The following is a 461,373-nucleotide window of genomic DNA, read 5'->3' as shown; positions in this document are numbered from 1 at the left end:
TGTGACTTTCAAAGCAGGGGATACCATACACGACCAAGATGGCGCATCGTATGTGGTCAGCGATTTTGAAGAAACCAATGGCGTCTATAAATACTCGGTTGAAGGTCATGACCGTGCGATTATGGAAACCCGCCTTGCGGCTAATATTAATTTGGCAAAACCCCTTGAGCGGTTGCTCGCCAGTCGTATTCACCAAAATGATTGGTACGAACTGCGCCAAGAGCTACTGCGTACCCAAGCCTATTTGGCATCTCATCCATTAAGAGGCTTGATGGGTGCACGTGTCGATGTTATTGAGCACCAGCTGTATATCGCCCATGAAGTCGGTAAACGTATCGCCCCGCGTGTCCTGCTCGCTGATGAAGTAGGGCTTGGCAAGACGATTGAAGCGGGTCTAATTATTCATCAGCAACTCATCACCGGCAAATCTGAGCGTATTTTGATTTTGGTACCTGATAGTTTGCAGTACCAATGGATGATTGAAATGCGTCGCCGTTTCAATCTTGAGTTTGCGATTTTTGATTTGGTCAGAACCGCAGCGATTGCAGAGCATGGCCCTGAGCAAAATCCCTTTACCACTGAGCAGTTGATTATTGCCAGTATCGATTTGCTACTTGACCATGAAGATTTGCATGAAAAAGCCTTGGAAGCGGGGTTTGATTTGTTGGTTGTGGATGAAGCGCACCATCTGCATTGGGACAGTGAACAGGGGGGTAATGACAAATATGATTTGGTTGAAGATTTGGCCGAACAAACCGCAGGTGTGTTGTTACTCACAGCAACCCCTGAGCAGTTAGGTTTAGAAAGCCATTTTGCGCGGTTACGATTGTTAGATCCCAATCGTTTTAATGATTTGGACGACTTTATCGATGCAGAAGAAAATTTTGCGCAAACCGCAGCAATTGCTGAGGTGTTATTGAGTGACCAATCGCTGTCAGATAAGCAAAAATCAGCATTAGCCCAGTTGTTAGGTCATGACATCAGTGATGATGAGCAAGGTCGTGCGCGCGCCATCAATGAATTGTTAGATCGTCATGGTACTGGTCGTGTGCTATTTCGCAATACCCGTGAGAGCGTGTCTGAGCTTATTTCTGGCTTCAAAGGTCGGCGCTCAATGGCGTACCCGCTGCCGCTACCGATAAGTTGGCAAGACAGCTATCACACCCAAGGTAAATTGCGCGAACAATTATGGCCAGAAGAGTTACAGCCCGATGGCAGTTGGCTGGAACAAGACCCGCGAGTGCCTTGGCTGGTTGACTTGCTTAAAAACACCTTAAAACATCAAAAGGTGCTGCTGATTGCGCGCAGTGGGGCAACGGTTGAGAGTTTAGAGGCAGTATTACGATTGCATGCGGGCATTAAAACCGCGATTTTTACTGAGCAAATGACTCTACTGGAGCGCGACCAAGCGGCGGCATATTTTGCCGATATTGAAGGCGCGCAAGTATTGTTGGCTTCTGAAATTGGCTCTGAGGGGCGTAATTTTCAATTTGCCAGCGATTTGGTGTTGTTTGATTTGCCCGCCAATCCTGACACATTAGAGCAGCGGATTGGTCGTCTCGATCGGATTGGCCAGCAAAACGAGATTACCATTCATATGCCTTTCGTCGAAGGCACGGCAACTGAACGTATGTACCGCTGGTATAACGAAGCGCTAAATATTTTTAACCAAATCTCACCCACGGCGCAAACCGTTCAAGAGCAGTTTATTGTGGATTTAAAACCGCTGCTTGAAGGGCAAAAAGTCGAAGATGATGGTCAAGAAATTACTTTAGATCAGTTGATTGAAGAAGGCAACGCCCAGCGCCTCGCACTAGAAGCAGCCATGCAAGCAGGGCGTGACAGACTGCTTGAATACAATTCTTGTCGCCCGCGTGTCGCCAGTAAAATCGCTTACACTATGCGTGATTTTGATGATACCCACATGTTGCCACGTTTGTTTGAACGCTTTATGTCGTCCATCAATATGGAATATAGTGGACAGCGTGATGGCTCATTGATGCTGCATCCTAGCGATGAAGTGCAAGTGCAAGGACTGGCAGTCCCCGAAGATGGTATGACCTTGACCTTTGAGCGTGACCAAGCGTTACTACGCGAAGACATGGAATTCATGACTTATGAGCATCCTTTGATGCAAAGTATCTTTGAAACGGTCAACGCAGGCACGTTTGGTAATACCACGGTTGCAACTTTACAAAGTAATGCCATGCCTGAAGGACTGGTCTTGGTTGAAGTCAATTTTCGTGTTGAAGCGATTGCACCAAAGCTCCTTAATTTACCCGCATTTTTGCCAAAGCCGCTCATTCGGGTGTTTTTAAGCCAGCAAGGGACTGATTTTAGCGATAAAATTGCGCCTGATATGATTGTGTCGCATATTCATCGTTTGGATAAAACCCGTGCGCGTCAAGTCATCAAAGCGCGTAAAGACATCATCGAAATGCGCTATGAGCAAGCGGTAGCATTGGCAAACCAGCAATTACCTGCGATAAGTGAGCAAGCCAAAGAGGTATTTAATCAGCGCTATGAGCGTGAAGTTGAGCGCCTGCAATATTTGCAATCCATCAATCCGAATGTACGAGACGCAGAAATCAATCAATTAAAACGTTTACAAGAACAGGGCTTACATGCACTGGGTCATTTATCCTTAATTCCTGATAGTATCCGTGTGCTAGTCGCTGTCAAGCCCGCTTAATTGTTTTGAATTTAGGTTAATTTAGGTTAAAGGTCAGCTTATATTAGGCTGACCTTTGTTATAGGTTTGCATTTTTTGGTTAAGACCAGTTACCAGGTCTAGTTATCAGGTCTAGTTAGCAAAGCTAGTTATTTACCTCTCAGGATTCACCACACTTATACTAAATTTAAGTCCGATACTAAGCAGTACAATCGCCAGTGGCAACAGCACCATCGCAATGCGTTGGGTTTTATACCTGACAAGCGGCTCCTTACTGACTTTAGATAATAAAAAACATAGCATACCCGCGACCAATGTCAAAATCCCTACGCCCAAACAAAGAAAACCTAAATAATTCATCTGTTTACCCATTACCTATACTGATATGTTTGACTGGTTTAAATAACACCACGACCCATCGATATTTGTTGAAACATGATTGTTACCTCAAACAACTTTGATTATAATCTAACAAGACTCATAGGACATGAGATTTATTTTTAGCCGCAATACAAGGATGGTGAGATGAGTGGCTCAACGATACAGAATTTGGACATACGACATCTACACCAGCCCCCGTTTGATACCCTAAGCGCTCAGCAGCGAACCCATCTGCAGCAGCACAGTAAAATCGTCTATTTGGACAACTTGCAGCCTATACCTGCGGGATGGCAAGGGGATTTTTTTATTATCCTTAAAGGCTTTGTTCATCAATTACAAGGCGATGCGTTGATTTCTACCTTAAATGCAGGCGATTGGTTTGATACTAAGGTCAGGCAAAACGGCGTGTTCAACTTTATCACCCAGCAGCAAACTTTGATGTACCGTATCGATGGGCAAGTGCTAAGTGCAATCACTGAGCAAAATCCCACCTTAAAAAACGCCTTGTTTGCCGATGTCGCTGCCCGTCTTAACCATCACCAAGCCCGCCTTGCCCAAAGTGAAAGTCAAAAACTGCTATATCAACCGATTGCCAATTTGGGACAGCATATCAAACCGCCGCATTTTGTCGATGATACGGCAACGCTATACGATGCCACGATGGCGATGAACCAATTTGACATCAAGCATATTTTGGTTAAGTCACAAGCGCGAATGACCGAAACGGAGCGTGACAAACTCATCGCACAAGGCGTGGAAAAATCCACCATTGCAGCGTATGTCGAGCGCATCGGTATTTTTACCCAAACCGATGTATGCCGAGCGATTGGACAAAAAGTTGATTTTGCAAGCACGCCCGTGCTGGACTTTACCAATTTTAAAATCCATACCGTGCATCAATCGCAAGATGTCAGTGAAGCCTTGCTAACCATGCTACAAACTCGTACCCACCGTTTACCCATTATTGACAGTCAAGGTCAAATCATTGGGATTTTGGGGCAAACTGAATTACTGAGCTTTTTAACCAACCATTCTAATCTTATTGTTGCTCGTATTGAGCAAGCGCAGAGCTTAGAGGATGTTGCGGTGGCGGTGGAATTGATTGGTAAATTTATCCGTGAGCAGCACGCCAGCGGCATCAAAATCCATGTTATCAGCCGTATGGTGCAAAGCTTGAATTTACAAGTGTTCGCCAAGGTGTGGCAGCTGATTGTGCCTGCTATCACCTTCTACAATACCTGTCTGTTTGTGATGGGCTCAGAAGGGCGGGGTGAACAAATCTTGCGTACTGACCAAGACAACGCGCTAATTATCCGCAATGGTTTTAAAGATGACACTCTGCCCAGCTATGCCGCGCAGTTCAATGAGGCATTGGCAAACATGGGTTATCCCTATTGTGATGGCAAGATTATGCTTAGCAACGAGCGTTGGCGAAAAACTTCAACCGCCTTTGAAAAACAAATCACCGCATGGTACGTGAGTGGCAGTAGTGAAGATATGATGTGGCTTGCGACCTTAGTCGATGCGCATTTTGTTTGCGGCGATATTAAGCTTTTTGAGCAGCTGCAAAAACACTGGCAAGTCAGCGCAAAAAATGTGGCGACTAGCAACTTTATCAACCGTTTCGCCAAACCGATTCTACAATTTGGCGATAGTAGTGGTTGGTGGCAAAAATTTGTCGGTGGCAGTGAAACCGATATTGACCTAAAAAAAGCAGGGATATTCCCGATTGTCCATGGCGTGCGAGCCTTGTCATTGGAATATCATATCACTGAGACCAATACCAGAAGCCGGCTGCAACAGCTGGCACAGCAACACGTGCTAGATGACACCATGGCGCAAAATCTGGCAGAAGCACTGGATTTTTTTATGGCAAAACGACTGGATGTGGCATTGACCACCCAGGATAGAACAGCGCGAGCGGTAAATCCCAATCACTTATCAGCACTGGAAAAAGATTTGTTAAAAGAATGTTTGGCGATGGTCAAAGATTTTAAAACCTTTATTACCCATCATTATCGCCTAGATATTTTTTAATTGGAGATATTTTTTAATTGGAGATATTTTTAACTAAATAGATAGTGTTAATTGCTTAGAGAAAAGCCATGTTTCATCGCATCAAAAATCTGTTCGACGGTCAAAAACTTGAGCGACAAAAACAGCGGCTCAGCAAGCCTGAGTACGCCTATCTGTTTGATACCCCGCTATCTAAAGTCGCCAATGAGTGGGTGAGCCTAGATCTAGAAATGACCGGGCTAAATGCCAAACAAGATTATATTTTAAGTGTCGGTGCAGTACAGGTACGCAAAGAAAGTGACGGGTTTGTGATTGATACCGATAGCGCGCTGTCCTTGGTATGCCGTCCGCCTGTGATGCCCACCCACGACACCATTGTGATTCACGGATTAAGACCGATAGATGTTGACAATGGCTTATCGTATGACGAGATGCTCACCCAATTATTGCCAATGCTTAAAAACCGTCCCATAATTGGGTTTTGTGTGGACATGGACATGGCGTTTTTAAATGCCATTGCCAAACCGTTTTTGGGTGTGGAGCTGGCTAATAAACTTGTCGATGTCAGTCGCTTGTATCAACAAAATCAGCATCGACATGACCCCAGCCAAGTTGGGCAGTTACCACACCTTAATCAACTACTAGAAGAATACCAAATCCCGCGATTACCTGCCCATAATGCCTTGAATGATGCCATCATGACTGCCATGTTGTTTACCCACCTGATGAAGTCATAGCAGGCTTATGAAGCCATAAAAGCTAACCGACATAAAAAAACTCTCATCATGAGAGTTTTTTATTTAAAAATGACTTTATTTTTTACTAGCAGCGGCGTCTGCGCCTTTTGGCTTGATGCCTGCTTCCTCAGTTAATTGCATCAACATGGTACGGGCTTCTTCAGCGGATTTTTGCGCTTTTTCCATCGACTTAGCAATTTCTGGATTGGTCTCTGGGGTTGCCGTTGGTTTTTTGATTAAAGCCGCTGTACCCGCACGGCTATTGGTAATACTTTCAACCATTTTATCGCGGGTTTGTGCGACACGGGGGTCATTAAATTTTAATTTGTTGAGTGTGGCTTTTTGCAAATCTAACTGTGCCACCACTTCTTTAAAGAAAGCTTGTTGATCGGCAGGGGTTTTGGCGTTTTGCATTTTTTTCGCCATTTCTGCTTGTTTGGCTTGGGTATTGCGGTCAAGCTCGTTTAAGGTTTTAAATAACTGCGTCAAATCCGCTTTTAGGGCAAGATTGGGGGTCGCAGCCGCGGCATTTTTGGCGGCAACTGTAGGGGCGCTGCTAACATTGGCATTTTTTTCTGCAGTCGCTGGCGTAATGACAGTTGTCGTGATTGACGAATCTGTGGTGGTGACAGCAGCACTAGCAGGCGCGCTAGAGGTGGCTTGGGAAGTCGCCACAGGTGCGGTAGTCGTAGAGGTGGCCGTAGTCGTAGAGGTTGATGTGGTGGTGGTCATCGTTGCAGAAGCAGTGGTGGTCGCGGCTTTGTCATCTTTTTTTGAGCATGCAGATAACGCTAGCACAACACTGATAGCGCCTATGGTCATGGCAGAGGTGGCGGTAGATTTGTTTAACATAGAGTTTTTTTAACCTAAATAATTTTTTAATCTAAATAATTTTAATTTAAATAATTTTTTTCACCCAAATCAATGGGGTCAGAATCCTCAACTGAAGTTTGAGTCGGCAATAGCAGTGACTGAAATGTGGCAATTAGGCGACAGTTTAGCAAATATCTGAAAATTGAAATGTAGAGAATTGCAACAGAAGGCTACGGCAGTTTGTCTAAATGCCTTAATTTTAGCCGATTCGTTATGAAATCCAGTGGATTTTTATGACAAAAAGCGATAAGGTGGCAGCTTATTTTTGCCTAATAAGATTCGATACCTAGTATAGATTCGTTACATTGTTGCTGTTGTTATGAAAAATTCGCGCCAATCCGTGGGTGTGCAAACCCGCGCTACTCAATTATTGTCTTTAAAAACGGGTTTGTTGCTAGGGATGGCTTGTCTGTCCTTGGTGGGTCATACGTCAGATACCACACCAGTACCGCCAATACTCACTGATTTAGTGACCAAGCAAAGCCATGCAGTCATGGGTCAGCGCGATCCAGTCAACAAGCTACCTCAAGCGATTCAAGCCAAACTTGCCCAAGCCCATATTCCGACCGATAGCATGAGCATGGTGGTACAACCGTTAACGGACAATCCGCAAAATGCAGCGTCGACTGCGCCCCAAACGCCTTTGTTTAGTTATAATGCTGATGTGCCGCGCACCCCTGCATCTACGCAAAAACTGATTCCCACTTATGTGGCGCTCGATAGTTTGGGCAAAGATTTTGTTTGGCAAACCAAATTGTATCAGCATGGTTTTGTGTGGAAAGGCACGCTTTATGGTGATGTGATTGTGCAGGGCAGTGGCGACCCAAAACTGGAAAACGAGCGCTTGTACCAGCTGCTTGCCATGATTAAAGCACAGGGTATTAAGCAGGTGCAAGGCAATTTAATCATCGACAATCGCCAATTTGAAGGGGTGGATTTTGATGTTAACGCGTTTGATGGTAAAGGGTTACGCCCTTATAATGCCCAGCCCAATGCTTTATTGACCAATTTTGGTACAGTGGAAGTGGATTTAGTGCCACTGCCAAAACCCAATGCCACACCGGTCGTAAAGCCTAATACCAGTAGCGTCACGCGATCCACAACATCAGCTTCGACAGAGATCGACAATCCCGCGGCAAATCTCGAGCAAATCCAAACCAAACCCTCGATTAATCCCAAAGACGTAGTGGCGTATCAGGTCATCCTAAAGCCTGCACTGGCAAACTTTACTATGCCTACAACACTTAAAGCCAGTCAAGCGCCTTGTAATAGCAACCAAGATGATTGGATTGGGACATTGACGTCCACAGGGTTGAGCTTTCACCAAACCGCGTCCGCCTTCTGTGGTGAGCAAAAGCGCTATCTGACGTTTCCTGATGGGGATGTACTGGTCAAACAACAAATCATCGCCGATTGGCAAAAAATCTTGCCAAACTTTACAGGGAATATTGAATTTGCCAATCCTGCAGTGCCCTATATGCAGCAAGCCAAGGCGATACCGCAAGCGCTACCTTGGTATATGCGCTTATACCTAAAATACTTTGGCAAACCCCTGACCCCAAAATTGGTTGGCTATGTCGCCTCCAATCCATTGCACGAGCAAATCAAAGATATCAATCAGCACTCCAACAATGTGATGACGGAACAAATCGCCTTGTCGCTACCGCTGTATGCCGACAAGCAGCGTATCAGCACTTATCCAAAAACCTTTGCCTACATCCACCAGTGGTGGCAACAAAAGCTGCCGCAAGCACAGCCCCCAGTGATGACTAGAGCCTCAGGCTTATGCCGTGATTGCCGCGTGGCGCCCAATAGTATGTTAGCGCTGCTAACTCTTGCCTATCATTCACCCAATTTTACCGTATATCGTGATTCGTTGGGCGTGGCAGGCGAGTCAGGTACCATCAAAGCGCTGAAACTGCGCCAGCCAAATAACCCTGCGATTGGGCATGCTTGGATCAAAACAGGCACGCTCAATAATGTCACCAGCATGGCAGGCTATGTTCAAGGCAAATCAGGAAAATGGTATGCAGTGGTTGGGATGATTAATGCCGACAATGTCAAAAATAATAGCAATGCCAAAGCCGTGCTGGATGAAATGCTAGCGTGGACAGCGCTGCAGTGATTGGTTTGTGGTTGATTGGCTATTTATCGTGAACATTAAAATACCAATCAATCTGGCGGTCAAATCCCATTTCCAGTAGGCTTGCGGTGATGCGCCCAGTCAAGCCCCACACGGTCTCGCCATCAATGATAAAGCTCGGTGATACCATCACTTGGCGACCCAAATCATACGCATAATCGATGGTTGGCTGGTGAATGAGCGTGGCTAAATCTGCCCAAAATAGCCTTGCAATTTCGCACATCTCTGGCGCAAGGTTAACACCGGGTGGTATCACCCCCACAATCGGCTTGACAGGTCTGCCACTTTTGGCAAATTGTAGTGGCAATTCGCCCAACACAGTCACTTGACTGGGATGAATACCTGTTTCCTCATGCGTTTCTCGTAACGCGGTAGCCTGGTTGCTATCGTCTGTGTCTTCGCGTCTGCCCCCTGCAAATGATACTTCGCCGGCATGTTCTCGCATATCCGAAGCGCGCAACGAGTACAAAATTTTTGGCTCAGCTTCATTGGTAATGGCGATGAGTACCGAATACGGCTGCGGTGTGGGGTCGAATGGCAGTTTTGCAATTCGCTCAGCCAGTTGGGTCAGTAAGGGACTTTGAAATCTAGTTGTGGACATATTTTTTAATTCATCAAAATTTAATGGGCAATTTCGCAATGTTTATAGGGCGCTTTGAGTTGACCGAATTTATCTAAAACTCATTGTCTATTGTCGATATCACTATCAAGCGGTAAAGCTGGCATAGCTGAGACAGGCTTTTGCATACTAGGCTGGGTATGCAGCGCGTTACAACCTGCTAATAATGCTAAACTTAATACCCAGCTAAACACTATGCTAAACTTTCTCATAATCGGCTGCTCAAATCATTTTTATCATGTAAAAACCTGCAATCAATGCTACCATACTTAAAACGACTTTCACCTCACAAAACATAAAAATAATAGGAAAACGCCATGCCTTACTGCCTGCAATGCGGTCATCTAGCCGAAACCAAAATCCCGCCGATGGACAGTCTGCCGCGCATTGTATGCCCGTCTTGTGGCTACATCCATTACGAAAATCCCAAAGTCATCAATGGCTGTTTACTCATCCATGAAGATAAAGTTTTGCTCTGTCGCCGCGCGATTGAACCGCGGCATGGTTATTGGACGTTGCCTGCAGGCTTTATGGAGCTTGGCGAGACCATGAAAGATGGGGGCAATCGTGAGTGTTTTGAAGAAGCCGAAGCTATCGGTAGTGCATTAGAGTTATATTGTCTATACGACATACCCGATATCGGACAGATTCATATGATATTTATCGGCTCGCTCAAAGATGGCAAATTTGGGGTGGGCATCGAGAGCCTAGAATGTGCGTTGTTTGCCGAAGAAGACATCCCTTGGGAAGACTTGGCGTTCCAAAATGTCATTGAAACACTGCAACATTATTTTGCTGACCGCAAAGCAGGGGCGACGCTCGGTAATTTCCCCATCCATCAGCAAGTAATTGCCAAATACGTGCATTTGGGCGATTAACTGTCCATTTGAACGGTAAATTTTAAACGGTAAATTGTTCGCTAAAAAGATACGGGCGTGGCGCATACGCTCTAAATAGCTAGGCTTCAGATAGCTAGGCTTCAAATTTCCATGTCCCAAATACCCCAATGACGGCGCCGCCGCTTTTTTTAATACAACAGTCAGTTTTTTAAAAATTGCGCGTATTCACTTTGATACAACATAGAGATTCAAGCAACAATGTTGCTGTTTAATCAAAGGTTCATAAATGACAAAATCATCAAAAAAGTCACGCATATAGTAAACCCTAAATTAAACTGCACAGTATTTAACACAATCATGAAGCGAATCGAAGTCATTAATCGAGAGTTTTACCTTTTGCTTAACCACTGCCCACTTATGCTCCACAGGATTTAACTCAGGAGAATAAGGTGGTAAATACAGTAACGTTAAGTTGTATTTTTCGGCAATCTGTTTTAAATCACCACCCCGATGAAAGCGCGCATTATCCATGATTAAAAAACGCTGTGGGTAGCTGTCGAGTTCATCTTTAGGCAAAGATTGACCAAGCGTGTGAAGCCAATTTTCTACCGTATCACGCTTACACCCACCTTCAAAGGTCACAGGTGCAATCAGTTTAAATTCAGCCATACTCATTGCACCGATAAGATTTAAGCGTTTGCCTTTATTGGCATCCATTTTAGCATAGCAAGGTGTGCCAACCGGTGACCAGCTACGATGATAGCCTTGTCTTTGGTAAAAGCCTGTTTCATCCATAAATAGGATGTTGGTCAGACCAAACCAAAAAGCCATGATAGCTAAACATACGCTAAAACCTTGCTGTTTTACGGGGTCTGATTCTTTGTAGGTGAAGGTCTTTTTTTAAATGTCCAGTTGATACGATGTAAGGTATCGACAAACGCATTGTAGGATATACTGACATCAGGATGGTCTTTTAAATATTGTTCCCGTAGCTGTTTAGCGGTATCAAATTGTTTAGCTTTGACATATCGTTCAAAGCTATCAAGGTCGGTTATGATGTGTTTTACACCCGTTGGTTGTGCTTTCTTAGGTTCGGTATTGCCTTGGTCGTGGTACAAGGCTATCCAACTGTTAAGCGTGTTGCGACAGATGCCGAATATTCTCGCTGTTTTGCTTTTGTTATTTGTTTCTTGCCAGTAGGCTATGGTGCGTTTGCGTAAGTCTTGGTCGTATAGGTTTGGCATGGTGCTATCTATGAAAGTTTAAGTTGTGTTCATTATAATACAGGATTTACTATATATCATTTTGTCGCTATAAAATCTTGCTACAATACTTGAGTGATATATATTCTATACTAGATAAAAACCACTATACTTACGGATGATGAGATTATTATGTCAACTAGAAAAACCATCCCCACACCTGCGCAACCATCCAAGCCATCACCTGATAATTTATCACCGCTTAAGGCGATAGAGCCACCAAACCCAAACCCCAATCAACCCACCCCACAAGGCACGCCACCGCTCAAAGAATTGGTCAAACAATACGATAGCGTGTCTTTGCTGCTACAAGGTGGCGGTGCGCTCGGTGCCTACCAAGCAGGGATTTATGAAGGACTGCATAAACAAGGTATCAAAATCGACCGTATCTCAGGTATTTCAATCGGCGCGCTCAATACCGCCATCATCGCAGGTAACCGTCCAGAGAACCGTTTGGCGGCGCTGCAAGGATTTTGGAACACCATCACCCATCGTAACTACACCCCTGCAGGGCTGAATGTCTACCGTCAAACGGCCAATGAGCTAGATAAACTCAGCAAGATTGATATGGTAAGCCATTTTATGCCTTGGATATTTGAAAATGGCTTTTTAAAGCAGCAATTGCGGGTGATGGAATCTACCGCTGAGGCTTGGCAAACCATGATTGAAGGACAGCGTGGCTTTTTTAAACCGCGTTATTTTGTGCCGTATGACACTACCCCCAACCACTTAAGCTATTATACCACCGATAAGCTGCGCGAGACCCTTGAGCGTTATTGTGATTTAAAACTGGTCAATGACGTCAATCGGATGAAAGTATCGGTGTCTGCGGTCAATGTGCGTAACGGTAACTTTGCTATTTTTAGCAATGAAAACGAAGAATTGCGCTACGATCACTTCATCGCATCGGGCGCATTGCCGCCAGGTTTTCCAGCGGTTGAGATTGATGGGGAGTATTATTGGGATGGTGGACTGGTGTCCAACACGCCACTCAATGAAATCTTAAGCCATGAAGAGCACCTCAAGCAATTGATTTTCCAAGTGGATTTGTGGAATGCCAAGGGCACGGTGCCAGAGAATATGATGGAGATTGACGAGCGCATCAAAGACATTCAATATTCTAGTAAAACCCGCATGGTCACTGACTTTATGGCGCAAAAATTGCGTTATACGCGCCTTATCAAAGAGTTACTCGAAATCATCGATGACGATGCCAAAATTGATAAAGTTGAAGAATCGTGCGTCAATAAAGCCCGCGAAATGACGGAAGTCGGTGTCAAAAACGTGATTCATCTGATTTATCACAAAAAGACTTATGAGCGTGGCTATAAAGACTATGAGTTTAGCGCCTCAACCATGCAAGAGCACTGGGAAAGTGGTTTACAAGATATTGAGAACACGTTTCGCCACCCAGATTGGTTTATGCTACCTGAAACCGATGACATCTTTGTCACCCATGATATTCACCAAAAACGCAAGAAATTGGCACAGGTCAGTTCCCTGCTAAAAAATCTTGAAGACTAGCAGTCGTTGCACGCTGAATACTTACAAAAAGTCAAAAAAAGTGATGGTAGCTAGCCCTCACTTTTTTTATGAAAAATTACACCAAATTTGATAAGTCCAAGCTCAGCAATCGGTCAATCGCCTCGCTGCTTTGTGCGATATCTGCGACCAATGCCATGCGCACATGGTTTTTGCCAGCGTTACCGCTGTTGTTTTGGTATGGGGGCGTATCGCGAGATAGGTAACGCCCAGCAAGCGCATGGATATTTAGCTGTTCATAAATCACTTTGACAAACTGCTCGTCATCTTGTACCGGCAACCAAAAATAAAAACCCGCATCAGGACGGCGTAACGGTAATTTGTCTGACAGCTTGTCCATCCACAAATCAAACTTTTGGCGATATAGTTTGCGGTTTTCTGCCACATGGGCTTCATCTTGCCACGCGGTAATCGAAGCCAGCTGATGATGAATCGGCATCGCGCAACCTTGATAAGTGCGGTACTGGGCATACGGCGCTAGTAGCTTGGCATCACCTGCCACAAATCCTGAGCGCATGCCAGGTAGATTGGAGCGTTTTGACAGCGAATGAAACACCACGCAATTGGCAAAATCATCGCGTCCGAGTTTGGCGCAGACTTCAAGTAGTCCAATTGGCGGCACCTCAAAATATAGCTCACTGTAGCATTCATCACTGGCTAGGATAAAGCCGTATTTATCCGATAGCTCAACCAGACGTTGCCACTGCGCCATATCCATCACCGAGCCAGTTGGGTTGTTTGGACTACACACAAAGACCAGTTGGGTTTTTTCCCAAACCTCGCTTGGCACACTGTCATAGTCACCGACAAAGTTATTGTCAGCGGTACAATTGACAAAATACGGCTGTCCACCAGCGAGCAGCGTCGCCCCTTCATAAATCTGATAAAACGGATTGGGCATCACCACGTAAGGTCGTTTACTATCCTCACGGTTAAATGCCGCTTGCACAAAACTAAATAGCGCCTCACGTGTACCCATCACAGGTAGCACTTGGGTGTCGGCATTTAATTGTTTGACCTGAAAACGGCGCTGTACCCAATCGGCAATCGCTTGGCGCAGCTCGGGCAAACCGTTGGTGGTGGGGTAATTTTGGATTTTAGCCAGATTGTCTTTGATGACGTCTAACACAAACTGTGGCGGTGTGTGCTGCGGTTCACCGATACCCAGTTTAATCGGGGCATAGTTGGGGTTTGGGGTGATGCCTTGTAGCAACGTTGCCATCTTGGCAAACGGATAAGGATGCAAAAGTTGTAATTGGGGATTCATAAGGGGTTGGCTGTCCATATATGCGAGAGAACTAATTTTAAAATACTGTGATTTTAAAAGTACCGGGATTTTAAAAACACTCTAATTTTAAAAGTACTGGGGTGTTAAAAATACTGTGAAAAATGAGATTACTTTACCCCGAATCGCTGAGTTTGCCAAGATTGAACCAAAAGTTTGCTAAAAGTTGATAGCCAATTAATGTTTTGAACCATGAGCTTGGGCGATGTTTCGCTCAAAAAAATGGGTAAAGGTAAGTATCAAGGTAAAAAGGGTCGGGAAAAAGCAGGTGTTTACTATATCATGCAAACTGCCTTGCCAGTACCAGTGCTTGTCGATTATAAGCTGGTCATGTCTGTCTAGCACTTCACCCATGATGGCAGCAGCAATCACCGTGAATAAGGCGATAAGCCAACGGTAGCGGTGATTTTTAAAAAGTAGGCTTGTGATAAGAAATATCACAATGCCGACATAAATATGCAGGGCATCTTTTTCTAAACCTGTGAAGCTAATGATATGGGTCTTGATGTCTTGGAATACGGAGTCATACATAGGAAGATTAATTTTGATTGCAAAGTTGGCAGAGGATAGCGATTTTCTGCCAACGGTTAAATGCGGTTTTTGTGTTGATTTATTACGGGACTTTAAGCACAAAAAATGCCTTTAAAAAAAGGCATTGATTCAACAGCGAATGAGCTAAAACTAAATCAGCTAGAACTCAATTAACTGGCTTTGCTGATAGCACTCACCTTTTGAAACCCTTTTGGCAAAAGTGTGCCGCGTCGACCGCGTGTACCCATAAAATTGGCAATATCCATCGGTTTGAGCGTCAAGGTGCGTTTACCACTGTCCAATGACAAACTATCCCCTTCGGCAAATGTGGTGATGGCGACCACGCTGTCACCGTCTTTTAAATCAATTAGCTTATTGCCTTTACCTTTTTTCATCATCGGTAACTCAGTCAATGGGTATATCAGCAAATGCCCCGCCGAGCTGACCACGCCAACTAGCGTATCTTGCTCACCAATTTGGTGGGTTATTAAACTACAGGCATCATCAAAATTAATCACATTTTTGCCCGCTTTTTGGTTGGTATCAAGATCAGCAAAGGTGTTAATAAAGCCATATCCTTGCGAGCTTGCCATGATGAGCTTACTGTCATCTTGTCCCATCAGCACGTTGATAAAACTTGCCCCGCCCGTGGGTTTTAGCAGGCTTGTGAGCGGCTCGCCTTGCCCCCGAGCAGAGGGTAAGGTATAGGCATCGAGGCGATAGCTGCGACCGGTGTTATCCATGAGGTAGACTTTTTCATTGGATTTGCCTTGCGCATGGGCAAGATAGGCATCGCCCGAACGGTAATTCATATTGGCGGCATCGACATCGTGCCCTTTGGCGGAGCGAATCCAGCCTGATTTTGACACGATGACCGTTACAGGCTCGCTTGGGGCTAGGTCAGTTTCTTTAAGCGCGGTGGCTTCCGTGCGTTCTACAATCGGCGATTGGCGTTTATCGCCATGCTCTTTCATATCAGCAGTGAGCTCTTCAATCATTAAACCCGTCAATTTATCTGGGTTGTTCAAGTATGCTTCGATTTGGGCTTTCTCTGTTTCTAGGTCACTTTGTTCACGTTTGAGCTCGATTTCTTCAAGGCGTGCCAGTTGACGCAGACGAATATCCAAAATCGCGTTGGCTTGGATTTCGGTCAAATCATAGCGCGTCATCAATTCTGCTTTTGGGTCGTCTTCCTCACGGATGATACGGATGACCTCATCAATATGCAGATAGGCAATCAGCAAACCCGCCAAGATATGCAAACGCTGCTCGATTTTATCCAAACGGTATTGCAAACGCCGCGTGACGGTATCTCGGCGCACAGAGAGCCATTCGGTGAGAATGGTAAGCAGTGATTTGACTTGGGGTTTGCCGTTGGTGCCAATCATGTTGAGATTAACGCGGTAATTACTCTCAAGGTCGGTACTGGCAAACAAATGGCTCATCATCGGCTCGATATCAACACGGTTGGAGCGCAGCTCAAGCACGATACGGCAAGCGTTTTGGTGGTCGGATTCGTCATAGATGTCGGTCACCCAAGGCAATTTTTTGGCATTAATTAAATTGGCAATTTGCTCAATGATTTTATTGCCGGAGATTTGATAGGGTAGCGCATCGATGATGACTAAGTTTTTTTCTTTGTCATCGACATGATAAGTAGCGCGCATTTTGTAGCTACCACGACCCGTTTTATATAGCTGTAGCAAATCCTCAGGCGAGGTGATGATTTCTGCTTTGGTTGGCAAATCGGGTGCAGAGATGTACTTTGCCAGCTCTTTTTCCGTCATTGTGGGTTTTTTAAGTAGCGCAATGCAGCCTTTGACCACTTCAGACAAGTTATGTGGCGGGATATCGGTTGCCATACCCACCGCAATGCCCGTTGTGCCGTTGAGCAAGATGTTCGGCAGACGGGCAGGCAAGGTGACGGGTTCTTGCAAGGTGCCATCAAAGTTGTCTTGCCAATCGACAGTGCCTTGACCAAGCTCGTTTAGCAAGGTATTGGCATAAGCCGATAGCTTGGCTTCGGTGTAGCGCATCGCAGCGAAGGATTTTGGGTCGTCGGGCGAGCCGAAGTTGCCTTGACCGCTAATGAGTGGATAACGGTAGCTAAACGGCTGACTCATGAGCACCATCGCTTCATAACAGGCTGAGTCGCCATGCGGATGGTATTTACCAATGACGTCACCAATAGTGCGCGCTGATTTTTTGGGTTTGGCAGTATTTTTGAGCCCAAGCTCGCTCATCGCGTAAACGATACGGCGCTGCACGGGTTTTAACCCGTCGGCAACGTGTGGCAATGCCCGGTCCATGATGACGTACATCGCATAGTTCAGATACGCGTTTTCGGTAAATTCAGCGACTGAGCGAGTGGGGTTGTTCAAATCGTTTGGTTTGGTAATTTTTGCTACAAGGGTATCGGACATAATGGTTACTTAATCAATGACAAAAAATAAAAGAAAGTGCAAAAGAGAGATCAGAAGTATGAGGAAATATCATAAAGCTTGAGAGTAGAAAAACAAGTATTAATCCATGGAATGGCAAATTTGCCCAGTTTTACACGTCAAAATGTGTCGCAAAAACGCCTTTTAAAGATGACTGGACACTGTAACCGCTTTAACGGTCAAATAACGGATAACTATTTCGACGCGAAATCATTTTTATCATCCCATAAGTACAGAGAATAGGCTTGAGAATTAAGTAAATATTTAGTATGTTAATAGTACATTTGGCCGCGATTTTTAATATAATTTTTAGCAGTGGGATTGACCTTTTTATAAAAATTCTTTTAATTATCAATATGCTATTCGCTGATAGACCGCATACCTAAGGAAAACATTTCTCATGAATGAATCAACCACCTCAGCTCAAACCCCTGACAACAACGCCCAATACAATGCGCCCGTCGATACTCCCATTGATACTCCCGTCGATAATATGGAAGCGCAGCCACATGCGCCAAAGCTTACCGATCATCATGAGAAACCTTGGTTAAAGACTTACGAGCATTACGGCATGAACTATAACATGCAAATGCCCGGTGACGAAGTCAACCTAATGAATGTTTTTGAAAAGAATTTCGAACAATTCAATGGTAGTGATGCCTTTGTGTGTATGGGTAGTAGCATGACCTATCGTCAGCTAGATACTTATAGCCGCCAAATCGCGGCGTATTTGCAGGGATTGGGTCTAAAAAAAGGCGATACCGTTGCAGTGATGATGCCAAATATCTTGCAATACCCAGTGTGTATGATTGGTATCATCCGCGCAGGTTTTATCTTGGTCAATGTCAATCCACTATACACCGCTCATGAATTAGCGCATCAGTTAGAAGACTCACAAGCCAAAGCGTTATTTATCGTTGAAAACTTTGCCAAAACCTATCAAGATATCGGCAAAAAAATGGTTGATCACGTCATCGTCTGTTCAATCGGTGATTTGATGGGTACGTTTAAAGGTATGCTAGTCAATACTGTGGTCAAGTATGTCAAAAAAGCCATTCCAGCTTGGCAAATTGACGGGCATGTGACCTTTAAGAGTGTTATCAAGCAAGCGTCTGCCAGTCGCTATCAGCGACCAGAAGGTATCAAGGGCAGTGATATTGCGGTACTACAGTATACTGGCGGCACCACAGGGGTTGCCAAAGGTGCGATGCTTACCCACAGTAACTTGGTATCCAATATGCTACAGTGCCAAGAGTTCGCCAGACAAGTATTCCCTAATCAAATGGTGGGTGAGTACGTCGTCGTTGCCTTACCGCTTTACCATATTTTCTCATTTACCGCCTGTGCGCTACTATGTATGAACATGGGCTTTACGGGTGTATTGATTCCAAACCCCCGTGACCTGGACAGTTTTGTCAAAGAATTAGCAAAATATAAGCCAGTATTCTTCCCAGCGGTGAACACATTATTTAATGGCTTGGCGCACCACACCGGTTTTCGTGCATTAGACCACAGCAAATTGCGTCTGTCGCTAGGCGGTGGTATGTCGGTATTGCCTTCAACCGCTGAAGAGTGGAAACGTATTACAGGTACCAATATCCTAGAAGGCTACGGCTTGTCCGAAACCTCACCCGTTGCCACCCTAAACCCCTTGGCACAAGAGCAATTTAGCGCCAAAATCGGTATCCCGATGCCCAACACCGACGTCAAACTGCTCGATGACAACGGCAATGAAGTCGCAGCAGGTGAGCGTGGTGAGATTGCAGTTAAAGGTCCACAAGTGATGAAAGGCTACTGGCAGCGTCCTGAAGCCACTGCAGAAGTGATGACAGCAGACGGTTATTTCAAAACTGGCGACATCGCTGTCATTGATGAGCAAGGCTATTTCAAAATCGTTGACCGTAAAAAAGACATGATTTTGGTATCAGGATTTAACGTCTATCCAAACGAAGTTGAAGAAGTACTAGCGGCGCATCCCAAAGTGTTGGAAGTCGGGGTGATTGGGGTACCGAGTGAAAAAAGCGGCGAAGTGCCAAAAGCGTTTGTGGTACGTAAAGACCCAAGCCTCACGGAGCAAGAGTTGCTACAATACGCGCGAAGCGAATTAACGGGTTATAAACGTCCCCGTAAAGTTGAGTTTGTGGATGAATTGCCAAAATCAAATGTTGGCAAAATCCTGCGCAAAGAACTGCGTAAACTTGAAGAAAAAAAGTAAGCTAACGCTTGTTGCCAAGACCCAGCTTTTCTATATCAGATTAGTTGGGTTTTTTATTGCATCGCGCCCCCTAACCTTATAAAATTGGGAATACCAATCGGCTGTTACGAGCAATACTGAGTTTATGGATGACGCTATTTCACCAATCAATGACCGCCCGATGCATGAGATGTATGAATGGGAAGAAAATCAGCAACCGTGGCTGATTAGCTACGAGCGCTATAACATTTGTAGTACCATCGATATGCCAGATGAACAAACGTCGCTGATTGACATCTTAGAAGCGGGGTTTGCCAAACATGCGCGGCAAGTGGCGTATTATTGCGATGATCAGCAGATTAGTTACGAGCAGCTAGATAAACTGAGTCTAAAAGTTGCCATTTATTTACAGCAGTTAGGGCTCAAGGTCGGTGACGCGGTTGGCGTAATGTTGCCCAATATTTTGCAATATCCGGTGATTACACTCGGCGTCATCCGTGCTGGCATGGTACTGGTGAGTATGAATCCTTCCTACACCAGTCGCGAGCTTGAGCACCAAATGGATGATGCCGACATCAAGGCGTTGTTTATATTAGATAAATTTATTTATACCTATAAAGACATTGCCGATAACCTTAACCGCGATTTACATCATTTAATCATCTGTCGGTTGGGCGATTTGAAAAGTAAGCTCAAAGGCGCGTTAATCAATCTGGTCTCAGCGACTACCGATTTGCCGCCAAAAGGTAATTGGATTTATTTTAGTCATTTATTAGCGGGCGCTAGCAAGGCTTATCAACGCCCAACTCTCACGTTATCGAATATCGCATTAATTCAATATACCGGTGGTACCACAGGGACGGCAAAAGGCGCGATGCTCAGTCATGGCAATGTGATTGCCAATTTGCTGCAAATCGATGCGTTGATTCGCAGCGCGTACGATGAAGAAGGACAGGAAGATATTATTTTGGCGTCATTACCGCTGTATCATGTATTTTCATTCACCATTTGCTGTGTTTTTATTTTATATCGTGGGTTTGCCTCAAGGCTCGTGCCCAATCCACGTGATATCAATGAACTGGTCAATACGCTAAAGCGTACACCGCCGCATTTTATTTTGGGGGTCAATACGCTATTTAGCGCCTTGATACAGCATCCTGAATTTCGAAGGCTCGATTTTTCCCAACTCAAAGCCACCATTGGCGGCGGCATGGCAATCCTCCCTAGTGTTGCCAAAAAATGGCATACCATCACAGGGTTGCCGATTATCGAAGGCTATGGGCTCTCAGAAACCGCGCCTGTAATTACCTTTAATCCATTAACTATCGCAGAATTTACCAACAAAGTCGGGCTGCCAACCCCTGCCACTGACATCATCTTATTGGACAACAACGACCAACCTGTGCGCATTGGTGAACGCGGAGAAATCGCCGTCAAAGGCCCGCAAGTGATGGTGGGGTATCGCAATCTACCTGTCGAGACTGCTAATGCGTTTACCGCAACAGGCTATTTGCGCACAGGCGATATTGGCATCATTGATGAGCGCGGTTTTATCAAAATCGTTGACCGTAAAAAAGATATGATTGTGGTGTCAGGGTTTAATGTCTACCCAAATGAGATTGAGTCGGTGATGCTCGAGCATGCCGACGTGCTCGAGTGTGTGGCGATTGGCGTACCAAGCGCGACGCGCGGCGAAGAGCCCAAAATATTTGTGGTCAGAAAACACAACCGCGTCACCGCTGAGCAGCTACTGGCGTTTGGTAAACAGCATTTAAGTGGCTATAAACGCCCACGCTATGTTGAATTTGTCGATAGTCTGCCCAAGTCCAATGTTGGTAAAATTTTACGTAAAGAGCTGCGTAAGCGCGAAGGGCTTGAATAGCAACCTGCCATGTTGCCGACGGAATTGTCTTGCTAAAACTGGGTTGGCAAGGTAGCATAAAACCACTGTAATTTTTGCCCATTGCTTAAAAACTATCTACCAAACCGTCAAGGCGGTCTTTTAGGGAATCTTATGCGTATCGATAATCGTGAAAACAACCAACTTCGTCCAATTAGTTTTGTGCGTAACTTTACCAAACATGCCGAAGGCGCCGTGCTGGTCAGCTATGGTGATACCAAAGTGCTATGTACCGCCAGTATCGAGACCCAAGTACCGCGCTGGCTCAAAGGTACAGGTAAAGGCTGGATTACCGCTGAATACGGTATGTTGCCACGTGCGACCCACGAGCGTACCCAACGCGAAGCCGCGAAAGGTAAACAATCAGGTCGTACCCAAGAGATTCAGCGGTTGATTGGTCGTAGCTTACGGGCGATGGTAGATCTTGAAAAGCTTGGGGAAAATACCATCCATATCGACTGTGACGTGCTGCAAGCCGATGGCGGTACCCGTACTGCCAGTATCACAGGTGCAGCTGTGGCATTGGTCGATGCGTTAGAAAAACTGCAAGCCGCCAAAAAACTCAAAGCCGATCCTTTGGTTGGCTTGGTAGCAGCCGTCTCTGTGGGTATCAAAAATGGTGAAGTGCTTTTGGATTTGAACTATAGCGAAGACTCAAGCTGTGACACAGATCTTAACGTCGTGATGACGCAAAAAGGCGAGTTTATCGAGATTCAAGGCACTGCCGAAGAAAAACCGTTTACCCGTGCGCAAGTGGATGAAATGCTAGCGATTGCTGAAGAAGGTATCAAACAGCTGATTGCTGAACAACAAGCGGTGCTAGGTTGGTAAAACAGCCTAACAAAACAAGATAGGCTAGTAAGGGCGTAGCACATACGCCCTTTTAATTGTCATAGAGATGATTATGTTAAAAGTCACCGACACAGGCGTTACCATTGGTTTGCAAAGTCAAGCGGTGACACCAAACAAGCTGATCCAAATACTGTGGGTGGGTATCGCAATTGCGGTAGTAGGGCTATTGATGGCATTTAAATTGCTCTCAGTTGCCATCGGCTCGCTGATGATTTTACTAGCCATCATCGCAAGTGTTGCGTGGCAAGCACTCAAGCAAAAAAAAGAGGTGCCTACTTTAGCAGGGGGTGAGCTGCGACTGACCCAACAGGGTTTTAGCCATCACCAAGGTGCTAACGTCACAAGCTATCAGTTCTTGCCCGGCGATAGCATTGAGCCTACCATCGATGGCATGACCATCTACAATGCTGGCGGTCAAATCTTGTATCGTATCACAGGTTTTCATGACCCTAAACATATCAAAATCGCCCAAGCCGTCCTACAAGGTAAGCCCATCAAAGCCCAAGGCAAAGCAATCAAACTACAAAGCACTTAATCAAAAAACCATACCCTATCTCAAAGAGTGCTTAGGCTTAGTTACCAAATCATAATAATTTTTTTGCCAATACTTGTTAAAATCCTTAAATATTATTAATCCACACTCTGATAATAACATTCATTATTAAATTCATATAAAAAAACACGGAAGGAAAGGACGATGTCAACTGCATTAAAATTTGCCCCCCCATTAATCGTTGCGATGGCGCTGGTGGGCTGTAATAAAAAAACAGAAACCACAACCACAACGACTGCTTCAGCGCCTGCTACCACAGTTACCGCTAGCGCCAATGGTGCAACGGCAACCGCTACGGTAAGCACCACGACAACCTCGACCACGGTAGTTGACCCTAACATGACGCCAGAAGACCACAAAAAAGCGCGTGAAAGAATCATGAAAGAGTGGAAAAAAACCAGCCAAACCATTGGCGCCATGGTCAAAGATCCAAGCAAATTTGATGCCGCGCAAGTCAAAGCCGCCGCCGACAAACTTAACCAAAATCCTTGGGTGCATTATCCAGAGACCGCCAAGGGTGGTGAAGCAAAAGATGAAATTTGGCGCGATGCTGCAGGGTTCCAACAACAAATTGATAAATTTAAAACCGCTGCCAGTGCCCTCAATGCCGCCGCTGCGACTGCAACCAGTGTTGATGGCATCAAAACCCAATTTGGTGATTTGGGCGCCAGCTGTAAATCCTGTCATGACAAATATAAACAAGATTAATTTGTTATCCCCCATAAAAAAGGCAGCGTTCAATGACTGCCTTTTTTATGGGTTTAATTCAGTTTGATAAAATTGTGAGAGATATCAAACGAGGTCAATGGTAGCGGGCGCAATTTGGTTAACTGGCTTAGCAAGACTTTGGCATCGGTTGACAGTTTTTGCCCCGTTTGCCAAAACTTCACCGCTTGGCCTTGTACATCGTCTTCAAAAGTGCTCTGACTGGTATCAAAATCAGCAAACAAATTATCTTTAGACACGCTAAAGGGTTTGTTGCAGGTGAGCGTCAGTAAACATTCAATCGCCTGCGGCAGGATTTCTACTTGTTCAAACTGTTGCTGCTGCTCTTCATTACGTCCATCGGGCGCATACCAGTAGCCAAAGTCATTGAGCAATCGGCGTTTTTGACCTGCCATACACCAATGGCTAATTTCATGCAAGGCACTGGCAAAAAATCCATGCGCAAACACAATTTTGGCAGGCTCGGTATCGGTCGCGGCAAAATATTCAGGCTCATGCCCGCCTTTGACCAAAATCGTATCACGATGGCAAAACCACAGTTTGAACCAACCTATCAGCCATTGCACTTGTAATGCTTCCACCGATACCCATTGATAGTCAATCAGAGGGCGATTTTTTGTCTTTGATATACTGGCGAGTACGGGCAAAAAATTAACCTTTAATGCTAACTGCGCACTTTGTTGGTCAATCATAGTTGTGTCAACATCACTGGCTAACACAGGCGCCACCGCGAATTGACTGACAAAAGGCAGCGTCATAAAGGGAAAAATAGCAAGGGTTCGTGGTGATATTTGTGCGGATATTGGCGATAGGTGTGTGGACATAGCAAAAGTAGGGTTGATAAAAATTGCTATTATACAATTTAACAGCCAGCATCGACTAGGAAATCACGCCAACAACATGCTACCATGCAATAGACGTCAGTATGCTTTATACTACAGCGTAAAATAACTAACAGGAGCGGTGAAATGACGCTACATTCTTCATCAAACTCTTCATCAAACGTGCCAGCACAATCATCGCAAGATGTACCGACAACTGCCCCATCCAAAACCGCCAATAACACCACCAGTGAGATTGGCGCGAGTGCCAGCTTGGTCAAGTTTATTGACTTGGCACGTTGGGAGCATAACAACGATAACCATTATCACTGGGAAGGCAAGGTGAGTCTCAAAGATTTGCCACGTATCTATGCCTTGGGTGATGAACATCATGACAACGATCAGCCACTGGATGTGATGTTAGATATTCAGAAAAAAGGGGACGTGGTATTTTGGCAACTACACACCACGGGCGTGCTTTGGCAAACCTGCCAGCGCTGCCTAGACCCCGTCGCAGTGAGTCTGGATGTCGATAGTGAGCTTGCGCTACTTGAAGATGAAAATCACGTCGCATTGCTTGATGAAGGCACAGAAATCATCCTGATTGATGAGCTAACGGATGACAACAAGCTGTGGCTATTACCAATGATTGAAGATGAGTTATTGGTTGATTTGCCATTAGCGCCCAAGCATGATGACTGCGAAATGGCAGTCACTGAGGTAGGCGAGTTGCCAGAGGCAGTGGCGGAAAAAGAAAATCCGTTTGCGGTACTGGCAAGCCTAAAAAGTTAAAAAGAACCACGCCATTATATACGCCGTCATACAGGTATTAACAAAAACTTGCCACTAAATGTCGGTTAAGGCTTTGCTAAATGGGTTTTTTTACGTATAATATGGCGTTTATAAATTTATCTGATTGTCTGTTCCAATAGTTTGCCTTATATCCATGCCAAATATCGATACCAAGTTGTTTGCATGATGATGTAATGAGGTTAAGGGAACGATGTTTTAATAGCGAGAAGCACAGGAGCTAACCTCATGGCTGTTCAACAAAACCGTAAAAGCCGTTCACGCCGTGATATGCGTCGTTCACACGACCGCATCACAATCAATGCTGTTGCTGTAGATGCAACTACCGGTGAAAAACACATCCGTCACCATGCGACCAAAGACGGCTTTTACCGTGGTCGTCAATTATTCAAAGTAGCAGCCGTTGCTGAATAATTAGCGCAAAATGCAGTGCTTTGACATGGCTTAGTATGCATTGGCTAAGCACCAAAAAGGCTGATGATAATTCATCAGCCTTTTTTTATTGGTTTTTTATGTAAAAATACCCGAAAGAAAAAGCTAGAATTTTTTTTTCAATATGCCATAATAATCAGAGTACAATTGTACACATAAATTTACTGGCTTACTTTTGTCTTCTTAATAGTAAGTTATATTATTGCCAGCCAAGTTTGATAAGCTTATAACATCAATCCAAGCTACTGACGCCATTTTGATTTTGCTGATAACTTTTGGTAAAGTAATCGACCAAAAAATCGCCTAAGCAAATTTTTTTGACCGTGTTTTTTAGCGGTGCATTAGACACGATACAACATAAGCAGTACAACATAAGCAGTACAATATAATAAGTTAGGACATTATGGATAACCCAATGCAAAGCCAAACCAGCGCAAATCAACCAGCCAATTCATCACAAGATAATGCTGCATCTATGAAATATGCTGTGATTTTTCCAGGACAAGGCTCGCAGAGTGTGGGCATGCTACACGATTGGGCAGCCCAGTATCCTATCGTCAAAGCAACGTTTGATGAAGCCTCAACAGCCCTTGGGTTTGACTTGTGGGCGATATGCCAAGGGGCATCAGGTGCCGCGTCTTTAGATGATACTGCGTATACCCAATCTGCACTATTGACCGCCAGTATGGCGATTTGGCGGGTGCTGCGCGATGAGCTTGATTTACAGCCGGCATATGTTGCAGGGCATTCACTGGGTGAATACAGTGCGCTGTGTGCCGCTGGGGTATTGAGTTTGGCAGATGCTGTAAAGCTGGTGCATCAACGCGGTCAGTATATGAGCGCCGCCATGCAATCACAAACAGGTAAAATGGCAGCGATTTTAGGTCTCGCTGATGAAGATGTGCAACAAATATGTGATGCTGTGGTAGCGGCGCATACGCAGGCAGTGGTCAGCCCAGCCAATTTTAACGCGCCAGGGCAAGTGGTGATTGCAGGCAATGTCGCAGGCGTGGATTTAGCGTCAGAGCAAATCGTTGCGCTCGGTAAAAAAAGCATGCCGCTTAAAGTCAGCGTACCGTCACATTGCCAACTGATGACACCTGCCACCGATAAGCTTGCCGCAGAATTAGAAAACGTGACATTTAACCCACCCAGCATTCCTGTGATACAAAATCGCCATGCACGGGTAGAAACCGATGTCACCGCAATCAAACAAGCCTTGATTGAGCAGCTCAATATGCCTGTGTTATGGTCGACTATTGAGAATAATTTAGCAGACGCGCAAATCACCTTACAAATCGAATGTGGCAGTGGTAGCGTGCTGACAGGACTAGCCAAACGCCAAGCGCAGAAAATTAACACACTAGCGACCGATACAGTTGCCAAACTAGACAATATAAAACAACAATTATCAGCCCAATAAAAAAACCAAGGAAGTATATGACTCAACGTATTGCATTAGTGACAGGCGCTAGCCGTGGGATTGGTCAAGCAATCGCCAAACGTCTGGCAAATGAAGGCTATCTTGTCATCGGCACTGCTACCAGTGAAAAAGGCGCAGCGGCAGTCAATGATTACCTACAGGAATTGGGTGGCGCAGGGCGTGTGCTCAATGTGCAAGATGCCGAGCAAATCAACCAGTTATTTGATAGCATTGAAAAAGAATTTGGCAATGTACAGGTGCTAGTCAACAATGCCGGCATTACCCAAGATGGTCTGCTCATGCGCATGGACGACAATGCCTGGGAGCGCGTGCTCGACGTGAATTTGACCTCGGTATTTCGTACCAGTAAACGCGCCATGAAAGGCATGATGAAAGCGCGGCAAGGTCGTATCATTAATATCACCTCAGTAGTCGCTGCGATGGGCAATGCCGGACAAACCAACTATACGGCAAGCAAAGCAGGCATTGAAGGATTTACCCGTTCATTGGCTCGGGAGATTGGGTCACGTCAAATCACCGTCAACTGCGTGGCACCAGGCTTTATCGACACTGACATGACCAGCGAGCTTGATGAAGCATTGATTAAATCCATGCTTAATGCCGTTCCGCTAGCCAGACTGGGCAAGCCTGAAGATATCGCCGCTGCGGTAAATTTCTTGGCAAGTGAAGAAGCAGGTTATATTACCGGTACCGTGCTTGACGTCAATGGCGGCATGTACATGTAAATGGTTTAGCCTGCCAAACACCAACCTAACGGGCCTTAAAATGCAGTTTTTGAACTTAAAATACAGTTTTTGAAATAGTAACAGGTTGCATTATTTTATTTTGAAATAGGCAATGAGCATGATAATATGCTCTAATATGTAGTTTACTCGATATATCATATACCCCAATGCAAGGAGAGAAGCATGAGTAACGAAATCGAACAAAAAGTAAAAGCCGCAGTAGCTGAGCAATTAGGCGTGAATGCAGAAGACATCAAAAATGAATCTTCATTCATGGATGACCTCGGCGCAGATTCACTTGACCTTGTTGAATTGGTGATGTCTTTTGAAAACGAATTTGGTATTACCATTCCTGATGAAGACAGCGCACAATTAACCACGGTGCAAAGTGCTATCAGCTACGTACAATCAAAATTGGATAACTAGTTACTAGTTACTTAATTTAGCAGCTTACTTATTACTTAGTTTAGCGGCATTTTACCCCAGTTTTAGCGATGAAATTGGGGTTTTTATTTATTTAAAACTGTAAGGTCGCGTTTTTTTGTGCATAAATTTGCATTTAATTGTGCATAGAAAAAATAGCGATTTGTGATTAATTGTGCATAATTATGCAGTATTAAATGCAAGAAATAAAGGCATAAAAACCCCGTTTAAATATCCTTTAAATGGGGTTTATTTTTGATTATCTAGCCAAACGTTTAGCTTCATCCATCAATTGCTGTGCAAGTAAATTAGCTCCTTCTTTCTTGGCTTGTTCAATCAAATCTGCAAATGAGTTGGCAACGTCTTTAGCATTGACTGATTGGGTATTGCTAGATGTTGACTGGACGGGCTGATTATATGAGCTATTCGCTTGGGCTTGTTTCTGAGCATTGGCTTGTTTAGCTTGTTGCTCCTGTTGTAGTTTAACACTGGCTTGACGATTTTCCTCATCATTGATTTGTTTTTGTAAATCAAAGGCGCGTTGCAATTGCGCGATTTCTTCAGCGTTACTACGTTTACGTGCTTCATTAATTTTGTCTTGTAGATCGGCAAGTTTTTTGGTTTGCTCAAGTTGCCGAGCGGTTGTATCGTCACCTTTAAGCCTTGCAAGCTGTGTTTGTAAACCATCGGCGGTATCTTTAGCAGACTTAGATAAGTCATCAAATTTTTGTTTTGTGCTATCAATCTGGCGTTTTAAGTTATCCAGTGTAGCATTATCCATCTTGACGATGCCTTCTACGGTACGGGTAGTAGCTTGGTTAAGAATAAGTTGGGCTTTGCCTAGGTCATTTGTTGTGACAGTGGCACTACCTAGTGTTTGGGTCATGCCAAGGGCGCTATTACGCACTTCGTTAAACGAATCGATGCTGGCTTGTACACGTTCACGGGCATTGGCAAAACCTTTAAAAAACCCATCCCAACTATTCATCATATAGGCTTGCCCTTTAAGGGCGTTGTTCATGAGCTGAATACTCTGTTCACCTGAAACACCTACATTTTGCAGTCCTTTAGCAATGCTGCCAGTGAAACTATCATACATTTTGGCAAGCCCGCCCATAAAGCTAGAATGCGCCTTCTCTTGCTCTGCGGCAGCTTGTTTTCCTTTCTCAGCAGCTTCTTTGGCGGCGTCGCCTGTGTCTTTGTAGGCTTGACGAGTAGACTTTTGGCTTTCAATCCATTTTTTGTTTTCAGCAAAAACCTGATCAAAAGTGACTTTTGTATCGTTCACTATTGATTTATTATATTTTTCTATTTCTTCACGGCTTGCCTTTGCCGCGGCGCCGCCACCAGCGATACCCGCGTTTAGGATTTTTAATTGGTCGGCTGTTAGGCTACTTGCCACACCTGCATCATCGATGGTCTTTTTGATAGCCACAAAGTCGCCTTTAGTTTTGGCGGCGGCGATGGATGTTTCAAATGCTTGTTGCAGTGATGTTTTAAGCGCAGTGGCGCTAGTGGATTGTTCTTTTATCGCAACCACGCCTGCCTTCAGCGTGGATATCATCTCCATACCGCCTTTGCTCATGCCGTTATTGGCATCAACCACGCTAACACCGAGTTTGTCGAGAGCAGCGGCTTGCTCTTCACTGGCGGATTTGGCTTCTTTCTGTTCTTTGGCAGCTTTTTTGATGGCTTCGGCAAGTTGGGTATTGCCTTCAGTGACTTGATTTAGTTTATTATTGAGTTCGTCCTGTGCGGCTTGGTTATCACCTACGGCATCTTTGGCGGCATTATAAGCTAAGGCAAGTTTGCGGATGTCACCATCAGCTAGATGTGCGACGTCCACAAATCCATTAAGGGCAGCGGTGGCTTTACCATCAATTCCTGTGGCAAACTCATCAACATCAAGCCCCAAGGCTTTAAAAGATTCAGCAGTTTTGTCAAGGTCGGTTTTGAGCAGCTCACCAATACCTTTTTTTTCAGCCTCTGCCTTGAGCGCAGCAAGTTTGTCTGTGGTTTTTTCAATTTCTGTGGATAAATTTTTATATCCTTGGGTGTTTTTTTGTCCACCTGCTTCCATTTCAGCCAAGCGATCCTTCATAGCTTCAAGATTTGCTTCGGTAAGCTTGATGTCATTGGCAAGTTGTAGGTTGGCATCGGCTTGTAATTTTGCAGCTGATGCGGCTTTGGCTTGTTCAGCAGCCAACTCTTCAGTGGATTTGGTAACATTTTTAGTTTCGGCAGCTAAACGTTTTGCACTTTCTTCGCTAGTTTCAAAGTTTTTGCGGAATTGGTCAAGATTGCCTGTGGTTGAAATCGAGTGAATGGCAGCCGGTATCATTGCCAAGTGATCACCAAATCCCCGTGCTAAATCGCTGTTTTTGTAGAGCCAATCCCCAACACTTTCACCTGCATCAAATGCCATTGTCACAGCAAATGCTTGGGTCGCAAGTTTGGCAAAGTTACCTGCTGCCAAATCTGCCCCAACTGTGACTTTATTTAGACTGGCGGCAACCCCTACCACACCACCCGCAGCTGCGCCTAATCCACCCATTGCCGCATTTAGACGAGTCGCCGATACAGTAGCAGCATTGAGACCTGTGGTCGCGGCAGCCGCGCCTTCAGCAACTTGTAGTCCAGAACGTAATCCAATAGCCCCTGCTAACGTCATCGTACTATTTAATGCAATCAATGCCACTTGAGCTGATGCAATAACCACCGCAATTTTGGTCAAAATAGGATGCGACTCTGCAAAGTCACCGATACCTTGAGCCAATCCACCGACTGCTTTTGCCCCCAGTGATACGACAGGCAACAGTTCTTTGCCCACGGTTTGAGCTAATACATTGATAGACTGCTTGGCTTGATCAATTGACTGTGCAGAGGTGTCCATCTTGGCATTAAATTCTTTTTGCATCGCCCCTGCGATTGCACTTTTATCTTTGACAGAATCTAACGCTTTGTTGTAGGTATCAAGTCCACCGACCAACGCATTGACATCATCCACATACTCCTGCCCAAACAGCTTAAAAGTTGCCACTGAGCGCTGCTGTTTATCCATCGACTCCAGGGTCTGCAAAAAATTTGATAAGGCTTGTTGTGGGTTGGCTGCAATATCATCAGCCATTTTATCGGCATTTAATCCAATCCCTGCCAAAGTCTCTTTAAAATCATCAGACTGCACATTGGCGGTTTGTAGCTTGGTTAATAGCGCGTTAATCGCTGTCCCTGCCACTTCAGGTGACTTACCTAGACTAATAAAAGCAGCTGATAATGCCGCAGCTTGCTCAGTTGCAAGTCCGAATTGTTTGGCTTGTCCCCCGATACGCTGCATGACATCGACAATTTCAGACTCTTTGGCTGCTGATGTGTTGCCAAGCGTGTTAATGGCATCGCCAAGTTTACCCACTTCTTCGATTGGCAACCCAAATACGTTAGCGATTTTTGCCGCGGCATCACCCGCATCTTCAGCCGTCATGCCAAATGCGACTGACATTTCACCTGCCATCTTGGTAAATTCGCCTAACTTTTCGATAGGAATACCCAATTGACCGCCTTGGGCTGCAATCTCGGCAATGGCATCTGTACCCATCCCCATGTCGATTGACATCTGCTGTATTTGGGCTGATAAGGCTTGGATTTGCTCGGGTGTGCCATCGACGACTTTTTTCACCCCAGACATAGCGGTTTCAAATTCCATCGCCGCATTGGTCACATAGGCAAGACCGCCAGCAGCGGCGGTGACTTTACCAAATTCTTCAGCTAAGGTCTCAAGTGTAGGGGCGGTTTCACCGAGCTGCACCTCAAGCTCTGCGACGCGCTGCGTATGTAGCTCATTGGCTCTTGCTAATTCTTCGGCTGTTAGTGTACCGCTATCACGCAGTGTCTCATACGCTGCGGTGACTTCTTCGATTTGACGACGTGCGTTATCATCAGTGTCGATACCTAACGTGACACGGGCTTGGGCAATAGCATTAAGGCGTTCGGCTTCGGCTGTCAGCTCACCAAGTGCAGCTTGCGCTTGCTCACTTTCTCGGGTTAAAGCTTGCTGTTGGGCATTGAGCCCTGTGGTTGATAGCCCGACATCATGCATAGCAGAGCGGGTTCGTACTAGTTGGCTATTGAGGTCATCGTATTGTGTGCTTAATTGGCTAGCTCTGGTTGCTTGGTTGGCTTGTGCTTGTTCAAGATTGCGGATTTCACGCACCATCGCATTGTATTCTGCTTGGGTAGCACGGGCTTCTTCTTGTGACATATCGCCTTGATTGCGCATTGCGACCTCTAAGGCTTCAAGGCTATCTTTGGCGTCTTGGATTTGTGATGTATAGGCAGCGGTAGCATCTTGAGCGGCTCGCCATTCGGCATTGGCTTCACTGGTGACTTTTTTGAGTTCACGAAATTGGTTAATGAGTGCTTGTTTTTGTTCAATTTCGCCAAACTGCTTGGCAAGTTTTGCTGATTCTTCGGTTAGACCTGTGACGTCAACACCTGCTTCACTGATTGACTTGGCGAGTTTGTCAATGTTGTCTGTACCTTCAACCCCTGCTTTTATGCGGAGTGATGCTTCAAAATTCGCTGAATTTGCCATAATAAAAAACCCTATTTGTGGTAAATAGGGTTAGTTTGATGGTTTTGGCTTTGTGCGGGTAGTTGAAGTAGTTCAGTAGGTTATTTGGCTTTACAACGCTCTAAGTTCTTAGCAAATTCGGATTCATGTTTACTTTTATTAGTTTGATATTCAGCGTAATCTTCTGCCGTATCCATTCTATCGCCAGCAAATGCCGTCATCATGTTAACTTCTGTGTTTGCATATTTAACCAATGATTCTTTAGCTTGCTCAAGGCATTCAGAAACTTCCACGGAAGAGGCTTCAGTTTTAATTGTTGCTAAGTCATTCAAAACAGCTCCGAGACCTATCCTTGGCGTCGAGCTTGCAACAGCCATTTTGTCATCAAGTTTTGTCTTCAAATTATTTAAAGTAGATATACTTTCGGCATTTGCCTTTTTAACCGCACTTTGCTCATAAAAGTGATAGCCTAAAAACGCAAAACCTGCAATTATAAGCAATATAACTACATGAATGGCTGAAAAACCTTTTTGTTTATTCATAATTCTTACTCAATTGTTTCTGATATCTAAATCATAAACATAATTTCGCTTTAAGTAAATAAACCTTATAATAAAAAACCCCTATTGAATAAATAGGGTTAGTTAGATGATGGGGTCAGTGAATTATTTTGCTTGTGTCACTCACCATGCAACTTCATTTTATCTTTATCAAAATTATTGGCATCATATTTGAACACAATTGAGCCATTTTTTGTATTCTTAACAGGCACAGTTATGACCGCATTACCGTTTTTGGTCATTAACTCATAAAAGCCTGCATTTGTCGCAGCGTCAATGCCAGTAATAAATGGTTCAGTGGAATTGGTCATGATGAATACTTTGCCCCCCGTCGTAACTTTGCAAGACGGAGTGCAATCTAACTTCGCACCTGTACCGCCGTAAATGGTCACTGACTGTTCAATCGTTGACTTATCAGTATATTTGGCTCGTTTCATTTCCAAATATCCAGATGTAACTTTGTTATTATCTAAATCAGTGTAGTCAGCCAAACTACTAGTAGTGGCTCTTGCTACAAATGTTTGATTGTTACTATCTTCTGTAGTCGTATAGACCCATGCACCCATTCCCGTAAAACCATCACTCGATGCCCCTGAAGAACCAGCACCATTTGGGTAATTATTCCTGACATAGACACTTGGTAATTCTTCAAAGCCATCAGTGTTGCATCCAACTATTCCTAAAGTAGCTAATAAAACTAGAGCAAATCTTTTCATGAACCTTACTCAATTGTTTCTGATTGATAAATCATAAACACGATTTGACTAAAAGTAAAGTTAAACCCCATATTCTGTAAACGTCACGTTGGGTGCTTCTTCAAGCACCTTATTTGTCACGCGGTCATAAAACACATTTTTACCGATATCAACATTACCCTCGAGTAGCACAACTGCACCCGCTGGTGTCGTAGCAATTAGCGTCCCATCTTGCTTAATACCTGTTATCGTAGCAAAACCTTTTGGATTATCCGCAAAAATTTGCTGAAATTGGCTTAATAAATTCATACGTCTAAGTACCTATCAATATTAACCGTCTGCCACACGGTAATTGCGTCATTGTCGCGCCCCACATCAAGCGATACGCCTGTCACTATGCCTTTCCACGCGCCTTCGGGATCAGATATTTGTAAAATCTGTCCAAGCTCAACAAGCGGCATATTGTACTTATCAGCAACGCGTATTTTGAGCGTATAAAGCCCATGGGTGCCGCTATCAGATAGTATCTGTATGCCACGCGGTATCACACAATCCCTATCCGTGTATAGATACCAATTTGCAACCGGTGCGATGAGGTTGCGCCCTTCACGGGCACGATACACTTCAGAGCCTTGCGTGCGTCCAATTAAAGTCACGGTGTTATAACGTGGGTTTACTCGTTTTTGGTCGCTGATTGATTGCACAACGCCCATTGGTATCACTAAATCAGCCGTGGCAGTCGCCATTTCCCACGCAGGTTTTTTCCAGCGCGGGATGATTGATAGTTTAGGCTCTAGTGGGTCGCTAATCGCTTCAGCACCACACGCTTGGGCAATTTGACTAATGATACTAATCGGTGTTTGATTGCTCGTATTTAGCGTGCCCGCAGGTATCAGCCAGTCGGTCACCTCAAATCGGTCAATACTAAAAGGCAAATCAGCCAACTGCATATTGATAATTTGACTCGCGTACAAATCTTGATTAATCGTGCCACCTTGGCTGTGTGCGTAATCTTTGCCCAGTTGTGCCGTGCTACTGCGTCCACTAATGCTATACGAGTAATTACCAAAGACGCGGTTACGGCTGATCTCCTCAGCGATAAAGCTATACGACACGCCATTGACAGTGACAATCACTAGCGGCTCACTGCCCCGCGCTACATCAAGCTTGGCTTTGACCTTTTGATACTGCTTATCGCTGATTTTTATGCCACCCTGCCAGCAGTAACTATCAAGGTCGGTTTTGATGTTAAAGTCGATGGGGTCAATCGCAATGCCGCCTAGTGTCGCGGTGACTGTATTTAACACAATATAACTCCGTAAGTCGGGGACAAATGCAGGGGCTTGGTCATGCCAGCACGTTAAAGCCAGTGGCAGTTGTGACGATGGCAAACCATTACGCTTGCGGGTCAATGCAAGCGGTAAACGGCTCGATGGCGGACGGATACGACACGCGCCAACAATCGGCGGCGGCGTATCATCGGGTATCGCATAATATCGCCAAGGTACAGGCACAGCGGCTTGAGTGCGTGATTGACTGCGATTGCCAACAAACATGCCATGCTCATTGTTCGTTAAACTTGTCGCTAAACCAACTGCAGGCTGCTGCGGCTCAAATTGCTGTTTATCAAAACTTACTGCACTTGCGCTATCATTGATTAATACCGTTGCAAGTCCAACCGTGTCCGACACATTGACGCGTGTTGCATTAGCAAGTAAAACATACTGATACCAATAGCTATCAAACTGATTTGCTAGATTGACAACATCGCTATACTCGGTAGCAGTCGCATTGCCTAGATTGATAAACGGCTTTAATAGCGAGTAGTAATCATCCGCCACAGTAATGCCCATTTGACGATAAGCGCGGGCAGTCTCAGCAATAGTGATAGCAAGCTGCAAATTGTTGTTACGCTTTGCGATATCCACCGCCGCCGATGTACTGCCCTGCATGGCGATACTAACGCCTGATATCGTGCGTTTTGGCGTTGTCGGGTCGGTAGGGTCAGTGGGTGTAACAATAACCGCGTCAAGCGTGCCAAGTTTGCGGTTAAGTGCTAGCGGCAACCGATTGCTGGGCGGCTGCTCACTGATTTTTTGGGTTAGGGGCAATGGTAAAGCGGCTGCAAAGTATAGCTTGGTAAACTCACCCAGTTTTGCGCTTAATGTTAGCGGTAAGCTGGCAGCACTGGGTTGTTTCGCAATTTTAAGATACAGTTGCAATGGCAGTGCATTAGATTCTACGGTGATGTCTGCCATGATTGCCACAACTCCTGTTGCTGCTGTATTGTTAAGTCAGTTGCAGGGGTAACGTAATCCCATGCCACAGGCTCATATTCTCTTTTGTAATCACGAGCCATAACGACATATTGCTTAGTTGCATCTAATGCACGCACGATATAATGACCATTGCTTAGCGATAAAACACGCTGAATAAGCTGCATATTTTCTGCATCTAGTATATAGATGTATCTTACTGCTGACAGACCATTAACTGTCACAATGCCGTCACCACCGCCAGCGATGTAGCCATTCGCTCTATCGCTTATTTGTATGGTTACTTTGGCAATAATGTCCATTAATTAATACTCCCAATAATCCAGTGGAAGCAACATAACTTGACTATATAAATATACATTTTCTGCCACAGTGTCGGGAAAACCGCAACAGACACGCAAAACAGGTCTGCCGTTAAATACTTCTTCGCTAACACCAAACATTTTTGTCTTGTCATTTACCATTTTTCCAATCAAGCCCGGTAACTCACCGAGTAAGATGTTGCCGCCTGATGTCACAAGATAAAATACGCTGTGTAAATCCATGATTGATATACTTGTATCGTAACGCGAAGGAGCGCTACTATTGTTTAATGACGATACAAGGCGCGGTAACGCTGTGCAAAATCTAATATTGCTGTAACTCTCAAGTTTTATGTGTAAATAATCGTATCGGGTGTAAAAATTTTGGTCAGCAGTAAGCCCGCTATGCCCCGTATTAATAAAAGCAATATTAATACCGCCCGTATCAGTAATACCAGACTTTATAGCACCAAAATAAGTTAACCTTGCTGACAACTTGCCAATTGCGGGGTGCTGAACTAATTCAACAAATAAAAAGCCACGTTGGGTTATCAACATCCGCCAACCATTATCTGCGTGAGATGCATTAATGTAATAAAAAGACTTTGCAGGGTTGTTTTTAGCTGGTGTGGTTTTTACCCCTTTAAAGTTATAGTACCAAGTTGTCTGCGCTGTAGAAGTGTCAGTAACGCCGAAACTATAATCTGACATTGCAACACTTGGTGAGATAAACTCTGCCGCAAAATCAGTCTCATTTTGTATTGACCAACCTGCGCCTTGTTTTGTGCCATAGCCCGTTACAAGACAGGCTTTAAGCACGGTTTTAATATCACCTGCCGCGCGTGCAGCGTAGTTAATTTTCGGTGCCTGGTCATCCGTGCTGCTATACATCAACACAGGCTCACTAATTGGATTTAAAAAACTCATACTGTTATCTCCTATGCTGTGATTTCAGTGGTATCGCCAAATAAATACTGCTCAAAGCCATCTGTGCCTGTCGGTGGATTCGGGTTTGGCTGCACTGCACATAGCACCCAAACGGGCATTAACGTCCCCCATGTATTAAAGCGGATAACATCCTGCACCGCCCAAGGCGTATCTGTACCAAATGCGCGTTTGTCGATGGTAAAGTAAGGCTTGCCAGTGGCAGGGTTAATTGGCGCTAAGTTAGTTAACACATCAAACTTACCGACAAAGCCCAATGCCTCGCTATAAAGCTCAAACTGACTGCTAGACGTAAACTTAATCATCCACTTGTCAGTGATTGCCCCATCGTCTGTGAGTACCATCGGGTAATCGGTGAGTTTTAGCTTATTCAAAAGCTGGTCGCCCACTGGCGTATCTTGCCACACGTTATTCCATGACCGCTGAATAAAAGGCACAGACACACGCACCGCCAAGTCATCACCGATTAAAAGGCTAGACACATAAGTATTTTCAATCGGATAATTGCGATTAGCGGCAAACAGTAGCGACAACGTGCCATCAATATCCAAGTCAACCACGCGGTTACGCTGCTCTTGTGCGTGGATGGCTTTCAGCGGCATTTTGTACGATGACAAGTCGATGCTTGTCTTAAAGGTAATCGTGCCAGCGTCCAAGTCATAGTCCCACAACTCGCCCAACACAGGCTTATTGTCTGCATCAAGCAAGCTGATACGGTCAACATCTTTACGTGATAGGTTAATCGTTTGACCACCGGTAAACGCGCTGCCTAAGTCATCGGTTTGGGCATTGCGAATCAAAATACTATCGCCACGTCTAAAAATCGGCACGCGCCCATCTTGTGGTAGTCGTACCGTGTCGATTTTAACCACACCACTATCAATCGGCAGATAAGTGTAAGCATCCGCGTTATAAGTGATTGTCTCAGCAAATACGGGTATCGGCTGCCATGTTTTACCGTCGCTATCGGTTGATGCGTCATACCAAGGCTGCTGTATAACTTGGTCAGTAATATCTACTTTTTTACCAAATTTTACCGTTGCTACGCCGTATTCAAAGTCCACCACGCCTGTAGCAAGCGCGCCTGTGATTACGCCGCTATACGCTGATGACGCAGTTATTTTTGTGCCATCAATCGCAGTTGCACGGATTTGCAGGCTACCCGCACGGATTGGCGCGGCAGGGGTGCGAAAAGTCGCTTGTGATACAGGGTTGCCATCAATAGAGGTGACAAGCGAACGCACAAATGGGGCTTGACCATCTTTCCACGACCAGTTTTTTAACGTGCCGATGCCGGTTTGATAGTTAATCACGCCTGATGTAACCGCGCTGCCAGTGGCAGTATTTAGGTCAGTATATAAACTACCCCCTCTATCAAAATAGGTTTTATTGCCCCACGTAAAGTTAACCGCGCCGGGTGCAATCACCTCTTGCGCGGTTGGCAATAAATCAATCTCGATAGTGTCCGATTTAAGATTTTCGGTTACTTGATTATTAGGCGTGGCTGTAAAAAAGCTTGCAGCAATCCCACCAATAAGCGTTGCATCTTTTGTCACTTTAGCCGAGTATGGGAGTAACGCCATGCCCCACATATTGTAGCTATAAATCGTCTCATACACCGATACCGTGACAGTGGGATTAAATTTAACCTCTGCTGTCGTGTAGTTGACTGTACCGATTACTTTGTTGTCTTTGTCGATGATATTACCATTGCCATCATCACTGACTGATATAACGGCGGACTTGTTATTACTGTTTACAACATAATTTACCGTATATCTCAGATTAACCGTGCCAGCCATCAGCGGGGCATCGCCCAAATCAATGGTCACTTTGCCATCAGCATCGACCAATGGACTATCAATAGTAACATTGGTTTTGTCGCCTTTAGCGTAAGTCACGGTCACATCGAGCACGCCCGCAGGATGATTAAAGTTACTGCCTGTATCAATCAAAATTCGCTTGGTATCGGGGTCATATTTACCCGTCCAGTTACCTGTAATCGCACCGCCGACTGTACCTTGTGCTGTTTTGGCTGTACCATCATTCCACGATAATGCAATGCTTGACGGGATGGTATCGTTGGCAAGTTGTAAGATTAACTTTGCAGTAGCGGCAGTATTAGCGCGGTTAAAGTAAGTTGCACGCGTCCCCCAACTCCAAAGAATTGATGAGCCAATATCGGGTAAATTGCTGATACTGATTTGCGCTGTCCCTGTCGTAAAATTAACATTACCCGAGCCGTGCTGTGATGACGCACCATGTAAAACGCCTGAGCCATCATCTTTGAGCGTGTACCATTTACCCAGTGAGCGGTAGCTAACTTGTAGCGTCCCAACCGCAGGGGCAGGGTCGATGTTTAGCGTATAGCTGCTTGACTGGCTGTTGATGTCAACGGGCGTACTTGCGGTATTGGCAATTTTTAATTCAGCAGATGCCGCGTGAAATGTTGCAATAGATAAGTTACCGCCAAAGGTTGGCTCATTAATCGTTGCAAAGCCGCTTGCGTAATCAATCGTGCCGATTTGCGCCGTGTTATAGATTAACGCCCCGCCTTTGTCAGTGATGCCATTACCTGTGCCGCTAATTTTAAGCGTGCCAGGCGTTACTGCATTACCAAAGTAAATCGTGCTGATTGTCCCTGCGCTGTGATTGCGATTGATAGACAATGATACATTACCGTCACTTGCTGTACCGTCAAATAAGGTTTGTGTTTGCCCTGCGGCTGTCAAGTCAATTAATGGCGTACTAATCTGATTAGTCGGCACTAATTTTTCCATTAAACTAGTAACTTTGCATTGCATGGCATCTTTAGCAATCGCAGCCGCTAATGGTTTGACCCCATAGTATTGCGCTGCGTCCGCAACGGCTGTTTCGCGCACCTTGCACGGTGCATTGGCATAACCCTCAACTGGGTAGTCAACCCCCACAAAATCAGCGATGAGTTTTGCGCTAATTTCAAGTTGTACGACCTGTTTTTTAAAGGTCTTTGTACCTGTGGTAAAAGTGCGTACTTCTGACTTCACAATGCGAGTGATTTGCACGTATTGTTCAGCTTTTGCGTAACCTGCTTTGTCTTGTCGCAAACAATACACATCGCCCACAAAAGGCAAGCTTTCATCTTCGCTGATATAAACCTGTATCACGCGGCTGTCTTTGGCTTGGGTTGACATTAGCGTCATGGGTGATTCAATCGTGGCGATATTGTACGCCTCGATGCGCTTTAAAATCTCAGCGCGTGACTCACCAAAACGAGTTGCCTCAAACATCAAATACGATACAGTCGGGTCACTTGGTGGCTTGGTGATTGCGGCAAACGCACCAATTAACGGCTCGTCATCTGCACGCAATACGCCCATGTACTCTAAGACAGCATAAAATGCCCCATTAACGCGGGCAATGCTAGAGATGGGCTGAAACAACTCGTTAAGCTCACCGGTTAATGGCGTGCCAAGCGGCATACCACCGCCATCATCTGTTTGGGTCAAACGCTCAGACGGATAGATTTTTAAATCTTTCTGATTTACTTTAGTTTTAAGTGCTGTTGCCATGGTGTGTCTTTAATCCTTGTTTAAAGGGCATTTAAACGGTGCGAAAGTGGATATTGGCTTTCATCTTGTCGGTGGGCAGTTCGTCTTCTGGACGGACAGGCTTAATCTCTGACACGTTGTCAATAAACGGTGCGCGGAACATCACATTGAATGTGCGCTCATCTGGATGAGTTAGCGTAAAGGTCAGTTCTGGTACCGATGCCCAGGCTTGTAGTTGTTGCACGATTTGACGCTCAATCCATACGTGCGTGCTATCTAATGTGATAGGTCGATTAGCGAGTAGTGTGCCTTGTTGGATATCGATGGCGCCCGATAGCGTGATGACAGGGCTTGACTGCACAACTGGCGTCCAGCCGTATTCATCCGACCATTTGTATTGTCGGTGCAGTTCAAGCGTTTGCCCGTTGTCATTGCGTTTGAGTGTCCAGTTGATTGGCATTGATTACTCTTCTTCTTGTTGTGCAATTAATTCAAGGATTTTTTGTTTGCCCCGAGCGTTATAAATCGGCAAATCTGTATCAAGTTTGGGTATTAACGCTTCTCGCACGTACTTGGCGTCAGCATGGTAGCCTTCTTCTTCGAGTTCATTTGCCCAATTTTTCAGATGGGTTTTCATCTTTCGCCAATGCATAATTTTTCCTTAGACAAAAAAAAATACCGCTATCGTGATAGCGGTATTTTGGCAGTCTTGGCATATGGCGGTTAGTTGATGGTGTTCAGTAGAACAGACATGTTATTTTATGTCGTGTTATTTACTATTCTATAATGATTTTTAAGACTATAACTCATATAATCATCTATCAAAGTTTTAGTAAGAGGAAGCTTGATGAGCTGACTTTATGCAATTGGAAGGAGAAAAAACCATGAGCTTAGTTACTAATTTAAAAGGTAGGATTCGAAATACTAATTTACCTAGAAGCCATGGTTTAATGCCTGTTTTTGAAGCAGTGGTTAATTCAATCCAAGCTATTGAAGATAGCCCAAATTCACATCAAGGGACTATTACACTTGAAATAGTCAGACAGCAAGGTGCTTTAACAGAATTAGACTCTAAAATTAAAGCACCTATTTCAGGGTTTGTTATAACTGACAATGGTTGTGGTTTCAATGAGAAAAATTTTCAATCATTTGAAACGCTTGATTCTGATTATAAGATTGATAAGGGTTGTAGAGGTCTAGGACGCTTGATATGGCTCAAGGTTTTTGAATCAGCAACCATTTCAAGTACGTATGCAGAAAATGCTACATTTAGAAAAAGAGAATTTATTTTTAACGAAAGCTCAGCCATTAGCATTCATTCAATAGAGGATGTGAATTCTGCGCAATATAAAACTATTGTAACATTGAAGAACTTTGATGAAAAATACAGAGGCGTCGCTCCAAAAGATGCTTATAAAATTGCTGATAGTTTACTTGAGCATATTCTCTGGTACTTTGTTAGGGAGGGAAGCTCTCCTGAGATTATATTAAGAGATGATCAGGAAGAGATAAATCTATCTTCGCTATTTGAAAGGTATATGGCTGATAGTGCCGAAACAGATACTATAGATATAGGCGGCTATTCTTTTGATTTAACACATATCAAATTTCGTAATATACATTCCTCAAGCAGTAAGTCTCAACATAAACTTGCTTGGTGTGCTTCAAATCGACTTGTAAAAGAGGAAGTTATACGACCAGAATTAGTTCCTGGATTATACGGCAGCTTAAAAGATACTAAAGGTGATTTTTATTACACTTGCTATATAACATCAAATTATTTAAATGATCGAGTCGCAAGTGAAAGAACAGGATTTAACATTGATGAAGATGTTCCAGATATGCTTGGTGAAATTTCGTTTAAAAACTTACGTTTGAAGGTAACTGAAAAAAGTGCAGAATTTTTAGAACCTTATCTGGAATATAAAATCACCGCAAGCATTGATAGAATTGAAAATTTTGTTTCAGATCTTGCTCCTCAGTATAGGCCTATTATTGGACGTATGAAAAAGGAAGATTTGATTATTGATCCAGAAATTACCAATGAAAAACTAGACGTTCATTTACATAAGCAGAAATATAAATTAGAGAATGAAATTCTAAATGAAGGTCATGGGATAATGAAGCCCAAGGAAAATGAAAGTCATGAAGATTACTCTGGGCGATTGACTAACTATTTACAAAAAGTTCAAGATATTAAAAAATCTGACTTAGCTAATTATGTATCTCATCGTAGAGTTATAATAGACTTATTAAGAAAGTCCTTAGATGCACTTGCAAATGGCAAGCATGAGAAAGAAGAAGTCATTCATCGTTTAATCATGCCAATGATAGCGGATTCTGACAATACATCCGAATTAGATTGTAATTTATGGTTAGTTGATGAAAGACTTGCCTTTCATAATTATTTGGCTTCAGATAAAACTTTAAATTCAATGCCAATTACTGATTCGGTGTTGAATAAAGAACCTGATATATTAAGTTTAAGAGTGTTTGACAATCCGCTTTTAGTTAGTGCTGATAAAAGCCCGCCATTTGCTTCATTAACAATTGTTGAAATTAAACGCCCAATGCGCAATGATGTTTCTAATGATGAAGATAAAGATCCTATATTTCAGTGCTTAAACTATTTGGAGAAAATTAGAAGTGGAAAAGTTACAACTAAAAACAACCGTCCTATAAACGCTGGGGGTGAAATACCAGGATATTGCTATGTTCTATGTGATTTAACACCAACCATGATTAAAAGATGTAAACATTATGATTTACAATCAACTTCTGACGGAATGGGTTATTTTGGCTACCATAAATCTTATTCAGCTTATATTGAGGTTATAAGCTTTGACCAATTAGTCAAAGGAGCTACAGAGAGAAACAGTGCTTTCTTTCATCATCTTGGGATACCAAGTACGTGACAAAAAACCGCCTAACTTAGGCGGTTTTTATTTTCTCTAACATCAAACGTGACGATTAAACCGTGGTGTTTAGCTCTTTAAACCGCATGGTCGGTTTATCTTCATCTTTAATCAGCGTGCCTTTGAAGCCGTTTTCCCACCACTTATCACTAAACCAATCAATACTGCCGTCGCTCGACAAATTGGTATGCGGAATCCATAAGCTACCATCTTTTCCCGTGATACGGTCTTTACCATCAAGTTTTAACTCAAGCGGTAGCGATTGCAGCGTGTTGGCATCAATCTGAAAACCCGCCGAGCCTTTAGTCTTGCCATCAACGGTAAAGGTTGAATCCGATGCTAACGTGGACAACTCAGTAAAACGTACCATACCAAGGCGTGGATTTAATTCGTAATGCGTTGGATCTACCGTCGCACCCGTGCTGTCTTTTAAGGTAAAGTTGGCAGTATCAATGTCATCGTTGGCAAGGTCAATCCAGCCCAGTTTGACCTTGTGAGATTCATCGGCAAATGTCACAGGCGCGGTGGTCAAATCAACCGCTTCACCCATCAGTGCGCGTGCCAAGCCAAATTTATCAAAAGTATTAAATTTTAAGCTAATCGTGGTCGGTTCTGGGGTGATCTCGCTGTCAATCGGTTGACCATAGTCTTCACGCCCTGTACTAGGTAGCGTATCTTCTTTGACTTTCGCGTCAGTCTTTAACTCAGTCACGTTGCCGAGTGGCTGAAACGCATCATTACTGCCATATTTACGACCCAGTAAGTCACCCGAGTATTTTTTACCATGTAATGCCATAGGATTTATTCCTTGTGGTTGTTAAAATTAAATTGTTAGTCAAAATCAGTTGCATACGTCGCCACGGTCGTGACATAGCGTAAGCTAAAATAACCAAATCCGTTTTTGTACTGTACAGGCAGTGGGTTACGTTGCTCAAAGGGTGATAGCGTTAAGTTACGACCATCTTTGGCAGGCTCAAAGCCATTCATACATTTGCCAATGCGTGCCAACACCTTTCCCACAGACATGCCAGACAAGCCCCGAAAGTTATATTTTTTGACGGTATAGACAAGGCTAAAGCCGATTTCGTGTTCCTGATTCTTGCCATTGTCGTTGTTGTCGCCCGTTGGGTTGACACTGTCAAAGATTACATAAATCGCGCCATCGAGTGGCAAGCGACGTGAGCCGTTTTCACCATCAGGGAACAAATCACTGATATCATCGGCTTCTTTGATGATTTTTACCGTGCCATCTTTGACCAGCGTTTGCAGGCGCTCAATCATCGCAGGATAGCAAGCAAACAAATCATCGTGCCAAAGGGGTAAATCACTCATCATAAATTCCCAGCCAAAAAGTCGTTAATCAAATCGCCAATCTCGCTTTTATCGTCTTCGGATAATCCCAGAAACGGACGGGCGACCATCTTGGTAGTGCCATTGGCTTTTTTAGTCCCTGTCTGGTGGTACTTACCATACGGTCTATCTGTACCAACCACCACGCTGTCACTAGTCGCGTGAAACGTGATAGAGCGGATTAAGTCGCCACTATCTACCAAGATATTGCTACGCCCGTTTTTTGCCTTGACGGTTGACGGCATTAACACCGCCCATGCCACGCCATTGGGTGACTGCTTATCGGCAAAACGTTGTCGGGTTGAGCCTTCTAGTACCGAGCCAATCGCTTGCATCAATGGCGTTAAATTACCGTTTAATCGCTGTTGCAGGCCTGTTAAATGCTCATTTAATGCAGGGATATCATGAGTAATGTCTATTTGCATTAGATTTTCCACATATTGGGTGTGGGGTTTGCCATTACTGCAATACCGCTATTGATGCCATCGGTGTTGCCGTTTTTGTCATCAATGCCTGTGAGCATGACAGGGTTTTTTTGCACCCGCTCAAACCACTTAATTGCTTCATCATAGCGTTTTTGTACTTCGCTGGTGACTTGGTCGTCGTGTAGGTACCAGCGGGCAATATCACAGGTTTTTGACTGCAATACCTCAGGGACAGTTGCGCTCGCTATGTAGAGTAGCTCACCGTCCAGACTACGCTTGACCAACCCCACGGCATTAAGATAAGACTCGACCACACCTTCAGCATCACGAATAGCCATATTGACCACAGCGACATCGATGTCAGCGTAGTTCTCACGGTCGGTCAACTCGGCAAGCTCGTTGTCTTTGTTAAAGCGGGTGATTAAGTCGTTTAGCGTAATCATTTTTTACCTTAAAACGTTTCTGGTTGGGCAATACCACGCACCAACGCCATTAAGCCTGTTTGTAAGTCAGTTTTACCAATGCTAATCCAACGCTTGTCTAAGCCGTCAGCATTTATCAGTTTTTCGACCAATTCACCCAATTCAACGCCTTTTGCCTTAACTTCATTCATCAAGTCAATTTCGGCTTGGGTCAGCTCACGATAGCCTTTAATTTTTTTGTGTTGATTGTCCATTGCTATTCCTTATTTGCGTTTAGCTTTGGTTTTGCGGTTGTTCCGTGGGTTATGCGCAATTAGCAACCAATAAGCACTTAAATCATGTAAATTAATCGGGTACATTGTTTTATCTCTTCAGTAAAATAGGGTCGCCCGTATCGTGGGCTAGCCGAGTTAATCACCGTCGGAGGTCTGCTTGTTAGCATTACGGCTTAACTTGCGGATGTTTTTGCTCACAATGCACCGTCCGCTGGCACTGTCCACAGTATCGGCTATACCGCCCTTGTGGCTAGGGACTTAATCACTTAAATCTTCAACGTCGCCAATGCGAGCGGACGTAATGCCACAGGTAGCGGATTTGTCTGAGCGTGTAAGCTCCAGCCTTTATCATGTAGTAGCTTTTCACGGCTGGCATAGTACGGCAGCGCTTTGGTGTTTACCGTTGCATTCATGTCGGCAGGGGCAAAGTATTCTTTGAGCGTTTTTTTCGTACCCACTGGGGAAAGCAACGCTTCACCTGCTTTGATATCCACCTCTGAGCCAAATTGATAGTCATATTCGACAAAATCAACATTGCGATAGCGGAACGCTACTTCCGTATTGCTATTGTCCTGCGTATAGACTTTGGCTGAGTCTGCAAAACGGGCGTACAAATCATAAATAGACTTATGATAAATGAACGCTTCTAACCACTCAGGTGACGCATAAACCAACCAACCTTTAAAGGTATCACCTGCCAAGGCTTTTTTACGCTCACGCAAGAATTTATCCAGCACTGACCCCGCTTTGGTCGTATCGTTTGATAAACCTAGGGCAAGATTCGGACGGGTGATGTTAAATTCTTTGTTAAAATCAACAATTACCGTGCCATCTGCATCTAACACTTTGCCTTGCAATGCCTCCAATTGCAGATGCTCACGGGTGTATTCAAGGTCGCTTTTCATGCCAGCCAATTTGTCATTGACCTTGTCATTGACCGCAGCGGCAGTATTTTCCGAGCCAAAGGCACGCACGTTTTGTACGTCATCAGCACGTACCACGTCATCTTTGGGTAAATGCACGCATTGGAAGGTCTTTTTGCCCTTACGGCTTTCAGCCACAGGCTTACCCGGCGTACCGCGCGGGGCAGATTGTACTAGGGTGAGTTGATTACCTTTTGATTCGACATCGACATAGGTCGTGGTCAGATATTCAGGTACAAACAAGCCCGATTCACGGATGGTTGTCGGGGTGACAGGCAGATTATTAATCGCATCGGTTAAAGGACGCACGCCAAAATTGGCTTCATTGGATAAAGGCATAGGATTTTCCTTGCATTCAAAGAGTTTTAGTTAGTTAACAGGAATGTTGTAAACACCATTCAACATAATAAAATTAAAGACCTGTCGTATAGCCTTATTCGCCAGTTGTAGCAGCCGCAGGCACAATGTTTTTGCTCAAGCTGATATACTTGATACCGTGAGCTTCGCCTTCATTGGCAAGCTGTTGCACCGTTACTTCAGTCGCTGTCAAACTGGCTTCACTGATATTGTCAGCAAACATCACACAGTTAAACGGTTGTACCAGCGTTTTACCGTTAATCTCATCGGTCAAAGCGACCAAATACTGGTTGCGGGGTTCATACTTAACCAGTTCGCCCGCTTTTAAGCCGACAGGGGCAGGGATATCGACACGATTGCCTGTGGATGCTTCATCTTTGAGCAAATCGCCAATGGTAACAAATGCGTTTGGCATAGGGTTTTTCCTTCTAATTTTAAAATTGCGTTTAAATGCTGTTTAAAAATTGGTTGCGGTGAGAGCCGTTAAAACAAAGCACCGCTTGAAATAAAATTAAATAAAGGTTTGTTTGCCGCTTGCGCGTGCCTTGGCATTGTCAACCAAACTATTGCTAAATTGATTACCGCCTTGGTTGATGCCGTTACCATTTGGCTTATGCTGCTCACCAAATAGATAACCGGGCGCGTCTTGACGATTAGGTTGTGATAGCTTTAAGTCACCAATCATTGCACGGGCTTTGTCTGCATCTTGCGACAATAGCACTTGATAAGTCGTATCTGATACGCCTTGCCATTTGCCGTCTTCAGACTTGCTAAAACCTGCTTGGCTTAACTGGGCATCGACATTCGCCTGCGTTTCAGACGCTTTGAGTTTGGCGTTTTCTTCCTCCAGCGCTTTGATGCGATTATCTTTTTCAGCTTGGGCAGCTTTGTGTTTTTCGATTTCGGCTAGGGCTTCTTCTAACGTCATGGTGTTGTCCTTTGGAGTAGGCGTTGATAAATGATTGTTACCGTCATCACCCAAGATTACCGCTGACGTTTCACTATCCACGCCAGTGGGGGTAAATGACACTTCAGGGATGCGGCAATTGCGTAAGATGGTAATTGGCGCGGTCACGGTCTGACCATTGATGATAGCGGTACTATTGCCTGTTAAGTTCTCTTCGGTTTCGGCAATGACATGGGCGGACATCTGCCAAGGAAAACCGGCATCGGCATCATCAGCAACTTCATTGCCAAAGTCATTGTCCAAAAGCGTACCGTTAATCATTAGCTGGTTGTTTTCGACTGACAGTACGCCAAAGCCTGCCCGTTTACTGCGCTCATGTTCTACCAGTGCAGGGACTTTGTCGCTAAAGCTCAAGTTTTCCAAGTCAACGATGACCCGCACGCCATAGTAGTTAAATGGCTTACCAGAGTTAGCAACCCCGCTAAACTGACGCGGCGCACTGCCGTCTTTGGATGGCGCAACGTTTACATCGCTAAATAGATAGACGTGGGGCTTGTTTTTGGTGCTTTTAGTGGCTTTTGGCATAGGCTTTCCAAAGTGATTAATTTTTGGATTAAATTTTGATGAGCCTATTATGGAATGGTGGATTTTTTGCGGTTAGATGATGCAGTTCAGTGGTTTCATGATAAGATTTAAATTCGTCTGTAAAATACAGATGTGGATTGAAACAGTGGTTTTTTGATAGATGAGATTTTAAGGCGTTTTTAGCGCATTTAGATTTTAGACAAGCAAATATGCGTCTTAATTCTTTTAAACGTTTCTCACGCAATTTAAACGGGTTTTAAACGCTATTTAGGATAGTTTTGTATAGGCAATAAAAAACCCACGTAATTGTGGGTTTTTTAGCTATTTATTTCGTTGTTTAAACAAAGTCGCTCGTTGCTTAAAAAATCCGTCGCCAAATTTAACTGCTTGCTTCAAGTCTTGCCGCAATGAGCTTATCTCGGACGGCGTCAATACCGTCCCTGTGGATTTGTTTGTTGATGTACCTTGCTTCTGATTCTGTAAGTTTAGAGAAGTCATAGCCAAATTGCTCCTTCCACCATTGTTCGAGTTCTTTTCCAGCTTGTTTACGCAATTGTCCAAGCGTTGACTTTGTAATAGCCATTTTAGCAGAGTTTGCCTTACCCGACAACGTACTTGCCGCTACGACTTTTCCGCCATTTAGCTCAACATAGCCTTTCAAGTCTGCCAAAGTTCCGCCTTGAGTGACAACATCATCAACAATCAAATAATTTCTGCCAGCAACAACATCACCTTCAAAACTAACGCGTTTGACAAGACGTCCAATACCATCAGATTGAGTTCTAAAAGCTCTAGTTGCTTGAACGATATCATCATCAAGACTTAAACCCAGTATCTGATGTATAGCTTGCGCATAGGCAACAGGAATTTTATTTCGCCCAGCCATTTCTTCAGCATGTACGGGCAATACATGGACATCGTCAAATTTTTTGATAAATTTATCAAGCTCATTCAAAAAATCATCATCAAGATAATCATTAACTAACTCAAGAGCAGGTTCCATATCACCTGCTTTGGCAGCAGCATATTTTTCATGACTGGTTATCGTGTTTGCTGAATGGGCAATGAAAATATCAGGGAAATCCTTCCAGTCAGTACGCATGCTTATTAAATTCCCATTAACTTCTTTAGCACCTATCATAATTGATTTAGCTTTTTCGGCAAGCCTTTCACTAAAATCTGTCCCATGCTTATCTTCAGCCAACTTAAACAACGCTGTCAAACGGTCAAAATTATGATTAAAACTTGGGTCAATCCCCATCGGCACGTCAGACGTTTTCCCAGTCTTTGGATTGGTATATTCTTGGGTGTCAAGTTCGGTCTTTTCGCTAATCCCTACTTTTTGAGCTTGACTTTTTGTAAGCTGCTTCACCCAGCATTTGCAGCCCCAGCCATTAGGTGGCATGATAGATTGCCAAATCGTATCATCGGCAGGGCGACATAGCCCATAATAACGCTTATGACTAAGCCGTGGATTTTCTGACACGCTTGGCATATATTGCAGATACGGCAAAAATTCTTTAGTCTGTTGGATTCGCTCCCATTGCCCAGCGCTATAGGCGGTTTGCAGATTGGTACTGTAGATTGTTCGCAATCGTCTGTTTGACCCTGCCACTAGCTGCTGCGTGCCATCATCCAATGTTTCAGCCAGCCAACCTTTTGCCATGAGATACGGCTTTAACGTGCGTTTAAACTCCCTAAAATCTGTGCCATTCTCCATCGCTGAGGCAACCGCATCACGCACATCTTTGAGCAAGTCTTCATCCATCAGCCCTGCCACGGTAAATGCCAAGGCGTGTTCATACGCTTTGACATCAAGATAACTTTCAGCCGTGAGCAAGGTTTTACCATTAAAGTGGACAATCGCTTCTTTGTTTGGCAAGGGCTGATAATTATCGGGCGTATAGCCGTGTTCGTCTTTAGTTTTAACTGGCATAACACACCTTACAACTGATTTTCGCCATTGGCATTGGTGTACCCATCAAGCCCTTTGATGTAACTATCCGTCGTTTTATCCGCCAAATCTTGGGTAAAGCCAGCATCGGGCAAGGTCAAATTATTCAAACTTTGGCTAAACTGCTGATAATCGTCACTGTCATTTAAGATAGACAAGATAGCGCTCAATTTTGACTTGCCGATTTTGGTTTCCATGTCTGTTGGCATTGGGTCTTCCACAGGCTTTTTAGCAAGTACGAATTGCTGATTACCCAAATCAACATGGCCGTCTGGTTGACTCGTTGGGGCAGTCGGGTGTGGCAACGTGGTAGGCTGTGTCGCATGGGGCGATTGTGATAGCTGCTGACCCTGCTGAGGTTGCTCAATCATTTCAAAATGCTTCTCATCCCATCCAACGACATCGGTATAAAACGCCTTGGTCATGCGGACGCTGCCGATTTCGCTATAGATTTTGACCACTTCCGCCAAGGTTTTATTCGGTGGATTTTTGGATAAGTACTCAAACCAAATCCCTTGAGGGGCATTGATAGGCACACCCCAGAGGCTATTTACCGCAATAATCGCATTAATCGCGTGTTGGATGCCTTCCGTCATCAGGTCAAGATAGGCACTGACACGGTCTTCACGCACTTTATCGTCAGTTTCTTGAGCCGAGCGACTGCCACCAGTCAGTTCACTGGTTTTTACCCGCCCCAGTAGTAGTTTTTGGATGCGACGGTTCGCCATGCGCTCAAAAATTTCAAACGCTGAGCCGTCACCGCTTAACTGGTGCATTTGAATATCGTCATCTTTACCGATGCCTGTTGCACCGCCATTCAAAAACCCAAAAAGCGAATTGGTAAATACTTTGACGTCGGTATAGCCGCCTTGCTTACCCACAATATACGGCACAGCATAACGTGCAATAAACTGACCTGCATATGCCCAGTCACGGTTACGCAGAGCAACGGCTGGATAGATACGGATAATCATCAGCTCACCGGCTGGATTGGCGGGCGTGGCTTTGGATTTTAGTACCAAGTACTTGAGCGTTTGGTCGATAGCGATTTCATCCATCTCACCTTTGTATAACATCTCACCGTCACGCTGTGGCACGTACTTGTCCAGTTCGCCATCTTTTGATAGGATTTTATCTAGGGTCAAAAATCCATTTGGCTCTTTTTTAAACACGTATTCAGCAACCATATAGCCGCCAAACTTGGCAAGGATGGCAAGCTCAGCAAACTCTTTGCTAAATTTTCGCACCAACGTGTACAGTACATTGATGGTCGCTTCAGGCACAGTGTCATCAAACGCATACAGACGCCACGGCTCTGCCAAAATAGCGGTACGCAGGTCTTCGCGGCAGCCTTCGACTTCATCATCACGAGCGACCGTATCAAGCAGCTGCTGACGGCTTTTGCCTGTTTCAGCAAGCAATTGGTCGGTACTCGACGCTTGGGTAAACGTGTCCATTGCCGAATCAAACGCCACGACAATCGTGTTTTGGTCAATCTGTTGTTTCTTTTTTGCCATTTTTTACCTTACCAACTATTAAATGTGCCAAAGCCGCCAAAATTCATTTGATACATATTTGGCTCTGGTATCACAATTTCTTGAATTTGATGAATTTGCCCGTATTGTTGAGCGATTTTGTGGAGCATTTCGACACAGTCACAGCCATCATCGTGATCGCCTTTGGGAAAATGCTTAAATTGGTCTATCACAGTCGTCTGTTCGGTGTGGAATAAAATCAAGCCGTTGGCACAATGCGGTTGTAATGCTTCAATCCGCAATTCTTTATCGGCATGGGGATGCACAGGTACAGCAGGGACAGGCACGCCCATTTTGGCACTACGTTTGACCAGTTCGGTGCGTAAAAATTCTTGAAACTGCACTGATTCAATCGCCCAAGCAATGCACATATACTGGCGTTGCAATTCGATAATGTCGCTGATGATACGGTCAGGTAAGCGTTTTTTAATCAGCATTTTAACGATGTACAAAATCCCGTTTTCACGGTCAAAGCCACCGATACCGATTGCCGATGGGTCACGCTGTTTACCAAACTTACCGAGCGACGGGTCACACGCCCCAAAGTACAACAGGTTATTTGGCAAGGTATGCCAGTAATGTAGCGAGTTATGGAACGGTGCATCTTCACTCGCTGTCGGATCGTTCTGGTACTCACTATCAAACGCATCATGACCATCACGGGCACGGATTTTCATCAAGACGATAATTGGACGGGCTTTCCACGAGACTATCGCCCCTTTGTCCATTTTCTTCTTGTTTTTTTGATAAAAGGCTTCTGCCTCATCGAGGCGTTTGGCTTTAAATAGCGCTTCCCATTCATCCCAAAGCGCCATATTGTCTGGGAATTTTAAAATAGCTTTAAAGCGAGCCGACCGCCACGCAGGGTTATCGAGTGTCCGATTCAACACGCTGTCATGGTGCAAAATCGTACCGATATAAATAATGTCGAGCTTTTCCCCCGCGGCACCCAATGGCATGATGGTCTTTTTTAGCCAAGTATGCAGTTTGTCCCGCTGTTCGGGGCTTCGCACATTTTCATCGTTTTCGATATCATCTAGTACCACAAGGTCAGGACGATATGCCCCATGACGCAAACCACGGAGTTTTTTACCAGCGCCAGCGACTTGTACTTTGATGTTATTGGCGGTGATGATTGACCCTGCTTGCCACACTCGACCTTGCCCAAAGACTTCGGGAAAGTCGATTTTGATACGCGGGTTGCTATCCAGTTCGGCTTTGATTGCCTCTAGCATGGGGTAGGCTTGGTCGATACTGTCCATCACAATCAGCGTATAATGGGTTTTTGCGGTGATAATCCGCCAAATCGTGTATAACTGGCTGACAATGGTTGATTTGGCTTCACCACGGGGGGCAGCGATGGCCTCCAGACAACTTTCGGGGTTGCTTGCCACTTCAGGCAGTACTTTATGCAGGTACTTATGCAGTTCCGACAGTTCCGGATTGCGGATATAGTGCGGGACGTAATGCGCAAGAAAGTATTTAAAGCCACCCACTGGGTCAAAGATATTTGCTCGACGTTCGGCAATCGACTTGGGGTTATCATCCCAACCCGTGAAACTCGCTTCAATCGTTTGGCGTAAGCTTTCAGCAAGTTTATTCAGATTGGTTAAAAATTCTTTAGATTTCATTTCAATTCTTTTTCCATTTGCTCACCAAACGGTACAAGCATTTCAGCAAACTTTGGGGCGATTTCTGGGGCGTTTTGCATCACATAATCTTTAAACTTATCCAGTACTTCGAAAGCAACCGCAAGCTTACTGGTTTGCGGCATAGTCTTTTTGTTTGCAGCCACGGTCTTAACATAACTGTCCGCCAGTGACGCCAACATCTCGACCCGTTGCTTGGCAGTCAATGTTTCATCAAAATTGAGTTTTTCCATTTGGGCTTTATAAGCAATGACAAACTCGGTCATGATTTGACGGCTAATGTCCTCCAAGTCGCCACCTGCCAAAGTATGAGCCGCTCGCACCGCATCCCAGTCATCACCTGCTTTTTTGGCATCATTTTTCCATCGTTGAACAGTGGAGTAGCTGATTTCAGCCATCACGGCACAGGTCGTCAGGCTAATGCCATCAAAGACATACATCTTGCGTACCGTTTGTTTTTTGTCTTTGTCGTGTGCCATTGCTAGTTGCCTTTTTAAATAGTGCCTTACGTCTTATCCGCTTTTTTGTCGAGTTTATTGCCCACTTCTTTGACTTCGACCTTAATTTCTTTTAAGCCATCCATGATGGTTTGCATATCACGGTGAGCATCCGCCTTGCTTTGATAGTTTTGGCTCACTTCAAGCTTAAAACTGGTCAAATCAGTGCGTAGATCATCAACCTTTTTGGTGTTGTCTTTACTGCCATCACTGACTGTGCTAACCCAGCGCCAAAAAATCGTACTTATCAGACCGACCACGGTACTAATAATTAGCACCATCATTGCATCGTTCATTTTTTGCCTTCCTTTGCTGCCTGGCAGTTTATGCAGCGCACTGCCCACGGTAGGGCTTGCTTGCGTTTTTCGCCAATCGGTTCGCCACATACTATGCAGTCGCTGATATCATTGGGTGTTTGCCCTTTGGTCGTTTGACGGATGTGCTCGGCTGTCCAGGCGTCCGTCTCAAGGTTGGCACGGTCAATAATGTCACCCATTCTTTTCCACCTCAAAAGTCTTGGGTGGTGCTTGTTTGACAAAGCGTAAAATCAAACCACAGATAGCCACGATTGCGATTAAGTGCTTTTGGACAGCAGGCGGCAACAAGGCAATGACTTCAGGGGGCACGGGTACAGTTGCCAAAAAGACGATAATCATAAACGCCCAGTTACTAAACCATTTCCAGCCTGTTTGCCATTTTGGTACAAGTTCAAATTTCATGTTTCCCCCCTTAGATTTCAAAGTGTGGGCTGTCATATTCGCCTTTTTCACGATATTTGCCATCGCCATCCCAGTTTGCACCCCACCGCAGATTAGTGCTAGCAGGAATAGACTCTTCCGCTTTTAGCTGTTTTTGGGCTTCAAACATAGCTTTGGCGATGGTGTCAAATTTAGCTAAGTCATTCCAATCCACAGGGTACGGCACCACATCGACAGCATGACCATAGCCATCCTTTTGTTTACGATGCTTTGATGACAAGGGGTTATTGAGCCAAGTCACCTTGGCTAATGATGGTTTAGCGTATCGAGCAGGGACGCCTTTTGCTGTGCACTGGGCAACGGTTCGACCTTTGCCATAGTTGATGTAGCATTGTTCGTCACTTCGCACGCCTTCAAGCACCATAAAATCCTGTGGACTGATGGTGATGGCACGATTAAGGATTTTTTGCAGTGTAGGATGTAAGCCATCCATACGTTGTTTGCTAAGGTTTGAAAAAGTTGCCATAAAAAAATGCTCATAAGGGAATTTATGAGCATTTTGGCAGTTTGGCTATTCGTGGGTCAGATGATTGAGTTCAGTGGTTCAGCCTTAAAAAATTTTGTAAAGCCGACGTTTTTCTTTTTTATATAGAAATACCATCAAATCAAAAGTCGTATAGAAAAATATGCATACAATCGCAACATAGACTGCTAGCGGATGACTAAGAGCTATATCTGCAAACGGTTTTATAACTGGGACATCTTGGTTATCATATATAAACTCAATTATTCTTAAATAAAGCATAATGACAACCATGCCAAATACTAGCCAAATAGCTGGTATAATCAAAATTGACTTTTTACGGTCAGCTATTTCACAAAACATCTCTAATTCAAATAAAATTTTATCCATATTTCGTTACTTTTTTAGCAAATTAAAATCAACACTGATATCACTAACCTCTGTAATATAAAAATTTATACTAATATTATTCTCAGCATCATTATTGAATTTAACATTTAAAAACTTCTCTGGTATTTCTTTTATAATCAAATCTTCAATAATATGTCTAACTTTTTCAAGATCATCTTCATTCTTTAAGTCTATATTTTTATCTATTAAGACACTACGCTCTTCTGTAAGAGATTTTTCTTGATAGGCAATTGTATAAGTGAAATTGACAGCTTTACCCATTCTGACTACATGATTAACAGCACTAGACATTTATGACTCCAACGAAAACAATTATTGAAAATATACCTAACTTTACATTGCCTAATGTTAGTATAAAACAAAAAAGACCAATTAAAAACTGGTCTTTTTTATTGATTTAAACGGGTTTAAACGGGTTTAAACGGGTTTAAACGCTATTTAACGGCATCTTTTAACGCTTTACCTGCCTTAAAACTTGGCACTTTTGAAGCCGCGATTTGGATTTCTTCACCAGTCTGTGGATTACGTCCCGTGCGAGCGGCACGTTCTTTGACCGAGAAGGTACCAAAGCCAACCAATGTCACATCTTCGCCATTTGCCAATGCGTCAGAGACTGCTTGCGTCAACCCATCCAATGCTTTACCCGCATCTTTTTGATTAAGTCCGCTTTTCTCAGCGATTTTGGCGATAAGTTCAGATTTGTTCATACTATTTTCCTTTTTAGGTTTGATTTGCCAGTGACCGACTGGCGGCGGTGTTGCATTTCCGGTTTTACCACTTAAAATGTGGCAGTTAAGACTTCAAATATTTGACGATATCGTCTGGGTTCATGGTAAGCAGCTTGGGCAAGTCGTCATCACTCAAACTAATAACTTCCTGTCGCCAAATACCGAATGATAAAAACGCCTCAGTTACACGATCTTTACCACGTTTGACTTGCCGAAAGATAACCTTGTAGCCAGTCTCTTCTAATTTTTCATTCAATGGTTCAACCGCCAATTCCAACAGTTTTGTGATTTGGTTGGCAGTCGTGGTTAGGCTTGCTATCGTTCCCATTACTTCACCTCAACTTCAAACGGCTTGATTTCAAAAAATTCTTGACCGCTTTTGATAGTCACCCCTGCCACATCCTTTACTGCTAGTGGGTCAGCCAAAATAGCTTCTTTATTTACCTCTTCTTTGACGCGGATAAACTGGGTCAAACCCTTTTCTTTCAGGCTTGCAATCACATCTTCAATTTTGCGTAGGCTCACACTCGGTGGGCTAAACCGCCAAGAGACTTCACCCGTGATTAGGTTTGCCGTTTTCAGTCCTTTTTCTAGGATTTTGCTACGATTGGCAGCGCACCAAATTTCCACCGCCCCTGTCATCTGCTCAATTTCTTGCTTTAGCCCATTGATAGATTCCGTGTAGCTGTTGGTAATGGCTGCCACTTCGTCATTCATCTTGGCTTGCAGACGGATGACTTCGCGGTTTTTGTCGCCGATATGACGAATAAAGTCTTGTACTTGCTCAAGGCTTTGACATGCGATGATAGTAGCGACTGCTTTGATTTTTGCTTTTTTAGCCATTTGGCTGCTCCTTGTTAGTAGTTGGATTTGATACGTTCATAAGTTTCATCTAGCGACTCCCCAGGGTCTCGTGCTTGGTTGACGATATCCCAAGTTTCTTGCTGGGTACGCCCAGCAAATACAGGCTTTTTCACCCCGTTAAAGGCGACAAATTCACCCAATGTTGCGGCTTGGTTAGGATTGACATCTTTGCGGATATCAAAACTTTGCATGACCGCAAATAGGTAGTGATGATTTTTCAGTGGCAATGTCAGCTTGCCTTCGCCAAACTGCTTCATCACTTGCTCAATGCCCCAAATAAACGCTTGGGGCGGGGCATCAAAGACTTGCTTATTAAAAGTGACTTTCTTTGCGCGGATCGCAGGGGTTAAGTCGCCAATGATTTTGGTGAGTTTATCCCACGTCAGATCATGACCTGTTGGATTGCGAAACAGTCCAAGGTACTTAAGCAATGGCTGTTTCAGTTCGCACGGTATATCAAAGGCAGTGATAAAGGCTTCACCGCCAGACATCAGGCGGATAAGACCGTCAATGTCGCTTTGGTAACCACAGTTAGGGCATTTGGTTTTCATACCCACCTCACACCGTCACCAGTACGCCAAACCACATAAACACCACACTAAACACCCAAGCCAGCAGCAAAAACGCAATCCATTTGCCTTGACGGTCTTGACGTGCCATTAATTGGCGGATTAAGTCATCTTGACACTCAAGACTGCGGTACAGGTTTTCATTTTTGATTTGGTCTTTTTTTAGCCATGCCCAAATCGATGGTTCGGTTTGTTTTGCTTCGCCTTGTGCATACATATCTAGTCGCATTGTTTTCTCCCGTTGCTTTCAAAATTAGCCATCAAACATACTTAGCTGCCTGTCATCAGACTGGTTAAAATTCCTTACTATTAAGCCGATACGATGACGTTTCAGCACTTTGTAGCCGTTACGCTCGGTCATGCCAAATTCGTAGGCAAACTTTTGCACCGCTTTGGTCTGGGTCATACCACCATCGACAGCACTATCAATACATTCGCAAAACTTACGATTACGCAGCTCACGCAGCAGTTGCTCACAGCGGGGGACATACAGCCTCTCACCCCCAAATACCGCCATAAACTGCTTGGCTGACTCAACACCAATGGCATCAATCAATCGTTGTTCTCGCTCCGAGCGATTTTTGGTCAGTCCTCTTGGTACCGCAAAATCCACACCACCCATGCCCTTGACCAATAGCAATGCTTTTGAATAGCCAATAAACTGAGCAATATCTACCACTTGCGGCGGTAGTAGTGCCGCCAGCTCGTCATCAGTCAACTTGTCGCTAATGACTTGGGTGATGCTATGGTTTTTATTCATTGCCTTCCTGTTTTGCTTTTTTGCGTTGGCGGTTTTGCCTTTTTCTGTTTTGATAAACCGCCAATCCTTGCATCACCTTGTGTAGTTCTTCATCCGTGCAAAATTCCAATTTCTCTTTTTTGTGCATCCCGCGAGCGATACCGTGGGCATAGTTCCAATGTAGCCCCATGTCAGAAAGTATCGCTTCAATCTTATCCATAACCGCTTGGCGACTTGGCTTGTCAGTGCTGACTCTGGGCTTTCTGCCATGTTTGGATTTAGCGGCTGCCGATGGCTTCCAGCCAAGATTGCCAAACTCATAGATGACGCGCTCAAGCTCACTAATCAGCATTTTGCTACTGCTATCTTTGCCAGTGATACGGCGTAGCACGTCACGGTAAGTACCGTCATCCAAACCCAAATCTTTTTTGGCGATATGGATTTTGGCGAGTAGGGCTTTTTTCTTTGGCGCTATTGGCTTTTTTGACTGTGCCATGTCGGTCATCCTTTAATTTCACTTTTGGGTGAGAGCCGTTAAAAAATTGCATCGCAATTTTAGGCTCGCAAGGGAATTGCCTTAAATAGCAATTCCAAAAGCCATACAGACTCGCACCGAAAAATAAAATCTGTTAATGTATCAATGCCGATTGATGAAAATTCATTTTTCCCATCGCTTAGATGGTTTAGAATTAATCAATCAACATCTGCGTAAATTTATTAATCATCGCTTCATCAATCGGACGATTATTTAACTTGGACAACCGATTCACCCCACGCAATAGCTTGTTTAGGCGGCGAGCATTGCCATGACAGGCTTCATACAGTTTGGCGTTAAACGCATCCGTCCCAATAGTCGCTTGACTTAGCATACCGATGTCCTGCTCAGGCAGACGGTCAGACAAATCACCCACAAAGCCAATACGGCTATAAAGCTGCTTGTATTCGCCTTCTTTGCCGTGCAGATTGGCACGCAGACGGGGCATACCAGCCAAAACCACCCCAATTTTTGCCATGTCATGAATACGGCGGATAATCTCAAGCGACTTATAAGCCAGCAATTCGGCTTCATCGATGATGAGTAACTTGTCCGAGCCTTTAAGTTTCTCCACAATGCTGACTTCGTTGTCATGGTTGCTACGACTTGGCACGATACCCAAGCGGTTACACAACTCAACCAACATCACTTTTGGACTATAGGTAGGCGTTACTTCCACCAAAATCACGTTATCCACGGTTTTAGCGTACTGTTTTAGCGTGACCGTCTTACCCAGTCCTGCCTCACCGATGACAAGATTAATATCTGCCATGCTGTGCGCCATCGCACACACATCAAAAATATCTTTGGCGGTAGGTGTTTCCACAAAGTCCGATTTCACGTCTTTTGCCTTGTCAGCTTGGCGGTCGAGCATTTCAACCACTTTTTTGTCCACCCCTTCCACGTCACCGTTATAAGTACCTTTTAAGTATTGGCTAACAGTCGCAGTCGATACCCCAAGTAAGGTGGCGACCTTGGATTGACTGATGCCAGTCTGTTCGATATACTGTTTTAGAGCTTGCATACTCATACTGTTTTCTCCTAAGCCGCTATTCCCGTAGCGGTTTTTACGTTGTTGTTAAGGTTTTAGTTGATTGTTTTGATTGCTTTGGCACGCCATTCGTGCAGGATTAAATCATCAGTCGCTTTCACATCCGACCCAACCGCCAACGCATTAAGCAAAGAAGTTTTTTCAGCGTCAATCGCAGGGCGTTTTTCGGCTTCTGCCTTAGCGATTTCATCTTGCAATTTCTTAACACGACGATTGGCACGGGCTTCACGGCTTTGCTCCACCAGCGTTTTGGGGAAGGCGTCTCGTTTATTGCCATCGAGCACCGCATCACACACATAGCGACCATCGCCGTGGCGGATAATCACGCTTGACGCATCATGAATATCTACATACGCCACTACTTCCAAACCGTCCAAAGCCTCAAGGGCTTTATGCCAATATTCATTATTGAGTACCGATAACCAACCGCGTTGTACCTTACGAACAAAATGCGGGCGGAACATATCACGGGCTTCAACTTCAGTGAGCGGGATAATATCCACGCCATCTTTTGCCATCTTATTCATCAGCGCCTCACGGTATGCGCTAGGCGTTGTACCAAGCTCACTGTGTTCCCATTCGTTGTTGTAGTACCCAACCGCTTGCTCGACCACATCAATAAACTGTTTCCAAGTGGGATAGATTTTTTGACCTTTCTTTTGAATGGGCGTAAGTTCGGTACGTCCTTCCTTTTCCGCCTTAGCAAAACTGGTAACCGCATACAAATTTTTTCGCACCGTTTCATCATCCGCCCCTTGACCCCAGTAAGTTTCAAACTGCTGAGCAATCCAACGCGGTACTACTTTGTTAAACCGCTCAATAATCCCACGCCCTTGCGGATTACCAGGAATACCCGTCTCATGATGGACACCCAAACGGGGCAAAATCCCCATCAAATCCGCATCAAGCGCCTTATTGGTCTGACCGCTACCGTTATCCGAGTAGTAGATGGCGGGGATGCCATGTTTCACCATGCCATCACGCAGGGCATCTGCCACCGCAAGGGTAGATTCGGCATACGCCACCGACCAACCGACCACAAACCGACACGTCGTGTCCATGATGATCGTCAACTCTGGGGTAAATGGCTGTCCATGTTCGGGGTGTTTCACCTTAAATTCCATCGACTTGCCATCACCGACCCACACATCATTGTTATTAAACCAACTGGTATTCCAGTCACGCTTCACATACGTCATCAATGTTTTCAGTTTCGACCCTGTCACACGACCCGACTCACGCACCAAGCGCGGCAACTTATCCAGCGCTCGATACACCACATCGATATGTGGTACATTCTCCGCCCCATGCTTGACTTCATAGCCAACTGCAAAAATTCGATAGGCTTCGGCCACGTGATAGCCTTTTGGACTGCGGTAAATCGCCATAAAATCAGGCAACCATTCCATACGGGTTGTTGATACCACAGGCTGACCTTGTTTTTGTGGCGCAAGCACTTTCAGACGGTCTTCACCGGTCTCACACTTATCCGCCAGCAAACACCATTCATGCAGTTTTCGAGTTCCGACGCCCACGCCTTTCGCCTTGGCAACTGCGGTCACACAGATTTGGTTATAGTCCACCCCATTTGTTTCGTCATTTGGCAACGCACCTTCACGGGATAACTGACTAACCAACGCCACCGCCTTACTACGGCCACCAGCTTTACTTTCATACTGGGCAACCAATAGGGTCATCAGTAAGCGAGCATCTGCGGTTTTCCGTTGGGCATGGGTCAGCTCGTTGGTATCACGTTCCAGCAGGGCAACGGCACGGCTAGCGGAGGTATCGACCTTGGCGGTCAAGGCTTTCATCTCAGCTTTGACTTGCAAGGCTTTGATTTCGGCTTGGACTTCTTTGGGCAACCCATCAAAGGCATACTCAACGCCACCGCCTTTGCCAACTCTTTTTCTGTTTAACCAGTTTTCTTTTTTAGCACGATTAATGACATTTGATTTAGACTTTGGTAAACTGGATAATTGTAAATCGGTCAAATCTTGTGCTGATAACCATTCTTTCATCTTAAATAACCATTTTTCTGATTAAAGAACTAAGACGCATAACGACTTGGCCAAATATCTTCAGGATTTACGCCTATTGCCCCCGCAATAATTCGTTCAGCCTTTGGATATTTACGGTATAGCGCATTGCGCAAACCATTACGGGTATAGCCATTTGCTACGGATAGTGCCGACATATTTGTGCCAGCTTTTTTTAGCCCTGCAATAATGTCTGCATCATGCCAATCAATTGGCTGTTTTTTTTGGCTTTCGTTTGTGTGCATTTAGTGACTCCTTTTGCTTAGCACTTGCACACAGTATAACTATTCTATCGGTTGGTGTAAACTGTTTTATCAGTCAAAATAGTTAAAATTTAAGTTAAATAATTTAAAAATCGGTAACTTGTTGATTATTAAAGTAATTAAATAAACTGTTTTGAAAATAGAAAACAACCGGAAATATAACAGTTAGAAACGATTAACTATTCTATCGGTCGCTATCATGAACAGAAAAGAAATTGGTCAAAGATTAAGAGAAGCTAGAGAAAAAGTTGGATTATCAAGAGACCATGTAATCGCACTTCCAGAAATTGAAATGTCACGTTCGACCCTTCAGCAATGGGAAATTGGTCAAACCGAGCCATCATTAGAAAAGTTAGCCAAGCTCGCACAGCTTTACAAGGTCAGCCCCCAATGGCTTATCTTTGGGGAAGGGGACAGCACCGCCCAAGCACCTGCGCCTGCCACCAACCCATCACTCGAAGCACCTGCCAAACACGTCATCTTCAATGAAGAGTTTGTCCTAATTCCCATGTACGACATTGAAGTATCAGCAGGCAATGGGTTATTCTCACAGGGCGTCACCGAACCCATCAAACACGTTGCCTACCGCCGTGACTGGCTCAAAAGCAAAAACTTAGACCCATATAACCTAGCCGTGGTCTGCAACTGTGGCGACAGCATGTACCCGACAATCCCCAATGGCTCATGTATGCTCGTCAATCTCGCCAAAAACCAAGCCCACGATGGCAACATCTATGTCTTGCGACTTGATGACCGCATCTACGTCAAGCGTACCCAATGGATACCCACAGGCGGACTGCGTATCATCAGCGACAACACCATATACGAGCCATTCGACTTGGATAAAGCCTACCTAGCATCTGGGCAGTTTGAAGTCTGCGGCGAAGTCATCGAGATAAGCCACATCATCCATTAGTGCCTTTAGTTACCGATGGTCATGGTCGACAAACGTACTGATAGCACCAAGCACCAGCCACAAAAAAAGGCAGCCCATTTCGGACTGCCTTCTTCTCTTAAATTACTTCTTAAATTCATCAAACATTTCTTAAATTCAAACCGTTTAAACCGCATAACTACAGGCTTTCGGCACATCATTACTTAAAAAGATTACTTAAATCACCCAAAGTAGTGTTTAAATCATTCGCACATTTAAACACCATTTAAACGCCACTCAAACATCACTCATTTATGCACAAATAAACGCCATTTTTATATCACTTTTCACCATTTTTTTGCATTTTCATTTGTGCATAAAATTTTGCCGTTTTTGCCTCTATCCCTTATACTGTCCATGTTTCAGATTATCTTTCTCAACAATAACCCTATGCACAATTAATCACTCCCCCACAAAACCAGCTCCAACACAAACTTCGTCCCGATAAACGCCAAGCCAAGCAAAATCACGCCATATAGCGTCATATTAGCGGCGCGTTGACCTCGCCAGCCAAAGCGCCAGTGCCCAACCAATAACGCCCCAAATACCAGCCAAGACAATAGACTAAACACAGTCTTGTGTACCAAATGCTGCGCCAGTAAATTGGTGGTATCAATAAAACCCAACAACAGCGAAATCGACAATAGGCCAAAACCCACAGTAATCATATCAAACAGCAACGCTTCCATGCTTTGGAGTGAGGGTAGTTTATCGACCCAGACACGGTGAAAGGTTTGACGTTTGAGTTCGCTGATTTGTAGCCGTAGCATAATCGCGGCAATCGCTGCCATAAATAGTACCGAATAGGCAGCCAAAGACATGATGATATGGGCTTGTAAGATAGGACTGATGGTTGATAGCGGGTGATAGGGTGCATCGCCAAAAAAACCAATCATCATGCCCAAAAATGCCAACGGCGTTGCCAAAATTCCAAGCGGCAAAATTTGGCGATAAAGACAAAATCCCCAATAAAATAACAGCATAAACAATGTCGTCAACGACACGACATTAAAAATATTAAAGTTTAGCCCCTCTTGGGTAATGATATCAGGATATAACACCACCGCATGGCCCAATAACCCAATCAGCAATTGCCCAAGCACCATGCCTTTACGGATGGGCTTTTGTTGCGTAACTGCCCACATCAAATAGACGGTAGTTAAGCCATAACAGACTAACGCAAGTACAAAGATTACAAACACCCTAGCCTCATTAAAAATCATCAAATACGTGCAAAATGCGATGGTTATACTAGCATGAGCCATGCAACAAATCGCGATTTTATCGGTATTATATTAGCAGTTTTAGCTAATTTAGCATAAAATAGTAAGATTATAAAATTGATAGCAATAGATTAGAGAAATTATATGTTTGAAACCTTAACCGAACGCCTGTCGACGAGTTTACGTAGTATCTCTGGTACAGGGCAGCTAACTGAAGACAACATCAAAGACACCTTGCGTGAAGTGCGTATGGCACTACTAGAAGCTGATGTCGCCTTGCCAGTGACGCGCGATTTTGTGTCACGGGTAAAAGACAAAGCCCTAGGTCAAGAAGTCCTTAAAGAACTCGCCCCAGGTCAAGCCTTTGTCAAAATCGTCTATGATGAACTGACCGAGATGATGGGCAGTGCTAACCAATCACTTGAAATGACAGGCAAACCACCTGTTGTCTATCTACTAGCGGGTTTGCAAGGGGCGGGCAAAACCACCACAGCCGGTAAACTTGCCAAATATCTGCAAGAGCGCCATAAGAAAAAGGTCATGCTAGTCTCTGCGGACGTCTATCGCCCCGCAGCAATCAAGCAGCTTGAGCAAGTCGCTGAGCAAGTCAAAGCCAATTTTGTGCCATCAAGTGCTGACCAAAACCCGATTGATATCGCCAAACGCGCCATCGAACAAGCCAAAGTACAGTTTCAAGATATTTTGATTATCGATACCGCAGGTCGTCTGCACATCGACGAAGCGATGATGGACGAAATCAAAGCCTTAACCGCAGCGGTCACTCCGTCAGAAACCTTGTTTGTCGTTGACTCAATGACCGGTCAAGATGCAGCAAATACGGCAAAAGCCTTTAATGATGCACTACCTTTGACCGGCGTGATTTTGACCAAGACTGACGGCGATGCGCGCGGTGGTGCGGCATTGTCGGTACGTGCTATCACTGGCAAACCGATCAAATTCTTGGGTCGTGGTGAAAAACTTGATGCGCTTGAGCCCTTCCACCCTGAGCGTGTTGCACAGCGTATCTTGGGCATGGGTGACGTGTTGTCACTGGTCGAAGAAGTCGAGCAAAAAATTGACCGCGAAAAAGCGGAAAAAATGGCGAAAAAAATCCAAAAAGGTGGTGAGTTTGACCTTGAGGATTTGCTAACCCAATTCCAACAAATGAAGAACTTGGGTGGCATGGCGGGCTTCTTGGATAAAATGCCAGGCATGAGCGGTGCAGATGTGCAAAAAGCGGTATCAGATGCCAAACCAGAAGAAAAGGTCAAAGAAATGGAAGCACTCATTCATTCCATGACCCCATTTGAACGTAAAAACCCCGATAAAATCAACCCAAGCCGTAAACGCCGTATCGCGGCAGGCGCGGGTAAAGACGTGCAGCACGTCAATCAGCTGTTAAAGCAGCACAAGCAAATGGCAAAAATGATGAAAATGCTATCCGACCCATCGGGCATCAGCAAAATGATGAAAGCGGTGCAAGGGTTGACCAAAGGCATGGGCGGTGGCGGTGGTCCATTATTCGGACAAAACAACCAAGCAGGCGCAAATACCACGACAGTTAACGGTCAAGCCAATCCAGTTGCGCCAAAATTTAAAACCCGTTTTTAAAATTTTAATAGCAGGATTATAATTTCAAAGCCCGTATATATTACGGGCTTTTTTATTCATCTAAGGAATAATGAAAGTATTAAATATTCCAAGACAGTATAAATAAAAATCCTTACTATATTTTCAATCATTAAGCCATTGGATGTTTAGCTTGGCACTTTGAAAACTTATGAGGAAAACATGACAAACGCGACCCCAACTCACCCATTCACCACCCGTACGCAATCTAAAGGCAAAGTCTTTGCATTAGCCGGTATTTCAGTGATGGCAGTGGCAAGCTTAACTGCCTGCCAAAAAGCCCCACCCAAAAACGAGAGTGCAGCCAGCGCTTCAGCCGCTAATGGCAATGGTGTATCTTTGCTAAACGTATCTTACGATGTGTCCCGCGAGTTGTATAAAGAATACAACCCGATTTTTACGGGGCAGCAAAAACAGACCGTCACTATCCAGCAGTCGCATGGCGGCTCAAGCAAACAAGCCTTGAGCGTGGCGAATGGGCTTAAAGCGGATGTGGTGACCATGAACCAAACCTCAGATGTAGAACTGCTGGTGAAAAAAGGCTTGGTGGATAAAAACTGGCAACAAGCGTTTCCCAATAACGCGGTACCTTATACCAGCACCATGGTACTACTAGTTCGCAATAACAACCCCAAGCAAATCAAAGACTGGGATGACTTGGCAAAACCCGGTGTCAGTATCGTGATTGCCAATCCAAAAACCAGTGGCACAGCGCGATATGGTTTCTTGGGTGCGTATGGATATGGCTTGCACCACTTCAATAATGACGAAGCCAAAACCAAGACCTTGGTGAAGCAAATTTTGAGCAATGTGGCAGTGTATGACAGTGGCGCAAGGGCAGCGACAACAAGCTTTTTACAACGAGAAATCGGCGATGTGCTAATTACCACAGAGAATGAAGCACAAATCACCAAAAAAGAATTTGCCGATAAAAACTTACAGATTATTTATCCCAGTTATTCGGTCAAGATTAGTAACCCTGTCGCTGTGGTGAATGCCGTTACCGAGCAAAAAGGTACCACTGAATTGGCAAAAGCCTATTTAAAAGGTTTGTGGGATACACCTGCCCAAGAGATTATGGCCAAGAATTATTTGCGCCCTGTGGATGCGGCGACTTTGGCAAAATACCAAAGCCAATTTCCTGCAATTGCCACGTTTGAGCCAAATCAAGTTTTTGGTAGTTGGGATGAGATTATGAGCAAGTTTTTTAAAGATGGCGCAATTTTTGACCAATTGGCGGTAAAAAAATAGCCGTTGCCCTAGCGATTGGCTAGGGTAGTTAGGTCATACTTTAAGGCATCAAAACACACATCGGCTACAAAGCCCCGATATTGCAAAAATCGCAGTTGACGGGCTTTTTCTTTAGGCTCTGTCGGGATGGCATCACCGTATTTTCGTACCCGTGCTGCCACCGCTTGGGCAAGCCAATCCACTTCATAGGCATCATCTAGCTGCTCATTTGGCTTGTCTGATTCGATATCATTGAGAAGTAAATCCTCAAAAAAATCATTGTGCGTCTCAATCCATGCATTAATCGCACTGACCGAACGGACGGTGGTTAATCCATGTTTTTTTAGCGTTTGAAAAATCCGCTGGGTACCATGCTGCTTGCCAATACCTTCTTTGATCAATGCAGATGTCATACGCTCATCACTTTGATAGCCTTCTGCTTCAAATTCGCTTAAAAGCGCTTCAATAGCCGCCGCATCACATCCTTTAGCCAACAGTTTATCCCGCAGCTCTTTTTTAGACTGCTCACGCCGCCCAAGATAATAAAACGCGAGCCAACGCATGTAGCTGTCAGCCTTAAGCTTGTCATGGTAAGCTTGGCGTTGTTCATCAGTCATTAACTGATTTTCGATAGTTTCTAACAAGGATTTAGGATCTGGCATAGCGGTTTTAACCGTGACTAAAAAAAAGATTAAACATTGGCTGGCGAACAAATTGAGCAGTATAAAAACAAAAACCCCAGTAAAAACTAGGGTTTTGGTTAGCTAGGTAGTTATTGCATACCTTCGACAAACTCAGGGGGTTCAACGTCATGCGCTTCTTCTGGTACAAGTTCCACATTACCAAGCTTAACAGCGCGCACTTTGGCTTCAATCTCTTGGGCGATTTGTGGATTTTCTTCCAAGAATCTAATGGCGTTGGCTTTACCTTGACCAATTTTACTGTCATTGTAGCTGTACCAAGCGCCCGATTTTTTGACCGCATCAATATCGACACCCAAGTCAACCACTTCACCTAAATGATTGGTACCTGTCCCATACATGATGTCAAATTCTGCTTGGCGAAACGGCGGTGCGAGTTTATTTTTGATGACCTTAACGCGGGTCTCAGAACCGACGATGTTTTCACCGTCTTTAACCGCACCAATACGACGAATATCCAAGCGCACCGACGCATAAAATTTAAGGGCGTTACCACCCGTCGTGGTTTCTGGCGAGCCAAACATGACACCAATTTTCATACGAATTTGGTTAATGAATACCACCATACAATTAGAGCGTTTGGCATTACCGGTGATTTTACGTAGCGCTTGGCTCATCAAACGCGCTTGCAGACCCATGTGGCTATCGCCCATCTCGCCTTCAATCTCTGCGCGTGGGGTAAGGGCGGCGACCGAGTCAACAACAATCATATCTACCGCACCTGAGCGCACTAGCATATCGGTGATTTCAAGCGCTTGTTCACCGTTGTCAGGCTGCGTGACAAGTAAAGCGTCGACATCAACGCCCAATTTTTTGGCATAAATAGGATCTAGCGCATGCTCAGCATCGATAAAAGCACAGGTACCGCCTTGTTTTTGACATTGGGCGATTGCTTGCAAGGTTAAAGTGGTTTTACCCGAACTTTCAGGACCATAAATTTCGACGATACGACCCTTTGGCAAACCGCCAATGCCCAATGCAATATCCAAACCCAATGAGCCTGTAGAGACTACATCCACGTTAATTTTTGCTGACTCATCACCCAGGCGCATGATGGTATTTTTACCAAATTGTTTTTCAATTTGTGATAAAGCGGCAGTTAAAGCTTTGGCTTTATTGTCGTCCATAAGGACTCCTTGTTACAAAAGAGGTTGATAAAAAAGGTTAATAAAAAAGGGAAAAATTTAAAAGTAGGGATAAGTTAAAAAAGAAGTGAATTGATAAGGCTATAATAACAAAATATACGAAAAATTATAGGGCTAAATCACTGATATACGACATATATTGTCGCTTATTATTGTTAAAAATTAATTAAAAATAACATGAGAAAATCTCTAAATAAATGGGTGTTTTTTGGGTGTTTTCAAGGCATATTCTGCAACAAAAATCCCCACTAGTAGAGTGAGGATATGCAATGCGATTCGCCAATATTGAGTACTAGTGCGCCGCATCTTCTGGTGAATCGTTGGGTAGGGGTTGGGTGTTACTATGTATGGCAGAGCTGGGTATGGCAGAGCTAGGTATGGCAGTGCTCGGATTTGAGTCGGCTGTCGCTGCCAAATAGCTTTGCGGATGATGGTGAGTGATTTTTGCTTCCTCATGCGCCAGTGAGCGCGCCGCTTGACGTAGCTCAAATTTTTGCACTTTACCTGTCGAGGTTTTTGGAATTTGCGCAAAAATAATATGTTTGGGCACTTGGAAACCTGCCAAATGTTGACGGCAATGGGCAATGATGTCTTCCCGATCTAGCGTTGAGCCTTCACGGATTTCGATAAAGGCTACCGGTACTTCACCCCATTTGTCATGGGGAGCAGCAACCACCCCACAGCTTTCCACTTCTGGCATACGATACAGTACGTTTTCTATTTCGATACTTGAGATATTCTCACCGCCCGAGATGATGATGTCTTTGAGCCGATCCATAATTTTGATGTAACCATCTGGGTATTTGACGCCCAAGTCACCAGTCTTAAACCAGCCACCGTCAAAGGCTTCTGCGGTGGCTTTGCGGTTTTTTAGATAGCCTTTCATCACCATATTGCCGCGGATAGCAAGCTCACCAATTTCGCTACCATCGGCTGCAACAGGGGTAGTGGTGCCTTGTTTGAACACATCAAACCCCGCTAGCAGATGTGAATTCATGCCTTGGCGGGATTTTTTTTGCGCGCGTTCACTGACAGTCAAATCATCCCATTCTGGGCGCTCAACACACAAGGTGACGGGACCATACACTTCTGTCAAACCGTAGACATGCGTGATTTTAAAGCCCATTTCTTCCATTTTGGCAAGCAAGGACTCAGGCGGCGGCGCGCCTGCGACATTACAACGTACTTCATGTTTGATGGCTTTTTTCAGCGCTTCATTACCATTGGCAATCATGTTATGCACGATAGGCGCTGCGCTATAATGGGTGACTTTTTCATCGGCAATCAACCGTAAAATCAAATCAGCATCAACTTTGCGTAAGCACACATTGGTACCCGCACGCTCGCCAATGCTCCAAGGAAAGCTCCAGCCATTACAGTGAAACAAGGGTAGCGTCCATAAATACACTGGGTGTTTTGGCATATCCCAATCTAAAATATTAGAGACAGCATTTAAGGTGGCACCGCGATGGTGATACACCACGCCTTTTGGGATGCCTGTGGTACCTGATGTGTAGTTGAGCGCGATGGCATCCCACTCATCAGTGGGTTTTTCCCAGTTGTCTAAGTCGGTCCCTGAGGCAATGAATTCTTCATACGTCATATTGCCAAACTGTTCAGTGGGCGTGACGGCAGGGTCGGTGGCATGAATGATAATTAAATTAGGAAATGACTCTTGAACCAGCGCAACATGCTGTTCAAACTCAGTATCGACAATCAATACTTTAGCCTCACTGTGCTGTAGGCAAAAGACCAAGGCATTGATGTCCAAACGGGTATTTAAGGTACATAGCACACCACCAGACATCGGTACGCCAAACGCGACTTCAACCATGGGTGGGGTATTGGGCAGTAGCACTGCAACAGTATCGTCTTTATCGATGCCCAGTTTTTTTAGGGCATCCGACATTTTGCGGCAGCGATTATAGGTTTCGCCCCAAGTTTGCCGTAGGTCATTGTGCTCATAATCTTTATACACAATCGCCGTTTGATCGGGATAGATGCTAGCAGTACGCTCAATAAAATCAATGGGAGTAAGCGGGGTATAGTTGGCAGGATTTTTTTCCAGCCCTGTATGGAAGTTTGGCATAACGACATCCTTGTAGTTAACAAATAACGCCTTTATCATAACAAGGATCTTGACCAAATCCTATATATCAATCTGCTTTTTCACAAATATAAAAAATGACAAAAACAGACAGCCCCGCCTGTTATTTTATAAGCTAGCAAAACTCCGTCAGGGTTTAGTCTTCGACAAATACGCAGCCAAGTGTGAACACACCGATATTTGCTATGGAGACACTGGCGGCAGGAAGAACTTCGGTTTTATCATAACCGCGTGACGATAAATAGTTAAGTAGTGACTTGGTATGAGGGTTTAAATTGCCGCTGATCACATACATTTTACCTTTTTTACCATTGGCGGCGTTGATGGCAGCATCCGCGAGTCGCTCAATACATTTTTCAAAACTGCGCACCTTTTCAAAGGCGACCATTTGACCTGAGTCTTCCATTTTTACAATCGGTTTAATACCGAATAAATTGGCAAAAAACCCGACTGGGGCTGAAATACGTTTGGTACGAATCATGCCTTTAAGGTTATCAACTGCCAAATAGATATGGATTTTATCGCGCAGGCGGTTGATTTCGGTGATGATTTGTGGGATTTCCATGCCTTGTTTGAGTAAGCGTGAGGCTTCTTGTACAAGAACCGCTTCGCCATGTGAAATCGTGCGTGAATCATAGATATAAATTTTCATGCGATGACTAAACATCGAGCTGATATTGAGCAAGTTGTTGTAGGTTTGGCTTAAAGAAGAGGATAAACAGATGATTAAAACTTCTTGCACGTCTTCTTTGATGAGCTGATAAAAGAATTCAATGAGCTGATTTTCAGTGGGTGCTGAGGTACTGATGTCGATATTGGGGTTATCGAGTAGAACACGCGATAGCCTGTCTAGGCTTAGGTCTTGTCCATCTAGATAATTGGCACCGCCCATATGGATATTCATTGGCAACATTTTGACATTTTCTGGGATGCCAAGGTCGTCTAGACATGACGTGGACGTGCTAACAATCATTTTCTTCACAGTAATTTCCCTTCGGTTGTACTTTTATCCTAGCGTGATATTAACATTGTCACAAAAATAAGCATGATTTTTTTGTAGACTCATCGGGACAAAATTTGCCTTATGCTTTCAAAGATGACTATTTATAATAGGTTGACCTATTTTTGGTTTGATGTATGCTTAAGGTATGTTGATACAGCTACATTGCGTGACCAAATTGACGAATTCCCACATTGACGAATTGATTATGAAAACGAACTCATTGATAAAATGACAAGATTAGTTCCTTAATGTGACCAAATAGTGAAAGGAAATTACTGCCAAGGATTATTTATGTCAAATAACAGCCAGATATCTACTCATAACACCCATTATCCGCATATTTTTGAGCCCCTAGATTTAGGATTTACCACGTTAAAAAATCGTATTGTGATGGGCTCGATGCACACAGGGCTTGAAGATCGGTTTTTTAACTATCCAAAGCTAGCTGCTTATTTTGCCGAGCGCGCCAAAGGGGGTGTTGGCATGATGATCACGGGCGGTATCTCGCCCAATCGTGAAGGTTGGTTAGTACCAGCAGGCGGGACGCTCAATCACAAAGGCGATGTGGTCAATCATCGTAAAGTCACCAAAGCTGTGCACCAATATGACTGCAAAATCATCTTGCAAATTCTGCACAGCGGTCGCTATGGTTATCATCCATTGGCGGTATCAGCCAGTGCCATCAAATCGCCTATTTCACCTTTCAAACCTCGTCAAATGAGTGAAAAAAATATTTTGGCGACCATCAAAGACTATGCCAAAACCGCCAAACTTGCACAAATGGCGGGCTATGATGGCGTCGAAATCATGGGCTCAGAAGGCTATTTACTCAATCAGTTTTTAAGTAATCACGTCAATCAGCGCACCGACCAATGGGGTGGCAGTCTAGAAAACCGTATGCGTTTTGCCCTTGAAGTCATCAAAGCGGTACGCGAGGCGGTGGGAGAAGCGTTTATTATCACCTTCCGTTTGTCGATGATTGACTTGGTGCCCGATGGCAATACCATGGATGAAGTCATTACTATCGCCAAAGCCATCGAAAAAGCTGGCGTGACCATAATAAATACCGGGATTGGCTGGCATGAAGCGCGTATCCCGACCATCGTCACGTCAGTGCCACGCGCAGCGTTTGCCGATGTGATTGCTGAAGTCAAACGCCACGTGACTATTCCTGTGATTGCTGCCAACCGTGTCAATATGCCAGAGACCGCCGAGCAGCTGCTAGCAGAGAACCAAGCTGACTTGGTACAAATGGCGCGTCCGTTCTTGGCAGACCCAGACTGGGTGGCAAAAGCCAGCCTTGGGCAGACCCATCTGATTAATACCTGTATCGGCTGTAACCAAGCCTGTCTAGATCATACATTTGACAATAAACGCTCAACCTGTCTGGTCAATCCCCAAGCCTGTTATGAAACCGAGCTGGTCTATAAACCTGCCAAAAAAGCCAAAAAAATTGCCGTAGTGGGCGCAGGCATGGCAGGCTTATCAGCGGCGACGGTCGCCGCCAAACGCGGTCATCAGGTCACCTTGTTTGAAGCACAGGATAAAATCGGCGGACAGTTTAACTATGCCAAAGTGATTCCAGGTAAAGAAGAGTTCTTTGAAACCATCCGCTATTTTACCAATTTGGTGGACAGTTTAGGCATTGAACTCAAACTGAATCATAAAGTAAGCAAAGAGGAACTAGAGTCAGGTCAGTTTGATGATGTGATTATTGCCACAGGCGTTGTACCACGGGCGCTTGACTTTGAAGGGGTAGAGTTACCGCAAGTGATGAGCTATGCCGAATTGCTATCGGGTCAAAAAGTTGCAGGTAAGCGAGTCGCGGTGATTGGCGCAGGCGGAATTGGCTTTGATGTTAGCGAATATTTGACCTCTACCCATGTTAAACCGTTTGAAAAAGATGCCCAAGGCAATGTGATTTATCAACCCCATCCGCAAAGCGTAGCCTCATGGAAACGTGAGTGGGGCGTGGACACCAACCCACACTATGAAACTGAAGGTGGACTGGTAAAACCAGAGCCTATTACCCCGACCCGTGAAGTATATTTGATGCAGCGTAAAAAAGGTCGCTTGGGGGCAGGTCTCAATAAAACCTCAGGCTGGGTGCACCGTGCTCATATCAATAAGCATGGCGTCAAACAGGTGAGCGGCATTGGCTATGAGAAAATTACCAATGAAGGCATTTGGATTACTAACCCAGACGGTCATAGCCAATTACTGCGCGTTGATAGTATCGTTATCTGCGCAGGGCAAGAATCGGTCAATCACTTAATGCCTGCGGTGGGTGATGACTTGACAGCCCAATATCACTTGATTGGTGGGGCAAAATTGGCAGGCGAATTGGACGCCAAACGTGCCATTCGCGAAGGCGCGGAAGTCGCTGCCATGTTGTAGCGGCTTTTACTATGTCATAAAAAAGGCGATGAATGAATGTCACCGCCTTTTTTTATATCTAAAGCGTATTATTGAATGGCATCAGATGCTAAGAAAAAATTGCGGGCTTGCTGAGCGTCAATTAGCTTGTCTACAGCCCCTTGCAAATCATGCGTAGTGTGCGGCTGCTCAATCATCTCGCTAATGGTGTCATACAGCCGTGAAAACAACGAGAAATTACTCTGTAGCAAGTAACTCATAATTAACTCGCTCACCCCCGTCACCTCCAAGTCAAGCGACGTCTTAAAGCGCAGCTCGCCATCCATCACATCCATTTCCAAATTGCCAATCATCAAATCATAATTCAGATAAGCCAGCATGGCGAGCATCTCAGGGCGATTGGCTTCAGCAATCGCAGTAGGATAAACACTGTACACCGCAATTAATTGCTGCTCACTAAAAAAACGAATCATACAACCCCAATGCCGCTCTTTATCTGACACTTGCATCGTATAATGATGAATACTTTGTTCATCTTGTTCGCTGGCGGGGTGATACATAAATTGATAACCCATACTGGCTAAGATATGCTCTATGTCATCGGGGGTAATCAGTTGTAGCTCGAATTCGTCATCTGCATCAAGCGACTCACTGGCTAAAATCGGTTCATCTTGTGAATCGCTATGTTCATCAAACGCTGGATTGACCGGGTTTTTGGCAAAAGGCTGATAACCAGTAGCATCGCTATGCTCGCTTGTCTCAGCACAATGACTAGGGTCAGTTGTTTTATCGGCTACAGGGAGCGGCGCTGATTTTTCAGCAGTAAAGAACAGTTTTAGGCGTTGCCATAAACGCTTCGGATTTTTGGACATTGATTTCACTTACCCAACAAAAAATAGCTAAAAATAGAAAGAAAAACGAAAAGCAGAACAGTTAAAAAACAAAAAAGTTAACAAACAGGTTGGCAAAACTTTGACGCTATCACCAAGCTTTATATGCATACTTTATATTGATAATAGCAAAGACCTATCGCAAGTTAGTATATAATAAGCTTTCTATACAACTTTAGCCAATTATCTATACAATGGGTATGAGGCTGTGATTTATCAATTTAATCTGTTATCTATTTAATGACTTGCAAATTTTAACCAATGCTATGCCAAATTCAACACCCACTGCTATACCTATCTCGGCGACCAGTTCGCTGCTAAACTGTCAAAATGTCACCATACAACGTGGCGAATTTCCGCTGTGTGAGGCGGTGAATTTGGTGCTAAACCGTGGCGATATTTGTCATTTGGTAGGTGAAAATGGCACTGGCAAAACCACATTTTTGATGCAGCTTGCAGGGTTGATTCCTGTGTTGACCGGTGATATCAGCTGGCAGGGCAAGGCAGGGTTACCTGTGCAGCCATTTTATGTGGCGCACCAATTGGGTATTCATTTGCAACTCACCGTTGAGCAAAATTTGCGATTTTTGTTAGCCTTGTATGGCATCAAGCCAAGCGAAGACGCCCTTGAGCAAGCACTCGATTGGGTTGGGTTAGCAGGTTATGAGAAAATCAACTGCTATCAACTCTCGGCAGGGCAGACGCGCCGCGTGGGTTTGGCACGCTTGCTGTTTGCGGTTGAGTATGTAGCGCAATTTCCTTTTTGGCTACTTGATGAGCCGCTGACCGCGCTTGATGTGAATATGATTGCCAAAATTGAACACTTGATGCAGACATTCGTTCAGCGCGGCGGGGCAGTGCTCATGACCAGTCACCAAACTGTCGCCGTCGCCAACAAGCAATTAGATTTAACCTTGTATATGGTTTAGGGGCAACTGCAATGATTGATTTTTCTGCCCTGTGGCAACGTGAATGGCAAATCAAGCAACAAAACAAAGTGCAGTGGTTATATCCACTGGTGTTGTTTTTAATTGTCATCACCTTATTTCCACTGGCGATGGGCACCGAGCCAAAATTATTGCAGCAACTGGGCGTGCCTGCGGTATGGATTGCAGCGTTATTATCACTAATTATGGGTATGGAAAACTTATTTCGCCCAGCACTCGATAACGGTACATTGGCGCAATTGGTTGTCGCTCGTGCCTCGATTCCCACTTGGGTGCTAGTACGGCTCATCGTGCATTGGCTGACCAGTGCGGGGATGGTGTGTCTGCTGGCATTTTTAGCGATGCCGCTTTTTGGCTTGACCAGCCAAGCAGCCATTGCCTTGAGTGCTTCGATTTTGGTGGGTAGTCCGATTTTGCTGTGCTTATCAGCGATTGCCAGCAGCTTGACATTATCGCTAAAAAACGGCGCGGTGTTAGTGCCATTGATTTCGTTACCGATGCAGCTCCCTGTGCTGATTTTTGCCACAGGGGCAGTGGGGCAATTTGCCATGGGGCTTAACGGTTATCCGATTTTAGCCCTATTACTGGCGGGCAGTATTTTGGCAGTCATCGTCACGCCTTTTGTGATTGCATTTTCATTAAAACTGGCTTGGTTAAGCTGATGATTTTTAGATGAAAAAATCCCTAAATACCAGTAAAATAAGCGAACAAATATCTTATTGTTGATGGCTTACATTCATTTTAGAAAAAAAAGCAAGGCGCATTCCATGGCAGAAATTACCCCAAACGTTGGCAAAACTGGCTTTTTTTCTCGCCTTTGGCAAGGGTTTCTTAAAACTGTTGGCACCAAAGAGTTTTATCGTATTTTTGCACCTTGGGTGAAATATTTAGCTGTCATTGCTGCGCTGCTATTAACGATAGGTGCCATCTGGGGATTAGCGTTTGCGCCACCCGATTATTTGCAAGGCAATAGCTACCGCATTATCTTTATCCATGTCCCCACTGCCAGTCTAGCCATGTCAATTTATTTGGGCATGGCAATTTTAGGGGTGATTTTTTTGGTCTGGAAAATTAAAACCGCCAATTTGGTTGCCCAAGCGATTGCGCCGATTGGCTTTATGCTTTGTGTGTTAAGTCTACTCACAGGCTCGATTTGGGCAAAGCCTACTTGGGGCACATACTGGGTATGGGATGCGCGTCTCACTTCCATGCTGATTTTGGCGTTTTTATACGCAGGCGTGATGGCGCTATTTGCTGCATTTGAACATACCGCCAGTCGTGGCAAAGCGGCGGCAATTTTATCCATTGTCGGTGCGGTTAATTTGCCGATTATCAAATATTCTGTTAACTGGTGGAACACCCTACACCAAGGCTCGACATTTACCGTAACTGAGCGTCCAAAAATGCCGCCTGATATGTATATTCCGCTATTACTAATGATGTTAGGCAGCTATTTTTTGGTGGCTGCCCTTACCATCTATCGTACCAATACCTTGATTTTGCAACGTGAAAGTAGCAAACAATGGGTGATTGATGAATGCAAACGGCTATATCGTTAAAGTGTTATCGTTAAAGCCTGCTTATTGACTTAAAGTATCGCCATTTAACTAGCGATAGCTTTAATCCTATGGCATCAATCCATTCTCTAAACCTAAATCCAAACCTGAGGTGACCAATGAGCCCGTATTTTCATAATTTTGCCGAGTTTATCGCCATGGGTGGGCATGGTAGTTATGTGTGGTCAACTTGGCTACTGACTTTACTAGGCATCATCGCGCTCGTCTTTTTTAGTCGTAGTCAGCGTAAAGCGACCTACCGAGATATCACTACCCAGCAGGCGCGCCAGCAACAGCGTCATCAGCGTACGGCTAAGGGCAGCGGATAATAGTATCTATCGCCCTAATCGGTGTTATAATAGAAAAGTAGCCCCATAGGGTTTGGTTCATCAAAAGTGAGATGAAAAAAAGCAATGAATAAAGTACGACAAAAAAAATTAATGTGGGTGATGGCAACCTTATTTGGCGCAATCATTGCCGTCGTCCTTGTGATTTATGCGGTAGGACAACAAACCGACTATTATTTTGACCCCACAGCCATTAGTCAAGGCAAGGCACCTGAAGATACTCGTATCCGAGCAGGGGGCATGGTTGTGCGTGGTAGTGTCGAGCGAGATAGCACAGACCCACTCAATGTCAAATTTAAAATCACCGATTTTAAATCTACCGTACCGGTATCTTATAAAGGCATCTTGCCAGATTTATTCGCCGAAGGTTCGGGCGTGGTAGCCACAGGTTCGCTTGAAGGTAATACCTTTATAGCAAGCGAAGTATTAGCAAAGCATGATGAGAATTATATGCCGCCTGAAGTGGCAAAATCACTAAAAACGCAGCATCAAGCCAATGGCACTGACGTCAACCAAGCGCAGTTTATGCCAGCTACCCCTGTCAAACAATAAAGTCACTTAACTAAAAAGTCCCTTAGCTAAAAAATTAATTAGCTAAAAAACCAGCCGGCTAAAAAGCCATGGAGCTAAAAAAGTGGGTAATTGACCCACTTTTTTAATATCTAAATTTTTTAATATCTAAATAGTGTTAAAAAATTTATGCCATACAAAATCTTTAACCATAAAATTTTTAAGCATAAAAAAAGGAAACCGCTTGGGTTTCCTTTTTGTTCAGTTTAAAAAACTGATTATTTTGCAGCAGATGCAGAAGCGTCAGCAACAGTTGCAGCAGCAGAAGCGGCAGCATCAGCAACTTGGTTAGCAGCGTCAGCAACAGCTGAAGCTGGTGCAGCAGCAGATGCAGTTTCTACTACAACAGTAGAAGCGTTAACAGTTGCAGCAGATGCAGTTACTGCTGGTGCAGAAGCTTCAACAGTGGTAGTAGTAGTTGATGAAGCAACTGTAGTTGAAGCAGTAGTAGAGGCAGCAGCTGGTGCAGCTTCTTCTTTTTTGCTACATGCAGTCATAGCTAAAGATGCAGCAACTAAACTTGATACAGCGATTAATTTAACGTTCATTACGTGTTCTCCTAAAGAAAATAACCCCGTATTCACTCGACGATACTCTAAATAAAGCGTTTATTTAGAATTAAAGACACACGGGACATGAAACTGACAATATTGTAGCTGAAACTTAGTCAAGATAAAATAACTTTCGTATAAAAAAATATAATAAATCTGATAAAAGGTTGTAACAAAATAACACCGTAAACACAAATACAACTTTTTAGACTTACTGATATCGCACGAAAAAGATATCTTTTTTCAGCTTTTCGCAGAAAATGACGTATTATACGCATAAAAATTTGGCAAGGATATCTTTATTTTTGTAAATTTACAAAATTTTTTCTATTTGCAGTACTGGATTAAACAATACCTAAAAAATAAATTTTTATCGCAATAAATGGTTAGTTTTAATCAGGTTTGGCAGATTTTAGATAGGTAATAATAAGTTACATTAGTTGCATATTGTTAGGGTTTATTGTCGAAATCTGTATAAAACTACGATTTCACACAGTAAATTTTAGGCAAAATGCTACAATGCCAAAATAAACATATTATATGAGCATCTCATAAAAGCAAGACAGTATTTAAGGAGGTATTGGTATGAAGTGGGAAGATCGTGGCGGTAGTTCAAATGTATTGGTCAGCGGCGGTAAAGCCGTGGGCGGCGGCATCGGTAGTATTATCATTGGTTTGATTTTATGGCTGGTGTTTGGTATGAATCCTATGACTGCCATGCAAACAGGTTCTGCAATTACAGGTGGAAATAGTAGTGGGCAACAAACCCTTGACCAGCAAACGGCTGATCGCGACCAAAAATTTGTCTCAGTGGTGTTAAAAGACACAGAAGAAGTGTGGGGTCAAATTTTTAGTGAAAACAATATGCAATACCAACAGCCTAAGTTGGTGTTATTTAATGGTATGGTACGCTCGGGTTGTGGTAATGCATCTTCAGCGACAGGACCTTTTTATTGTCCTGCTGACCAACGCGTCTATCTTGATACCAGTTTTTTCCAAGAAATGCGCCAAAAATTGGGTATCACAGGTGACCAAAATGGCTCAGGTGATGCACAAAACCAAGGTAAAGCGGGTGACTTTGCACAGGCTTATGTCATTGCTCACGAGGTGGGTCATCATGTGCAAACTCAATTGGGTATTAGCCAAAAAGTGGATGAAGCCAGTCGCCGTGCCACTGAAGCACAAGCCAACAATTTATCAGTGCGGCAAGAACTACAAGCAGACTGTTTTGCCGGTGTTTGGGCAAACCGTAACCAACAACGTGTTCAATTCTTAGAGCAAGGCGATATTGAAGAAGCGATTAATGCGGCGGAGCAAATCGGTGATGACCGTTTAGCCCAAGCCAGTGGTCGAGCAGCGGTGCCTGATAGTTTCACCCATGGTACCAGTCAACAACGTATGACGTGGTTTTCACGCGGTCTAAAATCGGGTGATATCAATCAATGCGATACTTTTAGTGGTGCAATTTAAGTAGCAGTGCGATTTAAGCCCAAAGCACGCCAATAAAAAGCTCAACACCAGGTTGAGCTTTTTTATTTTTATAAGTCAGCTAATTAATACGATTAAGCGATAACATGATTAAGATTTATCTTTACGCGTCATTTGCTCAAAGAATTCATCATTGGTTTTTGAGTCTTTAAGTTTTTCTAGCAAAAACTCAGTGGCTTGTAGTTCATCCATGGGGTGTAGCAGTTTGCGTAGAATCCATACTTTGCGTAGCATCGCTTCATCCATCAAGCGCTCTTCGCGGCGAGTGCCCGATTTTTTGATATTGATGGCAGGGAATACCCGTTTTTCGGCAATGTCACGCTCAAGGGTAATTTCTTGATTACCTGTGCCCTTAAACTCCTCATAAATCACCTTATCCATGGTACTGCCTGTGTCGATAAGCGCAGTAGAAATAATGGTCAAACTACCGCCTTCTTCAATGTTGCGTGCAGCGCCAAAAAAGCGTTTTGGTCGCTCTAAGGCATTGGCATCGACACCACCCGTTAGTACTTTGCCAGATGAAGGCAAAACCGTATTGTAAGCGCGAGCTAGACGCGTAATGGAGTCGAGTAAAATCACCACGTCTTGTTTGTGTTCAACCAAGCGTTTGGCCTTTTCAATCACCATTTCGGCGACTTGCACGTGACGGGTTGGCGGCTCATCAAAGGTCGATGCGACCACTTCACCACGCACCGTGCGCTGCATCTCGGTCACTTCTTCAGGACGTTCGTCAATAAGCAGCACGATGAGATAACACTCTGGGTTGTTTTTGGTGATGGATTGCGCGATAGATTGTAGCAGTACGGTTTTACCCGCTTTTGGTGGAGCGACAATAATCGAGCGTTGACCTTTACCAATCGGGGCAATCAAGTCAATAATACGACCCGTTAAGTCTTCTGTGGTACCATTACCAAGTTCTAGGCGAAGCTGCTGGGTGGGGAAAAGCGGGGTTAAATTCTCAAAAATCAGTTTGTGGCGAGAGCGGTCTGGGGTGTCGAAGTTGATTTCGTTGACTTTTAATAGGGCAAAATAACGCTCAGAATCCTTGGGTGGGCGAATCGTACCAGCGATGGAGTCACCCGTCTTGAGATTGAAACGGCGAATTTGGCTCGGACTCACATAGATATCATCGGGACCTGCTAGATAAGAGCCTTCCGACGATCGTAAAAAACCAAAGCCATCGGGCAAAATCTCAAGCACGCCATCTCCATAGATAGCTTCACCGTTTCGGGCATGGGTTTTTAAAATGGCAAAAATGATATCTTGTTTGCGACTACGGGCCATGTTTTCTAGACCCATTTGCTCGCTAATCAACAACAATTCAGCAACCGATTTTTTTTTGAGTTCAGTCAAATTCATAGGTAAATCATCAATAACTAATTTTGAACCACCTCAAAACGTGAGTCGAGTAAAGGCGCTACATCGTTTTAAGACAGTAGGGTGTGAAGAGAATATAAAGAGAAAAAAATAGAAACGTTTGAAATGATTAACTGAGCGTTGCAAACAGACAATACCAAGTACTAAACCAAATAATAGTAAATGCCTGCTAACGTAACGTTAAGCATATCGATAAGATAGTTATTTTGTGAGACACACTATACGACTTGACATATTCATTTGTCAATGTATGGGCATAAAAAACCGCGATTTTTTTACTCACAAGTATCAAAATCGCGGCGAATCTCACTGGTAATTATCAAAAAAATATACCGTTACCAATATAAAAATTCAATTTAACCCACGCTAGTGATTCTTACCCTAGCGATTATAAGTGTTTGTTGATAAGAGCAGTCAATTGGGCTTTTGGTTGCATACCCATAGTGGCATCCACTTTTTCACCGTTTTTGAACATAAATAAGGTAGGGATACTACGGATACCATATTGTGCAGCTAGGTTTGGATTTTGGTCAACGTCGATTTTAACAATTCGCGCTTTACCCTCATATTCTGAGGAAAGCTCGTCTAATACAGGGGCAATGGCTTTACATGGACCACACCAAGTTGCCCAAAAATCGACCAATACTGGGGTATCTGATTGTAATACTGCTTTTTCAAAAGTACCTTCATCGGCATGAATAACTGAAGACATAGTAACTCCTACGTGTTGATGTTGTTAACTGTTAGGTTTTGGATTACGGTTAAGTAATGACCCAAACGCTTGTTTTTGCCCAGTGCTTGTTTTTGCCTAATAAAAAAATCTTAATATTGGATACAATCAAACAGTGATAGAAACAATGATAGGATAATGAAATCTATTAAACAGACACCCAACGGCAAATTAATTTATAGTGATTATTATGATAGGGTCATCTTAGCATAACACAACCCCAAAACAGGGTATGGCTATGGTTAATTGTTTTGATAGTTATGATAAGAAACATTAATGGTATCTAACTAATCGTATCTAAATGATTGTAACGATAGAATTTTTTAGAAAATATTAAAGTCAATTTTTTTCATCAATGGACAGGTATCGCGGGAGGCAAAAGTTGCAGTTGCAATAAAATGGCTTTTACTCAGGGGTGAAAATGCGTAAAATGGTGTCTAATCGAATTATTGACTTTAACCGACACTAAGTGACATATGCCTGACTTACTTGCTAACAACGAACTTATGGCCGCCATTGATATTGGCTCAAATAGCTTTCATCTTGCCATCGCGCGGTTAGACCATGGGGAAGTACGAAAATTAGCATCAATGTCAGAAAAAGTGCAGCTTGCCGCTGGACTTGATGAAAACAACTATTTGTCGCTTGAGGCACAAAAACGCGGGCTGGATTGTTTGACCCGTTTTGTCGGACGACTAGACGCTGTCTCACCACAGCGGTTACGGATTGTGGCTACTAATGCCCTGCGCCAAGCCAAGAATGCGGATGAATTTATTCGACAAGCCAATTTAATTTTACCCAAACCCTTAGAAGTCATTGCGGGGCGAGAAGAAGCGCGTCTAATTTATTTGGGTGTTTCTCATACCAATGCCAGTACCGACAAACGCTTGGTGATTGATATTGGGGGTGGTTCGACGGAGTTTATTATTGGTAAAGGCTTTGACCCGATTTTGACTGAAAGCTTACAAATGGGCTGTGTTGCCTTTACCAAATCTTATTTTACTGACGGCGCTATCACCGAAAAAGCGTTTGAAAAAGCGATTGCTGCGGCGAGAAAAGAAGTGCTGGGTATTAGCCGTTTGTACCAAAAAACAGGTTGGGACAGTGTCACGGGCTCAAGCGGCACGATTAAAGCGGTCAATCAAATTTTGCTGCAACTTGGACTTGCCGATGAAAATGCTCGTGTGACCTACAGCGGTGTCAAAGAAATCCAAAAATTACTGATTAAAGCAAAACATATCGACAATATTGATTTTGCCGATATTAAAGACACCCGTAAAGTAGTGTTGCCGGCTGGTGTCGCGGTGCTGCTCGCAGCGATGAATGTTTTGGGCATTGATACGATTTCTTATTCAGATGGTGCGCTGCGTGAAGGTGTCATGTACGATATGCTCGGGCGTTTTGCCAGTGAAGATGTACGTGATCGCAGTGTACAAGCCTTGATGACGCGTTATTCGGTCGATAGAAAACAAGCAAAACGTGTGGTACGTACCGCGCAGCAGCTGTTTGACCAAGTGAGAAATCGTTTGGGGCTTGATGAAGAAGATGCGGATTTACTTCGCCGTGGTGCCTATCTATATGAAATTGGTCTTGCCATCAGCCATAGTAGCTATCACAGGCATAGTGCCTATTTGCTAGAAAATTCGGATATTGACGGTTTTTCACAAGTCGATAAAACACGCTTGTCGCAGCTTGTGATGCACCATCGCCGTAAATTAAAACCTGATAGTTTTGATGAAGTCAAAATGGTCGGTGGTGACAATCTGGTGTATTTAACTTTGATTTTACGCCTAGCGGTACTGGTGCATCACAGCCGTAGCAAACATGATACGCTACCGATTCAGCTAGCGGCTAAAGATAACCATACTTGGGAAGTTTCGGTAAATTTAGCCGATGATAACGCAAGTCTTGTACTATCAGATTTGCAAGATGAAATTGATATTTGGCAAAAATGGGGCATGCGCTTATCCATTACTACTTATGAGCCAGCTATTGGGTAAGCAAATTTTTAAATAAAGTTAAGATTTTAGATCTGTCATACGCGATATTGAGATGACAACAGTTGTAATAAAGCAAGGGAATAACGACAATGAGTGTTTGGGAAAAAGTACAGCTTGCACGTCATGCAAAACGACCATTATTTTTGGATTATGCCAACCAGCTGTTCACGGAATTTGATGTGCTGCAAGGAGATCGCGCGTATGCCGATGACAAAGCGATTTTGGGGGGTATGGCGATGTTTAACGACCAGCCTGTCATGCTGATTGGTCAACATCGCGGTCGCAGCACCCGTGAGCGTATTGAATACAATTTTGGTATGGCGAACCCAGAAGGCTACCGCAAAGTAGTCAGACTGGTGCAAATGGCAGAACGGTTTAAATTGCCAGTGTTGACCTTTATTGATACCCAAGGCGCATATCCTGGCGTAGGTGCAGAAGAGCGTGGTCAAGCCCAAGCGATTGCCCAAAGTATTGCGGTATTTTCATCATTGAACGTCCCTGTGATTGCCACGGTAATTGGTGAAGGGGGTTCAGGTGGTGCACTGGCGATTGGCGTCGCTGACCGTATCAATATGCTAGAAAACAGCATTTATTCCGTGATTTCGCCTGAAGGTTGTGCGTCGATTCTATGGAAAACGGCTGAAAAAGCGCCCCAAGCCAGTGAGGCATTGAAACTCAGTGCGGTAAATTTAAAATCCCTTGGCTTGATTGATGAAGTCATCGCAGAAGGCGAGGGCGCACATATCAACAGCGATGTGGCTATGACCAACCTTAAAGCCACACTTGAGCAACAGCTAGCGGTGCTTATAAAGCTTGATGAGCAAACGCGTCTGCAACAACGCTATGAAAAATTAATGAGCTTTAATTCTACGGTGTCCTTACCAAAAGCCTCTGCTTGATTGTCAGTGATTTGACCTATTTTAGTGACCCATGCGCGTTTATTGAGGCGCCCATTATTTTATCTCATTTGTTTTATCCCACTGTTTTTCTCTCGCCGCATGAGCTTGAGCGCTATGTCGTCTATCCCTATGTCGTCTACCCTTATGTCACCTGTCATTGAAGCGATTAAACAAAGTTATCAAACCCATATCAACCCGCACCCCAAGGCTGCTGCTAAAATTTGTATTGCGTGCAGTGGCGGGCAAGACTCGATGGCATTACTGTTCGCCTGTCAGCAGCTACAACTACCGATTCATGTGATTCATATCAATCATAAATTGCAAAAAATCAGTGATGACTGGCAACAACTCGTAGAAGCCTATTGCCACAAGCACCACATCGACTATGACAGCGTTTGTATCGATTGGCAATCGCAGCAAATTTATGCCGCCAATAGCAAAATCAGCCAAGAAAAACAAGTCGGCACACAACAAGTCAATGAACAACAAGCCAGAACCGCCCGCTATCGTGCCATCATACAGATTGCAGGCGAAAACGCTATTGTTGCCTTAGCGCATCACGCCAATGATCAGGTGGAGACCTTGTTGATGAACCTATGCCAAGGGACAGGGTTGGCAGGGCTGACAGGCATGACGGCGTTTGGGGTGCAGCACGAATTTGGCACACCCATCTGGTTATGGCGTCCGTTGCTCGGGATAACGCGTGATGAGATTAGCGACTTTGTAGCAGCGCAACATATCCCTCATGTCGATGATCCTACCAATTTTGGCGTAGCTAATCAGCGCGCTTTTTTACGTAATCAGATTTTGCCACTCCTTGATGAGCGCTTCCATAAGCTAGTGCAAAATATCACCCGCACTCAGCAAAACCTAACCGAAGCGCAGCGTATAGTCGAAGAGCAATATCAACAAGATTTGGCGCTATGCCAGTGGTCAAATGGCTGGACAAGTCATCAGCAATGTTTGCATATCCTTAATCTACAATCATTGAGCCAAGCAAGACGCTTTAACCTATTGCATCATTGGGTCAAAGGCTCACAAAAATTTGCCCCAACTCGGCAATGGATTGTACAAATTGAGCAGTTACTACAATCAGCGCAAACAGACCAGCAAGCCATTTTGCAGTGGCAGGGGATTGAAATTAGAAAATACCGCGATACGTTATACCGCCTTGATGCCGATTATGTAAAGGCGATTCATGGCAAATCAGATAACAGGGTATTAGTCAATTTGACCGCTGATGTGGGATTATCTGTGGGGCTATCTTTAGAATTGGCGCTTGCTAGCAGAGCCGTGTTGCCAAATGAGTCTTTTCAATTATTGTCACAATCTTTTCACCAATCGTTTAAAAAATTGTGCCAACGATTTGATATTCCTAGCTGGGAGCGACAATTTGCCAAAGTGGTCATCCTGCACGACAATAAAGAAAAGGCGCTCATTGCATCCCAAATACCAAAACGGTTCGCTTTATTATTGCCGAATATTAGTGTTTGGCTGGCAGATGCCGGTGAGCTGAATTTGGCTACCCAAGCGCCTTGTCCGTGGCAATTGGTTTGGAGAGACAGTCTTGATAGTAAATGTCATTGATTAAGACTGTCATAGACTGAGACTATATAACCAGCAATAATCTCTTGAATTTGCGCCATGTACACCAATTAACGCTGTAAATTTGTCATCAAAATTTGCAGTAGGTATGGTAGACTTATTTGCGAATAACAGCGAGGGCGTACCCTTTAACTGCTTTCGTCACCCCACAAAAAATGACTATAAAGGACATCTATGGCAACCACAACTTTTCTTAATATCGCATTTATTGGTGGCGGTAATATGGCATCGGCGCTCATCGCAGGGCTATTAGCAAAAGGTCAGCCAAGTAGCCTGCTGCATGTGGTAGAGACCGATGCCGAGAAGTTAGCGGATTTTCAAGCCCAAGGGTTAAATACCTACAATGCGAGCAATATCGACGATACCAAGCACGCCATCGAAAAAGCTGATGTGGTCGTGCTCGCTGTTAAACCACAGGTCATTAAAGATGTACTACTGCCAGTCAAAGACAGCTGGGGCGAGCAAGTGGTTATTTCAATTGCCGCAGGGATTGGTACCGATAGTTTAGCCCAATGGTTGGGGCCGCAAGTTAAGCTAGTGCGGGCGATGCCAAATACCCCTGCGATGATTCAAATGGGGGCTACAGGCTTGTACGCGACAGCAGCGGTTAGCGAGGCGGAGCAACACCTTGCGCAGCAAGTGATGTCCGCAGCAGGACTGGTGTTATGGGTAGATGACGAAGAGCTACTGCACGCTGTGACCGCTATCTCAGGGTCAGCGCCTGCGTATTTCTTTTATATGTTAGAAAACATGATTGCCACGGGTGAAAAATTGGGGCTGACCCAAACCCAAGCCACGGCTTTGGCAATGCAAACGGCATTGGGCTCAGCGCAAATGGCATTGACCAGTCATGATACGCCAGCTGAGCTGCGTCGCAAAGTGACCTCGCCCAATGGCACTACCCAAGCGGCAATTGAAGTAATGGATGACAAAAAAATGCATCAAATTATTGCCGACGCCATGCTAGCATGTGAACAGCGCTCGCGTGAGCTAAGTCAAGCGTTTGGCAAATAACTCGACTTTGGCTATAACATTGGCTACAACAGCAAATTTTAATTGACTATCTTAAGACTCACCGTTAACAAGTGTGTAAGCAGCAAATAAGGATAAAAACAGGGCATGACTAATCTTTTGGCAGGGTTGTTTGATATCGTCGTCGCGGCGGCGATGATACTGGTTTTCTTTCGATTTATGCTACAGTTCGCTGGAATTACTGCAAAGGATGCGTTTGCCAAACCCATTTATCGTATGACACGCATTGTCGATGTGTTTGGACGTATTTTCCCAACCCTTGGCGATGGCAGAATCAATACCGCAAGTTTGGTGCTGCTGTTTTTGCTGCGGATGATTTTTATTTGGGGCGTGCTTGGCATGATGCGCATTGATAGTCAAAATATTGGGCTGTTCTATATGCCAGAGGTGAACTTAGCCATGGTTGATTATCTATCGCGGCATTTTTCACCTGTCATGATGTTTTTTGTGGCGGCCGTGACCTTGCTGATTGATTTTTTAAGAATGTGTCAGTACATCATTATTGGCTCGTTTATCGGGGGTTGGGTGATGCTTTTTACCCAAAAAATGCCAGCAATTTTTGGACTGCTCACCTTGCTTAGTGAGCCAATTATTCAGCCGTTTCGCAAAGTATTACCTGCCACAGGCATGCTTGATTTAGCACCTATGCTGGGTTTTTTCTTGATTATTTTACTAGAAACCTTGGTGCAAACCGTAGGGGTTTATTTATTAACCCTCTAGTCTATCCCAAACGACGATTAAATGAGTAAGCTTTAAAGCAGGGGGCTGAACAGGCGAATAGCGTTGTCCAAGAATTTTGCCCCAAAGCTACGCTGCTTCCATCCATCGCGCTGTAATGGCTCACTTTGTTGCAGATATTCATGCTGGCAAGTGAGCATTTGCTGGGTCATGGTACGATTATAAATCGCCATACTCACCTCCATATTCAGATAAAAACTGCGCATATCCATATTGACGGTACCAAATAAGCAATAATCGTCATCCACGCACAAAATCTTGGCGTGTAGCAAGCCTGCATTGAACAAATAAATCTGCACCCCTGCTGACAACAGCGGCTCAAAATAAGCCTGTGAAGCAAACCGTACCAATAGCGAATCTACTTTTTTGGGTACATTTAAAATCACCTTGACCCCACGCTTGGCAGCGGTAGTGATGGCAAGCAGCAGCGCATCATCTGGCACAAAATAAGGCGTGGTAATAACCACTTGTTTTTTGGCGGCAAAAATCGCACACACCAAGGTTTCGTAGATGACATGCCCCGTTAATTCTGGCGCCGATGGAATCAGCTGCAAGCTGACTTGACTCACCGATGGGTAAGCTTGTAGGTTGCTTTGCAGCGGCAAAATGTTGAGCAGTGGCGGCTTAGGGGCACCAGTGTTAGCGTTTTGACCTACACCGCGAGAGCTAGTCACGTGTTGTAATTTGCGATGATGCAGCTTTGAGGTGCCAATATACAGCGACTTGGTAAAGCGATTAACGATTTTTTCAAGGCTTGAAAAATTGGCGTTGGTTTCTGCGCTGATATCCGTGGTCGTGACAAGTGACATGGCTTTTACCGAATTGACGGTATCATGACTTTCCACCCTTATCATGACATCAATCCATTTGCCGACATGCTCGTTTTGTTTGAAAAAATCGGGGTCGATTAAATTAAAACTTCCTGTATAGCCATAGCAATTGTCAAAAATAGCCAGTTTACGATGATTGCGGATATCAATGCGTTTGACAATGGTTTTGAACAAACCCACGGGCAGCGACTCATGCACAAAGACATCAGCGTCTCTCAATTTTTGCACCCATTGACTACGAAAAAACGCATGACTGCCAACGCTATCAGCGAGCAAATGCACGGATACGCCGCGCTGGCTAGCCTCCATCAAGGCTTCCAATAACTCAATCACCCGGCCTTGTGGCGACACAATATAAAACTCCAGCAAAATCATCGTGTTTGCCGCACGGATATCGGCTAATAAACTGGCAAAAATATGGTCAGCGTCTGTCATTAGCGTCAGCGTATGATGGTCATACACGCCAAGCCCAGTTTTTAGTAAGGCGATATTGCTCAGTTGCCGTGCTTCGGTGTCTAAATTTTTGGAAATTTCATTAAAATCAATCTGCTGGGCGTTGGCAAAGTCACGCAGTAATTTTTGCGCCATCAAACTACGCTTACGGTACTGATGCCCAATATTGATTTCACCAAATAACATATAACCGATGATGCCAACAACAGGCAGGGCAAATAACACCGCAATCCAAGCAATTGCTACGCTTTGGTGGCGCTGCTGTTGAATAACCCGCACAACTAGCCAAAGCGTGATGAGAAAATGGGCGATAACACCTAGCTGCAATAGCAACGTCTTGACAATCGACCACTCCAATAATAACCCCATACTAGCTTGCCTAACCCAGCATTGAGGTGTAATGAAAGCGCTTGGGAATTCTTTGACCATGAGGGTGGACAATATCAGCGACTTTGAGCACGTGTTGTGTCCAAATATCTGCGCATTGTACCGCTGTCACAAGCTCATCACCCAGTGCCAAACGACCTGCGATATAACTTGCTAGACTACAGCCTGAGCCATGATATTCACCCGCCAGTCTTGGCAAAATCGCTTGGTATGCCAGTCGGCAGGTTTGGTTGTCATTAACGTATAAATACTGCTCGATACCAGAGGCTTGGCTATCGTGAGACGTCTTGACTAGCACTGCTTTGGCACCTTGCTGGCACAAATCTTTGGCGGCAGCGTGTAAATTGTCGATGCCTGTCAAATCACGCAGTTCAATGCTGTTAGGGGTCATTAGGGTCGCAAAAGGGGTCAACTGGGCAAAGGCAGCCACCAAGGTGTCTTTGTCACCTAACGCACCGTCACTGTTGGCCACCAGCACCGGGTCAAGCACATACGGCGTATCTTTTGCAATACTGCCATCGGTGAAAAGCTGCGCGAGCATTGCAATATTGTCAGTGGTGCCAAGCATCCCTGACTTGATAGCTTTGACAGGCAAATCATTGAGCACCGCCAGTGCTTGCGCCTTTACCAGCTCACTTGCGCATGCCTCAAACCCAAAAACTTGCTGTGAACTTTGAACCGTCACTGCGGTACAGGCAATCGCTGCATGACTCCCTGCTTGTCCAATCGACTCAATATCCGCCTGCAAGCCTGCGCCGCCTGATGGATCTAACCCCGAAAAACACAATACAGTGGGGCGCAGTGTCATGCTGGGTGCTAAAATAGGGGCAAGGGTAGCAGGGGTTGACATAAGATTCTCACAGGCTGGTTATCAATCCTCATAAAGGATTGGTTAAATGGTTTTTTTAATCATTACTTTCAAACAGATTATCACATAACGACTGGGTTGTTATAGGTAGGCACGGTGCCACTGCCAAGGTGCTGCAATTATTCTCACATAATTTTTTTAAAAAGTCTTGCAAATTTGGATTGGTTTGTTATAATGCCCACCCACAATACTTGAGGTTAATGGCGACATTGACTAAAATTATTGTACGGTGTTATAGATAAGTAAGACCAATTCGGTGACGTGGGTGAGTGGCTGAAACCACAGCCCTGCTAAGGCTGCATACGGGAAACTGTATCGAGGGTTCGAATCCCTCCGTCACCGCCATTTATCAAATCAAAATTAATTTTAAAATTATTTAAAATAAAGTTTGACAAAATAAATACTCTAACTTATAATGGCGCCCACTTCAAACGAAGACATTAGTTAAGCGCTTGTAGCTCAGTTGGATAGAGCATCAGGCTACGAACTTGAGGGTCGGGGGTTCGACTCCCTCCAAGCGCACCACTAATTACTTTGTTAAAATTAATCGCCACTCTTTGAGTTTAGGCGATTTTTTTATGTCTTATTTTTTTATACCTCATATCACTCGGCGGGTTATTTTACCGTTAGTCCTTCCTTGTTTGCCAAAGTTGCCTAAAGCATTTTCATCCTATTTATGTTTATCTGAGTTATGTTTATCCCAGTTATATTTATCAAAGTCATGCGCTGATGGGTCTGTAGTTAGCGTTTGAGTCATAGCGTTTTGGTTGTATTTAGGCTACAATTTCGCTTAATTACTACTATCATTCGCCCGCCATACCTATGCCTAAGACCAAGACCCCAATGTTAAAAACAACTGAGACCAACAGCCAGCCACAATCTCTACAATCAGCGCCATTGCCAGAACAACAACCAATGATGGCAAAAGCGGCTATTCGGCTGATTGCTATGTTGTATGATGGTATGTTGATTTTGGCGATGCTATTTTTTGTGCAGATGCTGCTAATTGTATTGGGGACTAAACTGCTAGGTTTGGCAGGGACGGATATGAAGCAAGCGGCGACATTACCGCTATGGTATCGAAATATTGTGCAAATCCCTGCCTTTGTGATTATCTTGGTCGGGTTTTATGGGATATTTTGGCGTAAGGCAGGGCAGACGCTTGGGATGCAGACTTGGCGGCTCAAAACCATGAACCGTGATGGCTCATTGCTAAGTTGGCGGCAATCGATGATGCGGATATTAGCCGCGTGTTTATTGCCAGTGGTCTGCGGGATGATAGGCTATCTTATCCACCAGTCGGTGGGCGCGCTGTATTTTAGTATGTTTATCGGGCTGTTGTTTAATTATTGGTTTGCATGGGTCAATAAGCAAGGACTGGCGCTACATGATTTGCTGTCAAACACCGTGACCATGAAAATGCCAAAAATTAACCATGAAGGCTTGTTTGCTGGGTTTAGAAAGAAATAATTACTTGTCTCTCGCCCACAACCAGTCCGCTAAATCTACCAAATAATTATCTTCACCAAATTCTTCAATAACTGCATTTTTAGCCGTATCAAACAGACTTTGGGCGTAATCTTTAGCTTTTTCGACACCTAACAATTTCACATAAGTGGATTTATCCAATTTTTCATCACTACCCGCAGGTTTGCCAAGCTGCTTGGTATCGGCAGTCACATCTAAAATATCATCTTGTACTTGAAAAGCCAAACCAATCTGCTGGGCAAAGCTATTGAGTGCTTGGCGCTCGCTGTCAGTCGCGTTGGCGCAGATGGCACCCATCAATACTGACGCTTCAATGAGCGCGCCTGTTTTGTCACGGTGAATAGCTTCAAGCTCAGTTTGGCTAAGCTGTTGGTGCTCGCCATTTAAATCCAGCATTTGTCCCATGACCATCCGCCGTGCCCGTGGCGCAAACGTGGCAGAAAGTGGGGTAGCAAACTCACTGTTTTCACCAAAATACGTATGGGTCAGGGCTTCAAATGCCAAGGTCTGTAGCACGTCACCGGCAAGCATGGCAGCAGCTTCACCATAGGCGATATGGGTGGTAGGGCGACCTCGGCGCAGCGCATCATCATCCATACAAGGCAAGTCATCATGCACCAGCGAATAGCCGTGCAGACACTCCACCGCCATCATGGCACGGCGCACGTCATTAGATAATTGATGGGATGGGTGGGCAAGACTATTATCGGTTTTTACCGTGGCAAAAGTTGCTGCAACCAGTAAAGGACGTACTCGTTTGCCGCCATTGGTCATCGCGTATAGGCTTGCTTCATGCAGCGGCGAGGGTAACTTGCAGGCTTGGAGGTAGGCTGTGATATCCGATTCTAGATGGTCAATGACTTGGCGCGAAAAAGCAGTAAATTCCATAATCAATTCTTTTGTATATGTTAAAATTTTGAGCAATAAAAAAGCTGCCCCCATTAAGGTTGAGCAGCCTTTTTGCAAAATGGCGCAACAAGTTTAACCCATTAGTCTAGGAAATTAAAGCTATCTAAATCCATCGCCATTAACTCGCTTGGTGTCAACATGCTCTCTGAGTGACCTGATGCGCGTGGCAATAGTTTTTCAAAATAGAACTCAGCTGTTTTGATTTTGGCTTCATAGAATTCTTTGGTTTCGCTGCCGCCATTTTTGAGTTTTTCATACGCTACCGCTGCCATACGTGCCCAGTGATAGCCCATGATGACGTAGCCTGAGTACATTAAATAATCATCAGATGCCGCTGAAACGATTTCACGGTCTTTACGGGCCGTCAACATGATACGTGTGGTAAGGGTATTCCACTCTGCACAGTATTTGGTCAATTCCCAAACAAATTTACGCATGCCTTTGTCTAGTGCATATTCACTACACCATTTCATGATATTGGCGGTGTAATCAAGCAGCACTTTGCCTTTGGATTGGATTAACACTTTACGACCTAATAGGTCGAGCGCTTGTACGCCTGTAGTACCTTCATACAAGGTTGAGATACGTGCGTCACGGGCGATTTGTTCCATGCCCCATTCTTTGATGTAGCCATGACCACCGTAGATTTGCATACCATGTTTGGCGCATTCAATGCTTAGTTCAGTTAAGAAGCCTTTGAGTATTGGGGTATAAAAGCCCAATTTATCATCCCATTTGTGGAACTCAGCATCGTCACCGAGCATCGCTCCTTCAAACATTTTGTCAGCATAGCGTGATGCGTGATAAATCATCGAGCGCGCGCCTTCTGAGAAGGCTTTTTGGGTGAGTAGCATGCGCGCAACATCGGCATGATGGATAATCGCATCAGCCACTTGGTTTGGCTCTTTGGTACCGGATAGGGTACGCATTGAGCGGCGTTCTTTGGCGTAGGGCAATGAGTTTTGGAAAGCCAATTCCATATGCGCTAAACCTTCCATACCTGTGCCTAGGCGGGCAGTGTTCATAAAGGTAAACATGGCTTTTAAGCCTTTATTCGGCTCACCGATTAAATAGCCTGTCGCATTATCAAAGTTGAGTACCGCAGTGGCTGAGGCTTTGATACCCATTTTGTGCTCAATTGAGCCACAGTTAACGGGATTACGCTCACCAATATCACCGTTTTCTGTGACCAAGAATTTTGGCACGATAAATAACGAAATACCCTTGGTACCTTCAGGCGCATCGGGTAAGCGTGCTAATACGATATGCACGATATTTTCTGTTAGGTCATGTTCACCGGCTGAAATAAAGATTTTGGTACCACTAATCTTATAAGTACCATCCTCTTGTGGGATTGCTTTGGTTTTAACTTGACCCAAGTCGGTACCACATTGTGGCTCAGTCAAACACATGGTGCCCGACCAACGACCTTCTACCAAGGCTGGCATATAAGTGGCTTTTTGCTCGGGGGTGCCATATTGCATGATGGTATTCATACAGCCCACCGACAGCCCTGGATACATGGCAAATGCCCAGTTTGCCGTACCCATCATTTCACTTTTGATGAGGTTGACTGACATTGGCATATTTAAGCCACCAAATTCTTCAGGAAACGGTATGGCTTGATACCCAGCTTCAACGAACATATCATAAGCTTCTTTAAAGCCTTTTGGCGTGGTGACAACACCCTTGTCAAAATGGCAGCCTTCAGCATCGCCTGATTGGTACAGTGGCATCAAGACATTGCTACAATAATCTGCAAAGCTCTCAAGCATCATATCCACGGTTTCAGGATCGGCATTTTCACCAGATTTTAAGGTTTTATAGTGTTCGGGGTAATTAAATACTTCATTGGTTAAAAAGCGAATATCACGCAGGGGGGCTTTATATGATAATGGCATACGCTGAAATCCTTTTAATAGGCTATTAACTAAGATAAAAAGGGAAAGGTAAAAATAAGTCCGCCCAGTATAAAGGTATTTGCCACTAAAAGCCTCAAATCATAATAAATATTCATAAATAATACTAATTATCATAAAATTATTTTATGATTTTGTAGTGCAAAGCGCTGCATGGACAAGAATGCAACAATTACCAACTACCTTAAACTCACTCGTTTTATTTAAACTTTACCAAAGATATTAAACCACCAAACGTATTGAAAAATCATTTGTGAGTCACTCTTGCCAAATCTTCCCAATCCATCTCCTAATCCATCGCTCCCTGACACGTCGACACTGCCAGCCAAACCTGCACCGATATCACTTAACAAACGTGAGCGCGGCGCCGTGCTGTGGTCAATTATCAAAAAACTATCCGTTTTTGCAAAACCTTATCACTCATTAATCATAGCGACGCTGCTACTTACGGTGATTGGTTCATTTGCCGCGCAGGTTAATGCTTTTGTACTGCGTTACACGGTCGATCATTTGACCGAGATTCTCAAACTCAGCGAGCCGTGGCAGGAAGGTGCAAAACTGCTCACGACTATTAGCATCGTGCTACTGCTCAAAGAACTGTTGTACGCGGCAATCAGCTTTGGACAGCGCTATTTTGGTGAAAAAATCCGCATTAATTTATCCCGGGATTTATCGCAAAAAGTCGTGGCGCGTATTTTAAGTTACCGCATGGGGTTTTATACCCATCCTGATAACGACAGTGGTAAGCTGCAGACGCGCATTGATTTGGGTGTCAGTAGTCTGACGCGTTTGGTGCAAAACTTTTTTATTGATATGTTGCCGTTATTTGCCAATGCGATTGTAGCGCTGGTAGTGATGTTTAGCGCCAATGTGTGGGTGGGGATGGTAGGGCTGGTGATTGTGCCGATTTATTTTTATATCAGTCAAAAACAAGCCACGCGTTTGCAAGGCTTTCGTCGGCAGATGCGCCACTACCGGGAGAGCAAAAGTGAGCAAATCATTTCGCTCATTAACGCTATCACTGTGATCAAATCCTTTGTCCGCGAGCCGATTGAAGCGCAAAAACATTTTGCCATTCAAAAAGAGATGACCGATAACCAACTCAAAACGCGCGGTATTGGCTTTGGTTATGATGCACTCAAAAGCTTTATCGAGCAGATTGGTGTCGTGGCGATTATTATTTTAACGGCGTATTTTGTGCTTGATGGGCAGATGACCATTGGCATGATTATGTTTCATGTGTTGTTGTTTCAAAACGTGGCATCGCCGATTCGCCAGTTGCATCGTATCTACGATGAGGTCAATGATGCGCTGACTTATGCTGAAGGGTTTTTTGATATTTTGGAAGATGATAGCCAAATCGAAGTGGTAGGCGGTGTCAATCCTGCGACGGTGCAGGGCGATATCGAACTTCAGCACGTGGATTTTGTTTATCCCAACGGCAACCAAGCCTTGCAGGATGTCAGCTTTCGCATTCGGCGCAACCGAATTACCGCGTTGGTCGGGCTGAGTGGCGCAGGTAAAAGCACCATTATCAATCTGTTGGTAAAATTTTATCAGCCCACGCAGGGGCGAATCTTGCTCGATGGCAAGGATTTGCAAGACTATGATACCCATGAGCTACGCCAACAAATCGGTTTGGTGTTGCAAAAAAACCATATTTTTGGCGGGACTATTGAAGAAAATATTCGTTATGGCGATTTAACTGCTAGCCAAGCCCAGATTGAGCAGGCAGCAATACAAGCCTCTATTCATGAACAAATCACCCAGCTGCCTAAAGGCTACCAAAGCGAAGCCAAATCCTTGTCAGGTGGACAGCAGCAGCGTATTGCACTGGCACGTATGTTTCTCAAAAATCCGCCAATTGTCTTTTTGGACGAACCGACCGCAAGTCTGGATGCCATTGCCAGCCAGCAAATCAAGCGCAGTTTGGATTTAATCAAACAAAACCGCACGGTGATTATCGTGTCGCACAATATCGCGCAGATTATTGACGCTGATGATTTGGTGGTCATCGAGCAAGGGCGCGTGGTGGAGACAGGTACGCATGATGAACTGTATCGCAAGCAAGGCAAATACTATGAGATTTTTAATGCCATGTCCGATAGTTTAAATCTTGATAAAATTACCCAAACGTTAGACAGCCATTAATTTCGGGTTCATCATGTAGGCTTAGCATGCGCACTGGTAGCGCTAAGCGTATTAACGCCGTAACCCTGCTGACTTAAATTTATGCTACCATAACTGTTTTGTCATATTCACCCAAAAAGTTAGTCAATACTCATGGAATCTCAAGTCTTAAAAATATTTTTGGCACTGGTGGTACTGGTCAATCCATTTGCTGCCTTATCGTTATTTATTGATATCACCAAAAACGCCAATCGACAACAAACTCGCAAAGTTGCGCTGATTTCAGCCATTACCGTGTTTGTGACCATCGCGATATTTTCGTTGGCAGGCGAGCCTATTTTAAAGGTATTGGGGATTTCGCTTGGATCATTTCGTATCGCAGGCGGTATCTTGGTATTGATTATTGCCATTGGCATGATGAATGGCGCTGGCAATGTTGCCAAACCGCATGTCGGCAAGTCAGGGGATTTAAATGGCGTGGCGTTTCAAGGGGCGGCGTCTGCCGTGGTGCCGTTGACGATTCCGATGGTGATTGGTCCGGGTGGGATTTCTACCGTGATTATTTATGCCGCGAGCGGGCATAGTTATTTTAATATGCTAGCGATTATCACTGCAGGTTTGATTATCAGTATTATCACTTATCTAAGCTTTATGGCAGCGGGTCAGGTGAGTCGTTTTTTAGGTGATACCGGGCTTAATGTGCTCAATCGTATCATGGGGATGCTACTTGCGGCCGTTGCGGTGGAGATTTTTGTTGGCGGCTTAAAAAGTGTATTTCCGCAGTTGCTGTAAGTTCAATGGTTCGCTAAACAATCTATCACAGCAACCCTTAAGCATTAAGCATTGTAGTCGCTGTGTTAATATCATAAATTATGCTTGATTTTTACCGTTAAAGCCGCCATTTTAATAATCATGCAATATGCCAAACCCTGTTAATAAGCTGTCAACAAGCTTCTAAAAAGATGCAAAGCGTTAAACCATGCTTACGTTGATTAAAGCGATATGACAGGGTGACTAACAGGTTGATTACCCTAGCTCGTAAGATAGTTATTAAGGTAGTAACCAAATTAGTCACTGGGGCGGATAAAAGATTGAGGAGCGACGATGCAAAAAGATACAAAATCAGATTACCAAAGCCTACTGCAAGCGGCAAAGGATGCCAAAGCAGAAGCGATGATGCTAGAATTTGTCGAGCAAGATGATGGCAAGATGGTACTACGTACCTCGAATGATGAGTCAGAAGACTTGGTTAGCATTGAATTTTCTGACAAAGTGAAAGAACTGTTGGGGGATGATACGCAGTTGATTGGTCAAAGCATGATTCATGCTGCCATTCAAACCTTAATGCAAAAGCAGCTCTCGCAGTGGCATGCCAATGTGTATGACGAAGAACCCGTGCATTATAGTTAATGCGTAAAGCCTATTCATTGGTTTGTTGAACCTATAAGACTAAAGCCTTATGGGTTTTTTTGTGCTTGGATTTTTTATTTGTGGGCAAATCCTTTATAATTAGCCATAATTTTTCTTCTGTGTTTCACTTATCAAAAAGAGCCGCCACCATGCCTATGCAAACCGCCAATTTTTATACCATCAATCATTCCAATTATCCTATCAAAACCATTGGGATTTTAGGTGGCGGACAGCTGGGTATGATGTTGGCGCAAGCGGCGTTGCCACTCGGTATCCGCTGCGTGTTTTTGGAGGATAGTGACAATTGCCCCGCACGCTTACTGGGCAAAGTGTTTAGTAGCGAGCAATTTGAAGATTTTGCCCAAAGCTGTGATATTTTTACTTTAGAGTTTGAAAACACCCCGCTCAAACCTGCCCAGTTTTTGGAATCGACCAAAACCTTGTACCCATCGTCATTTGCGCTATCAGTGGCACAAGATCGGTTAAATGAAAAAAACTTGTTTAACCAATTAGATATCGCCACCGTGCCTTTTATGGCAGTGCATAGCAAAGCCGATATCCAAGCGGCTGCCGCCAAATTGGGGCTACCCTTGGTGCTCAAAACCACACGCGGGGGCTATGATGGCAAAGGGCAGTTTGTGGTCAAATCCGCTGACCAAATCGACACCGCGTGGGCAGAACTTGGTGACGCAACCAAAACAGCGCCGCTCATTGCCGAAGGCTTTATTCACTTTGAGCGCGAAGTATCTATCATTGCAGTGCGCGCCCAAAACGGTGAAATCCGCTATTATCCGCTCGTGCAAAATGAACATAGCAATGGTATTTTAGCCAAATCAACCGCACCAGCACCGAACGTCGAGCAATTGACCGAACAAGCCCAAAGTAATATCAAAAAATTGCTCGAACATTTAAACTATGTGGGCGTGTTGACGTTAGAATTATTTGTGACTTCTGAAGGCGGCGCTGAAAAATTGCTTGCCAATGAAATCGCACCCCGCGTGCACAACTCAGGGCACTGGAGTATTGAAGGCGCGGTAACCAGTCAATTTGAAAATCATATGCGTGCGGTGGCAGGGTTGCCATTGGGAGACACATCCATCGTCAAACCTTCTGTCATGCTGAACGTCATCGGAGAGTACCCAAAACTGGACGAAGTCCTAGCCATCTCTGGCGTGCACGTGCACAATTATGATAAAGAAGAGCGCGAAGGTCGCAAAATCGCTCATATCACTGTCATGCCGAGCGATAGCAGTCAACTGGATAACACGGTTGCGCAAGTGGTTGCAAAATTACCCAATAAATTGTCTGACTAAAGCCATGTGACTAAGGCTATGTTTCAGCAAAAACACCGCACTCATGGCGGTGTTTTTTTAGCCTAAAAATACCTTGTTTTTCAAAAACTTTGCTTTGCAAGAGTAGTCTTCACCAACTGACACTTTGATAGTTTTTGCTTGTTAGCTGTCATCAATTATCCTTTTATTATTACGGATAAAAGATAGTGATAAACAGTAAAAGCCGCAATCATCCGTGAGGTTGCGCATAGTCAAATCAAACGGCGATTAAAGTTTGACATTACCCAATTTCTCCTCATCAATTTGCAACTCGTTGGCAATCTCACTCACCGTTTGGCGATTGGTGCGGTCAAGGTAAGTTTGTGCGCGGTCAACTTCTTGGGTAAGTACATTGAGCGTTTGCTGCATATTGCCCAGTGCTTTGACTTTAAAGGCGTCAATCGCATGCATGGTCTCATAGATGTGATTAAAGGATTTTTGCAGTTTTTCCAAGTCCACTGAACTGCCACTGGCTTGCTCATGCACTTGCGTGGTTTGGCGTTTGAGCATGACTGACGTTGATTCAATCAAACTACTGGTCGTTGAGTTAAGCGCATTGATTTGGTCGAGCACCAGTTTTTGACTGCTCAGCGCTTGTGAAACCATCACCGCAGTACGCAGCGCAGCAATCGTTGTTGTCGTGGCACGATCAACGCCTTTGATAAGCTCTAAGTTGTTTTTGCGAATCATATCAAGCGCCAAATACCCTTGGATGTTCACCGCCAGTTGGGTCAAAAAATCCATGTTTTTTTGGCGAACATAAAACAACAGTTCTTCTTTGACCACGCGTGCTTTTTCAGGGTCAGTGGTTTCAAGCTCACCGATTTTGTGCTCAAGGCGTTCGTCAATTTTTTGACCGACATAAATATATTGACGGAGCGACTGCATGAGTGCCCACATATTGACCTTTTCTTGCTCAATGCTGGCATTGTCTTTCATCAGCTCATCTTTGCCGTGATACAGGCTTTCGATGATGGCATTGATATGGGTTTGCGAAGATTGGTATTTGCGAAAATAATCTTGCACGGATTTGCCCATCGGGATAATGCCCAAAAATTTGCGTGGACTTGACAGTGAACCTTGGCGGCTTGGATCTAACTCTTCGACCACGCTGCGTAGCTCAGTCAAGGATTTGGCAATCGGGGAGTTGTCAAATAAGGCTTTATCCATGCTTTTGGCGGGACGATCGAGCATGCGATTTGCAATCTGCGCGGAAGCGCGAATTTCGGCACTACCAAGCTGATGAATGGCGTTGATTTTCTCATCGAATACAGACGTGTTGACAGGGGTTTGTAATACATGCATCACAAAATCGTGCACTTTGGCATCAAGTTCAGGCACTTTGGTTAGGTCAAGCTTGACCATTTGGTCGGCTTCGTCTTGCGGCACAACGGCAACGGGTTGCGGCGCTTCAAGGCTGATGACAGGGCTGGTTTCTGGCGGGGTGAGTTCTGGCATGATATATCCTTGAGTTGTCTATATGGGTATTTGTATATTAACTTGCCTTTTAATTTGTCTTTGTATTTTAGCGGTTTGAGCTAACGCTAGTTTGATTATCTTGGTGAATTATTTCATTTGTTGTTCTATTTAGGTAATCATTTTTTCCATGCGCGTTTGACGAATGATTTTTATGATTTATCGCATGATGCGACGTCAGTATGACAGCTTGACAAAAACTTTTTCAATCACATGTTAAAAAAATGAAAGCCCAACAGTTAGTTGGGCTTTTGTTTTTTTTAAATTCTTGGCAATAATATATATTATTGTACCCGTGATAGATATTCGCCAGTGCGGGTATCAACTTTGATTTTTTCGCCTTGTTGGACAAATAATGGCACACGCACTACCGCACCTGTTTCAAGGGTTGCAGGTTTGCCGCCGCCACCTGATGTATCGCCTTTTAGACCTGGGTCGGTTTCAGTAATCACTAACTCAACAAAGTTTGGCGCGGCAACGCTTAAAGGCACACCATTGAATAGGGTAATGGTACATTCTTCGTTGCTATTTTCTTTTAACCATTTTGCCGCATCGCCCATCGCGTTTTTATCGGCTTGTAGCTGCTCAAAGCTTTCTGGGTGCATAAAGTGCCAGAATTCCCCATCGTTGTATAGATAGTTCATTTCAGTATCAACAACGTCAGCGCCTTCAAGGCTATCGCCAGATTTAAAGGTATTTTCTAATACTTTACCCGTTTTTAGGTTACGCATTTTGACGCGGTTGAATGCTTGACCTTTACCTGGTTTAACGTATTCATTTTCTAAAATTGCAAAGGGATTGCCTTCGTGCATGACTTTTAAGCCAGCTTTAAATTCATTGGTTGAGTAATTTGCCATAAAATTTCCTAATAAGGTGTTGCGACTAAAAAATAACCGAGGTAAATCAAATCTTTGTATAATAGCCAATTTGCTAAAAACGCGCTGCCTGCGCTGTAACCCTACCACCGACAGGCGTTATCAGCAAGCGGCATTGACAATTGGATAAACACTATATGATAAACTATTTGGCGACACAAAAAAACTGGCAAAATGCGTTTTCTGATACCATCACCAGCTTTACTGAATTAGCGCAAGCGTTAGATTTGCCGATAGATAGTTTTGATAGTCAGGTCGGTCAATTTCCGCTAAAAGTGCCACGCCGCTTTGTGCAAAAAATGGGGAAAGGCGATATCCATGACCCGCTGCTTAAGCAAGTGTTACCGACGTTTCAAGAAACGATACAAGTCACCGGTTTTGTCACCGACCCACTCGATGAACAACACGCCAATCCCGTCAAAGGCATCATCCATAAATATGCATCACGGGTGCTGATTCCTGTCACCGGGGCTTGCGTGGTCAATTGCCGCTATTGTTTTCGTCAGCACTTTGACTACCACGAGAATCTACCGACCCACAACGATTGGCAAGCCATCAGCGCCTATATCACAGCGCACCCCGCGGTCAATGAAGTGATTTTAAGCGGCGGCGACCCGTTATCGCTGAGCAATCGTCGTTTATTGGAGATTTTCACCACCCTTGAAGCACTACCGCAAGTGCAGACCATCCGTATCCACACCCGTGTACCTGTGATGATTCCTGAGCGCTTAGATGAGCCGTTACTTGCGCGATTTGCCAGCAGCCGCTGTCACATCGTCATGGTGATTCATGCCAATCACCCCAATGAAATCGACCAAGAAACACAAATATTTTTGGGTAAGGCAAAAAAAGCGGGTGTTACTTTACTTAACCAAACCGTGCTACTCAAGTCGATTAATGACGATGCAAATACGCTTGCAAGCTTAAACGAAAAATTATGGCAAGCGGGCGTATTACCCTATTATTTGCATGTGCTTGATAAAGTTGCCGGGGCGAGCCATTTCTATATTTCAGATGAGCAAGCAGTCGCTCTGTACTGGGAATTACTCGCCAAATGTGCTGGCTACTTGGTGCCAAAGTTAGTACGAGAATTACCTAATAAGCCATTTAAAACACCCATTGACTTGTATAACCACTAAAATTCGTTGAAAAACAACAACTAAATAACGGCTTATCTGTTATTTGTCTGTTAAATAGTGCAATTATCTTAAAATAGCTAGATAAAATGTGGATTTTGTGTTATTTATTGTTGCTAAATAAGTCGAAAAATGTTGTGCATTTGGGTGCAAAAAAATGGTTACGGATCTCACACTAGACGATTTCTTACAGCGTATAAACGATACACCGACTAGTCCTATTGAACTTAAAGTGACGCAGAGTTCATTGCAGGATACAACCGATTGGCAGATGCACTTTAATCGTATGTCGGCGTGTGAAATGTATGACGAATATAAATTCGTGATCAACCAGTTGATGTTTGCCGATATCGACGACGTCAAACGCTTTGCCTTGTTTGAGGAGGTTAATAAAGCCGTCAGCGTATTACTCGGCAAATTACGGGTGAATTACCAAACCCAGCCAGGGATTTTGGATGAAGAAAAACAGCAAGGCTTAGATACCGTATTATCGGTGCATTATCTGGGCATCATGTTTTACCATGTCATCTGGCAACGTGCAGCGGCTCGCCCTGAAGTGGCTGATAAAAAAGGCATCACTGGCTTATTTCGTCACAAACCTCAATCCCTTACCCCTACCCAAGTCATTCAGCGCTGCCTATATAGTATCATGCTATTACTGCGCCAATCGCTGTTTGAAAAATATATCGGCTATCGTAAAGATACACAGGTGATTTGGCAATACCTGAATGCCTGCTATCGATTTGCGGTTACCAATCACTGGCAATCTATCACCCTGCCAGTCAAACTGCATTCTGCCAATGAATATAGCAAACAGGACGCACCGCTATCGATTGAGGCTATTTATTTTCACTGCTTGATGGTGGCGGTCACCAATCCGTATGCTTGTCGGCGTGCCGATATTTTAGCCATTCAAAAAGTAAGTACCCAGTTGATAAAAGAGCTTATTATCAGTAAAGATTTGGTTGAAAAACCTTACCTATATATTGATTTAGAAGGTAAACAGCCGCCCCAACTGCTAGCAGTCGATGATACATTCAATCCCTTTGCAGCAACTAGCAACTGCCTGTTTATGATGTTTAGTCGGTTATTTAAACGCTTGCATCAAACCATTACCCAAGGTCAAATCAGCACCGATGCTGAGATAAAAAATAGCGCGCGTCAGGCCAAATTGGTATTGAATAATCTGCAAGATGGGTTAAAACCAGCGGCAGAGTATTATCATAGCCATGCAAAATGTGAAGTCGTGCTCGGCTTTAATAATATCCACTATATGCTTGCAAATAAAACCAGCTTGGGCAATCTCATTCAGGCCAATGAGCTCCCTGAGCGGTTAAAACCCAAAACTCAAAATACTGAGTATCTTAAAAAATATACCGTTGTCGCGCTTAACAAAGAAAATCCCCAATCTATGTGTCTGTCGTATGTGTTTAGCTACCACAATCAGCTCGTTGACCAATATCCGAGCATCAGCCGTGGCGATAGCTATCACCCGCTGAGTCAATTGCAGGTCAATTCCTTGATTGCGATGCGAAAGGTTAATGGTTCAAAAACTTGGCAGCTCGGCTACATTAAAGACAACCGTCAGGGTTTTATGGATACGCCAGCTGGGCAACCGACCAACAAGACCTACTTAGAAATTGAATCACAAGTGCAAGTGCATTGTCAAAATGCGATTCCCTGTGGCGTGCGCTTTCAAAATGCCGGTAGCCGTCAGCCACATTTTGTTGCGGCATTTATAATTCCAACCGCCCCAAACAACGCTGATAGCCAGACCCGCTTGCTAATGGCGCGCTTTGGCTACCAAGTGGCAGATAAGCTGGTAATACGTATTGATAACAAAGAAATTAACGTGCGTTTAACTGAGCTACTTGATATGACTGATGATATCGAAGAATACGCTTTTGTGAGAATTCAGTTTTAATCACTAAAAAATGGCAACAAAAGTTGTCAAATTACATCTAACCCATTAAAAATAAAAGATTTTCATATCTTTATAGCCGTTTTGATTGATTAATCATATAATAAGAAATTGAATCTAATATTATAAATAATTTATCAAAAAATTCGCTTATAATAGCTTGCTTAGTGCTCTATAAACCAAGCGTTTAATGGGATAGTTAATCGATGCAAAAACAAAAACAACTCAACCTGTTAATCATTGATGATAACCAGCTGTATGCCGAACATTTGGTTGGGTTATTAGAAAAACATTATTATAAACAGGTTAATTTAGGATTTTTGGATGCCAAAGACGAGCTGATAAAGTTATTGCGCCAGTCTTGGGACATTATTTTGATGGGGAATGCGTATGATTTATCGTTTAAAGACGTCAAAGAGATTTTAAAAGCCCACGAGGCTCACATCCCCGTCATCGCTCTGTTGCCTGATGACGCCACTGCTTACCCTGAGGCATTAACTGCCACTGAGCAAGCCCAGACCCAGCTTGTTAGCGACCCTGATAAAACCCATAAGTTATTACCTTTATATACCTATTGGGGTGCAGCGGATGCTTTGCGCAAAAATAAGTTACTGCGCATGGCCATTCGTATCTGCCGTGAACACGAGCACCATAAACTAGGGCGCGAGCTTGAGCGCCTAAAAATGGTATTGAGCGATGCCGAACAGCGTGCCAATATTCTTATTAAAAACTCCAAGAGTGCAGTGGCTTATATTGAAGATGGTTTACATATTTATGCCAATGAGCCCTATCTTGAAATGTTTGGATTTAAAACGCTCGATGAATTGATGGGGATACCCGTTGTTGACTTGATTGCGCGCAACAATATTCAAGATTTTAAAACGTTTTTAAAAGACTTTGAAAAAGGCAACCGTAAAAACGTCGAATTTAAATTTGAAAGTGTGAGAAAAGATAATACTACTTTCGCGGCTAAGCTGCAGTTAGCGACTGCTACCTATGACGGTCAGCCGTGTCTACAAGTCATTATCCAGCCCAATGAACAAGCCAATAGCGCTGAGCTTGCCAAAAAACTTGAGGCGATGGAACGCATTGACTCAATCACAGGGCTATTTAATCGTCATGGTTTTGAAAGACTGTTTAACCGATTGCGTGACGTGATTGTTGAGAAAAACCTATCTGTGGGGTTGATGGCGCTACGCGTCGATAATATTGGTAAAATCCATGCCAGTGTGGGGATTGAAGGGATTGATGGGGTGGTGGTTGCCGTTGCCAATATTCTTGAGCAACATCTCACTGAGATTGTTGGGGTAGAGCGGGTGAAAAATGGCTATTTGAGCCGGTTTAATGATAGCATGTTTATGCTAATTATCCCTAATATGCGACAACAAGATTTGACAGCGTTAGGACAAAAATTGGTTGCCGATATTAATAGCACTATTATTGAAATTGGTCATCGTACGGTTAAGACCACGGTAACGATTGGTGCAACCTTAGTCAACGCCAGTGCACCTGATACCAATACTATTATTAACCGTGTCATCCAAGCCGTCAGCCTAGCAACCAAAGCCAATAAAGACAGCAACGACGATAAAGATTTATTCTATCTATATGACCCAAGTAGTTTTGCCAGCAGTGATGACAGTGCACTGTACGAATCGCTACGTGATGCGCTAGAACACAGCAAATTTAAATTATTATATCAGCCGATTTATGACGTTGAAAATGATGTCAGTAACATGTTTGAGGTGTTTTTACGCCTGCCGCTAGCCGATGGCAGCTTAATGGCACCTGATAAATTCTTAGAGGTGGCGACCAGACATCAGTTAATGGATAAAATCGACCGTTGGGTGTTAATTCAAGCCTGTAAAGACTTAAAACGTTACCGTCATGAGGTCGATGCCAGTGCCCGATTATTAGTGCACTTAAGCCCGATATCACTAGCAGATGCTACCTTGCCAAGCTTTATGAGTCGATTGATTCAAGCATTAGGTACCAGCGAGCGCGGGGTATTGACATTACAGTTTAATGAAACCATGGTAATTGATTATCTGGCGGTGGCAGCCAAACAAAGTAATGAGCTTAACCAAATAGGTTGTCACCTAGGTATCTATAATTTTGGCTCGGCGGTCAATGCGATGGAAGTATTGGAATTTGTCAAACCACAGCTGGTACGACTCGATCGCAGTTATATCAAAGATTTGAGCAACAATGACAATGTCAATACCGTGGCAACGGTGGTGCGCGAAATCACTGAGCGTGGCTCCAGTTGTTTGATGCCCTTTATTGAAGACCCTGCCGCTATGTCAGCGGCGTGGACAGTCGGTGCGCGTTATTTGCAAGGGGCATATTTGCAAAAAGCCAGTGACACCATGCACATCGAGAATGAAACCAGCTAAATCCAAGCGCTGAATTTATAAAGTAAAAACGAGTTAGCCAACATGCACCAAACAATCATTAATAAAACCAAACCATTGGCTATGCTAGGATGGGGTCTTTGTATCGTCATTGCGACAGGGTGCCAGCATCAGCCACCCGCTCAGCGCCCCGCAGTTACCTTGCCAGTTTATAGCCAAGGGGATGCCGATAACGGTAAAAAGCAATACGAAGAAGCCTGCCTCAAATGCCACAAGCTACAGCCAGGAAATAACGAGAAAGGCCCACAATTACTGCGTATTTATGGGGCAAAATCCGCCTTATTAACCGATTATCAATACACAGACGCACTAAAAAACAGCAATATGACGTGGACAGCGGAAAATTTGGATAAATATATCGCACATCCAAAACAAACCATCGCAGGAACGCGTATGCGTTCTGACCCGATTGCTGATGCCAAAGTCCGCCAAGATATTATTGCTTATATCTCGACGCTTCGTTAAATCGCTTTGTGGCTATGCCTTTAAGTGACATTTTTAGTGAACATGATTAATAAACAACATTTAAACCTTTAAAGGATAGACCACATGGTGATGGGTAACTTAGACAATCAGCTGTTACAACAACGATTGCAAGCCATGTTGGTGAGTATTAATGAGATCGTGTTGGATAAACCTGCCGTGGTGAAGCTGGCGGTTGCTTGTTTATTGGCCAATGGTCATTTACTGCTTCAAGATTTACCAGGAATGGGTAAAACCACGCTGGCGCACGCGATTGCCAACCATTTGGGGTTATCTTTTAATCGGGTGCAATTTACCAGCGATATGCTACCTGCCGATATTTTAGGAATTTCGCTGTATAAAACCGATACTGGCACGTTTGAATTTAAGCCAGGCCCGATATTTTGTCAGCTGTTACTTGCCGATGAAATTAATCGCTCAAGCCCAAAAACCCAATCTGCCCTGTTAGAGGCGATGGAAGAGCGGCAAGTGTCGCAAGATGGGGTAACGCGGAAACTCCCTGAACCTTTTTTTGTGATTGCCACCCAAAACCCGACGCAGCAATCTGGTGTGTTTATTTTGCCTGAGTCACAGTTGGATCGGTTTTTGATGTGTTTATCGCTGGGTTATCCCTCGGTTAATGCAGAGCGAGAGTTGCTACTGGGTAAAGATAGACGTCAAATGCTGAGCCAAATTACCCCCATGTTAGATACCCAATCATTGCAGCAGGCACAAGCGCAAGCCAAAGAGGTTTATATCGCGGATGTCGTGATTGACTACTTGCAGCGATTGGTAGCGAAAACGCGTGAGAGCCGAGACTATCATGGTCTATCTACCCGTGGTGTGCTAGCGCTCAAGCAAGCGGCACAAGCCTTTGCTTATTTGGGTGGCTACAATGAAGTGACGCCAGAAGATATCCAAGCGGTATTTGCTGCCGTTGTTGATCATCGCTTGGGGCAAGCTTTTATTCCGTTTAATCAGTTGGGCGGTGAGCAGCCGCAATCGATTGCCACCCAGTTGTTACGCCAAGTGCCAGTACTGGTGTAAACCATGATGTACAACGTGTTTTAGCGTTAAAAAATTTCTCATTACTGTATTTTATTATCCGATTAAATTATCCCAATTAAGAGCCCGCGCCTATCATGTTTGCCATTCGCCAGCGACTTGAAAACTACTTGCAAACATGGTTTAAGCGTCGAGCGCCGATCAGCCGCGATATCACCCTCAACCTGCGCAACGTATATATTTTTTTGAGTAAAGAAGGATTGCTGTATGCTTTTTTACTCATTATCCTCTTCGTCGCAGGGATTAATTACGCCAATAATTTGGTGTTGGGTTTGTGCTTTTTGTTGGGTAGTCTATTGGTCGTGACCATCCATTATACCTTTGCCCACTTGGCAGGGTTGCAAATCAAATTAGTGGATATCAGTGACACGCAAGTGGGTGGCAAAGTGCAAGTGCGGCTGCAGATTAGTAGTGAGTCAAGGCAGCCGCATCGGCAAATTCGGTTAAGTTTTGCCAACAACGCCTTTGACTTTAAACAGCCGATACACCGCAAACCCAATGCACAGTCCGCACCAAATGATTGGCTGTTGGTCAGTCAAATACAAGCGCCGCAACAGGTGAGCTTATGGTTAACAGCCGACAAACGCGGCAAATTTGTGTTACCCAGGCTCACGGTGAGTACCCTATATCCCTTAGGGATTTTGCAAGCTTGGTCGTATGTGTTTTTTGAAGGACACGCGTGGGTGTATCCTGCGCCACTGAGCTATGAGATGAAAGCGCGTCAGTTTGTGCCATCTGATGATGAACAAACCGCTGCCTTACACACCCAAGCAGGGCAGGAAGATTTTGACCAGCTGGATAATTATGTTCCAGGGGAATCATTGGCGCGTATTTCGTGGGCGCATGTTGCGCGCGGGCAAGGACTCATGTCAAAACGTTTTGTAGAGAGTGTGGGGCAGCAGCAATTGCTTGATTACTATCAAATGCCTGCGGTGACGCATGAAGAAAAACTCAGTCAGCTGCGCTACGGGGTGGATAGTTTGAGCCAAAGCCAAATCGCTTTTCAATTGCGCCTGCCGGATGGTGAAGGCGCAATAGGTGAAGGACAAGCATTTCGTCAGCAATGTTTGCTAAGATTGGCAAAAACGCCATGAGTCGCCCTAACCCGAATCGCGCTAGCTTAACCTTATCTCAGCGCCTAAACCAAATCTCGGCGTATCAGTGGATATTGCTGTCTCAACTGTTGATTGTGGCTTTTCACGTCAAAAACTTACCCATTTGGCTATCGGTGTACGCCTTTTTTATTATCATCTTTCAATTGCAACCGCTGCGACGTTGGTTGCCCAACGCTTTGTATCGTCCGCGCTCATTACAGTTGATACAGTACACAGGATTCATTGCAAGTTTGGTGGGGCTGTATTTGACCTATCGTACCGCCTTTGGATTGGATGTCGGTATCGCGTTTTTGCTACTGTGTGCCGTCAGTAAGCTACTAGAATTGCATACCAGGCGTGATGGCTATGTGGTGCTGAGTTTATCACTGTTTGTATTGGCAGGGCTGTTCTTAATCAACCAAGATTTGATGACAACGCTACAAGTGGCGATTGGCACGATGGTCGTGCTGTTTGCCATGATTGCGCAAAATGATGATGGTACGGGACGCTACCGCACGCTTGGTTTATTGGTCGGTCAAGCGATTCCTTTGACCATTATTCTGTTTTTATTTTCTCCCCGATTGCCGCCATTATGGTCGGTGCATTTGAGCGGCGCGCAAGCAAAGACCGGCATGTCAGATAGTATGTCACCGGGCGATTTTGCCAACCTCAGTCAATCGACTGAATTGGCGTTTCGGGTAGAATTTTTAGGCAATCAGCCAAGCCAACAAAATTTATATTGGCGCGGTTTGGTATTTTCTGATTTTGATGGCACCACCTGGCGAGCCAATCCTAACACCTCGCTTTGGACGCCCGATCAGCCGTTTGCTGATTGGTTGTTGCCGACGTTGAAGCTGAGTAAACGCTTTACCTTAGCCGTTATCCCTGACTATCGGGTGATTTTGGAGCAGACGGGGCAAAATTGGTTGTTTGGGCTTGATTATCCGATAACCAACCAACAAGGCATTGGGCTGACGTCGGATTTTACCCTGCGGTATTGGGACACTGTCAATCAGCGGTTTACTTATCAAGTGCATTGGTTGGATGATGCGCCTATCAATTTAGCCTTATCCACCCAGCAGCGTCAGGTTAATTTAGCGTTGCCAGCAGGCGGCAATCCGCAAAGTCGCCAATTTGCGCAGCGACTGTACCACCAAGCAGGTGATGACCCGATTGCCTATACCAACGCCATTGCCCAGTGGATGCGTAGCCAGCAGTTTCGCTACACCTTATCACCCCCTACCTTGGGTAATAATCGCATCGATGATTTTTTATTTGCTACCCGTGCAGGGTTTTGTGAGCATTATGCGTCAACTTTTACTTACCTTATGCGAGCGGCAGGTGTGCCTGCTCGGGTGGTAGCCGGGTATCAAGGTGGGCAGTTAGGGCGTGATGGCAAAAGCTGGGAAGTACGGCAAATGGATGCCCATGCATGGAGCGAGATTTGGGTGCAAGGGCGCGGCTGGGTGCGTGTAGATCCTACGGGCTTTGTCGCACCCAATCGGGTCGAGCAGGGTATGGACACTGTCACCCAAACGGCTGGGGCAAAAATGTTTGGTGAGGGCGTGGCAGGGCAAATTAGCTATCAGCAGTTTCAAATGCTGCAGCAAGCGCGCCGCTTGTTTGACCAAGCTAGCTACTATTGGCAACGCGATGTGGTCGGCTATGATCAAGACCGCCAGCGGTCATCGCTGTTCAAATGGCTCAATATCCAATCTGTCTATCAGCAAGTGATGGTGATGTTTGTCACCCTTGTCAGCGTCCTTGCGCTATTGGGATTGTGGCTGTGGTGGCGTCGCCGCCGGGTGTGGGATAAGCATGATTGGATTATGGTACAGTTATCCAATCGCTTGGCAAAAAAAGACAAAACGCTTGCCCGGCAGGATAGTGAAGGGGTACTGGCTTGGCTTATTCGGCTTGAGCCAAAAGTCAGCGATAAGGCAGCCCTGCAAGCACTTGCCGCGCTATATCGCCAAATCCGCTATCAGCAGCCCACGGATAACAAACAACCCATACGGCAATTAGACAAGTTGGCGAAAACCATTGCGCTAAAAAAACCCCATTAATATTCAATACTTGCTCGTTGTCACTATTGATTATGCGATATTGTCTATAAAATAGGGAGCGAGAAAAAATCCTTACCCCCTTTTTATAGTTAAAGATAAGATTCGATTATCACCCGTTTTTTATCATGCGCTTCATTGATAACGTTTTGTAAATCTTTAATTTGATTTTCAAAAATGATAACTTGCTCAACGACTGCATTTTGAATATCTATACTAGGGAAAGATAACGTTAAGTTTTTGATGCGTTCAATTGAAGCTCGATGACTTCTTGAGAATCGCTCTCTTTGACCTGCTTGATAAAGTAGCCATGTTAAAAATTTTGGGTTGATGTCATCGGTTTTAGTTCGGATATAGCCACAATGGTCAGTGGGGTAAAATTTGTAGTTTTCAGGTAAGTAGTTGGTCATCCAATCGCCATCAATACCCCATAATACGCAAGGTAATTCAAAGTTATCAATTATACTATCATTGATGTAACCAAAGATATCGAAAACATTGGCACTATAGACAGGCAGGTAGCCGTCTTTTGCTTGCTCTTCAATTTGGTTAGCGAGTACTCGTTTGCCGATTCCTATTTCAAAGTCTTCATTATTGCTCAGTCGTTTTGCTGTGCTTGTATTATTAAGGCTGTTAGCAAATAGTTGGTTAATTTGTTGATTCGCTTGGTCAATGGCTTGTCGGGCTTGATTCACTTCGTCATCTATTAGTTGGCACTCATCAATGATTTTTTGTTGGATATCAATTGGTGGTAAAGGAATTTTGAAGTTTTTAATATCCTCAGAGTTGATACTTGGATATGATGATTTTGGCATAGCATTTTGAATTTGGAACATTACTACATCTGAATTAAAAAACAATTCAAAAATAAATTTATTATTCAAAACTTGGGTATCTAAGGATTTTAAAATCGCAAATCCTGTAGAAAATACCATTTGTTTAGGCTCAAAATCTATATATAAAAATCCCTTCAAATAGGGTCTAACAGTTGATATTACAATTGAGTCTCTTTCTACAATTCTCCTAGCTCTACTAGGTAAATCCTTACCTAATAAAGTATTGTCAAGTTTTACTAGATTTGAACCTTTACCAACACTATCTATATCAATATAAATAAAATTTTCATTAAGGTAGTTTTCTGGATTGATAGAATGAGAATTTATTGCGACTAAGTCCCCTAATAACTTTATATCCCATTTCGTACTTATATGTAGATTTCTTTTCGGTGTTAAACTTAAAGCTTTATTAAAATCTACGACTGAAAAGTCAAGCATATCAATCAATCTTGCCTGCGTGACAAAATCTTTCAAAGATTCTGGAATTTCCACAGGGTTTTTGAGAAAATTCTCACGAATCAAGTAATTGATTTTTTCAGGATTATCATTATTTTTAGGGTCATATAATGGCGTATTAATTGAATTTAAACTAAACATATTTTGCAAAATACGACTATCTTCATCTTCAATCTCACTTGCATTGTCATCATCTACTGTTTCTAATACAGGCAAATCTATGACACCGCCAAGATACTTAATCCCCTCATTACCCTTGGCACTACTCCATTCATAACCCAAAAACTTTTTCATCTCTTTATTTGTGCTTGGGCTTTTGACAATCAAAACAGGTTGCGGATTGGTGCTAGCCAACACAAAATAATACAATTTATCTTTTTCAACTTTTTGCAAATAATTGACAAACCGTTTTAATAATTCATATTTTTTTTCAGTTTCGGATTTTTGCTTAAATAGTTTTGATTTTTTTAGATTTTTAATTTCTGTCGATTTATCAAATGCAGATTGATAAGCAGTGAAGTATTCTGTTGTGAGCAAATCATCATTGGGCTGACCTTGTAATAGCGTTCTATAGTCCTCTAAATTCAAATCCAAATGTTCACAATACTCACGAATAAAATGCTCATCAGCATAAATAGTTGAGTTTTGTGGATTTTCAAACGGATTAAACCAATCATTCACTCGCTGACGATAATGATTGGCTTGAGTTGGGTCTGTCACCGTTTTACGGCGTAAAAAAAGAGTGACTGTATTTGTTCCTGTTTTGCCAAATGTACCTGAGCCAAACTCTGCAATCGCCACGATATCAAAATTTTCTAATAGAATCTCACGGGTAGCGACATACACGTTTTTACTTTGGCTAGTGCTATTGGCTTTGCCTTTTGATAAAATGGATGAGGGGACAATGATACCCGCAACCCCATCTGTTTTGAGTAGTTGCTCTGCACGTTCGATAAAAAAAGTTTCTATAGCGTTATTAACATCAAAGCTTTTTTCTTCAATGCTATTAATTAAACGGTATTGCCTACGGTCCGTGGGTGATAATGTATCTAAAAATCCTTTTACGCTGTAGGGTGGATTGGCAACGAGAATATTATAAGTATGATGTTTGATATCATCATTTTTTGCCAAAGCATCTGCATAGACAATTTGAATATCATCTTGCCCATACATAAATGCTGATACTTTTGCCACTTTTGAAAGTCGATATTCTTTTTCGATACCGACGGTTTGAGCATAAAATTCGCTAGGCATATGTTCGCTCTTTGTTTGCTCAAGTAACTGTTTAACTTCGGTTGCGTATTCATTGAGAAAATGTCCAGCACCACACGCATAATCAATGGCTTTTGGGATATCATCGCTGTTGTGAATGACATCAGCTAAAGGCAGAGACTTGAGGATAAATTTCACAATTGGCATGGGTGTGAAAAATTGCCCCTCAGATTGTTTGACACCTTGGTCTAAAAAGCCCTCAAACATATCGCCTAAAAACTGATTTTCTTGCTCGGTGGTTAGGCGAATATCTTGTAGCATTTGTACCATTTTTAACAAGACAGCTGAGTTTTGTTGAAACAGTTTTTGGTTGTGAACGTCGATAAAGGCAAAGTCATTATTGGTAAAAAATTTAAGCTTACGGAACATTTCTCGAATGGCTTTTTGTGTTTCGTTCGGGTCGTTTTTATAAAATCGAAAAGCCTGCTCGACGTCCGTATCTTTGATATAGGTGACTTCTTCGCCTAAAAATTGAAGCATCCCGATTTGGTACAAAGCTTGTAAGCGGTCTTGCAAATCAAAAGGATTGTCATAACTAATCCCTTTCCAATAAAAATGTAATTTATTTGGGTTATTTTTTTCATCAACAATTTTACATAAAAATAAATTTACCAATTTATCAAAAGCATTTTCTCGCCCCGATACGTTGTGTTGACGTAAAATAGTTGCAAACTGATGATATTTGCCCTGAATATCTTGACTTGAGACTACTGCTAAATCTTGCAAATTATATTCAGTTTTGCCAATTTGATAAGCTTGCAAACCTGCTTCAAATAAGCCCTTGGTGGCAAAATCCTGTTGATAAGTTTGTTTCCAAGCTTGATAAATCGTTTCAACGGTACGGGTTTTGGCTTCCCTAAATGTCAAAATTGACGCATCACTATCCTGCTCAAGCGTTGCCACCAATTCATCATTGTCTTTTAGAGAAATTAGATAATATTTAGCTTGAACCGTCCTATCAACCAAGTCTGAGGTGTATAAGCTGACAAATTGGGTTGTACCTTCTTGCTGAACGTAGCTCAATAGCTGCCCGCCATCTTGCAAGGTTTTTGCCCATGCTTTGTTAAATTCTGTTCCCGCCGTTTTGCATTCAATGATTAACAAAGCATTGTTGCTGTTATCTTTTACCAAAATATCAGCTCTGCCACCACTTGCCCCATGACCCAATTGCCATCTTGGCTCAAGTTCTATGTGCTCAGGTTTGTACCCTTGATTGAGCAAACGATGCACACATTCAAAAACAACGAAATTCTCTTTTTGTGAAAAGTTGCAAGTTTGTCTTTCGTTAATCGTCATACCCTTATCTTCAGGGTAAATAAGGGTATTGTTATTGAAGTCTGCAGTTAAAAAAACTTGATTGTTAAAAGACTTAGTAAAAATATTATTTGTTTCAGTAAATCCTAGATAAATTAGGACTTGTTTAAAATTATCAGGGTCAATCATAAAGCTCACTCTTTAACTTATAAATTCGGATTTAGCCACTTTTCTGCTGTAGCTTTATCCCAACCCTTACGTCTAGCATAATCTTCCAACTGGTCTTCACTGATTTTACCGACATTAAAATAATCACTCTCTGGGTGGCTATAATAAAACCCACTCACACTAGACGCAGGGTACATCGCATAGCTTTCCGTCAAATAGGTGCCGATGGCGTTGGTGGTGTCAAGCCAGTCAAACAGCTTGCCTTTTTCGGTATGGTCAGGGCAGGCAGGATAACCCGGCGCAGGGCGGATACCGACGTATTTTTCTTTGATGAGTTCATCATTGGTTAGGCTTTCACTCGCTTGATAGCCCCAATACTTTTTACGAATCAACTCGTGCAAATGCTCAGCAAATGCCTCAGCAAAGCGGTCGCAAAGCGCCTGTACCATGATGGCACTATAATCATCGCCTTTGGCTTTATAGTCATTGGCAAGTGCTTCTGCGCCAAACAATGACACGGTAAAACCGCCGAGATAATCAGTTTTTTCAGGACTGATAAAATCCGCTAGGCTGTAATTAGGTTTACCACTGGCTTTATCAGATTGCTGGCGTAAATGCTCAAAGGTATGCACGACATTGCCTTGCTCGTCAAGTACCTGCACCGTGTCTGAGCTTGGGCGTTGGGCAGCGCTCAGTCGAAACACCGCTTTAGCTGTGACCAATTTTTCCTTGATTAATTTGTCAATCATGGCTTGGGCATTGGCAAATAAGTCTTTGGCTTCCTCCCCGACGATGCTATCATCAAAGATTTTGGGATATTTGCCGACCAATCCCCAAGAGATAAAGAAAGGTGTCCAGTCGATATAAGGCAATAAATTTTGTAACGGATAATCGTCCAAAATGACTTGTCCTAATTGGTTGGGCTTAGGCGGCGTGTAGTTCGCCCAGTCGTATTGGAAACCTTGCTCAATCGATTCCGCATACGACAGCTTCGCCGCTTTGGGTTGGCGATTGGCAAGACGTTCACGGACTTCGCCATACTCTTGACGCAGCTCACTGATAAAATCGCCGCGTTTTTCTTTGGATAGTAAAGTCGTCGCTACGCCCACTGCGCGGCTGGCATCGGCGACATAAACAACCGCATCGTTTTGATAGTTGGGCTCGATTTTTACCGCGGTATGGGCTTTTGAAGTCGTCGCACCCCCAATCAGTAGAGGCAGATTAAAGCCTTGCTCCTGCATTTGTTTGGCGACATACACCATTTCATCAAGGCTTGGGGTAATCAAGCCTGACAAGCCGATGATATCGACGTTTTCATCTTTGGCGACTTGTAGGATTTTTTCACAAGGCACCATCACACCCAAGTCGATGATGTCATAGCCATTACAGCCGAGCACCACGCCGACGATGTTTTTGCCGATGTCATGCACATCGCCTTTCACCGTTGCCATGAGCACTTTGCCTTTGGTTTCGCCTGCAACTTTTTCTTTTTCGATATACGGATTAAGCCATGCCACCGCTTGCTTCATCACACGGGCGGATTTTACCACTTGCGGTAGGAACATTTTGCCTGCCCCAAACAAGTCACCGACCACATTCATACCGTCCATCAAAGGTCCTTCGATGACGTCTAAGGGACGGGGGAATTTTAGCCTGGCTTCTTCAGTGTCTTCATTGATATATGTGGTTACCCCTTTGACTAACGCGTGTTCAATGCGTTTTTCGACGGGCAATTCACGCCATGACAAATCGACGGTGCTGTCTTTTTTCTTACCGCTCAAATAGTTTTCTGCCACTTGCATCAAATGGTCGGTGGCATCTTGACCCGACTCGCCTTGGTTGCGGTTCAAAATCACGTCTTCAATGGCGTTTCTAGCGTCTGGCTCGATATCGTCATACAGCTCTAGCATGGCGGGGTTGACAATGCCCATGGTCATGCCGTTTTTGATAGCATGGTATAAGAACACGGCGTGAATGGCTTCTCGAATGGGATTGCCACGAAATGAGAACGACACATTCGACACACCGCCTGAGACCATGGCGTTGGGCAAATTGTCGGTAATCCATCGGGTGGCATTAATAAAGTCTAAGCCGTAATTGTTATGCTCTTCAATCCCCGTGGCGACGGCAAAAATATTGGGGTCAAAGATGATGTCTTCGCTCGGAAAACCGATTTCATCAACCAAAATATCATATGAGCGTTTGCAGATTTCGATTTTACGCTCAAAGCTGTCCGCTTGTCCGTCTTCATCAAACGCCATGACGATAATCGCCGCCCCATAACGCTGACATAGCTTGGCTTTTTGCACAAATTCTGTTTTGCCTTCTTTTAACGATATCGAATTGACCACAGATTTGCCTTGCGTGCATTTAAGACCCGCTTCGATGATGTCCCATTTTGACGAGTCAATCATCAGCGGTACACGGCTGATATCTGGCTCACTGGCAACCAAATTAACGAAGTGAATCATCGCCGCCTTGCTATCTAGCATGGCTTCATCCATGTTGATATCAACGACTTGGGCGCCGCCTTCGACTTGGTCACGAGCCACGTCTAGCGCTTCGGTGTATTCTTCGTTTTTGATCAGACGCAAAAACTTCTTTGAGCCTGTGACATTGGTACGTTCACCGACATTGACAAACAGGCTGTCACGGGTGATATTGAACGCTTCGAGTCCCGACAATCGGCAAGCTGGCTTGTAGTCTGGCAGTTGGCGTGGGGCAAAGGGTGACGTCATCTCGACAATCTTGGCGATATGTTTGGGCGTGGTACCACAGCAGCCGCCCACGATATTGACCAAGCCAGACTTGGCATAGTCGGCAACCATGGTGGCAGTTTGCTCAGGCGTTTCGTCATATTCCCCAAACTCGTTGGGCAAGCCTGCATTGGGGTGAGCGGACACAAAAGTTTCGCACACATCCGACAAGGTTTTGATATGCGGTTTTAACGCATCTGCGCCTAGCGCACAGTTAAACCCAATCGAAATCGGCTTGGCGTGGCGGATTGAGTTATAAAATGCCTCGGCAGTTTGCCCCGACAGCGTACGTCCCGACGCATCGGTAATGGTGCCCGAAATCATAATCGGCAATTCAAACCCAATGGTCTCGAACACGCCCGTCACCGCAAAAATCGCTGCTTTAGCGTTTAGGGTATCGAACACGGTTTCTATCAAGATGATATCGGCACCGCCTTCAATCAAAGCATAAGTCGCCTCAGTGTAGTTATCAACAAGTTCATCAAAGGTGACGTTACGAAAGGCGGGGTCATTGACATCGGGTGAAATCGAGCAAGTGCGAGAGGTGGGACCAATCACGCCTGCGACAAACCGAGGTTTGTCTGGGTTTGTTGCAGTGACTTCATCACACACTTGGCGGGCAAGGGCGGCGGCGGATTTGTTAATCTCATAGACGAGATTTTCCATGCCGTAATCTGCCATCGAAATTTGTGTGCCATTAAAACTGTTGGTTTCAATGATATCTGCGCCTGCCTCGAGATACGAGCGGTGAATATCACGGATGATATGCGGCTGGGTCAGTACCAATAAGTCATTGTTGCCTTTGACGTCACGTCCAAAATTGGCAAATCGCTCACCGCGGTAGTCTGCCTCGATGAGTTTATAGTTTTGGATTTCTGTCCCCATCGCCCCGTCAAGGAATAAAATCCGCTGCTTTAACAAGTCAGCTAAACGGACTTTATTGGTGGCTTGACGGTCTTGATACGGAAAACTGCCAGGGGGTGTGAGTTGAAAATTGGCTGGATCGTGGGGTTTGTGACTGGTAGGTGCGTTACTGGTGCTGATACTCATCGAAAGGCTTGTCCTGATTCAAATTGTCATAGGTATCTGTTAATAAGTCGATTATAACATTTTGTCGCCGCTCAATCGTTAGATTTGTGGAATAAGCGGTTGAAGTGAAAGTTTACAAAAAATTTAACTTGAGCCGGACGGCCTATTGTGGAAGGATAAAGCAAACCCAAATTTAGTTAGTAATATGTCCAATAACTTATACTCAATATTGGTCACGATTGCCAAGCTTTATAATGTCGCAGCCGTCATCATCGCTTTTTATTTTGCGCCCAATTACTTATTGGCCGTTGGTATCATTGCCGTAATCACATTTTCTATGGTGGTTGGCTATGCTGCAAAATCGCCCAAAGACCTGCCAAGCTTAAGGGAGTTTTTCACCAGCCATGCCGTTATTGCCTTGATGGCCATTGCTATTGCCCATTTTTTCTCCATCACTGACACGCCACTTGAACAAAAAGACTGGCAAACCATCACCGCTACACTGCCCAAACAACCTACCGAATTGGTATTTGCCCAGAGCAAATCCGGCAGCAGCCGTGATGAGTTTTTGGTGTTAAATGGCAAGCGCTTTCGCTGTTTGGAAACCGACGGTTATCATTCGAGTTGCCCAAAAGCCTACCCGTTGGCTGGACATACGGCCAGCATTCACTATGCTGAGGACTACCCGTATGGGTTGATCGTCTATGAGATGAGGGTGGCCGACCAAGCGCTTTATAGCATTGCTGATTATGATAAAGGCGTTCAAGCCATCGCGGCCAGGCGTCGCAAAGGTGATCAATGGTTATTGATTCTGTTTGTGTTACCCGCTGTTATAATGTATTTATTAAACAAAATAAATAAATTAATAAAGCATAAATCAAGCGCGGGCTAGTCACCAGTCAAACACTCATTGATACTGGTAGATGCAGCAATTAATAATCAATAAGTAAACTAGGCCTAAAAATACAAAAATCAACGCTAGGTCAAATGTAAAACGGACAACGTATTATCGTTGTCCGCTTTGTGTTGGGCACTTTATCCTACAATGGCAGGTTTGGACGCAATGTTGAGTTCAATTAGGGGATGCAACAGGTACAACAACAGGCAGTGTCAAAGGTTGCGGGATAGGCTCAGGTACGACGATTTTTGGTAATTCAACATAAGGCAGGGCAGCGCCACGGCAGCTATCTTTACTATTCTCTGTAGCAGCAAGCGGTTTTGTAAGTGCCAAATACTGACTTTTTATATCACTAAAAGCTTGTTTATTAACACCTGCTGTATTAAGTGCGGTTAATTCAGCTGCAGAGACCCAGCGATCAGCAGCACTATAATGTTCGCGAGAATGACGCCAACCAAACTCACAAAATTCCGCTTCTGCCCAAATCAATTTGACTTCACTATCGGCTACCGTTTTGACGAGCGGGGTAAACGCAGGCGTTTGTTTAATGGTCAACAGACTTGCCCAAAGATCGGAACGCTGCAAACCTGATGTCGGCGGAATATCTGCCGTCAAAGGCAGTTTGTCAACTTGATTGGTTTTTAACGCTTCAACAATACTTAACGCTTCAGCCAGCGCATAACGACTTGCTTTGGTGAGGCTGGCTTCATTTCTTTCATGTGCCACATAGCTTAGCCACGCATCGGCTTTATAAGCTTGAAAGCGAGTATTAATTGGCTGGTGCTCAGCTTGATAAGGCTGTAGCTGCTCACGAATACAAAAAACATCTGCGACAAAGGCTTTATTTTGGGTGCCTTTAGCTATAACAGGTACAATGGCTTTTGTATCACTTGAACAATAAGCCCCTGGTTTATATTGGGTAGGCACTGCTTGGCTGGCTAGTTGAGCATGAGCAGGACTTGCCATGATACTTATCATGATAGCGACAGAGCAAATTGATACCGATGGATGAGCGAAGAAAGACGCAGCCGAGACACAAGCCTGAATTGGGTTTAATTTCATTTTTTAGCAACCTCATCATCTGCCATCATACGGCTATTGACAGTAGGGCGTTTTTTGTTAAATAAATCTTCGTCAAATTTATAACGTAAGCGGACATATGCGCCTTGTTGGTTGTCGCTGCCACTGGCGATATCATCGTCATGATAGCCTTTGAAGTTGTAACCTGCAGAAACCCACAGATTTGCCATGGGTGTATAACCCACCTCGGCGCCGATTAAATAATTACGTGAGTCATTATCGCTCCACATGGTACCCGCTTGGATACCCGCGTCCCAACGTTCGTTGATATCATACATCGCGCGAGCGGATAATACTTGAGAGGTGCTATCACTGGTGATGCCATCCATGGTCAATTCATTGTATTTACCCGCGTAATGACCCGATAAAGTCAAGCGGCGTACAGGATGATAGTTGCTATGTAAAGAAGCAATATAGGTTTCTTTTTTGTAAGGGCTATCTGCGTCTAGACCGTTATTGTCATAGCGATATTCAATTTTTGCTAGATGGTCGCTGATGTTATTATCGTAGTCACGATAAGCCACACCCAACTGGAACCGATCAATAGTGCGCTCTTTATTTTGCTCATTATCTTGTTGCAGCGAATAGATATTTTTGGCTAGCAAGGTAACGTCATCATTGATTTTGTTGGCATAACCAAAACTAGTTAGCAAGGTGTCGGTTTGTACGCCCCAACGTTTTTCAACACGCCCACTCATTTTATATTTATCACTGGCTAAGTAGTCAATACCTACCGTTGCTGCTGTTGCTGTGTTGTCGCTCTCACCTTGCATAGATTCAAGGTGTTCAAATGATGTATTGACGTAAACGCCATCTTGCACTTTCCATTTATTGCGTAAGCCAATTGCCGCTTCGGATTCGCGTGAGGATATGCCGTCTTTGACACGGTATTCGCTAAAGACTTGACCGTCCTTCATGTAGTTGGCATCTACCCCGATGATGGTTGATTGATGTTCATCTGTACTATCTAGACCATAATCACCGGTTAAGGTTGAAGCCAATTCGTGACGCGCATATAGGCGACCTTTATTCCATAGGCTCGTTTCACCACCAACACTCCACGCATTACGGCTAGCATCATCAATATCCTGCTCGTATTCGACAAACACTTTTGATTTATTCAATCTTGGTAAATCCGCAGTCAATTTACCACGAAGCGTCGTACCTTGATAATTGCTGTCATTGTTAGTCACGCTTGAAGTCAATGACTGATTAAGGTCATCGGTATTGACCACTTCTTGATAATTGGTGGAAGCCGCTTTGGCATCTTTTTCGTAGTAACGTATGCCTAACTCACCTGTCAAGATGTTGCTGAGTTTACGCTCAATACTAACCGTCGCACCTTGACGTTGGCTGTCATTGGTGTGGTCTTTAGTTTGTATAGCTTCAGCTTTTAGCAAGGTTTTATCATTAATACGGCTATTGACCGTCAAGCCAGTCTCAGTACGCCCAGCAGTAATGGGTGAAGTTGCAGGCGTAAAGCCTTCATCGGCTTGGTTGTAATACAATTTGGCATCGCGTGCTTTGTCTTTATAAGTCAATTCAACGCGCGCCGCATCACCTGATGTCTCTGAATTTAAGCTTTGAACATTAATGGCTGATGCAAGTGAATCATTGATTTTATCCGAATCATAATGGGCAACCTCGGCGATAAGTTTTAATTTATCGTTAAATTTAACAACGCTATTCACCCCTGAGAGTTTTTCGTTATTGGTAGGGTCGTCACTTTGGGCATAACTTGCGCCAATATTCACTCGTTTATTGAGCTGATAGTTACCAGCGGTACCGACAATGGTATAGTCTTCACCAACATCATCGGCTTCAACGGTCACGCGCAAATAAATGGGGTTGCCATCAATATCCGTGCTAGCAATCGGTGCGCGTAGATAAATAGCTTTGCTAACACTATCAAAATCGTAGTCACTATAACGGTTGAGCGCTTGACGAGAGATAATGGTACCTGGGTTGTTGCGGTCACGAACCAGTACTTCGATGGTTTCACTGTTGAGTAGGAAATCAGCGAAGTCGACGCCAGTAGGATAAGGACCTGAGATACCCAAACCACGAGTTTCTGTGACATGTTGGCTTGAGCTCGTTTGTGCCGCAAAGGCAGTGACTTTGGCTTTATCGGATTCGTAGTGCGCTTTTGCACCTGTTAAGGTACGGTCATATTGACCTAACGATAAGCCTTCTTCGTTGTCGATATGGGTTTTGATATCGCCATACATCACGAATGAGCGGCCTTTGTCTAAGCGCACGTAGAATTTTTCGCTAGACTGGGCATCGAAACCTTTGGCAGAGGCATCACCATACACAGGATAGTATTGATCGGGGTCAATATCACGAAATAGACGATCTTTTTTGTCTTTATCGGAATCATACGCCATGGTCAATAGCATATTGCCGCGCACTTTGCCTTTTAAGAAAAATGCGGCACGACCATGCGTACTGGTTTTATCGCTATCATTGCCTGATAGACTGCGTAATTCTTCTTCAAAACCGTCATTGTTGCTGACGGATTCAATAGTTGAGCCAAGGTTGTTAAAGGAAATCGCCCCTTCAACAATACCTGCTGCGATCATCGGGCGAAGTTGTGGCACGAATTGGATAGGGATAATTTTTTGTAAATTACCGGCTTTGACCACCAAGTTGCCTTTGCCTGGATTGGTGGGAGCACGGACGCTCACGAGCAGTTCACCGCCTTCAGCCACCATTTGAATGCCAGCTTGGTCTTTACCATGAGCGGGCTGATTACTGACAATGGTACCGATATCCGTATCAAGTGATACCGTAGCAGGCGCAGCATACTGACCGTGATCGGTATCATTTAGGCGAATTACCACTTGATATTCACTAATACCATCCGCTTCTACGGTGTTTGATTGATTAACGGTAGTAATATTTGCAATTTGGTTGGGTGCATATACGTTGATAGATTTGCTAGAAACGACTTTGCCTGTGCTATCTGTTGCACGAATCGAAAGGGTATTATTGCCACGTTGTAACGGTACTGCAAAATAATCAAACCCTGAGATGCCTTCTTTATCCCAAGCGACTTCTTTACCCATCAAGCTTACATCAACAGGGTGATTGTTAACCAATAATTGCGTGCTCGCGCCTTTGGGAGCTTTAATTTGAACACGGATTTTTGTACTATCGACACGTTGGTTATTGATCAAATTTAAGAAATCTGCATCGGCTGTCACGCCTTCAATACGCTTGTCATCGGCTGTAGACAAGGCTTTTTCAATCTCAGGCGCTTTGACAGGTGCAAGGGTATGTACTTCTAGCTGCCCCGTTTTTTTGACGGGCGCTGTCTTGTCAGTAATCACGGATTCACAGTTGATTTGACCATCAGCGATATTGGGGTTTTTACAGCCAGAGGCTTCAATATTGGTGTCGTTATCAACCGTGTAAGTAGGCTCTAAAGCCAGATCTTTTTTGATGGCTTGCTCTAACGCATCATTTTTAATCGCAATTTGTTTGGCGCGTTTTTGCAAATCGCTAATTAATACAGCATGACCTTGGTTATCATTGCTGTCGATCCCATCGGTTATCGCAAAATCTGCACGATGCAGTTCACCAAATTTTAAGTCAACAAAACGGCTCCCTGGATCGCCTGCATTACGATTGGTTTGTTCGATAAGTTCAACACCGCGCGGTAGCGTGGTACGGTCAAGTTTGATAACGTGGGTTTTGGCTTTCATGCCATACACGCTGTATTTACCTTCACTGTCTGTGACAACGAAGGTACCATCTTCTAGATAAAGACGAACACCTGCAACACCCAATTCGTTTTGCGCTTTTTGTTGAATGCCATCTCGGTTAAGGTCAGCATATACTTTACCAATGATAATGCCATCGGTGTTTAATACGCCAGCTGTTACGTCAATATGCGCTTCACCTAGGGGCGATTGAACGACACTGCCAGTTAATGAGTCTTTACCTTCTGCAAATGCGATGTTGGTGCCTGTGCCTGAGGCAGCATTAGACCCCAAAGCGACGCGATAGGTGACTTTTTTGGTTTCATTGGCTTTTAGGCTGTTTAAACCCAATGTCATGTACTTGCCAGATTGGGCAAAATCTTGCGTGTATTTTTGACCATCTACTCTGACCGAGTTTTTGACATAGGTAAAACCTAAAGGTAAATCGTCTTTGACCACCACGTCTGCCGCATCGGTTTTACCCACGTTTTTGACATTGATGGTGTAATCAACAAAATCACCAATTTCAGCAGATTTGACATTCGCTTCTTTGCTAATGCTTAACGTGGTTTGAGTGTTAATAACATTGATTGATGTTAAGATTTTGTCTGAAATCACCCCAGTAGTACTACCATCGGCACTTTCGCACTTATCGGCTTGGGTCGTTAAAGTATCACCATCCAATGTCTGAATGACGACATCGGCAATGGCATTGGCATTGAGCTCGGTAGGGGCTGAGATACGGTATTTACCCGTATTGACGCCCGTTTCAACGGCTTTTAGACGAATGGTATCGCCTGTTTTGCTAGAAGTAACATTGAGCCATACATTGTCAACTTGTGTTGGATTGGCATTACAGTAGGCAAGACCGACTTCAATATAGACAGGTTGTCCAGCAGAGGTTTGACTTAAGTTGTTTTGGTAAGTTGGGTCTTTATATAAAATGCTTGGCACAATAGCCACTAAGCTATCCGTTGCGCTAGCTTGTACGGTGTTATCTTCTTGGACTACGGCGGTGATGGGTACATCGACTGTGTCGCCATCTTTAAGCTCGGTGCTGGTCAATGCTTTGACAATCAGATGAATTTGCTCGCCTGCCGCGATACTTATCGTAGGCTGTAGCTCGGTTTCATTGCTATCAATAATGCCATTGTTATTGGCATCAATATAGACTTGGAAGTTTGAAAGCGTGTTGGGCGTGTTAAAGCTGACCGCAACATTGGCATCAAAAGTCCCTGTGTTTTCTAAGGTGTTTTGCCACTGGACTTCATTACCAGGTTTGATGGTGATAGTGAGTGGCTGAGTGAGAGTAATGTCGTATTTGGGCAAAGAAAAAGCTTGAACACGGGTCGTGTTTGATTTTATCGTATTAACAATGCCTTCATGGCTATCAACCACATAGTTGGCATCTGCGGTATTATCAATCTGGATAATATTACGACCGTTTGCTGCCAGTGCAGGATTCATTTGGATAAGCAAGATACTGCTCGCAAGTAAGCCAAGCTTACCCAAGCTGTGATATCTAGTCGAATTATGACGATGATTTGTCATTAATACTTTCTCACTTATCAAAATAAATTTATAAAAGTTGGGTGGGTTAGGTGTGACTTAATCACACCTAACTGTTACCACTTAACAATTTAGATTAAAACAATTAATTGGCGCCGTTAATTTTTACGACAAATTGTAGATAACCAGTCCCACCATTTGCTGCCAGTGTCAAGCTTGAAGACTGTGCTGTGGTGCCTGGGACAACGGTAGCGCCATTAGCACTATCAAAGATACTACCCGCAACATAAGTCGCTTTGGTATTCCATTGTGATGCAGTATCACTAATCACAACATTGGTTAACTGTTTAGTGGTCATGGTATTGGTTGCGGTGATTTTATAGACAATACATTGACCTGGTGTGGCAGTAACGGGCGTTTGGGCAAAAGCCGTATCCGGGGTTTTATCGCAGGTAGCATCTAGCGCCTGCTCTTTTACCAATGTCATGCCTCGTACAGTGGTAGTATTGGTAACAGGTGTTACAGTGGGTTTGGTTGTACCTGTTACCGCTGCTGGGATTAGAGTAATCGTATTGGTTTCACTTGTGCCAATGGTTGCCCCTGTCGTCACAACATCATAAGTAATCGTGCCAGTCTGACCTGAACCAATACTACCAGGAATGGTATATACCCCATTAGCATCTGGCGTCAACGTCACAGCGGTACCCCCTTGTGGGGTATAGATAACATTTCTTGGGGTAATATTATCCGTGGTGCTTGGATTACTAATAGTAAAGGTCAAGCCAGTCTCAGGATTGTTACCTGTGTTGGTAATGGTTTGTGTATAAGTCACGCCAGTCGATGTGCTCGTTGGTGGTAACTCAGCACTGGTACTACCTGTGAGTGTCAAACTACGATCACTAAATGTAATTGGCGTGCTAGTATCACCGCCCGCACCTGTACCCGTTGGATCGTTCGGTACTTTTGCATCAGTTGGGTTGCTAGTACCTGAGCTATCTTTAATATCAGACGTTGGGTTATCACCTGGGGTTACTGCTGTATCGTTGTAGTTATCATATACTTCAGCAGTATTGGTAACGCCTGCTTTATTGACTTTGGTTTTATCAATTGCTGCTGTAAAGGTGATTGTCATGGTTTCATTGACTTTTAAGGCAACGCCATTAATAGCAATAATTTGACGACCATCAACGGCTGACGTTGTTAGCGTAGGGGTAGTGCCATTAGTCGTAGTGCTATCAGTAGATGTTACGGTGATAGCACTGGCACCGCCTGATACCGTCAATCCAGTTGGTAGTTTATCTTGAATCAAAACACCTACGGCATCTGCTGCATAAGTGGCACTACCATCATTTTTCACAGTAATAGTATAGTCAACTGTCGGTGAAGTAGTATTTAAGTCAATGCTAGTAGAGGCAGCCGTTTTTTGAATGGCAAATACGGGCAATTTAATAATCGCTTGGTTTTCATTGATCAAGGTAGCAGAAGTACCTGTAGTCGCCTTTTGGGTTACATAAGTACTAGTCGCGGTCAGTGTACCAACCGCACTTTGACCGCCTGTAGCGGTAGTAGGGCTCGTGACATTATAAGTCAAATCAGCATATTGACCTGGTAATAACTTAATAGTGCCAGAATTCGCAGATACGGTACCTGTTTGTGCTTGACCCGTCGCCAATGTTGTCGCAGTGCTGCCATCAGCATTAAAAATCTCATAGCTAATAGTAGTAGGGTTGGTATAAGTGTAATCTTGGTTACCAGTTGTGATGTTAGCATCGTTATTGGTCGTTAGATTTAATGTATAAGTGTCGGTCACATTACCAGTATTGGTTAATTTATTGGTAAAGGTAGTAGTGCCACCCGGAACAGCAGCTTGTGATTCGTTTTTATCATCCGTTGATGAAGTACCTTGTGTACCATAAAGGGTAAAACTACCAATTTCACTTACGTTAACAATGACTGCATTTGAAGTAACAGTAGGCTGTGCTACGCCGTCAACACTATAAGATGCTGTTGCTTTATTCTCGATTTGAACGCCACCAGATGGGGAAGCCGAACCCGATGATGTACTTGCTGATACACCTGTTGCAATACCCAAGCCCAAGGCTAACGCCACGCCAGCTGTCAGTGCATTAGGGTTGAAATTAAATTTTTTCATGCATTACTCCGAAAAGGAAAAAATATTAGGGTTAAGATATAAACGTCTTATCTAGATAAAACGTTCTGTGTAACAGCTAAACATTTATAGTTAAAATCACGCTTTACTGAACTTTGGTGTTGATACTAACAGTGGTACTCTGCTGAGCAGGTAAGGTTTTAACAATCCAGCGTACCGCACGATACTGTGACGCGGGGACTTCAACCATTTTGCCATTGACCTTACGCAGAATTGGCAAATTCTCAAATTTTTTGCCATCTAAACTGGCTTGTGTAGGCGCAGGGGAGCTTGAGCTGACATAGACCATGTTCGCTGGCACAGGAAGGGTCAATGCCAGATCCGTCATAGATTTTTGGATGTTATTACGGTAAATCGCTTGATATTGAATGACATCGCCACTTTTGGCACGACTGACTGTTTTTAGCACTTGCTTACCATTTTCTGTGACGATTTGTTTGGCTTGTAAATTGACCGATAATGCCTCTGCGGCATGGGCAATATTTGCTAGGCTTAAGCCTAGAACAGTTGATAAGACAAAGGTCTTTAAAAATTTTGAATTGTATAGATTGTGTTTCATTTAAACACCTCTTTGTTAACTTGTGTCTATTATATCTTAGTGAACAATGCGACAAATAATTGAAATTCGTCAAACGTCCTAAAAAGTCGATAAGCTGTAAAATTCTGTCAATAGCTGAATTATTTGAAGTTTTAAAAAGTTATATCGCTAATGTTTGTATTGATTCTATCGTCAACAAGGATAGGGTTAGTTAGCATTAGATGAGAGGTGGTTAAGAAAAACAACAATTGTTAAAAAAGAAAAATAAGCCGTCGATTTATTTTTTGTTTCTTGGTTTATTAATGCTAATAATTGTGTTTAATTTTATAAAATTATAGTTTAGACTATAAATCAGTATGTTTATTAAAAATCTAACCATTTGTCGGCTAATTTAACCATTAATCTAATCCATCCTATTGATAACTTTGTTAAGCGTATGAAAACTCAGGTTATGACGATTAGGGAGGGGAAATACAAGTTTTAACTAAAGGGAGTGGTGAGTTAAATAGTGGACTATACCTCCATCCTAACGCTCAGTAAAAAATATTTGCGCTAAAAAAGACCACGCTTGGGTGGTCTCTTTTAATCATAAATTAAGCTTAAGGCAAACTACTATCATACTTGGTATTAAAATACAATGACATACTAGCACCTTTATTCAATGATTTAACATTACTGACTACAGTACCATTTTGCTCCAAGGCAGTGACTGCACCTGCCACCCCGCTATTAAAATTAATATTAAAGTTAGTAGATGTGGTATCTGTGGGCGCAACTAGAGCTGATGTGACTGTTGAGGTGTTTACCCCTTTTTTGGGCAGTGCGTCTGTGATTCGCACATTGGTTAATGGGTTGGTCAAATTAGTGCGGTTATAAGCGGTGATTTTGTACGCCACGCACTTACGCGCATCGATACCTGACTGAGTGACAGCGTTATAAGTCAAGCCTAACATAGCGGTATTGGTGATATTACAATCATTGGTAGCTTGCTCTTTGACCAATACTAAGCCTGCGTTATTTTGTGATACTTCACCAAAATTGATGTTTTGATAATCATAAGTTGTGCTTGCAAAAGTAATATTTGCTTGATTGTTGGTCGTATCTACTGGGTAGCTAGTAAGGTTACCATTAGGCTCACGTTGAATTAAGCAAACATTGGTAGCATTTGCCATCTGTGTACTAGTGGCTGAGATACTATAAGTACCATCGGAACCTACGGTCGCTGAATTAATGATAGTAGGTGTTGTGGTATTACAGTTTTTGGCTAAGTCAATGGTAAGACCGGTTTGAGTAATCCCTGTTTCAACGCTGCTATCGTAAACGCCGTTAAAATAAGTCTTATTTGTTCCTACTGGCACACTTAAATCATTGGCTAACGTCAAGCCACCATTGTCGTTAAAGACTATACCGGAGAAAGTGTAGGCTTTAGGCGCATTGGTAATTTGACAAGTAATTTCATCACCATAGTTTAAGTTGGATAAGCTAAATGCAGAACCGTTACCACTTGGCATGGTGCTCGTAGATGTCGAGCCATTGGTACATTTGTAGGTAGTATTATAGTTTGTGAGACTACCTGAATTGGTTATGCTTTCGGTAATCGTATAGGTGGCAGAAGTCCCAGAGGTTAATGCAATCACGCTTGACTGATTAGTACCTGCATCAATGGTACTACCTGTACCTGCAGTTGTGAAGGAATTATTAACCGTTCCACCAGTGGTAGTAATGGTAAATTGGTCACTCGGCTGCGCACGCGTCCCATTTAAGATTTTTTGGTTAATTAATTTAGGCGGGGATAGACAAAAATAGAAGTCTGAATAACCTACAGCATGGGGCGCGTCATATTGGGTGTATTCATTGCTATGAACTAAGCTAAAAGTAGAATTAGCTAATTTTTTACCCCAAGTCGCACTGATTGTACAACCGTTTAAACCACAGTTTTGCCCATTTTTTGCAGTCACTATATCATTAGTTAGATTAATTCTATGATAAGTATCGTAATAAGTTAGCTTACCACTGGTCGAGGAAACGTCTACTTGCTCAGCATAAGGAATGCTAGTAGTTCCTGTAGAATCCAAATCTTGAATATTATAGCCAAATTGAGAGACGGTTTGGTTGATGGTAATGTCCATCTGATGGTTGTTTTTCACCGCAGGCGAATTATGCACTAAATTAAGGGCGCCAGATGTTGTACCATCAATATTGCCAACAAACGGTGGTGTACCTCCATTATTAGTATTGCCATCGACAAGCAAAGGAAAGTTTATATTCATTGTCGTGCCATCAGGGAAAGTAAAAGTTTTACTCGTGTTCCCAGCCGTCCAAGTCAAATCCAGTGCAGTAGCACTGCTCGGTGCAGATTTTCCTACATAGTACATTCTGTCACCAGCAGGGCAGGTTGCAGGGGTGGGTGTACCACCACCAAACACGGATGTCACACTATCAGTGTCAGCGGCTGACTGACTCGTTAAGCCACCGCCGCTAATCGTAGCTATGTTAGTGACTGATGACCCAGCAGCGGCAGTTACATTGACAGGGACTTTAATCGAATAAGATTTGCCCGCGGCAAGCGAGTTAATCGTATAGCCTGAACCTTGCAATTGGGCGATAGTGGGTAAAGAAGTAGATGAACAGGTATTAGTAGTGTCATTACTATCACAACTAATGCCTGAAAGCTTATTCAGACCTGTCACCGCAGGGTCAGTGAGGACTAAATTATTTAAAGTCGTGCCGCCTGTATTGGTGACTTTGATGGTATAGGTCGTATCACTACCTGTCAAAACGCTCGTGGTATTATCGTCTTTAGTAATAGTATAAGCACTGGGTGCATAACAATAATTATCAACTTTAAAATCTATTTCTTGGTTTGTTGGGTCACCACTGATTCGACTGTTATAGTTACCATACTTTATAGTGACAGAACGAACAGGTTCGGCAAACACCACAGAACCTTGACAGGCAGTACCTAGGTTTTTTGCAGTACAACCCGATGTTGTGGTATTATATAAAGTACCATCTGCTGTACTTGTTATATTAGAGCCGGTAATGGACTGATAGGTACCTGTAATACTCGTACCATCTTGATTGATACCCGTAAATAAGACACGGTCATCAAAGTTGTTATTATTAGCAGTGGTATAGTCAATATCAAAGGCACTTAAAGCTAGATTGGTCAGATAAATTGGCTGGGAGGTGTTACTATTTTGAAAAGTTAATGTCGTCTCAATATAGCTGGTTGTATTTGCAAAATTGCGGAAGCTATTAAACGCATAATTACCTGAATTACTGTTATTTACTGTTGTTCTATTTGTAGTACTTGAAGAAGTCGTACCAGTCAATGTTTCAACAATGTTCACTTTTAAGGGAATATTAGCATTACCTGTGATAGTCGTATAATTGGCACGATTATTCAATATACTGGTATAGTTTGCATCACTAAATTTGCCTTGAAAATAGCCACTAGGACAGGTTGCCCCTGGATTGGGAGCTATTGCGTTGGTTACTGTACTAACCAATAATAGTTGCATTAGCACCAGCGTTTGAAGCACAATTTTCGTTTCAGAATAGGCTTTAATAGGCTTAAAAAAATGCAGGTTTTTCATAGGGTCAATCCTTTCAATAGTTAGGATTACTTAGTCTTATGTTAATTGCTTTGTCTAGCAGTTAAATGTTCCGCATGAATTTTGACCTGATGAAAAATCCTTAAGAACAGACTAAAAAATAATATATAGAAATTATTCTAACAATTCTAATTGCCAAATAATACAAAAAATAACAGACATATGTTAGAACGTTGTTTTTTTCCGATAAGAATATTTTTTTAACATGCTCTATCATCATACCTTCATAATTTTGTCATATTATCAGCATTTTTAATGCTCATTAGAGAACGTCAATATGCCAAATAATCAGCCCACTGCTAATAGCAACCTTATTATCAGCAATCATATCACCGATATGCTTGATGACTTACCCCAATCACAGTTTTTAAATGATGAAACCCTCAAAAACAATGATAGACTGCGACAACAAATGCATGAAGACTTGATTGACAGCTACGATGAAGAGATTGAGTCGGAAATGGACGATTACATCCAAGATTTACGGTATGACGGGGAGCCGTTAACCGACAGTGAAAAAATCGCTCGCCATATTTATTTTAATGAATTGATTCGTCTGCAAAAAGAATTGATCAAATTGCAAGATTGGGTAGTGGCAACCGGTGAGCGCATCGTTGTCATCTTTGAAGGTCGCGACTCAGCGGGTAAAGGCGGCGCTATCAAACGTATTACCCAACGGCTCAATCCGCGCGTCTGCCGTGTGGCCGCCCTGCCTGCCCCCAATGACCGAGAAAAAACCCAATGGTATTTTCAGCGCTATGTCGCGCACCTGCCAGCCGCGGGCGAGATTGTGCTATTTGACCGCAGTTGGTACAACCGTGCTGGGGTTGAGCGAGTGATGGGATTTTGTACTGACGCGCAATACGAAGAGTTTTTTGAGTCGGTGCCAGAATTTGAGCGTATGTTGGTGCGCTCAGGGATTCGCTTAATCAAATATTGGTTTTCTATTTCAGATGACGAGCAAGAATCACGCTTTATGAGCCGTATTTATGACCCGCTCAAACAGTGGAAACTCTCACCGATGGATTTAGAATCGCGTCGCCGCTGGGAGGATTATACCAAAGCCAAGGAAGTGATGTTTGAACGCACTCATATCCCTGAAGCCCGTTGGTGGGTAGTTGAGGGGGATGATAAGAAAAAAGCGCGGCTAAACTGCATCAACCATCTGCTCTCACAAATTCCCTACCAAGAAATACAACGGGATGAAGTGGTATTGCCAGAGCGTGAGCATCACGACAATTACCAACGTGAGCCAATCGCTGAAGATATGTATGTGCCAAATGTTTTTTAATTCGCGTTTATTAATTGAGCAAAAAAAGGATACGTTTTAACCGTGTCCTTTTTGATATAAAAGATAAGGTGTTTTTAACGTTTAAACATACGCACTTGAAAACTACTAATTTTGTCATTTTTCATTATATTTTCCATAGCAATAGTGGCGTCATCTTCGATGAGTAAAATGCGGCAACATGCAGCGGTACGAGAACCCACAGACTATTGGCGCCATATTTTTCTAACGCTTTTTGACAATCCGCTTGAGGGATTTGTTCATTTTTTGGGTGAGATTGGCAGTTGGCTTCGGCAAATGCGCTGCTGGCTGATAACATAGTGAGTGCCAATAAGCCTGAGGTGATTAATGATTTTTTCATAATGCCATCCTAAGAGTTTGATAAAGTTGTTAAGGCACGGGATAGGGTTGATACTGAAGTATATCCGAGTGGCTGAGTGTATTAAAACAACCTAACCTTAACGAAAACTTAGCTGAAGATGGCGCAATAAAAATTGAAGGGAAAAATTAAAATTACTTGCAAAAGCAAAATTTTTTGGTAAAATGGCACACCTACTTACACAAGTAGATTGTTAGACCCTTTTAGGCATATAGCTCAGTTGGTTAGAGCACCACCTTGACATGGTGGGGGTCGTCTGTTCGAGTCAGATTATGCCTACCAAATACAAAACCCCACAGCCATAGCGGTTGCGGGGTTTTTCTTTGTTTTCGGGGTCAAAAATCGTTACGCTTAATTAGTTTTATTTTGTGCATTTTAATCAAAAAATGCGTAAAATGCGTATTAATTTACGCCACAATTACGCCAAGATTCTTAACCGATGAAACTACCCACGCCACGCAAACGCGGTGATGCCTATCGCATCGAGATTATGATAGACGGACAGCGTATGTCTGCTACCCGCGATACGATCAAAGAGTGTCATGCCTGGGCAAGTCGTAAACTACTTGAGTCAAAAGCTGGTCAACTGTCCACAGCTGATACGCGCTCACAGCTCAAATTGGATGAGCTGATGACAATACAGTATGAGTCATCAAGACGTCAATCCAAGGGCAAGCGCACGGACTTGGACTATCAGCGCATGATTACACGTGATTATAGCTGGCTCACATCGATGCGCGTCGCTGATATCACTGCCCAAGATTTGACCAGGTACCGTGATATGCGGCTGCAAAAAGTGGCACCATCGACTGTGCTGCGTGATTTTAGTTATCTGTCATCTGTTTTTAGTTATGCAGTCAAAAATCTATTTATCATTGATAAAAACCCATGCTTGGACGTACATAAGCCAAGCAAAAATAAAGACCGCTATCGCCGTATCACTCAAGATGAGATTGACGCATTATTAATCGCGTGTGATTATCAAGTTGGCCAAACACCCACACTTGGCAAACATTATGTTGGCTGGTGTCTTATCTGGGCAATTGAGTCAGCCATGCGCCGTGGTGAGATATTTGGCATGACTTGGGGCGATGTGCATAAAAATCACGTGCATTTGCCGGTGACAAAGACAGACGACCCGCGCGATGTACCGCTATCACCCATCATGCGTGAGTTGCTTACTTGCTTACCCAGCTATGATGAGCACGATAAAAAAGATAATTTGTTTGTTGTTAATGTCGAGTCATTTAAAACCGCGTTTGATAGGGCATGTGTTAAAGCCGGCATCAAAGATTTGCAGTTTAGAGATACACGGCACGAGGCAATCAGTCGATTTGTTAAAACGCAAAAATTGCCCGTCGAGCACGTGGCCAAAATCACAGGTCATAAAAAGATTGAGACATTGCTAAATGTGTATTACAACCCAACGGCTGATGAGTTGTATGATGCGATGTATGGGGATAAATAAAAAACCCCGCAGGTTAGCGGGGCTGTTCCATCTAAGCGATGGCGGATTACATAATTAAATTAAAAAACTCTCAACCACCTATGCGATGGATAAACTATTTAGTTGTTGCTTTCAAAGAGTAACATACTATGCACTTTATCAAGTGTATCTTTTTGAGCTTTCAACGCTTCTTTAATTTGATTAAAAGCAATACGATACGCTTCATGATTACCCTTGTCTATTGATTTTTCCATCAAGTCTAGTTTTGACAAGTAAAAATCACGCTTTTCAGTAGTCCAGTTTTGTAACGCTGCTGCTGTTGCTTCAGCGTTATCGTGACGATTTAATAGTAAGTCTATAGTATCTGTGATTTTACGTTGTTTAGCCATTATTTTCTCTCAATTCAAAGTTTGGGTGTTGATTTGTTGCAAGTAAAAACAGCGTCCAAATTTGCGGTGTAATCACTGTTTTTCCGTTTTCTAGTTTGTTGATGTACTGGCGTCCAGAGCTTTCGGACAATCCGAGTAGCTTGGCAGTTTGCTCACCCGTCAGCCCTGCTTTTAATCGCAGGGCTTTGAATTGGTCGGGTGTGGCAGTAGTTTGGATGAGATTATTCATTACTCCCAATTCCCCCAAATTAATTCACCTGTATTTTTGTTAATTTCGCCAGTTTTTACAATTAGTTCGCTATTTTCATCGAGTGATAACACAAAGTTATTTTCTTTGATAAAAGTAGCGATTTGATTTTCAAAATCCTTGCCGATAACTTTCTTAGTAATCGGATTTTTTAAGTTATATACAAAGTTAGTATTCTCAAAATTGCTATCGATTGATAATTGATAGCATTCTGAATTTTGATTCCAGTTTTTAATTTCGATATCAAAAAATTTGCCTTTGATGTAGATTGTATTAATTGGTGTGTCAAAATCCTGAGAAGATACAGCGTTATAGCCGAGCGATTGAACTAGATTTAAAACTTGCTGAATAGATGGTTGCATAATTAAACTCCTTAGTTGTAGTAAGCATAAATAACAAATTTGCCGTATGATGAGAACTCTTTACCAAAGCTTGCTGTCTATGTGCTTATTATGTAGTATTATTTACTACAACGCAATAGGTAAATGCAAAATAATTTAAGTTTCATCCAAATAAAAACCCGCATTAGCGGGTCTTTTTAACTTGCGCGGCGTCTGCCTCGTTTGGGTGCGGATGTAGTGAGCAGGGCAATCGCTTGCTCACGATTATAGAGATGTTTGCCATTTGTGCCGATGTTGATATTGATGCAGCGATTGACGATGGTGGATTTACTCAGTGTCAGCCTATCGGCAAGCCAAGCTGCGCTTACGATATCAGGCTCATCATTGGCGCAGTTGATACCAACAATCTGCCCACCTGCAATCACATCGCCAAGGCATAACCTTGGCGGCGCATCTGCGATAATCTCGATGGTGTAGCGATTAGACATTTGGTGCCTCACTTGGATGCCCAAGGCAACCTGTTTTGGGATCAAAGTTATCACATTCGCCAACCGATATATAAAGCTCACCCGCAGCTTTACGCCTTAACAACTCATTTCGGATGTCTTTGTCTGTTTTAAATTCGTCAGACTCACAAACATCCGTTAAATCTTTGTAACGCAACAGACCATCAATACCATGACTTAAATGTATTGTTGTCCACTTACTTTCTTTATTGTCAGTCATTACTATTTTTCCTTCTTACTAAATTGCCGAAATTGTGGTCAATCGCCTGACCTTGTTTGTCCCAATTAACGTACTGCGCTACCTGTAGCCAATTGCCTTCACCATCTTCGACAACTCTGCCTGAGTAACCTTCTGGCTTGCGCTGAAATCCACAAACATAGTGACCGTTATCAGTGATGCGGTGGTTTTGATGGCGTAGGCGACTTTTCATTTTTTTTGCTGTAATCGTTTAAAAGCTTGATTTAGCTGTTTGAGACGTTGCACATGTTCCTCAGACCAACGATATTTTATGCTTAGTTCTGATAACGACTCGTCGTTCCATCCCACAACAATGCCATATATCCAAGCGTCTCTTTTGTCTTCAGACCAATCCTTGGCGCCAAAAACGATTGTTTTTCTTAATGATTCCAACGGATCAGTTGGATACCTATGAGAGTTAAGTTGGTTTTCGTTATTCATATTTAAGCTCTTATCTCAACATACGACTTATCAAAATCAAACAAATAGCCGTCTTGCTCAGCAATGCTACGCACCAAGCTGGCGACTTGTAGCTGCAAATCAGTCATCGACTCGGGGTTATAAATTTTTTGGGTATCGATCTCGTACTCAGTACCCGCGATATCTGTCATAAAAAAGTCAATTTGATAGCAGCGTTTGACTCCGTTATCAACAAACTCATCTGGGATAATCTCATCAAGCTTTGTGCTTGGGCACCAATCACCATAAAACTGCATAGCTTTAATGCGGTTGAGCATGTACTCATTGCCTTTACGTCCACAAGCCGATATTTTTACCCAGCCACGGTATTTGCAGCCAACGCGTTTGTTAAGTACGCCGGGGTGAGCATGATGCGTCTTAACGTACTGACTGACGCGCCGCAATTCCACCTCAAACTCACGCTGCTTAGGTGTCATGACTGCCATTTCGTACACATCCATGATGGCTTGTGCTTTATGCGTTTTTAACCGTGATTTGCGCTTGGCGGCAGCGGTTGACTTTGATATTTTGCGTTTAGTCATAAAAGTTACTCAAAAAGGCAAATCGTCCCAGCTATCAAATTCATCCGTATCTCTGCAATAGGCGCAAAGTCCATCTTTAACTTGTTTTTTTGTACCTTCAAATCCACACCCTACACATCGTGCTTCATCTTCAGGCGTTGGATTGCCGCCTAATTCACGGTCATGTATAACGTCAAAAATGTTCATGGTTTTATCCTTAATAGTCATAACCAAGGGCAACAGCAAAAGCCAGGTAATTCATAGCATCAATATATTTACCTTTTTCTAGGGCGTTGTTGGCTAAAGATTTCAGTTCACTTTCGCTACATTGTGTCCACCCTGCATTTGGGTATTTTGACTGGCGTTTTTCATCCAAACGACAAATCATGTGATTGCTGGCGATTCTATGAGCTGCTAAATCTGCATCTATAGCGGATGATAAAAGACGAATTTCGTCAACGGGATGACAGCCATGGTCAGCAGTCATAAGCCACTCATCTTCGGCATCGTATTTGACGATATTTACCACCTGCCACCCAAGCGAACCCCAGTCACTATCATAAGCAAGGCAAGTTAGCGGATGCCCCTTGCTAGTTTCTTTTTCCAATGCTTCAAGTACTTCTGCTCGAGGCGTGAATTGTTTAATGTCTAAAACAGAATTTCTCATAATTCATCCTTTTAAAAGTTGTTTAATTTGAGCAATACGTTCATCGATTGACTTGGCGTTGCTGGCAGCTTGAGGTTGCTTACATTCTGCTATCACATCGCCAAGCCATTGATGGATGCGCTTGGCATCTTCAATCGTCACATCGCTCAATACCTCAATGTCTTTCTTATCGCTAAACTTGCTTGGTTTATACAGTTTAAAAAAGAGCTTGCCGTCTCTAACAAACAGATGCGTGCGGCGATTAAGCGTTAGTGTCATTTGCATCGGATTAACTCCTTACGCACTTTTGCTATGATTTTCCCCGCACAAGCAAGCTGACCATCCGCGCCGTCACAAGCAATGCGGTGATGATTGTCTGTGCCAAAGTACTTGGGTGCACTGGTGGCATAGCTATCAAGCAAGTGATAAGAGACTTTTGCTTGTGGTCGACGCTGTTTGTAGGTGTCAAAACGGCAAACCATGACAAAACTGATGTCAGGCTTGATGCTGTCATCATCAAACAACGATGAGCGCAGATTGCGATGCAGGGCAGAGCTGATATACGGGTGCTTGTCGATGATCAGCACGTCAAAGTCTTTGTATTTATCGGTGAGTAGGTCATCTTCAAACGCCATGACGTTATTGCGAGTTTTCATGTCAACAATTTTGACCGTATGCGTGCGGCGCAGTGCATGATAGAGCCGTTGACAAGCCACGCTCACACCGATTTTTTCAGCACCGCTTATACTGATAACAAAAGGCATTAGGCAGCCTCCTTACCATCGTCATCATCATTGGCTGGTTCAGGCATTGGCATCGGCACTGGTTTTGGCTCAAGGATTTTGCCTGTTGCCATGCTATGGCGTAGCATCGTGACCAAATCTGCCAAATCTTTGCGCGTCTCTGGATTGATGCGACAATCGCCCGCGCATATTTGTTTAACAATGATGCTGAGTTCAGTTAAAACAGTCTGAACGTCAGTCCAATCGCGCTGATTGTCTTGCGTATCAACATAGTCTGACCAGGTTTGACGGGCATTTAATAAAGAAAGGACGCTAACTTGGTTACTCAAGTCAGCTTTGGTCATCAAGCGACGCAGTAGTTGGGTGGGTGTTTTAGCCATATACTGCCTCCATTGCTTTGCGAAATTCAACGGCTTCCGCTTGGGTAATGCGGCGAATTACAAAATCCTCCAAACCGACATCAAACCAGTTTTGAGTTGTCCACTTACCATTAGTTTTCTGTGTACTAAAAAAAAGCCCAAGATAATCATTGTTCACAATATCAACAATGGCAAAAACCCACTCACTGTTTTCTTCAAAAATCACAATATCATTAACCTGAATAGATTGTGATTTTTCAAAAGCTATCGATGTGCTAAAACGCCCCTCTTTAGCCATACGCGCAAGCAATAAATCAACATACGCAGTGATAAATGGCGTTTTGCCGGTGAAATAATCAGACAAGTTTTGCGGGATATCGCGGTCTTGAAATGGTCGCACTGTGAGTGTGTCGCGCCAGTTATCAAGTTCGCTGTCATGGTCTAAAACAGGGCAATCGTTGTCAGCAATGGTCAAGCTACGACCTACTGACCAAAATCCGCGGCTTGGGGCAGGGCGCTTGTTGTACCAAAATCCACAGCCGTCGCTATCGCGCGCGTGCCAATTGGCATCAGTAGGGGCTTTTGACCAGTCAGGGGTATAGGTTTGTTGAGTCATGACGCCACCTATACAGCCAATGTGACGGCAATCACCGCAACAACTATTAATGATGCAAACAGCGCAATAATAACGCGGTCAGCCTGACTTAATAACTCTTCTAAGTCGTTGATTTGGGTCTTGAGGTCAGCGTTTTGCTGTTCGACGTGGCGAATATACGCGTCACGCACGTTAAGATGAGGGTTGTAAAGGTCGATATCGTCATCAAGTAGGGCTTGATAGATATCATCACGCGCATCAATAGCTAGGATAGATTTATTGATAGAGGTGGGATTGATTACATCAGCTGAAACCCCTCCATTACGGCTTGAGCATGGTAAAGGTGGGCGGTTAGCTTCAGTGAGTTGCGCTGTGTTGCGCGCGATTTGATTAAATGCTTTGGGTAAAGATGCAGTGTAAGCCATAGTGATATATCCATGTTGTTGAGCATGGATATAATTAAATCACTTGATTTATATAATGTCAATCATTTGATTTATTTTTGTTTAAAATAATGATTTAAAATAATCAAAAGTTACCATTTTTCTAAATTTTCCCACCAGAACACCCAGCCAAGTATGCGGTGCGTATCGGCAAATTCTTTTTTGGTCAATGTGATGCAAGGATAGTCCCTGTTGTGGGTACAAATCTCTATATTGTTATCGTGCAAAAACCGAACGGTTTTAATTTTAAGTCCACCGCCTACTTCCATTGCGTAAAACTTATCTTCTTTGAGTCGCTCAGTTGCCTTGCTAGTGTCATAAGCAATCGTTGCCCCGTCAGTAATGAGCGGATAGTTGCTGTTGCCATACGCCTTGGCGACTACAACATTTTTTGCCTTTACACCTGCCTTATCAAGCTTTGCTTTGCTAAAACGAGTTTTCTTACCTGTGTCTTGATACTCTATATTATACAGCTCGTCACCACAGGCGAATTGCACCTCATCAAACAAAGAAACTAACACCTCATCATCTAGTAAAGGAGTGTGTTCATCCCAAGCATCCAAAGTGCCTGTGATAACCATTTCATTATCATCTTCATCTACACTTTCAAGTCCACTTTTACCGCTACCATTTAATAACCAATTTAAATTAACACGCAAAAAATCAGCTAAATCTCCAGCGCGTTCACTTTTTTTGCTATCTCGTCTCTCAAGTGTAGATAACGCTTGAGGCGTCCAACCGATTGCTTCCGCAAGCTCCGTTTGGTTAAGTCCACGAGCCTCTCTTGCTTGTCTAACTCTTGCACCCAATGCCATTTTTACCTCCTTCAATCAATGCTTAATTACAATATAAAGCAAATGATTTATTTCCAAAAACACAAATGATTGACATTTAATAAATCAAGTGATTTAATATGATTAAATTTTTAAACAAAGGATTTAATTATGACGCCTTTACAAGCCCTCGAAAAAGCAATCGAAATTGCTGGCAACCGCTCAAAACTAGCTGAGCAAATTGGTATCGAAAAACCGCAAAACGTATCCAACTGGGTCAATCGCGACAAAAAAGCATCTGCCAAATATGTCGCCAAAATCAGCGAAGTAACTGGGGTGCCATGCTACGAGTTGCGTCCTGACATTTTTCCAGTACCCGCTAACGAAGTTGATGCTCAATCAACACAATCAGCATAGCAACAAACTAGCAATAACTACACGACAAAAATGGAGGGGATATGTCGCAATCAAAATTTACAGCCAGTGAGCGCGCTGATAAGTGCGTTTTATCGCTAGAGCAAGCTGTTTATCAGACGACAAAACGTGAGCGCGGTTTGGTTGGCGCAATTTGTAGCATCTATGGGCTTAACTACAACACGGTATCAGCGCAAATCAATCCAAACAACGACAGCCACACATTGTCACCAGATATTATCGAATATGTACTTGAACACGCAAAAGACTCATCTTTGATTTTGAATGCTGTCTGCTGTGCTCATGGTAATTCTGCCTGGTTCGAGTTGCCGCCATCGGAAACGGGTGAAATGTTTAGTGATATCACTGAATTAATGCAACGCTTTGGGCATATGCACAATACGATACTTGAGGCTATTGCTGATAAACGTGTGACAAGCGATGAGTTAAAAGCCTTAAAAAAAGACGGTTTAGCACTTATTGGGCAAGTCCAAAAGACAATAGCTACTGCTGAAGGGATGAAGGATGGTGAAAAATGATGACATCAGGATATGCCAAAACAGACTTGGCAGAGCAAGAGCGCATCATCGCGGATTGGATGGCGCAACATAATTTAACCAGTGCCGATGTAACTGCGCCCAACAGCCAAATCAAACCAAAACCATGGCGCTGTTTTTCTATTAATGCAAACCCTGCATCAGCACCCAAAGCTGGAGTGACTGTTACAGAATTACCCAAACCAGTGACCGCGGTTAAAAAGCCAACCACTAAGGGCAAAAAAGCACCGACAAACAAGCAGAATATTGATCGTCTTGGTAAATACAAACCTCATCGCCAGCGCTATGGCGAATTGATCGGCGACACAATGGCGCAAAAAATCATCAATCTATTAGACAAACATCAGACAATTGATATCGATGCACTACAAAGCGAGCACAAATTAAACCGCATCACGTTTTTGATGACTGCAAAGCAGCTTGAACACAAAAACGTTTTACGAATCATTAAATCAACCGAGAAAGGCAACCCTGCTAGATATTTGGAGCGTGTTGCATGAGCATCGATAGCATGGAAATTTATAGAAATCCTGAAGGGGTACGAAGTGGCCAGACTTGGATAGCTAAACCACACTTACGCCCTGCACCAAATGCAGAGAAATTAATTATTAAAAGTGCATTCACGAAGTATATTATTTTCGTGGAGCTTGAAGACGGCAGAACTCTCCGTACTGACGAAGAGTATTTAAAAACCAATTACACCAAAGACGCCAACTTTGATTTGTTTGGTGATGATAATGGCTAAAAAATCTATCAATACGCCTGAGCAAAAACAAATGCTACAGCAAATGTGGCAAGACAGTATACCATTGCCAGACGACCACGAATTTTACACTTGGGGCAACTGGCAGCCAGGACGATTACGTCAATGTCATGATAACGCAACCATCAATGATGGTGCTAAAGACATCTCACTCAAAGACCACATTGTCATGCAATTGCATAGCAAAGACGGCGAAGTTACTGACTTAGTGTACTTTACCGAGTCTTACGGGCTTGCACCAACATTTCAGCAGCTACATTATGCCCCGCTTGGTTATCCACGTGGCACAGCCAGCTTTGGTGATGTCACAGGTGACGCACCAATCGTATTGTGTCGCACAGTACCTGAAGCTTATGCAGTACTTGAGCAAGTCTCAACACCCGTGCAAGCGATGGTCTACTTTGAGCGCGCATCACTTAGATATGTTGTTGAGCAATACAAGACACGCATTATGGCGATTTTGGTACATGATGACTTGGTTGAGTGGCTGGGCAAAAGTACTTATGACAAAGGCAAAGTCAAACAGATACCCATGCGTATTGACCCAGCCAATGCACTTGGCTTTGATGATGAGATGTTCAATGAGTGTTTTAACCCGCTTAATGACTGGTTAAATAAAATAAAACCCCTCACCCCGTTAAATGCTAAAGACTCTACCCCGGCTTGTAAGGTCAACCTTACCGACGGTTACGGGCGATGGACACTGGACGGGATGGTTGAGCATCTGTTTTTGATTTATGGTACTGATAATGTCTGGGATAATCTCAATCAGACACGGATGCGACTAAGTGCATTACGCCATGCCGTTGGCAATAATGACGACTTTAAACTATGGCAAACCCATCCAATGCGCAAGACTATCAAAGACTTAGTGTTTGAGCCGTCAGGTGAAATCCCAGAAAACACCATAAATTTGTTTACTGGTTTACCACTGCAAGATGACGTATCACCCGACAAGTGTCAAAAGATACTAAAACATATCTGGCGATTGTGTGGCAGTCGCCAAGATGAATACTGGTGGTTGTTGCGCTGGATGGCTTATCCACTACAAAACCTAGGCGCCAAGATGGATACCGCTGTCATTATGTACGGCAGCGAAGGCCCCGGTAAATCTATTTTGTGGGAAAAAGTCTTGGGTAAAATCTATGGCAGTGAGTACCATCGGACGATTGGCCAACAGCAGCTGGAGTCGCAATTTAACGGATGGCTATCTAAGATTTTATTTGCACAATGCGAAGAGGTTGTCAGTCGGGCAGAGCGTAACCACCACAAAGGGCAACTTAAACATTTGGTAACGGGCAAAGAATTTATTATCAATGAAAAAATGCTACCAGCATATAAAGAGACCAACCATGCTAACTTTGTCTTTTTGTCCAACTCACCGATACCGCTTGAGCTAGACATCGGTGATAGACGCTACTTTGTTTTGCGCATCGATGACGTGCCGGATAAGCAGTACTTTGACGACCTGTTCGCCGAAATCAACGGCGATGGTGTGGCCAGTTTTTATCACTACCTAATGGCATTGCCCATGGATGGCTTTAATCCACATACCAAGCCACCGCTAAACAATGATAAGCAAAAACTGATTGACGCTAGTAAGCCCAACCCTGTGCTTTTTTATGATGAGTGGTCAGCAGGTGATTTATCAGTACCATACGGCTGCTGTGTAAAGGCGGATTTATTCAAGGCATATCGCAATTGGTGTAATGAGCGCAACGAGTACCCAAAACGCGATAGAGATTTTAATGCAGAGATTGACAGGATTATGATAAACTCACGTAAAAATATGTGTTTCCCTACATTTAAGTCTCCAAAGACCACGCACCGCGTCTGGTTGACACCAATAGCTCAGGCTTTGTTTGATAAGCAAGACCCTTACGCTATAGATCACGTGACGCGCGAAGCTATCGCATTTAACCAAGCTTTGTATCCAACTAGCAAAGCTATGGGTGATGATGCGCCATACTGGGCCACATCATAATGATGACCGCAGTGACCGCAGCGATGACCGCAGCAATGACCGCAAAAACCCAGTGTTATCAATGCACTGACCGCAATGACACCAAAATTCAACTACTTCCATGTGCGCGCACGTACAAAACATAAAATATGCTGTCATTGCTGTCATTGCTGTCATAAACAATTATATATCTAAATAAATCAATAATTTAAGCTATGACTGCAACGATGACAGCAACAAATCATGCTGTCATAAGCAAAATTAAATTTAAAAGGGAAACAATATGACATCACAACGCAAAAAATTCGATATGGCTGGTGCTGAAGCCTTTGCGCAATTATCACCAATCCAATCAGCAAGCTATCACTACATGACCAGTAACTTTAGCGAGCATTACCAAATCGCTTTACGCAATTACTTTATGCCTGCCCTGTTACTTGATGGTGTTAAACCAAAGTACGTCGAATTGGTGGTCATGACTGCCTTGGCAGAGCTAACTTACCCAATCGCTACCAACGGTGATAATCATACATGGTCAGGCTGTCAACGAGCTGCTTATGCCGGTATTTCACAATCTACTTGGAGTGATAACAAGCTATGCAAAAGCGTTAATTTTATCATTGATACAGTGCGTTCAAATGCAGACACAGCAAGCCGTGAGATACAATTACAAATGATGACACATCAATAGGGTCTATTGTATTTCCGGTTAAAAACTAATATGATTTTCTCATAATCAATAAGTCTAACCAAAAGCTACCGCATCCTCCCGGTAGCTTTTTTTATGGCTCATAGTTAACCGCTATGAGTCTTTTTTATTTGGGGCAACTATGGCACTGCAACAGTTAAAGCCACGATTAAAGCCAAGCCAAAACCATCAACCAAAATCCCGTTGGGGTAGCGGACGCGGTGGTCGACCTTGGCGCCGCTTACGCGAGCAAATATTATTGCGTGATTTATACACTTGTCAGCATTGCCGCAAGGTCTTTGACCCTAAAGACTTGGTATGTGACCACATCATCAATACAGCGCAAGGCGGTACTGACGACCCAACCAATCTACAAACCCTCTGCAATCCATGCCATGACAAAAAAACTCATACCGAGAGCATGGCGGGGGGTATCAAAAAATTGTAAACCGATGGTCAGCGGACACCGCGCCCCACCTCGTTTATAAAAAAATTTCCTGTTTGAGCGAAAAATTGTAAAAATGTAAGTATAAACAAAGGTTTACTATGTCTAATAAGCAACGACAAGAGCTTTTTTGCCAGTATGTCGCTGACGGCATGGCAGAAACTGATGCAGTACGCAAAGCTGGCTATAGCACAAAGGGCAGCAGTGTGACTATTCAAGTTACCAGGCTCCAAAACAATCCGGCAGTCCAAAAACGCATTGTGGAATTAAAAGCCGCACGCTTGGTGAGTGAGTCAAACGGCGAACCGGTCGAAGGTTTACCAGATGACTGCAACCCAGCGCTGCTAAAAACGATGACGTCTATAGAGTTTTTGCGGGCCGTGTATCGCAACCCGGCAAATAAGATTGGCAACCGCATCTCAGCAGCCGCCATCGTCATCCCATTTGAGGAGGCCAAGGTCGCACCAGTTGGCAAAAAAGAAGGTGCTATCGACGACGCCAAAGACAAAACGACATCAGGCAAATTTGCCACCTTTAGCAATCAACAAGATTTTTTTGAGACACAAACTGTAAGTTAAACCAAAGATCACGACTATGAACGCACCGATTTGGACAACAGCCTTGCCAGATTGGGAATCGCGCATTGTCGCTGGTGAGTCGTTGGTGCCTTGTGAGCCGTTATTTAAACAATCAGCAGAAATTGCGCTCAAGGTTTTTAAAGCGCTTAAATTGGTTGACGTCATTGGCAAGCCAGAGATTGGGAAAGTCACCCGGCAATGGGTTTATGATTTTGTTGCTGCCGTGTTTGGGGCGTATGACCCAGTTGCCAAAAAGCGATTGATTAAAGAGTTTTTTTTGCTAATCAGCAAGAAAAATACTAAGTCCACGCTGGCAGCTGCCATCATGATGACAGCGCTAATCTTAAATGAGCGCGAGTCATGTGAGCTGGCCATTATTGCACCTACAAAAGAAGTGGCGGGTAACTCATTTAACCCTATCCATGACATGATCCGCGCCGACCCAGAACTGGGCATCATGTTTAACGTCAGTCCTCATACCAAAACCATCACTCATCGCGGTACCAATGCCACGCTTAAAGTGGTCGCTGCCGAAAATGATAGTGCCGCTGGTATCAAAGCGACGTATGTACTTATCGATGAGCTTTGGGTGTTTGGCAAACGGGCTAATGCCTCGGCTATGTTACAAGAGGCAACGGGTGGCTTAATCTCACGTCCTGAAGGCTTTGTCATCAGTTTGACGACAATGCCAGACGAAGCGCCCGCCGGTGTGATGAAAGAAAAGCTTGATTATGCCCGTGGTGTCCGTGACGGTGAAATCATCGACCCGCGCTTTTTGGGTGTGTTGTACGAGTTTCCGCAAAAATACATCGAAGATGGCAGCTATATATTGCCTGAGAACTGGTACATCACTAACCCTAACCTTGGAGCCAGTGTTGGCCTCGAAGAGCTAGCGGATATTTTACGCAAAGCTGGCGAATCGCATGATAAAAACACACTGCAAACCGCATTGGCCAAACACTTAAATATCCCAATTGGTATCAGCCTACGAGCCAATCGTTGGGCAGGTGCAGAATTTTGGGAAGCGGCAAGCGACAAAACCATTACCCTAGACGATATTATTGAAAAATCTGAAGTCGTTACAATGGGTGGTGATGGCGGTGGCTTGGATGACTTGTTAGGCGGGGCAGTGCTTGGACGCTTACCAATTGTTATTGGTCATGAGATGGATGAAATCACCCGCGAGCGGCGCCCAATTAAACCGTGGAAGGTATGGACGCACGCATGGTGTCATCCAATTGCGCTTGAACGTCGCAAACAAGATGAGCCGCGCTATCGCGATTTTGAAAAAGATGGCGATTTGACGGTGGTTGAGTATGTCGGACAGGACACAGAACAGTTTGCTGATATCGCAGTCAAAATATATAAAGCCAATAAGCTTGACCGTGTTGGGCTTGACCCATTGATGGTCGGCGATTTGGTCGATGATTTGATTGCCGCGGGTATTCCTGAAGACAAAATCGTTGGCGTACCCCAGGGTTACAAAATCAGTGGGTATCAAAAAACTGCCGAGCGCCGTATCGCTAGTAAGTACATGACGCACAGCGCACAGCCAATGATGGATTGGTGTGTGGGTAATGCCCGCGTATTGATGAAGGGTAGCGGTACCATGTTGTCCAAAGCTGAATCTGGCACTGGTAAGATTGACCCGCTGATTGCTTTGCTAAACGCAGTGGCGTTGATGAGTGAAAATCCAGAGCCGCCCAAAAAAGCGGATGAAGTGAGCGTTTTCTTTGTTTGATATACAATGATTTTGTTGGCTAGGGTAGCTCCCGAAAGTGTTTACGCTAAAACATTGCCAACATCCTCTTTTAGCGTTTTACTATTTAGCGGTGGTAAAAATGGTAGCAAAATTATCAAGAGAAGCAGTTTTAAAACAGTTTAAAGAAGTACATGGCGATAGTTACGACTATTCTAAATTTGAATATACTAACGGTCATCATAGAAGCGTTATTATTTGCAAAATTCATGGCGAATACTTACAAAGCGCTATTTGCCACAAAAATAGAAAACAAGGTTGTCCAAAGTGTGGCAGATTATCTACATCAGAAAAACAACGCCTTAACATAGATGAGTTAATTCATAAATTTAAAGAGACTCATGGCAATAGGTATGATTATTCAAAAGTTGATTATGTGAGAAATAGCACACCGGTTTGCATCATTTGTCCAGAACATGGCGAATTTTGGCAACAGCCAAATAATCATATACAGGGCAAAGGATGTCAAAAATGCGCTAGAGTATTAAATACTTGGAGCAGAAGCAGCTATATTGAAATATGCAAGAAGCGCAATAAAGGACTATGTAATCTTTACGTTTTAGAATGCCAAGAACAGAATGGGAAAATCTTTTACAAAATTGGTATAACTTATCAAAAGCTACGATATCGATTTAAAGCGAGCTATATCCCTTATCAATACAAAGTTAACTATTTGATTGAAAGAGACGCAGGGTTTATTTATGACCTTGAAAAAGAGTTACATAAACTTTTAGCGGAATATAAATATATCCCAGAAAGCAAATTTCATGGTTCGGCAATGGAATGTTTTGCCATTATGACTAATGAAGCGCTACTAATTCTTGATGAATTAACGAAAAGTTAATAGATAAACCACATTGCAAACCGCCTTAACTGGCGGTTTTGTTTTATAAGGTCTCATGAAATGCCTAAAATTTATTCAACAATGAAAGTAAAGTCGATTACCGATAATAACGAAGAACGTATTATCACAGGTATCGCAAGCACACCAACGCCTGACCGTGACGAAGATATTCTTGAGCCGCATGGGGCAAAATTTGCGCTACCCATACCGCTACTATGGCAGCACAACCATAATCAGCCCATTGGCGAAGTGACTGAAGCTAAAGTTACCGATGCTGGCATCGAGATCACCGCAAAAATCGCAAAAATCGACGAAGACGGCACGCTTAAAGACCGCATCGATGAAGCCTGGCAATCTATCAAATCAGGCTTGGTGAAGTGCTTATCCGTCGGTTTTCGCACGCTTGAATACAACTATATCGACTCGACCTGGGGACTGCATATCAAAGAATGGGAATGCTATGAAATTTCGTGCGTCACCATCCCGGCAAACTCAGACGCAGTCATCACATCCGTGAAAGATTTTAAAAAGGCATTCGCCGATGGTGCAAGCAAAGCTCCCGCGCTTGGGAGTGACGCCAATAAAACACCGTCACAAACTGATGCCACAAAAACCGCTCCTGTCGGCGTTACGACTGGGCAAGAAACTGCTAAACAGCAATCCTTTGTAACCCTTATTCCGCAACCAAGCGGGGGAGTTAAATTATTATGACTTATCAAGAACAGCTAGCGCGTGTCAAAGCGACCATTGCTGCCAAACGCAAAGCAATGGGCGATGTAATGACCAAAGCCGCCAAAGAAGACCGCACACCAAACGCTGATGAAAACAGCCAAATTGAAGCCCTTGAAGACGAAATCAAACAGCTTGAACGCAATGAGCAGCGTTTAATTGGATTGATTAAGTCGCTCAATGACGCTGAAAACCTAACCCCTGTTGCTGGTGAAAATCCAGAACAAGCAGGTGCAAGTGCCGATGGCGAAAAAGAACCTCAAAATACAGGTAAAAACGTGACAGTAACCGAGCAAAAACTAGCACCAGGTATCGGCTTTGTGCAAATGGCAAAGGCGAAAGCCCTGTCAGCTAAACTAGCCACGCAGGGCAGTTATGTGTCGGCAGTTGAAATCGCCAAATCATCTGGGATGCACCCAAAAGTCGTTGAAGAGCTGGAAAAAGCCGTGCAAGTCATGGATACAACCAACTCAGGCGTTTTGGTGCCAACCACCCCACTGACTGATGAATTTGTCGAATTGCTACGTGCTGATACTATCGTCGATAAATTAGCATCAAAAATGCGCAAAGCTGATTTTAATAGCACGATTGCAGGTATGGCGACTGGCGCAACATCGCAGTGGGTGGGTGAAGGCGAAGCCAAGCCAGTGACCAATGCCACTTACAACAGTGTGACATTAAAACGCCACAAAGTGGCAGGTATCTCTGTGCTAACCGAAGAGTTAAGCCGGTTTAACTTGTTTAAAGCCGATCAGCGCATTTTGGCTGATTTGATTGAGTCAAACCGTATGCTGATTGACTTAACCTTTATCGACGACCAAGCCCAAAATGAGCGCCGCCCCGCAGGCTCCCTTAATGGTGCGACCATCACCGAAGTAGCTGCATCAGATGCAACCACTATCAAGGCTGCATTGGCGGGACTACGCAAGCAGTTTATCTCTGATAATTTATCATTGTCTGATGCGGCTTACATTATGTCCGAGACACGGGCCAATGAATGGGCAGAACTTGAAACGCCACTCGGCGCGCCAGTTTTCCCAGGCTTACAAGCGGATAAAGGTCAAAAAACCATCAACGGTATCCCTGTTATTGAATCTGAAAGTGCAGGTACCATCGTTGAACTGGTTAAAGCCAGTGAGTTTTACTTGGCGGATGAAGGTCAAGTCGAAGTGGCGTACAGCAAAGACGCAACTATCACGATGCCTGATGGCAAACTGGTACATCTATTCCAAGAAAATAAAGAAGCTATCCGTGCTGAGCGCTTTATCACTTGGGCAAAACGTCGTCAAAAAGTGGCTGCGGCTTTACGCTTCGCTGCTTAATCTCAAGCGAATTATCCAAAAACAGTCCTACTCACAAAGCAGGGCTGTTTTTTTATGCGTTGGCGTTGGTAAGGTCCCTCCTATCTCCTGCTTATCAGCGTTAACGCATAAACAAATAGCCGATTTTTGGATAACACTATGCTAATTAAATACCTTAAAAACGCCCCAAATGCCTATGCAGGCGATGTTAAAGACATCCCAGATGAACAAGCAAAAGTCTTGATTTTAACCGGCTACGCCAAAGAGCACCCCTCGAAAGAAGCAAAGGCACGTACCAAATCGGATAAAGCCGCCGACCAAAACGACCTTTTAACCGAATCAAATACCACAACTGACAGCGAGTAATGACATGAACTGGTTAAACCGCTTATTTGGCAGAAAATCAATAACACCTGTCAATAATGGCGGTGGCTGGACAAACATCGGTACAACAACGGTCAATGAGCCGTTTACGGGGGCATGGCAACGCAACCAAGAGCTTAAAACCACGGATTTATTCTCCTATCACACGGTTTTTGCCTGTGTCACGCTGATTAGTGGCGATGTAGGAAAATTGCGTTTTCATTCCAAGCGCCTTAAAGATGGTGTGCTAACCATCACCAAATCCAAGGCAACACGGATTTTTAAAAAGCCCAACAATCTACAAACTTGGCAGCAGTTTGCTGAGCAGTGGATTAACTCAAAAACCAAACGCGGCAATACTTACGTTTGGAAACAACGCGATATTTTTGGCGACGTGTATCAATTGCATGTACTCAATCCAGACCGCGTACAAACGCTTGTCGCTGACAATGGCGATGTGTTTTATCAAATCGCCCGTGACAAGCTATTTAACATCGATACTGACACAGTAATGCCAGCAAGCGAGATTATCCATGACCGTTTTAATTGTTTGTATCATCCTCTGGTTGGCCTTTCGCCCATCACTGCGTGTGCGATATCGGCAGCACAAGGAATAGCCATCCAAAACAATCAAACCGTTTTATTTAAAAACGGTAGTCGCCCTGACGGGGTGCTATCGGTACCAGCAGCAATATCCGGGGATAAAGCCAAAGAAATTAAAGCACAATGGCAAGCAACGCATAGCGGTGTCAACCAAGGTGGCGTGGCAGTGCTGGGTGATGGCGCTAAATATGAAATCATTAGTATTTCAGCCGATGATGCGCAGCTGATTGATCAATTGAAACTTACTGGCGAAATCGTTTGTAGCGTGTTTCACGTACCGCCGTTTAAAGTTGGTATTGGCTCAATCCCAACCGGTACCAAAATTGAAGATTTGAACGAAATCTACTATAGCGACTGTCTGCAACACTACATTGAGTCCATCGAAAATCTACTCGATGCCCATCTTGAGCTTGAAGACGGGGTCGAGACTGAAGCGGATTTAAAATCACTTATCCGCATGGACAGCACCAGTAAGATTGATTATCTGGCAAAAGGCACCGGCTCAGGCATCATTATGCCAAACGAAGCGCGCGCAGAAATTGGATTGCAGCCAGTCGCCGGCGGTGATACCCCGTATCTACAACAACAAAACTACTCATTGGCAGCATTGGCAAAAAGGGATGCAAAAGATGACCCATTTAGCAAGGATTTATCCGCACCAGCGCAAACGGCTGAAGATACCGCAAAAACGGTTATCCATAACCACTATCAACCGCCAAATAGCGCTCAAACACTGGAAAACACGGCAAAATCAACTGATAAACCTGTATTCGACACGCTATACAAAGGTATCTTTAATCCAAGTCGCTCGTATGTCGCTGGTGATTTTGTTACTAAAAAAGGCGGTCTATGGCATTGTAATAAAGATTGCCAAGGCGATTTTAGCCATGGCAACTGGACTTTGGTATCGAAAAACGGGGGTGAACAGTGAGTTACGTCACCCTTGATGAATTAAGAGAACATCTAAAGATTGAAAATAATGATAGCGATTTGGTTTTGACAATCTATCTTGATACGGCGACTTCAGTCTTAGAAAGTTTGATAACTGATGATGTCAATAATGACACAACTGGAAAAATGGCAAAAGCCCTGAAAAATGCCACCTTGATTTTAGCGGGATGGTATGAAGATGAGCGCAATGGCAGCACTAATAGCTACGTTATTGACCCTATTTATGGGCTGCCTACTAGCGTGGTTTCTATTGTTAAATTATTCCGCACACCAACTGCAGTATGAGACAACGTATGAAATTTTTATATTACTTTGTACAAGTCTGTTTTGCTTGCGGTATTGCGGGGCTAATTGGCATTTTGCCGTTTTATTTACTATTGGCAATGGTGAGGGCTAAAAACAATGAAAGCGAGTAAATTGCGGCAACGCATTACGATCCTGACACCGGCGCAGGGGACTAGCCTGACAGGTGCCAATAGCAAAGTGCAGTTTACCGATGGACCAACAATCTGGGCAAACATTGAGCCGTTATCTGTAAAAGACGTATTTAATGCACAAGCCGCGGGTAGCCAAGCTCGTTTGCGTTGCATTGTGCGCTACCGCAAAGATATCACCAGCGCTAACCGCATCCGCTACGATAGCAAAGTCTATAAAGTCGATGGCGACCCATTGGCAGATAAAGACAGTGGACGCGAATATTTAACCCTTATTTTGGTAAGCGTATGAGCACCATCGAAACTACCATGACAATGACGGGCGACTGTGAGCAGGCGCTTTTGCAGCTACAAGCAAGGTTTGCAAAAAAAGCCGTTGATGGGGCAATCACGTATGCCAAGACACCGATGCTCAAAGATTCGCAGGAGATGGCAGCAGAAGCCGAAGCCGACCACTTGATGAAATACGGCGATAAATACGAGCTAGTACATCCAGGTCTTTTAAAAGAGTCAATCAAATGGCGCAAGCTTAAAGCCAAAGAACTGCAAGAGCTTGGCGTTAGTGCTGGGGGCGCTATCTATATCGGCAAAGGCAAAACCCAAAAACTTTACCCGAGATATTGGCATTTTGTGGAGTTTGGCACATCGAAATTGCCACCAGCACCATACTTTCGGCCAGCTTTTGAGCAAAACAAACAGCAATTTTTAGACCGATTTTGTCAAAAATTGCGGCAAAACATTGATAAATACGGGGGCAGTACATGAATGCAGGACAGCAGCTTTACCCCGTTATCAAAGATATTGTCGATGGACGAGTGTATCAGCGTAAACGCCCCGAAACCGCCGCCGATAAGCGCACACCGTATGTGGTCTATAACCGCGCAGCAGGTACGCCGGAAACCTCACAATACGGTTATACAGGGCATGACTGGACACGCACTCAAATCGATGTCTATCACGATGACTATGATGAGCTTGATAGTGTCGTTAATCAAATCAAAATCGCCATTGCTCAAAATATCCGCCCTTGTGACATTGGCACATCTCAAGACTTGGATGATGCTGAAAGTGAGCTATACCGACAATCCTTTGATGTCGAATTTTTTACCGAAATCCCAACCCCACCTTAACCCAAGGAGCAATCTATGGCAGTCTCTACCGAGTTTGACAATTTAGCTGATAGTCAGCACAAGCTAGAGTTTAGTGTCGATGCCGGCACTGCATGGCAAAAAGTACCTGTATTGCAACAGTCTGATTATCCAGATCAAACCCCTGTTTTGGATGATATCACCCCAACCGACGCCCACCGTACTATCAAAGCACCAGTGGACTTTTTTGAAGATGGTACGCTCAAAGGGCAGTACATCTACAAAGAAGGCGATGCCGCTTGTATAGCATTAAAAAAGGCTTACGAAGATAAAAAAACCATCTTGTGGCGTTTGACGTTTGAAGATGCGCCAAGCTTAAACTCACAGTTTGAGGGTTTTATCGCAAAATTAACACCAAAGCCCGAAAGTAAAAAGAAAATTCGCGTTGATTTTGAAGTGTCTATCACTAGCGAATTAACCACACCTGTTATCGTCCCTTAACCCCTAACACAACTTAGTCATTAAGACCATCAGAGCGGTATAGCAATGGCGGTCTTAATGCACCATTTATCACAATAAGGATAAATCATGGCTTTTAAAGATAAAATCTTAGCATTATCAAGTGTTGCACTGACCCCAATCGCTTACACTGACAAAACCACTGGCGAAAAAGCCTTTATCAAGCGCATGACATTAAGCGAGCGCGAGGCATATAGTAATGCGGTGTTAAACGCACCGAAAGGCAAATCCAACGCCGTTGGCTTTAGTCATATCGTCGTTGATCAGAATGGCAACCGTATTTTTGACGATAATGACATTGATGCGATTGGCAACTTACCCGACAACGTGGTATTTGACGCACTCGAAGTCTTTAACAAAGCTGCACAGCCGACAAGTATCGAGCAAGCCGAAAAAAACTAAGAGCCGCGTATCAGACGCGGTTTTTGTTTAAATTAGCTGGGCATCTGGGCATGACGGTGGCTCAGCTAAAATCATCACTTGATGCTGATGAGCTTGCGCACTGGATGGCGTATGACCGATTAGACCCCATTGGCGGTTTTCGGATGGACGCAAACTTTGCGTGGCTTATTCAAAACCAAGTTGGTGATACAAATAGCAAGTTGTCTGAATTTTTGCTATACGACCCTAATCCGATTAGCGAAGAAGAAGCTGAGCATCGTGAGCGTGAAGCTATTGCTGAATCTAATCGTCGCAGTCACGAGGCGATGAAAGCGCAAATTGCAAAATTGCTTGAGAAACAATCTAGCAATAAAGCGATTGAATAAATAAAAACTTTTGTTTATGCTGTAATTTCAATAATAATAAAGGGATTACAGCATGGCGAAATTAACAACATGTAAAGATTGTGGTCATCAAGTCAGTAAGAATGCCACACAATGCCCAAATTGTGGCGCAAAAATAAAACGCTCATCGCCAATTTTAAATATCATTGTCGGTATTATTTTATTCTCAATCGTTTGGGCAATGGTCAAATCATGTAGCAGCGAAACACCAACCCAGTCAACTACTACGCAAAACACTGCTCAACCATTAACAGATAATGCGTCAGTTGCCCAAGCAACAGCAACCGAAAAGCCAACGACTGCATCAAATTGGCGCTATGACAGCGACGTTGACAAAATGCGCGGCAACACCAGTTATTTTGCTGATGCGACATCGTTAAATAGCGCAAATTTCCAATTCCCTTATCAGGGTGAATCGCATTTGCATATCATAATTCGCAACAAAGGTGATGGCAATGATGTGATGTTTAGCATTGATAAAGGGCAATTCCACTGTAATTATGATGGCTGTGAGATATCGGTTAAATTTGATAATGAAGCTGTGAAAACTTACACAGTCAATGAAGCAGATGCTGGCAAAAATGATGTTGTCTTTTTGGCATCAGGTAAAGATGCCTTTATTAAAAAGTTAAAAACATCCAAAAAAGTTATTATTGAAGCACCATTTTTTCAAGAGCCACGCACCCAATTTGATTTTGATACCGCTGGACTCGAATGGAAGCATTAAAAAACACCTAATTAAAAAACCCCGTCACTTGATGGGGTTTTTTATTGCCCATCATTTAAGGAGTCAAGCATGGCAGTCATCGGACAAGCAGAGATTTTATTAACCGCGAACACTGCCAGTTTTACTACCGAGATGGATCGTGCGCGCAGTGTCAGCCAGCGTACTGCAAGGCAAATCGAGCGTGACCAGCAACAACAAGCCCAGTCACGTCTGCAAATCGAGCGTCAATATGCGTCTGAGCATCGCCGCATCGAAATGGCATTGACTGACGAAGTCGAGCGTATTCGTGCCGCGCGATTTAATACTGCCGATGAGCAGCGCTACATTGCCCAAGCGCGCGCAAATGCGCAGCAACAGGTTGACTTGATTGCACAACAAGAGCGTGCAACCACTGGTTTTGCAGATAAAGCCAAAACAGCGTATGGCTATGTTGCCATCGCCGTTGGCGTCGCTAGTGTAGCCATTGGGGCGCTCATCAAAAACCAAATCGAGATGACTGCTGAGCTGACAAAAACAGCTTACATAGCAAACACCACCGTCGAAAATATCCAAAAATACGTTGTCGCTGCCAAAGGCATGGGTATTGAGACTGATAAACTTGGCGATATCTTTAAAGATACGCAGGATAAAGTCGGTGATTTTCTGACCACTGGCGGCGGCGAAATGGCAGATTTTTTTGAAAATATCGCCCCGCAAGTCAAAGTGACTGCTGACCAATTCCGCAATTTGTCAGGTCCCGACGCGTTGCAGTTGTATTTTGATAGCTTGCAAAAAGCCAATTTGTCACAGTCAGAAATGATTTTTTACATGGAGTCTGTGGCGGATGAAGCATCAGCACTAATCCCATACCTTAAAGACGGCGGTAAAGGCTTCGACCTCTGGGCAACTGCCGCCGAAAATGCGGGCGCCACGATGGATGAGAAAACCATCCGTGCCACACAAGAATTAAAAACCTCAACTGAGCTTTTAAACTTATCTGTACAAGGCGCAAAAAACCAAATCGCCCAAGCATTTATGCCAGTTTTGCGCGATTTGGCAGTTGAGTTAGTCAAAGATGCCAAGCTTAAAGAGCAAGCCGCAAAAGCCGGACAAGGCATGGCCGATGGCTTTAAGTTAATTGCCAATACCGGTATAGCCGCTGTGTCCATCATTGGCATTATGATTGACGGGGTACGCGGGTTACATACAGCGTTTTCAGAGCTGGGCAAAATAACCGATGGTGTGGATTTTAAAAGCCCATTTGCCACATTACAGCTTGCAAAAAATGCGTTTTTTACGCCCGTCAGAATGGGCGCTGACGTGGCATTTACTGCGGTACAAATCCAGCAGCGCATCGATGCGACCAATGGGCTGATGGAAAAAGTTAACAAGCTAGGGACAAATCCGACTGGTAGTAATTTGGTTAGCACTTTAACTAACTTAAACATCCAGTCCGAAAAACTAAAAAATGCCACGGGCAAAACGGGCAAAGCGCTCAAAGAAGAGACAGAAGCCAAAAAAGAAAATGCCAAAGCGACAGCAAAACTAGCAAGTGAACAAGCTAGATTGGTTGGTATAAGCGGTAATAGTGGCATTGGCAGTGGCGCGCATTTGGATATCCGCGCATCTGGCGGTGGTCGTCGATTGACCTCGGCTGAACTAGCACGTTTTCAAGCCGACGGCAAACCCTTGACCGCCTACCGTAAAACATCGGATTACGGTTATCGTGGTGACATTGGCGTTGCGGGCGCATCCAAATACCATCGTGGCATCGATTTTGCGATGCCAGTTGGTACACCAATCACCACCAAAGTACCTGTCAAAAATGTCAGTAATTTTTATGACCCAAAAGGCGGCGGGTATGTTCAGCGGGTTTTATTTGCCGATGGTTTATCAGTTGACTTGTTGCATCAATCGCCAGCATCAAAAGGTATTAAAGGTGGTTCAAGCGGTATCAAATCACCTTATACAAAAGCGCAGGATGAAACATCGCAGTTGATTGCTCAACAGCAAGATGTATTAGCACGTGAAGCAAAAAACCTTGCTGATAATCAAGTGCGTGAAGCTGAACGAGCAGCCAAAGAGCAAAAAGACTTGCAAATGAAGTACGTCACTGAGTTTGCTGACGAAAAAACCAAACTGTATCTTGAGCACACTGCAAAAGAAACAGAAATCAGCAAAATCAATGATATTGCTTTACGTGAGCAATTGCTCAAAACTGAAAATGTCCGCTATCAAAACAAAGTTGATTTGTTGCAATTGGAGTCTGATAAGCAAACTCAAAAAGCGACAGAATGGCAGCAATCCGAAGAAGAGCGAATTATTGCAAACGCCGAACTTGAACGTCGTGAAGCAGCATTAACCCTGACTAACGACGTCAATTTACGCCAAGCCAAGATTGACGCGATTAACGCCCAAGAGCAAGAATCATTGCGACAGTTGAGGATTGGATTTGAGACTGAGCTTGCTGGCATTACTGATTACTCAAAAACCGAGTTGCAACGCCTACGCGATGATTATCAAAACAATTTGCGTGGCATTGATGGCAATAACAAATACTCAGATGCGCAAAAATCTGATTTACGCAATGCCTTAGCGGGTAAGTTTAACAGTGATTTGGCAATAATCCGTCAACCAGCCGCGGATGCGTTTAATGGCTTAAACACTGAGATGTCAGGCACGTCTGAATTGCAAAACTTGCAAAATCAGTTTAACCAACGCCTTGAAATCATCAAAAAAGCCAAAGACGCCGAAGTCATCGCGACCGAGCAAGCGGAAAGAGCCAAAGCGAAGGCCGAGCAAAACTATTGGTACGCGAGTTATCAGCTGCAAGCGACACAGTCAGCAAACATTATCGATAGTGTGGCCAACATGGGCAAAATCATGTTTGGCGAAACGTCGAGCAGTTACAAGCGTCTGTTTGCCTTGTCGCAATCATTTGTCATGGCGCAAGCCGGCTTAAACATGTACAAAGCCATCTCAGACGGCTGGGCACATGGTGCAACCTTGCCCCAGAAGTTAGCCGCTGCATCTGTGGCTGGCGCTGAAATGCTAAAAATCATTACAGCTGCCCAGCAAATCAAAATGCAAGGCTTTATGGATGGCGGCTACACGGGCAACATCCCAACCAATGCCCGCGCAGGTTACGTGCATGGTCAAGAGTATGTCTTTGATGCCCCGTCTACCAAGGCGATTGGCGTTAAAAATCTTGACCGTATCCGCAAAGGCGAAGGCATCGGCGGTGATACAAATGTCAATGTCAACGTCACTGTCAACAGCGACGGTACAAGCAGCGTCGAATCACAACAGCAGCTTGGCAAAAATATTGGCGATGCCGTCAATGCGGCTATCCAAAAAGCGTTGCTCAAAGAGCGGCGGCAGGGCGGCATGTTATCAGGAGCACGATAATGGCGTTAAAAACTTTTAACTGGCGGATGGATATGGGTGCCGGTAGCGACACCCAGTTTGCCGTCAATAAAGTGCAGTTTGGTGATGGCTACACTCAGCTATCAACCCACGGCATCAACAACAAGCGCAAAGCGTGGTCAGGCACAAAGACAGGCGACTTGGCAACCGTCATACAACCCATTATGGACTTTATCGACGCGCACCAAGGCGCCATCCCGTTTTTGTGGACTGATCCACATGGACAAACCAAGCAATACACCTGTGGCGGTTACTCGACACCACAGCGAAAAGCCAATTTTTGGCAAATCTCGCTCAAGTTTGAGCAATTTTACGGATAAAAGGACCGTTAATTATGGCAACTGCAATCAACAAAACAATCATGCACAAAGTCTGGTTTGTGCCAATGTCTTATCACGAGTTAGTGCGAGTCGATAATGACTTAGTCGCTAAAACCGCAACCGCTACGTTTGCAAGCTACTTTAATAAAGATGCACGCGACAACGGCGCACAGCCGTTATCTCATGTCAGTGTGATTTTAAAAGATGTTGAGCAAGCGGATAACTCAAACTTTGTCACCTTGGCGGTGCAAGCTGATGGTGACTTAAAAGACGGCAAAGTGGTGTAAATGCTAAACAATGACTTTCAAAAGTTGGGCGTTACAGGGTTAATCACCCTGTATCGGCTTGATGCCAGCAATGTCGGTGCCGGGGTATTTTATTTCCATGGTCACAATGACGGCGATATCATCTGGCAAGGCAAAACCTATCATGCAATCGCAATCACGGCTGATGGGCTTGAAATGCGCGGCGATGGCAAAGCATCGACACCGACGCTGCGTTTAGCCAATGTGTTTAACGGCATTGTAGGCGGCTTGTCTGCCCTATGCTTACAGTTTAATGACTTGGTCGGGGCAAAGCTTACGGTCATTCATACGCTTGCTAAATATCTTGACGGACAGCCAACGGCAAGCAGTGAGCATAAAAAACAAACGTGGTATATCGAGCAAAAAACTGATGAAGACCACAGCCAAATCAGCTTTGAATTATCAAATCCTGTGGACTTTGAAGGGCAAAAAATTCCTTTGCGCCAAATCACTGGTTATTGTAACTGGGCGGTGTGCGGTCGCTATCGCGGTGAGGAGTGTGGCTACATGGGTGTTGCACGCTTTACCAAAGACGGACAGCCCACCGATGACCCAGCCTTAGATAAATGTGGCGGTCGCTTATCTGATTGTAAATTACGCTTTGGTGAGTATGGCGAACTGCCATTTGGTGGTTATCCAGCAAGCTCGCTAGTGTGAGGTATTATGCTAACAAAAACCAATCAAGCCGATATCTTGGCGCACTATCAAGCGTGTTTACCCAAAGAATGCTGCGGGTTACTTGTTAAAACTGGGCGCAAAATCAGCTATCAACCGTGCAATAACTTAGGACAAGGCAACGATGTTTTTATCCTTGACCCTAAAGACTGGGTACAAGCCGAGGCAATGGGCGATATCGTAGCGATTGTGCACAGTCACCCCAATGGCGATATTTTGCCATCGGATAGTGACAAAGTGCAAATGCAGGTGCATGGCTTACCGTGGGTGATTACCAACGGTAAGGACTTTGATACGCATTACCCCACGCCATTTATTGCGCCTCTAGTGGGTCGAGAGTATCACCACGGCGTGCTTGACTGTTTTGCGATTGTGCGTGATTACTTTGCGCGTGAGCATGGCATCAAGATTGATGACTTTGAGCGCACCGATGCGTGGTGGGAAGACCCTAATAACCCCAGTCTATATCTGGATAACTTTGAACAGCAAGGCTTTGTGCAGGTTGATAACTTGCAGCCGCATGACGTGATTTTGTGTCGTGTGGGCAAAACTCACCATGTCAATCATGCGCTGATTTATCTGGGTGATTATCAGCTACAAAGCGAGGATGTATCGCCAACGCTGGGCGATATCGTCTTACACCACCCCTACGGTGGACTATCACGGCGTGAAATCTATGGCGAGAATTGGCAACGGCGCGCGGTATTGGTCGTACGTCATAAGGATTTTATATGAAGCTAATTATCTTACACGGCATCTTGGCTAAAAAATTTGGTAAGCAGTTTAAACTCGACGTGCAATCAGCATTTGAAGCAAGTCATGCCTTAGCCTGTCAGTTGCCCAAGTTTAAAAAATTTATGCTTGATAGCGAATCACAGGGCTTAAAGTTTGCCGTATTTATCGGTGATAAAACCAAAGCCAAAAACTTAAAGCAACTGGGTAAAAATATTGGTGAGCGTGAACTTAACGATATCACCGACAAAGACGTGATCCATATCGTGCCGCAGGTAGTTGGCGCTGGTGGTGATGCGTTTAATTGGCTGCAGGTGATTGGTGGGGCAATCATGGTCGGCGTTGGTCTATTTGTACCAGGCTCGCAAGCATTAATCGGCGCAGGTATAGGGTTGATGCTTGGCGGTGTCGCAGGGCTACTGATGCCAACGCCAAAACTGGGACAAAATGACCCCGATGGCAACAAAGCCAACTATGGATTTGGTGGTGCAGTGACAACCGTGGCGCAGGGCAACCCCGTACCGATACTCTACGGTGAGCGAGATGTGGGCGGATTTATCTGCTCAGCAGGGATTTACACAGAAGATAGCAAGTAAGGGTAAACAATGTTAGTACAAGGTCATAAAAAAGGTGAAAGCAACCCACGTACCCCCGTGATTGCACAAGACAGCGTATCGAGCGTGCAAACTGTCAAGATTTTATATGGCTTGGCAGAAGGCGAAATCGCAGGCTTGGCAAACGGGGCGGAATCCATTCGCCTAGAGAAAACCCCTATTAGAACCAATGGCGTGGATAATTTTAAAAACGTCAGTTTTGACGTTAGAAATGGTACCAATGACCAAAGCCATATTGCAGGGTTTGATAGTGTTGTCAATGAAATCGGCGTATCCGTCGAATTACGCCATGACCGCCCTTTTACCCGTGCCTTTACTAACTTACAGTTATCAGCGGTGGCGGTGCGCCTAAAATGGGATAGACTGGCACAAACCAATGGCAGCAATGGCGATGTGTCAGGCTATCGCATTGATTACGCCATTGATGTGATGACCGATGGCGGCGCATGGATAGAAGTGCTATCTACCAAAATTGAAGATAAAGCATCGGCCGGGTATGTGCGCACGCATCGTATTGACTTGCCAAAAGCAAAAACAGGTTGGCAAATCCGTGTGCGTCGTATCACTCCGAACAGCACTAGCGACCTTATTAGCGATAAAATGTATGTCGATGCCGTGCAAGAGATTATTGATAGCAAGTTACGCTATCCAAATACCGCCTTGCTTGCCTTACAGTACGATGCCAAATCCTTTCAAAATGTCGCTAAAGTGGCGGTACGGCTAAAGGGTAAAATCATCCGTGTACCTAGCAACTATAACGCGCAAAGCCGCACTTATAGCGGCTTGTGGGATGGCACATTTATTGAAGCCTATAGCAATAACCCTGCTTGGGTGTTTTATGATTTGTGTTTGTCAAAACGCTATGGCATTGGGTCGCGCCTTGACGCCAGTATGGTGGATAAATGGTCACTGTATGAGATGGGTCGCTATTGTGATGAGCTGGTCGATGATGGCAAAGGCGGTAAAGAGCCACGTTTTACCGTCAATGTTTACTTGCAAAAAACTGAAGACGCTTACAATGTGTTATCACAGCTTGCGGGGGTATTTCGCGCATTAAGCTACTGGAATGGTCAGTCAATTGTCGTTAATGCCGATGTACCAAAAGACCCAGTCTTTACTTACAGCCGCGCCAACGTGGTCGATGGTGCGTTTAAGTACACTGGTAGCCGTGCCCGTGACCGTCATACCGTGGTAAAAGTCGCTTGGGATGACCCCAATAATGACTTTGAAACCGATTATGAGTGGGTGAAAGATGAAGAGGCTATTGCACGCCTTGGCATTCGTCAGCTTGATATGTCAGCGTTTGGCTGTACGTCACAAGCCCAAGCCTATCGTGTTGGACAATGGGCATTACTCTCTGAGCAGCTAGAAACGCAGCAAGTGTCGTTTAAAACAGGTCTTGACGGTTTTATCCCACAAGTGGGCGATATCATCAATATATCGGATGAAATCTTTGCAGGTCGAGCTAACGGCGGACGTGTGTCTGCAATTAATAACGCCAAAGATGCTGTGACGCTTGATCGTGATGTTGTCGCAAAAGTTGGCGATACGCTACTTATCAACGGGGCAGACGCCACCGAAACCCGTGCGATTGTGGCGGTGAATGGGCGCGTCATAACTGTAGATAAACCTTTTGATAGTATCGAGCCACAACACGTTTGGGCGATTAATAGCCCTGATTTGCAGTTGATGCAATTTCGGGTCATGTCGATTACCAAAGATGATGAAACCTTTACGATTACCGGCGTGCAATACGAACCTAAAAAATTTGCAGGCATTGAGTCAAGCGTTAAAGTCACACCACGTAAAATCACGGTGAATGATGCGTATCGTATCGATGCGCCTGGTTTTGTTAATCTGTCACAGTCGATTGCTACGCACCAAGGGCAAGCCGTCACTACCCTTACCATTAGTTGGGGACAAGTGGCGATGGCAAGTCATTATCAAGTTGAATGGCGCAAAGATGGCGGTAACTGGATAGTTATGCCCAAGCAAACAGGCGTATCCGCTGATATCGTGGGTGTGTATGCTGGGCAATATGAGGCGCGTGTCACGGCAATATCACCGTTTGACGTGGCAAGTCTTGCAACTAACTCCGCACTTACCACTATCACAGGCAAACAAGGTAAACCGCCTGCGCTTGCGAATATCAAAGCCGTGGGTAAGTTGTTTGGCATGGATGTGTCGTGGGTATTTGCCAATGGCTCAAGCGACGCTAACTACACTGAGATACAAGTCGCAAGCAATGCCAATGGTTCAGATGCAGTGTTACTGGGCATGTACTCTTACCCAACCAATAACACTACTATCAATGGCTTACAAGGCAACTTAACCCAATACTATCGTGGGCGCATTGTTGATAAACTTGGTAATGTAAGCGACTGGTCAAATTGGGTCAGTGGTATGACAGATGCCAGTGCCGATAAAGTATTAACACTATTAAGCGGTCAAATTACCCAAACGCAACTTGCACAAGATTTGGCAGCACCGATTGGCAAAATCCCCACGCTCGAAGCTGGTGTTGCCAAGATACCCGCGCTTGAAATTGGTGTGAGCAAAATTCCAAGTATCGAAACAAGCGTCAATGCGATTAGTCAAAATCTGTCTGTAACCAATGCAAACTTAGCATCAGAAACCGCTAAACTTAACGCGGCGGTGGCTGATATTGAGAAAAGCAAACAAGCGATTGCCAATGCGGTTGTTGATGTAGATACGCTCAAAAAAGACGGGGCGGATTTTAAGCAAGAGATTAGCGGCATTAAGTCTCAGCAAAATGCCTTGTCGAGCGAGATACAGACGATTAATAACAGTTATGCCAGTGCCGACCTTGCTTTAAGCCAACGTATCGACACGATTAAATCAGCAAGTGATAAAGCTGCGGCCGATATCACAACGATTAATCAGACTAAAATTGATGCTAATCAAGCGCAGGCGATTGCAACAACCACAACTAACGCCAAATTCGACGCCTTGGCAGTGGGTGGGCGGAATTTGCTTATACAAAGTCGATTGCAAGAAGGCTATTTCGATCCTAGTAATGGGGTGGCTGTAGGCACCTACCCTGATGCTCATGACCCTAATTATTATCCATGCAAGGCAGGTGATGTATTTGTCGGTACAGTATACGATCATAACGGTGTTACCAATATTGGCATAACCGGCATCATTTGTTTTTACGATCAGAATAAAGCCAATATAGCTAACTATCCAATTGTTGGTCACAACGTTGGCGATACTTTAAAAGCCACTGCTCCAGCAAATACAGTCTTTTATCGCGTAGCAACAACAGCCAAAGGAATCAAAGCAAAGATTGAAAAAGGCAACATCGCAACCGACTGGACACCTGCACCCGAGGATATCGATGCCAAGATTGCCACAACCGATGCTACTATCAATGAGTTTAAACAGACTCAGGCAACCACAGATAGTGCGACGGCTGAACGCATTAATAGTATCGATGCTGCCTATAAATCAGCGGACGGTCAGACCAATGCCAAGGTTGCTACCCTTGAAAAAACCGTATCTGATGCAGACAGCGCTTTGTCTCAACGTATCAGCAGCTTAGATGCCAGTTACAAGTCGGACAATGCTACCACGAATGCCCGTATCGCAGCAGAAGAAACCGCACGTGCCAATGCTGATAGTGCAACGGCTCAGCGTGTCGAAACGCTTGAGAGTAGCACCAGTCAAGCCGCCAGTCGTATTGCGTCACTTGAGAAAACCAGTAGCGATAATACACAGGCGATTGCCACAGCTGAAAAGCAGCTTACTGCCAAATTCGACGCCTTGGCAGTGGGTGGGCGGAATTTGCTTATACAAAGTCGATTGCAAGAAGGCTATTTCGATCCTAGTAATGGGGTGGCTGTAGGCACCTACCCTGATGCTCATGACCCTAATTATTATCCATGCAAGGCAGGTGATGTATTTGTCGGTACAGTATACGATCATAACGGTGTTACCAATATTGGCATAACCGGCATCATTTGTTTTTACGATCAGAATAAAGCCAATATAGCTAACTATCCAATTGTTGGTCACAACGTTGGCGATACTTTAAAAGCCACTGCTCCAGCAAATACAGTCTTTTATCGCGTAGCAACAACAGCCAAAGGAATCAAAGCAAAGATTGAAAAAGGCAACATCGCAACCGACTGGACGCCAGCACCTGAGGATATCGATGCCAAGATTGCCACAACCGATGCTACTATCAATGAGTTTAAACAGACTCAGGCAACCACAGATAGTGCGACGGCTGAACGCATTAATAGTATCGATGCTGCCTATAAATCAGCGGACGGTCAGACCAATGCCAAGGTTGCTACCCTTGAAAAAACCGTATCTGATGCAGACAGCGCTTTGTCTCAACGTATCAGCAGCTTAGATGCCAGTTACAAGTCGGACAATGCTACCACGAATGCCCGTATCGCAGCAGAAGAAACCGCACGTGCCAATGCTGATAGTGCAACGGCTCAGCGTGTCGAAACGCTTGAGAGTAGCACCAGTCAAGCCGCCAGTCGTATTGCGTCACTTGAGAAAACCAGTAGCGATAATACACAGGCGATTGCCACAGCTGAAAAGCAGCTTACTGCCAAATTCGACGCCTTGGCAGTGGGTGGGCGGAATTTGCTTATACAAAGTCGATTGCAAGAAGGCTATTTCGATCCTAGTAATGGGGTGGCTGTAGGCACCTACCCTGATGCTCATGACCCTAATTATTATCCATGCAAGGCAGGTGATGTATTTGTCGGTACAGTATACGATCATAACGGTGTTACCAATATTGGCATAACCGGCATCATTTGTTTTTACGATCAGAATAAAGCCAATATAGCTAACTATCCAATTGTTGGTCACAACGTTGGCGATACTTTAAAAGCCACTGCTCCAGCAAATACAGTCTTTTATCGCGTAGCAACAACAGCCAAAGGAATCAAAGCAAAGATTGAAAAAGGCAACATCGCAACCGACTGGACGCCAGCACCTGAGGATATCGATGCCAAGATTGCCACAACCGATGCTACTATCAATGAGTTCAAACAGACTCAAGCTACTAAAGATAGTGCGACGGCTGAACGCATTAATAGTATCGATGCTGCCTATAAATCAGCGGACGGTCAGACCAATGCCAAGGTTGCTACCCTTGAAAAAACCGTATCTGATGCAGACAGCGCTTTGTCTCAACGTATCAGCAGCTTAGATGCCAGTTACAAGTCGGACAATGCTACCACGAATGCCCGTATCGCAGCAGAAGAAACCGCACGTGCCAATGCTGATAGTGCAACGGCTCAGCGTGTCGAAACGCTTGAGAGTAGCACCAGTCAAGCCGCCAGTCGTATTGCGTCACTTGAGAAAACCAGTAGCGATAATACACAGGCGATTGCCACAGCTGAAAAGCAGCTTACTGCCAAATTCGACGCCTTGGCAGTGGGTGGGCGGAATTTGCTTATACAAAGTCGATTGCAAGAAGGCTATTTCGATCCTAGTAATGGGGTGGCTGTAGGCACCTACCCTGATGCTCATGACCCTAATTATTATCCATGCAAGGCAGGTGATGTATTTGTCGGTACAGTATACGATCATAACGGTGTTACCAATATTGGCATAACCGGCATCATTTGTTTTTACGATCAGAATAAAGCCAATATAGCTAACTATCCAATTGTTGGTCACAACGTTGGCGATACTTTAAAAGCCACTGCTCCAGCAAATACAGTCTTTTATCGCGTAGCAACAACAGCCAAAGGAATCAAAGCAAAGATTGAAAAAGGCAACATCGCAACCGACTGGACGCCAGCACCTGAGGATATCGATGCCAAGATTGCCACAACCGATGCTACTATCAATGAGTTCAAACAGACTCAAGCTACTAAAGATAGTGCGACGGCGACGCAACTTAGCACATTGCAAACATCAGTCGCTGGTAATACCGCATCGATACAGACACAGCAAAAATCGATTGATGGTCTGTACGTACAATGGAGCATAAAGGTTGATGTCAATGGGCATATCGCGGGCGTCGGTCTTGCTAACACAGGCGTACTATCCAGTTTTATTGTCAATGCTGATGATTTTTATGTCTCGTCACCTGGCGGAGGCAAAGGCGTTAGCCCATTTATGATACTCAATTCGCCGCAGGTGATTAATGGGGTCACCGTGCCAACTGGTACTTATATCAAGTCGGCTTTCATCCATGACGGCTCAATCGATAGTGCAAAAATCAAAGATGCAGCAATTACATCAGCGAAAATCGGCGATGCTCAAATTACGACAGCGAAAATTGGCACAGCGCAAGTTGATACATTGCAGATAAAAGGTCAAGCAGTCAGTGTTACTACAGCAATCAATCAAACATCATATTATGATTTTGGTAGTACGCCCACTACTGATAGTCTGTATTTAGATACGAACGGTGCATCAACAGCCGTTGAATTTAGTCTTATTAGTTGTAACCCCGATGGCGCTGGTAGCTTTACCGTTGAGTGTTTTGTTAATGATGTGCAGCAAGGTATTTGGACGATTAAAGGTACATTTGGTTATTATCCAAATATGTTTTTTCCTTTTCTTGTTAGCACAAATACTGGCACAACTAAAATCCGTATCAAAATCACTGGTAATGGTACACGCATCGGTGCTGCTGGATATTTTCTAAAGGCGACCGCACTCAAGAGGTAATATGTCTAGTTTAACGATTTATGTTTTGCACAGTAATGGCAGTATCAAAAATCAACGTGTCGGTGATATTGATAGCTTAATGTTGGCAGTAGAGATTGAGCGATTTCAATATACGTTACAGCCACCGCCAAACTATAGCGAACAGTGGTACTGGTACGATAACAAGTGGAACAAAGAGCCTCGCAAATAGCGAGGTTTATTTTTTAAGGGGGCGTAAATGCCAAAAAAACGAGTTAAAACATCAACACTTTGGGTATTTGCGCTCATGCTGATGATATCAACAATCGCGGTTGCGCAGGTCGGTGATGCAGTACCAAAACCGATTGTTAACCAGTGGGGCATTACCGCCCCTTTTTTATTGTCTTGGCTACCCGTTTGGATTTTTAGCGCATTAGGTGGCATTGGGTCAATCTTTGTTAAAGTCGATAACATCGACGCGCGGTTTCGCTATTTGTATGTTGCAAAACCTTTTCTAGGGTTGCTTGGCGGCATGTCATTATCAATCGCAATGACAGACGGACGTGACCCACCAGAGGTAATCTTAAGCACATACGCGGCGATATCGTCATTTTTATCAAGTGCGATTTTGCAGTTTGTCCTTGTATTGCTGTCTAGTCCAAAAAATAGCTTGGCAGTTGTCAATAAATACAGCCCGGTGCAATTTGAGCTACCCGATGATAAAGGAGGTAAATCGTGATCAATACTAGCGTTATTTTATGTGCGCTTGCTGGATTTTTTGGACTTTATGCACTTATCAAATGGTTTTGCATATTAAAGCCTGACGTCCACACAAACGTCTATAACGTGCTGCCAATTATTGTGACTACAATTGCATGGCTATCGGCAGCAGTGACGTTTTATCAAACTGAGACGTTTGATAGCCCAATTGATGCACAGAGATTTTTTATGGTAATAGGCGTCGCAAATCTCATTTATCGTCTTAAAGTATCACGCGATGAGTCACGCAAAAAAGACGCAATCATCAAAGCACAGCGCGACACAATCAATCAACTAACCGCCAAATAAGGCGGTTTTATTTTATAAGGATAAAGTATGAGCGATTTTAACAAAGCATTTGACCGCGTCATTGGACATGAAGGTGGTTATGTTAATCATCCAAGCGACCCAGGCGGTGAAACTAACTGGGGCGTCACTCGCAATACAGCCCGCGCTTACGGTTACAACGGCGATATGCGAGCAATGACACGTGAGCAAGCAAAACCCATTTACAAAACAGGTTTTTGGGATCGAATACAAGGGGATAAGTTGCATGATGCAGTGGCATTTCAACTTTTTGATGCCGCTGTTAATCACGGCATCGGTAATGCTGTGCGTATGATGCAACGTGCATTGGGCGTTGCAGATGACGGCATCGTTGGCAATGTAACACTGTCAGCTTTACAAGCGATTAATCCCAGTGATTTTGTGCTTAAATTTAACGCCCAGCGTCTTAATTTTTATACGTCTTTATCTACTTTTGGCACGTTTGGCAAAGGTTGGGTACGACGAATCGCAGGTAATTTGAATTACGGTGCAATCGATAACTAAACCTGTCAAATCCTGTCAAACAAAAAGGTCAATAACCTAAGCTATTGACCTTTAAGTATTTATATGGTGGAGATGGCGGGAGTTGAACCCGCAAGCGCATCAATTTTTTAATCAATAGTTTACGCCAAAATTACGCCAAATAAGTGCAAATAATTGTTTTAAAAGAATTTAAACCACCTTGACATGGTGGGGGTCGTCTGTTCGAGTCAGATTATGCCTACCATATTCCAAAAGCCCCAGTCGATTGATTGGGGCTTTTTTATTGCAGTGATATCAGGGGTTTAGATGGTTTTTCGAGATTTGAAATTTTGACCACTTTTGTGATTTTGGGCACAGAAAAATGAGCGAAATTTTTTTTGTGCCCATTTTGTGCCCAAATTGTGCCTTGCTTGTTTTCTAATCAGATGGATTTTGACCCCCACTCAAATTTAAAAGAGATGAAACTGAATTATTTTTTTTTGAGTTTCATTGCTTATTTTAAATAGCCTTCATGTCCTAAAAAAAATCCTTTTAAAGTATCCCTATCAAAACTATAAACATGAGCAAGTGGCGATTCACGACATCGACCAAACAATAATTCTTTATGGTCTGGTTTACCGTAGTCTATCTGAATTTGTACTGAACAGATAGGACAAACTGATTGGAAAGCTGTGATTCGAGTAATCCTGAATTTCGAATCTCCCTTATACATTTCCATATCGGCGTTGTCATCCACGCACCCGTGTGGGGTGCGACATACAGGGCGACCCACAGATTAAGGATAAATAAAATGTTTCAATCCACGCACCCGTGTGGGGTGCGACATATTCACGGCTTGGAGTTACCGCCAAGTCATGTTTCAATCCACGCACCCGTGTGGGGTGCGACCTAGCGTTAAAATTAACGTACTCCCAAGATAGGTTTCAATCCACGCACCCGTGTGGGGTGCGACGGCAATTTTCAATCACACATAAACTACCTTTTGAGTTTCAATCCACGCACCCGTGTGGGGTGCGACGAATGAATAAAGCTAGTTTGTATGAATTACTAGTTTCAATCCACGCACCCGTGTGGGGTGCGACCAGCTGAAGGCAATCAAGGCATTACCTTGACGGATGTTTCAATCCACGCACCCGTGTGGGGTGCGACGCCGTTGATACATGTAATGACTTTGGCATCTATGTTTCAATCCACGCACCCGTGTGGGGTGCGACAGTGGTCAAACAAAAATGCTTTGCCGCGCACTGTTTCAATCCACGCACCCGTGTGGGGTGCGACTTAAATGGGCTAGTACGTGGCGCAAATATCAGCGTTTCAATCCACGCACCCGTGTGGGGTGCGACCGCCAAATAAGTCCTGCTACACCTAACACCATGTTTCAATCCACGCACCCGTGTGGGGTGCGACTGAGCGTCTAACTTATCTTGAACACCTTTAGATGTTTCAATCCACGCACCCGTGTGGGGTGCGACTTCTGTGATGAAAGCAAGTTTTATAAAGACAAGGTTTCAATCCACGCACCCGTGTGGGGTGCGACTTTTGAATTGACGTATTGCCAAACTTCACAGCATTGTTTCAATCCACGCACCCGTGTGGGGTGCGACTCAAACGCTCATAGGTTAATGCAATGGCTAATGTTTCAATCCACGCACCCGTGTGGGGTGCGACACAAAGGAACAGACACAGCACCAACAGACAAAGTTTCAATCCACGCACCCGTGTGGGGTGCGACAATGCCCAAAAACTATTTATTTAAAGGATAGTGAGTTTCAATCCACGCACCCGTGTGGGGTGCGACATCTGATTAGCACAGACAGGACAAGCCCAAAGAGTTTCAATCCACGCACCCGTGTGGGGTGCGACCTTTGGCTTTGATGATATGGCTTTGGCTGTTGAGGTTTCAATCCACGCACCCGTGTGAGGTGCGACGGAGTAAGTCATGGATAATCAAGTTCAAGTTGTTGTTTCAATCCACGCACCCGTGTGGGGTGCGACGATAGTGATGTGTGGGAAAAAGTAACCGTCTAAATGTTTCAATCCACGCACCCGTGTGGGGTGCGACAATGCCTTGACTCATACCACCAGTGCCATTCATGTTTCAATCCACGCACCCGTGTGGGGTGCGACATCCCATTCCTTGACTATATCCGTAAAAACAATGTTTCAATCCACGCACCCGTGTGGGGTGCGACGTAAGTCCACATTAACCAGTTTTTCAAGCAGATTGTTTCAATCCACGCACCCGTGTGGGGTGCGACCCTGCGTGTTCGCCTAGCGCGTGGGTTACGCGTGTTTCAATCCACGCACCCGTGTGGGGTGCGACTGCCACTTGCGACATGACCGCAAAACCTGTTTGTTTCAATCCACGCACCCGTGTGGGGTGCGACAACGGCTTTTTTTTAGCGTCCTCTGTGGTGTCGGAGTTTCAATCCACGCACCCGTGTGGGGTGCGACGCTGCTGTACCTGCTGATACATTAAATGCAAACGTTTCAATCCACGCACCCGTGTGGGGTGCGACAAATCAAATTCCAACAATGTATCTAAAGCCGTGTTTCAATCCACGCACCCGTGTGGGGTGCGACTATGACCCAAATTCTTTAGCTTGTACGTCATGGGTTTCAATCCACGCACCCGTGTGGGGTGCGACGAAATGCTAGAAAACATATTCTTTATTTCTAAGGTTTCAATCCACGCACCCGTGTGGGGTGCGACGTGAAATGGTGGTCTGCGCCCTTCGCCTACTTTGTTTCAATCCACGCACCCGTGTGGGGTGCGACCAGCATTTGACCCCCTGACTTGTCTTGTCGTGGAGTTTCAATCCACGCACCCGTGTGGGGTGCGACGCGGTCATGTAATTCATCTAGTGCTACGGCTGTAGTTTCAATCCACGCACCCGTGTGGGGTGCGACTAAGTATAAATTCATTTACTACTGAGTATTGTGGTTTCAATCCACGCACCCGTGTGGGGTGCGACCTATGTAGCGAGTACGCATATCATTAGTATTAGTTTCAATCCACGCACCCGTGTGGGGTGCGACTGGTGATAACCGTGCCTTGCTCTTGCAGCGATTGTTTCAATCCACGCACCCGTGTGGGGTGCGACACGGTAGTTAGATAGGTTTTGGCTTCTTTCAAGTTTCAATCCACGCACCCGTGTGGGGTGCGACAGCCTATCTTGTAACTGACTCATATTACAATTAAAAAACCGCTGTTTTTGCGAATCATTAAAAGACAAGCGAAATTTGGCTAGGATTAACCTAACCGAATTTTTACCGTGAGGGAAATTTTCATTTAAAATCATGTTGTTATTTAATTTTGCGAATGTTCCAGCAAAAACATGAGAGCTTACGGTTCGCACGCACTTTTGCCCTATGTTCTTGCTTTTCACCTAAGATAACCTTATAACAGTCTATCTTTATACCACCAAAATTTTGCTAAAACAACAACACATCGTTCAAATCTAACGCAGGTTTAGCGCCGATATGCTCAACTTTATGTTGCCAGTTTTTGCCAAGATAATAATAACGTAAACTGTCCGTTTCAGCGTTGATAATACCTTCTAATTTGGTTTTTAACATCGTCCATTGGGCGGGGTCAACTTCGATTTCAAACACCGAATATTGTACCCGTTGCCCATAATTTCGGCATTGGCGAGCAACCTGGCGCAGCCTTTTAGCACTTGTTTCATCTTGGGTACTGACATCGTAAGTGACCAAAATCATCATGGTTTAATTTCCTTTATTTTTTTGTTTCTACTTCCATAAAAATGGTACATAGCTATCAATATCGCCTCGAATGTGCCGAGCCATAATGGTCGCCTGTAAGTGCGGCAAAAGTCCAAATGGTACGGCTTCTTCAAACCAATCATGATACAGCGTTTGTTGCTTGCGGTCGTGCCAAGCCTTCAAGAATAATTGCCGAGCGTCATCTTTTAATGCCACAGCCCCATTCTCAAGGGTCGTGAAATCCTTTTTACCAAATTGCTTTTTATTGATTAAAGATAAGACAAAACGGTCAAGCATGGGGCGAAATTCTTCCACCAAATCTAATGCAAGGCTGGGTCGCCCTGCTCGCAGTTGATGAAAAAAGCCACTATTGGGGTCAAGCCCTACCGTTTCTAGACTACTGCGACATTCGTGGGTCATCAGTGTGTAAGCAAAGGAGAGTAGGGCATTGATAGCATCGGTTGGCGGATTGCGAGTACGTTTGTGGAAGTCAAAATCAGCATTTCGGATAAAATGGGGGAAAACAGCAAAATATTCGCCTGCCATTTCGCCTTCTCGCCCTAAAAGTTCAGCATTGTTTTGGGTTTGAGCTATTCGATTTAACCCAAGTTCTAAGTATTTTTGGGCTCTATCTAGACGAGTTTGGCTATTTTCATCTAAATTGTCCTTATAATCTCGTAAATATCGGCGAATCACTTGGCGATGATTAAACACTTTTGCCAAAATCATGGTTTGACTGATTACCAAACTTCTCTCGCTATCATCACTAATACGATATTGCTCACGTCGGAGCAATACATTGCCACTCACCGACCCTTCAACACGGGCTTGAAATTTGCCAAATTGATTTAAGAACGTGATAGTAATACCGTTTGCAGTGCAATGAGCCATCAATGCAGGCGATAACGCCACTTGCCCGAAGCAAACGATGCCCTCAATTTTGTGAATTGGTAATCGTCCTTTGACTTCTCGCTCGACTTTCATGACGATGTTTTCGCCATCTTTGTTGAGCCATGCGTTTTGGGTTTGGACGTATAGGGTGTTTTTAAGGGGTCGCATTGGCTACACTCTTGTTTTTAGTCTTTTTCGTTTGGGTCTTGATTTAGGCTTTGGCTAAGTTGTTTGGAAAACCATGCTTTGGCTTTTTTATTAAAAACTTTGGGATGGCAAAGCTCATTAAGTGAGCAGTTTCGGCATTTGGCAGTGCTATATTCAGGTTTTGGGGTAATACCCGTTTGGATAATGTGTTGACATTCTTTAATCGCATTCAGGGTTAAATCTCGCAGGGTTTGGTCAAAAACCACGACTTGACGACGACGAGTTTTGCCATAGAATAGTGCCCCCTCTGGTACGGTGCATTGGTGCATATCTTCAAGGCATAAGGCTTGGGCCATAAGTTGCACTTCATCAGCTCGGTGTGATTTTGGTTTGCCACGTTTGTACTCGATGGGGTAGGGTATGACTGTGTCGTCTGCTTGGCGATGGTATTCGACCACATCTGCTACGCCTTCAAGCTCAAGGGTGCTATGCCCAAGTGGCAAGGTGCGAACAGTGCGGATATCGCCACGGGTTTCATTTTCGCCACTATTGACCCGTTCATGCATGATTTGCCCTTCAGCAGTGAGTTGGTTTTCTGCCCATTGGTCTTCTAGCTCAATAAGAGCAAATTGGCGTGGGCAGAATAAATAATGCTGTAGGCGGGATAGGTATAGGGTGGACATTTTAAGCTCGTGAAGCCATTTAAACATGGTCTAAATGGCTGAAAAGTATCATTAATTTATGAGTTAAAAACCTTCAATAATCTGTGGTTCTAACCCTGATAATGCGGTTTTTAATGCCGATTCATTAAAATTACCTTTTTCATCAAGCAGTTCACGCAGACTGTTATGCACTTTGGCTGAAGAGTATTGACCAGATTTGCTGTTATGCTCCCACCAAATCACTTTTTTTACTTGCATACTGCCTTCAGGACGAGCTGATGACGCATCGCCTTCAAACAGTTTAACTAAAGTCTCTTTGATTTTGTTGGCATCATCGTCGCTAAAGCCTGTGCGTTCGGCTAATTGTGGGGTAATGGCTCCAAACGTCACATATATGCCTTCATCAACACGGTGTTTCATACCCATGGTATCACTACCTTTTTTGCTACCATCGCCTTCACCGCTAACAGATTTGGTAATTTGGGTGCTGGTGATATCGACAGGTTCAAGGCTAAAAGCCGATTGAATAGTCACAGGTCCTCGAATTGGAATGGATACGCCATCCGCACTCTTATCATCGGCTTTAAAGGCAAATACTTGACCAAAGGCACGCACATCAAACCATTTGTCACAAGCAAGTTTGGCAGTTGCATCACGCTTGCTTTCAAGATTTTCGCCTTTTTTGGTTTCAAAGGCTTTTTTGCCAAGACCCACATTTTCATCATAGGCACGGTTTTTTAGGCTCGTCATGCCGTCATTTTTCTTTTCATCGGATTGCACAAAAATGCTTTCGCCATCTTCTTGCAGGCGGTCACGGATTTTACGTTTTAGACAAACATCGGTGATTTCACCGTTGCCTTCAAAGTCGGTACGTGGGCGGTTGCCGTTGAGTGGGTCGCCGTTTGGATTGGCATTTTTAACACCAATGATTAGGGCAAAGTCGATTTTTTTGGTTAGGCTCATGGTGTGTTCCTTTTTACAATTTGGTTTGATTTAATTAAAATTAAGCGTCCGCTTGTGTTTCAATATTAGTTTTTTCATCGGTTTTTTTGGCAGTTTTGGTAAGATAAAACGCCATTTTTTGACAGTGATAACCTAGCAAAAACTCACCAGATAATTGACCGTCGTTGTTAAAATCGTTGATGTCAAACTTGCTCATGACATCATTTAATAAATTTTGTTTATTAAATAAATAATCTGGGCGATTATTTTTCAGACGTTTCATGTAGGGGTCTAATGACAGTTCAATATTTCGCCAAGTGCTGAAAGGACGGTTGGCAAATTGTTGCATATAGCGTTGGGCAGTCGTGACACGATTTTCACCTGCTACATACAATGCCAAGCTTTCTATATCCTCAGCAATTGCTAATAGCCGACCATATAAATAATCTCGACTGGTATAATTTTCTTGTAATGCCACGGTATAACTCCTTTTTTTATCATTTTTTAAACGATTATAATAACCACGATATAGACTGCAAGCTACGCTTAGGTTCTGCTCCCATTCCCAATTTTCTAAGCCTAATGGGTTACAAGCACGTTTTACACATAATTCCATTAAGGTTTTTGGAATTTGACGATAATATCCTTCAACAATCACAGGTAATACTTGTGAGACGACTTGTTTTCTAACCGCATCGGATACTCTCGAACCATAGGCAGATACAGCGATTTGATAAGGCGTTGGGGCTTGAATGGTCATGTGTTTTTGATTGGTCTCTTTATCAAAATAGAACGCATACCAAGCAAAATTATCATACCAATCCGCTATAGCCGTAAGATAATCATCAGGCATGGCTTCATAATAATAAGTCACTGCCATTCGCCCAGGGGTGGCTGAATCAAGACTAATCACTGAGATTTGGTCATTATCTGTGAGCTTTTGGCGATAGCCTTCCATGGTTTTTTTTAGATTATGGGCGAACTGACTGCCAATATCTTTATGATGGTGCAATTTGCTAGATTGTTCTTCAATCTCGTCACTATCATCAATGTCGGCAAATTCTTCTGAATCGAAATCGCTCCATGCATCTTCAATCATTGCTTGTGGCACAATGGGTTTATAGGGCTGTGGAATTTTACTGCCATCAATCGCCCAAGCCACCATCGCCTGTCCTGATTCTTCATGCCCTTGACTGGTGAGTAACCACGCTAGGGCAGCGTGGGCTTTTTCGGTGACTTCAGCACTGATATTAACCGCTTGATAACCTTGTTTGGCAATCGATTTATCATCATCGGTAAACCGTCCCAAAAAGGTAAATCCGCTCATGTCATTGGCAGATATTAATTTAGCATTACTGGCACTTTTTAGCACTCGGTTGGGATGTTTACTGGCAAGGGCTTTATGTTCACCTGTGACATGACAAAAACCTTCCTTGCTATCAAAACTGGCATAATAATTTTGCCAAGCGGTAAACAAGCTGTCATCTTTCCAAGTGGTAATATCGCCTTGAGCGATATCCGCATTAATTACTTCCCATGCCACGAACGCAGAACCTTGGTCAAATTCGCCACCATTTTTAACCAATAAAGCTAAAATACTGTCAGGATAATCACTGGCATTTTTGACGTAAAGAATATTGCCTGTCTCATCAGCAAGGATAATGCCTGCATTGATTAAATCTTGGGTCAATGTGCCTTTTTGTGTGTATCTTAACACTGCTTGGGCTTTTGGGTGGCTAAACGGGGATTGACACCAGTCGGTCAGTGTTTTCTCAAACAAATCAAACACGTCTTTTTTGTTTTTTGACTTGATGAAAAAGTCTTTGGCGACATATTGCAGTTTATCCGCTAAGGGATGAGCCACAGGACTTGATGTGCGAGTGGCTGAATCATTGGTCGCTGGAATGGTGGTGACTTGCGATTTTAACTTGCCATTGCCATCACGAGCCAAGCGAGCCGAAACAAAATCGCCTTTATCATTGATCGTTACGATGATTTGCACGTTTTGTTTGACGTGATAATACGGCATTAACGCATAATGTAACTGTGCGTCAGCGTTATCTTTGACCTGCTCATAGGTATGATAAAGTCTTGATAACCAACTCATTTTTCACCCCCATGATTTAATTTGTCAGACAATTCTTTTGCCAACTCGTCTGCCAATTCATCAACTGCTTGCAAATTGTCACCAATACCAAAAGCTTTGGCTGTCATCTCTCGGACAAAACGGTTAGGCATACCATTTTTGGCATCATTGGCTAAGTTATCAGTTGGCTTTGGAAAGGTGATAATGCCATTTTGCATATTGGCGTACCAAAAACGGCTATACAGTTCGTTGATGCCTGTTTCGTCAGGATAAGCAAAGGAATGAAACATCAGACCATAACTTAAAGGTTCTTCATTATTTGTATCATAAAAGCTTTCGCCACTGCCAAATTCACAAGGTTCAACATAGCCTTGGCATTCTCTTGCACCCAAGAAAATGTCTTGCCGTCCCCCTTTTTCGAGCATACGCTTGGCAATACTGTAATGCTTGCCATCAATGCGGTCGGCTTCGAGTTCGGGGCGGTGCAAATTCCATTCAAAATGGGCTTCGACTTGGTATTCCACATCATTGAGATAAGTGTAATAGGCTAGGTCATTGCCCGAAGCGTGGAATTTAATGGGTTTCACGCCTTTGGTTTGGGTGCGGATGGGTTTCATCACTCTTACACGGTCAATGTACCAAATGATGGTTGGCTTCCAATATATGCTTTTGCACACCCCTTTTAGGGCCTCAAAAGTCGGCAAGTGATAACTGGTCTTTTCACCGCCCAATCGGGTGATTGGGTCGGTAAATAAGGCTTGCCGAGCCTTTAGGGAAAAGGTGATTTTATTATTTTTGAGTGACATTAATACTCCCTTCATATGCTAAATGTTTTTTATATTCACTTATAGTAAGTAAGAATCTAGAAAATTTGTTTAGTAATTAATAGTAATATATAATACGGATTACTGCAAATACTTTATCGAATTTTATCTATTTTTTTGAATACTGGTTTGGGATTAATGGTAGAAATAATCTGTTATCACACATGTAAAAATAAAAATGGTAAAGATTATATTTTACAGCGTGCCCCATTTCATAGTGACAGAAGTAAACCGCAGTGGCTAGGTCAAGGGTATTATCTTTGGACAGATTCTGATTTTTATGCCCATCGTTGGATTGAATCAGATTACGTAATTATTAAAGCAAAGGTAGAAGTTGGCGAAGAGGAATTTTTGGATTTAGTTGGTAATGTTAACGCTCAATTATTTTTCGAAAAATTAATTTCGGCATACAAAGAGTACCTTAGGAAAAAAATATCTGAATGTAAAAGGCAGGACAAAGATAGATTAGAACGAGAATATAGGAATCTTTCTGTATCTGATGTCATTAGACACTATCGAAGTGAGAGAAAATTTCCTTTTAAAGTTGTAAAGGCTCAAGATATTCATTCTGAAGAAACAAAACAAACTCGGTTTGTAAGAGATAGAAATGAATTCTTTCTTTATCCTACAAGGCAACAATTAGTAGTCTATACCGAAGCAAGTAATTTAATAAAATATAAGGAATGGTATTTCCCGAAAGATTAATGCCAATTTCAATAGAAAATTTACAGGAATGAAATTATGGATATCAATACATATTATGACAGTATTCTAAGTGATGCTGTTAGCTGGTTAGAAAATGTAAATGATGATAAGTTTCTTGATGATTTCTTAGCTATCCATGAGACTAGCACTGGACCAACTGTGGATGAATTTATTGAATCAATCGGTGATTTTGATACTTATAAACTATTTGGTGTAAATAGCCAATCAACCATCTTAACAACTAAATCTGATTCCTACATTGAGAATCATATTAAGGCTTCTTATTTAAAGAAAATTGCTTTACTCGGAAGCAACAATTCTAACTTTGCGAATATCATTCATGGAAAAGAAACTAACCCAAGTCAACTTAAAACTTTACAAATAAACTCTATGAAATTAAGTAGTGACAAGTTTCATTTGAACGGTCATAAAAACTTTCATTTAGAAAACATTTTTGATGAAGTTGAAGATGATCGCCTTGTAGCTTAATTAGAGTAGACTTAACGATGAATATTAAATTGATTTCGACAAAAGCAGTAGTTATTGAGCTTTCTCCATTTCAAGAGGACGTTGAAAAAGAAAACAGCTTTTCATTCGATTTCAATCCAGTATTAGATGAAGATGATAAAAATCGTTTTGGGATAGTTTTTTTAGGAGAGCAAATTAGTTCGGACGATAATTATCGTTGTAAGGTGATTTATATTGCTCAATTTGAAACTAGTACGCCACTTGATTTTAATTATTTAACTGACCCATTCCTATTAATTAATGCTCCTGCAATAGGATATCCCTATTTTAGGGCTTTTTATTCTACAATATTATTGAATGCTGGATATAATCCCATCGTCTTGCCGACCATTAACTTTGTTAAACTACATGAAAGCAAAAAAAATGATATTTCTAATAAAAATAATGAATAGGACTTATGCTAGATGTATAATGCCAACCTTCAACTATATTATGCTAGTTGTGGATTGAAACACTTATAGTCAGGTAAGTATCTTGATTAAAGGGGAGTAGTTAATAGCTACTCCCCTTCATTCTTCTAAAACTCACCAAAACTCAAAAACTCCATCCGACTATCCCCATTTGGATTTAACCCCATTACCTCATCATAAAATTTCTCTTCAAGCATGATAATCCCTGTATCTGCAACTGGCGTTAATGCTTTCGCCTCAGCCAATTTATCAAACATAAACGGAAATACATTCACACTAAACGCTTGAGCCTTTTTAACCAATTTATAAAAATCAGCATCTTTGACTTGTACACCACACAAATCGGTGATTAAATCTTTGCCTTCGTCACCATACGGCACGATAATCGCTTTGGTCGGTGCATCAATGGCTTTAAAGGCTTTACTCGCTGTCATAAAAGACTGCCAAAGCTGAGGAAATTGTCCGTTTTTCAATCTTTCTTCATTCTGATTGGCTCGTTTATCACCAAGCGATAATAACGTTAATAAATTGTGTTGTTTATCAATCGGATAGACCATTTCATCATACTGATTTTGATAAAAATTGGTAAAGTAGGTACTTACCATCTCAGGGTGCAACAGGCTTTTATCTTGGTTTTCGGGAAGCGATAACTTGTAAAATAGATGCTGCATGGTGGTTTTGCCGTGTTGTATTGTCGGTAGCTTTTGCAAATTCTCGCTCATGGGTGTAATGACAAAAACCTGCCCTTTTACGCTTTGATTGTTGTCATCTATCATTTCGCCATGCCGATTGCACCGACCAGATGCTTGTAAAATACTATCAAGCCCTGCTAAAAACCGAATCACCGAATTGAACGAAATATCGACCCCAGCTTCAATAAGTTGGGTTGAGATTACCAAGGTTGGTAAATTATTCTTCAGCCTATCTTTGATTTGTTTGATTAAATCTTTGCGATGTTTGGCACATTGTCCTGTGCTTAGGTGAAAAATCGCTTCGCTATCCACTTTATCTTTGAGTGATTGATAAATTTGCATAGCCCATGCTTTGGTATTGACAATCACCAAGGTACTGGCAAAGGTGTCAAATTTGTCAAGGACAAATTCAGTGATGGCTTCATCATCAAGGGCAACTTGGGTGTGGTCGTGAATTTCCACGCGTTTAAGGGTGTCAAAAAGATGCTTTAATGATTCATCGTCACCAATGATTTCAGTAGGTGTGTGCAAAATGCCGCGGTTTTTGACCGCTTTTTCTGTGGATAATTTATCTAAAACTGGCTGTGTGGCAGTGCAAAGTACGGTTGTGGTGTTGCCAAAAACGGAAAAAAAATTAATCGCATTGATAAATAAGTGATAACAATTAATTGGTAAAGTCTGGATTTCATCAAATACCAACACAGCATTAGTCATTTGATGAAGCCGCCTTACGCCTTTTGTACCACCGCCAAAACAACTTTCTAAAAACTGTACCATGGTGGTAAACACAATTGGAGCATTCCAATTATCGCTGATTAATTTACTCTGCCATGTTTGAATCTCAGGCTCAAGATTGGAATGTTGTTCTAGCACCCAACTACCTTCAAATCCTTCATCTTCAAGGATTTTGCGTACTTCACTGGCATTTTGTTCGATAATACTTGTAAAAGGAATAATAAAAATAATACGGTCTAGATTGTGCTGCCTGGCATGATGAACAGCAAATCGAAGGCTAGCAAGCGTTTTTCCACCACCCGTTGGCACGGTTAGGCTAAAAGTGCCTTGGGATTTTTGCGCATTCTCAAGACAGGTTTGGGCAATTAAATTACGTTGAATATTGATAGGATGTAAGTCAGTATTATGGGCAAAGCTCTGATAACGCAGTTCAATCTTATCAATAGCCGCTTGCCAGTCGGGTTTGACGAAGACAAGTTCATGGCTTCGGTTCGGATATTCAAAAGCGATGCTGTTACTACGGTCAGCTTCAATCAAGCAACTAAACAACACTCGCACTAAAAAACCGGTATAAAAGTCATATTCGGTTTGTGAAATTTTTTCCTGCTTAAATTTTTCATTTAAAGGTTTAAAAAAGCTACTAAATTCCCTAACTAAAGTTTGTTCCCAATGATCACCTAAGTTATTAAACAACTTTTGCTCGGTTGCTTTAGCCTTGGCTTCTTTAAAATGGCTCTTTTCTTCGGATTTTCTGATTCTTGTATCGAAAACAGCGTTATTAGACGTGTCACAGATATCAATCAAACCACTGTGATGTGATACCACGCAAAGGCTAAGTATGTTGGAAAGTAATTTGCCATTTTCTTGGTTTTTTTCTGGATTTGACGTTTTATAATTACATTTTTTTAAGGCTTCTATTAGCCACTGTCCCCCAGCGGTAGAGTGGTCAATTTTCCCCTTTAACCCTTTGGCATCGACATATTCATCATCAGCATCAGGATTATAAATACCTGTAGCAGATTTAATATACGTTTGAAACGCCTCACTATATTTTCCCAAATCATGTACCAATCCAATTAGCTCGCCACATAGGGGTAAGCCAATTTTATCTGCCAACTGTTTAGCGATTTTTGCTGTGCCTGTTAAATGATCAAAAAGTGCCTGTTTTGCACCATCAGATGTACGAACATGTGCAATAAAAATGTTTTCAGAACTTGGCATATCTACCAACATTTAAAAATATTTGTTGAGTATAAACTTACCGCTTTAATTGTTATTGTGCAAGTAAATAGATTAAATAAGCGACGTCTATTGTCGTATTTTTTTGTCTATTAAAAAATAGCATTATTATAGTTATTCATATTATAAGATTATAAACGCTCTGAAATCCCCTACAGTAGCGGATTTTCAAGCAACTATGTGTACAGATAGGTGAATATAAATGTACAGATAAGAGAATCAAAATGGTCGGTTAGATGAATTTAGATGTACCGATAGGTGAAATATGTGTACAGATTGATGAAGTTGAAATGTCAACATAGATTGAGAGCAATTATCGTAAGATAATCCAAAATAAAACTTAATTCATTGATATCCATAAATTTTTATTAACTTTTGTAACCGACATGGATTAACATAGATTACGATTTTACCCATTGTCGAGTGCACTTCTATAATTAGGCTCACATAAATCTGAGATAATGGATAGCAAGTCACCCTATGACGATGCAAAATTTTTACAAGCAAGGTGCTGATAAAGTAATGATTATCAAACCCAATACCTTGGTCGAAGCAGGTTTTGACTTAACTGAAGCCGAGCATGACTTGATGACGCTTGCCATTAATAAACTGCATCGATTACAGTCAGGTGGCAAACGAGTATTAATTAGTGCCAAAGAATTCGCCGCCGCCAATCGAGTCAATGAAATCTATGCCTATCGAGCCTTAAAAGATACTGCCAAAATTCTAGGCGATAGAAAACTCAAATTTACCTTATATCTTGATAAAACCATCCAAGCAGAAAATGACGCTGACAAACTCACCGTTCTCAGACCTCATCATAACAATTTCACTATGCTTCGCTCAGAATATCATTGGCTGCAAGGCGTATCGTATCAAGATGAGCAAGGTTTCATTATTCTAGATTTTTCTGATCCTTTAACCTTTCTGATTGATAATACCAGTAAAGCGTATACTCGTTATGATTTTATCAAAACCGTTGAGTTTAAAGGCTGTAGCAGTAAACGTCTATATGAGTTAATCAACAAGTGGAAAGATACAGGTGGTGTACCAGAAATGACCGTCGAAGCATGGAAAGAATTTTTTGGGGTGGCTGATAAATATCCCAAAATTGCCGAATTCAAACGCCGAATCTTAGACCCTGCCATCAACCAAATTAATAAACAAGGCGATTTTAAACTCACTTTGAATGCGAGCAAATTTGGGCGAACCATTACCCATTTCTCTATCGTAATTAAAACCATCAAAAAGCCAAACCAACAAGTAGAACAAAAAACCGAATCCGACAAGAAATGGGCTAAATTATTGACGGCTAGCCAAGCTAATATTTTCGCCAAAAAACTTGCCAATGATAGTAGTTTTGGGGGTAAATACGCTCGAGTCGGAGAAACTACCGAAAGCTTTATCTCACGTCTGAATGAGGAGTTACAAAGGGATTTGTTGAAAATTACTGAGTATCTACCTTATCTGAAAAAATTTGGTTTTAAATCGTAAAAGAACAAACATTGAAAATCGCACTTTTTATCACTATCAGATTTTCTGTATATCAGAGCCGATATAGATAACCTGACCAATCACAGCCAAAAAATCACGTTCTTTGAGCTGTTCTTGTGAAATATCAAATGCAGAATATTTTTGATTATCGCTGATAATTTTTAATCCTGTTGGTAATCGTTGTATGCGTCGTATAAAAAGTTCATTATTGATTAAAAGAGCATAGACCGCCCCATCAATGAGTTGATTTTGCTGTTTATTAATAATTACAACAGCATCATTCCCTATCAATGGTGACATGGTATCACCTTTATACAAATAGCCCACCAACTGCGAAGCATCAATTGCTCGCTCATTAAGCCACCAATTAGGCAATGGATAAGACAAGTCAGTTGATTGATTATTCATGTCCAATAATGCCAACCAATGCACGTTTTGACTACTCTGTGATAACTGTTCACCCGTCATCAACGTCCATGGATGCACGCCATAGATTCTCGCCAAATCAAGCAAATACTCAATTTTAGGTTCACGGCTACTCTCCTGCTGCTCCCAATCTTGTAGGGAGCTTCGAGAAAACCCTGATGTCTGAGAAGCGAGTTGCACCACTTCATCACGAGTTAGCTGTGCATTTTTTCTAGCCTGTTCCAAACGAAAAGAAAGATTATCCATTTTTTACCCTTAAACAGGTTAAATATTCACAGTCAAAAACTTTTTGTAGGTATAAATTATTTCGATAAATCTATAATCAAGTAAAATTAGAATAAAAATACCTAATTTATTAAAACATAGGTTGCTTTAATAACTATTAATAGGTAGTATATATTCATCGGCAGTTATTAGAGATGAATAATCTTTATTAATAACCCGATAATAAGTCTTTTAAACTGAATCAACCTATTTCTACAAGAGGTCATTATGACATATACCTACCTAACAACGGAAGAACTATCTGAACGTATCAAATATGACAAAGCCACCATTCGCAGTTGTTTAAAAGATAGCGTGCTCATCGAAGGAGTGCATTATATTCGCCCGTTTGGCGGTCGCAAAATTCTCTATGTGTGGGAACAAATAGAAAAGGATATGCGTAACACAGTTTTAGCCGACATCAATGCCATGGCATTGCAGTAAGGAGAAATTTATGGCCAGCATTCGTACCCGTCAAGGAAGTAAATTTTTGATGATTGATTTTCGCTTTATGAATCAACGCTGTCGAGAAACAACCAACCTAATCGACACGCCCGAAAATCGAAAAAAACTGGAAAAAATCATCCAAAAAATGGAAGCAGAAATCACCCTGGGACTATTTGATTATCTCAAATACTTCCCAAAAAGTGAGAAAGGCATTGAACTGATGGCAGTCAAAGAGCGTGTGCAAAGTTTTCAATCTGACACACCGATATTTAAAGACTTTGCTGAAACTTGGTTTGAAGAAAAGCAAATTGAATGGCGAGCAAGCTACATCGGCAAAATCAAAGATATTTTGGATAAGTATCTGGTGCCACATTTTGGCAAACGCAGTGTTATCGCTATCACAAGGGCAGATGTGTTAGCGTTCCGTACATCCCTCGCCAAAGTGACCTACGGAACAGCTAACAAGCATCTGTCAGCAGCCAGAATTAATTCGATAATGACCACTTTGCGTATGATACTGCAAGAAGCGGCAAAACGCTATAAATTTGAAAATCCTTATGAGGATATCAAGGTTTTAAAACTTGATAAGCCTGATATTGAGCCATTCACCATTGAAGAGGTTTGGAAATTTATCAATGGCGTGCGTAAAGACTATAAAAACTATTACACCGTAAGGTTTTTCACCGGCATGCGAACCAGCGAAATTGATGGACTAACGTGGGAGCATGTGGATTTTGACCGCCGTGAAATCCGGGTTCGCCAAGCGTATGTTAAAGGCGTAATGGGTAAGCCCAAAACCCAAGAATCCAATCGCGATATCGCCATGTCACCTTGGGTTTATGAAGCCCTACAAGCACAGTATCAAGTCACCCATGGTCGCTCAAAATTCGTGTTTTGCAATCGAGAAGGAGAGCCACTCGATTATCACAATGTCAATCGTAAAGTGTGGCATCCCACGCTTCGACTGTTAGGGTTAAAAGCCCGTAATGCCTACCAAACCCGCCATACGGCTGCAACGCTCTGGCTAGCCGCAGGGGAGGCGCCAGAATGGATCGCAAGGCAAATGGGGCACGCCAATACTACCATGTTGTTTAAGGTTTATAGCCGCTATGTACCGAATATGACACGCCGTGATGGCAGTGCCTTTGAAGCTTTGATAGCAAGTAGTCAAAATAAAGAGCAAGGAGAATAGTCGTGTTGGTTATTGATTATGAAAAATTGCGTCAAACCATTAAACCGCATAATAATTTGAATTTTGTCAGCCAAACTGCCTGTGATTTGGCAAGAAAGTTGATTACTGAGTATGGTATTGCTAATGACGATAAGCTGTCTGAATGGCTCAATGAACAAAAATACAAATCACATAAAGCGCTAATGGTTTGGGTACAGCAACAGTTGCCATTAATTGATAGTGATGAAACGGATTTTGAAAGATATCGTCAGCTTCGTCGACTATTTTACGCCAATTTTTCAGAGTTTATAGAAGAGGTGCATTAAAATGCGTGTACGATTACTGACAAATAATATGCTAAATGGCTATTCATTGAAAATGTGCCAGGATTATTGGCAACCTTTTAATTATCCAAACCAACCTCCATTTTCGCTTGAATGGCATATTAAACATATATGCCGGCATTATGATGTCACTTCTGAAGAGCTTATTACGAGACTATCAATGGTAAAAGCCTACGATTCTTATATCCGCTGTGATACATGCGGGAAAATGTATGAGTTAAATAATCCTTGCAAATTGCCAAAGCAAGACGATTTTATGAGCTGGCAATGTGATGACTGCAAAATATTTAAGCAAAAAGGGGTGATTAATTTACACAGTTTTTTAGTAAATATAGAAGATGATGATTGTCCATTTTAAATATGCTCTACAAAAATACCGTCTAGTTTGGCGGTATTTTTTTGTTTGTTTAAAAATTAAGTTAGTGTTCTAACTTTCATAAGTGCTCCAAACGAAGTCTACTTTTTCAAATAATGATTTTTAGTGTGGCGTATCGAAAAAGTAGTGAAAAATAAAACGACATAAGATGTCGCAGACAATACACCCACTTATTCTCAAAATCTTACACTTTGTTAGAATTAGCTAAAAAATTCCTTTAAAACTTTTAAATCTAGCAAAGTCATGAGTATTAAACTATCCAATCCAACACTGATTTATTTTCAAAAATTCCCGTCAAATCACGCCGAAGAACTAAAGCAATGGTATGACATTCAATGTCAAATTTTTCAAAAAATGGATGACTTGCAATTGGAGGTGGAAATCAATCGAGCCATCCAGAAGCCAATATTCCTGCAAAAATCGGCTAATCAAAACACTTTTTTAAATAACCTTCCTGTCTTATTCGCTATTTTGAACAATTACTTTGCTAGCTCGCAGTTGGTTCGTCCATTAACTGTTTTAACTTTTGATGATGAGCAGCTAGATGCAGGGATGATCTTTTTTGAAACCATCGAACTTATCGCTCGGCAGAAAAAATTGCTCAATGTTGATGATGAACTTGAACGACTTAGACGGCAGATTGCATCTCTATTAACCAAAGAACAGTGGCAATCAATTGTTGGTCATCCTAAGCTTACCCAAAACAAATTTTATCCGCTGTTAGGTATGTCAATTGCCACCGCTTATAACGGCAAGGAAAAAAGTGATGCCAAATAATGATGATATCACAACCTCAATTGGCATCGGAGCTAACCCCAACAATGCTATCGAAAACCAAGACGGTTTGATAGCTATCAAGGCTGACCAAATCATCACAGCAATTGAAATGCTGTTTAGCGAAGAAAAATCAATTAATAAAAGTAATCATTTTCCAGATGACGATATCCTTGCTAATTTGCAGTCTAGTTTGGTTAAATTGGTTATTCAGCTAAACAACTATGTCACCATTGAACACATTGATCTATCAAAGCTTATTGATGAGCCATTACTATCAGAGTTGCCTGTGTTTCAGTCAACCTTTGAAGGCTTTCAAAAGAAACAACTAGATGCTTATCCGCCTTTATTACAACTGATAGTTTTGCTGCACTATTTGAGATTGGGAGAAACAACCAAAAAAAATCAGCTAAAAAAACAATGGTTGCTACTGATTTTGCTTATTGCTGTTCGGCTCAAAATCGTAGGTTTGAAGAGTTATTATAGAACCATTATTTTGCGTATCAAATTGGCGATTTTCTCCAACTCACCGAATTATCAGTGGATTTGGCAGGTACTACAATCCGAACCTCTGGATAAAATTGACTTTGAGAATACAAGCTCCGCCATTGAGGAATTCACTTCACGACTAAAGCAAACAGCTGATAACTATCTTCATCAAATGTTAATTCTCAATGATGCTAAAGTTGGAGAAAAACGTTCTCGTCAATTGCATTACATTGCCAAAGCCACTCAATTAAGCTTTTATAAGGGTAAAAGGCAAAGAGCTAAAATTGAGCGTGATGATGAGCAACATGAGCAAAATCAGCAGCAAGCCATCAAAGAATTTCAAGCACTCAGAGATAGAAACAGCACGCCGTCACAATCTGCTCAAGTAGTCGTAGAACCTATTTTTCAACTACCTTTGAGCTATGATTATCGTTGGGATAAGCCACCATTTGACCGAGATTTAGAAAACACTACCCCTGATATACAGACACAATTTTTACTACCTAACATTGACAGTAATGCCCAAACCAATATTACATTTGAAGAAGCTGTCGAAAATGCTCAGCAATTTTTAACTTATCAAGATCGTCCTAGTGTCAGTATTGCTCATAATCCGCCACTGCAATCGGTTGAGTTGACTTTACAGCAACTGTATATTTCTCGGCGAGATTTTCGTTTTAATACGGACACACATGCTTTATCACAGTGGGGATATCAAGTCTTGTTTAACCGTCTTGCTTTTGATGCGTTAGTTAGTCAAGCAAGTGAATTGTCAGTGGCTCATAAAAATGCTGCTAAATTGCTACTACTGAGTTTTATTACGGCAATGCCTATTAAAACCTTGATTCAGCCGTTATTTATAGCGACCAGTTCATTATTTACCATCCAGAAAACCCAAGTGACACTTAGCTACCATCTAGGTATTACGCCCAGAAAAATTGAACAATCTCATCTGGAATTTGAAAATAACAGCGATAAAGTCAGTTTGCCATTGCCTGTCGCATTGGTACATCATTTAGCCAATTCTGACAACTTGCCAAATATCGAAGCGGATATTAGCCAAAACAAAATTAATGAAATTGCTGACTATTTAAAAGTGTTACGGGAATCACTCGAACTGCCGTACTTATCCATTAACCGCATTGAGATGGCACTGGCGACCCTATTGACAAGGTATTTGTCTGGTAGTCATGGACATATTGCCGAACTAGTTTGCCGTATGCCTGCCCCTGACGCACCTGCTATGTACTATAGTAGTCATGCTAACAGTGAAATCGTTGAACACTATATCAGAGCATTGAAGCAGTTAAATACACAGAATCATTTAATGTTTAATTATTCTAATAGGCGAACCGATGTAAAGGTCGGTTCAGCATTTGCCCTTACCCTTGATAGCGTAAAGACATTGCTTGAAAAGGTGCAAAAATGGGTAGATAGTACGAGTGATTTTGAGCAATTATTTAATCGATTAAGCTGCTATGTCTGGCTGGTGTTTTGTGTATTGACAGGCATTCGTCCTAACAATGCATTGGGTGAGGTGAGAGATATCGATTTGGAAGTCGGCTGGATAATGGTAAAAGATAAACCCAATAAGAAAGTGCAAAATCACCGCTTGATACCTTTATGCGACACGCTGATTAAGCATTTGATTATTTACCAAAAAATCCTTGCTGTTTTACGCACCCAATCCCTTGATAACCCTGCTATCACAGCAAGATTACATCGAGTCACGTTTGACGATGCCGATATTACCTTGCTCAATTTACTCTCCGAAAAATTTGATAAATTACACGCCATTAAACGGGGCGATATGAATGCATTTTTACAGGATTTTATTGAGCTTGATGTTTACTGGACTCGGCATTTTGTTCGCACCCAATTAGAAAAACGGCAAGTGCAGATACATCTGATAAACACCGTGATAGGGCATGAGAAAAACCAACAAGAAGCCCTTGGTAAATTTTCTTCAACCTCAAAAAAACAAGTCCATGATGTTCGCCATACCTTTGAACATATCGCTACAGACTTGGCATTAGATAACAGTATTCACTTTCTTGAACAGCAACTTCATCAATTAAAAGAAAAATAACTTACCATGATTTTAAAATTTCCCAAGCAACTCATTGCGGATTTTGCGCCTGTCAATCATAGTGACACAAATCGTAATCAAGCTGCTACAAGTAAATTCTCAAGCCAACCACTAACTTACTTTGCCCTTCGGCAACATAGAAAATCAGTGTTATTTCTCAAACTCTCATCGCTATGGCGACAACAACAGCGAGATAACACAGGACATCGAAAATGGGCCAAGGCAGATAAATACGTCAATCGTTTTTTTGCCAAACAAATTTTTTATCCTTGTCCTAATCCATGCTTTGCTACCTATCATTCACTTAATCAACAGTTTAGCAAAGATTTTACCCGCTTATGGCGTATCGCTATTCCTATCTCAAAATTAGGCTTTGAGCAATTCTTACTGTCTGCGCAAGGCTTTATCAATCAGTATTACAATGATAATAAAAAAACTTATCTGTCGGCACATCGCCATTTAACCCAGTTTATCACTTATCAAAATACCCAGATTATTGAAGAATATCATTATCGGGTGCCATCGCCACCGATTGACGTTGAGCCCAAGGAAAATCCCCTTAGCTATACTGATAGTTATGTCACCAATGGCAAGAAGCTGCGCAAAATCATTAAAGCTGTCCATCACCATTGGCAGACACATGATGATTTTTCTATAGAAGAAAGCTTAAGTTGGCTGATTTTTAGTGGCATTATCTACGGCGGCATTAATGATGCCGCGCTGCTGCAAGCTTGGCTGACTAGCTTGCTAAAAGCCTGTCAAAAGATTGATGATTTCTTAGTGTTTGATGATTATCGATTGTTATTGAGCATACGTTACTCTTCAAAACACTATGGTAATGAATTTGAGAATGAAATGCTGTTTAATACCCAGCAAATTATGCTTGATGCGTTGAGTCTGTGCTGGCTATATCGTTATAAACAAAGTGGTCAGACATATCCTAAAGCCATTAATGTCAATGCGTTGTTATTAACAGGTCTTACGCCTATCACCAATCAATTAGGTCTTAAAAAAATCACGCTTAGTTGGCTCTTAAAAAATGCCTGTTATCACTGGGAAATGCTTAACGGCGTTGATATTGACCAAGCCTTGGTGGGTGTTATGCAAGGAAGACATCGTACCACGGGACTGATAAAGGCCGATTTTGAAAACTTGTTATCTGCTAATCCAGCGTCAAAAAAATTGGATGCCAACTACGATTTGATGACACTAGCTAAGCTTGATATTCAAAGCACAAAGCCGCTTGATGCTACAAAGGCAGGGTATAAAGAAAAGGTGAGACGATCAGACTTGGTCAAAGATATTCACAATATTTTCGATAAAGTTATGGATAAAAAATATCGTCCCCAGTTTATCGAAACACTCAATAAAAAACCAACAAAAGACGAATATATTTTATACCGCTTACAATCACTGCATCATGTTGGCATCAGTTTAAGTGAACGAATTTTGATCGCGTGGATTGCTGATTTTGTAAAGCGGCAATCTGCCAATTATCAGTCGATTTTGCAATACCTAAGCACCATCGGCTATGAATGGATTTATTTTACCAATTTTCAGCCCATTGATAGTTGGAAGGATGAAGACTTCACCGAAACGTATGATGAAATGCTCGATTATAAAAAAAGTATATTAGGCAACCAAGATATCACCTATGCCGCCCGGCGATTACAAAGTTTGCATAACTTTGCTGAAACAAATTTTGGGCTCACAAAAGTCACCATTGAACAAGCAGAGAGTAAGCTAAAGGTAAGAGCCCAACTGCTCTCAGTCCACCAGTATTTGGCTTTCTTAGAGCAATTGACCCTGAATACCCAAGGACTTGATGGGATGATGGTTCGGGTGTTTTATATTCTCGCTTTCAGAACAGGTATGCGAAAAAAGGAACTGCTTGGGCTAAAATTCTCAGATATAGAACTGTTATCTTCGCCGCATCCTTCGTTGCTGATTCGTCCCAATGAACATCGCTCTATCAAAACTGAGGGGTCAATTCGGCGGGTGCCGATTTTTGCAGTTTTGACCCAAGATGAACTCAATTTTGTGAGTGATTTTTTTAAGCTGAGCAAACCCGATAAATTGAATCAGTTAATTTTTGTTTTTGCTGATAGCATGCAAGGCATTGGCGATTCTTTACCCAACAATCTGCTAGAGCAAGTTTTGGCAGACATTGGAGCAACGCAAGAAATTACGCTTCACGGATTACGACATTGCACCGCCACCAATTTGGCATTATCACTTAATGCCACCCCAACGCTCGCTAGATTATTAACGCAGCAGACAGATGAACAGCGACAACGTCTGCATAGCGAATTATTAGGTGTCCATGATGCTCAAGACAAGTGGCACGCGATAGCCAGTTTTGTTGGGCATATCAGCCCACAACGCACTTTTCAGTATTATATTCATACGGCTATGTTGATGGCGACAGATAAAATTACCCAGGCGGAAATCATAATTCCTTTAGCCACTTTCAAAAACATCACAGGTTTTGATAGGCGTAAACTGGGCAAAAATGGCTATCAATTTGAGGGTGATAGTGTGAATTTAAAAACTCTGCAACCTTTGCTCAATCGTTTAATATTGGACAAGCGAAAAGCTATCAAAGATAGTTGGCAGCGAGTAGGGGAGCAACAACTGTTGCCCATGTTGGGTTCAATGTTTGATGACAAAGATGATATCGCGAATCAAGACTTTTTGACCTTTGCTTTTCATCAATATAGCGTCAATCAGGTATTAACTTTACTTGCCAAAGCCGATGTGATTTATAAGCAAGATTTGGATGCAAACTTTAGCCAAATTATCCAGCAAAGTTCTATTGATGATGGTATTGCTCAACATTTAATTGTTAGAGCAAAAATAATAGCAAATTTAAAAACAAGAAAAAAACAACCGCGTTTTACCATTGAGCCAAACCAATTATCACCAATAGCGGTTTTTCATGATGATGAAAAAAAGTTACGTCAAGCGCTGATGCTAAATTTGCGTCAATTGGTTACCCAGAAGGATTTAGGCTATCAAAAGTTACTGACAATGGGAATTCAAAAACTGAGCACCAGACAGCCTGCCTTACCAATGTCATATGCAGAATTGGTTGAATTTTTACCCATTGCCTTAACATTACTGCCTGCTGAGAAATGGCTTATCAAGTATCAAAAATCTGATAGTGTGATTTATAGTAAGTTAACCACGCTACTTCAGAGCTATCACGAGCAAAATGAAGAACCTAGATTCCATCTTGTTCCAAGTAAAACATCTTTTGATTATGAAATCGGGATTGCCCATAAGCAATCCGTTGGCAATAATTTGACTTGGCAGTTTTCGTCATTGTTGCGGTTTATCGTGCATTACCTGTTTTTGTTTAGTACGGATATTTTAACCGCTTCATTATCGGATAAAAATTGATAAAATCTTTAATGTAGTTATATATACTATGAAAAAGTTAAAAGTTATTTAATTCTATTAAACGGTAATTTTGTTTATAGGTTTTTATTGAAATAAATAATACTGGTGATGATTAAATTCTAAGTGCAATAAAACCGCTGACTATTTGAACTGCTCCCCGAAAGTTGGACAGGGAATTAGGCGGATAACAATAACGAATAATATAGCTTATAATTTTTCAAAAACTTTGTCGAATCTGAAGAAATTAGAAAAATTGACGATTTATTCACCGATAGCCAAAGCTGATTTACCTAACTATTTGTACGAATTGCCAAGTTTAAAGTCATTGAAATTAACGACGATTTTATTATTGGGAATCAGCAAAGTTATTATAACCCGATTAACTAATCCCCAACTCTACGGAGCTAATAATGTCAAATCCAAATGAAATAGCGTCCTTCCCACAAGAAGTCATCGAAGAGATTGGCTACTATGTTTATCGCTTGCTCGACCCACGTAATGGGGAAACTTTTTATGTGGGGAAAGGGAAAGGCAACCGAGTATTTGACCATGCAAAAATAGCCAAAGCACAAAATGCTAAAGCAGCAAAAGAACGCTTGTTGGCAGAAGAACTTGCTGAAGCTAAAGAAGATGAAAATCCTGAATCTGCTAGTGATTTTAAAATTGAAACAATTCTAAATATTGGTAAGGCAGGTCTTGAGCCTATTGTCATTATTCATCGTCATGGTATGGATGAAACCACTGCTCTTCATGTAGAAGATGCATTAATGGATGCCTACCCAAGTTTGTCTAATAAGGTTGCAGGGCATGGCAATAGTGAAATCGGCACAATGCATGTCAAAGATTTAATCAATAAATATAAAGTTGAAGAAGCCGATTTTGGCGATGATAAGGTAATTCTTATCAATATTAACGCTTCATTTGCCGAAGAGAAAAGCGTATATGATGCCGTACGTTTTGCATGGCGTATCAATGTTAATAAAGCCCAGCAAGCAGACTATAGTAAATCCTGTATTATAATGAACACAACTTGAACTTTCATAGATAGCACTATGCCAAACCTATACGACCAAGACTTACGCAAACGCACCATAGCCTACTGGCAAGAAACAAATAACAAAAGCAAAACAGCGAGAATATTCGGCATCTGTCGCAACACGCTTAACAGTTGGATAGCCTTGTACCACGACCAAGGCAATACCGAACCTAAGAAAGCACAACCAACGGGTGTAAAACACATCATAACCGACCTTGATAGCTTTGAACGATATGTCAAAGCTAAACAATTTGATACCGCTAAACAGCTACGGGAACAATATTTAAAAGACCATCCTGATGTCAGTATATCCTACAATGCGTTTGTCGATACCTTACATCGTATCAACTGGACATTTAAAAAAAGACCTTCACCTACAAAGAATCAGACCCCGTAAAACAGCAAGGTTTCAGCGTATGTTTAGCTATCATGGCTTTTTGGTTTGGTCTAACCAACATCCTATTTATGGATGAAACAGGCTTTTACCAAAGACAAAGCTATCATCGTAGCTGGTCACCGGTTGGCACACCTTGCTATGCTAAAATGGATGCCAATAAAGGCAAACGCTTAAATCTTATCGGTGCAATGAGTATGGCTGAATTTAAACTGATTGCGCCTGTGACCTTTGAAGGTGGGTGTAAGCGTGATACGGTAGAAAATTGGCTTCACACGCTTGGTCAATCTTTGCCTAAAGATGAACTCGACAGCTACCCACAGCGTTTTTTAATCATGGATAACGCGCGTTTTCATCGGGGTGGTGATTTAAAACAGATTGCCGAAAAATACAACTTAACGTTACTGTACTTACCACCTTATTCTCCTGAGTTAAATCCTGTGGAGCATAAGTGGGCAGTGGTTAAGCAAAAGGTAAAACTCTCGATTAATGACTTCGATTCGCTTCATGATTGTGTTAAATACTGTTCAGTTTAATTTAGCGTTTACTATATATTCTGGCAGTAAGTAAAGGCGTTATTCGTGGTGTCTTTGTTGCAAAAGAATGGTTGCCTGCCACAAAAGCCAATTTTCCAAACTATGACAAGGATGTTGAAAACCGCCATGGGTTTAATGGTGCTGATGCACCTGGTGACATTCAGCAAAAATATTTGGGTAAGCGTATTCCTGATAGTTATCGTAAAAAAGGTGCTATGGCTCCAGTCAAATATAATTACTCATAAAATTAACTTTTGTTAAAAAAATCCCAATAGAGTTATTGGGATTTTAATTATATTTTCAGTGGTTTTATTAGAGAGAAAAAATGGCAAATCCTAGATTAATACCAACCATGAGAAAGGTATATAAAACCTATCAAACATATCAACGAGAAGAAGAACGTCGAATCAAAAGATTGCAAGTTGAGACCGCTAAAAAAGCAAAAGCAGTAATAAAGCAAAATATTCAGCATCAAAAAGAACTTGAAAAACAAGCCAAAGAAGCAGAAAGGGCTAGAATTAGATTAGACAAGGAACTCGTCAAAAAAAGTAGAGAGGCAGAAAAACAAGCCTCGAAAGATAAGCAAGTGGCTGAGCGAGAACGAATTAAAGCGGAAAAAATTCGTATCCAGACTATGATTGAACGAGGAAAAGAAGCTTTGGAAAAGCGCCTTGAGCAGCGTGAAATGCTAACAAATAAATTAATAAATCGTTATTACTCTTAGGAAGTTATTGAATGGAAAATAGTATTGGTATTGTAATCATCGCCCTTATAGCCTTTTTTTTGTTGGGTTATTTTATTGCTCATAAGCGGTACCAAAAAAGTATAGTATCTTTAAATGCTATTAAAAAAGAAAACGATGAATTGTCTAAGGGGGTTCAAAGCTTACAAGAGCAAATACCAAATTTGACGCAACAAATAGAAAAAAGTAAGGCAGATTTGAATAAGATAGAAAAGGAAATTGGTTTAAAAAAATTTGAATTTAATAGCCTTGAGCGGCAAACAGCAGATTTAAAAAAAATGGAAGAAGAGCGGCAAGAAATCGAAAGTAATTTTGCTAACGTAGAAGATAAAAAGCAAGAAATCGAAAAAATTAAAATTGAATTGGATGAGTTGAAAAGTGAAATTTCATTGTACTCAGAGCTAGACAGCTTTATCGAGTATGGTATATATCCATTACCTCAGTATGGTGAATTAAGTAGTAAGCAATATAATGAAAGACTAATACAAATTCGTAATGAACAAAAAGGTCTTATAAAAAACAGTAAAGCCTATATTGTACCAGAGGAAATAGAAATTACAGGTAATACTAATTATGATAAGCAGTTAGCACAAAAACAAGGTCAATTATTAATTACTGCATTTAACAGTCAATGTGATTATCTTATTAGTAAAGTTAGTACTAAGAATTATGAAGCAACTATGAGAAAAATTGAGAAAGTCGCTGAGCAATTAGAAAAAAACTTATTAAGCTTGGAAATCGCAATAGATCCTAATTATTTCGCTTTAAAGCTAAAAGAATGTGGAGTTTACTATAGTTATATATATCAAAAAGAAGATGAAATTCTAGAGCAACGAGAAATGCGTGCTATGATTCGTGAGGAGTTAGCAGAACAGAGAGAGATTGAAAGGGCTTTAAGAGAAGCTGAAAAGGAGGAAGAAAGGTTACAGCAAGCATTAGTTATCGCTCGCCGTGAACTTGAAAATGCTACATTGGAGCAAAAGCAAAAATATGAAGAAAAAATTTTAGAATTAGAACAAAGGCTTACTGATGCTGAGTCAAAAGAAGAGCGTGCTTTATCCATGGCTCAACAAACTAGACAAGGGCATGTGTATATTATTAGCAATATTGGTAGTTTTGGAGAAGATGTATACAAAATAGGTATGACGCGAAGATTAGAACCTTTAGAGCGTATATATGAATTAGGAAATGCTTCTGTTCCATTTGCATTTGATGTTCATGCAATGATTTTCAGTGCAGATGCACCAGCTTTAGAGAAGGAGATGCATGTCCGTTTTTCTGATTATTCAGTAAATAAAATAAATAGTCGTAAAGAGTTTTTTAATGTACCTTTAGATGAGATTAGAAGGTATCTTGAAGAGCGTGGTATCAAAACACGATGGGCTATGATACCCGAAGCAAGTCAGTATCGACAAAGTCTAGCAATGTCCGAAGAGCTAGAGATGGCTGCATTACTATAATACTCCCCAAAAACTAGACCAAAAAATCGTAGTAAATAAGATAGAATAACCTTTAGAAAAAGAGGTCTATCTAATGACAAAAGTTCGTAAACGTCATAACGCTGAGTTTAAAAGCAAAATTGCCATTGAAGCCATCAAAGAGGAAAAAACAATCAATGAGCTGACTGCAGAATATGGCGTTCATGCCACCCAAATTAGCAACTAGAAAAAGCAAGCCTTGGCTGTCATACCCAGTGCCTTTAATACCAAACAGCAAGACAATGAACAAGCCCAGCAAGCCACTATCGATGAACCGCATCGGCAACTGGGGCAAGTCATCGATTTGGGCATTGCCACCATTATGGACGGTCGTGGCAGGGCACTTGATAATATTTCTGTAGAAAGACTGTGGCGATCAGTAGAATACGAATGCGTGTATTTACACCAGTTTGATACGGTTAACCAAGCTAGAGTTGGTTTGAAAGACTATTTTGAGTTTTACAATTATGAGCGGTTACATCAGTCGCTTAGATTTAATACCCTTGCACAGGTTTATTTAAACAATAGTTTGGTTAATCCTATGTTTTATCAACCCAATTCTATCTTAATTTTATAATAATTTGGTCTAGACATTGGGGAGTACCTTAGTGTTAAGCCTACCAACTACTCATCGACGATTAGATGTTAAATATCAAGATGACTCGTCACTCAATCTTATCGACACTTTGTTATTTGAAGTCTGGGCAAGTTGTGCAAGAGAAGACTATGAGAAACGCCGATACCGTCAACGCGAAGGCATTGATAATCTTAAAGCCCAAAATCCTGCTGAATACGCCAGAAAATATAAAGGCAAACAACCCAACACCAAAAACTATGAAAAAATCCTCAAGCTACTCGATAATGGGCTAGGCTATAAAGATATCAAAGAAAGTTTAGGTGTCAGTGGTACAACCATTGCCAATGCCAAACGCTGGCGAAATCAGCAAATTATCGATAAAGACAAAGATATGATACCAATGTTCACGGAGACTGACCTTGATCAGCCGCTTAAAGTGGTAAAAAGGGGTAGAAAGCCATTCTTATAGTCAATATTTATACACTATCATTCAACCCATAAATCTATTATAATCAATGCTATCACATATGATAGCATTTTTATGAATATTATTTTAGATACTAACATCCTTGTTGGTGCATGCCTTGGCTCACGCTATGACAACTTGGTCATTCGAGGCTGTTTAACAGGGGATTTTAAACCGTTAGTTAGCCATGCACTTTTATTTGAGTATGAAGATTTGATAGGTCGAGAATCTGTATTTGACCATCCCGTTGCGCTAAACTTTGAAGAGCGAGAAATACTATTTAATGCGTTATATTCAGTGTGTCGGTTAATTGATGTCAGCTATCTATGGCGACCAAATTTAAAGGATGAAGGCGATAACTTTATCGTGGAACTAGCGGTTGCAGGTAATGCTGATTATATTGTCACCAAGAATTTAAAAGACTTTCGTCAAAGCGAACTTGTATTTGATAGCTTTAAAGTAATTACCCCTAAACAATTATTGGAGAACCCAGATGTCCGTTATCACACTTAGAGTCACTGACGATAAACATGAACGCATCAAAAACCTTGCGGTATCTCGCGGGGTGAGTGTTAATAAATTAATCGATGAAGCCATGACGTTGATGATTGCCAAATACGATATTGAAACCCGATTTAAAGCCCGAGCCGCTAAAAGTGATATCAATGCAGGTGTTGCACTGTTGGATAAAGTCCTAGAAAAACGAGAAGCTTATGATAAAGCGTTAGACGATGCTTTAACCAAATAATCGCTAATAGGCTAAGGACAGCAAATTATGCCAACCGTCAAAACCACTTTAAACGTTGTTGAAGAAAACACCAATCGTCTTGCCGTGCTTATTGATGATGACAATGTGGCTGCTAAAGACATCAAAGCCATTTTGGAAGAAGTCACCAAATATGGTGAAGCCACGGTTAAACGTATCTACGGTAACTTTGTCTCTAAAAATGGCCAGTGGAAAGAAACGATTAATGCCCATGCAATTAAGCCGATGCAGCAATTTGCCTTTACCACGGGTAAAAATGCCACAGATGGTTTCATGATTATTGATGCGATGGACCTACTGTATACAGGGCGTTTCGATGGTTTTTGCTTGGTATCCAGTGATAGTGACTTTACCGCATTAGCCATAAGGCTCAAAGAGCAAGGGGCAATTGTCTATGGTTTTGGTAAAATGCAAACCCCAGAAGCTTTTCGCAATGCCTGCACTCGCTTTATCTACATTGAAAACCTACAAAGTTTAGAACGGCAAGAACCAAGCATTAAATCTGAACAATCTACAAAGCCAAATGAAAAGACGTTACCAGCTACAGAGCAGGCTGCTCCCACCTTAGATATTCAACTACCCAAAGATACCATTAAAAAAATATTCGAAGACAGTGAAAGTGAATGGATATCCGCAGGGCTACTGGGTCGAAAATGGCGATTACTGCAAACTGATTTTGACCCAAGAACCTATGGTTGTAAAAAATTAACTGACTTGGTAAAAAAGTATACTGATTTATTTAAATTTGAGATGAGAGAAAACCCAGAAACAGGGCATAGCAATATGTACGTCAAGCTAAAAAACAGCAAATAATGAATTTTATAACAGTATTTTACTTCAGTACTAGGAGTGATGTATGCTGAAAAAAACGGAGAAAAATATTTGGTAAACTAACAACCTAAACAGGAGTTTACCATGACCAGGAAAAGAGTAGAATACAGCGACACTTTCAAAGCCGAAGCCATTGCCAAAATCAAAGAAAATCAAAACAATATCAGCCAAACCGCCAAAGAACTCGGCATACCTATGAATACATTAGCGAACTGGCACAGAAAGGCTGAAAGCGGTGTACTTATACCAAACCCATAAAATATAGTATTATAGCTATATGAAAGAATCAAACCCAAAACACAGCCTAGATGATTATGACTTTGGCGAACTGGCCAAAACTGAAAGCAACGCCAGAGCCAGAACACGCCTTTACATCCTTCACCAATATCGCCTTGGCAAACACAGCTTTGAGATTGCAAAAAACCTAAGCATCAACATTGAAACTGCACGACGTACTCGTAGACGCTACCAAGCATCAGGGCTTGATAGCCTCTATGACAAACCAAGAAGCGGCAGAAACAGCAAATTGGCTCCCAAGCACATAGAAAGCTTTAAACAACTGATTGTTGACAGCCAAGCAAAACGCGGTGGCGGCAGACTAACAGGACAAGACATCCAAAAGCTTGCTTACGAGCATTATCAAGCAAGCTATAGCGTTAATGGCATTTATGAACTACTGGCTCGAATTGGTATGAGTTGGATAAGTGCCAGAAGTAAGCACCCGCAGGCGGATATTAACGCCCAAGAAGCCTTTAAAAAAACTTCATAGAGCAGGTAACTGCCATACTGCCCGAAGATACTAAGCTAAGCGATGTTGACATCTGGTATTGATGATTGAACGATTTTCTGAATAGCCATATCCTTTCACTTCCTCTCACATCTCGTGGCTAAATACCAAATTGTAGTCTAATATCCATATCACTTACAATTTGCTTGAAGCGCGTTTGCGTGACGTTTTTTGTGCTATCACTTCATCAATCGTCTTAGGGTTATTTGCAAACAGGTCGGCAAATTCATTCACTAGCCCTACCGACATGGCATAGCGGATAACGTTATCGAGCGTTCCTCCTTCTCCTGACTCAATACGACAAACGGTACTTAGTCCAATGCCAGCCCTTTGGGCAAGTTCAACCTGCGTCAGATTCTGGTACAAACGCTGCTGTTTTAAGCGTTTGCCCAGTGACTTACTAATTTCTGAGGGTGTATAGAAGTCAAATCGCATATTAAAGTAGCATCCATTAATAATTCATTTTTGATATTTTAATGGCTATTATAACATTTAATAATTCAATTATGAATTATTTATATGAACTGGGAGCATGGGAGGCTTCAATATTTAGGAGTATACCGTCATGCAAGCAAAATAATATTAAGAAGGGATTAATAGTACAAATGCCTGTAATTTAATCGATACAAAATATAAAAATAAAATTATTTTGTTGCATAATTTTTTGAAATATCTATTTTGTTGCATTTATTACTAATTTTATGCACAATCCTTTTTAAATAAATACTATGTTGCAATGGTTAGTTATGCGTTTTCTTAAAGAATCGTATCATTCGATCAAAAATCCAATTGGCGCAGTCTGGCTTATTCAATATTTTAACATTGAGTTGGCATTCCCATTGTATTTAGTAAGCCGTCTAGGGGGGCGCCGAGAAAGCCATCGAGAAGATGATTTTAGAGAAGAAGTTTATCAGTTTAGCAAACAACCAGCCGCCACTGTGATCGCTCATTTGCAATTTTATCTACGTCATGAAATTCCGCACTATGAACTAATGTATCGACTATTTCAACAAATCGATAGTTCTTTATTGGTTGACTGGATAAATAATGAGCCCACCGGACAATATGCTAGACGTGCAGGCTTTTTATACGAATGGCTTACGGGGAATACTTTAACCATTACTGCCAATATTAGTGGCAACTATGTTGATGCGCTAGATGATGCTAAGGTAGTCACCGCATCGCCCGATAAAGTCACTAAAAATAGTCGTTGGCGTATTAATAATAATTTGGCAGGTACGCCAGATTTTTGCCCAATGGTGGTAAAAACCCCGCAAGTTGAACAAGCTGCACAACTTGATATCGTACAAATGTTGCAGTCGCTTAATCATGAATTTGGTGAAGATTTACTATTACGCTCAGCAGTATGGTTAACTTTACGGGAAAGTAAAGCCAGTTTTATAATTGAAGGGGAGGGTAAACAGACCAAACGCATTGAGCGCTTTGCCCAAGTGATCGCCCAGCGGACGGGAAAAGGCGACCTACCTATAACCGATAGTGAATTAACGCAGTTACAACAGGCGATTTTAGGGGAGAAGACCGCATTACCGCAATTGGGAATTCGAAAGTCTCCAGTATTTATTGGACAGATCGAGCAGCGCACCTTTACCCCAATAGTCCACTACATTGCGCCGCCTTTTGAGCAAGTTGTCAACATGTTGGCAGGGTTACAGAGCTTTTTTGATGTTACGCAAGGGCAACCTTCTATTATGCGAGCAGCGGTGTTAAGTTTTGCCTTTGTGTATATTCATCCATTAGCCGATGGTAATGGCCGAGTGCATCGGTTTTTAGTCAATGATTTACTATACCGAGATGGAATATTAAGTGAACCGATGATTTTGCCGATTTCATCTGCCATCAGTGACAGCACACAACATCGCCGTGATTATGACAAAATACTAGATACCGTCTCTAAGCCGCTAATGGCACAATTGATCGGTGAATATCAATTTGAGACCACGCAAATCTTTGAAGATGGTATCAAGTCTAACTTGTACTTGGGTAATGTTGACAATGCATTGCCGATTTGGCGTTTTTTGGATTTGACGCCGCACGTGCTGTATTTGGCCAAGCTTGTATCCCGTGTCATTCAAGATGATTTATATCAAGAAAGCCATTATTTGTATCAACACAATCAAGCACGTGATGCGATAAAAGAGTTGATGGATATGCCAAATGATTATGCCGATAGAATCATCCGTAGCATCAGGGACAATCAGGGTGAACGAAGCCAAAAACTGGTGAAAGAAATGCCTTTTTTAGCAGATGATACATTATGGCAACAGCTATTTAAAGCAGTTACGAAAGCTTTTAAAAACTAGCCTTGTCAATCAAAAATCGCTCAATATAATTTACAAGCTATTTTGTCAATCATTCATAAGAGATAACTTTCTTTGTCAATCAAAATTCTTAAAGAGTGATTCACAACATAATCACAATGCTTAATCTTGACCAAGCTATCCACTACCATGAAGGTAAATTTCCACCACAAGGCATTACTCTCGATAAAATCATGAATATATTGTTGAGAACAACAATTACTATCGTTAATTTTATTTTAAATTAAAAAACAATTTAATATATTTTAATAAAATTTTGGAGAATTACGTTATTTTTTCTTAAATGAAGTGAAAGGGTGGGGGTAAAAAAATTCTAATTTTTGAAGTTTCTCTGTGCCCTTAATTTTCTAGTATACTTTAAATCATTTAAATTGATAAAGGAATTACGTAGTATTAATCATTGATATTAAAGAAAATATATATTAAGATACATTAAGATAAAATAATATTCTAATCGTGGCAAACCTTGACATGGTGGGGGTAGTCTGTTCGAGTCAGATTATGCCTACCATATTCCAAAAGCCCCAGTCGATTGATTGGGGCTTTTTTATTGCAGTGATATCAGGGGTTTACGTGGTTTTTCGAGAGTCAAAATTTTAACCACTTTTGTGATTCTGGGCACAGAAAAATCGCTTAAAAATATTGTGTGTCCATTTTGTGCCCAAATTGTGCCTTGGTTAATTTTTGAGCAAGTAGATTTTGACCCCCGCCCGAATTTAAAAGACATGAAATTGAGTTATTATTTTTCGGGTTTCATTGCTTATTTTAAATAGCCTTCATCCCTTAAAAAAAATCCTTTTAAGGTGTCCCTATCAAAACTATAAACATGAGCAAGTGGCGATTCACGACATCGACCAATCAGTAACTCTTTATGGTCGGGCTTGCCGTAGTCTAATTCAATACGAGCAGAACAAATTGGACAAGTCGATACAAATGCTGTTATTCGAGCAATCCTGAATTTTGAATCTCCCTTATACATTTCCATATCGGCATTGTCTGTATTAACACTTGCGAACATCAATGGTGCTTTGCTTACTCTGTAATTCATTAAGTGGTGGATTGGTCTGTAAACCCATATCCCAACAAAATAAGACAAAGGGATAAAAGCTAAGAATAATATAGCCTCTGTAACTCTCCCCTAAAATAAAACAGCTCAGACATAGCCTTATTTAGAAACCGATCGTGGACTTGAATTCTTTGCTGAAAAGGTTCAGAAGAAAATGATGGAGTATGGCATCAAATTTAGACCCAATAAACCAGAGTCGCCACATCTCAATGGTAAAGTTGAGCGTTCTCAAAAGACTGATAAAACTGAATTCTATGCAACCGTAGATATCACGTCCGAAAACCTTCAGGACCAATTGGCTGAATGGCAGCATTACTATAATTGACTAAGACCACATTCAGCTTTGAAGGAAAAACACCCATGGAAAGGCATTTTGAATTAAGCGAGGAAACGCCTTTTTCTGATGAGGTGCAGAACCAATATAACCCATCGGACGAACGTATTCAAAATGCCAATTATAAAGGGGATTTAGAGATAGCCAAATTGAAACGATCTCTATGAATCATACATTTAATTTAATTTAATTCCAATGCACCAATTACCGCTTTGCCCCAACTTGGCAACTCTTGACTAATCGAATACCAAATCCAAGTGCCTTTACGCTCACTTTTTAAAATACCGATTTGCTTTAATTGGTTTAAATGCCGTGAGATAGTTGGCTGTGGTTGGTCTAACACGCTGATAATGTCACACACGCATAACGCTTGCTTCTGATTAAGTAGTTGCACAATTTTTAATCTGGTGGGGTCGCTTAACGCCTTGAGAAAGTCTGTTTTATTCATATATTTACATATCCAAATATATAGATTATAGTATAGCTCAATTTTAACAGGTTTCTATAGGCAGTCAATGATTACCGCATTACTCATTTTTCTAGTGACTTTGATATTTGTAATATGGCAACCTAAAGGCTTGGGTATCGGTTGGACTGCCAGTATCGGGGCTGGGATAGCTTTGCTATTAGGGGTAATAACGGTTGCCGATATTCCTGTAGTGTGGAATATTGTTTGGAACGCTACCTTTGCTTTTATTGCCATTATCATCATTAGTCTGTTACTTGATGAAGCAGGCTTTTTCCGCTATATCGCCTTGCACGTTGCAAGATTAGCAAAAGGTAGCGGTAATCGGTTGTTTGCTTTTATTGTGCTACTTGGGGCGGTGGTATCGGCATTGTTTGCCAATGATGGTGTGGCTTTGATATTAACACCCATTGTGATTGCGATTTTAACCACGTTACGCTTTTCCCCTGCGACTACCCTTGCTTTTATTATGACAGCAGGGTTTATCGCTGATACCGCCAGTATTCCGCTCGTGGTGTCTAATTTGGTAAATATTGTGTCGGCTGACTTTTTTAAAATCCCTTTTACCGATTATGCCAAAGTGATGATACCAGTAAACGTGGTAGCGGTTGTCACCTCATTATTGGTATTGTATGGGTTTTATCATAAAGACATTCCTACGGTTTATGCGTTGGACTTAATCGAAAACTCACAATCGGCTATCGTGGATAAAAATACCTTTATCATGGGTTGGGTGGTGTTGGCGTTACTTTTGTTGGGTTTTTTTGTACTTGAGCCTATAGGTGTACCCATTAGCTTCATTGCAGGGGTTGGAGCGTTGGTGTTGGTTGTGGTAGCGAAAATGGGTAAAAAAATAACGGTGCTACCGATTGTCAAAAATGCCCCGTGGCAAGTGGTGATATTTTCATTGGGTATGTATTTGGTGGTGTATGGTTTAAAAAATGCAGGGCTGACCGATTATTTAGCTCATGAGTTAAGCCAACTCGCTAATCATGGCATGATGACAGCTACAGTAGGAACAGGGTTATTATCGGCAGGGCTTTCATCTGTAATGAATAATATGCCAACGGTGCTAATTCAAGCTTTAGCGATTGATGAGGCGACTATCCATGACCCCATGATAAAGCAAGCCATGATTTATGCCAATGTAATAGGCTGTGATTTAGGCACGAAAATTACCCCGATTGGCTCACTTGCTACCTTATTATGGTTGCACGTTTTAGCCAGTAAAAATATTACGGTGAGTTGGGGCTATTATATTAGAGTCGGTATTATTTTAACCTTGCCTGTATTGGTGGCTACATTGGTTGCATTGGCAATTTGGTTGCCAATCATTCAATAATTTTAAAACTTTAAAAGGAACAAGTATGCAAAATATCACAATTTACCACAACCCTAACTGTGGCACATCACGCAACACGCTTGCTCTTATCAAACATCAGGGCATTGAGCCCTCTATTATTCATTATTTGGATAACCCACCTGATGAAACAACCCTGCGTGATTTAATTACCAAAATGGGTATTACCCCAAGACAATTACTGCGTGTAAATGTGGCGCCTTACGCTGAACATAAACTAGATAACCTTAGTTTGACTGATGATGACCTTATTCAAGCTATGTTAGCCGACCCACTTCTAATCAATCGTCCAATCGTTGTGAGTGATAAAGGCGTTAAGCTGTGCCGTCCTTCCGAAGTTGTACTAGATTTGATTGATACGCCCTTAACCAAAACCTTTATCAAAGAAGATGGGGAAAAGATTGAGCCGACAATTTAGTCAAAACACCTGTTTTTATTGAACTTGTAAGCTGTTACTGGGAATCCCCAGTAACGGCTTTCTCATTTCAGCAATAAACTATCGTATTGATTTAAACCATAACTTGTAAACTTGTATATTAGGACTTACGCAAAAACTTTTGCTTTAACGGTATAGATTGTTTTAGGTATTAAGGTGTGCCTGCATGACCTACTGAGACCTTGGTTGAGATCATACGTCCGAGGTTTTCACTTTTACGATTTGCTTCATCCCAATCAGGTGCGACACACATAAACAGTGTTTTGCCATCATCACCCCCCAAAGCCACAGCAAACACTAGTTCTGGAGCGACGTCAACCGTTTCGAGTATCTCACCCCCTTCTGCCATTCTAACGGCTCTTTGATTCACTGTATCGAACAGCACCTTCAGCATCTAAAGCACGCCCATCAGGCTTGATCAATGCTTTTTCCATACGTCTAGCGACACTTGGTTCGTCGCCTAAACTCCCAAAATTGGCAAAATCTTGTCTTTCCCCGAGTGTGCCATCCGCATGAATGGCAAATTTAGAGATACGATTGCCAAATAATTCATTGACAATCAGTGTTTTCTCATCGGGTGTTATCACCATACCATTAGGAAAGGATAAACCTTCGGCAACTTTTTGTGTTGAACCATCTGGTTTTACCAACACGATCCCTGTATCCTTATGGTCAGCACCTCCCATTAAATCATAGGCAAAATTTCCCACATAGGCATTACCATTGGGTGCGACTACCATGATGCACTTTGATAAAGGCTAACAGTGCAATTAAATGGGGTGAGAAAGGCGAACCAAGGATTATTATCGACTTAATTTTCATAGTCATGAACACAGATTGTTAATTTAAGATGAGGCGTAACTACCAAATTTCTCCATTAAAAAATCAATGAGAAGCTGTATTTTTTTAGCTTTAACAGGTGTCGGCAAATAGTATAAATAATTGGCAGGAAAGGTTATCCAATGTTCTTCAAGTATGGGTATCAGCGATGGGTTGGTTGCTAAAGGTTCGAAGATTCGCCCTATCCCTAATCCTTGCAAAGTGGCATCTAACACTTGTTCAGAGTCATTAAAAATCAGCGTGTTCTCAATGGGTTGTAGTTTATTTTCCCCATTTATCTGCAAAAATAAGGGCTCGATTCGATTACTACTCATAAAACGAAAGCCAATGATCCGATGATGTTGTAAATCATCTAAGGTCTTTGGTATGCCGTATTTGCTTGCATAGTCTAAAGAAATATACAGCCCTTGGCGAAACGCAGGATAAATGGGCTTAGCCACCACGTTATCAGTCAAGTTATTACCAAATCTTACCCCCAAATCAAACTCTGCTTCTATCAAATCTACACTAGCATTATTAATAGAGAATTCCAAAATTATCTTTGGATAACGCGCACAAAATTCTGCATAAAAAGGTTTAAATATCAACTCGAAATGTAGTTGTGATAAGGTGATTCGTACAAGACCACTTGGTTGCTGGTACTGATCTCCAATATGTTGCCAAGTGTTTTGTAACCTAGAAATCGGTTCTCGGGTTTGGCTATAAAGTTGTTCGCCAGCGTCGGTTAATTGTAGTTTACGTGTTGTGCGAACGAATAAGGCAATACCAACATTACGCTCTAATGTCTTAAGCGCCTTGCTTACCGATGGTACCGTGATACCTAGCTTTTTAGCCGCATTGGTAATCGATTTTTCTTGAACAATACTATGAAAAATCAGTAATTGCCCAAAGTCAGATTGATTCATGATAAGTTCTCTATTATTGCCTTTTAGCTAATAATATTTTAGCTTATTGTAGACTAATCGTTTGTGAATAAGCGTTTTATAATAACTTTATCTTAACTCAGTCAAATAAAGGAATAAAAATGAACCCACAAAAAATTGCCGTCATCGGAGCCACAGGGTATGTTGGGAAAGCGGTGGTCAAAGAATTAGCACAACGTGGACATCAAGTTACTGCGTTTGCCCGCCATATTGATAAAGTCGAACCCCAAGACAATGTTACTGCTGTACAAGCTGACGTGATGAGTGCGGATTTTCCACAAAAATTACAAGGGTTTGATGCCGTTGTGAGTGCATATAACCCCGGATGGACTAACCCCAATATTGGTGAAGAATTTACACAAGGTTCTCAGGCGATTATTGAAGGGGGTAAACAGGCAAATGTACCTTATCTGCTGATTATCGGCGGTGCTGGTAGTTTATATGTCGCTGACAATAAACAGTTGATTGATACACCAGATTTTCCTAAAGAAATCTTTGACGGTGCCAATGCAGCACGCCATTTAATCAAAGCGTTAACGGAACGTCATGATGTGAATTGGGCGTTTATTTCTCCGCCTGCCATGCTTGGTGTAACCGCTGGTTATAGTGAGGAGCGTACAGGAGAGTATCGTTTAGGTGACAACCACCTGTTGATGAACGGCGATATACCTGCAGGTATTAGCGTGGCGGATTTAGCGATTGCCATTGCCGATGATTTAGAAAATAAAGCCCATCTGCATCAGCATTTTACAGCGGCTGCTATTTGAATTTAACCGACTGACTTACAAGGGCAAGGCTGCTATTGTTATGCAGCCTTGTTGCTTGCAAAATTTTTTTCACAATCTATTCAATCATAATCCAGTGAAAGCTAACCTCACAAACTGCAAGCGGGTATGAGTTGAAACTGAATGATACCAAACACCCTTCAATCCTATCTTCAATATAACCTTCAACCCAATCTTTAAGCGTACCAAATTTGCTGCGCGTTAAACCAATCTTTTTAATTAGCCCAAAAATGCTCAATTAGATTGCATTTAGGTGATTAAGCTAAGTGATTAAGCTAATAAGTACATAAGGCTGCTGTACTGGTCAGCAAGTTGCTTTATCGGGTCTACTTGATTAAAGATTGCGCCTTTTTTTTCTACGGATAACAGCAGTTAATTTATCCTCACCGCCTTTATATATCCGCAAGCTAAAGTTTCCGCATGGTAGAGCGGTTAGCAAATTCCTCTATATTCTTATCAATTATAATTATTAAGCTTTGTTATTATTCTGTGGAATAATGTCACCATTCGATGATACTTGATAGGGCTTTATAGCATTTCATATCGAAAAAAATGAAAAATTTTGAGGATAAGGACACATAGTCCTAAATATTGCATAAGGTATTGTAATGAAAAAATTTTCTGCTGTACTTATTTCGGGGTTTAGTATTAGCTTGCTAGTATCAGGTTGCCAGCAAAATACCACCAAATCTGCCAATGCGGCAACCACCAATGAAGCACAGACCAATGACAGTAAGAGCGGTGATTCAAAACCACTTGAAGAAGTGCGTATCGGATTACAAAGCTCAGGGGCGTTGGTGTATTTGCGGGAAAGTAAGCTGCTTGAAAAGTCGCTCGAAAAATCCGGCATCAAAGTCAATTGGGTGCAGTTTCAATCGGGACCGCCGATGCTAGAAGCGCTAAATACCAAAAATATTGACTTTGGCACCACAGGGGACACACCACCCATTTTTGCTCAAGCTGCGGGTAGTAATTTGGTGTATGTTGCCTATGAAAAACCTTCACCACCGTCTGAAGCCGTCATTGTCCCCGCCAATTCAACCTTAAAGTCAGTGGCTGAATTAAAGGGTAAATCTGTGGCGGTGACTAAAGGCTCTAGTGCTAACTATACATTACTAAAAGCATTGGAACGTGACAAATTGAGTTTTGCTGACATAGATGTCAAGTATTTACAGCCATCTGATGCCCGTGCTGCCTTTGAATCGGGGAAATTGGATGCTTGGACCGTTTGGGAGCCTTATCTGTCGAGTGCCAAAATTGAGCTAAAAGCGCGAGTTTTGACCGACGCTACAGGTCTTAAGCCCAATAATACATCGTTTTATTTGGCATCAACGGATTTTGCTCAACAACACCCCGATGTGGTTAAAGACATTGTCAAAGCCATTGATGAAGCGGATAAAGCGATTACCGCTGACCCGGTAACTTTTAGCAAAATGATCCAAAAAGTTACCAATCTAAAACCTGATGTGGCGTTAGCCTCGGTGAAATCAAGAAATTACGGTGTCAACTATATCACCGATGACATCATTCAAGCCCAGCAGCAAGAAGCTGATACTTTTTATAAAAATAAATTGCTGCCAAAACAAATACAGGTAAAAGATATTGTTTGGTATCCACCCAAGTAAACGCTATGGCTAGTAAAAACCTAGTAAAAAGCTAGTAAAAAAGGGTAGGTAATCTTTATAACGCTAGCTTGAGCTTACTACCTTGAAGTGATACAGGCGACAGTTAAGCTTTTAACAGTCATTAATAAAGTTGCATTGATAAATTTGCATTGAGAGATTGTTTATGAAAACGTCAAGTTTTGTTGCGGATAATTCAGTGGTAGCGGCATCAAAGCCGCTACCGACGAAACCGATAAGGGTGAATGCGCCAGTCAAGACATTGTCAACCCGCAAGGTTGTTAAAACCCTGTTTGGGCGTACAGGGGGTTGGTGGTTGCCGTTACTTATGTTGGTGGGTTGGCAACTGGTAGCAAGTTTTCAATTACTGCCTGAGGCTTACCTTAAAAATATTTCGTCACCCAATGCCGTTCTTCAAGCAGGCTATGAACTCATAAAAAGTGGTGAGCTTTGGCAGCATCTTGGTATTAGTGCGCTGCGAGCGTTTGCGGGGTTGTTGATTGGCGGGTTGTTTGGGTTGGGATTTGGACTATTGACCAGTACCTTGCCTGTATTTCGCACGTTATTGGATACCACCTTTCAAATGCTGAGAAACATTCCACATTTGGCATTAATTCCCTTGGTCATCGTGTGGTTTGGGATTGATGAAGCGGCAAAGGTTTTTTTGGTGGCAGTTGGCACATTTTTTCCGATTTATTTGAATACCTATCATGGCGTCCGTAATGTGGATAAACATCTGGTCGAGATGGCAAAAAGCTATGATTTAACAGGTTGGGCATTGTTTAAAGAAGTGATTTTACCTGGGGCATTGCCGAGTATTTTGGTGGGGGTGCGTTTTTCATTGGGCATTATGTGGCTGACGCTGATTGTGGCGGAAACCATTTCGGCCACCACAGGCATTGGGTATTTAGCCATGCATGCTCGCGAGTTTTTTCAGATTGATATCATTATGTTTTCAATCTTGGTTTATGCATTATTAGGATTTTTAGCCGATTTTATTGCCAAAAAGCTTGAGTTTGTTTGGCTCAAATGGCACCCCGCTTACCAACAAGGAGCACACTAATGTCAACGCCATTGTCAGCACCATTGTCAGCGCCATTCAGAACGCCATCAAAAACCTCAGCAGGATTGGCTTTAAGCTTAACCAATGTGGTCAAAAAATTTGACAATCGAGAAGTCATCAAAGACCTAGATTTGCACATTCAAAGTGGTGATTTTATCGCTATTGTCGGGCACAGTGGCTGTGGCAAATCAACGTTGCTGCGTTTACTTGCTCAGTTAGAAACGGCGAGTAGTGGGGAGTTGACAGCCATGTCAATTGCCAACCAAGCCATGTCGCCTCAGGCATGGCGACAATCCACGCGGCTGATGTTCCAAGATGACCGATTATTGCCTTGGAAAACGGTACTGGAAAATGTGGGGCTTGGGCTAAAAACGCCAGACTGGAAAGCGCAAGCGTTGAAAGCGTTAGCGGAAGTCGGCTTGGCAGAGCGGGCTGATGATTGGCCATCGGCATTGTCAGGGGGACAAAAGCAGCGAGTGGCTTTGGCTAGAGCGATTATTCATCGTCCGCAGCTGTTGCTACTTGATGAGCCATTGGGGGCACTCGATGCGTTAACCCGTCTTGATATGCAGCAACTGTTGGTCAAATTATGGCAAGAACATCGATTTACGGTGATTTTAGTGACCCATGATGTCAGTGAAGCGGTCATCACTGCTGATAGGGTGATTTTAATTGAACAAGGCAAAATTGGACTAGATTTGCCAATCTTATTGCCCCATCCCCGTAATAATATGACTAAAACTGCGCCATTTGAGCAAATTGTGCTGGATAAGATTTTAGCGGTGCATTGAGTCTGTCAATCGTTCAATGGCAAGCCACTGACACACTTTGGCGCCCTTTGGTACCCCTTATTTAGCAAAAGCCCATTAAAAAATTGATGGGCTTTTTTTATGCTCACCCCATCAATCAAATGACATGCTATTCATCACATTTCTTGCTATAGATAGCAAAATATCTTGGTTATCTTTGCGAAAAAAAATCTTTACCATGATGCCTTATTCAAGCATTTAGCGGTAAGGAATTAGCATGACGGATTTTAATCAGCCATGGTGCCAAACAAGCCTGTTAATCAAGGGCGAGCGCTACTACTGCTACAACAGGCAAAATTAATTGGGCTAAAAGACCCAAATAATTTTCTGTCTAACTTAAGCGATATCAGCAGCAATCCAAAACAATTGCAGTTTATTGAAGTCGAAGGCCCGCAGACCGCACGAGCGATTGATGATGCTGATTTGGTGTTTAACTACCCGCATAATTTGCGCTTAGCCAAAACCATTGACCCCAACCAAGCTTTAGTCTTTGATGATACCACCAACAACCGCTATGCGATTTTATTTGTCACTCGTGATGATTTTGCCCGAAAAAATCCTGAGCGCGCCGAACAGCTGAAAAAATTTATTCACATTTATCAAACTTCCCCTAACGTAAAACAAGTGCTAAACAAAGAAATCGGGGAAAAACTTTGGTTTCCAGGTTGGACCTCGTAATGCGTTAACAAGTTTTAGCCATAACAATTACAAAGGATCATGCTATGCAATCATTTACTCATATTACCCAAGATAGCAGTCATTCATCACTTCCCTATATCCGAATCGATAAGGTCAATAAGTTTTATCAAGGACAGGCGCAAGCGATTCATGCACTAAAAGATATCTCACTTGAGGTGCCAACAGGCAAAATTCTGGGTATTATCGGTAAAAGCGGGGCAGGCAAATCATCTTTATTACGCATTATTAACGGCTTGGAGTCGATTAGTGATGGTCATGTTTATATTGATGATAACAATGTGGCAGCACTCAACCAAGCACAGCTGCGACAACTGCGTCAAGGTATTGGTATGATTTTTCAGCATTTTAATCTGCTGTCGAGTAAAACAGTACAAGACAACGTCGCCTTGCCATTAAAAGTCGCCAAAGTAAGTCAGGCTGATATCAAGAAACGTGTGGCGCAAGTGCTCGAGATGGTGGGGCTCAGTGATAAAGCATTGATGTATCCTTCCCAGTTATCAGGCGGTCAAAAACAGCGGGTGGGCATTGCGCGGGCGCTCGTGAATGAACCCAAAATGTTATTGTGTGATGAAGCCACGTCAGCACTAGACCCAGAAAGTACCCAGTTAATTTTGCAGTTACTCAAGCAAATTAATAAAAAACTTGGCATTACCATTGTGCTCATTACCCATGAAATGCAAGTCATTCGAGATATTTGTGACCAAGTGATTGTCATTAACCAAGGGCAAATCGTTGAAACAGGACCGGTGTGGAAAGTATTTGCCTCACCAATGCACACCATGACCCAAGAGTTACTAGGCTATAACCAGTCATCCATTGATTTGGGTGAGGATAAACTCACTGACAAGCACAATGCCACTCGTACAGCAGCGCCCCCTTTTTTGCCCGAATTGCTGAAGTAATTCTGCGTGAAGTTGACCCAGGGCTTATAGAAGCGGCACAAGCAATTGGCTGCAACCGTACACAGATTATTCAGCATGTCTTGCTGCCTGAAGCATTGCCTGGGATTATTGCCGGATTTACCGTGACACTTGTCACCATGATTAACTCATCTGCCATTGCTGGCGCGATTGGTGCTGGCGGCTTGGGCGATATCGCCTATCGTTATGGCTATCAGCGTTTTGATGTGCAAATGATGGTATTGGTGATAGTCATTTTGGTGGCGTTGGTTATGTTGGTGCAAGCCACCGGCGATAGTCTGGCTCAATGGGTCGATAAACGCCAATTGTAGCCATGCAGGTTTACCACTTTGATTGGCAAATCTGATATAGCAAAAAATCAGCTAAATAATGCAGATATTGTTGTTTCACAAGCGGCTTAATTTTTCGTTTAATGGGGTTATCGAAATGTCATCGATTTACAGTATTAAACTAAATTAAGGGATAAAGATGTCTATCACTCAAAATTTCACAAATCAACCAAATCCAGCCATTCCACTCAATATCGTTGCGGTATCAGGTGGGCTCAACACACCATCAAAAACCGAAAGTCTGGTGCAAAATATTGTAGATGAGTTGGCACAAGCCACGCCCATCAACGTGCATTTTATCAAGCTGAGTGAAATCGGGCCTTTACTCAGTGGGGCGATTTATCGTAACCAACTGCCAGAACGTGTGCAAAACGACTTGGCAGCGATTGAAGCGGCGGACGCCTTGATTGTAGGAACACCGGTATATCGCGCGTCTTTTACCGGATTGTTTAAACACTTATTTGACTTTGTAGAGCAAACCGCGCTCGTGGATGTGCCAGTATTATTGGCAGCGTCGGGTGGTAGCGAGCGTCATGCACTGGTACTAGAGCACCAACTGCGCCCATTGTTTAGTTTTTTCCAAGCGCAGACATTGCCAATAGGCGTGTATGCGATGGATAAAGACTTTACCCCAGAATACACCGTCTCAAGCCAACAGTTGCGTGACCGTATTGTGTTAGCGGTGGCGCGCGCGTTGCCGATACTTGAGTGGGCACCCGCCAAAGGCCGACGCGCCCAAGCCATTAAAGAAAAATCAGCGCAAGCCAATCAGCAGTTAGGGATTAATAAACAAGTCGAACAAGCCGAAATATTACCCTCTGTGGCAGTGCCAGATTTATCGAGCGCCGAAGCCAGACTATACCCGCAAACTACTCAATCATCCCCTAAAAACCATCCATCCGTCGCCTGAAGGGCACATGCCTTAGTGCGTATTAGCTGATATCAAAGGCTCAGTATGAGTAAATATAACCCGAGCAACAAACTGCTTGGGTTATTCGAATTTTGTTTTTTTGTGTGATTGGCATATGTAATTTTGGAATATTAATTTGTTTGATAGGCGTTTGTTGTCCTAGGCCGCTCGGCTTACACTAATTTTATTCATTATCGGATTATTTGGGCCAACAGACTATGAATTTTCAACAACTTCGTATTATTCGAGAAACGGTACGCTGTGACTATAACTTGACGGAAGTAGGCAATGCATTATTTACCTCACAATCGGGTGTGTCCAAACATATCAAAGACTTAGAAGATGAGCTTGGGGTAGGGCTGTTTGTGCGTAAGGGTAAACGGCTATTAGGTTTGACCGAGCCGGGTAAAGAGTTATTGGTGATTGTAGAGCGGATGCTACATGATGCCAACAATATCAAAACCTTGGCTGAACAATATACCAGCCAAGATAAAGGCGAATTGACCATCGCAGCCACCCATACCCAATCTCGTTATATTTTGCCACCCGTTGTGCAAGCGTTTAAACAGCTTTTTCCTAAGGTGCATTTGCGATTGTTACAAGCCGCACCGCCAGAAATTGCGGCAATGCTACTTGATGGACGAGCGGATATTGGCATTGCCACCGAAGCCTTGTCAAGCTATAGCGAGCTTGTGACTTTTTCTTATTATCACTGGTATCATGCGATTGTGGTGCCGCCCAATCACCCCTTGACCCAGCTTGAACAGGTAACGCTTGCCGACATTGCCCATTATCCGATTATCACTTACATTAATGGTCATACCGGGCGAACGATGATTGATGAAGCGTTCGCCAAAGCAGAATTACAGCCTGATATCGTGATGACCGCATTGGATTCTGATGTGATAAAAACTTATGTGGAGTTTGGCATGGGCATTGGTATCATCGCGGATATGGCGTTTAATCCCAATAAAGACGCCCATTTGACGTTACTTAATTGTGAGCCACTGTTTCATCAAAATACGACGTTACTGGCAGTGCGACAAGGGCATTTTTTACGGGGGTTTGGTTATCAGTTTTTAGCCTTGTGTAACCCCACGTTAACCCAAGCAACAATGCATGATGCCATACAACCTAGCAGCTAACGCTAAATCCTGATAAGCAAGTTGGCAAAACTTATCGTCTGCTACATCCGATGTAATACGCATGAAACTCGCTTGCTGTCTTGCTTACTGTGCTATTTTTAAGATTTGGGCTTGTTTATCTGCTGTTGATATGACTTCATTTGACGATAAAACGCTTTATGGTGAAAACTGTAAAGCGTTTTTTTTGATGTCACTGCTTTAGCGATTAAATTGATAGGGTTAGCAGCAAAATTATTAAGTATTTTTTGTGCTAACCAAAGCAGTTTTTGTTATTTTTTATTGAGCGATATTTGCCTTAAGCTTATGGCTACTGATAAACCGCCAACGACAAAAGGCGAGTTATCTTAATCAATTTTTGAGCTTACAAGCAGGGGTTACGATGAAAATTTTTTGGTTTATACCGACACATGGCGACAGTCGTTATTTAGGTACGAGTAAAGGGGCAAGAACTGTTGACCATACCTATATGAAGCAAATTGCAGTGGCAGCCGATAACCTCGGCTATGAGGGCGTGTTGATTCCGACAGGTCGCTCATGCGAGGACCCTTGGCTGGTCGCTGCTAGTCTCATTGATGCGACCAATCGCTTAAAGTTTTTGGTGGCATTACGCCCTGGGGTGACGACACCCGCGCTTGCCGCTCGTATGACAGGCACCTTTGATCGTTTATCGAATGGTCGATTACTGCTTAATCTGGTCACAGGCGGCGATGAACAAGAGCTTAAAGGCGATGGCATCTTTGAAGACCACGCGACGCGTTATCAGACAGCCAGTGAATACACCACGATTTGGCGAGAGATTTTAACCCGCTCGCACACCGGCGAATCCTTTACTTTTAACGGTGAACGCTTGCAAGTCGAGGATGCCAAATTGCTATATCCCCCTCTACAACAGCCATATCCGCCCTTGTGGTTTGGCGGTTCATCTGAGGCGGCGCAAACACTGGCTGCCGAACAAGTTGACAGTTATTTGACGTGGGGTGAGCCGCCTGTCGCCGTCAAAGAGAAGATTGAGCAGCTTAAAACCAAAGCCGCTGCCAAAGGTCGTACATTAAGCTATGGTATTCGTCTGCACGTGATTGTGCGTGAAACCAATGAAGCCGCTTGGCAAGCTGCTGATGAATTATTGAGTTATGTCAATGATGACACCATTGCCGCCGCCCAAGCCAAATTCGCCCAGATGGACTCGGTGGGACAACAACGTATGGCAGCCTTGCATGGCGGTCGCCGTGATAACTTAGAAATTTCGCCCAACTTATGGGCAGGGATTGGACTGGTGCGTGGTGGTGCAGGCACCGCACTGGTGGGCGACCCACAAACCGTTGCCGCGCGTATTCAAGAGTATGCTGATTTGGGCATTGATAACTTTATTTTTTCAGGCTATCCACACTTGGAAGAAGCCTATCGGTTTGCAGAATTGGTTTTCCCATTGTTACCGATAGACACCCAAAACACCTTGGTCAAGCCAAATTTGACAGGACCGTTTGGTGAAATTGTCGCTAATAACTATGCACCCCCGCAACAAACCAGCGACACTGCAACCCCAAAAAAACCCGCCACTGCTGCACCCAAACACGCCATTGCCTCTTAAATTTATCTTAAAGGCGTCTTAAATACTTGTGATAAAACGTGCTAACTAAGGCACGTTTTACGCCTCATCTATACCTATCATCTGATAGGGCGCGGAATCCACCCTAGCCATGATAAGCATCTTTTAACTGATAGACCTTTTAACTGATAAACACTTTTTTTAAAAGTGGTAGCCAGTTATACCGTGAGATTAGACCAGCAAGCTACTCTGCAAAAGTTAAGCATCAAGGTATCAATATCCCAACTTTTTTTAGCAAATGCAAAGCAGGAAAAGCGACTTCTCTATAATGGGTTACATTTGCAATTTGAATAAATGATTGATAGCAATGAAAATTTTTAAATTAATACTGTTAATTTTGCATTTTGTAGTATGTCATTTTTTAATCAATAGTTTAGTTTTGTAATTTTATGGGTGATAAAAGTTATTTTAACGCTTTTTGCTTTTTGCGGCTTATATAATAAAAAGGATTTAAATTTTAAATAATAAAACTATGAGATAAATAAATTTAAATCAAGCACTTCACTATGATCAACTAACTATAAAGGCAATAAAAGATGACAACTGAAAACAACGAAAAACTTTCTTTATTAGACGATGTGGCATTAAAAGCCCAAATGCTCATGGCAAACCTAAAAGAGGGCGCTAATGATGGCTATGACCATTCTGTGACCAGCGCCGGTGAAAAGGGCTTAAAATCAGGCAAAGTTTCTGAACTCACCGCCATCGCCCCCTTAACCAAAGATGGGGCAGCTCGTATCAAGCGAATTTTAGAAATTACCAAAGGCAATCTTGCAGGGGCGACCAATGTAGGCACCTTACATGATTTGCGGCTGGTGTTTTTAGACAATGACACCAAGCTCCTGTTTTGTACCGCCTATGATGGCGATTGGGACGCCTACATCAATGACTTTGCTACCAAAATTCCAGAACTCATGGACTTGATTTTTGGCAATGTAGAGGGTTGGCCTGGGATTAAAGACCCGACGGTCAAGCAATTTATCCTTGACCATCAGATTACCGCTACCGGTTGGTATGTAGGTGTGCCTCATCTGACGGTTCGTGATATTGCGCGTAATGACAAAATCGTGCGTGGCATCAATAAAGCCATTGAACAAGCCCAATAAGCCCGCTTAGAACCTGTATTCACCATATCACGTTTATCGTACTATTATAAGGGTACTATTCCAAGCTTACGCTGAACGGGCAAGCTTTAGGTTAAAATTTCGATACAAAAGCCATTTGTTGCGTGATTTTTACCATAAGCGATATTTAGCGTGGTGTATGGTGAGCAGGTTCTTAGCATCAAATTTTTGAAATTCTCTGCTAGGAACGACCATGAATAACGACAACCCAGCGAATGAAAGCCTACTTGGCAAATTAAAAACCCATCTACAAGATGGTATCGAGCATGGCATAGAGGCCGTTAAAGACAAATTTGAACACAGCGATACACCCACTGAAAAAGGCAGTGTCAAAGAACGGGTACACGAAGCCAAACAAAAAATCAGCACGCAGCTGCACAGCTTCACCACACGGGCAACGAACGCTATCTATCCCAATATCGCCACGATGGAACTTGAGGATATTCAAGCCATCATTTTGCATGACCGCCCTGCACCTTACTATGGCACGCTTGTCGCGCTAAAAGTCAATGACAGCATCGCGGGTCGTGAATTACTAAAAGCGGTATTACCAAACGTCACAGGCTCAAAAAATTTCCAAAAAGATATGGATGCCAATTTGACCATTGTGATGACGTATGAGGGGCTAAAAGCTTTAGGCTTACCGCAAAGCTCGCTTGATTCTTTCCCAGAAAATTTCAAAACAGGGATGGCAGGCCGCTCCGATATCTTGGGTGACAAAGGCGATAATGACCCTAGCAACTGGCTTGCGCCATTTGGTGATAAAGGCGATATTCATATTTGCGGCGCGTTGATTGCCGATAGCCAAGAAAAATGGCAAGCCAAACTTGCCGAACTTAAACAGGCGTTTGCCCCTTATCTAGATGCCAGCCGCAACGCTATCGAAATCTTGGTAGAACATGATTTTGGCGCAGATGGTGACGTCAAAAACGTGTTTGGTTATCGCGATGGGATCAGTAACCCAGAAGTTGATGGCAGTGGTATCACGCTTGAAAATAACACCGAACGCCCGATTGCGGCGGGTGAATTTGTGTTAGGTTATAAAGGTGAAGCGGGCGTGGTACCCCCTATGCCACAACCAGAAGTATTGGGTAAAAACGGCTCGTTTATGGTACTGCGAAAATACCGCAGTAATGTGGCTGACTTTCACCGCTATTGCCTAGAACAAAGCGACAATGACCCAGCTAAAGCCGATAAACTGGGGGCAAAAATGTTCGGTCGCTGGCGTTCGGGTGCCCCCATCACCCTAAGCCCAGACCACGATGATGAAGCCCTCGGCAAAGACAATGTAGCAAACAATAAATTTGACTACACGGACGATCCCTATGGCAAAGGCTGCCCGTTTGGTGCCCATGCTCGCCGTATGAACCCCCGCAATACCAAAGATTTTATTCTAAGCGATGTGCGTCTTCACCGTATCATCCGCCGTAGCGTTTCGTATGGCGATATCGTGCCACCCAACGTGACCCAAGACGACGGCCAAGACCGGGGTTTATTTTTTATCGGTATCAACGCGCATGCCATGGACACGCTTGAGTTTTTGCAAAGCCAATGGATTAATGACGGTAACTTTATGAACCTTGGGGAAGAACGTGACCCAATGCTAGGCGTACACGCAGGTAGTGACGCTGATAGCGATGTGTTCACCGTACCCGACGAGCCAATTCGTAAGCGTCATACCAATATTTTGCAATTTAATACCCTACAAGGCGGTGAATATCTTTTTGTACCAAGCTTGTCGGCACTTAAATGGATTAGTGAGCTTAACGAAAATTCATACTAGAGTAAAACTAAATAAAAAAAGGTTAGGCGTTTTTAGTACCGCTAACCTTATAAAATAATGAAAATAACAAAGGACAATCATCATGTTAAATAAATTATTCGGTCGTCGTTATGCCAAGTTTGACCCAGCCATCGACCAGCTTACTAGCGACGATGAAAAAGCCATCGACCAAATCACAGCAGACATTCGTGACTATATCGGCAAATCAGACACGGTTAGCAAAATCAACTATCACACCCGAGATGCCCATGCCAAAGGCTACTGTGCATTAAAAGCCAACTTTGAGATTTTACCAAAACTGCCCAAAGAATATGCCCAAGGTATCTATGCCAAACCCGCTCGCCATGAAGCGGTGATTCGTTTTTCTAACGGTTCATCTCGTGTGGCTGCTGACAACAAGTTGGGACTTTCTCAAGGGTTGGCGATTAAAGTCTTTGGTGTCAAAGGCGAAAAATTACTGCCAGATGAGCCAGATAGCCCAAACTTTGACTACAATCTGATTAATTTCCCTATTTTCTTTTGTAACACCATTCAAGACTATAGTTATATTTCACGGCTATTTTTACAATTAAATGATTATTTTGCCAAAGGCGCGAAAGGGCAAGCTAAATTTGCCTTTGACTGGGTTACCCAATATGGCAAAAAACTACCATCCAAAGAATCCCTCAAGACTTTTAGGGCTTTTAGTAAGTTTAAAACCATCAAACCGCAAAATACCTTGTTATACAGTTTTTACTCACAAGGGGCTGTGCGTCATGGCGACTATATGGCAAAAATCCGTGTCGCCCCGACCAAAGCGTCACAAGCCAAAATCAAACGCCGTGACCTAGATGTCAATGCCACCAGCGAGGCGATTCGTCCTCTGATTTTACAAGAAATCCGTGAGCATGATTATGAGTTTGATGTGCAAATTCAACTGTGCCGTAACTTAAAAGACCAGCCCATCAATGATTTGACCAAAGAATGGGATGAAAAAGACGCGCCATTTGTGACAGTGGCAAAACTTACCATCCCTTGCCAAGATGTACCGGATAACGGTAACTTTGACATTATGGAACATTTGTCATTTACCCCGTTTCGCTGTATTGAAGCCAACCGTCCGATTGGTAATTTGCAGCACGCGCGACTGCGTGCCTATCAAACCGCCTCGACCACGCGCCATCGTTTAAATCATAAAAAACGTGCCGAGCCAACCAACCTAAAACAGGCATTTGATAAAGATTTTTACAGCCTGTAAATTTGGCAAAAAATCAGTAGCAGGGCGGTTATGGGGGCATTGTTTAGGGCAATATGTTATCCATCGGGTAAAAAACTACATCGTCCTCAATCATTCAACAACCGTTAGCCTGTGACTGGGCTAACGGTTTTTTTCTTTCAATCTAATCAAAAATAGTCGACAGCAAATACGATAATAGCAAAAAATTTCCCTCACTCAGCCATTATAAAGTTGCGTATTTGCCTGTTAATTTAGGAGTCTTGTATGTTAGAGTCGAATCCTCTTGTTAATTTTACCCATATCACAGTCGCAGGCAGTGGTGTTTTGGGCTATCAAATTGCCGTACAAGCGGCGTTTCATGGTTTTAAAGTCGTTGTGTATGATATCAATGACGAGGTGCTCAATAAAGCCAAAACCAAATTTGCCGATATCGCCAAACGTCATCAGGCTGATTTGGGTGAAACAAGCGAACAAGCCAAACAGGCTAAGCAAAACTTGAGCTATACATCAGATTTAACAGAAGCATTGAGAGACGCCAATTTATTGATTGAAGCGGTGCCCGAAGATGTCGCCATCAAAAAAGATTTTTATCAAAAAGCCTCGGCCGCTGCCCCTGCAAAAACTGTATTTGCCAGTAACTCATCTACCATGTTGCCCAGTGATTTGGTCAAATTTACCGACCGTCCTGCTAAGTTTTTGATGATGCATTTTGCCAATGAGATTTGGAAGCGCAATCTTGCCGAAATTATGTCGCATGCCGATACTGACCCTAATGTATTTGATGCGGTGACCGCGTTTGCCAAACAAATCGGCATGGTGCCTATTATCGTCAACAAAGAAACCTCGGGCTATGTACTAAATTCACTACTCAATCCTTGGTTAAATGCAGGGATGCAGCTGTATATCCAAGGCATTGCTGACATTCAAACCATCGACAAAACCTGGATGCTTGGCACAGGCTCGCCGATGGGACCATTTGCTTTTTATGATATGCTGGGGCTGACTACCCCTTACAATATTTACAAGCTTGCTGTGGCTAAGGGCAAACAACAAGACCAAGCGGTCGTTGATATGCTTAAAAAAGAGTATATCGAGCAAAATAAATTGGGCGTACCAACGGGCGAAGGATTTTATCAATACCCCAATCCCGCCTTTAAAAATCCTGACTTTTTAAAACCACCCAAAGCGGATTTATCCAAAGTACCCTATAAAAATATTACCGTGGCAGGTAGTGGCGTATTGGGCAACCAAATTGCAGTGCAATGTGCGTTTCATGGGTTTAACGTGACTATTTATGACATTAATGATGACGCGATTGCTAAGGCGAAAGCCCACTTTACCGACCTTGCCAATCAGCATCAGCATGACCTAGGTGAAAACGATGCCCAAGTGGCAGCAGCTAGCAAAAATTTAGCTTACACCACGGACTTGAATGAGGCGCTAAAAGATGCAGACCTATTGATTGAAGCGGTGCCAGAAAGCTTAGACATCAAAAAAGATTTTTATAGCAAAGCCTCAGCCGCCGCCCCTGCCAAAACCGTGTTTGCCAGTAACTCATCGACGCTATTGCCAAGCGTGTTATCGACCTTTACTAACCGCCCAGAAAAATTCTTGATGCTGCATTTTGCCAATCACATCCATATCCGTAATACGGTGGAGTTGATGGCGGCGCCAAGTTGCGACCCACAAGTTTATGCTGACGTCATCGAATTTGCCAAAGCCATTGCTATGTTACCGATAGCAGTGAAAAAAGAACAATCGGGCTATGTGCTTGATAGCTTATTGATTCCGTTATTGGTAGCTGGGCTAAAACTGTGGGCAAACGGCGTTGCCGATGCCGCAACCATCGATAAAACGTGGATGATAGCCACGGGTTCACCCTTTGGACCGATGGCGATTTTGGATAAAAATGGCATGAAAACCAACTACAATATCTTTAATGAACTGGCAAAAACGGACCCTTCTTTGCAGCAGCCCGCTCAAAAACTCAAAGCAGAACTGGTCGATACCAATAAACTGGGTGAAGCCACGGGTGAGGGGTTCTATCAATATCCTAACCCAGCTTATTTAGCGAAAGATTTTTTAAGCTTATCTGACTAAACTGCGTTTGGCCAAGGAGAATAAAAAAGGGTTAATTTGCTAACTTGACGTATCTACTGTTGCCACTACCGACATGCCGGGTATCAGTTCATTCAGCCGACTTTGGTTGCCATCGATGTCAATGCGCACAGAAATGCGCTGTACCACTTTGGTAAAATTCCCAGTGGCATTGTCGGTTTTAATGACACTAAATTCTGACCCTGTTGCGGGGGAGATGCTTTTGACTACCCCCGTAAATTTTTGTTTGCCTAGGGCATCGACAGTAAACCACGCTTTTTGCCCGATTTTCATTTTATCAATTTGGGTTTCTTTAAAATTGGCAATGACCCACATCGATTTTGGAATGAGGTAAACCAACTGCGTGCCTTGCGTCACCAACTGACCGGTACGGATATTGATTTGCCCTAATTTACCTGAGGTCGGCGCGGTGATTAAGCCATATTCTTGGTTGGTATTGGCCTGTTTTAACTGTGCATTGGCGCTTTTAACCTGTGCCAACAAACCCATCTTTGCCACTTCCGCGGTTTTTTGACCTTCGCGGGCGACATCGACACTGGCCATTGCTTGGCTCATCAGTGCTTCATTGTTTTTAACTGCCGCTTTGGCAGTATCGACTTCATTTTGTGACACGGCGCCAACGCCGACCAAGGATTGAAGTCGTTTAAGCTGTTGGATAGACAATTCTAACTGGGTTTTAACTTGTGCTACTTTTGCCTGCGCGGCTTTGACATCGGCTTTACGCTGCTCGATGATTTGTTGCTGGTTGGCTAGTCATCATTATCCAACCCATCATTATCCAAACAGTCATTATCCCACTGGTTGGTCATTGAAACCCATCATGCAAGGTACTATCACATCCATCCAGTAAATACACCCAGTCGATTAAGGTCTAACATTTTTAAACAAAAAAATCGATTTTTTTACTGCATAGGTGTTTTTTAGTTGCCAAAATGCGCTAGGCTATCCATTCATTCATTCATTCATTCATTCATCACTGATTTATCACTGCTATGAACCCGCTTTATCAAACCGATTTGCCGACACTGGGGCGCAATACTGACATTGACCACCATGCTGATTTACAAGTGTTGCAGCGTATCAAACGATTCTTATTGCCCCGTGATTTTGAGGTGTCAAAGGATTTATTGCAACAGATGCAGCAGGGGTATGGTGTCGCAGATCAGCCTGTCGATGCGCTGTTATCCAGCGGTATCAAATTTGCCAAACCCCTGCAGCAATTGATTTTGCATGAGCAAGGAATAGAACAAACAAGTAACGTATCGGCAGCCAAAGCGTTATTACAACAGCCAACGTTTGAGGCGCTGTATCAGCAGTTTTGCCAATATCCGAGTTGGTATGATGCCAAACTTGCCGAGATTGGTGCAATCGCTTATCGGCGCTATCCGTTGATGCTGATTTGGTTACTGCGTAATGTCGCGTTAATGGCAGGGTATAGTATCCCTGCGCTCTCATTGCCACTCATCAAAACAGGGGCATTAGTACACGATGCATTGCCAAGGCTCATGCGAACCTATGCGTATATTTTGGCAGTGTCTGAGTACCCAGCGATTAGCCGCAACCAGCAATCCCCATTGGCAATTGGCACAGAAGGCTGGCGACAAAGTCTGCAAGTGCGTCAGATACACGGTCTGGTACGACAACAATTATGCCGCCATGATTGGGACAGTGACTACTGGGGGGTACCCATTAACCAAACCGATATGGTGGCGACCCACTTGCAGTTTTCGCTACTCATTATGCGCGGACTAAAATTACTGGGGGCAAGAATCAGCGCCGAAGAGTCACAAGGCATTATGCACTTATGGCAACTGGCAAGTTGGTGGATGGGGATTGAGCTGGCGCGCATTCCTGAAGATGAAACCGAGGCGTGGGCATGGCTTTATAGCTATTTGGTAACCCAGCAATTAGATTTTGAATTTGGTAAACCGCTCGCCAAAGCGCTGCATGATTTACCCTCGCAAATCATGGGTGAGGATAACAGGCGTGGACAGCTGGTTGAGCGTGTAAATGCTAGTGTCACACGGACTTTAGTGGGTGATGATATTGGTGATGGCTTGGGACTGCCTAGCCCAAAATGGCGCTATGGCGTGCTTGTCAGTGTGCCGATTCTATTTGGGCTTGATACCGCACGAGCGCACAATGCGGCTATTGCCAAAAGATTGGCGCAATTTCGCGCCAAACGCCAAGATAACATGAACTGGTGGCTCAAAAAGCACGACAACTATTACCAATGAGCTAGCACATACCAATGAGCTGGCTCATACCCATGAACTAGCACATACCAATGAGCTAGCCCATACGACGTTACCAATTTACCAGAGTAACAGTAACGGTGACTTATGCAAGGTTATATAGACAATGTTATCCATACAAGCTTATCTAAGCATTGCAATCACTAGGCTTTTAAAATCACCTTCATCATGTTCCAAAAGGTCTTGCCATACGGTGGCTGTAGCAAATGCGCGAAGTTAAGGTGACTTTGTTTAAACACCGCTTTTGGATGAGAGAAAGTATCAAAGCTATATTTGCCGTGGTAACGCCCCATCCCTGATGCCCCGACACCGCCAAACGGCAGATTTTGCTGGGCAATGTGAAAAATCGTTTCGTTAATACAGGCGCCGCCACTCACTGTATGCGCGAGCACGTAGTCGGTGTCGGCTTTATCCTCGCCAAACACATACAGCGCCAGTGGGCGGTCACGCTCATTCACATACGCCACTGCCTGCGTCAAGTCTTGGTAGGGCACCAGTGGCAATACAGGGGCAAAAATCTCCTCTGTCAGCAACTTAGCATCGCTGGGTAAATCGGTGACAATCATCGGTGGGAAAAATCCAGTCTCGATATTCACTTCATAATCGGTCAGTGGAATGAGGGTGGCACCGCGCTGTTTGGCTTCATCGAGATAACCTTGCACGCGGCTGGCTTGTTTGGGGTTGATGATAAAAGTATAGTCGGGATTGTCTGCAAGATTGGGGTAGTGGGCGTCAAGCCATGCGGCTGATTGTTCAATAAAGGCGGGTTTTTTATCATTTTCCATCAACACATAATCAGGCGCAATACAGGTTTGCCCTGCATTCATGGTTTTGCCTGTCCATACGCGGTTGACAGTTTTTGCCACATCAGCGCTCGGCGCCACCACCACAGGAGATTTGCCGCCCAGCTCAAGGGTGACAGGGGTCAAATTCTGGGCAGCGGCTTTCATGATATGTTTGCCCACTGCGGTAGAGCCAGTAAAAAATAAATGGTCAAACGGTAATTGGCTAAAGGCTTGTGCGACTTCGACATCCCCTGTAATCAAGGTCACTTCGTCTGCGGCAAAATACTTGGGTAACGCATCAGCCAGCCACCGCTCAAAGTTCGGTGACGCTTCTGAGACTTTGAGCATTGCACGATTGCCTGCCACCAATGCGGCAGCCAGTGGCGTAATTACCAAATACAGCGGATAGTTCCAAGGTGCAATAATGCCCACGAGTCCTAACGGCTGCGGCTGGATATAGCTACGAGCGGGCAAAAACCAAATCCCAGTTTTGACCGGCTGTTTGGCAGACCAAGCCTTGCCGTGCTTTTGTGTATAACGAATCGCTTCAAGCGTTGGGAACAGTTCAAGCATGGTGGTTTCAGCCGCTGGGCGTTGTCCAAAGTCGGCATTAATAGCGGTGATAATCTCGCTTTGGTTGTCCATCACCATCTGCTCTAATTTTTTTAGCCGCGCACTACGAATTGACCAATCAACATATTGGTCTTGGCGGCTAGCCGTCCGCATGATGTCAAACTGCTGCTGCATATTGTCGATAATTGTGGCTGAATTGTGTTGCGGTGTCATGTGTATTATCCCAATCATTTAGTGAAATTTTAACTCAACATAGCAGTTAAGCCGGTATCTTGCTAGCATCTTTTTGAACCAGCGTCACATTTTGCCTGGTGGTATCAGCAGCATGCGGTAACTGGGTTGATTTGTATGGAATATGGCTCATGGCATGCTCTGTCAACGCCGTTATGGTGAGGCTTGGGTTGACGCCCAAGTTGGTCGAGATATTGCCGCCATCACAGACATAAAACCCTTGATAATTAAACAATCGGTGGTACTTATCGACCACGCCATCTGCTGCAGAATTGCCCAGCGAAATCCCACCCATACAATGCGCGGTGGTCGGGATATTCAAAAATACTTCCGACAACACACCATAACCGATTCCTCCCATTTGGGTTGCCATCTGCTCGGCAAACGCGCTGGCTTTTGGAATAAAGGCGGGAATGGCAGGCCCATAGGTTTGCATCTGGTAGCGACTACCCAACCAAGCCCGCCACCACGGGCTTTTTTGATAGCGCATTTCAAGCGCATACGGCGTGCTTTGCATACATAGCAAGATAAGGCTTTGTTTTGCCATATTATGCGGTCGAAATGCACGCCACGCCTGACGGGGCTTGACGATAAACTGGGCTATAAAACACCATAACCAAGCCAGTAGCGACATTTTTTTGCCATTTTTATAATTGCTTAACGTCGCCAAAAAGGAGGCAATATTAAAACCTTCAGGATAACGTGTCGCCTCAATGTGTGTGCCATCGCCCAAATAAATCCCAGAGCCGATAGCCACGCCATCGCTCATAGCGCCATGTTGGTCATCCAAAAATCGCACGCCTAGCAAAGATTCAGCATTGGTATAAATACGCTTGCCCAGGTAATTTGAAATATGGGGCATATTGCCTTTATGGCGCTGCTCAAACAGCAGTTTTTGGCTACCGAGGCTGGACGCTGACAGTACAATCTGTTGGGTGGTGATTTGATACTCACCTTTATCCGCTGATTGCAGCGTCACCCGATAGCCTTGCGAACCGTTTTGATAGGCAGGGTCGCTTGGCGATTTGCTAGCATCTGCTATCGGTACTATATCCGTGACTTTGGTTTCAGCTAGTAGGGTAGCGCCATTTTTTTGGGCAAAATACAGGTAGTTTTTATCTAGGGTATTTTTGGCGCCATAACGGCAACCGACCATACAGCCACCACAGCCTATACAAGGGCTGCGCTTAGGACCTGCGCCGCCAAAATACGGGTCACCATTGACATGGGGGTGAGCATACTTGTCCTGTTCATTAAAGTAGACGCCCACATCGGTGAGATAAAAACTATCGCCCACGCCACTTAAGTTTGCCATTTTTTGTAGCATCAAATCGGCATTGCCGACTTTTTTGTTTTGGCTCACGCCTAGCATCCGTTTGGCGGTCTCATAATGTTGTGGCATCACCGCTTGCCAGTCGTGAAGCCCTGCCCAGCTACCTTGTTGCCAAATTTTGTCTTCTGGCTGTAATAAGGTGTTGGCATAAGTGATTGAGCCACCGCCCACCGCGTTACCATGCAGCACCATGACATGCTTAAATAGCTGAAGCGAAAAAAAACCTTTGTACTTGAGCGCAGGCAACCACAAAAACTGCTTGATATCGCGCACGGTTTTGGGCATGGTCTCGGGGGATATATGCTTGCCTTGCTCCGCGATAATCACGCGATAGCCTTTTTCGGTCAGTCGCATCGCCGAGACGCTACCGCCAAAGCCTGAGCCTATAACCAAAAAATCCGTATCAAATGATTGACCTTCCATGTATCGCTTTCCTTATCGTCCTTAACTTAATTAAATAGTTATCTTTAATAGTTGTCCTTATAGCTGACCTGCCGCAGGCTACTGTGCAGTGGCTTTTTGGCTGCATCTGTCTTTGTATAACAGCGGTTTAGCGCTAAACAGTTCAACCCGCTACCTAATTAGGGTATACTAATTTTTTAGCAGGCTGCAGCAACTGTGACATTTGGGTTCGTTTTGTTTTGATAGATTAAGTAAAGGCTTGAGTTGAAAGGATTAACGCGTGCCAAAGCCAACCTTCACACCGCTTCCATCGCCCACGGGTACGAGTATTGAGTCGAGCTTGAGTGATTTTGGACAGCAGGCGCATATCATGGGCAATGCCAATACCGTGGTCAGACGTTCGCTCGCCATAGCGCTGCTCAAATTCATGGAATCCACCCCATTTGCCGATATCAGCGTCACCGAGTTGACCCAAAAGGCAGGCGTGAGTCGCATGGGCTATTACCGCAATTACGATAGTAAACTTGCGTTACTCAAAGACTATTTGGCGCAGATTGAGCATGATTTTCCTTTTATCGACTTGACGGCAGCAAGCGAGTCCGAGTTTTATGCGTTTTTGGTACGCGTTTTTGACTATCTGAGCAAGTTTGAGTTATCGACCAAGATTTTGCTCAATCAAGGCTTTGAAGGGCTGATTTTAGACACCCTCCTTAATAGCAAAATTTTTGTCGAATACCGCAAAAAGCAGTCATTGACTTGCCAAGCTAGGACAGCGCTACAGGATAAAAGCAGGGAGTACAATCTGGTATTTGCCTCAGGGATGCTGTATCACACCTATATTCATTGGGTGCGGCAAGGGCAAATAGAAACGCCACAGCAACTAGCAAGCTGGCTTATGGCGGGTGGGTTTTATCGGCTATTTCACCCTACTGATGACTAATGATGACTAAGCAGATTGGGTTTTATCAAACGCTATCACCATCCCCATACCCACTAGCATGGCGACAAAAAATACCACCCCTTGCCAGATGCCCATGCCCATGAGCACCACCGCAGGGGCAGGGCAGATACCAGCGATGCCCCAACCGATACCAAATATCATCGACCCAATCGCCAAGCGCTTGTCAATACCGCGGCGAATCGGTGGAAACGGCGCACCCGATAGGCTGGTCTTTTTTAAGCGACTTAAGTTAAAACCGATGGTCGCGACAATGAGCGCGCCAACCATCACAAACAGCAACGCAGGATTCCAATCGCCTGCTAGGTCAAGAAAGCTTTGCACAGTTTTTGGGTTTGCCATATCACTGACAATCAAACCCGTACCAAAAACCAACCCACAGATAGCACTAATCAATAACACAATTTCTTTTCGCATGATATATGCCCCTAACGTCTCAATTAAATCAATGACAACAAATGACGACCGATAAACACCGTCACAAACCCTGCGGACATAAAGGCAATGGTTGCCACCAATGAACGGGGCGAAAAGCGAGCATTACCACAGATGCCATGACCACTGGTACAACCTGAGCCCATACGCGTACCAATACCCACTAGCAAACCTGCGATAATATACAGCCAAGGCGATGAGGTTACCTCGATGGTTGGCAAGCTAAAGAGCATAGCAAACACCCAAGGCGATACCACTAAACCAATAAAAAATGCCAATTGCCAAGCAAAATCGGGTGAGTTTGGCTGCCAGAGACTGGCGACAATGCCACTGATGCCAGCAATCTTGGCAATACTCCACCACAGCATAACCGCAGAGAGCCCAATCAACATGCCACCCACCAATGGATGACTATAATCTGCAATAGAAAATAACAACATACGCCACCTAAGCATTTCATAATAATATATATTATACAATATTGTATAATATATAGCGCGTTTAAGGGTAAATTTTTTTAAAGACTAGCGAACAAGCAACGAAAAACCACCGACCAACGCGCTTTTTGCAAAAAAACTATGTTAGATTAAAGCTAGATTAAAATAAATCCAAAACCCTGATGGTAGGGCTTAACGGCTTCACGGCTTAACAGTTTAATAAGGCAACCCATGTATAAACTCACCACATACATACCGACCGACTATCTAGACGCTGTAAAGCAAGCCTTGTTTGACGCAGGGGCAGGGCAGATTGGCAATTATCAGTATTGCTGTTGGCAGGTGTTGGGCACAGGACAGTTTATGCCATTGGCAGGCAATCAAGCCTTTATTGGTACGACCAATCAATTACAAACAATCGAAGAATGGCGAGTCGAGATGGTGGTTGCAGATGAGCGCATCAAAGCGGTAGTGCAAGCCTTAAAACAGGCACACCCGTATGAAACCCCCGCTTATGATGTGCTAAAGCTTGAAGATATTTAGTCATCCAGTTTATCCTCACCCGATGACTAATTCCCTTACCTATCTACTTACATGCCTAAGGTTATTAAACGCCTTTTTTGGCTCGACGACAAGTGAAAAGTATGACCAGAATATAGGGCAAAAAGCGATTGTGGCTTGGTTTTAAATGGTCTATAGTCAATAGTAAATAATTTGTTACACTTTACTTCAACCCATCAGCCGACCATTGAATTTAAGGAGTGAGACATGGCAAATCCCCCCAATAGCACAGCGGTAAATAGCGCCAAAACTGACAGTACAAAAACTGACAATGCCAAAACGGATAAAGCGAAGCCCCAAAAGTCGCAGCCTACTAAGACCCCAGCTACCAAGACCCTAGCTACAAAGACCTTATCTACCAACACCCCAGCGCGCCGCAGCAGTAAAACACCAGCGACCGAGCGTATTGACCAACCTTATGAGACCGACCCCACAGTGTTGCTTGAGCAGTCGCAGCAAGCAGGGGTGAGTGAAAAAGCCAATGCCAAAAAGCGCGCTATCGAAAGTATCATGAATAAAGACCTAACCACAGGCAATGTCGAGAAAATGGCAGAGCACTTGCAAGCGCTAATCAATGGTATGTCCAATGATGAAATCAACGAAGTCAAAAAACTATTTGGCAGCCAAACCACTAGCGTGCAAAGCAAAATCAACAAAGACGACGAATTGGCGGACAACTGGCGTGAAGGCGGTTATCCCTACAAAAACCGTATGTCACGCAAAAACTATGAAGCCCAAAAATACGAGCTACAAGTTGAACTATTAAAACTGCAAAAATGGGTCAAAGATAGCGGGCAAAAAATCGTCATCATCTTTGAAGGTCGTGATGCCGCAGGTAAAGGCGGTACCATCAAACGCTTTATGGAACACTTAAACCCGCGCGGTGCCAAAGTCGTCGCCCTTGAAAAACCCACCGAGCAAGAAGCGGGTCAATGGTACTTCCAGCGTTATGTCCAGCACCTACCGACCAAAGGCGAAATCGTGCTATTTGACCGTTCATGGTATAACCGTGCTGGCGTCGAGCGTGTCATGGGTTTTTGTACCGAAGAACAATACAATGACTTTATGCGCCAAGTCCCAGAGTTTGAAAAACATCTGATTAGCTCAGGTATTCATTTAATCAAATTTTGGTTCTCAGTCAGTCGTGAAGAGCAGCGCCGCCGTTTTGCCGAGCGTGAAGCGCATCCGCTCAAACAATGGAAACTCTCACCCATTGATAAAGCGTCACTCGACAAATGGGATGATTATACCCTTGCCAAAGAAACCATGTTCTTTAACACGGACAGTGCAGAGTCACCTTGGATTGTCATCAAGTCAACCGATAAAAAACGCGCGCGTTTGAATGCGATGCGCTATGTATTAAGCAAACTACCTTACGACAATAAAGACCCTAAAGTCGTGGGAACAGTTGACCCCTTGATTGTGGGTCGTGCAGGGGCTTTATATGAAAAAGGCGAATATAACGAATTGGCAGTACCCAATATCTCGTTTAAAGCCCACAAATGATTGCCCAGCAAACTGATGGGATAAACACCCCAACACAAAAACCCCACTGCACGGCATTGGGGTTTTTTTAGCGTTAAAAATAGGGTTCACGTGGTCGCTACCATTGAGACAAAAAAGTAGGGATATATCAAAAAAGCCAAAACCATATTTTTTTATCAACGAGTCCCTATTTTTCGTCACCCAAAGTCAAGCCAGCCAAATTCAAGATAGGCGGCAAGCGTATTCAATACCCCCGAATTTTGTTAAAATAGGCAAAAATTTATCCAGCTGAGCGTTCCATGAATTCAAATAACTCAAACAACTCGACAACCAACCAATTACTGTTTAAACAAGCCAAAGCCCATATCCCTGGTGGTGTAAATTCACCTGTACGCGCGTTTGCAGGTGTGGGGGGTACGCCTGTCTTTATCAGCCGTGCCCGTGGCAGCAAAATGTATGATACCGAAGGCAAACCCTATATAGATTATGTGGGCTCATGGGGACCGATGATTTTGGGTCATGCGCACCCCCATATTATCGAAGCGGTCAAAAATGCGGCAGATGACGGGTTAAGCTTTGGTGCCCCCACCACGTTTGAGACCACAGTGGCTGACAAAATCTGCGAATTGATTCCCAGTGTTGAATTAATCCGTATGACCAGCTCAGGGACTGAAGCCACCATGTCCGCCATTCGTCTAGCACGCGGCTATACAGGGCGCGACAAAATTGTCAAATTTGAAGGCTGTTATCACGGTCATAGCGACAGTCTACTGGTCAAAGCGGGTTCGGGCATGTTAGATATCGGAGAACCCAGCTCAAAAGGCGTCCCTGCCGATTTTGCCAAACATACTATCACCATTCGTTACAACGACCCGCAAGCCATCAAAGACTGCTTTGCGCAATTTGGCAATGACATCGCTTGTGTGATTGTCGAGCCTATCGCCGGCAACATGAACATGATTGTACCCACGCAAGAATTTCACGATACCTTGCGTGCTGAGTGTACCGCGCATGGCGCTGTGCTAATTTTTGATGAAGTGATGACTGGGTTTCGGGTTGGCTTACAGTCAGCGCAAGCCCATTTTGGTATCACACCAGACTTGACCACGTTTGGTAAAATCATCGGTGCAGGTCTGCCAGTCGGGGCATTTGGTGGTAAACGTGAGATTATGGAATGTATCGCGCCGTTAGGGGGCGTGTACCAAGCAGGCACCTTATCAGGCAATCCACTGGCGATGCGTGCTGGTATTGCCATGTTTGACTTGCTCACAGCTGAGGGTTTTTATGACGCATTAAGTGAAAAAGTCGTTTATTTGACGGATAATCTTGAACGGTTGGCGAAGGATGCAGGCATTGGCTTTAAAACCACGCGCTGTGGCGGTATGTTTGGGATGTTTTTTACTGATAGCGATACATTGCCACAAAACTTTGACGAGGTGTGCCAATGCGATGCGCAAAAATTTGCGATTTTCTTTCACGGTATGCTCGATCGCGGTGTGTATCTTGCGCCATCCGCCTTTGAGGCAGCCTTTATAAGTAGTGAGCATTCGCAAGAAGACTTGGATGCGACCTTGCAAGCGGCAAAAGAAGTCTTTGCGATAATGGCGAAAGCATAACGGTTGCACATAAAAAATTTGCCAAAGGATTTTTAATTGCGTTTGGACAGTTGCCTTTGGCAAAGTTTGCCAAAGGTCAAAGCGCAAATAGTGATTTAAAGACTATCAATTTTCAATCAAATAGATTTTAGAGAATAAAAACCACCCATGCGACAACTGCCCCAAGCGTTAACCCCAGCATCCATTGCACAGCGTAATCTTGAAGAAAGTCAGCAGCCGCAATCTTTCTTTGATGACTTTGCCAAATCTGTTACCCTCTATCGTGATGACGACATTTGGGTCATCGACAAACCGCACGGGCTGTTATCAGTCGATGGTAAAGAATTAAAAGTCAGCTTGCAATCGCGCCTGCTAAAAGCCGACCCCAACGTCAAACTTATTCACAGACTTGATATGGACACCTCAGGGATTATCATTTTTGCGCGTCATAGCGAGGCGCAAACCCATATCAGCAAACAATTTATCGAGCGTATTCCGAGCAAAGAATACCAAGCGCTGGTCTGGGGAACGCCGCCGCAGCAAGGCGAAATCGATGTACCCGTGCGCTACGACCCACCACAAAAACCCAAGCATATTGTCGATATGAATTGGGATAAACGCGCCTATACGAAATATGAAACCTTGCACCACGAACTGCGTGAGGGTAAGGCAGTTAGCCGTGTCGCCTTGTATCCTGTCACAGGGCGCAGTCATCAACTACGCGTTCATATGCTGCATATCGGGCATGTGATGCTTGGCGACCCCATCTACGCGCAAGATGTATTAGACGGTCAAGCGTTTGATTTATCGCCTCGGCTTTGCTTACATGCACGCAAATTGCGTTTAAAGCATCCCAATACGGGTGTGTGGATGGAATGGGAAAGCCCCGTGCCGTTTTAACCGCTTAGGTAATTAACAAACTAACTTTGTTAATTACCCATGTTGGTGCAACCAATCCAGGGTTTGCTGCCAAAGTGGCTGGTTTTGTCGGCTAAAAAATTTCATATGACCGATATGCTGTAAGCCATAATCTTTGGGTTTTAGCGTTTGGGTGGTGGCTTTCATGTTGGGAAACACCCGAATCATATCGGCGACATTCTTATCATTGGCGATATCATCATCGGGCGCATTCACCCACATAGCAGGCAAGTTAACCTCATTATAATAGTGGGTTTTCACTGTTTTACCAAAAGCGGTTTTGATATAGCCTGCGCCATTGCACCAATCTCGCCACTGTTTGGCGACGTTTTTGGGCAAGTCTTCGCCCATGCCAATTTTGCTTGATTGGGTATAGCCAAACAACACATTGGACACAGGAATAAATACATCCATAAACCACATGGCTTTGGCACGATATGGCATCGCCATATTGCGGATTTGCCCCGACGAACAGGCAACGTTAAACACGGATGTGAACTTGTGATGATTGGGCATCAAACCAAATAATTGACCGCCCGCGCTATGACCGACCAGATGATAGCTGGTATTGGGAAACTCTTGAATCAGCCTATCAAGCACTGCAGTCATATCGTAGCGTCCCCAACTAATCAGTGACGCATTAGAGTGCTTGAGGTCGCCTTGCATCGACTCGCCAATATCTTCATTGTCATAGCTGATGACGCCATAACCATGCTCCATCAAATACTGCGCAAAATTTTGATAAAACTGGCGTTTGATACCTGTTGCCGGCGCAATCATCACGGCGGCTTTAACCGTATCGGGTCGAAACACAGTCGCTGCCAGTGTGGCAGGGTGTTTGGTGGCTATTTGAATGGTTTGCTGGGTAAGGTTTGAGGCGAGTTGAGACGGTGTTTTTAGGTTTAGGTTCGACATGACGGTTATCTTCCTTGGTAATCAACTTTTTATACAAGCTTATACGAGCGCTTTTTATACGAGCGCTTTTTATACAAGCACTCAGCCAAATGTTGACAAATGATGAGCAGACTCGTTTAAAAGCGACTATAGCAAACAATTTATGGGTGCAAAAAAGTTATCATGAACATAACAGTCATAAAAAAAGCAATCAGCGGCTGCCAATTGCTTGCTTGAATCGCCGACAAAAAAACTAAGGGGTTTTCACGACAACTTTTTGGTTGGTGTTGATTAAAATCTCAGAAGGCCCATCAACGGTGATGCGCACTTGGTTATTATTGGGGCGCTGTGAGCGAAAATATTGGTCTTCAGCAGGGGTACAGCCCAAGCAGCGATCGAGTGCCGCCAGTGGCTCAAGAATCAGCTTGCGTTCTACCTGATCGATTTCATCGTTATAGATGGTAAATGGCATACTGGCAATCGCCGTCACCACGCCGCCCACCACTGCCAATGCGCCCAATGGCTTACCCACAATGGTATCAGCGACCATGGAGCCATAGGTTGGACCAAAATCTTTTTCATCAATTTCGGTAGCGGCAAAGCTGCAAGTCGTCGTTGCAACCATCAAGGCTACGGCTGACGCAATCGTATTTAATCGTTTCATAGCAGGTTCCTAACTGGCAGCAAGCCCTCATTAACGAGGTAACTAGCTAACTAACTAAATAAATAATTAGGCAACTAGATAACCAAATAACTGGGGTTGACTGACAGGTTGTACCTAACAAGTTTTGCTAGGTTGTTGCTGAATAGTTCAGGAACATTACATCAATTTTGCCAAGAATTATCAAGTAAAATTGTCTTTGCCGCAGGTTTTTTTACGTTAAGGGAGAGCCGCTATTTTTTGAGCGGTTTTTTCACTGTTTTTTTTCACGGTTTTTTTTGGGTTATCAGCGGCTGGCAAGTGGGACAGAACGTGCTGGCACGCTGATTGATTTTGACATTTTCAATGGTAGTGCCACAGCTTGGACAATCACCGCCTTTATGCCCATATACTAGTAACGTTTGCTGAAAATACCCTGTTTGTCCATCGGCTACGGTAAAATCTTTTAACGTTGAGCCGCCTTTTTCAATCGATGTTTGTAGGACTTGTCGAATATGGGCGACCAAGGTGGTCAGCTGTTCATGGCGGATGAGATGGGCAGGGGTCAACGGATGAATTTTTGATAAAAATAGGCTTTCGGTCGCATAGATATTGCCCACACCGACCACAATCTCTTGCGCCATAATCACCGATTTGATGGGGCGTTCAATCGGTTTTTTGCGATTGTGGATATGATGATATAGATAGTCAGCGCTAAAGTCTTCTGACAATGGCTCCACACCCAAATGGGTAATCAGCTTGTCTTCATAGTCATCCAGCCACAGTAACATGCCAAACCGCCGCGGATCATGATAATGCAGTTGGGTGAGTTTTTTGCCATCATTAAATGTCAAAATCACGTGATCGTGTTTACGCTTGTCAAACCCCACAGAATGCTGCTGTAAGCTACCCGACATCCCCAAGTGGATGAGCAGTTTTTTTTGCGCTGCGCCGCCTTTACGTTTAAAGGTGAGAATCAGATATTTGGCGCGGCGCTCAATGTCGACAAGTTGATAATCTATCAAGCTCACCAAGTCATCAGGCACCGCCCAACGCAATTTGGGCTGAAAGACGCTAACTTTTTCAACGGTTTGATTGAGCAAAGGTTGCAGACTCGTCGCTGTCGTCTGCACTTCGGGCAATTCTGGCATATGCCGTGTGACTCCTAGTTAAAGCATTAAGACTTGTTGTTATTGACGATACGACGCGCCAAGATAATACCATGTTGCTGCTCTAGTTTTGCGAGCAGCTTAGACAACTGACTTAGCCCCGTCACTTCTATGGTAAAATTCAACCGCGCGATATCATCATCCCCGCTTAGGGTATCAACTTGACGGATATTGACATTTTCTTGGTCGATAATTTGGGTAAGATCTTTGAGCAAGCCACGCCTGTCATACGATTCAAGGTATATTTGTACCAATTGGCTTTTGCCTTTATTGCCATACCAAGCGGCACTAATAGCGCGTTCAGGCTCACGCTCCACCAGTCGCTCGTATTCAACGCAATCACTGCGGTGGACGGATACGCCATTGGACTGGGTAATATACCCTGCAATTGACTCACCTTGCACGGGCGAGCAGCAATTTGCCAAGTGAATAGCAATGTTATCTAAGCCATCAACTTCGATTTTATACGCATCTAGCTTGCCTGTGGCTTTTGGGTGAATACTGGGGATAAGCTCAGTATCAGTGACTTCAGGCTCTAAATCTAGATGACGACTGATATGACCGGTCAAATTATGCAATTCAACGTTGCCATTGACTAGCCCTACCAAAATATCATCACTGTTTTTGGCATTAAAAAATTTGACGTAATCATTTAAATCGATACTGTTAGGGTGTACCGACATGCGCGCCAATTCTTTGGTTAATATGTGCTTACCTGTTTCGATATTTTTATCACGGTCTTGCTTATTAAACCATTGGCGCAGTTTGCTGCGAGCGCGACTGGTATTGATATAACCTAAGGATGCCACTAGCCAATCACGGTTTGGCTCGCGTGATTGCTTGGTAATAATCTCAACTTGCTCGCCTGTTTTGAGCTGATAGGTGAGCGGTACATAGCGTTTGTTGACACGAGCGGCTTGGGCGCGATTGCCGACATGGGTATGCACATGATAGGCAAAATCAAGCACGGTTGAGCCTTTGGGCAATTCGATGATATCGCCATCACGACTAAACACATAAATCCGCTCAAATTCACCAAAATCAACGACTTGTTCTTCTTCATCGAGCTCGCCATGCTCATGCTCAACATGCTTATCTAATACAAATTTTAACGGGTCATGATTGTCAGCATTTTCTTGATTGAGCAATAACTGACGCAGTGAGCTGATTTTTTTGGTCAGATAGTCGTCTTTTTTGTTTTTGGTGCCTTCTTTGTAGTTGACGTGTGCACACATGCCAAGTTCAGCTTCATAGTGCATGTCAAAGGTACGAATTTGTACTTCCAGCGATTTGTTCTCAGCAATGACCGCGGTATGTAGCGAGCGATAGCCATTGGTTTTTGGGTTAGTGATATAGTCATCAAACTGTTCGGGAATATAGCGCCATAAACCATGCACCAGCCCCAATACGTGATAACAATCGGCGTTGTTATGCACCAGTACCCGCAGTGCGCGGATGTCATATAATTGGTCAAACGACAATGATTTGAGTTTCATCTTACGATAAATCGAATAGATGTGTTTGACACGACCGGTGATTTCCCCGTCAATCCCTTGTGCAGCTAACGCCTCGCGCAGTTGTTGTGCAACACGGTCGATATAGGTTTCGCGCTCGCTACGTTTTTCGGAGAGTAATTTGGCGATTTCTTTGTAGCGGTCAGGCGCAAGATAACGAAACGATAAGTCCTCAAGCTCCCATTTAAGCTGTGCAATACCCATACGGTGCGCTAGCGGTGCGTAAATTGTCATGACCTCACGCGCGACCCGTTGCTGACGCTCAGGACTGGCATACGACAGCTCGCGCATCGCAAAAGTACGCTCAGCCAATTTGATTAGCACCACGCGCACATCGTTGGTCATGGAGATGAGCATGTTATAAATGCCCGATAACTGCTCGCGCTGGTTGTTATTAAAGTGGTCTTCTAAGCGCTTGTTGTTCTCTATCAAATCGGACAGACGCCCCAGTGCTAGGGTTTCTTGCACCAGCTCTGCGACTTCATCGCCAAAGGTGGCTTGGATTTGTTTGGGAGTAAAAATTTGGATACGCGCGGCACGATATAACATCGCAGCAACGAGCGTGGCTTCATCTTGGTATAGATAACCCAAAATATCGGCAATCCCAATCCCAGTCAAAAACGCATTAGAGCGGTTGCTTTCAGTACTTAAATCTTGATTTTTGAGTAGTTGACAGGCTTTGGTCAGCTCAGGCAGCTCAGTGAGATGGGCGCGTTTTGCCATCGATGCCAGCCAAGCTTCGGTATCAATGGTATGCTCATCGATGATGTGGCTGGCAGGCTCAGAGAGAATGGGCAAGTCAGTATGGGTGAAATGACGCTGGCTGGCAGTGATACTCGCAATCATCGTGGTACTATCATGATCAACGTCTTTTCCATCCAATAGCGGCAAACTTTCTCGTATTTTTACCATGTCAATTCTACACCTTACTTACCAGATTTCCTCAAAGAGCAAAAAAACTAACCTTGTTCATTTAAAATTATCAACTCACTTTCCCTGTGAATTTTTGTGTGATTAAGTTTGATTTGATACTGCGCTAGCAATAATAAAATATGACAGAGTAGTCGCTATAGCAGCGTGTTTTAGCTATGATAGTGCGTTGGGTTTGGGCGTGTTAAGCCTTAAAATAAATGTTAAAGGTTAAAATAAAGTAAATGCCATATTCACTTTATATATCTTAACCGTTTTATATATTTTAACCGTTTTGGGGTGCCCATGTTTAGCCATTTAACACTAACTTTATTACGCTTACTCATGTGTTAATTTTATTAAGATGTGTCTATTAGAAAACAATTGCAAGTCAACACGTCGATAAAATTTTTGTATCACTGTAATGATTCAATCTAAAAACTGTGCGGTACATGTAGCAATAAATGAGTGTTAGGCAACGACCCAATCAGCGATTTAAGTGAATCTCAATCCAAACTAGGATAAAACTATCTTGTTCAGTATAGGTGAGTTTAATGAAATTACCATCTCATTTTGTTACAAATGCGACTACTATAGCGTCAGATTTTACCATGACCCGCTCAAAAAGCCTTGCTAACTTTGGTAAAACCCTGTCAACGTTGGCGATAACGCTGACTTTATCGCTTGGGTTGACAGGGTGTAAGTATTTTCAAACGCAAACCGACGCTAACTCGCCCATTGGTGCCAAACAAATTGCCAAACTGATTCCCAAACGTGGACAAGATAGCAAAAGCTGGGCACAAGACATCAACCAAATATTTGATACGCTAAAAATAGAAAAAAACGCGCAAAATATTTGTACCGCTGTTGCCATTATCGACCAAGAGTCTAATTTTAAAGCCAATCCGCCCGTCGCGAATTTGGGGCAATCAAGCCTAAAAGCGATGAATGAGGAGTTGGAAGAAAAATTGGGCTCAACGCTAGCCCCATATTTTCGCACCATGCTAAAAACTGAGCCCACGCCCGACAACAGCTTTGAAAAACAAATCGCTAAAGTCAAAACCGAAGAAGAACTTGATGATATTTATCATCAGATGTTTGCGTATTTTTCAAGCAAATATTATGCCAGCAAACTGAACAGCGTTACCAAATTGGTGGGTGGGGATATCGAAGAAAAATTAGACCCGATTACCACGTTAGGCTCAATGCAGGTGCAAGTAAGTTATGCGCGTGACCATCGCCGGATGAATGGCAATAACCTTGAACTGCGTAAAGACCTATATAGCCAATATGGCGGATTGTACTATGGTATCCATCGCTTACTACTGTATAAAGCCAATTATCAAGACCCGATTTATCGCTTCGCTGACTACAACTCAGGGATGTATTCAAGCCGTAATGCGGCTTTCCAAAAAATGCTGCACGAGTTATCCAAAGCCGAAATAGACTATGACGGGGATTTATTGATTTATGAAAAAGGCAATAAAATCAGTGCCAATATCAGCCAAAGTGAGCAGGCGCTGATATCAATGATACAACAAGGCATGATTAGCCTGACGGAGCGACAAGTGCGCATGGACTTGGCAAAAGAAAAAAGCCAAGATTTTGAAAATACCGAAACCTATCGCACCATCGGTAGTCTTTACAAAATGAAAACCGGCAAAAATGCCCCTGCCGCCATCATGCCACAAGTGGTCATCTCTGGGGCAAAACTCAGCCGCGATTACAATACCAAATGGTACGCCGACAAAGTCAACGTACGCTATTTAAATTGTATGAATAAAGCCAAATTTTAGCGTCTCTCAAAGCGTGCAATACTTTCCACATGCCCTGTGTGCGGGAACATATCCATCACCCCCGCATGGGTGAGCTTGTAGCCTTTTTCAAGTAGCACGGCGGTATCGCGGGCAAGCGTAATCGGATTGCACGACACATAGACGATGCGTTTGGCATTGAATTTATCCAGATACTGCATGACTTCCAAAGCGCCTGAGCGGGGTGGGTCAATCAGCAGTGCATCGACTTGCCCAACCCAAGGCTCAGCAGAAAAATCTTGGGTCAAATCTTGGGCAAAAAAGTCGGTATGGTGCAAGCCGTTGGCGGTGGCATTCATCTTGGCACGCTGTGTCATCTCACTGCTGCCTTCCACACCAATCACAAAGCCCGTTTCACCCACTTGACGCGCCAGTGGCAGACTAAAATTGCCCAAACCGCAAAACAAATCAAGCACTCGCTCGCCTGGCTGCAAATCTAACAAATCAATTGCCAGCTTGGTCATTTTACGATTGACTGACAAATTGACTTGGGTAAAATCCAGTGGCGAGAATTCAAACGTCACATCAAACTCTGGCAAGCGATAAAACAAACCGCCTGTCGGTGGCACAGTCAGGCTTGATGGGCGCGCATTAGGCGTGTTCTCATATAACTGGTCAATGCGATGTACCGTGTCGCTACCTTTGGGCTGTAAAAATAACTGCCAGTTGCGCTCGGCAAAAAAAGCTTGCAGTTTTGCGATATCATGCTCACCTAAATCCACCATGTGACGGACAATGACGGCAATGGATTTTTTGCTATCGATAACATCATCAAGCGTTTCACCCATCGCTAACTCAAGCTGTGGAATATGGTCACGGGCGTCAAGCGAACTGATAAGCGCTTTTAGCGGTTCAATCTCAAAGCCGACACGCGGGTCAAGCACATGGCATTCATTTAAATTTGCCAAAAAATTGCTGGCGCGCTCACGAAAACCGACCAATGCTGTGCCTTTTTTCTCGACATAGCGCACGCCCATACGCGCCTTGGTACGGTAGCCCAAACGGTCAGCCACCAAAGGGGGAAGCCAGTGTTCAGGCTGGATATGGGCTTGGTGTTCAAGCAGCTCTGCCAGTACCGATTGCTTAAATTGAATCTGCCCATCGGGTTGCCAGTGCTGTAAGCTACAGCCACCACACACCCCAAAATGCGGACAAGGTGGGGTGGTGCGTTCAGGGTTTGGGTTTGCCAACACGAGAGCCGCGTCACCTTCTTCCATGCTTTTACGTGAGCCTGTGATTTTGACGCTCACGGTCTCGTTGGGCAGCGCAAAGCTGACGAATACTTTTTTGCCATGTTTATCGAGGTGATGGTCGGGCTGGTCACCGTAACTTGCCACGCCCCGTCCGTCATGGGCAAGATTGGTCACTGTTAGGGTCACGGGTGGGGCGTCTTGCAAACGTTTACGCACCCGCGCGGTGGGTTTGATTTTTTTGCTTGGGTTTTTGGTGAGTTGGGAAGACGACGTTTGGTCAGCAGTAGCGTTTGACATTTATTAAAAAACCTATTTAATCGAGGGTCAGTGTAAATATTTATTACAAAATTCATCAAAATTTTGTGGTTATGATAGCTTAAAATAGATTTTTTTTATATCAATACCTGACTTTACATCGCTCAAAGAAGAAGGTTTGGATGTGATTGCATAACTGGTTATTACTTATCATAGGGCATTCTTTAAATACTTTAAAGTTTTACCGCTAACAAATCAGCCAAGTGGTTATTTTTAAAAAGCAAAGTTGTGCTATGATGGTGTTTTATCCGTTAGCTATATAGGTTAATCGACACCATCATGCACGAACTAGAACTCAAGTTTGCTGTCCCAAGCTATCAACAAAGCGTCTTAAGAAAAAACATCGACACCAAAACGGCGCAGCAACAGCGCCTATCTGCGTATTACTTTGATACCCCCAATCAAGACCTTGCCAAAAAAGGCATTGCCCTGCGTATTCGTTTCGAAGACAGCCAGTGGGTACAAACCCTCAAAACAGCCGGTGATGGCGTTGCCAAACGTGTTGAGCTCAATACCGTGCTAAGCCTGACGGGTACGCCAGATACCCTTGATGTTAGCAGCCTTGTGCCTGATATTTCACTGATTACAGAGCCAACAGTCGTGGCGCAGCTGACGAATATCATGCCGCTTGATGAGCTCGCTCAAGCCTTAACCGTGCAATATTTCACCGATGTGCAGCGCACTTCTCGTCAAATTAAGAAAAATAACAGCCGCATCGAAATCGCTTATGATATCGGAAAGGTTGGCATAGGTCGCCTAAACTCACAAAAACCCGCCAATAATCATGGGTTAACCCAATCGGATATTCATGAAGTTGAATTTGAGCTGCTTGAAGGTGACCCAAGTGATTTAATTGAGGTGGCTAAAACCTGGTGCAAAAAATACAAATTATATTTATCAACCGTTACCAAAGCCCAGCGGGGTAGTCTGCTACTCGCGAATAAGCAATTTGCCCAGCCTGTCAAAGCGGATTTGGCTGTGCTGCAATTACATAAAGGCATCAGCCAATTTGCGTTTTTGCAGGCAGTGGTCAATAACTGCCTAGTGCAGATTTTGCCCAATGCCTCTACAATTGCTGAAGGCAGTCCCGATGGCAACTTAGTGCACCAACTGCGTGTCGGTATTCGGCGTTTGCGTACTGCCCTCAAACATTTCAAATTTGCCCCAGATTATATCGACCCAAATTGGCTGATGGTACTCAAACAAACCTTTAGCTTGTTAGGGGAGTATCGTGATAAAGAAATCTTGCAAATAAAAACCCAGCCCCTGCTAGAAGCAGTCGGTGCACCGCATGTTGAGTGGTCAACGGCCATAGATATCATGCCGATTGATGCCGTCAGAGCCAATGATTTTCAAATTCTGCTCTTAGAGCTGATTGGTTTTACCCATTTGCCCGTACCTGCGGATAATCCAAAAGCCAAAGCCCCAGTTGCCAAAAAGTTGGAAAAACTATTTACGGCGATTGCCGCGGCAAGTGATAAATTTGCTAGTCTTGATACTGACAGCCAGCATGGTGTCCGTAAAGACCTAAAAAGCCTGCGTTATGTCAGTGAGTTTGCTGCGCCGCTTTTTGCCAGCCAAACCAATGGCAAAAAAGGAAAAAAAGCGACGAAGCTCAACGCCTTTTTGCAATACTTAGAGCCTGCACAAGACGTACTGGGTGAGTATAATGACAATGTGGTCGGTCATGCTAACTATCTTGAGAAAGCCAAAACCGACCCAAATGCACTATTTGCGGTGGGTTGGTTTAGCGGGCGTGAGCAAGCGAGTGCCGAGCAATGCGCGGTCAGTCTAAAAACGGTGAAAAATGCGCCAAAGTTTTGGTAGCTTTACTTCAATCAAGCGTGTCAAACAAAAAAGCCAATACCGTCAGATATTGGCTTTTTGCTTTTATTGTAACACCTATCAAAACGCGTATTGAAAAATTATTTTCCGTAAACTTTTAAGCGTTTTTCGATCGGTTCAAAGGTTTTTTCACCGGCTGGGGCGGCGATACCACCAAATACCATCTGCGCAATGAGTTTCCAGTTGCTATCGATGTTCCATGTTTCTGCCACTTTTTCATCAATCACGCCATTATAATGCTGTAAGTTTGCACCGATGTTGAGCGCAGCTAAAGCGTTCCAAATCGCATATTGGTGCATGGCACTGGTGTGTTCTGCCCATACTGGGAAATTATGCGCATAAAGTGGGAATTGTTCTTGTAAGCCTTTGACCACTGATTGGTCCTCAAAATACAAGATAGTCCCTGCACCGGCTTTAAACATGGCCATTTTATCGGCAGTCGATTTGAATTTTTCATCATCATTCACCATCGCGCGTAGCAAATCTTCGGTGATTTGCCAAAGTTTTTGATGGTCTTCACCAAACAATACTACCAAGCGGCTTGATTGTGAGTTGAATGAAGAAGGGGTATGTAACACGGCATGTTCAACCAGTTTAACCACCTCATCTTTTGAGACAGGCAATTGGTCATTGAGCATATAGATAGAACGGCGAGTTTCTGCGATAGTGTGTAATGTTTCGACTGACATAATCAGCTCCTTTTCATTGTTATTTGATAATCAATCTACCTTATTAAAGCCGATTGATGTGACACGGCTATTATATGCCTAAAATACTAATAAATAAAAACTATTTTGTAATTTTTTTTAACCAATAATCATGTCTATTAATTTTTTCTAAATTATTATTAAGGTTAATTTTGATAAATTTACGGCAAAATTTCGACCGCTGTACCAATATCCACTTGGTCATACAGTGTGATAATGTCTTGATTGCGCATACGGATACAGCCATGAGAAAGCGGAATGCCCATCGGCTCGGTATTGGGCGTACCATGAATGTAAATGTAGCGCGCCTTAGTATCACACACCCCTTGCTCATTGGCGCCTTTGTTAAAGCCTTCTTCATAACCATCTAACCACAAAATCCGCGTCAAAATCCAGTCTCGATTGGGAAATGTAGTTGCCAAATGATCGTCGTAAATTTCGCCGGTAAATTGACGTGCCACAAAAACACTGTTGATAGGTAAATTATCACCAAATTTTTCGCTAATCACGTGCGCACCGAGCGGTGTACAGCCAGTATCCTGCAGTTGTCCAATACCATTTTTGGCGGTAGAGACGGGGTAAGTTTGTGATTGGGTTCTACTAAGACATAAAGTAAGCTGTTGTTTTTCAATTGAAATAATGATTTTTGGGTAAGGCATAATCGACTCGTTCAACATTAAGCTTAGACTATCATAACAAAAAAGCCCATCATATTCATGACAGGCTTTTTAAGAAAAATTTGAAAACATACAAGCACTTATTTGATGTCAGCAGTGGATACCCACAAGGTAGAATCAGCAATGTTCACAAAGCCATTTTTGGCTAATACCCAGCTAAACTTGATGCCTTTGGGCAGGGTCTGCACCACGGGGCATAAACGATTGGGACAAGAACGTACAATCGCATCTTTGTTGGTTTGTGCTCGATGAACGCTATCGGCTTGCGCAGTAAGTGGTAAAACCACCCATACCAAAGCCGCAGCCAAATTTGTCAGTTTATAGTTAGCAAGGAATGATTTAATGATCGCGCTCATGATTTTTCAAAAAATACAGTCAAATAAATACAGCCAAATAGTGAGAAAATTTTATCAATAAATTATCTATCAAAACAAAAAAACTATTGTCATATTCACGTAAAAATACTGTGACAATAGGTATAACGAAAAACTCAAAAAAGAAAAAGGCCTACGTAACACGTAAGCCTTTTTAATTTGGTCGGAACGGCGGGATTCGAACTCGCGACCCCTTGCACCCCATGCAAGTGCGCTACCAGACTGCGCTACGCCCCGAAAGGTGTACTATTCTACCAAAAATGACAGAATTTGCAATACAAACTTATCCAATTAGTTCTTTTAACAGCTGATTAACTTGAGCCGGGTTGGCTTTACCTTTAGAGGCTTTCATCACTTGACCGACAAGACCGTTAAAGGCTTTTTCCTTGCCTGACTTATACTCATCGACCATCGCTTGGTTGTTTTTCAACACGTCTTCGACAATCGCTTTAATCGCGCCTGTATCGGTTTCTTGTTTTAAACCTTTATCGGCAATGATTTTATCCACGGCTGTTTCATCGTCACCGCCTTCGCCAGCGAATAGGGCGATAAAGGCTTGCTTAGCCAGCTTGCCTGATAGCGTATTGTCTTTGATACGCGCTAGCAGTTTGGCAAATTGGGCGACAGAAATCGGGCTTTGCTCAATGGTTTTTTCATCTTTGTTGAGCGCGCCGAGCAGGTCACCCATTATCCAGTTAGCAGCCAGTTTGGCGTTATCATGACCGACTTTTGCCACTACTTGCTCAAAGTAATCAGCGAGCGAACGGCTAGCGGTTAAAATACGGCTATCATATTCAGGTAAGCCAAGCGCCGATTGAAAACGCTCACGACGTGCCACTGGCAGTTCTGGCATGGCGTTTTTGATTTGTTCAAAAGTTGCGGTATCAATATGCACAGGTAAAAGGTCAGGGTCTGGGAAGTAGCGGTAGTCGTTGGCTTCTTCCTTGGTACGCATTGAGCGCGTTTCGTCTTTGTCGGGATCGTACAGGCGAGTGGCTTGTATGACTTTGCCGCCGTCTTCAATCAAGTCAATTTGACGCTCGATTTCAACCGTGATGGCACGCTCGATAAAGCGAAACGAGTTAAGGTTCTTAATCTCACAGCGAGTACCCAAGTCGGCACCGGGTTTTCGCACGGAGACGTTACAGTCGGCACGGAATGAGCCTTCCGCCATAATGGCATCTGAGATACCCAGCCAAGTGACCAACTGGTGAATGGCTTTGACATAGGCAACCGCCTCAGCAGCTGAGCGCATATCAGGCTCCGAGACGATTTCAATCAGCGGCGTACCGGCACGGTTTAAATCCACGCCTGTCATTTGTGGCACCGCATCATGCACCGATTTGCCCGCATCTTCTTCTAAGTGAGCACGGGTAATGTGAATACGTTTGGGATATTCGTTTTTTTCACCTTCATTGACCACGATGTCGATATAGCCTGTACCAACAATCGGGTGCGCCATTTGGCTGATTTGGTAGCCTTTTGGCAAGTCGGGATAAAAATAATTTTTACGGTCAAAGGCGTTCATCATACCGATTTCAGCATTGACGCCAAGCCCAAACATCACCGCTTTTTCTACCACATCTTTGTTGAGTACAGGCAGCGCCCCTGGCATGGCTAGGTCAACGATATTGGCTTGGGTGTTGGGTTCTTGCCCAAACAGCGTTGAAGCCGATGAGAAAATTTTGGTGTTGGTGTTGAGTTGGCAGTGGATTTCGATACCAATAACCACTTCATAGCCATCCACTAAAGGCGCTTGCGGTTTATTTTCGTTTGTCATAACAAGGCTCCTTAGGCTTTGGCGATGGGTGATAGTTGTTGGTGAAAATCAGTGACTTGCTGATACGCATCGGCAGTTTGCAATAGTGTCTCTTCGTCCCATGCCTTTGCAATCAGCTGTAAGCCCACAGGCAGATTGTCACCATCAAAACCCACCGGATGGCTTAATGACGGTAAACCGGCTAAATTCACGCCAATGGTATAAACATCCCCCATATAAATTTCGGCAGGGCTAAGGCTTGCACCGATTTTATAAGCCGTCGTTGGCGCAGTTGGGGTGGCAATGACATCGCAGCTTTCAAAGGCTTTGGCAAAATCTTGGCTAATCAGGCGGCGCACTTTTTGCGCTTTGACATAATAGGCATCAAAATAACCCGCTGATAACGCATAGGTACCCATCAAAATACGGCGCTGTACTTCAGCACCAAAGCCTTCAGAACGTGAGCGGGTGTATAAATCTTCTAAGTTTTTTGGGCTGTCACAGCGGTAGCCATAACGCACCCCATCATAACGCGATAAGTTAGATGAAGCTTCGGCTGGGGCGAGCAAATAATAAGTGGCAAGGGTGATTTCAGGTTTGGTCAAATTCACATCCACCAAGCTTGCACCCAAGGCTTGGTATTGTTTTAATGCCGCTTCTACACTGGCTTTAACCTCGCTATTTAAGCCATCGGCAAAGTATTCGGTTGGGATACCGATGCGTAACCCTTGAAGCGGTTTATCATGGCTGGCATTGGCTTGGCGTTTGCTGGTCAAACTCGCGACAAAATCGGGCACCTCTTTGTTGGCAGATGTTGAATCTTTGCTGTCATGACCTGATAACACGTTGAGCAAATAAGCACAATCTTCTGCGGTTTTACCAAAACTGCCAGCCTGGTCAAAACTTGACGCATACGCCACCATCCCATAACGTGAGACACGTCCGTAAGTTGGCTTAATCCCTGTCAAACCACAAAATGACGCAGGTTGACGAATCGAGCCGCCGGTATCTGAGCCTGTGGCAAAGGGCGCAAAACCTGCCGCAACCGCTGCCGCGCTTCCGCCCGATGAACCGCCTGGTACACGGCTGATATCCCAAGGGTTGTGCACGGCGCCAAAGTATGATGACTCATTGTCCGAGCCCATCGCAAACTCATCCATGCTGGTTTTGCCAAGCATAACCAAGCCTGCATTTTGGCAGTTTTCAACAATGGTGGCGTCGTAAGGCGCCACAAAGTTTTCTAGCATTTTTGAGCCACAAGTGGTTAAAACGCCTTGGGTACAAAAAATGTCTTTATGAGCCAGTGGCACGCCCGTCAAGTCTGCGCCTTTGCCTTCTGCCAATAATTTATCGGCGGCAGCGGCTTGCGCTAACGCTTGTTCAGGCGTGACCGTGATAAAGCTGTTGATGGCTTTATCATGCTGGGTAATCCGATTAAGAAAATGTTGGGTAAGTTCGGTACTGCTAAAGTCTTTATTTTTTAGACCTGCCGCCAATTGGGCAACCGAAAACGTATGTAGTTCAGACATAATTTTCACTTATAATTAATTAACAAAAATTTGACAAGGTATTCGATGAGCTGTGGCTTATTCAATGACCTGTGGTACAAGGTATAGACCGTCAGCGACACTTGGTGCAATGGACTGATTTAGCTCACGATTGACTTCGACGCCATCACCGCTAATAACATCTTCACGCAGTGGCTGGGTCATATCATGGACATTGGTAAGCGGTGCGATATTGTCAGTATTGACCTCTGCCAAAATATCCATCATCGATAGGATTTTGCTTAGGTCATTGGCATAACTATCTGCCTGCTCAGCATTAACGCCAAGTCGAGCAAGTTTTGCGATGTTCATAATTTCATCAGTTGAAAGCGTCTGCGACATGATGAGTTCCTTAAGTACAAACAAAAATAAAACGGACAAACAAAGCAAATGTTCGATGCGATTTTAAACCAGACAATTATAGCAACAGGCTATAATAAAAGAGGATAAAACCTGATAAAAACAGTTGCTTTAGTTTAGTTACTTTTAATAACAAATTTGAAAAAATAGGGTGATGTGACCTAAATAATTTGTCACAAAAAATTCGTGAATAAAGATAGAATGTGATTAAATCACTATATTTTGCGATATTTTACCGCTATAATCTAGCACTATTCTTACTAAACGCAAATTAATCGCATTAAAGTCACTATCGCCTAAACCTCTTTAAAATCATCGTCACCTTTTTTATCTAAAAAGATAGTCTTTTAACTGTTAATCGTTAAGAGTTTCTTGCTATTTTTTATGTAAAATATAGCGGCGGTAAGCAGCTTGCTTCAGATTTTTTTGTTAGTGGGCACGATAGAGTGGTTTTGAAACATGGGCATTAGAAACATCGGTATTAAAAGCTTTTAAATAAACGCTTTTAAAAAATGCGTCCTTGACTCGATGTGCGATTAGACACCCCGCTAATTTCTGCTTTGCTTGCAGTGTAGTTTTGTTATCACTGGGAAATGATACATGAGCCTTTTCGGATTTTTATCAAGTAATATCGCCATCGACCTTGGCACTGCCAACACGTTAATTTTCACCCCAGGTAAAGGTGTGGTCCTCAATGAACCAACGGTTGTTGCGCTTCGTAGTAACCGTACCCAAAATCCTACCGTTGCGGCCGTCGGTATTGATGCCAAACAAATGCTAGGTCGTACCCCAGATAATATCACTGCGATTCGTCCACTCAAAGACGGTGTAATTGCCGATTTTGAAGTGACCCAAAAAATGCTCAAGCATTTTATCAACAAAGTGAAAGTCAAACGCTTTTTAGCCAATCCAAACGTGATTGTTTGTGTGCCTTGTAAATCAACCTTGGTAGAACGTCGTGCGATTCGTGAAGCGGTTGAATCGGCAGGCGCAAACAAAGCCTTATTGCTTGAAGAGCCTATGGCAGCTGCGATTGGCGCAGGGTTACCCGTGCATGAAGCCAGCGGTTCGATGGTGGTGGATATCGGGGGTGGTACCACAGAGATTGCGGTGATTGCGCTATCAGGCTGTGTGTATGCCGACTCCATCCGTATCGGCGGTGACGTGTTCGATGAAGCGATTATTACTCATGTCCGCCGTACTCATGGCTGTGTGATTGGTGAAACCACGGCTGAACGCATCAAAACCGAAGTAGGGACGGCAATTGAAGATCCTGAAAACCCCTTGGAAGTGGAAGTACGTGGTCGTAGCATGGCAGAAGGGGTACCTAAGTCATTTGTAGTGACATCCGCCGAAATCCAAAAAGCCTTAAGCGACCCTATTACTGGTATTATCTCGGGTGTCAAAGCAGCGCTTGAGCAAACGCCGCCTGAATTATCAGCCGATATCGCAGAGCGTGGTATTGTATTAACGGGTGGTGGCGCACTATTACGTAATCTTGATGAGCTGATTTCACGCGAGACAGGCTTGCCCGTCACGGTAGCTGAAGACCCACTGACTTGTGTCAGCCGTGGGGGTGGTAAAGCGCTAGAGTTTATCAATAACAAAGCATTGAATATGATTTTTGTCTGATGTTAACTGATGTGTTACCGTTAACCGCTATTTTTTAATAGCGGTTTTATTGCTTTATTGACAAGATGATTTTACGATAGCTTTTTTTAAAAGATTTTTGCTATCCTGATGGCTTGTTATCGCGCGCTGTATTGACTGCCACAGATTTTACTTGGATGTTACTTATGTCACTTACCATTTTTACCCAACAACCGCTCGCCATTCGCAAGACCCTTATTGTGGTGTTTGCGGCGATTGTGCTGATGTTATTGGATAGTAAAAATAGCAGTTGGTTTCAGCCAGTACGTACCGTGACCCATGCCGCCATGCAGCCCATCTATCAAGTATCGGCTTACCCAAGTTTTTTTGCAGGCTGGCTTGATAGTACTATGACCGAAAAAGAAGCGTTACGCCGTGAAAATGTCCAGTTAAAAGCTGAGCTGGTGCATGCCAAAGCGCAATTACAGCAGCAAGATTATCTTGTCGCGCAAAATGCCCGACTGCAAGGTATTTTATCTGCCACCACGCCAGACCAGTTTAATTTGCTGTTATCGCACGTGATTGGTACTGATAGCAATCCACTGCGGCAAATGGTGGTCATTAATAAAGGCAGCAAAGACGGGGTAATTGTCGGGCAAACGGTGATTGATGAAAACGGCATTCTTGGACAAGTCGTCAATGTTTATCCCGATACCTGCCGTGTGGTGTTAATCAGCGATGACCAACAATCCGTTGCAGTGACTATCAAACGTACCGGGCAAAAAGCCATTGTATCGGGCAAAGGTAATCCGCAGTATTTGGTGCTAGATTATATCTTTAAGGCATCGGATGTACGCATTGGCGATGAGCTGATTTCATCGGGGCTTGGTGGTCGTATTCCTGCCGGATTTCCTGTTGGGCGGGTGGCAAAAGTAGAAGCCGAGCAAGCGGGCGGCTATGCCAAGATTATGGTGAAACCCGCTGCCAATTTTATCAATACGTCTTATGTTTTATTGCTTCAGCAGAAGGTTTAAAATCACTGATTATGGTCGTCGTTCAGCGCAAAAAAACCAAACAGCATTTATATATTGTGATGGCAATCAGTTTTATCATCGCATCGGTACTCAGTGTGTATCCGCTGTCGGCAGAGATTGCGCTATTTCGTCCGATGTGGATGATTATGATGCTGATTTTTTGGCTGATATTTCAACCGACTTTAATTGGCATGGGATTGGCGTTTGTGGTTGGTTTGTTTGCTGATTTACTCACAGATAGCCGAATCGGTCAGCAAGCCTTATGTGCAGTGCTGGTAGCATTTTTTATCAAGTTTGTCAGTGGTTATTTACGCCAATTGTCCTCGAACTTGGTGTGGCTTTTGGCGGGAGCCTGTCTGCTGATTTATCAATTTGGGTTAATTTTTCTGCATTTATTTACCCAAGGAGTTTTTGCACCCCAATTACTTTATACCGTTGCCGTCAGTACCTTAATTTGGCCGCTGTTAGTCGCTGTCATGCTGCGTTATACGCGATAAGCGTATTGAGAAGTTATTATGTATCAATTTAATGTCACTATACCCATTATCTTGGCGTCCACCTCACCGAGGCGGCGTGAGTTGTTAGATCAAGTTGCGGTGCCACATACTTGTGTGGCAGTCAGTATTGATGAATCACGGCTAGCAGAGGAATCGGCGATTGACTATATTGGGCGTATGGTTAGTCAAAAAGCGCAAGCCGCTTTACAAGTTTTGCCAAAGGCTATGACCGAGTGTGTGGTAATTACCGCCGATACTATTGGCGTATTGCCGGATGGGTCAGTGCTACAAAAACCTAGCGATTTTGCCGATGCCTGTGCGATGTGGCGGCAAATGAGCAATGCCTCGCACCAAGTATGGACTGCAGTGCAAGTGAGCCGACTGGCGCAGCGTGGCGGTCAATGGCAGATGGATTATGCTGAGCGCACTGTGGTGAGAACCGATGTCAAATTTATCGCACTCACTGACAGCATGATGGCGCATTATTGGCATACGGGCGAACCCCAAGACAAAGCAGGTGGTTATGCCATTCAAGGGCTGGGCGCTGCGTGGGTCAAAGCGATAGACGGTAGCTATAGCAATGTGGTTGGACTGCCTTTGGTGGAAACGTTGGACTTGCTTTCTCAGGCGATGCAAACCCATTAGTAACAATTTATCCAATAAAAAGCTATAAGTACAAATCTTACGGCTTTTTTATCATGTTTTAAATGGTTAACCCAATGTCGCTTTGACCAATTTTGAAATCAAAGCGGGGTCAGCGCGACCTGCGGTTTTGACTTTCAGCGCATTCATCACAGCGCCCATTTGCTGCATTGAAGTGGCACCTTGCTCAGCAATTTCAGCAGCTACCAGATTGGCAATTTCTGCTTCACTCATGGGTTGTGGCAAGAATTGACTAATCACATCAATCTCAAATTGTTCTTTTTGTGCCAAATCTTCTCGCCCATTGGCTGCAAAAATCGCGAGCGACTCTTGGCGCTGCTTGGTTTGCTTTTGTAAGATGTCTAGTACACCTGCATCATCGAGCGTTATTTGGCGGTCAATTTCGATTTGTTTTATTACCGCTTGTACGCTGCGTAGCACTTTAACTTTTTCAAGCTCACGCGCTTTCATGGAAGTTTTGACCACATCGGTCAGGGTGTCTTTTATGGTACTCATGGTTTTAACGCTCCTTAATGTTAGCTAATGGCGTTTTTAAAATTGTGGTTAGCAACATAGCATAAAAAAATCCACTTAACAAAAGTGGACTTTATCATTTACTGGTATTGGGTGTCTTGCGACAAATTACCTTAGTAAAGACGAGTCGTGCGTACTGATTCACGTGACATTTTCTTTTTGTAACGTTTTACCGCAGCTGCTTTTTTGCGTTTACGTTCTTGAGTTGGTTTTTCATAGAACTCATGTTTACGTACATCTGCTAAAATACCTGCTTTCTCACAAGCACGTTTAAAGCGGCGAATTGCGATATCTACAGGTTCGTTCTCTTTTACCTTTACTGCTGGCATGTAGACTCCTTAAGTCTAGGCTGATTGATAGACAATAAATGTGCTATCAACAAAGCGGGGTTAGTGGGTCAGGAACATTAATCCGGCTGTATAGGTGATTATTAGCCAACCTACCCATGGTTTGGCATCAGCTCAGATTAGGATAAAAATAGGTGCGAATTTTAACTAAATATCCCATGTAAGTCAATGTAAATTTTAGCTTTTTAATCACCGGTTAAATTAAAAAATCCTCCTCCTAGCCAATTGCCCTGTTATAGCTAGCCAGTAAAAAATTTTTGCCTGTTATCGTAACAAAATACACAATGATAGTAATGATTTAGCAAGGTGGCTTTAAAATGTTATTTTATTCATACCGCAGTAATGCTAATATAGTCACTAATTCTCGTGTGATAACAACATACCACTAAATGTTGTACTAGCCATTTGCCAGTCGACATTACCACGCAAAACATTACCATGCAAAAACAGTTTGTAGGGCTATTAAAAATTTATACATTGATGTGAAATTAGATTTCACCTTATTTGAAAGGAAAAGGTTATGCTACCGATATCAACACGCAATGCCACGTTAGCCAGTCTTATGATTGCCTTGGGTCTTACCATGAGCGCATGTAGTAAGCATGAGTCAGCCGAAAGCAAACCAACCGAAGAAATTGCTGCACAGCAAGGTGAAATCGCTCGTGCAAACCATCCCATGCCAGTGGCCTCACAGCCTGCTTCATTTGTGCCACCGACAGCTGCCTCAGCCGCTGCCACCACGACGACAGCAACCGCTACCCCAGTTTCTGCTGATGCTGGCGAAAAATTGTTTGGTAGTGTATGTACCACTTGTCACACAGCAGGCTTAATGGGCGCACCAAAACTTGCTGATAAAGCCGATTGGGCACCTCGCATTGCGCAAGGTAAAGACACGCTGTATAAACACGCCATTGTCGGCTATCAAGGAAAAACCGGTGTAATGCCAGCCAAAGGCGGTAGCCAAGCCTCGGATGAGGAAGTAAAAGCTGCCGTTGATTATATGGTCTCAAAAGCGAGCTGATAGGTATTGCGCCATTTATAACTCAAGGCTATACATTCAAGCCTATGCAATTAAGCCTATGCAATCAATTCTGGCATCGAGCAGCAGTAAACCAGTCACTATTACAATAGTAGGCTGGTTTTTTTATACGTTTTTTATACCCAATGTGCTTTGTTTTAACCCGCAGTTTGGTTATGATGAATGACTCTGTTCAATCACCAAACCCTGTTAAGAAACCGCCATGACACCTGCCGTTAATCTTGCCAAAAAACTAAAAATCAACTTCCAGTTACATGAATACCATCATGACGCGCATAGTGAAAGCTATGGGCTTGAAGCAGCAGAAAAACTACAAGTTGAGCCGAAGCGGGTTTTTAAAACTTTGGTGGTGCAAGACGAAAATGACAAGCTCGCTGTTGCGATACTGCCTGTTGAGCATTTGCTAAACCTAAAAAAAATCGCCAAAGCCATCGGTAGTAAAAAAGCACAAATGGCAGACCCCAAATTGGTAGAACGTACCACAGGCTATGTGCTAGGTGGGGTAAGCCCACTAGGTCAAAAAAAACGCCTGCCCACGGTCATCGATCAGTCGGCACAACACTTTGCAACTATTTATTGTAGTGGTGGTAGACGCGGCCTGGAGATTGAGTTGTCACCGTCAGATTTAGCAGGCGCAGTAAACGCTAAATTTGCAGATTTAATTCAAGAATAAAGGATAACACCATGCCCAATGTCATTATTGAAGTGAGTCACGACCATGTTATTAGTCAGCCCGATAACCTATTAGCGCGGGTCAATGATACGCTATGGCAGTCTGGCAATTTTAAGCTACAAAGTGATATCAAATCACGTATCTACTACCCAAATAACGTATTGGTGGGACTGACCAATAGCGGAGATGAAGCCTTTGTTATGGCGCATTTTTATCTGATGCCAGGGCGGGATGACGCTACCATTCAATCATTGGCGCAGCGCATTGCCAATGCTATCAAAGCGCATCTGCAGGCATTCGAAAGTGAGGTGCCTGTTGGCAGTTTACAGATTTGCGTCAATTCCACCACGCTAAGCGCCAATTATGTCAAGCAGTATGTCGAATTCAAATAGAGGGGTTAGTGATAAAAATTGACTACTTTAAGCACATTTTTGCTGACTTTTGCCAACCGGTAAGATAGTAAGTTTGGCAACAAAACCCGCAGCCGCCCCGTTGGTGGCCATCAAATTGCGTGCGATGCGGATGGTGTAGTTGCCTGATTGTGGCAAACAACCTTGATAGACAATTCCGCCTTTGCCCCCATCAACGTTGCCCGTAGGGGATATGATAACACCGACATTGGCAAATTCAGCATAGCCCCTGCGAGGCATCAATACTAAGGTTGCGTATTGATTTTTGCTGGCTTTGAATTGGTAAAGCAGGCTATCTTGTTTGGGCGATAATTGACCAACCCACATTTTACTGGTTTGGTTTTTGCCAAAATGGATAACGGTCTGTACGGGCGTGGCATTGAGCGGGTGGGTCATCCCTAATAAAGATAAGACAATAACCAACTGATAAGGTTTTAAAAATTTTGCCATGTTTTTAGCTTACTATGAAAAATCTGTAAGATACAAATAAGGATACACAAGGGCTAGCCAATGACTAAACAGTCATTTGCGTTATTCTCAACTTATCGCAAACATAGTAAACTAGTCAAGATTTTGTTTTGTCTGCGGTATGTAAAAATTTTAACAAGCATCTTTTCACAAGCATCTTTTAAAGACATCATGTAAAGACATCGTGCAAAACATCATTTTTCGGTTTTCCCCGTTGATTTCAACATAACTCAAGGAGTTAGCAATGATTTATCAAGGAAATAGCATCTCGGTATCGCTACTCGAAGACGGTATTGCTAAATTAAACTACGATAATCAAACTGAGAGCGTTAATAAATTTGACCAAGCCACCATCAAAGAATTTGGCGAAGCAGTCACGGCATTAGAACAATCTTCAGACGTTAAAGGTCTAATCGTTACTTCAGGAAAAAAAGTTTTCATCGCTGGTGCGGACATTACTGAATTTGTTGGTAATTTCAAAAAACCAGAAGCCGAGATTGCTTCTTGGGTACTTGACATCAACAAAACATTCAACCGTTTTGAAGACCTGCCTTTCCCAAAAGTTGCGGCAATCAATGGCGCATCCATGGGCGGTGGTACAGAGATGACGTTGGTGTGTGACTACCGTGTCATGAGTGACAAAGCTAGCATCGGTTTACCCGAAGTTAAATTGGGCATCTTCCCAGGCTTTGGTGGTTCGGTGCGTTTGCCACGTATCATCGGTATCGATAACGCGCTTGAAATCATCGCAACTGGCGAAGCACAAAAACCAGCCGCTGCATTAAAAGTCGGTATGGTGGATGCAGTTGTTGCCGCAGACCAACTCGAAGCGTCAGCGATTGATTTAGTCAAAAAATGTATCGCAGGCGATCTAGATTGGAAAGCACGCCATGACGAAAAAATCAATCCAGTCAAATTAAACGCCTTAGAACAAGCGATGGCATTTAACTCAGCCAAAGGTGTACTGTTCTCAAAAGCCAATCCAGCGCAGTACCCAGCGCCAAAAATCGCGTTAGAGTCTATCGAAAAACACGTGAACCTACCACGTGACAAAGCGTTAGAAATTGAATCTGCAGGTTTTGCAAAAGCAGCAAAAACCCCACAAGCAGAAAGCCTAGTCGGTTTATTCTTAAACGACCAAGCCGTTCGTAAACTCGCTAAAACTCACAGCGCCAAAGCGCATGATATTAAAGAAGCTGCTGTATTGGGCGCAGGTATCATGGGTGGCGGTATCGCTTACCAAGCCGCCTCAAAAGGCTTGCCAATCATCATGAAAGACATCAAGTCAGAGCAACTTGACTTAGGTATGCGCGAGGCCAGCAAACACCTATCAAGCGGTATGGCACGCGGTAAAGTAACCCCAGCACAAATGGGCGAAACTTTAAGCCGTATCCGTCCTACGCTCAACTACGGTGATTTTGGTGAGACTGACATCGTGATTGAAGCGGTTGTTGAAAATCCAAAAGTTAAACACGCGGTATTAAAAGAAGTTGAAGGGCTAGTTAAAGACAACTGTATCCTAGCATCTAACACTTCGACCATTTCTATCACCTATTTAGCTTCGGTACTAGAGCGCCCAGAAAACTTCGTCGGCATGCACTTCTTTAATCCAGTCCATCGTATGCCACTGGTTGAAGTAATTCGTGGTGAAAAATCAAGCGAAGAAGCGGTAGCGACCACGGTAGCGTTAGCAGAAAAAATGGGTAAAGTGCCAGTGGTGGTAAATGACTGCCCAGGTTTCTTAGTTAACCGCGTATTATTTCCTTACTTCGGTGCGTTTGACTTATTGATCAAACAAGGCGCTGACTTTGTTCAAATCGACAAAGTCATGGAAAAATTTGGTTGGCCAATGGGTCCTGCCTACTTGATGGACGTTGTGGGTATCGACACAGGGGTTCACGGGGCAGAAGTCATGGCGGAAGGCTTCCCAGACCGTATGAAACCAGACTACAAAGTGAGTGGTCAGATATTGTTTGAAGCCAATCGCTTAGGTCAAAAAAATGGCGTTGGTTTCTACAAATACGAAACGGATAAAAAAGGCAAGCCAGTTAAAACTGCCGATCCACAAACCGTTGAATTATTAAAACCATTTATCGATGCGCCAAAACAGTTTGAAGACCAAGAAATCATTGATCGTCTAATGATTGCATTATGTAATGAAACGGTTCGCTGCTTAGAAGACAACATCGTGTCTACGCCTGCAGAAGCAGACATGGCGATGATTATGGGTATTGGTTTCCCGCCATTCCGTGGTGGTCCATGCCGTTACATCGACCAAATCGGTCTACAAAATTACCTAGCCCTTTGCGACAAATACGCAAGCTTAGGTAAAGCCTATGAAGCGCCACAAATGATTCGTGATATGGCAGCAAATGGTAAAACTTTTTACCCACAAGCGTAATCGACGATTATAAATTTTAAGGAGAATAAAATGACTACATTAAGTCCAAAAGATGTCGTGATTGTCGATGGCGTTCGTACCGCAATGGGCAAATCAAAAAATGGTATGTTCCGCTATGTACGCGCTGACAGCATGTCTGCGGAACTTGTTAAAGCATTGGTAGCGCGTAACCCGTTTGATACCAAACTTGTAGAAGATGTTATCTGGGGCTGTGTCAACCAAACCCTAGAACAAGGTATGAACATCGGTCGTAATATCGGTTTATTGGCTGAATTACCCCGTACCACAGCAGGTCAAACGGTCAACCGTCTATGTGGTTCATCCATGCAAGCGCTTCACACCGCAGCGGCACAAATCATGACCGGTCAAGGTGATGTGTTCATTATCGGCGGTGTTGAGCACATGGGTCACGTGGGCATGATGCACGGTATTGACATCAACCCAGAGGCTTCAAAATACTATGCAAAAGCCTCTAACATGATGGGTTTAACCGCTGAAATGCTCGGACGTATGAATAACATCAGCCGTCAAGAACAAGATGCGTTTGGTGTAGAATCACATCGCCGTGCGTGGGAAGCGACACAGCAAGGTCGTTTCAAAAACGAAATCATCGGCATTGAAGGCCATGACGAAAACGGTAATTTACAACTTTGCACCATCGATGAAGTGATTCGTCCCGATGCCAACCTACAATCATTTGCGGCATTGCGCCCCGTATTTGACCCTAAAGGTGGTACCGTGACAGCTGCCACGTCATCAGCCTTGTCTGACGGTGCATCTGCGATGCTTATCATGTCTGCACAAAAAGCCAAAGACTTGGGTTTAACACCGCGCGCCCGTATTCGCGGTATGGCAGTTGCAGGCTGTGACGCGGCTATCATGGGTTATGGTCCAGTACCTGCTACCCAAAAAGCCTTAAAACGCGCTGGTATGAGCATTGACGATATGCAAACCATCGAACTTAACGAAGCATTTGCCGCACAAGGCTTATCGGTTCTTAAGGGCTTAAACCTACAAGACAAACTAGATATCGTTAACCTAAATGGTGGTGCTATTGCATTAGGTCACCCACTAGGCTGTTCTGGTGCACGTATCACCACCACACTATTAAATGTGATGGAACAACAAGACACCCAAATCGGTCTTGCCACCATGTGTATTGGTTTAGGTCAAGGGATTGCCACCATTATTGAACGTGTATAAGCAGTTTGTTGTAACAAAAACCCTTGATTGAAATCAAGGGTTTTTTTACGCGTGCAGTTTTTTACCCATATTTTTTACTAATTTTTTATCCCTTTTTCTTTATTACCGTTTCTTTATCACTGTTTGTTCACTATTCTTGCTTTACTATAAAGTCTAAGAAATTTTTTGCCAAATCTGTTATGTTGTCTAAATAAAAATAGATAAATATAGGTGTATTGTGAGTTTATTTCAAAATCTACTAATTATTTGTATATTAGTGTTGATTTCCAGTTTTTTCTCCATTTCCGAAATTGCCTTGGCAGGTGCTAGGCGCATCAAGCTAAAGTTGTTAGCAGAATCGGGTGACAATCGCGCCAATAAAATTTTACATTTACAAGAAAATTCTGCCGAATTTTTTGCCACCTCACAAATTGGGCTAAATGCCGTGGCAATTTTGGGCGGTATTGTCGGTGAGTCTGCGCTTCGCCCCTACTTTATTGACCTTATCTCCCCCTTTTATCAAGGCAAAATGCTCGATAATATCGGTTTTATGATGTCATTTTTGGTGGTGACTTTATTGTTTATTTTGTTTGCTGACTTGATCCCCAAACGCATTGGCATGATTAACCCAGAACGCGTGGCGTTAGCGGTGATTGAGCCTGTACTGTTGTCAATCAAAGTATTTAAGCCGCTGGCATGGATTATCAACGGGCTGGCAAATCTGATTTTTAGAATTTTTAAAGTCAACATGGTGAGAGAAGAAAATATCACCTTTGATGATGTTTCTGCTGTGGTGGATGCAGGTGCGCAAGCGGGGGTGTTGCTCAAGCAAGAACATCACTTTATCGAGAACGTTTTTGAGCTTGAAGAACGTAACGTGCCCTCTAGCATGACCACCCGTGAGGATGTGGTGTATTTCACCCTTGGCGAGTCTGAGCAAAGTATTCGCCAAAAAATCGCAAGTTATCCGTATTCAAAATTTCTGGTATGTAAAGACCATATTGATGAAGTGATTGGGTATGTCGATACCAAAGATATTTTGGTAAAACTTCTTAGTAACCAGTCGCAAATTTTGCTCAATGAAACTACGATTCGTAATGTATTAATCATCCCCGATACATTAACCTTATCCGAGCTGCTAGACCGTTTTCGCTCTAGTAAAGAAAAATTTGCCGTGGTGATGAACGAATATGCGCTCATTGTCGGTGTCATTACGCTATCTGATATCATGATGACAGTGATGGGGGATTGGGTCGCACCGATTGAAGATGAGCAGCAGATTATCCAGCGTGATGAATTTTCATGGCTGATTGAAGGTACCACGCCGATTGAAAACGTCAAACATGCGCTCGGTATCGAAGATTTTCCCGATTGGGACAATTATGAAACTTTAGCAGGTTTTATGATGTACAAACTGCGCAAAATTCCCCGTCCTGCGGATTTTGTTGAATATCAAGGTTATAAATTTGAAGTAGTCGATATTGATCATCATAAAATTGACCAATTACTCGTTACCCGTTATATCAAAGATGAAGAAAACCAAATTATCAGCGATAGTTAGTCAAGGTGACTGGGTAATACTGCCGCTTTGACATTGAAACTGATTAACTTTTTTCACGTTTCTTGTTAAAGTAGTTCATGGTTTCACCAAATCGTGAACTTTTTTCTTTTGGGCTTGGCAAACGGTAAAATTATTTTATGCTTGAAATCCGCCACCTTCAATTATTGACCGCACTACGTGAGCAAGGCTCGCTTGCTGCCGCGGCTGAGGACTTGTATGTCACGGCATCAGCAGTCTCCCATCAGCTCAAAGAAATCGAAAATTATTATGGTGTTAGCCTCGTCAATCGCCGCTCAAGACCACTAAGCTTTACCCCGGCGGGCAAAGAAGTACTCAAGCTTGCCGACAGTGTGCTACCGCAATTTAATCGTACCACCGCCAACCTTAAAAGACTGGGTCGTGGTCAAACGGGACAATTGCGTTTAGCCTCGGAATGTCATAGCTGTTTTGATTGGTTGATGCCTATTCTTAATCGTTATCGCAGGGAATGGCAAGACGTTGAGCTAGACTTTAGCTCAGGCTTTGAACCTGAGCCCCACCTAATGCTACTCGATGAAGAAATTGATGTGCTTATCACAGCCAGTCGCTTACCCTTGGAGGGAATCAGTTATTTGCCGTTATTTCAATACGAAAGTCGGCTGGTGTTGTCACCGACCCACCCATTAGTCGATAAAAAATCGCCGATTTTGCCAGAAGATTTGATTGATGAAACGCTCATCGTCTATCCTGTGGAAGCCAAGCGCCTTGATATCATCGCGCATTTTTTTGCGCCTGCAGGACTTGCGCCCAAGAAACTAAGAACCACAGAATTGACGGCGATGTTAATTCAGCTAGTTGCGAGTGAACGAGGGGTTGCCTCGTTACCGAATTGGGTAGTAAATGAATACGAAAAAAAAGGCTGGGTAATATCAAGGGCATTGGGGGAGGGCGTGTTTTGCCAGCTTTATGCTGCGACCCGTACTACAAGTAAAGAAGTGGCTTATATTCAAGGGTTTTTGGATTTACTGCCAGAGATTACCCATAAATCGATATTACCTGCCCATCATCTAGCCTAATTGATTAAACCTAATCAATTAAAAATGCTGGGTGTGACACTATGACACTTATGTTGATGTATGCCACACCCAAATTACATACCAACACACGCCAACCAAAGCTAAAGCCAGCTCACCCAAAGTAAAAAAGAATTACTTTGAGACCAAGTTAACATCTTCGGGTGGGATATGCGTTGTTGCTAATACTGTTGGCTCATCGTATTCAACTTTTTCAGTGACCAGTTCTTCATGGCGCAGTGTCACAGGAATTTGCGTTTCATGACTGACATTTTGAGTCATTAACTGTACTTTTTCCGCCACAATGGTTTCAATATTTACTTTAGCTATTTGTTGAAGTAGAGGAATCTCAATCGGCGTATCCCCTAAAGTAATCGCTTGCCCATTTACCATTAACTGTGGCACGTTGACGTTGTTAGTAACTACGCTGACTAAATTATCATGAGGGGCGTTAGGCTGGGCAAATACATGTTCAATCACTAAGACTTCTTGATTGAGTGTCACAGGAACGTTAACCGTTTGGCTGATGATTTTTTTTGATAATTTAATATTGTCTTTGACAAATCGCTCAATCTGCACTTGGGGGCGTTCAGCTAATAGCTCTAAAGTGTTGTTGGTATCTTCACGAAAATCGACGGTTTTGACAATGTTATCATGAGTATGAGTATCCTGGGGGTGTAGTACATTAGTATTGATCATCGGGTTTTTCATCGAGTGTTTTCCATTGCAAAGTTATTGTTCCAAAATCCTGTAATAATATATAATAATCACAAAAAAGACAGATGAAATCATCTGCCTTTTTCAAGCCAATGGCAACACCGTTGGCAGAAGTTAAACTTTATAGTAATTAATTCTAATGATATTAATTATCAAAGTTTACGGGGCGCATTTGGATCGATTGCAGGTGATACATTACCATCGACGGTATCAACACCCGTTACGCGCTCAACGCCATCTTTTTGTACATCTAACTCTTCACGACGAACGGTTTCATTAAAGGTCTCAGTACGAGTTTGGGCCACTTTATCTACGTTAACTTCTTCAGTCACGTAAGTTTGTTTGTTGACATTTGCACGTTCAGCTTCCAGTTCGACCTCAATAGTAGCATTGTCATTATCACCGATGTTGCGATCAGTAGGTTTATTAACTGGCGTACGCTGAATATGTGCTTGTTCTTCAGTTAGCTCAACATTGACAGTGCGTGGCTCGGACACAACATGTTTACCTACTTTTAGTAAACCCGCTACAATTTTGTCTTTATTGACTGAAAGTCGTTCTTCAAGCAACTGTAATGTATTAGGTGATTGGTAATCGTTATCAGTAAGCTTAACAGGCGTTGCAGCGCGGTCAAATACGTGACGGTCACGAACCGTTTGTTCTTCAATACTGTAGTTGTAGTCAGGATCGTAGCTATCCATTGTTTCAACAGTATCTCGGCTGAGCGAATCAAAATAGACATTGTCGTCTTGAATACGGGCTAACCCTGCAGGTACCAATACTTCTTTTGAGCTAAACCAACCGCCTACATCAACGATGAAATAACGGATACGACCTGTGGTATCGTCAACTAAAGCACCTTGAATGCTACCTATTTTTTCGCCATTGGCGCCATAAGCGGTTTTACCGGTTGGGTCAAAATAATCGTTACCTAAAAGGTCAACGTGGGTGTCTTGGATATCGCGTAAACGCATTAAACTTGCCATGAGAAAATCTCCATTATTTATCTTATTGTCTATTTTTATTAAAATTGTTAAATTAAAATTTAACAAATATAAGATAATTTTTTATAGTTAACTGAAAATTGTTATAATAAATTTTTTAAAATTCAACAAATTAAATATTTCATCACTGATGGATTGTTGAATTCGCCGATGATAAGAGTGGCGAAAAAATTCGTAATCTTTATCGCTCGACATGCATACAAGGGTACTCGAAAACTCACCCATTAAATAGTAGAATTAGATAAAGTTTTGTTTGGTGGGTGTAATTGGCAGTTGTCTTAAGTAACTTTTGCAACTAAGCGTAAAAGAATTTGGCTTTTAGCAATAAAGTAAAAACATATTAAAAAAGTTGGGTAGAACACATAGCACAAACCACCATCGCAAACCCCAGTAATGCGTTATAAAAAATGCGTTATAAAAACATAGCACTAGGTGATTTTTAATGAAAAAATATCAAGGCAAAATAACCCGCTGGCAAGATGACAAAGGCTTTGGGTTTATTGAGCGAACGGATAACAATTTACAAGACTCAGTCATCTTTTTCCATATCAGCGAATACCGAGCAAACCAACGCCCTGCGCTTAATGAAGCGGTAGTTTTTGAAATAGGGCAAGGCAGAGATGGCAAACCCTGCGCTGTCAACGTGCAGCAACAGACGTTTGTCAGACAAAAAATTGCCCAACAAAATGCCCGCCAAGTTCGTCAAACTCAAAACGACCTTAAAAATCAAACATTACTCACGTGGGTGGCTATTGGGGTGCTGTTTTTTGTGTTACTGACCGCTATTGTGCTGGTTAAGCACTTACCCTTATGGATTATAGGTTGGTATTTTGCGATAAGTTTGGCGACCTATCTGCTGTATGCGCATGATAAAAAAGCTGCGCAAAATGGTGATTGGCGTGTGCAAGAATCGTCACTCCATAAATTAGCTTTTGCTGGGGGCTGGGTAGGGGCGGCGTTTGCCCATTGGTCATTGCGCCATAAATCAACCAAGCCAGAATTTCGTAGGGCTTTTTACTTAACAGTGATCGGGAATATCCTAGCTTTGGCAATCATAAGTTATATCAACATGAAAATCAGATGATTGCTTGATAGATTGATTGATGCGCAAAAAAAATCCCTAATACAGCTTAGGGATTTTTTTTAGCATGAGACAATTAGATTAATTCAATCGCTAATGCAACCGCTTCACCACCACCGATACATAAGCTAGCAATGCCTTTTTTGCCGCCTGTGCGTTTGAGTGAGTTGATAAGCGTGACTACGATACGCGCACCTGATGCCCCCACGGGATGACCTAATGCACAAGCACCGCCTTCGATATTAACCTTAGCATGGTCAAGGTCATTTTCTTGCATAGCAAGCATCGTTACCATGGCGAATGCTTCATTGATTTCCCAAAGATCAACGTCTTCTGTAGTCCATCCAGCTTTTGCTAAAACTTTTTTCACACACTCAATGGGCGCGATGGTAAATTCGCTTGGGTGTTGTGAGTGGGTGGCTTGGGCAACGATGCGTGCAAGTGGTTTTAAGCCTTTTTCCTTGGCTTTGTCTTCTGACATCAATACAACGGCAGCTGCCCCATCAGAGATTGAGCTTGAGTTAGCGGCAGTGACAGTACCATCTTTTGAAAACGCGGGTTTTAAGGTTGGGATTTTTTCTACATTGGCTTTACCGGGTTGTTCGTCCGTGTCAATGACCACATCGCCTTTACGAGTTTTGACAGTAACCGGAACGATTTCGTTTTTGAAGTGACCTTCATTGATGGCGGTGTTGGCGCGTTTTAGCGATTCGATAGCAAATGCATCCATCGCCTCACGTGTGATACCCCGTTTATCTGCCATTTCTTGCGCAAATGCACCCATTAACTTGCCGGTATCAGCATCTTTAAGACCATCTAAGAACATGGTGTCTTTGATCTCGCCATCTCCCATGCGATAACCACCACGTGCCTTTGGTAGCACATAAGGGGCGTTGGTCATTGATTCCATACCACCTGCTACCACAATATCAAATTCGCCGCTACGAATTGAATTGGCACCGAGCATAATGGCTTTCATACCAGAACCACAAAGTTTGTTGACATTGATTGCGCCTGTGGCATCTGGGATACCTGCTTTACGCATCGCTTGACGCGCTGGGCTTTGACCTGCACCCGCGGTTAAGATACAACCCATGATAACTTCGTCAATCTCTTCTGGTTTTACGCCGGCACGGTTGACGGCTTCTTTAATCACGGTTGCACCAAGCTCTGGCATTGATACTTCGCTCAAATCACCTTGGAATCCACCCATTGGGGTGCGAACGCCATCTACGATTACGACTGAATTTTCCATATTAAATTTCCTTTGAGTTAGGGTTTTTGGTGTCACAAGCAAACTACGACCTAAATCACTACGGTCTATAAACAAGCAGGGTTATAAACGGCAAGCATGCCAATCACAATAGATGTTTTAAGTTTAGCTAATGCGATACATTTCATATTATCATAGTTAAAATGTAAATTAAACTACTGAAAACACTGTAAAATATACCAGTCGAGTCTACCCAAATCTTACTGCATCAACTCATCCAACCGAATGCGCACCACCTTATCGGTCACGGTATCTAACGCTTCGATTTTAGCAATCGCTTCATTCATATTGCGCTCAACGACGGGGTCAACCATAATAATGACTGGCAAATCAGTGCTAGTATCATCATGCGCTGGCTGTTGCAAAATTGCATCAATACTAATTTTAGACTCACTTAAAATGCGGGTGACTTCTGCTAGTACGCCCAAATCATCTTTGACTTGTAGGCGCAGATAGTAGCCTGAGATCATTTCATCGCTTGACAAAATGCGTGTGTTATTGAGTGTCTCAGGCTGGAATGCCAAATGTGGCACCAAATTGGCGGTTGAATCATTGGTCTCTGCAAGGGCGCGTACCATGTCCACCACATCTGCCATCACAGCGGATGCAGTTGCGCCTGCCCCAGCACCCGAACCGTAATACAAGGTTTGTCCAACAGGCTCTGCGTCAACCATAATGGCATTTTTTACCCCATTCACATTGGCAAGTAACACCTGTTTTGGAATCAAAGTCGGGTGTACACGTAATTCAATGCCTTCTTCGCCACTGTCTAAAATACGACGTTTAGCAAACCCTAAATGCTTGATACGGTAGCCAAGCTCGTTGGCATAACGCACATCTTGCTTGGTGATTTTGGTAATGCCTTCACAGTAAACTTTGTCAAATTGTAGCGGGATACCAAACGCGATTGACGCAAGCAGCGTCAATTTATGCGCAGCATCAATCCCTTCGACGTCAAATGTCGGATCGGCTTCGGCATAACCCAGCGCTTGTGCTTCAGCGAGGACATCTGCAAAGTCGCGCTTTTTATCACGCATTTCAGTCATGATAAAGTTGCCTGTACCATTGATGATGCCAGCAAGCCAATCGATTTTGTTTGCAGCTAAGCCTTCACGTAAGATTTTGATAATCGGAATACCGCCGGCAACCGCGGCTTCATACGCCACTTTGACGCCCTTGGCATCTGCCTTGGCAAAAATCTCATTGCCATGTTCTGCCAGTAATGCTTTGTTGGCAGTCACAATATGTTTGCCATGCTCGATTGCCGCTAAAATCACCTCTTTAGCCATGGTCGTACCGCCCATCAATTCCACCACAATATCCACATCATCTTGCTGAACGATATCAAGCAAATCGGCAGATTGTTTGATGTCTGTTGGGATATCGGTACGGTTGCGACGCGTCCCTACGTGGGTAATTTTAATCTCACGTCCTGTGCGACGCGTCATTTCATCAAGGTTGTTTTGTAGTAGTTCAACCACCCCAGTACCTACAGTACCAAGCCCTAAAATCGCTAATTGAATAGGTCGATTATTCATAAAAAAAATTCTCAAATGTCAAAAATATAAAAATAAAAGTTTAAAAGTTGGCTAGCTAAATATACCATGCTAACTTGTGATTGGTAAGGTATAAAATCCAATTGCCTAAAAAAATTAAAATAAAAAACCAGCTAATGACAAATAGCTGGTTTGTATCCCATCCGGGGTTAACTTATTTGAGGTTGAGCGCCTGTGCCAATTCATCCGGTGGCAGATAACCGCCAAGTTGATGACCTTCTGTGTCAAACACCGCTGGGGTGCCATTGATACCCAAATTTGCGCCTAACTCATAAATTTTACGTACTGGGTTACTGCAAGTCGGTGCATTGATAGGCATGCCCAATTTGGCATCGGTTAAGGCTTTTTTACGGTCACCGCTACACCAGATTTTTTCCATGATTGGCATGGTCTGTTCACTACGTGGCCAAGGTAGATAGCGCACTTCGATACCCAGTGCATTTATCTCATCGATTTCACTGTGGAATTTACGGCAATAACCACAATCTGCATCGGTAAACACATAGATTGCCGCTTTCGTCTGCCCCTTGGCGGGGAAGATAATCATGTCTTTTTTATCAATGCTGGCAAGGCTGGCTTTCGCATCTTGTGCTTGCAAGTTCGCTGAGATATGCTCAGGTTTGGCACCACCGACTTTGATGATATCGCCTTGTATCACATATTGACCTGTCGCATCGGTAAAAAACGCCGGTAAACCTTCGGCCTTGACCCAATAGATATTTGGCATACTGGTCGCTGTCACCGAGGTGATTTTGGCGGTGATACCTGATTTGGCTAAATTTGCCGCCAGCATTTGCTGTAGCTGTGGTTCATTTTTTGCCGCGGGAGCTGAGCTGCTAGTCGCTTCGAGTTTCTGACTTTCAGAATTGGCGGGTGTGCGCGATTGGGCATTATCACAACCTGCCAAACCAACAATGCCAGCAACAGCGATGACACTGGTAATCAAACGGGCAGTTAATGAGGTTTTAGCAGGATAAGTTGCAAAACGAATGAGCATGAGAAAACCCACAGAACGTTAATATAGGTTTTTATTTTACCATATTGTTATGGCGTATGAGCGCTAACCCTGTCAACTTATTGTTAATAATCTACCACGTCTACTAGGTCGGGGCTCACATTTTTGCCCGTTTCAATCTTTCCGCTTGTTTCAATTTTTTGGTCCGCTAAAAGTAACCGGCTCAAAGCCAAGTTCTATTAATGCATTGAAGGGTTGTTTAACAAAGTTTGCTTAACTAGGTTTTTTAAAAAAATTCAACGTTTAAGCAAATAACTTTTGATAAGTTGCGATACAATTTAAACATTGTGTTTGCAAAACAAATTTGTAAACTAACAAATCTTCAGCTAGTTTAATAACTATTATTATTTTTCATCTTTTACTATTTTTTAGGAATCTATCATGGCAATTGCTAGTTTATTAACCTTACTCGACGATATTAGTGTCATCCTAGATGATGTATCGGTGATGACAAAAGTCGCTGCCAAAAAAACGGCGGGCGTGTTGGGCGATGATTTGGCACTCAACGCCAATCAAGTATCAGGGGTACGAGCCGATCGCGAGTTGCCTGTGGTGTGGAGTGTCGCCAAAGGCTCTTTAGTCAATAAAGTGATTTTAGTGCCGCTGGCTTTGATTATCAGTGCAATTTCACAAGCCTTGGTAACAGGATTATTGATGATTGGTGGTTTATATCTGTGTTATGAAGGGGCAGAGAAAGTGGTGCACAAATTTTGGCCACACCCCGCGAGTAACGATCCCGAGCAAGCCGAGCGGGTAGCAGCCAATGCCGATGAAAGTGTGGATTTGGTGGCGCATGAAAAAGAAAAAATCAAAGGGGCAGTGCGGACAGATTTTATTTTATCGGCTGAAATCATTGTGATTTCACTTGGCACCATTGCGGCAACGGTGCCTTTACTGGATAAAGCGGCAACACTGGTAGCAATTTCACTCATCATGACAGTGGGTGTGTATGGCTTTGTTGCCATGATTGTCAAGATAGATGATTTGGGGCTGCACTTGCAACAAAAGTCGTCATCAGCGGCACAAAGTATAGGTAAAGCCTTATTAGCCTTTGCGCCTATTTTGATGAAAGTGCTATCAATCGCCGGTACTTTGGCAATGTTTTTGGTGGGTGGTGGTATTTTGGCACACGGCGTTGGCGCGTTATATCATGGGATTGAACATTTAGGTGACTTGTCAGGGGTGTTTTCAGGCTTAACCACTAACTTATTAAATGCACTGGTTGGTTTGGTAGCAGGTTTGGTAGTAGTTGCGATCATGACAGTCATCTCAAAAATTCGTAACAAGCCTGCCCATTAAACGAGTCCGCCCATTCATTGTATCTAAAATTTGTAGCTAAAATAAAAAAGCAGTTCATGTTGAACTGCTTTTTTTATTGCTATACAGGCACGCAAACACGATTGAATTACTGGTTGTGCTGCGGCGTTACCGACTCATCGTGAGAGGGCGCTACGTCAGTTGGGGCGGTGGTCGTCGATTTTTTAGTGACAACAACGGCATTTTCCACCTTTTTACTGGTACGCGTTTTGGGTTTGGCTGCTGGTTTTTCGCTCGCCTTAGCTTTACGCGTACGGGTTTTCGGTGCTTTTGGGGTTGCCAACGTCAGCATACCAACGGTTGCCGGTTTCATTTGTTCTGCCACACTTTCAATCATGTTCTTATAACTAACGGGTGTGGTTTTACGTTTTTGCGCCGCTGCTTCTGCGCTATCTTCTACGTCCGTTGCTTCAACACCTTCGCTGTCAGTATTAAAGCCTACTGCTGGTTCATCAGCTGTTGGCACTAAGTCAACGTCCTGATTCACTATAGCATCGTCCGCTATTGTTGTCGCAGAGACTGGCTCGGTTGGTTGGTTAGCGACTGGCGCATTGTGCGCTTGCAAGTAAGCTTCGACCAATTTACCTTGCTCAATCAACGCATGACCTTGGTCGCCTAAGCGCGCCACAATCCATGCGCCTACGCTACCTGCTTGATATGGCAGGTGGTTTTGGCTAAGCGACGCTGATTGAGTTGAGGCTGCTTCTACTTGACCGGTGACACTGTCAGTTTGATTGGGGGTAGGCTCAGCAACTGACGGGTTTGAGTCAGTCGGCGCTTGAGCGACAGCGGTATCAATTATGGCGCCGCGTGGATCATTGATGGCGCGTTTAGTCACTATTGGCAGCGCAGCGTCAGTTTTGCCTGCTTGGCATTGGAACTGACTGGCGGGCAAAATGGCCGTATGATAATCATCCAAGTTTTGCGCGGATAAACTGGCATAACCATAATTTCTAAAATACTGCCCAAAACGCTGTTGTTCAGCCACTACGACATTATCTTTTGCTGGGGTAGTGGTGGTAGCAGCTTGATGATTAAAAGCGTCGATGGCTTGGATAAAGCAGCTAACCACGCTGTCAGTTGCCATTTTTTCAGCAGCATTATCTAAGTACTGGTTAATAAACTGACTCACCGTACCTGAAATTTTTGTCACTGAAGTGGTCACTACAGAGGCAACTGGGCTAAATTGCGCTTGGTAAGCCTTATAGACTTCGCGTGGGTCATTTTTGGCACGACCTTGGCTCGGTGTCACTGCTAGCTGTACAGTGGCAGTTTCAGCTGATGGCGCAGATGGTGTGGATGCTTTAGCGAGCTCTGCTACCTCATCATTTGACACTGTAACGCTGCTAGAGTTAACTGGCGTCTGAATTGCCTGTTCTGGTGTTGTGGGTTCGGGCATCGTAGCCGATACTATTGGCTGCACCTCAGGTTTTGCAATTTCATCTTTGCTGGCATCTAGCGAGAGGTGCGTTGTTTCAACCGCAGCTATAGGTTGCTGTGGTTCAGTTTTAAATACTTGAACTTGCACACTGTTGGGGTTGCGTTGTTTTGTGCCTTTCGGTTTTTCTGCTTTGGACTGGTTGTTTTTTCTACCATCGACAGCGGCAACAGCGTTATCAGTCGCTGTCACATCATTGACTGCAGCCGCGTTACTATCATCGTTTGCTAGTGTAGCACGACGTTCTTTGACCCCGCGGCTGTCACGCCGACTATTCGGCTCACGTTTTGGCAGCTCACTAGTTTTGGCAGTTTTTAACGCATCGTTTGACTTGTCTTTATTGCTGTCAGTGTCCTGTGATGAAACTTCCGACTCACTCGTTTCAGATTGATAACGGTTTGGTTTTTTAGCCTTTGGTTTGCGGTTACCACGTTTACGGCGATCGGCATCTTTATCGCTTGATTCAGCCGTGGCTGAAGGTTGTTGAGACGCTTCTTGATAAGGATTGGCGCTAGTTTCACTGGTGTTTGTGCTCACCGCAGGGATGCTTGCGGTCAATGCGGCGTGATTGATTTGACCTTGCACCCCCAAGCTTTGCGCGCCGGTATTGACAAGACTTTCAATCGCCGAAGCGGCATCTTGACCACTAAAGTGTGGGGTGACTTGGGCTTGCTGGGTAGGAGCAAACAAGTTCGATAGCCAAGCGACTGCAGAAGTTGCAGGAACAGTGGCAGCCGGCTGCACAGGCTCTGGCGCGGCAGCTTTTGGGGCAGTCGTATTGTTAGCAGTTTGCTGAGATTTATTTGATGGCGTTGCAGGATTCGGCGTGGTGTTGGCGGCGTTGCTAGCACTGCTCCAGGCATTATGATTACCTGTCGGTGCTACACGGCTGACTTCATTGTCATCGGTGTGCCAGTTGCTCGTATCGTAGCCACGGTCTTTATATTCTTGTTGTTGGCTTTCGGCGACACGCTCATAGCTCGCTGGCGCAAACCCATCACTGTTATAAGTGATATTAAACTCGGGGGATTCAAGATGGGCATGCGGCAAGATAGTAATGCGCGTGCCACTTTCTTGCTCAAGACAGACGAGCGTTTCACGTTTTTCGTTAAGTAAAAATGCCGCGATATCGGTTGGCACTTCGGCTTGTATTTCGCCATGACGCTCTTGTAGCGCCCGTTGTTCGATTTGACGCATGATTGACAAAGCAAGTGAACGCAAGTCACGAATCATACCGGTACCGTGACAACGGGGGCAGAGGTAACCTGTCGCTTCTTCAAGTGACGGACGCAAGCGTTGACGACTCATTTCAAGTAGTCCAAAACGTGAAATTTCAGCGAATTGGATACGTGCGCGGTCGTTTTTGGTGGCTTCTTTGAGACGATTTTCCACTTGTTTTTGGTGGTCATCGGTTGCCATGTCAATAAAGTCAATAACAATCAAACCACCCATATCACGCAGGCGTAACTGGCGGGCGATTTCATCTGCTGCTTCTAAATTGGTATTAAATGCCGTTTCTGAGACATCCGCGCCTTTGGTAGCTTTTGATGAGTTGATATCGATTGATACCAGAGCTTCAGTTTGGTCAATTACAATCGAACCGCCGCTTGGCAAACGTACTTCACGTTGGTAGGCGGTTTCGATTTGTTTTTCAATCCCAAAACGGGCAAACATCGGCTCATAGTCAGTGTATTTGCGCAGTTTATTGGCTTGCTGCGGCATCACCGCTTCAATAAAATTCGCCGCTTCATTATAGGCGTATTCATTGTCAACCCAAATTTCCGTGATATCATCACGCAGGTAGTCGCGTACTGCACGGGTGACTACGCCCGCTTCTTGGTGCATCAGGCGAGGTGAGGGGAATTTTTGGCTTTGTTGTTGGATGCCTTTCCATATGTTTAATAAATGGTCAAGGTCTTGTTGTAATTCATCCGTGGTTTTACCAATCCCTGCAGTACGGATGATAACGCTCATGCCTTTGGGTAGTCTTAGCTCACTTAACGCTTGCTTCATCTCATCGCGCAGCTTGCCAGAGATTTGGCGAGAGATACCGCCGCCACGCGCATTGTTGGGCATCAATACCAAATAACGACCCGCCAATGAAATCAAAGTAGATAACGCCGCGCCTTTATTACCGCGTTCTTCTTTTTCCACCTGAACGATGAGTTCATCGCCTTCTTTAATCAGTTGTTTGATGTTATTGGTAGATCGAGGGTCACCTGCTAGATACTCTGGGGCGATTTCACGAATCGGTAAAAAACCTTGACGTTGTGAACCGTATTCCACAAATACCGCTTCAAGCGATGGCTCGACACGGGTCACATGACCTTTATAAATATTGGCCTTTTTTTGCTCCCGGGTACGGTTTTCTAAATCGAAGTCATACAAGTGATTGCCATTGCACAGGGCAACACGGATTTCTTCGGCGTGGGTAGCATTGATGAGGATGCGCTTCATGTGTTTTCTCCTAAACACACAAAACATACGAGGGTAGATAAATGTTGCTATCAAACATTTGATGAAACAACGTCAAACAGTTTTGACTAGGCTCGCTGATACCAAGCTTAAGCGGCTTGATAACAAGGTTTGTTGTTCACCAAAAATTGCATGATTAAGTTGGATTATTGCCATAGCGAGGTTGTAAACCTGTTATGTAAATACAGCCGTCATGCTGGATTAGGGGTTGTTGCCCAAAACAATGTGCGTTTTAGGACAAATGAATGAACCCTTTTTCCCTATTGGTCAAAAAGTGTTAGCGTTAGTTTTCGCTTTAAATGGCAAGCCTGATAAGTTAGGTTTTACAAAGGCGTGGGCAATTTAAAATGGTAAATCGTCCAAAACCGTAAACGTTTATCTCAAAATCGCAACTACTGAGTTCATTTACCTAGGCGCATAATACGCTAATCGTTACCAGCAGTTTCGTGGTTGTAAGGCACAAAACCCACCATTTATCTGTTATCTCTATATATCACTAATCTTTACAAACTATTTGAACATGTTTTCAAATGACAATTATCTTCGTTACTCGTATGTCGTGTGCTGATATTGATTAAAATCAGTCTTAAAATCTATAAATATTGGCAGTTTAGTGCGCCCTATCGTGAGTCATACTGCCATGAATAAATTTCGGTAGTATGGGCGACAGCAAAAGCGACAGTTTAATTATCCCGCGTACACTCCATTGTAATGAAGCTTAACAGGGTCCAGTCGAATTGATGGCGCGAATTCATAGCGGCACAGGCACTAAACTGCTAAACTATAGCAAATTTTTATGTAAACGGCTATCAAAATATGACAGAGCACTCGCAGTCTCCCAAACGTCCTGCCCATCCTAGCAAAAAACGCGACACCCCATCGCAGCAATCGGCTCATCAAACCCCAAAACGCACGCCTAGCAAACAACCGCCCAGCAAACAACCGCAGTCTGCAGATGACGATATTTTAGATTTTGCTAAGGTCAATTATCTGACCGTCACACGCCAGCAGCATGACCAACGTGTTGATAATTTTTTGTTGGGTCGTCTTAAAGGACTGCCGCGCTCACACGTCTATAACATGATTCGTTCCGACGAAATCCGTGTCAATGGCAAACGCTGTAAACCCCACGACAAACTGCAGCGTAATGACGTGGTGCGCATTGCACCCATCAAGCTTGCCACGCGTGAAAAACCCGTGATTAGCCCTGACTTTGCCCAAAGCTTGCTTGAGCGCATTGTGTATGAAGATGAGGGTTTAATCGTGCTCAATAAACCATCGGGTATGGCGGTACATGGCGGCAGTGGCGAGAGTTTTGGCGTGATTGAAGCCATGCGAGAAGCAACGGGTAAAAAATACCTTGAGCTGGTGCACCGAATTGACAAAGATACCTCTGGCTTACTGATGATTGCCAAAAAACGCTCAACCCTTAAAACTTTACAAGAGCATTTGCGAGAAAAAACCTTGCAAAAAACCTATCTGTGTTTGGTCGCAGGTTGGATAAGTAGCGAAACACAAACCATTGATAAACCGCTACTAAAATACACGTTGCCTGCCACACAAGAAGGCAAAAGCGGTGAACGCCGTGTCAAAGTGGATATGAAATCCGAAGACAGTAAGCCAAGTCAAACCCAAATTAACGTGTTGCAAAAATTTGAGTTAAATGGTCAAAAAGTCAGCTTAATTGAAGCCAAACCGCTGACAGGGCGTACCCACCAAATTCGGGTGCATTTGGCGAGCATCGGACATCCATTATTGGGTGATGATAAATACAATCCGAATGTGGCTAAAGGCGATAAAAGCGTGCGCCGCTTGTGCTTGCATGCTTATCAGCTTGCTATTCCAGAATATGAAACAATTACAGCCGAATTGCCAGTCGATATGCAAAATTTGATAGAGAATCAACATGATTAACATGAAAAACAAATCCCTAATCATTTTTGACTGGGATGGCACGTTGATGGATTCGGTGGGCTTAATCGTCGATGCCATGCGCCATGCCGCCCAAGCAAACGGTTTAACCGTCACCGATGACGCGACCAAATCGATTATTGGTATTGCACTCGTGGATGCGTTTCCCATGCTATTTCCCAATGACAGCGATAAATATGATGACTTGCTTGCCACTTACTCTGAGTATTATGTCAAGCATTGCGACAACGACAAACTGTTTGATGGTATTAAAGAATTGATTCAAGATTTACACGCGCAAGGCAAAACACTATCGATTGCCACAGGGAAAAAACGAAAAGGTCTGAAGCGAGTATTGCCAAACTCTGGCATTCAAGCGTTTTTTACGCTCACCAAAACCGCTGACGAAACCGCAGGTAAGCCAAATCCGCTGATGCTGGAACAAATTTTAAAAGAAACAGGCAAGACAGTTAATGATGCAGTATTTGTCGGTGATAGTATTCATGACATTCGTATGGCAAATGCAATACAGATGGATAGCATTGCTGTAAGTTACGGCTGTGAAAAAGCCGATGTTTTAGCAAAAGAACATCCAACCAAGCTTGTTGCAACAATCAATGAACTAAAACAACAGCTCATTTAGTTTAGCTTTGTGCAGATAACTAACTTCGAGTAGAATAACGGCAACTAAAAATTTTAAAAAGCTGTTTACAATGACCGAAGAACTACTCATCAACATCAGCCCATCTGAGAGCCGAGTCGCGGTTCTCGAAGATGGGATACTCAACGAAATCTTTATCGAACGCCATAGCAAACTTGGCTCAGTGGGCAATATCTACCTTGGCACAGTGGTGCGCGTACTACCAGGGATGCAGGCAGCATTTATCGACATTGGGCAATCGCGCACCGCGTTTTTGCACGTCAATGATATGCAGACCCTGCGTCCTAAGCTCTCAGCCATTGAACCGCCCAAACCGCAAAACCCCGCAATTGACAACACCTTAGACCCTGATACCACTACGCTTGCGATGACCACAACCACCTATCAGCCACCGCCTAGCGAGTTGATAGAGAACCGCTTGTATGAAGGACAGCGTATCTTGGTGCAAGTGATTAAGGACCAATTAGGTAGTAAAGGCGCACGACTGACGACGGATGTGTCATTGCCTTCGCGTTATTTGGTGTACTTGCCGTATGGTGAACATATTGGTATCTCTCAGCGGATTGATGGCGATGAGCGAGAGCGGTTAAAAACGCAGCTTGGCGAGCTGATGCACCAAGTCAATCTACAAGGCGGATTGATTGCGCGTACTGCTGCCGAAAATATCCCGCAATCCAAACTTGAAGAAGATATTTACTATCTACTGCAGCTTTGGCGTATGGTACAAGCCCGCCGTGAACAAACGCCGACCCATCGCCGTTTTGAGCTAATTTATCAAGATTTGTCGCTACCTTTGCGCGCGATTCGAGATTTGATTGGTGAGCAGACTGAAAGGGTGACGGTCGATAACGCCCGAGTATTTGATGCTATCCGTCATTTTGCCAAAGAGTTTGTCCCACTCATTTATCCACGTATTCAATTGTATGAAGGCGAGCAGGCGTTATTTGATGTTCACCGTGTTGAAGAGGATTTAAAAGACGCGCTCAATCGCCGTGTTAATCTCAAATCAGGCGGTTATCTTATCATCGACCAAACCGAAGCCATGACCACCATTGATGTCAATACAGGCTCATTTGTCGGAGGGCGTTCTCTTGAAGATACGGTGTATAAAACCAATTTAGAGGCCACCCATGCCATCGCCCGTCAGCTGCGACTGCGTAATTTGGGCGGGATTATCATTCTTGACTTTATCGATATGCAAGAGCAACAGCACCGCGATGAAGTGCTAGCAAGCCTGCAAGAACAGCTCAAACGCGATTATGCCAAAACTAACATCAGCGAAGTCTCAGCGCTTGGGCTCATAGAGATGACTCGTAAACGCACGCGTGAGAGCTTACAACAACAGCTTTGTGAGCCGTGTCCAACCTGTGGCGGTAAAGGCTTTGTCAAAAGCGCCGAAACCGTGTGTCTGGAGATTTTCCGCGAATTGATGCGCTGCGCCAGAACCTATAATGCCCCTAAGAAATTTACCGTGGTAGCAAACAGCGGCGTTATTGACTTGCTTGAAACCATTGAAGCGGATACGGTGGCAGAGATGGAATATTTGCTGGGTCGTCCGATTAATTTGGAGAGTGATAACCGTTTTAATCAAGAACAATATGATATTTTGCTAGATTAGCCTATTGCTTTTACCCAAAAAATCGGTATAATACAGCCCACTTAACTTATTGCAGGGCGACGAAGATGATTCGTCAATTCATAAAAGAATAAGCCCTTTAATACAGTCGCTCCATTGATTGCGACACGAAATTAAAGAATACAGTTTCACCGACTATTAATAATGCTATCTATGTATTGCAAGTTAATAGTTTGAGTGGGACTGAAATTTTTTTATTTTCAAAAAGTGCCTGTTAAAAACAGGTAAAAAATGCAAGTTAGGTGTTTACTCAATAACAGCTTAACACCCAACGCAAATTAACCCATATCAAACTTTATATTAGGAGCTTACTGGCATGGCTAACCAGAAAATCCGTATCAGACTTAAATCTTTTGACCATCGTCTGATTGACCAATCAGCTCAAGAGATTGTTGATACCGCAAAACGCACAGGTGCACAAGTTCGTGGTCCAGTACCGCTACCAACTCGCATTGAACGCTTTAACATCTTAACCTCACCACACGTGAACAAAGATGCCCGTGACCAATACGAAATCCGCACATTTAAACGTATGGTAGATATCGTTCAGCCTACTGACAAAACAGTCGATGCACTGATGAAGTTAGATTTGGCGGCGGGTGTTGATGTACAAATCGCATTAGGGTAACACCTATATTGAATAACAGTAAAAATTAAGAGGTTAACAACATGGCGATCGGTTTAGTCGGAAAAAAATGCGGCATGACTCGTATCTTCACAGAAGCAGGTGTTTCAATTCCTGTAACTGTTGTTGAAGTTACTGCCAACCGTATCTCTCAAATCAAAACACAAGACACAGACGGCTACCAAGCTATCCAAGTAACAACTGGTGAACGTCGTGATTCTCGTGTTAATGCAGCTCAAAAAGGTCACTTTGCAAAAGCTGGCGTTGCTGCAGGTCGTGGCACTTGGGAATTTCGCGTCGAAGACAGCGAACTTGAAGGCCGCGAAGCAGGTAGTGAAATCGCTGCTGACTTGTTCCAAGTAGGTCAAATCGTTGACGTAATTGGTACCAGCAAAGGTAAAGGTTTCCAAGGTGGTATCAAACGCCACAACTTCCGTTCACAAGATTGGACACATGGTAACTCAGTATCTCACCGCGTTGTGGGTTCTACAGGTCAAAACCAAACACCGGGTCGTGTATTTAAAGGCAAAAAAATGCCAGGTCAAATGGGTAACAAACGTGTGACCGTACAAGGCTTAGAAGTGATTTCAGTTGATGCTGAAAAAGGTATCCTAGTTATCAAGGGTGCAATTCCTGGTGCCAACGGTGGCGACGTTATCGTACGTCCATCAGTTAAAGCTTAATCAAGGGGATTAACGTGAATCTAAATACAGTAACAGGTTCGGCGGTTGAGCTATCAGACGTAGCATTTGGTCGTGAATTCAACGAAGCACTTGTACACCAAGTAGTTACCGCTTATTTAGCGGGTGGTCGTCAAGGTAGCCGTGCTCAAAAAACGCGTGGTGAAGTATCTGGCGGTGGTAAAAAACCATGGCGTCAAAAAGGTACTGGCCGTGCACGTGCTGGTTCCATCCGTAGCCCAATTTGGGTCGGTGGTGGTCGCGCATTTGCAGCCAAGCCACAAGATTGGTCACAAAAAGTGAACCGTAAAATGTACCGTGGTGCCATGCAATGCATTCTTGCTGAATTGATTCGTCAAGACCGTTTGGTATTGGTTGATGACATCAGCATTTCAGCACCAAAAACTAAAGAGCTTATTGCTAAACTTAAAGACTTAAATGCCCCTAAAGCATTAATCGTTACCAATGAAGTTGACGAAAATCTTTACTTAGCTGCTCGCAATATTCCATACGTCAGCGTACTAGGTAGCACTGAAGTTGATCCAGTTAGCCTAATTGCGTTTGACAAAGTCATCATGTCTGTCGCAGCCGCCAAAGAAATTGAGGGAGTGTTAGCATGAATAACGCAAGACTATATCAGGTACTAAAAGCACCTGTATTTTCAGAAAAATCTCAAATCTTGGGCGATACTTTAGGTGTGCAAGTGTTCAAAGTTGACACCAACGCGACAAAAAAAGAGATTAAAAAAGCCGTAGAATTAATGTTTGAAGGTGTTGAAGTAGTTAAAGTTAACACTTTGAATGTTAAAGGTAAGACAAAGCGATTTGGTCGCACGGTAGGTCGTCGTCAAGACTTCAAAAAAGCCTATGTGACCTTAAAAGCTGGTCAAGATGTTCAAGTAGCCGACGTAGCAGAACAACCTGCTGCTGACAACGAATAAGGATTACACAATGCCTATCGTAAAAGCCAAACCGACATCACCAGGTCGCCGATTTGTCGAGAAAGTGGTGCATCCACACCTTCATAAAGGTCGTCCTTATGCAGCATTAGTAGAGTCAAAAGGCAAAACTGGTGGTCGTAACAACAACGGTCGCATCACTACCCGTCATATCGGTGGTGGTCATAAACAGCATTACCGTGTTGTTGACTTCAAACGTAACAAAGACAACATCCCTGCTGTTGTAGAGCGTATTGAGTACGATCCAAACCGTACTGCACACATCGCACTACTTAAATATGCAGACGGTGAGCGTCGTTACATTATCGCACCAAAAAAATTGCAACAAGGCGATACCGTTATTTCTGGTGAAACTGCACCAATTCGCCCAGGTAACTGCTTGCCACTACGTAGCATTCCAGTGGGTACAGTGATTCACAATATCGAACTTAAAATCGGTAAAGGTGCACAGATCGCTCGTTCAGCAGGTGCTGCGGTTCAATTATTGGGTCGTGATGGTATCTATGCAATCGTTCGTTTACGTTCAGGCGAAACTCGTCGTATCCACGTAAATTGTCGTGCGGTTATCGGTGAAGTATCAAACACTGAAAATAACCTTAAATCATTGGGTAAAGCAGGTGCCAACCGCTGGCGTGGCGTTCGTCCTACCGTTCGTGGTACTGCAATGAACCCAGTTGACCATCCACACGGTGGTGGTGAAGGTCGTAACTTCGGTAAACACCCAACCAGCCCATGGGGTCAAAAGGCTAAAGGCCTTAAAACACGTTCTAACAAACGTACTGACCACATGATTATCCGCCGTCGTCGCGTCAATAAGAAATAAGGAATAATTTCATGCCTCGTTCATTGAAAAAAGGTCCATTCATCGATGCGCACTTGTTTGCCAAAGTTGAGAATGCGTTAGAAACTAACTCACGCAAACCAATCAAAACTTGGTCACGTCGCTCAATGATTTTGCCACAAATGGTCGGCTTAACTATTTCTGTTCATAACGGTCGTACACACGTACCTGTTATCGTAAACGAGCAAATGGTTGGTCATAAACTTGGTGAATTCGCCCCAACCCGTACATATCGTGGTCATGGCGTTGACAAGAAATCTAAGAAATAAGGTGCTCATCATGGAAGTAACTGCAAAATTACGCGGTGCCGCCATTTCGGCACAAAAAGTACGCTTAGTTGCTGACGAAGTTCGCGGCAAATCAATCGAGCGTGCATTAGATATCTTAACCTTTAGCAACAAAAAAGCCGCTAAATTGGTTAAAAAATGCTTAGAATCTGCGATTGCTAACGCTGAGCATAACAATGGTTTAGACATCGATACATTGCGTGTTTCTACCATTTATGTGGATGAAGGTATTACGTTAAAACGTGTTTTACCACGTGCCAAAGGTCGTGCTGACCGTATTAGCAAACGTACTTGCCACATCACAGTTAAGGTAGGAGCATAATATGGGACAGAAAGTTCATCCAATCGGCATCCGTCTTGGCGTAATCCGTAAATCAAACGCTAACTGGTATGCAGATCCAAAAAAATACTCTGAATACTTAATCAACGACTTACAAGTTCGTAAATATTTAGAGAAAAAGCTTAAAGCAGCGATGATTAGCGGTATTAGCATCGAACGTCCTACAGGCGCAGCTAAAATCACTATTGCCACTGCACGTCCTGGTATCATCATTGGTAAAAAAGGCGAAGATATCGAAAGCCTACAAAAAGAACTTACCAAATTAATGGGCGTACCGGCACAAGTTAGCATTGAAGAAATCACCCAACCAGACTTAGACGCACGTCTAGTGGCTGATGGTATTGCTTCACAACTTGAACGTCGTGTCATGTTCCGCCGTGCTATGAAACGTGCTGTTCAAAACAGTATGAAAGCGGGCGCACAAGGTATTAAAGTTGAGCTATCAGGTCGTCTTGGCGGCGCTGAGATTGCTCGCTCAGAGTGGTATCGTGAAGGCCGTGTACCTTTGCATACATTACGTGCTGACATTGACTACTCAAATGTACGCGCAGAAACCACTTACGGTACTATCGGTGTAAAAGTTTGGATTTTCCGTGGTGAAGTGCTTGATGGCATGAACCGTGTATATAATCCAGTCAAAGAAGAAAAGCAAGCACGTGCACCTCAAAAACGTCGTGCTCGTAATGATCGTAGCGACCGCCCACGTAGTGAGCGCCCAGCTAAAGACAGAGGTTAATCGATATGTTACAACCAAAACGTACCAAGTTTCGTAAAGTACAAAAAGGACGTAATACGGGGTTAGCTCACCGTGGTAGTAGCGTATCTTTTGGTACAATCGGACTTAAATCAGTAGAACGTGGTCGTATGACTGCCCGTCAAATCGAAGCTGCTCGTCGTACGATTTCACGTCGTATCAAGCGCGGTGGTAAAATTTGGATTCGTGTGTTCCCAGACAAACCAATTACCGAAAAACCACTAGAAGTTCGTATGGGTAAAGGTAAAGGTCCAGTAGAATACTGGGTATGCGAAATCAAACCAGGCAAAATGCTTTATGAAATCGAAGGGGTTTCTGACGAGCTAGCAACTGAAGCGTTCACGCTTGCAGCTGCCAAGTTGCCTTTCAAAACCACCATTGTTAAACGGACGATAATGTAATGAAGATCAGTGAACTTAAAGACAAATCAGTCGAAGAGCTGACCCAATTACTAGACGAAAAGCAATTAGAAACATTTCGTCTTCGTATGGCAAAAGCCACTGGTCAGTTAGGCAACACCCATGAGATTAAAGCAAATCGTCGTACGATTGCTCAAATCAAGACTCTTATCTCTGAAAAACAGAACACCGAAAACCAAGGGGCTTAATCATGAGTGAGCAAAATACCAACCAAGTTAACGCTTCTGAACAAAGTACAGTCACTGGTAAAGTTGTCAGTGACAAAATGGATAAAACCATTACTGTACTTGTTGAGCGTCGTATTCGTCATGCCAAATATGGCAAAATGATTCGTCGTTCGACCAAACTACATGCTCATGACGAAAACAATGAGTGTGGCGTTGGTGATACAGTTCGTATCAAATCAACACGTCCACTATCAAAAACCAAATCTTGGGTGTTAGTAGACGTCGTAGAAAAAGCAGTTAATATTTAATTTAACTTAAATAGATAGTTATAATTGCAAAGCAAGTCAGTAACTGCTACAATACGCCACCTTAAAAATGGCTTATTGTGGCAAAGACTTGTTTTGCCAATTTATGGAGTAACGCGATGATTCAGACTGAAACAATGCTGGAAGTTGCAGACAACAGTGGTGCAAAACGAGTTATGTGCATTAAAGTGCTAGGTGGCTCACATCGTCGTTATGCATCAGTAGGCGACATCATTAAAGTGACTGTGAAAGAAGCAATTCCACGCGGTCGTGTCAAGAAAGGTGATGTAATGAACGCGGTAGTCGTACGCACGAAGTTTGGTGTACGTCGTCCTGACGGTTCAGTACTACGTTTTGATGATAATGCAGCTGTGTTGTTGAACAACAATAAAGCACCAATTGCAACACGTATTTTTGGACCAGTAACCCGCGAACTACGTGGCGAACAATTTATGAAAATTGTTTCATTAGCCCCAGAAGTATTGTGAGGAAAACATGGCAAAATTACGTAAAGGCGACCAAGTGATTGTAATTGCTGGCAAAGACAAAGGCAAGCAAGGTACAGTAATAGCAGTAAAAGAAGACCGTGTAAAAGTTGAAGGCATCAACATCGTTAAAAAACACCAAAAGCCAAACCAACAGACTGGCGTTGAAGGTGGTATTATCGAGAAAGAAGCATTTTTACACATTTCAAATGTTGCAATTTATAATGCAGCAACCCAAAAGGCAGATCGTATTTCTTACCAATTGAATGACGAAGGCAAAAAACAACGCGTTTATCGTTCATCTGGTGAAGTTGTGGCGACTGCATAACCATCTAAGGGTATCAGTAATGGCAAGACTTAAAACACAATATAACGAACAGCTTAAGCAAAAAATTCAGCAAGAGCTTGGTTTAGCGAACGTTATGGAAATCCCTAAAATCACCAAAATCACCCTAAACATGGGTGTGGGTGATGCCGCTCAAGACAAAAAAGTTCTTGAAGGCGCATTAGCGGATATGACGGCAATTGCCGGTCAAAAACCTGTAGTAACCAAAGCTCGCAAATCAGTTGCAGGCTTTAAAATCCGTGAAGAATGGCCAATCGGCTGTAAAGTAACGTTACGTGGCGACCAAATGTACGAATTTTTAGATCGTTTAATCTCAATCGCTATTCCACGTATCCGTGACTTCCGCGGTTTTACAGATAAAGCATTTGATGGCCGTGGTAACTATTCATTAGGTATCAAAGAGCAAATCGTTTTCCCTGAAGTTGACTTTGACAAAATCGACCGTATTCGTGGTTTAGACATTACCATTACGACTACCGCAAAAACTGATGATCAAGGTCGTGCATTGCTTAAAGCATTCGGCTTCCCATTCAAGGGCTAACAGCAAGGATAAGGCAATATGGCAAAGAAAAGTATGATTAATCGCGAATTTAAACGCGAAGCGACTGTTGCTAAATATGCTGAGAAGCGTGCAAAGCTTAAGGCAATTATCAGCGACATTAACGCAACTGATGAAGAGCGTATGGACGCAATGCTTACATTACAAGCACTGCCACGTGATGCTTCACCAGTACGTTTACGTAATCGTTGTGCATTGACAGGTCGTCCACACGGTTATTTCCGTAAATTTGGTCTTTCACGTAACATGATTCGTGAAAAAGTAATGCAAGGTGATGTACCTGGCGTTCATAAAGCAAGCTGGTAAGGGGAAACAATATGAGTATGCAAGATACCGTTGCTGATATGTTGACTCGTATCCGTAATGCACAAATGGCTCAAAAAGCGTCTGTGACTATGCCAAGCTCAAAACTACGTAAATCAATTGCTGATTTGCTAGTGAAAGAAGGTTACGTTGCGACTGCAGAAACTCAAGAAGTTGGTACAGGTAAAACTGAATTAACCATTGAGTTGAAATATTTTGAAGGTAAACCAGTTATTGAGACGATTAAACGTTATAGTCGTCCAGGTTTACGTCAATACCGTGGTAAAGATGCATTACCAAGCGTCCAGAAAGGCCTAGGTGTAGCAATCATCTCTACCAGTAAAGGCATCATGAGCGATCGTGAAGCTCGTGCAGCTGGATTAGGCGGCGAAGTTATTGCGTTCGTAGCTTAATTAACATTAAGAGGGACAGGCATAGTTTGTTGTGCCTGTTCGTTTTTTTATCACTTTTATAGGAATTACCCGTATGTCTCGTGTGGCTAAAGCCCCTGTAGCACTACCAAATGGTACAAGTGTTACTTTGAACGGTCAGCAGGTTGAAGTTAAAGGTAGCAAAGGTACGCTAACTTTACGCCTGCATGATTTGGTCGAGCTAAAACAGGAAGATAATCAACTTATTCTTTCACCAAAATCTGACACCAAAGATGGTTGGATGCACACTGGTACAGTTCGTGCATTATTAAGCAACATGGTTAAAGGTGTTACTGAAGGCTTCGAACGTCGTCTACAATTGATTGGTGTTGGTTATAAAGCCGCTGTTGCTGGCAATAAAGTTAACCTAAACTTAGGTTACTCACACCCAATCGAATATGTACTACCTGAAGGTGTTACTGCTGAAACTCCAACGGCGACTGAAATCGTGTTAAAATCTAGCGACAAACAAAAGCTAGGTCAAGCAGCAGCAAACATTCGTGGCTATCGCCCACCTGAGCCTTACAAAGGCAAAGGCGTTCGTTATAGCGATGAGTATGTCGCTCGTAAAGAAGCTAAGAAAAAATAAGGTGAAATGACATGTTTGATAAAAAAGCTGCTCGCCTTCGCAGAGCGAAAAAAACCCGTGCACATATCCGTGGTTTAGGCGTAAATCGTCTATCTGTTAATCGCACTAACACCCACATCTATGCACAAGTTATCTCACCAACAGGTGGTGAAGTGTTAGCCCAAGCTTCAACGTTAGATACTACTTTACGTGCTGGTCAAACTAGCAACATCGAAGCTGCAACTGCCGTTGGTAAATTAATTGCAGAACGCGCTAAAGCTGCTGGTATTACTAAAGTTGCGTTTGATCGTAGCGGTTTTAAATATCATGGTCGTGTTAAAGCATTAGCTGAAGCCGCTCGTGAAAATGGATTGGAGTTCTAATCATGGCAAAAGTTGAACAAACAGACGGTTTAGTAGAGCGCTTAGTCACAGTTGGCCGTGTATCTAAAGTTGTAAAAGGTGGTCGTATCTTTTCTTTCACCGCACTCACAGTGGTAGGTGATGGCAACGGTCGTGTTGGTTTTGGTCGTGGTAAAGCGCGTGAAGTGCCTGCAGCGATTCAAAAAGCTTTAGAAGCTGCCAAACGTAATATGATTACCGTTGATTTAGCGGGTACAACCCTTCAACATCCTATTACTGCTAGCCACGGTGCAAGCCGCGTGTATATGCAACCAGCCTCTGAAGGTACTGGTGTTATCGCGGGTGGTGCAATGCGTGCAGTATTAGAAGTTGCAGGCGTAGAAAACGTATTAGCAAAATGCTATGGTTCAACCAATGCTGCTAACGTTGTACGTGCAACTTTCAACGGGTTAAAAGAAATGTCTTCTCCTGAAAAAGTTGCGGCAAAACGCGGCAAATCAGTTGAAGAAATCTTGGGCTAAGCTAAGGTGAGCTAACATGAAAAAAATGAAAGTTACTCAAGTAAAATCGAGTGCCCATCGCCTAGCAAGCCATAAAGCTTGTTTGAAAGGTTTAGGGTTACGTCGTATTGGACATACTGTCGAAGTTGAAGATACCCCTTCGACCCGTGGTATGGTAAACCGCGTTAACTACTTAGTTAAAGTGGAGGAAGTATAATGGGTCTACGTTTAAATGAATTGAGCCCAGCTGAAGGTTCAAGAAAAAATAAACTTCGCCGTGGTCGTGGTATCGGTTCTGGTATCGGTAAAACCGGTGGTCGTGGTGTCAAAGGTCAAACTTCACGTACAGGTTCTGGTATTCGCTCAGGTTTTGAAGGCGGTCAAATGCCTCTATACCGTCGTTTGCCAAAATTTGGTTTCACCAGTAAACTTGCAATGGTAACGGCAGAAGTACGTTTATCAGAATTGAATCAAGTTGATGGTGACGTGGTAAGCGTTGAGTCTTTAAAAGCAGCGAATATCATTCGCCACGATATGCAACGTGTTCGTATCATCCTTTCAGGTGACGTAACCAAAGCATATACTTTTAAAGGTGTTAAAGTGACTAAAGGTGCTAAAGCGGCTATTGAAGCAGCTGGTGGTACTGTTGAGGAGTAATCCTACATGACTAAGCATTCAACATCGATGAATCCTCTAGCATTTATTCGTAAGTACGATGAATTATTTAATCGTTTACTATTTTTGTTGGGTGCTTTAGTCGTCTATCGTTTCGGTTCACATGTACCTATTCCTGGTATGGATCCAGAAAGCTTATCGAAATTTTTTCAAACCAATGAAAATACTATTTTAGGTTTGTTTAATATGTTTTCTGGTGGGGCATTAGAGCGGATGTCAGTCATGGCACTGGGGATTATGCCTTATATTTCTGCTTCAATCATTGTCCAGATGATGACGGCGGTTATACCATCGCTGGATGCATTAAAAAAAGAAGGTCAAGCCGGTCAGCGCCAAATCAACAAGTATACCCGCCAATTAACCCTTGCCTTAGCTTTGGTTCAATCAATTGGTATGTGTACAGGTCTGATTAGTCAGAATCTCACATTGACCAGTGGTCTTGGTTTTTATATTCCTGCGGTAACTTCGTTAGTTGCAGGGTCAATGTTTTTGATGTGGTTAGGTGAACAGATTACTGAACGTGGTATTGGTAATGGTATTTCAATGCTAATTTTAGCGGGTATCATAGCGACTTTTCCACAAGTGGTCACGCAGTCAATTAACTCTGTGCAACAAGGTCAAATGAACATGATTGCCTTGTTGATATTTAGTTTGTTGGCGTTAGCGGTGGTAGCAGGGATTGTTTTTATTGAGCGTGCCCAGCGCCGTATCCCAGTTAACTATGCCCAAAAGCAATCGCAAGAACGAAAAATATATGCACAGCAGCAATCGCATTTGCCATTAAAAATTAATATGGCAGGGGTTATTCCAGCGATTTTTGCCAGTTCATTGTTGTTATTCCCAGCGAGTTTGGGACAGTGGGTAGGTCAATCTCCCAATCCTAATATTTTTCAAAGCTTCTTGCAAAATATGGCATTAGTATTATCACCGGGTCAGCCACTGTATTTGGTAATTTTTGCAGCCTTGATTATTTTCTTTTGTTATTTTTATACCGCGTTGGTATTTAGTCCAAAAGAAGTATCAGAGAATTTGAAACGAAGTGGGGCGTATATTCCAGGTATTCGTCCAGGTTTACAAACTCAACGTTATTTAGATCATGTATTAAATCGCTTAACCTTTATTGGTGCGATTTATATGACAATTATTTGTTTGATGCCGATGATATTGCAATCTGCGTTTGGTATTCCGTTTCATTTAGGCGGTACCTCAGTACTGATTAGTGTGGTCGTGATTATGGACTTTATTGCCCAAGTTAAAGCGCACTTAATGACGCACCAATACCATGATTATTCGCTGATACAAACCATGGAAGTCAAGCATTCATAACTACTACTAGGAGCTGAAAATGAAAGTTCAAGCATCTGTAAAAAGAATCTGCGGTAGCTGCAAAATTGTACGCCGCAAAGGCGTTGTTCGCGTTATTTGTAGTGCAGAACCGCGTCATAAACAACGTCAAGGTTAATCTAAATTGTTAGATTGGTCTTGAAATCAGGTAGCGGATACTGTATTATCCGCTACTTGTCGTTATTTTGAGACATTTGTAGATAACCAAATGTCTCAAAATGCTACATCAGTAGATGATTAATTCATCTTTTCCTTAAAATTGGAGAAATGTCAATGGCTCGTATTGCCGGTGTAAACATTCCGGACAACAAGCACGCTATCATTTCACTCACTTATATTTTTGGTATTGGTCGTACCACTGCTGCTAAAATTTTAGAAGCGGTAAACATTGCGCCAACTACTAAAATCAGTGAATTAAATGATACTCAGCTTGATGCTGTCCGTACCCAAGTTGCAGAATATGCGACTGAAGGTGACTTGCGTCGTGAAATCTCGATGAATATTAAACGTTTAGTAGACTTAGGTTGCTATCGTGGCTTGCGTCATCGTCGCGGTTTACCAGTAAATGGTCAACGCACAAAAACAAATGCGCGTACTCGTAAGGGTCCACGTAAAGCAATCAGAAAATAATTAACTTAGGAAGCTAAAAGATGGCAAAAGACACTCGTAGTCGCAAAAAAGTGACTCGCCGCTCGGTAGCTGAGGGCGTAGCGCACATCCATGCGTCTTTTAATAACACCATTGTAACGATTACCGATCGTCAAGGTAATGCTTTGGCTTGGGCCACCGCTGGTGGACAAGGCTTCCGTGGTTCACGTAAATCTACACCATTTGCTGCACAGGTTGCGGCTGAAGTTGCTGGTAAAGCAGCACAAGAATATGGTGTTAAGAATGTTGATGTCTTGGTTAAAGGTCCAGGACCTGGTCGTGAGTCTGCGGTAAGAGCCTTAGGTGCATTGGGTTATAAAATAAACAGCATTAGCGATATAACCCCGATTCCTCATAACGGAACTCGTCCACCGAAAAAACGTCGCGTATAAGGAGACTTTCATGGCCCGTTATCTAGGTCCAAAATTAAAACTTTCTCGTCGTGAAGGTACTGATTTACAATTAAAATCAGGCGTAAAAGCGTACGAAGAAAAAACCAAAAAAGCTGACCGTGCCCCTGGTCAACATGGTAATCCACGTAGCAAAACGTCAGAGTATTCTGCACAGCTTCGTGAAAAACAAAAAGTAAAACGCATTTATGGTGTGTTAGAGCGTCAATTCTCAAACTACTATAAAGAAGCTGCGCGTATGAAAGGCGCAACTGGCGAAAACTTGCTTCAAATGTTAGAACGTCGCCTCGATAACGTTGTTTATCGTATGGGTTTTGGTGCAACTCGCGCAGAAGCTCGCCAATTAGTTAGCCACCGTGCTATTCTAGTAAAAAAAGCGGGTCGTGATGAGTTTGTTCGTGTGAACATTCCTTCAATCCAATTGCAAGATGGTGATGTGATTGCCGTACACGAAAAAGCCAAAGAACAATTACGTATTAAAAACGCAATTGAATTGGCGGGTCAACGTGGTACACCCGTATGGTTGGAAGTTGATCACAGCAAATTGCAAGGTACTTTTAAACAAGCGCCAGAGCGTGCTGATTTACCAACCGAAATCAACGAAAGCTTAATCGTTGAGTTGTACTCTAAATAATTAATTTTACTATAAAGTCGAGGTGACAAATGATGCTAAATGCTACTGAGTTTCTTACACCGAATGCCATTCATGTGGACACGGTCAATGAAACACACGCCAAAGTCACGCTCGAACCGTTAGAACGAGGTTTTGGGCATACATTAGGTAATGCCCTACGTCGTATTCTATTATCTTCATTGCCTGGTGCAGCTGTAATCGAAGCTGAAATCGAAGGCGTTGATCATGAGTATTCAACCCTTGAAGGGTTGCAAGAAGATGTGCTAGATCTATTATTAAATTTAAAAGGTTTAGCGATCCAATTGCATGATCAAAATGAAGTATTCTTGACCCTTGACAAACAAGGTCCTGGCACTGTACTAGCATCAGATATTGAGTTACCTCACAATGTAGAGATTATCAATCCTGATTTAGTTTTAGGTACATTAAGTGATCGTGGTCATTTAAAAATGCGTTTACGTGTAGCAGTAGGTCGTGGTTATGAGCCTGCCAATGTACGTAAAGATTCTGGTGATAACAAAGTTATTGGTCGTTTAAAATTGGATGCTAGCTATAGCCCAATCTTACGCGTGGCATACCAAGTTGAAAATGCCCGTGTTGAACAACGTACTGACTTAGACCGTTTGGTTATCGAACTTGAAACCAATGGTACCATCGATCCAGAAGAAGCGATTCGCAAAGCAGCAACGATTTTGCAGCAGCAAATTGCCGTATTTGTTGACCTTGAAGCGGAAGCTACTCCAGAACCTGTTAAGGAAAAAGAAGAAGTTGACCCTGTGCTACTGCGCCCAGTGGATGACTTAGAATTAACGGTTCGCTCAGCAAATTGCTTGAAGGCGGAAAATATCTATTACATTGGCGATTTGGTACAACGCACCGAAACTGAGTTGTTAAAAACCCCAAATCTCGGTAAGAAATCATTAACTGAAATCAAAGACGTCCTTGCTTCTAAAGACTTAGAGCTTGGTATGCGCCTTGAAAATTGGCCACCTGCTGATTTACGTGTTGATGACCGCTTCTCTTACCGTAGCCGTTAAAATTTAAAGGAAGTTTGACCATGCGACATCGTAACAGTGGAGTTAAGTTGGGTCGTACCAGCAGCCATCGTAAGGCCATGTTCCAAAATATGACCAACTCACTATTTGAACATGAACTCATCAAAACTACTCTTCCTAAAGCTAAAGAGCTTCGCCGTGTGGCAGAGCCGTTAATTACTTTGGCAAAAGAAGATTCAGTTGCTAACCGTCGTCTAGCGTTTAACCGCTTACGTAATAAAGCGACTGTAGGTAAATTATTCACGACACTAGGCCCACGCTATAAAGCGCGTCCAGGTGGTTATTTACGTATCATCAAATGTGGTTATCGCGATGGCGATGCTGCACCGATGGCATACGTTGAATTAGTAGACCGTGACTAATCATACTGATTAAAAAAACCCCATAGGTGCGCGCTTATGGGGTTTTTTGTTTATAGTGATAAATCCTCAATTTACCTTTGGAAATATGATGCAATTGAGTGTTGATGTGCTAGTATTGATGATGATTTGGGTGGTAATAATGGTTAAAAACCGCGTCAAACGCTAAGGCATCTTGCCTGTTTCTTGTAAAGAAAGCGTGCCATCTTGACCCACGATAATATGGTCAATCAAAGTCATATCGACAAGCTGACACGCTTTTGCCAAACTGCGGGTAATTTCTAGATCTGCTTGTGACGCTGTGGCAGAGGTGCTTGGGTGATTATGGGCGATGATAAGCTGACTTGCCCCGTATTTTAACGCGCAGCGCAACACTTCTCGCACACACACCGAGCACGATGAAATACCACCTGTGAACAACACCTCATACTGGATTAAGGTGAGCTGATTGGTCAAAAACAACACCGCAAACACCTCGCGATTGAGCGGTCGCAGCTGCGTAGTCAAATAGTCTTTGACCAACTGACTGGCGTTAAGGGTAGGGGCTTGTTTGACTTGGCTGGCAAGGTAGCGTTTGCCCATCTCAAGGCTTGCCAAAATCTGCGCGTATTTTGCCATGCCGATACCATGACACGCCATGACTGCTTCACTGGGCGCAGATAGTAACTGAGCCAGACTGCCAAATTTTTCAATCAAGCCACGAGCCAGTTCGATGGCGGATTGGTCTTTGGTGCCTGTGCGTAAGAATATTGCTAAAATCTCACTATCTGATAAACTCTCAGCACCTTTTTGCAGTAGCTTCTCTCGGGGGCGCTCGTCTTGGTGCCAGTCTTTGATTGCCATGGGCATTTCCTAATAAATGATGATTAATCATACCTAAAATGGCGGAAAATTGTTACTATAGGCGAAATTTTTTAGTGCTTTTATCTTATGAAAAATATCCTTCTTGGTATTACAGGCGGCATTGCTGCCTACAAATCCGCCTCGTTTGCCCGACTATTGATTAAAAATGGCTATGACGTCCGTGTTATTATGACGGCAAGCGCACAAGCCTTTATCACACCGTTAACGCTGCAGGCCTTAACGGGCAACCCAGTGCATATCGACTTGTTGGATGAGAGCGCTGAGCTGGGAATGGGGCATATTGAACTGGCAAAATGGGCAGATTTACTGATTATCGCCCCTGCTACCGCGAATACGATTGCTAAATTGGCCATGGGAATAGCGGATGATTTACTCACTACCGTTTGCCTTGCTACCGCTGCTCCGATTTTGGTGGCACCTGCTATGAATCAGCAAATGTGGCAACATCCATCGGTCAAACTTAATTTGCAGACGTTAACCGATTATGATTATGAGATCATCCAGCCAGCCAGCGGTGAGCAAGCCTGTGGCGATATCGGTGAGGGAAGATTGCCAGAGCCAGAGCAGTTGCTTGAATACGTGCAATATTTCATTGCAAGACAAATCACCCCGCAACTATTGGCGGGTAAAAATGTGACAATCACCGCAGGTCCAACGATTGAAGCCATAGACCCTGTGCGCTATTTATCCAATCATTCCACGGGCAAAATGGGTTTTGCGCTGGCAAAAGCGTGCCGTAATGCAGGCGCGAGGGTAACCTTGATCGTTGGCGGTAAAGTAGCGCTGCCAACGCCACTACTGGTCAATCGTATTGATGTGTTGTCGGCTGAAGAAATGCTAATGACCGCTCGTCAATGCGCCAGTGGCGATATATGTGATTGCCATGACCACCACCATCACGACCATGACCACCACCATCATGACCATGATGAATTCGGCAATGATATCGAAGTCGAACCTAGCAGCACAGCGACCGATATTTTTATTGCCACAGCTGCGGTCGCTGATTATCGCACGCGTGATGTCGTGCCGCAAAAGATTAAAAAAACGCAAGATCAGATGTCGCTGGATTTGGTGAAAAACCCTGATATTTTGGCGACCATTGCCGAAGAATTCCCTGAGGTTTTTGTGGTAGGATTTGCGGCAGAGACCCAAGATATCGAAAAATATGCTCGTGGCAAGCTTGACGCCAAAAACTTAGATATGATTGCTTGTAATGATGTGTCCCGCACCGATATTGGTTTTGGCAGTGATGACAATGCCATGACGGTGTTTCTTAAAGATAAATCAGAAGGGATGACACTAGAAAAAGCCAGTAAAGATAAAATTGCGGAACAGTTGGTTGCCTTAATTGGGGAACATTTGCATTAACCACCCAAAAAAGCTGGGCATCATTACGCAGCTTTTTTGCATTAACTAAAGTGTGTCTTAGGTTGTTTTAGCTTTCAGCCGCTAATTAGTTTGGTGCTAATGATTAGTGATAGTTGCGATTTTAGCGATGGCTAGTATCTCTCATCGCTTGAAGGGCTAACGCTGATGAAAGGTATCAGCGTTTAGTCCACTATCTTTTGTAATTGTAAAGCTCTGTCATATAAGGCATTTTTCTTTGCGCCTGTGATATCGCTCGCAAGCTGTGCGGCTTTTTTCACACTCAAATCTTGCAACAGTCGTTTTAGTAACGCATCGTGTTGATTCTCATTATTCTGTAAGTCACTTGCCCCAGCGACCACCAGTACCATTTCCCCTTTTTGCTGATTGGCATCGCTTGCAACAAACTGCTTTAATTCACCGAGCGTTGATGGATAAATGGTTTCAAACGTTTTGGTTATTTCACGGCAAAACGTCACTTGTCGATTGTCGCCAAGCACTGTAATCATGTCATCGATACACTCAACAATACGATGGGGCGCTTCATAAAAAATCAGCGTGGCGGTTAAGTCCTTGACTTTAGTCAATTCGCTTTTTCGTCCTGCGGTTTTGGCAGGCAAAAAGCCATAAAAATAAAACTTATCTGAGGGCAATCCTGCGACCGATAAGGCGGCTATGGCAGCACTGGCACCGACAACCGGCGAGACTTTGATACCGGCTTGGTGACAGGCGCGTACCAGTCGAAAACCAGGGTCGCTAATGAGTGGGGTGCCGGCATCACTGATAAGCGCGATACTTTGCCCCGACTGTAATATTTCAATCAGTTTAGGGGTCTGTACTTCGGCATTGTGGTCGTGATAAGCCCAAGTTTTGGTGGGGATGTTAAAGTGATTGAGCAGTTTGCCCGAGGTACGGGTGTCCTCACAAGCGATGATAGCCACACTTTTTAGGCAGTCGATGGCGTGGGCGGTGATATCGGATAAATTACCAATCGGGGTGGCGACGATATAGAGTGTGCCATTTTGCTGCATGATTTTCTCAAATTTTGCTAAATATTGGTGGTATTATAAGGTGTTTTCTGCGGAAAAAAGGATTTGTCATGAAAACAATTTGCTTTGCTATTTTAGGTGTAAGTTTAATTTCAACCGCAGAGGCTTGTTTACCTTCATCCACCGCTGATGTGTTGGTCGGAAGAATTGCCAATATCGAAAAAGGTGGTGAATTGCAACGTGAAAGCCAAGCAAAGCAAGGTTTTGGCTTAAAATTCACTGATTATCACTGGGTATTTCGCACGTGGTATCAACGGCTTATTTTGCCATCGGCGCAGCGTTTTGAAGGTGTTTTTGCCATTAGCTCACTAAAACCCAACGATATCGTTGTGGCATTAGCCAGTAATTATGATGGGGGTAAACCGCATAATTACCGCATTGATAGTGTGGCAAAGCTGACTTGTCAAAATAACAACCTCATTTTAAAAAACCCGTTGGTAATACCGGTCAGTTGGAATCGACAACAGCAACGATGTGGGATTGGTAAAAATTATGCAGGGGTTTTGGATGGCTTTATCGACAACAACCAAGCCTATTATTTGGCAAAATTACAGCAAAAATACCCAACTTGTGCCGCTTTAGAAAAAGCCTTTGCAACAGTAAAATAACCCAACAATGAAACTCACCGCCCCAAAACAGCGCCAAGGCGACTATTATGAAACCCTCGCCAAATACTACCTTGAAGCGCAAGGTTTAACGTTTTTTGCCAAAAACTGGCACTACAAAAACTTGGGCGAGCTTGATTTGGTGATGCTTGAGCCGACACAAAAACCTCCTTGCTTAGTCATTGTCGAAGTGCGTCAACGAAAAGCCAGCCAATTTGGCACAAGTTTAGACAGTATCACCCCCGCCAAACAACGCAAAATCATTAAAACCACCGCAGCTTTTTTACAAGCGCATCCACAATTTGATAACTTTGATATTCGCTTTGATGTGGTAAGTTATGAAGGCGTTCAAGTTGCAGGGCAGGCTGTTATGCCCATGCCTACATGGATTAAGGACGCTTTTAGCGTAAATTAAGCATTTTGTATAACGTATAAACTTAGCAAAAATTATGCTATGCTACGCAGCAAAATAGTATAATTTTACCCCTCTTTTATTAGGTATTTCCCATGAACGCACAAGATTTAATTACTTTACTACAACCCCATTTTCCGAGTGGCAAAATCGAAGCCGCCAATCAAGGCAACAAATTTGATGTGCGTGTGGTGGATGACAGCTTTGAGGGTAAACGTGCTGTCGCGCGTCAACAAGCCGTGTTGGGGTTGGTGTCTGATAAATTTGCGTCAGGTGAAATCCATGCACTCAATATCCAAGCGTTGACCTATGCCCAGTGGCATGAGATGCAAGCCAAACAAGCTGCGCAATAAGCCATTTTTAGGAGAAACACATGGATAAATTTTTAATCACGGGTGGCACTCAAGTTAAAGGTGAAGTGGTCATCTCTGGTGCAAAAAATGCGGCATTACCCTTGCTTGCGGCAATGATTTTGGCAGAAACCCCAGTCACCCTGCACAATGTACCGATACTCAAAGACGTCAATACCTTGGTCAAATTGATTGCGGGAACGGGTATCACCATTGAAAAGAACGGCGATACGGTGACTTGCGATACCACTACCATCAATAGCTACTATGCCCCCTATGAGCTGGTCAAAACCATGCGCGCATCGATTTTGGTATTGGGGCCGCTGCTTGCGCGCTTTGGGCAGGCCGAAGTGTCGCTACCTGGTGGCTGCGCAATTGGCTCACGCCCTGTTGACCAACATCTAAAAGCCTTGGAAGCGATGGGGGCGACCATCACTGTTGAAAATGGCTATGTCAAAGCCAAAGCACCTTTGGACAAAGATGGTAAACGCAGTCGGCTAAAAGGCTGTCATTTCACCTTTGATATGGTCACAGTTGGCGGCACTGAAAATACCATTATGGCAGCGGCATTGGCGGAAGGAACCACGCACTTAGAAAACTGTGCGCGTGAACCAGAAGTGGTTGATCTGGCTAATATGCTTGTCAAAATGGGCGCAAAAATTGAAGGCATTGGCACCGCTTATATGACCATTGAAGGCGTTGACAAATTAAATGGCTGTGAGTACTCAGTCGTACCAGACCGTATCGAAACCGGCTCATATCTTGCGCTTGCCATGATGACAGGCGGGGAAGTGACTGCCAAAAAAACCGAAGCAAGCTTGATGCAATCGGTGCTTAAAAAATTTGAAGAAATGGGCGCCCAAGTTACTGTTGGCAGTGACTGGATTAATGTCAAAATGGCAGGTCGTCCAAAAGCGGTTGATATCCGCACACTACCACACCCGGCGTTTCCAACCGATATGCAAGCCCAGCTCATGACAGTTTGCTGTATTGCAGAAGGCACCAGTACCATTATTGAGAATATTTTTGAAAATCGTTACATGCATGTCCCTGAGCTGCAACGTATGGGCGCCAATATCAAAGTCGATGGTCATACCGCCGTTGTTCAAGGCGTCGACAAGCTCAATGCCGCGCCTGTCATTGCAACCGATTTACGTGCGTCTATGTCACTGGTAATGGCAGCAGTGGCAGCCCAAGGCGAGACCTGTATCGAGCGCATTTACCACATTGACCGTGGTTATGAGTATGTGGAAGATAAACTGCGCGGCTTGGGCGTCACCATTGAGCGGGTAAAAGGCGAATAACAGGTATAAGACAATGACACAAGCAAATGATGCCAATTATAACGGTCTTACCTTAGCGTTATCCAAAGGGCGAATCTTAAAAGATACCTTGCCCCTGCTAAAAAAGGCAGGTATCGAACTACTTGAAGACCCAGAAGAATCACGTAAACTTATTTTCCCGACCACGCATGCTGACGTGCGGATTTTGATTTTACGCGCCAGTGACGTGCCAACCTATGTGGAGCATGGGGCGGCAGATTTTGGTGTAGCGGGTAAAGATGTACTGATGGAGCATGGCTCAAGCAATTTATATGAATTGCTTGACCTACAAATTGCCAAATGCCGTTTGATGACGGCAGGTAAAGTGGGGCTGCAATTACCCAGTCGTCGTCTTCGAATTGCTACCAAATATGTCAATGTGACGCGCGCGTTTTTTGCCAGTCGCGGTGAACAAGTGGATGTGATTAAACTCTATGGTTCCATGGAACTTGCGCCATTGGTGGGCTTGGGTGATTTGATTGTGGATGTGGTCGACACCGGTAATACCTTAAAAGCCAATGGTCTAGAGCCGCGACAAGAGATTTGCCAAGTCTCTTCGCGTTTGATTGTCAATCAGGTCAGTTATAAACGCAAATTTGCCCTGCTTGAGCCCATCATCGAAAGCTTTAAGCAAAGCGTCGCTGATAACACCCAGTAACGGTTCAAAAATCACCATGATGCAGCATCTTTTTGTCTATGGCACGCTAGCGCCCAATCGCGACAACCACAGTATCATGACACCCATCAACAACGGCAGTTGGCAACCTGCGACTATTCGTGGGCATTTGATGCCAAATGGCGGTTGGGGCTCAGCGCTCGGATTTCCTGCAGTCATCCCCGATGAACAAGGCGACATGGTAGCGGGATGGGTGTTTTCGTCAGATGATTTGGTCAATCATTGGGCGCGGCTAGATGAGTTTGAAGGTGAAGCCTATCAGCGCATTGAAGTAACCGCCACGCTTGACAATGGTGCAAAAATCCAAACCTTTGTGTATGCACTCGACAATCTACAGCATTATTAAAGTTGTCATTAAAGATGCAAACATGGAAAATTAAAACATTGAAGAATAAAAAAGACGTTATTAAGACGTCTTTTTTTAAATGGGCGAAAACTGAAAGTGGTGACAGATTGGCTCAGTTTGGCCAATTTTCATGCGCTGGCTTTGATGTGCCGATTTTGATGGGTTGACGAAGCTGTGCAGGCTAAAAAGCCGCTTTCATCCATGAAAAAATTTGTTATGCTATGGGTTAGTCATTTTTTATTCTTAGGGGAATACCATGCGATTGTTAAATAGCCAACAAGCCAGTTTTGAGCAGGAATTGACAGAGCTGCTTGCTTTTGAAACGGTAAATGATCCAGCGCTACTGGCTACGGTCGATGATATTATCGCGCAAGTGCGTCAGGGTGGGGATGAGGTGGTGTTAAAACTGACCCAACAATTTGACAGCCATCCTGCCAAAAATTTTGCTGAGCTAGAGATTTCACAAGAAAAGCTCAAACAAGCATTTAATGGGTTAAACCCTATAATCAAGCAAGCGCTTGAACTGGCGGCACAGCGCGTCACATCTTTTCACGAGCGCCAACGGCAAGAAAGCTGGACGTATCAAGATGCGCTAGGCAATACGCTTGGACAACAAGTTACGCCGCTCGATAAAGTAGGTATCTATGTGCCAGGCGGGCTGGCAAGTTATCCCTCCAGCGTCTTAATGAATGCATTACCCGCCAAAGTAGCAGGGGTCGGACAAATTATCATGGTGGTGCCTGCCCCTCATGGTGAACTAAATCCCTTGGTATTGGCAGCCGCTTATTTGGCGGGTGTGGATAAAGTCTTTACCATTGGGGGCGCGCAAGCGGTGGCAGCGTTAGCTTACGGCACTAACACCATTCCGCAAGTCGATAAAATCACAGGACCTGGCAACAAATACGTGGCAGCCGCCAAACGCGCCGTGTTTGGGCAAGTAGGCATTGACATGATTGCAGGCCCCTCGGAAGTACTGGTATATGCCGAAGGTGTGGCAAATGATAAAGCCGACTGGTTAGCCATGGATTTATTGTCGCAAGCTGAGCATGACACCGTCGCGCAAGCGATTTTTGTCACCCCATCTGAGCCATTACTCAAAAAAGTTGCGCAGGAAATCGAAAAAGCCTTAGCAGATTTGCCAAAAGCTGAAATCGCTAAAGCGGCGATTGCCAACCGTGGCGCGCTGATTTTGGTGAAAGACCGCGCAGAGGGTATTGAGGTGATTAACCGCATTGCCCCTGAGCATTTGGAATTATCGGTAGATGACCCAGAAGCGATGGTCAAAGATGTCCGCCATGCGGGCGCTATCTTTATGGGTCGCTATACCCCTGAAGCGATTGGCGATTATTGTGCTGGCCCTAATCACGTGTTGCCAACGTCAGGTACCGCACGCTTTAGTTCACCGCTCGGCGTGTATGATTTTCAAAAGAAATCTTCGATTATTTATTGTAGCGAGCAAGGTAGCCAAATGCTGGCAAAAACCGCCGATATATTGGCGGTGGAAGAAAATTTGGATGCCCACGCGCGTTCAGCGCGTTACCGCGTGAAATAGGCTCAAACGCGCCTGTGGTAATTCAACAGATTATGGCAATTTAACGGGGCATTTAACTCATTTATCTCATTTAACTGGGAAGTTAACGCTGCTTTGTCAATACATCTAGGCGTAGCTGTTCTTCAGGCGTAAACATCGTCTGCTGTAACGCCATAATTTGTTGCTGTGCTTGCGGCACATTACCTAATTTGCTCAGTATTTGGTTAGACTGTGTCTGATAAGTTGCCACACGCTGCGCAAATTGTGCTTCAGATTGGTCAAGCTGCTCAAGGCGTTTGACCGCTTCAGGCGAGACATATTGACTACGCATGGCATTGATTTGGCTTTGCGTTGCCCCTTGCTGCTGCATTTGCTGCGTTTGCGCCAATAACTTGTCAATATTGCGCTGCTGGGTTAGCTTTGTCTGTAGATTTGGGTCTTTAACGCTGGCGATATAGGCGGTTTGCGCCTTATCCATGATGGCTTGGCGCTGGTCATTGCTCAGTTGCGCATTTTGGTTGGCTTCGACGACCGTCATGTTGTAGTCATTGAGGACTTGTTCATCCCCAAAAAAGGCTTCACGGGTTTTGGCGTCAAAATAGCGGGCTTGCAGCTGTTGTACTGCGCGTAATTGGTTCTTAATGGCAGATAAATCTAATGCGCTGACGTTAGGGTTTTGCTGTGCTTTAGGCTTATCTAGCTGGCTGACAGCGGTCAAATAGACTAGATAATTTTGAAAAATGTTAACCGCTTGGCTTGCGGCAGGCTCAGGCGTGTGTTCGCGAATATAGGCAATCACCCGTTGTTCAATCTGGCTTAACGGCTCTTCCCCTTGTGCGGACAAAAAATAATCAAACAGTCGGCGCAAACCTGCGGTCACGACCAATTGCTTGTTTCCATCAATAATAATTTCGCCATCGACTTGGGTGCCTTGTAGTGATTTGGGCAGTGATGTAGGTAAGGGGGTAGCGTTCGCGGTGATGGGTGATGTGTTGGTTAGGATTTGATGGGACGGCAATCCACTAGATGGACTGGTACTGGCAGCATCCTGCGGCAAAGGATTGGCTATTTTGACAGCGTCCTTAGGTTTTAACCACAGTATGCAGGCTATCAATAATGCAATGATGCCACTGGCTAATACGATTATTAGCCAGTTTATCGGTCGTTGGTTTGTGTCAGAGTTGTTTGAAGGAACCATAGGCATAAGCTTACAACGATTGACCTTTTAAGCGATTGACTTGGTTGCGATAGACAGTCAATGGATTGGTTTCTAGCAAACTGACAATGCCAAATACCTGATTGACTGAATCCATATGATTCATTTTGTAGTTATCACGAATCACTGCACCCAGACGACTTGAACAGGGTGAGACAAGACCATCATTGGCTTCGCCATTGAATGACAAACCCGTTAACCCCAACACCGTATCAGATGGATCGATAAGCATGGTCATAGTTTGGTCGCCACTAAATGAGTAATAACGTACATTATTGACTACCGTGTCTTTTGGGTATCCACAATAACTGGTCGGCATGGCTGCAGGGAATTTTTGGTTAAATTTGGCTGCGTAATTGGTGGTGAGTGAATTGACGGCTGCCCAGCCATCTTGCTGCTGCAGTTGATTGAGTGGCACGCCAGATCCGATATCCATCACACCGCCCACCAATTCAAAAAACTTGATTGCCATTAAAGAGGCGGTATTAAATTCGCCAGCGGGTAAGCCATCAGCCGCGCTGCCTTCAGTCACCATTTTGACTGTCCAATCCGCCATTTTTGAGCCTTGCTCAGGGCTAGAAATCGCCGTCACAGACGAGACTAGCGATGGCGCAACCCCCGCCACATAGCGAATATCAATCCCGCCTTGGCTATGACCCATTAAGTTAACCTTCGGGCTGCCGGTGATTGCAATGATAGTTTTGACCTGTTGGAGTAGCTGCTCACCGCGCACTTCGGTGTCATTGACACTTGATGTCTTGGTCACATACACACTCGCGCCATTTTTGGTGAGATCTTGAGGAATGCCATTAAAATAATCGACCAAACCAAACATTTTGCTCCAGCCACCAAGCCCGTGAGCAAGTACGATAGGGTATTTAGTTTTTGCATAATCTGAGGTGGCGCTCAGGGTAGTGACTGCGACACAGCCTGTGGCATTGGCACAGTTGTAATAGCTTGAGGCATAAGAAGACGCAGAAAATGCGATGGAAGAAAAAAGCAATCCTTTGGCGGCACGGCGCATAAAGCGATGATGTGACATATACTTATCCTTGTAAAGTCATAATGAAGTTTCGCTGTCCTATGGATTAATTTAACCTAAATCAAAGATTTGTGAATCAAATGAAATGACTGATCAGTATATTTTTCTGCAAAGTCAGTGGATGCAGTATGTAGGTAAGGTTAAAACTCAAGTGATGTATTGGCACAATTGGCGTGCTATCTACAAAAGCAGACATAAATTATCATTGATTTTTTGCTATGATTTGCTAAGGTAGCGGCTGATTTTTCGTTTTTGCTGTTTTTATTTTTTGACCCTCATAACAAGAGAATAACTGACCCACTATGTTAGAACTACTATCTGACCCGTCCGCGTGGCTAAGCCTTGCGACGCTTGTCATTCTTGAGATTGTTTTAGGTATTGATAATCTTGTCTTTATTGCCATCTTAGCCAATAAACTCCCGCCGCATCAGCGCGCTAAAGCCCGTAATCTAGGTCTAGGTCTAGCATTACTCATGCGATTGGTGCTTTTGTCCATGATGTCATGGCTCATTACACTGACCGATCCTGTGCTCACCTTAGGAAGTTTTGATTTATCGGTTCGCGACATTATTTTATTGGTAGGCGGGGTGTTCTTGCTGTTTAAAGCAACGACAGAGCTGCATGAGCGGCTAGAAGGCAAACCTGAGCATACCAATCAAAGTAAAGTGCAAGCTGGGTTTATGGCGGTTGTTGCACAGATTGTGATTTTGGATGCGGTGTTCTCGTTTGACGCGGTGATTACCGCTGTAGGCATGGCAAAACACCTTGAAATCATGATGGCGGCAGTGATCATTGCCATGGTATTGATGGTGGCTGCCTCTAAAGCGCTCACGGAGTTTGTCGGTCGTCATCCAACCGTGGTGATTTTGTGTTTAAGTTTCCTATTGATGATTGGCTTTAGCTTGATTGTCGAAGGACTAGGCTTTCATATGCCAAAAGGTTACTTGTACGCGGCGATTGCGTTCTCAATTTTGATTGAAGCGTTTAACCAAGTAGCAAAACGCAATAAAACCAAATACGAAAATCAAATTCCAATTCGTGACCGTACCGCGGATGCGATTTTACGTTTAATGGGTGGTAAAACCGAAGAAGCGGTTACCCCAGAGAATAATTCAGAACATTTTGATTTTGATAGTATGCCCTTTGCGCAAGAAGAGCGTTACATGATCAGTGGCGTACTAGCGCTTAATGAGCGCGATGTACATACCATCATGACGCCGCGCAATGATATATCCTGGGTCAATATCAACGGTAGCCGCGAAGAAATGCGCGCGCAATTACTTGATACACCGCATAGCTTGTTCCCTGTGTGCCGAGATACCATTGATAAAGTGCTTGGGGTAGTACGCGCTAAAGACTTTTTGGATTTGCTCGATAACAATGTCGCAGATATTGAAACCGCCATTAAACCATTACTTAACAAGCAGCAGCCTGTGTTTGTGTCAGAGAGCATTGACAATCTAAAGCTGCTTAATATGCTTAAAAAAGCCAAAGGTAATTTGGCGATGGTGATTGATGAATACGGTCAAGTCGCAGGACTAGTGACACCGCTTGATGTGCTAGAGGCGATTGCAGGTGAATTCCCTGATGAAGATGAAACCTTAGAAATTATCCCCTATGACGATTATTGGATTGTGGAGGGCACAGCAAGCTTACACCAACTACGTTTGGAGCTTGACGATCCAGATTTGCTACTTGATGCCGATCAATTCACTATTGGCGGATATTTGATTTCGCAGTTGACTGATGTCCCAGAAGTCAACCAAACCATTGATATCGGTGCCTATAAGTTTACCATTCTAGAAACTTCGACATCGCGTATTTTGAAATTAAAAGTTGAACGTGAAGCCCCGATGGTGGCAACGGTTTAAATCACTGATTGGGTGTAAAAAAAGGGGTAATTAACCCCTTTTTTTTATTACTTTTTTAGGGATATAACAATCAAGGAATTTGCTTAATCGTCAAGGTGATAGTAGGCAGATTGCTCGTTGACGTGGTAGCAGATTGACTGGACACAGGCGTGGATGATAGCGCAGTCAAGGTAATATCCATATTGGCAAAACGCTGCGTTTGACGCAAGTCACCGCGCAAATCCCCAATCGATAGGTTAAGGGTTTGTGGGCGAGAGGTGGTAGTCATAGCCGTGACCGCTACCGTGGCATTGCCTGCCCAAATACACTGTACGCCTGTGGCACAGCGGCTATCATTGAGCACTTTATCAAAAGTCAGATTTAGTTGGTGTTCTTTAACAAAGATGTTTTGCCCCAGTGCAAGCGTGACCGTGCGAGTGGCATTGGCGGGCTGGTTGACTGTTGAAGGCGTTGGCTTGGCGGGCAACGTAGGCGCAGTCATACAGGCGGTTAATAGGCTCGTAGTGAGTAAGGCGATACTTGTGGTTTGAATGATTTTTTTCATGGGTGATTTCCTTTTTTTCTTAACGGTTAATTTTATTTCTGGTTTTTAGTTTTGGTTTTTAGTGTTATTTTTGGCGGCAAAAAAACGCTGTAGTCCCGCCAATACCAAGTCTTGCCGAATTTCCACGCTGGCTGATAGGTGCGGCTCAAAAGTATGGGCGTCACCGCCTGTCATGGTGATTTCAAATTGAGGGTAGCGATGAATTGTTTCATTGATGGCCCCGACAATGGATAACATAATACCATGATGCACCGCGTCTTGAGTATTGGTGCCTGAATCTATACTATCAAAAGTGCCATCAATAATACTAATCTGGCGCGTTCCCGAAAATAGCGACTCGCGCTGTAAATAGATACTGGGGAAAATATAGCCCCCCAAATGATGACCTTGATCGACCAAATCGATGGTAACGGCAGTGCCGCAGCCAATCACGCATTGTTTTTTGCTAGGCTCGATGATACCGAGCATTTGTAGCCAGCGGTCAACGCCAAGTTGGGCGGGGTTATAATCGCTCGACATCAGCGCGTGCTTGGCATGGACTTGGGCAAATTCAAACGGTTTTTGCAATCGCTCTAGGCTCTCTGCAACATGATTATTGACGGCTTGTCCTAGCACGGATGACACACCGATAAAGTCAGGATTGAGTCGTTCAAGCCGAAAGGTCAACCCTTTGAGCAATTCGGCAGGGGCTTGCAAATGCTGCTCAGCCGCATGATCTAGCACTTGACCGCTATCGTCCGTAAGCCAATATTTTAAGCGGGTATTACCCAAGTCTAGCCAAAGTTTTGTCATAAATAATAGCCTTTGAATGGGATGCTTTATTTGTGTTTATTTATTTACAATGATGAAATGGCTGAATCCAAAACTTGAATGGTGCCTGTCCAAATCGTTTGTGTGCTGCCATCTGCTTGCTCAATGAGTAGACAGCCTTGCGCATCAATACCTGCTGCAATGCCTGTGATTGATTGCTCAGATAAGGCGTTATGAATTTGCAAATGCTTGTTTTTTAATACGTCTTTTTGGGTAAAATCATGGATAAATTGCTCGCTCGCTTCAGTCGCTTGCAGCTGATTAAATTGCCCAATCGCATTGGCTATGGCATCGGTAACGGGCTGATAAAAATCACGGGGCTGTAAACACTGCGCTGTCAAATCTTGCAGGCTTACCGCTTGGTAGTTTAAGCCTTCTTGGGTTTGCTCATTCAGCACAGGGGCATGGGCAATATTGACCCCCACACCGACAACGACCCCTATAATGTGACCTGCGACATTGACAGGCTCTATCAAAATACCCGAGAGTTTTTGAAATTGCTCAGGTAGGTTGTCTTGTGGTTGATAAAAACCCACATCGTTCACCCATTTGACACCAATGGTTGGCAAATGCTTTGCCAGTCTTGTTTGATTGATGTGTTCTATGATAGGTATTTGACTGAGCTGATAACCCACGCACAGTGACAAGCGACCATCTAATCGATAAGATAAGCAAAGATTTTGCTGCCAAACATAGGCTTGTGTCGGCACATACAGCGATAAATAAACATTACCTAGCGGTGATTGCCATGTTCTGCCATGTTGACCACGTCCGCTAGATTGGGTATCAGCAGTGAGTAAATGGGGTCGGCTAAAATGCGGTCGGTTATGGTCAGTGGGCGACTGGTCTTGATAGCTTAGCACCATCCACTCAATCAGCTGGCTGTTGGTTGAGTGGGTGCTAGCTAAGTGGGTATGGCAAAGCGAATCAATTTTCATGGGGATGGGTATATAGGGTCGGGTTCATAAGCTTAGGCACAATGTTACAAACGACAAAAAGATAAGTTTGCTATACTAACGCTATTTTTAATCAAAGGAAATGCAAAAAATGATGTATCTGTGGTTTTTGCTGGCGGGGGCATTTGCTGGCACTTGTGCGGGGCTGTTTGGCGTCGGTGGGGGATTGATTATCGTACCTGTGCTGATGGCGATTTTTAAAGCGTATGGCTATCCAAGCGATGTCATTACCCATTTGGCGGTAGGGACATCGCTTGCCACGATTGTGGTGACATCGATAAGCTCCATGCAATCGCACAATAAACGCGGTGGCGTGCGCTGGGATGTATGGCGCAATATGTCAATTGGCTTGGTGGTGGGTAGTTTTGTTGGTGCTTATATCGCAGATTTATTGCATGGTAAGGTCTTGGCGTTTTTGATTGCTGGCATGGCGCTGTTTATGGGGCTAAAAATGCTTCTGGCTAAAAAATCGGAAGTTGTCGCGACCACTCACTTGCCATCTGCGCCTGTGCAAACAGGGGTCGGCGGGTTCATTGGCGCAGCATCGGCGATTTTTGGTATTGGCGGTGGTAGTTTTACTGTGCCGTTTTTGAGCCGTTTTGGTTTGACCATGCAACAAGCGGTGGGTACGTCAGCAGCCTGTGGCTTACCAATTGCCATTGCGGGGGCGCTCGGGTTTATGTTTTTTGGCAAAGATGTACAGGGTTTGCCCGCTGAGGCGATTGGCTTTGTGCATATCACTGCGTTTTTATGTATTTCAGTGATGAGTTATGTATTTGCCAAAGTGGGGGCGAAATTGGCGCACCAATTGCCTGCCAACACCTTAAAGCGTATGTTTGGTGGTTTGCTGCTGATTGTGGGAGCAAAAATGATGCTGGGCGCGCTTGGGATTAATTTATGGTAAAAATAGACAATGGGTTTTGTATCATGTCATGAGAGTGAATTTTATAATCCATTCTCAATCATATGCCCCATACGCGCTTTTTTGGTGTTGAGATAGGCCTCATTGTGCGGGTTGACACCCACCAACAGCGGTACGCGCGCTACCACCTCAATACCAATCTCATTGAGATAGTCAATTTTGTTGGGGTTGTTGGTTATCAGCTTTACCTTATCCACACCAACATGCTCAAGCATCGGCTTGCACATCTCATAGGTGCGAGCATCGGCAGGTAAATCGAGCAGCAAATTGGCATCAAGCGTATCATGTCCTTGGTCTTGCAATGCATAAGCACGGATTTTATTGGTCAGTCCAATCCCGCGCCCTTCTTGGCGCAAATATAAAATCGCCCCGCAGCCGCCATTTTTAGCATAAGCTTGAATCATCTGCATGGTGGCGTTGAGCTGAGGGCCGCAGTCGCATTTAAGCGAACTAAAGGCATCCCCTGTTAAACATTCGCTATGAATGCGTACCAATGGGATTTTGGATTTATCAGCCGTGGGCAAACCAACCGTCAGCATGACGTGTTCTTGTTTGCGATTGCCAAGCGCATCGCGTGCCGTGTCGTCGGTATCTTCAAACACATGAATATCAAATAGCCCATGCGCTGTTGGTAAGGTTGCTTGCGTGATAAATTGATACGACACCCACTACTCCAAAAAATGACCAACTGACCCAAACAACTGAACCAAGTCGGTAAACCCAAAAATAAAAGTGCCCTTTACATGAAGGCGTTGATTAAAATATCAAGAAGGATAGCGTCATTACCCATCTTATCAATAAGCCGCAAGCTAGGTTGGCATGCTATCTGACGCAACTTTTTTGTCAAAATTTATCAAAAATTCAAGGCGCTAAGCTAAACTTTATAGAAGCTATAAGATACAATCTAAAATAGCGAGGTTTGATGTTTAATCAACAAAAAAATGCTATTATGCCACATTCATGCGCCACATTGGCAATTCAAAGCTGGTAATGCCAGCTTAGCCACCTAGATTTTCAAGCGCCCAACGCTTTGGCAGTCTGTCAATTTTGTGCCAACAATAAGGTGTCGATAGTCATTGTGCGTTTTAACTATTTATTTTTTCACCTGTGTCAACAGGGCTCATCGAGTCCCTGTAAGCAATGAAAAGTGTCAGCCAAGATATGTCAAAAACTAAAATAGCCAACCAAAAATACCCATTAAAAACCTTTGATACCATCCCTATGCTAAAGCCGCATACGCCGCTGCTCGATGGGGTGGGCAGTCCTGACGACCTAAAAAAATTCAGTACCGCGCAATTGCAGCAATTAGCCGATGAACTGCGCGAGTTTTTGCTGTATGCAACGGGCGTCAGCGGCGGGCATTTTGGTTCTAACCTTGGCGTCGTAGAGCTTACCATTGCACTGCATTATGTCTTTAATTCACCCAAAGACCAAATTGTCTGGGACGTAGGCCACCAAGCCTATCCCCACAAAATTTTAACGGGTCGCCGTGACAAGCTTACCACCATTCGTAGTCAACATGGGCTGACTGCCTTCCCTGAGCGTCATGAGTCTGAGTATGATACTTTTGGCGTTGGGCATTCATCGACGGCGATTTCTGCAGGGCTCGGAATGTCGCTTGCTATGCGCTATTTAGGCAAACGTGACAAAGTGGTTAGCATCGTCGGTGATGGCGCTATGACAGGCGGTATGGCGTTTGAAGCGATGAATGACGCGGTGCAGCAAAATGCCGATTTGATTGTGGTACTCAACGATAATGACATGTCAATCTCACAGGCAACGGGCGGATTTTCTAAACATTTAGCCACCCTTTGGCAGCGTGGTTTGGCAGTCGATATCGATAAAAATGGTGATGCGATTTTTACCAAGCGCGTCATCTCCAGTGAAGACCGCCGTATTCGTCATTATTTGCACATGGCAAACGAAGCTTTAGATGATTGGACCTCGCGCCTGCCCAATAAAATTGTCGAAAAATTGGCAGAAAAAGGTATTCCTAAACCCTCTCAGTTAGAGACATTACCTGAGAAAATCGCCAATAAACTCATTGATGAAGTGTTTCCCGAAAACTTGTTTAAAGCCATCGGTTTTCAGTATTTTGGACCATTTGATGGGCATGATGTTGCCAAATTGACTCAAGTGTTTGAACGGGTCAAGCAGTTAAAAGGGGCGGTACTCGTCCATGTGCATACGGTCAAAGGTAAAGGCTTTTTACCTGCAGAATGCGACCCGATTACTTATCATGCCATTACCAAACTTAAAAAAATCAACCCAGCGCAAGAAAAATCTGTGCCAGTTGACAGCCAAAAACCGGCACCCACTCCTGCCAAAAAATACTCGCAAGTGTTTGGTGAGTTTATCTGCGATAAAGCCGCCACTGACAAACAACTGATGGCGATTACCCCTGCGATGGCTGAAGGCTCAGGCATGACCGAATTTGCCAAGCGATTTGCTAGCCAATTCTTTGATGTGGCGATTGCTGAGCAACATGCAGTGACGCTAGCGGGCGGTATGGCGACCCAAGGCGTCAAACCGATTGTCGCGATTTACTCCACATTTTTACAACGTGGCTATGACCAACTGATTCACGATGTGGCTTTGCAAAATCTCAACGTGATGTTCGCCATTGACCGTGCAGGCTTGGTCGGTGAAGACGGTGCGACCCATGCGGGGGTGTTTGATATCGCCTTTATGCGAACTGTGCCCAATATGGTGATTGCTTGTCCAAAAGATGAGAATGAGTGCTATAACTTACTCAATACCTGTTATGAGCATATTGGACCCTCTGCGGTGCGTTATCCACGCGGTAATGGCATTGGGGCAGAGATTGATAAAAACCAAGCGATGTATCCAATCGGTAAGGCAGCGCTTGAGCAGACTATCGAAGCCACTGCTGTGGGTACGAGCAACGTGGCGAAAAAAGTTGCGGTGCTTGCTTTTGGTACCATGGTAAAGACGGCGGTCACGGCGTGTCAAAACTTAGCCGAAACTTACCCAATGACGACGTTTTTTGTTTATAATATGCGGTTTGTTAAACCGTTAGACAGCGAATTACTGGATACGCTATTGGCGCAAAACTGCTCCATTGTTACCCTTGAAGAACACCAAGTCATGGGCGGTGCAGGTAGCGCGGTCAATGAATACCTCGTTGCCCAAGCAGCAAAAACAAGCCAAGCCTTGCCAACGCTACTTAACATCGGTATCCCCGATAAATATATCGCGCATGGCAGCCCTGAGCAGCAATTAGCCGATTGTGAGCTAGATGTCGCGGGTGTGGTCAAACAGATGCAAACGATTTTGTCATAAATTTTAGATTTTTATCCTTCAACAAAAGGTCAATTATGGAACCGATGGTCGTCATGGCAGCCCGCGCTGCACAAAAAGTAGGTCAAGAGATTTTAAATGCACACAACAATCGCCACAAGCTAGAGTTCACGATTGAAAGCAAAGGCTTAGATGGTTTGGTGACCGAAATCGACCGTTACAGCGAAGAATTATTGATCGCGATGCTCAAAGAAAGCTACCCAACCCACTCATTTTTGGGTGAAGAGTTTGGGCTACAAGAAGGCAAGGGCAATGATAAAGACTGGTGCTGGGTCATTGATCCATTAGACGGTACCCACAACTTTATTCATGGCTTACCGCATTTTTGTGTCTCAATCGGTGTGCAAAAAAATGGCGTCACCGAACATGGTATCATCTATGACCCAGTGCGTGATGAGATGTTCTCGGCCAGTCGTGGTAAAGGCGCGCGTCTCAACCAACGCCGTATCAGCGTCAGTGAGCATAAAACCATTGCTGGCGGCTTTTTTACCACAGGTCATCCGCTTGAGCGTAACCGAGCGGAAGGTAAAGTATCGTATGCCAAAGAGCATTTTGAAAGCTTACAAAAAATCTGCGAACAAGGCGGTCAAGTGCGCCGTGTGGGTTCAGCCGCGTTGGATTTGGCATATGTAGCAGCGGGACGGTTTGATGGTTATTTTGAAATGTCTATCAAACCTTGGGATATCTGCGCCGGTGAATTGATTGTCACTGAAGCACGTGGTACTGTGGTTGACCATACAGGCGCGCACAATGCGATGCAAACAGGTTCTATCTTTGCGGCAAATATCAAACTGTTAAAACCATTGATGCAAACTGTTGTGCCAGTTTGGGGCAGTGCCGTAAAAGGCTGATGTTACTCTCACACTAAAAACGTGCTAATCCATAGCGCGTTTTTTTTCATAATCAATTTGTAAAAAAATCTAAGCCAAAGAGGTTCAGTGAAGCAGATAGACAACAACGTTGGCATAATACCAAGGCTGGCATAATAAGAGATGACAATATAAAAACGGCAATCAATATTCACTGATTGCCGTCCTCGTTCTATATGCTGTTTTATAGCATTTTGTTTATAGCATCTTGCTAAAAATCACCTAAATGGCGTATGTTAGAAAGGCTATCTTTCAATATACTGTAATTTATTGGGTACGCCATCCCATTCTTTGGCATCGGGTAGTGGATCGTGCATGGCTGAGATGTTTGGCCATTTTTCGGCGAGTTCTGCATTCAGTTCGATGTATATTTCTTGACCTTTTGGCACTTCATCTTCAGAAAAAATCGCATTGGCAGGGCATTCTGGCTCACACAGCGCACAGTCAATACATTCATCAGGATGGATGACCAAAAAATTCGGACCTTCATAGAAACAGTCCACAGGACAGACTTCAACGCAGTCAGTATATTTACAACGAACACAGTTATCAGTAACGACGAAAGTCATGGCGGTGGCTACCTTTTTTTAGTTGCACAAATGTTAAAAGCATAAAAAATATAATCGTATTATTTTAGCGCGTTACGCTTTTTTTAACAATTCCTTTAATGAATAAATAAATTCTAACGCCTGTTTCGGCGTCAGCTCGTCAGGGTTTAGGGCGTTGAGTTGTTGGATAAGCTTATATTCATCAGCCTTCAACGTTTGATAGTCAGCTGCTGCACTTTGCAAATCCAGACCCATTTGTTTCTCGTCTTTTGGTGGATAGGGTAAAGAATTGTTTGGCAAACTTTTTTGTTCGCTTTGGTTATCCAAATAATATTGCGCTTGGGCTAGTAAGGCTTGCGGCAAACCTGCCATTTTGGCGACATGCAATCCAAAACTGCGATGCGTTGCCCCGGGTGCGATTTTATGCAGTAGTAGTAACTGCCCGTTAATTTCCTGGGTGACAAGGTGTTGATTAAACATTTTGGGGTGGTGCTCAGCCAGTTCAGTGAGCTCAAAATAATGGGTGGCAAATAGGGTCAAACAGCCGATTTTTTCTGCTAAATAATTCACGCACGCATGCGCAATCGCTAGACCATCTTGGGTGCTGGTGCCACGACCGACTTCATCCATGAGTACCAATGAGTTGGCATTGGCTTGGTTCATGATATTGGCGGTTTCGATCATCTCGACCATAAAGGTTGATTTACCACTTGCCAAGTCATCTGCCGAGCCAATGCGGGTAAAAATCCGCTCAATACGACCGAGCGTCACCGACTGCGCAGGGACATACGCGCCACAACAAGCAAGTAGTACGATAAGAGCGGTTTGACGCATGTAAGTGGACTTACCGCCCATATTGGGTCCTGTGATGAGCATCAAGCGTTCAAGTTGGGTGGCTGTTCCCATGACACAGTCATTGGCGACAAATGGGTCAAGCGATGCCGTCTGATGGTGAGCTTGGCGCTGTTGACCTGCTTCAACCACGATATGGCGTCCGCCTTGGATATTGATGCTTGCGGTATCGTCAGTGGTATTAAACAACGGGCGGCACCAGTTTTTACTATGATGAGAGCGATTCTGCAAACGCGTTAGGCTGACCCAGTTGGCAAGTACGTCCAAATACCCAATCGCTTTGGCAAGGCGCTGCACATCGCCAAGCTGTGACTTAAGCTGATGGAGCAGATTTTCATAGATACGCTTCTCAAGGGTCAACGCTTGCCCTTGAGCCGATAAATAGGATTCTTCAATGGTTTTGAGCGCTGGCGTGATAAAGCGTTCAGCATTTTTGAGCGTTTGACGGCGGGTAAAATATTCAGGCGCGTTCTTGGCTTGTAGCGCGCTGAGTTCAAAATAAAATCCGCTGACTTTATTAAAGCCCACTTTGAGCATGGGCAGGTTGTTTTTTTGCCGCTCTTGCACCGCCAATGCTTGCAAAGTTTGCTCGATATTGCCATGCAGATTTTGCCATTCATCAAGCTGTGGATCATAACCCTTTTTTATCATGCCGCCATCACGGATGTGGGCGGGCGGCTCATCGACAATCGCTTGCTCTAGTAAAGCATGGATATTGGCAAAGCTATCAGTTAAGGCTAAGTCAGGTAGCTGTTTGCTAAGCATGGCAAGCAAAGGCGTTTCGGCATTTAGCGTCGTTATGGTGGTAAAATCAAAATGTTGCTGCAACTGCTTTGACAACGCTAACGCTTGCGCCAAGCTCAGACGCAATTTGAGCAAATCGGTCGGTTTTGCTGAACCCAAGCCAATGCGTCCTCCAATCCGTTCGATATCGCTGATTTCGCTTAAGGTTTGTTTAAGCAATTCAAACGCTTCTATTGGTAATTGCATCAGTTGTTCAACCGCATCAAGCCTGCGGTTAATCAGGGTGACATTGCGTAGCGGTCGGTGCAAATGATGCACCAAAGCGCGTTTGCCCATCGGCGTTTGGCAATGATCAATTACCGATAACAGTGAAATACCCGATGCCAATACAGGTTTAAAAATTTCCAAATTTTGCTGACTAATGGTATCAAGCTGCAAAAAATCGCCGTTATGCTCGAGCTGCAGGCTGCGGACATGGCGTAAGTCAGCTTGCTGGGTCTGTTTGCCGTAATGCAGCACAACCGACGCCGATGAGATGGCAAGCGGTTTTTGCTCAATGCCAAACCCTGCCAGCGTGGTGACGCTTAGATGCTGGGTCAGATGTTCAAGGGCGTTATTGGGCAGAAAATAACTGTGCGGCTGTGACAAAATCGGCGGCAGGCTAGCTGTTGGACTATTTGCGCTCAGACAATCTTGCAAAAAATGTTGCCATGCCTCAGACAGCTGTTCATCTATCAGCACTTCACTGGGATCAAAGCGGGCGAGTGCGTTAGCAAGCTCGCTTTGTAGCGCAGTATGACTGTCGCAGTTAAGCTCAGTGACGCGGATTTGTCCTTGTGCCAAATCCAGCTGCGCCAATCCCACCGACATTTGCTGTTTGGCAAAGCTGATCGCGACGACCGTTGGCGTCTGCCCTTGGGTGATAAGGCTATCATCGGTCAGCGTTCCTGCGGTCAAGGTACGGACGACTTTACGTTCCATAATCTTAGCGGCATTGGCTTTTGTTTTGCTGGTTTTTTTTGCTATGCTCTTGGCTGCAGAGTCTTTTGCTACAGTGTTTTCTTCAAGATTGTGTTTTAGGTTGTCTTCTGAGACGGCTTCTGGCTTTTCTTCTTCGACTTGTTCACAGACCACCACGGTTTGCCCGGCATTAATCAGCCGAGCAATATAGCCGTCTGCCGAATGAAACGGCACGCCTGCCATCGGGATGGTATTGCCCTGTTTATCATTGCCACGTCGGGTCAAGGTGATGCCCAAAATATCGGCAGCAAGCTTGGCATCATCGAAAAACAGCTCATAGAAATCACCCATCCGGTACAGCACCAAGGCATGCGGATAATCCGCTTTTAGCGTGAGATATTGCTGCATCATGGGGGTGTGATGGTCAAGATTGTGAGGCATGGTCTGGGGCATAATAGTTAGACGTTATGAAATTAAGCATCAGGTGCGTTTGTCGCACCATGTTGGGTGTGTGAGGTTGGTTAAGGCTGGCATGCACAAATGCACATTAGTTCCAACCTATTTTTTCGAACTTATTTACCAACTTATTTAAAAGCTTAAAGCGATGCGATTTTTGAGATCCAATGCTGTTTTTCAGCATCCCCTATAAAAGACGCGTTAAAGCTGTTAATCGCCAATTGTTTAATATCGTCATTTGATAGCGCTAGCGCCTGCTCAATGGCGACAAAGTTGTCATTCATATAGCCACCAAAATACGCCGGGTCATCTGAGTTAACCGTCACGCACACGCCTTGGTGCAGCATGGTTTTGATATTGTGTTCGCCCATGTCTTGCACCACTTTTAGTTTAAGGTTACTTAACGGACACACCGTCAACGGCATTTGCTCCGCTATCAAGTATTGCATGAGTTTATCATCTTCTGCCGAGCGCACACCGTGATCGATACGATTGACCTTTAGCAAATCCAACGCTTGCCAAACATACGCGGGATCGCCTTCTTCGCCCGCATGCGCAACCGTCAAAAACCCAAGCGCTCGAGCTTTGGCAAATACCCGTTCAAACTTGGCTGGTGGATTGCCCACTTCGCTAGAGTCAAGCCCCACGCCAATGATATTATCTTTAAATGGCAACGCCTGCTCAAGGGTGGCAAACGCGCTGTCTTCGCTCAAATGACGCAAAAAACACAAGATCCAATGCGAGGTGATGCCCATTTTTGCTTTGGCATCTAAGCTTGCTTGATAAAGCCCTTGAAAACAGGTAGCAAAATCCACCCCCCGCTCTGTATGGGTCTGTGGGTCAAAGAAAATCTCCGTATGCACCACATTATCAGCCTGGCATTTTTCAAAATACGCCCACGCTAAATCATAAAAATCCTGTTGTTTCACCAAAACGTTTGCGCCGGCATAGTAGATATCCAAAAACGATTGTAAATTATGAAAATTGTAGGCATTTTTGACGTCTTCAATGGTTTGGTAGGGTATATCGATTTGGTTGCGTTTAGCGATGGCAAACATCAGCTCCGGCTCAAATGTGCCTTCGATATGCACGTGTAGTTCGGCTTTGGGTAATTGATGAATCAGTTGTTGTGGGGTCAATGGGGCAGTCATGGCAAACTCGATAGCATAATGGCAAAGATGGGTTAAAATCTTTCAAGAAAATTTCAACAATGAAAATCTCGAAAATAAAGCTCAATTATGGGGATGGATTCATAAAGATAAAGGTAATAAAAATCAGCCTGTAAAGAAAAGGTACAAACATCTAGTCGCTTTATCGTATCATTTTACAAGGCTGGTTATTTAACTTGCTATTTAACTTATTATTTAACAGGGCTTGTTTGGAAGCTTGAGGGTATTGCCCGTGAATTATCGCTTATATAGTTAACAGGCACATGAGGCGAGCGTTTCAAACTTACAGGCTGTCATAACCTTGTATCTAAAAAAAGCAAACCCATATATAATAGCAAAATTTATTTTGAACACCTTTATTAACCGTCATCGTATTAAAAGTCATTGCACTTATTGATTTGAGCACTTTAGGAAAACCCTCGTATGTTAGGCAAAATGATAGGCAAGGTTATTGGCACCAAAAACGACCGTGAGCTTAAGCGAATGCGTAAGTTGGTCGACAAAATCAACGCCTTAGAACCCAAAATCCAGCCCCTCTCTGACGAAGCATTAAAACAGAAAACTGCGGAATTTAAAACCCAATTTGAGCAGGGTACTAGCCTAGATACCATTTTACCTGAAGCCTTTGCGGTCTGTCGTGAAGCCTCAAGCCGTGTCCTTGGTATGCGTCACTACGATGTACAGCTCATCGGGGGTATCACCCTGCATGAAGGTAAAATCGCCGAGATGCGCACGGGTGAAGGTAAAACCTTGATGGCAACGCTTGCGATATATCTCAACGCGATTAGCGGTAAAGGCGTGCATGTGGTCACCGTCAATGACTACTTGGCAAGGCGTGATGCCGAATTAAACCGTCCGTTGTTTGACTTTTTGGGCTTGACTGTCGGCGTGATTTACTCACAGCAAGACCCGATGGAAAAATTTGAGGCCTATGCCGCAGATATTACCTACGGTACCAACAACGAATACGGCTTTGACTACCTGCGTGACAATATGGTATTTAGCCTAGATGAGAAAAAACAGCGCGGACTCAACTATTGTATCATCGATGAGATTGACTCGATTTTGATTGATGAAGCGCGTACGCCGCTGATTATCTCGGGTCAAGCCGAAGACTCATCGGCTATGTACAGGCTGATTGACACCATCATCCCGCGCCTCAAACGCTCAGAAACCGAAGAAGGCAACCGCGAAAACCGTGAGCAGGATTTTTGGATTGATGAAAAAAATCGCCAAATCGAAATCAGCGAAAAAGGCTACGAGAAAATCGAAAAATTCTTGGTGGAAAAAGGTGAGCTTGGCGAAAACGAGAGCCTATATAGCCCAACGCGCTTGCCACTATTAGCCCACGTTCAAGCTGCGATTCGTGCGCACCATTTATTTGTTAAAAACATTCACTATATCGTGCATGAAGGCGAAGTCATCATTGTCGATGAAAACACAGGGCGTACCATGCCCGGTCGCCGCTGGTCAGAAGGGTTGCACCAAGCGGTTGAAGCCAAAGAACAGGTCGAAATCCAAGCCGAAAACCAAACCCTTGCAACTACTACTTTCCAAAATTATTTCCGTCTGTATGACAAACTCTCAGGCATGACAGGTACAGCCGATACCGAAGCTGCGGAGTTTAAACAGACTTACGATCTAGATGTGGTGATTATCCCCACCCACAAACCAATTCAGCGTATCGACCTTGATGACCAAATTTTCCTAAGTAAAATGGGCAAATATCAAGGCATCATCCGCGAAATCAAACGCATTCAAGAGAAACAGGCGCCGATTTTGGTGGGGACGGCAACCATTGAAGCCAGTGAAGTGCTTTCAGAGTTACTGACGCAAGAAGGCATTCAACATAACGTCCTTAATGCCAAACAGCACGAGCGTGAAGCCGATATTATCGCGCAAGCGGGTAGCCCCAATGCGGTCACTATTGCCACCAACATGGCAGGTCGCGGTACCGATATTATCTTGGGGGGTAACTGGCAAGCAGAGCTCGCCAAAATCGATAATGTCACCCCTGAAATGAAACAACAAGCCCATGCCGAATGGCAAGTGCGAAACCAACAAGTGCTAGAGGCGGGTGGCTTACATATCATCGGTTCTGAGCGTCACGAATCGCGCCGCATCGATAACCAATTGCGCGGTCGTGCGGGCCGTCAAGGTGACCCGGGGGAGTCACGCTTTTTCTTGTCGCTTGAAGATGACTTGATGCGGATTTTCGCTGGCGATCGCGTGGTGAATATGATGCGCGCGATGGGGTTAAAAGAAGACGAAGCCATTGAGCACAAAATGGTATCACGCTCGATTGAAAACGCCCAAAGCAAAGTGGAAAACCGCGACTTTGATGCCCGTAAGAGCCTACTCAAATACGATGACGTTGCCAACGAACAACGTAAGGTTATCTATAAACAGCGCGATGAACTGCTTGCCGAAAGTAATCTACAAGCAGGTATCGAAGCGATGCACTACGATGTGTACAATGCCTTGATTGACCAGTTCGTGCCACCCGGTTCGATTGATGACCAATGGGACATTGATGGGCTTGAAGACGAGCTTGAAAGTGAGTTTCGTATTCATATGCCAATCAATGACTGGCTAGATGCCGATCGTCGTTTGGATGAAGAAGGTTTGCGTCAAAAAATCATTGAGGCTGCCTTACTCAACTACCGCGCTCGCCGTGAGCAAATGGGTGAAGAAAATGCCGCCCAACTTGAGCGTCACTTTATGCTATCTAGCCTAGATAAGCATTGGAAAGAACATTTAAACCAAATGGATCAACTGCGTAAAGGTATCCATCTGCGAGGCTATGCGCAAAAAAATCCTGAGCAAGAATATAAATCTGAATCCTTCTCATTGTTCCAAAGTATGCTCGGTGCTATCAAGTCTGAAACCGTGCAAGATTTAGCGCGTGTTCATATCCCAACCCCAGAAGAAATCGCTGAGCTTGAGCGCCAGCAACGTGAACAAGCCGAGATGATGCGTCTGCATTTTGAGCACCAAGAAATGAATGGCGTGACCGGTGAGCTGAGTGACGATGAAGACATGATTGCGCGTAACCGCCAGCAACGCACGCGAGCCACGTATTCATTTGGTCTAAGCGGCTCAGCAGCAACCGCGAGTCCAGAGATGGCAGAAAATGGTGACAATCCATATGCCAACCTAGGCATTAGCCGAAATGCCCCTTGTCCATGTGGCTCAGGTTTAAAATACAAGCAATGCCATGGTAAAATTTAAGGTGATATCATTATCATCTTTGAATTAGCAACCTTGTTGATTGAGCAATTTTTACTATATAGGCTATCAAGTACGTTGTCGGGCTGAGCGATTTATTGATAGTAGAGGAATACCCATGCAAAACACCCTAGCAAAAATCACCATGCTGAGTTTAGTATCGGCGCTTACGTTGACAGCTTGTGATAAAAAGACAGACAGCACAGACAACGCCGCCGCAGCGTCAGCAGCAGAATCACAAGCCGTACCAATGTCAGCTGCGCCTGCCGATGAAAAAAATAGCGCCGCTGTGACCGAAGCCAATGCCACCGTAGATGCCGGTCCTGACGCTACCAGCGCCAGTGGCACGGCGACCACTGTAGATGCGATGCCAGCGGGTAGCGATGAGGTAGAGGCTGCAGATGACGGCGGCGCGGATAATTCAGGCATGGATAAGATTACGGAAAATGATACCGTGATTGATAATGCCCCTGCCTCGCCCAATGCACCAAAAGCCAGCGATGATGCAGCGCCTGACGTCGGTAACCAAAAGGTTGGTCAATAATAACCAGACCCACAAAAAAAGCTGATACCCATCAGCTTTTTTTTAACACTTCATCTAAACGCTGTTCAAACTAAATGCTGTTCAAATAATTATCAAAACGCACGATATCATTTGATAGGCTTAGGTTAGGCGATTGGTCCGCAAGAAAAGGCGCTGATTTAGGTCGTTTGACTACCACCATACCCTGTGGGTTTATCTGCTCTAACGCCGCCGACAATAATTGTTGTGATTGCGCAATCGACGGTGGGGTCGTCACAGTATGCAACATCTGCATATGTTTATTAACCGCTGATTTGTAGCTATCCGCGGGAAACATCGGATCTAGATAGACACGGTCGACTTTTGGCAAATTAGCCAGCAATTCTATCGCGTCGCAATGATAAATCGTTAATCGACTCATCAATTTTTGCCAGTTGCGATGCTGCGCCATTTTTTGCTGTTCTAGTTGCAGTAGCAAAAACATGAGTGGTTGCTGTTCAAGCAAAGTCACACTGGCACCGGTACTTGCCAAGATTAAGCTATCATGCCCAAATCCTGCGGTGGCATCGATGACAGTCATGTTGGCTTGTAGCTGCATGGCTTTGAGTAGCAGTTCAGTTTTTTTGCCCGCTTTGACCACACGCTGTTGTAGGCTTTGCCAATTTGGGCTGACTTTCATGCCCGCTGCGACGACAAAAACATCGCCTACCTCATCAATCAGCACACTGTTATCATCGACTGATTTCAGCCATTTTTGAGTTACTTTGCTAGTAATCTTTTGTGGTTGTAAATTGACGGATAAAGGGGTGAGTATGGTTTCAACGTTTGCCAAACGCTGCTCGCTTGGCAAAGTGTCAACATAATACAGTTGGATTGATTGATGAGATAGCATGGGGAGTTAAATATAGCCCAGCATACCAGCGATGAGTACCAGTACGCCTACCACGATGCGCCACCACGCAAAAATCGTAAAATCACGGGTACTGACCCAGTTAACCAACCATTTGATGAAAATCATGGCAAAAATAAATGAGACCACCACACCCACTGCCATGATGGTCCAGTCTTCAGCGCTGGTCAAAATATGATGGTTTTTGGTCAGGTCTAATAGCCCAGCACCTACTAATACAGGAATCCCTAAAAAGAAAGAATACTCGGCAGATGCCTTACGTGATACCCCCAAAAATAGGGAACCAATAATGGTAGACCCTGAGCGAGAAGTACCAGGAATCAAGGCAAGACATTGAATCAAACCAATGATAATCGCCGTTTTAATATCAATATCTTCCGCTTCGGCATATTTGACCGTATGTTTGTGTTGTTGGCGCTCCGCCCAAAAGATAATCAAACCACCGACAATCAATGAGATTGCCACCACGGTTGGGTTAAACAACGCCGCTTTTAACGCTTTATCAAACATCAAACCTATCAGCATAATCGGAATGGTGGAAATAATCAGCGAGATGCCCAATTGACGCGGGTTTTTGCGCTCAGGGTCTTTACCGGTAATAAGTCCCATCAAGGCACGCCATAACCGCCCCCAGTACAAATAAATTACCGCTGAAATCGCACCCAGCTGAATGACGACGATAAACAAGTCAGCTTTGTCTTTGGTCCAAAAATTTAACAGGGAATCGGCAAGAATTAAATGCCCGGTACTTGAAATCGGTAAAAATTCGGTAATGCCCTCAACCATGCCCATGATGATGGCTTTAAAAATCAAAATAAGATCCATAACGTATCCAACAATGTTAGTGATTAACAGTCAAAGCTAACAATTTTTGCGCTTATAACAAGCTAAAGGGTAGCGAGTCAAACTTAAGACAATATGAGTAATCAGCCGATAAATTAAGTCTTTTGTTGTTCGGCTAGGGTTTTCCAAGCATTATTTCTTAAATAAACTGGCAATGCCAGCTCAGCAGGGACGGATTGATGCTGCTGATACAAGGCTAGGCCAAGTTTGGCAATGATAACCGCTGAGGGGCGAATATCGGCAAAGATAGCCTGACCTAGCTGCGCATTGACCAAGGTTGCGCCATTTCCTACTAAGGCTAAGTCTTTGTCTATCACACTGTCATAATCAAGTAAATGCTCAGTAGCGCCTACCACAAGCTGCATGATACCATCGCTCATGGCGTATTCACCTGCGTACACTTGGTTCATGCGCGCATCTGTCAGCGCCAATACGTGGGGGCGTTGGTGTAATTCAAATGCCGATTGGGCGATAGCTTGCAGGCTTGATACAGGCAAACATGGCACATCATGGGCAAAAGCGATGGCTTGCGCTACCGCCGTATTAATGCGTATGCCACTAAAAGCCCCGGGACCTCGATTAAAAGCAATCGCAGTCAGTTGTGACCAATCAATCGATGATGCTGTCATCAGCGCATGTATCATCGGCAAAATTTGCTGGGTTTGCAGACGATTCCCCGTCAGGGTCTGTTCAGCGACGACATTACCCGCTAAATTCACGAATGCTACTGAGCATTGGTCAAACACACTTTCAAGTGCCAAAATCATAACAAATTGCCTTTACCGTTTGCAGTAATCATGCGCTTAAAGCACACAAATTTTGCCTAAAAAATTGCTTGGTATGATATCACTAAAAACAAATTTGAGCATAATTTAGTTAACAGGGATTTAAGCAAAAATGCCCTCAATCCCGTCAATAAAATGCTATAATCCTTACTATTTTTAGGGATTTAAAGCCAATGTATTAAAGTTAATTGGATAGGCAATTTGCCTTGCGGGGGTTGATTTGCTCACACAAAACGATTATGACTATGCAGGGCTGATTAATAGTGTTAAAGTTGACTGATTTGTTATTTTAGTCGATGATGTCCTGTACTGTCACCCCTGTTTTTGAACAATTTGCCACCTCATACGATGCCGCCACGCCGATTCAATCGCAGGTGGCAGAGCACTTGGCGCAGCTCATTGTGCGTTACCATACCGGCGTAACCGATATGTGCGTGGTGGATGTGGGCTGTGGCACAGGAAAATTGACTCAGGCGGTGATGTCAAAGTTTTTACAAAACGCAGCGTTAGCTTCCGCTCAGTTATATGGCGTCGATACTGCTGCCAGTATGCTTGCAATTTGGCAACAGCGAGTCGCGCATCTTTTGTCGATGCCGCTTTTGTCGATGCCGCTATCATCTGCCCCAGTCTCATCGCTACCAAAGTCCCCAATGATGCTGCACAGCCAAGCGCTTTGCGCCAATATGGCAGATATGGCATTGGCGAATCAATCAGCCGATTTGGTGATGAGTAGTTTTGCCCTTCATTGGACGTCGCCAAGCGTTATCGCAGAGCTTGGGCGCATCGTCAAAACCAAAGGTCAGCTGCATTTGGCGATTCCGGTGGCAGGCTCTTTTCATCAAGTCCGTCAGCGCTTTCCCAAGTTGCCTGTTTTTGATTTTTTACCCAGTCACGCTTGGCTGGCAGCGATAGAGACCTTGCGGCAACAGCGACAAGGCACGCTAATGTATCAAGCTGAGCAATCGTTTGCTTTTTCTTATGACAATTTAAAAAGTCTGTTAAAAAATCTCAAGCAAATGGGTGGCGCCGTCTCTGGCAAAGACAGCATCGATACGGCGACATTTAGACGCTATTTGCAAGACCAATCGCCGATTGGGCTGGATTACCAACTGCTGATGATTGGCTTACAGCTGTAAGGTTAAGGTAACAAATTTATCGACGATTTGGCTAACGTTTAGCGTTACACTATTGCTTAGCGTTACACCATTGCCTAGCGCTACGCTAGTGTCAACCTTCTATTCCTTTTTGATTAGTTTAATTAAACATGCTATGACTACACACACTCTGTCTTTTAAAGATAAGCTACAAGCCTATATTCACCTGACCCGCTTTGATAAGCCTGTGGGCATTGAGTTGGTGTTTTGGTCGACTTTATGGGCGGTGTTTTTGGCGGCAAAAGGGTTTGAGCAACTCCCACCTTGGCATGTGGTGGCAATCTTTGCGACGGGTGCGGTGTTAATGCGAGCGGCAGGCTGTGCCATCAATGACTTTGCTGACAGAAAAGTCGATGGGCATGTGTCGCGAACCAAAGGTAGACCGCTGGCGGATGGTCGCTTGACGGGTAAAGAAGCGGTTTGGACGTTTTTAATTTTATCTTGGGTGAGTGCAGCGTTATTAATATTTTTGCCTGTGCAGGTTTTTATTTGGTCATTTGGTGCGGTGGCGTTGGCGTTTATCTATCCGTTTATGAAACGCTTTACCCATTTGCCGCAAGTGTTTTTGGCGGCGGCTTTCGGCTGGGCGATTCCGATGGCGTATGTTGCGGTATCGCAAGTATTAACGAGGCAGACCGAGGTTGATATTTGGTGTTGGCTGCTGTTTGTCGGCTATATGTGCTGGACAGTAGCGTATGATACCCAATATGCGATGGCAGATCGTGAGGATGATTTAAAAATCGGGGTCAAATCCACTGCGATTTTATTTGGTAAATATGATGTGTTGATAATTAGCCTACTTCAAGGGATATTTTTGCTCAGTTTGGCGGGCGTGTTTTGGCATTATTTTGGCGCGCTTTCAGTATTGGCGCTGCTACCTATCGTTGCCATGTTTTACCGACAAAATAAACAATGTCTTACCTATGACCGCAAGCTTTGCTTTAACGCATTTTTAGATAACGTGTGGGTAGGGCGCTATGTATTTTTGCTAATCGTGATATTGAGTGTATCGGCGCTTCGAGGATAAACTGTGATAAACATAAAAAACGCCTAAATTTGATTGTAGGCGTTTTTTTTGACTATCGCCATAATTTGACTATAACCATAACTTGATAGGCAGATTGAGTCCAAGGCGGTTGCTCAGTTGGTTATTGTTAAGCGACACAATCCGCTCAGCAAATAACCCCACCACCATAGGCAGCAGTTGGTGCTCCATCGCATGAACGCGCTGCTGTAATTGGTCAGCGTTTTCAGCCGCGTTGACGCAGGTCACCGCTTGGGCGATGACTTCCCCTGCATCGAGTTCGCTCGTTACCAGATGCACGCTGCAACCATGATAGCGCTCGCCAGATTGTAGCACGCGGGTATGGGTATCTAAGCCTTTATAATTGGGCAGCAGTGACGGGTGCAGATTTATCATGGGTACGTTTAATCCTGTGCTACTGGTGACACCATCAATAAACAGCGGCGTTAAAATCCGCATAAATCCTGCCAATACCACCAAATCAGGTTGCCACGCGCGTAATTCTTGCAGTGCCTGTTGTTCAAAACCGACACGGGTATATTTTTTGCCATTATCGTCACGCTCAATCACCGCGGTTGCAATATTGGCTTGCTGCTGCTCATTGGCAATGCGTATGCGCTCAAGCGCGTAGGCATCGGCTTTATTACTAATCACGCCCACGATTTGAATGTTCAATAGTTGCTGTAGCTGCTTATCAATTAATACTTGCAGGTTACTGCCACTGCCAGAGACGAGGACGGCAATTTTTAACGGGGTAGGGTTTGTCATGTTCAACTTCATAAGGATAGCAAAGTAATAGGTTGGAAAAAGTAAGGTGCGTAAAAACGCACCTTTTAAATTAACGCAAGGGTAAACTAGCTCAAGGATAAATTAGCTCAATGGTAAAATAGCCTAATATAGTAAAGTAACCGATTGAGTCGCTGATAAAATTAGCGATAGGTTACCGCATCGCCCTTTCTTTCAACGATTTCACCCAATTTCCATGCAGTTTCGCCTTGCTCATTGAGTAAGTCAATGGCTTGGTCTGCTTTATCTGCCGGTACCACGACGACAAAACCCACGCCGCAGTTGAAGGTGCGGTACATTTCCATCTGCTCGATATGACCTTTTTGCTGAAGCCATTGGAACACAGGCGGGAATGTCCAAGAGCTCACATCAATTTGCGCCGCCAAATGATCGGGCAATACCCGTGGTAGGTTCTCAGTCAAGCCGCCACCGGTGATATGTGCCATCGCATGCAAGTTTGCGTTGCCCAAGGTTTTTTGCAGTTGTCCAATGGCTTTGACATAGATTTTTGTCGGTGCCATCAACACGTCTTTTAGTGCTTTGCCGTCTAATTGTTCAGTGGCAACATCGGCACCGCTCACTTCAATGACTTTACGCACCAATGAATAACCATTTGAATGCACGCCACTAGAGGCGATACCGATTAACACATCACTGTTGGCAACGTTTTTACCCGTGATAACTTCCGACTCTTCGACGACGCCTACACAAAAACCTGCCAGATCATAGTCATCATCTTGGTACATACCCGGCATTTCAGCCGTCTCGCCACCGATGAGCGCGCAATTTGCCAATTTACAACCGTCACCGATACCGCTGATAACTGTTGCTGCGGTATCGACGTCTAGTTTTCCTGTGGCGTAATAATCCAAGAAAAATAACGGCTCGGCGCCACAGACTAGCAGGTCATTGACACACATCGCTACCAAGTCTTGACCAATGGTGTCGTGTTGCTGCAGTTGTAAAGCCAGTTTGAGTTTGGTACCGACACCATCAGTCCCTGAGACCAATAAAGGGGATTTATAGCCTTGTGGAATACGGCACAAGGCGCCAAATCCACCCAAACCACCGACTACTTCAGAGCGGCTAGTTGCTTTGGCAACTGATTTAATGCGCTGAACTAACGCTTCGCCAGCATCGATATCGACGCCAGCATCTTTATAACTTAACGAAGTGGGTTGTGTAGTCATGGTCTTCCTATCGCCAGAATCATTGGGAAAAGTAATACGCGCATTATACCCAAATTCCCATCAAAAAGAAAAATAATCCATCGCTTTGCTAGCTGGCTAATATTAGGCGTTTATCGTTTATAACGCCTTCTAGCCCCACAAATGTGAGAGGGCTTTATAACATAGCTTTGAATATTTGTATGAGTTGTGCAGTTTGCGCTATCTATTTTTGTCAAATTACCTAAAATTAGTCGAAAATACAACGATGGCAGTGACCGTCTTTTATTTGACATTACCCTTATAATTTTGGCGTATTTGGCTTTTTTGAGGAACCTATGTACAACCCATCCCCTTATCGATTTACGAAAGATGTATTTTTCAAACGGGTATTTATATCGCTATTTTTGGTTGCAATAGGCTATATCATTTATCAATTACAATCGGTAATTTTGCCATTTTTGGTAGCATTTATTTTATCGTATGCGATTAATCCGCTGGTACAAAAATTACAGGACAAGGCGCACGTTCGCCGCTGGGTGGCGATTTTGCTGGTATATTTGTCCACTGGGCTGATGATTGGATTGATACTATGGTGGCTCATTCCACTGGTGTGGGAGCAGTTACAATCGGCATGGAAGTATGTACCGACGGCAATTGACTATTATAACAATACGCTGCGAGGCTGGGTGCGTTCTCACACGCCTATACGCTTGCCTGCCATGCAAGTACGTGATATGTCAAAAGGCTTGGTCGATTTTCTCAAAGAAAACTACAATATCACCGATGCGCGCTCATTTTTTACCAATTTAATGTTATCAGGCATGAATGTAATCAACGTGGCGGGCATTGTGGTACTGGTGCCGATTTTGATGTTTTATTTTTTATATAATTGGGATGAGCGCTTGGTAAAAATGCGTCATATGATTCCTAACCGTTATATTCCATCGGTCTATCGTATCGCCAAAGAAAGTGATGAAGCGTTGATGTCATTTATCAAAGGTCAGCTACTGGTAATGGTGCTGCTTGGTATGGTGTATGCGGTGCAACTGCAACTCATTGGACTTAAAGTCGGTCTTATTATAGGTATGATGGCGGGTATCGCAAGTTTTGTGCCTTATCTTGGCTTTACCCTTGGCTTTATTGCGGCGATTATTGCAGGGCTGTTTCAATTTGGCGTAGACTGGGTACATTTACTACTAATTATCGGTGCCTTTATGGTAGGGCAGGCGGTTGAAGGTTATATTCTGCAACCGTTATTGTTGGGTGATAAAATTGGTTTATCACCATTGTGGGTGATATTTGCGGTCCTTGCAGGGGCGGCACTGGCAGGCATTGCAGGTATGCTGATTGCTTTGCCGCTCGCCGCTGTGCTCAATGTACTATTCAAACACGCGTATGACAGTTACCGTGAAACTGAGTTTTATAAAGGCGATGCCCAATATAGTCTATTTAAAGAAAAAAATCTGATGGATATCAAACTTGAGCAGCAACAAAAAAAAATCGAGGAGCAAATGAAAAAAGAAAATACCAGTTGGATGACGCGGATAAAAAATATCTTCTAAAACAGCAAGCTGTCATTCAAATGACTACAAGCGCGTAATTTTGCCGTATAATAGCCGACTATGTGATAGGCGGTTATAGATACGCTCAATCAAGCATTTATTGTGAGGGGTTGGTCTGCCTTACGTTAAATGCTTTTTTTTATTTGCTATTTTTCCAATAAATAACGCGTCGTTGATAGCTGATAGCGTCATCATAGGTTTATTTATTGGTTTATCATCAGTTAGGTATCTTATGCAATCAAACAATTCTGTAAGCCCAGTAGCAGCCATGTCTGCCGCTGAATTAAATCCCCAACGATTAGCCCAACTATTAGAGAGTGACGTAGACTCAGATAGTGACATAGATGGGCTTGATAATAATGATTGGGATGATGATGCGTCAAACAATGATGGTTTAAACAATGAAGCGCAGCAAACCTTGGGCGATGCCAATGCTGACAGCCAAGGCGATGACATCAAATCTGCGCGTTTTCGTAAGCTACAAAAAAAATTACGTAAGCTGGTCTCTTGGGCGATTCGTGACTACAACATGATTGAAGACGGTGATGTGGTCATGGTGTGTATTTCAGGCGGTAAAGACAGTTTTACCTTACTGGATATTTTATTGTTCTTAAAGAAAATAGCACCGATTCAGTTTGATGTGATTGCCGTCAATCTTGACCAAAAGCAACCTGACTATCCTGAAGATATTTTGCCGAACTATCTGACCAAGCATGGCATTCCGTATTATATTTTAGAAAAAGACACTTATAGCGTGGTCAAGCAAATCGTACCAGAAGGTAAAACTTACTGTTCGGCGTGTTCACGTCTGCGCCGTGGTTCGTTATATGGATTTGCCAAGCAAATCGGTGCAACCAAAGTGGCACTGGGTCATCACCGTGATGATATCATGGCGACATTTTTCTTAAATTTATTTCACGGCGGTAGTCTCAAAGCGATGCCACCAAAACTGCTATCGGATGATGGGCAAAATATTTTGATTCGTCCGCTTGCGTATGTGGAAGAAAAAGACATTATCAAATATGCCAATTACAAGCAGTTTCCGATTATTCCTTGTAACCTGTGCGGCAGCCAAGAAAACCTACAACGGGCGATGATTAATGACATGCTACGCACATGGGACCAACAATACCCGAATCGCTTGGATTCCATATTCGGCGCGATGCAAAATGTCGCACCGTCACAGCTCGCAGACCGTGAGTTGTTTGACTTTGAAAATTTGCAGTTACAGCGTGATGAGCATATCCGTGTATTTGAAGGGGAAAACATCCAAGCGGGGCAGATTGATGAGCAGCTTCAGCAAAAAGGGGTTCCAACCGCACCCGCTGTGCAAACTTTTGACCCAACCAAGTCTCAAAAAAGCAAAGCGTCTCAAAAACCCGAAGCGTCTCAAAGATCCAACGCCAGCCAAAACGCTGAAAGCCAAAAAATACCCACGATTAACCCTTTAATTTGATAACCAAGCGGGTCAAGCACACGGCTATTTTGGCTGCTGTAATGGGTCAAGCTGTTGATTTAATAAGCTACTGGTTTAATAAAAAACTTCGGTTAAATACACCCGAACTTCTTTTTTAGTTTTAACCTGTAAATTATTGTCATCACGCAGCGAGTTATATTGTTCAATGAGATTGCTCAACGAAATTTCAAAACAAAATTTCACAACGAGTTGTCCCGTTGTTTTTTATCTTATCCGCGATTATTTTTTTGACCCTATAGTTGCATCATTGCTAGGGGTAACGGGGCTTGGCATAACAGGGCGAGGCACTACAGGTTGGCTTGATGTAGGCTGATGGGTATCAGTGTATTTTGGATAGCGGTTGTTAGGTACACTCCGCGGATAATACGGACGTGACCCTCTATCTAAACCGCCCCAACCACCAAAACGGCTACCGTAGAAGGGTGAGCCCCAAAATGGGTCGGTGTTGTACCACAGTTGATTTAGTCTTTGCTCACGTTGGTAGTTGAGATAACCTTCATCATGCGCTTTTAACAAATCAAGCGTCATCGATTGTGGGCATACATCATTATAGTCATAGCCCTCACGTCCCAACTGGTAAGCGCGTAGCGGCGTGCAATAACGTTTTAGCCCTGCTTCACGACCTTGTCGCCACTGTTGCTGATCAGGCACAGTATTGGCTTTAGCGCATTGCTTGATATGCTTTTGAATATAATCTTGACTGCGACCCAGTAAACCATCTTGGTAGCCAATGGTTTGCCAATTGCTTTGTTGGCACTGAGTGGGTGTTAATCCGCCGCCCAAGGTGGCACAACCTGTCATCGAAGCAGTGACAGCAAACAGTCCAAGCAATTTTTTTGAGGTAGTTGCTGGGTGATAGGTCTCTATGAATGAAAGCATCGTCATGGTGGCACCTTTGAGGTTTACGGTCGCTATTAGCCAGTCAAAAACTGGCTAAACCGATTAAACCGTTAATGAATTGATATTTTTTAATTTAGCAGATTATTTATATAAAAGCATTTATCAATGGTTAAAATTTTGTTAGGCTACTTAATACAACCAAATGAATAGCGTCAAATTAACAGGGTCAAAATTTGGGTTAATGTGGTGATATTGCATTAATTTTTTATCAACAGGGTGAGGGTCATGCAAAAAATTTTAATCGCCAATCAAAAAGGGGGATGTGGTAAAACCTCGATTGCGGTAAGTCTAGCGGCGGCGTTGGCAAACCAAGGCAAAACAGTGGCATTGGCAGATGCAGACCCCCAAAAATCAAGTCTACAGTGGCTAAAAATGCGTCCAGCGGACGTACCTGCCATTATCGGTATTGACTGGCGCGATAGCAATGATATAGGTGATATCCCAAAAACCCTGGGTAAAAATGACTGGCTGATTATTGATGCCCCAGGTGCGTTATCAGGCACTAAAGCCGAGCAGCTGATTGCCGAATGCAAGGCGATTTTAATTCCTGTTTTACCCGCTTTTTTTGATATTGACAGTACCAAACGCTTTTTAAAAAGCCTAGAAGACATCAAACGTATCCGCAAAGGCAAAGTCGATATTTATCTGGTTGCCAATCGCGTGCGTAGTCAATTGATGCAGGACAATGAGCCGACCGAAAAACTGATGGCGTATTTTGCTGATATTGGGCAGCAGCCACTGGCTTGGCTATCTGAGCGTAGTATTTATCAAGCCTTGGCAGAACGTGGCTTGACGATTTTTGATAAAAGCCAAAAACCGTATCGCGACATTCAGGCCCAGTGGCAGCCGATTATGGATATGCTAGCTTCCGAGCCGCAGCCGACTGACAAAATTGACGCCAAAGCCGAAAACAAAGCTGACACCAAAACTGAAGCAAAAACGTCATCTAAAAAATCCAAAAATAGCAGCTGGTACGAGTGATATAATCAATGGGAATATGGATAGCCATCGCCATCGGGGTGTTTATTGTCGGTAGTGTCATGGGGTTAAAACCCTCTGCTCGCGAGACCATGCGTGATAATCTGCGCATGGCAGCCAGACGCGTGGGCGTGCAGCCAAAACTGGTCGCATGCCCTGATTGGATTATCGGCGATACAAGCGAACGCGGTAAAGGCATGATGGCGCAATATGGCGTGGTGATTGAAGACGCGCAGATGCGCCCCTGTGATTATCAGGTGATTGAGGGTAAATGGCGACCCTTTACCGGGCATTATCCCGCCAATTTTGCGCTTGATAATCGGGAGGTGGATTTACCGGCATCCATCGCAACAACCGTTAAAGGTTTAAGCTGTAAAGCCAATTTTGTGTGTATTTATTGGCAAGAAAATAGCCAACTGGGCATGAAATCAGAACTTGAAACCACCGAAAAAGACCTAATCATGTTAAAAAGTAAATTGCATGATTATGCCAAATTGGTGCAGAATAACTAACTTTTCGTATTTTAACTTACCCTTTTTAATGATTTTGTGAACCCAACATGAGTAAAACACCGACAGCGAGAAAATCAACCAAAACCACGGATACGGCTGATACAAAAACAGACACCAAAGCCGCAACCAAAGCCGCCGCGCCCAAATCAACAGCCACATCAAAAGCATCAAAAACAGCGCCTAAAACGTCGGGGCAAGGCAAAGCCTTGGTGATTGTGGAATCCCCTGCTAAAGCCAAAACCATCAATAAGTATCTGGGAAATGATTTTATCGTCCGCTCTAGCGTGGGACACGTGCGTGATTTACCTGTGTCGGGTTCTGGCGCAGCGAAAACCGATGATAAGTCGGATACCAAACTTACTAAAGAGCAAAGAGCGCAGCAAGCCTTGGTACGGCGTATGGGTATTGACCCCGAGCACGACTGGGTGGCACATTATGAAATTCTACCCAGCAAAGTTAAAGTGATTAAAGAATTAAAATCCCTTGCCAAAGACGCCAAAGAAATTTATCTTGCAACCGACTTGGATAGAGAAGGGGAAGCGATTGCTTGGCATCTCAAAGAAGTCATCGGTGGCAGTGATGACAAATACAGCCGCGTGGTATTTAACGAAATCACCAAAAACGCGATTCAAAATGCCTTTAAAAGCCCCACCAAGCTAAACTATGACCGTGTCAACGCGCAGCAAGCCAGACGATTTTTAGACCGTGTCGTTGGTTTCATGGTATCGCCATTGCTATGGCAAAAAGTAGCGCGCGGACTGTCGGCAGGGCGGGTACAATCTGTCGCCACGCGTCTAGTGGTGGAGCGTGAACGTGAAATTCGCGCTTTTACCCCAGTGGAATATTGGGAAATCCACAGCAATACCCACAGCCAGCAAGCCAAACAAGAGACCATTCGCCTAGAAGCGGTAAAAAAAGCGGGCAAACCCCTTGAACTAAAAAACGAAGAACAGACCAATGCGATTGTTGCGCTGCTTGAACAGTCAGATTTTATCGTAGCAGATCGGGAAGAAAAACCCACCCAATCAAAACCGTCTGCACCCTTTATCACCTCGACACTGCAACAAGCCGCCAGTACTCGCCTTGGTTTTCCAGTCAAAAAAACCATGATGCTGGCTCAGCGCCTGTATGAAGCAGGTCATATCACCTATATGCGTACTGACAGTACTTTTTTGTCAGCGGATGCACTCACCAGTGTGCGCGGTTTTATTGACAAGCAATACGGCGCAAAATATGTTCCAAAATCGCCCAATGTGTATGGCAACAAGCAAAACGCCCAAGAAGCGCACGAAGCGATTCGCCCCTCAGACGTCTTGGTGCAATCTGCCTCGCTAAAAGACATGGAGCGCGATGCCCAGCGCCTATATGAGCTGATTTGGCGCCAGTTTGTGGCGTGTCAGATGCCACCTGCGCAGTACCAATCCATGACGTTGATTGTCAATGCCGGTGACATTGAGCTTAGAGCCAAAGGTCGCGTGATGACCTTTGATGGGTACACCAAAGTACAGCCCCCTGCCAAAAATGAAGACAATCTGTTACCTGATGTAAAAATCGGGGAAAAATTGGTGGTCGATAGTATCGAGCCTACCCAACATTTTACCAAGCCACCGGCCCGCTATACTGAAGCAAGCTTAGTCAAAGAATTGGAAAAACGTGGGATTGGTCGTCCGTCCACGTATGCCGCTATCATCTCAACCATTCAAGAACGTGGGTATGTCAAGGTAGAAAATAAACGTTTATTCGCCGAAAAAATGGGTGATATCGTCACTGACAGATTGGTCAACAGCTTTCCGCATTTGATGGACTATACTTTTACTGCAGGGCTGGAAGAAAACCTAGATGAAGTCGCTGAAGGTCAGCAAAACTGGAAAAAAGTGCTGGATGATTTTTATGGCGATTTTAAAGGCAAGTTAGAGCGTGCCAAAGACGAAGACGGCATGAAGCCCAACGACCCAACCGATGTTCCAGATATCCATTGTGACTTATGTCAGAGACCAATGCAGATCCGTACCGGTTCAACAGGGGTGTTTTTGGGTTGTACCGGCTATAATTTACCGCCCAAAGAGCGTTGTAAAGGCACCAAAAACTTGATGCCTGTGGAAGCCTTTCATAGTCAAACCAGTAAAGAGAGCCAGAATCTCGGTGAGGACGACGCGGACAACAACGACGAAATCCAAGCGCTACTTGAGAAAAAACGCTGCCCGAAATGCCATACCGCGATGGATGGGTATATCGTCGATGGCGGATTAAAACTCCATGTGTGTGGTAACAATCCTGACTGTGATGGCTATCTATTAGAAAAAGGCGTCTTTGAAACCGCAGGCAATGACGATGTACCTACTATACCTTGTGATAAATGCGATGGGCAAATGGTGCTCAAAACTGGGCGTTTTGGTGCCTATTTTGCCTGTCAGCAGTGTGATAATACCCGTAAAGTGCTCAAAAATGGCGATGCAGCGCCGCCACGCATGACCGCAATCCCTATGCCAGAACTCAAGTCACAAAAATTTGATGACCATTATATTTTGCGTGAAGGGGCAGCAGGGTTATTCTTGGCAGCGTCAAAATTTCCTAAAGTACGGGAAACTCGCCCACCAAAACTGTCAGAATTACGCGCGATACAGGATCAGTTGGAAGATAAATTCCAGTATTTATTTAGCGCGCCAGATACCGATAATGAGGGCAATCCAACAATTTTGCGTTGGAGCCGTAAAAATGCAGAGCAATATATCGGCTCAGAAAAAGACGGCAAAGCGACTAAATTTGCCTTGGTTTATCGAAAAGGACAGTGGGTTGAAGAGTAATGTAATGGCAACCAACAAAAAACCCTAGCCTAGGCTAGGGTTTTTTATGGATAAATAAAATCTTTATTTTAAATCAGTGCTGTCATCTTCAATTACAAAGCTAACAATCATCATCACGTTATAGCTAGTGATATTACCATCGCTAATGCGTACTTTTTGCTCTTTAATCCAAGCACCTTCCACGTTATTAACCGTTTTGTTGACTTGTGCAATGCCTTTTTTGATTGCATCTTCAAAACTTACCGTTGAGCTGCTGCTAATTTCAATATTTTTTGCCACTGACATAACGATATCCTTATTTTCTATTATATTATTTTCCTAATTAATTTTTAATCTAAAACTTATCAAGCTTAACTTAAGTTATCTCAAACCTGATGCTTATAACTTATCAAATATGCAAAAAAATACCAAAGTTAACTTGTAACTTTGGTATTAGTTTTGGCTATCACATCGACTAGAAGCGTAACCAATATTGCGCAATTTTAAATGATGTAAAGTTAGCTATATAAGCCATTAAATTAAGAAAAAATTTGGTTAATGGCGTTTTTATCAAAATAATATACATGCCCGCAGAAACCGCAATCTAACGCCACCTTGCCACCATGCTCATTAGCGATTTCTAATGCAGCTGGTTTGCCCAACTGAAAAATAGCCGATTCACTTTTCTGCTGTGAGCAGGTACAAGCAAAGGTCAACGGCATAGGCTCAGCCGTCACCACGTCTTCTTCATGATACAATCGATATAAAATCTCATTAGCTGGCAAGGTGGTTAATTCTTCAGCTTTTAGCGTTTTGGTTAATATTTTTAAGCGGGGGAACAAATCATTGTCCACCGTCTCATATTCTTCTTCTGTGGTACGTGGTAGCAGCTGCAGCACGATACCGCCCGCTTGCTCACCATCACAAGCCAAGTTGATTAAAGTAGGAATCTGCACGGATTGCTGCTGATAGTGTGCCAAACAATCCGCTAAATTATCTGCCACACGTTCAACAATGCCTTGATAGCCTTCTGCTTGTGTGCCATACGTGGCATCAGGTTGGATATTAATAAATAATACCCCTTCACCGACTTTACCGAGTTTGGCAAAGGCATCATTCGCGGTTTGTGCGGATTGCCACGCGCCTGTCCACTCTGCAAGACCGCGGATGTGACCTTGGTGGTCACACTCTGCCATCGCCCAAGTTAAGCTGTCCTGTTCGGGGTCAGTGGCTGCGCCTGAATTTTGCAATTGAATGGATAGACGACCTTCGATTTTTAAGGTGCCAATCAGCAAGCTTGCCGCAACCAACATTTCCCCAAGTAGTTTTTGCAGGGCAACTGGGTAGTCTTTTTGCTGTAATATCGTCTGTAGGCTGTCGTTGATTCGTACCACGTCACCGCGTACCGGGCTTTTGTCAAAATAAAAACGTTGGCGCATATCAAAATCGTGGAGGGCTTGAGTCGCTGTTGTCATAAATAACCTATCTTAAGTGAATTTTAATCAATTTATTGAGCTATAAATGGGGATAAAATCGAAAATAGCAAAAAAATTGTCGATGACGAAAAAAATATTTTTTGTAAATCTATTGTCACAACACAGAAAAGTAAATTACTATAAACACACATTTTAAATCTTTTGAGTATCCTAAACTATTTTTTATCAGTCATTGTGCAAGGTTTTGCCATATTTTAATGGGTGCAATGAGGGATGATGAAGGACAGGGAAGGATAAACACAAAGAGATGGGGGGAGTCTTTTTACTCGATTTGGCATTGACAGCCACATAGCGAAAAGATTAACTAAGAACGTATCATACGATAAGGATCATAGGATGATTTTAATCTCTAAAAAGCCAATCGCCTTAGCAACCGCTGCTATTATGGCATTAGGTCTTGCAGGTTGTAACAAAGCCAGCGACAACAAAGCGGCAGGGACTGAAGGTAGCCAACCAGCGGCAGCGGCTACTGGTGAAAAAACGCTCGATAAAATTAAAAAATCAGGGGAAATCGTACTGGGTTACCGTGATTCCTCAATTCCATTTTCTTATATCGCAGGTACGCCAAACCAACCTGTGGGTTATGCCCATGACCTCCAATTAAAAATTGTTGATGCAGTCAAAAAACAATTGAATATGCCAGACCTTAAAGTGCGTTACAACCTAGTAACCTCACAAACCCGTATCCCATTGGTACAAAATGGTACGGTCGACTTAGAATGTGGTTCAACCACCAACAATGAAGAGCGCCAAAAACAAGTGGCTTTCTCAAATGGTTTCTTTGAGATTGGTACTCGCTTATTAACCGCTAAAGATTCAGGTATCAAAGATTTTGCAGATTTAAAAGGCAAAACCTTAGTGACTACCGCAGGTACTACCTCTGAGCGTTTTATCAAAAAACTCAACGATGACAAAAAAATGGGCATTAATATCGTTTCTGCCAAAGACCACGGCGAATCTTTCTTGATGTTAGAAAGCGGTCGTGCGGCAGCCTTTATGATGGATGACGTACTGCTTGCGGGTGAAAAAGCCAAAGCCAAAGATCCAAACAAATGGGTCATTGTTGGTACCCCACAATCGTATGAAATTTATGGCTGTATGATGCGTAAAGACGATAGTGAATTCAAAAAAGTAGTCGATGATGCGTTGGTTGCGACTTATTCATCAGGTGAAATCAATGACATCTACAAAAAATGGTTCATGTCACCGATTCCACCCAAAAACATCAACATGAACTTCCAAATGTCTGACAACTTAAAAGCCTTGTTAGCAAACCCGCATGACGGCGCGCAACCAAAAGACGTCGCTAATGCAGCCGCATCTTCTACCGTCAACGCCGTAGCAACGGGCGCTAGTAATGTGGCATCTGCAAGCAATGCAATTGCAAGTGCAACAAAACCCTAGTTTGATGAGTTGAGTTTGATGGGATAACAACAAACTAGGTTAGGAAGGTTACTATCCAACATAAAACTGACGTCATCACCTATCAATTGTGGTTACGTCAGTTTTAGTTTTTGGGTAAATCAATTTGCTAGACAGGATTTTGGGGGTGGCAATGAATTATAGTTGGAATTGGGGCGTGTTGCTGCAACCAACAGGCGTAGGCAGCGAAGTCTACTGGCAGTGGCTATTGACAGGCTTTAAATGGCTGTTGGTCATTGGGGGGAGTGGCTGGCTGATTGCCTTAATTATCGGTACGATTTTAGGTATTATGCGTACTTTACCAAACAAAACTGCTAGAGCGATTGGTACAGCTTATGTGAGTTTTTTTCGTAATATTCCGCTATTAATACAGTTGTTCTTCTGGTTTTATGTGGCACCTACTTGGCTGGCACCTGCGTTACAAAAATGGTGGTTTCAAGAGTTAGACCCAAATACCTCGGCGGTTGTTTCGGCAAGTATTGGTCTTGGACTCTTTACAGCGGCGCGTATTGTTGAGCAAGTGCGTACGGGCATTGAATCATTGCCAAAAGGGCAAACCAATGCTGCCTATGCGCTCGGGTTTACCTTACCCCAGACGTATCGCCATATCGTATTGCCACAGGCGTTTCGGGTGATTTTACCACCGATGAGCTCTGAGCTTACCAACTGTTTTAAGAATGCCTCGGTCGCTTCATTGGTCGGGGTCACTGAGCTGATTAGCCAAACCAAGACTATCAGTGAGTATACCCAAAACAATATCGAGGTGTATACTTTTACCACGATTATTTATTTATTGTTTAATTTGGTGTTGATTTATTTTATGACTTGGCTTGAGAAAAAATTACGCATCAAAGGTCAAATCGATGGGGGTGGCGCATGAATATGATGGAATTACAAGCCGCAATGCCAGGGTTGATGGGTGGGTTATGGATCACCTTCAAAGTGTTGTTTTTAGCTATCATTGGCGGTTTGACACTGGGTACGATTCTAGCCTTGATGCGGTTGTCGGGCATTCGAATTTTAGCCGTGCCTGCCAAGCTGTATGTCAACTTTTTCCGTTCAGTGCCGCTGCTGTTGGTATTGCTTTGGTTTTATTTTGCTGTACCGATGGTGTATAACTTGGTGACGGGCACGTATTTGACGTTGGATACCGCGTTCACTTCGTGCGTGGTGGCATTTATGGTGTTTGAAGCCGCGTATTTTTCTGAGATTGTCCGTGCGGGTATCCAGTCAATTGGCAAAGGACAGGTCAATGCCGCTAAAGCCTTGGGTATGACTTATGGTCAGACCATGCGTTTTATTATTTTGCCACAAGCGTTTCGCAAGATGTTTCCGCTACTTCTACAGCAGTCGATTATTTTGTTCCAAGATACCACCTTGGTGTTTGCGATTGGCTTGGTGGATTTCTTCCGAGCCTCATACGTGCGCGGTGACTTGATGGGGTTATTAACCCCCTATATCTTGCTGGCAGGGGCGTTTTATTTTGTGGTCAGTCTAACCGCATCGACCGCTGTCAACCGCCTACGCAAACGCTTTCGCATGGCTTAATCAATATTGAATAAAGGAATAATAACATGTCAGTAGTTACTAAAATTGATGAAACCACCTGGCTCAACGAATTTGGTGGCTTGGTATCAAACAGTGGACACGCCAGTCCTGATATCATGATTAATGTCAACAAAGTCAGTAAATGGTATGGCGACTTTCAAGTATTGACCGACTGTACCGCGCATGTGCACAAAGGCGATGTGACCGTCATCTGTGGTCCATCAGGTAGCGGCAAATCAACTTTAATCAAAACCGTCAATGGGCTTGAAGCCTTTCAACAAGGTGAAATCTTGATTGATGGCATTTCGGTCGGCGCCAAAGAAACCGACTTGCCAAAACTACGTAGCCGAGTAGGGATGGTATTTCAGCATTTTGAACTGTTTCCACATTTATCCATCTTAGAAAACTTGACCTTGGCACAAATCAAAGTATTGGGTCGTAGTCAGTCTGAAGCGCAGAAAAAAGGCTTGGGTTATCTTGACCGCGTGGGCTTGTCAGCGCATGCCAAAAAATACCCTGCCGAGTTGTCAGGCGGTCAGCAGCAACGGGTAGCAATTGCGCGTGCGCTCAGTATGGATCCGATTGCAATGCTGTTTGATGAGCCAACTTCCGCGCTTGACCCTGAGATGATTCAAGAGGTGCTTGAGGTGATGATTGAGCTTGCGAATGAGGGCATGACCATGATGTGTGTGACGCACGAAATGGGCTTTGCGCGCCAAGTCGCCAGCCGTATCATCTTTATGGATCAAGGTCATATTGTTGAAAACTGCAGCCGGGAAGAATTCTTTGCCGGTGCACGTAGCGAGCGTGCGAAAGATTTCTTGTCAAAAATCTTAAATCACTAAAGATAAGGTAAAGTTTATTTCAATAAAAAACGGCAGTCACTGCCGTTTTTTATTATAAAAGTTTGCATTAGCCTAATTGCTCATGAGTGATTCAAATTCTTTGAGTTCCTCTTCCATATAGGCGAGTAATCGTTGGCTATGCGGCAATATTTGGCTACAGGTGACGATACAAAACTCAATTTTATCCACATAAGTACACAAGGTGATATTCATCGCTTGGTCATTGAGCACAATCGAAGCAGGATACAGTGCCTGCAGTTTTGCCCCTTGCCAATACAAAGGCTGATGGGAGCCTGGTACATTTGAGATAATCAAGTTAAAACCGCGATAATCGGGAAACAGACCCGTAAGTACCTGCAATCCTGAACGGCTATAAGCAATCCCACTATAAATAATCGACGAGGCTTGCTTCATCCGTGAAAAGCGTTTTTTACTATTTTTGGTGCTGCCATTAATCGTCTTTAACCGTGCAACAGGGTCGGCAAGGTGGGTGGCAAGATTGGCTAAAATAAAGGTAATTTGATTGCCAACGTGTTGGCTTGTGCTATCGTTGTCATCACGCAGTGATAACGGTACAAAGGCAATCAAGGGTTTTTTGGGCAAGCCATTGATATCGAGCAAATAACGGCGTAACGCGCCCGAACAAATCGCCAAAATTACATCATTGACGGTCACGGCGTAATGTTTGGCGATGGTTTGAAAACGAATAAGCTCATAAGATTGCGCAGAGATACGCCGTGAGCTTGATACCGGTTGGTTGAGGGGGCTATCTGGCGCTTGGGTGGTGGTAATGTAGTCTTTGTGAAATCGCTCTACCACATTTTTACCTAAGGCTTTGATAGCAGGTGGGATAGCCAGCGCTTGCTCTTTGACGACACGCAGAAGGGATTTATCTTCTGGTATCAAAGCATCGAGTTGGTGACGATGACGGGTCATTAGCGACCAAATTGGCAAGCTAATACGCTCGGTTGGCGATTCTGATAGCGATTTTTTCACCAAACGAATCGCCGCTATCCCATCGACCATAGAATGATGAATTTTAAAATACAACGCAAAACGATTGTCTTCAATCCCCTCGATGATGTGACATTCCCACATCGGTTTGGCACGATTGAGTAATTTGCTATGCTCTTGGGACACATAAGTCAATAGCTCACGGATACGTGCTGGTTTTGGCAATGCGATATGGCGAAAATGATGGTCGACTTCAAAGTTTTCATCGGTTTTCCACCATGCTAGATGATATAACACTTGGTTAAATGGAAAACTCGGCGGCGTCTTTTGCGTGACCATCTGCTGCACCAAATCACTGACAAAGGTATCGCTTGCGCCATCGGGAATCTCAAACAAGAACAGCCCACCAATGTGCATCGGCTGATTGCGATTTTCAAGTAAGATAAATAACTGGTCAATGGCGGTGAGCAGACGCATGGGATGTCCTTATCAATCAATAAAAAATTAGCGGAAAAAATAGCCAGTCTGTGGCGAACTAGCTTGTGCCATATACCGCGCTGGCATACGACCTGCCAAGAAGGCTTCACGTCCAGCCATCACCGCATGTTTCATGGCAGATGCCATCAATACAGGGTTTTGCGCATGGGCAATCGCGGTGTTCATCAGCACACCATCACAGCCCAATTCCAAGGCAATGGCGGCATCACTGGCGGTACCCACGCCTGCATCCACCAAGACCGGCACTTGGGTCTGCTCAATGATGAGACTTAAAGTATGGCGATTGAGTAATCCCAAACCTGAGCCAATCAAACTGCCCAATGGCATAATCGCCACACAGCCCATGCTCTCTAGTTCTTTGGCAACAATTGGGTCATCTGAGGTATACACCATCACATCAAAGCCATCATCAATCAAGGTCTTAGCGGCTTTGACGGTTTCGATGACATTAGGATACAAGTTTTTTTCATCGCCCAATACTTCAAGTTTGACAAGGTTGTGCCCATCCAACAATTCACGCGCTAACTGACAGGTACGAACGGCGCTAGCCGCGTCAAAACAGCCAGCGGTGTTGGGCAGAATGGTGTATTTTTCGGGAGAAATCACATCGAGTAGGTTGGGTTCATCTTTCTTCTGCCCGATATTTACGCGTCGAATGGCGACAGTGACGATTTGGGCACCGCTGGCGGCGATGGCTTCGCCTGTTTGTGCCAAATCTGTATATTTGCCAGTACCGACGAGCAAACGAGAGGTAAACGTGCGCGAACCAATGTGTAGGAGGTCGTTTGGGGCGGTCAGCGTATTTTGGCTTAAAGAATTTTGGGTCGCAGGATTTTGAGTTAAAGTGGTTTGGGTCATTGTCATCCCTTTTTAGATTTTGATTGGCATGGTTATCAATCAGTAAAAAATGCTTTAGTATAACAAAATATAGCTTGTCTCAGGGTCTTTTTGTGCGCCTTGGTAGGATTTGTCCTGTTGATAAGCTACAATGGAACGCATCTTTTCTTGGCTTATTTCATTCGATAATCCCTATGCTAAATCCGATTGCCTTGCCGTATAGTTTTGCCAAACGTCATCAACTGCTGTTGCAATACTCGCAAGATTTGACTGCCCCGCCGACGTTGTTGATGACGGCGGATACCCCTATGGAAGCCATCAACGAAGCCAACCGTTTTGCCAGTCAAGCAGGGGTACCGCTGCCATTGAATTTTGCCATGGCGCAAAGTGACGATTTTGAAAGGCAGTTAGCCGCTGTGTATGCAGGCAACACAGGGGAATCTCAGCATATTGCCGCTGGGCTTGAAGACCATCCCGACTTGATGAGTCTGGCTGACAGTGTCCCTGAGACGGAAGACTTGATGGACCAAGAAGATGACGCGCCCATCATTCGCCTAATCAACGCGCTACTGTCCGAAGCTATCCGCCTAAACGCCTCAGATATTCACATCGAAACCTTTGAAAAACGCCTATCGGTACGCTTTCGGGTGGATGGGGTGCTTAAAGAAATCGTCAGTCCAAAACGGGAACTGTCACCGCTACTGGTGTCGCGTATCAAGGTGATGGCAAAACTGGATATCGCTGAAAAACGGGTGCCGCAAGATGGACGCATCTCATTACGTCTGGCTGGGCGAGAAGTGGATGTGCGGGTATCGACCTTGCCATCAAATTTTGGTGAACGTGTGGTGATGCGGCTGTTGGATAAACAAGCGGGTCGGTTAAATATGACCTATTTGGGTTTGTCAGACAATGATTATAGCGAGCTTAAACGCTTAATTCATCGCCCGCATGGCATTATTCTGGTCACAGGTCCGACAGGTTCGGGCAAAACCACGACACTGTACGCGGCTTTAACGGATTTGAACGATAACACCCGTAACATTTTGACCGCTGAAGACCCCATTGAATTTCAGCTAGATGGTATTGGGCAAACCCAAGTCAATAATAAAGTGGATATGACCTTTGCGCGTAGTTTGCGAGCCATGCTACGCCAAGACCCTGATGTGGTGATGGTAGGGGAGATTCGCGATTTAGAGACCGCAGAAATTGCGGTGCAAGCGTCACTCACAGGTCACTTGGTACTCTCAACCCTGCATACCAATACGGCGATTGGTGCGGTGACGCGGCTACAAGATATGGGCGTTGAGCCGTTTTTGTTGTCATCGAGCCTCATTGGCGTGGTGGCACAGCGACTAGTGCGTACCTTGTGTCTGCATTGCCATACATGGGCACTTGCCGATGCCTATCAAACGCAGATTTTTACTGAAATAGGCGAATTCGGGGCGATTAAACTGCCAAAACCTGTGGGCTGTGAGAAGTGCAATCAATCAGGATTTCGGGGACGTACTGCGATTTATGAAGTTGTGCCTGTCGATGATAAACTGCGACAATTGATTCATAGCCAAACAGCTGAGTTTGAGTTAGAAGCGTATGCGCGCAGCAAAACACCGTCAATTCGTGCGGATGGACTTAGAAAGGTGTTGGCAGGGAAAACTACACTGGAAGAAGTGCTGCGAGTAACAAAAGAAAAAGACATATAAGGGAAGTCTATGCCAAGTCGAGCAAAAACTCTTAAAAGGGTTTAATGAGTCATTGAGCCAAAAATCTTTTATCCATCTTGGCTTAAATAAACTTAAATAAAAAAGACGAGCCATAAACTCGTCTTTTCCTTTAACACAAATTGATTAGTAATAAATTAACTCAACACTTCAACCAACTCACCTTCCACCAAATGCGGACTCATGGCACGCGTGACTTTCACCATCACCAGTTTACCAATCAACGCGTCATCGCCTTTTAATAGCACCGTTCGCGTATTATCTGCCGTTCCCATCAAAAATTCAGGATTGCGGTCGCCATGTTGCTCCACCAGTACACGCACGGTTTGACCCACCATGCCTTGGGTTTTTGCCCAAGTTGAGTCAATAATCACTTGCTGAAACGCCGCCAAACGGGCTTTTTTGGTTGCCATATCGACATTGTCGGGCAAGTCTGAAGCAGGCGTACCGGGACGCTTTGAGTAAATAAAGCTATACGAGTGGTCAAAATCCAAATCTTTGGCAAGATTGAGCGTATCTTGGAAATCTTGGTCGGTTTCATTGGGAAAACCGATAATAAAATCGCTTGATAAATACATATCAGGGCGCACGGCGCGCAGTTTGCGGATTTGCTCAATGTAAATATCAATAGTGTGGTTACGCTTCATGGCAGCTAGGATAGCGTTGGAGCCACTTTGCACAGGTAGGTGCAGGTGGGATACCAGTTTTGGTATTTTGGCATACGCTTCAATGATATCATCGCTAAATTCCAGTGGATGGCTGGTGGTATAGCGAATGCGCTCAATACCGTCAACGTGCGCCACATAATGCAATAATTCACTAAAACGGCAAATCGTGCCATCGTGTTTTTCGCCGCGGTAGCCATTGACGTTTTGCCCCAATAGCGTTACTTCACGTACCCCTTGGCTGGCAAGGCTGTCAATCTCGGCAAGTACGTCATCGAGTGGGCGCGAGATTTCTTCCCCGCGGGTGTAAGGCACCACGCAAAATGAGCAGTATTTTGAGCACCCTTCCATGATGGATACAAATGCTTTAAACCCTTCCACTTTGGGTTCGGGTAAAAAGTCAAATTTTTCGATACTGGGGAAAGACACATCGACAACGCCGATACGGTTTTTGGGTTTGACATCCAGCTGTTTGGTAGATTGGTCATACAATTCTGGCAGGCGATGCAGCGTTTGCGGTCCAAACACCATATCGACATGCGGGGCACGGCTTTGGATTTTATCGCCTTCTTGTGACGCCACGCAGCCACCCACACCGATGACCAAATTCGGGTTTTTCTCTTTAAGTTTTTTCCAGCGTCCGAGTTCAGAGAATACTTTTTCTTGCGCTTTTTCACGAATCGAGCAGGTATTCATGAGCAGTACATCGGCTTCTTCAGGATTGTCCGTCAGCACCATGCCATGGGAGTCGCCTAGCACATCTGCCATTTTTTCAGAGTCGTACACATTCATCTGACAGCCTTGGGTCTCGATAAACACGCGTTTGACACGAGTATCCGCTAGTGGCATGGTGGGTTCAACACTCGCCGCTAGCGTTGGCGTTACCAAATTTTGAGTTTTGGAAATCTGTGCTTTTGGGTCAAAAGTAGCAACTGTCATGACTACACCTAAATGTTTCGCCTAAAATAAACCCTTAATTATAACAGATTTTTTTGGCAAGATGCGGTAGTGATTATTTTGACAGCACTAAATAAATGACATCGGTGCTAAAATTGCCAGCTTCATCTATATCAAAATATTGTTTAACAGGCGCGGCACAATTTTTTTGTAAGGCTCGAATCACTTGTATGCTGGTATCAGGGGTATGCATACGGGCGACCCAACTGTCAAAATTTAACGCCAGTTTTTGCATCTCGACAGTCGCCACGCTAAAGCCGGTGATTTGTGCAAAATACAACCACTCGGCAAGACTATAATCTTTGACATGACTGGGATCGCGGATGGTTTCAATGGTCTGTAAAAAATTATTGAGCACGGGGTTGCTATTGCCCAACACATCGACAATCACCACTTTGCCACCGTCAGCTAGGGCGCGATGCATTTCAAACAGCGCTTGTGGCACATTTTGCCAATGGTGCGCAGAATAGCGTGTGATAATGGCATCAAATTGGTGGTCGGCAAAGGGTAATTTTTCTGCCGTACCGACTTGCGTGGTGATATTGGTTAGCCCGCGTGTTTTGGCTTGGCTGGCGACCACTTCGGTCATCGTAGGGGTAATATCATAAGCAATCACTGATGTGGCCACAGGTGCCACCTGATAACTGACGTGCCCACCGCCACAGCCCAAATCCAATATATGCGCAAGCTTGTGCGCCTCAATCAACTGCTTTATTTTATCGAACTCAGCGCCTTGCGCATGGACAGCGCTATTAAGGTAGTTGTGAGATTTGTCTTGATATTGTTGAATATTTAGGGCGTGTTGGGTATGGGTCATGGTTTGTCGCATTTATTGGTGGCTAATAATGGACTTATCATAAGCCAAATAATTGATAATTTATAGTTAATTAAATTTAAAATCCAAAAACTATTGGTTATATAAAACAAGCTGCAACATTTTTATACAATTAGTTGAGATTTGGGTAAATGTTTTTTAGTCGACAATCGTTATAATCGCTTCAGCAAGGTTAACCATTTTTACATTACTTTTGTCATTTTTTGCCTATTTATTCTATTTATTTATCCTAGTTAAAGGTCTTACCAATTATTATGAAAAATCTCAAGCTTTCGATGATTTCATGCGGTGTGATTGCTGTTTTTGCAGAATCTGCTTGCGCAAGTAGCTATTCTGTAGGGACGCCCAGCACAGCTGATAGTTATTTTAACCAAGCCGAACGTGAAGCTAGCCGTGGCAACTTATCGCAAATGGGCAACTATCAGCAAATGATGGCGGGTGGTAGTCTAGCCATGTATCCAGAATATTGGCAGCTTAATAAAGACTTAGACGCTCAGCCGGCATCAGCGATTGTGAGTTTTGCCAACCGTTATCCACAAACGGCGATGGCAGAAAAATTGGCGGCGGATTATGCGGAAACCAAAGCGCGGATGGGTGATTATGATGCGGTTAGACAAGTGGCGAGCTATGTAACCAATGCTGATGCCAGTGAAGCTTGTGCCATTGCGTTAGGTTTCAATCACGGTGGCGATAGCATGCGCGCTTATACCGAAAAAGGTAATGTTTGGCTAAACACGGATAAAAAACTGCCACAGCTTTGCCAACAGTTGGCGACAGAACTCAATGGCAATCGCATGGTTAGCAATGATGACCGTGAGCAGCGGCTGTATCGTATGCTACGCACGGGCAACAATGGTGACATTGTGCAGCTTGCCAGCCGATTGGGCGTGCAGATGAGCTACAATCAGCTCATGAGCGTCAGTAGTAGTCCTAACGCGTTTTTTTCACAAATCGGAAGTATGCCAGCAACCGCTAGCAATCGATATTTATATCTATATGGTTTAGGGCAACTTGCCAAAAAATCTGTCAGTGAAGCGGCGATGCAGCTCAACTATGATGTGGGGCGAAACCCGCAGTTTTTTGATGCCAAAACCCGTCAATATGCCTACCGTACCTTGGGTGTGGCAAGGATGGGCGTCAATACCGATCAAGGGTTTAGTAGTGACGCGGTTGATTGGATGCAAAAAAGTCTGGGCGTACCATTTAACAATGAAGAAGCCGAAAACTATGCCCAAGCAGCGATACGCTATAGCCGATGGTCAGATTTGGCACAAGCCATTGGCGCAATGGACTATAAAAATCAACAGCAACCGATATGGCAATATTGGCTTGCCAAAGCCTACAAATTGGGCGGCACTAACCAGCAGCGTCAACAAGCCAATCAGCTATTTAGTCAATTGGCGCAAACCAATGACTATTATGGACTGCTCTCCAAAGACCAACTGGGGCAGCGTTTTGACCGATTACCGACCAATCCACCGGTGAGCAATAGTGATTACTCACGCCTCGCAAACGATAGTTTCTTTAATCGTGCATTTACCCTCTATAAACTTGCCGCCAATCCCAGCTATACCAACCGTGAATGGAACTGGGCAGTAAAAAAAGCACGTGACCGTGGTGATGAGACGATGATTTTGGCAGCAGCGCAAACCGCATCGGACATGGGATGGTACGACCGTGCTATCTATGCGTTGGAGTCTACCAAAACAATTCCAAATTCGGCACTGGCATTCCCGATGCCCCATCAGTCTAGTGTCGTGCAATACAGCCGCCAAGCGGGAATCGATCCTGCGTGGGCGTATGGCATCATGCGTCAAGAAAGCCGTTTTAATATCGGCGCGCGTTCGGGTGTCGGGGCAGGTGGGTTGATGCAAATCATGCCAGACACCGCGCGCTATATCGCACGTAAATTGGGCGAACCGTATGAGCCATCTCGCGTCGCAGGGGGTGATACCAATATCCGCTATGGTACGTATTATATGGGCGATATTTTAAATAAATTGGGCGGCCAGCCTGTACTAGCCACCGCGGGCTACAATGCAGGGCCAGGTAAGGCCAAAACTTGGCAACCTGAGAACGGTAGCCTAGCGGCTGATCAGTACGTTGAGACCATTCCTTATGCAGAAACGCGCAATTATGTCAAAGCCGTGATGGAAAATGCCACCCATTATGATGTGATACTTGGCGGTAATAACCAACCGATTACTCAGCGTATGGGTATTATTGCTGCTAAGTATTAATTCAATCTGTATTACATAAACCTGCTACATCTTTGCAAAAATAACAGCTAATTAATTGATAATGGTCAATAAATTACTGTTGTTTTTTAGTATATACAGGGTTTACAAAATCTGACCTAGTTAGTATGATTTCAAAGAATTGGCATGACTCATAAACATTAGTTTCGTTTGGCAAAAAATTTAGTTATTTCAAGCAGAAAATTGATAAGTCAACCACCATTTTTATCACTTCTATTTTAAAAGCTCACTGTAAACGTTAAAGCAACCTGCTTGTTTTTAATCATCGACTATTTGGTTTAATTGCTATGCTGTCATCTTGTCTAAAAACATTGCTTCTAAAAACATTGCTCGATTTTACCAACTGGCACAAGGTCTCACACACCGCCACATTGGCGTCGTTAAAGTTTAGGGCAAAGATTCAAGATGATGAGGCAGCGGCAAATTTAGCCAGTTTAATTATCAACTCAAGCCATCAAAAAAGCGCAAAGTTTAGTGGCTATTTGTCAGTTGGCTGCTTGGCGGTGATGGGTGCTTTAGCAACCTCAGCTGCCCACGCCGACAGTGTTTTGGGAGTGGAATTATCCCCTGCTGTCTGCAAGCTTAACCCATACATGGGTAATCTTCGCCAATGTATCGAAGGCAATCCGATGACGGTGAATTTTTATCGGGTGGCGAACCAGCCTTGTAGTAATAGCCGCTACAGCATGTCGCCACTGCAAGAAAAGATCACCTCAAAAGTTATTCCAGACGGTAATATTCGCAAAAATATTTGGCAGCAGTATGGTCGCTGCAGTGGTCTAAGTACCCCTAATTATTTTCGCACCATTACCTCGCTTGCCAGTCAATTAAAACTGCCAAAAGAACTCAGTAGCGGTCGCAGTTATCGATTCACGTCCAGTGGCCTGAGCCGTCAATTATTATCTTTAAACCCTGGCATGAAGCCAAACTCGTTTAATTTTTTCTGTCAAAAAAATAGTGCAGGTCAATCTGTACTGACCTATATTAACGTGTGCTACGACAATAACGGACGTTTTGCCCAATGTGCCACACGCTCTTATGCCTGTCCCAGTCAGTTTTTGATTGATGGTAATTATTGAGGGATAGCAATATCAATTTTTGCCTAGTTTTAAGCATTTTTTATTTTGTTCTTTGCCTTACTTCAACCCATAATTGTCAAGCTCACCCGACAATTGACCCCATAAATTTATGGTCTTTGGTGGTGGCAAGTGATAAACTAGGCAAGCTTTTTTAGACAACTTTTTCTGCTTTTTTCACTGCTTTGCATTTGCAAAGGATCTTGTACTTATCATAATAGGAGCTTTCAATGAAACAGCCTGTTCGTGTTGCGGTGACTGGTGCTGCTGGTCAAATCAGTTATTCATTATTATTTCGTATCGCATCGGGTGATATGTTAGGTAAAGACCAACCTGTCATTTTACAATTATTAGAAATCACGCCAGCTTTAGAAGCCTTAAAAGGTGTGGTAATGGAACTTGAAGATTGTGCATTCCCATTGCTAGCGGGCGTCGTACAAACTGACGACGCTAATGTTGCGTTCAAAGATGCGGACTATGCCCTACTGGTAGGTGCCCGTCCTCGTGGCCCAGGCATGGAGCGTAAAGATTTGCTCGAAGCCAATGCCGCCATCTTCTCTGCACAAGGTAAAGCGTTAAATGACAACGCTAGCCGTAATGTCAAAGTATTGGTTGTGGGTAACCCAGCCAACACCAATGCCTTAATCGCACAGCGCAATGCCCCAGACCTAGACCCACGTAACTTTACAGCGATGACACGTCTTGACCACAACCGTGGTATGGCGCAATTGGCTGAAGAAACTGAAACCACCGTAAATGACATCAAAAAAATGATCATTTGGGGTAACCACTCTTCAACCCAGTACCCAGATTTGACTTTCACCACTGTAAAAGGTCAACCCGCTCTAGAGCAAGTACAACGTGACTGGTACGAAGGTACTTATATCCCTAACGTACAACAACGTGGTGCTGCCATCATTAAAGCACGTGGTGCCTCATCAGCGGCGTCTGCTGCAAACGCTGCCATTGCGCACATTCGTTCGTGGGCACTAGGCACTGACGAGAATGATTGGGTATCTATGGGTGTTTACTCAAATGGTGAATACGGTATCCAAAAAGGTCTTATCTACTCATTCCCGTGTACTTGCCAAAATGGCGATTGGAAAATCGTTGAAGGGTTAGACGTTTCATCGGCGTTCTCACAAGAAAAAATGAAAGCCACTGAAACTGAGCTTGCTGAAGAGCGTGATGCAGTAAGTCACTTACTACCTAACTAATTAGGTTAGAATATTTTAACCGAAAAAAAACCAGTCTTTCTAGGCTGGTTTTTTTACATGAAATAACCACACTATACAATCAAATCACATTTTTTTTACCCAATTTTGGCTACAATAGTCTAACGGTAAGAATAATCCATGGCGCTTTTTTGATTATTTTTAAATAAAATGAGTGCTAAAAAATAATGACATTACAATAACCATTGATATTTTTAAGAGTACTAGGAGAACCACAATGATGATAGATGGCGAAAGAAACATTAATATGTTGTTTGAGCAAATGGGCATGGACAGCGATGATGCATCAATCGAAGCTTTTATCCAGAATAACCAACTGCCACAGTCAGTAAAGCTTAGCGATGCGACCGTTTGGACTGATAACCAACGCAAATTTTTAAAAGAAGAATATCATGCAGATGCAGGTTGGATTGAAATTATCGATGAGCTCAACACCCGTCTACACAAAGATGCTATGGATGCACAAAAACTGACCAAATAAGTCATTTTAATACTGTTAAAGGTATTTTCTAAGTATCTTAAAAGCTAATTAAAAAACCCAATCAAATGATTGGGTTTTTTACATTGGTAAAATAAGTGGTCAAAATAATTACTGAGCCAATTTTTGTAAATGGGCAATACGGTCATCAAGGGAGGGATGGCTGGCAAATAACTGGGAAAAACTAAATCCCCCTTTACCTTCATTAATCGCAAAGGCTTTCATGCCTTGTGGCATATAGTCAGGATGCTGGCTAGCAGGTTTCAACGCTTCAAGCGCAGCAATCATGTTGTATTTACCCGCCAAACGTGCGCCTGCTTCATCCGCACGGTATTCACGATAACGAGAGAACCACATGACAACCCCTTGTGCGGCAATACCAAACACAATATCTAACACCATACTGGTAATGTAATAACCCATGCCAGGTGAATTGCTGTCGTTTTTAAAGACCGCCTGATCTACAAATAGCCCCACAATGCGCGCAAAGAACATCACAAAGCTGTTAACTACACCTTGAACAAGCGCTAAGGTCACCATATCACCATTGGCAACGTGACCAATTTCATGCGCAAGTACTGCTTCGACTTCTTCTCGGTTCATCGATTGTAGTAGCCCAGTCGATACCGCAACCAAAGCTTTGTTTTTATTCCAACCTGTCGCAAAGGCATTGGGCGATGGATTATCAAAGATACCCACTTCTGGCATATCAATATTGACGTTTTGCGCCAAACGGCGAACCGTTTCGACCAGCCAAACTTCCAACTGGGTAGAAGGCTGTTCAATGACTTGCGTACCTGTGGAGCGTTTGGCGAGCCATTTTGACATCAACAGCGATACAAAAGACCCTATCATACCGTAGATGAAACACATCACCAGGAGGCTAGTTGTGCCTGTGCCGCCCAAATTGAACCCTAGCATTGGCGCGATGACGTTCATGACAATACCGAACACCACCATCACCGCTAGGTTAGTTAAAAGAAATAAGCCAATTCGTAACATGACGGTTTCCTAAAGACAATCAAACGATTAAATATACTTATCAACAATAAGTTGACTATGATGATTAGTATAATAGCGTTTAATGCAACAAATTAAAGGGAAAAGTAGCATAAATTTGTAACATAAAAAAAGCCAGTATTAAACTGGCTTTGGGCTTTGGGCTTTGGGCTTCTGGCTTTGGGCTTAGAGACACGTTTGTTAGCGGACAATCCTATAAGTATTTGATGAATTATAGCTAACATTTTGAAAGCCATTGCTGCTAGTACTAGAGCGCAGATTGGGGTCATTGCGATATAGGTTGTTGTAGCGGCTTAACACACGTTGTACGTAATCACGAGTTTCACGAAATGGGGGAATACCGCCGTATTTACTGACGTTGCCTTCACCGGCATTATAGCTTGCTATCACATGCTGAATATTACCAAAACGGTTTTGTAAAAATTTCAAATATTTTGCCGCGCCTTCAATGTTCTCGGCAGGGTTCCAAGCGTTATACACACCAAACCGCCTAGCTGTCGCAGGCATTAATTGCATTAACCCCTGGGCCCCAACAGGTGAGCGTGCGTTGGGATTAAAACCTGATTCAGTATGCATCATGGCTTTCATCAATGCAGGGTCGACACCATGGCGCAGCGCAGAAGCCACAATCATACTATCGTAGCTATTTTTGTTGCCACGCGCACTGGCAGGTACTGCAGCTTCATTGGCGCCCCAATTGCTATAACTATGCACATTGGTATCCGCGTAATAAGTCACTTTGACTTTTTTGGTAAAGTTTTGGAAGTTATTTCCTGCAGGGCGGTTGTTGCTGACTACATTGGTCAACAGCACCTGACCATTGCTGTCTTTAAACACATACATATTGCCAGCGTTCGCTGCATCCATACTTGCCAAACCACCTAATGACAATAGGGAAGCCGATAGCAAATAGGCTAGGCGAGGTTTCTTTGCAAACAATACCATAAATATACCTATGTAAAATTTTTGACAATACGTCACGGTAGGGCACATGACTATAAAATTTGAGGTCAGCGTCAAGCTTTAAACTGACATAAAAAGATAAAATTCGTTATGTTTCAATGACATTTGATAACAATATTATAAAAGAATTGGCATGAAATATACCATAAATCTGTCAAAAACTGGTTAAAGTTTACAAAAAATCAGATAAGGGGAAATAAGGGAATAAATTGCCAAAAAACTTGTAGACATTTTGGGTTGGATACGAAAGATTAGAAAAACAAGGGTTCAAAATTTTTAGCCATAAAAGCTATCAAATTTTCAAGCCTTAAAACTTAAAAAAAAAGTAAAATTTTTTGCTTGCACTTTACCAAAAACTATAACTCTATGATTTATATAACTAAAATAATTGGTTAAAAAATAACCAATTTAGAGATAACCTATAGTGATATGCGGTTTATTGTTGTCAAGTCAGAAGTTATCCACATGGTTATCCACATAAATTGGGGAAAATAATCTAAATGATTGATATTGATAAAAAATAAAATGAAATAACCCCCAAAATAACTGAAAAAAATCTGATGGCGTAAGGGAGGACATGACAAAAAAATGACAAATTGACGAATATATTTTTAAGATTTTATTAACGCATAGCCCATCAGCTTATTTTATCGCGTGGTATGGTCATTTTTTTGGCCAAAAAAAACCTGCACCAACTTAAATTTTGATGCAGGTCTAATATTGTTATATTGTTAAATGGCTAACAAGTTATGTCTCGTCGGCAGTATCCAATGGCTGCTGCTGTAGCAATTGTTCAAATGGCTCAAGCACTGGCGCAAGCAGTTTGGCTTGTGATTGTGATAACACTTCCTCAGCTGCGATACCAAATTCACCCAACAGCTGCTTAAGCTTGTCCACCGACATCATGGCAATCAGTTTGGTTTGACCCGTTTCATCGTAGCTGAGGTCTTCAATCACTTGTAACTTATGCAGTTCGTGTTGCAATTGTCCAAAATTGGCGGGTAAGGTTAATTCAAACCGCTGTAATTGACCCACCAATAATTGCTGCACGGCAAGGGTGAGCTGCTCGATACCTAACCCCTCATGGGCAGAGACATACACCCGATTGGGCTTGGCTTTATCACTATAACCGATATGCGGCGGCTCACCTGTGAGGTCAATTTTATTAAACACATTTAGCACAGGCACTTGATTATCAATGTCCGCTAACACAGATTGTACCGCGGCGATTTGCTCATGCATGTCTTCACGATGACTATCAATAACATGCAGTAACAAATCTGCCTCTAAGGTTTCTTCTAGCGTGGCATGAAAGGCTTCCACTAGCTCATGCGGCAAATGACGGACAAAACCGACCGTGTCGACAAGTACCACCTTACCCACGCCCGACCATGACACACTCCGTAGCGTCGGGTCAAGCGTCGCAAATAGCTGATTGGCGGCATAGATGTTTTCATGGGTCAGGGTATTAAACAAAGTGGATTTACCCGCGTTGGTATAACCGACCAGTGAAATTGTCGGTACCGAGGATTTTTGGCGTTTGGCACGACCTTGCGCGCGGGTTTGTTTGACCTTATCAAGCTTGGCTTTGAGTTGCCCGACACGCACCTGTAACAAGCGTCTATCGGTTTCAAGCTGGGTTTCACCTGGACCGCGCAGACCAATACCGCCTTTTTGGCGTTCCAAGTGCGTCCAGCCGCGTACCAAGCGGGTCGCTAAGTGATTAAGCTGGGCAAGCTCAACTTGCAGTTTACCTTCGTAGGTTCGCGCACGCTGGGCAAAAATATCCAAGATAAGACCCGTTCTATCAAGCACACGGCACTGCACCAAGCGCTCAATATTGCGTTCCTGCGATGGGGTCAAACTATGGTTAAAAATGACAATATCTGCCTCATATTGCTTGACAAGTTCCCCGATTTCTTCAGCTTTACCCGTACCCACAAAGTATTTGGCATCAGGCTTAGACCGCGTACCTGTAACCAAGGCTTGTTTTTGCGCCCCTGCCGAATCTACCAACAATTCAAATTCTTCCAAATCGTCTGGGTCATTGAGATGGGTAATGTTTAAATGGACTAAGATGGCTTTTTCACCACCTTCATAACGCTCAAAATACTCCAATGATTCATCCTTTCGTTGTGAGTGTAAAAATGTGTCTATATCTAAATATATTATCTAAGTCTATTAAGTTAAACATTCGCTTAAATAGTCGATAGCCGCGTTAGAAAAAGCGCTAGACACGATAGAGGGATTATGTCTATCAATATAAGGTTTTTTTGCAGAACTTTTAGTCAAATTTACAATTAGTAACTTAAAACGGGGGTAAAGGCGCAGGTTTGGTCATGGTTTTGCCATGAAAACGTCATTGAAACGACACTGGTGTCACGCATACTGAATTCATCCAGACTGACTAACCATCCAATTAGATGATGGGGGCTTTGTAGCTTTGACAATGAGTCAATGACAAGCTAAGGCATTTTTCGCTCAGCAGCTGGCCAATGCCATAGCAAAAACCACCATAGGTAACAGTAAGATGACTGATTTTGTAGAACAAACTAATGTTGTAGAACAAAATAACCGCACCAAATTATACGAAGATATCGCCACTTATCCTGTTGATAGTCTTTTTAATACCCAGTTGATAGCGCAGTTACTGGCACATAATTTTGCTGACATGCCTGTGATAGAGACGCTAGCCCCATTGGTGAAGCCAACGCTTAGCCGCCCCAGTACCCGCCAACGCCCGTTATTTAAGTCAGTGATTATTAACGTGAGTGAGGATAAGTTTTCGCTACAAACCGAGCAGCATTTACTCAATGCCCAGCGTCTACGCACTTTGACCTTTACCCAAGCATTTTCAGTAAGTTTTGCGGGATTTCACCCAAGCTCAGAGCAGCCGCTCGATCGGGATGATTTTGATAATTATTGCACCCATGTGGTGGTGTATGACGAAACCAAACAAGATAGCTTTGGGCAACCACTCGCGGTGGCAACCACCCGCTTACTCGATAAAAACGGCGCGATAAAAGCTGGGCAGTTCTATAGCGAGCATGAGTTTAAACTGGGTCGCTTGCTCGATGATTACCCGTATAATGTGCTAGAAATCGGACGCACCTGTGTGCATCCAGATTACCGCGGTATCACCACGATTAATCATTTGTGGGAATCCATCGCGGCAGTCGCCAAAGCTTACAATGTCAATGCGTTTATGGGCTGTGCCTCAGTTCCGATGGAAGAGGGCAATGTGCAAAACTGGTTAGATCGTCAGCTTGATAGTACCAAGCTAGATGTCAAAGTGACCCGTAAATTGCCAGAAGACAAATTATCCGCTGTCGATTTGGCGCAAGTGGCTGATGTGGACTTGGCCAATCCGCAAAATTTTGCCTTGCCAGCGCTGTTAAAAATGTATGTCAAAATGGGCTGTAGTCTTGGCGCAGTGGCTTGTTATGACCCTGAGTTTGACTGTGCCGATGTGTTTGTTTGGTTGCCGTTTGAACAAGTCAAACCGCGCTATCAGCACTATTTGCACTAACTTGTTTATTGGTAAAGGCAAAGGTGCTAATCTTAACCAAGATAAACCCTGTTTGCTGATCTTTAAAAGTCAAGCAGACCTAGTAAGCCGTGTGCTCAATAATTTGCTATACTACATCCACAATTTTTCACTCACATAGTTACCTTATGCAAAAATCTAATCATAAAACTGCACCATCAGCGCTGACAATCAGTAGACTACTTAGCGAGACGGCAAAACAACTGCGACAACCTGCTACCTATAGTAAAAAGAATTTGGCGACCCAGTGGCAACGCAGCAAGCGCGTTATGAATTTAATGGCAGCGATTCACACAGGGGTTGGCTATGCGTGGCAGATTAGCCACACACCAAATCCCGATAATCAGCAAATCATCCAACTGATTCAAAAATTCTGTAAAAAATCGCTCAAATCGTTAGGCATTGAGGTGATTGCAATTGAGCCAATACCGACACATCACGCACTATGGGCGAGCAACCATATCTCTTGGCTAGATATCCCTGTGGTGGGTAGTATTGTACCGACCTTCTTTTTGTCCAAAGCGGAAATCGCGAATTGGCCGGTGATTGGCTGGATGGCGACCACTGCCCACACTTTATTTATCCACCGCGGTTCGGGCGATACTAGTAAAATCAGTGAGCAGATGAGTGAATTTTTATCACAAGGTTCACCCGTGGTTTTCTTCCCAGAAGCGACGACCACAGACGGCACAGCGATTAAACGTATTTATGGCAACTTGTTGCAATCTGCGATGGACAGCCAAGTGCTCATTCAACCGATTGTGATTTGCTATGTCAACCAAGATGGCGAACTTGACCAAAACATTCCGTATTATGGCGATATTGGCTTGATAGATAGCGTCAAACGTGTGCTCGATAACCGCCCTGCAAAAGCCTATGTGCTACCGTTAGCAGCCATTGACCCTGCGGGTAAAACCCGAAACGAAATTACCGCTATCTTGCAGCAGTCCATGGTGGATGGGCTGTCGCGCTTGCATGGGCAAGTGCTTCACGCTAAAAAACCTTAATCGTTACGGTCATTGTCAACTATAAAAGCCAAGCTGCCATCGCCTTGGCTTTTTTTTATTATATGAATATCATAGAAGTTCACTAAAATTTTTCAGTCTCATTGTATTGTAATAAAATGTAAAAATTTCATCAAATCTGTTATCATATGCGCAAAAAAACGTTATGTGACAATCACTTGCGATTAAATAGTCGCTAAAACGGTTGAACTGTTAAGCGGCATCAATTACCCATGAGCCACGCTTTATAAAACCGTTACTGGACAACGTTTGTCATCTATTTGTGCACGATTATTTTTACACTCCGCCCGCCACAATGACGAGTGAGTTTAATACCGATTGGATGAGTGCGAGCTTGTGATTATTTTGCCCCGTAAATTTATTCATTAACCCCTAAATTTTTTCACTAACCCTCTAAATTTGTTTACTAAAAAGGTTCTTGATATGCGTACCGATATGTTCCAACAAATCTTAAATGACCTAAACAGTTCTTCAGCGGATGTAGAAGCCTCTGCGCTGATTTCAACCGATGGTTTGATGATTGCGTCAGCCTTGCCAGCGGGCATTGATGAAGACCGTGTCGGTGCGATGTCAGCCGCGCTGCTATCACTCGGTGACCGTGCAGGTCGAGAATTAGCGCGTGGCAGTATCGAGCGCGTTATGGTGCAAGGCGAAAAAGGCTATGTGATTATGTCGGCATCGGGTACAGAAGCGGTATTGACCATTTTGACCAAACCAAATGCCAAATTGGGTCTGGTGTTCTTGGATATGAAGCGTGCGGCTGAAGCCTTATCAAAACTTATCTAAAACTTACAAACAGGTTAACTTTGTCAGCCAATCACTAATATTAGCAACCGTGACTCAATCAAAAATTTATCCATCAAAAATTTATAAGGAGAGGTAATGAAATCTGTACAATTACCCGATATGGACAAACCTGCTGGCGGTGCCACAGCGCATCGTCTGACTTACTCAGATGGCTTAAGTCGTGTCGTTTATACCACCGAAAACGAGCTACCTTACCCCGATGGCAAACTTATCGTTTCACGCGTGGATTTAGATGGCATTATCACCCACGCCAATGACGCCTTCGTGGATATCAGTGGCTATAGCCGCGATGAATTAATTGACGCGCCGCATCATATTTTGCGACATCCACAAATGCCAAAAGCCGCCTTTAAAGACTTGTGGCAAACAGTCGAAGCGGGCAAAAAATGGCATGGTTATGTCAAAAACTTGTGCAAAGATGGTAGCTACTACTGGGTGTATGCAACGGCTGTGCCCAATATCCGCCATGGCGAAACGGTTGGCTATACCTCGGTACGACGCAAACCATCACGCAGCAAAATCGCGCAAGCTGAAGCACTGTATCGCAAAATGCTAGAGGAGCAAGCCTAATGACAATTAATTTACTCATTGCGCCTGACTTCGCGCCTGAGCGTTTTGCAGGGTGGTATATGCTCAATACACTGCTACAAAAAAAATCCGGCATTCACATTCACTTACTGACACCGGCGTCTGCGCATGAACAAAACGACTTAATCCAAGCGCAAAACGTCGATATTATCTATGCCAATCCCTTTGACGCAGCGACAATGATTCGGGAGCAGGGTTATCGCGCCGTGGCGCGTCCACTGGGCAAATCTGATGAAATGGTGATTGCTGCAAAAGCCGATAGCGGCATTGCAGCACTTGATGATTTAAAAGCAGGCTGCACCATTGCCATGGCAGATAACCGTGATGTCAAATTAATTGGGCTTCGTCTGCTAGAAGCCGTGGATTTGTTAGAAACGGACATTACTTGGAAAGTTACTGAGACTTACCAAGCCGCTGCGCGTAATTTGATTAAAGGCGAAGCCGATGCGGCATTCTTTTTATCAGAAGTTTATCATAGCTTGTCACGCTTGACCTTATCGCAGATGCAGGTATTGATTGAAAGTGATTTGAGTGATATCAGCCATGTGCTACTGGTTAAAGAGAGTTTTGCCGACAGTCAGCCATTTATCGATGCCTTATTAAGCTTAAAAGACACCGCAGATGGCGAACAAGTCTTACAAGAATTGGGGATGAGCGACGGTTTTGAGCCGATGACCCAAGAAGACGGCGAGTTTATGATTGATTTAATGGATACCTTATTGGATTAATCGGTCAAGCTTGTCATCTTGCCCAATAGCGCAATTCATGTTTAGATGGAGTTGCGCTTTTTTTATGCTGAAGCGTTTTGATTGCCATCGGGTTTAATAGTATAGTAGGGGATAAATGCGGCAGTTTTTCACAGCGCTAGTCATTAATACCTCACCCGTGTCACATAACTTTTTATATAATTAGGCTAATTTTTTGAGGAATCAGCATGTATTCATTGTCGAATCGTAATCGTAGAAAATTTCAAAAACATTGGCTTAGTTTTCGTCTCTATAGTCGACAAGTGATTGACCAACCGATGAACATGGATATCCACACCAGCCGCATCATGGCAGCGATGGAGCTTGATGAAAAAGAGCCGTTGCAAGGTGCGTTAGCCGATATGTTTTATGGTTGTTGGTTTGACGTGCCCTATTTTGGTGACCGTATGCTCAACCAAGTGAGAGAAAAACTAACGCCAACGCTGCTGCAAGGGTTTGACCAATGCGTCAATCATGGTGAGTATGTGTTTAAAGTAAGCCATCTTGCCACGCGCTGGAGCGTATTGGTATCGCCTTCAATAGTCACTTATCAACACCAGCTGCGTGTGTCCACCGATGACTCGAAAGTAGTGGCACAAACGACGATTGCTGCGTTATTAGATATCATGGAAGAGGAGGACGACCCTGAAGATCAAGCCGAGCAAATTGCCGAAATCGAAGAAGAATTCTTTAACCATTGCCTTGTTTGTCATGACCGCTTAGCATTTAGCATGGTTTGGTGGGAAATGTCAAAAAACAAATGGGATTTTAATGACAAATGGCTTGAGACCAAAGAATATTTTGCCAAGCAAGCCGCTTAACCTTAACCGAATCGATAATTTAGCAGCGCAACCGATAAATTAGTAACCCAATCGATGAATGAGCTTTTGCATTCACCAACGCTATCATACAACATTACCTTCGCCGTCTATCAAAATTTAAGGAAAATACCATGCCAGAACAAAACGACACCTATGTGATTTTAACGCCTGCCGGGGTATTGCATGGTTTTTCAAGCGCCAATCCCTCAGAGCAGCAACTAGCCTTGCAGGCGGTACTCGCACCTGAACAAAGTATGACGGCACGGGAATGGGGTGAGCGTTATAGTGACACTTGGTTAGATATGTTTATCGAAGAAGGTTGGATTGAAACCATTGAAAAGCGGGTGGTCGCTCCGCACGTGCAGTTGGATAACTTTTTAAAATATGTAGCAGCGAGTCTATCAGGTAGTCGCCGTGTCGCAATTGCATCAGATGAAGGCTTTTGTCTAGCAAAAATGGGCTTTACTCAGCAAGAAGCAGACACGCTATCGGTAGCGGCTGCCGACTTTTATGGCTTTTTAGAGCGCCAACAGCAGCGCGGTTGGGCGGTACATGGGTATGGGGTGTCATTTTTTACCAGTATTGATATGTTGATGCCCAATACCAGTATGGTGTTTTTATGGATCAACAAAACGGGCTATTTCTTGATTATCGAAGATGAGCCGCTCATCAATAACCGCGCTTTTGTGGAATTGGTGTGGGGTATTAAAGCGACGGGCGAACGGTTTGAGCAGCGTGCAACACTGACACAACAATCAGAGGCTAAAGAAAGTAATGCGGCAGGCGATGACACCCAAACGGTTAATTGATAGACTGTAAAAAAACCGCTGAGAGTTAATCAGCGGTTTTTTATTGTCAGTAATTTTTATTGAAAGCTTCCATTTGGCTTAAGGTCAGTTTAATGCCAGCTAAATGTCAGTTGAATATCAGCTTAGCGTGATACCTTTACTGTCTTTTGGTGTCACTCTAAAAATCTGCACTTTAAACAGGATATTTTGACCTGCCAATGGATGGTTAAAATCCACTTTGATGGCATCTTCATTGACGTCACTGACCACACCCACGAGCGTGGTTTTGCCTTTGTCTTCAAATTCCATCATGGTACCGACTTCGGGCAGATTGCCCGTCACGGCAAACTGCGCATGACTAAAAGTCTGTACGTTATCAGGGTTCCACTCACCAAACGCTTCGTCAGGCGACAGCGATGCGGTGCGAGTATCGCCGGCTGTCAAGTTGATAAGTACCTTCTCAAACCCTTCAAGCAGACTGCCATCACCCACCACCAAGCGAACAGGTTCGCCACGCTCAAAGGTTGAGTCGATGACGGTGCCATTTTCTAAGCTGACCTCAAAATGCAAATCAACGGTTGAGTCTTGAGTGATGCGGGTTTGTTCGTTTGGCGTAATAATGTCATGATTCATGCGGTTGTTCATCCATCTAAAAATTAAAGGGTGTTACGTTTGGATTCTAATAAAAACGCATCGATTAAAATCAACACAACGCCAATATTAATCGCCACATCAGCTATATTAAAAATCGGGAAATGCCACGCATTGCCATAGTGGACATGCAAGAAGTCAATCACATAGCCCAAGCGTACCCGATCAATCAAATTGCCCACCGCGCCCGCCAGCACCAATGACAAACCCAAAGCCAATAATTTGGCTTGTTGGGGTATTTTGCGTAGATACGCCATGATGCCAAGGGAAACAGCCAGTGCCAGTCCGCTAAACAGCCATTTTTGCCAGCCGCCTTTATCTGCCAAAAAACTAAACGCCGCACCATAGTTGTGAGCAAGGGTAAAGTTAAAAATCGGCTCAATAATCGCCGTGGTTTGATACAGTTGGTAGTTGTGCTCAAAGTACAACTTGGTGAGTTGGTCAATAATCATTAACAAAACCGCAATACCATACCACATCATGACTTTGTTGCCGTTGATGGGTAGGGTAGTGGATGAATGAGTGGCAGCAGTCGTTACCTGTGTATTAGGCATAATGACGCACCTCGCCTAGACCTTCGACATTCTGGGCGCAGCGACCACAGATTTCTGGATGGGCAGGATTGATGCCGATATCTTCGCGAATGTGCCAACAGCGAATACATTTTTCACCCGTGGCAGGTTTGACCACTACCGCAACTTGGCTGTCTTCGTCGCTATAGGTCACATCGCTTGGTTGGTTGGTTAATGCCGCTACATTGGCTTGGCTTGAAATCAACACAAATTTGAGTTCATCGCCTAATCGATTGAGTGACGCCATGGTAGTATCTGGTGCATACACGGTGACATTAGCCGATAAATTGGCGTTAATCACTTTATCGGTGCGCGCAATTTCATAGGCTTTGTTGACGGTTTCTTTGACATTCAAAATCGCTTGCCAATCCGATTCGCCCACGTCATCCAATACCACTTCTGGGAATTCATACCATTCTTCGGTAAAGATGTAGCCATTGCCATTGCTTGTATGCGGACCTTTCAAGATTTTCCAAGCTTCTTGTGCGGTAAATGACAAAATCGGTGCAATCCAGCGCAATAACGCATGGGCAATATGATAAATCGCGGTTTGTGCTGAGCGGCGCGCTTCACCATTGGCTTTGGTGGTGTATTGACGATCTTTAATGATGTCTAAATAAAAACCACCCAAATCTTGTGAACAAAAACCCACCACCGCTTGACACACTTGGTGAAAATCCATGTTGGTATAAGATTGGCGAATGTCAGCTTGTACCGCCTCAGCGCGTTTTAAAATGTACTTGTCAAGGCTGACCAAATTGCTAGCATCTACCAAGTCGGTCGCTGGGTCAAAGTCATCTGTATTCGCCAGTAAAAAACGAATGGTGTTACGAATACGGCGATACATATCCGTGGTGCGCGCAAAGCCTTCAGTCGATACCGCCATCTCGTAACGGTAGTCACTTGAGCCGACCCATAGGCGCACGATATCAATGCCATATTTATTGGCAAGTTCTTGCGGCTCAAAGCCTTTGGTATTGCCTTTGGATTTTGATAATTTATAGCCTTTGGCATCTACGGTAAACCCGTGCGTCAACACTTGCTTGTACGGTGGACGACCATAAATCGCTTCACTCACCAAAATTGAAGACTGGAACCAACCCCGATGTTGGTCAGAGCCTTCAAGGTATAAATCCGCAGGATTGGCCAAGTCAGGACGATTGGCGAGCACGGCAAAATTGGTTGACCCTGAGTCAAACCAGACATCTAGCGTATCGGTCGATTTTTGATATTCTTTAGCATCATCCCCGATAAAGTCTTCAGCCGCGGCATCAAACCACGCTTCCACACCACCTTGCTCAATCACTTGCGCGACTTTTTCCATCAGCTCAGCGGTATTTGGGTGCAAATCGCCCGTGTCTTTATGGATAAAAAAGGCAATCGGCACGCCCCAAGTACGTTGGCGGCTGATACACCAATCTGGGCGACCATGCATCATCGATTCGATGCGATTTTGTCCCCAACTTGGCGTCCATACCACCTTTGGAATATCGGTCAACGCTTGCTCACGCAGACCTTGGCTTTCCATGTTGATAAACCATTGTGGCGTTGAACGGAAAATAATCGGCGTTTTGTGGCGCCAGCAATGCGGATAGCTGTGAGTAATCACGTCATGCTTGAGCAAATGGCCACTGGCTTTGAGAGTTTCGATAATTTTTGGTTGCGCTTTATAAATATGCTCGCCGACAAAAACTTTGGCTTCAGGCAAATACACGCCGTTACCTGCAACTGGGTTTTCGGTAGGCAAGTGAAATTTTTGCCCGACCACATAGTCATCGACACCGTGCGCGGGCGCAGTGTGTACCAAACCCGTACCGCTATCCGCCGTCACGTGGTCGCCTGTGATAATCGGCACTTGACGCTCAGCAATCAGTGGATGCTGGGCTTTAAGTACGGTTAACGCATCGCCTTTCACGGTTGCCAACACACTGTATTCTTTGGCGTTAAACACACTCATTAAATACGGAACTAAATTATAAGCGACAATTAAATGGCTAATTTTCGCCTGTGGTTTTTCGCCTGCCATTTGATAAAACAAGCGCTCGCCCGAACCGTTGTCAGCGGTTTTTTGATAAGTTGCGCCAATTTTTTCTAACGCTTTGGCAGAACGCTGATTATCGGGGGCAACATGAAACCAAATCGTTTCTCGCTGCGATTGGGCGTGACTTAGCATCGCCGATTTAATTTCAGCATTGGCCCCTGATCCCCAATACTCACGGGTCAAAAAGGTGTAGCCAATCGCAATCGAATTTTCTTCAACATTATCATCATAAAAACGGGTCGTGCCAATAATGTTATTGGTTTTTTTATCGACAATCGCAAAGGCTTTTTGCTCAAGGGCTTTTTTGAAATACGGCTCAAATACGGCAGGTTCGTGGCGTTTTTCCGGCAACATTTCCCAAATCAAAGGGTCAGATGCACTTGCCTGTAAAGCGGTTTTATCGTCTTTGGTTAAACGGCGAAGTAAATAATTAGGCGTGTCAAGAGTAGTAGGAACAGCAAACGCTTGTTTATTAAACGTCACTTTTACCACTGAGTATTCTAGCTCAGCGCTTGCGGTAATCGCCTGATTGGCAGGCAATGTCCAAGGCGTGGTGGTCCAAATCACCGCCTGCAAAGCGCCGTCAACCGCTTTAGTCGCCGCTAATGCTTCACGGTTGACGATATCAAAACCGACATAAATCGCATCGGATTTTTTATCTTCATATTCCACTTCTGCTTCTGCGAGCGCCGAACCACAATCCAAGCACCAATTCACCGGTTTCATACCGCGAGTGATATGCCCGTTTTTGTATATTTCTGCCAAGGCACGGACGGTATCAGCTTCTTGCTTGAAGTTCATGGTCAGATAAGGATTTTCCCAGTCACCCAATACGCCCAAGCGTTTAAAGTCAACCATTTGCAGGTCAATTTGGCTTTTGGCATAGTCGCGGCAAGCGCCGCGAAACTCGGTTGACGTCACGATGGCGCCGTTTTTGCTTTTGTCTTTATGGGGTTGACCCACTTTACCGATAATGCCTTCTACTTTTTGCTCAATCGGCAATCCATGACAATCCCAACCCGGTACATACGGCGCGTCATAACCGTCAAGCGTCTTGTATTTGACAATCATGTCTTTGAGCACTTTATTTACCACGTGACCTAAGTGAATCTGACCGTTGGCATAGGGAGGGCCGTCATGCAATACATACTTTTCACGACCTTGACGAGCGTGACGAATTTGGGCATACACATCGTCGGCAAACCATTGTTCTAGCCATTTAGGTTCGCGTTTGGCAAGGTCGCCACGCATGGGAAATACGGTATCGGCAAGGTTTAGGGTGTCTTTATAGTCGGTTGACTGATTGTCAGTGTTGTCGGTCATGTAACTCTCGGTATTCTATAAAAAGTGCAAAAGGTAAAAAATTGATAACAGGGTATTATATGTTAAAATTGGCAGATTGACAAAGCGTGGTTTGGCTTATCTCATGCTTGACCTAGGTATGTTTGTCACAAAAAAATCTCACTCACCAAAATAGCTATCAACGCTAAAAATAGTTGAAAATGCTAAAGATAGTTGCTGAAGGATAGCAATGCTCACCAGCCTAAGGGACTGATTTTGCAAAGGCTTGCTGCTCACGCCAATCAAGTAAATCCACCACGTCTTGGGCAATGCCTTGTTTTAACGCGTCAAGCCCAGCATAATTTTTTTCCCCATGTAAAAAATGCAAAAATGTCACCGTCAGTTCTCGTCCGTACAAATCCCCGTCAAACTTTGGAAAATTGACTTCCAGTCGCCATTCTACCCCATACTTATTTTTTAGCGCAGGGCGAGTACCCACATTGCAAGCGCCAAACAAACTGCCTTTGGTGAGTCCTTGCACGCCAGTTTGAGTATTTTTCCCCAGTGTTGATAAATCTGTGCCATCGGTAGCGGTCACCGATACCGCAAAAATCCCATGCAGGGCAGGCTTGATGCGGTTTAGGGCAATATTGGCGGTGGGAAAATCAAGTGTGCGGCCGATTTTATCGCCATGTTCCACCATGCCAGTAATCGCATAATCTCGTCCTAGCAGATGCTTTGCCGTTGCCAAGTCCCCTTGTTGCAAACAGTCTCGAATGCGGGTTGAGCTGACACGCTCATCTTGATGCGCATGGTCGGTCACGGTATGCAAAATTTGTACAGGCAAGCCAAACGCACGCAAAAACTCACTATCGCCAGTGCGGTCATGCCCAAAGCGAAAATCATCCCCCAATACCAGATGCTTTACGTTTAATTCGACCAACATTTTGGCAAAATCGTGTGCCGATAAATTCCGAAAGTCATTATCAAAATTTGCCACAATCAAGCTATCGATACTATGTTCAGCAATCAATTGGGTTTTTTCTGCCAAATTGGTGAGCCTTGCAGGGGCGGTTTGCGGGCTAAAAAACTCACGCGGCTGTGGTTCAAATATCATCACCATACTGGCAAGTTGCTGAGATTTTGCCAAAGATTTGGCTTTATCCAGCATCGCTTGGTGACCCAAATGTACCCCATCAAAATTACCAATCGTCAGTACCGAATCAGGTAATAGGGTTGGATTTTTTAGCCAGTCAGATAAATCAATCACGTTCATAGGCATCGCAAACTATCAATTTTATGAAATCGCTTATTATAAAGTAAAAATGTTGTTAACATACGCGCTAATAAGATTTTTCGGCAAATTTTAGCCGCATTTTTTGGTTCGATTTTGGAGTAGCTATGTCTGCAGCGCATCATAACCTTAGTATTCGCCTCGCTGCGATTGATGATTTACCGCGCATCGTTGAAATTTATAACCAAAGTATCGCAGGTAAGCAAGCCACGGCAGATTTACAGCCTGTGAGCGTGGCAGATAGGCAAGCGTGGTTTGACGCTCATACGGGCAATCGTCCGTTGGTGGTTGCCCAAACTAGCTGCGAAACTAGCTCTCAAACTAGCTTAGGTGAAATCATCGGTTGGGGCAGTTTATCTGATTTATACGCGCGTCCTGCTTATCATATCAGTACTGAAATCAGTATCTATGTGGCAGATGAAGCCAAAGGGCAAGGCGTGGGTAAGGCGTTGGTCAATTATTTAATCGAAGTTGCGCCAAGTTGTGGCGTGCAGCAAGTTGTTGCGCTGATTTTTGGCCATAACACACCGAGCCTCGCGATGTTTAGTAAGCTAGGATTTGAGCCATGGGGCAAGTTTAAGCAAGTTTGTGATATGAAAGATTTTATGGCGGATGTGGTGATTTTGGGAAAAAGTGTAGATTAGATAAAAAAAGGCTCAATATGAGCCTTTTTTTTGTTACAAAGTTACTGTGATTATAAGATAATAGCCTGTTGTTAGAACATGGCTTTCTCATTTGCTGCGTTATTATCGTCATATTGCAGGGAGAAATTTAGTTCATTTTCATCAATCTTATTGGCTGATTTACTCTCTAACTTAATGAGTAGGCGTAAATCATTGGGTGAGTCAGCGTGTTTGATGGCATCGCGGTAAGTGATTTCGCCATTTTCATACAAATCGAACAACGCTTGGTCAAAGGTTTGCATGCCAAGTTCGCGAGAGCGTTTCATGACGGGCTTAATTTCGTGGATTTCCCCTTTACGGATGTAATCCCCAATCAGTTGCGAATTAAGCAAAATTTCAATCGCAGCGCGGCGACCTTTGCCATCAGGGGTGGCAATCAATTGCTGCGCTACAATGGCGCGAAGGTTCAATGACAAATCCATCAAAATCTGCTCATGATGTTCTGCGTCAAAAAAGTGAATGATACGGTCAATCGCTTGGTTGGCATTGTTGGCGTGTAGGGTGGCAAAAACCAAGTGTCCTGTTTCGGCATATTGAATGGCATAATCCATGATTTCGCGGGTACGAATCTCGCCAATCAAAATCACATCAGGTGCTTGACGCAGGGTGTTTTTTAACCCTGCTTCAAATGATTTGGTATCAATGCCAACTTCGCGTTGGGTGATGATACAGCCTTTGTGTTCATGGACGTATTCAATCGGGTCTTCGATGGTGATGATATGACCGCGCGAATTCTCGTTGCGATACCCCATCATAGCTGCCAGTGTGGTAGATTTACCTGTACCTGTCGCACCGACCAGTAGCACAATACCGCGTTTTTTCATGGCAATTTCATTCAAAATCGGCGGCAGATTGAGTTGCTCTACCGTCGGAATTTTGGTTTCAATTTTACGTAGCACCATGCCCGCACAGTCTTTTTGGACAAAGGCAGAGACACGAAAGCGGGCGTTTTGGTGTTTGTCACTAATGGCAAACTGGCATTCGAGGGTTTCATCAAATTCTTTGATTTGACTAGGCGTCATCACGCTTTTGACCAGCGTCATCGATTGCTCTGGGGTCAGCGCTGACTTGGTGACTGGCATGATAGTACCATTGACTTTCATTGAGGGTGGCGCATCGGCGGTGATAAAAAGGTCAGAGCCGTTTTTCTGTACCATTAGCTGCAGTAATTTATCAAAATCCATAACAGGTATCTCGCATTGTTTGTATAAATTTTAAGAAACCGTGTTTTGATAAACATTGTTTCTATAAGATAGTTTCTATAAAACAGTAATTACATAAAGCTTTCCGGTTGTTTGGCATATTGGCGCGCTGATTCTTTGCTAATCACGCCTTTATTGACCAGTTCGCGAAGACTTTGATCGAGTGTGGTCATACCATCGCCTGCACTGGTTTGGATGGCAGAGTACATTTGGGCGACTTTGTTTTCACGAATCAAGTTACGAATCGCAGGCGTACCAATCATGATTTCATGCGCGGCGACACGGCCACCCGTTTGACGTTTGAGTAGCGATTGCGAGATAACCGCTTGCAGCGACTCAGATAACATCGCACGAATCATGTCTTTTTCTGCTGCGGGAAACACGTCGACCACACGGTCAATGGTTTTGGCAGCAGATGAGGTATGCAATGTCCCAAATACCAAGTGCCCTGTTTCAGCAGCGGTCAATGCCAAGCGGATGGTCTCAAGGTCACGCATCTCACCAACCAAAATAACATCGGGGTCTTCACGTAGGGCAGAGCGCAGCGCGGCGTCAAAGCTTAAGGTATCACGGTGCACTTCCCGTTGGTTGATGAGGGATTTTTTTGATTGATGCACAAATTCAATCGGGTCTTCGATGGTTAAGATATGTTCTTTACGGTTTTCATTGATATAGTTAATCATCGCAGCAAGGGTGGTTGACTTACCCGAACCCGTTGGACCGGTGACCAGTACCACGCCGCGTTTGTAGTTAGAGATTTTCTCAAAAATGGGCCCCATCCCAAGCTGTTCCATCGTCAAGACCTCAGACGGAATGGTACGAAATACCGCCCCTGCGCCCCGGTTTTGGTTAAAAGCATTGACACGAAAACGCGCCACATTGGGAATTTCAAACGAAAAGTCGGTTTCAAAAAACTCTTCATAATCGGCACGTTGTTTGTCATTCATGATGTCATAAATCAAACTATGCACTTTTTGGTGATCAAGCGGTGGCATATTGATTTTGGTAATTTCACCATCTACCCGAATCATCGGTGGTAAGCCTGCTGAAATGTGTAAGTCAGAGGCTTTATTTTTGAATGCAAAACGCAACAAATCGTCAATCGATAATTCCTTTGCCATGATAGCGAATCCTTAGGTGGGTCAAGAAAATAGAAAAAAGCCGCGGGAAAAAAAGATAGCTATACTATAATCATCCGTCCACAAAAAAAACAGAAAAAACTGACTAGGGGTCATAGTTTTTTGTTGATTTTAGCTTATGTTAAACTCAATTGGAAAATTGGGCACACAAGTGCAAAAAAAACCAAAAACTTCACCCTAACTCGTTAGCCATCAAGCTAGTCCCCTATCAACAGGAAAAGTTAACCATGCAAACATTCGACGCACAGCAGCCATCGGCGACAATCGCAACAGACGCTGAAAACCAAGCCTTGATAGCGCGTTGGCAACAGGTGAAAACTGACGTTGCTAGGCTCAATCCAACTGTCAAATTACTTGCGGTATCCAAAACCAAACCCAACTGGATGATTCGCACCTTAGCGCAGCAAGGTCAGCAGGATTTTGGTGAAAACTATGTGCAAGAAGCGGTGACAAAAATCGCCGCACTCAAAGACGTTACTGCCAACGAGCAGCCATTGGTGTGGCATTATATCGGTCATATCCAGCGTAACAAGACCAAAGAGTTGGCAGCGCATTTTGATTGGGTGCATGGGGTCGATCGCTTAATTATTGCCCAGCGTCTCAATGAGCAAAGGGGTGAACACCTTCCGCCACTTAATATCTGTATCGAAGTCAATATTGACTATGAAGCCAGTAAATCAGGCTGCCAGCCAGACCAGTTACCCGAATTAGTGACAAAGATTAGTCAGCTGCCCAACTTGCAATTGCGGGGACTGATGATTATCCCTGCCAAAAATTCCGCGTCTGCCTTTGTCAAAACCCAACAGCTTTTTGAGCAAAACAAGCGCTATCATGCACATCCTGAACAGTGGGATACTTTGTCAATGGGCATGAGCGGCGATATTAAGCAAGCCATTACCGCGGGTGCCACCATCGTTCGTATTGGCACCGCCATTTTTGGGGCGAGAGATTAGCGCGAATGATGGGGTAAAAAGACAGCAATTTAACGATTTTGGTAGTGGTTTGAAAAGTATGCTGAAGTAGAAATAAAAAAGACAGCTTGAGAAAAAGATGATAATTTGAGGTTATGAAGACACAAATTACAATCAGATGCCCAAGCTGTCTTGGCTTAAGTATAAAGAAAAACGGCTGGAAAATCTATGGCAAGCAGAACTATCAATGCAAAGACTGTCATCGACAATTCATTCATGAAACGGAGCTAAGTTACCAAGGCTGTAAAAGCGATATTGATGACAAGATACGTTTAATGTTAGTACGAGGCTGTAGTGTTGCTGACATTGTTGTCATTGAGAAAGTTAGCAAGTACAAAGTATTAAGCGTTTTGGTTAATTCAAACCATGATATAAAACCCAAACAACGGTATTATCGAAAACTGCAAGTTGATGAGTTTTGGACATATGTGGGGCACAAGAAAAACAAGGTATGGCTTGTTTATGCCTATGACCCAGAAACAAGTGAGATTGTTGCCTTCGTATGGGGTAAACGTAATCTAAAGACGGCTAGAGAGCTAAGAGCCAAGCTTGAAAAAATGGGCGTTGACTTTGGCTATATCTGCTGTGATAACTGGGATAGTTTTTTAACCGCCTTTGATTTTGACTTTAAACAAGTAGGTAAACGCCATACGGTTGATATTGAAGGCAACAACAATCGCTTTAGGCAAAGGCTTAGGCGTGTATTCCGAAAGACGTGTTGTTTTTCTAAGAAATTAGAAAATCATTTTAAAGTATTCGATTTACTGTTTCACTATGTCAATTATGGCTGGGTATAGTGAGCATACTTTTTATACCACAGCCACGATTTTTATCAGTTTTTACTCAATTATTAAGCAGGGTCAGTTACATATTGCCCCTGCTTTTTTTACATTACACCAAAGTAAATACGGGGTAATAGGCGGTTATTTAACCCAATGTTGTGCCAAATCAATGGTTTTATTACCCAATTATTGCTGTATGCTTTCTATAAGCTTTCTGTAAGCAAATTAGTTTACATTGTAATATTTTTTAACATTTTATGGAAAAAAGATATCCACATCCAAAAAACTTTATTGGTATGATGGCGTTGTTTTACAGAATGTAACCAATACAATAGTTATGTAATTTTTATCCGTATATCAACTTTTTAGCTTCTAGCAATCAATTTTGATATAGCCCATATACGGATAAAAGTTCTGAACGGATTAAAGCCCTATGAACTTTCTTCAAAAAACTTTATTAACCGCTCTACCTTGTGTCTTGTTCAGCCTAGCCCCAACCGCTGCCAATGCCGACAATGGTATCACAGAATATTTCGGTAGCTTTAACTCAAGTGTTTCTCAAAATCCAGAGGGTGGCTCAAAAGCAGATAGCCTCATTGCAAAAGCCAAAAACTTCATCGGCTTGCCATATCGTTTTGGTGGTACCAGCCCAACGAGTGGTTTTGATTGTAGCGGCTTTATGCAATATGTTTATAAACAAACCGCCAACATCAATCTACCACGTACCTCAGGCAGCATGGCACAAGTGGGTGAACGTATTAACCGTAGTGAGTTAAAACCAGGCGATATGGTGTTTTTCTCTCACGGGGGTGGTCGTATCTCTCATGTGGGCATGTACATCGGTGAAGGTCGTTTTATTCATTCCCCATCAACGGGCAAAAGTATTTCTATTACAAGTTTAGATTCTGGCTATTGGGCCAACAAATTCGTGACAGCGCGCCGTGTCTTGGACGCTTGAGTGTAATCGAGAACGTTACTATTAAAGAATATTGTTGAAAAAACCAATAAAGTTAAAACGCTGTAAACTGTCGATCAAGGTAAGCCAATGCTTACCTTTTTTATTCTGTCGAGGAAATTTTGATAAAATAGATAAGTCAATAATAATTAAAAAAAATTAAACATTTACCCATGGGTCATTAATAAAGTATTAGAATGAAGCAATAATACCTTATATAATCTTTAAGGTAAGTTAAATGCAAACGACTAAAACTAATCAATGAATGACAATGACTGACATCGCTGTCTTGATTTGTTCAGTGCGTGGCGCCCTTTTTTAATAGACTTATTGATTTTGCAATAATCCTATGACCCAAACAGCCTTGCCAAGCTTTAAAGAACAATTGCAGCAAACGCTAAAATTTTTTAGCTTTAAACCTTCGCTATATATCAATTCGCCAAGAGTCAACGATACCAATAAATTCATGCTGTTTATTATATTGGCGTTGGTTGAGACATTTTTTCATTTGATTTGGTATGCGACAGTTCTTGTCATCACATCGCCCATAGATATCTTTCCCTTTGCTCAGACGTTCAATCAAATTTTTAATCGCAGCTTGATGATAAATATCACTTATTTGGGACTCGCAATGGTGTTGTTTTGCGGGTATTCACTGTGGGTCATTACCCGCATGCCTGAGCAGTCAAGACTTTGGCGGGAGTACCAAATCTTTTTTGTAATCATCTATCTGATTTATGAAAATCTTTTTATCGTCTGGATTGGCAACAACAGCGCGCTTGAAGGTGTAATGCTGATTAGTGCCACCGGTCTTGGCATGGTGCTATTAAGATGGCGACTGGTCTGGGTGTCATTTGTCAGTTGTATTGTTGCGTTATTTATTTTTAATATGAGTAATAGCATGAACTGGTGGCAATTGCTGCCTAGATTGTATCCAAGCTTAGCAGCGCGTAGTCATTGGCTTTGGGGATTGTCTTTTAGCTTTTTGGTAACCGCCAAAGCAACGGTCACGTTATATTGTATTTTGCAGGGTATGAAAGTCATGAGTTTTCAGCGCCGCAAAATTTATGATTTGCTAGAAGCCGATGCGCTCACCAATATCGCCAATCGGCGGACCATTTATAGTTTTTTGAGTTATTTATGGCAACACAAAAGCGATTGGAACACGCTTAGTGTGATTTATATTGATTTGGACAAATTTAAACATATTAATGACGAATATGGTCATGACGCCGGCGATGCGACATTGATTTGTACCGCGAATACCTTAAAAGACTTCTTGCCGACAGGGACGATGTTTGGACGTATGGGCGGGGAAGAGTTTTGTATCATCTTGCCAGATACCGGGATTGAGCAAGCTGCCGATATGGCAGAGCAGCTGCGCCAAGCGTTTGAAAAGCAAGTGGTGAGATATGGGATTTTTGATACAGAAATTCGATTTACCGCAAGCTTGGGTATTGCCAGTGTTTATCAAAATCATGGCGCAGATAGCGAGCGCACGGTTGATAATCGCGGTTTTATCGAATATATGCGCGAGTATATGCATAGTTTACCGACCATGCCTGCACTGCCGCCTGCCCTTGAGCAAATTATCAAATTCTCCGATTTGGCAATGCAGCAAGCCAAAGCCAATGGTCGCAACTGCGTGGTCAAAGGTCAATGTTATTTATTGATGACGCAAAGCAATCAGCCCTCATAACTCAGCCTTCATAAAATCAGTTAAGTACCGAGCTTGCAACAAGCGTATCAATCATCGTCGTCGCAAAACTGCCTGCCGGCAATTCAAAATCTAACACCAATGTCTTACCGTCTTGCCAAACCCACTGCAAGTTACTGGGCAGCATACGCAGGGGGCGGCGCTGCTGCTTTAAACCAAACTCAATCAAACCTTGACTTAGCTGCTGATAAATGGGATTGTCAGTGATAACTGATAATTCTAATGCGTTAACCTTACCACTACTTTTTAACTCACCTGCGCCCCACATCGGTGCAGTCAAATGGATATCGCCACTTTGTAGCCTTGATAGCATGGTATCATCTATATGCTGTGCCACAAAGATACTGTTCGAACCCGCCAAATTCATCACGTCGCCATCAAGTGGTTGGTTCCAGATGCCCAACGCGATACGTTTTGCCAAGATGGCATTGAATAATTCACTACGCGCTGCCGACAGATACAGACTGATTTTATCTTGGTCAAATTTGCGATGAATTTTTTTACCCTGAATTGTATGATGGGTGAATAGTTCGATAGCGGCATCAATATTATTGGCATCTTGCCCAAAGCGCTGCTCGCCAAAATAATTGGGAACGCCTTGGGTTTTGATGGTCGCAAGTTGTTGCTCGATGGCGGCTTTCTCACCTACCACGTCGCGTAGGGTGATGATAAACTGATTGGCCTGATGAGTACCGCGACCCAGTTTTTTGTGATGCCAATGCTGTGCCAGTATTTCTAGGGTTTCATCGCTAGCTAATTTAGTTTGGACAAATTGCTCAAAGTTTGGTTCAGGGGCAATTTTTTTTGGCAAGCGAAGACTAAACCATTGCGTCGTCAGCGCATGGCGATCTTTGAGACCCGAATATCCTACATCCTTGAGTGGGATGCCTGCCCATTGCGACAATATCTTTGCCACAAAATTGGTATTCATACGGGTTTTTTGAATATGAAGCCAAAGATGTTCGCCTGTATGGCTGCATTCAATGCCAAGTTTTTCATGGACAATAAAATCAGTGGGTTGTTGTTTATAAATCGCCGATTGAATCGCAAGGGTATAGGGTGAAGGCAGTTTTGGCATGCTAGGGTTACTTGCAAAAGGTTTATTTTAACAAATGGATGATTGATAAACCATCTCGATTACAGATTCGATTACAGCAGCGCTTTACTATAACCATGCTTTGTTGTCTGTTAGTAGGGCGTTAAAAATATGACCGCAACGAAAATGACGTCAAATACGGCTTGAATGCCAAAGTAATAGACAATAAAGTACCATTCAATCAAGTGATCTTCAATAAAATAACAGTGCTTAATTTAGGTGGGTTGGGTGCATGGGGTGGCAAAATCGGTTAGCTGACTTGGCAAAATGTTTAATGTATCCTATGTTTAGCGAATGTGAGTATAAAAAGAGAAAAAACATGAAAAACCCTGATAGCGATATCGATAAAAACGCTGTGCAATTACGCGTTGCCAGGCAACAAGACGTCGAAAATTTGGTAACTTTGCTCAATCGCTGTTACCGCTCAGATGAAGGCTGGACCAATGAAGCTGCTTTGATTGGCGGGATTCGTACCACGCCCGAGGAAATGACCGCCATGATAGACAATCCCAACGTTTATCTGTTCGTGTTTGAAAATCCGCACGATAGCGATGATTTGCTCGGGTGTATTTCTGTGGATTTCTCACCCATTAACCATCAGCCAGCGGCGTATATTGGCACTTTTGCGGTTCATCCTGCTGTGCAAGGTAGAGGCATTGGCGATACCATGTTGTCTGCGGTAGAAACGTTTGCTATTAGACACGCCCACGCCAAAAACTTAACCCATTTACCTTTAACCTATTTACCTTTAACCCATCTATCTATGTCGATTTTAAGTCATCGACCAGAGCTGTTAAGTTATTATCAGCGCCGCGGTTATCTACTGACAGGGGAGAAGATGGCATTTCCTAGAGACGGCAACAATGGCGACCCCAAACGCGATGATGTATTTTTAGAGTTTTTGCAAAAACCCATTTAAGCAAATAAAGCGTCCGTCAACACTCAATGGACAATTTAAACTGACCCAAGATAGCAAAGGCGAGCCGATGCTGACGGTTACCAGTGTAAATCAAATCAGTATCTTTAAAACTAGTATCTTTAAAACTAGTATCTTTAAACCTGTAGCTGCGTAATTTGCCAGTTTAATAATTAAAAAAAAGCCCACATCAATCAGTGGGCTTTGTGGTGGTAACTAACTATTATTTTCTCACTTCCCCATGCCCAAACACAATCCATTTTTGCGATGTTAAACCTTCAAGACCCACAGGACCGCGCGCATGGATTTTATCGGTAGAGATACCAATCTCTGCACCCAAACCATATTCAAAACCATCGGCAAAGCGGGTTGATGCATTGACCATCACGCTACTAGAGTCAACTTCACGCATGAATGTTAACGATTTTGAGTAGTTTTCGGTGATAATCGCATCGGTATGGTGTGAGCCATGTTTATTGATATGGGCAATGGCTTCGTCGATATCGGCGACTACTTTAATCGCCAAAATTGGCGCCAAATATTCGGTATCCCAATCTGCCTCACTCGCCGCTGACAGATGAGCGGTTAATTCAGTGGTATCACTCAAGATGGCTAAGGTTTTTGGGCAGCCGCGTAATTGCATGGCGCTGTCTGCAGCGACAATGGCGCTGGCGATTGGCGGCAGCGCTTGCGCAGCGATTTGGCTATCAATCAGCAACGTTTCCATGGTATTACAAGTGCCGTAGCGGTGAGTTTTGGCATTGACGCAAATAGCGGTTGCCATAGTCAGGTTTGCATCGCGATCGACAAAGGTATGGCAGTTACCATCTAGATGCTTGATGACAGGGACGCGCGCTTCATTACTGATACGCTCAATTAGGCTTTTACCACCTCGCGGCACAATCACATCGACATAGCGATTCATGGTGATAAGTTCCCCCACTGCCGCGCGGTCGGTGGTTTCCACCACTTGCACTGCCGCTTCTGGCAAACCAACCGCTTGTAAACCTTGTTTGACACACGCAGCCAATGCTTGGTTAGAATAAAACGCTTCTGAACCCCCACGTAGGATAATCGCATTGCCAGATTTTAATGCCAAAGACGCAGCTTCAATGGTCACATTGGGGCGAGATTCATAAATCATCCCGACCACGCCCAGTGGCACGCGCATTTTACCCAACTGAATGCCTGATGGACGAAAGGTCATATCCGTGACCTCGCCAATCGGGTCAGGTAGCATGGCGACATCTTTTAGCCCTTGTAACATGCCTTCAAAACGCGCATCGGTGAGCGCTAATCGGTCAAGTAGTGCGTCATCCAGTCCTTTTTGTTGACCGTTTTGCATATCGGTGGCATTGGCCGCCAACACCTGTGATTTGGCTTGTTGCAGGGCATCATAGATAGCGAGCAGGGCGCTATTTTTGAGTGCAGTGTCTGCTTTTGCCAGAATCGCTGAAGCGGCGCGCGCTTGCTGTCCCACGGTTTGCATATAATGTTTGGTATCAGTCATGGTTTGCATAGTCAGTCCCTAATATAATCATCGCTTCATCATAACAACTTCAATCCAAAAATGGAATTTAGAAAGTTTTGACAGACAAAAATTAATGGTTATGACTCAATCTAAAAACAAGTGCTAAAGACCAGTGCCCTAAAATCGAACGCCATAGAATAAAGTTAAATGAGAGAAAAAGTTGCGTTTTAGTAGCATTTTAAGCGAAAATAGACAGTTTTTTTCCACCTATCGTCAAATTTTGGATTGAATATCATGTCAGATGCTATGCCAAACTTACAGCGTCCTGTAGCCTTGCAACTTAACAATATCCACAAGAACTTTGGATCGCTTGAAGTACTAAAAGGTGTATCGTTGACCGCTTATGATGGCGATGTCATCTCAATTCTCGGCTCGAGCGGTTCGGGCAAATCCACCTTGCTACGCTGTATAAATTTGCTTGAAAACCCCTCGCAAGGGGAGGTTTTTTTGGGCAATGAAGCATTGCTATTAAAACCGAATAAATCAGGGGATTTGGTTGCCGCCAACCAGCGTCAGCTTGAGCAGTTTCGCTCAAAAATGGGCTTTGTGTTCCAAAACTTTAATCTATGGCCACACCGGACTATTTTGCAAAACATCATTGAGGGGCCGACCCAAGTCCTAAAAATCGCCAAAGACCAAGCCATCAGTGAAGCTGAAGTACTACTAAAACGCGTAGGACTACTGGACAAAAAAGACGCTTACCCAGAAAACTTATCGGGTGGGCAACGCCAGCGTATTGCCATTGCTCGTGCGCTAGCGATGAAGCCCCAAGTATTGCTATTTGATGAACCAACTTCTGCCCTCGACCCAGAATTGGTCAATGAAGTATTAGCGGTGATGAAATCGCTGGCTGAAGAAGGCCGCACCATGCTGATTGTCACCCATGAAATGCGTTTTGCGCGCGATGTATCAAGCCAAGTGGTGTTCTTGCATGAAGGACGTATCGAAGAAATAGGTACACCCGAGCAGGTGTTTGACAATCCGCAATCAGCGCGGGTGAAAGACTTTATGGCAAGCCATCAAAAATAATCCAAACAACCTATGAGCCGTCAATTGCCATGCGATTGGCGGTTTTGTAGTTTTATGCATTGGAAAAAATTTATTTGATTTAATTGTTGCTCCATACGTTTTTCACTTGCAAAAATGTTAATTTATGTTAATTTTAACTAAATTGTAAACTCGCATTTATTTTAGTCGCATTGATTTTAAATATTGAAATCGCTGAAAGCGAAACCTGATATTAAATCGCTTTTTACTCAAAAATTTCATTTGTAAGGAATATCCATGCAATCAACCTTGAATTCAACCTACTCAAAACTCGCCTTGGCAACGGTATGCGCAGTTAGCATGGGATTAACCGCCTGTCAAAAACCTGCTGAAAAAACAGAAGGTGCAGCCGCGAGCCAACCCGCTGCCAGTGCCAGCACAGGCAAAAAAGTTCGTATTGCCACTGAAGGCGCCTACAAACCATTTAACTACACCAATGCCGATGGCACGTTAGGCGGTTATGACGTGGATGTTGCCAAAGCCGTGTGTGCCCAAGCGAAACTCGACTGCGAAATCGTGGCGCAAGATTGGGACGGTATCTTACCAGGCTTGATGGCGAGAAAATACGACGCGGTTGCCGCGGGTATGTCAATTACCCCAGAGCGTTCAGCGCAAGTGGATTTCACCACGCCTTATTTTAAAAACACCATGGTTTGGGTCGCTGCCAAAGGTAGCAAATTCAACCCACAAGCGATTTCAGGGCTAAAAATCGGCGGTCAACGCTCAACCACTATGGCACAGTACCTTCAAGATAAACTGAGCAAAACCAACGAAATCAAATTGTATGACAACTATGACAACGCCTATATTGACCTAAAATCAGGTCGTATCGATTCAGTATTGTCTGAAAAAGTAACCGCAAGCGAATGGCTAAAACAAAACAGCAACTACCAAATCGTAGGCAGTGAGATGGATAATGGTGATAACATCGCAATGGCTATTCGTAAAGGCGATCCACTAAAAGCAGAATTTGACAAAGCCTTAGATGCGCTACAAAGCAATGGCGAGTTGGCAAAATTACAAAAGCAACATTTTGGTAATTAATTGACGTTGTATCGAGCGATTTAAGATTTACACAGTAGATGTGGGTGACCCTCAAATTTTGACAAAAAGGTGTTGTTATGAAACAGTTATCGGTTTTGGGTGTATCGTCGTTGGCCATTTTGATGGGGGTAACCGCCTGTCAAAAACCTGCTGAAAAAGCGGCAGACACGGCAACAGCAAGTAGCACAACCACCACAGCAAGCGCAGATATGCCACAGATTCGTATCGCTACCGAATCAAGCTTTGTTCCCTTTAGTTATAAAGATGCCAATGGCAAATTAATCGGCTTTGAGATTGATTTGGCAGATGCGCTATGTGCTGAAGCCAAACTAAAATGTGAAGTGATTTCCCAAGATTGGGATGGTCTGATTCCAGGGCTACAAGCACAAAAATACAATGCCATCATGGCGGGGATGTCAGACACCGCAGAGCGTCGCCAAGTCGTGGCATTTAGCGACCCATACTTTACCAATAACCTTGTTGTGATTGGCAAAAAAGGGGTAGAAAAAGGCGCTGATGACCTAGCGGGCAAATCCGTGGGTGCGCAGCGTTCGACGACTGCCGCTGAGTACTTAGCCAAAAACTTCCCAAAAGCCACCCCAAAACTGTATGACACCCAAGATAATGCCTATCTTGACCTAGAATCGGGTCGTACAGATTTGATGATTTCTGATAGTGCCCCAGCCTTATCCTGGTTAAAAACCGCCAAAGGTCAAGGCTTTGAAGTCAAAGGTCAACCGATCAATATTGATGACAAAATTGCCATTGCCCTTCGTCAAAATGATCCATTGATTGGCAAATTCAACACCGCACTGGCGGCGTTAAAAGCCAATGGTACTTACGATAAAATTAGCCAAAAATATTTTGCAGATTTACCGAAATAAGCCGTTAAATAACTTATTTGCCTGTTAGTGTTGTTAAAGCTGACAAGCAAAAATTGTCATGTGTTAGACGTTAAAAATTAGGAGTATCAGGTGAAAGCAAATATTTCATTATTGGGTAGCTTGGCATTGGCAGGTCTAGCGCTGGTGGGTTGTCAAAAACCTGCAGAAAAAACGGCGGCAACGACGGGTAGCACAGCCGCTTCTACAACGGTGAATAGCAGCACAGAGACATCGAGCAGTATGGCGGGCAAAACCATTCGCATCGCCACCGAAGGCACCTATAAACCCTTTAGTATCACCAAAGCGGATGGTAGTTTGACAGGTTTTGACGTGGATTTTATGCAGGCCTTGTGTGCAGAAATGAAAGCCAACTGTGAAATTAAGCCACAAGATTGGGATGGTTTATTGCCAGGCTTGATGGCAAAAAAATATGACGTGGTAATTGATGCCATGTCTATCACCCCAGAGCGTCAAGCGCAGGTCGATTTTACCGACCCCTATTTTACCAATACATTGGTATTTTTGACCAAACAAGGTAGCCCTATCAATCCGGATGACCCTGCCCAAATTGACAGCCATAAAGTTGCGGCGCAGCGTTCAACGCTATCTACCCAGTGGATGGAAAAAAATCACCCAAAAGCCCAGCTAAACCTGTATGAAGGGTTGGACAATGCGTTTATGGACTTGGCAGCAGGGCGCTCAGATATGATGATTTCGGATAAAGCCCCTGCCGCTTATTGGCTGACCACGCCAGAAGGTAAGGGCTTTGAAATCAAAGGTAAAGAGATTGATGTCAATGACAAAATGGGTATCATCGTGCGTAAAGGTGACCCACTGCGTTTAGAATTTAACAAAGCGATTGCCACGTTAAAATCAAATGGCACGTATGACAAAATCTATAACCAATATTTTGGTAGTGCAACCACCACAACAGCGGCGGCAAGCAGCGTGGCAGTCACGGTCTCTAGTACCACAACGACCACGACGACTGTGGCAAGTACTAGCAGATAACTTAACCAAACGCTTAGGTTCAGTCAAAAACTGGGTGAAAAGTCACTCAGTTTTTTGTTTTTTTGATGGTTTTTGATAGGGCAATCACGTAAAATTGCACCCTGCAAAAAACAAAGCAAAAGGTTATATCCGTTATCACCTTTTGTCTATGTGACGGTGAAACTGCGTTTTAAGCATTTTTTGGGTAATAGGTCAACAAACAGAGTTAAAAAGACAGGGTATCGATATTGTGTTAGATCTACAAGGTTTTGGGCAGCTATTATTAAGTGGCACTTGGGTCACCATCAAACTGGCATTGACTAGTTTGGTCATTGGGCTGATTTTGGGATTATTGGGCGCGACCGCTAAGATGTCACGGTTTAAAGTGCTCAATGCCATCGCCACCGCTTACACCACCATTATCCGTGGTATTCCAGAACTGCTATCAGTGATGTTTATTTACTTTGGCGGCTCGATGTTGATGGGATTTATTCTATCGCAATTTGGCCATACCGGATATGTGGATGTCAGTCCGTTCTGGGCGGGGGTTACAGCGCTGTCTGTGGCATTTGGTGCGTATGCGACCGAAACTTTTCGTATGGCATTTCAAGAGATTCCAAAAGGTCAAGCTGAAGCAGCGCAAGCGATTGGCATGAAAAAATTTCAAATACTTTGGCGAGTGACGTTGCCACAAGTCTGGCGTATTGCACTGCCAGGACTGGGTAATTTGTTTTTGGTACTGCTCAAAGATACTGCGTTGGTTTCTGTGGTCGGGCTTGAAGATATCATGCGCCACGCCAAAACGGCAGCGACTTCCACGCAAAGCCCGTTTACTTTTTATATGGCAGCAGCATTGTTGTACTTGAGTTTGACCGTCATTATCACCGGTGTGATTATGTGGCTAGAATGGGTCAATAACCCAGCAGAGCGTTATGCAAAACGCCTGCAAAAAATCGGCATGGCAAAATAGGGGATACATCAATGAACTGGAATTGGCAAATTATTATTGATAGTATCCCGAAACTGCTGCAAGGTAGTATTATCACCATTGAGCTTGTGGTGTTGTCGGGTTTATTGGGGTTTATGTTGGCAGTGCCGCTAGCCTTGGCTAGGCTATCAAAAAAACCTTGGGTACAGGCATTGCCGTTTGCGTATATTTTCTTTTTTCGGGGTACGCCGCTACTGGTGCAAATCTTTTTGATTTATTATGGCTTGTCACAATTTAAATGGGTGACCGAGTCCGTGCTGTGGAAATCAGGTGTGTTATCGAGCCCATTTTGGTGCGCTATCATCGCTTTTACCCTCAATACCGCAGCTTATATTGCAGAAATCATCCGCGGTGCTATCAAGTCAATACCCAAAGGCGAGAATGAAGCTGCCGACGCCATTGGCATGTCGTATAGCCAAAAATTGCGCCGAATTATTTTTCCTCGCGCCTTTGGTATCATGCTGCCTGCGTATGGCAATGAAGTGATTTTTATGCTCAAAGGCAGTGCGCTGGCATCGACCATCACTTTAATGGATATCACTGGTGTGGCAACGACGATTATGTCAAAAACTTATACCGTTTTTGAGTTGTTCTTTGCCTCAGGTATCATTTATTTATTATTGTCTTGGCTATTGATTGGGATGTTTCGATTGGCGGAAAAACGCATCAATCGTCATCTGTCTTATCAGCCCGTCAGTAATGAGGGCGTCACTGCCTAAGCTACTAAGCTAAGATAAGTTAAGCTAAGCTAGACAAAAAGTTTGGATATATTGGAGGCGTGCCAGTGAAACAAGCAGTTATGATATCAAGTTTGCTGATAGGTGGGTTGTTACTCTCGGCTTGTCAACCTGCCAGTGATAACAAGCCAGCGCAAAACAGCACAGCAAGTGCCACAGTAAGCGCCACAGTGGCTAGCGTTCAAAGTCCGCATCACGTTGCCAGTGTAGTTGCTGCCAGTACCGTATCCTCCCAAACTGCCGAAAACGGTGCGCCCAAACAAATCAACTGGGCATTGGTGGATTCGGGCATTAAGCCAGTCGATAAGGCTAGCTTTAAATACCCCTTTGCGCTCGATAGCGAGCCTGTCAAAGCGTATGCTGAGATGTATCATGTGGATAATGAAACCTCCCGCTACAATTTAACGGTGGGTATGGCAGTCAATGAAGTCTTATCCAAAGTGCTCGACCAGCTGGGTACTGCCTATGTGTCACATGAACTCACAGCCGGTAAAAACAGCGCGTTTGTCATCCATACCACCCAGCAAATTGCCCCGAGCCAATACACTTATGTCTTTGCCGAGCCCTTTGCCAAAGGGTTAACCATTCCTGTCAAAATTATCAATGATGGCAAAAAATAACTAACTTGCCATCGGTATGTTGACGTTTATTTATCGTTTAAGGAAATACCATGCGTGTGCTAGGACTGGAAACATCCTGCGATGAAACGGGATTAGCCATTTTTGATAGTGACCAACGTCACCAACCCAATCAAGGTTTGGTCGGGCAAGTACTGTATAGTCAAATCGCGCTACATGCGACGTATGGCGGGGTAGTCCCTGAACTTGCAAGTCGCGATCACATCCGTAAATTAGTGCCCTTGTTGCAGCAACTGCTGGATGACTGCCAACTCAAAAAAACCGATATCGATGCAATTGCCTTTACCAAAGGCCCTGGACTGGTGGGCGCCTTGATGACTGGGGCATTATTTGGGCGCAGTTTGGCGATGGCATTGGGTATTCCTGCGATTGGCGTACATCACATGGAAGGACACTTACTCGCGCCGCTATTAGGCGCCAATCCGCCTGATTTCCCGTTTGTTGCGTTGTTGGTGTCGGGTGGGCATACCATGTTGGTGGCGGTCAAAGGCATTGGGCAATATGAAATATTAGGTGAGTCGATTGATGATGCCGCAGGCGAGTGCTTTGATAAAGCCGCTAAAATGCTAGATTTGCCCTACCCTGGTGGACCTAATATTGCACGCTTGGCGCAAACAGGCAATCCATTAGCCTATGAATTACCGCGCCCGATGCTCGGCAAAGGATTGGATTTTTCTTTTAGTGGTATGAAAACCGCCGTGCATAATTTGATTAAAGACCATCCAACCGATAGCCATAATCCTGAGCATGCCCAGACGCGTGCCGATATTGCAGCAAGTTTTCAATATGCGATGGTCGATACGTTGGTGAAAAAATGCGTCAAAGCCTTGCAGCAAACGGGCATGAGACGGCTGGTAATCGCAGGCGGGGTGAGTGCCAATCAACAACTACGAGAATCGTTAGCTGAGGCATTAGCCAAAATCAACGCCACCGTGCATTATGCACCGCCTGCCTTGTGTACTGATAATGGCGCCATGATTGCCTTTGCCGGGTGGCAGCGCTTGAACGCCGGTCAACACGATGAGCTAGCGGTTAGCTGCTTGCCGCGTTGGGATATGACAACGCTGCCTGCTGTCAATCCAGCTAACCCATAACCACCACAAGGACTTGAAGATGCCATGGCTGTGGATAGGACTGGGGGCGGCATTGGGGGCAATGCTGCGCTGGTGGTTAGCCAGACTCAATAGCGTACACCCTTGGTTGCCCTATGGCACACTATTTGCCAATGTACTAGGCGGGCTGTTGATGGGATTTGCCCTGGTACTCACCCAAAAGTTGCACCCAAACTTACGACTGTTTATCACCACTGGGTTTTTGGGGGGACTGACAACGTTTAGTACCTTTAGTGCCGAAGTGTTTACTTTGTTGAATACCGGCAAGGTATGGCAAGGTTTAGCCTTGATTGGCATCCATGTGCTTTTAACCTTGGTTGCGACTGCCATTGGTTTTTATAGTCTTAAGCTACTAAGTTAAGAAGTTGTTAACTTAACAAGCCATTAAGTTAACAAGCCATTAAATGGTTAATTGCCTCTTTCCCATGCACCGCTAAAAGTCGCAAAGCTTTTCAAGGCTTTGCGAACCGATAAGCGAGTTTAAGTTAAATGTACTTATCTAGTCTACTTATACCGTGCGCAATCGGTCAGTCATCAAATTGTCATGATACTGTCACATTTCTTTGTAATCATATACACAATTTTTATACAAACCGAATGATGGTTATTGTGATGACAGTTAAATCGGTCAGCATTGAGCTATATCATCTTTAAGCTATCCTAGTGAAAATAACCAAAGAAAGTTAAATCGTACCGTTGGTGACATTTATTTCATTCAGGCAGTTTCATTATAAACTCAAAAAACGTTTTTAGGAGCTATCCATGCGTTATTCATTATTAAGTGTTGTCGTAGCATCGACCTTAGCATTAACCGCTTGTGGCAACAAACAAGCAGACAATCAAGCAGCGGGTGCCTCAGCAACGTCAAGCACTGCGACAGGCGCTACAGGTAGCAACAAAAACGCCGTATTTACCATCACAGGTGCAGGCGCCTCTTTCCCACAACCTATTTATGCTAAATGGGCAGGTGAGTTCAAGAACGCCACTGGCGGTCAAGTGAACTACCAATCAATCGGTTCATCAGGTGGTATCAAACAAATCCAAGCCAATACCGTTGACTTTGGTGCGTCGGATGCGCCTTTAAGCAAAGAAGAGTTGGATAAAAGCGGTTTAATCCAGTTCCCAACCGTTATCGGTGGTGTTGTGCCGGTTGTTAACATCGAGGGTGTTGCACCCGGTCAATTAAAACTAGACGGTGCCACCCTTGCCAATATCTACTTGGGTAAAATCACTAAATGGAATGACCCAGCGATTACCGCATTAAACCCAGGCGTGACATTACCAGATGCGCCAATCACGACGATTTTCCGTTCTGACGGTTCAGGTACAACCTTTAACTTTGCAAGCTACTTAGCCGCTGTATCACCAGAATGGAAAGCAGGTCCAGGTGTAGATAAATCCATTAAATGGCCAACCGCTGCCACAGGTGCAGGTGGTAAAGGTAACGAAGGCGTGGCAAGTAACGTCGCTCGTGCCAAAAACTCAATCGGTTATGTTGAGTACGCTTACGCAAAACAAAACAAAATGTCGCATACTCAGCTTAAAAACGCAGCAGGTAACTTTGTACAACCATCGGCTGAAAGCTTTGCCGCTGCAGGTAATGCAGATTGGAAAGGTACACCAGGCTTTAACATTGTATTGACTAACCAAGCAGACCCAAATGCCTGGCCAATCTCTGCGGCAACATTTATCTTAATCCATACTAAACCCACCAACCCAGAAAACGTCAAAAATACCCTTAAATTCTTTGACTGGGCGTATTCAAGCGGCGATGAGCTAGCAAAATCACTGGACTTTGTACCATTTTCAGCAGAAAGCAAAGCTATCTTCCGTGAAGAGTGGAAGAAAGTTGTAGGGGCTGATGGTAAGCCACTATTTAGCTCAGATGCTGCCACAGCAACTGCGTCAGCGGCAAAATAATCTCATGATGATGGTTAACAGTTAACAGGGTTAGGCATGTCAAACGATACGTAGAGCAATAAACAAGTTAATGCTCTACGTTTTTTTTTCAAATTTCTAGAATTAGTAAACTAAAACTATTTTTTGATGGCTGGGTTCTTATGTCGGATTTACACGCAAAACTCGCAAAGCAAAAACAATTAGACTGGTTGTTTGTCAACGCGACTCGTCTTTTTGCGTTTATCGTGCTGTTGTTGTTAGGTGGTATCTTAATCTCACTATTGCTTGGTGCATTGCCAAGTATGAAAGCGTTTGGCATTAACTTTTATACCAGTAAAGACTGGGATACAGGGATGGATGTATACGGCGCACTGGCACCAATCTATGGTACGCTAGTGACTTCTGTCATTGCCATTTTGATTGCGGTGCCGGTAAGTTTTGGTATTGCCATGTTTTTGACAGAGCTTTGCCCCAATTTTTTAAAACGTCCTTTGGGTGTTGCCATTGAGTTGTTAGCGGGTATCCCTTCAATTATCTATGGTATGTGGGGATTTTTTGTATTTGCGCCTTGGTTTTCAGAGCATATCCAGCCTTGGCTGATTGACCATTTGGGTGATGTGCCTTATGTGGGTCGTTTATTCCAAGGTGCGCCGATGGGTATTGGTCTGTTCACCGCAAGTTTGATTTTGGCCGTCATGATTATCCCGTTTATTGCATCGGTCATGCGTGACGTTTTCTCCATTACGCCAAAGATGCTTAAAGAATCTGCCTATGGTTTGGGTTCAACCACTTGGGAAGTGATGCGATACGTGGTGTTGCCTTATACCAAAGCCGGTGTGGTGGGCGGTATCATTTTGGGATTGGGTCGCGCATTGGGGGAAACCATGGCAGTCACCTTTGTTATTGGTAACGCTTATAATGTCAGTCCAAGTTTGTTCCAGTCAGGGGTGTCAATCACCTCGGCATTGGCAAATGAATTTGCAGAGTCTGAAGGCTTGCACCAATCATCGCTACTACATTTAGGTTTCTTACTATTTATCATTACCTTTATTGTACTGGTGATTTCAAAATTGATGCTCAGTCGTATGGATAAAAATGCGGGTACAAAATAAGGACGCTGGGGAATACTATGACTACTACCAATATGAATCGTAACAACGCCATCTACAAACGCCGCCGTTTAAGTAATGCTTTAGGACTGGTATTTGCCGGTTTGTCCATTGTATTTGGCTTGACCTTCTTAGGTTTAATTTTATTCAAATTGTTTTTATCAGGCTCGCATGCGTTATTGACCATGCCTATTTTTACTCAAGACACGCCATCGCCAAACGAAATTGGCGGTCTTCGCAATGCGATTATCGGCTCAATCATGGTGACAGGATTAGGGCTTGTAGTCGGTACGCCGATTGGTATCATGGCAGGTATTTATCTGGCTGAATTTGCTGAAAACAGCTGGCTTGGTAAAGTCACCCGTTTTATGAACGACATTTTGCTATCCGCACCCTCGATTGTGATTGGTCTATTTATTTTTGCTTTGATGGTACAAGGTCGTAACTTCTCAGGTTGGGCAGGTGCAATGGCTTTAGCGCTATTGGTTATTCCTGTGGTGGTACGTACCACCGAAAATATGCTGCGTCTTATTCCCAATACACTGCGCGAAGCGGCTTATGCGTTGGGGACGCCAAAATGGAAACTGGTAACATCCGTTACTCTGCGTGCTGCCAAAACTGGGGTATTAACAGGTATCTTACTGGCATTTGCACGTATCTCAGGTGAGACTGCACCCTTACTATTTACCGCGCTCAATAACCAATTCTTTAGTACCGATATGGGTCAACCCATTGCCAACTTACCAAACGTGATTTATCAATACGCCAGCCAACCATACCCTATTTCAAACCAATTGGCTTGGGCAGGTGCGTTACTCATCACCTTGGCAGTATTAACATTGAATATTTTGGCACGTGCGCTCAGTGGTAAAGAGCAATCATCACATTGATGATCAATAGAAGATTAAAGCTATTTGCTAGTATCAAACAAAATTTATTAAGGTATTCATCATGACCGCAAAAATGCAAATTCGTAATCTAGAGTTTTATTACGGTAAATTTTTAGCCCTTAAAAATATCAACATCGATATCGCTGACAAAAAAGTTACCGCGTTTATTGGACCGTCAGGCTGTGGTAAATCAACGTTACTGCGTACCTTCAACCGTATGTATGACCTATACCCCGGCATGAGTGCCACGGGCGAAATCAACCTAGATGGACAAAACATCTTGGATAAATCGGTGGACGTCAACTTGCTGCGCGCTCGCGTGGGTATGGTATTCCAAAAACCAACGCCATTTCCGATGTCAATCTATGACAACGTGGCATTTGGTGTGCGTCTGTACGAAAGCTTAAGCCGCGCTGAACTAGACGAGCGCGTTGAATGGGCGCTCAAAAAATCGGCACTGTGGACTGAAGTTAAAGATAAACTTAAAGCATCGGGTCTGTCATTGTCGGGTGGTCAGCAGCAACGTCTGTGTATCGCCCGCGGTGTGGCAACCCGTCCTGAAGTATTGCTACTAGACGAACCCACCTCGGCACTTGACCCTATCTCAACAGGCTCAATTGAAGATTTGATTTCAGACCTAAAAAATGATTACACCATCGCCATCGTTACCCACAACATGCAGCAAGCGGCACGGGTGTCTGACTATACCGCGTTTATGTACTTGGGCGAAATGATGGAAATGGGGGATACTGATAAAATGTTCACCAACCCAGACCGTAAAGAAACAGAAGAATACATCACGGGTAAATTCGGCTAAGCTATTTTGTTATTAGGCTATCTGCGCGTCATTTAGTCAATCACAATACCTCGCTACCTCGCTGGTGCGGGGTATTTTTTTGCCTAAACTTCTAAGCATATCAAAGTAAAATAAATATTGATAACGATTCTCATTTACACTATAATTCGCAAATTGTCATTATTTTTTTTATTATTTATTCGTATTTACTTTTAAGGATGTTTTATGTTGAGCCGTACTTTTACTTTATCAATATTACCCCTAACGATATCTGCATTACTATTGACGGCTTGTCAAAAAACCGAGCAAAAAACCGACGTAGCACCTGCTGCAAGTAGTGCCGCAACAGCGCCTGCAACGAGCAATGCTTCTGCAGTCACAGCGTCAGCACAGAGCTCAGTTGATATGAGTAAAGAAACGGCGGAATACAAAGCTTGGGTGCAAACCCAAATTGATAGCTTGCTCGCCGATACCCAAAAATTTGTCGCATTGCTCGAAGCGGGTAAATTAGAAGAGGCGAAGGCGTTATACCCAAAAGCGCGCATGTATTTTGAGCGCTCAGAGCCGATTGCTGAAAGTTTTGGCGACCTTGACCCACGTATCGATAACCGTGAAGCCGACCTTGAGCCCAATGAAGTATGGACAGGGTTCCATGCGATTGAAAAAATCTTGTGGACACAAAACACCACCAAAGGCACCGAAAAACTGGGTAAACAACTGATTGCAGATGTCAAAGAATTGCACGCCAAAATTCCAACGGCGGAGGTGACAGGCGACTTGATGGTGCAAGGTTCAGTAGATTTGCTCAATGAAGTATCAACGAGCAAAATCACCGGCGAAGAAGAAATTTTCTCGCACACAGACTTGTATGATTTTAAAGCCAATATTGAAGGCGCAGAGAAAATATTTGCCATTTTAAAACCAAAAATCCAAGCCAAAAACCCAGCGTTAGTCACAGAGCTTGAGCAAAAATTTGGCGCAGTCAACCAACTACTTGCCAAACACCAAGTCGGGCAACAAGACTATAAATCCTATAAAGAGTTAACCCCTGCAGATACCAAGGCGCTAGCCGAAGCGGTGAATAAACTCGGCGAACCCTTAGCGCAGATGGGCATTGTATTGCAATAAGTGAAAGGTGAAGCAAAAAATTGCTTCACTTTACGGTTTTAGGGTGCAATAAAAAGGTCAGTACGGTGTTAGAGGCAGCATGAAAGATAGTAGATTAGATAAGCAAGCGCAAGAAACAGGGATGGGATTAAAAACCTCAAATCGTCGCAGTTTTTTACGCCAATTTGGTGCGCTCAGTGTCGCAGGCGCAGGTTTAGCTGTATCAGCCTGTCAGCAAAAACCAAGTGAAAACTTACCTAACTTGCAAGCTTTGGATGGCAATCAGTCCAAAGATAGCGATAAAAACGAAAATCCTAAACATGCCGGTGATGATGCCAATACTACCAAAAATAGTTTTGCGGATGTCAAATATGATTTTTATGGCGAACACCAAGCAGGCATTACCACGCCGTCACAGCGTAATATCTATTTTTTAGTGATGGATTTACATACCGACAAGCTCGACGATGTCAAACAGATGTTCAAAGACTGGACAACCTATGCGGCCAATTTGACGCAAGGTAAAAACATCAAAGCGTATGAAAAAAACCCGTTTGTGCCCCCGACCGACACAGGCGAAGCAGACAGCATGGGCGCATATGGGTTGACGTTGACCTTTGGTATTAGCCCAAGTTTTCTAAAAAAAATGGGACTTACTCATAAGCAGCCCAAAGAATTCCAAGACTTACCCAAGTTCCCGCGCGATCAGTTACGAGAAAATTTGACCGGCGGCGATATCTGTATTCAAGCCTGCGCCGAAGATGCCCAAGTGGCGTTCCACGCGGTACGGCAATTGGTACGCCAAGCGCGTTCTAATATCACCATGCGTTGGAGTCAGTCAGGTTTTGTTGGGTTTGATACCGGCAACCATACGCCCCGTAATTTATTCGGTTTTAAAGACGGCACTGCCAACCAAAGCACCATTAAAGCTGCGGACAAAAACTTATGGGCGGACGCGCCTGATTGGATGAAAGGCGGCACTTATTTGGTCACCCGTGTCATCCAAATGCATCTTGAAACTTGGGATCGCACTTCGCTTAAAGGTCAAGAAGATACCTTTGGTCGACATCGTGATAGTGGTGCGGCGATTGGACAAAAAGGCGAATTTGACACCTTTGATGTGCACGCCAAAGACGCGCAGGGTAAAGCAGTGATACCTGAAATTTCCCACATGGGACTGGCAAAACGCACAGGCGTGGAAATGCTACGCCGTTCGTATTCTTACAGTAGCGGCATTAACCCAGCCACCGGGCAGTTTGATTCTGGGCTGCTGTTTATTTCATTCCAAAAATCGCCCGAGCAATTTATCATCATCCAAAATGCCCTAGGTCGTCTTGATAAAATGAATGAATACACCACCCACATTGGCAGTGGGCTATTTGCTTGCTTCGGTGGTATCCCGCAAGGTGGCTACATTGGACAAGCATTGTTTGAAGCTTAAGGTTCAAATGCAACTTGTATCAGTTAAAATAGATGGTTAAAAATACACGCTTAAAAATAGACGGTTAAATAGACGGTTAAATAGACGGTTAAAAAGTTACTCATGATAAACATCACCCAAAAAACCTTGCTAAGTTTTGGTCTAGCAAGTTCGCTGCTCATCACCACTCAAGGCTTACAAGCCCAGCAACCAACGCCTGCAAGTGCCCAGATAGCGACGCAAGCCAGTCAACCAGCCAGCAAAAAGCTGAATTTAAGCCCTATTTTTATCAACCTATCAGACGCGATGGCGGCAATTAAAGCCAATGATACCCCAAAAGCCAAGGACACCCTCGCGCAAATTCAAACAGCCTTTGATGCCATAGATGCAACGGCAAAAAATTCCACGCTTGGGCAACAGACAAGCCAAGCGATTGGGCAAGCCATCAGCAACCCCACAGAAGCCAATTTATCAGCCGTGTCAAATGCGTTATATGCCTTTGAAAAAGAACAAAATCCTGTAGATTACAGCGCGAAGCGAAAAGAGTTTGCCAAAAAAATGGTACCTGCGTATGACAATCTTAATCAAGTCATACAACGTGCAGCACCAACAGATGTCGAAACGTTACGGGCGGCTTACAACCAGTTTAATGCAGTTTGGCTAGGTAATGAGCGGGTCGTACGCAATACCAGTATGGGGCATTACGGCAAAATCGAAACATCCATGGCGCTGATGCGAGTGGCGATTGAAACCCAACCCATCAATATGGCGCAAATCAAAACCCAATCCGCCGCGCTAAAAGATGCCATCGACAGTTATAACAAAGGTGACGTAGCCGCTGTGCAAACCACACAAACCGTCACTCTGGCAGATAGTATCCAGTTACTGCGCGATGGTTTACAAGCGTTTAAAACAAACGATGCAGCGACTGGTCAAGCCAAGTTAGGCGAGTTTATTAGTATATGGCCAACGGTCGAAGGCGATGTTAGTACGCGTAACCCCAGTCTATATAATCGGGTGGAAAGTCAAATTCCGTTAGTCATGGCGAAGGGACAAGACCCTAAACAGCAGCAAACACTGCAATCGATTATCAATGAATTGGCAGCAATTAATCCAACAGCTCAATATACTGCGGTTGACTCGATGCTGATTTTGCTTCGAGAAGGGTTGGAAGCCTTATTGATTGTCATCTCGCTGTTATCAGCTTTAACCGCTGCCAAACAAGTCAAAGCCAAAAAATGGGTGTATGCTGGTGTCGCTTTTGGCTTACTTGCCAGTATCGCAGGCGCGATGGCATTACAGCTATTATTCCCTGCGGTGACTTCTGCCGCCAATCGTGAGATGTTTGAAGGGGTCATTGGCATCGTTGCGGTGATTATGATGATTGGCATCGGCGCGTGGCTGCATAGCAAATCATCCGTCCAATCATGGAACGCTTATATCAAGCGTCATATGGGGCAAGCCATGACGGCAGGCAGCTTTGTGTCGTTATTTGGATTGAGCTTTTTATCCGTGTTTCGAGAAGGCGCAGAGACCATATTATTCTATGTCGGTATATTACCCAATATCAGCATGAGTAATTTTTTAACTGGGATTGGTTTGGCGCTTGTAGCACTGGCAGCAGTGGCTTGGGTGCTGCTAAAAACCTCAGTTAAATTACCGATTCCACAGTTGTTTAAAGTCTTAACTTGGGTGATTTACTTACTGGGCTTTAAGATTTTAGGTGTCAGTTTGCACGCCCTACAATTGACAGGGTATCTGCCGATGACCGCCATGAGCCGCTTGCCCGCCATTGAATCGTTAGGATTTTACCCAACGCTACAGACATTTTTGGCGCAAATCGGCTATGTTATTATTGTAATCGCCATCAATCTTTGGATGAAAAACCATCAACGTCAGCAAACGGCTACGTTAGCCTAAACAACAAAAGCTAGCAAATTTGCTAGCTTTTGTTGTTTTACCAATCGATAAGACGATAGATATCTGGATGATTAGCCCCATTCTTGATTTGTGCGGAACACATCGGCATTGATTTGTTGACGTACCGTTTGAAAATCAAAGCTGTCACGTTTTTCTGGCAGACAAAGTAGCTTAGGTAAACGTGTTAGTCCAAGCTCGCCATCAATAAAGGCATAGTGGCGGAAATTTTCGTCAATGATAATATTACACTCGAACTCTGGATAAACAATCAGCTGTTTTTGATCTTTAGCCAAACGAATAATTGACATAAAGAAGTTTTCATTGAGTTGATGACGATATTGGGTGAGTTCTTCCAAGCTATATTTGGGCGCTTTTGGTGTAATCAGCTTACGTAAAAAGCCCGACGTTTCAACTTGTTTTTGATAGTACAGTACTTCCTCTGTCAAAATATCAATGGTTGATTGTTCTTCTTCTACTTTTGTAAGCTGTTTATCCAGATACTGCATCGGTGCCATAAACAATTTTTGTTTTTGCTCGGCCTCAATGGTCACATCATTGAGATAATTTCGGATCCGATGGGTGAGCATACGCATCGATACCAATCTTAATGTGGTACGTTTTGCAACCAATGAAAAGCTAGCCAGCGGCTGTAGACAAAAATCCCGTAAGCAGTTGGTCACGTTGGCAATTAACCAATCTAAGTGATAGTAAAAAAACTCAAGGTCATTGATGTCTTTGAGCGCTATATCAAAAATACGCGGTAGTTTATTTAAAATTAATATAGAAAATTGTTTTTCAAAGTTTTGCATCCGCTCTTCAATAATAGCTTCAATCTGGCGTCCATCGGTAGCTAGCGGTTTACGAATTAATGGATAAATATAGCGAATTAACAAATCTTTAGAACTATTGATAAAGATTTTTACTGCTTCATTGACGCTTCGCTCGAGTGTATACATACGCGACAATTGCATCAGTATATTAGCTTTATTGGCAGGCAAATTAACCCCCCCACGCTCAACCACGACATGGGTTAAGTAGATATACTGACCCGAAACATCACTGTCTTCGAATAAAAAACGGCGGAATGAAAAAGGATTTTGATTGGCTAAGCGTGTTGGGCCGATCAGGAACCAATAGTTTGGCGTTTCAACCACCACATAACGCCGCACTACCGCCTCTTGCTGCAAAAAAACAGGGAAGCGCTCAGAAGATAATTCTTGCATATCTTGACCATCCCAGCTTCTAAACTCCCAGCCTTGAATCTGATGCTTTAAAAATACTGATTTAAAATAAGCGCGAATCATATCGGGAGTCAAGTTGCGTAGCCCTGGCGCCAGCGATATCTCAATATTGTCAATCCAATGCGATAAATCATACAAAAATGCTTGGCGAATTTTTTTGGCAAGGTGATGCTCATTTTTGGCATCATACAATTCAATGCTGTCAAAATGATCGAGCATCGCTTCTATTTTATCTGCAAGCTCTAAGAGGCTAACACCTTGGGTCGGTGCTTTTAGGAAATTGAGCATATGATTCGCCATCATCATGACTTTATCATTGCTAGAGGACGTGAGGGCTAAGGTATCAGATAAAGAGACTGGACGCTGGGCTAAAAATTTCTTGCTGGTCTTATCATACATGATACCGCGGGGTACCAATAGTTGTCGAAAAACGCTATTTTGACTTTCCTTATCAAGTTTAGGAAAAATATCACAGAGAGTTTGACGCCAATCATCGCTAAAAATGGGATCAATGGATTGCAGTCGATAAATGTCGTAATGTGATAAATCAAAGATATGTGCCATTTAAACATTCCAATACACGATAATTGTCTCTAAATGATTGGTTTAAATCCCATTATACAGAATATTAATCGATTACTGTAGATAAAATAGAACTATGGTTGATAAATTAATTTGATTTTAGCGAATTTTATACTGCTGAATTTAAACGCAATAACTTAAGATAAGGCGTAATTCTAGGACAAAATTTTATTAAAATTCGGGGCGTACAAACAAGGAGTTTGAATCATTAGGAAAAAATGGCTTAAAAAATTAGATAAAAAATTTTTATAGATATTTCTACTTAGTTTAAGCAAAAAAGGTTCTAACATTGAACCATGCTAGAACCTTTGAGCTTAATTTTGGCTAAATTTGAATTAGAAATTAAGCGGTTTTTTCCATACGCTCGCGCTGCGATTGACCTTGCCATAAGCCTTCTAGGTCATAAAACGTGCGGGCTTGTGGCATCATCACATGCACCACCACAGCGCCCAAATCAATCAAGGTCCAATCACTGGTGCCTTGACCTTCCACACCAATCGGATTAAATCCTGCTTGCTTCGCTTTCATCGCGACATGGTCGGCAACCGCTTTAAGGTGGCGGGTAGATGTCCCTTCGGCAATCACGATACGCTCCATGACTTCAGTCATATCAGCAACATCGAGTACGGTAATGTTTTTGGCTTTTAAATCATCCAAGGCATCTTGAACGATGTCAAGGCAAGTGGTTAACTGTTGGTGGGCAGGGTGTTGATTGACTAAACTAGCAAATTGGGTATCGGTCATAAATGCGTGGGTTCCATTAATTGGGTCATAATGATTGGGTTATAAGGGTAGCTTAAAATAGGATCATGACAATCTTAAAAAAAGTGCGCTATTTTAACAAAAATCTAACGAACAGGTTATCAAAAAATGTAAATCAATATCAGGCTAAACGTCTGGGGCATATAACTGATGCTCAACAATATACCGATAAACTTGACTCGGTAAACTTAGCTGCGCTTGCTGTCGTTGCTCAGCTTGTACGCTATAGATCCAAGCTCTGATATCACGACTGGCAATATCAGGCACGACAAACTTATCAATATAAATATGGTTGGTGGTTTGATTTATCAAGTCTTTTGGCGAATGAATGATAAAAGGCACTAACCGATTATCAATATTTATACTAGGGGGTTTATCCGTATTGGTTAAAGCATTTTGGTTTAAATTTTGGTGTAAATTGTGGCTTAAAGTGGGGCTAAGGCTGCCCAAGGCAGGACGGGGTAGCACCCATAGATTGGTCAGCGAAAGTAGCTCAAAGCCGCGATACCATTTATCAAGCTGTTCAACACTGTCTTGTCCGAGGATAAAAATCAGTAGGTCATTGGGGTAACGCTGTCTAAACTCATTCAAGGTATGAAAGCTATACACAGGTGGCTGGCACTGCAGCTCAGTCTCATCAATCGACAAAAAAGGCACATCGTTAATCGCAAGCAAAAGCATTTGAAGGCGCTGCTGGTTGGAAGTTGGCTTATTTTTTAAGGGCGAACCTGCCGTGGGCAATAATTTGGCGATGATATCAACATTGGGGAAGGCGCGCATGAGCTCATGGTATACATGCGTAATCATCTGTAAATGCGCCAAATGTATCGGATCAAATGAGCCACCCAACCAGACACGAATACAGCGAGGCATTGTCATAACCACAAACCCAATATAAATTTAGGGTAAAGAAAACTAAAATCCTTCATCATCACTACAGCATCTTACGGTTGGTTTGGTGGTTCATCGGTTGGTAAATTGCGCACAAAAATCACTTTGTGCAGAATTTTACCATAAAGCAATTTTTGGGCATAACAGATTGTGGCGCACTAGCCTAGTGGTGGAACAGTAGCCTTGCATTGCATTTAAGCTAATATCCTGTGTCACAGGCAATGGTGATAGACAATAAAAAGGTGAGTATCACACTCACCTTTTTTTAAACATAAACGCTTAAAACTCACCGCTATCGGCTTGAACCGCTGTGAGCGCAATGGTATAGACAATATCTTCAACCAAGGCGCCACGCGACAAGTCATTCACAGGCTTATTTAAGCCTTGCAGCATAGGACCGACGCTCACCACGTTGGCAGAGCGCTGCACCGCTTTATAGGTGGTATTGCCAGTGTTCAAATCTGGGAAGATAAACACATTGGCTTGACCTGCCACTAGCGAGTTTGGCGCTTTTGATTTTGCCACGCTTGCCACACTGGCAGCGTCATATTGTAACGGACCATCAATGAGCAAATCAGGCGCTTTAGCTTTGGCGATTTCGGTGGCTTGACGCACTTTATCCACGTCTGCGCCTTCACCTGATGAACCCGTCGAGTAACTAATCATGGCAACTTTGGGTTCGATACCAAACGCTTTGGCGGATTGGGCGGATTGTAAGGCGATTTCAGCCAGCTGCTCTGCGGTAGGGTCTGGGTTGATGGCACAGTCACCATACACCACGACTTGCTCAGGCAGTAGCATAAAGAAAATCGACGATACCAGCGAGTACTGCGGCGCTGTCTTAATTAACTGAAACGCCGGGCGGACGGTATTGGCGGTGGTATGTACAGCGCCAGATACCAGACCATCGACTTCACCCAAGTGCAGCATCATCGTACCCAGCACGACAGTGTCTTTGAGCTGTTCATGGGCTTGTAGTTCATCGAGTTTGCCTTTACGGCGCTCAACCATGGGTTTGACGTACTTGTCAATCAAGGTATCTGGGTCAAGAATCTGCAGGCCTTCAGGTAGGGTGAGCCCCAAGTTCTTGGCAACCTCTTCGACCTCACTGCGTTTGGCAAGTAAGATACAATGGGCAATACCACGAGTCTGACAGATGACCGCCGCTTCAACGGTACGGGGCTCAGCGCCCTCAGGGAGTACGATGGTTTTTTTGGCAGCTTGGGCTTTTTTGACCAAGGTATGACGAAAAGCCGAAGGCGAGAGTTTGCGGTTGTGGTTGCCTTGACTAAAAGTGGTTTTGATCCAGTCCAAATCCAAATGCGCGGCGACAAAATCGGTGACTTCACAGGCGCGAGTGGTATCATCTGCGGGGATTTCATGGCTGATGTGGTTAAGTTTGGTGACAGTATCAAAGCTGTCAGTATCAACCAGCATTACAGGAATCCCCGTTTTTAACGCGGGGCGACACAGATTGATAATTTTTTGGTTCGGCATGATACCGCCTGTCAGAATAAGACCTGCTAGCGGTACACCATTCATGGTGCTAAGCGCAGTCGCCAAAATTAAATCATCACGGTCGCCTGCGGTCACCAGTAAGTTGCCACGGGTGAAAGAATCTTCAATATTGGCAACGGTACGCGCAACCAGTAAAGTATTAAGCACACGGCGGTTTTTGGCGTCACCTTCATTGAGCCATTTGGCATCAAGCTCACGAGCCACGTCCCAGGTACGGGGCACACTTAAGGTATTGCTAAAAGGCACCACGCCAATCAAGCGAAATTTATCGGAGTCAAAATAAGGGGAGTGGGATTTAATCGCCTGTAACTGCTCAGCTGCCAAATCAACTTTGGCTTTACCCGGCGCGACGGGTTCTTCATCATAATGGTTGTCCACGTTTTTGACGCGCATCAAAATCGTGCCTAGCGTGCGCTCGCTTGCCATGCCGCCAAAATCACGGGCAAAAATATCTAGCTTGTCTACCAAACTATCAGGGTTTGCAATATCGCCACTACTGACCAAGATGACTTTGGCATCTAGCGCATTGACGATGGCTAAATTCACCAATTCTGCATAACTTGAATCATTGTCGGCAGCCAGACCTTCACAGACGATAACGTCATATTGCTCAGCCAATGCTTGGTGCATCGCAACCACTTCTTCCATCAAGTCATCCAACTGACCATCCCCAATCACGCGCTCTAAGCGGCTACGGTCAATGGAGGGTGGCGGGTTTAAGTTAAAGGCATGTTTTGCAAGCACACTTGAGCTGTCATCACTCTCATGATTGGCAGTGATATTTTGGCTAAAGGGTTTTAAAAATCCGGCTTTTAGCCCGATATAATCAAGTGCACGGATAAAACCCAAACAAGCTGAGGTCAAGCCAATGCCGCTACTGGTAGGCACAAATAAAATCGTTTGCATGATAGTTCCTATTTGTTGTTTTATTCAAACTAAAAACCCTGATGAGGCATCAGGGTGAGAGGGTTTATAAACCTAAGACTTCTTTGGTTTCTTTGGCGATTTGGTATTCTTCATCGGTCGGAATCACCCACAATTGCAGTAGGCTATCGGCTTGGTGGAAGCTACCTTCGGCACCGCGAGAGAGCTCGGCATTTTTGTCAAGGTTCGCTTTGATGCCAAAATGCGGCAAGTTTTGTAAGATTTTTTGGCGAATCGAGGCGCTGTTTTCACCGATACCACCGGTAAATACTAAGCCAGTAAAGGTCGGTAACGCACAGCTGAGTGAAGCGATATAACGCGCTGCCTTATAACAGAAAATTTCGATGGCAAGTTTGGCATCCTCGTTGCCTTCATTGGCGGCTTGCTCCACCGTGCGCATGTCGCTTGAGATACCTGAAATGCCCAACAACCCGCTTTGTTTATTTAAAATTGTATCAATTTGGTCAAGGCTATAGCCCAAAATACGGTGTAAGTGAATATGCAAACTTGGGTCAACATCACCACTGCGCGTACCCATGACCACACCTTCCAGCGGGGTCAGACCCATGCTGGTGTCCAAGCTTTTGCCATCATACACGGCGGTTAACGAGCAACCATTACCCAAATGCACCGTAATCCAACCATTGGCTTGGTTGTGAGGGGCTAGGCTATCAGCGCGGTGGCTGACATAGGCGTGCGAGCTACCATGAAAACCATAGCGACGGATATAATGCTCATTGTACAAATCTTTTGGAATGGCATAGCGGTAGGCTTTGGCGGGCATGGTTTGGTGAAAGGCGGTATCAAACACGACCACTTGCGACAAATCTGGGTAGATTTTTTCCACCGCTTCAATACCTAAGGCATGGGCGGGGTTATGTAGGGGTGCCAATACTTTTAGCCGTTTGACTTCCGCCAAGACATGGTCATTGACTTTTTCGGCATGAGAAAACTCACGTCCGCCATGCACCACACGGTGACCCACGGCAACAGGTTTGTAAGCTGCTAATAAACCTAATATTTTTTGCAGTGCCCATTGGTGATTGGCGCCTGCCAAAGAGATTTCGACTTTTTCCCCATTGAGGTCGGTGTGTTTGATACGCGCCGTATCTAAGCCCAAGTTCTCCGCAAGACCGGCAACCCGCTCGCTGCTGTCATTGCTTAATAACGCGTATTTGATTGATGAAGACCCACAATTAAGTACTAAGATCGGATTTTGCATGGCTGTTCCTTTAGACAAGATCTTGTGCATTCCTTGCAACAAGCCCCTTCCTAACTGGATTAAATTTTAAGCTATCCTTGCCTTCAGTAATTTATTGTAGATTAAAAAAAATGTATTGTGGTAATTTTTTGCCAAATTTTTGTTGTCATCACTATACTATAGCAAAAAAGCATACCACAACAGTGCTGGTGTCAACAAAATGAAAAATTAACAAAAATCATGGATTTAATGCTCATCTTTAGTAAGGTGAGATAATTGCTTATAAAACGCAAAAACAGCTACAATAACCCCATCGCAAATTTTATTTTTACACTTATTTTATTCTTAAAATTAAGGGCATTCATGCAAATTTCAAAACTATCCCCAACAATCGCCGTGCTGACGGTGATGTTGGCAACCCATGTGCTGACAGGATGTGGGCAAAAAGGGGCATTGTACCTACCCAGCAACAATAGCCAACAAGTAGTCGATGCGGCCGCCAAACCCACTAGCACCACTGCCAATGCCTCTGATACCAAAGTCGATGTCAACACCCAAGATCCCAACGTCATGATCGACAATAACGCAACCCCAACACCGCAATCAGCGCATCACTCAGCGACTACGCCATCTGTGCCATCGGTTGGAGGTAAAAATGATTACTAATGATGCAGCCGCAAGCTTAGCGATCAACCCGACCGAACACGTCAAGTCAAGCAACTGTCTGAGTTATGATGGCAATGCCCTGATGATGGATGGTGTCAGTCTTGCGGATATCGCACAGACCTTCGGCACACCGACCTATGTGTATAGTCAGCAGGCGATTTTGGCAGCCTATAAAGCTTATGATGATAGTTTTGCTGAGATTGAGCATCAAATTTGTTATGCGGTAAAAGCCAATAGTAACCTTGCGGTATTAAACGAACTTGCCAAAGCAGGAGCAGGGTTTGATATTGTCACAGGGGGCGAGCTTGCGCGGGTTTTGGCTGCAGGTGGCGACCCCAAAAAAATCGTATTTTCAGGACTTGGCAAAACCGCCGAAGATATCCGCACCGCCCTTCAAGTAGGGATTGCTTGCTTTAATGTCGAGTCAGAAGCTGAGCTGTACCGTATCAATGCAGTGGCAGGAAAACTACAACGGCAAGCGCCAATTTCGCTACGCGTCAACCCTAATGTCGACGCGCAAACCCATCCGTATATCTCCACAGGGCTGAAAGAAAATAAATTCGGCATTACCCATGAAGACGCACCCCGTATCTACCAAATTGCCCATGACTTACCGCACCTAAAAGTCGTCGGTATTGATTGCCATATTGGCTCGCAGTTGACCCAAGTTCAGCCTTTTATGGATGCATTGGACAAAGTCATTGAGATGATTCACGCACTTGCCAAGCAAGGTATTGCGCTTGAGCATATTGATTTGGGCGGTGGCTTGGGTGTGCAGTATATTGACGAAGACGTTGCAAGTATTGAAGAATTTGCGCAGTTACTCTTACCAAAACTGAAAACTTTAGGCTTAACACTGTATCTAGAGCCAGGTCGTAGCATCGTTGCCAATGCAGGCGTATTGTTGACCCGCGTCGATATTTTAAAACCTACCGAACACAAAAATTTTGCCATTGTCGATGCCGCGATGAATGATTTGATTCGTCCGGCACTTTATCAGTCAGAGATGGCAGTCATTCCTACACAGTTGAACTCACCGGTTGCACCCAAAGTTTGGGATATGGTCGGGGCGATTTGTGAGACGGGCGACTTTTTGGCAAAAAACCGTGTGTTGGCATTGGCTGACAATGATATTCTAGCCATCACAGGCGCAGGGGCGTATGGGTTTGTGATGTCGAGCAATTACAATAGCCGCCCCCGTGCTTGTGAAATCTTGGTCAAAGATGGTCATGCCCATGTCATTCGTGAGCGTGAAACGGTTGAGAGCCTTTGGCAAAACGAAAAATTGGTAGAATAAATCTATCCTGTAAGGTTTGCTGGCAACGCTAAGCCTTATTTGTCCCGCTGAGCCCAAAACCTTAGCAGCCAAGTCCAAATTTGCTTGACTTGCTAAGGTTTTTTTGTTCCCCAATTGCCTTATAAAAAATCAGCTATCATGATAAGATAGCGTGCATAAATCAAAATAATTTTAAGGAATAACAATGTTAATTGAATTTACCAAAATGCATGGACTGGGGAATGACTTTATGGTCATTGACCTAGTCACACAGCGACTTCACTTGACCAAAGAGTTGGTAGCGTTGTTAGGGGATAGACACTTAGGTATTGGCTTTGACCAGTTGCTGATTGTTGAGCCGCCAAGCCGCCCTGATGTCGATTTTCGCTATCGTATTTTTAACAAAGATGGCAGTGAAGTGCAGCAATGCGGCAATGGCGCTAGATGTTTTGCCCGTTTTGTGCAGGCGCGTAAGTTGTCATTTAAACAACGTATTCGAGTAGAAACCGCCAGCGGTATTATCACTCTTAGCACCGATGATTATGGCTGGGTAAAAGTGGATATGGGCAAACCAAAATTTGAGCCCGATGAGATTCCTTTTACCCCCAAAACCATTACTAAAGTTCAAAATTCATACCGGCTAAATGTGGATGGTACGCCTGTGACACTCTATGTCGCCAATATGGGCAATCCCCATGCCATTATCAAAGTAGATGATGTATTGACCGCTGAGGTGGAAAAACTCGGTAAAGCGATTGAGAGCCACCCTGCATTTCCGGAGCGCGTCAATGTCGGGTTTATGCAGGTGATGAATAATCGCCATATCAGGCTACGCGTCTATGAGCGCGGCGTGGGCGAAACGCAAGCTTGTGGCACAGGCGCGTGTGCTGCCGTTGCCACAGGGGTGCGTGAAGGCTGGCTAGATGAAGGCGTGGATATTCGAGCCCAGTTGTATGGCGGCAGTTTGGTGATTCGTTGGCAAGAAGGCTATCCTGTGTATATGACGGGTCCTGCGACCTTTGTGTACGAAGGGGTGTTTAGTCCTGAGGGTTTGATGGCAGGTGCAGGGCTGAAATTTGCGCCGGCACAATCAAGTGAGGAACATCGCTCAGACGAGGGACATCCTTACCATGAATAGCCCCCAACCTCGATAACCGCCACTATGCCAACTAGCCGTAGCCTAAGTCAAGGGAAAAATAGTCAAGGAAAAAAGGGCAACCGTGTAGGCAAATCAGCAATCGATGATTTGCCCACCCACTTAATGCCACATGAGGCAGAAACTGTGCTCAATACCGATGACCAAGCTTTGGTAGACCGCTGGCTGGCTGAGCTAAGCAGTAAGCGTTATAGCGCAGCGACCATCAAAAGTTACCGCCAAGCGCTACAGCCTTTTTTGGCGTATTGCTACCAACAACATACTAAGCTTTGTCACATCACCCGTCAGCAGTTGTCAGACTTCCTAATTCAACGATTGGATGTCGATAAAATATCCAAATCCAGTAGTCAATATGAACTGACCGTGTTGCGTCAACTCTATAAATGGTTGATTGTTCAGCAGCTGATGACACTAACTCCTACCACAACCATACGTCTTAAACGCGCCCCGAGACCCTTGCCCACACTACTTGATATCGATGTATTATCCCAGCTGTTAGACCAAGCTGCGCCAGAAGATAGCCATGAAGCGCGGTTATGGATTCGCGATAAAGCCATGCTAGAATTACTGTATGGCAGTGGTTTGCGGGTCGGCGAGCTCGTGGGACTTAATATGTCTGACATCGACAAATCACAGCGGCTGTTACGAGTACTCGGTAAAGGCGGAAAAACGCGCATCGTACCGATTGGCGAAAAAGCTTGGCAGGCACTCATCAACTATTTACCGCATCGCTCTCTGTGGGTGGAAGAGCAAGACCCTGCGGTATTCGTCAGTGAACGTTATGGGACGCGTATCTCAACGCGCACCGTGCAGCTGCGTATTAAGCTACAGGCCAAACGAGCCGGCATCGCGCAAGACTTATACCCGCATTTGCTGAGACACTGTTTTGCGTCACATATTTTAAGTGATAGTGGTGATTTGCGTGGTGTTCAAGAATTGCTAGGACACAGTGATATCAGTACCACACAGATTTATACCCATTTGGATTTTGGGCATTTATCGCAAGTGTATGACAAAGCACATCCACGCTCGCGGCGATAGCGCACAATAATAGGCAGGTTAAGCAGTAATATTAAACATGAAAAAATATTAAATCTAGCCACATCAGCCTTAGCCATCTTAAGCATTTACCGCGCGGGTCAAATGCTCAGAAGTACGGCGAAGATTAAGGCTCAAGATAATCGCTAAGCCACGCAGCATCTCAACACCGATACGAGGATAATCTGATAACAATCGCTCAAAGTCAGCTCGGGACAAGGTGACAAGCGCACACAGGCTGGCGGCTTTAATGGTAGCGGAGCGAGTTAATAAATCTAACAGTGCCATTTCACCCGTACTTTCGCCCGCCCGAATCTCGCCGACTTTAATTTCTGCCCCTGAAGGGCTGTATTTAATAACTGATAGCTCCCCAATCAGCAAAAACGCCATAAAATCGCCATGCTCGCCTTCCGTAAATAAGACTTCTTGCGGACTCAACTGTTTAAAATGTAGTGAGTTTTCGACTACTTGAAACATATAAGGATCAAGACGGCTAAAGATTGGGCTATTCTTTAAATATTCAAAAAGTGGATTATCCATTTTTCGCTTAAGGGTCGTTAGGTATTATTTGCTATGATAGTCAATTTTTGACATTCGAGCAACGCAATATTCTGCCGAGTTATTTGCTGCGCATCCGCATCAAAGTCGGCAAAAATCACGCTCGGGGCTTGCTGGTAAAAGGTTGTTTTAACAGCAGTTTGGTCAAGCTCTGGGCGACTATCTGAAGCAGCTAGCCAGCTTGCTGCTTTGGCAGATAAAGGTAAATGCGCTAAATTGTTAGTGATATCAAAATCTCGGGTTGCTGCATCGTTTGCTGCGTCGATTATTTGGGTCAAAACGTTCTCGCCATCACTGCTGATAAATTCGCTATGCCCCCAAGTGCTGCGTACTTTGCCAGGCGCTAAGGGATTGACGACATGGTCACCCGTCTGACCTGCGCCAATGACCATGCACTGACTATCGAGCGCCCTTGCGGTGAGTAGCGCATGCCAATGTGCTTTACCTGTTTGGTAGGTAAACGCCGAAGGCGCGGTGAGTATATCTGCACCTAGTTCGCGTAGTTTGACCGCAAGGATGGGGAAACGAATGTCAAAACATACCATCATGCCGACTTTGCCAAACTCGGTATCCGTTACAATAAGCTTATTACCGGCTTCGAAGGTTCTACCTTCATCATAGTTGCCTGTGCTATCATTGACGGTGGCTTTGAACAAATGAATTTTGTCATAGCGCGCTAAGCAGTCGCCTGTAGGGTCAAATAATAGTGAGCTCTGCCGAAGTTTGCCGTCAGCGACAGGCGTACCATCAGGTCGATACGGGCAGGGCAAGGTTCCTGCCAGCAGATACACACCGTAGTGGCGGGCAGCCTGTGCCGACCAAGCTTTTAAGGCATCAAAATATTGACTGGCAAAACCCTGTTTGCCAAAACAAAAAGCATTTTCTGGCAAAATCACCATGCGCGTGCCGCGTTCACTGGCAATTTTAATACCTAATTCAATAGATTGAAGATTTGCTAAGATGTCGGTCTGGCTATTGAGTTCAACAATCGCAAATTTTGTCAGTTTTGTCATGGTGTGATTTCGTAAGCAAAAAATTTAGGGAAATTTGTGGGTGCTGCAGCTAAGTAAAGCTAAGCACAGTTAAGCTAACTGCAGATAATTAATATACGGCTGAATATCAAAAAATACTAGCATATCTTGTTGAAACAATACTAAACTAGCAACCTAGCAGAGCATGAACACAACATCTAAACTAACCTCATTAGAGTAAGGCTTAAAAAAACGCGTTATGAAAATTGGTATTGGGGCAAAGCTAACGACCGGGATGACACTCACCCCGCAAATGCAGCAGGCAATTCGCTTGCTGCAATTATCGAGTCTTGAACTTGAACAAGAAGTACAGCTTAAACTCGATAGCAACCCCCTGCTTGAGCGTGAGGAAGAGTGGGAGACGTTTTATGACGACGCCGATAACCTACCCGATGGCGAAAACTATCCAGAACAAGACATGGATAAAGACTATGACTATGACGATGATGACTATCAAGTAGAAGGTGTTGAGTTGTCTGAAGTTGATTTGGATGACTATAACCGCCATGAAACTGAGGTGTTGGAAGATTATCTAGCGTCGGATGATTTTTATCCTGCTTCTACTAGCCAAGATTATCCGCAACACAGTGAACCCTCGGCAGTGCATGAGTATGCAAGTCATAGCCCAAGTGACAGTTACAGTGACAGTTATGATGACAATAATAGGGACAGTTATGCAGACAGCGATTATCGCTATGATGAGGAATTTGGCTTAGACGGCATTGATAGTAGCGAGCATCTTAGCAGCCAGCAAATCGATATGCCTGTGGATGCACAGTGGGATGATATCTATAGCTATGAATCTTCGGCAGCCACTGGCATTGATAGCGAAGACAGTCAGGATGATTATAAGCTTGCTACGCAAGGAAATATTCAAGATTATGTCCGTTGGCAACTGAATTTAAGACGGCTCTCTACCATTGATATGCTGATGGCGGAGTATCTGATTGATAGCATGGACGAGCGCGGTTTTATCACGTTATCAAATGATGAGCTATTTCAGAGTTTTGATACCATGTTGTCATTTTATCAAGTTGAAAACGTGGACTTGGCGCTTGAAGACATTGAGCTTGTAGTTAAGCAAATACAAAACTGCGAGCCACTGGGCGTTGGCGCGAGAAATTTGGCAGAATGCTTGCTGATTCAGCTCAATAAATTACCGAGTCATACCCCCTCTTGGCAAGCAGCCAAGCAAATTTTGATGCATTCAGAATTTTTTGCCAACAATAACATCAATGCACTGCTTAAATCATCCAATCTTGACGTCTCTGAGATTCAGCCTGCGCTTGCCTTATTGCGCACATTAAACCCCAATCCTGCACTGTCTTATGAAAAATCACAGCGCCAGCTAGATAAAGGCATTGAAAGCTACGACATTCCTGATGTCATTGTCGTGCAGCGAGGGCAGCATTGGGAAGTCAGCTTAAACCCAGAAACCTTGCCAAAACTGCGTATTAACCAAGTGTATGCCAAACTTGTCAGTCGCAATGACAACAGCGAGCAAGGCGTTTATTTAAAAGAGCAGCTGTATGATGCGCGGCTGTTTATCCGTAGTATCGAAGAGCGTAATCAAAATCTACTAAAAGTTGCAACCTGTATCGTCAAACGTCAGCAGGCTTTTTTTGAGCAAGGCGTCATGGCAATGCAGCCGATGGTACTCAAAGATGTGGCAGATGAAGTCGGCTTGCATGAGTCAACCGTTTCTCGTATCACTACCAGCAAAACCATCGTTACCCCCAAAGGGCTATTTAGCCTGAAATATTTCTTTTCCAGTCAAGTCAGTAGTGATGAGGGGGAAGGCGTCTCTTCAACCGCTATCAGTGCGATGATAAAGCAAATGATAGAGGCAGAAGACCCCAAAAAACCGCTATCTGATAGCAGTATTATGAAGAACCTGCAAGATAAAGGTATTGATATTGCCCGTCGTACTGTGACCAAATACCGAGAAGGTATGAACATCGGTTCTTCTACGCAGCGTAAAGTGCGGTTTTGACCGCAATGTTGTGATTAGAGGGTCAGTCAAAATTTTTTCTAGCTGAACTTTTAAATATAAGTAAATTTTCAACTATAACTAAATTTTTAAATTTAACTAAACTTGTAAATTTAACTAAACTTGTAAATTTAACTCAACTCTCGAACTATTAACAAATCTCTTGGTATTTTGCTAAACACCAATGGTTGATAGCATACCCACCTTTTTGCATAATAGATTTATAAGGGATAAACCTTTTACGCAATAACGTGGCTCTTTTAGCAACTTACTCTTGGTACACAGGTATGCTTGAAAACTATAATTTGATTTTACTTTTTTTAGGGTTGGCGTTTTTAATCGGGGCATTCTTTCCTGTGCTACCGCGCAAGCTTTCGATATCCCTACCTATGATACAAATTACCTTTGGCGCACTGCTAGGGTATTTTTTTATGGGGCTGCCTAGAATTAATCCGCTTAATTATGGCGTTCCTATCGAGAAAGTTACAGAAGTGGTGGTGCTGATTTCGTTGGTCGGTTGTGGTATCAAACTCGATAGTCCGCTCAATTGGAAAACTTGGCAACCGACCTTAAGGCTTTTGGTGATTGTGATGCCAGTGGGTATCGCCGCGATGGCATTGATGGGGCATTATATTTTTGGCCTCAGTATGGCGGCGGCTATTTTGCTCGGTGCAGTGCTAGCCCCAACCGACCCTGTGCTAGCAGCAAGCATCCAAGTCGGTCCACCCAACTCCGAACGACAGGAAGATGTGACCCGATTTACCCTCACCTCTGAGGCGGGTCTCAATGATGGACTGGCATTTCCGTTCGTGTATTTAGCGATAGCGATTGCTACGGCAGTGTCTCTCAATCAGGGTTTTGGTGCAGAAGATTGGCTGCATTGGTTGGGCTATGATGTGTTATGGCGAATCATTGCAGGGGTGGCTGCGGGTTACTGTGTTGGTAAGTTTTTGGCAAATTGGCTATTTACCAAGACACATCCGGATAAAGTCGAGCAAAGTTATATGGTATTAGCCTTGATGTTACTAGCTTATAGCATTACAGAGTTTGTGCATGGTTATGGTTTTATTGCAGTATTTGTGGCGGCCTTAACTTTTCGGCGTTCAGAATGTGAACATGAATATCATGAAGGCTTGCATGATTTTGCTGAGCAAATTGAAGGTTTGCTGATGTCGCTCGTGATGGTGTTTTTGGGACTGCTCGTGGGTCAGGCGTTAGCGAGTGATGTTACTCTTAGCTGGCAAGTGTATGTGGTATGTTTGGCGTTTATATTTTTGATACGTCCCATCGTGGGTTATTTTAGTCTAGGTAAACTGGGAATGAGTCGCAATGAACGCTGGGTAACGGCAGGACTGGGCATTCGCGGGATTGGTACATTGTATTATATCGCCTATGCAATGAATAAAGGCGTATTTACCAGTGATGAAGCGCTAAAAATTTGGGTGATTTGTGTGGTAATGATTGCAATGTCGGTGTTTTCACATGGGCTAACCGCCAATCGTTTATTAGCCATGACCAAAAATTAGTCCAACGCAAAAATAAAAAAGCGGGTAAGTTACCCGCTTTTTTTACGCGGATATGATTAGCCACCACCCACCGCTTGCACCACTTCAATGTTCATACCATCTTGCAAGGTGACATTTGCCAATTGGCTTTTTGGAATCAATTTACCATTGATTTCAACAGCAAAACGACCTTGGGTTTGCCCCATTTCATCCAATAGTTGTAAAAGATTTTGATGTAACGTTTGTTTGGCGTCACCATTTAAAGTCACTTGTGGCATTATTTCGTTTCCTGTTTTGTTACGCTTTCTGTCATGGTTAAATAGGGTTAAACTGATGAAGTGTGCTTAGCAACACTGATCACAAGCCAAATCCATGCAATAATAAACAGCGTGCCGCCAATCGGGGTAACGGCGCCCAACCAACGTGGCATACCCAAAGCCATCAAATATAGCGAACCTGTAAAAAACACAATACCCAATTGCATCACCCACGCGATAGTAGGCGATGTGAGGTTTATACGCAATAACATACCAACAATCAACAATCCAAGCGCGTGATAAAAAAAGTATTGCGTACCTGTCTGCCACCAAGCCATCTGCTCGGCTGACAAACGCGGTTTAAGCCCATGTGCGGCAAAAGCCCCACAGGCGACTGCCACTGCCATATTTATCGCGCCAACACTTATCCAGTTCATGATAGTTAATCCAACTGCAAATGGGTATTGGCTAGCATGGCTTCTTTAATTTTATCCATGGCATTTTTTTCAATTTGGCGAACCCGTTCCGCTGATATATTGTACTCTGCCGCCAACTCGTGCAAGGTCGCTTTTTGCTCATTGAGCCAGCGCTGCTGTACAATATCCCGCGAGCGATCATCTAAGTCTTCCATCGCTTCCATCAAGGCTGAATTGTTATTTTCTTCCCAATCAGCATCTTCTACCATATCCGCTGGGTCAGCCGCATCTTCCAAAAAATACTGCGGTGCATAGCGACCTTCGTCTTCATCATCACTTTGTGCTTCAAACGATGCATCATACGAAGTCAGACGACTTTCCATCTCTAACACTTGTTTGACGGTAACATTTAAGTCTTTGGCAATCGCTTCGGCTTCTTCAAGCGTTAACTGGTTGTTGGTTTTTTTCAGTGAGCGCAAGTTAAAAAATAGCTTGCGGTGCGCTTTGGTGGTCGCGACTTTGACGATACGCCAGTTGCGAATCACAAACTCATGGATTTCAGCTTTGATCCAATGCACAGCAAAAGACACCAAACGCACGCCTTTATTTGGGTCAAAGCGTTTCACCGCTTTCATCAAGCCGACATTGCCTTCTTGAATCAAATCGCCTTGTGGCAAGCCATAACCAGAGTAGCTGCGCGCAATGTGAATCACAAATCGCAGATGCGACATAACCAGCAGCCGGGCTGCTTCTACATCCCCTTCATCAGTATAGCGATGCGCAAGCTCCTGTTCTTGCTCTGCCGTCAAAATAGGAATTTGATGAACCGCATTAATATAAGCGCCTAAATTCACCCCAGGGGCAGATAACGCAGTCGGCATGGTAGGAACAAGGGCATTGGTCATGGCTTTCTTTTGACGGGGTCGCGATGCAGTTTTTCTTGGTTTTTCAGTAAACTCATCGTCATAGTCGTCATCAGCCTCGTCCACTAATTCATCATAGTCATCATAACTATCAGGGAGCTGTGCAAGGTCAATATCGTCATCGCCTAAGCTATCAAAATCTGGCTCGTCAAATTCATCGAGTTCGTCGTCGTCGATGTCATCAAATGCAGCGTGTGGGTCGTCACCCAGCTTAGCGTCAAGCTTGGTCGATTTTTTTGCGTTGGCAGTCTTTTTTATTGTCGTTGTTTTGGTCTTTATAGCCATGAAATAGCCTGTCAATTGTCCTTTAATTTCTGTTATTTAGTATGCCTTAAAGCCAGCTTTTTTGTAAGAGGCGTTTAGCAACTTTTGGTTATGATCGAGTGAAAGATTGTGTCTGTTGTATTTTCAGACGGTGTGATTGATGTGTCCTGCATCAGGGTATATCCGGCATGCTGACAGAAAGCTGCGATGTCACGCTTGCTGTTAGGATCGGTTGCGGTCACATACACTGCATGACCCAACGCAGTCTTTTTTAGTGCCATTTTAAGTTTAAGCAGCGGCATCGGGCAGGCGAGTCCTTTACCATTTACATAGTGCTCAATTTGAGCATTGATATTGAGGTCGTTATGTTCGCCTGAGCGAAACAACCCCCAATCTTGGCAAAAGGCGTCATCTGAGAGTAAGGCAGGATTTAGCATAATCTGAGAAGAATCCGTCATGGTAATAAAGTCGCTACTCGAAAATTCAAAGTGTGTTAGATGGTTATTATAGGCTAAATTACAAGTGTAGACGATTGAGATAAATCAAAGTTAGGATTATATTTTTGAAAATTTAACCTTTATGCTGCACTCAGTAGTCAGTAGATTATAGCAAGATATCATTACAAAATTTGGCTTTTTAAAGCTGCTGAAATTTGTATATTGAGCAGTATGATTTAGCATTTACCTTTTTTTAAACACCATTTTTTTAAACATCATTCTACGCTAATTCGCTGTCAAAGGTCGCGCATGCCCATCAATCCACTTGCTAGTTATTTATTTAGAAAAACGCCTGTAGTGGCTGTATTAACTACCCTATCAACAGCAGTTTTTGCGGTAGATAACTTCGCCTATCAAAGTGCGCCTGCTTTTAATTCAGTGATGATTGCAAGTGCTGAGCCTACCCAAGTCAATGGTCAATTAGCCTCTATGGACAATTGGCAAGCGCTTATCGATACTGAGCAAAATCGCCAAGTGGGTGAGTGGGCACTTCGACAAATCAACGGCAATGCAGCGCTGATAAAAGACCCTTGGTTACAGCAATCGCTTGAACAAATTGTGTGGCAAATCAATGCAGTAGCAGGTCTCAACGCACCCATGGGGCTGGTGATTGTCAATGACAAGCAAATCAATGCCTTTGCGGTACCGTCTGGGCTTATCGGTATCAATGTCGGTTTGTTGGATAAAGCCAAAAGTCTGGATGAAATAGTGAGCGTCGTCGCGCATGAGATTGCTCATGTCAGTCAGCGCCATTATCAACATCGCAATGATGAAAAGACCAAACAGCTACTGATGCAGGCAGGCGGTCTTTTGGCAGGCGTGGCAGCATCTAAAGTCGGAGATGGTGATGCCGCTGCCGCTGTCATGCTAGGCTCTCAGGCGATGTCTGCCAACGCTGCTGCCTCCTATAGCCGCGGGCAAGAGCGAGAAGCCGACCGTATTGGCATGCAAATCATGAACCAAGCGGGCTATGATGTCAATGCCATGCCCAGTTTCTTTGCCACCCTAGACCAACAAAACCCTGTCAAAAGCAACACCTTGATTCCCAGTTTTATTTTAAGCCATCCACTCACCGCAGATAGAATCAGCGAAGCAAGGGCGCGAGTCGCCACTTACAAGCGTGATAGCCAGGCCAATATGGCGTCAAACCGTTATCAATCTATTCAACAGCAGCGCGCGCAACTGTTTGAACAGATCCAGTGGCGTGCTCGCTACTATGGCTATCTAGTCAACAAAGCCGATTTGGAACAAGGGGCAAAAACCAGTAAAGGTGCCAAACTTGCGCTGATTAATTATTATCTCGATAACGGACAACCCAAAGCGGCACAAAGTTTAATGCAGGATTTTGACAAGGACATCAACACGCTCACCAATCCCCTAGCAGTCGTGACATTTAGTCAGTTAGCGGCGCAGCAAGGCAATGTCGATGTGGCAATCGCTAAATTGCAGCAACTTGCTTCTGTGTATCCTGAGCGCACAGATGTGCCACGCTATCTGAGTGACATTTATTTAAAATATCGACCTACTGCAGAAAGTGGTCAAAAAGTGTTAGCGCTGCTTCAACCCTTATCCAAGCAAAATCCCCGTGATGTCATGGTGTGGGATCGATTGCAACAAGCCAGTCAACTACTTGCAAAACATCGCAGTGGTGATGAGCAACTGATTCATCGCATCAATACGTTACGCTATCGCGCGTATGGCGAATTATGGCGCAATGAGCTAAAAGAGGCGGTGACATCACTGACCCAAGCCAAATCGTTAGCAAAGCAGCTACCTAGTAACCAATCTTTGCTGGGACTGCTGAATCAGCAAATCAACCAAGTACAAGACGCCAATCAGTTTAAACCATCTTAACCACTAGACGGCTAAGGTAGGTTCATTATCTGTTGGCTCATCCTGCTCGGGTAGCGCCAACCAACTGGCAAGTTTTAATGACAGTTCTTCAAGCCCAATTCTATCTTGGGCAGAAAATAATTGAATACTAAACGGCAATTTTAATTTATTAAGCTGATTGCGGGTTTGCTGCAGCGTGTTTTTGGCAGCGCCGTATTTGAGCTTATCGGCTTTGGTTAATAGCACATGAACCTCCAGCTCACCATCTTTTGCCCAGTGTAGCATTTGCTCATCAAAGAATTTTAATGGATGGCGAATGTCTGTGAGCAGCACTAAACCGGCGAGACTTTTACGCGAAATTAGGTATTTTTCAAGCTCTGACTGCCATTCTTTTTTCATCGCCTCGGGCACGGCGGCATAGCCATACCCTGGCAAATCCACCAACCGCTGATCTAAATTGCCCATATTAAAAAAGTTAATCATTTGGGTGCGACCTGGGGTTTTGGAGGAACGGGCTAACTGGCGCTGCTGGGTCAATGCATTAATGCAAGAGGACTTACCAGCATTTGAGCGGCCAGCAAAAGCAACTTCGCGACCCGTATCGGCAGGACACAATTTAAAGGTAGGGGCAGATAGCATAAATTGGGTTTGATGCAACCAGCGTTTTGCCGCATCACTATCGTCAGTAATCGCAGTTGGCGCAACGGTGTTAGTAGAATCCATCATTAGTACATAATCTTAATGTTAAAGCGCTATTGTATCAGCAAATACCCATAACCCAAAATTTTGAGCACTTGCTACCGCTGTTTTGTGAGATATTTTTTGTACTGAAACGCGCTTGCCAATCTGCAAATGACTTTTACATGATTATCGAGTTATGGCATAATAATCAGCCATATCAATTATTCGATTATGGTTTTAATCATCACCATCACTGTAATCGACAAAACCCTCGGTGATTCAAAGTCATTAAGCTAACTTAAATGTCGTATTAGCCACATGATTGGTGTTCATTAGTAGGGTAGCCTACAAATTTTGCAGACAAGCGCATGGTTGTCTTGCTATAATATTGTAACTTAGTAGATACATTCACCAGTGTTAAAGCAATAAATATGTATGATGATAACTGGGGGTTGCTTTGATATTGTAAGCAATGCCTTTGTCGCTAGCTCATTGTGAGTCATAACCAACACGCTTTAGTAGGAATTGTTACCGATGAAAAAAATACTCACTGCCGCAAGCCTTTTAATTGCCAGCGTAAGCGGTTCTGCAGCTGTTACTGTACCAAAATATGACATTGCCAAAGGTAAGGTTATGGCTGAATCAGTTTGTGGTGCTTGTCATGGCGTCAATGGTGTTAGTACTGTTCCTGCACAGCCTAACCTTGGCGGACAAAACGTTAAGTATCTCTATAAACAGCTAACTGAATTCAAATCAGGCGCGCGTGTCAATCCTATCATGTCAGCGCAAGTGGCAAAATTAAATGATCAAGACATGGCGAATGTGGCAGGTTATTATGCAAGCCAACCACGTTGGGGGGTAGGTTATGCCAATCCTGCTTACGCAGCAACAGCGCAAAAATTGTATTATGGTGGTAATAGCACGCGCGGTGTGATTCCTTGTGCCGGCTGTCACGGCGGTAAAGCCAATGGTAACGATTTAGCCGCTTTCCCACGTATTGGGGGTCAGCATTCAGCTTATATCGCAACCCAATTAAAACTATTTCGTGCGGCAGGTCGTGAAGACGATGTGACCGACCCCTCACAAACGCGTATGAATGATGCCGCTAAAAAAGGCGATAAAGGCATGATGCAAATTGTGGCATCGAAATTATCAGATAATGATATCAAAGTATTATCTGACTATATCAGCGCTCTACACTAGTATTTAACGGTATGTCATTTAGCCAAGCTTAGCGCTTGGCTTTTTTATTGCCTAAAACCACCTAAACCAATAGTAAATTTTATTGGCAAATTAACCTATTAACAAAAGCTTAGGCATAAAAAAAGAGCCACCGAAGTGACTCTTTTGTATGCTTATTAACGATTAGTCGTTAACTTTAGCAACAACACCCGCACCTACAGTACGGCCACCTTCACGGATTGCAAAGCGTAAACCTTGGTCCATTGCGATTGGGTGGATAAGCTCTACGTTCATTTCAACGTTATCGCCAGGCATTACCATCTCTGTACCTTCTGGTAATTGGATTGCGCCAGTTACGTCAGTGGTACGGAAGTAGAATTGTGGACGATAACCATTTAAGAATGGGGTGTGACGACCACCTTCTTCTTTTGATAGTACGTATACTTCTGCGTCAAATTTGGTGTGTGGTTTGATTGAACCTGGTTTAGCCAATACTTGACCACGTTGTACGTCTTCACGTTTGGTACCACGAAGTAGTACACCACAGTTCTCGCCTGCACGACCTTCGTCTAGCAGTTTACGGAACATTTCAACACCAGTACAGGTGGTTTTTGAGGTTGGTTTGATACCAACGATTTCAATTTCTTCACCAACTTTGATGATGCCTGATTCTACACGGCCTGTTACGACTGTACCACGACCAGAGATTGAGAATACGTCTTCGATTGGCATCAAGAATGGTTTGTCAATTGCACGTTCTGGTTCTGGGATGTAGCTGTCTAGGGTGTCAAGTAGTTCTAGTACGGCTGGTTCACCGTATTTGCCTTCGCCGCCGTTTAGGGCTTCTAGGGCAGAACCTTTGATGATTGGGGTGTCATCGCCAGGGAAGTCGTAGCTTGATAGTAGTTCACGTACTTCCATTTCGACGAGTTCTAGTAGTTCTTCGTCATCAACCATGTCACATTTGTTCATGAATACCATGATGTATGGTACACCTACTTGGCGTGATAGTAGGATGTGTTCACGGGTTTGTGGCATTGGGCCGTCAGTGGCTGATACAACTAGGATAGCGCCGTCCATCTGTGCTGCACCGGTGATCATGTTTTTAACATAGTCAGCATGGCCAGGACAGTCTACGTGTGCGTAGTGACGTGCTTGGGTGTCATATTCAATGTGTGAGGTGTTGATGGTGATACCACGGGCTTTTTCTTCAGGGGCTGAGTCAATTGACGCGTAGTCTTTGGCTTCACCACCGTTGTGTTTTGCTGCTACAGTTGCAATCGCAGCTGTTAGGGTTGTTTTACCATGGTCAACGTGTCCAATGGTGCCTACGTTAACGTGTGGTTTAGTACGTTCAAACTTGGCCTTTGCCATAATTTAATCCTCTTTTGTTAATATTAACCCAATGTTTTAGGTCATTTACTTTATTATCAACGCTTATAGGTTATGAAAATTTGACCCATTAAATTTAATAGGTCAAATTAGCTAACTTATAATTTTTTTCAGTGTCGAATAGGATAGAAGACTTTGACTGGTTTTAACAATCAAATTGTCCATCAAACTTATTCGTCATCATCTTTATGAGTGAATTTTTTGATGATTTCATCAGCAACGTTGCGTGGTGTCTCAGCGTATTTTGCAAACTCCATTGAGTAAGTTGCACGACCTTGAGACATTGAACGTAATTGGGTTGCATAACCAAACATCTCGGCTAGTGGTACTTCAGCACGGATTTGTTTAACGCCGCCAAACATGTCATCCATACCTTGCACCATACCACGGCGACGGTTTAAGTCACCCATGATATCACCCATGTAGTCTTCAGGTGTTTCAACTTCTACTTTCATGACTGGTTCAAGTAGAACAGGGTTTGCATTCATAAAGCCTTTACGGAATGCCATAGAACCTGCCATTTTAAACGACAGCTCATCTGAGTCAACGTCATGGTATGAACCATCGTACAGTGTTGCTTTAATACCAACGACTGGGTAACCTGCAAGAACACCATTTTTCATACGTTCTTGAATACCTTTGTCTACCGCACCAAAGTACTCTTTTGGTACCACCCCACCTACAACTTCTTCAGCAAATTCATACTCTTTGCCGTCAGCCGTATCAAGTGGCTCAAGACGTAACCATACATGACCGAATTTACCACGACCACCAGTTTGGCGTACGAATTTACCTTCTTGTTCAACGGTGCTACGAATCGTTTCACGGTAAGCTACTTGTGGTGCACCCACGTTGGCTTCAACGCTAAACTCACGTTTCATACGGTCAACAAGAATTTCTAAGTGAAGCTCACCCATACCGCTGATGATAGTCTGACCAGATTCTTCATCGGTGTGAACACGGAATGAAGGGTCTTCTTTTGCCAAACGGTTAAGCGCGATTGACATTTTTTCTTGGTCAGCTTTGGTTTTTGGTTCAACTGCCAATGAAATAACAGGATCTGGGAATTCCATGCGCTCAAGCGTAATGATGTTGTTTTCGTCACATAGCGTATCACCCGTTGTTACATCTTTTAGACCCACAAATGCAACGATGTCACCTGCGCGAACTTCATCCACTTCTTTTTGTGAGTTAGCGTGCATCTCAACGATACGACCAATACGCTCACGTTTCATTTTCACTGGGTTATAAACAGAGTCACCTTGTTTAGCAACACCTGAATAAACACGTACGAAAGTTAAGTTACCCACGTATTTGTCATTCATGATTTTGAACGCAAGACCGGCAAATGGTGCATCATCAGATGACTCACGCGTCGCTTCACTTTCGGCTTTGTCATCTAGCACACCTTTGATCGCATCAACGTCATTGGGTGCTGGTAAAAAGTCGATAACCGCGTCAAGCATACGTTGTACGCCTTTGTTTTTGAACGCCGTACCGCAAAGCATTGGCTGAATTTCGCCAGCTAGCGTACGTGCACGTAAACCTGCTACGATATCTTCACGTGATAAATCACCTTCTTCTAGGTATTTATCCATCAACTCTTCTGAAGATTCAGCGGCTGCTTCAACCATGTTGCTACGCCATTCTTCAACAGTGTCAGCTAGGTCAGCAGGGATTTCAGCATAGTCAAATTTCATACCTTGAGAAGCAACATCCCAAATAATGGCTTTCATCTCTAAAAGGTCAACCACCCCTTCAAAAGTATCTTCAGCGCCGATTGGCACGACGACAGGCACAGGGTTACCGCCAAGACGTTGTTTTACTTGCTCAACAACGCGAAAGAAGTTTGCACCCGTACGGTCCATTTTATTGACGAACGCAAGACGCGGTACTTTGTATTTGTTCGCTTGACGCCATACGGTTTCTGACTGAGGCTGTACACCACCAACCGCACAATAAACCATACATGCACCATCAAGTACACGCATCGAACGTTCTACTTCAATGGTAAAGTCAACGTGGCCGGGGGTGTCAATGATGTTAATACGATGTTCTGGGTATTGATGAGCCATACCTGACCAGAAACAAGTGGTTGCCGCTGAGGTAATGGTAATACCGCGCTCTTGTTCTTGTTCCATCCAGTCCATGGTTGCAGCACCTTCATGCACTTCACCTAGCTTATGGTTTTTACCTGTATAAAACAAAATACGTTCAGTTGTTGTCGTTTTACCCGCATCAATATGTGCAGAGATACCGATATTACGGTAGCGATTCAAGGGTGTTGTACGTGCCATAGTTAATTCCTAAGGACTAAAGATTAAAATTATTCCATTATCAATAAACAGTTATGTCTCAAAATGAATAATAATTAGTTTTAACGTTTGATTGAAAGATCGACAACCAACTAGATAAAAGAAAGCCTTACTCTTGACATAAGTGCTGTATGATAAGAGCTTGCCATGACAAACGCATGACAAGCTTCTTTTTCAATATGCAATATTGGGCTGAATTTGCAAACTTCAAGTCACCCAATATCATCTATTTTATTATAAGCTAATTGCTACCTAGGTGATAGCAATCAGTATCAATTAGAAACGATAGTGTGAGAACGCTTTGTTCGCGTCAGCCATACGGTGAACTTCGTCACGTTTTTTCAGTGCATTACCTTTGCCATCAGCCGCGTCTAGCAATTCACCTGCTAAGCGTAAAGCCATAGATTTTTCAGAACGTTTTGCAGCCGCATCAACTAACCAACGCATTGCTAATGCAGTACGACGGGAGGGACGTACTTCCATAGGAACTTGGTAGGTAGCACCACCCACACGGCGAGCTTTAACTTCCACCATTGGGCGAACTCTTTCTAACGTATCTTCAAAAAACTGGACAGGGTCAATGCCGGAGTTTTTTTCTAAAACACGGTCTAATGCACCGTATACGATTGATTCTGCAACTGATTTTTTACCGTCAACCATCACATGGTTGATGAATTTAGCAAGTGTTTTGCTACCAAATTTAGGATCTGGTAGGATTTCACGGGCAGCGATGACACGACGTCTAGGCATGATAATTTCCTTGTGTATTCAGGGTAGTCTGGTAGCTAAGCGGTTGCTTTTCACCAGCCTTACTGCATAGTATTGTAAAACTATAATCAACTATGCAAACAATGTTAAAAAATGGGGTAAAAAACGGCTAAAATTATGCTTTAGGACGTTTTGCGCCGTATTTTGAGCGGCCTTGTTTACGATCTTTTACGCCTGCACAGTCAAGTGCGCCACGAACTGTATGGTAACGAACACCCGGTAAGTCTTTTACACGACCACCACGGATAAGTACAACACTGTGCTCTTGTAGGTTGTGACCTTCACCACCGATGTAGCTTGACACTTCAAAACCTGACGTCAAACGTACACGGCATACTTTACGCATCGCTGAGTTTGGTTTTTTTGGTGTAGTAGTGTATACACGGGTACACACGCCACGGCGTTGTGGGCAAGCTTTTAATGCTGGCACTTTTGATTTTTCAGTAATGGTATTGCGACCTTTACGAATTAATTGATTTGTAGTTGCCATAAGGCACTCTCTCCCGTTTGTTGTCAAAAAATCTCTAAAAACCGCTAATAAGCTATTTTTAGGACAGCGTATTATAGAGATTTTTGTTGGTTTTATCAACTAAAAAATTACCCAGATGATGCAAATGGATAATGTAAATAGGGATTGTTAGAAAAATTTTAGAAAAGAAGGGGAAGGCAAATTATCAAGCATCGTGCTTATCAAGCACACAGGGTATCAAACACACTGTAAATCACATCACAACAGATTAAAATAAAAAAGACCAAAACTGAAAGAACCAATGCGCTAACTTTAAAAACCTTAAGAAACTTATCGGTTAAAAGTCAACGCATTGGTTCTAGCTCAGTTATTATTTATTGTTATTATTCAATGATCTCAAAAAATTCAAACTTTAATGATGGTGATTTTAAATAATTGTAATTTTAAATTTCTTATTTTTTTTAAATTAACAACGTGATGTACTGACATTTTACTTTATTTTATTGGGGTTATTATCTTTATTGGTTATTAAGCTTGTCATCCGTTGTTAAATCTATTTTGCCAAATTTAAGCGGGTTGGTCTTTTTAGATTTGGTGAATAACGTTGATATTGATGGCTAAAAATGTGACGTTGCTAACGGGTTGTGTAAAAGTTTGTGTAACTTGACTTAAATTAACGAAATCTATAGTAACTATAGTAAACGCTAAATTAAACTGAACAGTATTTAACACAATCATGAAGCGAATCGAAGTCATTAATCGAGAGTTTTACCTTTTGCTTAACCACTGCCCACTTATGCTCCACAGGATTTAACTCAGGAGAATAAGGTGGTAAGTACAGTAACGTTAAGTTGTATTTTTCGGCAATCTGTTTTAAATCACCACCCCGATGAAAACGCGCGTTATCCATGATTAAAAAACGCTGTGGGTAGCTGTCGAGTTCATCTTTAGGCAAAGATTGACCAAGCGTGTGAAGCCAATTTTCTACCGTATCACGCTTACACCCACCTTCAAAGGTCACAGGCGCAATCAGTTTAAATTCAGCCATACTCATTGCACCGATAAGATTTAAGCGTTTGCCTTTATTGGCATCCATTTTAGCATAGCAAGGTGTGCCAACCGGTGACCAGCTACGATGATAGCTTTGTCTTTGGTAAAAGCCTGTTTCATCCATAAATAGGATGTTGGTTAGACCAAACCAAAAAGCCATGATAGCTAAACATACGCTGAAACCTTGCTGTTTTACGGGGTCTGATTCTTTGTAGGTGAAGGTCTTTTTTTAAATGTCCAGTTGATACGATGTAAGGTATCGACAAACGCATTGTAGGATATACTGACATCAGGATGGTCTTTTAAATATTGTTCCCGTAGCTGTTTAGCGGTATCAAATTGTTTAGCTTTGACATATCGTTCAAAGCTATCAAGGTCGGTTATGATGTGTTTTACACCCGTTGGTTGTGCTTTCTTAGGTTCGGTATTGCCTTGGTCGTGGTACAAGGCTATCCAACTGTTAAGCGTGTTGCGACAGATGCCGAATATTCTCGCTGTTTTGCTTTTGTTATTTGTTTCTTGCCAGTAGGCTATGGTGCGTTTGCGTAAGTCTTGGTCGTATAGGTTTGGCATAGTGCTATCTATGAAAGTTCAAGTTGTGTTCATTATAATACAGGATTTACTATACATTAAATTAGTAAGCACTAGCTATAACTAATAATAAAGGTAAAAGCCAAACAGCTAGCTTTTACCTTGTTATATTAGCGCAAAATTATTCTTCAGTCGTATGCGTCAACTTTGGCGCGGGGGCAAATACCGACATCGCAATTTCAATCACTTCATTGATAATAATATTATTGTAAGCCGTACCCAAGCCAACCGCAGTGAGTGGAATGACTTTATGTAAAAAACCGAAATTAAATTGCTCAATGTTAATATTAAACTGCGTCGATAGTTCTTCTAGTTTGGTTAATATGCCCATCGCTGATTGGCTGTCTTCTTCGGCAAGTACTGCCGCTCTATATTCTTCAATCGACTGGTCGGTCATCGCTTCAAATATACCCAAGCCTGCGAGCAAAGTTTGCTTTTCTTGTAGTTTATTGAGATCCACTTTAGCTAAAATTTCATAAGCAATGGCGATACCTTGTTGTCCCGTCAACGGACGGTCATAGATTGCACTGATTTGGAAAATCGTCCGTAAACACACCGCCAATAACCACATTGTATCTACCAAAATACCGGGTAAACCCGCCAAATTACTAAGTCCACCCAAAGTGGCTAAAGCACGGTTTTGATCGCCAATACTACGGGCTAAGGCTTGTCGTTCACTAGCAACCAAAGTGTCTTTAAAACGCGCATCACGCGCCAAATCAAAATTCGCCCAATTTTGCGCCAGTTTACCGACTTGGGAAAAAACCGCATCCGTTGCTTTATCAAAACTTGTCTTGGGGATTATTGAGGTCGCCATTTTGGTATAACTGCCAAATGGGGTTTTACCAAGTAGTTTTTTTGATAGTTTGGGAATATGCTCATGAAACACGTTTTTATCATTTGATAAGGCTTGTTGAAGGCTATCAAAATCAATATCTGCTAGGGGTTTGGTTTGTATCGTATCTTTTGCGCTCAGTTGTGCTAATTTGTGACCCAACGCTTCAAAGACACGGCGGCTAATAGAAGTAGAGGCTGACATGAGAGTTATCCTTAATATTATGCTTTTTATTGGAAAATAATGCTTTAGTTGAACAGCGTAAAGAAAGTGGCCGCACTTTTCAACTTTAATGCGTAAAGAGACGTTACACAATGATATCTTTTGCCAATTTGTTTGAGTGTTTCGCATATATCGAGTTTGGGTTAAGACAAGATAATTAACTGTAAACGTGATAAATAGCTGTGCCGTAAGAAATATTTTGTAACATTTTTGGGGAAAAACTAGGCAGGTGAAATCCAGAGGGGTACAATAGCGTGATATTTATCATCAATTGATTAAACCAAAAGGAATGGTATATGCAGCGCGTTGTAATCACAGGGGCAGGACTTATCTCGTGTATTGGTAATAACTTAGCCACAGTCAGCGAATCGCTACAGCAAGGCAAATCGGGCTTGGTATTTAATCCAATTTATCAAGAAAAAGGCTTTAAAGCCTGTGTCTCAGGTAGTATTGATGACGATAGCCTAGATACCTCGCATATCGATCGCAAACTTAAACGGTTCTTGTCAAAAGCCAGTTTATACGCCTATCTAAGTGCGCTACAAGCAATCAAGCAAGCAGGATTGTCATTAACAGATATTGCTCACAATACCAATATCGGGGTGGTAGCAGGCTCAGGTGGGGCATCGAGTGCCGATGTGGCGGCAGCGGTCGATGCAATGCGCGAAAAAGGCTTGCGCGGTGTCGGCGCGATGGCAGTGCCAAAAACCATGGCAAGTACGGTATCAGCCAGCGTTGCAACGGGGTTAAAGATTGGCGGGGTTAGCTACTCTATTGCCTCAGCTTGCGCGACCTCAACGCATTGTGTGGGTCATGCCATGGAGCTGATTCAATTGGGTAAGCAAGACATCGTGATTGCAGGGGGCGGCGAGCAAGAAGACTGGACACAATCTTGTATGTTTGATGGCATGGGTGCGATGAGCACACAATATAATGACAAGCCGCAACTCGCCAGTCGCCCTTACGATGCAGATCGAGACGGCTTTGTGATTGCAGGCGGTGGCGGTATGGTCGTGGTTGAGAGCTTAGACTCTGCCAAACGACGCGGCGCGACTATTTTGGCAGAGATTGTTGGCTATGGCGCAAGCTCTGATGGCGCAGATATGGTAGCACCCAGTGGGGTAGGTGCTATTAACTGTATGAAACAAGCGCTTAAACAAGCAGGCTTAAATTCCGTTGACTATATTAACACTCATGGCACTAGCACCCCCATTGGCGATATCACTGAGCTTGAAGCGATTCGCCAGGTGTTTGGAAGTGAGTTACCACCGATTAGCTCGACCAAATCAATGACAGGTCATAGTTTGGGTGCGGTGGGTGTGCAAGAATTGATTTATTGTTTGTTGATGCTCAATCAAGGCTTTATTGCGCCCAATATCAATATCGAAAACTTGGATGAGAAAGCCAAAGATTTTGATATTGTGCGTGAGAAACGGGATGCAAATCTTAATACGATTATGACCAATAGCTTTGGTTTTGGTGGTACCAATGCAAGTTTAATCATCAAAAAGTTTGTTGAATAAATATTGATGGACCGTCATAATTGATAAAAATAGGCGATGACAGTTACCCGATTGTCATCACTTTTTTGACGCTAAATATAATCATAAAGGTAAAGCATGTACCCAATGCCAAGTTTACAACATCTTGCGCCCTGTCAACTCATCACCCTGTTACAGCAGTTTAATACGACAAATAATCATGCAATCTATCCGATTTGGCTCAATAACGAGGGTCAAAATGTTATCGGTTTATTGCCAAAAACGATTTTTGAAATACATTCTCAAAATCAGTTATATCAGCTTATCCAAAAGCAACGGCAAAATTGCTCATTCGATGATTTTGGGTACTGTGATAGCGTGATTAACACTGGTGCTGATAATGCGACTAATACTGCCACTAATAGGGGAGCTAAGGGTGTTGATATTGGCGAATTAACTGCTGTGCTTGAGGCTTACCAATACCAGCAGCTATCATCTAGGCAGTCTGCTAGCCAACATACGGCTAATGTGGGCTATCAAGATGGCTTAATGGGATTTATTAGCTACGATTTATCAGCGCATCATTTAGCAAATGCAAACCACGTGCAAGCAAGTGCAACTCACGGGGAAGCCAGTTACTTAACGCCCCATCAGCCGCAGCTATTTTTGGGACATTATGATATTTATTTGACCTTTGAAAATAATCATTGGCAACTACATGCAACCACACAAGAAGCCATTGAGCAAATGGATGTGATTCAACATTGGCTGACGCAAACGTTAACCGTTGAAAATAAGCCTGTTGTTAACCCTATAATGCTGCAGCCAATTTGGAAAACTAGCGATTATGAACACGCTTTTTACAAAGTCCAAGACTACCTAACAGCAGGCGACTGTTACCAGATTAATCTTACTCAGTGCTGGCAAGGTAAGTTATCCAATCAGCAGTTGGTCGATTATCTGCCAAGCTTGCATCAATCCACCCAGGCGCCATTTGCAGGATATCTAGCACTCGGCAATTATGAGTTACTAAGCTGCTCGCCCGAATTGTTTTTTACCTTTGCCAACAATCCCCAAGGCGAAAATTGCATTATTACCAAACCCATCAAAGGCACGCGCCCACGCGGACAAAACGTAGCCGCTGACCAAGCCAATAAAAATGAACTTGCCAGCAGCGAAAAAGACATCGCCGAAAATGTCATGATTGTCGATTTGCTGCGCAATGATTTGGGCAAATATGCCAAGACTGGGACGGTAAAAGTCCCAAAACTGTTTGATATCGAAAGTTTTAGCAATGTGCACCATATGGTGAGTACCATCACCGCCACCCTCAAAGACAACATCAGCCCTTGGACGGTATTGTTTGAAAGTCTGCCGGCTGGCTCAATTACCGGTACACCCAAAAAGCGCGCGGTAGAAATCATCAATGAGTTGGAAGCCAAACCGCGCGGGGCGTATTGTGGCACGATGGGGTATCTCAATTTTGATGGCACAGGGCAATGGAATGTGCTGATTCGTACGCTACAAGCTTTAGATAATAATGTCAGTCTGTGGGCAGGCGGCGGCATCACGATTGCGTCAGACTGTGATGCAGAATACCAAGAATGTTTTGATAAAGTAGGAAATTTACTAAAAATATTGTACCAGTAAAGTTACAACAACCTGCCATCAAGTGCGGTATTGAGTTCAGCTGCACTGATGGGCGCGCTTTCGCCCTCAAATGGATTAAACACTAGGTCAATATCATAAAAGGCGATATGGGTATCCACAATCGCCAATTTTTTGCGACCCAGTTGCTGGCTAAATGCCAATAACTGTGCTTGATGAGCAAAGCGATAAGTCACCACCTCGCCTGTTTCGATATTTTGGCATTTGATAAAAAACTGAATGCTAGGGTCACTCACAGCGGTCAAACCAAATTTGTTAAGGTATCTAGTAAGCGCTGATTTTGTTCTGCCGTGCCGATGGTGATACGCAAATAATTGCTAATTTTTGGTTTGTTAAAATGACGAACAATCACCCCTTGCGCCCGCAGTTTCTCAAATACCTGTATGGTGTCCCCCATCGAAGCAGGTGGTTTGGCAAACACAAAGTTGGCTTGTGAAGGCAAGACAGTAAAGCCTAATTGGGTCAAAGCTTGAGTGACATCATGGCGTAGTGCGATGACTTTTTGGTTGCAGGCAACAAAATAATCGTTATCTTGTAAGCTAGCAACCGCGCCTGCTTGGGCAAGACGGTCTAGGGGATAGCTGTTAAAACTATTTTTATACCGATTTAACGCTTCAATCAGTGAGTGATTGGCAAACGCCATGCCGACACGTAGCCCTGCTAATGAGCGGGACTTTGAAAAGGTTTGGGTTACCACTAAGTTATCATATTTATCAATCAGACTGACCGCAGAGGCATTGGGTGTGTCTGCAAAATCAATATACGCTTCATCAATCACAATGACCGCATTGCGATGTTCTTGTAGCATTTTTTCGATATCCGCCAGCGGCAAAAGCACCCCAGTTGGCGCATTGGGATTGGCAATAATAATGCCACTACACGGGCGGCGATAGTCATCGACATCAATGCTAAAATCGGCTTTGAGCGCAATGGTCACCAAATCCACGTGGAAAGTATCGGCATACACAGGATAAAAACTGTAACCAATATCAGGGGTTAATACCGAACGGTCTTTGACAAAAAAACAAGCAAAAATATGCGCCAAAACTTCATCAGAACCATTGCCGACAAAAATTTGATTGGGGGCTACCTGATAAACTTGCGCCATCACCGCACGCAGCTCATCTGATTCTGGGGCGGGGTAGCGCTTTAAATGATCGGCTTGATTGAGCAAAACTTGTGCGATGGCTTCAGCGACTTTGGGAGAGGGTGGAAAAGGATTTTCATTGGTATTAAGCTTACACAGATTGTCATGCTTGGGCTGTTCACCCGGAGTGTAGGGCGTTAGGTTGCGAATCAAGGTGCTCCACAGTCGAGTGTTAATTTCGGGCGTTGCATCTGCGTTTGAAGTAAGCGTATCCACCATGACAAATCCTTACAAGATAATCAATGTGTTAAATCAATGTGGCCAATCAATTTGCTAAGTCAATTTACCAAATCAAATTACCAAGTCAATGCGCCAAAGACTGGCACAAAAAATACATAGTAGCATAAATTGGTTAAAAATTTATCCATCGTAGCCCACTGATATCATAAAATTTGGGCTAACGGTTGAGCAAAACGGATAGACAGTGAATTTTTAGCCGTTATGTGAATAAACCGTGCGCTGGCTTGGCGAATGTGTTAAAAGATAACCTTTTAACTCAAGCCCGTTAACTCAAGCTCGTTAAAATAAGCTTATTAAATCACCCTTGCTAATAGATTACCTAGTTAAAACTTTGGAAGATGTATGAAATTCTCAGCGTCGCAATCGAGCCAGTCGAATATTCACCCTGCTGCTAACGCGTCTCAGATTTCGGTAGCGACTGCCCCGACCAAGGCATTGATTGTCACGGTAGTCCTTGCCATTTTACTACTGGCTATCAATATGCGCGCGCCCATTATTGGGTTTGGTGCGGTGGCAAAGCTGGTTCAGCAGGATTTGGGATTAACGACCAAAACCATTGGTTTGATTGGTACGATTCCTGTCATGGCATTTGCATCGAGTTCGTTTGTTGCGCCTATGCTGTCACGGCGTATTGGGTTGGAAAACACCATGATTTTGGCAACCAGTTTGCTTGCTATCGGTATTTTTGTGCGGGTGGCGCATCCGCAATTAGGGTTTTTGCTAGCGGGCACGGTGCTGCTATCGTTGGCGATTTCACTCGGCAATGTATTAATCCCTGCCGTCATCAAAAAATATACCCCCAATCACATTGGGCTTGTGATGGGAAGCTACTCGATGTTTTTGTCGGTGTTTGCTGGCTTTGCGTCAGGCATTGCGATGTGGCTTGTCAGCTTGTCCAACTGGCAGTTTGCATTGGGGGTATGGGGCTGGGTCTCCGTGGCAGCGGTAGCAGCTTGGCTCATAGTCGCTCATTTGCGGCTTGGGCAAAAAATTAGCACCCATGATGCTAATATCATCAACCAAGCGGTTGCCCAAGCAGGACAACCCAGCCGAAAATCAGTCTGGAAAATCCCGATGGCGTGGTGGATTAGTGCGTTTATGGGTTTGCAATCACTACTTTATTATACGCTCGCCAGTTTTTTACCGTCGTTACTCATTGATAAAGGGCTGAGCAAAGCGCAAGCAGGCAACGTGGGCATGGTGTTTCAATTGGTCGCTTTTCCTTCAATTTTACTGTTGACCAAATGGGTTTCTAGCCAGTGGGATTTACGCACGTTAGCGTTGCTTGCCGCAGTGGGAAACTTGGTGGGTGTGTTTGGCTTTGGGTTTTTGCCCCTGCAAGGCTGGGTATGGGTTTGGAGTATCGCATCTGGCTTTGGATGTGGGGTGATTTTCACCTTATGTATGATGATTTTTACCTTAAAATCAAAGGATAGTCAACAAGCCGCTGAACTGTCAGGGATGGCACAAACCGTGGGTTATAGCATCGCCATAACCGGTCCGATTGTGACAGGGTGGCTTAAAGACTTGAGTCATACTTGGACGCTATCGATGGGATTTCTAACGATTTTAATGGTGATTAATTGTGTGTTTAGTTGGTTGGCAACGCAAAACAAAGCGATTGAATAGCGAGGAAAAATTTGCGGTGACCTTGCGCATTTTACCCCGTGTTTTTATGTTAAAGGCTTGTGTATCTTTCAGCTAAATTGAGTAAAAAATCCTGTTTATTGTCAGCTTTTTATCTATACTGTGAGCGTCATTACCAATGCAATTGACGGCAAACAACGGCAATAGTATTGGTAATGCTTTATTTTTATCTTTAACAACTATATAGCCAATCTTGAGATAACGTTGTCTAGTCAAGATTAGCCATCTTATAAAATTAGCCACAAAAAAATCATCAGAGGAAAATAATATGTCAAACGATAAACGTATTTCAGATGCAATGGAACAAGCGTTAAACAAACAAATGATGGAAGAAGCCACACAAGCGCAGGCGTATATTGCGCTAGGCAGCTGGGCGGAAGTGAACAATTACCCAGGTATTGCAGATTTTTTCTACAAGCATTCGGCTGAAGAACGTAACCATATGTTCAAATTTTTAGCCTATATCAATGAGCGTGGTGGCGAAGCTAAAATCGAAGCGATTCCTGCACCGCGTGACAACCCTGTCAGTCTTGAAACCTGCATCGAAGACGTTTGGCAACATGAGTTAGAAAATTCAAAAAAAATCTATGCACTTGTGGATCAAGCCATGGCAGAGCGCGATTGGGCAACGTTTAATTTCTTACAATGGTTTGTCAAAGAACAAATCGAAGAAGAAGCGTTAATCAATAACCTACGTGATAAATTTGCCTTGGCATCAAAAGATAAGGCGGATAACCAAAACTTCTATGAGTTGGATAAAGACATGGCATCAGCCTCCCAAGAAGGTGATTTGCCACGGGAAAAATCGGTGGAATAATTTTTGCCTGTATAAAAAAAGCTGAGAATCAATCTCAGCTTTTTTTTACTTCATTATTTTTAATTTCAGTTTTTACTTCAGTGTCAGCTTAGCTTTTTAAACTAGTTTTTTAAACTAATATCACTGGCATCGACTGGCAGTTGATTGGGTTTTAACGCCACAGGCTGTGATACCAAAGCGGCTTTAAATACTTCATCAATCGTTTCTACTGGCTGGATGCTTAAGCCTTGTTTGACATTGTCAGGAATATCAATCAAGTCACGCTCATTGGATTTCGGAATCAACACGTGTTTGATACCGCCACGATGCGCTGCAAGCAGTTTTTCCTTCAAACCACCGATACGCAGCACTTTGCCACGCAAAGTAACTTCGCCTGTCATGGCAATATCGGGGCGGATGGCAATACCTGTCATCGCAGAGGCTAACGCAAGCGTTAACGCAATACCCGCGGATGGACCGTCTTTAGGGGTCGCACCTTCTGGCATATGCACGTGGATATCTGTGCCTTTGAGCTTATCGTAGCTGACGCCTAAGCTATCAGCACGGGCACGAACTACCGTCATCGCCGCACGAATTGACTCTTTCATCACATCGCCCAATGAGCCAGTAAAGCTAAGCTCGCCTTTACCTTGCACCGCAACTGCTTCAATGGTCAACAGCTCACCACCGACTTGTGTCCAAGCCAAACCTGTGACACGACCGACTTCAGGTTCTTGCTCCGCCAAGCCATAATCGAATTGGTATACACCCAAGTAATCAGCGACGTTCGAACTATCGACCGTTAGTTTGTGTGTCGCGGTTTTATCTTCCGCTTTGTCTTTGCCCGATGATTCAACATTTTGTTTCACCACTTTGCGGGCGATTTTGTTGATTTCACGTTCAAGGTTACGCACACCTGCTTCACGGGTATAACGCTGTACAATCGCTTTGAGTGCCTCATCGGTGATATCAATTTCAGTATCACTTAAGCCGTTTTGCTTGATGGCTTTTGGTACTAAGTATTTATCCGCGATGCTGATTTTTTCATCTTCAGTATAACCTGGCAGACGAATCACTTCCATACGGTCAAGTAGCGCAGGCGGGATATCCATACTATTGGCGGTACAGATAAACATCACTTGTGATAAGTCCAAATCCATATCCAAGTAGTGATCGTTAAAGCTATGATTTTGCGATGGGTCTAACACTTCAAGCAGCGCTGAAGCAGGGTCACCACGAAAATCTTGCGCCATTTTATCGATTTCATCGAGTAAGAATAGCGGATTTTTCACCCCCACTTTTGAAAGTGATTGTACGATTTTACCTGGCATAGCACCGATATAGGTACGTCGGTGCCCACGAATTTCGGCTTCATCTCGCACGCCGCCCAATGCCATACGGATAAACTCACGACCTGTCGCACGGGCAATGGACTCACCTAAAGAAGTTTTACCCACCCCAGGCGGACCTACTAAGCAAAGAATCGGACCTTTTAAGGTATCCACGCGAGATTGCACTGCCAAGAACTCCAAGATACGATCTTTGACGTCTTGTAAACCATAATGGTCAGTGTCAAGCACGTCATGGGCTTTATTGAGGTCGATTGAGACATCACTGGTTTTGTTCCAAGGCGTATCTAAAATCCACTCGACATAGTTACGTACGACCGATGATTCAGAAGAGGCAGCAGGCATGGTTTTGAGTTTACGAAACTCATTTTCTGCTTTTTTACGCACTGCTTCTGGCAAATCAGCTTCCGCTAAACGTTTTTCTAGCTCAGCAATGTCGTCATCGTCATAATTTTCACCACGTTCTTCATGAAGGTCAGAAAGCTCAGATTTTATCGCTTTCATTTTTTCATTTAAGAAATACTCGCGCTGGTTGTTTTCCATCTGGCGACGGACCGCTTCTTGTAATTCTTGCTCGATATTGTGCTCGGCACTTTGCTGAAGCAAATAGTCTGACAACGCTTTGATATGCGCCGTCAAATCATCGACTTCCAAAAAGTTTTGTTTAATCGATAAATTGAGTGAGACACGCGTCGCAATGAAATATACCAACTCTTCAAGTTGGGTAATGCGCTCAGCCACACGAATCAACTCGCGTGAGTTACGTAGGCGATTTTCTGCATATTTGCTAAACAAAGCAACTAACGCTTCTTTGTGCGATTTTTGCGTTTTAGCGGTCATATTGACGGTGATGGGCGCTTTTTCAAAATCGGCCAGTAATACCGCTTCTTCCTCATCGGTGTCTTGAATGTCGACCAATTTGGCACGGTACAGACCTTCAATCAGCACTTTGATGCAATTTTCGTCATTTTCATGTGGCATGGTATTGACGACACGGCACACCGTACCATATTCGAATAGATTACTGGCATCAATATCTTCAGATAGTGAATCTTTTTGTGCCACCACCAATACTTTATTGTCGAATTCATTCTGCGCAAGCTCGACTGCTTTGACTGAGGGCGTACGACCCACAAATAAAGCAATTTGCATTTGTGGATACACCACAACGTCACGTAAAGCTAACAATGGTAGCGTCGTGACTTCTTGCGACTCAGATGATTCTGGGTTTGTCATTAAAACATCATCTTGCATATACTATGTCCCCTTAAATAACACAACAAGCAACTGACCATTTGTGAGCAAATGATGGCTTGCTGATAGACTTAAAAATATAAATGGCGTCAATGCAAAAAATTGCAAGGCTAGCGATTCAAAGGGAAAAAAAGAATATATGAAGGGATTTAAAAGGCTAAAAATTGTGGTGGCTAAGGCAATTTTCTAGCTCGGCATAGCAAAAAGACATTTAAAATAAGAGTCAAGATAATTAAAAAAAGCCCAAATTTGACGCTTGAAGGAAAAATATCTAGCATGGCGCTATAATCTTCAATTATTAAACGCTTGTATTGGGCATAAAGCTCAAACCAAATCGCCAAAGTGCAAGCTGTCATACTGACAAAGATTATCAAACTAAAACAAGCATCACCTAGCCAACGCTTCAGCAAAACAGGTTGTGTTAATCCCAGTAGCGGCAACAACCAAGCCAACAATCCCAATAATATACTAATCATAAAGTCACTCTAATATTGATTCATTACTGCCTAGAAGTCGTCCAAGTCTTCAGAATTCACTCGGGTAAAGGCATCAGCTTGGGTTAAAAGTTGCGTTAATCTAGCGGGATTCATGACACTGGCAATTTCTGCATCGCTTAATTCATTAAGATTTTCAGTTAATTTGGCATTATTAGTTGGTGAATCTGAAGCGGTAGTTGGAAAGCTGTCATTGTTTTTTTTATCGTTCATCTAATTATTATCCATTCATTCTTTAGACACCAAATAGCGTCTAAATAACCATAGTTTACTCGGCGTGATGAGGGCATCAAGCGTGATATCCCAAGGATTAGCATTTAATTTTTCAACCAATTGAAAATCATAAGCCCAGCCAATTTTAAGCGGTTTGCTTTTAACCTTGGCTAAGGTGCGGTCATAGTAACCGCCACCCATCCCCATACGATTGCCAATTTTATCCGCTGCCACTAGCGGCATAAACAATACATCAAGCGCCGCTACGTTAAGCATTTTTCCTTTCTCAGGTTGGCGCATACCCAGTGGGTGTTTGGGTAGGCGAGATTGTCGCCAAGTTTTTTGGCTAAATTGGATAAATACAAGCGGCTGATGTTTGCCAGTGACGACAGGTAAATAAATACGATAACCGCGCTGTCTTGCCCAATCCATCAGCGGTTGGGTAGGCATCTCCCCAAAGGCATCTGCAAAAATCCCGACCTTGACGTTTTTGCCAGTTAAAGCAGGATGCTGTAGTCGGTTTAAACTTCGTCGTGCTTGATAAGCGGCGCGATTACGGTGGCGCTTGGATAAGTGTAGACGTTGCTGACGTAACTGTTTACGCAAGTGATGAGCATTCATAGATTCATAGCGATGATGTAATGGTTATAGATTATAGTTAAGCCATTGATAATAAAGCATGATAATAAATTAAAATCAAAAAAAAGCCAAATGGCTGATTTGGCTAATTAGGTTTAGCTGCTTAGCTATTTATTCACTTATTTATTTGCTTAGACACCCAAACATCCTACCGCTACTGTATAACCGATAACAAGTGCATACTATCTGTGACCACAATCTTTAAAATCTTTGTAAAATAAAGCATTTTTGCGGCCTGTAACACTGAATTTTAGTAGTCCTACAGACTCAAACTTAACTAGCAGCGCCTTCAAAAGATGATATGATTGCTGACAATGAGAATGACGGTTTATGTATACGTCTTTAAATTTTTATCTCAAGTCCAATTACCAAAGTTTGACTTGTAAGTTAGCTCGTTTGTAGTTTATGTTGCATTTTTTTAAATTGCTGTATTGATAACTTAGGAAAAATTCATGGATGCACTCAGTATGTTGCTTGAAGATATACATTTGTATCAAACTCAGTATCACTATATACACGCCACTGGGGAGTGGTCGTTTGAGTTAGATAAAAAAGATTGTATCGTGTTTTATTTGATTACCACAGGTGGGATTAGTATTAAGGTCGATGATGTGTATCGCAACGCACGCGCGCGCGATGTGGTCATGGTGCCAGGCGGCAAAAAACACCTTATTTGTGGTGTGGGGCAATCTGATGTTCCATCAATTGACATTGCCCCGTTATTAACTAGCCAAACTGTTGAAACTATCCACTTGGGTAAACCCGCCATTCATAGCAAAGGTGATGAGCCAGCGCAAACAACTGAAATGGTCGCGATTGTGTGCCATTACGATCGAGAGATTACGCGCCCGTTACTAAGCGCTTTACCAAAAATTTTGCCAGAAAGCGAATCAAACGATGAGCAAAAAATGATTATGCTTGATTTGGGTGTCAAAATTTTGGCATTAGAGTCTGAGCAGAACCGACTTGGCAAAATAACCATTATCAATCGTATCGCCAGTATTTTGATGATTGAGTGTGTACGCAACTATATTGAGGATTTGCCCGAAGCGACAGATAATTGGCTAAAAGCTGTGAAAGACCCTTACCTTGCCAAAGCATTAGCAGTCATGCATGATCGACCCGAGACCAATTGGACCATTCATAAGTTAGCCGAGGTCGCAGGGATGTCACGCAGTAGTTTTGCCGAGCATTTTCGTGAAGTGGTGGGGGTGCCGCCGTTGACTTATTTAACCGACTATCGACTTCGTCTTGCGGCGCGGTATTTGCGGCTACAAGAAAATAGCATCAGCCGTATCAGTGAGTTAGTGGGTTATGCCTCCGATAGTACCTTTAGCCAAGCATTCAAACGCGTCTATAAAATGTCACCAAGAAAATATCGCCAGTCGTTTCGAATCGATGGTGTGCATTTTGCTGACAGCTTGAGCGAGCAATAAGTCGGTAGTCGAGTACCCTAATTAACCACAAAAAAGCAGGTTTGCTGCGGTTTTGTGGTTATTGCCACTTTTATAGTAAGCTTTATGTCTTAGAGCGAATTTTATCGCAACGAAGAATGACCAGTCTATTTTCATAGCAATATCTGTTAGGTTATGTCGATAGGGGTATGATATAGTGACAAGCACTGTCCCATATTTTATCAGCTGCGATTGCCAACATGGAAACTTCAACTACCAAAGGTCAACCTGTCGAAGCACATGGCTTGCACATCAAGCCCAATCCAGAACACCCTGCGATGGACCATCGTGGTGTTAACCCAATGGATGTTACCAGTCAATGCACCGCCGTGTTTCATGCACAAGAAAACGCAGTGACCCAGTATTTTGAGCACTCCCAACCCCATCAACTGTTATTTTATATTTCCAGTAAAAAATCCCAGTTTATTGAAACTAAAAAATTGCAAGTCGCCAAATATTTGAACATGCGCGATAATGTTGGGCTGATGCAACTGCAGCATTTGTTCAATAATTTACATATCGTCGATGATTTGGTGATGTCCATTAGCCATTATTTGCCGCCGCAGCGACCGATTGGTTGGCAGATTGTCAGCCAAAACAAAAATTTAATGAACCTACCAACCGTAGGCTTGCTGCCATCATCCGCTGAATTTCGCGGTCTTGAGCATAGTTTGGCGGCGACCGTGATTGAGTTTTTGGGGGTGGCATGCTATCACAATGACCGGGGTTATTTTGTGGGGCATATTCTAGGTTATCTATTTAGTTGTTATTATTTTGCCCATCTCGGTGTCAACTATTCAGTCACGCCATTAAAAGAGGCGGCGATTCCCAATTACCCTTACCAAGTCATCAATGTGGCAGAATTGGTGAGACTATTGCAATCACTCGATGAGTCGCTCAAAGCGCAAGTTTATCAATTAGCCATCTATTGTGCGCAAATCAGTGAATACGCTGTTGACAAACGAATCGAGAAAATGCTGATTACCGAGGTCAATAGCTTTAACAAACAAGACTTGCGTGATGAGCTATCGGTATTGGTACAATATGATTCCAATGAAAACGAGTCTTTATTTCAGCCTATTAAGCCTTTAAAATAACGCTAATCTTACCCGTTGGGAACTCACATGCCCGCATTTCAGTATAAAGCCATGGATACCCAAGGCAAGTCACATCAAGGTATTCTTGAAGCCGATTCTGCTAGGCTAATCCGCCAACAACTGCGTGATAAAAATTTACTGCCTGTCGAAGTCTCACCTGTACAAAAAACCGATGTCAATCGCAACCGATTGTGGCAAAAAGGGGTGGGCGCCTATGATTTGGCATTAATCACCCGCCAATTGTCGGTGTTGTTGGCAGCGTCGATACCGATAGAACAAGCGTTGCAAGCGATTGCCAAACAAAGCGAAAAACCGCATGTCAAAGCGTTGATGCATGGCGTGCGTGCCAAAGTATTGGAAGGCTATAGCCTGGCGAGTGCGCTACAAGACTCTGGTAATTTTCCAGCGATTTATATTGCCACCATTGCCGCAGGTGAGCGCTCAGGGCATTTGGATTTGATTTTAAATCAGTTAGCCGATTACACTGAAAATCGCTTTGCCATGCAAAAAAAGGTACAAGGCGCGATGGTGTATCCGATAATTTTGCTGGTGATGGCGGTGGCAGTGGTGGTGGGCTTGATGAGCTTTGTCGTGCCAAAAATTGTCAAAGTGTTTGAACAATCCGAGCAAGCGCTGCCATGGATTACCCAAGTGGTGTTGGCACTGTCTAATATTTTAACCCAATGGTGGTGGCTGATATTAGGCGGGCTAATCGGTGCGGTTTTTTTATTTGTAAAGTTTATTAAAACGGCGGCAGGTAAAGCCACTTTTGACCAAGTTGTCTTGCGGTTGCCGGTGTTTGGCAGATTATCGCGAAATCTGAACGCATCACGTTTTGCCAGTACGTTAGCGATTTTGGTGCGTTCAGGGGTACCGTTGGTGGAAGCACTGGCCATCGGCGCGGCAGTCACCACCAATACCCATATCAAACATACCATCGCGCGCGCCACAGAAAAAGTCACCGAAGGCGCGAGCCTATCAAGCCAGCTTGAGCGCAGTAATTATTTTCCGCCGATGATGGTACAAATGATTAAAAGTGGCGAGAACTCAGGCGAGCTTGATGACATGCTGACGCGTGCAGCAGCGATGCAGCAAAATGAAGCCACCAATATGATTAGCACGCTATTGTCACTACTTGAGCCGCTGATGTTGGTGCTGATGGGGGTGATTGTCATGACCATTGTGATGGCAGTGATGCTACCGATTATCAATATGAATGATTTGGCAGGCTAAACCCCAAAACCGCCAAATAATTAATGGCTAAATAATCCGACAAAATTAACCAAATCGGTATGCAAATTGTCAAAAAAGCCGTGTAAAATCCTAACACCTTATCAAAAAGCGCTAAAAATCTAAAAAATGGAAATTCGTATGTGTTGTGCTCATGTATCAAAAAATCGTCAAGCGGGTTTTACCTTAATTGAAGTCATGGTGGTGATTGTCATTTTGGCAATTTTGGCAGGTCTTGTGGTGCCCAAAGTGGTGGGTCAAAGTGACAAAGCCCGCGTCAAAACCACCGAAACGGCTTTATCCACCACCTCAAATGCCATTGATATGTTTAAAGTGGACAATGGTCGCTATCCCACTACCCAAGAAGGATTGGAAGCCTTAAATAAGCCACCACAAGGTGCCAAAAACTGGCCAGAGGGCGGGTATATTAAAGGCGGTTTCCCGAAAGATGGCTGGGATAATGACCTACAATACGTTATTCCAGGTACAGAAGGCAGAACCTATGATTTATTTTCATTGGGGGCTGATGGCAAAGAAGGCGGCGAAGGACAAGACGCAGACATTTTTGCTAAGTTATAAGTTTGGTGTTTTCACTGGGTTAACAAAATCAGAGTCACGCACTCTGATTTTTTTGCTAGGTTTTTGGGCGGGGATTGGCTAAAATTAGCCGTCATAGTATAATTACGTGGCTTAAAACGTATAAATTTAAAACGTATAAATTTAGAACATATGAGAAGTTGTCTTTGAAAAATATATCCCCTATGCCTACGCCCCTGTGTTGTTTTCGAACCGTGAGTCGTCATGTCTCTTTGCTTGGCACGCTACTGGCTGTCACTAGCCTTACTATGCCAAGCGCCCAAGCGATTAGTTTAAGCGAGATTTTTGGCGGCAGTGACAATCCCAGCTTGACCGCCAAAGACAAGCCGCTACCGGTGCATGAGGCTTTTAAAGTCTATACTGAGCAAAAAGGGCAAGTAGTGACCATTCATGTGGATGTCAAAGCAGGCTATTATGCGTATCGGGATAAATTAACCTTACAATTGCCTGACGGGGTAACAGCGACGCCGCTACAATTTAGTGCAGCACCGACCTATGTGGATGACCCAGATTTTGGTCGGGTGCCTGTGTTTGAACACCCCTTTACTGCCACAACCACCTTGAGCGCGGATAAAGCAATCACCTCGCAACCTGCTACGGTCAAATGGCAAGGCTGTGCCAAAATAGGGCTTTGTTATCCCCCAGAAAAGACCAAATTTGTCATCACCCAATTGGCCGCTTCTACCAAAAATGGCGCAAAAAAATCAGACGCAATGACGTCAAAAACGGCCCAAGCAAAAGTCACCAATACTGTGGCGACGACCAGCGATGCCGCCCAGACAACGACTCAGCAATCTGCTAGCTTGACCCCTGCTAAAACCGTCAATGAGGCAACTAGTACACCGTCTGCCATCGATGCGCTGTCCAGTGGCACTACAGACGCAGCGGGGCAGCAAGTCGCATTGACCCCAGTGACCGATGCTTCAGCCACCGATGTCTTAACCACAGGGCAGTTAACCGCATCCGCTCCTGTCGTATCTATGGCATCGTCTCAACCTGTCCAAACAACTGTCATGACTGAACCCGCGGCTTTATCGGCGGCGGTGGCAACGAGTTTGACGGCTAGCGCTAGCAATCAAGATATTTTTGGATTGACCAAACATAGCGGTGTTGCGTTATTGCTGTTGTTTTTAGCGGGACTGGGGTTAGCTTTTACCCCTTGTGTGTTACCCATGCTGCCGATTGTAGCCAATATCGTTGCCCGTCAACATCGTCCATCCGCCAAAAAAGGGTTGTTACTCACGGGCAGTTATGGCGTGGGTGTTGCGACCAGTTATGGCATTTTGGGCGCAGTGGTGGCGTTATTTGGGCAATCTTTGGGTATACTAAACTGGCTACAAAACCCTGTCATTTTATTGGTTTTTGCAGGGTTATTTATCCTGCTTGGACTCTACATGTTGGATGTCATTCGCTGGCAATTGCCGCATGCGCTGCGTGTTAAGTTCCAAAAAATCAGCCAAATTGGGGAAAATCGGCTCGGTACCTTAAGTGGTAGTTATTTGACGGGCTTGTTTTCTGCACTGGTTGTCTCCCCTTGTGTGTCGGCACCCCTTGCAGGCGCGTTGGCAGGCGTGGCAGCACTGGGTGATCCTGTGATGGGGTTTGCCGCATTGTTTTTATTGGGGCTTGGGCTATCCACACCGCTCATTTTACTGGGCGCCACTCAAGGTAATTTTATGCCAAAAGCAGGCGAGTGGATGAACTGGGTCAAAACCAGTTTTGGTTTGCTGTTATTTGGCGTCGCTTTATTGATGATAGAGCGTATATGGCTATCAAGCGGGATGCTGATGCTATGGGCGCTGTGGTTTGCTGTGATTGGCTTATGGCTGTGGCGCTGGCAGGGCAAAAAAGGTCAATTACTCACTCAAGCACTAGCATTGCTAGCATGGATTTGGTCAGCCTGTCTTGTGATAGGCACTGCCTCAGGTAGTCAAGATAGTTGGCAGCCGCTTAACAAGCTTGTGAATACCTCAGGGCAATCGGCATTAACGGCAACAAAGACCACCCAAACGATTACAATCACTAAACTGTCAGAGCTTGAACCCTTGCTTACGCAATATCCAAAGCTAGTCGTCGATGTCACCGCAGAGTGGTGCATTGAATGTCGTATCATGGATAAAACACTTTTTGCCAACCCCCCGCAAAGTTTAGCCAGCTGGCAAGTTGTCAAACTCGATGTGACTGACAATACGGCGGATAGCCAAGCAATCTATAAAAAACTAGCCGTGTTCGGTCCGCCTGTATTGTTGTTTTACCAAAACGGTCAACTGGTAGCAAGACAAAACGGTGCAGTCAAACGCTCTGATTTTGAGCAACTTTTGTCCCAATTAAATTAACTCTAAACTCAGTTAAAGAAAATTCAGTTCAAGAAAACTCAGTTCAAGAAAACTTAGTCAAATGATTCATTGACCCATTCAACCATAAAGGTTAAATAAAAATTGAACTATCACTTAGCAAAGTCTATAGCCATCCCGTTAACTTTCGGGGTGCTAATTTTTGTCACTGGGTGTTCCCATGAAGGCAATGCCGACCAACAGCCAAGCCAAAATAAAAGCCAAAACCAAAGCGGAAATAGCCAGTTAGCAAACCCAAATTCACCGTTAGTGGACTCAAAGTCCAATCAACAGACGGCTAAAAATTCAGCAAGTTATACTGACAAAAAACGTCAGGCAACAAATATTCAATGTAACAACGCCGTCATTAATCAAGCTTATCAAGCCAAAAATCCCAGCGTTAAACGACAGGTATTAGGGTGTGGTACGGTGATTAAAGTGCTAAAAGACGATAATGAGGGTAGCCGCCATCAAAAGCTTTTGGTCAAAATTGATAACTACCCAAACATCACGGTGTTAATTGCCCATAATATTGATTTGGCACCGCGCATCGAGGGTATTCAAGCCAACAATCCCATTCGTTTTTATGGTGAATATATTTATAACAACAAAGGTGGCGTTGTACATTGGACACATCGTGACCCTGCTAGCCGTCATCAAGACGGTTGGCTTGAGTATAAAGGTAGGCAGTATCAATAGAATTACTAATACAAGCACCAATAGAAATACCAGTAATTGACGAGCTAATAATTGATTGGAACTTTACTTTACTGTTAAAAATTATTATGCATTTGTTAACTATTTGTCATCAATTTTTGCTATCATGAACGATATTTTTGTAAGAAGGTCAACCTATGTCACAGCTTACGCTTTACCGTACCTCTTTATCGCTTGCTATACTAGCCACACTAACAGTTACAGCAACGGCGCACGCAAAAACTTCAACAAAATCTTCAACAAGAGCTTCAACAAAAACTTTAATAGAAACAACCGTTATCCCTGTCGACCAACAAACGCTGCTAACCTGTTCAAAAATCACTGATAATGTCGCGCGTTTAGCTTGTTTTGACAAGATAAGCGTTGGTAAAATCGAACCTGAAGCCAAGGCGCCCCTTGATATTGCCAAAACCTTGGAAGTAAGTATCAAAGAAGGTAAAGCAATACCAGTGTTAGCCGTGGATCAAACGACAACCGTCACGACCTCCACTAAAAACGAGCAAAAAAAACTGGATTACTTGGTACCCAACAAGCAAGACAAAACCATCTTAAAACAAGTGGGGGTGACTGCAACGGATGTGGAAAAATATACGCCACTGAGTGTGTTATATGACTTGGATAAAAATGATCCCAAAGGGATACTGACGATACGTCCGCATTTGCCCATGTATGTCATGCCGCTTTGGTACAACGCGACGCCAAACTATGATATTCATTCACCCACCCAAGATCATGTTCGCGCATCGAAAGATTATTTGCAGCACTTAGATAGCAAGCTGCAAATTTCAATGAAAACCAAGCTTGCCCAAGATGTGTTCGATACCAATGCCGATGTTTGGCTTGGCTATACCCAGCAGTCTTATTGGCAAGTGTACAATGGTAAAAGTTCAAGACCTTTTCGCAGCTCAGATTACCAACCAGAGATATTTTTGACACAGCCTATCAAGGGTAATCTGCCTGGGAATGGGTCATTAAGACTGTTGGGCGCAGGTCTAGTGCATGAATCAAATGGACAGTCAGACCCGTTATCCCGTTCTTGGAATCGTATCTATGCGATGGCAGGAACGGAGTGGGGCAAACTCACCGTGATTCCAAGACTGTGGCTAATCGCAAATGAGAACAGTAAAGACTCGGATAACCCAGATATTGGGGATTACATGGGCTATGGCGATGTGCGTTGGTTGTATCCGCTCAATGACCAAAGCACAGTCGGGGGTGTGATGCGTTATAATCCAAGTACCAATAAAGGCGCTATACAGGTGGATTATGCCTATCCATTGACAGGCGGTATGAAAGCGATTTTACAAGTATTCCATGGCTATGGTGAAAACATCCAAGACTATAATCACAAGAGCACCAATATCGGTATTGGTATCATGTTCAATGATTTTAAAGGGCTTTAACTGCGGCTATGGCAATCGTAGCCCCCTTGCCTTGGTGGCGATTGCCCTTTGCCATGGCGTTAGTGTATCAAGCAAAAGTTCATCACCGTTGCCAACTATGTGGCATCAATGATTGCGCTGCAGCAGGCTTTGATAACTTAGCACCGCGTCATCATGACCATTGGTTCAATCGACAGCAATTTCTTTGTCAGCCATGCCATAGCCAGTTCGAATGGTCAGCGTCATGCTTTAATTTGCAACTTAAGCAAACGTCACTGCGTGGCGTAGCCAGCGGCTACTATCAATATCCGCTCAATCAAATCATGCTTGGGTATAAAAATGGGCAGCAGTTACATCATCTGCCTGTTTTGGTTCAGGCTATCAGACAACTGCATATTCCTAAAGGTTGTCATTCAAAAAACTCTTTAATCGTTAAAGTACCAACAAGTTTACAGCGCATTAGGCAACGCGGCTTCGATCCGCTTGCCATTTTAACCGCTTATCTAAGCTTTCACTGGCAAATCCCTGTTTTTACGGGTGTGCAGCGACTCGAGCGACCTCACCAGCAGGGTCTAAGCCGAGAGGAGCGTTTAGATAATATCAAAGATGCGTTTTCCCTAACAGATATGCCCCCTAGCAAAAATTTGATTTTGTTTGATGATGTGGTCACCACAGGTGCCACCCTGTCTGAATTGGCTAATCTACTCACAAATTATTACCCATCTGCCCATATCCATGCGTATTCAGTCTTGCATGGTAAGGTTTTGCATTAGGTTCTGCTTGTGTGTTTGGCGAGTAAAGTGGCACTGCCATACCGTTAAAGCTCGCAGATAAAGGCGGGCTACCAGTGGGCTGTTGGAGGGGTTTTCTAAAGTATTCTATTCAAACTTGATTTGATAATACGTGAGTGACCTTTTGTCCTAATTCACTTAGCAACGATAAGTGGTTGAGTTAAATTACCGTTAGTAAACTTTAGGTACGACAATTAACAAAAATACTAAGATAATAGGTATATTTTTTGCTTTAATGTTAAAATGGTTTGTGCTAGTAAACATGGTATGATAGGTCGTTTATTAAGGGGTATGAATGGGTATCGTGATGAAAGCTTTGAACAGACAGTATCATCGTAACCAAGGTCGTGACCAAGGTTTTACGCTGATTGAGCTTGTCATCACCATTGCGATTATCGCTATCATTGCCGCGATGGCAGCGCCTAGTATGCAAAAACAGATACGACAAGCGAAAACGAAAGATGCCGCAAACATCATTGAAGCTGCGCTAAAAGATGCAAGAACCCAAGCAATGATTGCTCAGCGATCTACTAGGGTAGTGCTAACCAACAGCTCATCAAGCAAAAAAATTACCGTACTGTATGTAAAAAGGTCGGCAACAGATGCCGATGAAATGCTGTCTGATTATAAGCTAGACAAAAAATTGACGATTACCGCTAACCCCACTGCCTTAACTGCAGTTAGTTTTACCCCTTACAAAAAGGCTTACCAAGGGGACACGGGAACAGGGACTCTTACAGATAGCTCGACCAATTTTTCAGTGTGTTATGGCGCTGGGTCTGATAAATATACCATTACGGTTGATGCGAGCAGTAATATTGTCACTAGCAAAAATGGGACATGTTCATGAATTCACAAAAAGGCATTGGCTTAATAGAAGTACTGGTAGCATTGATGTTGTTAGCAATCGCGGTGCTTGGATTCACTGCGATGCAGATGACCGCAGTCAAAGCCACCGATGAGAGTTTGATGCGTACCCGAGCATTAACGGTACTGCGTGGTGCAGCCGAGATGATGCGAGCGAATATAGATGGCATACCCGCATTCAAAACAGCGATTAACGGCACCGCCACCACACTCACCAATACAGATACTAGCGATGTGGCTATCACCAAAGATAGTTGCATGACAGGGGGTACGCCTGAGTCTTGTACGATTAAGCAACTGGCAGTAAAAGACGCCTTAACCGTCAAGCAATACGCCACAGACAATGGCTTGAACGTGGGTATGGCAACTTGCCCTACCAAACGCACGACAACTACTAACGCTAGTGGTGTTACCACAACGATTAGTGGGGTGGGACAAGACCGCCAATGCCTGATTGCCGCTTGGGGCGATACCGACCCGATTTTTTTGGATGAACCTGTTGCGTCCGATACGACTAAAGACAAACCCTGCGCTAATGAAGATGCGGTCTATAATTTTGGTGCACAATGCTTCATTATGGAGGCATACTGATGATATCAAATTATCGTTCCACTTCAGGCTTTACTTTGATAGAGCTAATGATTTCATTGGTATTGGGGCTGCTGATTTCTGCTGCGGTGATACAAGTATACCTAACGAATACCAAAACCGCCTCAACCCAAAAAAGTGGCAGCGAGCTACAAGAGGCAAGCGTTTTTGGTTTGCAGCAGCTAGAGAGCCATTTGCGATTGGCAAACTTGGGCAATTCAGTAACCTCTATTACCGATACAACGGCGGGTGGTGGCATCGTATTATCACTACAAAATATCCGAGTAACTGACACCGCCTATAGTCCTTTTTTGACCCACACTGCAGGCGACACAGGTTTTACCAGTGTGTCTAATATCACAGGGATCAATAGCGACCAGTTAACGATTCAATTTAAAAATACCACGGGTGTAAAAATTCCTGATTGTGAAAGTGCCGATGTGGAATTGGGTCATACTGTAATTGAACGGTATTTTATTAGAAGTTCAAGTACAACAGGTCAAGGGCTGTTGCTAGCTTGCGATGCGGGTAGGGTTACAACTGCAGGCATTACTGGTTTGAGTGCGAACTATCAAAGTGGTGGCAGCGAGATAATCTTAGGGGTAGACCAATTCAAAATCTTGTTGGGTATCCAAACTGACGCACCTAGTTATGCTGGGTTGATGCGCTACCTGACCGCCAGTGAGTATTTAGCATTGTCTGGTACCAAACCGCCCATTACCGCAGTCAAAATTGGGCTAATTGTCCGAGGTAGTTCACCTGTGATCGGTAGTGATGTCGCGACCAGTTTTAAGTTATTAGGTGCAACTCAGCCATTAAAATCAGGACAGCCTAAACTGGTACGTACTACCTATGAATCTACGACCTTATTGAGAAACGCGCGAGTTATCAATATTGACACCAGTACGACATTAACTGCGGGGAGTTAGCCAATGAGCAATCCAATCCTATCGATCAGCACGCAATCCGCGCTTATCCGCCCAACAAACAAGGCACATAATTTGCCATCTCATCAACGCGGCGCAGCGCTCATTGTAGTATTGATGTTTTTGGTGCTCATCCTGTTGGCAGGCGCGATAGCGGTGCGTCAAAGTACCACGGATCTCAGAACTGCCACCGCTGACCAAATCAATACCTTGTTGCTACAATCAGCCGATAGTGGCAATCAAAAGTTAGAGGCGATGGTGAATGCCAATCCTAATTCACAGGCATATAAAGATATCACGAGCGTGTCAGGGGCTATCGGGCATTTTTTACTCAATTCAGACAATGCTACCAACGAATTTATCTACTGCTATAATCCGCGGGAAAAAAAATACCTGGCCAAAAACGCTACCATCCTAAAAAAAGGCGGTGGCTACTGGAGTGGGCGTAACAGTGGCTACTGTGACTATACCAGTGCCGATAGCTATAATAGTGATAGACAAACCTCAATGACCCAGATGAATATTGCGGTCACCCCACCTGAAACCGATGCTGAACCATTTTCACAAATGGTGATGGGAAAAGAAGTAGAAAACCGCACCAGTAAAAAGTTCAAGTTCGACATTCGCGCCACTGCAGCCTTACCTGCGTATGCAGAGCCTAAGGTGGGTTCTGATAAGTGCTTTGAACAAACCGCTATCCAAGACAATGTTAGTTCAGGAAAATATTCTCTGATTGAGTGTATGCGTAAAGCCAACACCCCAAGCAAGATGCTTTACGAGCAAGCGGATGTCGAGAATACTTCAAGCTCAACCAACTGTATTCCGTTCGGCAAAGGTACAGAGAGATTATCGTCAAAATGCACTTTAACCTCATCAGGTAGATAAGGTTTATTAAGATAAAAAATAATGTGGTAATAACGATGAAACCTAAATTTGGTTTTAAGAGGTCTAAAGCAATGAATCAATCGTATCAAGGTAAAATAACGACTTCAATCAAATATGTAGTTATTGCCATGTTGATGATGGTGGCGGTGAGTACTTCACAGGCGGATGTTAGCCAAAAGAAAATCGGTGATTTGGAGATTTATAAGGCGGCAGAAGGCGGTAAGGTTACTATTATGATGATGCTCGATACCTCGGGAAGTATGTCAGAACCCTACATGAAAACTTATTTTGGTACAGCCGAATCGCCCACAGCTTGTAATTTGCCAAAAAACACGCCTTACACTTCTTGGGGAGGTGGTGCTTATAATTCTACCAAGTCTGGCTCAAACGCTAAATTTAATCAATATGGCTGTACTATTGCCGATACCACAAAAAACGTACTTAAGTATTTTTTAAATAACGAACAGAAAGTCACAACGACAGAAACCACGAAGATATATGTCGGAAAATATCGCAAAAGAACGTATAGTTGCTTCTTGTTTTTTTGTGGTTGGAGTAATTGGAGCAGTGTGCAACCTTCCATGACATTTACCTCAACCAATCAAGCATCCAATACAAATGGTACTACATGGTACGGTTGCGGTGCAGATGGTAGTGTCAATAGATCAGACTGTACCACCACAGCAACCAATACTACCACCACAGGCATGACTTCTGAGACAGTCAATGGCACATCGTCTTCAACGAGTACAGCCCCAATTGTTACTAACGAAGCGACAACTACCTTCAATGATCCCGATGATTCCAACGTGCAATATGAGATACAAAACCCTCAAGTCACTACTACTACGAAAACCATCAATCAAACCAATAATGTGTATTGGAAAAAAATGGTCACCGAAGTC

434 protein-coding genes, 4 tRNA genes, 8 pseudogenes and 1 CRISPR repeat array (2 of these 447 only partly in view) are annotated in these 461,373 nt (G+C 43.7%); of the genes and pseudogenes, 262 read left to right on the top strand and 184 right to left on the bottom strand.

The window, feature by feature from the left end; all coding sequences use genetic code 11:
* On the top strand, positions 1 to 2,692 hold the 3' portion of the coding sequence (rapA, locus tag ACAM39_RS09915) for an RNA polymerase-associated protein RapA (protein WP_369627563.1). It extends 158 nt beyond the left edge of the window; the window shows 2,692 of its 2,850 coding nt (coding positions 159-2,850); the start codon falls outside the window, past its left edge; its stop codon occupies positions 2,690 to 2,692.
* Between the two features lie 132 nt (positions 2,693 to 2,824).
* Here the strand turns inward: rapA and ACAM39_RS09910 are convergent, their stop codons facing one another.
* On the bottom strand, positions 2,825 to 3,031 hold the full coding sequence (locus ACAM39_RS09910; RefSeq protein ID WP_369627562.1) for a hypothetical protein: 207 nt from the start codon (positions 3,029 to 3,031) through the stop codon (positions 2,825 to 2,827).
* 165 nt (positions 3,032 to 3,196) lie between these two features.
* Here ACAM39_RS09910 and ACAM39_RS09905 point away from each other — a divergent pair, with 165 nt between their 5' ends.
* Both ACAM39_RS09905 and ACAM39_RS09900 read left to right on the top strand, forming a co-directional pair.
* Positions 3,197 to 5,089: a putative nucleotidyltransferase substrate binding domain-containing protein gene (locus ACAM39_RS09905; RefSeq protein ID WP_369627561.1), complete on the top strand. Its 1,893-nt coding sequence runs from the start codon at positions 3,197 to 3,199 to the stop codon at positions 5,087 to 5,089.
* 68 nt (positions 5,090 to 5,157) lie between these two features.
* Positions 5,158 to 5,805: a 3'-5' exonuclease gene (locus tag ACAM39_RS09900; RefSeq protein ID WP_369627560.1), complete on the top strand. Its 648-nt coding sequence runs from the start codon at positions 5,158 to 5,160 to the stop codon at positions 5,803 to 5,805.
* 75 nt (positions 5,806 to 5,880) lie between these two features.
* Here ACAM39_RS09900 and ACAM39_RS09895 read toward each other — a convergent pair whose 3' ends face one another.
* Positions 5,881 to 6,657: a hypothetical protein gene (locus tag ACAM39_RS09895; RefSeq protein ID WP_369627559.1), complete on the bottom strand. Its 777-nt coding sequence runs from the start codon at positions 6,655 to 6,657 to the stop codon at positions 5,881 to 5,883.
* 340 nt (positions 6,658 to 6,997) lie between these two features.
* On the opposite strand from ACAM39_RS09895, the gene ACAM39_RS09890 reads away from it, so the two are divergent.
* Complete coding sequence (locus ACAM39_RS09890; protein ID WP_369627558.1) at positions 6,998 to 8,803, top strand: D-alanyl-D-alanine carboxypeptidase/D-alanyl-D-alanine-endopeptidase; 1,806 nt, start codon at positions 6,998 to 7,000, stop codon at positions 8,801 to 8,803.
* Between the two features lie 19 nt (positions 8,804 to 8,822).
* On the opposite strand, the gene ACAM39_RS09885 is transcribed toward ACAM39_RS09890, so the two are convergent.
* Both ACAM39_RS09885 and ACAM39_RS09880 read right to left on the bottom strand, forming a co-directional pair.
* Positions 8,823 to 9,422 carry an NUDIX hydrolase gene (locus tag ACAM39_RS09885; RefSeq protein ID WP_369627557.1) on the bottom strand — a complete coding sequence of 200 codons (600 nt, stop codon included), beginning with the start codon at positions 9,420 to 9,422 and terminating at the stop codon, positions 8,823 to 8,825.
* A gap of 80 nt (positions 9,423 to 9,502) precedes the next feature.
* Positions 9,503 to 9,652 (bottom strand): hypothetical protein, encoded by a 150-nt coding sequence (locus ACAM39_RS09880; protein ID WP_369627556.1) that lies wholly within the window; start codon positions 9,650 to 9,652, stop codon positions 9,503 to 9,505.
* 105 nt (positions 9,653 to 9,757) lie between these two features.
* On the opposite strand from ACAM39_RS09880, the gene ACAM39_RS09875 reads away from it, so the two are divergent.
* Positions 9,758 to 10,318 carry an NUDIX hydrolase gene (locus ACAM39_RS09875; RefSeq protein WP_369627555.1) on the top strand — a complete coding sequence of 187 codons (561 nt, stop codon included), beginning with the start codon at positions 9,758 to 9,760 and terminating at the stop codon, positions 10,316 to 10,318.
* Positions 10,319 to 10,609: 291 nt separating this feature from the next.
* On the opposite strand, the gene ACAM39_RS09870 is transcribed toward ACAM39_RS09875, so the two are convergent.
* Complete coding sequence (locus ACAM39_RS09870) at positions 10,610 to 11,110, bottom strand: IS630 family transposase (protein ID WP_369627554.1); 501 nt, start codon at positions 11,108 to 11,110, stop codon at positions 10,610 to 10,612.
* 32 nt (positions 11,111 to 11,142) lie between these two features.
* Positions 11,143 to 11,523, bottom strand: a complete 381-nt coding sequence (locus ACAM39_RS09865; RefSeq protein WP_101965293.1) for a helix-turn-helix domain-containing protein — start codon at positions 11,521 to 11,523, stop codon at positions 11,143 to 11,145.
* A gap of 150 nt (positions 11,524 to 11,673) precedes the next feature.
* Here ACAM39_RS09865 and ACAM39_RS09860 point away from each other — a divergent pair, with 150 nt between their 5' ends.
* Positions 11,674 to 13,065, top strand: a complete 1,392-nt coding sequence (locus ACAM39_RS09860; protein ID WP_369627553.1) for a patatin-like phospholipase family protein — start codon at positions 11,674 to 11,676, stop codon at positions 13,063 to 13,065.
* A 76-nt stretch (positions 13,066 to 13,141) separates the two neighbouring features.
* On the opposite strand, the gene dapC is transcribed toward ACAM39_RS09860, so the two are convergent.
* The 3 genes from dapC to parC form a co-directional block, all read right to left on the bottom strand.
* Positions 13,142 to 14,350, bottom strand: a complete 1,209-nt coding sequence (gene dapC, locus ACAM39_RS09855; RefSeq protein ID WP_369627552.1) for a succinyldiaminopimelate transaminase — start codon at positions 14,348 to 14,350, stop codon at positions 13,142 to 13,144.
* A gap of 195 nt (positions 14,351 to 14,545) precedes the next feature.
* A complete protein-coding gene (locus tag ACAM39_RS09850) occupies positions 14,546 to 15,001 on the bottom strand; it encodes a hypothetical protein (protein WP_369627551.1) in 456 nt (151 codons plus the stop codon).
* A gap of 68 nt (positions 15,002 to 15,069) precedes the next feature.
* Positions 15,070 to 17,322, bottom strand: a complete 2,253-nt coding sequence (parC, locus tag ACAM39_RS09845; RefSeq protein ID WP_369627550.1) for a DNA topoisomerase IV subunit A — start codon at positions 17,320 to 17,322, stop codon at positions 15,070 to 15,072.
* A 511-nt stretch (positions 17,323 to 17,833) separates the two neighbouring features.
* Between parC and ACAM39_RS09840 the strand changes: the two genes are divergently transcribed.
* The 5 genes from ACAM39_RS09840 (at position 17,834) to ACAM39_RS09820 (ending at position 23,547) form a co-directional block, all read left to right on the top strand.
* A complete protein-coding gene (locus ACAM39_RS09840) occupies positions 17,834 to 19,555 on the top strand; it encodes an AMP-binding protein (RefSeq protein WP_313426578.1) in 1,722 nt (573 codons plus the stop codon).
* A 124-nt stretch (positions 19,556 to 19,679) separates the two neighbouring features.
* A complete protein-coding gene (locus tag ACAM39_RS09835; RefSeq protein WP_472828209.1) occupies positions 19,680 to 21,416 on the top strand; it encodes an AMP-binding protein in 1,737 nt (578 codons plus the stop codon).
* A 132-nt stretch (positions 21,417 to 21,548) separates the two neighbouring features.
* Complete coding sequence (gene rph / locus ACAM39_RS09830) at positions 21,549 to 22,265, top strand: ribonuclease PH (RefSeq protein ID WP_060994509.1); 717 nt, start codon at positions 21,549 to 21,551, stop codon at positions 22,263 to 22,265.
* A gap of 73 nt (positions 22,266 to 22,338) precedes the next feature.
* On the top strand, positions 22,339 to 22,821 hold the full coding sequence (locus ACAM39_RS09825; protein ID WP_369627549.1) for a hypothetical protein: 483 nt from the start codon (positions 22,339 to 22,341) through the stop codon (positions 22,819 to 22,821).
* 162 nt (positions 22,822 to 22,983) lie between these two features.
* Positions 22,984 to 23,547: a c-type cytochrome gene (locus ACAM39_RS09820; protein WP_128680749.1), complete on the top strand. Its 564-nt coding sequence runs from the start codon at positions 22,984 to 22,986 to the stop codon at positions 23,545 to 23,547.
* 53 nt (positions 23,548 to 23,600) lie between these two features.
* On the opposite strand, the gene ACAM39_RS09815 is transcribed toward ACAM39_RS09820, so the two are convergent.
* Positions 23,601 to 24,323, bottom strand: a complete 723-nt coding sequence (locus ACAM39_RS09815) for an elongation factor P hydroxylase (protein ID WP_369627548.1) — start codon at positions 24,321 to 24,323, stop codon at positions 23,601 to 23,603.
* A gap of 210 nt (positions 24,324 to 24,533) precedes the next feature.
* On the opposite strand from ACAM39_RS09815, the gene ACAM39_RS09810 reads away from it, so the two are divergent.
* The 5 genes from ACAM39_RS09810 (at position 24,534) to acpP (ending at position 28,223) form a co-directional block, all read left to right on the top strand.
* Positions 24,534 to 25,178 carry a YceD family protein gene (locus tag ACAM39_RS09810; RefSeq protein ID WP_369627547.1) on the top strand — a complete coding sequence of 215 codons (645 nt, stop codon included), beginning with the start codon at positions 24,534 to 24,536 and terminating at the stop codon, positions 25,176 to 25,178.
* Between the two features lie 246 nt (positions 25,179 to 25,424).
* Positions 25,425 to 25,610 carry a 50S ribosomal protein L32 gene (rpmF, locus tag ACAM39_RS09805; protein ID WP_007115626.1) on the top strand — a complete coding sequence of 62 codons (186 nt, stop codon included), beginning with the start codon at positions 25,425 to 25,427 and terminating at the stop codon, positions 25,608 to 25,610.
* A gap of 433 nt (positions 25,611 to 26,043) precedes the next feature.
* Complete coding sequence (gene fabD, locus ACAM39_RS09800; RefSeq protein WP_369627546.1) at positions 26,044 to 27,051, top strand: ACP S-malonyltransferase; 1,008 nt, start codon at positions 26,044 to 26,046, stop codon at positions 27,049 to 27,051.
* Positions 27,052 to 27,068: 17 nt separating this feature from the next.
* Entirely contained in the window at positions 27,069 to 27,797 is a 729-nt protein-coding gene (fabG, locus tag ACAM39_RS09795) for a 3-oxoacyl-ACP reductase FabG (protein ID WP_369627545.1), read from the top strand.
* A gap of 183 nt (positions 27,798 to 27,980) precedes the next feature.
* Positions 27,981 to 28,223, top strand: a complete 243-nt coding sequence (gene acpP / locus ACAM39_RS09790) for an acyl carrier protein (protein ID WP_060994515.1) — start codon at positions 27,981 to 27,983, stop codon at positions 28,221 to 28,223.
* Positions 28,224 to 28,479: 256 nt separating this feature from the next.
* Here acpP and ACAM39_RS09785 read toward each other — a convergent pair whose 3' ends face one another.
* From ACAM39_RS09785 to ACAM39_RS09740, 10 genes are all read right to left on the bottom strand, one after another.
* Positions 28,480 to 32,808 (bottom strand): phage tail tape measure protein, encoded by a 4,329-nt coding sequence (locus ACAM39_RS09785; protein WP_369627544.1) that lies wholly within the window; start codon positions 32,806 to 32,808, stop codon positions 28,480 to 28,482.
* 80 nt (positions 32,809 to 32,888) lie between these two features.
* Complete coding sequence (locus ACAM39_RS09780) at positions 32,889 to 33,329, bottom strand: hypothetical protein (RefSeq protein ID WP_369627543.1); 441 nt, start codon at positions 33,327 to 33,329, stop codon at positions 32,889 to 32,891.
* A gap of 137 nt (positions 33,330 to 33,466) precedes the next feature.
* Positions 33,467 to 34,063 (bottom strand): hypothetical protein, encoded by a 597-nt coding sequence (locus tag ACAM39_RS09775; protein WP_369627542.1) that lies wholly within the window; start codon positions 34,061 to 34,063, stop codon positions 33,467 to 33,469.
* Between the two features lie 60 nt (positions 34,064 to 34,123).
* Positions 34,124 to 34,351, bottom strand: coding sequence for a hypothetical protein (locus ACAM39_RS09770; RefSeq protein WP_369627541.1), 228 nt, complete (start codon positions 34,349 to 34,351; stop codon positions 34,124 to 34,126).
* Positions 34,348 to 36,300 carry a hypothetical protein gene (locus ACAM39_RS09765; protein WP_369627540.1) on the bottom strand — a complete coding sequence of 651 codons (1,953 nt, stop codon included), beginning with the start codon at positions 36,298 to 36,300 and terminating at the stop codon, positions 34,348 to 34,350. Before ACAM39_RS09765 ends, ACAM39_RS09770 begins: the two co-directional genes overlap by 4 nt.
* Positions 36,282 to 36,620 carry a hypothetical protein gene (locus tag ACAM39_RS09760; protein WP_369627539.1) on the bottom strand — a complete coding sequence of 113 codons (339 nt, stop codon included), beginning with the start codon at positions 36,618 to 36,620 and terminating at the stop codon, positions 36,282 to 36,284. The genes ACAM39_RS09765 and ACAM39_RS09760 overlap by 19 nt, the downstream gene beginning before the upstream one ends.
* Positions 36,621 to 36,623: 3 nt before the next feature.
* Entirely contained in the window at positions 36,624 to 37,547 is a 924-nt protein-coding gene (locus tag ACAM39_RS09755) for a hypothetical protein (RefSeq protein WP_369627538.1), read from the bottom strand.
* Between the two features lie 11 nt (positions 37,548 to 37,558).
* Positions 37,559 to 41,116 carry a hypothetical protein gene (locus ACAM39_RS09750; protein ID WP_369627537.1) on the bottom strand — a complete coding sequence of 1,186 codons (3,558 nt, stop codon included), beginning with the start codon at positions 41,114 to 41,116 and terminating at the stop codon, positions 37,559 to 37,561.
* Between the two features lie 31 nt (positions 41,117 to 41,147).
* Positions 41,148 to 41,555, bottom strand: a complete 408-nt coding sequence (locus tag ACAM39_RS09745; protein WP_369627536.1) for a hypothetical protein — start codon at positions 41,553 to 41,555, stop codon at positions 41,148 to 41,150.
* Positions 41,556 to 41,558: 3 nt separating this feature from the next.
* Positions 41,559 to 41,747 (bottom strand): hypothetical protein, encoded by a 189-nt coding sequence (locus ACAM39_RS09740; RefSeq protein ID WP_369627535.1) that lies wholly within the window; start codon positions 41,745 to 41,747, stop codon positions 41,559 to 41,561.
* A gap of 232 nt (positions 41,748 to 41,979) precedes the next feature.
* Here ACAM39_RS09740 and ACAM39_RS09735 point away from each other — a divergent pair, with 232 nt between their 5' ends.
* Positions 41,980 to 44,010, top strand: coding sequence for an ATP-binding protein (locus ACAM39_RS09735; protein ID WP_369627534.1), 2,031 nt, complete (start codon positions 41,980 to 41,982; stop codon positions 44,008 to 44,010).
* 55 nt (positions 44,011 to 44,065) lie between these two features.
* Here ACAM39_RS09735 and ACAM39_RS09730 read toward each other — a convergent pair whose 3' ends face one another.
* The 28 genes from ACAM39_RS09730 to ACAM39_RS09595 form a co-directional block, all read right to left on the bottom strand.
* Positions 44,066 to 44,806 carry a phage tail tube protein gene (locus tag ACAM39_RS09730; protein WP_369627533.1) on the bottom strand — a complete coding sequence of 247 codons (741 nt, stop codon included), beginning with the start codon at positions 44,804 to 44,806 and terminating at the stop codon, positions 44,066 to 44,068.
* 35 nt (positions 44,807 to 44,841) lie between these two features.
* A complete protein-coding gene (locus ACAM39_RS09725) occupies positions 44,842 to 45,342 on the bottom strand; it encodes a phage tail terminator protein (RefSeq protein ID WP_369627532.1) in 501 nt (166 codons plus the stop codon).
* Positions 45,342 to 45,785, bottom strand: coding sequence for a phage virion morphogenesis protein (locus ACAM39_RS09720; RefSeq protein ID WP_369627531.1), 444 nt, complete (start codon positions 45,783 to 45,785; stop codon positions 45,342 to 45,344). Before ACAM39_RS09720 ends, ACAM39_RS09725 begins: the two co-directional genes overlap by 1 nt.
* Positions 45,785 to 46,228, bottom strand: coding sequence for a phage protein Gp36 family protein (locus tag ACAM39_RS09715; protein ID WP_369627530.1), 444 nt, complete (start codon positions 46,226 to 46,228; stop codon positions 45,785 to 45,787). Before ACAM39_RS09715 ends, ACAM39_RS09720 begins: the two co-directional genes overlap by 1 nt.
* Before the next feature lie 8 nt (positions 46,229 to 46,236).
* Positions 46,237 to 46,461 (bottom strand): Acb2/Tad1 domain-containing protein, encoded by a 225-nt coding sequence (locus tag ACAM39_RS09710; protein WP_224053891.1) that lies wholly within the window; start codon positions 46,459 to 46,461, stop codon positions 46,237 to 46,239.
* 287 nt (positions 46,462 to 46,748) lie between these two features.
* The gene (locus ACAM39_RS09705) at positions 46,749 to 47,744 is read right to left on the bottom strand and encodes a major capsid protein (protein ID WP_369627529.1); all 996 of its coding nucleotides are present in this window, start codon (positions 47,742 to 47,744) and stop codon (positions 46,749 to 46,751) included.
* 94 nt (positions 47,745 to 47,838) lie between these two features.
* Positions 47,839 to 48,177: a hypothetical protein gene (locus ACAM39_RS09700; protein ID WP_369627528.1), complete on the bottom strand. Its 339-nt coding sequence runs from the start codon at positions 48,175 to 48,177 to the stop codon at positions 47,839 to 47,841.
* Positions 48,178 to 48,273: 96 nt separating this feature from the next.
* Entirely contained in the window at positions 48,274 to 49,254 is a 981-nt protein-coding gene (locus ACAM39_RS09695) for a hypothetical protein (RefSeq protein WP_369627527.1), read from the bottom strand.
* Positions 49,255 to 49,633: 379 nt separating this feature from the next.
* The gene (locus tag ACAM39_RS09690) at positions 49,634 to 51,190 is read right to left on the bottom strand and encodes a phage minor head protein (RefSeq protein ID WP_369627526.1); all 1,557 of its coding nucleotides are present in this window, start codon (positions 51,188 to 51,190) and stop codon (positions 49,634 to 49,636) included.
* 8 nt (positions 51,191 to 51,198) lie between these two features.
* Positions 51,199 to 52,725, bottom strand: a complete 1,527-nt coding sequence (locus tag ACAM39_RS09685; protein WP_369627525.1) for a phage portal protein family protein — start codon at positions 52,723 to 52,725, stop codon at positions 51,199 to 51,201.
* An 8-nt stretch (positions 52,726 to 52,733) separates the two neighbouring features.
* The gene (gene terL, locus ACAM39_RS09680) at positions 52,734 to 54,374 is read right to left on the bottom strand and encodes a phage terminase large subunit (protein WP_369627524.1); all 1,641 of its coding nucleotides are present in this window, start codon (positions 54,372 to 54,374) and stop codon (positions 52,734 to 52,736) included.
* The gene (locus ACAM39_RS09675) at positions 54,371 to 54,871 is read right to left on the bottom strand and encodes a DUF1804 family protein (protein WP_224053883.1); all 501 of its coding nucleotides are present in this window, start codon (positions 54,869 to 54,871) and stop codon (positions 54,371 to 54,373) included. Before ACAM39_RS09675 ends, terL begins: the two co-directional genes overlap by 4 nt.
* A gap of 26 nt (positions 54,872 to 54,897) precedes the next feature.
* Positions 54,898 to 55,185: a hypothetical protein gene (locus tag ACAM39_RS09670; protein WP_224053882.1), complete on the bottom strand. Its 288-nt coding sequence runs from the start codon at positions 55,183 to 55,185 to the stop codon at positions 54,898 to 54,900.
* Positions 55,182 to 55,385 (bottom strand): TraR/DksA C4-type zinc finger protein, encoded by a 204-nt coding sequence (locus tag ACAM39_RS09665; protein ID WP_369627523.1) that lies wholly within the window; start codon positions 55,383 to 55,385, stop codon positions 55,182 to 55,184. The genes ACAM39_RS09670 and ACAM39_RS09665 overlap by 4 nt, the downstream gene beginning before the upstream one ends.
* Complete coding sequence (locus tag ACAM39_RS09660; protein ID WP_248148054.1) at positions 55,378 to 55,608, bottom strand: DUF7940 domain-containing protein; 231 nt, start codon at positions 55,606 to 55,608, stop codon at positions 55,378 to 55,380. The genes ACAM39_RS09665 and ACAM39_RS09660 overlap by 8 nt, the downstream gene beginning before the upstream one ends.
* Positions 55,609 to 55,618: 10 nt before the next feature.
* A complete protein-coding gene (locus ACAM39_RS09655) occupies positions 55,619 to 56,113 on the bottom strand; it encodes a M15 family metallopeptidase domain-containing protein (protein ID WP_369627522.1) in 495 nt (164 codons plus the stop codon).
* An 84-nt stretch (positions 56,114 to 56,197) separates the two neighbouring features.
* Positions 56,198 to 56,500, bottom strand: a complete 303-nt coding sequence (locus ACAM39_RS09650) for a hypothetical protein (protein WP_369627521.1) — start codon at positions 56,498 to 56,500, stop codon at positions 56,198 to 56,200.
* A gap of 6 nt (positions 56,501 to 56,506) precedes the next feature.
* Positions 56,507 to 56,812, bottom strand: a complete 306-nt coding sequence (locus ACAM39_RS09645; RefSeq protein WP_369627520.1) for a hypothetical protein — start codon at positions 56,810 to 56,812, stop codon at positions 56,507 to 56,509.
* 143 nt (positions 56,813 to 56,955) lie between these two features.
* On the bottom strand, positions 56,956 to 57,252 hold the full coding sequence (locus ACAM39_RS09640) for an HU family DNA-binding protein (protein ID WP_369628603.1): 297 nt from the start codon (positions 57,250 to 57,252) through the stop codon (positions 56,956 to 56,958).
* Between the two features lie 61 nt (positions 57,253 to 57,313).
* A complete protein-coding gene (locus ACAM39_RS09635; RefSeq protein WP_369627519.1) occupies positions 57,314 to 57,577 on the bottom strand; it encodes a hypothetical protein in 264 nt (87 codons plus the stop codon).
* The gene (locus tag ACAM39_RS09630) at positions 57,577 to 58,092 is read right to left on the bottom strand and encodes a host-nuclease inhibitor Gam family protein (RefSeq protein WP_369627518.1); all 516 of its coding nucleotides are present in this window, start codon (positions 58,090 to 58,092) and stop codon (positions 57,577 to 57,579) included. Before ACAM39_RS09630 ends, ACAM39_RS09635 begins: the two co-directional genes overlap by 1 nt.
* A 14-nt stretch (positions 58,093 to 58,106) precedes the next feature.
* The gene (locus ACAM39_RS09625) at positions 58,107 to 58,664 is read right to left on the bottom strand and encodes a hypothetical protein (protein ID WP_369627517.1); all 558 of its coding nucleotides are present in this window, start codon (positions 58,662 to 58,664) and stop codon (positions 58,107 to 58,109) included.
* Between the two features lie 7 nt (positions 58,665 to 58,671).
* Positions 58,672 to 58,911: a hypothetical protein gene (locus ACAM39_RS09620; RefSeq protein WP_369627516.1), complete on the bottom strand. Its 240-nt coding sequence runs from the start codon at positions 58,909 to 58,911 to the stop codon at positions 58,672 to 58,674.
* 24 nt (positions 58,912 to 58,935) lie between these two features.
* The gene (locus ACAM39_RS09615) at positions 58,936 to 59,442 is read right to left on the bottom strand and encodes a Mor transcription activator family protein (RefSeq protein WP_369627515.1); all 507 of its coding nucleotides are present in this window, start codon (positions 59,440 to 59,442) and stop codon (positions 58,936 to 58,938) included.
* A complete protein-coding gene (locus ACAM39_RS09610) occupies positions 59,435 to 59,917 on the bottom strand; it encodes a gp16 family protein (protein ID WP_369627514.1) in 483 nt (160 codons plus the stop codon). The genes ACAM39_RS09615 and ACAM39_RS09610 overlap by 8 nt, the downstream gene beginning before the upstream one ends.
* A 193-nt stretch (positions 59,918 to 60,110) precedes the next feature.
* Positions 60,111 to 60,986 carry an AAA family ATPase gene (locus ACAM39_RS09605; protein ID WP_369627513.1) on the bottom strand — a complete coding sequence of 292 codons (876 nt, stop codon included), beginning with the start codon at positions 60,984 to 60,986 and terminating at the stop codon, positions 60,111 to 60,113.
* Positions 60,987 to 61,042: 56 nt separating this feature from the next.
* The gene (locus tag ACAM39_RS09600) at positions 61,043 to 63,028 is read right to left on the bottom strand and encodes a Mu transposase C-terminal domain-containing protein (protein ID WP_369627512.1); all 1,986 of its coding nucleotides are present in this window, start codon (positions 63,026 to 63,028) and stop codon (positions 61,043 to 61,045) included.
* Positions 63,029 to 63,057: 29 nt separating this feature from the next.
* Positions 63,058 to 63,291, bottom strand: coding sequence for a helix-turn-helix domain-containing protein (locus ACAM39_RS09595; protein ID WP_369627511.1), 234 nt, complete (start codon positions 63,289 to 63,291; stop codon positions 63,058 to 63,060).
* 217 nt (positions 63,292 to 63,508) lie between these two features.
* On the opposite strand from ACAM39_RS09595, the gene ACAM39_RS09590 reads away from it, so the two are divergent.
* Positions 63,509 to 64,225 carry an XRE family transcriptional regulator gene (locus ACAM39_RS09590; RefSeq protein WP_369627510.1) on the top strand — a complete coding sequence of 239 codons (717 nt, stop codon included), beginning with the start codon at positions 63,509 to 63,511 and terminating at the stop codon, positions 64,223 to 64,225.
* A gap of 416 nt (positions 64,226 to 64,641) precedes the next feature.
* Here the strand turns inward: ACAM39_RS09590 and ACAM39_RS09585 are convergent, their stop codons facing one another.
* A complete protein-coding gene (locus ACAM39_RS09585) occupies positions 64,642 to 65,445 on the bottom strand; it encodes a cytochrome C assembly family protein (RefSeq protein ID WP_369627509.1) in 804 nt (267 codons plus the stop codon).
* A gap of 165 nt (positions 65,446 to 65,610) precedes the next feature.
* Here ACAM39_RS09585 and ffh point away from each other — a divergent pair, with 165 nt between their 5' ends.
* Positions 65,611 to 67,077, top strand: a complete 1,467-nt coding sequence (ffh, locus tag ACAM39_RS09580; RefSeq protein WP_065253465.1) for a signal recognition particle protein — start codon at positions 65,611 to 65,613, stop codon at positions 67,075 to 67,077.
* 180 nt (positions 67,078 to 67,257) lie between these two features.
* On the top strand, positions 67,258 to 68,346 hold the full coding sequence (locus ACAM39_RS09575; RefSeq protein WP_369627508.1) for a sulfate ABC transporter substrate-binding protein: 1,089 nt from the start codon (positions 67,258 to 67,260) through the stop codon (positions 68,344 to 68,346).
* Between the two features lie 8 nt (positions 68,347 to 68,354).
* On the opposite strand, the gene ACAM39_RS09570 is transcribed toward ACAM39_RS09575, so the two are convergent.
* The 4 genes and pseudogenes from ACAM39_RS09570 to ACAM39_RS09555 form a co-directional block, all read right to left on the bottom strand.
* Entirely contained in the window at positions 68,355 to 68,987 is a 633-nt protein-coding gene (locus tag ACAM39_RS09570) for a regulatory protein RecX (RefSeq protein ID WP_369627507.1), read from the bottom strand.
* Between the two features lie 110 nt (positions 68,988 to 69,097).
* The gene (recA, locus tag ACAM39_RS09565) at positions 69,098 to 70,153 is read right to left on the bottom strand and encodes a recombinase RecA (RefSeq protein ID WP_369627506.1); all 1,056 of its coding nucleotides are present in this window, start codon (positions 70,151 to 70,153) and stop codon (positions 69,098 to 69,100) included.
* Between the two features lie 466 nt (positions 70,154 to 70,619).
* Positions 70,620 to 72,260 (bottom strand): annotated as a pseudogene (locus ACAM39_RS09560) (acyl-CoA synthetase); the annotation flags it as partial.
* 154 nt (positions 72,261 to 72,414) lie between these two features.
* Positions 72,415 to 73,251: a DegV family protein gene (locus ACAM39_RS09555; protein WP_369628602.1), complete on the bottom strand. Its 837-nt coding sequence runs from the start codon at positions 73,249 to 73,251 to the stop codon at positions 72,415 to 72,417.
* A gap of 321 nt (positions 73,252 to 73,572) precedes the next feature.
* Between ACAM39_RS09555 and ACAM39_RS09550 the strand changes: the two genes are divergently transcribed.
* On the top strand, positions 73,573 to 75,678 hold the full coding sequence (locus tag ACAM39_RS09550; RefSeq protein WP_369627505.1) for an FAD-dependent oxidoreductase: 2,106 nt from the start codon (positions 73,573 to 73,575) through the stop codon (positions 75,676 to 75,678).
* Positions 75,679 to 75,746: 68 nt separating this feature from the next.
* On the opposite strand, the gene ACAM39_RS09545 is transcribed toward ACAM39_RS09550, so the two are convergent.
* The gene (locus tag ACAM39_RS09545; RefSeq protein WP_369627504.1) at positions 75,747 to 76,529 is read right to left on the bottom strand and encodes a YbjN domain-containing protein; all 783 of its coding nucleotides are present in this window, start codon (positions 76,527 to 76,529) and stop codon (positions 75,747 to 75,749) included.
* Positions 76,530 to 76,813: 284 nt separating this feature from the next.
* Here ACAM39_RS09545 and ccmA point away from each other — a divergent pair, with 284 nt between their 5' ends.
* The 5 genes from ccmA to ccmE all read left to right on the top strand — a co-directional run bounded on the left by ccmA (position 76,814) and on the right by ccmE (position 79,949).
* Complete coding sequence (ccmA, locus tag ACAM39_RS09540) at positions 76,814 to 77,476, top strand: heme ABC exporter ATP-binding protein CcmA (protein WP_369627503.1); 663 nt, start codon at positions 76,814 to 76,816, stop codon at positions 77,474 to 77,476.
* Positions 77,477 to 77,487: 11 nt separating this feature from the next.
* On the top strand, positions 77,488 to 78,156 hold the full coding sequence (locus ACAM39_RS09535; protein ID WP_369627502.1) for a heme exporter protein CcmB: 669 nt from the start codon (positions 77,488 to 77,490) through the stop codon (positions 78,154 to 78,156).
* Positions 78,157 to 78,261: 105 nt separating this feature from the next.
* A complete protein-coding gene (locus ACAM39_RS09530) occupies positions 78,262 to 79,053 on the top strand; it encodes a heme ABC transporter permease (protein WP_369627501.1) in 792 nt (263 codons plus the stop codon).
* A gap of 116 nt (positions 79,054 to 79,169) precedes the next feature.
* Positions 79,170 to 79,379, top strand: a complete 210-nt coding sequence (ccmD, locus tag ACAM39_RS09525; RefSeq protein ID WP_160001080.1) for a heme exporter protein CcmD — start codon at positions 79,170 to 79,172, stop codon at positions 79,377 to 79,379.
* Positions 79,380 to 79,463: 84 nt separating this feature from the next.
* Positions 79,464 to 79,949: a cytochrome c maturation protein CcmE gene (gene ccmE, locus ACAM39_RS09520; protein ID WP_369627500.1), complete on the top strand. Its 486-nt coding sequence runs from the start codon at positions 79,464 to 79,466 to the stop codon at positions 79,947 to 79,949.
* 236 nt (positions 79,950 to 80,185) lie between these two features.
* On the opposite strand, the gene ACAM39_RS09515 is transcribed toward ccmE, so the two are convergent.
* Positions 80,186 to 80,515, bottom strand: a complete 330-nt coding sequence (locus ACAM39_RS09515; protein WP_076776453.1) for a hypothetical protein — start codon at positions 80,513 to 80,515, stop codon at positions 80,186 to 80,188.
* A 588-nt stretch (positions 80,516 to 81,103) separates the two neighbouring features.
* On the opposite strand from ACAM39_RS09515, the gene ypfJ reads away from it, so the two are divergent.
* A complete protein-coding gene (gene ypfJ / locus ACAM39_RS09510; RefSeq protein ID WP_369627499.1) occupies positions 81,104 to 81,988 on the top strand; it encodes a KPN_02809 family neutral zinc metallopeptidase in 885 nt (294 codons plus the stop codon).
* 108 nt (positions 81,989 to 82,096) lie between these two features.
* Here the strand turns inward: ypfJ and rho are convergent, their stop codons facing one another.
* Both rho and trxA read right to left on the bottom strand, forming a co-directional pair.
* The gene (gene rho, locus ACAM39_RS09505) at positions 82,097 to 83,365 is read right to left on the bottom strand and encodes a transcription termination factor Rho (RefSeq protein ID WP_369627498.1); all 1,269 of its coding nucleotides are present in this window, start codon (positions 83,363 to 83,365) and stop codon (positions 82,097 to 82,099) included.
* A 406-nt stretch (positions 83,366 to 83,771) separates the two neighbouring features.
* Positions 83,772 to 84,095, bottom strand: coding sequence for a thioredoxin (trxA, locus tag ACAM39_RS09500; RefSeq protein ID WP_036589854.1), 324 nt, complete (start codon positions 84,093 to 84,095; stop codon positions 83,772 to 83,774).
* A 494-nt stretch (positions 84,096 to 84,589) separates the two neighbouring features.
* Here trxA and ACAM39_RS09495 point away from each other — a divergent pair, with 494 nt between their 5' ends.
* The 5 genes from ACAM39_RS09495 to ACAM39_RS09475 all read left to right on the top strand — a co-directional run bounded on the left by ACAM39_RS09495 (position 84,590) and on the right by ACAM39_RS09475 (position 90,369).
* Complete coding sequence (locus tag ACAM39_RS09495) at positions 84,590 to 86,113, top strand: Ppx/GppA phosphatase family protein (protein ID WP_369627497.1); 1,524 nt, start codon at positions 84,590 to 84,592, stop codon at positions 86,111 to 86,113.
* An 89-nt stretch (positions 86,114 to 86,202) separates the two neighbouring features.
* Positions 86,203 to 87,012 carry an acetyl-CoA carboxylase carboxyltransferase subunit alpha gene (locus ACAM39_RS09490; protein ID WP_062332163.1) on the top strand — a complete coding sequence of 270 codons (810 nt, stop codon included), beginning with the start codon at positions 86,203 to 86,205 and terminating at the stop codon, positions 87,010 to 87,012.
* A gap of 114 nt (positions 87,013 to 87,126) precedes the next feature.
* Positions 87,127 to 88,599 carry a tRNA lysidine(34) synthetase TilS gene (gene tilS, locus ACAM39_RS09485; RefSeq protein ID WP_369627496.1) on the top strand — a complete coding sequence of 491 codons (1,473 nt, stop codon included), beginning with the start codon at positions 87,127 to 87,129 and terminating at the stop codon, positions 88,597 to 88,599.
* Between the two features lie 192 nt (positions 88,600 to 88,791).
* Positions 88,792 to 89,631: a pyrroline-5-carboxylate reductase gene (gene proC / locus ACAM39_RS09480; protein ID WP_369627495.1), complete on the top strand. Its 840-nt coding sequence runs from the start codon at positions 88,792 to 88,794 to the stop codon at positions 89,629 to 89,631.
* 105 nt (positions 89,632 to 89,736) lie between these two features.
* Positions 89,737 to 90,369, top strand: coding sequence for a YggT family protein (locus ACAM39_RS09475; protein ID WP_050324582.1), 633 nt, complete (start codon positions 89,737 to 89,739; stop codon positions 90,367 to 90,369).
* A 32-nt stretch (positions 90,370 to 90,401) separates the two neighbouring features.
* Here ACAM39_RS09475 and ACAM39_RS09470 read toward each other — a convergent pair whose 3' ends face one another.
* Together ACAM39_RS09470 and ACAM39_RS09465 are read right to left on the bottom strand one after the other, a co-directional pair.
* Positions 90,402 to 92,039, bottom strand: coding sequence for a phospholipase D-like domain-containing protein (locus ACAM39_RS09470; RefSeq protein WP_369627494.1), 1,638 nt, complete (start codon positions 92,037 to 92,039; stop codon positions 90,402 to 90,404).
* A gap of 10 nt (positions 92,040 to 92,049) precedes the next feature.
* Positions 92,050 to 92,859 (bottom strand): hydroxymethylpyrimidine/phosphomethylpyrimidine kinase, encoded by an 810-nt coding sequence (locus ACAM39_RS09465; RefSeq protein WP_369628601.1) that lies wholly within the window; start codon positions 92,857 to 92,859, stop codon positions 92,050 to 92,052.
* A 321-nt stretch (positions 92,860 to 93,180) separates the two neighbouring features.
* Here ACAM39_RS09465 and ACAM39_RS09460 point away from each other — a divergent pair.
* From ACAM39_RS09460 to ACAM39_RS09450, 3 genes are all read left to right on the top strand, one after another.
* Positions 93,181 to 93,270, top strand: a tRNA-Ser gene (locus ACAM39_RS09460).
* 103 nt (positions 93,271 to 93,373) lie between these two features.
* Positions 93,374 to 93,450, top strand: a tRNA-Arg gene (locus ACAM39_RS09455).
* A gap of 318 nt (positions 93,451 to 93,768) precedes the next feature.
* Positions 93,769 to 94,395, top strand: coding sequence for an RDD family protein (locus ACAM39_RS09450; RefSeq protein ID WP_369627493.1), 627 nt, complete (start codon positions 93,769 to 93,771; stop codon positions 94,393 to 94,395).
* On the opposite strand, the gene ACAM39_RS09445 is transcribed toward ACAM39_RS09450, so the two are convergent.
* Together ACAM39_RS09445 and ACAM39_RS09440 are read right to left on the bottom strand one after the other, a co-directional pair.
* Positions 94,396 to 95,301, bottom strand: coding sequence for a polyprenyl synthetase family protein (locus ACAM39_RS09445; protein ID WP_369627492.1), 906 nt, complete (start codon positions 95,299 to 95,301; stop codon positions 94,396 to 94,398). It lies immediately after the preceding gene.
* Positions 95,302 to 95,402: 101 nt separating this feature from the next.
* Positions 95,403 to 97,223 (bottom strand): acyl-CoA dehydrogenase C-terminal domain-containing protein, encoded by a 1,821-nt coding sequence (locus ACAM39_RS09440; RefSeq protein ID WP_369627491.1) that lies wholly within the window; start codon positions 97,221 to 97,223, stop codon positions 95,403 to 95,405.
* Positions 97,224 to 97,610: 387 nt separating this feature from the next.
* Here ACAM39_RS09440 and ACAM39_RS09435 point away from each other — a divergent pair, with 387 nt between their 5' ends.
* The 4 genes from ACAM39_RS09435 to ACAM39_RS09420 all read left to right on the top strand — a co-directional run bounded on the left by ACAM39_RS09435 (position 97,611) and on the right by ACAM39_RS09420 (position 102,094).
* Entirely contained in the window at positions 97,611 to 99,392 is a 1,782-nt protein-coding gene (locus ACAM39_RS09435; protein ID WP_369628600.1) for an ABC transporter ATP-binding protein, read from the top strand.
* A 132-nt stretch (positions 99,393 to 99,524) separates the two neighbouring features.
* Positions 99,525 to 100,163: a MarC family protein gene (locus ACAM39_RS09430; protein ID WP_095356628.1), complete on the top strand. Its 639-nt coding sequence runs from the start codon at positions 99,525 to 99,527 to the stop codon at positions 100,161 to 100,163.
* A gap of 312 nt (positions 100,164 to 100,475) precedes the next feature.
* Positions 100,476 to 100,781 (top strand): hypothetical protein, encoded by a 306-nt coding sequence (locus ACAM39_RS09425; protein ID WP_083102070.1) that lies wholly within the window; start codon positions 100,476 to 100,478, stop codon positions 100,779 to 100,781.
* Positions 100,782 to 100,936: 155 nt separating this feature from the next.
* The gene (locus tag ACAM39_RS09420; RefSeq protein WP_369628599.1) at positions 100,937 to 102,094 is read left to right on the top strand and encodes a 5-(carboxyamino)imidazole ribonucleotide synthase; all 1,158 of its coding nucleotides are present in this window, start codon (positions 100,937 to 100,939) and stop codon (positions 102,092 to 102,094) included.
* A gap of 246 nt (positions 102,095 to 102,340) precedes the next feature.
* Here the strand turns inward: ACAM39_RS09420 and ACAM39_RS09415 are convergent, their stop codons facing one another.
* Both ACAM39_RS09415 and efp read right to left on the bottom strand, forming a co-directional pair.
* A complete protein-coding gene (locus ACAM39_RS09415; RefSeq protein WP_369627490.1) occupies positions 102,341 to 103,570 on the bottom strand; it encodes a toxic anion resistance protein in 1,230 nt (409 codons plus the stop codon).
* 302 nt (positions 103,571 to 103,872) lie between these two features.
* Positions 103,873 to 104,445, bottom strand: a complete 573-nt coding sequence (efp, locus tag ACAM39_RS09410; RefSeq protein ID WP_204155483.1) for an elongation factor P — start codon at positions 104,443 to 104,445, stop codon at positions 103,873 to 103,875.
* 155 nt (positions 104,446 to 104,600) lie between these two features.
* On the opposite strand from efp, the gene epmB reads away from it, so the two are divergent.
* The 7 genes from epmB to ACAM39_RS09375 all read left to right on the top strand — a co-directional run bounded on the left by epmB (position 104,601) and on the right by ACAM39_RS09375 (position 114,621).
* The gene (epmB, locus tag ACAM39_RS09405) at positions 104,601 to 105,602 is read left to right on the top strand and encodes an EF-P beta-lysylation protein EpmB (protein WP_369627489.1); all 1,002 of its coding nucleotides are present in this window, start codon (positions 104,601 to 104,603) and stop codon (positions 105,600 to 105,602) included.
* A gap of 154 nt (positions 105,603 to 105,756) precedes the next feature.
* Positions 105,757 to 107,523, top strand: a complete 1,767-nt coding sequence (locus ACAM39_RS09400) for a hypothetical protein (RefSeq protein ID WP_369627488.1) — start codon at positions 105,757 to 105,759, stop codon at positions 107,521 to 107,523.
* A gap of 203 nt (positions 107,524 to 107,726) precedes the next feature.
* A complete protein-coding gene (locus ACAM39_RS09395) occupies positions 107,727 to 109,916 on the top strand; it encodes a GGDEF/EAL domain-containing response regulator (protein WP_369627487.1) in 2,190 nt (729 codons plus the stop codon).
* A gap of 42 nt (positions 109,917 to 109,958) precedes the next feature.
* Entirely contained in the window at positions 109,959 to 110,399 is a 441-nt protein-coding gene (locus ACAM39_RS09390) for a c-type cytochrome (protein ID WP_369627486.1), read from the top strand.
* A gap of 84 nt (positions 110,400 to 110,483) precedes the next feature.
* Positions 110,484 to 111,443, top strand: a complete 960-nt coding sequence (locus tag ACAM39_RS09385) for an AAA family ATPase (protein WP_369627485.1) — start codon at positions 110,484 to 110,486, stop codon at positions 111,441 to 111,443.
* A 95-nt stretch (positions 111,444 to 111,538) separates the two neighbouring features.
* Positions 111,539 to 112,555: a DUF58 domain-containing protein gene (locus ACAM39_RS09380; RefSeq protein WP_369627484.1), complete on the top strand. Its 1,017-nt coding sequence runs from the start codon at positions 111,539 to 111,541 to the stop codon at positions 112,553 to 112,555.
* Positions 112,525 to 114,621 (top strand): transglutaminase TgpA family protein, encoded by a 2,097-nt coding sequence (locus ACAM39_RS09375; protein WP_369627483.1) that lies wholly within the window; start codon positions 112,525 to 112,527, stop codon positions 114,619 to 114,621. Before ACAM39_RS09380 ends, ACAM39_RS09375 begins: the two co-directional genes overlap by 31 nt.
* Before the next feature lie 89 nt (positions 114,622 to 114,710).
* On the opposite strand, the gene ACAM39_RS09370 is transcribed toward ACAM39_RS09375, so the two are convergent.
* A complete protein-coding gene (locus ACAM39_RS09370) occupies positions 114,711 to 118,625 on the bottom strand; it encodes an N-6 DNA methylase (protein WP_369627482.1) in 3,915 nt (1,304 codons plus the stop codon).
* A 17-nt stretch (positions 118,626 to 118,642) separates the two neighbouring features.
* Positions 118,643 to 122,410 (bottom strand): methionine synthase, encoded by a 3,768-nt coding sequence (gene metH / locus ACAM39_RS09365; RefSeq protein WP_369627481.1) that lies wholly within the window; start codon positions 122,408 to 122,410, stop codon positions 118,643 to 118,645.
* A 208-nt stretch (positions 122,411 to 122,618) separates the two neighbouring features.
* On the opposite strand from metH, the gene ACAM39_RS09360 reads away from it, so the two are divergent.
* Positions 122,619 to 123,281, top strand: a complete 663-nt coding sequence (locus ACAM39_RS09360; protein ID WP_369627480.1) for a hypothetical protein — start codon at positions 122,619 to 122,621, stop codon at positions 123,279 to 123,281.
* Between the two features lie 180 nt (positions 123,282 to 123,461).
* Here the strand turns inward: ACAM39_RS09360 and ACAM39_RS09355 are convergent, their stop codons facing one another.
* The 5 genes from ACAM39_RS09355 to ACAM39_RS09335 all read right to left on the bottom strand — a co-directional run bounded on the left by ACAM39_RS09355 (position 123,462) and on the right by ACAM39_RS09335 (position 135,887).
* Positions 123,462 to 124,349 (bottom strand): hypothetical protein, encoded by an 888-nt coding sequence (locus tag ACAM39_RS09355; RefSeq protein WP_369627479.1) that lies wholly within the window; start codon positions 124,347 to 124,349, stop codon positions 123,462 to 123,464.
* Positions 124,346 to 129,622 carry a hypothetical protein gene (locus ACAM39_RS09350; protein ID WP_369627478.1) on the bottom strand — a complete coding sequence of 1,759 codons (5,277 nt, stop codon included), beginning with the start codon at positions 129,620 to 129,622 and terminating at the stop codon, positions 124,346 to 124,348. The genes ACAM39_RS09355 and ACAM39_RS09350 overlap by 4 nt, the downstream gene beginning before the upstream one ends.
* A 103-nt stretch (positions 129,623 to 129,725) precedes the next feature.
* Positions 129,726 to 131,732 (bottom strand): beta strand repeat-containing protein, encoded by a 2,007-nt coding sequence (locus ACAM39_RS09345; protein ID WP_369627477.1) that lies wholly within the window; start codon positions 131,730 to 131,732, stop codon positions 129,726 to 129,728.
* A 103-nt stretch (positions 131,733 to 131,835) separates the two neighbouring features.
* On the bottom strand, positions 131,836 to 132,309 hold the full coding sequence (locus tag ACAM39_RS09340; protein ID WP_369627476.1) for a hypothetical protein: 474 nt from the start codon (positions 132,307 to 132,309) through the stop codon (positions 131,836 to 131,838).
* A gap of 578 nt (positions 132,310 to 132,887) precedes the next feature.
* The gene (locus ACAM39_RS09335; RefSeq protein WP_369627475.1) at positions 132,888 to 135,887 is read right to left on the bottom strand and encodes a beta strand repeat-containing protein; all 3,000 of its coding nucleotides are present in this window, start codon (positions 135,885 to 135,887) and stop codon (positions 132,888 to 132,890) included.
* 295 nt (positions 135,888 to 136,182) lie between these two features.
* Between ACAM39_RS09335 and ppk2 (ACAM39_RS09330) the strand changes: the two genes are divergently transcribed.
* Entirely contained in the window at positions 136,183 to 137,196 is a 1,014-nt protein-coding gene (gene ppk2, locus ACAM39_RS09330) for a polyphosphate kinase 2 (RefSeq protein WP_472828208.1), read from the top strand.
* A 124-nt stretch (positions 137,197 to 137,320) separates the two neighbouring features.
* Here ppk2 (ACAM39_RS09330) and ACAM39_RS09325 read toward each other — a convergent pair whose 3' ends face one another.
* A complete protein-coding gene (locus ACAM39_RS09325) occupies positions 137,321 to 137,554 on the bottom strand; it encodes a hypothetical protein (protein WP_369627474.1) in 234 nt (77 codons plus the stop codon).
* Between the two features lie 223 nt (positions 137,555 to 137,777).
* Between ACAM39_RS09325 and ACAM39_RS09320 the strand changes: the two genes are divergently transcribed.
* Positions 137,778 to 137,854: transfer RNA gene (locus ACAM39_RS09320), tRNA-Val, on the top strand.
* 157 nt (positions 137,855 to 138,011) lie between these two features.
* Positions 138,012 to 139,040 carry a tyrosine-type recombinase/integrase gene (locus tag ACAM39_RS09315; RefSeq protein ID WP_369627473.1) on the top strand — a complete coding sequence of 343 codons (1,029 nt, stop codon included), beginning with the start codon at positions 138,012 to 138,014 and terminating at the stop codon, positions 139,038 to 139,040.
* Positions 139,041 to 139,138: 98 nt separating this feature from the next.
* Here the strand turns inward: ACAM39_RS09315 and ACAM39_RS09310 are convergent, their stop codons facing one another.
* From ACAM39_RS09310 to ACAM39_RS09235, 16 genes are all read right to left on the bottom strand, one after another.
* On the bottom strand, positions 139,139 to 139,408 hold the full coding sequence (locus ACAM39_RS09310; protein ID WP_369627472.1) for a hypothetical protein: 270 nt from the start codon (positions 139,406 to 139,408) through the stop codon (positions 139,139 to 139,141).
* Complete coding sequence (locus ACAM39_RS09305) at positions 139,401 to 139,637, bottom strand: helix-turn-helix transcriptional regulator (RefSeq protein ID WP_369627471.1); 237 nt, start codon at positions 139,635 to 139,637, stop codon at positions 139,401 to 139,403. Before ACAM39_RS09305 ends, ACAM39_RS09310 begins: the two co-directional genes overlap by 8 nt.
* Positions 139,637 to 140,017 carry a hypothetical protein gene (locus ACAM39_RS09300; protein WP_369627470.1) on the bottom strand — a complete coding sequence of 127 codons (381 nt, stop codon included), beginning with the start codon at positions 140,015 to 140,017 and terminating at the stop codon, positions 139,637 to 139,639. The genes ACAM39_RS09305 and ACAM39_RS09300 overlap by 1 nt, the downstream gene beginning before the upstream one ends.
* 176 nt (positions 140,018 to 140,193) lie before the next feature.
* On the bottom strand, positions 140,194 to 140,484 hold the full coding sequence (locus ACAM39_RS09295; RefSeq protein WP_369627469.1) for a hypothetical protein: 291 nt from the start codon (positions 140,482 to 140,484) through the stop codon (positions 140,194 to 140,196).
* A complete protein-coding gene (locus ACAM39_RS09290) occupies positions 140,477 to 140,722 on the bottom strand; it encodes a hypothetical protein (RefSeq protein WP_369627468.1) in 246 nt (81 codons plus the stop codon). Before ACAM39_RS09290 ends, ACAM39_RS09295 begins: the two co-directional genes overlap by 8 nt.
* Positions 140,715 to 140,933: a hypothetical protein gene (locus tag ACAM39_RS09285; RefSeq protein WP_369627467.1), complete on the bottom strand. Its 219-nt coding sequence runs from the start codon at positions 140,931 to 140,933 to the stop codon at positions 140,715 to 140,717. The genes ACAM39_RS09290 and ACAM39_RS09285 overlap by 8 nt, the downstream gene beginning before the upstream one ends.
* Positions 140,930 to 141,181, bottom strand: a complete 252-nt coding sequence (locus ACAM39_RS09280; RefSeq protein WP_369627466.1) for a hypothetical protein — start codon at positions 141,179 to 141,181, stop codon at positions 140,930 to 140,932. The genes ACAM39_RS09285 and ACAM39_RS09280 overlap by 4 nt, the downstream gene beginning before the upstream one ends.
* A 2-nt stretch (positions 141,182 to 141,183) precedes the next feature.
* Positions 141,184 to 141,741 (bottom strand): hypothetical protein, encoded by a 558-nt coding sequence (locus tag ACAM39_RS09275; RefSeq protein ID WP_369627465.1) that lies wholly within the window; start codon positions 141,739 to 141,741, stop codon positions 141,184 to 141,186.
* 9 nt (positions 141,742 to 141,750) lie between these two features.
* The gene (locus ACAM39_RS09270) at positions 141,751 to 141,927 is read right to left on the bottom strand and encodes a hypothetical protein (RefSeq protein WP_369627464.1); all 177 of its coding nucleotides are present in this window, start codon (positions 141,925 to 141,927) and stop codon (positions 141,751 to 141,753) included.
* A 10-nt stretch (positions 141,928 to 141,937) separates the two neighbouring features.
* Positions 141,938 to 142,387 (bottom strand): hypothetical protein, encoded by a 450-nt coding sequence (locus tag ACAM39_RS09265; protein WP_369627463.1) that lies wholly within the window; start codon positions 142,385 to 142,387, stop codon positions 141,938 to 141,940.
* 3 nt (positions 142,388 to 142,390) lie between these two features.
* Positions 142,391 to 142,651, bottom strand: a complete 261-nt coding sequence (locus ACAM39_RS09260) for a hypothetical protein (protein ID WP_369627462.1) — start codon at positions 142,649 to 142,651, stop codon at positions 142,391 to 142,393.
* Positions 142,642 to 143,130 carry a hypothetical protein gene (locus ACAM39_RS09255; protein WP_369627461.1) on the bottom strand — a complete coding sequence of 163 codons (489 nt, stop codon included), beginning with the start codon at positions 143,128 to 143,130 and terminating at the stop codon, positions 142,642 to 142,644. Before ACAM39_RS09255 ends, ACAM39_RS09260 begins: the two co-directional genes overlap by 10 nt.
* Entirely contained in the window at positions 143,130 to 143,489 is a 360-nt protein-coding gene (locus ACAM39_RS09250; RefSeq protein WP_369627460.1) for a hypothetical protein, read from the bottom strand. Before ACAM39_RS09250 ends, ACAM39_RS09255 begins: the two co-directional genes overlap by 1 nt.
* Positions 143,482 to 144,084 (bottom strand): hypothetical protein, encoded by a 603-nt coding sequence (locus ACAM39_RS09245; RefSeq protein WP_369627459.1) that lies wholly within the window; start codon positions 144,082 to 144,084, stop codon positions 143,482 to 143,484. Before ACAM39_RS09245 ends, ACAM39_RS09250 begins: the two co-directional genes overlap by 8 nt.
* Positions 144,085 to 144,092: 8 nt before the next feature.
* Positions 144,093 to 144,488: a hypothetical protein gene (locus ACAM39_RS09240; protein ID WP_369627458.1), complete on the bottom strand. Its 396-nt coding sequence runs from the start codon at positions 144,486 to 144,488 to the stop codon at positions 144,093 to 144,095.
* Between the two features lie 110 nt (positions 144,489 to 144,598).
* On the bottom strand, positions 144,599 to 145,321 hold the full coding sequence (locus ACAM39_RS09235) for an XRE family transcriptional regulator (protein ID WP_369627457.1): 723 nt from the start codon (positions 145,319 to 145,321) through the stop codon (positions 144,599 to 144,601).
* A 129-nt stretch (positions 145,322 to 145,450) separates the two neighbouring features.
* On the opposite strand from ACAM39_RS09235, the gene ACAM39_RS09230 reads away from it, so the two are divergent.
* The 34 genes from ACAM39_RS09230 (at position 145,451) to ACAM39_RS09065 (ending at position 175,061) form a co-directional block, all read left to right on the top strand.
* Positions 145,451 to 145,696 carry a transcriptional regulator gene (locus ACAM39_RS09230; RefSeq protein WP_369627456.1) on the top strand — a complete coding sequence of 82 codons (246 nt, stop codon included), beginning with the start codon at positions 145,451 to 145,453 and terminating at the stop codon, positions 145,694 to 145,696.
* Positions 145,697 to 145,737: 41 nt separating this feature from the next.
* Positions 145,738 to 146,232, top strand: coding sequence for a phage regulatory CII family protein (locus ACAM39_RS09225; protein WP_369627455.1), 495 nt, complete (start codon positions 145,738 to 145,740; stop codon positions 146,230 to 146,232).
* A complete protein-coding gene (locus tag ACAM39_RS09220; protein ID WP_369627454.1) occupies positions 146,229 to 146,750 on the top strand; it encodes a hypothetical protein in 522 nt (173 codons plus the stop codon). Before ACAM39_RS09225 ends, ACAM39_RS09220 begins: the two co-directional genes overlap by 4 nt.
* Complete coding sequence (locus ACAM39_RS09215; protein WP_369627453.1) at positions 146,747 to 146,995, top strand: hypothetical protein; 249 nt, start codon at positions 146,747 to 146,749, stop codon at positions 146,993 to 146,995. Before ACAM39_RS09220 ends, ACAM39_RS09215 begins: the two co-directional genes overlap by 4 nt.
* A complete protein-coding gene (locus tag ACAM39_RS09210) occupies positions 146,988 to 148,997 on the top strand; it encodes a primase-helicase family protein (RefSeq protein ID WP_369627452.1) in 2,010 nt (669 codons plus the stop codon). Before ACAM39_RS09215 ends, ACAM39_RS09210 begins: the two co-directional genes overlap by 8 nt.
* Positions 148,997 to 149,122 carry a hypothetical protein gene (locus ACAM39_RS09205; RefSeq protein WP_369627451.1) on the top strand — a complete coding sequence of 42 codons (126 nt, stop codon included), beginning with the start codon at positions 148,997 to 148,999 and terminating at the stop codon, positions 149,120 to 149,122. The genes ACAM39_RS09210 and ACAM39_RS09205 overlap by 1 nt, the downstream gene beginning before the upstream one ends.
* 137 nt (positions 149,123 to 149,259) lie before the next feature.
* A complete protein-coding gene (locus tag ACAM39_RS09200; protein ID WP_369627450.1) occupies positions 149,260 to 149,667 on the top strand; it encodes a hypothetical protein in 408 nt (135 codons plus the stop codon).
* Between the two features lie 139 nt (positions 149,668 to 149,806).
* Entirely contained in the window at positions 149,807 to 150,112 is a 306-nt protein-coding gene (locus ACAM39_RS09195; RefSeq protein ID WP_369627449.1) for an HNH endonuclease, read from the top strand.
* Between the two features lie 98 nt (positions 150,113 to 150,210).
* Positions 150,211 to 150,687 (top strand): terminase small subunit, encoded by a 477-nt coding sequence (locus ACAM39_RS09190; RefSeq protein ID WP_369627448.1) that lies wholly within the window; start codon positions 150,211 to 150,213, stop codon positions 150,685 to 150,687.
* Between the two features lie 16 nt (positions 150,688 to 150,703).
* Positions 150,704 to 152,428 carry a terminase large subunit gene (locus ACAM39_RS09185; RefSeq protein WP_369627447.1) on the top strand — a complete coding sequence of 575 codons (1,725 nt, stop codon included), beginning with the start codon at positions 150,704 to 150,706 and terminating at the stop codon, positions 152,426 to 152,428.
* A gap of 100 nt (positions 152,429 to 152,528) precedes the next feature.
* Positions 152,529 to 153,290, top strand: coding sequence for a GIY-YIG nuclease family protein (locus ACAM39_RS09180; protein ID WP_369627446.1), 762 nt, complete (start codon positions 152,529 to 152,531; stop codon positions 153,288 to 153,290).
* Between the two features lie 60 nt (positions 153,291 to 153,350).
* On the top strand, positions 153,351 to 154,001 hold the full coding sequence (locus tag ACAM39_RS09175) for an HK97 family phage prohead protease (protein ID WP_369627445.1): 651 nt from the start codon (positions 153,351 to 153,353) through the stop codon (positions 153,999 to 154,001).
* On the top strand, positions 153,998 to 155,341 hold the full coding sequence (locus ACAM39_RS09170) for a phage major capsid protein (protein ID WP_369627444.1): 1,344 nt from the start codon (positions 153,998 to 154,000) through the stop codon (positions 155,339 to 155,341). The genes ACAM39_RS09175 and ACAM39_RS09170 overlap by 4 nt, the downstream gene beginning before the upstream one ends.
* Before the next feature lie 138 nt (positions 155,342 to 155,479).
* The gene (locus tag ACAM39_RS09165; protein WP_369627443.1) at positions 155,480 to 155,686 is read left to right on the top strand and encodes a hypothetical protein; all 207 of its coding nucleotides are present in this window, start codon (positions 155,480 to 155,482) and stop codon (positions 155,684 to 155,686) included.
* Positions 155,687 to 155,690: 4 nt separating this feature from the next.
* A complete protein-coding gene (locus ACAM39_RS09160) occupies positions 155,691 to 157,217 on the top strand; it encodes a phage portal protein (protein WP_369627442.1) in 1,527 nt (508 codons plus the stop codon).
* Positions 157,214 to 157,522, top strand: coding sequence for a head-tail connector protein (locus tag ACAM39_RS09155; protein WP_369627441.1), 309 nt, complete (start codon positions 157,214 to 157,216; stop codon positions 157,520 to 157,522). Before ACAM39_RS09160 ends, ACAM39_RS09155 begins: the two co-directional genes overlap by 4 nt.
* 117 nt (positions 157,523 to 157,639) lie before the next feature.
* Positions 157,640 to 157,963, top strand: a complete 324-nt coding sequence (locus tag ACAM39_RS09150) for a phage head closure protein (protein WP_369627440.1) — start codon at positions 157,640 to 157,642, stop codon at positions 157,961 to 157,963.
* Positions 157,960 to 158,436 carry an HK97-gp10 family putative phage morphogenesis protein gene (locus tag ACAM39_RS09145; RefSeq protein ID WP_369627439.1) on the top strand — a complete coding sequence of 159 codons (477 nt, stop codon included), beginning with the start codon at positions 157,960 to 157,962 and terminating at the stop codon, positions 158,434 to 158,436. The genes ACAM39_RS09150 and ACAM39_RS09145 overlap by 4 nt, the downstream gene beginning before the upstream one ends.
* Entirely contained in the window at positions 158,433 to 158,801 is a 369-nt protein-coding gene (gene gp17, locus ACAM39_RS09140) for a tail completion protein gp17 (RefSeq protein ID WP_369627438.1), read from the top strand. Before ACAM39_RS09145 ends, gp17 begins: the two co-directional genes overlap by 4 nt.
* 15 nt (positions 158,802 to 158,816) lie before the next feature.
* On the top strand, positions 158,817 to 159,260 hold the full coding sequence (locus ACAM39_RS09135) for a hypothetical protein (protein WP_369627437.1): 444 nt from the start codon (positions 158,817 to 158,819) through the stop codon (positions 159,258 to 159,260).
* 87 nt (positions 159,261 to 159,347) lie between these two features.
* Positions 159,348 to 159,680, top strand: a complete 333-nt coding sequence (locus ACAM39_RS09130; protein WP_369627436.1) for a hypothetical protein — start codon at positions 159,348 to 159,350, stop codon at positions 159,678 to 159,680.
* Positions 159,681 to 159,730: 50 nt separating this feature from the next.
* A complete protein-coding gene (locus ACAM39_RS09125; RefSeq protein ID WP_369627435.1) occupies positions 159,731 to 160,045 on the top strand; it encodes a phage tail assembly protein T in 315 nt (104 codons plus the stop codon).
* A gap of 52 nt (positions 160,046 to 160,097) precedes the next feature.
* Positions 160,098 to 160,790 carry a zinc-ribbon domain-containing protein gene (locus ACAM39_RS09120; RefSeq protein ID WP_369627434.1) on the top strand — a complete coding sequence of 231 codons (693 nt, stop codon included), beginning with the start codon at positions 160,098 to 160,100 and terminating at the stop codon, positions 160,788 to 160,790.
* A gap of 69 nt (positions 160,791 to 160,859) precedes the next feature.
* Positions 160,860 to 164,177, top strand: coding sequence for a hypothetical protein (locus ACAM39_RS09115; protein ID WP_369627433.1), 3,318 nt, complete (start codon positions 160,860 to 160,862; stop codon positions 164,175 to 164,177).
* Positions 164,177 to 164,515, top strand: a complete 339-nt coding sequence (locus ACAM39_RS09110) for a phage tail protein (RefSeq protein ID WP_369627432.1) — start codon at positions 164,177 to 164,179, stop codon at positions 164,513 to 164,515. Before ACAM39_RS09115 ends, ACAM39_RS09110 begins: the two co-directional genes overlap by 1 nt.
* Positions 164,516 to 164,529: 14 nt before the next feature.
* Positions 164,530 to 164,802, top strand: a complete 273-nt coding sequence (locus ACAM39_RS09105) for a hypothetical protein (protein ID WP_313092941.1) — start codon at positions 164,530 to 164,532, stop codon at positions 164,800 to 164,802.
* Complete coding sequence (locus ACAM39_RS09100; protein WP_369627431.1) at positions 164,803 to 165,477, top strand: phage minor tail protein L; 675 nt, start codon at positions 164,803 to 164,805, stop codon at positions 165,475 to 165,477. It begins immediately after the preceding gene.
* Positions 165,478 to 165,480: 3 nt separating this feature from the next.
* Complete coding sequence (locus ACAM39_RS09095; RefSeq protein WP_472828278.1) at positions 165,481 to 166,230, top strand: C40 family peptidase; 750 nt, start codon at positions 165,481 to 165,483, stop codon at positions 166,228 to 166,230.
* Positions 166,227 to 166,823, top strand: coding sequence for a tail assembly protein (locus ACAM39_RS09090; protein WP_369627429.1), 597 nt, complete (start codon positions 166,227 to 166,229; stop codon positions 166,821 to 166,823). Before ACAM39_RS09095 ends, ACAM39_RS09090 begins: the two co-directional genes overlap by 4 nt.
* A 9-nt stretch (positions 166,824 to 166,832) precedes the next feature.
* Positions 166,833 to 173,513, top strand: coding sequence for a TipJ family phage tail tip protein (locus ACAM39_RS09085; protein WP_369627428.1), 6,681 nt, complete (start codon positions 166,833 to 166,835; stop codon positions 173,511 to 173,513).
* Position 173,514: 1 nt separating this feature from the next.
* Complete coding sequence (locus ACAM39_RS09080; protein ID WP_369627427.1) at positions 173,515 to 173,703, top strand: hypothetical protein; 189 nt, start codon at positions 173,515 to 173,517, stop codon at positions 173,701 to 173,703.
* Positions 173,704 to 173,730: 27 nt separating this feature from the next.
* Positions 173,731 to 174,210, top strand: a complete 480-nt coding sequence (locus tag ACAM39_RS09075) for a hypothetical protein (protein ID WP_369627426.1) — start codon at positions 173,731 to 173,733, stop codon at positions 174,208 to 174,210.
* A gap of 122 nt (positions 174,211 to 174,332) precedes the next feature.
* On the top strand, positions 174,333 to 174,539 hold the full coding sequence (locus ACAM39_RS09070) for a hypothetical protein (RefSeq protein ID WP_369627425.1): 207 nt from the start codon (positions 174,333 to 174,335) through the stop codon (positions 174,537 to 174,539).
* Positions 174,540 to 174,566: 27 nt separating this feature from the next.
* Complete coding sequence (locus ACAM39_RS09065) at positions 174,567 to 175,061, top strand: glycoside hydrolase family 108 protein (RefSeq protein ID WP_369627424.1); 495 nt, start codon at positions 174,567 to 174,569, stop codon at positions 175,059 to 175,061.
* A 703-nt stretch (positions 175,062 to 175,764) separates the two neighbouring features.
* A CRISPR array of direct repeats spans positions 175,765 to 178,208; the repeat unit is 32 nt; unit sequence GTTTCAATCCACGCACCCGTGTGGGGTGCGAC.
* A gap of 267 nt (positions 178,209 to 178,475) precedes the next feature.
* Here the strand turns inward: ACAM39_RS09065 and cas2 are convergent.
* The 6 genes from cas2 to cas5c form a co-directional block, all read right to left on the bottom strand.
* Positions 178,476 to 178,766: a CRISPR-associated endonuclease Cas2 gene (gene cas2 / locus ACAM39_RS09060; RefSeq protein WP_369627423.1), complete on the bottom strand. Its 291-nt coding sequence runs from the start codon at positions 178,764 to 178,766 to the stop codon at positions 178,476 to 178,478.
* Positions 178,767 to 178,793: 27 nt separating this feature from the next.
* Entirely contained in the window at positions 178,794 to 179,825 is a 1,032-nt protein-coding gene (cas1c, locus tag ACAM39_RS09055; protein WP_369627422.1) for a type I-C CRISPR-associated endonuclease Cas1c, read from the bottom strand.
* A gap of 17 nt (positions 179,826 to 179,842) precedes the next feature.
* A complete protein-coding gene (gene cas4, locus ACAM39_RS09050; protein ID WP_369627421.1) occupies positions 179,843 to 180,487 on the bottom strand; it encodes a CRISPR-associated protein Cas4 in 645 nt (214 codons plus the stop codon).
* A gap of 63 nt (positions 180,488 to 180,550) precedes the next feature.
* The gene (gene cas7c, locus ACAM39_RS09045; RefSeq protein WP_219332254.1) at positions 180,551 to 181,429 is read right to left on the bottom strand and encodes a type I-C CRISPR-associated protein Cas7/Csd2; all 879 of its coding nucleotides are present in this window, start codon (positions 181,427 to 181,429) and stop codon (positions 180,551 to 180,553) included.
* Positions 181,430 to 181,469: 40 nt separating this feature from the next.
* Entirely contained in the window at positions 181,470 to 183,515 is a 2,046-nt protein-coding gene (gene cas8c, locus ACAM39_RS09040; RefSeq protein ID WP_369627420.1) for a type I-C CRISPR-associated protein Cas8c/Csd1, read from the bottom strand.
* Positions 183,512 to 184,300 carry a type I-C CRISPR-associated protein Cas5c gene (cas5c, locus tag ACAM39_RS09035; RefSeq protein ID WP_369627419.1) on the bottom strand — a complete coding sequence of 263 codons (789 nt, stop codon included), beginning with the start codon at positions 184,298 to 184,300 and terminating at the stop codon, positions 183,512 to 183,514. The genes cas8c and cas5c overlap by 4 nt, the downstream gene beginning before the upstream one ends.
* Before the next feature lie 156 nt (positions 184,301 to 184,456).
* Between cas5c and ACAM39_RS09030 the strand changes: the two genes are divergently transcribed.
* The 3 genes from ACAM39_RS09030 to ACAM39_RS09020 are packed head-to-tail and all read left to right on the top strand — an operon-like array spanning position 184,457 to position 185,943.
* Positions 184,457 to 185,023, top strand: a complete 567-nt coding sequence (locus ACAM39_RS09030; RefSeq protein WP_369627418.1) for a hypothetical protein — start codon at positions 184,457 to 184,459, stop codon at positions 185,021 to 185,023.
* A 36-nt stretch (positions 185,024 to 185,059) separates the two neighbouring features.
* On the top strand, positions 185,060 to 185,512 hold the full coding sequence (locus ACAM39_RS09025; protein WP_369627417.1) for a hypothetical protein: 453 nt from the start codon (positions 185,060 to 185,062) through the stop codon (positions 185,510 to 185,512).
* A 17-nt stretch (positions 185,513 to 185,529) separates the two neighbouring features.
* Positions 185,530 to 185,943, top strand: coding sequence for a protein-export chaperone SecB (locus ACAM39_RS09020; protein ID WP_369627416.1), 414 nt, complete (start codon positions 185,530 to 185,532; stop codon positions 185,941 to 185,943).
* Between the two features lie 125 nt (positions 185,944 to 186,068).
* Here ACAM39_RS09020 and cas3 read toward each other — a convergent pair whose 3' ends face one another.
* The gene (cas3, locus tag ACAM39_RS09015; protein ID WP_369627415.1) at positions 186,069 to 188,609 is read right to left on the bottom strand and encodes a CRISPR-associated helicase Cas3'; all 2,541 of its coding nucleotides are present in this window, start codon (positions 188,607 to 188,609) and stop codon (positions 186,069 to 186,071) included.
* A 498-nt stretch (positions 188,610 to 189,107) separates the two neighbouring features.
* On the opposite strand from cas3, the gene ACAM39_RS09010 reads away from it, so the two are divergent.
* Positions 189,108 to 190,121, top strand: a complete 1,014-nt coding sequence (locus tag ACAM39_RS09010) for a RepB family plasmid replication initiator protein (protein ID WP_369627414.1) — start codon at positions 189,108 to 189,110, stop codon at positions 190,119 to 190,121.
* Between the two features lie 36 nt (positions 190,122 to 190,157).
* Here ACAM39_RS09010 and ACAM39_RS09005 read toward each other — a convergent pair whose 3' ends face one another.
* Positions 190,158 to 190,793, bottom strand: coding sequence for an XRE family transcriptional regulator (locus ACAM39_RS09005; protein WP_309594940.1), 636 nt, complete (start codon positions 190,791 to 190,793; stop codon positions 190,158 to 190,160).
* 246 nt (positions 190,794 to 191,039) lie between these two features.
* On the opposite strand from ACAM39_RS09005, the gene ACAM39_RS09000 reads away from it, so the two are divergent.
* The 20 genes and pseudogenes from ACAM39_RS09000 to ACAM39_RS08900 all read left to right on the top strand — a co-directional run bounded on the left by ACAM39_RS09000 (position 191,040) and on the right by ACAM39_RS08900 (position 207,498).
* Complete coding sequence (locus ACAM39_RS09000) at positions 191,040 to 191,255, top strand: hypothetical protein (protein WP_062332081.1); 216 nt, start codon at positions 191,040 to 191,042, stop codon at positions 191,253 to 191,255.
* A gap of 10 nt (positions 191,256 to 191,265) precedes the next feature.
* A complete protein-coding gene (locus ACAM39_RS08995; protein ID WP_369627413.1) occupies positions 191,266 to 192,450 on the top strand; it encodes an Arm DNA-binding domain-containing protein in 1,185 nt (394 codons plus the stop codon).
* A 2-nt stretch (positions 192,451 to 192,452) separates the two neighbouring features.
* Positions 192,453 to 192,755 carry a hypothetical protein gene (locus ACAM39_RS08990; protein ID WP_062332074.1) on the top strand — a complete coding sequence of 101 codons (303 nt, stop codon included), beginning with the start codon at positions 192,453 to 192,455 and terminating at the stop codon, positions 192,753 to 192,755.
* A 1-nt stretch (position 192,756) separates the two neighbouring features.
* Positions 192,757 to 193,131, top strand: a complete 375-nt coding sequence (locus ACAM39_RS08985; RefSeq protein ID WP_313423064.1) for a hypothetical protein — start codon at positions 192,757 to 192,759, stop codon at positions 193,129 to 193,131.
* A gap of 261 nt (positions 193,132 to 193,392) precedes the next feature.
* A complete protein-coding gene (locus tag ACAM39_RS08980; protein ID WP_369627412.1) occupies positions 193,393 to 193,926 on the top strand; it encodes a hypothetical protein in 534 nt (177 codons plus the stop codon).
* A complete protein-coding gene (locus ACAM39_RS08975; RefSeq protein WP_369627411.1) occupies positions 193,916 to 196,501 on the top strand; it encodes a site-specific integrase in 2,586 nt (861 codons plus the stop codon). The genes ACAM39_RS08980 and ACAM39_RS08975 overlap by 11 nt, the downstream gene beginning before the upstream one ends.
* A gap of 6 nt (positions 196,502 to 196,507) precedes the next feature.
* Positions 196,508 to 199,903, top strand: a complete 3,396-nt coding sequence (locus tag ACAM39_RS08970; RefSeq protein WP_369627410.1) for a tyrosine-type recombinase/integrase — start codon at positions 196,508 to 196,510, stop codon at positions 199,901 to 199,903.
* Between the two features lie 410 nt (positions 199,904 to 200,313).
* Positions 200,314 to 200,937, top strand: coding sequence for an LEM-3-like GIY-YIG domain-containing protein (locus tag ACAM39_RS08965; protein WP_369627409.1), 624 nt, complete (start codon positions 200,314 to 200,316; stop codon positions 200,935 to 200,937).
* A gap of 18 nt (positions 200,938 to 200,955) precedes the next feature.
* On the top strand, positions 200,956 to 201,336 hold the full coding sequence (locus ACAM39_RS08960; protein WP_101965293.1) for a helix-turn-helix domain-containing protein: 381 nt from the start codon (positions 200,956 to 200,958) through the stop codon (positions 201,334 to 201,336).
* 32 nt (positions 201,337 to 201,368) lie between these two features.
* On the top strand, positions 201,369 to 201,869 hold the full coding sequence (locus ACAM39_RS08955) for an IS630 family transposase (RefSeq protein WP_159374020.1): 501 nt from the start codon (positions 201,369 to 201,371) through the stop codon (positions 201,867 to 201,869).
* Between the two features lie 71 nt (positions 201,870 to 201,940).
* Complete coding sequence (locus ACAM39_RS08950) at positions 201,941 to 202,114, top strand: hypothetical protein (protein WP_369627408.1); 174 nt, start codon at positions 201,941 to 201,943, stop codon at positions 202,112 to 202,114.
* 80 nt (positions 202,115 to 202,194) lie between these two features.
* Positions 202,195 to 202,593 (top strand): hypothetical protein, encoded by a 399-nt coding sequence (locus ACAM39_RS08945; RefSeq protein ID WP_369627407.1) that lies wholly within the window; start codon positions 202,195 to 202,197, stop codon positions 202,591 to 202,593.
* 11 nt (positions 202,594 to 202,604) lie between these two features.
* Entirely contained in the window at positions 202,605 to 204,071 is a 1,467-nt protein-coding gene (locus tag ACAM39_RS08940) for an SNIPE associated domain-containing protein (protein WP_369627406.1), read from the top strand.
* 73 nt (positions 204,072 to 204,144) lie between these two features.
* A pseudogene (locus tag ACAM39_RS12440) lies at positions 204,145 to 204,666 on the top strand (transposase).
* Between the two features lie 31 nt (positions 204,667 to 204,697).
* Positions 204,698 to 205,135, top strand: a complete 438-nt coding sequence (locus ACAM39_RS08925) for a hypothetical protein (RefSeq protein WP_369627405.1) — start codon at positions 204,698 to 204,700, stop codon at positions 205,133 to 205,135.
* 72 nt (positions 205,136 to 205,207) lie between these two features.
* Positions 205,208 to 205,645, top strand: coding sequence for a putative toxin-antitoxin system toxin component, PIN family (locus ACAM39_RS08920; RefSeq protein WP_076777015.1), 438 nt, complete (start codon positions 205,208 to 205,210; stop codon positions 205,643 to 205,645).
* Positions 205,626 to 205,880 carry a toxin-antitoxin system HicB family antitoxin gene (locus ACAM39_RS08915; protein WP_369627404.1) on the top strand — a complete coding sequence of 85 codons (255 nt, stop codon included), beginning with the start codon at positions 205,626 to 205,628 and terminating at the stop codon, positions 205,878 to 205,880. Before ACAM39_RS08920 ends, ACAM39_RS08915 begins: the two co-directional genes overlap by 20 nt.
* Before the next feature lie 27 nt (positions 205,881 to 205,907).
* Entirely contained in the window at positions 205,908 to 206,711 is an 804-nt protein-coding gene (locus ACAM39_RS08910; RefSeq protein ID WP_369627403.1) for an NYN domain-containing protein, read from the top strand.
* Positions 206,712 to 206,813: 102 nt separating this feature from the next.
* Positions 206,814 to 206,972, top strand: a pseudogene (locus ACAM39_RS08905) (transposase); the annotation flags it as partial.
* Positions 206,973 to 207,006: 34 nt separating this feature from the next.
* Positions 207,007 to 207,498 (top strand): winged helix-turn-helix domain-containing protein, encoded by a 492-nt coding sequence (locus tag ACAM39_RS08900; RefSeq protein WP_369627402.1) that lies wholly within the window; start codon positions 207,007 to 207,009, stop codon positions 207,496 to 207,498.
* 153 nt (positions 207,499 to 207,651) lie between these two features.
* Here the strand turns inward: ACAM39_RS08900 and ACAM39_RS08895 are convergent, their stop codons facing one another.
* A complete protein-coding gene (locus ACAM39_RS08895; RefSeq protein ID WP_369627401.1) occupies positions 207,652 to 207,951 on the bottom strand; it encodes a helix-turn-helix domain-containing protein in 300 nt (99 codons plus the stop codon).
* Positions 207,952 to 208,262: 311 nt separating this feature from the next.
* Between ACAM39_RS08895 and ACAM39_RS08890 the strand changes: the two genes are divergently transcribed.
* Both ACAM39_RS08890 and ACAM39_RS08885 read left to right on the top strand, forming a co-directional pair.
* Complete coding sequence (locus ACAM39_RS08890) at positions 208,263 to 209,837, top strand: Fic family protein (protein WP_369627400.1); 1,575 nt, start codon at positions 208,263 to 208,265, stop codon at positions 209,835 to 209,837.
* A 1,187-nt stretch (positions 209,838 to 211,024) separates the two neighbouring features.
* Positions 211,025 to 211,422: pseudogene (locus ACAM39_RS08885) on the top strand (integrase core domain-containing protein); the annotation flags it as partial.
* A 14-nt stretch (positions 211,423 to 211,436) separates the two neighbouring features.
* On the opposite strand, the gene ACAM39_RS08880 reads toward ACAM39_RS08885, so the two are convergent.
* The gene (locus ACAM39_RS08880; RefSeq protein ID WP_369627399.1) at positions 211,437 to 211,703 is read right to left on the bottom strand and encodes an ArsR/SmtB family transcription factor; all 267 of its coding nucleotides are present in this window, start codon (positions 211,701 to 211,703) and stop codon (positions 211,437 to 211,439) included.
* 67 nt (positions 211,704 to 211,770) lie between these two features.
* On the opposite strand from ACAM39_RS08880, the gene ACAM39_RS08875 reads away from it, so the two are divergent.
* Positions 211,771 to 213,063, top strand: a complete 1,293-nt coding sequence (locus ACAM39_RS08875; protein WP_369627398.1) for an arsenic transporter — start codon at positions 211,771 to 211,773, stop codon at positions 213,061 to 213,063.
* A gap of 25 nt (positions 213,064 to 213,088) precedes the next feature.
* The gene (arsC, locus tag ACAM39_RS08870) at positions 213,089 to 213,499 is read left to right on the top strand and encodes an arsenate reductase (glutaredoxin) (protein WP_369627397.1); all 411 of its coding nucleotides are present in this window, start codon (positions 213,089 to 213,091) and stop codon (positions 213,497 to 213,499) included.
* A 169-nt stretch (positions 213,500 to 213,668) separates the two neighbouring features.
* Here the strand turns inward: arsC and ACAM39_RS08865 are convergent, their stop codons facing one another.
* From ACAM39_RS08865 to ACAM39_RS08855, 3 genes are all read right to left on the bottom strand, one after another.
* On the bottom strand, positions 213,669 to 213,866 hold the full coding sequence (locus ACAM39_RS08865) for a hypothetical protein (RefSeq protein ID WP_369627396.1): 198 nt from the start codon (positions 213,864 to 213,866) through the stop codon (positions 213,669 to 213,671).
* A 1-nt stretch (position 213,867) separates the two neighbouring features.
* Complete coding sequence (locus tag ACAM39_RS08860) at positions 213,868 to 214,257, bottom strand: SMP-30/gluconolactonase/LRE family protein (RefSeq protein WP_369627395.1); 390 nt, start codon at positions 214,255 to 214,257, stop codon at positions 213,868 to 213,870.
* Between the two features lie 105 nt (positions 214,258 to 214,362).
* Complete coding sequence (locus ACAM39_RS08855) at positions 214,363 to 215,262, bottom strand: LysR family transcriptional regulator (protein ID WP_369627394.1); 900 nt, start codon at positions 215,260 to 215,262, stop codon at positions 214,363 to 214,365.
* Between the two features lie 119 nt (positions 215,263 to 215,381).
* Here ACAM39_RS08855 and ACAM39_RS08850 point away from each other — a divergent pair, with 119 nt between their 5' ends.
* The 14 genes and pseudogenes from ACAM39_RS08850 (at position 215,382) to ACAM39_RS08785 (ending at position 231,391) form a co-directional block, all read left to right on the top strand.
* Complete coding sequence (locus tag ACAM39_RS08850; RefSeq protein WP_369627393.1) at positions 215,382 to 216,047, top strand: NAD(P)-dependent oxidoreductase; 666 nt, start codon at positions 215,382 to 215,384, stop codon at positions 216,045 to 216,047.
* 626 nt (positions 216,048 to 216,673) lie between these two features.
* Positions 216,674 to 217,690, top strand: a complete 1,017-nt coding sequence (locus ACAM39_RS08845) for an aliphatic sulfonate ABC transporter substrate-binding protein (RefSeq protein ID WP_369627392.1) — start codon at positions 216,674 to 216,676, stop codon at positions 217,688 to 217,690.
* A gap of 163 nt (positions 217,691 to 217,853) precedes the next feature.
* Positions 217,854 to 218,750 (top strand): ABC transporter permease subunit, encoded by an 897-nt coding sequence (locus ACAM39_RS08840; RefSeq protein WP_369627391.1) that lies wholly within the window; start codon positions 217,854 to 217,856, stop codon positions 218,748 to 218,750.
* Positions 218,750 to 219,541, top strand: a complete 792-nt coding sequence (locus tag ACAM39_RS08835) for an ATP-binding cassette domain-containing protein (RefSeq protein WP_369627390.1) — start codon at positions 218,750 to 218,752, stop codon at positions 219,539 to 219,541. The genes ACAM39_RS08840 and ACAM39_RS08835 overlap by 1 nt, the downstream gene beginning before the upstream one ends.
* Positions 219,542 to 219,796: 255 nt before the next feature.
* Positions 219,797 to 220,237 (top strand): annotated as a pseudogene (locus tag ACAM39_RS08830) (MetQ/NlpA family ABC transporter substrate-binding protein); the annotation flags it as partial.
* Positions 220,238 to 220,281: 44 nt separating this feature from the next.
* Positions 220,282 to 221,106: pseudogene (locus ACAM39_RS08825) on the top strand (methionine ABC transporter ATP-binding protein); the annotation flags it as partial.
* Positions 221,107 to 221,123: 17 nt separating this feature from the next.
* Positions 221,124 to 221,489 (top strand): annotated as a pseudogene (locus ACAM39_RS08820) (ABC transporter permease subunit); the annotation flags it as partial.
* 157 nt (positions 221,490 to 221,646) lie between these two features.
* Positions 221,647 to 222,417, top strand: coding sequence for an FMN reductase (gene msuE / locus ACAM39_RS08815; RefSeq protein ID WP_369627389.1), 771 nt, complete (start codon positions 221,647 to 221,649; stop codon positions 222,415 to 222,417).
* Positions 222,418 to 222,635: 218 nt separating this feature from the next.
* Positions 222,636 to 223,562 (top strand): CysB family HTH-type transcriptional regulator, encoded by a 927-nt coding sequence (locus ACAM39_RS08810; RefSeq protein ID WP_369627388.1) that lies wholly within the window; start codon positions 222,636 to 222,638, stop codon positions 223,560 to 223,562.
* Between the two features lie 379 nt (positions 223,563 to 223,941).
* Positions 223,942 to 225,150 carry an FMNH2-dependent alkanesulfonate monooxygenase gene (ssuD, locus tag ACAM39_RS08805; protein ID WP_369627387.1) on the top strand — a complete coding sequence of 403 codons (1,209 nt, stop codon included), beginning with the start codon at positions 223,942 to 223,944 and terminating at the stop codon, positions 225,148 to 225,150.
* 554 nt (positions 225,151 to 225,704) lie between these two features.
* Positions 225,705 to 226,274: a hypothetical protein gene (locus tag ACAM39_RS08800; RefSeq protein WP_007394488.1), complete on the top strand. Its 570-nt coding sequence runs from the start codon at positions 225,705 to 225,707 to the stop codon at positions 226,272 to 226,274.
* Between the two features lie 211 nt (positions 226,275 to 226,485).
* A complete protein-coding gene (locus tag ACAM39_RS08795) occupies positions 226,486 to 228,075 on the top strand; it encodes a Dyp-type peroxidase (RefSeq protein ID WP_369627386.1) in 1,590 nt (529 codons plus the stop codon).
* Between the two features lie 82 nt (positions 228,076 to 228,157).
* Entirely contained in the window at positions 228,158 to 229,312 is a 1,155-nt protein-coding gene (locus ACAM39_RS08790; protein ID WP_369627385.1) for a catalase family protein, read from the top strand.
* 243 nt (positions 229,313 to 229,555) lie between these two features.
* Positions 229,556 to 231,391, top strand: a complete 1,836-nt coding sequence (locus ACAM39_RS08785; protein ID WP_369627384.1) for a 3-hydroxyacyl-CoA dehydrogenase — start codon at positions 229,556 to 229,558, stop codon at positions 231,389 to 231,391.
* A 39-nt stretch (positions 231,392 to 231,430) separates the two neighbouring features.
* On the opposite strand, the pseudogene ACAM39_RS08780 reads toward ACAM39_RS08785, so the two are convergent.
* A pseudogene (locus ACAM39_RS08780) lies at positions 231,431 to 232,162 on the bottom strand (HlyD family secretion protein); the annotation flags it as partial.
* Positions 232,163 to 232,401: 239 nt separating this feature from the next.
* Between ACAM39_RS08780 and ACAM39_RS08775 the strand changes: the two are divergent.
* Positions 232,402 to 233,646 (top strand): oxygenase MpaB family protein, encoded by a 1,245-nt coding sequence (locus ACAM39_RS08775; RefSeq protein ID WP_369627383.1) that lies wholly within the window; start codon positions 232,402 to 232,404, stop codon positions 233,644 to 233,646.
* Positions 233,647 to 233,807: 161 nt separating this feature from the next.
* On the opposite strand, the gene ACAM39_RS08770 is transcribed toward ACAM39_RS08775, so the two are convergent.
* The gene (locus tag ACAM39_RS08770) at positions 233,808 to 235,235 is read right to left on the bottom strand and encodes a coniferyl aldehyde dehydrogenase (protein ID WP_369627382.1); all 1,428 of its coding nucleotides are present in this window, start codon (positions 235,233 to 235,235) and stop codon (positions 233,808 to 233,810) included.
* A gap of 46 nt (positions 235,236 to 235,281) precedes the next feature.
* On the bottom strand, positions 235,282 to 237,009 hold the full coding sequence (locus ACAM39_RS08765) for a GMC oxidoreductase (RefSeq protein ID WP_369627381.1): 1,728 nt from the start codon (positions 237,007 to 237,009) through the stop codon (positions 235,282 to 235,284).
* A gap of 259 nt (positions 237,010 to 237,268) precedes the next feature.
* Here ACAM39_RS08765 and ACAM39_RS08760 point away from each other — a divergent pair, with 259 nt between their 5' ends.
* Entirely contained in the window at positions 237,269 to 237,928 is a 660-nt protein-coding gene (locus tag ACAM39_RS08760; protein ID WP_369627380.1) for a TetR/AcrR family transcriptional regulator, read from the top strand.
* Between the two features lie 6 nt (positions 237,929 to 237,934).
* Here ACAM39_RS08760 and ACAM39_RS08755 read toward each other — a convergent pair whose 3' ends face one another.
* Positions 237,935 to 238,363, bottom strand: coding sequence for a DUF6691 family protein (locus tag ACAM39_RS08755; RefSeq protein ID WP_369627379.1), 429 nt, complete (start codon positions 238,361 to 238,363; stop codon positions 237,935 to 237,937).
* A gap of 23 nt (positions 238,364 to 238,386) precedes the next feature.
* Entirely contained in the window at positions 238,387 to 238,821 is a 435-nt protein-coding gene (locus tag ACAM39_RS08750; protein WP_369627378.1) for a YeeE/YedE family protein, read from the bottom strand.
* 228 nt (positions 238,822 to 239,049) lie between these two features.
* Between ACAM39_RS08750 and ACAM39_RS08745 the strand changes: the two genes are divergently transcribed.
* The 4 genes from ACAM39_RS08745 to ACAM39_RS08730 all read left to right on the top strand — a co-directional run bounded on the left by ACAM39_RS08745 (position 239,050) and on the right by ACAM39_RS08730 (position 243,359).
* Positions 239,050 to 239,361: a YqfO family protein gene (locus tag ACAM39_RS08745; RefSeq protein ID WP_159676953.1), complete on the top strand. Its 312-nt coding sequence runs from the start codon at positions 239,050 to 239,052 to the stop codon at positions 239,359 to 239,361.
* Between the two features lie 597 nt (positions 239,362 to 239,958).
* Positions 239,959 to 240,885, top strand: a complete 927-nt coding sequence (gene ppk2, locus ACAM39_RS08740; RefSeq protein WP_472828277.1) for a polyphosphate kinase 2 — start codon at positions 239,959 to 239,961, stop codon at positions 240,883 to 240,885.
* Between the two features lie 278 nt (positions 240,886 to 241,163).
* Complete coding sequence (hemL, locus tag ACAM39_RS08735) at positions 241,164 to 242,480, top strand: glutamate-1-semialdehyde 2,1-aminomutase (RefSeq protein ID WP_369627377.1); 1,317 nt, start codon at positions 241,164 to 241,166, stop codon at positions 242,478 to 242,480.
* Positions 242,481 to 242,627: 147 nt separating this feature from the next.
* Positions 242,628 to 243,359, top strand: coding sequence for an RluA family pseudouridine synthase (locus ACAM39_RS08730; protein WP_369627376.1), 732 nt, complete (start codon positions 242,628 to 242,630; stop codon positions 243,357 to 243,359).
* A 33-nt stretch (positions 243,360 to 243,392) separates the two neighbouring features.
* Here the strand turns inward: ACAM39_RS08730 and ACAM39_RS08725 are convergent, their stop codons facing one another.
* From ACAM39_RS08725 to ACAM39_RS08710, 4 genes are all read right to left on the bottom strand, one after another.
* Complete coding sequence (locus ACAM39_RS08725; RefSeq protein ID WP_369627375.1) at positions 243,393 to 244,292, bottom strand: alpha/beta hydrolase family protein; 900 nt, start codon at positions 244,290 to 244,292, stop codon at positions 243,393 to 243,395.
* A 232-nt stretch (positions 244,293 to 244,524) separates the two neighbouring features.
* Positions 244,525 to 244,935, bottom strand: a complete 411-nt coding sequence (locus ACAM39_RS08720) for a hypothetical protein (protein WP_369627374.1) — start codon at positions 244,933 to 244,935, stop codon at positions 244,525 to 244,527.
* A gap of 263 nt (positions 244,936 to 245,198) precedes the next feature.
* Positions 245,199 to 246,062, bottom strand: coding sequence for a bifunctional DNA-formamidopyrimidine glycosylase/DNA-(apurinic or apyrimidinic site) lyase (gene mutM / locus ACAM39_RS08715; RefSeq protein ID WP_369627373.1), 864 nt, complete (start codon positions 246,060 to 246,062; stop codon positions 245,199 to 245,201).
* 26 nt (positions 246,063 to 246,088) lie between these two features.
* Positions 246,089 to 248,506, bottom strand: coding sequence for a RelA/SpoT family protein (locus tag ACAM39_RS08710; protein ID WP_369627372.1), 2,418 nt, complete (start codon positions 248,504 to 248,506; stop codon positions 246,089 to 246,091).
* 608 nt (positions 248,507 to 249,114) lie between these two features.
* On the opposite strand from ACAM39_RS08710, the gene ACAM39_RS08705 reads away from it, so the two are divergent.
* A complete protein-coding gene (locus ACAM39_RS08705; protein ID WP_369628597.1) occupies positions 249,115 to 250,299 on the top strand; it encodes a DUF1615 family protein in 1,185 nt (394 codons plus the stop codon).
* Here ACAM39_RS08705 and rlmD read toward each other — a convergent pair.
* Positions 250,296 to 251,807, bottom strand: a complete 1,512-nt coding sequence (gene rlmD, locus ACAM39_RS08700; RefSeq protein WP_369627371.1) for a 23S rRNA (uracil(1939)-C(5))-methyltransferase RlmD — start codon at positions 251,805 to 251,807, stop codon at positions 250,296 to 250,298. The two genes, ACAM39_RS08705 and rlmD, sit on opposite strands and share 4 nt — an antisense overlap.
* Positions 251,808 to 252,104: 297 nt before the next feature.
* Between rlmD and ACAM39_RS08695 the strand changes: the two genes are divergently transcribed.
* The gene (locus ACAM39_RS08695; protein ID WP_369627370.1) at positions 252,105 to 253,652 is read left to right on the top strand and encodes a CYTH and CHAD domain-containing protein; all 1,548 of its coding nucleotides are present in this window, start codon (positions 252,105 to 252,107) and stop codon (positions 253,650 to 253,652) included.
* Positions 253,653 to 253,750: 98 nt separating this feature from the next.
* Here ACAM39_RS08695 and ACAM39_RS08690 read toward each other — a convergent pair whose 3' ends face one another.
* From ACAM39_RS08690 to gatC, 7 genes are all read right to left on the bottom strand, one after another.
* Positions 253,751 to 254,359: a nitroreductase family protein gene (locus ACAM39_RS08690; RefSeq protein ID WP_159375223.1), complete on the bottom strand. Its 609-nt coding sequence runs from the start codon at positions 254,357 to 254,359 to the stop codon at positions 253,751 to 253,753.
* Between the two features lie 179 nt (positions 254,360 to 254,538).
* Positions 254,539 to 255,036: a L,D-transpeptidase gene (locus ACAM39_RS08685; protein WP_128681686.1), complete on the bottom strand. Its 498-nt coding sequence runs from the start codon at positions 255,034 to 255,036 to the stop codon at positions 254,539 to 254,541.
* A 98-nt stretch (positions 255,037 to 255,134) separates the two neighbouring features.
* A complete protein-coding gene (locus ACAM39_RS08680; RefSeq protein WP_369627369.1) occupies positions 255,135 to 255,410 on the bottom strand; it encodes a hypothetical protein in 276 nt (91 codons plus the stop codon).
* Between the two features lie 178 nt (positions 255,411 to 255,588).
* Positions 255,589 to 255,665, bottom strand: a tRNA-Pro gene (locus ACAM39_RS08675).
* A 46-nt stretch (positions 255,666 to 255,711) separates the two neighbouring features.
* The gene (gatB, locus tag ACAM39_RS08670) at positions 255,712 to 257,208 is read right to left on the bottom strand and encodes an Asp-tRNA(Asn)/Glu-tRNA(Gln) amidotransferase subunit GatB (RefSeq protein ID WP_369627368.1); all 1,497 of its coding nucleotides are present in this window, start codon (positions 257,206 to 257,208) and stop codon (positions 255,712 to 255,714) included.
* Between the two features lie 11 nt (positions 257,209 to 257,219).
* Entirely contained in the window at positions 257,220 to 258,716 is a 1,497-nt protein-coding gene (gene gatA / locus ACAM39_RS08665; protein WP_369627367.1) for an Asp-tRNA(Asn)/Glu-tRNA(Gln) amidotransferase subunit GatA, read from the bottom strand.
* Between the two features lie 57 nt (positions 258,717 to 258,773).
* Positions 258,774 to 259,076, bottom strand: a complete 303-nt coding sequence (gene gatC, locus ACAM39_RS08660; RefSeq protein WP_369627366.1) for an Asp-tRNA(Asn)/Glu-tRNA(Gln) amidotransferase subunit GatC — start codon at positions 259,074 to 259,076, stop codon at positions 258,774 to 258,776.
* Positions 259,077 to 259,694: 618 nt separating this feature from the next.
* On the opposite strand from gatC, the gene ACAM39_RS08655 reads away from it, so the two are divergent.
* From ACAM39_RS08655 to ACAM39_RS08640, 4 genes are all read left to right on the top strand, one after another.
* The gene (locus tag ACAM39_RS08655) at positions 259,695 to 260,726 is read left to right on the top strand and encodes a rod shape-determining protein (protein ID WP_007115517.1); all 1,032 of its coding nucleotides are present in this window, start codon (positions 259,695 to 259,697) and stop codon (positions 260,724 to 260,726) included.
* Positions 260,727 to 260,890: 164 nt separating this feature from the next.
* Positions 260,891 to 261,718: a rod shape-determining protein MreC gene (gene mreC, locus ACAM39_RS08650; protein WP_036598406.1), complete on the top strand. Its 828-nt coding sequence runs from the start codon at positions 260,891 to 260,893 to the stop codon at positions 261,716 to 261,718.
* An 11-nt stretch (positions 261,719 to 261,729) separates the two neighbouring features.
* Positions 261,730 to 262,215 (top strand): rod shape-determining protein MreD, encoded by a 486-nt coding sequence (mreD, locus tag ACAM39_RS08645; protein ID WP_060995642.1) that lies wholly within the window; start codon positions 261,730 to 261,732, stop codon positions 262,213 to 262,215.
* 18 nt (positions 262,216 to 262,233) lie between these two features.
* A complete protein-coding gene (locus ACAM39_RS08640; RefSeq protein WP_369627365.1) occupies positions 262,234 to 262,860 on the top strand; it encodes a Maf family protein in 627 nt (208 codons plus the stop codon).
* Positions 262,861 to 262,926: 66 nt separating this feature from the next.
* Here the strand turns inward: ACAM39_RS08640 and ACAM39_RS08635 are convergent, their stop codons facing one another.
* Positions 262,927 to 263,373, bottom strand: coding sequence for a GatB/YqeY domain-containing protein (locus tag ACAM39_RS08635; RefSeq protein ID WP_101963896.1), 447 nt, complete (start codon positions 263,371 to 263,373; stop codon positions 262,927 to 262,929).
* A 131-nt stretch (positions 263,374 to 263,504) separates the two neighbouring features.
* Positions 263,505 to 263,720 carry a 30S ribosomal protein S21 gene (gene rpsU, locus ACAM39_RS08630; protein ID WP_007115522.1) on the bottom strand — a complete coding sequence of 72 codons (216 nt, stop codon included), beginning with the start codon at positions 263,718 to 263,720 and terminating at the stop codon, positions 263,505 to 263,507.
* A gap of 538 nt (positions 263,721 to 264,258) precedes the next feature.
* Between rpsU and ACAM39_RS08625 the strand changes: the two genes are divergently transcribed.
* From ACAM39_RS08625 to ACAM39_RS08615, 3 genes are all read left to right on the top strand, one after another.
* Positions 264,259 to 264,759 carry a c-type cytochrome gene (locus ACAM39_RS08625; RefSeq protein WP_369627364.1) on the top strand — a complete coding sequence of 167 codons (501 nt, stop codon included), beginning with the start codon at positions 264,259 to 264,261 and terminating at the stop codon, positions 264,757 to 264,759.
* Between the two features lie 220 nt (positions 264,760 to 264,979).
* A complete protein-coding gene (gene ybaK / locus ACAM39_RS08620) occupies positions 264,980 to 265,450 on the top strand; it encodes a Cys-tRNA(Pro) deacylase (RefSeq protein WP_369627363.1) in 471 nt (156 codons plus the stop codon).
* A gap of 11 nt (positions 265,451 to 265,461) precedes the next feature.
* The gene (locus ACAM39_RS08615) at positions 265,462 to 265,842 is read left to right on the top strand and encodes a 5-carboxymethyl-2-hydroxymuconate Delta-isomerase (protein WP_369627362.1); all 381 of its coding nucleotides are present in this window, start codon (positions 265,462 to 265,464) and stop codon (positions 265,840 to 265,842) included.
* Between the two features lie 27 nt (positions 265,843 to 265,869).
* Here ACAM39_RS08615 and ACAM39_RS08610 read toward each other — a convergent pair whose 3' ends face one another.
* Positions 265,870 to 266,310 carry a hypothetical protein gene (locus ACAM39_RS08610; RefSeq protein WP_369627361.1) on the bottom strand — a complete coding sequence of 147 codons (441 nt, stop codon included), beginning with the start codon at positions 266,308 to 266,310 and terminating at the stop codon, positions 265,870 to 265,872.
* Between the two features lie 262 nt (positions 266,311 to 266,572).
* Between ACAM39_RS08610 and fadB the strand changes: the two genes are divergently transcribed.
* The 4 genes from fadB (at position 266,573) to ACAM39_RS08590 (ending at position 272,527) form a co-directional block, all read left to right on the top strand.
* On the top strand, positions 266,573 to 268,729 hold the full coding sequence (gene fadB, locus ACAM39_RS08605; RefSeq protein WP_369627360.1) for a fatty acid oxidation complex subunit alpha FadB: 2,157 nt from the start codon (positions 266,573 to 266,575) through the stop codon (positions 268,727 to 268,729).
* A 30-nt stretch (positions 268,730 to 268,759) separates the two neighbouring features.
* Positions 268,760 to 269,932, top strand: a complete 1,173-nt coding sequence (gene fadA / locus ACAM39_RS08600; RefSeq protein ID WP_369627359.1) for an acetyl-CoA C-acyltransferase FadA — start codon at positions 268,760 to 268,762, stop codon at positions 269,930 to 269,932.
* A 217-nt stretch (positions 269,933 to 270,149) separates the two neighbouring features.
* Entirely contained in the window at positions 270,150 to 271,472 is a 1,323-nt protein-coding gene (paeA, locus tag ACAM39_RS08595) for a polyamine export protein PaeA (protein ID WP_369627358.1), read from the top strand.
* Between the two features lie 137 nt (positions 271,473 to 271,609).
* On the top strand, positions 271,610 to 272,527 hold the full coding sequence (locus ACAM39_RS08590; RefSeq protein ID WP_369627357.1) for a LysR family transcriptional regulator: 918 nt from the start codon (positions 271,610 to 271,612) through the stop codon (positions 272,525 to 272,527).
* Positions 272,528 to 272,659: 132 nt separating this feature from the next.
* Here ACAM39_RS08590 and ACAM39_RS08585 read toward each other — a convergent pair whose 3' ends face one another.
* Together ACAM39_RS08585 and ACAM39_RS08580 are read right to left on the bottom strand one after the other, a co-directional pair.
* Complete coding sequence (locus ACAM39_RS08585; protein WP_369627356.1) at positions 272,660 to 273,235, bottom strand: DUF2382 domain-containing protein; 576 nt, start codon at positions 273,233 to 273,235, stop codon at positions 272,660 to 272,662.
* Between the two features lie 158 nt (positions 273,236 to 273,393).
* The gene (locus tag ACAM39_RS08580) at positions 273,394 to 274,227 is read right to left on the bottom strand and encodes a DUF2382 domain-containing protein (RefSeq protein WP_369627355.1); all 834 of its coding nucleotides are present in this window, start codon (positions 274,225 to 274,227) and stop codon (positions 273,394 to 273,396) included.
* A gap of 460 nt (positions 274,228 to 274,687) precedes the next feature.
* Between ACAM39_RS08580 and ACAM39_RS08575 the strand changes: the two genes are divergently transcribed.
* Entirely contained in the window at positions 274,688 to 275,329 is a 642-nt protein-coding gene (locus ACAM39_RS08575; RefSeq protein ID WP_369627354.1) for a DUF1294 domain-containing protein, read from the top strand.
* Between the two features lie 73 nt (positions 275,330 to 275,402).
* Here ACAM39_RS08575 and ACAM39_RS08570 read toward each other — a convergent pair whose 3' ends face one another.
* The 3 genes from ACAM39_RS08570 to ACAM39_RS08560 all read right to left on the bottom strand — a co-directional run bounded on the left by ACAM39_RS08570 (position 275,403) and on the right by ACAM39_RS08560 (position 279,152).
* Positions 275,403 to 276,581 (bottom strand): thiolase family protein, encoded by a 1,179-nt coding sequence (locus tag ACAM39_RS08570; RefSeq protein ID WP_369627353.1) that lies wholly within the window; start codon positions 276,579 to 276,581, stop codon positions 275,403 to 275,405.
* 218 nt (positions 276,582 to 276,799) lie between these two features.
* Positions 276,800 to 278,137: a homoserine dehydrogenase gene (locus ACAM39_RS08565; RefSeq protein WP_369627352.1), complete on the bottom strand. Its 1,338-nt coding sequence runs from the start codon at positions 278,135 to 278,137 to the stop codon at positions 276,800 to 276,802.
* A 172-nt stretch (positions 278,138 to 278,309) separates the two neighbouring features.
* On the bottom strand, positions 278,310 to 279,152 hold the full coding sequence (locus ACAM39_RS08560) for a DsbC family protein (protein WP_369627351.1): 843 nt from the start codon (positions 279,150 to 279,152) through the stop codon (positions 278,310 to 278,312).
* A 399-nt stretch (positions 279,153 to 279,551) separates the two neighbouring features.
* Between ACAM39_RS08560 and ACAM39_RS08555 the strand changes: the two genes are divergently transcribed.
* The gene (locus ACAM39_RS08555; RefSeq protein WP_369627350.1) at positions 279,552 to 280,469 is read left to right on the top strand and encodes a DUF808 domain-containing protein; all 918 of its coding nucleotides are present in this window, start codon (positions 279,552 to 279,554) and stop codon (positions 280,467 to 280,469) included.
* A 106-nt stretch (positions 280,470 to 280,575) separates the two neighbouring features.
* On the opposite strand, the gene ACAM39_RS08550 is transcribed toward ACAM39_RS08555, so the two are convergent.
* Positions 280,576 to 284,382, bottom strand: a complete 3,807-nt coding sequence (locus ACAM39_RS08550) for an Rne/Rng family ribonuclease (RefSeq protein ID WP_369627349.1) — start codon at positions 284,380 to 284,382, stop codon at positions 280,576 to 280,578.
* Between the two features lie 834 nt (positions 284,383 to 285,216).
* Between ACAM39_RS08550 and ACAM39_RS08545 the strand changes: the two genes are divergently transcribed.
* The 31 genes from ACAM39_RS08545 to rplQ all read left to right on the top strand — a co-directional run bounded on the left by ACAM39_RS08545 (position 285,217) and on the right by rplQ (position 302,666).
* Positions 285,217 to 286,314, top strand: coding sequence for an RluA family pseudouridine synthase (locus ACAM39_RS08545; protein ID WP_369627348.1), 1,098 nt, complete (start codon positions 285,217 to 285,219; stop codon positions 286,312 to 286,314).
* A complete protein-coding gene (locus tag ACAM39_RS08540; protein ID WP_369627347.1) occupies positions 286,307 to 286,954 on the top strand; it encodes an HAD family hydrolase in 648 nt (215 codons plus the stop codon). Before ACAM39_RS08545 ends, ACAM39_RS08540 begins: the two co-directional genes overlap by 8 nt.
* A 70-nt stretch (positions 286,955 to 287,024) precedes the next feature.
* Positions 287,025 to 288,590, top strand: a complete 1,566-nt coding sequence (locus tag ACAM39_RS08535; RefSeq protein WP_050324672.1) for an Rne/Rng family ribonuclease — start codon at positions 287,025 to 287,027, stop codon at positions 288,588 to 288,590.
* 334 nt (positions 288,591 to 288,924) lie between these two features.
* A complete protein-coding gene (gene rpsJ, locus ACAM39_RS08530) occupies positions 288,925 to 289,236 on the top strand; it encodes a 30S ribosomal protein S10 (protein ID WP_007115544.1) in 312 nt (103 codons plus the stop codon).
* Between the two features lie 41 nt (positions 289,237 to 289,277).
* On the top strand, positions 289,278 to 289,916 hold the full coding sequence (gene rplC, locus ACAM39_RS08525) for a 50S ribosomal protein L3 (protein WP_007115545.1): 639 nt from the start codon (positions 289,278 to 289,280) through the stop codon (positions 289,914 to 289,916).
* Between the two features lie 14 nt (positions 289,917 to 289,930).
* On the top strand, positions 289,931 to 290,533 hold the full coding sequence (gene rplD, locus ACAM39_RS08520; protein WP_007115546.1) for a 50S ribosomal protein L4: 603 nt from the start codon (positions 289,931 to 289,933) through the stop codon (positions 290,531 to 290,533).
* Positions 290,530 to 290,853: a 50S ribosomal protein L23 gene (rplW, locus tag ACAM39_RS08515; protein ID WP_007115547.1), complete on the top strand. Its 324-nt coding sequence runs from the start codon at positions 290,530 to 290,532 to the stop codon at positions 290,851 to 290,853. The genes rplD and rplW overlap by 4 nt, the downstream gene beginning before the upstream one ends.
* Positions 290,854 to 290,863: 10 nt before the next feature.
* A complete protein-coding gene (rplB, locus tag ACAM39_RS08510) occupies positions 290,864 to 291,694 on the top strand; it encodes a 50S ribosomal protein L2 (protein WP_007115548.1) in 831 nt (276 codons plus the stop codon).
* A gap of 11 nt (positions 291,695 to 291,705) precedes the next feature.
* Positions 291,706 to 291,981: a 30S ribosomal protein S19 gene (gene rpsS, locus ACAM39_RS08505; RefSeq protein WP_007115549.1), complete on the top strand. Its 276-nt coding sequence runs from the start codon at positions 291,706 to 291,708 to the stop codon at positions 291,979 to 291,981.
* 10 nt (positions 291,982 to 291,991) lie between these two features.
* Entirely contained in the window at positions 291,992 to 292,321 is a 330-nt protein-coding gene (rplV, locus tag ACAM39_RS08500) for a 50S ribosomal protein L22 (RefSeq protein WP_007115550.1), read from the top strand.
* A 1-nt stretch (position 292,322) separates the two neighbouring features.
* A complete protein-coding gene (rpsC, locus tag ACAM39_RS08495; protein WP_007115551.1) occupies positions 292,323 to 293,075 on the top strand; it encodes a 30S ribosomal protein S3 in 753 nt (250 codons plus the stop codon).
* A gap of 5 nt (positions 293,076 to 293,080) precedes the next feature.
* Complete coding sequence (gene rplP, locus ACAM39_RS08490; protein ID WP_007115552.1) at positions 293,081 to 293,494, top strand: 50S ribosomal protein L16; 414 nt, start codon at positions 293,081 to 293,083, stop codon at positions 293,492 to 293,494.
* On the top strand, positions 293,494 to 293,700 hold the full coding sequence (gene rpmC, locus ACAM39_RS08485; RefSeq protein WP_007115553.1) for a 50S ribosomal protein L29: 207 nt from the start codon (positions 293,494 to 293,496) through the stop codon (positions 293,698 to 293,700). Before rplP ends, rpmC begins: the two co-directional genes overlap by 1 nt.
* Positions 293,701 to 293,702: 2 nt before the next feature.
* Entirely contained in the window at positions 293,703 to 293,987 is a 285-nt protein-coding gene (rpsQ, locus tag ACAM39_RS08480; protein ID WP_095355845.1) for a 30S ribosomal protein S17, read from the top strand.
* Positions 293,988 to 294,103: 116 nt separating this feature from the next.
* Positions 294,104 to 294,472 (top strand): 50S ribosomal protein L14, encoded by a 369-nt coding sequence (gene rplN / locus ACAM39_RS08475; RefSeq protein ID WP_007115555.1) that lies wholly within the window; start codon positions 294,104 to 294,106, stop codon positions 294,470 to 294,472.
* A gap of 7 nt (positions 294,473 to 294,479) precedes the next feature.
* Positions 294,480 to 294,797 carry a 50S ribosomal protein L24 gene (gene rplX, locus ACAM39_RS08470; protein WP_369627346.1) on the top strand — a complete coding sequence of 106 codons (318 nt, stop codon included), beginning with the start codon at positions 294,480 to 294,482 and terminating at the stop codon, positions 294,795 to 294,797.
* 19 nt (positions 294,798 to 294,816) lie between these two features.
* Positions 294,817 to 295,356 carry a 50S ribosomal protein L5 gene (gene rplE / locus ACAM39_RS08465; RefSeq protein WP_138018551.1) on the top strand — a complete coding sequence of 180 codons (540 nt, stop codon included), beginning with the start codon at positions 294,817 to 294,819 and terminating at the stop codon, positions 295,354 to 295,356.
* 18 nt (positions 295,357 to 295,374) lie between these two features.
* Positions 295,375 to 295,680 carry a 30S ribosomal protein S14 gene (rpsN, locus tag ACAM39_RS08460; protein ID WP_036593424.1) on the top strand — a complete coding sequence of 102 codons (306 nt, stop codon included), beginning with the start codon at positions 295,375 to 295,377 and terminating at the stop codon, positions 295,678 to 295,680.
* 11 nt (positions 295,681 to 295,691) lie between these two features.
* Positions 295,692 to 296,090 (top strand): 30S ribosomal protein S8, encoded by a 399-nt coding sequence (gene rpsH, locus ACAM39_RS08455; RefSeq protein ID WP_188874902.1) that lies wholly within the window; start codon positions 295,692 to 295,694, stop codon positions 296,088 to 296,090.
* A gap of 73 nt (positions 296,091 to 296,163) precedes the next feature.
* Positions 296,164 to 296,697, top strand: coding sequence for a 50S ribosomal protein L6 (gene rplF / locus ACAM39_RS08450; protein WP_036593421.1), 534 nt, complete (start codon positions 296,164 to 296,166; stop codon positions 296,695 to 296,697).
* A gap of 11 nt (positions 296,698 to 296,708) precedes the next feature.
* On the top strand, positions 296,709 to 297,059 hold the full coding sequence (gene rplR, locus ACAM39_RS08445; protein WP_007115561.1) for a 50S ribosomal protein L18: 351 nt from the start codon (positions 296,709 to 296,711) through the stop codon (positions 297,057 to 297,059).
* Between the two features lie 2 nt (positions 297,060 to 297,061).
* Positions 297,062 to 297,559 (top strand): 30S ribosomal protein S5, encoded by a 498-nt coding sequence (gene rpsE, locus ACAM39_RS08440; protein ID WP_007115562.1) that lies wholly within the window; start codon positions 297,062 to 297,064, stop codon positions 297,557 to 297,559.
* A gap of 16 nt (positions 297,560 to 297,575) precedes the next feature.
* A complete protein-coding gene (rpmD, locus tag ACAM39_RS08435) occupies positions 297,576 to 297,755 on the top strand; it encodes a 50S ribosomal protein L30 (protein ID WP_007115563.1) in 180 nt (59 codons plus the stop codon).
* The gene (rplO, locus tag ACAM39_RS08430) at positions 297,755 to 298,195 is read left to right on the top strand and encodes a 50S ribosomal protein L15 (RefSeq protein ID WP_007115564.1); all 441 of its coding nucleotides are present in this window, start codon (positions 297,755 to 297,757) and stop codon (positions 298,193 to 298,195) included. The genes rpmD and rplO overlap by 1 nt, the downstream gene beginning before the upstream one ends.
* Before the next feature lie 6 nt (positions 298,196 to 298,201).
* The gene (gene secY, locus ACAM39_RS08425) at positions 298,202 to 299,539 is read left to right on the top strand and encodes a preprotein translocase subunit SecY (protein WP_065263084.1); all 1,338 of its coding nucleotides are present in this window, start codon (positions 298,202 to 298,204) and stop codon (positions 299,537 to 299,539) included.
* 19 nt (positions 299,540 to 299,558) lie between these two features.
* Positions 299,559 to 299,675: a 50S ribosomal protein L36 gene (rpmJ, locus tag ACAM39_RS08420; protein WP_040403280.1), complete on the top strand. Its 117-nt coding sequence runs from the start codon at positions 299,559 to 299,561 to the stop codon at positions 299,673 to 299,675.
* 155 nt (positions 299,676 to 299,830) lie between these two features.
* A complete protein-coding gene (rpsM, locus tag ACAM39_RS08415) occupies positions 299,831 to 300,187 on the top strand; it encodes a 30S ribosomal protein S13 (RefSeq protein WP_007115566.1) in 357 nt (118 codons plus the stop codon).
* 20 nt (positions 300,188 to 300,207) lie between these two features.
* A complete protein-coding gene (rpsK, locus tag ACAM39_RS08410; RefSeq protein WP_007115567.1) occupies positions 300,208 to 300,597 on the top strand; it encodes a 30S ribosomal protein S11 in 390 nt (129 codons plus the stop codon).
* Positions 300,598 to 300,607: 10 nt separating this feature from the next.
* Positions 300,608 to 301,249: a 30S ribosomal protein S4 gene (gene rpsD, locus ACAM39_RS08405; RefSeq protein WP_007115568.1), complete on the top strand. Its 642-nt coding sequence runs from the start codon at positions 300,608 to 300,610 to the stop codon at positions 301,247 to 301,249.
* 29 nt (positions 301,250 to 301,278) lie between these two features.
* Positions 301,279 to 302,286 (top strand): DNA-directed RNA polymerase subunit alpha, encoded by a 1,008-nt coding sequence (locus ACAM39_RS08400; protein WP_007115569.1) that lies wholly within the window; start codon positions 301,279 to 301,281, stop codon positions 302,284 to 302,286.
* A gap of 20 nt (positions 302,287 to 302,306) precedes the next feature.
* Positions 302,307 to 302,666 (top strand): 50S ribosomal protein L17, encoded by a 360-nt coding sequence (gene rplQ, locus ACAM39_RS08395; protein ID WP_036593417.1) that lies wholly within the window; start codon positions 302,307 to 302,309, stop codon positions 302,664 to 302,666.
* Between the two features lie 162 nt (positions 302,667 to 302,828).
* On the opposite strand, the gene radC is transcribed toward rplQ, so the two are convergent.
* Positions 302,829 to 303,506: a RadC family protein gene (radC, locus tag ACAM39_RS08390; RefSeq protein ID WP_065253360.1), complete on the bottom strand. Its 678-nt coding sequence runs from the start codon at positions 303,504 to 303,506 to the stop codon at positions 302,829 to 302,831.
* Positions 303,507 to 303,593: 87 nt separating this feature from the next.
* Between radC and coaBC the strand changes: the two genes are divergently transcribed.
* Positions 303,594 to 304,898, top strand: a complete 1,305-nt coding sequence (coaBC, locus tag ACAM39_RS08385; RefSeq protein WP_369627345.1) for a bifunctional phosphopantothenoylcysteine decarboxylase/phosphopantothenate--cysteine ligase CoaBC — start codon at positions 303,594 to 303,596, stop codon at positions 304,896 to 304,898.
* Between the two features lie 182 nt (positions 304,899 to 305,080).
* On the opposite strand, the gene rsmI is transcribed toward coaBC, so the two are convergent.
* A complete protein-coding gene (gene rsmI / locus ACAM39_RS08380) occupies positions 305,081 to 305,926 on the bottom strand; it encodes a 16S rRNA (cytidine(1402)-2'-O)-methyltransferase (RefSeq protein WP_369627344.1) in 846 nt (281 codons plus the stop codon).
* A gap of 68 nt (positions 305,927 to 305,994) precedes the next feature.
* Between rsmI and ACAM39_RS08375 the strand changes: the two genes are divergently transcribed.
* The 7 genes from ACAM39_RS08375 (at position 305,995) to hisD (ending at position 311,207) form a co-directional block, all read left to right on the top strand.
* On the top strand, positions 305,995 to 306,552 hold the full coding sequence (locus ACAM39_RS08375) for a hypothetical protein (protein WP_369627343.1): 558 nt from the start codon (positions 305,995 to 305,997) through the stop codon (positions 306,550 to 306,552).
* 7 nt (positions 306,553 to 306,559) lie between these two features.
* Positions 306,560 to 306,964 (top strand): YraN family protein, encoded by a 405-nt coding sequence (locus ACAM39_RS08370; protein WP_369627342.1) that lies wholly within the window; start codon positions 306,560 to 306,562, stop codon positions 306,962 to 306,964.
* A 92-nt stretch (positions 306,965 to 307,056) separates the two neighbouring features.
* Positions 307,057 to 307,314 carry a BolA/IbaG family iron-sulfur metabolism protein gene (locus ACAM39_RS08365; RefSeq protein WP_036594190.1) on the top strand — a complete coding sequence of 86 codons (258 nt, stop codon included), beginning with the start codon at positions 307,057 to 307,059 and terminating at the stop codon, positions 307,312 to 307,314.
* A 20-nt stretch (positions 307,315 to 307,334) separates the two neighbouring features.
* Positions 307,335 to 308,615 carry a UDP-N-acetylglucosamine 1-carboxyvinyltransferase gene (gene murA / locus ACAM39_RS08360; protein ID WP_369627341.1) on the top strand — a complete coding sequence of 427 codons (1,281 nt, stop codon included), beginning with the start codon at positions 307,335 to 307,337 and terminating at the stop codon, positions 308,613 to 308,615.
* Positions 308,616 to 308,628: 13 nt separating this feature from the next.
* Entirely contained in the window at positions 308,629 to 309,291 is a 663-nt protein-coding gene (gene hisG, locus ACAM39_RS08355) for an ATP phosphoribosyltransferase (protein ID WP_065253353.1), read from the top strand.
* Positions 309,292 to 309,307: 16 nt separating this feature from the next.
* On the top strand, positions 309,308 to 309,655 hold the full coding sequence (locus ACAM39_RS08350) for a gamma-glutamylcyclotransferase family protein (protein WP_369627340.1): 348 nt from the start codon (positions 309,308 to 309,310) through the stop codon (positions 309,653 to 309,655).
* A gap of 256 nt (positions 309,656 to 309,911) precedes the next feature.
* Positions 309,912 to 311,207 (top strand): histidinol dehydrogenase, encoded by a 1,296-nt coding sequence (gene hisD / locus ACAM39_RS08345; protein WP_369627339.1) that lies wholly within the window; start codon positions 309,912 to 309,914, stop codon positions 311,205 to 311,207.
* Between the two features lie 82 nt (positions 311,208 to 311,289).
* On the opposite strand, the gene ACAM39_RS08340 is transcribed toward hisD, so the two are convergent.
* Positions 311,290 to 312,384, bottom strand: a complete 1,095-nt coding sequence (locus tag ACAM39_RS08340) for a lipase secretion chaperone (RefSeq protein ID WP_369627338.1) — start codon at positions 312,382 to 312,384, stop codon at positions 311,290 to 311,292.
* 10 nt (positions 312,385 to 312,394) lie between these two features.
* A complete protein-coding gene (locus ACAM39_RS08335) occupies positions 312,395 to 313,444 on the bottom strand; it encodes an esterase/lipase family protein (RefSeq protein ID WP_369627337.1) in 1,050 nt (349 codons plus the stop codon).
* Positions 313,445 to 313,746: 302 nt separating this feature from the next.
* On the opposite strand from ACAM39_RS08335, the gene ACAM39_RS08330 reads away from it, so the two are divergent.
* Positions 313,747 to 315,315, top strand: a complete 1,569-nt coding sequence (locus ACAM39_RS08330; protein WP_369627336.1) for a TerC family protein — start codon at positions 313,747 to 313,749, stop codon at positions 315,313 to 315,315.
* 70 nt (positions 315,316 to 315,385) lie between these two features.
* On the opposite strand, the gene ACAM39_RS08325 is transcribed toward ACAM39_RS08330, so the two are convergent.
* From ACAM39_RS08325 to ACAM39_RS08315, 3 genes are read right to left on the bottom strand one after another with little or no spacing between them, the layout of a single operon-like run.
* Positions 315,386 to 315,859 (bottom strand): hypothetical protein, encoded by a 474-nt coding sequence (locus ACAM39_RS08325; RefSeq protein WP_369627335.1) that lies wholly within the window; start codon positions 315,857 to 315,859, stop codon positions 315,386 to 315,388.
* A gap of 45 nt (positions 315,860 to 315,904) precedes the next feature.
* The gene (locus tag ACAM39_RS08320) at positions 315,905 to 316,651 is read right to left on the bottom strand and encodes a pantothenate kinase (RefSeq protein WP_188874884.1); all 747 of its coding nucleotides are present in this window, start codon (positions 316,649 to 316,651) and stop codon (positions 315,905 to 315,907) included.
* A gap of 44 nt (positions 316,652 to 316,695) precedes the next feature.
* Positions 316,696 to 317,607, bottom strand: a complete 912-nt coding sequence (locus ACAM39_RS08315; RefSeq protein WP_369627334.1) for a biotin--[acetyl-CoA-carboxylase] ligase — start codon at positions 317,605 to 317,607, stop codon at positions 316,696 to 316,698.
* A 109-nt stretch (positions 317,608 to 317,716) separates the two neighbouring features.
* Between ACAM39_RS08315 and ACAM39_RS08310 the strand changes: the two genes are divergently transcribed.
* Entirely contained in the window at positions 317,717 to 318,529 is an 813-nt protein-coding gene (locus tag ACAM39_RS08310; RefSeq protein WP_369627333.1) for a sulfite exporter TauE/SafE family protein, read from the top strand.
* 41 nt (positions 318,530 to 318,570) lie between these two features.
* Here ACAM39_RS08310 and ribA read toward each other — a convergent pair whose 3' ends face one another.
* A complete protein-coding gene (gene ribA / locus ACAM39_RS08305; protein WP_369627332.1) occupies positions 318,571 to 319,212 on the bottom strand; it encodes a GTP cyclohydrolase II in 642 nt (213 codons plus the stop codon).
* Positions 319,213 to 319,708: 496 nt separating this feature from the next.
* On the opposite strand from ribA, the gene ACAM39_RS08300 reads away from it, so the two are divergent.
* On the top strand, positions 319,709 to 321,850 hold the full coding sequence (locus ACAM39_RS08300; protein WP_369627331.1) for a 1-deoxy-D-xylulose-5-phosphate synthase: 2,142 nt from the start codon (positions 319,709 to 319,711) through the stop codon (positions 321,848 to 321,850).
* A gap of 35 nt (positions 321,851 to 321,885) precedes the next feature.
* The gene (locus ACAM39_RS08295; RefSeq protein ID WP_369627330.1) at positions 321,886 to 322,719 is read left to right on the top strand and encodes an inositol monophosphatase family protein; all 834 of its coding nucleotides are present in this window, start codon (positions 321,886 to 321,888) and stop codon (positions 322,717 to 322,719) included.
* Positions 322,720 to 322,982: 263 nt separating this feature from the next.
* Here ACAM39_RS08295 and fdxA read toward each other — a convergent pair whose 3' ends face one another.
* The 3 genes from fdxA to ACAM39_RS08280 form a co-directional block, all read right to left on the bottom strand.
* Positions 322,983 to 323,306, bottom strand: coding sequence for a ferredoxin FdxA (gene fdxA, locus ACAM39_RS08290; RefSeq protein WP_007115596.1), 324 nt, complete (start codon positions 323,304 to 323,306; stop codon positions 322,983 to 322,985).
* A gap of 72 nt (positions 323,307 to 323,378) precedes the next feature.
* The gene (gene mutS / locus ACAM39_RS08285; protein WP_369627329.1) at positions 323,379 to 326,294 is read right to left on the bottom strand and encodes a DNA mismatch repair protein MutS; all 2,916 of its coding nucleotides are present in this window, start codon (positions 326,292 to 326,294) and stop codon (positions 323,379 to 323,381) included.
* A gap of 143 nt (positions 326,295 to 326,437) precedes the next feature.
* Positions 326,438 to 327,448 (bottom strand): adenosine deaminase, encoded by a 1,011-nt coding sequence (locus ACAM39_RS08280; RefSeq protein ID WP_472828207.1) that lies wholly within the window; start codon positions 327,446 to 327,448, stop codon positions 326,438 to 326,440.
* 441 nt (positions 327,449 to 327,889) lie between these two features.
* Between ACAM39_RS08280 and secA the strand changes: the two genes are divergently transcribed.
* Both secA and ACAM39_RS08270 read left to right on the top strand, forming a co-directional pair.
* Entirely contained in the window at positions 327,890 to 330,697 is a 2,808-nt protein-coding gene (secA, locus tag ACAM39_RS08275; protein ID WP_369627328.1) for a preprotein translocase subunit SecA, read from the top strand.
* A gap of 115 nt (positions 330,698 to 330,812) precedes the next feature.
* Positions 330,813 to 331,238, top strand: a complete 426-nt coding sequence (locus ACAM39_RS08270; protein ID WP_369627327.1) for a hypothetical protein — start codon at positions 330,813 to 330,815, stop codon at positions 331,236 to 331,238.
* 70 nt (positions 331,239 to 331,308) lie between these two features.
* Here ACAM39_RS08270 and ACAM39_RS08265 read toward each other — a convergent pair whose 3' ends face one another.
* From ACAM39_RS08265 to tsaB, 3 genes are all read right to left on the bottom strand, one after another.
* A complete protein-coding gene (locus tag ACAM39_RS08265) occupies positions 331,309 to 332,109 on the bottom strand; it encodes a class I SAM-dependent methyltransferase (protein ID WP_369627326.1) in 801 nt (266 codons plus the stop codon).
* Between the two features lie 6 nt (positions 332,110 to 332,115).
* Positions 332,116 to 332,952 (bottom strand): undecaprenyl-diphosphate phosphatase, encoded by an 837-nt coding sequence (locus ACAM39_RS08260; protein ID WP_096489281.1) that lies wholly within the window; start codon positions 332,950 to 332,952, stop codon positions 332,116 to 332,118.
* 113 nt (positions 332,953 to 333,065) lie between these two features.
* Positions 333,066 to 333,737: a tRNA (adenosine(37)-N6)-threonylcarbamoyltransferase complex dimerization subunit type 1 TsaB gene (gene tsaB, locus ACAM39_RS08255; RefSeq protein ID WP_369627325.1), complete on the bottom strand. Its 672-nt coding sequence runs from the start codon at positions 333,735 to 333,737 to the stop codon at positions 333,066 to 333,068.
* A 314-nt stretch (positions 333,738 to 334,051) separates the two neighbouring features.
* Here tsaB and ACAM39_RS08250 point away from each other — a divergent pair, with 314 nt between their 5' ends.
* Both ACAM39_RS08250 and ubiA read left to right on the top strand, forming a co-directional pair.
* Positions 334,052 to 334,891 (top strand): methyltransferase domain-containing protein, encoded by an 840-nt coding sequence (locus ACAM39_RS08250; protein ID WP_369627324.1) that lies wholly within the window; start codon positions 334,052 to 334,054, stop codon positions 334,889 to 334,891.
* Positions 334,892 to 335,024: 133 nt separating this feature from the next.
* Entirely contained in the window at positions 335,025 to 335,936 is a 912-nt protein-coding gene (gene ubiA / locus ACAM39_RS08245) for a 4-hydroxybenzoate octaprenyltransferase (protein WP_369627323.1), read from the top strand.
* 69 nt (positions 335,937 to 336,005) lie between these two features.
* Here the strand turns inward: ubiA and purN are convergent, their stop codons facing one another.
* Both purN and purM read right to left on the bottom strand, forming a co-directional pair.
* Positions 336,006 to 336,701: a phosphoribosylglycinamide formyltransferase gene (gene purN, locus ACAM39_RS08240; RefSeq protein ID WP_369627322.1), complete on the bottom strand. Its 696-nt coding sequence runs from the start codon at positions 336,699 to 336,701 to the stop codon at positions 336,006 to 336,008.
* 161 nt (positions 336,702 to 336,862) lie between these two features.
* Positions 336,863 to 337,909, bottom strand: coding sequence for a phosphoribosylformylglycinamidine cyclo-ligase (gene purM / locus ACAM39_RS08235; RefSeq protein WP_369627321.1), 1,047 nt, complete (start codon positions 337,907 to 337,909; stop codon positions 336,863 to 336,865).
* 314 nt (positions 337,910 to 338,223) lie between these two features.
* Here purM and ACAM39_RS08230 point away from each other — a divergent pair, with 314 nt between their 5' ends.
* Both ACAM39_RS08230 and ttcA read left to right on the top strand, forming a co-directional pair.
* Positions 338,224 to 339,450, top strand: coding sequence for an AI-2E family transporter (locus tag ACAM39_RS08230; RefSeq protein WP_369627320.1), 1,227 nt, complete (start codon positions 338,224 to 338,226; stop codon positions 339,448 to 339,450).
* Between the two features lie 418 nt (positions 339,451 to 339,868).
* A complete protein-coding gene (gene ttcA / locus ACAM39_RS08225) occupies positions 339,869 to 340,906 on the top strand; it encodes a tRNA 2-thiocytidine(32) synthetase TtcA (RefSeq protein WP_472828276.1) in 1,038 nt (345 codons plus the stop codon).
* Positions 340,907 to 341,146: 240 nt separating this feature from the next.
* On the opposite strand, the gene ACAM39_RS08220 is transcribed toward ttcA, so the two are convergent.
* Positions 341,147 to 341,812 (bottom strand): DUF2799 domain-containing protein, encoded by a 666-nt coding sequence (locus ACAM39_RS08220; RefSeq protein ID WP_369627319.1) that lies wholly within the window; start codon positions 341,810 to 341,812, stop codon positions 341,147 to 341,149.
* 240 nt (positions 341,813 to 342,052) lie between these two features.
* Here ACAM39_RS08220 and ACAM39_RS08215 point away from each other — a divergent pair, with 240 nt between their 5' ends.
* From ACAM39_RS08215 to topA, 3 genes are read left to right on the top strand one after another with little or no spacing between them, the layout of a single operon-like run.
* Positions 342,053 to 342,808, top strand: coding sequence for a ParA family protein (locus tag ACAM39_RS08215; protein WP_219299069.1), 756 nt, complete (start codon positions 342,053 to 342,055; stop codon positions 342,806 to 342,808).
* Between the two features lie 8 nt (positions 342,809 to 342,816).
* Entirely contained in the window at positions 342,817 to 343,317 is a 501-nt protein-coding gene (locus tag ACAM39_RS08210) for a hypothetical protein (protein WP_369627318.1), read from the top strand.
* 47 nt (positions 343,318 to 343,364) lie between these two features.
* Positions 343,365 to 346,121, top strand: coding sequence for a type I DNA topoisomerase (gene topA / locus ACAM39_RS08205; RefSeq protein WP_369627317.1), 2,757 nt, complete (start codon positions 343,365 to 343,367; stop codon positions 346,119 to 346,121).
* Positions 346,122 to 346,184: 63 nt separating this feature from the next.
* Here topA and ACAM39_RS08200 read toward each other — a convergent pair whose 3' ends face one another.
* Positions 346,185 to 346,406 (bottom strand): dodecin family protein, encoded by a 222-nt coding sequence (locus ACAM39_RS08200; RefSeq protein ID WP_062331757.1) that lies wholly within the window; start codon positions 346,404 to 346,406, stop codon positions 346,185 to 346,187.
* Between the two features lie 233 nt (positions 346,407 to 346,639).
* A complete protein-coding gene (gene hslO / locus ACAM39_RS08195) occupies positions 346,640 to 347,575 on the bottom strand; it encodes an Hsp33 family molecular chaperone HslO (protein ID WP_369627316.1) in 936 nt (311 codons plus the stop codon).
* Between the two features lie 357 nt (positions 347,576 to 347,932).
* Here hslO and ACAM39_RS08190 point away from each other — a divergent pair, with 357 nt between their 5' ends.
* The 4 genes from ACAM39_RS08190 to ACAM39_RS08175 all read left to right on the top strand — a co-directional run bounded on the left by ACAM39_RS08190 (position 347,933) and on the right by ACAM39_RS08175 (position 351,411).
* The gene (locus tag ACAM39_RS08190) at positions 347,933 to 349,000 is read left to right on the top strand and encodes a glutamate/aspartate ABC transporter substrate-binding protein (protein WP_369627315.1); all 1,068 of its coding nucleotides are present in this window, start codon (positions 347,933 to 347,935) and stop codon (positions 348,998 to 349,000) included.
* Between the two features lie 151 nt (positions 349,001 to 349,151).
* Positions 349,152 to 349,898 carry an amino acid ABC transporter permease gene (locus ACAM39_RS08185; protein WP_369627314.1) on the top strand — a complete coding sequence of 249 codons (747 nt, stop codon included), beginning with the start codon at positions 349,152 to 349,154 and terminating at the stop codon, positions 349,896 to 349,898.
* The gene (locus ACAM39_RS08180) at positions 349,895 to 350,566 is read left to right on the top strand and encodes an ABC transporter permease subunit (RefSeq protein WP_369627313.1); all 672 of its coding nucleotides are present in this window, start codon (positions 349,895 to 349,897) and stop codon (positions 350,564 to 350,566) included. Before ACAM39_RS08185 ends, ACAM39_RS08180 begins: the two co-directional genes overlap by 4 nt.
* A 116-nt stretch (positions 350,567 to 350,682) precedes the next feature.
* The gene (locus ACAM39_RS08175) at positions 350,683 to 351,411 is read left to right on the top strand and encodes an amino acid ABC transporter ATP-binding protein (RefSeq protein ID WP_145951641.1); all 729 of its coding nucleotides are present in this window, start codon (positions 350,683 to 350,685) and stop codon (positions 351,409 to 351,411) included.
* Between the two features lie 72 nt (positions 351,412 to 351,483).
* Here the strand turns inward: ACAM39_RS08175 and ACAM39_RS08170 are convergent, their stop codons facing one another.
* Positions 351,484 to 352,842: a WS/DGAT/MGAT family O-acyltransferase gene (locus tag ACAM39_RS08170; RefSeq protein ID WP_369627312.1), complete on the bottom strand. Its 1,359-nt coding sequence runs from the start codon at positions 352,840 to 352,842 to the stop codon at positions 351,484 to 351,486.
* 27 nt (positions 352,843 to 352,869) lie between these two features.
* Complete coding sequence (locus ACAM39_RS08165; RefSeq protein WP_369627311.1) at positions 352,870 to 353,721, bottom strand: thiazole synthase; 852 nt, start codon at positions 353,719 to 353,721, stop codon at positions 352,870 to 352,872.
* A gap of 173 nt (positions 353,722 to 353,894) precedes the next feature.
* Here ACAM39_RS08165 and gspE point away from each other — a divergent pair, with 173 nt between their 5' ends.
* Positions 353,895 to 355,400: a type II secretion system ATPase GspE gene (gene gspE / locus ACAM39_RS08160; RefSeq protein WP_472828206.1), complete on the top strand. Its 1,506-nt coding sequence runs from the start codon at positions 353,895 to 353,897 to the stop codon at positions 355,398 to 355,400.
* Between the two features lie 155 nt (positions 355,401 to 355,555).
* On the opposite strand, the gene miaB is transcribed toward gspE, so the two are convergent.
* Both miaB and ACAM39_RS08150 read right to left on the bottom strand, forming a co-directional pair.
* Positions 355,556 to 357,022 carry a tRNA (N6-isopentenyl adenosine(37)-C2)-methylthiotransferase MiaB gene (gene miaB / locus ACAM39_RS08155; RefSeq protein ID WP_369627310.1) on the bottom strand — a complete coding sequence of 489 codons (1,467 nt, stop codon included), beginning with the start codon at positions 357,020 to 357,022 and terminating at the stop codon, positions 355,556 to 355,558.
* Between the two features lie 73 nt (positions 357,023 to 357,095).
* A complete protein-coding gene (locus ACAM39_RS08150; RefSeq protein ID WP_369627309.1) occupies positions 357,096 to 357,857 on the bottom strand; it encodes a class I SAM-dependent methyltransferase in 762 nt (253 codons plus the stop codon).
* A 272-nt stretch (positions 357,858 to 358,129) separates the two neighbouring features.
* Between ACAM39_RS08150 and ACAM39_RS08145 the strand changes: the two genes are divergently transcribed.
* The 4 genes from ACAM39_RS08145 to ACAM39_RS08130 all read left to right on the top strand — a co-directional run bounded on the left by ACAM39_RS08145 (position 358,130) and on the right by ACAM39_RS08130 (position 362,925).
* Positions 358,130 to 360,115: a lytic transglycosylase domain-containing protein gene (locus tag ACAM39_RS08145; RefSeq protein ID WP_369627308.1), complete on the top strand. Its 1,986-nt coding sequence runs from the start codon at positions 358,130 to 358,132 to the stop codon at positions 360,113 to 360,115.
* Positions 360,116 to 360,420: 305 nt separating this feature from the next.
* The gene (locus tag ACAM39_RS08140) at positions 360,421 to 361,212 is read left to right on the top strand and encodes a T2 family ribonuclease (RefSeq protein WP_369627307.1); all 792 of its coding nucleotides are present in this window, start codon (positions 360,421 to 360,423) and stop codon (positions 361,210 to 361,212) included.
* Positions 361,213 to 361,439: 227 nt separating this feature from the next.
* Entirely contained in the window at positions 361,440 to 362,426 is a 987-nt protein-coding gene (locus ACAM39_RS08135) for a malate dehydrogenase (RefSeq protein ID WP_007116966.1), read from the top strand.
* A gap of 235 nt (positions 362,427 to 362,661) precedes the next feature.
* Complete coding sequence (locus tag ACAM39_RS08130) at positions 362,662 to 362,925, top strand: DUF2789 family protein (RefSeq protein ID WP_369627306.1); 264 nt, start codon at positions 362,662 to 362,664, stop codon at positions 362,923 to 362,925.
* 108 nt (positions 362,926 to 363,033) lie between these two features.
* Here the strand turns inward: ACAM39_RS08130 and htpX are convergent, their stop codons facing one another.
* From htpX to hflX, 3 genes are all read right to left on the bottom strand, one after another.
* The gene (htpX, locus tag ACAM39_RS08125) at positions 363,034 to 363,924 is read right to left on the bottom strand and encodes a protease HtpX (RefSeq protein WP_369627305.1); all 891 of its coding nucleotides are present in this window, start codon (positions 363,922 to 363,924) and stop codon (positions 363,034 to 363,036) included.
* Between the two features lie 198 nt (positions 363,925 to 364,122).
* Positions 364,123 to 364,887, bottom strand: coding sequence for a lytic transglycosylase domain-containing protein (locus tag ACAM39_RS08120; RefSeq protein WP_369627304.1), 765 nt, complete (start codon positions 364,885 to 364,887; stop codon positions 364,123 to 364,125).
* Between the two features lie 765 nt (positions 364,888 to 365,652).
* Positions 365,653 to 367,023 carry a ribosome rescue GTPase HflX gene (hflX, locus tag ACAM39_RS08115; protein WP_369627303.1) on the bottom strand — a complete coding sequence of 457 codons (1,371 nt, stop codon included), beginning with the start codon at positions 367,021 to 367,023 and terminating at the stop codon, positions 365,653 to 365,655.
* Positions 367,024 to 367,435: 412 nt separating this feature from the next.
* On the opposite strand from hflX, the gene ACAM39_RS08110 reads away from it, so the two are divergent.
* The 7 genes from ACAM39_RS08110 (at position 367,436) to ACAM39_RS08080 (ending at position 373,248) form a co-directional block, all read left to right on the top strand.
* The gene (locus ACAM39_RS08110; RefSeq protein WP_369627302.1) at positions 367,436 to 368,434 is read left to right on the top strand and encodes a GNAT family N-acetyltransferase; all 999 of its coding nucleotides are present in this window, start codon (positions 367,436 to 367,438) and stop codon (positions 368,432 to 368,434) included.
* Positions 368,435 to 368,580: 146 nt separating this feature from the next.
* Positions 368,581 to 369,459, top strand: coding sequence for a lysophospholipid acyltransferase family protein (locus ACAM39_RS08105; protein ID WP_369627301.1), 879 nt, complete (start codon positions 368,581 to 368,583; stop codon positions 369,457 to 369,459).
* 441 nt (positions 369,460 to 369,900) lie between these two features.
* Positions 369,901 to 370,263 carry a roadblock/LC7 domain-containing protein gene (locus ACAM39_RS08100; protein WP_007117205.1) on the top strand — a complete coding sequence of 121 codons (363 nt, stop codon included), beginning with the start codon at positions 369,901 to 369,903 and terminating at the stop codon, positions 370,261 to 370,263.
* A 96-nt stretch (positions 370,264 to 370,359) separates the two neighbouring features.
* Positions 370,360 to 370,854, top strand: coding sequence for a PAS domain-containing protein (locus ACAM39_RS08095; protein ID WP_369627300.1), 495 nt, complete (start codon positions 370,360 to 370,362; stop codon positions 370,852 to 370,854).
* Positions 370,854 to 371,600, top strand: coding sequence for a phosphate/phosphite/phosphonate ABC transporter substrate-binding protein (locus ACAM39_RS08090; RefSeq protein WP_369627299.1), 747 nt, complete (start codon positions 370,854 to 370,856; stop codon positions 371,598 to 371,600). Before ACAM39_RS08095 ends, ACAM39_RS08090 begins: the two co-directional genes overlap by 1 nt.
* Positions 371,601 to 371,806: 206 nt before the next feature.
* A complete protein-coding gene (locus ACAM39_RS08085; RefSeq protein ID WP_128680020.1) occupies positions 371,807 to 372,439 on the top strand; it encodes a hypothetical protein in 633 nt (210 codons plus the stop codon).
* Between the two features lie 131 nt (positions 372,440 to 372,570).
* A complete protein-coding gene (locus ACAM39_RS08080; RefSeq protein ID WP_369627298.1) occupies positions 372,571 to 373,248 on the top strand; it encodes a hypothetical protein in 678 nt (225 codons plus the stop codon).
* Positions 373,249 to 373,365: 117 nt separating this feature from the next.
* On the opposite strand, the gene fkpB is transcribed toward ACAM39_RS08080, so the two are convergent.
* The 4 genes from fkpB to ribF all read right to left on the bottom strand — a co-directional run bounded on the left by fkpB (position 373,366) and on the right by ribF (position 379,048).
* Positions 373,366 to 373,860, bottom strand: coding sequence for an FKBP-type peptidyl-prolyl cis-trans isomerase (fkpB, locus tag ACAM39_RS08075; RefSeq protein ID WP_369627297.1), 495 nt, complete (start codon positions 373,858 to 373,860; stop codon positions 373,366 to 373,368).
* A 23-nt stretch (positions 373,861 to 373,883) separates the two neighbouring features.
* Entirely contained in the window at positions 373,884 to 374,432 is a 549-nt protein-coding gene (gene lspA, locus ACAM39_RS08070) for a signal peptidase II (RefSeq protein ID WP_369627296.1), read from the bottom strand.
* On the bottom strand, positions 374,425 to 377,742 hold the full coding sequence (gene ileS, locus ACAM39_RS08065) for an isoleucine--tRNA ligase, N-acetyltransferase domain-containing (protein ID WP_369628593.1): 3,318 nt from the start codon (positions 377,740 to 377,742) through the stop codon (positions 374,425 to 374,427). Before ileS ends, lspA begins: the two co-directional genes overlap by 8 nt.
* Before the next feature lie 292 nt (positions 377,743 to 378,034).
* Entirely contained in the window at positions 378,035 to 379,048 is a 1,014-nt protein-coding gene (gene ribF / locus ACAM39_RS08060; RefSeq protein ID WP_369627295.1) for a riboflavin biosynthesis protein RibF, read from the bottom strand.
* 125 nt (positions 379,049 to 379,173) lie between these two features.
* Here ribF and ACAM39_RS08055 point away from each other — a divergent pair, with 125 nt between their 5' ends.
* Positions 379,174 to 379,710, top strand: coding sequence for a GNAT family N-acetyltransferase (locus ACAM39_RS08055; RefSeq protein ID WP_369627294.1), 537 nt, complete (start codon positions 379,174 to 379,176; stop codon positions 379,708 to 379,710).
* A 71-nt stretch (positions 379,711 to 379,781) separates the two neighbouring features.
* Here the strand turns inward: ACAM39_RS08055 and ACAM39_RS08050 are convergent, their stop codons facing one another.
* The gene (locus tag ACAM39_RS08050; protein WP_369627293.1) at positions 379,782 to 380,933 is read right to left on the bottom strand and encodes a PilT/PilU family type 4a pilus ATPase; all 1,152 of its coding nucleotides are present in this window, start codon (positions 380,931 to 380,933) and stop codon (positions 379,782 to 379,784) included.
* 89 nt (positions 380,934 to 381,022) lie between these two features.
* On the bottom strand, positions 381,023 to 382,072 hold the full coding sequence (locus ACAM39_RS08045) for a type IV pilus twitching motility protein PilT (RefSeq protein ID WP_128680027.1): 1,050 nt from the start codon (positions 382,070 to 382,072) through the stop codon (positions 381,023 to 381,025).
* Between the two features lie 245 nt (positions 382,073 to 382,317).
* Between ACAM39_RS08045 and ACAM39_RS08040 the strand changes: the two genes are divergently transcribed.
* From ACAM39_RS08040 to ACAM39_RS08025, 4 genes are all read left to right on the top strand, one after another.
* Entirely contained in the window at positions 382,318 to 383,043 is a 726-nt protein-coding gene (locus ACAM39_RS08040) for a YggS family pyridoxal phosphate-dependent enzyme (RefSeq protein ID WP_369627292.1), read from the top strand.
* Between the two features lie 113 nt (positions 383,044 to 383,156).
* Entirely contained in the window at positions 383,157 to 383,858 is a 702-nt protein-coding gene (locus ACAM39_RS08035) for an IS1 family transposase (RefSeq protein WP_369627291.1), read from the top strand.
* A 418-nt stretch (positions 383,859 to 384,276) separates the two neighbouring features.
* A complete protein-coding gene (locus ACAM39_RS08030; RefSeq protein ID WP_076776333.1) occupies positions 384,277 to 384,801 on the top strand; it encodes a C40 family peptidase in 525 nt (174 codons plus the stop codon).
* 346 nt (positions 384,802 to 385,147) lie between these two features.
* Complete coding sequence (locus ACAM39_RS08025) at positions 385,148 to 386,497, top strand: GGDEF domain-containing protein (protein ID WP_369627290.1); 1,350 nt, start codon at positions 385,148 to 385,150, stop codon at positions 386,495 to 386,497.
* 16 nt (positions 386,498 to 386,513) lie between these two features.
* Here ACAM39_RS08025 and truD read toward each other — a convergent pair whose 3' ends face one another.
* Complete coding sequence (gene truD, locus ACAM39_RS08020) at positions 386,514 to 387,593, bottom strand: tRNA pseudouridine(13) synthase TruD (protein ID WP_369627289.1); 1,080 nt, start codon at positions 387,591 to 387,593, stop codon at positions 386,514 to 386,516.
* Between the two features lie 337 nt (positions 387,594 to 387,930).
* On the opposite strand from truD, the gene ACAM39_RS08015 reads away from it, so the two are divergent.
* Positions 387,931 to 388,530, top strand: a complete 600-nt coding sequence (locus tag ACAM39_RS08015; RefSeq protein ID WP_369627288.1) for a GNAT family N-acetyltransferase — start codon at positions 387,931 to 387,933, stop codon at positions 388,528 to 388,530.
* Between the two features lie 220 nt (positions 388,531 to 388,750).
* Here the strand turns inward: ACAM39_RS08015 and ACAM39_RS08010 are convergent, their stop codons facing one another.
* Positions 388,751 to 390,046, bottom strand: coding sequence for a glutamate-5-semialdehyde dehydrogenase (locus ACAM39_RS08010; protein ID WP_472828205.1), 1,296 nt, complete (start codon positions 390,044 to 390,046; stop codon positions 388,751 to 388,753).
* Positions 390,047 to 390,292: 246 nt separating this feature from the next.
* Between ACAM39_RS08010 and ACAM39_RS08005 the strand changes: the two genes are divergently transcribed.
* The 16 genes from ACAM39_RS08005 to ACAM39_RS07930 all read left to right on the top strand — a co-directional run bounded on the left by ACAM39_RS08005 (position 390,293) and on the right by ACAM39_RS07930 (position 406,639).
* The gene (locus ACAM39_RS08005; RefSeq protein ID WP_007117184.1) at positions 390,293 to 391,087 is read left to right on the top strand and encodes an ABC transporter ATP-binding protein; all 795 of its coding nucleotides are present in this window, start codon (positions 390,293 to 390,295) and stop codon (positions 391,085 to 391,087) included.
* 255 nt (positions 391,088 to 391,342) lie between these two features.
* Positions 391,343 to 392,149: a transporter substrate-binding domain-containing protein gene (locus tag ACAM39_RS08000; protein ID WP_369627287.1), complete on the top strand. Its 807-nt coding sequence runs from the start codon at positions 391,343 to 391,345 to the stop codon at positions 392,147 to 392,149.
* 77 nt (positions 392,150 to 392,226) lie between these two features.
* Positions 392,227 to 393,033 carry an ABC transporter substrate-binding protein gene (locus ACAM39_RS07995; RefSeq protein ID WP_369627286.1) on the top strand — a complete coding sequence of 269 codons (807 nt, stop codon included), beginning with the start codon at positions 392,227 to 392,229 and terminating at the stop codon, positions 393,031 to 393,033.
* Between the two features lie 90 nt (positions 393,034 to 393,123).
* Entirely contained in the window at positions 393,124 to 394,044 is a 921-nt protein-coding gene (locus ACAM39_RS07990) for a transporter substrate-binding domain-containing protein (protein ID WP_369627285.1), read from the top strand.
* 229 nt (positions 394,045 to 394,273) lie between these two features.
* Positions 394,274 to 394,993 carry an ABC transporter permease gene (locus ACAM39_RS07985; protein ID WP_313423462.1) on the top strand — a complete coding sequence of 240 codons (720 nt, stop codon included), beginning with the start codon at positions 394,274 to 394,276 and terminating at the stop codon, positions 394,991 to 394,993.
* 11 nt (positions 394,994 to 395,004) lie between these two features.
* A complete protein-coding gene (locus tag ACAM39_RS07980) occupies positions 395,005 to 395,730 on the top strand; it encodes an ABC transporter permease (protein ID WP_369627284.1) in 726 nt (241 codons plus the stop codon).
* Between the two features lie 65 nt (positions 395,731 to 395,795).
* Positions 395,796 to 396,368 (top strand): hypothetical protein, encoded by a 573-nt coding sequence (locus ACAM39_RS07975; RefSeq protein WP_369627283.1) that lies wholly within the window; start codon positions 395,796 to 395,798, stop codon positions 396,366 to 396,368.
* Positions 396,369 to 396,418: 50 nt separating this feature from the next.
* Positions 396,419 to 397,480 (top strand): tRNA (adenosine(37)-N6)-threonylcarbamoyltransferase complex transferase subunit TsaD, encoded by a 1,062-nt coding sequence (gene tsaD, locus ACAM39_RS07970; RefSeq protein WP_315264217.1) that lies wholly within the window; start codon positions 396,419 to 396,421, stop codon positions 397,478 to 397,480.
* Between the two features lie 19 nt (positions 397,481 to 397,499).
* Positions 397,500 to 397,859: a fluoride efflux transporter CrcB gene (gene crcB / locus ACAM39_RS07965; protein WP_315264215.1), complete on the top strand. Its 360-nt coding sequence runs from the start codon at positions 397,500 to 397,502 to the stop codon at positions 397,857 to 397,859.
* Between the two features lie 401 nt (positions 397,860 to 398,260).
* Positions 398,261 to 399,418 (top strand): phosphate ABC transporter substrate-binding protein PstS, encoded by a 1,158-nt coding sequence (gene pstS / locus ACAM39_RS07960; protein ID WP_369627282.1) that lies wholly within the window; start codon positions 398,261 to 398,263, stop codon positions 399,416 to 399,418.
* Positions 399,419 to 399,558: 140 nt separating this feature from the next.
* Positions 399,559 to 400,509, top strand: a complete 951-nt coding sequence (gene pstC, locus ACAM39_RS07955) for a phosphate ABC transporter permease subunit PstC (RefSeq protein ID WP_369627281.1) — start codon at positions 399,559 to 399,561, stop codon at positions 400,507 to 400,509.
* A gap of 17 nt (positions 400,510 to 400,526) precedes the next feature.
* Positions 400,527 to 401,396, top strand: a complete 870-nt coding sequence (pstA, locus tag ACAM39_RS07950) for a phosphate ABC transporter permease PstA (RefSeq protein WP_007117173.1) — start codon at positions 400,527 to 400,529, stop codon at positions 401,394 to 401,396.
* Positions 401,397 to 401,457: 61 nt separating this feature from the next.
* Positions 401,458 to 402,213 (top strand): phosphate ABC transporter ATP-binding protein PstB, encoded by a 756-nt coding sequence (gene pstB, locus ACAM39_RS07945; protein ID WP_060995484.1) that lies wholly within the window; start codon positions 401,458 to 401,460, stop codon positions 402,211 to 402,213.
* A 204-nt stretch (positions 402,214 to 402,417) separates the two neighbouring features.
* Positions 402,418 to 403,320, top strand: a complete 903-nt coding sequence (gene efeO, locus ACAM39_RS07940) for an iron uptake system protein EfeO (protein WP_369627280.1) — start codon at positions 402,418 to 402,420, stop codon at positions 403,318 to 403,320.
* 79 nt (positions 403,321 to 403,399) lie between these two features.
* On the top strand, positions 403,400 to 404,740 hold the full coding sequence (gene efeB / locus ACAM39_RS07935; RefSeq protein ID WP_369627279.1) for an iron uptake transporter deferrochelatase/peroxidase subunit: 1,341 nt from the start codon (positions 403,400 to 403,402) through the stop codon (positions 404,738 to 404,740).
* Between the two features lie 102 nt (positions 404,741 to 404,842).
* The gene (locus ACAM39_RS07930; RefSeq protein WP_369627278.1) at positions 404,843 to 406,639 is read left to right on the top strand and encodes an FTR1 family iron permease; all 1,797 of its coding nucleotides are present in this window, start codon (positions 404,843 to 404,845) and stop codon (positions 406,637 to 406,639) included.
* A gap of 71 nt (positions 406,640 to 406,710) precedes the next feature.
* Here the strand turns inward: ACAM39_RS07930 and ACAM39_RS07925 are convergent, their stop codons facing one another.
* The 5 genes from ACAM39_RS07925 to ACAM39_RS07905 form a co-directional block, all read right to left on the bottom strand.
* Positions 406,711 to 408,444 carry a hypothetical protein gene (locus tag ACAM39_RS07925; protein ID WP_369627277.1) on the bottom strand — a complete coding sequence of 578 codons (1,734 nt, stop codon included), beginning with the start codon at positions 408,442 to 408,444 and terminating at the stop codon, positions 406,711 to 406,713.
* Between the two features lie 360 nt (positions 408,445 to 408,804).
* Positions 408,805 to 409,206, bottom strand: coding sequence for a ribosome silencing factor (gene rsfS / locus ACAM39_RS07920; protein WP_050324756.1), 402 nt, complete (start codon positions 409,204 to 409,206; stop codon positions 408,805 to 408,807).
* Between the two features lie 144 nt (positions 409,207 to 409,350).
* Positions 409,351 to 410,103 carry a nicotinate (nicotinamide) nucleotide adenylyltransferase gene (nadD, locus tag ACAM39_RS07915; RefSeq protein ID WP_369627276.1) on the bottom strand — a complete coding sequence of 251 codons (753 nt, stop codon included), beginning with the start codon at positions 410,101 to 410,103 and terminating at the stop codon, positions 409,351 to 409,353.
* A 291-nt stretch (positions 410,104 to 410,394) separates the two neighbouring features.
* Positions 410,395 to 412,539, bottom strand: coding sequence for a phosphate acetyltransferase (pta, locus tag ACAM39_RS07910; RefSeq protein ID WP_369627275.1), 2,145 nt, complete (start codon positions 412,537 to 412,539; stop codon positions 410,395 to 410,397).
* Between the two features lie 64 nt (positions 412,540 to 412,603).
* Positions 412,604 to 413,779 (bottom strand): acetate/propionate family kinase, encoded by a 1,176-nt coding sequence (locus ACAM39_RS07905; protein WP_369627274.1) that lies wholly within the window; start codon positions 413,777 to 413,779, stop codon positions 412,604 to 412,606.
* A gap of 342 nt (positions 413,780 to 414,121) precedes the next feature.
* On the opposite strand from ACAM39_RS07905, the gene lptM reads away from it, so the two are divergent.
* The 4 genes from lptM to xerA all read left to right on the top strand — a co-directional run bounded on the left by lptM (position 414,122) and on the right by xerA (position 417,897).
* Positions 414,122 to 414,424 (top strand): LPS translocon maturation chaperone LptM, encoded by a 303-nt coding sequence (lptM, locus tag ACAM39_RS07900; RefSeq protein ID WP_369627273.1) that lies wholly within the window; start codon positions 414,122 to 414,124, stop codon positions 414,422 to 414,424.
* Entirely contained in the window at positions 414,414 to 415,721 is a 1,308-nt protein-coding gene (gene lysA, locus ACAM39_RS07895; RefSeq protein ID WP_472828197.1) for a diaminopimelate decarboxylase, read from the top strand. Before lptM ends, lysA begins: the two co-directional genes overlap by 11 nt.
* A gap of 184 nt (positions 415,722 to 415,905) precedes the next feature.
* The gene (gene dapF / locus ACAM39_RS07890) at positions 415,906 to 416,838 is read left to right on the top strand and encodes a diaminopimelate epimerase (RefSeq protein ID WP_060995477.1); all 933 of its coding nucleotides are present in this window, start codon (positions 415,906 to 415,908) and stop codon (positions 416,836 to 416,838) included.
* A gap of 24 nt (positions 416,839 to 416,862) precedes the next feature.
* Positions 416,863 to 417,897: a site-specific tyrosine recombinase/integron integrase gene (gene xerA / locus ACAM39_RS07885; protein ID WP_369627272.1), complete on the top strand. Its 1,035-nt coding sequence runs from the start codon at positions 416,863 to 416,865 to the stop codon at positions 417,895 to 417,897.
* Positions 417,898 to 417,975: 78 nt separating this feature from the next.
* Here the strand turns inward: xerA and ACAM39_RS07880 are convergent, their stop codons facing one another.
* Both ACAM39_RS07880 and ACAM39_RS07875 read right to left on the bottom strand, forming a co-directional pair.
* Positions 417,976 to 418,434 (bottom strand): cyclic nucleotide-binding domain-containing protein, encoded by a 459-nt coding sequence (locus tag ACAM39_RS07880; RefSeq protein WP_036594464.1) that lies wholly within the window; start codon positions 418,432 to 418,434, stop codon positions 417,976 to 417,978.
* Between the two features lie 17 nt (positions 418,435 to 418,451).
* On the bottom strand, positions 418,452 to 419,465 hold the full coding sequence (locus ACAM39_RS07875; RefSeq protein ID WP_369627271.1) for a nitrilase-related carbon-nitrogen hydrolase: 1,014 nt from the start codon (positions 419,463 to 419,465) through the stop codon (positions 418,452 to 418,454).
* A 217-nt stretch (positions 419,466 to 419,682) separates the two neighbouring features.
* Between ACAM39_RS07875 and ACAM39_RS07870 the strand changes: the two genes are divergently transcribed.
* Positions 419,683 to 421,476, top strand: a complete 1,794-nt coding sequence (locus ACAM39_RS07870) for an RNA polymerase factor sigma-54 (RefSeq protein WP_369627270.1) — start codon at positions 419,683 to 419,685, stop codon at positions 421,474 to 421,476.
* A gap of 284 nt (positions 421,477 to 421,760) precedes the next feature.
* Positions 421,761 to 422,999 (top strand): cation:proton antiporter, encoded by a 1,239-nt coding sequence (locus tag ACAM39_RS07865; RefSeq protein ID WP_369627269.1) that lies wholly within the window; start codon positions 421,761 to 421,763, stop codon positions 422,997 to 422,999.
* 56 nt (positions 423,000 to 423,055) lie between these two features.
* On the opposite strand, the gene thiS is transcribed toward ACAM39_RS07865, so the two are convergent.
* The 4 genes from thiS to ACAM39_RS07845 all read right to left on the bottom strand — a co-directional run bounded on the left by thiS (position 423,056) and on the right by ACAM39_RS07845 (position 425,296).
* Positions 423,056 to 423,256, bottom strand: coding sequence for a sulfur carrier protein ThiS (thiS, locus tag ACAM39_RS07860; protein WP_369627268.1), 201 nt, complete (start codon positions 423,254 to 423,256; stop codon positions 423,056 to 423,058).
* Between the two features lie 47 nt (positions 423,257 to 423,303).
* On the bottom strand, positions 423,304 to 423,672 hold the full coding sequence (locus ACAM39_RS07855) for a DUF423 domain-containing protein (RefSeq protein WP_369627267.1): 369 nt from the start codon (positions 423,670 to 423,672) through the stop codon (positions 423,304 to 423,306).
* Positions 423,673 to 423,677: 5 nt separating this feature from the next.
* Positions 423,678 to 424,859, bottom strand: coding sequence for an RNA polymerase sigma factor RpoH (gene rpoH, locus ACAM39_RS07850; protein ID WP_369627266.1), 1,182 nt, complete (start codon positions 424,857 to 424,859; stop codon positions 423,678 to 423,680).
* 74 nt (positions 424,860 to 424,933) lie between these two features.
* Entirely contained in the window at positions 424,934 to 425,296 is a 363-nt protein-coding gene (locus ACAM39_RS07845) for a sulfurtransferase TusA family protein (RefSeq protein WP_369627265.1), read from the bottom strand.
* A gap of 288 nt (positions 425,297 to 425,584) precedes the next feature.
* Here ACAM39_RS07845 and ACAM39_RS07840 point away from each other — a divergent pair, with 288 nt between their 5' ends.
* On the top strand, positions 425,585 to 427,189 hold the full coding sequence (locus ACAM39_RS07840; protein WP_369627264.1) for a M48 family metalloprotease: 1,605 nt from the start codon (positions 425,585 to 425,587) through the stop codon (positions 427,187 to 427,189).
* Positions 427,190 to 427,192: 3 nt separating this feature from the next.
* Here the strand turns inward: ACAM39_RS07840 and yihA are convergent, their stop codons facing one another.
* On the bottom strand, positions 427,193 to 427,894 hold the full coding sequence (gene yihA, locus ACAM39_RS07835; protein WP_369627263.1) for a ribosome biogenesis GTP-binding protein YihA/YsxC: 702 nt from the start codon (positions 427,892 to 427,894) through the stop codon (positions 427,193 to 427,195).
* Between the two features lie 489 nt (positions 427,895 to 428,383).
* Between yihA and ACAM39_RS07830 the strand changes: the two genes are divergently transcribed.
* A complete protein-coding gene (locus ACAM39_RS07830) occupies positions 428,384 to 429,052 on the top strand; it encodes a c-type cytochrome (protein ID WP_369627262.1) in 669 nt (222 codons plus the stop codon).
* A 162-nt stretch (positions 429,053 to 429,214) separates the two neighbouring features.
* On the opposite strand, the gene tuf is transcribed toward ACAM39_RS07830, so the two are convergent.
* The 7 genes from tuf to ACAM39_RS07795 all read right to left on the bottom strand — a co-directional run bounded on the left by tuf (position 429,215) and on the right by ACAM39_RS07795 (position 436,655).
* Positions 429,215 to 430,405, bottom strand: a complete 1,191-nt coding sequence (tuf, locus tag ACAM39_RS07825; protein ID WP_369627261.1) for an elongation factor Tu — start codon at positions 430,403 to 430,405, stop codon at positions 429,215 to 429,217.
* Between the two features lie 188 nt (positions 430,406 to 430,593).
* Positions 430,594 to 432,720 carry an elongation factor G gene (gene fusA / locus ACAM39_RS07820; RefSeq protein ID WP_369627260.1) on the bottom strand — a complete coding sequence of 709 codons (2,127 nt, stop codon included), beginning with the start codon at positions 432,718 to 432,720 and terminating at the stop codon, positions 430,594 to 430,596.
* 294 nt (positions 432,721 to 433,014) lie between these two features.
* Positions 433,015 to 433,488, bottom strand: a complete 474-nt coding sequence (gene rpsG, locus ACAM39_RS07815; RefSeq protein WP_050325821.1) for a 30S ribosomal protein S7 — start codon at positions 433,486 to 433,488, stop codon at positions 433,015 to 433,017.
* A gap of 133 nt (positions 433,489 to 433,621) precedes the next feature.
* Entirely contained in the window at positions 433,622 to 433,996 is a 375-nt protein-coding gene (gene rpsL / locus ACAM39_RS07810) for a 30S ribosomal protein S12 (protein WP_007116468.1), read from the bottom strand.
* A 688-nt stretch (positions 433,997 to 434,684) separates the two neighbouring features.
* On the bottom strand, positions 434,685 to 435,185 hold the full coding sequence (locus ACAM39_RS07805) for an IS630 family transposase (RefSeq protein ID WP_159374020.1): 501 nt from the start codon (positions 435,183 to 435,185) through the stop codon (positions 434,685 to 434,687).
* 32 nt (positions 435,186 to 435,217) lie between these two features.
* Positions 435,218 to 435,598, bottom strand: a complete 381-nt coding sequence (locus ACAM39_RS07800) for a helix-turn-helix domain-containing protein (protein ID WP_101965293.1) — start codon at positions 435,596 to 435,598, stop codon at positions 435,218 to 435,220.
* Positions 435,599 to 435,737: 139 nt separating this feature from the next.
* A complete protein-coding gene (locus ACAM39_RS07795; protein ID WP_369627259.1) occupies positions 435,738 to 436,655 on the bottom strand; it encodes an EcsC family protein in 918 nt (305 codons plus the stop codon).
* Positions 436,656 to 436,969: 314 nt separating this feature from the next.
* Between ACAM39_RS07795 and ACAM39_RS07790 the strand changes: the two genes are divergently transcribed.
* Together ACAM39_RS07790 and ACAM39_RS07785 are read left to right on the top strand one after the other, a co-directional pair.
* Entirely contained in the window at positions 436,970 to 438,196 is a 1,227-nt protein-coding gene (locus ACAM39_RS07790; protein WP_369627258.1) for a beta-ketoacyl synthase N-terminal-like domain-containing protein, read from the top strand.
* 105 nt (positions 438,197 to 438,301) lie between these two features.
* Positions 438,302 to 439,804, top strand: a complete 1,503-nt coding sequence (locus ACAM39_RS07785; protein ID WP_369627257.1) for an anthranilate synthase component I family protein — start codon at positions 438,302 to 438,304, stop codon at positions 439,802 to 439,804.
* A 2-nt stretch (positions 439,805 to 439,806) separates the two neighbouring features.
* Here the strand turns inward: ACAM39_RS07785 and ACAM39_RS07780 are convergent, their stop codons facing one another.
* Positions 439,807 to 440,058: a hypothetical protein gene (locus ACAM39_RS07780; protein WP_369627256.1), complete on the bottom strand. Its 252-nt coding sequence runs from the start codon at positions 440,056 to 440,058 to the stop codon at positions 439,807 to 439,809.
* A 5-nt stretch (positions 440,059 to 440,063) separates the two neighbouring features.
* On the bottom strand, positions 440,064 to 441,188 hold the full coding sequence (gene hisC, locus ACAM39_RS07775; RefSeq protein WP_369627255.1) for a histidinol-phosphate transaminase: 1,125 nt from the start codon (positions 441,186 to 441,188) through the stop codon (positions 440,064 to 440,066).
* A 363-nt stretch (positions 441,189 to 441,551) separates the two neighbouring features.
* Here hisC and ACAM39_RS07770 point away from each other — a divergent pair, with 363 nt between their 5' ends.
* The gene (locus ACAM39_RS07770) at positions 441,552 to 442,838 is read left to right on the top strand and encodes an MFS transporter (RefSeq protein WP_369627254.1); all 1,287 of its coding nucleotides are present in this window, start codon (positions 441,552 to 441,554) and stop codon (positions 442,836 to 442,838) included.
* 286 nt (positions 442,839 to 443,124) lie between these two features.
* A complete protein-coding gene (locus ACAM39_RS07765) occupies positions 443,125 to 443,673 on the top strand; it encodes a ferritin (protein ID WP_007116475.1) in 549 nt (182 codons plus the stop codon).
* Between the two features lie 101 nt (positions 443,674 to 443,774).
* Here the strand turns inward: ACAM39_RS07765 and lon are convergent, their stop codons facing one another.
* From lon to ACAM39_RS07750, 3 genes are all read right to left on the bottom strand, one after another.
* The gene (gene lon, locus ACAM39_RS07760; protein ID WP_369627253.1) at positions 443,775 to 446,255 is read right to left on the bottom strand and encodes an endopeptidase La; all 2,481 of its coding nucleotides are present in this window, start codon (positions 446,253 to 446,255) and stop codon (positions 443,775 to 443,777) included.
* A gap of 506 nt (positions 446,256 to 446,761) precedes the next feature.
* Positions 446,762 to 446,962: a hypothetical protein gene (locus ACAM39_RS07755; protein ID WP_369627252.1), complete on the bottom strand. Its 201-nt coding sequence runs from the start codon at positions 446,960 to 446,962 to the stop codon at positions 446,762 to 446,764.
* A gap of 15 nt (positions 446,963 to 446,977) precedes the next feature.
* Positions 446,978 to 447,583 carry a 5-formyltetrahydrofolate cyclo-ligase gene (locus ACAM39_RS07750; RefSeq protein WP_369627251.1) on the bottom strand — a complete coding sequence of 202 codons (606 nt, stop codon included), beginning with the start codon at positions 447,581 to 447,583 and terminating at the stop codon, positions 446,978 to 446,980.
* Positions 447,584 to 448,053: 470 nt separating this feature from the next.
* Between ACAM39_RS07750 and ACAM39_RS07745 the strand changes: the two genes are divergently transcribed.
* The 13 genes from ACAM39_RS07745 to ACAM39_RS07685 all read left to right on the top strand — a co-directional run.
* Positions 448,054 to 449,037, top strand: a complete 984-nt coding sequence (locus tag ACAM39_RS07745) for an AraC family transcriptional regulator (RefSeq protein WP_369627250.1) — start codon at positions 448,054 to 448,056, stop codon at positions 449,035 to 449,037.
* Between the two features lie 218 nt (positions 449,038 to 449,255).
* Positions 449,256 to 450,152, top strand: coding sequence for a hypothetical protein (locus tag ACAM39_RS07740; RefSeq protein ID WP_369627249.1), 897 nt, complete (start codon positions 449,256 to 449,258; stop codon positions 450,150 to 450,152).
* A gap of 27 nt (positions 450,153 to 450,179) precedes the next feature.
* The gene (gspF, locus tag ACAM39_RS07735; protein WP_369627248.1) at positions 450,180 to 451,385 is read left to right on the top strand and encodes a type II secretion system inner membrane protein GspF; all 1,206 of its coding nucleotides are present in this window, start codon (positions 450,180 to 450,182) and stop codon (positions 451,383 to 451,385) included.
* A 126-nt stretch (positions 451,386 to 451,511) separates the two neighbouring features.
* Entirely contained in the window at positions 451,512 to 451,961 is a 450-nt protein-coding gene (gspG, locus tag ACAM39_RS07730; protein ID WP_060994583.1) for a type II secretion system major pseudopilin GspG, read from the top strand.
* Positions 451,962 to 452,125: 164 nt separating this feature from the next.
* Positions 452,126 to 454,315, top strand: coding sequence for a cytochrome c biogenesis protein CcdA (locus tag ACAM39_RS07725; protein WP_369627247.1), 2,190 nt, complete (start codon positions 452,126 to 452,128; stop codon positions 454,313 to 454,315).
* Between the two features lie 102 nt (positions 454,316 to 454,417).
* Complete coding sequence (locus tag ACAM39_RS07720; RefSeq protein WP_369627246.1) at positions 454,418 to 455,011, top strand: DUF3465 domain-containing protein; 594 nt, start codon at positions 454,418 to 454,420, stop codon at positions 455,009 to 455,011.
* 155 nt (positions 455,012 to 455,166) lie between these two features.
* Positions 455,167 to 456,432 (top strand): phospholipase A, encoded by a 1,266-nt coding sequence (locus tag ACAM39_RS07715; protein WP_369627245.1) that lies wholly within the window; start codon positions 455,167 to 455,169, stop codon positions 456,430 to 456,432.
* An 8-nt stretch (positions 456,433 to 456,440) separates the two neighbouring features.
* Complete coding sequence (locus ACAM39_RS07710) at positions 456,441 to 457,184, top strand: ComF family protein (RefSeq protein WP_369627244.1); 744 nt, start codon at positions 456,441 to 456,443, stop codon at positions 457,182 to 457,184.
* Positions 457,185 to 457,509: 325 nt separating this feature from the next.
* Complete coding sequence (locus ACAM39_RS07705; protein ID WP_369627243.1) at positions 457,510 to 458,052, top strand: GspH/FimT family pseudopilin; 543 nt, start codon at positions 457,510 to 457,512, stop codon at positions 458,050 to 458,052.
* Entirely contained in the window at positions 458,049 to 458,660 is a 612-nt protein-coding gene (pilV, locus tag ACAM39_RS07700; RefSeq protein ID WP_369627242.1) for a type IV pilus modification protein PilV, read from the top strand. Before ACAM39_RS07705 ends, pilV begins: the two co-directional genes overlap by 4 nt.
* A complete protein-coding gene (locus ACAM39_RS07695) occupies positions 458,660 to 459,586 on the top strand; it encodes a PilW family protein (RefSeq protein ID WP_369627241.1) in 927 nt (308 codons plus the stop codon). The genes pilV and ACAM39_RS07695 overlap by 1 nt, the downstream gene beginning before the upstream one ends.
* A gap of 3 nt (positions 459,587 to 459,589) precedes the next feature.
* The gene (locus ACAM39_RS07690) at positions 459,590 to 460,468 is read left to right on the top strand and encodes a pilus assembly PilX family protein (RefSeq protein ID WP_369627240.1); all 879 of its coding nucleotides are present in this window, start codon (positions 459,590 to 459,592) and stop codon (positions 460,466 to 460,468) included.
* A gap of 71 nt (positions 460,469 to 460,539) precedes the next feature.
* Positions 460,540 to 461,373: the 5' portion of a pilus assembly protein gene (locus ACAM39_RS07685; RefSeq protein ID WP_369627239.1), read on the top strand. Its footprint extends 3,549 nt past the window's final position; the window shows 834 of its 4,383 coding nt (coding positions 1-834); the start codon lies at positions 460,540 to 460,542; the stop codon falls past the right edge of the window.

The organism is Moraxella sp. K02 (genome assembly GCF_041154755.1).
In the GTDB taxonomy this organism is placed as follows: Bacteria; Pseudomonadota; Gammaproteobacteria; order Pseudomonadales; family Moraxellaceae; genus Faucicola.
Note: the sequence above shows the minus strand (reverse complement) of the source record. Positions and strands in the feature narration are given on the sequence as shown.

What these genes read in the sequence shown, in the direction of transcription:
- ACAM39_RS08315 (WP_369627334.1), bottom strand. Translation starts at nt 317,607, where the DNA reads ATGAAAATTGATTCGCTTTGCCATACCCACTTAGCTAGCACCCACTCA.
- efp (WP_204155483.1), bottom strand. Translation starts at nt 104,445, where the DNA reads ATGGCAAATTACTCAACCAATGAATTTAAAGCTGGCTTAAAAGTCATG.
- miaB (WP_369627310.1), bottom strand. Translation starts at nt 357,022, where the DNA reads ATGACAGTTGCTACTTTTGACCCAAAAGCACAGATTTCCAAAACTCAA.
- ACAM39_RS09025 (WP_369627417.1), top strand. Translation starts at nt 185,060, where the DNA reads ATGGATATCAATACATATTATGACAGTATTCTAAGTGATGCTGTTAGC.
- ACAM39_RS08030 (WP_076776333.1), top strand. Translation starts at nt 384,277, where the DNA reads ATGAACTTTCTTCAAAAAACTTTATTAACCGCTCTACCTTGTGTCTTG.
- ACAM39_RS08165 (WP_369627311.1), bottom strand. Translation starts at nt 353,721, where the DNA reads ATGACCCAAACCACTTTAACTCAAAATCCTGCGACCCAAAATTCTTTA.
- ACAM39_RS08810 (WP_369627388.1), top strand. Translation starts at nt 222,636, where the DNA reads ATGAATTTTCAACAACTTCGTATTATTCGAGAAACGGTACGCTGTGAC.
- thiS (WP_369627268.1), bottom strand. Translation starts at nt 423,256, where the DNA reads ATGCCACAAGTGACTTTAAATGGTGACGCCAAACAAACGTTACATCAA.
- ACAM39_RS09260 (WP_369627462.1), bottom strand. Translation starts at nt 142,651, where the DNA reads ATGCAAATGACACTAACGCTTAATCGCCGCACGCATCTGTTTGTTAGA.
- ACAM39_RS08170 (WP_369627312.1), bottom strand. Translation starts at nt 352,842, where the DNA reads ATGCGTCTGCTCACCGCCATTGACCAGTTATTTATCTTACTTGAAAAT.
- ACAM39_RS08895 (WP_369627401.1), bottom strand. Translation starts at nt 207,951, where the DNA reads ATGCGATTTGACTTCTATACACCCTCAGAAATTAGTAAGTCACTGGGC.
- ACAM39_RS08180 (WP_369627313.1), top strand. Translation starts at nt 349,895, where the DNA reads ATGAATATGATGGAATTACAAGCCGCAATGCCAGGGTTGATGGGTGGG.
- rplB (WP_007115548.1), top strand. Translation starts at nt 290,864, where the DNA reads ATGCCTATCGTAAAAGCCAAACCGACATCACCAGGTCGCCGATTTGTC.
- ACAM39_RS09615 (WP_369627515.1), bottom strand. Translation starts at nt 59,442, where the DNA reads ATGAATAAAAACCATAGCATCACCCAAGTCATTAGCGACAAGTTGACT.
- ACAM39_RS09605 (WP_369627513.1), bottom strand. Translation starts at nt 60,986, where the DNA reads ATGAGTATGCAAGCTCTAAAACAGTATATCGAACAGACTGGCATCAGT.
- ACAM39_RS09225 (WP_369627455.1), top strand. Translation starts at nt 145,738, where the DNA reads ATGTCGCAATCAAAATTTACAGCCAGTGAGCGCGCTGATAAGTGCGTT.
- fdxA (WP_007115596.1), bottom strand. Translation starts at nt 323,306, where the DNA reads ATGACTTTCGTCGTTACTGATAACTGTGTTCGTTGTAAATATACTGAC.
- ACAM39_RS09885 (WP_369627557.1), bottom strand. Translation starts at nt 9,422, where the DNA reads ATGTCCACAACTAGATTTCAAAGTCCCTTACTGACCCAACTGGCTGAG.
- coaBC (WP_369627345.1), top strand. Translation starts at nt 303,594, where the DNA reads ATGAAAAATATCCTTCTTGGTATTACAGGCGGCATTGCTGCCTACAAA.
- rpsU (WP_007115522.1), bottom strand. Translation starts at nt 263,720, where the DNA reads ATGCCAGCAGTAAAGGTAAAAGAGAACGAACCTGTAGATATCGCAATT.
- ACAM39_RS08190 (WP_369627315.1), top strand. Translation starts at nt 347,933, where the DNA reads ATGATTTTAATCTCTAAAAAGCCAATCGCCTTAGCAACCGCTGCTATT.
- cas2 (WP_369627423.1), bottom strand. Translation starts at nt 178,766, where the DNA reads ATGATGATTTTGGTCACTTACGATGTCAGTACCCAAGATGAAACAAGT.
- ACAM39_RS08915 (WP_369627404.1), top strand. Translation starts at nt 205,626, where the DNA reads ATGTCCGTTATCACACTTAGAGTCACTGACGATAAACATGAACGCATC.
- rpsK (WP_007115567.1), top strand. Translation starts at nt 300,208, where the DNA reads ATGGCAAAAGACACTCGTAGTCGCAAAAAAGTGACTCGCCGCTCGGTA.
- hisG (WP_065253353.1), top strand. Translation starts at nt 308,629, where the DNA reads ATGACACAAGCAAATGATGCCAATTATAACGGTCTTACCTTAGCGTTA.
- ACAM39_RS09020 (WP_369627416.1), top strand. Translation starts at nt 185,530, where the DNA reads ATGAATATTAAATTGATTTCGACAAAAGCAGTAGTTATTGAGCTTTCT.
- tuf (WP_369627261.1), bottom strand. Translation starts at nt 430,405, where the DNA reads ATGGCAAAGGCCAAGTTTGAACGTACTAAACCACACGTTAACGTAGGC.
- ACAM39_RS08890 (WP_369627400.1), top strand. Translation starts at nt 208,263, where the DNA reads ATGCGTTTTCTTAAAGAATCGTATCATTCGATCAAAAATCCAATTGGC.
- ACAM39_RS09200 (WP_369627450.1), top strand. Translation starts at nt 149,260, where the DNA reads ATGACATCACAACGCAAAAAATTCGATATGGCTGGTGCTGAAGCCTTT.
- xerA (WP_369627272.1), top strand. Translation starts at nt 416,863, where the DNA reads ATGCCAACTAGCCGTAGCCTAAGTCAAGGGAAAAATAGTCAAGGAAAA.
- ACAM39_RS09810 (WP_369627547.1), top strand. Translation starts at nt 24,534, where the DNA reads ATGACGCTACATTCTTCATCAAACTCTTCATCAAACGTGCCAGCACAA.
- ACAM39_RS08015 (WP_369627288.1), top strand. Translation starts at nt 387,931, where the DNA reads ATGAAAAACCCTGATAGCGATATCGATAAAAACGCTGTGCAATTACGC.
- ACAM39_RS08720 (WP_369627374.1), bottom strand. Translation starts at nt 244,935, where the DNA reads ATGAAACGATTAAATACGATTGCGTCAGCCGTAGCCTTGATGGTTGCA.
- ACAM39_RS09440 (WP_369627491.1), bottom strand. Translation starts at nt 97,223, where the DNA reads ATGCCATTATCATATAAAGCCCCCCTGCGTGATATTCGCTTTTTAACC.
- ACAM39_RS08770 (WP_369627382.1), bottom strand. Translation starts at nt 235,235, where the DNA reads ATGACACCGCAACACAATTCAGCCACAATTATCGACAATATGCAGCAG.
- ACAM39_RS07755 (WP_369627252.1), bottom strand. Translation starts at nt 446,962, where the DNA reads ATGAACGATAAAAAAAACAATGACAGCTTTCCAACTACCGCTTCAGAT.
- ACAM39_RS09815 (WP_369627548.1), bottom strand. Translation starts at nt 24,323, where the DNA reads ATGACGCTGCCTTTTGTCAGTCAATTCGCGGTGGCGCCTGTGTTAGCC.
- ACAM39_RS08710 (WP_369627372.1), bottom strand. Translation starts at nt 248,506, where the DNA reads ATGGTAAAAATACGAGAAAGTTTGCCGCTATTGGATGGAAAAGACGTT.
- ACAM39_RS08695 (WP_369627370.1), top strand. Translation starts at nt 252,105, where the DNA reads ATGCACGAACTAGAACTCAAGTTTGCTGTCCCAAGCTATCAACAAAGC.
- ACAM39_RS08005 (WP_007117184.1), top strand. Translation starts at nt 390,293, where the DNA reads ATGTCAGATGCTATGCCAAACTTACAGCGTCCTGTAGCCTTGCAACTT.
- cas7c (WP_219332254.1), bottom strand. Translation starts at nt 181,429, where the DNA reads ATGAGCCTAACCAAAAAAATCGACTTTGCCCTAATCATTGGTGTTAAA.
- ACAM39_RS08265 (WP_369627326.1), bottom strand. Translation starts at nt 332,109, where the DNA reads ATGCTATCTCATCAATCAATCCAACTGTATTATGTTGACACTTTGCCA.
- rplF (WP_036593421.1), top strand. Translation starts at nt 296,164, where the DNA reads ATGTCTCGTGTGGCTAAAGCCCCTGTAGCACTACCAAATGGTACAAGT.
- ccmA (WP_369627503.1), top strand. Translation starts at nt 76,814, where the DNA reads ATGCCAAATTCAACACCCACTGCTATACCTATCTCGGCGACCAGTTCG.
- lysA (WP_472828197.1), top strand. Translation starts at nt 414,414, where the DNA reads ATGATTACTAATGATGCAGCCGCAAGCTTAGCGATCAACCCGACCGAA.
- ACAM39_RS08210 (WP_369627318.1), top strand. Translation starts at nt 342,817, where the DNA reads ATGGGAATATGGATAGCCATCGCCATCGGGGTGTTTATTGTCGGTAGT.
- ACAM39_RS08995 (WP_369627413.1), top strand. Translation starts at nt 191,266, where the DNA reads ATGGCCAGCATTCGTACCCGTCAAGGAAGTAAATTTTTGATGATTGAT.
- epmB (WP_369627489.1), top strand. Translation starts at nt 104,601, where the DNA reads ATGATAAACTATTTGGCGACACAAAAAAACTGGCAAAATGCGTTTTCT.
- ACAM39_RS08655 (WP_007115517.1), top strand. Translation starts at nt 259,695, where the DNA reads ATGAGCCTTTTCGGATTTTTATCAAGTAATATCGCCATCGACCTTGGC.
- pta (WP_369627275.1), bottom strand. Translation starts at nt 412,539, where the DNA reads ATGCAAACGATTTTATTTGTGCCTACCAGTAGCGGCATTGGCTTGACC.
- dapC (WP_369627552.1), bottom strand. Translation starts at nt 14,350, where the DNA reads ATGAATCCCCAATTACAACTTTTGCATCCTTATCCGTTTGCCAAGATG.
- cas1c (WP_369627422.1), bottom strand. Translation starts at nt 179,825, where the DNA reads ATGCGACCCCTTAAAAACACCCTATACGTCCAAACCCAAAACGCATGG.
- ACAM39_RS09080 (WP_369627427.1), top strand. Translation starts at nt 173,515, where the DNA reads ATGTCTAGTTTAACGATTTATGTTTTGCACAGTAATGGCAGTATCAAA.
- ACAM39_RS09490 (WP_062332163.1), top strand. Translation starts at nt 86,203, where the DNA reads ATGAGTGTTTGGGAAAAAGTACAGCTTGCACGTCATGCAAAACGACCA.
- terL (WP_369627524.1), bottom strand. Translation starts at nt 54,374, where the DNA reads ATGAAATCTAAAGAATTTTTAACCAATCTGAATAAACTTGCTGAAAGC.
- rplV (WP_007115550.1), top strand. Translation starts at nt 291,992, where the DNA reads ATGGAAGTAACTGCAAAATTACGCGGTGCCGCCATTTCGGCACAAAAA.
- mreC (WP_036598406.1), top strand. Translation starts at nt 260,891, where the DNA reads ATGTCACTTACCATTTTTACCCAACAACCGCTCGCCATTCGCAAGACC.
- ACAM39_RS09250 (WP_369627460.1), bottom strand. Translation starts at nt 143,489, where the DNA reads ATGGCTAAAACACCCACCCAACTACTGCGTCGCTTGATGACCAAAGCT.
- ypfJ (WP_369627499.1), top strand. Translation starts at nt 81,104, where the DNA reads ATGAAGTGGGAAGATCGTGGCGGTAGTTCAAATGTATTGGTCAGCGGC.
- ACAM39_RS07995 (WP_369627286.1), top strand. Translation starts at nt 392,227, where the DNA reads ATGAAACAGTTATCGGTTTTGGGTGTATCGTCGTTGGCCATTTTGATG.
- ribF (WP_369627295.1), bottom strand. Translation starts at nt 379,048, where the DNA reads ATGAACGTGATTGATTTATCTGACTGGCTAAAAAATCCAACCCTATTA.
- ACAM39_RS09255 (WP_369627461.1), bottom strand. Translation starts at nt 143,130, where the DNA reads ATGCCTTTTGTTATCAGTATAAGCGGTGCTGAAAAAATCGGTGTGAGC.
- cas4 (WP_369627421.1), bottom strand. Translation starts at nt 180,487, where the DNA reads ATGTCCACCCTATACCTATCCCGCCTACAGCATTATTTATTCTGCCCA.
- gspG (WP_060994583.1), top strand. Translation starts at nt 451,512, where the DNA reads ATGGAAATTCGTATGTGTTGTGCTCATGTATCAAAAAATCGTCAAGCG.
- ACAM39_RS09235 (WP_369627457.1), bottom strand. Translation starts at nt 145,321, where the DNA reads ATGGCATTGGGTGCAAGAGTTAGACAAGCAAGAGAGGCTCGTGGACTT.
- ACAM39_RS09495 (WP_369627497.1), top strand. Translation starts at nt 84,590, where the DNA reads ATGCCTGACTTACTTGCTAACAACGAACTTATGGCCGCCATTGATATT.
- ACAM39_RS08865 (WP_369627396.1), bottom strand. Translation starts at nt 213,866, where the DNA reads ATGGCAGAAGGGGGTGAGATACTCGAAACGGTTGACGTCGCTCCAGAA.
- ACAM39_RS08130 (WP_369627306.1), top strand. Translation starts at nt 362,662, where the DNA reads ATGATGATAGATGGCGAAAGAAACATTAATATGTTGTTTGAGCAAATG.
- ACAM39_RS08540 (WP_369627347.1), top strand. Translation starts at nt 286,307, where the DNA reads ATGATTAACATGAAAAACAAATCCCTAATCATTTTTGACTGGGATGGC.
- ACAM39_RS08050 (WP_369627293.1), bottom strand. Translation starts at nt 380,933, where the DNA reads ATGGATTTTGATAAATTACTGCAGCTAATGGTACAGAAAAACGGCTCT.
- ACAM39_RS08590 (WP_369627357.1), top strand. Translation starts at nt 271,610, where the DNA reads ATGCTTGAAATCCGCCACCTTCAATTATTGACCGCACTACGTGAGCAA.
- gspF (WP_369627248.1), top strand. Translation starts at nt 450,180, where the DNA reads ATGCCCGCATTTCAGTATAAAGCCATGGATACCCAAGGCAAGTCACAT.
- ACAM39_RS08565 (WP_369627352.1), bottom strand. Translation starts at nt 278,137, where the DNA reads ATGAATAATCGACCTATTCAATTAGCGATTTTAGGGCTTGGTACTGTA.
- secA (WP_369627328.1), top strand. Translation starts at nt 327,890, where the DNA reads ATGTTAGGCAAAATGATAGGCAAGGTTATTGGCACCAAAAACGACCGT.
- ACAM39_RS09420 (WP_369628599.1), top strand. Translation starts at nt 100,937, where the DNA reads ATGCAAACCGCCAATTTTTATACCATCAATCATTCCAATTATCCTATC.
- ACAM39_RS09675 (WP_224053883.1), bottom strand. Translation starts at nt 54,871, where the DNA reads ATGGCACACGACAAAGACAAAAAACAAACGGTACGCAAGATGTATGTC.
- fadA (WP_369627359.1), top strand. Translation starts at nt 268,760, where the DNA reads ATGACTACATTAAGTCCAAAAGATGTCGTGATTGTCGATGGCGTTCGT.
- ACAM39_RS07695 (WP_369627241.1), top strand. Translation starts at nt 458,660, where the DNA reads ATGATATCAAATTATCGTTCCACTTCAGGCTTTACTTTGATAGAGCTA.
- rpmD (WP_007115563.1), top strand. Translation starts at nt 297,576, where the DNA reads ATGAAAAAAATGAAAGTTACTCAAGTAAAATCGAGTGCCCATCGCCTA.
- ACAM39_RS09300 (WP_369627470.1), bottom strand. Translation starts at nt 140,017, where the DNA reads ATGCAACCATCTATTCAGCAAGTTTTAAATCTAGTTCAATCGCTCGGC.
- rpmJ (WP_040403280.1), top strand. Translation starts at nt 299,559, where the DNA reads ATGAAAGTTCAAGCATCTGTAAAAAGAATCTGCGGTAGCTGCAAAATT.
- ACAM39_RS09180 (WP_369627446.1), top strand. Translation starts at nt 152,529, where the DNA reads ATGGTAGCAAAATTATCAAGAGAAGCAGTTTTAAAACAGTTTAAAGAA.
- ACAM39_RS09685 (WP_369627525.1), bottom strand. Translation starts at nt 52,725, where the DNA reads ATGGCAAAAAAGAAACAACAGATTGACCAAAACACGATTGTCGTGGCG.
- pstS (WP_369627282.1), top strand. Translation starts at nt 398,261, where the DNA reads ATGCGTTATTCATTATTAAGTGTTGTCGTAGCATCGACCTTAGCATTA.
- ACAM39_RS09240 (WP_369627458.1), bottom strand. Translation starts at nt 144,488, where the DNA reads ATGGCTTACACTGCATCTTTACCCAAAGCATTTAATCAAATCGCGCGC.
- ACAM39_RS09125 (WP_369627435.1), top strand. Translation starts at nt 159,731, where the DNA reads ATGACGGTGGCTCAGCTAAAATCATCACTTGATGCTGATGAGCTTGCG.
- ACAM39_RS09105 (WP_313092941.1), top strand. Translation starts at nt 164,530, where the DNA reads ATGGCAACTGCAATCAACAAAACAATCATGCACAAAGTCTGGTTTGTG.
- ACAM39_RS08680 (WP_369627369.1), bottom strand. Translation starts at nt 255,410, where the DNA reads ATGAGCGCGATCATTAAATCATTCCTTGCTAACTATAAACTGACAAAT.
- ACAM39_RS09550 (WP_369627505.1), top strand. Translation starts at nt 73,573, where the DNA reads ATGTCAAATAACAGCCAGATATCTACTCATAACACCCATTATCCGCAT.
- ACAM39_RS08120 (WP_369627304.1), bottom strand. Translation starts at nt 364,887, where the DNA reads ATGGTATTGTTTGCAAAGAAACCTCGCCTAGCCTATTTGCTATCGGCT.
- ACAM39_RS09315 (WP_369627473.1), top strand. Translation starts at nt 138,012, where the DNA reads ATGAAACTACCCACGCCACGCAAACGCGGTGATGCCTATCGCATCGAG.
- ACAM39_RS08145 (WP_369627308.1), top strand. Translation starts at nt 358,130, where the DNA reads ATGAAAAATCTCAAGCTTTCGATGATTTCATGCGGTGTGATTGCTGTT.
- trxA (WP_036589854.1), bottom strand. Translation starts at nt 84,095, where the DNA reads ATGTCTTCAGTTATTCATGCCGATGAAGGTACTTTTGAAAAAGCAGTA.
- rpsS (WP_007115549.1), top strand. Translation starts at nt 291,706, where the DNA reads ATGCCTCGTTCATTGAAAAAAGGTCCATTCATCGATGCGCACTTGTTT.
- mutS (WP_369627329.1), bottom strand. Translation starts at nt 326,294, where the DNA reads ATGCCCCAGACCATGCCTCACAATCTTGACCATCACACCCCCATGATG.
- rho (WP_369627498.1), bottom strand. Translation starts at nt 83,365, where the DNA reads ATGAATTTGACTGAACTCAAAAAAAAATCGGTTGCTGAATTGTTGTTG.
- ACAM39_RS09780 (WP_369627543.1), bottom strand. Translation starts at nt 33,329, where the DNA reads ATGAATAAACAAAAAGGTTTTTCAGCCATTCATGTAGTTATATTGCTT.
- ACAM39_RS08175 (WP_145951641.1), top strand. Translation starts at nt 350,683, where the DNA reads ATGATTAATGTCAACAAAGTCAGTAAATGGTATGGCGACTTTCAAGTA.
- cas3 (WP_369627415.1), bottom strand. Translation starts at nt 188,609, where the DNA reads ATGCCAAGTTCTGAAAACATTTTTATTGCACATGTTCGTACATCTGAT.
- ACAM39_RS09245 (WP_369627459.1), bottom strand. Translation starts at nt 144,084, where the DNA reads ATGACTCAACAAACCTATACCCCTGACTGGTCAAAAGCCCCTACTGAT.
- ACAM39_RS09345 (WP_369627477.1), bottom strand. Translation starts at nt 131,732, where the DNA reads ATGAAAAAATTTAATTTCAACCCTAATGCACTGACAGCTGGCGTGGCG.
- ACAM39_RS09880 (WP_369627556.1), bottom strand. Translation starts at nt 9,652, where the DNA reads ATGAGAAAGTTTAGCATAGTGTTTAGCTGGGTATTAAGTTTAGCATTA.
- nadD (WP_369627276.1), bottom strand. Translation starts at nt 410,103, where the DNA reads ATGACAATGCCTCGCTGTATTCGTGTCTGGTTGGGTGGCTCATTTGAT.
- ppk2 (WP_472828208.1), top strand. Translation starts at nt 136,183, where the DNA reads ATGCCAAATAATCAGCCCACTGCTAATAGCAACCTTATTATCAGCAAT.
- ACAM39_RS08960 (WP_101965293.1), top strand. Translation starts at nt 200,956, where the DNA reads ATGCCAAACCTATACGACCAAGACTTACGCAAACGCACCATAGCCTAC.
- ACAM39_RS09350 (WP_369627478.1), bottom strand. Translation starts at nt 129,622, where the DNA reads ATGACAAATCATCGTCATAATTCGACTAGATATCACAGCTTGGGTAAG.
- ACAM39_RS09630 (WP_369627518.1), bottom strand. Translation starts at nt 58,092, where the DNA reads ATGGCTAAAAAAGCAAAAATCAAAGCAGTCGCTACTATCATCGCATGT.
- ACAM39_RS08920 (WP_076777015.1), top strand. Translation starts at nt 205,208, where the DNA reads ATGAATATTATTTTAGATACTAACATCCTTGTTGGTGCATGCCTTGGC.
- ACAM39_RS09450 (WP_369627493.1), top strand. Translation starts at nt 93,769, where the DNA reads ATGTTAAAAACAACTGAGACCAACAGCCAGCCACAATCTCTACAATCA.
- ACAM39_RS09400 (WP_369627488.1), top strand. Translation starts at nt 105,757, where the DNA reads ATGGTTACGGATCTCACACTAGACGATTTCTTACAGCGTATAAACGAT.
- ACAM39_RS08725 (WP_369627375.1), bottom strand. Translation starts at nt 244,292, where the DNA reads ATGTCGAACCTAAACCTAAAAACACCGTCTCAACTCGCCTCAAACCTT.
- rplN (WP_007115555.1), top strand. Translation starts at nt 294,104, where the DNA reads ATGATTCAGACTGAAACAATGCTGGAAGTTGCAGACAACAGTGGTGCA.
- ACAM39_RS07830 (WP_369627262.1), top strand. Translation starts at nt 428,384, where the DNA reads ATGAAAAAAATACTCACTGCCGCAAGCCTTTTAATTGCCAGCGTAAGC.
- ACAM39_RS09720 (WP_369627531.1), bottom strand. Translation starts at nt 45,785, where the DNA reads ATGCAAATAGACATTACTCATGATATCCCTGCATTAAATGAGCATTTA.
- ACAM39_RS08850 (WP_369627393.1), top strand. Translation starts at nt 215,382, where the DNA reads ATGAACCCACAAAAAATTGCCGTCATCGGAGCCACAGGGTATGTTGGG.
- rplQ (WP_036593417.1), top strand. Translation starts at nt 302,307, where the DNA reads ATGCGACATCGTAACAGTGGAGTTAAGTTGGGTCGTACCAGCAGCCAT.
- ACAM39_RS09740 (WP_369627535.1), bottom strand. Translation starts at nt 41,747, where the DNA reads ATGCATTGGCGAAAGATGAAAACCCATCTGAAAAATTGGGCAAATGAA.
- ACAM39_RS08550 (WP_369627349.1), bottom strand. Translation starts at nt 284,382, where the DNA reads ATGAAGCGCATCCTCATCAATGCTACCCACGCCGAAGAAATCCGTGTT.
- pstA (WP_007117173.1), top strand. Translation starts at nt 400,527, where the DNA reads ATGACTACTACCAATATGAATCGTAACAACGCCATCTACAAACGCCGC.
- ACAM39_RS07770 (WP_369627254.1), top strand. Translation starts at nt 441,552, where the DNA reads ATGAAATTCTCAGCGTCGCAATCGAGCCAGTCGAATATTCACCCTGCT.
- ACAM39_RS09555 (WP_369628602.1), bottom strand. Translation starts at nt 73,251, where the DNA reads ATGATTGTTAGCACGTCCACGTCATGTCTAGACGACCTTGGCATCCCA.
- gatA (WP_369627367.1), bottom strand. Translation starts at nt 258,716, where the DNA reads ATGTCTGAACTACATACGTTTTCGGTTGCCCAATTGGCGGCAGGTCTA.
- ACAM39_RS08730 (WP_369627376.1), top strand. Translation starts at nt 242,628, where the DNA reads ATGCGACAACTGCCCCAAGCGTTAACCCCAGCATCCATTGCACAGCGT.
- rpsH (WP_188874902.1), top strand. Translation starts at nt 295,692, where the DNA reads ATGAGTATGCAAGATACCGTTGCTGATATGTTGACTCGTATCCGTAAT.
- ACAM39_RS09290 (WP_369627468.1), bottom strand. Translation starts at nt 140,722, where the DNA reads ATGACTGACAATAAAGAAAGTAAGTGGACAACAATACATTTAAGTCAT.
- ACAM39_RS09135 (WP_369627437.1), top strand. Translation starts at nt 158,817, where the DNA reads ATGGCAGTCTCTACCGAGTTTGACAATTTAGCTGATAGTCAGCACAAG.
- ACAM39_RS09665 (WP_369627523.1), bottom strand. Translation starts at nt 55,385, where the DNA reads ATGGGTGACATTATTGACCGTGCCAACCTTGAGACGGACGCCTGGACA.
- ACAM39_RS09090 (WP_369627429.1), top strand. Translation starts at nt 166,227, where the DNA reads ATGAAGCTAATTATCTTACACGGCATCTTGGCTAAAAAATTTGGTAAG.
- ffh (WP_065253465.1), top strand. Translation starts at nt 65,611, where the DNA reads ATGTTTGAAACCTTAACCGAACGCCTGTCGACGAGTTTACGTAGTATC.
- rplR (WP_007115561.1), top strand. Translation starts at nt 296,709, where the DNA reads ATGTTTGATAAAAAAGCTGCTCGCCTTCGCAGAGCGAAAAAAACCCGT.
- rpsQ (WP_095355845.1), top strand. Translation starts at nt 293,703, where the DNA reads ATGAGTGAGCAAAATACCAACCAAGTTAACGCTTCTGAACAAAGTACA.
- ACAM39_RS09285 (WP_369627467.1), bottom strand. Translation starts at nt 140,933, where the DNA reads ATGAAAAGTCGCCTACGCCATCAAAACCACCGCATCACTGATAACGGT.
- ACAM39_RS09690 (WP_369627526.1), bottom strand. Translation starts at nt 51,190, where the DNA reads ATGCCAGTTAAAACTAAAGACGAACACGGCTATACGCCCGATAATTAT.
- ACAM39_RS08025 (WP_369627290.1), top strand. Translation starts at nt 385,148, where the DNA reads ATGACCCAAACAGCCTTGCCAAGCTTTAAAGAACAATTGCAGCAAACG.
- ACAM39_RS07875 (WP_369627271.1), bottom strand. Translation starts at nt 419,465, where the DNA reads ATGACAAAACTGACAAAATTTGCGATTGTTGAACTCAATAGCCAGACC.
- ACAM39_RS09075 (WP_369627426.1), top strand. Translation starts at nt 173,731, where the DNA reads ATGCCAAAAAAACGAGTTAAAACATCAACACTTTGGGTATTTGCGCTC.
- ACAM39_RS09265 (WP_369627463.1), bottom strand. Translation starts at nt 142,387, where the DNA reads ATGAGAAATTCTGTTTTAGACATTAAACAATTCACGCCTCGAGCAGAA.
- cas8c (WP_369627420.1), bottom strand. Translation starts at nt 183,515, where the DNA reads ATGAGTTGGTTATCAAGACTTTATCATACCTATGAGCAGGTCAAAGAT.
- ACAM39_RS08690 (WP_159375223.1), bottom strand. Translation starts at nt 254,359, where the DNA reads ATGTCAGTCGAAACATTACACACTATCGCAGAAACTCGCCGTTCTATC.
- ACAM39_RS09695 (WP_369627527.1), bottom strand. Translation starts at nt 49,254, where the DNA reads ATGCCAAAAGCCACTAAAAGCACCAAAAACAAGCCCCACGTCTATCTA.
- pstC (WP_369627281.1), top strand. Translation starts at nt 399,559, where the DNA reads ATGTCGGATTTACACGCAAAACTCGCAAAGCAAAAACAATTAGACTGG.
- rpsL (WP_007116468.1), bottom strand. Translation starts at nt 433,996, where the DNA reads ATGGCAACTACAAATCAATTAATTCGTAAAGGTCGCAATACCATTACT.
- ACAM39_RS07880 (WP_036594464.1), bottom strand. Translation starts at nt 418,434, where the DNA reads ATGGATAATCCACTTTTTGAATATTTAAAGAATAGCCCAATCTTTAGC.
- pilV (WP_369627242.1), top strand. Translation starts at nt 458,049, where the DNA reads ATGAATTCACAAAAAGGCATTGGCTTAATAGAAGTACTGGTAGCATTG.
- ACAM39_RS09910 (WP_369627562.1), bottom strand. Translation starts at nt 3,031, where the DNA reads ATGAATTATTTAGGTTTTCTTTGTTTGGGCGTAGGGATTTTGACATTG.
- ACAM39_RS08610 (WP_369627361.1), bottom strand. Translation starts at nt 266,310, where the DNA reads ATGGCAAAATTTTTAAAACCTTATCAGTTGGTTATTGTCTTATCTTTA.
- ACAM39_RS08035 (WP_369627291.1), top strand. Translation starts at nt 383,157, where the DNA reads ATGAAGACACAAATTACAATCAGATGCCCAAGCTGTCTTGGCTTAAGT.
- ACAM39_RS08215 (WP_219299069.1), top strand. Translation starts at nt 342,053, where the DNA reads ATGCAAAAAATTTTAATCGCCAATCAAAAAGGGGGATGTGGTAAAACC.
- tsaD (WP_315264217.1), top strand. Translation starts at nt 396,419, where the DNA reads ATGCGTGTGCTAGGACTGGAAACATCCTGCGATGAAACGGGATTAGCC.
- ACAM39_RS08985 (WP_313423064.1), top strand. Translation starts at nt 192,757, where the DNA reads ATGCGTGTACGATTACTGACAAATAATATGCTAAATGGCTATTCATTG.
- ACAM39_RS08260 (WP_096489281.1), bottom strand. Translation starts at nt 332,952, where the DNA reads ATGGATCTTATTTTGATTTTTAAAGCCATCATCATGGGCATGGTTGAG.
- ACAM39_RS08835 (WP_369627390.1), top strand. Translation starts at nt 218,750, where the DNA reads ATGTCAACGCCATTGTCAGCACCATTGTCAGCGCCATTCAGAACGCCA.
- ACAM39_RS09785 (WP_369627544.1), bottom strand. Translation starts at nt 32,808, where the DNA reads ATGGCAAATTCAGCGAATTTTGAAGCATCACTCCGCATAAAAGCAGGG.
- ACAM39_RS09620 (WP_369627516.1), bottom strand. Translation starts at nt 58,911, where the DNA reads ATGCGACTAGATATGTATGCACAAGGCGAAGCAAAACAAACCGAACCA.
- gatB (WP_369627368.1), bottom strand. Translation starts at nt 257,208, where the DNA reads ATGACAAACGAAAATAAACCGCAAGCGCCTTTAGTGGATGGCTATGAA.
- purM (WP_369627321.1), bottom strand. Translation starts at nt 337,909, where the DNA reads ATGACTACACAACCCACTTCGTTAAGTTATAAAGATGCTGGCGTCGAT.
- ACAM39_RS09120 (WP_369627434.1), top strand. Translation starts at nt 160,098, where the DNA reads ATGGCGAAATTAACAACATGTAAAGATTGTGGTCATCAAGTCAGTAAG.
- ACAM39_RS09395 (WP_369627487.1), top strand. Translation starts at nt 107,727, where the DNA reads ATGCAAAAACAAAAACAACTCAACCTGTTAATCATTGATGATAACCAG.
- hslO (WP_369627316.1), bottom strand. Translation starts at nt 347,575, where the DNA reads ATGACAACAGCGACTCAAGCCCTCCACGATTTTGATATGCGCCAACGT.
- ACAM39_RS08640 (WP_369627365.1), top strand. Translation starts at nt 262,234, where the DNA reads ATGTATCAATTTAATGTCACTATACCCATTATCTTGGCGTCCACCTCA.
- ACAM39_RS08955 (WP_159374020.1), top strand. Translation starts at nt 201,369, where the DNA reads ATGGCTTTTTGGTTTGGTCTAACCAACATCCTATTTATGGATGAAACA.
- ACAM39_RS08110 (WP_369627302.1), top strand. Translation starts at nt 367,436, where the DNA reads ATGACTGATTTTGTAGAACAAACTAATGTTGTAGAACAAAATAACCGC.
- ACAM39_RS08080 (WP_369627298.1), top strand. Translation starts at nt 372,571, where the DNA reads ATGCCAGAACAAAACGACACCTATGTGATTTTAACGCCTGCCGGGGTA.
- ACAM39_RS08220 (WP_369627319.1), bottom strand. Translation starts at nt 341,812, where the DNA reads ATGACGATGCTTTCATTCATAGAGACCTATCACCCAGCAACTACCTCA.
- ACAM39_RS08900 (WP_369627402.1), top strand. Translation starts at nt 207,007, where the DNA reads ATGAAAGAATCAAACCCAAAACACAGCCTAGATGATTATGACTTTGGC.
- ACAM39_RS08745 (WP_159676953.1), top strand. Translation starts at nt 239,050, where the DNA reads ATGTATAAACTCACCACATACATACCGACCGACTATCTAGACGCTGTA.
- ACAM39_RS09130 (WP_369627436.1), top strand. Translation starts at nt 159,348, where the DNA reads ATGGCTTTTAAAGATAAAATCTTAGCATTATCAAGTGTTGCACTGACC.
- ccmE (WP_369627500.1), top strand. Translation starts at nt 79,464, where the DNA reads ATGAATAAAGTACGACAAAAAAAATTAATGTGGGTGATGGCAACCTTA.
- ACAM39_RS09875 (WP_369627555.1), top strand. Translation starts at nt 9,758, where the DNA reads ATGCCTTACTGCCTGCAATGCGGTCATCTAGCCGAAACCAAAATCCCG.
- ACAM39_RS09515 (WP_076776453.1), bottom strand. Translation starts at nt 80,515, where the DNA reads ATGAACGTTAAATTAATCGCTGTATCAAGTTTAGTTGCTGCATCTTTA.
- ACAM39_RS08800 (WP_007394488.1), top strand. Translation starts at nt 225,705, where the DNA reads ATGACAACTGAAAACAACGAAAAACTTTCTTTATTAGACGATGTGGCA.
- ACAM39_RS07715 (WP_369627245.1), top strand. Translation starts at nt 455,167, where the DNA reads ATGTCACAGCTTACGCTTTACCGTACCTCTTTATCGCTTGCTATACTA.
- ACAM39_RS09775 (WP_369627542.1), bottom strand. Translation starts at nt 34,063, where the DNA reads ATGAAAAGATTTGCTCTAGTTTTATTAGCTACTTTAGGAATAGTTGGA.
- ACAM39_RS09430 (WP_095356628.1), top strand. Translation starts at nt 99,525, where the DNA reads ATGGAATCTCAAGTCTTAAAAATATTTTTGGCACTGGTGGTACTGGTC.
- metH (WP_369627481.1), bottom strand. Translation starts at nt 122,410, where the DNA reads ATGAGTATCAGCACCAGTAACGCACCTACCAGTCACAAACCCCACGAT.
- ACAM39_RS09820 (WP_128680749.1), top strand. Translation starts at nt 22,984, where the DNA reads ATGTCAACTGCATTAAAATTTGCCCCCCCATTAATCGTTGCGATGGCG.
- ACAM39_RS09340 (WP_369627476.1), bottom strand. Translation starts at nt 132,309, where the DNA reads ATGAAACACAATCTATACAATTCAAAATTTTTAAAGACCTTTGTCTTA.
- ACAM39_RS09115 (WP_369627433.1), top strand. Translation starts at nt 160,860, where the DNA reads ATGGCAGTCATCGGACAAGCAGAGATTTTATTAACCGCGAACACTGCC.
- purN (WP_369627322.1), bottom strand. Translation starts at nt 336,701, where the DNA reads ATGACAAACCCTACCCCGTTAAAAATTGCCGTCCTCGTCTCTGGCAGT.
- ACAM39_RS09715 (WP_369627530.1), bottom strand. Translation starts at nt 46,228, where the DNA reads ATGATTACGCTAAACGACTTAATCACCCGCTTTAACAAAGACAACGAG.
- ACAM39_RS08880 (WP_369627399.1), bottom strand. Translation starts at nt 211,703, where the DNA reads ATGAATAAAACAGACTTTCTCAAGGCGTTAAGCGACCCCACCAGATTA.
- ACAM39_RS07865 (WP_369627269.1), top strand. Translation starts at nt 421,761, where the DNA reads ATGCTTGAAAACTATAATTTGATTTTACTTTTTTTAGGGTTGGCGTTT.
- acpP (WP_060994515.1), top strand. Translation starts at nt 27,981, where the DNA reads ATGAGTAACGAAATCGAACAAAAAGTAAAAGCCGCAGTAGCTGAGCAA.
- ACAM39_RS09660 (WP_248148054.1), bottom strand. Translation starts at nt 55,608, where the DNA reads ATGAAATTTGAACTTGTACCAAAATGGCAAACAGGCTGGAAATGGTTT.
- ACAM39_RS08775 (WP_369627383.1), top strand. Translation starts at nt 232,402, where the DNA reads ATGAACCCGCTTTATCAAACCGATTTGCCGACACTGGGGCGCAATACT.
- ACAM39_RS09205 (WP_369627451.1), top strand. Translation starts at nt 148,997, where the DNA reads ATGATGACCGCAGTGACCGCAGCGATGACCGCAGCAATGACCGCAAAA.
- ACAM39_RS09385 (WP_369627485.1), top strand. Translation starts at nt 110,484, where the DNA reads ATGGTGATGGGTAACTTAGACAATCAGCTGTTACAACAACGATTGCAA.
- ACAM39_RS09370 (WP_369627482.1), bottom strand. Translation starts at nt 118,625, where the DNA reads ATGATTGACCCTGATAATTTTAAACAAGTCCTAATTTATCTAGGATTT.
- ACAM39_RS08140 (WP_369627307.1), top strand. Translation starts at nt 360,421, where the DNA reads ATGCTGTCATCTTGTCTAAAAACATTGCTTCTAAAAACATTGCTCGAT.
- ACAM39_RS08320 (WP_188874884.1), bottom strand. Translation starts at nt 316,651, where the DNA reads ATGACAAAACTTTGGCTAGACTTGGGTAATACCCGCTTAAAATATTGG.
- rplC (WP_007115545.1), top strand. Translation starts at nt 289,278, where the DNA reads ATGGCGATCGGTTTAGTCGGAAAAAAATGCGGCATGACTCGTATCTTC.
- ACAM39_RS07855 (WP_369627267.1), bottom strand. Translation starts at nt 423,672, where the DNA reads ATGAACTGGATAAGTGTTGGCGCGATAAATATGGCAGTGGCAGTCGCC.
- ACAM39_RS07930 (WP_369627278.1), top strand. Translation starts at nt 404,843, where the DNA reads ATGATAAACATCACCCAAAAAACCTTGCTAAGTTTTGGTCTAGCAAGT.
- hisD (WP_369627339.1), top strand. Translation starts at nt 309,912, where the DNA reads ATGCGATTGTTAAATAGCCAACAAGCCAGTTTTGAGCAGGAATTGACA.
- ACAM39_RS09185 (WP_369627447.1), top strand. Translation starts at nt 150,704, where the DNA reads ATGAACGCACCGATTTGGACAACAGCCTTGCCAGATTGGGAATCGCGC.
- ACAM39_RS08400 (WP_007115569.1), top strand. Translation starts at nt 301,279, where the DNA reads ATGATGCTAAATGCTACTGAGTTTCTTACACCGAATGCCATTCATGTG.
- ACAM39_RS09890 (WP_369627558.1), top strand. Translation starts at nt 6,998, where the DNA reads ATGAAAAATTCGCGCCAATCCGTGGGTGTGCAAACCCGCGCTACTCAA.
- ACAM39_RS08940 (WP_369627406.1), top strand. Translation starts at nt 202,605, where the DNA reads ATGGAAAATAGTATTGGTATTGTAATCATCGCCCTTATAGCCTTTTTT.
- ACAM39_RS08295 (WP_369627330.1), top strand. Translation starts at nt 321,886, where the DNA reads ATGGAACCGATGGTCGTCATGGCAGCCCGCGCTGCACAAAAAGTAGGT.
- ACAM39_RS09705 (WP_369627529.1), bottom strand. Translation starts at nt 47,744, where the DNA reads ATGCCTTTATCCAATGAAGCCAATTTTGGCGTGCGTCCTTTAACCGAT.
- ACAM39_RS08575 (WP_369627354.1), top strand. Translation starts at nt 274,688, where the DNA reads ATGAAAAAATATCAAGGCAAAATAACCCGCTGGCAAGATGACAAAGGC.
- ACAM39_RS08685 (WP_128681686.1), bottom strand. Translation starts at nt 255,036, where the DNA reads ATGCCTTACCCAAAAATCATTATTTCAATTGAAAAACAACAGCTTACT.
- ACAM39_RS08585 (WP_369627356.1), bottom strand. Translation starts at nt 273,235, where the DNA reads ATGAAAAACCCGATGATCAATACTAATGTACTACACCCCCAGGATACT.
- rpsC (WP_007115551.1), top strand. Translation starts at nt 292,323, where the DNA reads ATGGGACAGAAAGTTCATCCAATCGGCATCCGTCTTGGCGTAATCCGT.
- ACAM39_RS07790 (WP_369627258.1), top strand. Translation starts at nt 436,970, where the DNA reads ATGCAGCGCGTTGTAATCACAGGGGCAGGACTTATCTCGTGTATTGGT.
- ACAM39_RS09670 (WP_224053882.1), bottom strand. Translation starts at nt 55,185, where the DNA reads ATGAACGATGCAATGATGGTGCTAATTATTAGTACCGTGGTCGGTCTG.
- ACAM39_RS09645 (WP_369627520.1), bottom strand. Translation starts at nt 56,812, where the DNA reads ATGTCTAGTGCTGTTAATCATGTAGTCAGAATGGGTAAAGCTGTCAAT.
- ACAM39_RS08845 (WP_369627392.1), top strand. Translation starts at nt 216,674, where the DNA reads ATGAAAAAATTTTCTGCTGTACTTATTTCGGGGTTTAGTATTAGCTTG.
- ACAM39_RS09170 (WP_369627444.1), top strand. Translation starts at nt 153,998, where the DNA reads ATGACTTATCAAGAACAGCTAGCGCGTGTCAAAGCGACCATTGCTGCC.
- ACAM39_RS08840 (WP_369627391.1), top strand. Translation starts at nt 217,854, where the DNA reads ATGAAAACGTCAAGTTTTGTTGCGGATAATTCAGTGGTAGCGGCATCA.
- ACAM39_RS09625 (WP_369627517.1), bottom strand. Translation starts at nt 58,664, where the DNA reads ATGAAAACCAAATGCCCTAACTGTGGTTACCAAAGCGACATTGACGGT.
- ACAM39_RS09710 (WP_224053891.1), bottom strand. Translation starts at nt 46,461, where the DNA reads ATGGACAATCAACACAAAAAAATTAAAGGCTATCGTGAGCTGACCCAA.
- ACAM39_RS08635 (WP_101963896.1), bottom strand. Translation starts at nt 263,373, where the DNA reads ATGAGTACCATAAAAGACACCCTGACCGATGTGGTCAAAACTTCCATG.
- ACAM39_RS08230 (WP_369627320.1), top strand. Translation starts at nt 338,224, where the DNA reads ATGTACAACCCATCCCCTTATCGATTTACGAAAGATGTATTTTTCAAA.
- ACAM39_RS08755 (WP_369627379.1), bottom strand. Translation starts at nt 238,363, where the DNA reads ATGCGAAAAGAAATTGTGTTATTGATTAGTGCTATCTGTGGGTTGGTT.
- ACAM39_RS08765 (WP_369627381.1), bottom strand. Translation starts at nt 237,009, where the DNA reads ATGGAAGGTCAATCATTTGATACGGATTTTTTGGTTATAGGCTCAGGC.
- ACAM39_RS08250 (WP_369627324.1), top strand. Translation starts at nt 334,052, where the DNA reads ATGATGTCCTGTACTGTCACCCCTGTTTTTGAACAATTTGCCACCTCA.
- ACAM39_RS09900 (WP_369627560.1), top strand. Translation starts at nt 5,158, where the DNA reads ATGTTTCATCGCATCAAAAATCTGTTCGACGGTCAAAAACTTGAGCGA.
- gatC (WP_369627366.1), bottom strand. Translation starts at nt 259,076, where the DNA reads ATGTCGCAGACGCTTTCAACTGATGAAATTATGAACATCGCAAAACTT.
- ACAM39_RS09310 (WP_369627472.1), bottom strand. Translation starts at nt 139,408, where the DNA reads ATGGCTAAACAACGTAAAATCACAGATACTATAGACTTACTATTAAAT.
- ACAM39_RS09905 (WP_369627561.1), top strand. Translation starts at nt 3,197, where the DNA reads ATGAGTGGCTCAACGATACAGAATTTGGACATACGACATCTACACCAG.
- ACAM39_RS09210 (WP_369627452.1), top strand. Translation starts at nt 146,988, where the DNA reads ATGGCTAAAAAATCTATCAATACGCCTGAGCAAAAACAAATGCTACAG.
- ACAM39_RS07765 (WP_007116475.1), top strand. Translation starts at nt 443,125, where the DNA reads ATGTCAAACGATAAACGTATTTCAGATGCAATGGAACAAGCGTTAAAC.
- htpX (WP_369627305.1), bottom strand. Translation starts at nt 363,924, where the DNA reads ATGTTACGAATTGGCTTATTTCTTTTAACTAACCTAGCGGTGATGGTG.
- tsaB (WP_369627325.1), bottom strand. Translation starts at nt 333,737, where the DNA reads ATGATTTTGGCACTTGAAAGTGTGTTTGACCAATGCTCAGTAGCATTC.
- fadB (WP_369627360.1), top strand. Translation starts at nt 266,573, where the DNA reads ATGATTTATCAAGGAAATAGCATCTCGGTATCGCTACTCGAAGACGGT.
- gp17 (WP_369627438.1), top strand. Translation starts at nt 158,433, where the DNA reads ATGAATGCAGGACAGCAGCTTTACCCCGTTATCAAAGATATTGTCGAT.
- ACAM39_RS09755 (WP_369627538.1), bottom strand. Translation starts at nt 37,547, where the DNA reads ATGAGTTTTTTAAATCCAATTAGTGAGCCTGTGTTGATGTATAGCAGC.
- hisC (WP_369627255.1), bottom strand. Translation starts at nt 441,188, where the DNA reads ATGGTGGATACGCTTACTTCAAACGCAGATGCAACGCCCGAAATTAAC.
- ACAM39_RS08570 (WP_369627353.1), bottom strand. Translation starts at nt 276,581, where the DNA reads ATGGAAAATTCAGTCGTAATCGTAGATGGCGTTCGCACCCCAATGGGT.
- ACAM39_RS08795 (WP_369627386.1), top strand. Translation starts at nt 226,486, where the DNA reads ATGAATAACGACAACCCAGCGAATGAAAGCCTACTTGGCAAATTAAAA.
- ACAM39_RS08580 (WP_369627355.1), bottom strand. Translation starts at nt 274,227, where the DNA reads ATGGCAAGTTTAATGCGTTTACGCGATATCCAAGACACCCACGTTGAC.
- recA (WP_369627506.1), bottom strand. Translation starts at nt 70,153, where the DNA reads ATGGACGACAATAAAGCCAAAGCTTTAACTGCCGCTTTATCACAAATT.
- ACAM39_RS09030 (WP_369627418.1), top strand. Translation starts at nt 184,457, where the DNA reads ATGGTAGAAATAATCTGTTATCACACATGTAAAAATAAAAATGGTAAA.
- ACAM39_RS09110 (WP_369627432.1), top strand. Translation starts at nt 164,177, where the DNA reads ATGGCGTTAAAAACTTTTAACTGGCGGATGGATATGGGTGCCGGTAGC.
- ACAM39_RS07845 (WP_369627265.1), bottom strand. Translation starts at nt 425,296, where the DNA reads ATGACGGATTCTTCTCAGATTATGCTAAATCCTGCCTTACTCTCAGAT.
- rpsG (WP_050325821.1), bottom strand. Translation starts at nt 433,488, where the DNA reads ATGCCTAGACGTCGTGTCATCGCTGCCCGTGAAATCCTACCAGATCCT.
- ACAM39_RS09100 (WP_369627431.1), top strand. Translation starts at nt 164,803, where the DNA reads ATGCTAAACAATGACTTTCAAAAGTTGGGCGTTACAGGGTTAATCACC.
- proC (WP_369627495.1), top strand. Translation starts at nt 88,792, where the DNA reads ATGGCAACCACAACTTTTCTTAATATCGCATTTATTGGTGGCGGTAAT.
- msuE (WP_369627389.1), top strand. Translation starts at nt 221,647, where the DNA reads ATGTCTATCACTCAAAATTTCACAAATCAACCAAATCCAGCCATTCCA.
- ACAM39_RS08310 (WP_369627333.1), top strand. Translation starts at nt 317,717, where the DNA reads ATGATGTATCTGTGGTTTTTGCTGGCGGGGGCATTTGCTGGCACTTGT.
- truD (WP_369627289.1), bottom strand. Translation starts at nt 387,593, where the DNA reads ATGCCAAAACTGCCTTCACCCTATACCCTTGCGATTCAATCGGCGATT.
- ACAM39_RS08980 (WP_369627412.1), top strand. Translation starts at nt 193,393, where the DNA reads ATGAGTATTAAACTATCCAATCCAACACTGATTTATTTTCAAAAATTC.
- ACAM39_RS08855 (WP_369627394.1), bottom strand. Translation starts at nt 215,262, where the DNA reads ATGAATCAATCTGACTTTGGGCAATTACTGATTTTTCATAGTATTGTT.
- ACAM39_RS08325 (WP_369627335.1), bottom strand. Translation starts at nt 315,859, where the DNA reads ATGAAAAAAATCATTCAAACCACAAGTATCGCCTTACTCACTACGAGC.
- ACAM39_RS08535 (WP_050324672.1), top strand. Translation starts at nt 287,025, where the DNA reads ATGACCGAAGAACTACTCATCAACATCAGCCCATCTGAGAGCCGAGTC.
- mutM (WP_369627373.1), bottom strand. Translation starts at nt 246,062, where the DNA reads ATGCCAGAATTGCCCGAAGTGCAGACGACAGCGACGAGTCTGCAACCT.
- rplO (WP_007115564.1), top strand. Translation starts at nt 297,755, where the DNA reads ATGGGTCTACGTTTAAATGAATTGAGCCCAGCTGAAGGTTCAAGAAAA.
- ACAM39_RS08000 (WP_369627287.1), top strand. Translation starts at nt 391,343, where the DNA reads ATGCAATCAACCTTGAATTCAACCTACTCAAAACTCGCCTTGGCAACG.
- ACAM39_RS07840 (WP_369627264.1), top strand. Translation starts at nt 425,585, where the DNA reads ATGCCCATCAATCCACTTGCTAGTTATTTATTTAGAAAAACGCCTGTA.
- ACAM39_RS09730 (WP_369627533.1), bottom strand. Translation starts at nt 44,806, where the DNA reads ATGGCATTACATGGTAAAAAATACTCGGGTGACTTACTGGGTCGTAAA.
- ACAM39_RS08555 (WP_369627350.1), top strand. Translation starts at nt 279,552, where the DNA reads ATGGCAATTGCTAGTTTATTAACCTTACTCGACGATATTAGTGTCATC.
- ACAM39_RS08365 (WP_036594190.1), top strand. Translation starts at nt 307,057, where the DNA reads ATGAACGCACAAGATTTAATTACTTTACTACAACCCCATTTTCCGAGT.
- ACAM39_RS09355 (WP_369627479.1), bottom strand. Translation starts at nt 124,349, where the DNA reads ATGAAATTAAACCCAATTCAGGCTTGTGTCTCGGCTGCGTCTTTCTTC.
- ACAM39_RS09325 (WP_369627474.1), bottom strand. Translation starts at nt 137,554, where the DNA reads ATGAAAAAATCATTAATCACCTCAGGCTTATTGGCACTCACTATGTTA.
- fabG (WP_369627545.1), top strand. Translation starts at nt 27,069, where the DNA reads ATGACTCAACGTATTGCATTAGTGACAGGCGCTAGCCGTGGGATTGGT.
- rsfS (WP_050324756.1), bottom strand. Translation starts at nt 409,206, where the DNA reads ATGACCGATACCCAATTTGCTAGTTTAGTCAATCAACACCCTGCCCAC.
- ACAM39_RS09530 (WP_369627501.1), top strand. Translation starts at nt 78,262, where the DNA reads ATGGCAGAAATTACCCCAAACGTTGGCAAAACTGGCTTTTTTTCTCGC.
- rplW (WP_007115547.1), top strand. Translation starts at nt 290,530, where the DNA reads ATGAATAACGCAAGACTATATCAGGTACTAAAAGCACCTGTATTTTCA.
- ACAM39_RS09150 (WP_369627440.1), top strand. Translation starts at nt 157,640, where the DNA reads ATGAAAGCGAGTAAATTGCGGCAACGCATTACGATCCTGACACCGGCG.
- ACAM39_RS09375 (WP_369627483.1), top strand. Translation starts at nt 112,525, where the DNA reads ATGTTTGCTAAGATTGGCAAAAACGCCATGAGTCGCCCTAACCCGAAT.
- rpsJ (WP_007115544.1), top strand. Translation starts at nt 288,925, where the DNA reads ATGGCTAACCAGAAAATCCGTATCAGACTTAAATCTTTTGACCATCGT.
- ACAM39_RS07925 (WP_369627277.1), bottom strand. Translation starts at nt 408,444, where the DNA reads ATGGCACATATCTTTGATTTATCACATTACGACATTTATCGACTGCAA.
- ACAM39_RS09860 (WP_369627553.1), top strand. Translation starts at nt 11,674, where the DNA reads ATGTCAACTAGAAAAACCATCCCCACACCTGCGCAACCATCCAAGCCA.
- ACAM39_RS08545 (WP_369627348.1), top strand. Translation starts at nt 285,217, where the DNA reads ATGACAGAGCACTCGCAGTCTCCCAAACGTCCTGCCCATCCTAGCAAA.
- ACAM39_RS09280 (WP_369627466.1), bottom strand. Translation starts at nt 141,181, where the DNA reads ATGAATAACGAAAACCAACTTAACTCTCATAGGTATCCAACTGATCCG.
- rplP (WP_007115552.1), top strand. Translation starts at nt 293,081, where the DNA reads ATGTTACAACCAAAACGTACCAAGTTTCGTAAAGTACAAAAAGGACGT.
- ACAM39_RS09870 (WP_369627554.1), bottom strand. Translation starts at nt 11,110, where the DNA reads ATGGCTTTTTGGTTTGGTCTGACCAACATCCTATTTATGGATGAAACA.
- ssuD (WP_369627387.1), top strand. Translation starts at nt 223,942, where the DNA reads ATGAAAATTTTTTGGTTTATACCGACACATGGCGACAGTCGTTATTTA.
- ACAM39_RS09770 (WP_369627541.1), bottom strand. Translation starts at nt 34,351, where the DNA reads ATGAATTTATTAAGCCAATTTCAGCAAATTTTTGCGGATAATCCAAAA.
- ACAM39_RS08560 (WP_369627351.1), bottom strand. Translation starts at nt 279,152, where the DNA reads ATGCTCATTCGTTTTGCAACTTATCCTGCTAAAACCTCATTAACTGCC.
- ACAM39_RS07905 (WP_369627274.1), bottom strand. Translation starts at nt 413,779, where the DNA reads ATGCAAAATCCGATCTTAGTACTTAATTGTGGGTCTTCATCAATCAAA.
- ACAM39_RS08185 (WP_369627314.1), top strand. Translation starts at nt 349,152, where the DNA reads ATGAATTATAGTTGGAATTGGGGCGTGTTGCTGCAACCAACAGGCGTA.
- efeB (WP_369627279.1), top strand. Translation starts at nt 403,400, where the DNA reads ATGAAAGATAGTAGATTAGATAAGCAAGCGCAAGAAACAGGGATGGGA.
- rpoH (WP_369627266.1), bottom strand. Translation starts at nt 424,859, where the DNA reads ATGGCTATAAAGACCAAAACAACGACAATAAAAAAGACTGCCAACGCA.
- ccmD (WP_160001080.1), top strand. Translation starts at nt 79,170, where the DNA reads ATGAGCCCGTATTTTCATAATTTTGCCGAGTTTATCGCCATGGGTGGG.
- ACAM39_RS09190 (WP_369627448.1), top strand. Translation starts at nt 150,211, where the DNA reads ATGTCTAATAAGCAACGACAAGAGCTTTTTTGCCAGTATGTCGCTGAC.
- ACAM39_RS07980 (WP_369627284.1), top strand. Translation starts at nt 395,005, where the DNA reads ATGAACTGGAATTGGCAAATTATTATTGATAGTATCCCGAAACTGCTG.
- ACAM39_RS07795 (WP_369627259.1), bottom strand. Translation starts at nt 436,655, where the DNA reads ATGTCAGCCTCTACTTCTATTAGCCGCCGTGTCTTTGAAGCGTTGGGT.
- ACAM39_RS07710 (WP_369627244.1), top strand. Translation starts at nt 456,441, where the DNA reads ATGGCAATCGTAGCCCCCTTGCCTTGGTGGCGATTGCCCTTTGCCATG.
- lptM (WP_369627273.1), top strand. Translation starts at nt 414,122, where the DNA reads ATGCAAATTTCAAAACTATCCCCAACAATCGCCGTGCTGACGGTGATG.
- ACAM39_RS09085 (WP_369627428.1), top strand. Translation starts at nt 166,833, where the DNA reads ATGTTAGTACAAGGTCATAAAAAAGGTGAAAGCAACCCACGTACCCCC.
- mreD (WP_060995642.1), top strand. Translation starts at nt 261,730, where the DNA reads ATGGTCGTCGTTCAGCGCAAAAAAACCAAACAGCATTTATATATTGTG.
- lspA (WP_369627296.1), bottom strand. Translation starts at nt 374,432, where the DNA reads ATGCCTAATACACAGGTAACGACTGCTGCCACTCATTCATCCACTACC.
- ACAM39_RS09760 (WP_369627539.1), bottom strand. Translation starts at nt 36,620, where the DNA reads ATGGACATTATTGCCAAAGTAACCATACAAATAAGCGATAGAGCGAAT.
- yihA (WP_369627263.1), bottom strand. Translation starts at nt 427,894, where the DNA reads ATGATGGATTCTACTAACACCGTTGCGCCAACTGCGATTACTGACGAT.
- ACAM39_RS09590 (WP_369627510.1), top strand. Translation starts at nt 63,509, where the DNA reads ATGAACAGAAAAGAAATTGGTCAAAGATTAAGAGAAGCTAGAGAAAAA.
- ACAM39_RS09160 (WP_369627442.1), top strand. Translation starts at nt 155,691, where the DNA reads ATGAACTGGTTAAACCGCTTATTTGGCAGAAAATCAATAACACCTGTC.
- fusA (WP_369627260.1), bottom strand. Translation starts at nt 432,720, where the DNA reads ATGGCACGTACAACACCCTTGAATCGCTACCGTAATATCGGTATCTCT.
- ACAM39_RS08370 (WP_369627342.1), top strand. Translation starts at nt 306,560, where the DNA reads ATGAAACTCACCGCCCCAAAACAGCGCCAAGGCGACTATTATGAAACC.
- ACAM39_RS09380 (WP_369627484.1), top strand. Translation starts at nt 111,539, where the DNA reads ATGTTTGCCATTCGCCAGCGACTTGAAAACTACTTGCAAACATGGTTT.
- lon (WP_369627253.1), bottom strand. Translation starts at nt 446,255, where the DNA reads ATGCAAGATGATGTTTTAATGACAAACCCAGAATCATCTGAGTCGCAA.
- ACAM39_RS09735 (WP_369627534.1), top strand. Translation starts at nt 41,980, where the DNA reads ATGAGCTTAGTTACTAATTTAAAAGGTAGGATTCGAAATACTAATTTA.
- ACAM39_RS09725 (WP_369627532.1), bottom strand. Translation starts at nt 45,342, where the DNA reads ATGAGTGATTTACCCCTTTGGCACGATGATTTGTTTGCTTGCTATCCT.
- topA (WP_369627317.1), top strand. Translation starts at nt 343,365, where the DNA reads ATGAGTAAAACACCGACAGCGAGAAAATCAACCAAAACCACGGATACG.
- fkpB (WP_369627297.1), bottom strand. Translation starts at nt 373,860, where the DNA reads ATGAATCATGACATTATTACGCCAAACGAACAAACCCGCATCACTCAA.
- ACAM39_RS08705 (WP_369628597.1), top strand. Translation starts at nt 249,115, where the DNA reads ATGACCCGCTCAAAAAGCCTTGCTAACTTTGGTAAAACCCTGTCAACG.
- pstB (WP_060995484.1), top strand. Translation starts at nt 401,458, where the DNA reads ATGACCGCAAAAATGCAAATTCGTAATCTAGAGTTTTATTACGGTAAA.
- ACAM39_RS08200 (WP_062331757.1), bottom strand. Translation starts at nt 346,406, where the DNA reads ATGTCAGTGGCAAAAAATATTGAAATTAGCAGCAGCTCAACGGTAAGT.
- ACAM39_RS09475 (WP_050324582.1), top strand. Translation starts at nt 89,737, where the DNA reads ATGACTAATCTTTTGGCAGGGTTGTTTGATATCGTCGTCGCGGCGGCG.
- ACAM39_RS08615 (WP_369627362.1), top strand. Translation starts at nt 265,462, where the DNA reads ATGCCCAATGTCATTATTGAAGTGAGTCACGACCATGTTATTAGTCAG.
- ACAM39_RS09275 (WP_369627465.1), bottom strand. Translation starts at nt 141,741, where the DNA reads ATGACTAAACGCAAAATATCAAAGTCAACCGCTGCCGCCAAGCGCAAA.
- radC (WP_065253360.1), bottom strand. Translation starts at nt 303,506, where the DNA reads ATGGCAATCAAAGACTGGCACCAAGACGAGCGCCCCCGAGAGAAGCTA.
- ACAM39_RS09000 (WP_062332081.1), top strand. Translation starts at nt 191,040, where the DNA reads ATGACATATACCTACCTAACAACGGAAGAACTATCTGAACGTATCAAA.
- ACAM39_RS07800 (WP_101965293.1), bottom strand. Translation starts at nt 435,598, where the DNA reads ATGCCAAACCTATACGACCAAGACTTACGCAAACGCACCATAGCCTAC.
- cas5c (WP_369627419.1), bottom strand. Translation starts at nt 184,300, where the DNA reads ATGTCACTCAAAAATAATAAAATCACCTTTTCCCTAAAGGCTCGGCAA.
- rpsE (WP_007115562.1), top strand. Translation starts at nt 297,062, where the DNA reads ATGGCAAAAGTTGAACAAACAGACGGTTTAGTAGAGCGCTTAGTCACA.
- ACAM39_RS09700 (WP_369627528.1), bottom strand. Translation starts at nt 48,177, where the DNA reads ATGCCAAACGCATTTGTTACCATTGGCGATTTGCTCAAAGATGAAGCA.
- ACAM39_RS09215 (WP_369627453.1), top strand. Translation starts at nt 146,747, where the DNA reads ATGAGCATCGATAGCATGGAAATTTATAGAAATCCTGAAGGGGTACGA.
- rlmD (WP_369627371.1), bottom strand. Translation starts at nt 251,807, where the DNA reads ATGTCAAACGCTACTGCTGACCAAACGTCGTCTTCCCAACTCACCAAA.
- ACAM39_RS08100 (WP_007117205.1), top strand. Translation starts at nt 369,901, where the DNA reads ATGCGTACCGATATGTTCCAACAAATCTTAAATGACCTAAACAGTTCT.
- ACAM39_RS09750 (WP_369627537.1), bottom strand. Translation starts at nt 41,116, where the DNA reads ATGGCAACAGCACTTAAAACTAAAGTAAATCAGAAAGATTTAAAAATC.
- ACAM39_RS08335 (WP_369627337.1), bottom strand. Translation starts at nt 313,444, where the DNA reads ATGTCACATCATCGCTTTATGCGCCGTGCCGCCAAAGGATTGCTTTTT.
- ACAM39_RS08975 (WP_369627411.1), top strand. Translation starts at nt 193,916, where the DNA reads ATGCCAAATAATGATGATATCACAACCTCAATTGGCATCGGAGCTAAC.
- rpmF (WP_007115626.1), top strand. Translation starts at nt 25,425, where the DNA reads ATGGCTGTTCAACAAAACCGTAAAAGCCGTTCACGCCGTGATATGCGT.
- ACAM39_RS08090 (WP_369627299.1), top strand. Translation starts at nt 370,854, where the DNA reads ATGACAATTAATTTACTCATTGCGCCTGACTTCGCGCCTGAGCGTTTT.
- ACAM39_RS08010 (WP_472828205.1), bottom strand. Translation starts at nt 390,046, where the DNA reads ATGCAAACCATGACTGATACCAAACATTATATGCAAACCGTGGGACAG.
- rpmC (WP_007115553.1), top strand. Translation starts at nt 293,494, where the DNA reads ATGAAGATCAGTGAACTTAAAGACAAATCAGTCGAAGAGCTGACCCAA.
- ACAM39_RS09835 (WP_472828209.1), top strand. Translation starts at nt 19,680, where the DNA reads ATGGATGACGCTATTTCACCAATCAATGACCGCCCGATGCATGAGATG.
- rph (WP_060994509.1), top strand. Translation starts at nt 21,549, where the DNA reads ATGCGTATCGATAATCGTGAAAACAACCAACTTCGTCCAATTAGTTTT.
- ACAM39_RS09610 (WP_369627514.1), bottom strand. Translation starts at nt 59,917, where the DNA reads ATGGCACAGTCAAAAAAGCCAATAGCGCCAAAGAAAAAAGCCCTACTC.
- ACAM39_RS09145 (WP_369627439.1), top strand. Translation starts at nt 157,960, where the DNA reads ATGAGCACCATCGAAACTACCATGACAATGACGGGCGACTGTGAGCAG.
- ACAM39_RS09595 (WP_369627511.1), bottom strand. Translation starts at nt 63,291, where the DNA reads ATGCACACAAACGAAAGCCAAAAAAAACAGCCAATTGATTGGCATGAT.
- ACAM39_RS08750 (WP_369627378.1), bottom strand. Translation starts at nt 238,821, where the DNA reads ATGTTGTTATTTTCTATTGCAGATTATAGTCATCCATTGGTGGGTGGC.
- ACAM39_RS08350 (WP_369627340.1), top strand. Translation starts at nt 309,308, where the DNA reads ATGATGCAGCATCTTTTTGTCTATGGCACGCTAGCGCCCAATCGCGAC.
- ppk2 (WP_472828277.1), top strand. Translation starts at nt 239,959, where the DNA reads ATGTCCAATGATGAAATCAACGAAGTCAAAAAACTATTTGGCAGCCAA.
- ACAM39_RS08330 (WP_369627336.1), top strand. Translation starts at nt 313,747, where the DNA reads ATGTTAGAACTACTATCTGACCCGTCCGCGTGGCTAAGCCTTGCGACG.
- ACAM39_RS08875 (WP_369627398.1), top strand. Translation starts at nt 211,771, where the DNA reads ATGATTACCGCATTACTCATTTTTCTAGTGACTTTGATATTTGTAATA.
- ACAM39_RS09165 (WP_369627443.1), top strand. Translation starts at nt 155,480, where the DNA reads ATGCTAATTAAATACCTTAAAAACGCCCCAAATGCCTATGCAGGCGAT.
- ACAM39_RS09635 (WP_369627519.1), bottom strand. Translation starts at nt 57,577, where the DNA reads ATGGGAACGATAGCAAGCCTAACCACGACTGCCAACCAAATCACAAAA.
- secY (WP_065263084.1), top strand. Translation starts at nt 298,202, where the DNA reads ATGACTAAGCATTCAACATCGATGAATCCTCTAGCATTTATTCGTAAG.
- ACAM39_RS08150 (WP_369627309.1), bottom strand. Translation starts at nt 357,857, where the DNA reads ATGACCCATACCCAACACGCCCTAAATATTCAACAATATCAAGACAAA.
- ACAM39_RS09445 (WP_369627492.1), bottom strand. Translation starts at nt 95,301, where the DNA reads ATGGAATTTACTGCTTTTTCGCGCCAAGTCATTGACCATCTAGAATCG.
- ACAM39_RS09825 (WP_369627549.1), top strand. Translation starts at nt 22,339, where the DNA reads ATGTTAAAAGTCACCGACACAGGCGTTACCATTGGTTTGCAAAGTCAA.
- ACAM39_RS09865 (WP_101965293.1), bottom strand. Translation starts at nt 11,523, where the DNA reads ATGCCAAACCTATACGACCAAGACTTACGCAAACGCACCATAGCCTAC.
- ACAM39_RS07785 (WP_369627257.1), top strand. Translation starts at nt 438,302, where the DNA reads ATGCCAAGTTTACAACATCTTGCGCCCTGTCAACTCATCACCCTGTTA.
- ACAM39_RS07690 (WP_369627240.1), top strand. Translation starts at nt 459,590, where the DNA reads ATGAGCAATCCAATCCTATCGATCAGCACGCAATCCGCGCTTATCCGC.
- ACAM39_RS09840 (WP_313426578.1), top strand. Translation starts at nt 17,834, where the DNA reads ATGGAAGCGCAGCCACATGCGCCAAAGCTTACCGATCATCATGAGAAA.
- arsC (WP_369627397.1), top strand. Translation starts at nt 213,089, where the DNA reads ATGCAAAATATCACAATTTACCACAACCCTAACTGTGGCACATCACGC.
- ACAM39_RS09745 (WP_369627536.1), bottom strand. Translation starts at nt 41,555, where the DNA reads ATGCCAATCAACTGGACACTCAAACGCAATGACAACGGGCAAACGCTT.
- murA (WP_369627341.1), top strand. Translation starts at nt 307,335, where the DNA reads ATGGATAAATTTTTAATCACGGGTGGCACTCAAGTTAAAGGTGAAGTG.
- ACAM39_RS09270 (WP_369627464.1), bottom strand. Translation starts at nt 141,927, where the DNA reads ATGAACATTTTTGACGTTATACATGACCGTGAATTAGGCGGCAATCCA.
- ACAM39_RS09335 (WP_369627475.1), bottom strand. Translation starts at nt 135,887, where the DNA reads ATGAAAAACCTGCATTTTTTTAAGCCTATTAAAGCCTATTCTGAAACG.
- ACAM39_RS09005 (WP_309594940.1), bottom strand. Translation starts at nt 190,793, where the DNA reads ATGGATAATCTTTCTTTTCGTTTGGAACAGGCTAGAAAAAATGCACAG.
- ACAM39_RS08135 (WP_007116966.1), top strand. Translation starts at nt 361,440, where the DNA reads ATGAAACAGCCTGTTCGTGTTGCGGTGACTGGTGCTGCTGGTCAAATC.
- dapF (WP_060995477.1), top strand. Translation starts at nt 415,906, where the DNA reads ATGTTAATTGAATTTACCAAAATGCATGGACTGGGGAATGACTTTATG.
- ACAM39_RS08040 (WP_369627292.1), top strand. Translation starts at nt 382,318, where the DNA reads ATGCAAACATTCGACGCACAGCAGCCATCGGCGACAATCGCAACAGAC.
- ACAM39_RS09230 (WP_369627456.1), top strand. Translation starts at nt 145,451, where the DNA reads ATGACGCCTTTACAAGCCCTCGAAAAAGCAATCGAAATTGCTGGCAAC.
- ACAM39_RS07705 (WP_369627243.1), top strand. Translation starts at nt 457,510, where the DNA reads ATGAAAGCTTTGAACAGACAGTATCATCGTAACCAAGGTCGTGACCAA.
- ACAM39_RS07745 (WP_369627250.1), top strand. Translation starts at nt 448,054, where the DNA reads ATGGATGCACTCAGTATGTTGCTTGAAGATATACATTTGTATCAAACT.
- ACAM39_RS08965 (WP_369627409.1), top strand. Translation starts at nt 200,314, where the DNA reads ATGTCAAATCCAAATGAAATAGCGTCCTTCCCACAAGAAGTCATCGAA.
- ACAM39_RS09305 (WP_369627471.1), bottom strand. Translation starts at nt 139,637, where the DNA reads ATGAATAATCTCATCCAAACTACTGCCACACCCGACCAATTCAAAGCC.
- parC (WP_369627550.1), bottom strand. Translation starts at nt 17,322, where the DNA reads ATGTCCGATACCCTTGTAGCAAAAATTACCAAACCAAACGATTTGAAC.
- ACAM39_RS07805 (WP_159374020.1), bottom strand. Translation starts at nt 435,185, where the DNA reads ATGGCTTTTTGGTTTGGTCTAACCAACATCCTATTTATGGATGAAACA.
- ACAM39_RS08860 (WP_369627395.1), bottom strand. Translation starts at nt 214,257, where the DNA reads ATGGTAGTCGCACCCAATGGTAATGCCTATGTGGGAAATTTTGCCTAT.
- efeO (WP_369627280.1), top strand. Translation starts at nt 402,418, where the DNA reads ATGTTGAGCCGTACTTTTACTTTATCAATATTACCCCTAACGATATCT.
- hemL (WP_369627377.1), top strand. Translation starts at nt 241,164, where the DNA reads ATGAATTCAAATAACTCAAACAACTCGACAACCAACCAATTACTGTTT.
- ACAM39_RS08045 (WP_128680027.1), bottom strand. Translation starts at nt 382,072, where the DNA reads ATGGCAAAGGAATTATCGATTGACGATTTGTTGCGTTTTGCATTCAAA.
- rpsD (WP_007115568.1), top strand. Translation starts at nt 300,608, where the DNA reads ATGGCCCGTTATCTAGGTCCAAAATTAAAACTTTCTCGTCGTGAAGGT.
- rsmI (WP_369627344.1), bottom strand. Translation starts at nt 305,926, where the DNA reads ATGCAGCAAAATGGCACACTCTATATCGTCGCCACCCCGATTGGTAAT.
- ACAM39_RS09065 (WP_369627424.1), top strand. Translation starts at nt 174,567, where the DNA reads ATGAGCGATTTTAACAAAGCATTTGACCGCGTCATTGGACATGAAGGT.
- ACAM39_RS09655 (WP_369627522.1), bottom strand. Translation starts at nt 56,113, where the DNA reads ATGGCAACTTTTTCAAACCTTAGCAAACAACGTATGGATGGCTTACAT.
- ACAM39_RS08105 (WP_369627301.1), top strand. Translation starts at nt 368,581, where the DNA reads ATGCAAAAATCTAATCATAAAACTGCACCATCAGCGCTGACAATCAGT.
- ACAM39_RS09195 (WP_369627449.1), top strand. Translation starts at nt 149,807, where the DNA reads ATGGCACTGCAACAGTTAAAGCCACGATTAAAGCCAAGCCAAAACCAT.
- ACAM39_RS09765 (WP_369627540.1), bottom strand. Translation starts at nt 36,300, where the DNA reads ATGGCAGACATCACCGTAGAATCTAATGCACTGCCATTGCAACTGTAT.
- ACAM39_RS08625 (WP_369627364.1), top strand. Translation starts at nt 264,259, where the DNA reads ATGCTACCGATATCAACACGCAATGCCACGTTAGCCAGTCTTATGATT.
- rplX (WP_369627346.1), top strand. Translation starts at nt 294,480, where the DNA reads ATGGCAAAATTACGTAAAGGCGACCAAGTGATTGTAATTGCTGGCAAA.
- crcB (WP_315264215.1), top strand. Translation starts at nt 397,500, where the DNA reads ATGCCATGGCTGTGGATAGGACTGGGGGCGGCATTGGGGGCAATGCTG.
- ACAM39_RS08945 (WP_369627407.1), top strand. Translation starts at nt 202,195, where the DNA reads ATGGCAAATCCTAGATTAATACCAACCATGAGAAAGGTATATAAAACC.
- ACAM39_RS08055 (WP_369627294.1), top strand. Translation starts at nt 379,174, where the DNA reads ATGTCTGCAGCGCATCATAACCTTAGTATTCGCCTCGCTGCGATTGAT.
- ACAM39_RS09415 (WP_369627490.1), bottom strand. Translation starts at nt 103,570, where the DNA reads ATGCCAGAACTCACCCCGCCAGAAACCAGCCCTGTCATCAGCCTTGAA.
- ACAM39_RS09010 (WP_369627414.1), top strand. Translation starts at nt 189,108, where the DNA reads ATGACGATGCAAAATTTTTACAAGCAAGGTGCTGATAAAGTAATGATT.
- gspE (WP_472828206.1), top strand. Translation starts at nt 353,895, where the DNA reads ATGCTAAATCCGATTGCCTTGCCGTATAGTTTTGCCAAACGTCATCAA.
- rpsM (WP_007115566.1), top strand. Translation starts at nt 299,831, where the DNA reads ATGGCTCGTATTGCCGGTGTAAACATTCCGGACAACAAGCACGCTATC.
- ACAM39_RS08270 (WP_369627327.1), top strand. Translation starts at nt 330,813, where the DNA reads ATGCAAAACACCCTAGCAAAAATCACCATGCTGAGTTTAGTATCGGCG.
- ACAM39_RS08375 (WP_369627343.1), top strand. Translation starts at nt 305,995, where the DNA reads ATGAAAACAATTTGCTTTGCTATTTTAGGTGTAAGTTTAATTTCAACC.
- ACAM39_RS08085 (WP_128680020.1), top strand. Translation starts at nt 371,807, where the DNA reads ATGTATTCATTGTCGAATCGTAATCGTAGAAAATTTCAAAAACATTGG.
- ACAM39_RS07870 (WP_369627270.1), top strand. Translation starts at nt 419,683, where the DNA reads ATGAAAATTGGTATTGGGGCAAAGCTAACGACCGGGATGACACTCACC.
- ACAM39_RS09535 (WP_369627502.1), top strand. Translation starts at nt 77,488, where the DNA reads ATGATTGATTTTTCTGCCCTGTGGCAACGTGAATGGCAAATCAAGCAA.
- ACAM39_RS09895 (WP_369627559.1), bottom strand. Translation starts at nt 6,657, where the DNA reads ATGTTAAACAAATCTACCGCCACCTCTGCCATGACCATAGGCGCTATC.
- ACAM39_RS09390 (WP_369627486.1), top strand. Translation starts at nt 109,959, where the DNA reads ATGCACCAAACAATCATTAATAAAACCAAACCATTGGCTATGCTAGGA.
- rpsN (WP_036593424.1), top strand. Translation starts at nt 295,375, where the DNA reads ATGGCAAAGAAAAGTATGATTAATCGCGAATTTAAACGCGAAGCGACT.
- ACAM39_RS09600 (WP_369627512.1), bottom strand. Translation starts at nt 63,028, where the DNA reads ATGAAAGAATGGTTATCAGCACAAGATTTGACCGATTTACAATTATCC.
- ACAM39_RS07740 (WP_369627249.1), top strand. Translation starts at nt 449,256, where the DNA reads ATGGAAACTTCAACTACCAAAGGTCAACCTGTCGAAGCACATGGCTTG.
- ACAM39_RS09220 (WP_369627454.1), top strand. Translation starts at nt 146,229, where the DNA reads ATGATGACATCAGGATATGCCAAAACAGACTTGGCAGAGCAAGAGCGC.
- ACAM39_RS09545 (WP_369627504.1), bottom strand. Translation starts at nt 76,529, where the DNA reads ATGTCCAAAAATCCGAAGCGTTTATGGCAACGCCTAAAACTGTTCTTT.
- ubiA (WP_369627323.1), top strand. Translation starts at nt 335,025, where the DNA reads ATGACTACACACACTCTGTCTTTTAAAGATAAGCTACAAGCCTATATT.
- ACAM39_RS08300 (WP_369627331.1), top strand. Translation starts at nt 319,709, where the DNA reads ATGTCAAAAACTAAAATAGCCAACCAAAAATACCCATTAAAAACCTTT.
- ACAM39_RS08910 (WP_369627403.1), top strand. Translation starts at nt 205,908, where the DNA reads ATGCCAACCGTCAAAACCACTTTAAACGTTGTTGAAGAAAACACCAAT.
- ACAM39_RS08790 (WP_369627385.1), top strand. Translation starts at nt 228,158, where the DNA reads ATGTTAAATAAATTATTCGGTCGTCGTTATGCCAAGTTTGACCCAGCC.
- ACAM39_RS07750 (WP_369627251.1), bottom strand. Translation starts at nt 447,583, where the DNA reads ATGAATGCTCATCACTTGCGTAAACAGTTACGTCAGCAACGTCTACAC.
- ileS (WP_369628593.1), bottom strand. Translation starts at nt 377,742, where the DNA reads ATGCGTGGCGACCTTGCCAAACGCGAACCTAAATGGCTAGAACAATGG.
- ACAM39_RS09575 (WP_369627508.1), top strand. Translation starts at nt 67,258, where the DNA reads ATGACAAACGCGACCCCAACTCACCCATTCACCACCCGTACGCAATCT.
- ACAM39_RS09295 (WP_369627469.1), bottom strand. Translation starts at nt 140,484, where the DNA reads ATGTCTAATCGCTACACCATCGAGATTATCGCAGATGCGCCGCCAAGG.
- ybaK (WP_369627363.1), top strand. Translation starts at nt 264,980, where the DNA reads ATGACACCTGCCGTTAATCTTGCCAAAAAACTAAAAATCAACTTCCAG.
- ACAM39_RS09175 (WP_369627445.1), top strand. Translation starts at nt 153,351, where the DNA reads ATGCCTAAAATTTATTCAACAATGAAAGTAAAGTCGATTACCGATAAT.
- tilS (WP_369627496.1), top strand. Translation starts at nt 87,127, where the DNA reads ATGTCGTCTATCCCTATGTCGTCTACCCTTATGTCACCTGTCATTGAA.
- fabD (WP_369627546.1), top strand. Translation starts at nt 26,044, where the DNA reads ATGCAAAGCCAAACCAGCGCAAATCAACCAGCCAATTCATCACAAGAT.
- ACAM39_RS08280 (WP_472828207.1), bottom strand. Translation starts at nt 327,448, where the DNA reads ATGACTGCCCCATTGACCCCACAACAACTGATTCATCAATTACCCAAA.
- rplE (WP_138018551.1), top strand. Translation starts at nt 294,817, where the DNA reads ATGGCAAGACTTAAAACACAATATAACGAACAGCTTAAGCAAAAAATT.
- ACAM39_RS08970 (WP_369627410.1), top strand. Translation starts at nt 196,508, where the DNA reads ATGATTTTAAAATTTCCCAAGCAACTCATTGCGGATTTTGCGCCTGTC.
- ACAM39_RS08095 (WP_369627300.1), top strand. Translation starts at nt 370,360, where the DNA reads ATGAAATCTGTACAATTACCCGATATGGACAAACCTGCTGGCGGTGCC.
- ACAM39_RS08785 (WP_369627384.1), top strand. Translation starts at nt 229,556, where the DNA reads ATGTTAGAGTCGAATCCTCTTGTTAATTTTACCCATATCACAGTCGCA.
- ACAM39_RS09425 (WP_083102070.1), top strand. Translation starts at nt 100,476, where the DNA reads ATGCAAAAAGATACAAAATCAGATTACCAAAGCCTACTGCAAGCGGCA.
- ACAM39_RS09650 (WP_369627521.1), bottom strand. Translation starts at nt 56,500, where the DNA reads ATGGATAAAATTTTATTTGAATTAGAGATGTTTTGTGAAATAGCTGAC.
- ACAM39_RS08340 (WP_369627338.1), bottom strand. Translation starts at nt 312,384, where the DNA reads ATGGTTCCTTCAAACAACTCTGACACAAACCAACGACCGATAAACTGG.
- ACAM39_RS09470 (WP_369627494.1), bottom strand. Translation starts at nt 92,039, where the DNA reads ATGGGGTTATTATTGGAGTGGTCGATTGTCAAGACGTTGCTATTGCAG.
- ACAM39_RS09570 (WP_369627507.1), bottom strand. Translation starts at nt 68,987, where the DNA reads ATGCCAGATCCTAAATCCTTGTTAGAAACTATCGAAAATCAGTTAATG.